Source organism: Mycolicibacterium hippocampi (assembly GCF_010723735.1).
Classification (GTDB): Bacteria; Actinomycetota; Actinomycetes; order Mycobacteriales; family Mycobacteriaceae; genus Mycobacterium; species Mycobacterium hippocampi.
Genome location: NZ_BLLB01000002.1, coordinates 508,973 through 963,905 on the forward strand (window position 1 = coordinate 508,973; position 454,933 = coordinate 963,905).

The window sequence follows — 454,933 nt, forward strand, 5'->3', positions numbered from 1 at the left end:
AGCCGCTCGGGCACCAGATCGACGGCGATCACCTCATAGCCCAAGTGCGCTGCGATCCGGGCCGCCATGTCGCCGATCGGCCCCAGACCGAGCACCGTCACCGACCCGCCATCGGGGATGTCGGCATAGGCCACCGACTGCCACGCGGTCGGCAGCACATCGGAGAGATAGACGAACCGCGAATCCGGCGGGCCGTCGGGAACCTTGATGTGGGTGAACTGTGCCTGCGGCACCCGCAACAGTTCGGACTGTCCACCGGGCACCGACCCGTACAACTCGGAATAGCCGAAGAGCGCTGCCCCCATCCCCTGCTCGCGGACCTGCGTGGTCTCACACTGGGTGTAGAGCTGCTTGTCACACATGAAGCAACTGCCGCAAGAGATCTGGAACGGGATGACCACGCGGTCCCCGACCGCCAGGTCGCCCACCTCGGAACCGACCTCTCGCACGATCCCCATGGGCTCGTGACCGAGGATGTCACCTTCGTTCATGAAGGCACCCAACACCTCGTAGAGGTGCAGGTCAGAACCGCAGATATTCGTCGACGTGACCTCGATGACCGCGTCGGTGGGTTGTTCGATCCTCGGGTCCGGCACCGTGTCGACGCGCACATCGCGCCGACCGTGCCAAGTCACTGCCTTCATCGGTACTCCCATCACGCTCCGCGCCGACCTTCAGCGCGGCAATTGCGCACTCGGCTACCCGTCGTCAGGGCCGTCAAACACCGCGGAGTTGCTGGGCTTACTTCTCTGGGATGCTGGGTAAGTGCCTCAACATGGTGACTTCCGGAGCCGAGCACTTCCTCCCCGGTGCCGGCGACCTCGGCACTCTGGCGGAGGCCGCGCAGACCTGTGAGGGTTGTGACCTGTTTCGCGAGGCGACCCAGACGGTGTTCGGCGCAGGCGCCGAGACGGCGAGGATGGTGCTGGTGGGTGAACAGCCCGGGGACCGCGAGGATCTCGCCGGGCAGCCGTTCGTCGGTCCAGCCGGACGACTGCTCGACAAGGCGCTGGTGTCAGCCGGACTTGATCGCGGCACCATCTATCTGACGAACTCTGTGAAGCACTTCAAATTCACCCGCGCGGCCGGCGGAAAGCGCCGAATTCACAAGACGCCCAGCCGAACCGAGGTCGTCGCCTGCCGGCCCTGGCTGCTGGCCGAACTCGATGCCATCGACCCCGAGATCGTCGTACTGCTCGGCGCGACAGCATCGAAAGCACTGATGGGCAACAGCTTCCGGTTGACCGCACATCGGGGCGAGGCACTCCAGCTCCCTGACGACAGCGCCCTCGAATCACTACGGGCCAGGCCCGACATCATCGCCACCGCACACCCATCAGCGGTCCTGCGCGGACCCGCCGAACAACGAGAACAGGCGTTCGCCGACCTGGTCGCAGATCTCCGGCTGGCAGCCGAGAGACTCGCCAACCGGCGTACCCGAATCTAGGAGGTTTCCGCCCATGCCCGACACCGCCGTTCTTGTGATCGACATGATGAACACCTACCGACATCCGGACGCGGAACTGTTGATCCCCAATGTGGCCGACATCATCGATCCGCTCGCCGCACTCATCACCCGGGCACGTGATCGCGATGACGTCGACCTCATCTACGTCAACGACAACTACGGGGATTTCACCGCTCAGCCGAGTGACCTCGTACAGAGCGCGCTGCAAGGCGAACGTCCCGATCTGGTCAAACCCGTCGCGCCCCAGTCGGACTTCAGGTTCGTCTCGAAGGTGCGGCACAGCGCGTTCTACGCCTCACCTCTGGCCTACCTGCTGAGCCGGCTGAGCACCAAACGGGTGATCCTCACCGGACAGGTGACCGAACAGTGCATCCTGTACAGCGCGCTGGACGCCTACATCCGCCACTTCGACGTGATCGTGCCCCGCGATGCGGTCGCGCACATCGATTCCGACCTGGGGCAAGCGGCGCTGCGGATGATGGAGAGCAACATGGGCGCCGAGTTGGTGGACGCGGCGGACTGCCTGAACTGACTTGCCTGAACTGACCAGGACAGCGCGCCGGCTACCGGCGGCGCCGCCACCACAGCAAACCGATGACGGCGACCCCGGCCAGGATCACGCCCGCCGGCACCGCCGGGTTCGCCTTCGCAGAGGCCGTGGCCGTCTGCGCCCGGTCCACGACCGCTTCCTTGGTTTCCGTGGCTTTGTCCTGAGCACGGGTCTTGACGTCCAGCTTGTCCGACAGCGCACCCACGGTTTCTCCGAGCTGGTTGCGGGTCTGTTCGATGTCCGCCTGCAATTCCTCTACCCCGGCGTCCGGGCCGGGCTCCGGTGGGAGCCTGTCAGCGCTGGCCATGTCGGGCCTCCTTGATCTCCTCGAGGTCGTGCTTGACGCTGTCCACCGACTCGTTGGCCGGTGGAGACACTTGCTGCACCTGCTTGCGGCTCACCAGTGCAGCCACCCCTGCGCACAGGAACAACACCGCGGCGACGATCAGAGCTGCAGCCCAGACCGGCAGCACCAGCGCCAGCCCGGCGACGCCGGCGGCGATCAGCGTGGCCAGGCCCAGTACTGCGAGCAGACCGGCGGCGCTGAACAGGCCGGCACCGATCCCGGCATGACGGACCGATTCCTGGAATTCCTTCTGAGCCAATCGCATCTCGTCGCGCACCAGCCGCGAGGTCTGCTCGGAGAGCTGGCCCAGGAGTTGAGGCGTGGAGGCCTCGGTGGTGTGGTGTGGTTGTGCAGTCATGATCTGACCTTCCTAGCTGCGTTGCTTCCACCGCAGTGCCCCTCCGTCGGCCGGGTGAAACCTCATCGGCTCAGCTCTTCGCCACCTTGCGGATCAACGTCCGGGTCGCTTTCTCCAGGATCTGCTGGGCTTCGTCTGGCTTGCGGGTGCGCTGCGCGCGCCGCACCGCGGCGGCGATGGTGTGCCCCTTTTCGTACCCGGCCACCACTCGGGGGTCGACGTAGGAGCCGCGGGCCACCGCCGGCGTGTTCCCCAGCCCCTCGGCGACTTCCTTCATCACTGCCGACTCGACACGCTTGACCACCTTCTCCGACACCGGCGGGTCCGCGTCGACGAAGGCCTCGGCGGCCAGCACGGTGCCGTGCCAGGTACGCAAGTCCTTGACGCTGTACTCGTCGCCGACCAGTTCCTTGAATCGCGCGTTGAGATCGTCGGCACGGACATCGGCCCACCCGGAGGCGCTACGGCTGACGAGCAACCGTTCTGTCCGGTCCGTGCGCCGCAGCAACGACCGGACGGCTCGAACCACCTCGGGGTCCTCGATTTCCAGTGTCCGGCGCACACCGCTTTTGGCCGGGTAGTCGAACGACACCGAGCCACCGCGCAACGTCAAGTGGTCACACTGCAGGGTGGCCAGCCCGTAGGACTCGTTCTCCTCGGCGTACTGTTCCCCGCCGGCACGGAAGTAGCCCCGGTCCAACAGGTGCAAGGCCAGGGCCAGAACCCGGTCCCGTCCCAGCCCGCGGCCAGCCAGATCCTCGGCGATTCGGGCGCGCCACTGCGGCAGTTCCAGCGACATCTCCAGCACCCGGTCGAACTTCTCCTCGGCGCGCTCTTCCTGCCACGCCTGGTGGTATAGGTACTGACGACGACCCGCGACGTCGGTGCCGACAGCCTGGATGTGACCGTTGGGTTGAGGGCTGATCCACACCTTCTTCCACGCCGGCGGGATGACCAGATCCTTGATGCGCTGCAATGTGGCTTCGTCGTCCAGCAGTTCGCCGTCGGTGCCGTAGTACGCGAAGCCCTTGCCTCTGCGTTTCCGGGTGATTCCCGGTTTGTCCAGTGCACTGCGCCGCAACCGCACGCCCCGCCTCCAAGTTCCTCCGACCACCGTTTGGTGGCGCCGGGGTTACCCGCGTCCGTCGGAGTTACACCTTCGCGTTCGCGGGTACTTGTACTCAACGCAGTCAGCACCCGTCAGGAAGCAGGCACGATGAGCAGTACCTCGAAAGTCCTCTACACGCCGCTGTCGATGGTGGTCAGTGTGGCCGGTGGTCTGGTGGCCAGCGCAGTGTTCACCCAGGTCTGGAAGCGGATAGGCGAGGCTGACCAACCGCCGCCGGATCCCGACGATCTCAGCCAGTCGACGGCCAAGGTGCTGTTCGCCGCTGCGCTGCAGAGCCTGATCTTCGGTCTGGTGCGGGCCGCGGTGAACCGGGCGAGCGCCCGCGGCTACAAGGCGGTCACCAACGAAGCCCCGTCCTGACCAGCGGGTCGGCTCCGCCGTCAGGGACGGCCGTCGTCGGCGGCTGGGCAGCTGTCACCGCCAGGCGAACACCGGCTGCTCCAGCCCATCGACCGGGTCGTGGCGGCCCTCCAGCGCCAACCACCTCAACTGCAACAGGATCGCGCCCGTCGGGGCATGGATGAGGTCACCGCCCAACGGAATCTGCACAACCGGCCGGGGACTTTCGGGGATCGTGATGAAACGCGGCGAGTCGTTTCGCAGCAGTTGGTGCAGCCCCACCCGGTAGACCGCCACCACCTCGTCGGGCGCCGGACGTGGGTCCAGTCGGCCACCGCCCCAGATCACCACCGGCGTGATGACATACCCCGACCGCGTCGGGTAATCGTCGAGTAGGCCCAGCACGCTCGCGTCGGGCATTCGGACGCCGACCTCTTCGTCGAGCTCACGCAGCGCGGCCTGCACCACGGTTTCGCCGGGGTCCAGCCGACCACCCGGCAATGCCCATTGGGCGGCGTGCGAGGTGAGTCGGGAAGCCCTGCGGCACAACAAGAATGCGGCACCACCGGACACGTCGACCATTCTGCCGTCGAGGTCTGCCGGCATCGGGCGCCCGGCGATCCAGTCGTCCACCGGTGCCGGGTCGACGCGGTCCTCACCCAGCTCGGAGTCGACGAGAACCACCGCGACGGCCGCGTGCCGCTTCGTCGGGTCCGTCACTGCGCGACGCTCGTGACCCGCCAGACGACTCCGGACCTGCTCCCGCAGCACCTCGTCGTAGGTAACGATCACGCCGTGATCCCGGCGGCCTGGTCGAGGTGCTGCAGCAGGTCATGCGCCGCCAACTCGATGGCCTTGTGCCGCCACTGCGAAGCCCGGTACACACAGGCGATGAGCCCGGTGCGGTGGACGCGGCGGAAGTCGCCGAAGACGAAGGCGTACCTGGCCTTGGTGCCGTCCTCGGCCCCTTCTGTCAGGCCGAGATGCCATCGCGCGTACTCCTGCCAGTCGTGCGACTCGAGGTAGGCGTTCTCTGCGGCGGCCTTCGGCTGCGCCTCACCCCAGTCGCTGTCGAGTACGTACTGCCTCGAGTTGATCAGGCCGCGAGCGTGCTCGACCGCCGCCTCGTTGACGTCATACTTCGCCATCGCGACATTGTTTCAGCAGGTGCGTCCGCACGTCAGCGGTCGGTGTGCGGCGTGGGACTCTGCGCTGATTCCCACTTGGACTCCAGTGCGCGCGTCACCGCGGTGTCGGAGGGCAGCTCGGCGTCGAACGTCTCACCGTCGTCACCCTCGAAGGTGACGAGGACGGCCGGAGTGCCGTTGACTTCGCTCGCGTCCCTGTGCACCACCTTGTACGGACGCCCGTCGCCGGGCCGGTCGGGTAGCTGCAGCGAGATGATGTCGCCGGGGGCGACGTTCTCGAGTCGGTCGCTTCTCTCGAGTCGATTGTTGTCGGTCTGGCCGGCCACACGTTCCTCCTGTTTCAGCTGTCGTCGTGCTCGGGTTCGGTCAGCTCGGGGGCGTTCTCCCGGGTCGCCATGCCGCCTTCACCGCCGTGATCGGCCGGCCCGGGACGGCCGCCCTTCGGCTTCTCTGCCCGGCCGTCGGCTGGATCTGTGTTCGCACCCATTACGCGCCCCTTCGTCAGGGGTGACGTACCCCGATCCGACACATCCGACTCAGCCGTGATCGAACCGTCGCGTGGGTTTGATCACCGACCAGGGGGTAACCGGATAACCACCTGATGAAAGGAGCCGCAACATGCCCAATGAACTCGATGGCCGAACGATCGCGTTCCTCGCCGCCGACGGTGTCGAGAAGGTCGAACTCGAGCAGCCGCGGGATGCGGTGACCAACGCCGGTGGACGGGTCGAACTGCTGTCGGTGAAGTCCGGTGAGATCGACGCGCGCAACCACGATCTCGAGCCCGCCGGCACGTTCCCGGTGGACCGGGTGGTCGCCGACGCCAGAGTAGACGAGTTCGACGCTCTGGTGCTGCCAGGCGGCACGGTGAACGGGGACAAGCTGCGCCTCGACGAGTCGGCTGTGGCGTTCGTCCGTGACTTCGTCCGCTCCGGTAAACCCGTCGCCGCCATCTGCCATGGACCGTGGGCGCTGGTGGAAGCCGGGGTGGTCCGAGACCGGACGCTGACGTCCTACCCGAGCCTGCGCACCGACCTTCGCAACGCCGGAGCGACCGTCGTCGACCAGCAGGTGTGCATCGACGGCAATCTGATCACCAGTCGGTCGCCCGCCGACCTGCCCGCCTTCTGCCAGGCGATCACCGACCAATTCGCGAACACCCCGGCGCACACGTGAGACCGCGATCGAGCGGGTTGTTCACCTGCGCTGTGTATAACCGACGGTTATCGGAAGATGACGACCAGGCGAACAAACCGGCCCAGGAGACGCAATGAGTGCCATTTCAACGGCCTTTCGAGGCTTGACGAAGGTGGCCGATGCCACGACGGCCACAGCGGGGGCCGTTGGCGGCGCCGCGATCAACGGAGTGGCCGGCGGTGTGCGAGGTGCGGCCAACGGCGTCCGCACAGGACTGTCCAGCGGTAGCCGATCCCCGGCGGCGGCCGCGCTCACCATCGGGGCCATCGGCGCCGCCGGTCTTGTCGAGTGGCCCCTGCTGGTCACCGTTGGCGGGGCTGCACTGGTCGTGCACCGGCTCAGTCAGCGCGCCGGCGAGGCGGATGCCGCCCCCGCGGTCACGACGGCCACGCGGCAGAGCGTCGCCCCTCCGGTGAAGAAGGTGGCGCCAGCCAAAAAAGCCCCGGCTAAAAAGGCTCCGGCAAAGAAAGCCCCGGCGAAGAAGGCCTCCGCTAAGAAGGCCTCCTCTAAGAACCCATCGGCCCGGCCGGCGCGCAAGGCGGGTTCGCCGCGGCGCACTGCCGGGAAGTGAGTTCTCTCCTCGGACGCCTGGCGGGGACCGCAACCAGCATTGCGCTCGCCCCCGTCACGCTGAGCGTCGGATTTGCCGCGTCCGGGCTGCGATTGGGCACCAGGGTCACGACAAGCGTGGCCCGTGGCCTGGGAGATGTCGTGCCGGGCGACGCGCGTGCGGCGGTGATGAGCGCCACGCGCGAGCTGGTCGGAAGTGAACCGGTCCGTCGGCGGTGGCGCCACGAGGACCGCTGCTGGATCGAGGTCCGCGGCCTGACCGCCGGGACCGGATCCGACCTCGCTGCAGCGCTGCTCGATTCGGTGCGGGCTGTCCCCGGGGTGCGGTCCGCGGTACTCAACCAACCGACCTCGCGGATGGTCGTGTCCGTCGACCCGGACGGGCCCACCCTGGACGAGTTGTGCCGGATCGTCGCCGACGTCGAGGAGCAGGCCGGCAGCGACGCCCGCATCACCGGTCCGACCGACCTGCCGGGTGACGGGGTGGTGCTGGGCGGGCTGCTGATCGCGGCGGCGGCCAACGGCCTCGGGTTCTGCGCAGCAGCCGCCGGGCGCACCTTGTTCTGGCCGGCGCTGCCCACCGGCCTGGTCGCCGCGGTGACCGCGGTCGACTACCAACCCCGGTTGCGTGCCGTCGTCGAGAAGCGTCTCGGCGACGCCGCGGCCGACACCGCGATCGCCCTTGCCGCCGCGTCGGTCTACACACTCACTCAGGCCCCGTCCTCGCTGGCCGTCGAGTTCCTCAGGAACCTCAGCCAACTCGGCGAACTCACCGCGGCCGCCCAGGTCTGGCAGCGCCACGAGGCCACACTCGGCGATCACGCGGACTCGACGGGCACCGACGAGGACGGAGATGTCGTCCGGCCGTGCCCGTTGCCGTTGGGTCCGATCGAGCGTCATGCCCAGCGCAGCGGGGTGGCGCAGGGCGTCGCCGCCCCATCGGTCGGCCTGCTGACCGGCGACCTCAATGCCGCTGCCACCGCCGCGGTGGTCGCCGCACCCAAGGCCGCCCGCCACGCGCGTGAGGCGTTCGCGGCGACGTTGGGGCGCGGGCTGGCCGAGCACCACGACGTGCTCACGCTGCGCCCCGATGCGCTGCGTCGCCTCGACCGCGCCGACGCCGTGGTGGTCGATCCCCGGGTCCTGCTCACCGATCGGTTACGGGTCGGCGGGCTGCGCGCAGTTGCCGAGCACGACCGCGCCGCGATCTGGCAGTGGGCGCAGGAACAGGTCCACAACGGTGCGCTGGCCGCCGGGTGGCACGACGTCCCGCGGCGCGACCGCGTGGCGCGCAACGGCAAAGCCGGGAAGATCCCGCAGGTTGTCCCGCAGATTTTTGTCGGCCGTACCCCGCACCCCTTGGCGGCGAACGTGGTCGCGGCGATCCGGCGTGCCGACATCGAGGCGGTGTCGGTGACGTGCGAGGAACTCGGCGATCTGCGTTCGTCTTTCGACGAGTTGCGGCCGGTGGCGGGATCCATGGATTCCGCCATGCTGGCCACCGTGCAGGCTCTGCAGGCTGACGGACGCACCGTGGCCGTGCTCTCCGGCGATGCCGGGCGGGCGCTGTCCGCTGCCGACGTGGCGATCGGTCTTGCTTGCCCGGGGCGGCAGCCACCGTGGCAGGCCGACTTGCTGATTTCCGAGCTCAGCTCGGCATGGCGGATCATGCACGCCATCCCTGCGGCTCGGCGCGCGAGCCGCCGTGGTGTCGAACTCGCCACCAGCGCAACGATTCTGGGTTCCATCCTGATGATCCCCGGGGTTCGCGGTCGCGGCCCCGGGCCCATAACCGCCGGCGCCGCCGCCGGCCTGGCCACCGGCGTATGGCTGGCTCGGGGAGTGTTCACCGCCCCGGTGCCGACACCGGCTCCGATGGACGAATGGCACGCGATGTCGGTGGACCAGGTTCGAGAGGCGCTGCCGCAGCCGACGATTCAGGCGAGTCCACCGCGATCGCGGCTGGCCGCGTCGGCCAGCGCCTCCTCGGCGCTGGTCGGCAACGTGACGGGGCCGGCGCTTCGGCTGGTGGCAGAGTTGGGCTCGGCTGTTCGCCAGGAACTGTCCGACCCGTTGACGCCGGTGTTGGCCGTCGGCTCGGCGGCCAGTGCCCTTCTGGGGTCACCGGTCGACGCCATCCTGGTCGGGTCGGTCCTCACCGGCAACGCAGTGCTGGCCGCGTCCCAGCAGGTACGCGCTGAGCGGCTGTTGCGGCGCCTGCTGGCGGTGCAGGACCCGCCGGCCCGGTTGCTACTCGACGACGGCTACAGCAGCGTCAGCGCAGCACGGTTGCTTCCCGGCCAACTCATCGAGGTACGTTCCGGTGAAGTGATTCCGGCCGACTGCCGGATCGTCGAGGCCACCGACCTCGAGGTCGACGAGGCCTCGCTCACGGGTGAGTCTCTGCCGGTGCCGAAGCAACCCGAGTCCACGCCGGGCGCCGCGGTCGCCGAACGTAGCTGCATGCTTTTCGCGACGACAACCGTGGTCGCCGGTAGTGCGGTGGCGGTGGTGACGACTGTCGGGGCGCAGACGCAGGTGCGACGGGCGGCCGAGGTGGCTCCGGCGCAGGGTTCGGCGGTCGGGTTGCAGTCTCAGCTTCGGGAATTGACCAATCGGGCGTTGCCGTTCAGCCTGGCCGGCGGAGCGCTCGTCAGCGGTCTCGGTCTGCTGCGCATGGCACCGCTGCGTCAGGCAGTGTCCAGTGGCGTGGCCGTCGCCGTCGCTGCCGTGCCCGAGGGCCTGCCGCTGGTCGCCACCCTCGCGCAGCAGGCCTCGGCGCGCCGGCTCACCCGGGCGGGCGTCTTGGTTCGCAGCCCGAAGTCCGTGGAGGCGCTCGGCCGCATCGACGTGGTGTGCTTCGACAAGACCGGCACCCTCAGCGAGAACCGGCTGCGGGTGTCCCGTGTGCACAGCACAGCGGATTTCACCGACGAACAGGTGCTGACGTTCGCCGCGGCGGCGACCGCCCCCAAGAACGGCGCCCGGCACGAGCACGCCACCGATGCCGCGGTGATCGCCGCTGCGCCCACCGGGCAACCGGAGTACAACGGCGACGCGGTGCACCTGCCGTTCAGGTCCGGCAGACCGTTCTCGGCCTCGCTCATCGGGACTGAGCTCGTCCTCAAGGGCGCGCCGGAAGTGGTGCTCGCGGCCGGCCTCGGCCACAACGGTTCGCTCGCCGAGGCGATACACGAGATGGCGGAGTCCGGATTGCGCGTCATCGCGGTGGCGCGCCGGACGGTGACGGCGGCGCAGGTCGAAGCCGCACGCGAAAGCGACGAGGCCTTCGCAGAACTGTGTGGCAGCGACCTGCAGGCGGCCGGGCTGCTCGGTATCTCGGATACCCCGCGCGAGGAGGCGGCCGGGCTGCTCAGGGCGCTCCAGGATCAGGACATCGCCGTTCGGCTGGCCACCGGGGACCACCCGGTCACCGCGGCGGCGATCGCCGCCGAGCTGGGGCTGCCGGTGACGCTCGATCAGGTGATCAGCGGCTCCGAATGGGAGGCCTTGTCGCGTCGGGGCCAGAAAGCCGCGGTGCGCGACAAAGTGGTGTTCGCCCGGATGACACCGGAACACAAAGTCCAGCTGGTGCAGACACTGGAACGCGTCGGCCTGGTCTGCGCGATGGTCGGTGACGGCGCCAACGACGCAGCGGCGATCCGCTCGGCCACGGTGGGCATCGGGGTGGCCGGCCACGGCACCGACCCGGCGCGCACGGCCGCCGACGTGATGCTGCTCGACGGTCGCATCGGCTCTCTCCTGGACGCGATCGACGAAGGCCGCCAGTTGTGGCGTCGGGTCCAGGCCGCGGTGGCGGTGCTGCTCGGCGGCAATGCCGGTGAGGTCGCGTTCGCCATCGTGGGCTCAGCGCTGACAGGTCGGTCGCCGCTGAACACCCGTCAGTTGCTGCTGGTCAACATGATGACCGACGCCCTGCCGGCGGCGGCACTGGCCGTCAGCCCCGCAGTGGGCACCGAGGACGGCGCAGGCCGTGGACCGGACCAGGCAGCGCTGTGGCGGACTGTCGCGATCCGCGGCACCACCACTGCGGCCGCCGCGACGACGGCGTGGTTGATGGCCGGGTTCACCTTGCAGCCGCGACGGGCGTCGACGGTGGCGCTGGTCGCGCTCGTCTCCACCCAGTTGGGTCAGACGCTCATCGATTCGCACAGCCCCCTGGTGGTCACCACGGCGGCCGGTTCGCTGGTCACGCTCGGCGCGCTCATCAGCACTCCTGGGGTCAGCCAGCTGCTGGGGTGTACGCCGCTGGGCCCCATCGGCTGGACGCAGGCACTCGGAACAGCTGGGGTGGCCACCGCGGCGGCCGCAATCGCCCCGCGGGTGCTGAGCCGCGTTCAGTCCTCGATGTCGAGCACTCCCAGCCGCCACAACACGGCGTACATTTCACGAAGCGGCATCGCGATGAAATGGGACACCACAGAGATCGGGTCCGAGGAAGCGCCGGCACCAGTGTTGGACACGTCTCCCACGGTCCAGACGACCGGCGTCTAGAAAGCAAACACGCCATGACCGAAAGGCGACAAATGGCCGAAACCTCGCGGCGGACAACGCCTCAACGAGAAGCCGTACAGGCGGTCCGCGAAGCCCAGTCGTTCGCGGTGGATCTGCCGGTGCTCGGGCGGGTCCGTCTGCCCAGGCCCGAGCAGCTGGCCTTCTACGGGGCGCTCGGTGTGCTCGCCGCCGTCGAGATCATCGAGTGGCCCGTCGCACTGGTGTTGGCCACCGGGCACCTACTGATCCAGGACGAGCACAACCGCGTCGCCCAGGAGATCGGCGAGGCGCTCGCAGACGCATAGGCTGCAGCGATGTCGCCCTTGGAGCAGTCATCGACGGCGCCGATCGCCATGTTCAACGCGCTGTGGTTCAAACCGGACGGCTTCGATCTGTACGCGAAGTACGCGGCCGGCGTCATGCCGATCCTCGCCGAGGTGGGTGCCGAGCTCGTCACGCCGTTCCTCGTCGCCGAGGATGCCCTCGAGGGCGGTTTCGACCCGTTTCTCGTCGGCTTCGTCCGTTACCCGTCGGCACAGGCCTTCGATCAGATGTGGCGCAGCGAGCGCTACCGGGAGGTCGCCCACCTCCGCACCGATGCCGTCGAGCGGGCGGTGCTCACCCGCTGCACGATCGATCCACCCGACGCCACACCGGCCATGCTGAGCCCAGGCGTCGCGGTGCTGAACATGCTGTGGTTCAACGACGATGGCCGCGAACGCTACGACGAATATCTGAGGGCGGCGCAGCCGCTGGTCGAGAAGGTCGGCGGCCACTACGTCGCCCCGCGTTTCGTCCCCGAATCGGCCTATGACGACGACGTCGTGCCCGATCTGATCTTCCTGGGGAACTATCCCTCCACCGAAGCGGTGTTCGAGCTGGTGAACGACGCCGACTACTCACCTGTGGCCGAGCTCAGGACCGCTGCCGTCCGGCGGTCGGCGACCACGATTCTGCGTGTCCACTGACCGCCGAGCCTCACACCTGGGGCGGCTTCTTCGTCAGCCCTTCGACCCAGCGCTGGACGCTGCGGCCGACGGACTTCGGCACATGGTCGGGATCCATCAGGTCGTTCTCGGCCAGCAGGCTGGCCTCACCGGCGATGGTCTCCTCGGTGAACCGCCGCAGCGTCCGGCCTTCTCCGCGTAGCGTTTCCACCGCCTGAAGGAACGAATTCCGGCGCTGCACGGCGTCGTCGAACTCGTCGGCGGACACACCGAGGTGCTCGCTCACCAAGTGGTTACGCACCGATGTGATCGTCTGGCGGAGCTCGTCGTGCTCCGCGGCGGCGGGGTCTGCCTCCACGGCCACGTCGCACTCGCTGTCGAATCCCATCGACCGGTTGTTCAGGTTCGAGGAACCGATGCGCAACAGCCGATCGTCGATCACCATGATCTTGGAATGCACGTAGATCGGAATGTCCTCGTCGGTCACCGGCCAGTACACAGCCAGTCGCTGATGCTGATCTGATTGCCAGAGTTCATGCAGGAGGCGGTATCTCGCGCTGTCCATCGCTTGTTCTTCCAGACGGCTTTCCGAGCTACGAGGGATGACGACGACGATTTCCGGGCCGTCGGGTTCGCGCAGCCGCCGGGCCAGCGCGAAGGCGAGCGTGCGGGAGGCCAGGTACTGGTTCTCGAGGTAGATCGTGTGACGCGCCGCCGCGATCGCCGCGAGGTTGAGCGCCTCCACCTCGCGGATTTCGCTGTGGTTGTCCATCTCCGGCATGGTGCGCATGATCCCGACATCGACGTTGCGCATGATCGGCTCGAGTCCGTCCGGCCAGACCCGGCGGTCGACGACCACCTGAGCCACGTACTCGCCCGTCGCCGTCCGCCATCGCTCCCGCGCCTGGTCGCCGAGAGCGCGCGCGGCGGCCCCGCTGACCGCGAAGGCGGCTTCGTGCCTGGGGCCGTATGCACTTCCGCTGTCGACGCGAAACTCGTTGTTCTGCAGATGCTCGCGAGTATCCCAGCGGCCGTGGGTGAGATCGATGCCGCCGCAGAACGCCATCACGTCGTCGATCACCACGATCTTCTGATGATGGACCGCACCGGTCGGATGCGCACCGTCGATGGCGAACTGCAGCCGGTCGCGGGTGAGCCAGTTCAACAACGCCACGGGCGTGAAGTCACCCCACATCCCTTCGAATGCCGGGAACAGCCGCAGATTCGATCTCAGCAGGTAGATGTCGAGATTGGGCCGCACCCGCACCAGCCAACGCAGGAACGTGCCCAGCTGGTTCGGCCCGGGAAGTGTTTTGCCACCGCGCTCGAACGTCATCCGGGTGTCGAAGTCCCACCCGATGAGCAGGATCCGGCGCTGGGCCTGCAGCAGCGCGGCCTTGCACTGATAGAAGTAGTCGGCGCCATCGATGATGCACGCCAGCTGATCGGCACGTTCCACGCGCCAGCACGTCTCGCCCGGTGTCAACAGGCGGTCGCTACTCATGGCAGGCCGTCGACGAGACTTCGCTGCTCACGGCGGACATAGCGCAGTGTCTATCACATCCGGTCCGCACCGACCGGTGACAGAAATCTGACTGCACCCAGCCGCGGCCCCGGATATATGCATGTGCTATGCATATATAGTGACGCAAGCCCGCTACGACCGACTCGACGACCTGCTCACGCGCATTCATCTCGCGCGGCAGCGCCCGGCCTGGCGGCGGCGGCTTCTCGACGGAGCGGACTCGGTGACGAACGTGTCGATGTTGCGAGTGCTGCGTGCGGTGGAGGAATGCGAACGCACCGAGGCCGGCGCCTCGATCCGCGACGTCGCCGAGTTCATGGCGGTCGAGCAGTCCACCGCCAGCCGCACCGTCGCCGCCGTCGTCGCGGCCGGCCTGCTCACCAAGACCTCCGCCCCCGACGATCAGCGGCGGTGTGCGTTGGTGCTGACGGACGTCGGCCGCAAGGCGCTGGCGACCGTGACGGATCGGCGCCGGGATCTGGTCGCCGAGACGATCGCCGACTGGCCGGACGCCGATGTCGACACGCTGGTCGGCCTGCTGGACCGGTTGACCGAACGCTTCGAAGGCGCGGGCATCGAGTGACCGCAGAAACCACAGAAACCACCGCCCCGCCGCAATCGCGGGGTGCGCTCGGATTGATGTTCGACCCGGTCTTCGGTGCGCTGTTCTGGGGAAAGATGTTCTCGGTCGTCGCGGTGTGGACCCACGGCATCGTCGCGGCGATCGTGATGTACGACGCGACGCGCTCGGCGCTGATGGTCGGCCTGGTCGGCGTCGTACAGTTCGCACCGCAGCTGATCCTGAGCCCCACCAGCGGCAAGTGGGCCGACACCGGGAACCCGGAACGTCAGATTCTGCTGGGCCGGGTGTTGTGCATCGCCGGGTCCGGGTTCGTGGCGATCTGGCTGTTCCTCGAACCCGGGCTGCAGGGCACCGCCACCGCGATTCCGATACTCCTCGGGACCGGGCTGGTCGGGTTCGGCTTCGTCGTGGGCGGGCCGGCGATGCAGTCGATCGTGCCCAACCTGATCCGTCCCGGTGAGCTCTCCACGGCCATGGCGCTCAACAGCATCCCGATGACCATCGGCCGCATCGCCGGCCCTGCCACCGGTGCCTACCTGGCCGCGCACTTCGGCTCGGCCACCGGCTTCGCCGTCAGCGCCGGCCTGCACCTGATTTTCGCCGTCTTTCTGGTCGCCGTGCGGTTTCCGGCGCCCCCGGTACGGCGTTCCGGGGCGGACTACCGGGTGCGCGCCGCACTAAAGTATGTGTGGGCTGACCGCCCGCTGTTGCTGGCACTGATCGCGGTGACTACGGTCGGTTTCGCCTCCGACCCGTCGATCACGCTGACGCCTTCGATGGCCGATGAGCTCGGCGGCGGCGCCCGCCTGGTGGGAACGTTGTCCGCGGTGTTCGGCATCGGCGCGGCGGTCGGCATGGTGGCGCTGGCCCTGATGCGGGGGCGGATGGCCTCGGCGCGTGTGTCGAGCATCGGATTGGCGGGGCTGGCCGCCGGGGGTGCGGTGCTGGCCATCGCGGCGGGACCGGTTGTCGCGATGGCCGGGTTCGCGTTGGCGGGGCTGGGTTTCGGCTGGGCCATGACCGGACTGAGCACCGTGGTGCAGGAGCGCGCGCCCGAAGAGTTACGAGGCCGCATCATGGCGCTGTGGCTTGTCGGCTTCCTCGGCTCGCGGCCGATCGCAGCCGCGCTGCTCGGCGGTACGGCCGACCTGGTCAGCGTTCAGGCAGCGTTCGCGGTCGCTGCCGCGCTCACCCTCGCGGTGACGCTGTGGTGCCGACCGTCCAATCTGACGGGCCCGCTACCCGCCCAGCTGTAGTCGCAGTTCGGTTCATCGCCGCAGGACCGCTGCGAGGGCGTCGTCGAGGATGCCCAGACCTTCGTCGAGTTCGGTCTCGGTGACGGTCAGCGGCGGTGCGATGCGGAAGATCCCGCCCATGCCGGGCAGCTGGACGATGTTCATGTGCAACCCACGTTCCAGACAGGCCGCGGTGACCTCGGCGCCCAACTGATCCGCCGGCGCCTTGCTCGTCTTGTCCGACACCAGTTCGATCCCCTGCAACAGACCGTGTCCGCGGACATCTCCGACCTGTTCGTAGCGCGCACACATCCCTGCCAACCGGGCGGCCAGCGTTCGGCCCAGCGACGCTGCTCGGTCTACCAGGCCGTCCCGGTCGACCACGGTCAGGACGGTCAGAGCGACGGCTGCCGCGAGCGGGTCCGACACGTGCGTGGTGAAGAACAGGAAACCTCGTTCGTGACATGTGGTTTCGATCTCCTCGCTGGTCACCACAACGGCCACCGGCAGGCCCGCGCCCAGCGTCTTCGACAACGTCAACAGGTCCGGGACGATCCCATCGTGTTCGAACCCGTACATCAGGCCGGTGCGGCCGATACCGGTCTGTGCCTCGTCGACGATCAGGAGCATGCCGCGTTCGGTGCAGAGTTCCTTGAGTCTGCGGAGGTACCCCGGTGGCGGCTCGATGATGCCGCCGGACGACAGGATTGGTTCGACCAGGCACGCAGCCAGACTGCCGGAGGACTGCTTGTCGACGATGTCGAACCCGTAGTCGAGTTCGGTCCGCCAGTCGTAGGTGCCGTCGGAGTGCCGAAACGGAGACCGGTAGGCATTCGGTGTTGGCAGGGTGAGGTTGCCCGGCATCGGAGGTCCATAGCCTCGACGGCCGGCACTGAACGTCGCCGAAGCCGCACCCGAGGTCATTCCGTGCCACGACCTGTCGAACGAGACGATCTCGTACTTTCCGGTGTACAGCTTCGCCATTTTGATGGCGGCCTCGTTGGACTCCGCGCCGGTGCTCAGCAGCAGCATCTTGGTCAGCGTTGGGGGCAGGGTCGAGCAGAGCGTTCGGGCGAGGTCCACCACGGGGGTGCTGAGCATCCCGCTGTACAGGTGGTCGAGGGCGCCGATCGCCGACGTGACCGTGGCCACGATGTCGGGATGTGAATGTCCGAGAACGGAGCTCATCTGCCCGGAGGTGAAGTCGAGGATGGCGGATCCGGTCTGGTCGTAGACGTGACTTCCCTCCGCCCGGGTGATGATCCGTGGAACGAACGATCCCCCGTAACGCACCATGTGCCGGTCGACGTCGTGCCAGAACTGATCGGCGCTCGCCATCATCTTCCCTTCTGAGACTGCCTCGAGCTGGGTCAGGGCTGGATCGTTGTCTCGACGTCGATGACCGACATCGCCTCCAGCAGCGCCTGCTGCGCGTCCGCAGGCCCCTGCGCATCGAGCGCCAGCAGGTAGATGCCGTCTGAACCCGGTATCACCACGGTCTTGCGCGCCACGAACACCGTCTGGCCGTTTCGGTCGAGGGTTCCGGCGATCTGGGCCGAGTCGAACCCGGAAAGTGTTCCGGGACTGCCTTCCTCGGGTCCGTCATATCCCGGCTGGGTTCTGATGGCGTTCGGCGCGAGCTCCAGGATCCTGGCCTGATCGACCTCACCACCGCTGAGACGCGCCATGCTTGCGACGATCACAGGTGGGTTCGGTGCGCCGGCGGCGCTTTCGAGCATGATCGCCCCGTAAGCGTCTTCGGGTGTATTCGGACCGACATCCATCCAGCCGGGCGGCAACGGCAGATCGAGCCGGGGCGCGGTAGCGTCGGCCCGAGTCACCGGGATCTGCGTGACGCCGTTCTCCTTCAGGTAGTCACCGACCGTGACTGCGGACGACTGTGCCGGCGCAGGTGTACTCGATGGAGTGCTGGTCGTCTCGGCGGCTGACGATGTCTCGGCCTGCCCCGAAGTCGTTGCCTCCGTCGCGCTATCCGAACCACACCCGGCCGCACCCAGGCCGAGTACGATCGCCGCGGTACCGAGCGCCAGTCTTGTCGTCTGCATTTCCATGAGCTCGTCCCCTCGTGTGTGGTGCCCCTGATCCTGACCAGGGGTGACGGTAGTGCATAAGAGGGCGAATGCGGGCAGCAGTGCGCGGCTGAGTCCGGGCATCGGTGTCCGCCGACGCCACCCGTCACGCCGAGGGTGGATCGGGGTCGCCGCGCAGCAGTTCGTCGGGGTGGTGGACTCGGTTGATCTTCGGTGGGCTGGTGCCATCGGTCCAGGCCAGGCGCCCGTTCGTGGTGGTGCTGGTTTTCAGGTGACCGTCGTTGACGCGTTTGTGGTCGGGCCCGCACGCGAAGAACAGCAGATCGGCGTCGGTGCGGCCGTCGGGGTGCCAGTTGGGACTGTGGTGGACCTCGCTGTGGTAGCCGGGTTCCAGGCAGTCCGGCCGGGTGCAACCACCGTCGCGTGCGTAGCAGATGATGCGCTGATCGGCTGTCGCGATGCGCGTTTGGCGACCCAGGTACAACGGACGGCCGGTGTGTTCGTCGAACACTGCCAGGTAGTGGATGGCGTCAGCCGCCATCCGGATCAGATCCCGCATCGGTAAAGCGGTGTCTCCGCCGGTGCGCGCCGGGGACGGCATCGACACCTCGGGGTCGTTGACGGCGTGCGCGGCCTGGTTCAACTCTGCGAGGGTGGTGCGCGCGATCACCGTCACCGGATGCCCACGATGCGATCCCATGCCCGCGGAGGCGATCCCCAGCTTCAACCCGAGTTTGACTCCGTCGTGGCAGCGTTGGGCATTCGTGCGATCGTCGCGGGCTTCCTCGACGGCGCCGTCGGGAAGGTGCCTGCCAGGCCGAACTGCTGCGGTGCACGCCTCTATGTAGCTCCTGGTCTCGGGGTCCACCCAACCGGTGAACTTCGACATCCCGTCGGGGCCTTGCGGACCCAGCACCAGTCCACGTCGGCGCGCCCGGTCGGCCTCGTCGTAGTGCCCATCGGGATTGAACAGCGCATCGATGCCCTTGCCGAGCTCGGTGACAAAATCCGCGTCATGACGCGAGGCCTCGCGCACCAAGGTGGCCTCCACGTCGGTCCGGTCGGTGACCGAGGTGCACGACGGCAACTTGTTGAGCACTGTGGTGATCGCCTTGAGGTGATCCTCACCCAGCATGCCGGCCGAGACGTGGTCGGCGACCTGAGGCAGCTGCGCAGGTAGCGGCGGGCCGCACACCTGCCGGCGGGGGCTGATCAGGGCCGCCACCCTGACGCGGCGTCTGAACTCCCGCAGCGGGATCCGCAGCCGGGAGCACAGCCGGTCGGTCAGCACCGGCGCCATTCCGGATTCATCGGGCGGGTCGGCGAGCTGACCGAACACCCGGTACATCAGCCCGCGGTTGACCCGCTCCTGGGTCTCCAACCGATCCGCCAGCTCGATCCTGAAACGGGTGCCGACGTCATCGCTGGACAGTGCCCGCATTTCAGCGTGGGCGACGTCAACCTGGTCGAGCAGAACACGAAACCGCGTCCGTGCTGCCTCGCCAGTGACGTATCCATTCACACCTCGACGCTATCGAACAATTGTTCGAGGAATGCGGCGGGGAGCTCCGACTTGTGGATGAATCGCGAATTGGGGATAACCGTGCGAGTCGAGAGGCGCTACTCCGCTTCGTCGCCTTCGTCGTGGTCGGTCGGTAAGGCCTGCGCCCCGGGTGTAGCCGGTGCATGTACCTCGTCGGCAGCCGGTTCCTGACGCTCGTCCGGTCCTTGGCTTGTCATCATGAACCCCCAATCGCAGTTGTTGACGCGCAACCTGTCTCGGCTGGGCGTCTGTCCTCTACCCGAAAACCGGCCTGGCGACCCTCATCACCTCGAATTTCTCGAACGTTTCGGCGCTCAGGGTTCGGGCATCCTGCAGCATGGCATTCAAACTCACATACACCGACGGCGAAGAAGCCGAGTACGACGACGCCACTGCCTGGGAGGTGGACGACGGCGTTCTGAAAATGGGCCGCACGGAAGGGGACTGGACCGTGCTGGTCTCCCCGAGCCACTGGGCCGTCATCGAGGTGGGCAGCGCGGCAGCGCGGGCCGAGGCCGACACCGGCACCGATGACGAAGATTCCGAGAAAGACGACGGCGAGAAAGCCGAGAAGACCGACCACAAGGACGAGGACAAGGACAAGGACGACTGAGGATGGATCACGAGTGTGAGGGCAGCGGCCGAGAATTGCCCGACGGCCCACCTCCCGATCGGGCGACAGTGTGCCCGGTATGCGGTCGCGAGATCCGGGTCGACCCCGACGAGACCCCCGACGGTTCGAGTTTTGTCATCGCCCGGCACCAGAAGGTCACCCAGGAATCTCCCTGATCCCCGAGCCCCGAGGCCACCGGCGCGGGACATGAGGCACTCTGGTCCCCACGATGACCCCGCCCCAGCTCCTCCTTGACGATCCCGGCGACCTGTCTGCGCTGCGTGCGGCAGGCGCCGACGCCGATGAGCTGTTCACAACGTTCGCCGCCTGGGCCGAGGCGAACGGGACTGCTCTGTACCCAGCGCAGGAGGAGGCGCTGATCGAGCTGGTCAGCGGCTCGAATGTCATCCTCGCGACGCCCACAGGTTCGGGCAAGTCACTGGTGGCGACCGGCGCACTGTACGCCACTCTGGCGGCGGATCGGCGCAGCTACTACACCGCGCCGATCAAGGCGTTGGTCAGCGAGAAGTTCTTCGCGTTGTGCGAGGTGTTCGGCGCAGTGAACGTGGGCATGCTCACCGGGGACGCCTCGGTCAACGCAGACGCACCAATCATCGCCTGTACCGCGGAGGTGCTGGCCAACATCGCGCTGCGTGAGGGAGCGCGGGCCGACATCGCGCTCGTGGTGATGGACGAGTTCCACTTCTACGGCGACCCGGACCGGGGCTGGGCCTGGCAGGTGCCGCTGTTGGAGTTGCCGCGCGCTCAGTTCCTGCTGATGTCGGCCACCCTCGGCGACGTCACGTTCCTGCGAGAGGATCTGGCGCGACGCACCGGTCGGCCGACGGCGCTGGTCGCCAACGCGGAGCGTCCGGTGCCACTGTTCTACAGCTACGCGACGACGCCGATGCACGAGACGATCGGCGACCTCCTCGACACCAAACAGGCGCCGATCTACGTCGTGCACTTCACCCAGGCGTCGGCGCTGGAGCGGGCGCAGGCACTGATGAGCATCAACGTCAGCACCAAGCAGGAGAAGGCCGCGATCGCCGAGCTCATCGGCGCCTTCCGGTTCTCCACCGCGTTCGGATCGACCTTGTCTCGACTGGTTCGACACGGAATCGGTGTCCACCACGCCGGGATGCTGCCGAAGTACCGGCGGCTGGTGGAGCAGCTGGCGCAGGCCGGGCTGCTCAAGGTCATCTGCGGCACCGACACCCTGGGCGTCGGCATCAACGTCCCGATCCGGACGGTCGTCTTCTCGGCGCTGTCCAAGTACGACGGCACCCGTACCCGGCTGCTGAGTGCCCGCGAGTTCCACCAGATCGCCGGGCGGGCCGGACGGGCCGGCTACGACACCGCCGGCACCGTCGTCGTCCAGGCTCCCGAGCACGAGGTGGAGAACCTCAAACAGTTCGCCAAGGTCGCCGATGACCCGAAGAAGCGGCGCAAGCTGGTGCGGCGCAAGGTACCCGAGGGCATGGTGCCGTGGAGCGAGAAGACCATGACCCGGCTGGTCGAGGCCGCGCCCGAGCCGTTGACGAGCAACATGCGGGTGTCCACGGCGATGCTCCTCGATGTCGTCGACCGGCCGGGGGACCCGTTCGCGGCGATGCGCCGCCTGCTCACCGAGAACCACGAACCACGCAAGCGACAGCTCCAGCACGTCCGGGAGGCGATCGGCATCGCACGCTCCCTGCTGCAGGCCGGTGTCGTGGAGCGGCTGGCCGAACCGGATGCCGACGGTCGCCGTTACCGGCTGACCGTCGACCTGCCGCCGGACTTCGCACTCAACCAGCCCCTGTCGACGTTCGCCCTCGGTGCGGTCGGGGTGCTCGACCCGGCGGCGGAAACCTATGCCCTCGACGTCGTTTCGGTCATCGAGGCGACGCTGGAAGACCCGCGCCAGATCCTTGCGGCGCAGCTGAACAAGGCCAGGGGCGAAGCCGTCGCGGCGATGAAGGCCGAGGGGATCGAGTACGACGAGCGCATCGAGATGCTCGACGAGGTCAGCTATCCCAAACCCCTCGACGAGCTGCTGCAGCACACCTATGGGGTGTATCTGCAGACCAATCCGTGGGCCGCCGACGCGCGACTGTCGCCGAAGTCCGTCGTGCGCGAGATGTGGGAGCGGGCTTTCACGTTCCGGGAGTTCGTCAGCGTCTATGGGTTGACCCGGTCCGAGGGTGCGGTACTGCGCTACCTGTCCGACGCGTTCAAGGCGCTGCGGTCCGGGGTGGCCACCGCCGCACGCACGGAGGAAGTCACCGACATCGTGGAGTGGCTCGGTGAGCTTGTACGACAGGTGGATTCGAGCCTGCTCGACGAGTGGGAGCAGCTCACCAGCCCCGACCAGCCGTTGGATACGCCGGTGACGGTGCCTGCCCGTCCGCGGCCGCTGACGGGCAACGAGCGGGCGTTCACCGCGATGGTGCGCAATGCGCTGTTCCGGCGGGTGGAGTTGTTCGCGCGGCAGCGCTGGTATGACCTCGGCGAGCTGGACGTCGGCTCGGGTTGGACGGCCGAGCGGTGGGAGGAGGTCGTGCGCGCGTACTTCGACGAGCACGACGACGTGGGCACCGGCGCGGACGCCCGGGGCCCGGCACTGCTGATCATCGACCGGCAGCGCGATGTCTGGCGGGTCCGGCAGATCCTCGACGACCCGGCAGGCGACCACGACTGGGGCTTCGACGTCGAGGTGGACCTGGAAGCCTCCGACGAGGAGGGAACAGCGGTGCTCCGTGTGGTCGACGCCGGCCGGATGGACTAGCGGAAGGCGCCGCCCTTGGCCGCTATCTGACCAGGTACTGCTGGCCGGGCAGGAAAGAACCGATCGGAACCGCGCGGGCGCCGCAGCGCTGCACCGTCTCGGCGAACCGATCACCGGCATGCATGGCCAGCAACAGTGAGTCTGCGCCGAACCAGCTGCTTGCCAAGACATCCCGCTGAGCGTCCGGCATGCTTTCGTTGAGCGCCCAGTTCGAGATGAACAGGTCCGCATCGACCTCCAGGTGATCGACCAGGCCGATCGGAACGATGTTCACCGCTCCCATGACCGGATGTACGGGCCCACCGTGTGGAGATGGACGCGCCGTTCCCCTAGTACCGCTGCCAGGTAAAGCCATTGCAGCGCAGAGAAGACCGGCGTGTCGATGACGACGCAGGTCGGTGTGCCGCTGTGCAGCCGAATGAGCAACCTGATCAGGCTGCCAAATCCGCCACCCACTCCACGATCGTGTCGGCTTCAGACAGCTGCCGTCCGCTGGCATCCTGATGCCGCAGCAGGTGGTAGGCCTGGTGCACCGTATTCGACGACGTTTGCACGGAACTGTCGGGCACCGCGAACATCGGCGGGGCACCCACTGGGGATTCGGCGAGCACTTCGATGTCGGACACGTACGTTCGGATCCACGGAAGCTCATGGGGCACCACGTACTCGTCGACGAACATCTGGAACCGAATTGCCGGGTGCCGCAGAAAGTCCTGCGGGGGAACCGGCAACAGGTCCCGTTCGAGCTCTGCATTCCGCCTCGTCCAGTCAGTGCGCACATACCTCGGCTCGGTGTGATGCCGGACGTGTTCGAGTTTCTCGGCGAAGCGGCCCGCCAAGTCGGCGAAGTCGTGACCCGAAAACTGTTGGTCACGGCCCACTGCCGGGCGCGGTGCGGGTGTCAAGATTCGACTCCTTTACCTCAGCGCTGAGGAGATGACATCGCGTGCCCGGTCGAGCATCGACGCGAACGGGCCGACGACGAAGTTCAGTTTCGCCGACTCGACCCCGGGGTGTGGCCGGGTCGGCGCGATCGCCTGGGCTGCCTGTACCGCAGCCGCCATCCGCTTGAGATCGTCGGCCTCGAGCTCATGCTGAAGTCGGTTGAATTCCTCGGCCTCTTCACGATCGGCATGCGAGACCACGGCGTCGCGGAAGAGCGTCAGGGCATCGAGGAACTCCTGCGACCCGATGTCCAACTCCTCGAGCTGCGCCAACTGTTCCTTGGCGTCGCGCTCTTCCGCCAGCCGCGCCTCCACGACGGCGTCCCCGTCGTCGATCTCTCGGCGCGCACGGGGGTGCACCACCATCTCCTCAGCCGTTTCGTGAACGGCCAACAGCTGCCTCAACGCGACGAAAGCCTCTTCTCGCGCCTCCGTTTTCGACGCAGACAGAACATCGTCGAACATGTCCTTGATCAGATTGTGCTGTCCCACCAAGAACGCCACCACGTCGTCGGTCGACTGCACGAATGTCTCCACCACGGCACGCACCTCCGCAATCAGGTCTGGACCTCGAATCAGAGCGCATGGGCTGCGCGCTCTATCGTCGCAGGTCGTACCCGCGCGCGTCCCGGTCAAACACCCGGATCAGACGTGACGCGGAACATCAGTCCGGAGGGTAGGGCAATCCGTATTGGTCGGCGAGCAGGCTCTGAACCACGATCATCGCCGCGTTCGACCCCGCCGCAACGGCGCCCGCCACGTGCGGTTGCTCGGCGCAGACATCGCCGGCCGCGAACACTGTGGGCATGTCAGTCCGGAAAAGCGCGTCCACCGCGATGGCGTCCGGTGCCAACGAGGCCGACATACAGTTGACGCCGAGCTTCTTCGCCAACGACGAGCGCTGCCGCAACGGGGCCTCGACCAACAGTCCATCCCTGCGAAGCCGCGTTCCGTCGGCGAACACGATGTCGGTGAGCTGGCCTTGGGAACCGACCAGCTCGGTGATCCGCCGCTCATCGACGGGCACTCCGGCCGCCTTCAGTAGTCGACGCTGCGACGCTTCGAGTCGATCGGGTCCGTCACTCAGCAGCACCACGTCATCGGTCCACCCCCGCAACATCAGCGCCGCATGCACCCCGTCCGCCCCGGATGCCACCGCCGCGAGGCGGCGGTCACGCATCTCCCAGCCGTGGCAGAACGGACATTGGAAGACCGACTCTCCCCACAGGGCGGCGAGTCCCGGGAGGTCCGGCGGGCAGTACTGCATACCGGTCGCAAGCAGCACCCGTCGGGTGCGGACCTGTCGGCCGTCTTCGAGATCCAGTTCGAGGACTTCTCCAACGGGCGCGCCGGACAACACTTCCCCGGGGAGATACTCGACACTGGGATAAGCCGACAGCTCACGACGACCCGCGGCATAGAACTCGGCCGGCGGCCGCTGATCGTAGCCGAGTAACCCCCCGATAGCGGGGGCCGCGCGATTGCTCTGCGCGCCCGCGTCGATCACCAGAGTCCGCCGGCGTGCTCGCCCGAGCACCAAAGCCGCACTCAGCCCCGCCGCGCCACCCCCGACGACGACACATTCCCACACGCTGCTCACCACGCCCAGATTGCCGGTGACGTGCGGGCCAAACCCCGCACAGACGAATAGGCGGCACCGATGTGGGTATCGACACTCACGTCCCTGCACCGAAGACATCGAGGAGTACCGGTGACCAACCCTGAACCGAACGATCCTGCTGGAGCAGACGAACAAAAGGTTCCGCCTGCCAATCCTGCGTACTCGACACCGCCGCCGGAAGGCCTGCCGGACGCAGAAACGGACTGACGACTCAGGTGCGGGTAGTGCGGCGCCGTCGACGCTTCATCACAGCGCCACCGAGCTTTGTGACGAGGCCCCCGGCGACGACCCACGGGCCGGCGACAATGAACGGGTCCATCCAGGTGTGGGAGTTGTCGACCCGCGTGGTGCCGGTCCGAGCCTTGAATCCGTTGTGGGTGAACTCGCTCCAGACACCCGTTTGCGTGATCGGATTGTCCGGCCGCAGAGTCAGCAGTGATGCCACGTGGCTTTCGAAGGCGTCGACACGGTCGGCGGCCAGCAGCATCAGCCAGTGGGCGGCGCGTCCCTCGCTGTAGCGGTACGCATATTTCCGCACGACGCCTGATACCCCGCGGGGCGGCGTCGACGTGCCGAAGACCGGGGTCAGCATCGCGTGTTCGATCGATCGCTCCCGCGGCCATTTCTCGGGCTGTCGCTCCGGAAACTCCCAATGAGCTCCGGTGGCCGCGGGATCAAATCTCACCCGAGGAACGGACGGTCGGTCGGCGATGTCGAGGTCGACGCCCCAACCGGGGATACGGTTGCGCAACTCGTCGCGGTCCGGAACCGGTGGGTGGTCTGCTGTGTACACCATTCTGTGCTCCCGTCAGCTTGCTTGCGGAAGGACGATGGGCTTGATGCAACCGTCCAGCTTCGCCGAGAAGATGTGGTACGCGTCGGAGATGTGCTCCAATGGAATTCGATGCGTGACAATGTCGTTCGGTTTCAGGTAGCCGTTCTGAATGTGAGAGAAGAGCCTGGGCCATTGCCGTTTGACAGGGCACTGGTTCATCCGCAACGTCAGACCCTTGTTCATCGCATCACCGAACTTCACTGCGCTGAACATCGGGCCGTAGGCACCCATGACCGACACCGTCCCGCCCTTGCGCACCGAGTCGATGGCCCAGTTGAGCGCAACCGGGGAGCCGCCCTGCAGCTTGAGTTTCGCCGCCGCGACATGCTGTAGGAAGTTTCCGTCTGCTTCGGCGCCCACGCAGTCGATGACCGAGTCGGCACCGAGGTGGCCGGTCGCCTTCTTCATCTGGACGACGATGTCGTCGTACTCGCCGAAGTTGTACGTCTCAGCGTGCGCGAAGGTCCGCGCCTTTTCCAGTCGGTTCTCGAGATAGTCGATGACGAGCACCCTGCCGGCACCCATCAGCCACGCCGACTTGGCGGCGTAGAGGCCGATCGGGCCGGCGCCGAACACGGCCACGGTGTCACCTTCTGCGATGTCGGCGAGCTGAGCGCCGAAGTACCCGGTGGCCAATGCGTCGGTACACAACAGGGCGTCCTCGTCGTCCATCCAGTCGGGAATGATCGCCGGACCCACGTCGGCGAAGGGCACGCGCACGAACTCCGCCTGGCCACCGTCATAGCCGCCGCAGGTGTGCGAGTAGCCGTAGATGCCGCCGACCGCGGTGGCGTTGGGATTGACGTTGTGGCAGTTGGAGTAGAGACCGCGGGCGCAGAAGTAGCACGACCCGCAGTAGACGTTGAACGGCACCATCACCCGATCCCCACGCTTGAGGTGCTGCACCGAGGGGCCCACTTCCTCGACCACGCCGATGAACTCGTGCCCGAAGGTCATGCCGACACGCGTGTCGGGCATCATCCCGTGGTAGAGGTGCAGGTCCGAGCCACAGATGGCCGCCATCTGCACCCGGACGATGGCGTCGTTCGGGTGCTCGATCGCGGGTATGTCCTTCTCTTCGACCCGTATCTTGTAGGGCCCTCGATAAACCATTGCCCGCATGGTGTTCTCCTCGGTCGGCTGCTTTCCGCGCAGTTACCCCGTGCCGCCCCGCCGAAACGGGAGCCCGTCAATCTCGGCTGTCGATCACACGTTGCGCGATCTCGACGAGAACGGTGTTGCTCTCCTGCGACAACTGGCGCAGCATGCCGAAAGCGCGTACGTCGTCCACGCCGAAGCGTTCCATGATGATTCCCTTGGCCTGACCGATCCGGTCGCGGGTCGCCAAGGCAGAAGTCAACTGCTCGCCTTGCCGGTTGGCCATGATCGCCGCCGCGGCGTGCGCCGCGAGGACAGCTCCGATCGCCTGCGCCTGCTCGTCCCACTCCCTCGGTTGGAACCCGAAGAGATTCAGCGCGCCGGTGGTGCGGTCGGCGGTGTACAGCCGGAACGAGAGACCGCTCAGGACACCGAGCTTGACGACTTCAGCGGAGTACGCCGGCCATCGCTTCTCGTCACGGAAGTCGTCGGTGCGCACGATCGCGTCGCTGAGCGCGGCCTCCATGCACGGACCCTCCTGGAAGGTGTGCTGAAGTTCGTCGAGTTCGTGCGGCAGCTCCGTGGTTCCCGCGTGAGATTCGAACTTTCCGCCCTTGGTGATGAGCAGGATGCCTGCCGTATCCACCCCGGGGATGAGCTCCACAGCCGCGGTCGTCACCTCCGAGAAGATCTCCTCTGCGGTACTCGGCGCCGCGACGGTGCGGGCCAGCTCGGCCATCCGTGCGGCCAAGGCAACGTTTGCCTGCTCAGACATCCAGGTGTACTGCCCCACCGAGCAGGGAGCCAAACGCGGACGGGGCAGTTCACTCCGCCCTGGCCCGCAGCCCGTCTGTGTCCACCAGGTCGATGCCGGCGTAGTGGATGGTTCGGTGTCATCGCCATCAAAGAGGTGGTCGTGTTCCACTCTTCGGCCGACGCCTCCGCGACTACCAAGCCGACCTGCCGTTCGTCGTCATCGCCGACCCCGAGCGCAACCTCTACCGGGAGTTCGGCGTGAAATCGTCGGTGAAGTCGGTCGCCCATCCTCGCGCCTGGCTGGCCGCCGCGCGGGGCGCGGCGCGGCAGCGGTCGAGCAAATACGGCGCGCACGCCGACGATCAGTGGTCGGTGACCGAGAGATCCTCGCTCTCGGTGCACAGTTCACGAACGGCCAGCCGGGCGGTCGGGTCTAGTCCCCGGCCGCGACCAGGGACCGCAGCGCCACGTCGGGATTGTCGCGTTGGACGTTCTCCAGGCGCCACTTGGTGGTGAACACCGCGAGGACGACGCCGTCGGTGCGGGTGAACACCTCCACCGATGCCTGCTTGGACAGCACCTCGACATCGGCGGGGTCGGCCGCGCGGGCCACCGTGTACGGCAGTGGCTCGAGCGCGATCGGCGCGTTGAATTCCCCTGCCATCCGGTGGCTGGCGACCTCGAACTGCATCGGGCCGACGGCGGCGAACACCGGCGCTTGATCGCCGCGCCGGTCCGAGCGCAGCACCTGGATGACACCTTCCTGTTCGAGTTGCTCGATGCCTTTGCGGAACTGCTTGTGCTTGCTCGGATCGGTGCCCCGCGCCACCGCGAAATGCTCCGGAGAGAAGCTGGGGATCGGCGGGTACTGCACCGGGATGTCCCGGTACAGGGTGTCCCCCGGACGTAGCGTCGCGGCGTTGGCGAGCCCGATGACGTCCCCGGGCCAGGCGGTGTCCAGGGTCGAGCGCTGCTGGCCGAACACCGATTGCGCGTACTTCGTGACGAACGGCTTGCCGGTGCCGGCGTGGGTCAGGACGTCGCCGCGTTCGAACGTGCCCGAGCACACCCGGGCGTAGGCGATTCGGTCGCGGTGGGCGGAGTCCATGCCCGCCTGGACCTTGAACACGAAGGCGCTGAACGGCGCCGCGGCGTCACGCCGATTGCCCTCGATATCGAGCTGACCGTGCGGGGACGGCGCCAGCTGGGCGAGCACGTCGAGGAGTTGGTTGACACCGAAGTTGAGGATGGCCGAGGTGAACAGGACCGGTGTCGACGTACACCGCAGGAACGAGTCCCGGTCGAAGTCGCCGCCGTCGGCGGACAGCAGTTCGGACTCCTCGACCGCATTGTCCCAGTCGCTTCCCGCGACCTCGTGGGCGCGGGAGGCATCGATGTGTTCCTCGGGCGCGGCGGTGGCGCCGCCGGCGGTACGGGTGTACTTGATGTAGTTGCCGGTACGCCGGTCGAGGACGCCCTTGAAGTCGCCGGCGATACCCACCGGCCAGGTCAACGGCGTGGTCTGCAGCTGGATGCGTTCGTGGATCTCGTCCATCAATTCCAGCGCATCGCGACCGGGGCGGTCCCATTTGTTGACCACCGTGATGATCGGGATCCCCCGGTGACGGCAGACCTGGAAGAGTTTGAGCGTCTGGGGTTCCAGGCCCTTCGCGGCGTCGATGAGCATCACCGCGGAGTCGACGGCGGTCAACACGCGATAGGTGTCTTCGGAGAAGTCGGCGTGGCCGGGGGTGTCGAGCAGGTTGATGATGCAGGTGTTCCCACTGTGGGTCTTGTAGGGGAACTGCAGGGCCGTCGAGGTGATGGAGATGCCGCGGGCCTTCTCCATGTCCATCCAGTCCGAGACGGTGGCGCGGCGACCGGCTTTGCCGTGTATCGCGCCCGCCTCGGTGATGGCGTTGGCATGGAGTACCAGCGCCTCGGTCAACGTCGACTTACCGGCATCGGGATGGCTGATCACGGCGAAGGTCCGGCGACGTTGCGCTTCGGCGGAGATGCGGGCTGCCGCAGGCCCCGCGGTGGCCGTCGACACACCTGAGGCGGTATCGGTCATCAGGGCATCGATTCTATTGGCCGCGGTATCCGGAACGGTAATCGCCGATGCCGCGGGCTTCCGTCAGAGCCGCGCCAGCCTGCTCGCGGCGAAGCTGAAGAAGCCGTAGGCGACGAGCCCGGTGGCCGCCACGATGAGCAGTGCCTGTCCGAGAGCCGTGTGGCTCAGGACTCCGACGGCGGCGTCCAGACCCGACGCTTTCGCGGGCTCCGACCACACCGTTGCCGCCAGGACCATCGCCCCGGCGCCGCCGATGGCGAAACCTTTTGCGACGTAGCCGGTCATGCCCAGGAACACGATGGCCGCCGTTCCGGAGACCGCGAGATCGTCGAGGAAGGTTCGCGCGAAGCCCTTGTAGATGTGGTAGACGCCGATCACCAGGAGCACCGCACCACAGGGTCTGCATGAGCTCGGCGCTCAGACCGACGTTCTGCGGACCGCTCGATGTCCCGGTCCCCATGGCGAACTGAGCCGCTGAAAACGCGAGCGCAAAGTACACCACCGCCAGACCGGCGGCCTTGAGCCGCTCGGACCGGCTTCGGTCTCCGGCGAGTTGATGGCTGGGGTGGGTTCCGATCACCGTCTCGACCACCCGCCACAATCCGATACCGGCGAACGCCGCGCACACCGTCCACAGAATCGGCGCGCCGCCGATGGCACCGGCGAGCGTGGCCAACGCGCCCGACGGGTCCGCGCTCACCCCCGACGAGTTCGCCCGCAGCGCCAGCATCACGATGACGTACGCGAGCAGGAAGTGCAGAACGCCGGTGGCCAGGTAACCCGCCCGGGCAGCGTTTCGGAACGTGCTGCTGCCGGCGGCCCGGTCAGCCCATCCGTCGTCGCCGACGCGGGACCCACGCATCAGTGCCGGCATCGCTGATGGGCGCCAGGGAGTGCCGTGGTCATGACGCCTCCCGAAGTTGAGTTTGCGGACGGTCGCATACCCAAGCGCCGGTTCTACAAACGGCTGTGGTGCCGGCGTTTCAATTGCTCGTTCTGCGGCAACACTCAACCGCACGCGTCACGATGCTAAAAGCCAGCATCGACGCAGCGCAGCCGATGGAAGGATCAACCACTATGGCACTCGACGACGACGACATCACCACCAGCAGCGGCGGCGAAGGCCCAGCCGACGGCGGCTCCAACCCTGAAGGCCACGACGGCGGCGCCGACGGAACCGCGGGCGGCGAAGGCCCAGCCGACGGCGGCTCGAACCCCGAAGGCCACGACGGCGGCGCCGACGGAACCGCGGGCGGCGAAGGCCCAGCCGACGGCGGCTCCAATCCCGAAGGCCACGACGGCGGCGCCGACGGAACCGCCTGACCGCTTCGCGATGCTGAGCCGCTGCATCGCGACCGACCGTCACACGTTCGCCACCGAGCACTGGGGTCGTAGACCACTGCTCAGCCGGTCCGGATCGCTGCCCCGTGATTTCGGTGATCTGCTCTCGGCCGAGATGGTTGACGAGCTGATCGCTGAGCGCGGGGTGCGCGCTCCGTTCATCCGCCTGGCCCGCGACGGCGACCTGCTGGCCCGCGACTGTTACGTCGGGCCCGCGGGCTTCGGTGCGGAGATGCCCGATCAGGTCGACTCGGGCAAGGTGCTAGGCGAGTTCGCTTCCGGCGCCACGATAGTGCTGCAGGGTTTGCACAGGCTGTGGCCGCCTCTGATCGACTTCGTCCGGCAGGCCGTCGACGACCTCGGCCATCCCGTGCAGGCGAACGCCTACATCACTCCACCCGGCAACCGCGGGTTCGATCCGCACTACGACGTCCACGACGTCTTCGTCCTGCAGACCACCGGACACAAGCGTTGGGTCGTGCACGAACCGGTGCATGCCCATCCGCTGCCGTCGCAGCCGTGGACACAGCACCGTGCCGCGATCGCCGAGCGTGCGGCACAGGACCCGGTCATCGACACCGTGCTCGAACCCGGGGATGCGCTGTACCTGCCACGTGGATGGGTGCACTCCGCTCAAGCCATGGACACCACGTCGATCCATCTCACGCTCGGCGTTTCCGCTGTGACGGGGATCGACGTCGCTCGCGCGGTCGTCGATCAGCTGGAAGCCGTGGAGGAGTTCCGACAGTCGCTGCCGCTGGGAGCCGATCCGGCCGATCGGGATGAGATGATCGCGACGGTGACCAAGGTGATGGCGGAGATGATCGCCACGATGCGCGACGAGGCAACCACACTCGGCGGCGGCGCCGCCGACCGGCTGACACACCGGCACGCCGAGCGGACCCGCCCGGTCGCGGTTCGTCCCCTCGCCTCACTCGAGGCATCGGAGTCGGCCGATACCGCCGGCGTTCACTGGCGACCCGGCCTCGTCGCCACCGTCGAGGAGTCCGGCGACCGCGTCGTGCTGCGGCTGCCCGACCGCGTCATCAGCTTCCCGGCGTCGTGTGCGGCTGCGCTACAGGCGATTCGGCTGGGCGGCACCGCGCACGCGGGTTCCCTCCCGGGACTCGACCGCGCCGACGCGACGGTGCTGATCCGCAGGCTGCTGCGCGAGGCCGTCGTGGTTCCGGCGGCCCACGGATGACGGGACCGGCGAAAAGAATCCCGTGCAGCGATCAGTCGCTGGCTCGTGACGACCCGATGTACGGCACGGCCTCGGCGGGATCGTCGTGGGTGCTCCTCGAACTGAGCGGCGGCTGGGGGCATTCCGCATTTCTCAACTCACCGGCGATCGTCGACCCCGCGCTCGGGCGCGCCATCGTGCACCGAGTGGAGAAGGCGGGCATGCGGATCGCGGCGATACGCCGGCACGGTCGTCGCGACGCGGTACCGCGGTGGAGGTGGTTCATCGCCCGGTCCGGTCCGGGAAGCGAGGCCCTCTACGCCGGAGAGGCGGGCAATCCGCGTGACTACCTGGACCTTGCTCTCGACGGATCAGACGGGGCGCTGTCCAGCGATCCGGTGGTGGCCATCTGCGCACACGGCAAGCACGATCAGTGCTGCGCGGTCCGCGGTCGCGTCGCCACCGCGGCCATCTCGGCGCAGTTCCCCGAAATGACCTGGGAGTGCTCCCATCTGGGTGGTGACCGGTTCGCAGCGACCATGCTGATACTGCCGGAAGGCCTGTGCTACGGCAGAGTGGACACCACCGACTCGGCCGAGCTCGTCAGGCTTTATCTCGACGGCCGCTTGGACAACAGGCACCTCCGTGGGCGCACCAGCTTGCCGCATGCGGCGCAGGCCGCGCAGTACTTCGCGCGCGAGAAGTACGGCGACGACCGGATCACCGGGTGGCCTCCGCTCGACGTCGAACGCACCGACGGCGGGATTCGGGTGGTGCTCGGCGGCGATGCCGGCCCGACCGAGGTCCGGCTCACCGAGGAGCTCACCGAACCGCTGCTGTCACAATGCTCCGCCAAGGTGGTAGGCGCGGTCCGGTTGTTCACCCTCGCGTCGATCACGCAGGCGTAGGTTCAACCGGCCACGGCACGCCCCCATCATTTCGATGCCAGTGGCACCGTAAGGTGGCGGGGTCACCCGAGGAGGCCCCATGCTCATCAGTGTCACCGGCGGAACCGGCTATCTGGGGGCACACACCGTGCGCACCCTTCTGGCTGCCGGCCACGCCGAGGGGTCGCCCGTGCTCGACCGGCTGGCCGAAGTCGGGGCCATCGACGCCGTGTCCGGCGATATCCGCGACGCGCCCACGATCGATGCGCTGCTCGAAGGATGTGATGCGGTGGTGCATGCCGCGGGTGTCGTAGGCACCGACAACCGGCGCCGAGATCTCATGTGGCAGATCAATGCCCACGCCACCGAGGCGTTGCTCGAACAGGCCGTCGCCCGGGGCCTTGACCCGGTGGTGTCTGTCAGCAGCTACAGCGCGCTGTTCCCGCCACCCAACGGGGTGATCGGACCGGATACGCCGACTGCGCACGGGCGCAGCGCCTATGCAAAGACCAAAGGCTACGCGGACCGGGTGGCCCGGCGGCTGCAGCAGCAGGGTGCGCCCGTGGTGATCACCTATCCGTCGAGCGTGGTCGGTCGCCCCTTCCACACCCCGCCCGGCGTCACCGAGCGGGGCTGGGCACCTATCGTGCGCTTCGGAGTCGCGCCACGGCTGCGCGGCGGGATGCAGATGATCGATGTCCGCGACGTCGCCGATGTCCACACCGCGATCATGGAGCCCGGCCGTGGCCCGCGACGATACGTGTGCGGTGGGATGTTGGTCCCGTTCAACGGCATGATCTCGGCACTGGAGCGCGGAATGGGCTGCAAGATCCGGCGGATTCCGCTCAGCCGGAGCGTGTTTCGCGGTGCGAGCCGCATCGGTGACATATTGGGTGGTGTCGTGCCCATGGGCGACGGTCTGAGCTACGAAGCCGCCCTGCTGCTCACCGCCGCGACGCCGACGGATGACATCGCCACCTTGCGGGATTTCGGCATCACGTGGCGTTCCCCCGTCGATGCGATCGTCGCGTCATTTTCTCGATGAAACTGCAGCGACGAGAATTTCGGCGACGTTGGCGTGCAACTCGTCGGTGTCATCCTCGGTGGCGATGGTCGTCAGGAACAGAGCAGCGCCGGCCGCCATGGCCAGCACGGTCCGGGCGCCGAGCTCGGCATCGGCGGACTCGCCTGCCTGTTCACCGGTGAACAACGCCACCGCGGGCCCGCTGAAATCCGCCCACAAGCGCCTGCGGAGTTCCGGGTTCTCGGCCATCGCGAGAAGCAGTCCGGGCACCGCGGCCTGAACCTCGGGCCTGGCAAAAAGCTGTCGGCTGCCGCGCGCCACCCAGTTCACCCACCCGGCGCGATCGGTTCCCGCAAACGGAGTCAGATCCGGCGTCGCACCGAGAATCGCATGCAGCACCAGCTCCGTCTTGGAGGACCACCTGCGGTCGAGACTGGAGCGACTGACGCCGGCATCGGCGGCGATCAGCCGCATGCTCAGCTGGTCCCAACTCCGCTCGATCAGAAGCTTGCGAGTGACCGCCAGCACCCGCTCGTCGATCGATGCGTCGCGTGGTCGTCCCACCGATCTGTCACACTCCACTGGTCAGCCCCGCTTGACCTGCAGCGTCCGCTTGCGCAGACCTTTCGTCGCGGTGTCCATCAATCCTTTGGCGCCCTGCCTGATCAGGAAACCGGGAAGTGGCGCGATCAGGTCGACGGTGAGCTCGAAGTGCACCAGCGTGGACGAATCCCCCTGCGGCGTCAAAGTATAACGACCCTGTTGCGCGCGTTGTTGATTGGAGCTGACCAGGGTCCAGCTCACTCCGCCGTCGTCGAAGGCGTACTCGAGCACCTGCTCGTCGCTGACCCCGACGATCTTGACCACCTGGCGGGCCCTGCTCGGACGGCCCTCGGCGTCGCGTTCGAGAACCTCGATCTCCTGATGGGCCGACGACCACTGCGGCAGCGACTCCATGTCGACCAACACGCTCATCACTTCGTCCGGCGTCGCCTCGATGGTCACTTCCCGAACTTCGGTGATGGCCATGCCGAGACCATAGCCGGGACGGCGCGGGTCCAAACAGTGCATTGCCTAGCATCGGGTCGATGGGCATACCCGCAGTCGACCCGACGTCCGGTTCTCCGCTGTTGCGCATCGGTGCGCGGCTGACGGGCAACACCCCCGGGCGGTGGGTGGCCCGCCGGGTCGCGCCGCGGGTGGACCGGCATCTGCTGCGGTGGAGCCGGGGACGAGTGTCGTCGGCGGTGGTGACGCCCGAACTGCTGTTGATCAGCACCGGAGCCAAGACCGGCCGACGACGGACCACCCCGTTGACGTACTTCACCGATGGCGACCGGGCGGTCGTGGTGGCGTCGAACTACGGCGGCTCACGGCACCCGGCGTGGTACTACAACGTGCTGGCCCACCCCCGCGTCACGATCTCCGCCGGCGGGTACACCGGCACGTTCGTCGGGCACGAGGTATCCGGGGCCGAGCGGGACCGCCTGTGGAACCTGGCGAAGGCCTTCATCCCGTCGTATGCCGACTACGAGCGGCTCGCGGGCGGACGGACGATCCCGGTGCTGACGTTCACCGAGACCGGGTGATCGGTGAAACCTCGCTCAGCCGACGGCGGACCGCGCTAGCCTACGGCCATCCGAGAAACGAGTCGTAGGGGTCGGTCCATGAGTAGCGCCGCCGAACGTGCCGCCCAACTCGACCTCGTCGCGCGTCTCAAATCCGGCTATCCCGAGCTGCCCGACGCTCCGACGCCCGACCTGCTCGACCACGACCGCTTCGTCGCCTACATGAAGCCCGTGCACGACGTCGGTGGTGAGCCCGACGCCCCGATGAAATACGAGAACAAGGACTACGAGTACTGGGAACACATGACCTATGTGATCTGCGAAGTGCTTGCCTGGCGCGGCATCTGGCTCTCGGAGGAGCGCCGGCGGATCGGCAACGTCGACGTGGGCCGCGCGGTGTATCTGGGTTTCCCGTACTACGGTCGCTGGCTGCTGTCGGTGGCGCGGGTGCTGATCGAGAAACACCACATCGGCCTCACCGAGCTCAGTGAGCGGATGGCCGAGGTCAAGGACCGTTACGCCGGCGGGCTCGACGGGAAGATCCTGGAGGCACGCCCCAAGTGCGAGGGCGACGGCGCTGCGGTCAGACGCAACAGTCACATCGTTCACGCCGTGGGCAAGGGAGACCCGCAGGTGTACGCCGGCAAGGCCGGAGAGCCCCGGTTCAAGGTGGGTGATCCCGTCGTCGTGCGGGAGTTGCCGGTGCTGTTCTACACCCGCACGCCGGAGTACGTGCGTGGCGCCAAGGGGGTGATCGACGCGGTGGCCTACGAGAGCCCCGCTGCCGAGGACGAGACCTGGGACATCCCCGACGCCACACCGGAATGGTTCTACGTCGTCCGGTTCCGGATGTCCGAGTTGTGGAACGACTTCAACGGGCCGGACTCCGACAGCCTCCGGACAGAGATACCGGAGCGTTGGCTGCAGGCCGGATGAGCGGAGGAACATGACAGGCCACGACCACGACCACGACCGCACCGTGAAACCGATGGTCGACGAGATCACCGACTTCGAGGTGCTGGAGATCGCGCTGCGCGAGTTGTGCATCGAGAAGGGCATCTTCACCGCCGAGGAGCACCGTCGGTTCACCGAGTTCGCCGAGCAGATCGGCCCCACCCCTGCTGCCCGCCTGGTCGCCCGCGCCTGGCTCGACCCGGAATTCAAGACCCTCGCCCTCGATGAGCCGATGGAAGCCAGTAAGGAGGTCGGTGTCGACTGGCTGGAACCGACCGGCTTCGGCACCCCAAGCGACTTCACGGCGTTCCAGATCCTCGAAGACACCCCGACGGTGCATCACGTCATCGTCTGTGCGCTCTGCTCGTGTTATCCACGGCCCATCCTCGGCAATTCGCCGGAGTGGTACCGCACCCCCAATTATCGTCGGCGCCTTGTCCGTTGGCCCAGGCAGGTGCTGGCGGAGTTCGGTCTCTACCTGGGTGACGACGTGGAGGTCCGGGTGCAGGACTCCAACCAGAAACACCGCTTCATGGTCATGCCGGTGCGTCCCGGCGGCACCGAGGGTTGGTCCGAGGACCAGCTGACCGAGATCGTCACCCGTGACTGTCTGATCGGCGTGGCACTACCCAAGCCCGGCGTGACGACCAATGTCATCACCGACACCCGCGCCGCAGTGCACCCGGCAGGTGACTGACGGTGGAACCGAAGGTGGACAGCGAGACACTGAGGCAGATCGTCGCGCGCCGCCAGGTGTGGCCGACGATGGCCGCGAAGTACGGCGTCGAGAACCCGGTACCGCCGTGGAAAACCAGCCTCGACGGCCTCTGCGATGTGCTCGACCACGCATCATGTGAAAGCTCGGTTCCGAGCTTCAAGGAACGCCGCGACGAGGAGGACATCCTCGCGGCGACCGTCTACTCGGATCTTCCCTATCCGGAGAATCAGCTCGTCTGCCTGGCGCATTCGCTGATGGCTCGTGGGCTGATCACCGACTCCGAACTGCAACAGAAGCTTTCCGCCATCCGGGCGCGGCTCGAGACCTGACCGGGCCCACTACCCCTGACGCAGCGTCAACACGGTGATCTCGCTGGGGGCGAAGACCCGGAACGGCGGCCCCCAGAAGCCGGTGCCCCTGCTGGTGTAGAGCTGAGTGCGATCGCCGTGGGCACTCAGCCCGGCGACCACCGGCTGGTCGAGTCGGACCAGGAAGTTGAACGGCCAGATCTGCCCGCCGTGGGTGTGGCCGGAGATCTGCAGATCCACCCCGGCGCTCACCGCGCTGGTGATCTGCTTGGGCTGGTGCGCGAGCAGCAGCACCGGCAGTGCAGGATCACAACCAGCCAGGGCCACGTCGAGATTCTCGCCGTGCCCGTCGACGCCGGATGCGTGCGCGGTCGCGTCGTCCACGCCGGCGACCACCATCTGGTGGCCACCCCGTTCGACGACGATGTGCCTGTTGTGCAGCGCATCCCAGCCGATGCTCTCCATGTAGTCCAGCCAGCCCTGCGCCTCGCTGAAGTACTCATGGTTGCCGGTGACGTAGACCCGCGCGAGCGCACCTCGAGCTGCGGCCAGCGGAGCCACCTGCTGCTCGCGCACCGCGACTGTACCGTCGGCGAGATCGCCGACGTGACAGACGATGTCCGCGTCGAGGGTGTTGACGCGCTTTGTCACCGCCGTCGACCAGCGGGTCCGATCGATCGGCCCGTAATGGGTGTCGGTGATCATCACCACCCGCAGACCGTCCAACCCGCTACCGAGCCCGGCGATGTGCACGTCGACATTCTTGGTCCGCGGAACCCGCATGGCTTCGACGTAGCCCCACACCAGCAGCACCGCCACGACGATCAGCACCGAGACCGCCACCACCCGCGCTCTGAGCGGATCCTCCACACCGAACACAGACAGTCCCAGGCGCAGCAGCAGTGACAGCACCGACCAGACGAACAACACCCAGACCGCACCCAGCAGTGCGTCGCCGATCCTGGCCGGCCAATCCCGGTGCCTCGGGCCGTGTCCGGAGATCACCGTGGCGGGCAACGCCACGAACGCTGCCGCGAACACGATCGAACCGGCCACCACGACCGCGTCGGGCCACTGCGTCCCGGCCGCGAGCAGCGTCCACCACGGCACCCCGAACAGGGTCACCAGGATCGTGGACACGACGACTCGGCGCAGCCACCGACGCCGCGACCGCCGGCTCACGACGGGTCTGGTCTGAACCGACTGCGGCTCTGGCATGGCGGGGGGCCTCGTTTTCTCTCTGTGGTCCACCGACGACGCTACCTGCCGATGAAGTTCCACGAACCGGCGAGAACCGCGGCGGTGATCGCCGCGCCCCCGATGCCGACGCCGGCGAGCACCAGGGCGACCTCGCGCGCCCCGAAGACCGATGGCCTCGCCCAGGTGCGGTTGGTGCGCGCCCCGAATCCGCGCGCCTCCATCGCGGTGGCCAGTTTCGATCCGCGGCGCACCGCGAACACCAGCAGCGCGAACGCCTGTCCGGCGGTGCGCCGCAGTCGGCCGTCGTCTCCGATCCCCCGCGCCCGGCGCGCATGGCCGAGGTACTGCCAGTCCTGGTTGAGCAGTCCGACCAAGCGCATTCCCGCGAGGGCCCCGAGAACGAACCGGGCGGGCAGCCGCAGTGTCTGGCCGAGACCGTCGGCGAGTTCGGTGGGCTGCACATCGACGAACAGGAACACCGACGGCAGGGCGATGGCCAACACCCTCAGGAACGTGGCGACCGCCAGGGTGATGGAGCCGTCGCTGACGTTCACCAACAGGAAATGCCAGTGCACGGTGCCGCTCGGTTGACCGTAGAGCAGGATCGTGACGCCGGTGAGTCCGGCGGCGACGACGATCAGCCCACCGCGAACAAGCAACGCGCGCAATCGGACACCGAGCACCGCGATGAGCACGATCTCGAGAACCAGCGCGGTCAGCGCCGAGACCCAGTCCACGCTGAGCACCAGAGCGGCCGCGATCACCAGGGCGGTCAGCAGCTTGGCGACCGGGTTGAGCACGCGACCGGCGTCGGATTCCGGGTGCGCGCTGTCGACGGTGGTCATCGCGGCGGCTCCAGCACCGCGCCGGCTTCTCCCGCGGTCAGTTCGATGTGGTGGTCGGCCAGCAGACCGACAAAGTCCAGGTCGTGGGTGATGGCTACAACAGCGGTGCCCTGGTCGGCGATCTCGGCCAGCAGCCGGATCAGCTCCTCCCAGGTGCGCCGGTCCTGCCCGAAGGTGGGCTCGTCGAGGATTATCAGCTCGGGCGCGGTCGCGAGCACTGTCGCGACCGACAGCCGACGCTTCTCACCTCCGGAGAGCGTGAACGGATTCGCCTGGGCGAGGTGGTCAAGGCGCAGCCGCTCCAGGAGGGCGTCGGTGAGCGCGACCGTCTCCGCGTCGCCACGCTTGAGGGTGCGCGGCCCCAGTGCGACTTCCTCTCGCACTGTGCCGGTGAGGAATTGGTGTTCCGGGTCCTGGAACACACTGCCGATCCGGCTCAGCAGCTCGCGGGACCGCCACCGGATGGGTTCGCGGCGGTGGGGTGTCGGGGACATCGCGACGGCCGCCTCGAGCCCGCCCGCCAACGGCGCAAGCAGACCCCCGAGGGTCAGCGCCAGCGTGGTTTTGCCCGCACCGTTGGGACCGGTCACGACCGTCGTTCGGGCACTGCCGATCTCGAAGTCCATCCCGGCGTGGACGGGCACACCGGCGCGATACCCGAACGCCAGCCCGGCGGCCGTCATCACCGGCTCGGTGTGCGGGACCCGGTCACGGTTGATCTCTGGACGTGGTGCACCGGGCACCCACACGCCCGAACGCAGCAGATGATCGCGCTCGCGATGCAGCGTGTCGTCCGGCGTGCCGTCGGCGAGCACGTGGCCGTCGGCGCCGAGCACGATCACCCGATCCACGACGCGTAGCCACGCCTCGGTCCGGTGTTCGATGACGATCAGCGTCGCCCCCGACTGTTCCACGGTGGCGGCGATTGCGTCGCGTACCTCGATGACACCGGCGGGGTCCAGGTTGGCGGTCGGCTCGTCCAGCAGGATCAGGCCAGGGTTCATCGCGATCACCCCGGCCAGCGCCAGGCGCTGTTTCTGACCGCCGGAGAGATCCCCGGTGGATCTCGACAGCGGCAGCGGCAGGCCCACCGTGTGCAGCGCCTCGGTGACACGTGGCCAGATCTGCTCCCGCGGGACACCGAAGTTCTCCATCCCGAATGCGACGTCGTCACCGACGCGCGAGAGGATCACCTGGGAGTCTGGATCCTGCAACACCATGCCGACACGATCGCGTCGCTCCCCGGGAGGCGCCCCGTCGATCAGCAGGCGCCCGACCTCGTGTCCCTCGTCGGAGCCACCGAGCAACCCGGCCAGACCGTGCAGGAGCGTCGACTTGCCGGCACCCGACGGGCCCAGCAGCAGCACCCGCTCGCCGGGCTCGATCGAAAGATCGAGGTGGCGCACGGCCCAGTCAGCCCGCCCGGCATGACACCAACCCCAGTCTCGGGCCGTGACGGCGGCCCCGCCGCAGGGTGAGTTCATCGGGGTTCGCGTTGCGCCACCCTGCCCGAGTCGAATCGGCTGAGCGCGCCGGTCCTGGCCAGCGCCCGCACCCCCAGCCAGGACAGCAGGCCGGCGAGCAGGACGCCGGAGACGACCCCCGAGATCGTGTAGATCACCGCGAAAGCGGTGGCCGCGCCCGGGTACCAGAGAATCAGTTCGTTGACGGCCATGGCGAGGCCGGCGGCGGCTCCGGCCAGCAGGGCCACCGGCAGATTCCAGCGCCGGTACAGGAACAGTGCGAACACCAGCTCGGCGGCCAGGCCCTGGACGAGGCCCGATTCCAGCGTGAGCACACCCCACTGGTTGCCGACGAGAGCGGAGACGGTGGCAGCCACCATCTCCCCGTACAGCGCGGCTCCCGGCTTGCGGATGACCAGGGCGGTGAGCACCCCGGCGAACAACCACACGCCGCCGATGCTGGCTTGCAGGCCGGGGAGCAGCGCGCTCAGCGGGGCGCCGATCGGGTTGGATGCGATGTTCCACAGCACGAAGATCAGGCCCGCCGCCACCGCCAGCACACTGGCGACGACGATGTCGACCACCCGCCACCGCATCGACCGTGGGCCGGCCGTTGTCGGGTGGTCCAGCCCAGCCGATGGTTCGGGCTGCCGATCAGTCACGCGGACTCCTTCACTGGCACCTTGGATGAGCGTTCAGTATGAAGCCCGCTGTGTTCGCCGTGCGGGCGCCGTCGGCTGCGACGAGGGAGCATGATGAGTGTCACCCGGCAGCCGACCCACCCGCCGGACTACCGAGGAGGCTCGTGACGGACTGGATTGTCGGGGTCGTCGGCGCCCTGATCGTGGTCGCGGTGATGCGCGACGTGTTCCACACGCTGTTCCACCCGATCGGTCACGGCAGCATCGCTCCGAACGTGATGAAGTTCGTCTGGTGGTTGCTGCGGGTGTTCCACCCGGATCGCCGTATCGCCTCGATGACGGGTCCGCTGGGCATCGCGCTGGTCGTGCTGACGTGGGGAGCGATGGCGGTCCTGGGCTGGGCGATGCTGTATTTCTCGCTGATGCCGGAGGGGTTCGCCTTCAGCTCGGAACTCAGCCCTGCGGAACGAAATCCGGTGTTCGACTCGCTGTACGTATCACTGGTCACGATCGGCACCCTCGGGTTCGGCGACATCGTGCCGACCCTGCCGTGGCTGCGGTTGATCGTCCCGCTGGAGTCGCTGTTCGGGTTCATGCTGCTCACCGCGGCAGTGTCCTGGGTGCTGCAGATCTATCCCACGCTTCATCGCAGACGCGTGGTGGCCCTGGAGCTCTCGACGCTCCGCGAGGCGCGACGGACGCAACCCGGCCTGGACATCGACGCCGTTCCCACGAGCGTGCTCACCGGGCTGGCCACCGCGATCGTCGAGGTCCGCAACGATTTCAACCAGGACGGGGCGACGTACTACTTCCGCGATCTCGAAGCGGACGCATCGTTGGCCGTCTCGATCCAGTACGCCACCCAGCTCGCCGACGAGGCCGCCCAGAGCGAGCGCCCACAGATGCGCTTGGCGGGCGCGTTGCTCGCGGCCGCGGTCGACAGCCTCGCCGGCATCCTCGACGCGGAGTTCCTGCAACTCGGGGGCGACACCGCGGCGGTGATCAGGGCCTACGCCGCTGACCACCGGCACCCCAGCTGAGCGGAATCGGCCACTTCATGCCGAGGTGCGTCGCGTCAGTCGAACTCCGGTGACGGCATTGCTGCCCACCGAGGTGACTTCGAGCGTGAACTCCGGCAGAACCACCCGCTCGCCAGGGCCCGTGGGGATGCGTCCCAGTTCCGCCACCACCAATCCGGCGATCGTCGCGAAGTTCCCTTTCGGCACGGTGTCGAGGTCGACACCGATGTCGGGAAGGTCGTGGATGGGAAAAGTCCCCGGCAGGAGCAGGGTGCCGTCGGGAAGCGTTGTCACCGACAAGATGTCGCGGTCCGACTCGTCGTAGATCTCGCCGACTATCTCCTCCAGCAAGTCCTCGAGGGTGACGATCCCGGCAACGCCGCCTCGCTCGTCGATCACCATCGCGAAGTGCTCGTGCTCATCCATGAACCGGCGCAGCGCCGAGCTGACGCGCAGGCTGTCCGGCAGCCGAAGGACGGGATGCATCACGTCGGCCACCGTGCCCGACGAGCCGAGGAGGTCGCGCAGGTGAACCACGCCGAGGACGTCGTCGAGATCGCCGGAGGAGACCACCGGCGCCCGGATGTGACCGGAGTCCGCGAGCTCCTGCCGGGCCCGTTCCACCGACAGACCGGCGTGCACTCGCCAGACCGCGGGCCGCGGCACGACAACTTCGCGGAGCAGCCGTTCGTGTATCTCCAGAGCGCCGGTGATGATCGTCCGCTGGTCGGCGGACAGACCTCGATGGCCGGTGACCAGCTGCCGGAGTTCTTCGACCGTCAGCTCTTCCCTGCCGACATGCGGGTCACCGCCGAGCAGCCGCACGACCACGTCGGTGGCCTTGCCCAGGAACCACACCACAGGTCGAGCGGCAACTGCCAGCAGCTCCAGCGGCAGGGCCACCACCACGGCCCACCGGCGGGCATGCTGCATGGCCAGCCGTTTGGGGGCGAGCTCCCCGATCACCAACGTCAGGAGCGCCACCAGCAGCGTGACGATGGTGATACCGACCGCTTCGGCGGCGTCCCCGAAAATCGTCAGGTGGGCGACGAGAGGTTCCGCCAGCGTGACCGCCGCGGTGGCCGAGGCGAGGAACCCCGCCAGCGTGATACCCAGCTGGATCGTGGCGAGAAACCGGTTCGGCTCGCGCGCCAGGCGGACGACCACACGCTCGCGGCCCTTGCCGCGGCGTTCGAACTCGCGCAGCTGTCCCTCTCGCAGCGAGATGTACGCAGCCTCGCTACCGGCCAGCACGCCGTTGACCACGATGAGCGACACCACCAGGGCGACCTGCGGCCAGTAGCCGGTCATTCGGTCGTCTTGTCACGCCGGATCGAGTCGGGATCCTCGGTGAGCAGGTCGTGCAGTGTTTCCGACGTGGTGTGTGCCGCTGCAGAGAAGGGCTCGAGTACGGTGTGCACCCCCGCGGCACGCAGTTGCTCCGCGTCGTAGCTGGTATGGGCGGTCAGTGCGATGGTTCCGTCGAACTCGTGATGGCGCAGACCGTGCAGGAGTGCCAGATTGGTCGGCAGAACCGGGATGGCGCTGACGACGTACTTCGCCCGGCCCAGCGGTAGGGCGGCGAGTAGGTCGACGTCCTCGGCGCTGCCGAACATCGTCGTGACGCCGTGGTGGATGTGAGTTTTCACTCCATGCGGGTCGTAATCGACCGCAAGGACTCGATGGCCGGCGCTACTGAGTCGAGCGGCCAGGTGACTCCCGAATCGTCCGAGCCCGAACAGGATCACATCAAAATCGTCGTCACCCCCGGCCATGTCCGGCTCGTGGCTGCCGGTTCTCTCGAACACCGAGAGCCACCGTTTGAGCCGTTCGTAGATCGGGTGGGAGTACATGATCAGGTAGGTCGAACCACCGATGGTGATGAGGCCGACCACGGTGATCAGACTGACGGTGGCGCTGGTGATGTGCCCGAGACTCAAACCCAGGGCCGCCAGGATCAGCGAGAATTCCGAAATCTGGGCAACGGTGAGCCCGGCGAGGAAACCGACCCGTACCGGATAGCGCATCGCAGCCATGATCACGATCACGATCAACGGGTTTCCGATGAGCACGAACGCTGAGAACACCAGGGCTTCGGTGATCTGCCTTGCCGCATCGGTGAATTCCAGCCGGGCACCGAGATCGAGGAAGAAGAACAACAGCAGGAAATCGCGCAGGCTGACCAGGCGCGCCCCCAGCGCCTCCCGAAAAGGCGTGCTGGCCAACGATACTCCTGCGAGGAATGCGCCGACCTCAGAGCTGAACCCGAGCCACTCGCTCAGTGCCGCCACCGACGTGGCGTACGAAACCCCGAAGAGGACCAGCAGTTCTTGCGACCGCGCAATGTGCGGTAGCAGCCACGGCAGTACATAGCGCGTCAGCAGCCAGGTTCCGCCCAGCAGGCCCACGCCCTTCAGCAGCACGGTGGCGATGCCGAGGCCGAGGTTGTCACCGGTGTCCTGCCCGAATGCGGTGAGCGCGATCATCACCAGCACCACGACGATGTCCTGGACGATGAGGAAGCCGACGGCGATCCGACCGTGGAGCTGGTCGAGTTCCCGCTTGTCCGACAACAGCTTCACGATGATGATCGTCGACGAGAAGGTGAGCGCCACCGCGACATAGACGGCTGTGACGCTGTCCATACCGAGCCCGATCGCGATCAGGTACCCGATGACCGAGGTGAAGGCCACTTGTCCGAGGCCGGTGGCGAGCGCTACCGGGCCGGTGCTGCGGATCATCTGGAGATCTAGACGGAGTCCGACGAGGAACAGCAGTATGGCGATGCCGAGTCTGGCCAGCAGTTCGATCGTGTTGTCGGCCGTTACCCATCCGGTACCCACGGGACCGACCGCGATCCCTACCGCGATGAACGCGACGATGAGCGGTTGACGCAGCCGGGTGGCGATCAGCCCGGCGACAGTGGCGAACGCCAGGATGACAGCAATCGTGGTGAACGGGTGCAGGTCCATGATCAGATCTTGACCGCCGGCACCACCAGAACATCCGATTTCGACCGGCGCATCACCTGTTGGGCGACGCTGCCCAGCAGCGCATACGACGCCGGTGACCGCGTGCCTGTCCCGACGACGACCAGGTCCGCGGCGTGAGAGTCGCACAACTCCACCAGGCGGGTCGCCGGGTGGCCGGAGGTGATGACGACCTGTTTCGGAGGTTCGGGAAGTGTGTCGATCAGCCTCGCGATGTATTCGCGGGCCTCCACGGTGCAGGTACGGCGCAGCAATTCGATCTCCTCATCGCCGACTCCGTGCATCCGCAACAGATTCTCGCCGATGACGACACCGGCATGAATGACGAGATGGTCGGCTCCGGGCGTCAAGCCTGTGGCGAACCGGGCTGCGTCGTCCGATGCCAGACAGATGTCGACGGCGAGGACGACCGTGCGGTAGGGCACCGTGGAACGCTTCTTCGCCAGAAGGACCGGAACGGGACTGGTTCGCACCACGTTCTCGGCCGTGCTGCCCAGAAAAGCATCAGCGGGCCAGTGCGCACCGTGGGCGCCGACTACCACCAGCTCAGCCGCGCTGTCGGCCGCCTCGGCCGCGATTTCGCGGTCCGCTTTGCCACGGCGGATCGCGACAGTCACTGAGGCGCCGTCGAGACGGCCGCTGAGGTGCGTCTCCACATTGCGGCGCGCATGTTCGGCAACATCGTCATCGATGTCGGCCGGCAACACGTGCAGTGCGGTGATATGGGCGCCGTGCTGATTGGCCAGTTGCACGGCGCGGGTCAACGCCACATCCGCGGGCTGTGACAAGTCTGTCGCTACGAGCAATTCCCGGGGTGGTGTGGCGAGACCCATCGCGGTTCAAACTCCCTTCCGAAGGTTCATCCGCGCGCGAAGCCACTTCTCGGCGCCCACCACCACGCTGACGACCACCGCGATCGCGAAGATGCGCAGCCAGCCACCGAAGTCCAGCGGCGCTGTCTGGAACACCGTGTTCATGACGGGTAGGTAGGTGATCAGCAGTTGTGCCACTGCTTGCGTGACCACCCCGAAGATCAGCCAGCGGTTGGTGAAAAAGCCTATCCGCCACACCGAGTGGGTCAGTGACCGACAGCTGAACAGGTAGAACGCCTGTACCACGACGAACATGTTCATTGCCGCGGTACGTGCTTCGGGCAACGTGGCGCCGTTCGTCAGCTCCCACTCGAACAGCCACCACGCGCCGGCGACGAGCAAGCCCGACACCAGCAGGATCCGGCTCACCAACGCTCCGGTGAGCAGCGGCTGTCCCGGATCGCGCGGCGGGCGGGTCATGACGCCGGCCTCTTTGGGCTCGAAGGCGAGCATGAGTCCGAGCGCGACCGCGGTGGTCATGTTGATCCACAGAATCTGGGTCGGCAGGATCGGCAGCGCTGCGCCCAGGGCGATCGCGGTCACGATCACGAGGGCCTGTCCGACGTTGGTGGGCAGCGTCCAGGTGATGAACTTCGTGAGGTTGTCGAAGACGCCGCGGCCCTCCTCGACCGCGGCCTCGATGGTTGCGAAGTCGTCGTCGGTGAGCACCATGTCGGCAGCGTCCTTGGCGACCTCGGTGCCGCTTCGCCCCATGGCGACCCCGATGTTCGCCTGCCGCAACGCGGGTGCGTCGTTGACGCCGTCACCGGTCATCGCCACGACGTGACCCTTGTCCTGCAGTGCCTCGACCAGGCGCAGCTTCTGTTCCGGAGACACTCTGGCGAATACGCTCGCGTGCTCCACGGCGTCAGGCATGTCTTCGGGGAGCAGGTCTGCAAGCTCCGCACCGGTCAGCACCGCCCGTCCTGTGGTCGGGCCGGTGTCGAGCACCCCGACGGCGCCGGCGATGGCGCTTGCCGTGCTGGCATGGTCTCCGGTGATCATCTTCACCGCGATTCCTGCGGTATGGCATGCGGTCACCGCCGGTGTGGCGGCCGACCGGGGTGGATCGAGCATGGCCTGCAAACCGGTCAGCGTCACCGTGCCTGGTAACGCGTCCTCGGTGAATTCGCGCAGATCTGCCGAGCGTCGGACACCGGTAGCCAGCACCCGCAGACCCTCGGCGGCGAGTTGCTCGGCCGCATGCAGCACGGCCGCCGCATCGACGGGCTGGACCGATTCGTCGGAGCACATCTGGTCGCTGCACAACTCGAGCATCCGCTCCACCGCACCTTTGACGAGCGCGACATGTCCGTCGCCTGACCTGTGCAAGGTAGCCATGTACTGCCGCTCGGAGCTGAACGAGATGGCGCCGATCCGGGGCAGGCTGTCGCCGGTGTGCTCTGAGGTGAGGCCGGCTTTGGCCGCGACGACCAGCATGGCGGCTTCGGTGGGATCCCCGACGATCCCCCAGTGCTCACCCTCGTGAGTCAGAGCGGCGTCGTTGCATGCCGCACCTGCCAGCAGCGACCAGCGCAGCGCGGCGTTGGATGTGACCGGGGCGGGTAGCCCGCCCTCCGTCAGCAACTCACCATCCGGCGCGTAGCCGGACCCGGTCACGTGCACGGTTTCGTCGGGGGTCCAGATCTCGCGCACGGTCATCTGGTTCTCGGTCAGCGTGCCGGTCTTGTCGGCGCAGATCACCGTGGTGCTTCCGAGGGTCTCGACCGCAGGCAGGCGCCGGATCACGGCCCGTCGCTTCGCCATCCGCGACACCCCGATGGCCAGCGTGATCGTCACAGCCGCCGGAAGGCCCTCAGGGATCGCCGCCACCGCGAGGGCGATCGCCGCGGTGAAGGTCTCCACCGCATCCTGTCTGCGCAGCAGACCGACCGCGAAGGTGAGCGCAGCAAGGGCCAGGATCCCGACAGTGAGGAGCTTGCTGAAGTAGCCGAGTTTCTCGGTTAGCGGTGTGGCCAATGTCGTCGCGGCACCGACGAGTCGGTGGATCTCCCCGATCTCGGTTTCGGCCCCCGTGGCCACCACGACCCCGGCGCCGGAACCGGCGGTGACCAGGGTGCCGGAGTGGGCCATGTTGCGCCGATCGGCGACGGGAGTCGCGTCCGGCAACACGACTTCGTCCTTCACTACGGGCACCGACTCGCCGGTGAGCGCGGACTCGTCGACACGCAGTTCCACCTCTCGGAGCAACCGGATGTCGGCCGGCACCTTGTCGCCGGCCTCGACCAACACCAGATCACCCGGCACGAGTTCTTCGGACGCGATGACCCGCTCGCGGCCGTCACGAACCACCTTGGCGTCGGTATGGACCAGTGCGCGCAGGCTCTGCAGCGCCGCCTCGGCTCTGGATTCCTGGATGAAACCGACCACGGCGTTGACGACCACCACGGCGAAGATCACGACGGAGTCGACGTACTCACCCAGCAGCGCGGTGACGGCGCCGGCAACCAGCAGGACGTAGATGAGCGGGTGGTGGAACTGACGCAGGATCCGCACCAGCAGTCCTGCTCCCCGCTGTGCGGGAAGGACGTTGGGTCCGAATCTCTGCGCCCGCCGGGCGGCTTCGTCACCGCTGAGGCCGCGGTGCGGGTCGGTCTCCAGCAGCAGAACGACCTCGTGGCCGGGGATCCCGTGGTGCGCGTTCGTCTCCAGGGAGACCGGTGCAGTCATCGGGCCTTGCCTGCGGCCGGTTCGATGACGAGCACCGGCACCGACGAGTGCTCGATGATGTCCGCCGACACGCTGCCGAGCAGCCGCGTGGACAGCCCTTTGCCCCGTCGACCGACCACCAACAGGTCCATGTCCTGCTGTTCGGCGAACCCGCGTAGCGTCGGGCCGGGAGCCCCGGCCAGCACCTCGGTGTGCACGACACCGGCGATATCGACACCGCTCGCCAGCTCCGTCAGGTGCCGCTCGGCGGCGTCGACGTCGGCGCTGGAGGCGGATTCGGCCGCTTCGAAGTGCACGACCTCGGCGAGCACCAGCAGCCCGGCGTGCGTACCGAACAGCCGTAGGGCGGTTGCCAGCCCGCGCTCGGACTCACGCGATCCATCGAGGCCCACCAGCACGCGCAATCCCGTGGTGCTATCGGCCCTTTGTGGCGGAGCACCTTTGGAGCCGAATCTGGCCACGCCGGGCCGACGCTGCACCCGTTCCACCGCGATCGGCACGAACAACGGCCCCAGGACCACTGCGATCAGCGTCCACAACGGGTCGTGGCCGTGGCGCGCCATCCACAGTCCGGACAGCAGTCCAACGAGGATCCAGGCAACGATCAGTACGACGACGAGGGTGGTGTTCACACCTCCCACCGTGCCAGACCCTCCGGTGCCGGGACAGTTCCTTATGCCCGGTCGCGATAGGGACTTTGTACCCTCGGGGGAGGCGCTACGCCGGTGTCGCCGCCTTCCGCGCGGCGATCTTTGCGCGGACCTGGTCCATGTCGAGCGCCTTCACCCGGGTGATCAGGTCCTCCAGCGCGGCCGCCGGCAGCGCTCCGGCCTGGCTGTACACCAGCACGCCGTCGCGGAAGGCCATCACGGTCGGGATCGACCGGATGTCCAGCGTGGCGGCCAGGTCACGCTCGGCCTGGGTGTCGACCTTGGCATGCACGACATCAGGATGTGCGTCCGAGGACCGCTCGAAAACCGGCGCGAACGCGCGGCACGGCCCACACCACGACGCCCAGAAATCGACCAGCACCATCGAATTGTCGACGATGGTGGACTCGAAGTCGTCGTAGGAGAGGTTCTTGGTGGTCATGATGGTGTCCTTTCTGTGTAATACGTTGTGTGACAATCAGATCGTTCAGGCCCGGCCCTTGAGCATCAGATTCCAGTACATGAACGGCAGCCCGTACTTCTTGAGGTACCAGTAACTGCGGTGCGGCTTGGTCGGGTCGATCAGCGGGATGGACGGTGTCAGGTTCAGGTCGTAGTCGAACTCTGCAAGCAGCATCGAGTGCGACGACGTCACGATCGGGCACGAGCCGTACCCGTTGTACGACGCGCCCAGTTGTCGGCCGTCGAGATAGGACTCGATGTTGTCGACCACCACCGGGGCCTGCTTGCGGATCGCCGCACCGGTCTTGGAGTTCGGAGAGGATCCGGCGTCGCCGAGACTGAACACGTTGGGGTAGCGCACATGCTGCATGGTGTGCTTGTCGATCTCGACGTATCCCCCAGCATCACCGGTCGACAGCGTGCTCGCTTTGATCCAGTCCGGTGCGGATTGGCGCGGCACGGCGTGGAGCATGTCGTAGGACAGCATGGTGTCGCTGCCGCCTTCTCCGAGACCGGTCACGCCGACCTTGCGTGCCGCCGCGTCGATGGACGTCACCTCGGCGTTGGTGTGCACGGTGATGCCGTAGTCGGCGGCGACCGCGTCGAGGTTGTCGGCGATCGCCGGGATCCCGAACAGCCGCGGTGTGGGCACCACCAGGTGGACGTCGATGTCCTTGAGCACTCCTTGGGACCGCCAGTAGTCGCTGGCCAGGTAGGCGATCTTCTGCGGCGCCCCGGCACACTTGATCGGGCCGGACGGCATCATGAAGACCGCACTTCCCGAACGCATGCCGCGGATGTACTCCCAGGTGCGCGGGGCCAGGTCGAACCGGTAGTTCGATGACACCCCGTCCTTGCCCAGGCTCTCTTGCAGCCCTTCCGTGCGATTCCAGTCGAGTTGGATCCCGGGGCAGACCACGAGCACGTCGTACTCGTAGTTCGCCCCGTCGGCACAGCTGACCGTGTTGTTGTCCGGGTCGACGGCCGTTGCGGCGTTCTGAATCCATCGCGCCCCCTTCGGCATCACCGAGGCTTCCGACCGCGCGGTCGTCGAAGCCTTGGCCTGACCACCGCCGACCAGGGTCCACAGCGGCTGGTAGTAGTGCGCGCTCGACGGTTCGATGATGGCGACGTCGTCGTGCCCCCTGTGCAGCAGGCGTGCGGCGACGGTGATTCCAGCGGTGCCGCCGCCGACGACGAGAACCCGGTGTTTCGCGGTGATCATGATGCCCTTTCGCTCAGGCGTTCTGGTGGCTGTCGTCCCAGGCGCCGTAACCGCCCAGGATGTCGCTGACATCAACGAAGCCGTTCTGCCTCAGCAGGCTCGCGGCCACCGAGGACCGGTAGCCACCGGCGCAGTACACGACCGTCGGCTTGGCCGGGTCCAGTTCGTTCAGCCGGCTCGGCAGCTGACCCACCGGGATCGCGATCGCGTTCGGGATGGTGCCCGCCGCCACCTCACCCGGGTTGCGCACATCGACGACCTGCAGGTCGTTCAGTTCCGCTGCGCGCTCGTCGAATGCTCTGGCAGTCAGGCGAGATGCGATCTGGACGTCATCCTGATGGGTGAACATCACCTCGAACGGCCGGTCCAGGTAGCCGATCACCCGGTCGAAACCGATTCGGGCAAGCCGGTTCTTACCTTCCAGCTCCTGTCCCGGCTCGGTGAAGAGGACGACGTCGACGTCCGATGGCAGGACCGACCCGGCGAACTCGGCATAGCGACCCTCCAACCCGATGTTGACCGCGTCACGCAGGTGGCCCTGGGCGAACTCCTCGGGGGTGCGCCCGTCGACGAGGACTGCGCCTTCCTCGATGGCTTTCCGCACCTGCTCGTAGGTCATCGGCGTGGGCATCTTGGTCTCGTCGAGCAGCTCACGATCCTTGCGGTTGAGGATCGCGTCGTAGACGAAGTAGCCAGGTGCCGGCGGCTGTCCTTCGGTGACGAGGTCCATGAAAGTGGCCTTGTCGGGTGCCCGCAGGGCGTAGTTGGTCTCCTTCTGCTCCCCCATCGTCGACCACAGGTCGGTGGACAGGTTCTTCCCGCACGCCGAGCCCGCACCGTGGGCCGGGTACACCCGGGTCGCGTCGGGCAGCGTCATCAGCTTGTTGTGCAGCGAGTCATAGAGCTTGTCGGCCAACTCCTCACGGGTGAACCCGATCGAGGCCAGCAGGTCGGGCCGGCCGACGTCGCCGATGAACAGCGCATCACCGGTCAGGACACCGTAGGGAACCTCGTCAGAGGGATGCTCGTACACGACGATGCTCAGCGACTCGGGCGTGTGGCCCGGGGTGTGGCGAAACTCCAGTGTCACCTCACCGAGCGAGTAACGCTCCCCGTCGGCGACGCCCATCGACTCGAACTCGGTCTCGGCGACCGAGGAGTAGACGATCTTCGCGCCGGTGGCCTTGGCCAACTCCAGGTGGCCCGACAGGAAGTCGGCGTGAAAGTGGGTCTCGATGACGAGTTCGATCGTGTAACCGAACTTCTTCGCGTCGGCCAGATACTCGGCCACATCACGCTGCGGGTCGACAACAACTGCGCGCCCGGTGGTTTCGTCGGCAATCAGATACGACGCATGGGACAGGCAATCCAAGTAGTACTGGATGAACTTCATGTCGGCAGACCTTTCGTTGACGGTGGGCGTTGGCGGTGTGACCAACTTCTGCTTCACACTGTGCCTATACCCCTATGGGTATGTCAAGTACCCCGGGGGGTATAAATATTTCTACTTGCCATTACCCCAGGGGGTATGTGTACCCTGGGAGTCGGATATACCCCCGGCGGTATGAGGAGTGGCCCGTACCGCCCGCTGAAAGGACCACAGATATGACCGCACCAGCCATCATCGATCCGCAGAACCTCAGCGACCTGCTCGGTTCGGCGACGCCCCCTCGAGTGCTCGACGTCCGCACCCCGGGCGAGTTCGAGACCGCCCACATCGCCGGGGCGTACAACGTGCCGCTGGACCTGCTGCGCGAACACCGCGACGAGATCATCAAGCACCTGGACGAGGACGTCGTGCTGGTCTGCCGCTCCGGTCAGCGCGCCGCCCAGGCAGAGGAGACACTGCGCGGCGCCGGATTGGGCAACGTGCACATCCTCGACGGGGGGATCACCGCATGGGAAGCCAGGGGCTTCGCGGTCAACCGCGGCGCCCAGCGCTGGGACCTCGAGCGGCAGGTCCGCCTGGTCGCCGGCTCGATCGTGCTCTCCAGCATCCTGGCCAGCGTCGCCGTTCCCAAGGCCAAGTGGCTGGCCGCCGCGATCGGCGGCGGGCTGACCTTCGCGTCACTGACCAATACGTGCGCGATGGGCATGGCGCTGTCGAAGCTGCCGTACAACCGCGGCGCCACATGCGACGCCCCGACCATCGTGTCCCAGCTCGTCGGATCTGCCCCCACAGACCAGAAAGCGAGCTGACCGTCATGATTGCGCTCACCATCGGCCTGGCCGTCTTCGTCGGCATCTCGCTGGGGTTGCTGGGCGGCGGTGGCTCCATCCTGACCGTGCCGCTGCTGGCCTATGTGGCCGGGATGGACGCCAAGCAGGCCATCGCCACCTCGTTGCTCGTCGTCGGTGTCACCAGCGCAATCGGCGCCATCTCGCACGCCCGGGCCGGCCGGGTGCAGTGGCGCACCGGGCTGATCTTCGGCGGGGCGGGTATGGCCGGCGCCTACGCCGGCGGCGTGCTGGCCCGCTTCATCCCGGGGACCGTACTGCTCATCGGCTTCGCCGTGATGATGATCGCCACCGCCGTCGCGATGCTGCGCGGCCGTAAGAACGCCGGGACCTCCGACAGCGGACATCGGCTGCCGGTGCCGAAGATCGTCGCCGAGGGCCTGGTGGTCGGTCTGGTGACCGGCCTCGTCGGCGCCGGCGGCGGCTTCCTGGTGGTACCCGCCCTCGCACTGCTCGGCGGGTTGCCGATGCCCATCGCCGTCGGCACCTCGTTGATCGTGATCGCGATGAAGTCGTTCGCCGGCCTGGCCGGGTATCTGTCCAGCGTCCAGATCAACTGGACGCTCGCGTTGGCCGTCACCGTCGCCGCAGTTGTCGGCGCTCTGCTCGGAGCCCGCCTGACCGCAAAGGTGGACCCCGACGTATTAAGGAAGGCCTTCGGCTGGTTTGTGCTCACGATGTCCTCGGTTGTCCTGGGCCAGGAGATCCACCCGGGCGTCGGTGTCGCCGCTGCGGCACTCACTGCGGTCGCCGCCGGCATGACCTTCGTCTGCACCCGGTACGCCCACTGTCCGCTGCGCCGCCTGAGCGGGCAGTTCCGCGCGGCAGCCACATGATCACCCCCGGGAATACCCCCACGGGTACCATGGCGGTATCGTCCGGAGAGAGGAGCAACACCATGGTCGGTGACGAGGACGCAATCGCCGCGGTACTCAACAGGCTACGCAGAGCCCAGGGTCAGCTGGCCGGGGTGATCTCGATGATCGAACAGGGCCGCGACTGCAAAGACGTCGTGACGCAGTTGGCTGCGGTGTCGCGGGCACTGGACAAAGCCGGGTTCAAGATCGTCGCCACCGGATTGCGGGAATGCCTTACCGGCGATGCCGCCGAAGGCCAGCAGCCGATGACCGAAGCCGAACTGGAGAAGCTGTTCCTGGCCTTGGCGTGACCGGACCGGGGGCGAGACCGAATAACACGAGATCGGGAGGGAAAGCCATGAGCTACGCACTATCGACGACACTGCACACCACGTTCGAGGACGCGGTGGAGAAGACCCGTGAGGCGCTGGCCGATCAGGGTTTCGGAGTGCTGACCGAAATCGACATGAAGGCCACCCTGAAGGCCAAGCTCGGCGAGGACATGGAGGACTATCTGATCCTCGGTGCCTGCAACCCGCCGCTGGCACACCGCGCGGTCAATGCCGACCGTCAGATCGGATTGTTGTTGCCCTGCAACGTCGCCGTGCGTGCGGACACCAACAGCGAGGGTGCGGTGATCGTCGACGCGATGGACCCGCAGGTGATGGTCCAGCTCTCCGATCAGCCGGGGGTCCGCGAGGTCGCCGACGAAGCCGCAGCCAGATTGCGAGCGGCGATCGAATCGCTGGAGTCCGCCGACACGCGATAGCACCGAATGGCCGAATACCCTGCTGTACAAGGAGATCGAAATGGACGTCAACGTAGATGTCAAGATCGACATCGCGATCATCGAGACCACCGGGTTGGGTGACCGCAGTTACCTGATCAGCGCCGACGGGGACGCCGTCGTGGTCGACCCGCAACGGGACATCGATCGGGTGCTCGACCTCGCCGGTGCGCGCGGGGTGCGGATCACCCATGTGCTCGAGACGCACATCCACAACGACTACGTGACCGGCGGCCTCGAACTCTCCCGGACCACGGGAGCCGAGTACGTGGTCCCCGCCGGTGACGACGTCGGCTATCAGCGCCGCGCTGTCCGCGACGGTGACGAGATCCGAGCCGGGTCGATGCGGTTCGAGGTCATGCACACGCCCGGCCACACCCATCACCACGTCAGCTACGTGCTGCGGGACTCCAACGGCACGGTGGCCGGCGTGTTCACCGGGGGCTCGATGTTGCACGGGACCACCGGACGCACCGACCTGCTCGGGGAAGAGCACACCCAGGAACTCAGCCACGCGCAGTTCCACTCGGTGCGTCGGCTCGCTGCGGCACTTCCCGATGACACCGAGGTCTATCCCACCCACGGGTTCGGTAGCTTCTGTTCGGCGACCCCGGCCAGTGGTGACTCGACCACGATCGCCGACCAGCGCAGGGACAATCCGGCGCTGACCCAGGACGAGCAGAGCTACGTAGACGAGCTGATCGCGGGACTGTCCGCCTACCCGGCCTACTACGCGCACATGGGCGTGATCAACACCGAAGGCCCCGCCCCTGTTGACCTTTCGCTACCGCAACCGGTTGACCCGGACGAACTGCGCCGACGCATCGAGTCCGGCGAGTGGGTGGTGGACCTGCGCACCAGAACGGCGTTCGCCGCCGGGCACCTCGGTGGCACCCTGGGCTTTGAGTTGTCGGATTCGTTCGTCACCTACCTCGGATGGCTCTACTCCTGGGGTTCGCCGCTCACTCTCATCGGCGACAACGAGGATCAGATCGCCGACGCCCGGCGGGAACTCGCGCGCATCGGCGTCGACAACCTGACCGGCGCGGCAGTCGGTGAGATCAAGACGCTGGCCGGCGGCGCGCCGCTGCGGTCGTATCGTGTCGCCGACTTCGCCGGCCTCGCCGAGGAGATCGGCAAGAACACACCAACCGTCCTCGATGTCCGTCAGAGCGGCGAGTACGACGACGGGCATGTCCGCGGCGCACTCAACATCCCGTTGCATGAACTCAGCAAGCGCATCGGTGACGTCCCCGGTGGCGAGGTCTGGGTGCACTGCGCGTCCGGGTACCGCTCGTCGATCGCGGCGTCGATGATCGACCAGCCCGGCCGCACTGTGGTTCTCGTGGACGACACCTTCGACAACGCCCAAGAGCTCGGGCTCGTCGGCTAGCCGAGTGCCGCCGAGTACAGCAGCGCTGCCACGATCGCGGCGGCGAAGCCGACGGTGGCACCGCCGATCAGCAGGACCTCGGAACGCGGGGCGAGCATGACGACTCGCCCCGCGACGACGGGGCTGGCGCTGATCTGCCTCGATCGCCGGTAACCGAGCCCCAGGACGAGCAGCGCGAGCAACGTGGCGGTGAGCGCCAGCGCCGTCCGCCCAGGTCCGAGCGGGCCGTGCTGACGCAGCATCACCAGCGCTCCCCCGATCAGGAAGCCGAATGCGCTTCTCTCCCAGGACAACAGCGTGCGCTCAGCCGGTAATCCGGGCTTCTGCGGCTCTCGACGGGGCATCTCACGTCCCCGCCGGCGGCCAGACGACAAGGATCACAAGTACCACGACGGTCACCGCGAAGATCGAGCCGCCGAGCAGCAACGGCACGTGCGTGGGCGGCAGATCGCGGTCCCGGCGCATCGCGGTCTGCACCTGTTGCCAACGCCGGACCGCAAGCGCCGCCAGCAGGCCGCCGCCTGCGGTCAGCACCACGCTGAGACCGTGACGCACGCCGGGGATCCCGAAGGACGGCACGAACTGAACGACGGCGATGCCGCCGGCGATCAACGCCAGCGCGGTCCGGATCCACGCCAGGAAGGTCCGCTCGTTGGCCAGCGTGAAGCGGTAATCAGGCTCTTCCTCACCGGCCGGTACGGACGACGATCGTTCGTGATCGGCAGAACCCATCAGACCGTATCCCCTCGAGCGGACGTCGTCGTCACAGCGTAAGCCGCCATCGTGCCATCTCCGAAGTACTAAGGCCCATCAAAGTACTAGGGCCCACCAGTTGAGGACCAATGCCTCCAGACTTGACGCCGGTCACGACCTAGCGTGAGGCCCATGATCGATCCAATCACCCGCGGAATAGTCGTCGCCGTCGACGGTTCCCCCTCGTCGACCGCGGCGGTCGAATGGGCCGCCCGCGATGCCGACTTGCACAACGTGCCGCTCAAGGTGGTCCATGTCATCGCTCCCCTGACCTATGTCGCCGAAGGGTGGTCGGCGTTCCCTGCCGAGGTCTACTCACAGGCCCAGGAAAAGGAGGCGGTCCGGATCCTCGAACTGGCCCACAAGGTGGCCGTCGAGTCGGCAGCACCCGATCGGGCCTCACAGGTGACCAGTGAGGTGCTGCACGAGCCAATCGTGCCCGGCCTCGTCGACCTCTCCAAGACGGCCGGTTTGGTCGTGGTGGGCTGCCGCGGGGAAGGCGGGGTGGCCGGTGCGCTGCTGGGCTCGGTCAGTTCCGGGCTGGTGCATCACGCACACTGTCCGGTCGCGGTGATCCACAACGAGGAACCGACCCCCCAGCCGTCCCAGGCCCCGATCGTGGTCGGCGTCGACGGCTCCCCCACCTCGGAGCTGGCCACCGAGATCGCCTTCGATGAAGCCTCCCGGCGCGGTGTGGAGTTGGTGGCGCTGCACGCGTGGACTGACATGGGCCCCCTGGAGTTTCCCCGCATCAACTGGGCACCCATCGAATGGCGGAATTACAAGGAGCAGGAAGAGGAGGTGCTCTCCGAGCGCCTCAGCGGTCACCGGGACCGCTACCCCGACGTCGCGGTGCGCACCGTAGTGGTCAGCGACCGGCCAGCACAACGCCTGCTCGAGCAGGCAGAGCATGCGCAACTCGTCGTGGTGGGCAGTCATGGCCGCGGCGGTTTCGCCGGCATGCTGCTGGGATCGGTCGCCCGGGCGGTCGTGCATTCTGCGCGGGTCCCGGTGATAGTCGCCCGCGATACAAACGTCTGAGGAGTTCTTTCGATGCCAGTTCGTGTGGTGATGGGTTACGACGGCTCTCAGGAGGCGGGCACCGCGATCGACGTCGGGGTGGCGCTGTTTCCGGGGGCGCACGGCTGGATCACCTACCTGTGGGTCCCGCCGTTTGCCAGCGAGAAAGTCCGGCAGCGGTTGCGCTCCCGCGCTCGTGACACCGAAGAGTTGGTCGCTTTGGTCGAGCAGGAGGGCGAGCGCGAGGCCCAGCGTGTCGTCGCCACCGGTGTGACGCTGGCCGGCGCAGCCGGATGGGACGCCGAGCCACTGCTGAAGCGGACCTGGGGCGGGGAGGGCTGGCGCATCGCGCAGGTCGCCGAGGAGGTCGACGCGGACCTCGTCATCGTCGGATCGCGAGGACTGGGCGGCGCAAAAGCGGTGTTGGGCAGCGTTTCCGACCTGGTGGTGCACTACTGCGCAAGGCCCATGGTGGTGGTGCCGCACCCGATGTTGTCCACCGAACACGCGGCACTGACCGACGGGCCGGTCATCGTGGGCTGGGACGGGTCGGCCGGCGCCGAGAAGGCGTTCGCAGCGGCCATGCGTCTGCTTCCGGACAGGGACCTGCTGCTGATCTCGGTGGACGCCGACGACACTGTCGACGAACCGGCCGCCGTCGACGCCGAGGTATTGGGTGACCGAAAGGTGGAGCGGCTCAATGTCGAACGTGGTCGCGGTTTCCCTGCACACGCGTGCGCGGAGGCATTGATCAGCGCCGCGCGGGACCGCGATGCGGCGGTCATCGTGGTCGGGTCGCGTGGCCGCTCAGCGGCACGGAAGATCCTGTTGGGCAGCGTCGCGATGGCGACGCTGCACAACGCTGAGCGTCCGGTGATGGTCGTTCCCAGCGAGTGGGAAGTTCCGTAACCACCTCCCAGATCAGCTCTGGATGGCCCTCTCGACGTCGTCGGCCGACAGTTCCTTGGTGCAGAAGAACCAGTCCACACACTCGACGCCGTCCACCTGGTCGTCCATTCGCTGTTTCGCCGTACCGCAGGAACCGGCCGGGGGGACGATCACGGCGTCGCCCGGGCGCCAATCCGCCGGTGTGGCGACGTCGAAGTGGTCAGCGGTCTGCAGCGCTTTGATGACGCGGAGCAACTCGTCGAAGTTGCGCCCCAGGCTGAGTGGGTAGTAGATGACGGCACGGATGATGGCTTTCGGGTCGATGACGAAGACGGCGCGCACCGCCTTGGTGGAGTCTTCGTTCGGCATGATCATGCCGTACTTGCGCGCCACCTCCATCGAGACATCCTCGATGAGAGGGAATTTCACCTCGACATCACGCATGCCGCGAAACTCGATCTTGTCCTTGATCGTGCGCAGCCAGGCGATGTGGCTGTACAGCCCGTCGATCGACAGGCCCACCAATTCGGTGTTGTAGGAGGCGAACTGGTCGGCCATGGCGGCGAAGGTCATGAACTCGCTGGTACACACCGGTGTGAAGTCGGCCGGATGGGAGAACAGGATCACCCACTTGCCTGCGTAATCGGCTGGGAAGTTGATGTCGCCCTGGGTGGTGGCGGCGGTGAACGCCGGAGCCGGATCGCCGATCCGGGGCATCGCAACCGTTGGTTCGGACGTTTCGATGGCGGTCATGATTCTGGTCCCTTCAGGAAGTTGGTGTACCCGATAATACCCCTAGGGGTATATTCGACGCATGCTGTGACTCGGTGTTCTTGCCCACTACTGGCTTCGGTGCAGTGCACGCCTGATACGCAACTGCGCGGCCGCAACATTCCTGGCTGCTTCCTCGACCAGGCTCACGAATTCTCCGTCGTAACTGTTGACCGAACCCGCCATCGCCGCCAGACACATGTGCGCCGCGGCGTGGGCATCGTCGATCGACGCGCGCAGCTCGCTGGTCAAGTCAGGGTCGGGGGTCGGCAGGTGTGCAGGAAGGTCCACCGCCGACACCTCGTGCAAGTCCTCGCACGCCGTCTGCAATCCCCGTCGGTCGAAACTCTCCAGTGCGCGCTGAGTGTCATCGAGAACGGTCTCCAGCTCCTTCACGTGCGAGCCGGCCACAGACACCCAGTCTTCGAATGCAGTCTCGCCGGAGGGCGGTGGCATCACTGTGCCCGAACGCCTTTCGTAACCCACGGAGGCGATGGCGACGGCCCCACAGATGACCACCAGCGTCGCGATACCGACAAGGGCCCACCGGGTACGTATCCAATACCTGCGTTCCACCTCGTCGGCCGCAGCGTCGATGGGGGCCCCGCATTCGCTGCAGAACTCCCAGCCCGCCGGGTTCGGGTGTCCCGCCGGGCACTCGGCCATCAGCGGCTACCGGTGTCGTCGTGGCTCAGCATGGCATCAACACTGCCCCTTGCGACTGCCGCGAAACAGGGGCCTGAAGGCCGGTGCAGGGGGGACCTTTGGCACCCGCGCTACGGCCACGGCCAGCGGTGGTGACCGACAGGCTTGATCAGTATTCTGCGTTTTGGACAGAGATCGTGCGGGTAGACCCTCGCCGTCCGTCGGGGAGCAACGACGCCGGCCTCGGGTCAGATACGAGAACAGGCGGTCCAGATGAGCAGAATCAGCCGTTGGTTTGCGGCAGTGGTCTTCGCGGTGATGGCCGCCGGGGGTTCGGCGGTGGTCGCGGCACCCGCGTACGCTGCGCCGTGTCCCGATGTCGAAGTGGTGTTCGCCCGCGGCACGTTCGAGCCGCCGGGGATCGGAGCCACCGGCCAGGCGTTCGTGGATTCGCTGCGATCGAAGACCAACGGCAAGTCCGTCGATGTCTATGCGGTGAATTACCCTGCCTCCCTTGACTTTGCCGCTGCCGCCGACGGGGTCATCGATGCAAGCAACCGGGTCGTGGAGATGGCGGCCAACTGCCCGGACACCGACATCGTTCTCGGCGGCTTCTCGCAGGGGGCCGCGGTCGCTGCCTACATCACCGAGGACGAGATTCCCGACGGTTACACCCCACCACCCGGGATGACCGGGCCGATGCCGCCGTCGGTGGCCGATCAGGTGGCCGCGGTGGCGCTGTTCGGAAAGCCGTCCACCGGCTTTCTGCAGATGCTCAACACCGGTGCTCCTCCCATCGTCGTCGGTCCGGCGTACGAGTCCAAGACCCTCGACCTGTGCATCCCGGAAGACCCGGTGTGTTCGCCGTCCGGAGGGGACGGCGGCGCGCACAGCGCCTACACGCTGCGGGGCCTGACGGACCAGGCGGCGGACTTCGCGGCGAGCAAGCTGTAGGCCGCCCGGTACGAAGGTATTGACACCCGTCAACAGTGTGATCGGGCTCACTGCTAGGTTCGTCGCGTGGCTCGCCCTGCAGACCTCCTCATCGAACGTCCCGCCGACCTCAGCGCCGACTGGTTGACCGCAATCCTCGGTCGCGGCCGCATCTCGGGGTTCACCACGGAGCGGATCGGCACCGGCCAGATGAGCGAGTGCTACCGCGTCGCTCTGACGTATGCCGACGCGAGCGCAGGCGGCCCCACGTCGGTCGTGCTCAAGGTCGCCGCGACCGACCCGAACAGCAGGCAGACGGGGCTGGCACTCGGGCTCTACGAGCGCGAGGTCCGGTTCTACACCGACATCGCGCCGGGTCTGCCCGGCCCGGTGGCACCGTGTCATCACGCCGCCTTCGACCCGGAGACCGGTGCCTTCGATCTCCTGCTCGGCGACGCGGCGCCGGCCGAGGTGGGCGACGAAATCCGCGGCGCGACAGCGGACCAGGCGGAGCTGGCGCTCGCTGAACTCGGCCGGGTGCACGGCCCTCTGATGAGCGACGCCTCGCTGGCCGGCGCCGAGTGGCTCAACCGCGAGTCGCCGGTGAGTCAGGCGCTGCTCGCCCAGCTGTGGGCCGGCTTCTCCGAGCGCTTCGGCGACGCGATCGACCCGGCGCACCGCGAGGTGTGTGAGCAGTTGGTCGCCGCGTTCGACGCCTACGTCGACGCCGAGGCCGCCGGCAACCGGGTCCACGGCCTGGTGCACGGTGACTACCGCCTCGACAACATGCTGTTCGGGCAGCCCGGTGCGGACCGGGCGCTGACCGTGGTGGATTGGCAGACGGTCACGTGGGGACCGGCGTTCACCGACGTCGCCTACTTCCTCGGGTGCGCCCTGCCGGTGGAGGTGCGCCGCGAGCAGTACGAACGGTTGCTGCGTGCCTACCATCGAGCACTGGGACCCGGGACACCCGTCGGCCTGGACGCCGTCCGCGACGGGGTGCGCCGTCAGAGCTTTTTCGGCGTGATGATGGCGATCATCTCGTCCATGCTCGTCGCGCGCACCGACCGCGGCGACCAGATGTTCATGACGATGCTGGCCCGCCACTGCGAACACGTGCTGGACACCGACGCGCTGGCCGTGCTTCCGGAAGCCGCACAGCCCGAACCGCTCTCGCCACTCGCCGAAGACGAGGGTCCGCACGCACCGGGCGACGAGGACCTGTGGAACGAGAGCTGGTACTTCGACTTCGCCGACGCACAACAAGATGTCGGCGGATGGGTGCGTCTCGGGCTGGTGCCCAACCAGAAGACCGGCTGGATCAACGCGCTGGTGTGCGGGCCCGACATGCCGACGATCGCCATCGTGGACTTCGCCGCGGACCTGCCCACCGACCCGGCCGAGATTCGCACCGAGTCGGCGCACCTCACGTTCGACGCCGGCGAACCACTGCAGACCTACCGGGTGACCGTCAAGGGCCGCGCAGAGGTTTTCGACGACCCGGCGGGCCTGCTGCGCGGTGATGCGGGCCGGCCGACAGAGTTGACGATGGACCTCACCTGGACGACCGTGGGCACCCCGTATCAGTACCGCATCACACCGCGCTACGAGATCGCGTGCACCGTGACGGGCACCGTGACCGCCGGCGGCCGGCAGTACCACTTCGAGGCGGTCGCCGGTCAACGGGATCACTCGTGGGGAGTCCGCGACTGGTGGGGAATGGACTGGGTCTGGAACGCCCTGCATCTCGAGGACGGCACTCATCTGCACGGCGTCGACGTCCGTATTCCAGGCGTACCTTCGATGGGCATCGGCTACCTGCAGCCACCTGGCGCGCCACTCGCCGAACTGACGACGGTCAGCGCCGAAGCCACCTTCGCGGACAACGGGTTGCCCCTCTCGACGTCACTGACCCTGCAGCCCGGCGATCTGACCGTCGACGTCGACATCCGCGGGCACGCCCCGGTCCGGCTGACCGCCGACGACGGGCGGATCAGTTACTTCCCACGCGCCTGGGCGGCCGTCACCACCGGCGACGGCCGCACCGGCATCGGCTGGCTGGAGTGGAACCGCAACCCGCACTGACCGCGCAGTCAGGCCGCGGTGCCTCGCAGCGCGTCGCGCGCCCGGTCGAGCAGCGACGCAAACGGCCCCACGGCGAAGTTGGCGAACGCCGACTCCACCCCGGCATGGGGATGTGTTGGTGCGATCCGCTCGGCCATCTGCACCGCTGACGCCAGCTTTGCCAGTTCCGCGTCGTCCAGCTGCTCTTCGAGCAACGTGAACTCCTCGGTTTCCTCCCGCTCGGCATGCTCCAGCACCGCCGCCTGCAGATGGATCAGCGCCTTGCTGAAGTCCGCAGTGCCGCAGGGAATCTTCTCCAACTCGCTCAACGCCACCTTGGCGTCGTGTTCCTCGGTGAGCCTGGCGTCAGCGATCTCACTGCCACCGTCGATCTTCCGCCGCACCCGCGGGTGAACCATCATCTCCTCGGCCGTCTCGTGGACGGCGAGAAGGGTCCGCAGGCGGGTGAAGGCTTCCTGCTGATCGTCGGCGTTCTTCGCGTCCAACGTCTCGACGAACAGCGCCTTGATCGTCTCGTGCTGTGTCTTCAGGTAGGCGACCACGTCACCAGGTGTGCTCACAGGTTTCTGACCCACGATGGATGACCTCCGTGTCTGGGCTGGATGGTTGCGCGAGGGGCTGTGCGCTACCTGGTGTTTACCCAGCACGGAGGTGCGGCAATCAGTTCTCGGCCCGCTCCGCCTGCCGGTCGGCCTTCTCGGTCTCTGCCAGCCCTTCGACCCGATCGGCTCGTGCCCGCTTGTCCGCCGCGGTCCCGCGCTTGTCCGAAGCTTCCTCCAGCGCTCCCTTGGCCTGCTCCACGACCACCCGCTCGTCGGCCAGGATCGCCTCGTGCGCATCTTTCCTGGCCGCCTCGACGGCGGACGCCTTCTTGGTGGCCGCGGCCTGTGCCTCCTGCTTGACCGCGGCAGTGCGCTGCGTTGCCTTCTCGGCGGCGTTGTCGGCACGCTTGCGTGCCTCCCGGCGGGCCTGCTGCGCTTCCTGCTGGCGCGTCTCGTGCGCGTCTTGCTGCTCCTCGACGGCCTCGGTCAGATCGGATCGCAGTGCCGCATCAGCCTTTTCGCGCTTGGCCTCGGCAGCTGCGTCCAGCCGCGCAGCACGTGCCAACGCGTCACTGCGGTCCACCAGAGCGGTGCCACTGGCCTGCAGGTTCACGTCACCCAGCACTGATCCGACCGCTGCGTCGAGGGTGCCGAGAGAACGCTCGTAGAACAAGCGCGCCGGTGTCTCGGCGTCGAGCCGGGTCATGACCCGATCCTCGATGAGCTGCAGCGGCAACCGGGCGAGCCGATACTGCAGCCTCAAGATGACGACCGGCACGTTGACGATGTTCATGGTCCACTCCTGTGTCCTGATGGTGTTCATGGCAGGTCGGCTTCTTCGGTGATCGACTCGGCACGCTGACGGAGACGCTCGGCCTCCTGCTTGGCGTTGTCGGTCACCTTCACCGCGGTGTCATGCTCTGCGGTGGCCGCCAACAGGTCCTCCTGGGCCGCCTCGATCTCCGCATGTTCCCGGTTCTTGGCCTGATGGACCTCGTGCTGCGCCTCCGCTTGAGCCGCCACCGCCTCTCGGGCGACGTCGTTGCGGGCTGCTTGCTCGGCGAGGTGTAGCTCGTCCTGCTTTTGTGCCTGGATGTCGCCCTTGGCTTCCGCGGCCTCGGTGTCGACCTCGACGCGAACCCGGGCGAGGTCGGCCTCGGCTTCCGACAACTCGGTCAACGCTTCGGTCGTCTCGGCGTCTGCGACAGACTCGGCAACGTTGGCCTCCTTGCGCTCACGCGCCTGGGCCTGTTCCAGCTGCCCCTCTGCGGTCAGCGAATCGTTTCCGATCACCGCGCCCGCGATTTCCTTCGCCTTGCCTTTGACGGAATCCAGCAAGCCCTCTCGGGCCTGCCCGGCCTTGTCGTGTTCTGTCATCTGTGAAACTCCTCTCGCCGGCAAACTGCCAGTCGGCTGCCTCCGTGGCATTCCCCCCGCGGCGCCCATCTCAACCTTCATGTGACCAATCGCGCTCCCGCCGGCCGTCGCGCGGCGGGCATCCGGGACCACAATGGGGTCATGGTGGTTCCCGACCTCGGCACCGTTCGCCGACAACTCGGCCAGGCGGTGTTCGGCATGGTCGCCGGGCCGGAGGGGTCCCAGAACCGGGCGCGGATCCACGACACCCCTGGGCCCAGGTGGTTCGGCGAGGAGCGGCCGATCCGGCGGGTGCACGGCGACGCTTCGATGTTCGTGGGTGGCCTGCGCGCGCTACTGCTGCAGTCGCTGCATCCGCTGGCGATGGCCGGGGTCGCCGGGCACTCCGACTACCGGGGTGATCCATGGGGCCGACTCGCGCGCACCAGCACCTTCCTGGCCGAGACCACCTTCGGCACGGCGGCCGACGCACAGCTAGCAGTCGACCGGGTGCGCGGCATCCACACCCGGGTGCGGGGAACGGCCGCCGACGGCCGGCGCTACCACGCGACTGATCCGCATCTGCTCGAATGGGTGCACGTCGCGGAGATCGACAGCTTCCTGCACGCCCATCAGCTCTACGGGGCCGCTCCCCTGTCCCAGCAGGGCCGGGACGACTACGTCGCCGACACTGCGCGGGTGGCGATAGCGTTGGGGGTCCTGGACCCGCCGCGCAGCCAGCGGGAACTCACCGAGCGGATCGAGGCCTACCGTCCGGAGCTGCAGAGCACCGCCGCGGCGCGGGAGGCAGCACGGTTTCTGCTGGTGACCCCGCCGTTGCCGCTGATCGCCAGGGGTCCCTACGCGGTCCTGGCCGCCAGTTCGGTCGCGATGCTGCCGTCGTGGGCGCGGGCACCGTTGCGGCTGCCGTACTTCCCTCCGGTGGAGACGACAGTGGTCCGCGCGACCGGACGGATCCTGGTCGGCGGCATCCGGTGGGCGCTGGCCGCAAACGCCTGAGCCCCGTTTCGTCGACGGCAGAGCGGGAACAGCACCGGTATGCCCTTACGCGTCGCGGTCACCGGACCCACCGGGGAGATCGGTCTCTCGACGATCACGGCGCTGGAGGCACATCCCGACGTGACCCACATCGTCGGCATGGCGCGCCGTCCGTTCGATGCGGCCGCGCAGGGCTGGACGAAGACGAGCTACCGGCAGGGCGACATCCTCGACCGCGAGTCGGTCGACGCCCTCGTCGACGACGTGGACGTGGTGGTGCACCTCGCGTTCATCATCATGGGTTCGCGGGAGGAGAGCGCTCGGGTGAATCTGGCGGGCACCCGCAACGTCTTCGAGGCCACCGTGGCCGCTCGACGACCCCGTCGGCTCGTCTACACCTCGTCGGTGGCGGCCTACGGGTATCACTCCGACAATCCGGTTCCCATCACCGAAGACGTCCCGGCACGCGGGTCGCCAGAGCACTACTACTCCGAACAGAAGGCGGAGTGTGAGGCAGTCCTGGCCGAGGTCACGTCGGACTCGCCGCTCCAGGTCTACGTACTGCGGCCCTGCATCGTCGCCGGGCCGAAGGCGCCGGCGCTGTTCGACGCCATGCCCTGGAATCAGCTGCCCAGGCCGCTCCGCGGGGTCACCCAGACGCTGCCGCTGCTCAAGCCGCCGTTCCCGGACCCGGGCACCCCGCTGCAACTGGTTCACCACGACGACGTCGCTTCCGCGATCGCGTTGGCGGTGACGACCGATTCGGCGCCGCCGGGGGCCTACAACATCGCCGGGGACGGGGTGCTGTCGATGTCGGAGGTCGGAGAGGCGCTCGGCGCCCGGCCGGTCAAGGTGCCCCACAGCGCGGCGGTGGCCACCTCGGAGCTGATATCGCGGTTGCCGTTCGTTCCGTCGGCACTGGAATGGCTGCACGCGGGCCGCACCTCTGTGGTGATGGATACCGGCAAGGCCAGAAACCAGCTCGGCTGGTCTCCGAAATACTCTGCAGCACAGACACTGTGGTCTCTGGCCAACAGCGTCCGTTGAAGGTACCGAACCATCAGTCAGGAGCTGAGTCCATGACATCGGTTGTGATCGTGGGTAGCGGGTTCACCGGCTTCGAGTGCGCCCGCCGACTGGCCCGGATCCTGCGCAGGAACGATGCCTCGGTGGACGTGACCATCATCTCCCCGGTGGACTACATGCTCTACACACCGCTGCTCCCGGAGGTGGCCGGTGGTGTCGTCGACGGTCGCTTCGTCACCATCCCGCTCGCAAACGCGCTCGACGGCGTGCGCGCCGTGCGTGGACGAGTGGAGTCCGTCGACTTCGATCAACACACGCTCTGCTACACCGACCCCGAGAACCGCTCCCGTGACATCTGCTGGGACCGGCTGGTTCTGACGCCTGGTTCGGTCACGCGCCTGTTCGACATCCCGGGTCTCGCCGAGCACGGCCGCGGGTTGAAGTCCACCGCCGAAGCGCTGTATCTCCGCGACCATGTGCTCGAGCAGTTCGAGCTGGCGAACGTCGACGACGACCCGCAACGCATCCGCGCCCGCCGCACGATCGTCATCGTCGGTGCGTCGTACTCGGGGACCGAACTCGCCGCCCAGCTACGCGCTCTCGCCGATTCGGCGGCCGCACAGATGGGATTCGACCCGGCCGAGGTCCGCGTCGTGCTGCTCGACATGGCCGAACAGGTGATGCCGGAAGTCGGCGAGAAGCTCGGCGCGGCCGCCATGCGGGTACTCGGCGAACGCGGCATCGAGGTGCGGCTCGGCACCACGCTGAACGAGGTGCACGCCGACCATGTGATCCTCAGCGACGACTCGTGCCTGGACGCCCACACCGTCGCGTGGGTGACCGGCGTCACCGGGGCACCGTTGATCGCCGAGCTCGGGTTGGACACGGAACGAGGCCGGGTCAAGGTCGACACCGAGCTGCAGGTGCCAGATCATCCCGATGTCTTCGCCGCGGGCGACGCCGCCGCAGTGCCCGATCTCACCCAGCCCGGCAAGATCACCCCACCCACCGCGCAGCATGCGACGCGGCAGGGAAAGGTGCTGGCCCGCAACGTCGCCGCCAGCCTCGGGTACGGCTCGAAGAAGCGCTACAAGCACCGCGACATGGGCCTGGTGGTCGATCTGGGTCCGCGCTACGCGGTCGCCAACCCACTCGGCATCCAGCTCTCCGGGCTGCCGGCGAAGTTCGTCACCCGGGCCTATCACCTCTACGCCATCCCGAGGTCGGTGAACCGGTGGGCGGTGTCGCTGGCCTACCTCACCGACGCGGTGTTCGACCGTTCGGTCGTCTCGATGGGGCTGTCGACCCAGGAGGACGCGAAGTTCTCCAGCAGTGAAGGCATCCCGATGCCCAAGGCGGACTGATCGGTCCGGTTCGTTCAGGCTGTGCGGATCTTCGGCGGCAGCTGTTACAGCGTCATCCGTGCAGCGGACAACTCGTGAAGATAGACCTCCAGATCGGTGTAGCCGAGGGTTGAGAGATGGTCGCCATTGTGATTCGCGAAATAGGGATCCAGACCCCGGGCGATCTCCCATACGTCGGGCATGCCGTCACCGTCGGTGTCCGTCGGTGCGTCCGGTGCCATGCCCGAATAGGGTGGGAGCAGTGCGTCACCGGCGGGATTGACGCTCGGGGTTGCCGACGAGATCCGGTCCGCGGCGACGTCCTGCAGCAGTCGTGTGTCCATCGGGTCTCTGGGCCAGGCACCGACGCGGTTGAGCAATTCTGCCCGCAGCAGATCCGTAGGCGTGTAGGTGATGTCGGGGAACGGATGCCGTGCGAGCAGTTGTTGCGCGCGGCCGGCGGAGTCGTCGGGGTCGCTGACCGAGCTGTAGTCGTTGCAGCAGTAGAAGAGTTCGTAGTCGGACCGTGTCGAATACAGACTCATCGTGTTGCCGCTGACGTAGAGCCGGTTGCCCGGTACGCGAAGGATCTGGTCGTCGAACATTCCGTACGGGAACTGGGCACCGGTTCTGAAATGGTTGTTGACCGCATTGAGGTTCCAGTAGATCGGGTACGGATTGCCCGAGGCGTCTGTGACCACGTTGGTGTCCACGCCCAGCGCGACGAAGAAGCGCGGATCCCAGTAGAGGTTGTTCGACAGCTCCAGATTCATGGTCGAGCCGGCGGCCGCCGCGGACTCGCGGCTGCCTTCGGGCAGTCGGCCCTCGATCCGGTTGAAGATGTTGTGATGCAGTGAGACATCGTCCAGCCCGAAGCCGTGGGCTGGGTTGGAGTAGTTCATCAGCACGCCGCCGTAGAACGAATGGCCACCCAGCGTCTCGGCGATGATCGAATTCTGGATGGTGACGTTGTTCGAATAGGAGATCTCCACCGCTTCGTCGGTTGCGTTGCCGATGGAGACGTGGTCGACGATCCCGTTGCGGGTGTAGCGAAGGCGCAACCCGTCATCGCTTCGCCCGCCTGTCCCCGGACGGATGCGCACATGCTGGAGGATCCAGTTCTCAGCGAAATCGGTTGGTGCGCGCACAGTTTGATCCTGGTACGGGGTTTCGTCGGTGACGAAGCCTCTGATGGTGATGCCGCCCGGCGAGCTCTGACCGGCGATGGTCACGTTGCCGTTGGTCAGATGGATCTGGGTGTCGATCAATCCGCTGACCTTGAACAGAACGTATTTCGCACCGGGTTGGTCGATGGCCCACTGCAACGAGCCCACTCCGGAAGCGTTGGTGTTGGTGACGTAGACGACGCTGCCGCCACGACCGCCGGTGGCAGCGCTGCCGAACCCCTCAGCACCGGGGAACGCTGCAAGAGCAGACGTCGCTGCCGGACCGATCGCCACCGTCACCGGTACGCTCGCCGTCGCGCCGCGGCCGTCGTCGACGGTGACGACGAAAGTATCGGCCCGGTCTGCGGCGGTGGCGGTGGGTGCCGCGGCATTGTCCCGTGCTGCGGTGGTGGGCGTGTAGGTGAACGCCCCCGCGGAGGTCACCACGACCGCGCCCTTGCTCGTGGTGCCTGATCCCCGGTAGGTCAGGACGTCTCCGTCGGGGTCGCTACCGACCACCACGCCGGTCACCACGCCGCTCAACGGTTCCGGGTTTCCGACGACGGCGTGTCCTGTCGGCGCGGTGTTGGGCAGGGCGAACGGAGCGACGACCACCGAAACCCTGGACGTGCTGGTGTGACGGCTGTTGCCGAACAGGCCGAAGCTCAGCAGGTTCACCCAGCCGAGGAATCCGTGGATGTGGAAGCCGCTTTCGGCGTCGCTGACGGTGACCTCGAACGAGTCGGTGACACCGGTTTGCGCGTACATCCGATCCGGGGTGTACAGGTAGTTGCCGTCGGGGTCGACCACCACCGTGCCGTGGGCGGGGGCGGCGGCGACGGTGTAGACCTGCGTGTGACTGTCGGGGTCGGTGACGTTGAGTGCGCCGGTGACCGATCCGTCTGTGGCCTGGCCGGTCTGGGTCGGGGTCCGGTTGTTGAACAACGCCGCGATCCCGTCGAAGAAGTCGGCGATCGGGTTGGCCTGCGCAGCGTTGCGGGCTGCTGCGGAATCAGCCGTGTTCGCCGGACCGGATGGCTCAGACACAGCTGCACTGCTCGTTGTTCGCACCGGGGGATGGTCAGACACTTCATCCGCAGTCGCGATCGTGTCGTCGGGATCAGGGTTCTGCACCGTGGGCGAGGAGTCAGACGCCTCAAAATCTTCCGTCTCCGCGGGCTCGGGCTCAGGGCCGGCCTCGTCGGCATCGTCTTGAGAGTCGCGGCCCGCGGGTCCGGTGGCGCCCGGCGCCGCCCCGGCGTCCGCATCGTCCCTGTCGCGGCGCGACTTCGTGACGTCATCAGCTGTCGAGGTGGAGCTCACGGAATCGTCTGTTCGCTCCACCGACGAGGGCGCAGCGTCCGACGGCTCAGCAAAAGCGACTGCACCGCCGGAGATCGCGATCACGGTGCCGACGCCCAACATCGCGGCGACTGGAACAAACCGAGCAGCGAACGTGGTGGCGTCCATCGCTTCTCCCTCGATCGTTTGGGGAACAGCGCGATGAAAGAAGACCAACATGTATTGACGTGCGTGTCAATAGACGGAGGTCGAGATATTTGAACTGTTCAGGACGTGTGAGAGCGGCACCAGATGCCCCGTGAGGCAAAATGCCAGACGATGTCCTCCTCGCTCGGCGATGTGCTCGCCTCCCTGCAGCTCGACCGGGTCGACCCGGCGCTCTTCGTCGGCCAGCAACTGCCGGCACCGGCCAACCACATCCTGGGTGGCCATATCTCGGCGCAGGCCTTGATGGCGGCCAGTCACACCGCGCCGGGCCGGGCCCCACACAGCGTGCACACCTATTTCCTTCGTCCCGGTGACGCCCGTCGGCCGGTGGAGTTCGATGTGGCCGATCTACAGGAAGGCCGGACGTTCTCCGCGCGCCGGGTGACCGCCCGCCAGGACGGCCAGATCCTGCTCGAGGCGATGTCGTCGTTCAAGGTCGTCGACACCGAATCCGCGGAGGTGGGGTATCAACCACCGATTCCCCAGGCACCCGACCCGGAGTCGTTGCCCTGGGTGGCACCACATTTCGCCGAGTCCGAAGAGGTCACCGAGGGACAGTGGGCGAGTCTGCGCTGGTTCGAGCGGCGGATCATCGACGCCGAACAGGCACCGCCGGCGCGGTCCCGGATCTGGTGGCGGCCGGCCGGGGAGGTGCCCGACGAACCGGTGCTGACGGCGACGCTGGTCGCGTACCTGTCCGCGGTGACGCTGACCGAACCGGCGTACGCGGCCCGCGGAGGCATCGGAGTCTCGGCGCAGCGCGACCATTCGGTGTGGTTCCACGCGCCGGCGGTGCTGTCGGATTGGCTTCTCTACGACCAGTCCTCACCGAGTAGCGCCGATTCGCTTGCACTGGCGAGCGGGAGGATGTTCAACCGCGAAGGTGATCTGGTCTGCACGGTGCGCCAGGAGATGTACTTCCCGCCACCGCGGCGCTGACGCGCTACCCGAACTCGCACTAACCGAACTCGATGACCTGCCGGACCGCTTTGCCGTCGGCCAGATCGTCCATCGCGTTGTTGATCTGATCGAGGGTGATCGTCGAGGACACCAACGATTCGACTGGCAACCGGCCCTCACGCCACAACTGCACGAAGCGCGGAATGTCGCGGGCCGGAACAGACGAACCCAGGTAGCTCCCGATCAGAGACCTACCCTCGGCGACCAAACCCAGTGGCGACACCGTGAGCTGGGCGTCGGGTCGCGGCAGCCCGACGGTGATGGTGCGGCCTCCCGGCGCCGTCAACGCGATCGCGGTCTCCAGCGCCGCGGGGTGGCCCACGGCCTCGATCACCACCGCCGCCTTTAGCCCGCGCTCGGTCGCTTCGTCTGGGGTGCAGGCGTCGTGCACACCCACCGCACGGGCGCGCTCGAGTTTGTCGGCCAGCGGGTCGACGCCGACGACACGGACGTCGTCGTGGGCCAGCGCGGTCAGTACCGCCGCCATCCCGACACCGCCCAACCCGACCACTGCGACGGTCTGTCCCGGAACCGGCCGGCCGGCGTTGAGCACCGCGCCGCCACCGGTGAGCACCGCACAACCCAGCAGCGAGGCGACCACCGGCGGCACGTCGGCGTCGACGGGAACAACAGAACGGCGGTCGACGACCGCGTGGCCGGCGAAACCGGACACCCCGAGGTGGTGGAGCACCGGCGCGCCGTCGCGGGTCAACCGGGTGCTGCCGTCCATCAGCGTGCCCGCACCGTTGGCGGCGCTGCCCGGGAGGCACGGTGCCAGCCCGTCGGTCGCACACCCGGCGCAGTCCCCGCACCGCGGCAGGAAGGTCAGCACCACCCGCTGGCCGGGTACCAGGTCGCAATCACCGCCCACCGCCTCGACCACTCCGGCCGCTTCGTGGCCGAGCAGCATCGGAACCGGCCGCACCCGGTTGCCGTCGATCACCGACAGGTCCGAGTGGCACAACCCGGCCGCCTCGATGCGCACCAACAGCTCGTCCGGACCTGGCGGCGCCAGGTCGAGGTCGGCGATCGCCAGCGGCCCGGAGGTGGCATAGGGGCGAGGTAGACCGATCTGGTCGAGCACTGCTCCGCGGATCTTCATGAACACCAGCTTGCCCGGACTGCCAAACTACGGCCATGACGAGTGAGGAGCAGTCACTGCGCAGCGGTGACTTCCCGGTGCACTGGCCGGTGCTGACCCGGTGGACCGACAACGACATGTTCGGCCACCTGAACAACGCGGTGTACTACGCACTGTTCGACACCGCGATCAACGCGTGGATCACCACCGCCACCGGCATCGACCCGTTGACCGCGCCGTGGCTCGGGGTGGTGGCCGAGTCCGGATGCCGCTACTACGCCGAGTTGAAGTTCCCGGATCCGCTGGCGGTCGGGTTGGCCGTCGAGCGACTCGGCCGTACCAGCGTCACCTATCGTCTCGGGGTCTTCCAGACACCGCACGATCCGATCGGTGCCGGCGATCATCCGGTCGCCGCCGTCGGGCACTGGGTGCACGTGTACGTCGACCGCACCTCGCGCCGCCCGATACCGATACCCGACGAGATCCGCGGGTTGCTGGAGGGTGCTGCCCCGCCATGATCACTGCGACGAAGCTCGAGTCCGACATGGACAACGCCGCGATCTCAGTGCGGAGTACAAGCCCGAAAGCCGGCTGGAGCACCCCCACCGCGATGGGCAGGGCAACGACCCCTCAGGGGTACATTCGGGTCATGTCCCTCCTGCGTCCGGCGCCGTTGCGGTCGTCACGTCTCGCCACCACGGCGGTGATGCTGGGGGCGTTGGCTTTGATCGGCTGCACACCGATGCAGCCCCCCGCACCCGCACCGTCCGGTCCGCCCGGCCAGAGCGCCCCGCCGGCCCGCCTGGTCGATGCCCGGGAGTTCGCCGCCGCCGTCGAAGAGCCCGGCCGCGTCACCGTCAACGTTCACGTGCCCTTCGAGGGTGATATTCCCGGCACCGATCTGTCCATACCGTTCGACGAGATCGGTACGAACGCCGGGCTGCTTCCTGCCGATCGTGACACCGGACTCGCCATCTACTGCCGCTCTGGACCGATGAGTGGGCAGGCCGCGGCGACGCTGTCCGAACTCGGCTACACCGATGTCGTCGAGTTGCGCGGCGGTATGCGCGCCTGGCAAGCCGACGGCCGCCCGCTGGAAGGCAACTGACCGGCCTCGGATCGACGCCGGGTCGCTCACCGGGCACCAGTGTCCGCCAAGTGTGATTGTGCAGGACGCAGACGGCCGGTGCGGTCCAGGCGGTACAAGGCCGACGCCGAAAACACTCCGATGACGCTGAGAGTGACCCACACGAGTTGCGGTGCACCCGCGTTGCGGGCCGCCTGCATCAACGCGCCGGTGCCGAGGTTGCCGGCGAGGATCCCGATTCCGACGATGGTGTTGTAGAACCCGTAGTGGGTGGCGACCAAGCGGTTGTCGGCCAGGGAGACAACGGTGTCCATCTCGAACGGGAACACCGCGACCGATCCGACAGCCAGAATCACCACGGCGATGAACAGTGCTGCCAGGGCAGCGGCCGTCCCCAACCAGTCCCCGTCCGGCAACACGATCAACGGCACGAAGGACGCCGACAGGACCAGCATGCCGATCACCAGCGATCGACCGGCGCCCCACCGGGTGGCGAACCACCGGGTGATATGGAGCTGACCGGCAACGGCGACAAGACCGGACACCATGAAAATGGCTGCCACAACGACGGTTTCCTGCCGTGGAGCGAGATACCTCACATGCAGTGGCAGCGCGAGATAGACCTGAAACGACAGCACGTACGAGCCGATCATCGCCATCGCGAACAGCAGGAACGAGCGATTGGTGGCCACGGTACGCCAGTCGTCGAGCACCGACGTCTTCTGTTGTGCCGGCGGTACGGTGCGCTGGGGAAGCGCGAACAGTTGGGCGACCGTCAGTGCCGCGAACACCACCGCAGCCGCGGCTGCGGTGATCCGGAAATCGACGAACATCAGCGTCAACCCGACGAGTGGACCCGCGAGGATTCCAGCCTGATAGAAGACGTTGAACAACGCGAATGCTTCGACGCGCCGAGCGCCGGCATCGGCTGCCAGATAGGCGCGGACGGCGGGATTGAACAATGCGCCGGCGAAACCCGTTGCTGCCGAGGCGATCAGAAGCGCCGGTAACGAATCGGCGAAAACCAATAGCCCGAAACCGGCGGTGCGCAGCAGACATCCGGCCACGATCAGGGGTTTGTAGCCGAGACGATCCGCCAGCGTGCCGCCCACGATGAACATTCCCTGCTGGGAGAAGTTCCGGACGCCGAGGATCAGCCCGATCGCCCACGCCGCCAATCCCAGCGGGCCGGCCAGATATCCGGCCAGGTAGGGCATCAGCATGTAGAAACCCAGGTTGATGCCGAACTGGTTGATCATCAGCATTCGACTGGGCCAGCCGAAGCTGCGAAATCCGGAGATAACCCCCCTCACCGTCGCACCCCCACCGGGTCCGCCACCTCCGTGCAGCGGGTCCATGACGAAACCGCCTGCGCGGATGGCTCATCGATGATATCGGGCTGCGCGGGCGGCTCCCCACCGAACAACCGGTGCTCGCGACAGAACTCGTCGTTGTAGATGGAGTCGAAGTAGCGCTGTGGGCCGTCGGGGAACACCGCGGCGACGGTGCTGCCCGCCGGCGAGGTCCGTGCCGCCCAACCTGCGACTACCGCGACCGCTCCCACGCTCCATCCCCCGGTGGCGTAGTGGGTGGCGGCCAGCATGCGGCACGCCCACACCGCCTCGGCGGGGGCCACCCAGTGCACCTCGTCGAATGCCGCGTAGTCGACGTTGCCCGGGTGGATACTCGAGCCGAGACCGCGCATCAACCGAGGACCGACGGGTTGTCCGAAAATTGCCGATCCGATCGCGTCCACTCCGATCAGCCGCATGCGGGGATTGAACTCACGAAGGACGCGTGCCACTCCCGCGGAGTGGCCGCCGGTACCCACCGAGCACACCAACGTGTCGACGGTTCCGACCTGCTCGATGAGCTCGAGCGCCAGCCCGCGATACGCGTCGACGCTGTCGGGGTTGTTGTACTGGTCAGGGTGCCACGCGTTCGCATCTGCGGCGAGGATCTGCTGGACACGGTCGCGCCGCGCCTGTTGCCAACCACCCACCGGATGGGGCTCGGTCACCCGGACAACCTCGGCGCCAAACGCCGAGAGCATACGTTGAATGATCGGTTCCAAACCCGGGTCGGTGACCACAGTCACCGGGTGTTGATGCACGGTACCGGCCAGTGCCAGGCCCAAACCCAGAGTGCCGCTCGTGGATTCAACAATCCGTCCACCGGGGGCCAGCTCACCGGTGGCGAGTGCCGCCTCCACCATGTGAAGGGCCGGACGATCTTTCATGCCCCCGGGGTTGAAGCCTTCGAGCTTCGCCCAGAATCCGTGGGCGTCGTGAGTGAAAGGTGCGGCGATCCTGAGCACCGGCGTGTGCCCGACCATCGGTCCGGACCGATCGTGAAGACCGAGTCTGCGTTGTCTTGTCGGGTTGGTGGTGTGGCGGGATAGGACATGGTTCATGGGGACGTCGCTTCTTGTGCAGGCCGCGACGAGGACCGCGCGGCTGTCGATGATGGGCAGCGGTCACCGACCAGGCCAGCCGTCCGGCGGCCATGGTCTGACGCTGCGCGATCAGCGACGCGCGATGCACAACCGGGTCAGCGTGGCCCGGCCTGTCATATTCACAGCGACCCGCCGCGGTGGACCTCGAATGGTCGCGAGCGCAGCTTGTTGCCACAGTGTCGCGGCCGCGGCCACCGCCGCGACCAGTCCGAGCGCGACCAGTGCGGTCGTTCCGCGCGGCAGAACCGCTTCGGCGAAAGTGTCTGGCGCACGGGGCGTCGAACCGCTCGAGATGTGCGAATGGTCCACGGGGTCCGGCGCCAGGTGCGCCGTCGAGTCGGCCACGATCGGGTGCGGCGCGTGGGGTGGGTGCGGTTCGAGACCCGGCAGCGCCCACTCTGCACCGATGACCACGACCCAGAACGCGAGGAGCAGCGCGACGACTGCGCGCCGTCGCTGCCAATAGCCCACGCCTGTGTACCTCACGATGTTGCCGACTGTAGCAGCGGCCCGCAGCCCCACACCCGCGCCGGCGAGATGACGCCATGTTGTTACCGCCCCGCGATCGTGCCGCGTCTACGCGCGACCGGTTCCTGCCAGGCCGTTCGCAATGCCCGAACGGGTTGTCAATGACTGGTTCTCGACCTGGACACGCACCGTGGTGGCGCTGCACGGCCGCTGTCTGCGCAACTCGACGACGGTATCGCCCGGGGGAACCGAAGTCTTCGCGGGTCTTTGCCTGGGAAGTTTGCTGAGGAGGCGATCGGAAGCGTCACGGCGCCGCATCATGGTGATCTGACGACCGCGCGGGCAACATGAACCTATGGAGAACCCGACGGGCCCATCGCCCGACCGCCCGAAAGGGTACCGAGCGCTGGTGGTGGACGACGAAGCCCCGTTGGCCGAGGTCGTGGCCAGCTATCTGGAGCGCGAGCAGTTCGAGGTCATCGTGGCAGGCAACGGTATCGATGCGATAGCCGTTGCGCGGGAGCTGGATCCAGACGTCGTCATTCTCGATGTGGGTCTGCCGGGCATCGACGGTCTGGAAGTGTGCCGTCAACTGCGCACCTTCTCCGACGCCTATGTGGTGATGCTTACTGCCCGTGACACCGAGCTCGACGCTGTTGTCGGGCTGACCGTCGGCGCCGACGACTACGTGACCAAACCGTTCAGCCCGCGCGAACTCGTCGCGCGGATTCGCGCCATGTTGCGGCGACCTCGTGTCCTGCACGCCGCGGCGCCGCCGAGTTCCGATGGTAGATCAGTCCCACCGCGGCGCTTCGGCCCCCTACGCATCGATGTGGCTGCCCGGGAAGTGCGTGTCGACGACGAGCTGATCCTCCTGACCCGCACCGAGTTCGACGTCCTCGAGGCGTTGTCGGGGCGCCCGGGCCTCGTGCTCAGTCGACGTCAACTGCTCGAGATCGTTCGGAGCGGACCCTGGTTCGGCAACGAGCAGATCGTCGACGTCCACATCGGTCACCTCAGGCGCAAGCTGGGTGATGACGCCGCCCAGCCGCGCTTCATCGCCACTGTGCGCGGTGTGGGATACCGGATGGGAACCGGACAGTGAACGACGTCGCATCGGTCTCCCGAGATCCTCGCGCCACGCGACGATCGGGTATCGGGTTGCGGTTACTTGCCGCTCAAGCCGTGGTGCTCGGTACGGCGATCGCCACCGCGTGGATCGTCGCCGCCGTTGTCGGTCCCCCGCTGTTTCGAGAACACCTCCATCAGGCCGGCGCACCGATGAACTCGGCAGAATTGCTCCACGCCGAGGAGGCCTACGGATACGCCACCGCCATCTCCGTCGGCGGTGCACTGGCGGTGTCCGCGCTTGTCGCTCTCGGCGTGAGTTGGTATCTCAGTCGGCGGGTGCAGAGGTCGGTCGAAGAAGTCGCCTCGGCGGCCGGTGCAGTCGCAGACGGCCACTACGAGACACGCGTCAGCCCAACTCGACTCGGTGAGGAGTTCGACGCTCTTGCCGCGGCCTTCAATCAAATGGCTGCGCGGCTGCAGTCGATCGAAGCAACCCGCCATCGCCTGTTCGGCGACCTCGCACACGAGATCCGGACCCCCGTGTCGGTCCTGGAGGCCTACATCGAAGCACTCGAGGACGGGGTGCGAACCCTGAGCCCGGAGACCGCCGCCATGCTGCGTGACCAGACGCGGCGCCTGGTTCGATTTTCCGAGGACTTCGCCGCGCTTGCGCGGGCCGAGGAGACCTCGGCCTCTATTGCGAGGTCATGGATCGACGTCGAGCACCTGGTCCGGGGCTGCGTCTCCGCTGCGCACGAGCGCTTCGATGCCAAGAACGTCACGCTCGAAACCTCGTTGCCCGCCGGCCTACCCCTTCTGTGGGGAGATGAACAGCGACTCGGCCAGGTGCTGGGCAATCTGCTCGACAATGCGCTGCGCCACACCCTTTCTGGGGACTGCGTCCAGATCGGCTGCCGCCGGGACGGGGACCGGCTGACGCTGACTGTGGCCGACACCGGCGAGGGCATCGCGGCCGAGCATCTGCCGCGGCTGTTCGAACGGTTCTACCGGGTCGACTCAGCGCGAGACCGTGAGCACGGCGGCGCCGGCATCGGGCTGGCGATCGCCAAGGCTCTGGTGGACGGGCACGGCGGACACATCTACGCCGACAGTGCAGGCCCCGGCATGGGGTCGACATTCACTGTGACGCTTCCGCTTCCACCGATCGTCACATCGCGTCCAGCATCTGGCGCATCTTCGTGATCTCCTCCTGCTGCGCGGTGATGATGGCCCGCGCCAACTCGAGCGTTGCGGGGTATTGCCCGTTGTCGAGCTCGGTTTGCGACATGGTGATCGCGCCTTCATGGTGGACGATCATCTGAGTCAGGAACAACCGACTGGCGTCGGCACCCTGAGCGTTCTGTAGGGCAGCCATGTCGGCAGGCGACATCATTCCCGGCATCTGCCCCATGCCAGGCATTCCGCCCATACCGGGCATGTCCTGTGCCGGCATCTGATGGCCCGGCATGTCATGGCCGGGCATGGTGTTGCCCGCACCCCATTGCTGGAGCCAGCCGCGCATCTGCTCGATCTCCGGCGCTTGGGTGTTCTTGATGTCGGTGGCCAGCGAGACCACGTCGGGCTGGATTCCAGGCTTGGCCAGCAGCATGTCGCTCATCATGATCGCCTGGTGGTGATGGGGGATCATTCCCTGAGCGAAGGCGACGTCGGCGTCGTTGTGGCTCTCGGCCCCGGCCTCAGCAGTGGCCGTCGCCACCTCCGTTGGCGAACTGGTGACCGCCGGTTGGGCATCGGTGCCCGTACCCGAACAGGCACTCAGGGTGAGTGCGGCGGCGACCACCGCCGCCGCGCCGTAGCCGTATCGCGTCTTCTGCATCGCGACTCCTTCCTCTTCAACCCCTCTCACCTTTCGCCGGCCACATGTGGGTCTGCCCGTTGTCGGATGAAGATTGGATGAAGACGGCTGGACCCGTTGTTATGACTGTGATCCTTCGGCGGCCACCCTGGCTCGCTCCCTCATCGAGGCGATCACGCCGCCGTCGTTGAGGATGTCGGTGCCGGTGAGGTAACCGGCTTTGTCGCTGACGCAGAAGGCGAACAGCTCGGCCATCTCCTCGGGCTTGCCCCACCGCGGGACCGCGGCATCGGTGACCATCGCACCGGCCCCGGCCTGCTCCTCCAGCCTGCCCATCTCGGTGTCGACCGATCCCGGGGAGACCGAGACGATGCGCAGGCCACGGCCGTTGAACCTTTCGGCCTGCGAGGAGCTGTACCACCTGACAAAACACTTGCTCAGCGCATAGGCCAACCCCGAACGCCCTTCCTCTGGCGCCACGCTGCACGCCGACATCATCTCCGCCATGAAGGCGTTCTGGTCCTGCAGCGCCAGCGGGAACTTCGCCGTCGGAACGATCTCCTCGGGCAGCATGTGCGCCGCCATGGACGCCACATTGACGATCGCGGCGCCCTCGGCGGCCGTTTCGCAGAAGACCTCGCCGACGTTGAGCGTGCCGAGCGCGTTGGTTCTGATGATGTAGTCGGCGCCGCCCATGCTGGGGCTGACTCCGGCGGCGTGGATCACCGACGCGACCGCCCCGAGGCCGGCAGCGGTCTCGAAGAGCTGCTCGACTGCCTGCCGGTCGGTGACGTCACAGTTGACGGCGGCATGCGCCACCCCGAGATCTTTCAATGCGCCCGCGGCGGCGTCCAGGCGTTCCTGCCTGTTGTCACAGAGGAGCACCGTGTGATCCCGGCCGACGATCTTTGCCGTGGCCAGACCCATGCCGCCGGCGCCGCCCGTGATTATCGATACCGGATTCATGGTTGGACGGTATACGGCGGGTGGGACCGTGACACATTCCGGCCCGAGTGTCACCTTCTACGGACACGGCGTGACGAGACCGGATGGCCGCCGTGTGCCACCATCACGACGTGGCCCGCTCGGTTCATCTGCTGACGCTGTTGTCCGTGGTCGCGGTGCCGTTCATCGGCTGGTTCGTCGGCGACTGGTCTGGGGCCACCACGCTGCTCGTCTACTGGTTCGAGAACGTGGCGGCGTGTGTGTTCATCGCGGCCAGGGCCCTGCTCCACCGGCGATGGAGCCCGCGCCGCGGCCACTACAGGTATGACGCGCCGGATGCGCAACGGCGTGGTTCGCAGGGGCCTTCCTTCGTCTCGGGTTTCGCCGTCACCAGCCTGGCCTTCTGCGCCGCCCACGCGGTGTTCCTCGGGGTGATTCTGTTGTTGCTCGACCACACCAGCAACAGCAACCTGGCCGAGATCGACTGGCGCAGTGCCGGACTCGGATGCGCCATCGTGCTGGTTCTGATCGTGGTGGATTTTGTGGTGGATCTGCCGACTCTGCGCGATTGGTCGTTCCGTCAGATCGAACAGACTGCCCAGCTCGGTCTCGGCCGGGTTGCTGTCGTCCATCTCACGCTCATCGTCGGGCTCGCCGGGATCGCGGTGACCGACGCGCCGGGCGCCCTGTTCGGCACCTTCGTGGTGCTCAAGAGTCTCTTCATGCTCAGTGGCGCGTTGCCTCAGTGGGAACCGGTGGCAGCACCGCGGTGGCTCAGCGGCGTCATGAACCGTGTCCCCGGTGTCCGGCCGGGAAAGACCTTCGACGAACTCTGGGCCCAGGACCGCGCGGATGAAGCCGCGCGACGGGACAGGAACGAGCAAGCTTGGGCCGGGAGCGGCCGCCGCCGCCCCTCAGCCCGGTGACGGTGGAGTCGGCTCATCGCAGCGTCCGGGCCGCTTCACCCAGCGCTTCCCTCAGCCACTGCACCTCTTCACACAACCGCTGCGCGTCGGTGTACAGCGCCCCGTAGATCGCCCACCGGTCCGGCATGTCGAGTCGCTGAGCATCGGCCGCACTGCCGAGTGCTTGCAGGGCAGACCGGCAGTTGCCGGCCTCATCAGCCAGCGGCTCCCGCCGTCGAATGTCGTCGACGGTGTGGATCGCCCCGGCACTGGCGACGGTGCTGCACACCGCGGTGACCAGGCCGGCATAGTTGCGGAGGAATTGACCGCGCGGGGACGCCTGCGGAGCAGCGTTGTCGTCTTCAGCAGCGTTGTCGTCTTCAGCGGAGTCCTCGCAGGACACGCGCACCAAGCCTGCCGTGACCGACCTGAGCTGCTCGGCTATTCGCTCGACCCCGTGAATCGTGACCCGGTAGCCGTCAAAGGTGCTGTGGTCTCGAACCAGCAGCCGCCGCGGATTGAGTTTGGAGGTCTCCCATGCGTGGTCGACGGCGCTTCGGGTCTGCGCCGCCGCCCGGGGCAACTCGTCTGCGCGCCGCTGCCAGTCGCGCGCGGCGTTGCCTTCAGGCGCGCCGTCGGTGAGCCCGGCGGCGATGTCCTCCAACAGCTGGCTCGTCGAGTCGCAATAGCCGTCGACGGCGTCGGCAGCACTGCGGTACCGCAGTGGAGGCGCGATCAACAGGTTGGTGACGACGGCGACGGCCGCTCCCAACAGAACCATCGCCGCCAGGTCCCAGATCAGGGCCAGCGGTGGCTTGCCGTCGTCGGGCATCGCGAACACGCCGTAGGCGAACACCGCCGCCACGGTGACATTGAAACCCTGGCTTCCGAGCCGTTGCCACCGACCTACGGTCAGCGTCACAGCCAGGATGACGGGGAACAGCCACACCTTGGGCCCCGCGGGCAGCACGACGGCGCCCACCACTGCGATCCCGACGAGGACCGCGGCCGTGTAGTGGAGTGCCTTCACCACCGATTCCGAGATGGTGTGGTGCATCAGCAGCATGGCGGCGAACGCTGCGAAGGTGCCGTAGGTGGCGTGTAACACGTGCGTCGCGAGAGTCCAGGCCACAGTGCCCGCGATCACGCTCTTCACCAGGACGAGCGCGGTCTCGCGGGTGATGTCGACCGCTGGGAACGCCTGTTTGAGGCGGCCGACGAGATGGCTCATGAACATCGTGCCCGCACCGTTCCCATCGAGACGGGGTCAGCCGGGTATCGAGCGCGGGTCACGGCTTCTCGGGTAGGTGTTCCGCTCACCGATCCGTCCGTCTTCGTTGTGGATGAAGTGTTCGACGCCACGGTGGATCGCCATCTCGCGACCCAGACCCTGCGCTTCGCGCTTCGTGCGCGCAGTGTTGGAGGCTCGGGTGTTGCCTTCGACCTCATTGATCCAGCGGCCGTTCTTCTTGACGGTATGCACATCTCCTCTTGGCAAAACTCCTCCTGATTCGACTCTCGGTACGGGATACCGGCGCCGGGCCCTTCAACTGGCCAGCGCTTGGGGGGACAGCTCCTTGAGCATGGCGTTCGCCCAACGCATCTGGCGCAGCGCCTGGGGGTGACAGCGCTGCGCGACCTCGAGGAGACTCGGATCTTTGACTGCCTGCGCCCCCTGCGCCAACAGCTCCCAGTCAAGCGACACCCCTGCGGCCAACCGGTGCAACCGCCGCAGATCGGCCAGCAGAAGCAATGCGGGTTCTGGGCGACGGCCGAGCCGGTCGCTGATCCAGCGTTGGGCCGATTCGGTGACAGCTGCGGTACGGGGGTGGGCACGAAGCCGCACACCATAGTGATCGCCGGTGTCGGCGACGAGGGCCACATGTTCCCGTGACCACTGCGCCAGGTCCGTCGCCACATGGTAAATGCCGTGATCGCTGTGGTGGCGCGCCGCGATCGCCTCCAGCGAGCGGGTCAGCCGGAGCTCGGAGCGGTGCAGTTCCCGCAGTGCCAGGGCGATCTTCGCCATCATGTCCTCCTATCGGGAGCAACGGGTGCCGAAGCAGCAGTGGTCGGCGCCAGGGCGCGACCATTGCCGCCTCGGACGCGATGTAGTTGTGCCGCAGCGGTTTTGAAGATCGGCTGCTTGGACACCGGGTCCCAGTCGGTGAGCGTCAGTTCGTTGGCGGCGCGGTGGTGTCCTTCAGCGTCGTCACTGTCCCAGTAGCCGTAGTGGAACGGCAAGAACAGAACGCCGTCGCGGATCCCGGATACTCTGACCGCCGCGGTCACCGAACCGCGTGGCGTGCTCACCGTGACGAGGTCTCCTTCGGCGATCCCGTTCCTGCGGGCGTCGCCCGACGACATCTCCACCCACACTTCGGGGGCCGCAGCCTGCAACTGCGGTGTGCGACCCGTCTTGGTGCGGGTGTGAAAGTGGTAGAGGGTCCGGCCGGTGATCAACGCGAACGGGTAGTCCTGCGAGGGGAACTCGTGCGGCTTGAGGTACTCCGCCGCCTTGATGACGGCCTTTCCGGCGGGGTTGAGGGCCCGATACTCGGTCGGTTCGAGCGGTGCACCCGTGATGAGGTCTTTGCCGTAGGCCTCGCAGTAGTCCGGATCCGCCCAAAAGCGGCCTTCTGCGTACAACCGTTCCGTGCCTTCGGGGTTTTGGTCGTTGCAAGGCCACTGGATACCGCTTCCGTCGCGCAGCTTCTCATAACTGAGACCCGTGTAGTCACACGGTCGCCCCGCGCTGCAACGCTGCCAAGCCGCAAACGCCGTCTCGGCATCGGTCCACGGCGGCATCGGATTGCCGTCCTTGTCGCGGAAGTCCATTCGCCGTGCGTAGTCGAGCAGGATGTCCAGGTCCGCCCGTGACTGTCCGGGAGGCTCGATCGCTTTCTCCGACAGGTGGACGGTGCGATCGGCGTTGGTGAAGGTGCCGGTCTTCTCCCCCCACGCCGCGGCCGGAAGCACGACGTCGGCCAACTCTGCGGTCTCGGTGCGGAAGATGTCCTGCACGACGACGAACAGCCTTTCCTGGGAAAGGATTTCGCGGATGCGGCGCAGCTCCGGTAGCGATACCGCCGGGTTGGTTGCGGTGATCCACAACATCCGCAAAGTTCCCTGTTCGGCGTAACGGAACATCTGCATCGCATGAGTCGGCGGTGCGTAGTGCGGAATCTGGCTCTGCTCGACGTTCCACAGCTCCGCCAGTTCGGCGATGTGGCTGTCGTTGGCCCAGTTGCGGAATCCCGCGAGATCACCGTCGGCGCCGCATTCCCGGGTGTTCTGCGCCGTCGGCTGGCCATTCATCTGCAGGATTCCGCAGCCCGGCTTTCCCAGCATGCCACGCAGTATGTGGATGTTGTTGACCTGTACCGATGCGGCGGCAGCCTGATGTGACTGGTAGAAGCCCTGCAGCACCGTCGAAAGCAGTTTGTCCGCGGTGCCCAGAAGCCTCGCGCCCGCGCGGATGTCGTCGGCGGCGACATCACAGATCTCAGCTGCTCGTTCGGGCGGGAACTCCTCGACGCGCTTTCGTAGCTCCTCGAAGCCGACGGAGTGTTCGGTGACGTAGTCACGATCTAGCCAGTCGTTGCGGATGATCTCGTGCAGCAGCGAATTCATCAGCGCCACGTTCGTTCCGGGCAGCGGTGCCAGGTGTACGGTGGCGTGGCGTGCGACGGGTGTGGGCCGCGGATCCACGCAGAGGATCGCCGGGGGGTCAGGTCCAGCCAGGCGGTCGAGCATTCGCATCCACAACACCGACTGTGTTTCCGCGACGTTGTGCCCGAACAACGCGATGGCGTCGGCATGGTCGACGTCGGAATAGGAGCCGGGCTGCCCGTCACACCCGAAAGATTCCTTGAGTGCTTCGGCGGCTGTCGCCGTACACAGCCGGGTGTTGCCGTCGACGTGGTTCGTACCGATCGCGCCGTGCGCGATCACCCCGAGGGTGTAGTACTCCTCCAGGAACAACTGCCCAGACGTGTAGAAGCCGAAGGCACTCGGACCGGCGGTGGTCAGCAAATCTTTGCTGCGCTGGACCACCGCACTCATCGCAGTGTCCCAGTCGGTCTCGACCAACTCGCCGTCACGCCTGATCATCGGCCTTTTCAGCCGGTCTTCTGCATGGTTGGCGCGCCAGCCGAAGAGATCCTTCACATCGAGTCGTCCGCGGTTGACCCGGTCCACGTCCCGGCCACGCACTCCGACGATTCGGCCGTCCTTCACCGCGATGTCGAGCCCGTCGCCGTTGGAATGCAGGACCGCAGCCGACTGCACCCAATCGTCGACCTCGCTCTCGGACAATCCCTCTTCCAGCTGCACATCGACGCGATCGGGCCAACCATCACCCGCGCCGTAGGGAGTGCGCGCTCCCCACGGCTCGACAATCCGGTGGGGCGCATCGCCACTGTCTGCAGTACGGGGCATGACGTTCGCCTACCCATACCATTCGCCTCGAAACACTTGCACGCGTGCAACAGTTTGGACGGCGGCGCTTCGGGTAGCCGAGCGGCGTGGAGACGACACAACGGCCGGTCACCAGGGCATCGCCGTTGCCACTGGGCTTCCTCGCGCTTTTCACGGCGACGTCCCTCTACGCCGCCGTGCAACTGGGCTGGCTGCCGGCAGACAACGCCGCCCCGGTGGCGGTCGGCGTCCTCACCGTCACGGTGTGGGCGCAGGTTGTCGCCGCGGTACTGGGCTTCGCGAGCGGTAACACCACGGTGGGGACCGCAATGGGGCTCCTCGCAGGTACCTGGGCTGCGGTGGCGGTCACCACGATGGTCACCGGTTCGGTGCAACCCAGCGACCCACTCGGGGTCGTGCTGCTCTGCTCAGGCGCCGCCATGCTGGTACCAGCGCTGGCCGGTACGGGGCCGCCGATCGCCGCCGTGGTCATGGTGACCACGGCGGTCCGCTTCTTCGTCAGCGGCATCGCCGAAATCGCCGGCGGTGATACGTGGATGACCGTGGCCGGGGTCGTGGGTCTGGTGTTGGCGGTCGTCAGTTTTTACGCCGCAGTTGCGATGGAAGCCGTGAGCACCGGTCGCGGCCGGCTACCACTGGCCGGCCGGAAATAACCGACAACCAGATGGAGGACGAGATGAGCACAGCCAGCGATATGTTGCAGAGTTACCCTTCAAGCATCGGCGGGATCGACACGGCGGCGTTCGCCGCGTGTATCGACGCCTGTTACGAATGCGCCCAGGTATGCACGGCCTGCGCCGACGCGTGCCTGGCTGAGGATTCGGTCGCCGACCTCGCCACGTGTATCCGGACCGACCTCGATTGCGCGGACATCTGCGCCACCACGGGTGCGGTCCTGTCTCGCCGCACCGGCTATGACGCCAACGTGGCGGCCGCGGTGCTGCAGGCTTGCGCCACTGCCTGTCATGCCTGTGCAGAGGATTGCGCTCAGCATGCCGAGATGCACGAGCACTGCCGGATCTGCGCCGAGGTCTGCCGGCGCTGCGAGCAGGCCTGCCGGCATCTGCTGACGTCGATGGGCTGATCGGCGGTGATCAATTGGCCACGACTGAGGTGCAGATAATGCAGGATCGGTTCTGGCCGCGCTAACGCGACGGGCAGTTCCGCAGAGCCCTCGCATCGCGCGAGTGCATCGCCAACCCAAGGGTGGCTTGGCACGAGTGTGGGTGACTTCGCGAACGAGGGAGCCGTGACCGAACGGTAGAGACCCACTTCGCCTGCTGGCTGTGCCACTTCGCATGCCGCCGGAGGAACGGGAATTCGAACCCGCGTCCGGGGTTTGCTTCGAACCGCGGCGGGTAGCAAACGGTCGGGCCGGTCGAGTACCGCGCCGGCCTGAATGGAAAACTCGTACTCAGAAGGAACAGCCATGTCTACACACGAATCCACCGGCGGTAGCGGTATAGCCCGCAGCCGGACCCCCGTCCAACTGACCGCCCTAATCGTCGGCGTCGTCTTCCTGGCCGTCGGTGTCATGGGGTTCATCCCCGGTGTCACCACCAATTACGGCGAGCTCAGCTTTGCCGGGCACCACTCAGGCGCAATGCTGTTGGGGATCTTCGCCGTCTCGGTGCTGCACAACATCGTCCACCTCGCCTTCGGTGTCGCGGGGGTCGCCATGGCACGGACATTCAACGCGGCACGGCTCTACCTGATCGGCGGCGGAGCCATCTACGCCGTGTTGTGGATCTACGGGCTGATCATCGACCAGAACAGCGCGGCCAACTTCGTGCCGGTCAACACCGCCGACAACTGGCTGCACTTCGGCCTGGCCGTCGGGATGATCGGACTCGGCGCCGCCCTCGGGCGCGACGCCATGCGCACCCGTGCCGGGGCAGTCGGCACGTCCACGTCGACCGACACGAGTAACCCCTGATCCCAGGGATCGCAGAGATGAGAGTCCGCCACCCGGCGCCTGTGCCGCTGGGTGGCGGATTCTGCGTGGCGCCAAACCGTTTGCAGGAGATTTGAACTCGGCCCAGGTTTCGCCGAACTCATCTCGGGTAGCTCGATGAGGTCCAGGCAATCAGCCCCCGAGGAGCACCATGTTCATCCACAACAAGGACCTTCAGTTCGAGGTACGGGTCGAGGCACCCGACCCACGCTTCGCCACACTGCTGCAGGAGCAGTTCGGCGGAGCGAACGGCGAACTGAAGGCTGCCATGCAGTACTTCACACAGGCTTTCGTGTTACGCCGCAAGAACCCGAAGATGTACGACCTCTTCATGGACATCGCCACCGAAGAGTTGAGCCATCTCGAGATGGTCGGCAACATGATCACGATGCTGCTCGACGGCCTCAACGATGACCTGAAGTTGGCCAACGAGCGATGCGACTGGATGCCTGCGGTTTCCACCCGCGACGGCCGTGAGCAGGCCATCCACCAGGTGGCCGTGAATCCGCTGTTCTTCGCGCTGACCGGAGGCGGACCGGACGTGCGTGACTCCGCAGGCACACCCTGGTCCGGCACGTTCGTCAACGCGAACGGAGACCCGACCGTCGACCTGCGGAGCAACCTCGCCGCGGAGTCGCGAGCAAAGATCGTCTACGAGTACCTCAAGCAGTTCACCGACGATCCCGGTGTGCAGGACACGCTGACCTTCCTGATGACCCGCGAAGTTGCGCACTATCAACAGTTCACCGCCGCGCTGAACGAGCTGCCGGTCAACTTTCCACCGGGAACGCTGGCCGGCGACCCCCGGTTCCAGAACCTGGCGTTCAACATGTCCGACGGAGGCGGCGAATCGGTTCGCGGTCCGTGGAACGAAGGGCAGGGACCTTGGCCGCAAGGGATGGAATGGGACTACGTCGAAAAGCCCGTTGACTGGCTGGGCAGCGATATTCGCGAAAACACCGGAGCAGCCAACAACCCGACCGGCAGCCCGGCGGTCGACGCCGAGAAGCCGTTCACCCACGAGCAGCGGTCGCCTCTTTCCTGAAACAAGCCCGTAGCGCGATGGCCGGCACCGAATCGGTGCCGGCCATCGCTGTGATCGAGAATCAGTGGATCTGCGGGTCCGGCGGATCCTCCGCCGCTCGGCCGCTGACATTGTCACGCAGCCGGTCTACCAGCGCAGCCCCGGTTCCCATCGTTTTCTGCACGAGGGAGTCAGACGGTGTATCCGGGTGTGGCCGGGTGGGAGCCACCTTCTTCGCCAGCTCCAACTTGGAGCCGAGCTCTTCGAGTTCCTCTTGGCTCATGGCGGTTCGCAACTTCGGCCAGACCTCCGCTTGTTCGAACTCGATGTGCGCACGACCGAGCTTCACGAACTCCTGCAACGCCTGCTGGTACTCCGGCTCACCCGGTGCACCGTCCTCCAGTCGCTGCAACAACGCCTTACCGGCCTGCTCCTGCTCGATGGCCCTGTCCGCCAGCATGTCGCCATCCTCCAGTGCATTGCGCACCGCGGGCCAGAAGAACTGCTCCTCGATGGCTTCGTGTTTGGACTCGGCGATGACAAGGTTGGTCACCATGGTTTCGAGTCCACTCGCTTGGGCCCCGGCACCCGCGGGCGCACCGTCGAGCACATCGAGCATCCCGAGCACGCTCTCGTGATCTTCGCGCAGAAATGTCAAAGCATCCATCCGTCAAAGCCTTTCGTGTATAGCACCCGTGAAGAACATTGCGGTCGGGGCTGCGACCGCGGTGGTGGACGGGTGATACCCGGGGATCCGGCACCTAAACGGTGACCGAGCGTCCCCGCTCCACCTCGACGACACGGTCACCGATACCGCGGCGTCTCATCTCACCGAGGAAGTCCTCCAGCGGCGAAGCGAACACGCTGTAGTCGTCGAAATGGACCGGGACCACCTTTGGTAGACCGAGTAGCTCGACGGCATCGGCGCCCTGCCGTGCGTCCATGGTGACCGTGAGGCCCAACGACAGCCGGTCGCCGGCCGGAAGTCGGGTGCCACCGAGATGCAAGACACCGGCATCGATGGTCCGGAAGCGCACCGGGATGTCGTGGAGTCCGTCGAACACCAGGGTGTCACCTGAGACATACAGCCGTCGCTGAACTGCGTCGTCGACATCTCCGAACTCCAGCATGGTCCCCATCACAGGGGGTAGAAGCCGATGCAGCGGCGTCGGTGCGTGCCGGCCGGGTAGCGCGGTCATCGTCAGGCGCGTCCGGCCCTTGTCGAGTCGGCGATTGTCCCAGGTAGCCAAGCCGACTGCGGCGTTGAATCCTCGACGTCGCAGCCGCCTTGCGGCGTGGTCGGTGGTGATGATCGGCAGGCTGCGGTCGAGCCGACGCTGCGTCTCACGGTCCCAGTGGTCACCGTGCATGTGAGAGAGCACGACCGCGTCCACCGGGGGCAACTGTTCGATCTCCAGAGCGGGCGAGCGCCGCCGTTTGGACACCAAACCGTAGCCGAGGTAGGCACGCTGCCCCTGATGCAAGAAGTTCGGATCCGTGAGCACCGTGAGACCGCCACAGGAGATTAGCGTGGTCGCATTACCGACAAACGTTACTTCGATCTGCACTCGGACCACCTTTCACTCTCGCTCTGGGAAAGCAGAACCATCACTTCATCGAGCACCACAACGTCTGGTATGCCCGTCATCACTCGACATAACCTCCCCGGATGGGCGCGGGGTTGAATCCCTGCCGGCGGGGTAGAGCCCTGCCATGAACCTGCACGATGTCTTGCGTCGCGTTGAACGTATGAAGTCCCTCGACCGGCCGGCTGATGCCGCCGCCGACCTTGCCGACCGGGTGATCGACCGCCGTGGCCTCGCCCGGGCGCTGCGGGGGTCTTGGCTCGGTCATCGGGTGCACCCGCTTCTGGTCACGGTCCCGGTCGGCACGTGGACGGCGTCGGCGGTTTTTGACGTGCTCTTCAAGGACGTCACCACGGCCCGGCGACTCGTGGCCGTCGGCTTGGCTATGGCTCCGCCTACCGCCCTGGCGGGGTGGGCCGACTACCCGCTGCTGGACCGACGCCAGCAACGGGTGGGCCTGGTGCACGCCGCATCGAACCTCGTCGGAGTACTGGTGTTCTCGCTGGCCTACCGGGCCTACCGCCGGGATCGGCCCCGGGCGGCACGTGTCTACACCTTCCTGGGGCTGGCGGCGATCGGCGTGGGCGGCGCGCTGGGCGGACATCTGTCCTATGCGCAGGGCGCAGGTGTGTTTCGCTGGCAGCCGGCGCGAGCCGTGACCCCCGGCGCCCCGCGCGAATTCCAGCACGCCGCGTGATCGCCGAGGAGCTTCGCGAGCTGGCCGCGGCACACGGCGTGGCCACCACGTACCGCAATGAGCGACGTGAACTGGTGGAAGTCGATTCCGAGGTGGTGGTCCGGGTGCTGGGTCTGCTCGACGTCGACGCGACAACCGAGGCCGCGCGACGTCGAGAGCTGACCCGGCTGGCCGAGCGGGACCGCGCCGGCACCCTCGCACCCACCGTTGCCGTCCGCCTGGACGGGCGCCCCCGATCCTTGGCAGGCGCCGCCGCGCTCGTGTCCGAGGACGGCACCACCACCGCGGTGCGCGACGCGCTGCCCGCTGACCTGGCTCCGGGTTGGTACCGGTTGCAGACCCGCGACGGTCAGGAGTCGACGTTGGTGGCAGCGCCGCCGAAAGTACCGACCGCCCCGGCCACCTGGGGCTGGATGCTGCAGCTCTACGCCCTGCGGTCGGCTCGTTCCTGGGGGATCGGCGACCTGGGCGATCTGCGTGAGTTCGTCGACTGGACCACCCGCGAACACGGCGCCGGAGCGGTACTGCTCAACCCGCTGCACGCGCCGGGACCGACACATCCGGTGCAGCCGTCCCCCTACACCCCCTCCAGCAGGCGGTTCGCCAACCCGCTCGCCCTGCGCATCGAGGACACCGAGGCCTACCGTCAAACCGACCCGGACACCCGTGCCGAGGTGGACGCGCTGCGAGTCTCGGCGAGCACCGACAGGATCGACCACGACCTGGTGTGGGCCGCCAAACGCGCTGCGCTGGAGTTGCTCTGGCGCGCCCAGGGACGCCCCGATCCTCTGGATGGACCGGCTGCGACCGACGGGTTGCGGGACTGGGCCACCTACTGTGCGCTGGCCGAGCGGCACGGCGGGCGCTGGAGCCGGTGGCCGCAGCCGCTGCGCGACGTCGCCGGGTCGGCCGTCGCCTCCGCCCGCCGAGAGCTGGCCCCACGGGTGGCTTTCCACGCCTGGGTACAGCAGCGGTGCGCCGAACAGTTGACCGCCATCCGACAGACCGCCCGGGACGCCGGAATGGCGCTGGGGGTGCTTCACGATCTCGCGGTCGGAGTGGATGCCGACGGTGCTGACGCGTGGGCGTTGGCCGATGTCCTCGCCACCGGTGTCAGTGTCGGGGCTCCTCCGGACAACTTCACCCCGCGTGGCCAGGATTGGGGCCTGCCGCCGTGGCGTCCGGATCGCCTGGCCGCCACCGGATATGCCGCACTTCGGGACATGCTGCGGGCTGTCCTCTCCCATGCCGATGGGTTGCGTATCGACCACGTCGCAGGCCTGTGGCGACTGTGGTGGATACCGCCGGGCGACGGTCCGGACCGCGGCACCTATGTCCACTACGACGCCGACACGATGCTCGCAGTGCTGGCGCTGGAAGCCCATCGCTCCGCCGCCACCGTCGTCGGTGAGGATCTGGGAACGGTGGAACCGGAAGTCACGCAGGCACTTTCCGACAACGGAATGCTGGGATGCGCGGTGGGATGGTTCACCCGGGATCAGTCCGCACCGGGCGGACCGTTGTTGACGCCGGCGAACTGGCCGCCGCGGGCGGCGGCCAGCCTCTCGACCCATGACCTGCCCACCGCGGCCGGGTTCCTGCGCGGGGAGCATGTGCGGGTCCGCGCGGACCTCGGTCTGCTCGACGATGTCGCCGCCGAGCAGGACAACGCGGACAGGGAACGCGCCGAGTGGCTGGCGCTGTTGCGCTCCGAGGGTCTGCTGGACGACGCTTCCGAACCCGACGAATCGGCCATCATCGTCGCGATGCACCGGTTGTTGGCCGCCACGCCGAGTCAGCTCAAGCTCGTCTCACCGTACGACGTGGTCGGCGAGCCACGACAACCGAATCTTCCCGGAACCGTCGACGAATACCCGAACTGGCGGCTCCCGCTGCCGGTGACCCTGGAGCAGTTGCGCACCGACCCGCGGGTGGCCGAGGTGACCGCCGCGTTCCGGGAGACTCCCCACCCTCCCGGGAACTAGGGTCCAGCCATGAGCCTCGTCACCTATGAGCTGGAAGACCACGTCGCCACCATCACCCTGAACAGGCCCGACGCCCGCAACGCGATCAACGGTGCGCTGCGCGACGAGCTCAACGCGGCTTGGGACCGGTTCCGCGAGGAGGAGGACGCCTGGGTGGGGATCCTGACCGCGAACGGAGAGGTCTTCTGCGCCGGCGGGGATCTCAAGGACGGCGCCGGGGCGGTGGGCACATTCGGTGGCACGTTCTGGGAGAAGCCCACCGTCAACTCCTTCGAGAGCGGAATGGAGCTGTTCAAGCCGACCATCGCCGCCGTGCACGGTCCGTGTATCGGCTACGGCCTAACCGGGGTGCTGTTCTGCGACTTCGTGATCGCCAGCACCGAGGCCAGCTTCCGCTTCCCCGAGGTGACGCTCGGCGTGCCCACCATCGTCGGAGCGATCCGCCTGCCCCACCGGGTCGGGTGGGCGAACGCGATGGAGTTGCTGCTGACCGGGAAACCGATGAGCGCCGAGCGGGCCAAAGAGATCGGGTTGATCTGGAAGCTGGTCGAACCCGGCGACCTGCAGGCCGAGGCGCAGGCCTGGGCAAGGACCCTGACCGAGGCGGCCCCGCTGGCGCAGCGCGCCACCAAGGAGGTGGCGTGGCGCAGTGCCGACATGGGCTGGGTCGAGTCTGTTCGCTTCGGCGAGACCATGCGTAAGGTGGCGGGAGCGACCGAAGACGTCGCTGAAGGCCTGCAGGCCTGGCGCGACCGGCGTCCGCCGCAGTGGCGGGCGCGCTGAACCCCGCGGCGGAATAACCACCGCGCCGAGAAGTGTTGGAGCACGACGTGACTGAACACGGCGAATTGAGCCCGACGGACTGGGTTCGCGAACAGACCGAACGCATCCTGGAGCAGGGCACCACCGACGGCGTCGAGATCATGGGCCGTCCCGTCGTGCTGTTCACCACCACCGGCGCGAAGTCCGGCAAGAAGCGCTACGTACCGCTGATGCGCGTCGAAGAGAACGGCCGGTACGCCATGGTGGCCTCCAAGGGAGGCGACCCCCAGCATCCGTCCTGGTACCACAACGTGAAGGCCCACCCCCAGGTCACGGCCCAGGACGGCGAGAAGGTCGTGGAGCTGACCGCGCGCGAGGTGGACGGAGCCGAACGTGAGCACTGGTGGGAGCTCGCCGTCCAGGCCTACCCACCCTATGCCGAGTATCAGACCAAGACCGACCGCCTGATCCCGGTGTTCGTACTGGAGTGACGCGACCCCGAAGGGCCGCCTGCCGGGGAGTACCCGGGAAGCGGCCCTCGGTGGTGAATGCCGGACCGGTCAGGCAGGCGCGAACAGGCGGGGCTCCAGCCACGCCGCGTCCCTGAACCGGTGCAGAGTCTTGGCGCCGGCCAGCACCGCCAGGTCGGCCAGTGGTTCGAGGATGATCACCGACATGTAGGCGATGCCGAACGTGGCCAGGCTGGCAACCGTTTCGGCGCTGAAACCCTCACCGTAGAGCGCCCAGAACGACACCCAGGACACGATCCCGGCCTGGTAGGTCGCTGAGAGCCCCAGCGCCTGGCGGTATTTCAAGTCGACGTAGGCAGTCTTGGGTGCGATGGTCCTGCCCGCCACGAACTGCAGTGCGAACAACGGCACCAGCAACGTGGTGACGTTCATGCCGAACTGCGGAAGGTCGAAGGGTGCGACCAGCACACCCTGGATCAGCAGCCCCAGAGCAAGCCCGAACGCCGCCGGCGCTGCGCCGAACAACAGGAACAGCGTCGACCCCAGGATCAAGTGGACCTCGGAAACTCCCACCGGGAAATGTGGGAACACCTGGAAGAACACGAACACCATCGCCGTCGACGCGACGGCACCGAAAACCAGCGACGCCGAGCCACGCTCTTTGATGTGCTTCCATGCCGAGGTCAACGCGTAGGCGCCGACCCCGCCGGCGGTGAGGTAACTCAGGACGATCTTCGACCCTTCGACAACTCCGGGTTCTATGTGCATCGGTGGACCTTTCTTCTCGGCGAGTCAGTGGTGGTCGTCGGCCACGGCGTGGTCGCCGTCGTCGGTGATCACGGGGGCGGTGAGGATTTCCCGCTGTTGGACGACGTCTTCGAGCGCTGCCACCCAGTGGTCGTAGTACTCCCATTCGCCACGCACGGCTTCCGGCGCGGCCTCCCAGCTCCCGATCGTGTCGATCAGGCTCTGCTGGAATTCGCTCCACTGATAGTGGCCGAACTCCGAGAGGGCCAGCGCCAGCCCGAACGCCCGGCGCTGCCATTCGTGGTCGAACGACGGGGCGGCCTGGTCGGTGGTGCAGGTTTCGTGCAGTGTCATGACTGCTGCCCCGCCAGTGCGACACCGATCATGGATTCGGTGGTGACCAGGTCCATCAGCTGCTCGTCGGTGAATCCCTCTGTGCCGGCGGGGCGTTCGGGGATGACGAACCACCGGGAGTGCCCGCTGGAATCCCAGACCTTGATCTCGGTGTCATCGGCGAGCTCGACGCCCACCTCGGCCAACACGGTTCGGGGTTCGCGCGCTGCCCGCGAGCGGAACACCGGATCCTTGTACCAGTAGGGCGGCAGGCCCAGAACCGGCCACGGGAAGCACGAACACAACGTGCAGATGATCAGGTTGTGCACACCGGGCACGTTGGCGACGGCCTGCAGGTGTTCCCCCTCGGCGCCGGCCATGCCGTCGGGCAGTTCCAGCTCGGCGATCGCCGCCGGCGTATCGACGACGACGCGTGCCGCAAACTCCGGATCCTGCCAGGCCTTGACGACGATCTTCTTGCCGTTGAGCGGTGTCATCTCGGACTCGAAGTAGGACAGCACCTTGTCGACGGTCTGGCTGGTGATGATCCCCTTCTCGACCAGAAGGTTCTCCAATGCGGTGACCTTCTCGGCACTGGACTGCTCACGATCGGATGGGTAGGCGAACTGCTCACTCACTGGTCCTCCTGGACGGGTTGGAGATAGGCCTCGAACAACTCGGCATAGAAGCTGTTGGCGCCGGGCTCGGCGCGCACGCCCCAGAGTTCCTCCGGGGTGAACTCCACGATGTAGATCGGCATCGGGTCACCGATGCCGTCACCGGTGTGGACGAAGTAGCCGTAGTCGCCTTCGAAGATGCGGGTGACCGTGCCGATCTTCGTCCGCAGCGCGCCGGGCAGGCGGGTGTGAGCTCCGGCCGGGACGTTGGTGATGCGCACCGTCTGCCCGACCGCGAACTTCGGGTGTGCCACATCGCGCCGGGGGCTGTCGCCGCGACGCAGGTAGTCGATCACCTGATCGTCGATCGCCGGGACGTCGGCCTCGCTGGAGGACAGCGCGGAATCACCGAGCCGTGACTGGATCTCGTCTTCGGACACATAGCCTTTGTCGATGAAGAACTGGGTGATGCCGCCGAGCCACTTCTCGTAGTAGCGGAACTTGAAGTAGTCGAACGGGTTCATCCCCTCGGCGCCGGTACGCAGGTCCGCCCAGGTCCATTCGTCGCGGAATTTGGTCGGCACATCGGCGATCGGGTACTCGGGCAGTGCTGAACCGAGGTGGTTGCTCAGCCCCATCATCGCGACGTGGATGCCGAAGATCCGCTTCTCCCACTCTTCGACGAACACTCGCTTCTCGAGGCTCAGCGGCTGGGGCAGGCCCTCGAGTCCGCCCAGATAGTGCTGCAACTTCATGCCGTCGCGCCTTTCGTTTCAGCACCGGCAGCCGGAGCCGTCGGCGACTTGGTCATCACTTTCGCGAGGTACTCCGAGGCGATCCCGAACGTCGCGCCCAGCACGCAGGCGACCGCTGCCACGAGCCCGGGGTGGGAGATGCTCGTCGCGGTGACCAACTGTCCGGTCCCCGCGACCGTGGACACCGTGGAGGCGAACCCCACCACCACAGCCGGCGTGGTGGCGAGAATGTCGACCCAGGACGCCTGCACCATCACCGCGCTGCCGACGCCCACGGCGACGGCGGTGAGCAGGAGACCGCCACCGAGCAGATGCGCTGCGTACAGACTCCCGCAGGCGATGGCGACGCCCGCCAGATTCGACAGCACCGAGCGCACCCAGCCGGTGGCACCACCACCGACGAAGAAGAAGGACGCCCATGCAAGGAACACCACCCAGATCGGGACGGTGATCACGGCGGCGGTGAAGGCCACCGCGACCCCGCCGAGCACACCGATGCTCACCGTGAGCGCAGACCGCGAATCCATTCAGTTCCACCTTGCCTAGTCGACGTGATCGAGACGTCGAGACGCTTCGAGTAGCGATGCCGACGCCGGGCCCACCGTCAAGCCCGTGGACAACGTTGAGCGCGCCGTGTTTCCGGGCAGTAACGCAGGCTTTTCGGTCGACGGCCGACATGGACATCTTTTGCACAGAACAGGACATTCCGGCCGGCAGGCCCGAGCCGCCGCGAGCGACCCGACCGACACGGACAGGTCGTGCGCAATTCCGGACATCGGCGCGCGCGGGGTGGCTGTGGTAACCCAGGCTAGTGCAATGCATCTCGTCAGCGACCGCCGGCCACGGTGCGTCGCGATGCTTGTGTTCGACGGGGTGCGGACCCTGGATGTCACCGGGCCGCTGGAAGTCTTCGACGTGGCTCGGGCTCTGGGATGCGCCTATTCGGTCGGGCTCTACACGACGACCGGTTCCTCGTCGATCCGGTGCTCGTCAGGGTTCTCGCTCGACGCCGCTCCTGCGTCCGCCCTGCCCTCCCGACTCGACACGCTTCTGGTGCCCGGCGGCGATTTCCTTGTGACCGAGGGTGTTCCGCAGCATCTACAACAGATGATCCGCTCTCAGGCACCACAGTCCGCCCGGATCGCCTCAGTCTGTGCAGGGTCATTCGCGTTGGCCGCGGCGGGTCTGCTGGACGGTCGGCGGGCGACCACCCATTGGCGACACCTCGACACGTTCGCCGCGCGACACCCGTCGGTGCTCATCGACCGCGACTCGGTGTACACCCGAGACGGCGCAGTCTGGACCTCCGCGGGCGTCGCAGCCGGCATCGATCTCGCGTTGGCTCTGGTCAGCGACGACTACGGCGCGGGCATGGCCCAGGAGATCTCGAAAGACATGGTCGTGCTCAGCAGACGCATGGAGGGTGATCCGCAGATCTCCGTGGCCGCCCGGACGCCCCGGCCCAAACACCCGGAGCTCGACCGATTGCTCGCCACGGTCAACGCCGAACCGGCAGGGCACTACGAACTCGAGACGGTGGCAGCCCGACTCGGTATCAGTCCTCGCCATCTCGCCCGACTGTTCAAGGCGCAGGTCGGGGTGACGCTTCGGCAGTACGTCCAGGAGGTCCGGCTGGAGAACGCCGTCAGCCTGGTCCTGGCGGGCGAGTCCTTTCACGCGGCGGCCCGGCGCAGCGGCCTGAGTTCTGGCGCCCGGGTTCGCGATCACCTCGCGGGGCGCCGCATCCCAGATGCGACGGCATCGGGCGCCTGACAGGTCGCTACTGGTCGATTCCGGTGGTACGAAAGCGATTTCGGTACACGCCGGGAGAAACGCCGAGGTTGCGACGGAAGGTGCGCCGCATGGTGTCCGGGGTGCCGAACCCGGCACGCCGCGCGACGGCCTCCTGGCTCTGGTCCCCGGTGGCCAGGAGCACCTTTGCGGCCTCCAGTCGCGCCTGCTCGACGAACCGGGCGGGCGTCGTTCCGACCTGATCGCGGAACATCCGCACCAGATGCCGCTCGCTCACCGCCGCGCGGGCCGCCATATCCGCTGTCGAATGCTCGGCGCCCGGGTCGGCGATGACCGAGTCCACGATGTCGCGGAGGCCGCCCGTCGCCGGCAGTGCTGCCTCCGCCCAAACGCTGAACTGGGCCTGCCCGCCGGGGCGTTGCAGGAACACGACCATCCAGCGCGCCACCCGGCGGGCGACGGTCGGCCCGTAGTCACTCTCCACCAGCGCCAACGCCAGGTCGATTCCGGCGGTGATCCCTGCCCCGGTGATGAACGGACCGTCCTGCACGAACAGCGAGTCGGGGTCGACCTTCACGTTCGGATAGGCGCCGGCCAGCGTCTGGCAGTGCGCCCAATGGGTGGTCGCGCGGCGGCCGTCGAGCATCCCGAGGGCCGCGAGGACGAACGCGCCGGTGCACACCGAGGCGACCCTGCGCGCCCGCGGCGCCAGTTCGCGCACCATCTTCACGGCGTCGGGTACGGCGTCGGGCGTCGGCTCTTCCGGGATGTCGTGCAACCCGGGGGTGAAGTTGAAGTCGGCCGGAACTCCGCCCGGCACGAGCAGCGTGTCGATGGACCCGGGCACCTCGGCCAGCGGTATGTCCACGTTCAGCGTCGCGAAAGCCGTCGTTCCCACAGCCTCCCCGGTCGGGGAGGCCAGAAGCACGGTGTAATTCGCGCCGAAGTCGTTCGCGCGAGCGAAGATCTCCAGCGGCGCCGCCACATCCTGCAGCGTCACCTTGTTGTAGAGCGCGAAGACCACCGTTCTGGCTGCCGCGCCGGCGGGCACTCGCTGCTCATGTCTGGAATCGTCGGCCACGTGTCCGAAACTGCCCTTCCATTGACCCCGCACTGAGCGTGGGGATCAATCTAACGGGCTTGTGTTGCCGCAGCATTGCGAACGTCGGCAATGGTTCAGGCCGGATCGCGCCCGAACAACTGCGTCCACCGGCCCCGTCGCGGCGACAAATCCCGTCGCACACACCGGTCAGGCCAGGAGCGATTCTGGGGTGTGCCAACGGATGCCGTCGAATCGGGCGAAATCACGATCATAGGTGACGACGCTTCCCCGGTGCTCGATGGCCAGCGCCGCCAGATGGGCGTCGTTGACGAGATTGCCACCTGCGCCCACCTGAGTCAGAAGGTCGGTCAACACGTCTGCGTGCCGGGCGCTCGGTTGCACGAGTACCGCACTCGGCGCCGCGCACCACTCCCGAATCTGGACCAACGCGTCTCGTGGATCGAGCGGGGAAGGGAACAGGCCGTGCTTCGTGGTGAGCCGAGCGAAGGCCAGCAGCGAGACCCACGCCAACCCGACGATGTCAGCTCCCGACAACGCCGGGTCCAGCCACCGCCGACTTGCCTCGTGATGCTCACTCGCCGAATTGACCGCGTACACCAAGACGTTGGCGTCGACCAGTTTCATGCGCCGCGCCGCTGCTTTCGGACCAGTTCCTCGTCTTCGAGTTCACCGGCCAGTTGCAGGGCTCGATCCAGGTTCACCGACGGCACACCCAGGTCTGCTGTGCGGGTGGCAAAAGCCGCCGGGGCCGGCCGTTGGGCCGCACCTTCACGGATCGCGTCGTTGAGCGCTTGTTTGAAGGACGTCCCGCGCTCTGCCATTCGTCGTTTGATCAGGGCGAGGGTGTCGTCGTCCAGTGTCACCGTCGTGCGCACCTTGACAGCATAGCGTCAAAATCCCTGACAGCATGCTGTCAATTAAGATGCCGCGGCGGTAGCGGTACGGCGGAACTCGCTGGGATTGACGCCGCGGACCCGTTTGAACGCTGCGCTGAATCCGAACGGTTCGGAGTAGCCCACGGTGCGGGCCACCGCCGCGACCGTGGCATCCGGCCGTTCGATGAGCAGATCCGCCGCAAGTGTCATCCGCCAGCGGGTCAGATAGGTCAGCGGTGGTTCGCCGACCAGCTCGGTGAACCGCTTGGCCAGGGTCGACCTCGACACCCCGATCCGGTCGGCCAGCGTTGCCACCGTCCACGGTGCCGCCGGGTCGCCGTGCAGAAGGCGAAGCGCGTCGCCGGCGACCGGATCACGCTGGGCGGCCCACCACGCCGGGGGCGGCCGCCTGGTCGGTCGAACCACTCGCGAAGCGTGCACACCAGCATCCAGTCCAGCAGCCGATCCAACACCACCTGCTGGCCGGGGACGTCCATCGCCACCTCCGCGGCGAGGTGGTCCAGCACTGCATCGCCGGTGCCCCCGGCCTCCACCCGGAGCACGGGCGGCAACACGTCGAGCAGTTGGCGGCTGATCTCACCGCGCACCGGGTAGGCGCCGACGATCAGGGTCGTCGCACCGCTTCCGGCGTCGTCGTCGCTCCAGCCGAGCCGGTGCCGGGTGCCGCCATGCTCGGGGGTGGCGCAGAACTCGCCGCAGGCGACCGGTTCTGCGGATGTGCCGATCTCGTCGACAAAGGTGAAGGTCGCCGGACCCCGCACCACCACCGTTTCGTAGGCGCCCAGCCGCTCCGGCGCACCGTCGTCGGGCACGATCCAGCCGGCCCCACCGAGAACTGTGCACAGCGTCAGCGGCGCGCCGTCGACGAAGTGCAGGGCCCAGGGTGCGGTGAGGCTGGAGCTACCGAACAGCGAGCCGTGGGCCCGAACTCCGCGGAACAGGTCACCGAACACGTCCATCAACCAAGGTTAGACGAATACACATGCAAACCGGCTCTTAACCTATGGCTGCGTCCGCATGGCCGGCGTTCAATCGATGTCATGACCAACAACAACACTCTTGTCCTCGGTGCGACCGGCAAGACCGGCCGACGGGTCGCGGCCCGGCTGCGGTTGCGCGGCATCCCGGTACGTGCGGCCTCCCGGTCCAGCCAGACCCGGTTAGACTGGTCCGACCCCGCCGGCTGGGACGCCGCCCTGCAAGGAGTAGCTGCCGTGTACGTGGTGGCTCCTGCCACGGTGGGACCCGTGCACCAGTTTGTGAAACGCGCCGAATCCGCAGGGGTGCAGCGACTGGTCCTGCTCTCCGGGCGGGGCGCCGACACCTGGGGCGACTCCGAGTTCGGACTGGACATGCGCGACGCCGAGGATGCGGTACGCGCTTCGGCCGTCGAGTGGACCATCCTGCGGCCCAACAACTTTGCCCAGAATTTCGACGAGGAACTGTGGCACGCACCTCTGCTCACCGGTCAACTCGCGTTGCCGGCCGGCACGGTCCCCGAGCCGTTGATCGACTTGGAGGACGTCGCCGACGTCGCGGCCGCGGTGTTGACCGAGCCCGGCCGGCACGCCGGCGAGATCTACGAATTGACCGGCCCGCGCGCCCTCACCTTCGCGGAAGCGGTCGAGTTGATCGCCCGCGCCTCTGGGCAACCCATCACCTACAAGCAGATCTCCCCCGCCGAATACGCCGCCGCGCTCGTCGACGACGGCCTGACCGAGGAGGACGCCCACCACATCGCCGAGATGTTCGTGATGATGGAGCGCGGCCTGCTGGCGGATCCGACCGACGACGTCGCCTCCGTTCTGGGACGCGAACCGCGCGCTTTCGAGGACTACGTCCTGCGGACTGCGGCAACCGGGACGTGGCAACGCTGAGCACCGCGACGCCCGCGGTCGGCATCCTCGAGTCCATGCGGTTCAGCCCGCTGCCGTGAGCTGCGCGCGACCGCGCACGCTCGTTCACATCGGAGGGTCGCTGCCTCAACGCGGCATCGGATGGCGTTCGGCGAACTCCCAGACGAGGGCGCTGGCGTCCGGCCCGGCTCGATCGGTGTACCGGCCGTCCCCGGCAGGGCCCGGCCAGGCGTGGCCCATCCCGTGCACCAGGTACGACTCGACCAGTGACCGCCCGTCAGGCATCGTGAAGGTCCGGTGTGTGTAACCATGCCTTCCCGGGCGTGACGGCACAGTTGTGGTCTCTTCATCCAGAATCAGGCTGTTGTCGAGCAGAGCGTTGTCGACGAGATCGCCCACCGCAGTCCAGTGTTCGACAAGACGCGCGCCGACGCGCGGCGTGACGACATCGTCGTCACCGCCCTGGATCACCAGCAGCGGCACCTGCCTCGCCCGGTCGCCCATCTGAGACCACGCCTGACGTGCGGTGTACGTCGGCGGGGTGGCGTCGAGATCGAGTGGGTCCACCTGGTTCAGGCCGTACTCGCCGCCTGCCACCGACGTCGCGGTCGCGAAGACGTCCGGGTAGGTCGCGGCCAGGATCACCGCGGTTCCGGCACCCGAGGAAGCGCCTGCGACGTGCACGCGTGCCGCGTCCGCGTGGTAGTCCTCGACCACCTGCCGGGCGGCACCGGCCAAAAGCGCGGGGTCGCCGGCACCGCGATGTTGTTCCCGCGGGTCCGCCGAGTTCCAGCAGTTGAGCGCGCTGCGGAACACCCTCTGCGTCGGATAGACGACGATGAATCCCTCCCGGTCGGCCAGGCTGTTGAACTGCGTCGTGGATTTCATCGAGTTCCAGCCGTAGCCGGTCATCCCGCATCCGTGTATCGCCATGACCACCGGCAGCGGGGTCGCGCCGTCGTACTGCGGTGGCAGGTGCACTTGGTAACGCACCGAACCCGCCGCGCCGTCGTAGACATGGTTGTGGTCGCCGGCCGTCATCCACCAGGGAAGGCCGTACTGAAACGCTGCGGTGGCGAGGCCCCCGGCGACCACGAGAACGCCGAGGATTGCGGCGGCCCGGGTCACAAGGCGCATGTGGTGTCCTCGGCCGGGAGCCGAAGGTCGATCAGGTAGGCGGCGGCGATCTCGTCGACGCACGGACTGGTCCCCGCCATCACGACGGTGTGTTGCTGCCCTTCAACGGTCAGCATGGCGCCGCCGAGCGCTTCGGCAAGCCGGATGCCGCCGTCATACGGTGTGCTGGGATCGCCGGTGATCGAGACGACAAGAGTCGGCGGGAGTTCTTGCACGTCTTCGGCATACGGGATACCCAGGGTCGGTTCGAAGGGCCAGGCCTCACACCCGTCGCGGGCGCCGTCCCGCAGGTTGATGCCCGGGTCGAGGAACGGCGCGGCCTCGACCACGGCGACTCGTAGGTCGGCGGTCTGCTCCGGGGTCAACCGTTGCTCGTCCATGCAGTTGATGGCGAAGACCGCCTCACCGAAGTTGGACCACCGGCCGTCCGAGGCACGCCCGGCGAAGGCGTGCCCGAGCGCCACCAGGGTGTCGCCCCGGCCTGCCCGCACCTCGGCGATACCGGCGATGATCGCGGGCCAGGCCTGCGACGTGTACAGACCCGAGATGATTCCCGCGGTCGCCGCGTCGAAGGTGAGCTCGAACCCGTCCAGCGCCGGCAGCGGCTCGTCGAGCAGCGGCCGCAGGGTGTCCTGGAGCACCCGAGTCGCCTGCTCCGGGTCGGGGCCCAACGGGCAATCGGGCTGCTCGGCGCAGAACGCGGCCAGTTGTTCGAATGCCCGTTGGAAGCCGGTGTAGGCGTAGACCCGCCGCTCGAAAGTGCCCTGCCGAGGGTCGATCGCGCCGTCGAGGACCATGGCGCGCACGTTATCGGGGAAGGTCTCGGCGTAGACGGCGCCGAGGCGGGTGCCGTAGCTCTGCCCCAGATAGCTGAGTTTCTCCTCACCCAGCGCCGCACGCAGGATGTCCATGTCCCGCACCACGTCACGGGTTCCCGCGTTTGCCAATGCCTGTGCACCACCGCTGCGCTCGGCACACCTGTCGAACAGCTCTCGAGTGTGTTCCTCCGTGATCGGCGTGACGCTGCCGACCGCGGAGGTGGGCACCGCTGCGGTGTCGGCCTCGGCGTCGGTGAAACAGTCGATCGCCGGGACGGTGGCGCCGACACCCCGTGGGTCGAAGCCGACCAGGTGGAAGGCCTCGGTGATCGGACTCTCGGCCAGTGACACGCTGGTGAGAGCTGCCGCCATCACGCCTGAACCGCCGGGGCCACCGGGGTTCAGCACCAGCGACCCGGCCGGTTCGTCGCCGCGTGCGGGCACCCGCAGCACAGCGATCTGCACGGTCTGACCACCGGGGTCGTCGTAGTCGAGGGGAACCTGCAAGCGGGCACACTCGAATGTGTCACTGCCGGAGAGCACCTCGGCCTCGTCGCCTGTGGTGGCGTAGTCGTCACACGGCTCGAAGGTCAGCTCTTGGGCATGGAAGCGCTCGAGTGCTGTGCCGGTACGCTCCGGCGCGCTGCATGCGGCCAGCGCCAGCATCACCACTCCGACGGCCGCGACCAGAGCACGGGTCATCGTCTTGGCTCCCAACGGAACAGCCTCGAGGCGAGCGCGATCGCGAGGACCACCCACGACACGGTGGGAACCAGCAGGAGCAGTGAGTCGGTCAGCGGTATCCCGCCGTTCCAAGCGTTGACGATCAGCTCGGTGGCCGAGCCGCCGGGCAGCAGCCGCTTCACCAGGGTGAGGTTCTCGGTTCCGGTGATGCCGACCCAGCTCGTCACCGCGACGATCCCCAAACTCACCGGCAGCGTGGTGACTTGGGCGTGCTCGGGTGAGTTCGTGACGCCGGCGGTCGCCATTCCGAGTGCAAGCATCATGCCGAAAGTCGCGGTGATCGCCACCACCAGCAGCAGCACGTCGGCGGGCGCGGAACTGACGGCGGCGAACACCGAGAGGATCAGGCCCACCTGGACCACCGAGATGGCGGTGATCGGGAGGACCAGACCGGACAGGATCGCCACGTCACCGGCGGCGGTGGAGCGCAGCCGCTTGATGAACAGGTTCTGCCGACGGGCAGCCAGGGTGGTCACCGTGGCGGCGTACAGGCTGAACGCAGCGATGGTGAACGCGATCACCGCACCGATGTAACCGAGGCTGCCGATCCTTTCGAACACGTCACGGAAATGGATGAAGAAGGCGCTGGCCGCCATGGGCATGATGAGGCTGGTGACCAACACCGCCCTGTTGCGGAAGAGCTGGATCACTTCGCTGTACGCGATGGAGAGCATGGGGACTTCCTGTTCTCGATTGGTCAGACGGTGGTCGGCTCGGATCCGATGGCACGGAAGACGTCGTCCAGCCGGCTCGGCGCGGCGGACAACCCGTGCAACTCGACCGAGTGTGCAGCTGCCCAGTCGAGCAGCTGTTTGAGGTCGGTCTGCAGATCGAAAGTCTCGATCACATAGGAGGAATCCGATACCGGTGCGGACTGCATCGGCGGCGCGGGGGCGTCCGGGGGCAGTGAGAACTGGATCGAGGCCGGCAGGGTTCGAGTCAGCTCGGCGACCGTTCCCTGGTGATGGAAGGTGCCGCGGTACATCAGCCCGATGCGGTCGGCGCGCTGCTGTGCTTCCTCGAGGTAGTGGGTGGTCAAAACGATGGTCGACCCGTCCTCGCGCAGCTGTTGCACGGCGGCCCAGAGTGCGTCGCGGGACTGGATGTCCAGCCCTGTGGTGGGTTCGTCGAGGAAGATCAGCTCCGGACGTCCATAGACCGCCGTCACGAAGTCGAGCCGTCGTTTCTCACCGCCGGACAACTGGGACACCCGGACGTCGGCCTTGCCCGCGAGATCGACGATGCCCAGCACCCGCCCGACGGTGTCGGTGCGCCCACTCAGGCGGCCGATCAGGCGAACGGACTCCGCGACGGTCAGATCCGGGGAGAAGCCGCTCTCCTGGAGCATGATCCCGGTCCTGTGCCGCACTGCCCTACGGTTTGTCGGATCCTCGCCGAAGACGCGCACTGTGCCGGAGGACGCCTTGCGGTGCCCTTCGATGATCTCCAGGGTCGAGGTCTTACCTGCCCCGTTGGTACCGAGCAGCGCGTAGAGTTCGCCGCGCTCGACCTGGAACGAAAGATCCTTCACGGCCTGGAAATCCCCATAGGTGAGGTTCAGTCTGTCGACGTCGATGACGGGGTTCACGGACATGTACCCATCACACGGGATGTCGGACGGGCTGCACAGTGCGGTGGCGTCACGTCATCGGCGTGACGTTTGCGGCGCCGTCCACATGACACTGCGTCACTACCCGCCCCAAGCCGCATCGGCGATACTGGGGCGTGACTCCATCCCTCTGCAAGTGAAGCCACCCATGAAAAGTCGTGCCCGGTTGTTCCCGGCAGCGCCTGACGGTGCGCCCGCGAGATCCCGGCGACGGTTCCGCACGCTCAACTTGACGATATTCCTGCCTCTGATCGGCGCTGTCGGTGTACTCGTGATGGCCAGGCAGGCCCAGACCTGGCAACAGGGCGCGGTGCTGGGCGTGGGCCTGGTCGCTGCGCTGGTGGCGTTCGAGCGTTGGACGGCCGGCGACATCACCCGTGTTGCGATTCCGTGTCTGAGCGTCACGGCAGCCGTCTGGCCGTTCGGAGTGTTGATGGTCGATGGCCCGATCCAGGCCGCGTACTACCCGCTGGCCATCGTCGGATCGCTCACCATTCCGCAGCTTCCCCGTCACCGGGCCGTCGCGGCGCTCGGGCTGGTCGGGTACGTGGCCGCGGTAGGCGCATTGGGAGTGTTCGCCGGCGGCCAGGCCGACATGAGCGGGGTCATCGCAGAGGTCATCGTCCCCACCGGCGTCACCGCGGTCCTGACCGGTTTGATGTTTCCCAACAAAGGGTTCTACGACGTGGTCGCCGAGCTGGAGGAAGCACGCAACCGGGAGGCGGAGCTGGCTGTCATCCGCGAGCGAATGCGTTTCGCCAGCGATCTGCACGACATCCAGGGCCACACACTGCACGTGGTGAAACTGAAGATCGCGTTGGCGCAGCGGTTGATCCACAGTGACACGGCGCGTGCGGAACAGGAACTGCGGGAGGTCTATGAGCTCATCGGCGACACCATTGCCCACACCAAAGACCTTGCCTACGGCCAGCGCAGGCTAAACCTCACCGCAGAGCTGGAAAATGCACGCAACCTGTTGGAAGCAACAGGAATTCATGTGCGTGTGGACCGCCAGAACGAGGTCAGCGAGTGCGCCAACGAACTTCTCGGCCAGGTTCTGCGCGAGACGACGACCAACATTCTGCGGCATTCGCAAGCCTCGCTGGTCCGCATCGAGCTCTCCGATCACAGCATCACCGTCATCAACGACGGCGCGGGTGACGACGCACTACCCGAACTACGAGGACTCGCCACCCTTGCGGACCGGGTGTCCGATGGCGGCGGAGAACTCAGCGTCGAACTCGAGAATCACCGATTCCTGACTGCGGCAACGTTTCCGCCTCCGACCGAAGGTGCCGGAGCGGCATCCGCTCGGAGTGGTCGATGACCACCGTCGTGCTCGCCGACGACGAGGTACTGCTGCGCAAAGCCATGGCCGCACTGCTTCCGCTCGAGGGCGATTTCCAGATCCTCGCAGAGGCCGACGACGGAGCCGCGGCGGTACAGGCGACGCTGACCCACCGGCCCGACGTGCTGGTCATCGACCTCGAAATGCCCAGGATCGACGGTCTCGAGGCAGTCGCCGAGATCCGTCGTGCGCTACCGGATCAGGTGATCTTGATGCTCACCCGCCATGCTCGGCCAGGAGTTCTTCGCAGCGCGCTCAAGCTGGGGGTGCAGGGCTTCGCCAGCAAGTCAGCCGAACCCTCTCACATCGCCGAGGTCATCACCGCGCTGCACAACGGCCGTCGGTGGATCGACCAGGACGTCTCAGCCGCGGCGATCGTCGACGACTGTCCTCTGACCGACCGGGAGCTCGACGTGCTCCGGGTCACCGGCGACGGCTATTCGGTGGCCGAGATCGCGAAACGGCTGCACCTGGCGTCAGGGACGGTACGCAACTATCTGTCCAGTGCCATGCAGAAAACCCAGACCAGGACGCGCCACGAAGCGGCCCGCTACGCGCGCGAGCACGACTGGCTCTGAGCCGCTTCAGCCGCGCTTCGCTTCCGAGAGATCACGGAGCACAGCGTGGGCAGCCGTGATCCGGGCGGGGATCGGGAAGTTCTTGTTCGCGAGCATGACGATGCCGATCCGCTGATCGGGAACGAACGCGGCGTACGCGCCGAACCCGTTGGTGGAACCCGTTTTGTTGAACAGCGCCGGACCCGCCGCCGGTTGCCCGGTGAGCGCCGTCACCGGGTTCGGCTGCATCGCCATGTCGGTCGAATTGCCGGCCAGCAACTGATCCAGGCTCACCGGATACGGATACCGTTCCCAGCCCAGGCCCTGGACCATGTCGGCGACCTTGAAGTACCCGGTGTGCGTTCCCTCGACTGCTTCGCGCACCGGCGCCTCGAGACCGCCGGGCGCGATGTTCGCTTCGACAAAACGGAGCATGTCCGCCGCGGTGGACTTCACACCGTACGCCTCGGCGTCGAGCACGCCGGGGCTCACCCGGGTGGGTACATCGTCGGCGTCGTAACCCCAGGCATAGCCGTCCATCTGGGACTGCGGCACCTCGATGTAGCTGCGGCTGAGCCCGAGCCTCGGGAAGACCTGGCCTTGGAGCAGTTCGGTGAAAGTAGTGTTCATGGCGATCGCGGAGACGCGGCCGAGCAGTCCGATGCTGGGGTTGGAGTATCTGCGTTGTTCGCCGGGTGCGGCATCAGGTTTCCACTGTCGGAAGTACGTCTGCATCTGGGCTTCGTCGGTGACGTCGGCCGGGAACTGCAGCGGCAACCCGCCGGCGGTGTAGGTTCCGAGATTCAGCAGGGTCGCCCTGTCGATCGCGCTGCCCGCCAACTCCGGCAGGTACGTACCGGGGTGTTCGTTGAGTGAGATCCGTCCGAGTGCCTGTGCGTAGGTGGCTGCAGTCGCGGTGAAAGTCTTGGACAACGAACCGATCTCGAAGATCGTCTCGGGTGTCACCGGGGCCGCACTCTGCCTCGACGCGACTCCGTAGGTGAAGTGGCGCTGACGGCCGTCGACCGTCACCGCGACGGCCATCCCCGGTATACCGTATTCGGCCAGCAGCGCTCCGAATGCTTCGTCCACCGCCGCGGCGACAGGATCAGGACGTGCGGCGGCAGGACCCGCGATGGACATCGTGAACAGCACGACTACCGACAGCAGTGCCGTGACCACCCTGGTGACGATTTGCAACTGAGAACCCCTCTGTATTTTCGATTTCCGTCAGCTTCGCCGTCGACGTCCTCGCTCGATGACAAGCTCGGCCAGTCGCAGGCCCCGCTCGACCGGCGCCGCGTCGACGCCGATCGCCAGTGCACTGAGCATTCCGTCGTAGATCAGCGCGATGTCGCCTGCCGCGCGACCCGGATCGCGTAGTCCGGCTGCGTCGGCCAACGACGTGAGCCGGGCGATCACGAAGCGCTTGTGTTCGGCGGCCGCCCTGATACCGGCGTGGCCCGGCGGCAGTTGTGCTGCCGCGGCGATGTGGGCACATCCTCGCCGCACATCGGAATGACGCGCCCACTCGTCGGTGGCGCCGAAGATGGCAAGCAGTCGGTCGACCGGGTCGGCCGCCGCATCGATCTGAGATTCCCACAGTGTTCGGAAGCGCTGGTCGCGGTCGGTCAGGTACGCAGCGACAAGGTCGTCCTTGCCGCTGAAGTTCTTGTAGAGAGATCCGGTGGCCACTCCGGCCCTCGCGATGACCGCGTCGACGCCCGTGGCCGCAATTCCGTTGGCGTAGAACAACTCGTCGGCAGCACGCAGTAGACGAGCGCGAGCGGGTTGCCGAATCGGTGACATGCTGTCAGTATAGGCCGAGTGCAACGATCGTTCTACTCACTGGTCGCCTCCGGTGCCGCGCTGATTGCGTGTTGTTATGGGTTTGCCCGCTTCGCGTACGGGTTGTTCGCGCCTGTGCTGACCGATGAGTTCGGCCTCAGTTCCACGATTGTGGGGTCGATCGCGGCCGGAAGCTACGTCGGCTACTGTGCCGCGATCATCGCCAGCGCGACATTGACCAGACGTCTCGGGCCGCGGCGGGTGGCGATCGGCGCGGGAATCGTTGCCACGCTGGGGATGACCATGGTCGCGCTGGCACCCTCTGCGTTGGTTCTTGCCGTCGGGGTCCTGATAGCCGGGTCCAGCACAGGCATCGCGTCGCCACCGCTGGCCGCGGCCATAGCGCACCGGATCAGCGGTGCTGTCGGTGACCGCGCTCAGACCATCGTGAACGCCGGCACCGGCGTCGGTGTGCTCATCTCGGGCCCGATCGCCTTCGCCCTGTCCGACCAGTGGCGACTGGCCTGGGGCGGGTACGCGGTGCTCGCCGCCGTCACGACGATGTGGGTGGCCTCGAGCGTCGGCAACACCTCGGACTCGGTGATCGAACCGGTGCAGGTGCAGCGTTGGCGCACCGGGACTTTCGGGTTGGTGGCGGCGTCGTTGCTCACCGGCATCGGCAGCATCACGGTGTGGGGTTTCGGCCGCGATCAGATCAGCACTGCCGGATCCGCCAGTGTCGGTGTCGCATCGATTGCGTGGATGGCGCTGGGAGCCGCAGGCATTGCCGGTGCGTTCGGCGGCGACCTGGCCCAACGGATCGGCCTCAGGCGCGCGTGGGTGGTTACCACCCTCGCGATGTCCTGCGCCACCGTCGGTCTCGCGATCGCCCCGTGGAATATCGTCGCGATCATGCTGTCCGTCAGCATCTTCGGCGCCGCCTACATCGGGCTGACGGGGCTGCTCCTGGTGTGGAGCACGCGGGTCTACCCGGACTCGCCGTCCCTGGGAGTCGGGCTGGCGTTCTTCACGATTGCGTTCGGCCAGGCGCTCGGCGCGCCCACCGCGGGCGTACTGATCGACGCACACGGGGCCACGACCACGTTCATCCTGTTTGCGTTGACGGGCGCCACGGCCGCCGTCGTGCGTCCCGTCACGGCCTCGGTCCACGCGTTGGATCGTCAGCACTGACCACTCACAGTGGGCACGTGGCACCCGCCGGAGGCAGCACCAGGTCGACCAGATAATCGGCGGCGATGTCGTCGACGCACTTGTTGGTTCCCCCGGTCACCACGGTGTGCCCCTCCCCCTCGACGGTGAGCAGGGCACTGCCCAGCGTTTTCGCGAGACTCACGCCGCCGGAGTGCGGTGTCGTCGGGTCCCCGGTGATCGACACCACGAGCGTGGGCGCAAGACCGTCGATCCCCGAGGCGTAAGGGAATCCCAGCGTCGGTTCGGCGGACCAGTGCTCACACCCGTCGCGGGCACCCGTCAAGGCGACGCCGGGGTCCATGAACGGTGCCGCGTCGAGAATCGCCCCACGCAGTGCATTGCCCTGCTCTTCGGTCAGTCGGTCCTCGTCCATGCAGTTGATGGCGTAGTTCGCCTCGGGCAGGTTGGTCCAGCCGATTTCCGGCCCGCTGAGCGCGAAGTCGCGGCCCATCTGCAGCAGTTCGTCACCTCTGCCCTGCCGCACCTCAGCGATCCCGGCGATGATGCGGGGCCAGGCCTCCTTGGAATACAGGCCAGAGACGACGCCACCGATCCCCTCGTCGAAATCCAGGTCGCGCTCCAGGGCCGGGACCGCCGAGTGGTACAGCGGTTGCATGATCTGTTGGAACACCTCGACAGCCCTGTCCGGATCGTTGCCGAGCGGGCAGCCGTCCTGGGTGACACAGAATGCGGCCATTTGATCGAATGCTCTTTGGAATCCGGCGTAGGCGCTGACCCGCCGCTCAATCGTCGCCTGGTGCGGATCGACGGCGCCGTCGAGCAACATCGCCCGGACGTTCTGCGGGAACTGCTCGGCATAAACGGCACCCAGTCGTGTTCCGTAACTCTGTCCCAGGAAGGTAAGCTTCTCGTCACCGAGAACTGCGCGCAGCACATCGATGTCGCGGGCCGCATCGCGGGTTCCGACGCCGGCCAACACCTCAGCACCGCCGGAGCCTTCGGCGCACCGGTCAAAAATGCGCTTCGTATCCTCCTGTGTCCATTGCACAGTCGTGCCCTGCGCGCTGAGCCACACGTCACCGCGGGCGGCTTCGGCGTTGGTGTAGCAGTCGATTGCCGGCTCTGAGGCACCCACACCGCGGGGATCGAAGCCCACCAGGTCGAAGCGTTCGGTCAATCGGCTTTCCGGCAGCGACGCCGCCGTCGCGGCAGCACCGAACAACCCTGAGCCACCCGGCCCTCCCGGGTTCATCACCAGGGAACCGATGGCCTCACCGCGAGCGGGTACCCGCATCACGGCAAGCTTGGCGGTTCGGCCCTCTGGCTCCTGGTAATCGAGTGGGACTTCGAGTCGGCCGCACTGAGCTGTCTCGGCGCCGGCGAACACTGCCTGCTCTATCGACGTTGCGGCGAACCCAGCACAGTCTCCCCAGGCGATCTGCTGGTCGTAGAACCGCTCGAGCTGGTCCGGTGTCTGCGGTGGCGGCGAGCCCGCGCCACAGGCTGCCAGCAGAGATGAGAGGAGTACGGCCGTGCTGACGGCGACGACACCACGGATGAACGGCCAGGAATTCACGAACGCATGGAAGACCGTGCCCCTGCGGCACAGTCAAGTCGACTACTCCTCGCGGCCGGGCCGCTCACAGGGGTGGCCAGTGTCGCAGGGCCCCGTCGGCGACTTGCTGGAGTTCGTCGCGGCTCACCCCTGTGGCGGCCTGGACGGCGATGCCGTTTCCGACTGTCATCAGATACCGGGCGAGAAGCCCGGGGTCGGTCTCCGCCGGCAGATCCCCGTCTTCGACGGCTTTTCCGAACCGCTCGCACAGTAGCGACCAGGTCGCCTCACGGCAGGTCATCAACATGTCGCGGGCCGGTCTCCCGGTGTCGCCTGCGGACAGCGATCCCTGGACAGTCAGGCACCCTGCGGGTGCGTCGGGCCGTGTGGTGGTGCGGACCGAGCCGGCGAGGAACTTCTCCGCCACCCGGCGGGCTGTCGGCTCCTGCAGCGCTTTGACGAGGTACCCACCGGGCCCTTCGAGGTATCGCTGCAGCGCCGCGCGAAACAGCTGTTCCTTGTTCCCGAACGCGGCGTACATGCTGGTGCGGTTGATGCCCATCGCGCGGGTGAGGTCGGTGAGGGTGGCGCCGTCGTAGCCCTGCTCCCAGAAGACGAACATGGCTCGCTCCAGCGCTTCGTCGACGTCGAAGCCCCTGGGCCGCCCGATAGATGTGGTCTTCGTGGAATCCATGCCGGGGCAATAATACCTTTTCCGGACCGAACGGTATGGAAATATTTCGCTCCGACCCCGAGTTGCGGACCGAATAAGTGCATAACTGAGAGGACCGAACCCATGAGCACACCCGTCGCCCAAACACACGCCGGCACATCTGCACGGCCGTTGGCAGGGCGTCGCGCCCTGGTCACCGGCGGCTCCCGGGGGATCGGCGCAGCGATCGTGCGCCGCCTGGCCGACGACGGAGCGACCGTGACGTTCACCTATCACTCCTCACCGCAGCGCGCCGAGGAACTCGTCGCGCACGCGTCAGGGTCGGGGTCGTCGGTGACTGCGGTGAAGGCCGACAGCGCCGACGTAGCGGCGATCCGGCGCGCAGTCGACAACACCGCAGATCGCCTCGGCGGGTTGGATATTCTGGTCAACAGCGCCGGCGTCGCGCATCTCGACCCGGTCGAGTCCTTCCCGATGGATCAGTTCGATCGTCTGGTGGCCGTCAACGTCCGCGGCGTGTTCGCCGCAGTCCAGGCAGCTGTTCCTCACATGGACGGAACGGGTCGCGTCATCACCATCGGCAGTGTCAACGGTGACCGCGTTCACCTCCCGACACTGTCGGTCTACGCGATGACCAAGGCCGCGGTGGCCGGACTGACCCGCGGGTTGGCACGTGAACTGGGCCCACGGGGGATCACTGTCAACAACCTCGCCGTCGGTCCCACCGAAACCGACATGAATCCTGACGACGATAGCGACTTCGCCGGCGTCACCCGCGCGACCACGGCGCTCGGGCGCTACGGTCAGCCCCGCGACATCGCCAGCGCCGTGGCCTATCTCGCGCTCCCCGAAGCCGGGTTCATCACCGGGGCGACGTGGCACGTCGATGGCGGGTTCAACGCCTGAGCTGGTAGCCAGCGCGCCCAAGTTTCACACACACCCGAAGCATTTGCCAGAGCGCAACTAGTTGCTGGTTGCCGTCGGTGGTGGTTGGTAGGGGGTGTACCACTTCCATTGGGCGCGTTCGCCGGTCGGTCCGGGGTAGGGGGCGACGGCCGGGGGTGGTGTGGTGGGTGGTCGGGCCAGGGATCCCGCGCTGAGTTCCTGGCCTTCGTTGTCGGTGACTGTGAGGCGGTGCGCAGGCCCGGTGAGGGTGATCCCGCCCAGGTGATGCAGCCGATGGTGGTAAGGGCAGAGCAAGACCAGGTTGTCGAGTTCGGTGGGGCCGCCGTCTTCCCAGTGCCGCAGGTGATGGGCGTGCAGGCCTCGGGTGGCGCCGCAGCCGGGGACCACGCAGCAGCGGTCGCGGTGCTGCAACGCCCGGCGTAGCCGCCGGTTGACGGTGCGGGTGGCCCGCCCGGCGCCGATCACCCGGCCCTGGCGTTCGAACCACACCTCACAGGTCGCATCACAGAGCATCATGCGACGTTCACTGTCAGACAACAAGGGACCGAGGTGCAGTGACGCCACGTGCTGGTCGACGTCGAGGTGGGCGATCACGGTGGTGCGTTGCCCGTGCGGGCGGCGCGCCACCTCGGTGTCCCAGCCGGCTTCGACGACACTCATGAACGCATCCGCGGTGCTCGGAAACGGCGGCGCCTGATCCGACATCACTCCGCCGGTGTCGTGGTCGTGTCGCCACGCGGTGACCAGCGCGTCGAGATGGGAGGCCAGGGCGGCGTCGACGACCGCGGCCTCAGCGTGTGGCAGCCGGATCCGGTAGGTGGCGTGGGTGTCGTCGCCGGTCTTGATGACCGACCGCTCCCACACCGGGTCGGGCTCCGGTTGGGGTTGCGGCTTGGGTTCGGGTTTGGGTCGGGGGGCTGCTTTGAGGGCGGTGTGCAGTTGGGTGACCGTCGCCGATTCGGCCAGCTGCGCGTAATGCTCATCGGAGCCGGTGGCGGCGCGCCCGGCGATCACCCCGACCTGATCCAACGACAACCGCCCCTCGCGCAACCCTCGGGTGCAGCGCGGAAACTCTGCGAGCCGCCCCGCGATGGTGGTGATGGTGTGCGCGTTGGACGGTGAGGTGCCCAGTTTCCAGGCCACCAACCCCGCCACCGAACGCGCCCCGGTCAACCCGCAGAGTTCGTCGCGGTCGATCTCGGCGACGATCTCCACGATCCGCCCATCGATCGCGTTACGCTGACCCGCCAGCTCCGCCAACTCGTCGAACAACACCTCAAGACGCTCCTTGGGAGCCAAAGAAGTTGCCGCCGAAGACATACCACCATCAAAACAGAGGGGTCCGACAAATCCGGCCCGCGCTACCTAGGCGGCGATCGTCTCGGGGCCGGCCGCAGTTGCGGACCGGTCACGCGCGCGCCGCACCGCCCACCAGGTCACGAACAGTGCCACCGCCAACAGCGGGTAGCCCATGACGATCCGCGCGAACGCCAACCACCCGACTGAACCTGCGTCATAGAGCCAGTCCTGGACCAGGTACCGCGCGACGAAGACCCCCACGAAGGCCAGCGTGGCGATGTCGAACGCATGCAACGTCTTTCGATCAGCGTGCCATACCGGCCGGTCCCCCACGCTGGTGAGCGCATTCCAAATGACGCCCACCAGCGGCCGCCGCACCGCCACCGACGCTGCGAAGACCACGGCCAACGACACGCTCATCCAGATTCCCGGAAGGAAGTAGCCTTCGGCCGAGCCGGTGTACAACGCGATCAACGATGCGACCGCAACACCCAGCAGGCCGGAGACCGCAGGCTGGATCGGCTGCCTGCGAAGTCTGCGGAGCACGACCAGACCGATGCTGGCAGTGATCGCCACCACCACCGCCGCATCCAGCCCTGCAATCGCATTCGCGATCACAAAAGCCAGCGACGGCACGCCCGCGGCCGCGAGCCCCGACATCCCGCCCATGCGGTCGAGCATTGTCGGACTCTGTTCGGCATCGGTCATGCTGTCCGCTCCTCGACGCCTCCGAGGTGCTCGGCAAGGAATCGATCCACGGCTCGATACATGTCGACCACGTTGTCGGGGTTGAGGAACCCGTGCCCCTCGTCGTCTTTGACCATGTACTCGACATCCACTCCGCGGGCCCGCAGCGCCTCGACGAGATTGTCCGACTCCGCTTGCACGACTCGAGAGTCGTTGGCGCCCTGGACGACCAGCAACGGCGTGCGGATCTGATCCACGCGGGTGATCGGGGAGCGTGCCAGCATGTCGGCTTCCTGCTCGGGGTCGGCGGGGTCACCGACGAACAGGTGCCAGTTGTTGGCCAGATGCGGCCGTGCGATCTCCGGCAGAGTCCGCATGAAGTTCGCCAGGTTGGAGATTCCCACGTAGTCGATGGCGGCGGCGAACACGTCGGGGGTGAAGGTGACGCCGACAAGGGTGGCGTATCCACCGTAGGATCCGCCGAAGATGGCGACCCGCTCGGGATCGGCGTAGCCCTTCTCGGTGGCCCAGTTGACAGCGTCGATCAGATCGTCGTGCATCTTCCCGGCGAACTCACCGACCGCGGCCTTCACGAAGGCCTGCCCGTAGCCGGTGGATCCGCGAAAGTTGACCTGCAGCACCGCATACCCGCGGTTGGCCAGGAGTTGCACGTCGGGCTGATAGCTCCAGGTGTCGCGTGCCCATGGGCCGCCGTGTACCAGCAGCACCAGCGGCACCGGACCGGTGGCGCCCACCGGCAGCGTCAGGTAGGAGTGCAGGTCCAGCCCATCGCGGGAGCGGACGGTGACCGGGGTCATCGTCGCCAGCGCCTCGGGATCCAGATGCGGCAGTGGGCGGAACAACTCCCGGCTCTCGCCGGTGCTGTGGTCGTAGAGATAGGTGACTCCGGGCTCCCGGTCGTGGTTGAAGCTGACCACCCAACGCTGTCCGGCGTCGTCGGACGAGATCTTGGCCAGGTCGCCGTCGGACAGCTTCTCCAGATTTTTCAACACCGTGGCGAACTGTGGGTCCAGCGCCCGAATGTCCTGCCGCTCCCCGAGATAGCGCACTGCGAGCAGGTCTCCGGTTCGCCTGCTGAGAATCAGCGGTTGGGGAAGTACGGGGGCAATGGCGCCCATCGGGTCGATGCTGAGGGTGGAGTGCTCGTCGACGTGGGTCTCCTCACCGGTGGCGACGTCCAACCGCACAAGTGACGTCCGGTCCGGGTTCCGGTTCGAGCCGAGCCACAGGCCTTTTCCGTCGGGCGTGACCGCCATCGGCCAGATGCTCAACGTGTAGTCGGCGCCGTCGTACACCGCGATGGAACGCAGCCTCTGCTGTTCGGGTTCCCATGTCGACAACTCGACGTCGCCGTCGGCGGTCAGGGAGGAGGCGAACAGCTCACCGGAGCGTCCGGCGAACCATCCGGCGACCTTTCCCGGGTTCTCGGCGAGCAGCGTCAATGCGCCGGTAGCGATGTCCAGCTCGTAGGCGTCCATCAGTTCGGGTGTGCGCTTGTTCATGGCGACCATCGCCTTGCCGGGGCGGCCGGCAAGCAACTCGTAGTAAGTCCGAACCCCCGGAAACGGGGTGAGATCAACAGCGGGACTCGACGGTTCGTCGAGGTCGACACGGTAGATGTGCCAGTTCTCGTCGCCGCCGTTGTCCTGGGTGTACAGCAGCCACCGCGGATCGTCGGTCCACTCGTAGTTGATCACGCTGCGGGTGTCGTCGGCCGTGACGCACCGCGGTTCGCCGACGGATTCGCCCTGGCTGTCGAGATCCTCCACCCACACGTTCAGGCGGTTCTTCCACGGCGCCAGAAAGGCGATCCTGCTGCCGTCCGCGGCGATCGTCGCCGCGGACCGGGTGGGCGGCTTGAAGAAGTCCTCGACGGAGATATACGCGTGTGTTGCCATGGCTCGAGGACACACCCGGACGCTGCGGCACAGTCAAGTCGGGCCGTTGTGGACAATGGACAAGTGGCGTGGAGTACCCGCGAAATCGCCGAGCTCGCAGGCACCAGCCTGCGGGCCGTGCGGCATTACCACCAGGTCGGCCTGCTCGCCGAGCCGGAGCGTCGCAGCAATGGCTACAAGCAGTACGGCGTCGCCCACCTCGTCCGGCTGGTACGGATCAAACGACTCACCGACCTGGGGTTCTCGCTGACGCAGATCGCGGACATGGACGACTCCGACGATCACCCCGAAGACGCTCTGCGGTCCCTGGACGCCGAACTCGCAGCCACCATCGATCGGCTGCAGCGCGCGCGGGTGGAACTCGGACTGATCCTGGAGAGCGCCGCGCCTACCGAGTTGCCGCCGGCGTTGATCCCGCCGGATGCCATGGCCAAGATGTCCGATGCCGACCGATCCCTGGTCGTCGTCCTCACTCGAGTGCTGGGCCCGCAGGGGCTCCGGATCTACGCCGATCTCCTGCGCGACGCGCCCGATGAACCCGTGGCGCTGGCGTACGATTCGCTGCCGGCCGACGCCGACGACGCCACTCGGCAGGAAGTCGCCGAAAAAATGATCCCTTACATCCAAGCTCTGTACACGGCGCACCCCGGCCTGCTGGAATCACGGACAGACGCTCCGAAGGGCAAGCGGTTCGCCGACGAAACCATCGCGGAAGCGATGTCGGAGCTGTACAACGATGCGCAACTCGACGTTCTTCGCCGCATCGGACAGATCATGAGCGCCAACGAGACCGGCGGGCAGTCAGCCTCGTAGGTGTACCGGCTTACACCGCGAAGGCGTTGCCGCAGATTCCGCACACTTCGAACTCCCGGCGCCGCCAGCGCGCGACCGGGACGAAGAACAAAGTGAACTGCTTGAACTCCCGAACCCGCGTCCACTGCGTGGTGTTGTGGCAACGCTGGCAGGCCCGGACCTCTCCCGCGCCAAGGAACTTCTGCTTGGTCCCGTAGCCGAAGAGGAAGAACATCACACCAGCGTAGGGACCGGTGGTCGCGGTACTACCAGCCGGCGTTGCGGGCCAGATCGATGGCGTACTGGTTGACGAAGGTGCCGGCACTCGCAGCACCCCGGCATGAGCCGTCGGACTCGCCGGGTCGCTTGACCCACAGGAAAGCGTCGACCTGCGGGTTGCCGGTGGCCGTGGTGGGCCGCACGCCCAAGGCGCGGCCACTGGGGTTGCACCAGTACAGCTCGTCGTTCTCCACCGGTCCGGCGCCGTTCCGCGACGTGTCGATGACGAAGGGCTTGCCGCCCGTCATCCCGGAGATGGCTCCGCCGTAGCCGACGTTCTCCTCGGTGGTGAAGAAGTTGGCGGTGTTGAGGCTGAAGCCCCGCGCCTTGGCCACGCCGACCTGGTTCAGCCTGGCTGCCATGACGTCGGCGGCCACCCAGCGCGGGTGGCCGGCGTCGACGTACACGGCGGTGGCGGGGTTGCGCGTCAGCGTGTCGACGGCGTAGCCGATCAGGTCGAAGCGCTCCTGCTGTTGGGCAGCTGACAGACAGTCGGCCATCGCGAGCGCGTCGGGCTCGAGGATGACCGCCGCCGGTCCCCCGCCGATGGCGGCGGCGACGCCGTCGATCCAGCTGCGGTAGGCACCGGCAGATCCGAACCCGCCCGCGGCGTAGCTTCCGCAGTCACGATTTGGGATCCCGTAGAGCGCGAGAATCGGCATGGTGCCCGCGGCCTGTGCGTCCGCGATGTACTTCGCATCCACGGACGGAGTGGAGCGGTGGTCCATCCAGTACGCCGTCGGCGTGTTGACGACCGCGGCCAGCAGCGGGTCTGGGTCGCTCGCCGCGGCGCGCGTGCCCTTCGAGTTCGGGTTGACGTAGAACGGCAGGCCCACCAGTGGGTTTGCGTCACTGACCAGGCGTATGGCCGGGGCGGGGCCAGGGTGCACCGGCGCAGGAGCAAAGCCGACGCCGGCCAGCACCGCTACCGAGAGAAGAGGCAAGATCCATCGCGCGACTGCACCAGCAGCTGAGGACATCACGTGACAGAACGTAGCGCCGCGCTACGACAAGCGCCAAACCGCCCTCTGCTCCCGAGGCCGCCGGTTCTCCCGGTCACTCGCCGCGCGGCTCGGCCCGCAATCCGTCCTTGAGTTCCTCGAGCGCCTGCGCGAGCCCGACCTGCGGAGTCCAGCCCCAACGGTGGGCGCGGTCGGCGACGATCTGACCGGTCCACGCCGGCCCCTGCTCCCACACCGGGTCCACGCCCAGCACTTCGGTGACGGCCTCGAAGTAGTCGCGTTGCGTCGCCGGGCCACCGGCGACGTTGACCGCCGTGCAGCCGCCGTCCACCGGGCCGCGTTCGGGATCGTCAGATGACTTGATCTCCCCAGTCGCGAGGGCCGCCAGGAGAGCTGCGAGGTCGTCGACGTGCACCCACGCGAACGACTTTCCGGGGACGACGTGGCGGGCGTCGGGCCGCTTCGCGATGTCGCCGGGGCGCAGCGAGTTCCAGATCGACGTGTCGCCTTGTCCGAGGATCGCCGGCGGGCGCACCAGGATGCGGGTGAGTCCGGCCACCGCGGCAAGGGCGGCGTCGGTGTCGCGCTTGGTGACGGGATAGTCCCCCGCGTCGTCGTCCACCAGCGCCGCTGATTCGTCGACGTCACCGACACCGGGGGACCGGTCGTAGACGCCCGCCGTCGACATGTGAACCAGCCGTCCGACGCCGGCATCGCGCGCCGCGCGCGCGATGACCGGGGTTCCTTCGACAGCCACGTGATGTTGTGTCTGCCGGTCTGAGCCCATGGGATGCACTGTCGTGATCACAGCACCGGCCCCAGCGACCACACCAGCGGCGAAGTCCTGGTCGCCGAACCTTCCGACCCATTCCTCGACGCCGTCGGTGCGCGGCGCGCTTCCCGCCCGGCGCACGACGGCTCGCACTGTGGCCCCGTGTCTGACGAGTTCGGCGCACGTGCGCGAACCCACGAAGCCGTTCGCTCCGGTGACGACTACTGGAGGCTGCGGTTCGGCGCTCATATGCCCACCATGCCAGCGATGCCGGTACCGGTGCCGCACCGCCATTAGACAAATAGAGCCAATTGTCTTGTTCATGAGACGCATTGGCGATGCTGTTGCGGATAGCCCGGTTCCCCTGCTACACCTGATGAGCCGAAGTGATCTAGGACACATCCTGAGGAGTCGTGATGCGCTCACCGAACTTTGAGGCCGACGGTCTGCCCGGCAGCTCCAGGGGCGCAGCCGGACCCGGGAAGTTCATCGGACGTGTCGGTGCGCTCGCAGTATTCCTCGGCGTCGGAGCCGCACTGGCCATGCCGACCGCGCACGCCGACAGCGACGACTCGTCGTCGGGATCATCGTCATCGTCGTCCTCCTCGAGTGCGTCCTCCTCGAGTGCGGCAGCGGACTCGGACTCAGACTCAGACAAAGCGGACAAGGCCTCGGCGCGGAAGACTCGAACCGACTCGACCACCGACACCGACACCGACACCGACACCGACACCGACACCGAAGCCTCCGGCGACAGCGAACCCGACGGTGACACAGATGACACCGCCGACACAGATGACACCGACGACACCGACGACACCGAGGACGACTCGGCCGCCGAGACCGCCGCCGAGTCGAGTTCCCCGGGCCAGGAGGACGTCGACGCGTCCGCGGCGGGCCAGGTTGTCGAACTGCAGGTCGTCGAGGCCGCGGACCCGCCGGCACCCGAAACACCCCAGGCGCCGCTTGCCCCGCCTGTCGACCTGGCGTTGGCAGCCACCACAAAACGTCAGGCCGGCGCCGAGGCGGCCGCCACGACCTCACAGTCGTACGCCGGCGTGAACGTCGCCGACCCTGCACTGACCAATCAGGTCAGCCCGCTGGGTACACCGCAGCAGATCGAACGCGAGAAGATCGCCATGTCGACCGCCAAGTCGCTGCCGGTGGCGCTGATGAAACTTGTTCTGCGATTCGGGTTTCTCGCTGCGGCGAAGGAACAGTTCGCCCTCGTGGGCGGCCCCGACGCAGCCAACCGGGAGGCGCTCGACCGGGCCATCGACGAGTACGCGCTCGCTGCGGCGTTCCAGCAACAGATTCTCAACCCCATGGACCCGGCCGTGGTCACCCAGGTCGCGCCGCCGCACAACTGGTACGGACTCGATGTCGGCGGCTCCCGGCTGCTCTACGACAACCCGGACACCATCTACCGCTTCATGCCGGTCAACAAGACCTCGGAGTACGTGATCACCGGCCGCCTGTACGACGGCATCCCCGCCGACCTCACCTTCAGCGTGCTCGAGGGGACCGCCGGCACCACGTCGACGATCTTGTCCCTGGCCGACCTCGACGTCGACGAGGACGGCACGTTCGTGATCACCGCCAGCGGCGAGGCCGCCGCACCCGGGCAGACCAACCACCTCCAACTGACCTCCCGATCCACGCTCATCGCTGCTCGGGACACGTTGGGTGACTGGACAGTCGAGGACCCCATGGGGCTGGCGGTGCACCGCGTGAGCGGCCCCCGCAACAGTCTGTTCGCCCAACTCGGCGGTTTCGTCCTGCTGGGCGGACTGGTCAACGACAGTCCGCTGCTGACCTCGCTGGTGTCGCTGATACCGCCGCTCGGCATCGCCGAGTCGCGCCCCGTCCGGGGCACGCTGACCGCCCTGCTGCTGTTGGTCAGGGGCGCCAACGAGCAAGCGAAGTACATGGCGCTCGCCACGACCGACCCCGACACCGGTGAGCTCAGGGCCCCGAACGTGATGACACAGCCGGCCAGCAACGCCGAGTTCCTGGCCAACCAGCTGCAGAGCAACGGTTACTTCCAACTCGCCGACGACGAGGCGCTGGTGCTCACGATCGACCCGGGGAGTGCCGGGTTCTTCACCGTTCCGGTCTACAACGACTGGACGATCACCGACGACTACTGGAACCAGCAGACGAGCCTGAACGACGACCAGGCTGTCGCCAACCCGGACGGGACCTACACCATGGTGGTGTCGGTAGCCGATCCCGGTGTGGCCAACTGGATTTCGACCGGCGGGTTGAACCAGGGCATCATCTCGATGCGCTTCCAGGACCTGGACCCGGACTCGACCGACGCGCCGGGGGTGCAATCAGTCGTGGTCAGGCTCGAAGACCTCGACGAGCATCTGCCCGCGAGCACGGTCTACGTCACGGCCGCGGAACGCGCAGCACAGCTGGCAACCCGCAAGGCCGGATTCGACAAGCGGTGGGCACCGTATCCGCAAACCTGACCGCAGACTTGGCTATCGTCGCACCATGACGATCGCGTCACCACATGCCTGAGATCACCGTTGCCGCGGCCGACGGCGACGTCCGCGGGTACCTCGCAACACCCGACGGTGAGGGTCCATGGCCCGGTGTGGTGGTGGTCCAAGATGTCCTCGGCCTGACAGCTGACCTGAAGCGGATCACCGACCGCTTCGCTGCCGGCGGCTACCTGGCGTTGGCCCCCGCGCTGTATGACGGCCGCGGCCCCAAGATCACCTGCATGTTCAGCACCATCCGCGCCCATTTCACCGGCCGCGGCCCCGCCTACGGCAGCCTTCTCGCCGCCCGTGAGCACCTGATCGCCGACAGTCGGTGCACCGGAAGAGTCGGGATTGCGGGCTTCTGCATGGGTGCGGGGTACTGTCTGCAACTCGCCGACACCGGGTTGTTCGGTGCCACCGCCCCCAATTACGCGCTACTTCCCAAGGACATCGACAAGCTCCGTCAATCGTGTCCGGTGGTGGCCAGTTTCGGTGCGAAAGACCCCATCGTGGCGCGTGATACCGCCGCCAAGCTCGAAGCGGTCCTGGCCGACGGCGGCGTACCCCACGATGTGAAGCAGTATCCGGACGTCGGTCACAGTTTCATGAACGAACACCCGCTGCCCGGTCCCCTTCGACTCGTGGCCGGGGCCATCGGTATGGCGCATTCCGCTCCCGAAGCCGAGGATGCGTGGCACCGCATCCTCGCGTTCTTCGGAGAACATCTCGCCGCACCGGGGCGCGATCCGGACTCCTAGGCTGGTCGTGGTCGGACACGGGCGCGGATCGGACCGCCGGCGATCATGGTGAAGTGCAGCGCGAGCGGGAATTCGTCGTCGAGAGAGAGGATCTCGGCTCTGCGGATGATGGTTGCCAACGCGAGCGTGACCTCCAGCATCGCGAAATGATCCCCGATGCAGGACCGCGGACCGCCGCCGAAAGGAATGTACTGCCAGCGATCGAGGGCCTTGTACTTGTCGGGGGTGAACCGGTCGGGGTCGAACCGGAGCGGATCGTCCCAGAGGGCCGGATCCTGTTGGACGGCCATTCTCCCGATGACGAGCATGGTGCCCTTGGGCACGCGGTAGCCCGCCACCTCAACGTCACGACACGCCATGCGGGTCCCGGTCGGCGCCGGCGGGCACAGTCGAAGTGATTCGCGGATCACCTGCACCGTGAACCCCAACTGCGGAACATCGTCGGGGGTCAGCGGGCGATCCGGCAGAGCGGCAATCTCTTTCGCGATCCGGTCCTGGTAGTGCGGATGACGGCCCAGCGACCACAGCGCATAGGTCAAGGTCGTCGCAGTGGTGTCGTGGCCGGCGAACAGAAAGATGATCAGCTCGTCGCAGATCTCCTGATCCGTCAACCGGGCACCGGTTTCGGGGTCCTGCGCCGCGATCAAGGCCCGCACGAGCGGCGCGACCCTGGTCGGGTCGGCACGACAATCGCGCAAGATGTCCTGGGTGAGTGCGTGCAATCTGGCGCTCGCCGCACGTGCGCGCCGGCGCGCCGGGGTGGGAAGCCATCGGGGGGCGCGCACCGGCCGTGTCGCGCGACCGATCGCGTAGCTCAATGCCACCCGCAGCGGCTCGGCGACATCGTCGGCACGCTCCTCGAGATCCAGACCGAGAACAGATCGGCCGAGCGCCCGTAGCGTCAGCGTTCGGCACTCGGCGTCCAGATCGACCACACCATCCGTCGGCCATTTCTCGCACAGCCCTTGAGCCGCTTGTGACATGTGGCCACCGAACTCGCTCACCCGCTGTTTGGTGAACGCCGGCTGCAACGTCCGCCGCCGCGGTTTCCACGGCTCGAACGGCAGATCTGCCAGGTTGGCGCCGATGACCCGTCGCATCTCCTCGAAGACGGGCGTCGTCTTGTCGACAGAAGCGTCCTTGGTGGCGAGGATGTCGCGAATGGCACGCGGCGATGTCGCCAGCACCATCGGGGGCATCAACCAGCGCGGTCCCAACGTGAACGCGGTGACGGGACCGCCGGCATCCCGCAGCCTGGCGGTACCGGTGCTGAACTCCCTGACCGCCGCCAGCCGCTGCCGGAACGGCAGTGGGTTCACCGGCGGAAGAGGCAGCGACGTGTGCTCACCCGCGTCGGCCTCACTGTGAACCAAGTCTTCCTCCCCGCGAAGCGTCGTCGAACGCCGAATGCAGGGAGCCTACCGAGTCATTCGGATTCCGCGCGACGCCACCGGCGGCGCACCTTCCAGGCCGTGACGCATAATCCACGTGTGCAGTGGGCGGCGACGGCCGCGAGCGCACCAGTTCGGAAAAGGATTCGAGATGCCAACAGTTCGACCGTTGTGGCGGGTGCCGGGAATCGTCATCCGCGAGCGGTTCCACCCGACCGGGCGCGAACGCATCCCCGAACCCATGGTGATGGACGATCCGGTATCGGTCGGCGAGTTCCACACCGGCGGTGCCTCGAACCCGGGGATGCGCGCCGTCTACGACCTGTGTGCCCGTTCCCTCGATGCACTGCTTCCCCCCGGCGGCCGACTGTTGGACCTGGGCGTCGGGTCGGGCCGCGCACTGAGCGCCGTTCTGCGGCGCAGGCCCGACATCCACGCGACGGCAGTCGATCTTGCGCCCAACATGCTGGCCACCGCACGCACGCTGTTCGAGAACGAAGGTCTGGCGGATCGCGTCGAACTTGTGCAGGCTGACATCACCGCCCTGCCGGAGCAGTTGGCCACCGCGCCGTGGGATGCCATCTCCTGCATGTGGACCCTGCACCAACTCCCGGACTTCGACCTCCTGCGCGGGGCCCTCACGCAACTCGCGGCCGTGCAGCGCCGGAGCGGGGCTGCTGTGTGGATCTCGGACTTCCAGCGACTGCGCGACCCGGCTGCCTGTCCCGACATGCTGGGGTGCGTGGACCCGGCATCCCCGGAAACCCTGCGTGAGGACGCAATCGCCAGCGAAGCGGCAGCATTCACGTTTGCCGAGCTGTCGACCGAGTTGGCCGCAGCCGGACTGAAGGGGATGCACTCCGGCCATTCCACTCCCCTGCCCTATCTGCAGGCGTACTGGCTTCTCGGTGCGCACGGCAAGCCGGGTACGTCCCCGGGGCTGCGACGTGGTGGTGAGCTGAGCGGTTCGGCCCGCCGCGAGGCGGCGCTGTTGCGCTGGGGATTCACCGCCAAACCGTTCTGAGCCGGGTCGCCCGGCTCGCGGTGTCCGCCAGATCAGCTGCGGCGCAGTTCGACTCGGTCCATGGCGCGCCTGCTCGGGAAAGAGGGCGGCGGCGCCTCGGTCAACCGCAGCACCAGGACGACGGCATCGCGGGGATCGGTTGCGGTCAAGTTGAGGAAGTCGCTCTGCAACTCCGCCAGGTCCTCGGTGAAGCGCGCGGACAGTTCCTCGAGATCAGCGGCATCGCGCGCGTGCAGGAACACCGGTGACAACGGTTGAACGCTGAGGCCCGCCCGTTGAGCCAGGATCCACACGGCCTCCACCGCCGACCCGCCCCGGGCGTAGTCCCGCAGCCCGTCCCCCGCGACGGTGACGACCGCCAACGCGGAGCTGGCGAGCACCCGGTCGCGGGTGTCGTCGCCCAGTGCGCTGCCGGCGTCCCAATCCGCGAGGTGTGCCATGACTTCGGGCCGGCGCAGCAGCTCGATCAGCGCCGAGTCGGCGGCGTCGAGCTCCAGCGTGCGGATGTCGAGACCGGTGTCAGGGTCGGCGTCCCCCGGGAACCGGAGCTCGCCGAACATCTCCCGGTGCAGGTGCGGCGTCAGGTACCGGATCCGGTCGGCGGCCGCGAAAATCGCCGCAGCACGGGACAGCTCAGCCCGCTGGGCCAGCAGGCGCAGACTGGCGCCCTCCTGCTTAGCGGCGGCGGTGAGCAACCTCGCGGTCTGTTCGTCGACGGTCCCAGGCGTCCCGTGGTGCCGGTTGGTCTCGCGCGCCAGCATCAGCTCATCGAGTTCGGCGAGCGCCGGGTCCTGGCCGTCCGCGAACGTCATGGTCGCCCGCAGTGGGGACCTGCCGACCTCCTCCGACATGCTCACCGGACCGAGCATTCCGCGGGCCGCAGCCGCGACCCTGACATTGAACATGGCGGCGCCGAGCGCGACCGCGCTGCCGCGGTAGCCCACGTCCATGGTGGACTTGTGTTCTGTGGCAATGCTGATGGTGACCTGTGTTGGGTCCGCCTCGATCCGCCACGGTTGACTGTTGCCGCCCGACGGTGCGCGCATCGCGGCGGCGACGATACTGTCGTCGACCGTCACCGACACCGGGATATGGGACTCGGCGACATCGGAGGACAGATGCTGCTGGGCCAGCTCAGGCTCGTCGAGTTGATCGAGCGCCCAGCCGATGTCAATCCGGCACCGCCCGGAGTTCAGGGGCTCCCCGACACCTATTCTGCGCACCGCCTCGGCGAGCGCCGCTCCCCCGAGAACGACGTCGGACGCCAGCTGCGGCCAGGTCGACAGGGAGCGGTCCACCTCGATCAGCGACGCCGCCGCACGCGCAGAGATCCGGTCGGCTTCCAGATGGCGCAGCATGTGCGGGATCTTGTCGCGGCTGCTCATTCCGGGCAGCAGACTGACGTCCAACGCACCCAGCATTCCGTGCAGGATCGGGCGTTCCGGTTGCTGATCGAAGCGCTCGACATCGACGATGCCGCGGTCGCTGGTCGCCATCAACACCGGGATGCGGCGATCGCGGGCACCGATCCGCAGGACAGCCTTCATGTCGAGGGAGTCGCACTCCTCGACGACGATGTCGAGATCGTCCAGGAACGCGTCGATGGTGTCCGCAGTGAGCCCGGTGTCGAAGACGTCGACCACCACGTAGGGATCGATCTCGGCGATCCTGCGTGCAGCGACATGTGCCTTGTTGAGCCCGATGTCGAACACCGTCGCGGGAACCCGGTTCAGGTTGGACAATTCGAGATGATCGAAGTCGGCCAGGCGCAGTCGACCGCACAAGCCCTGCATCGTCAGTGTGTGAGCGATCGCGTGACCGACGCTGAGACCGGCGACGCCGATGGTCAGTGACCCCAACCGGTCCTGTTCTTCGGCGGTGATGTTGTTGCGGTTGCGGTCGAGACGAGTGGTTCGAAACCCCCGAGGTCCCAGAATCGCGACGACGGTGCGCCGCCACGGGTAATACGCCCAGCGGCCCGGTTCGGCCAGCACCTCGTCGTCGGGCGTGGGGCGAAGAGCCCGCAGGCTGGACAGCTGCGTCTTGCGCTGGTCGACGAACTGCACCCCGGGTTCGTGCCGCAGCCGCTGCAACACCGTCTGATCGCTGGAATCGTCAGGGTCCAGAATCTGCGCTGCAAATGCAGTCGCACTGTGCTCGGCCACGCAGCGACTCTATTGGAACTCGGCTGCGTCCACGTGATTCGAGGCGCGACTATATCGACCAGATTTCCCGGCGACCAGATCTCCTACCGACTATGTCTCGGCGACCCGGCCGTCGTCGACCAGCCACGTGGTGTCCAACCGGACGTTCTCGAGCATTCTGCGGTCATGCGTCACCAACAGCAGGGCACCGTCGTAGCTCTCGAGCGCCTGCTCGAGCTGTTCGATGGCGGCGAGGTCGAGGTGGTTGGTCGGCTCATCGAGGACCAGCACGTTGATCCCACGCGCTTGAAGCAACGCCAGGCCGGCGCGGGTCCGCTCGCCGGGGGAGAGGTCGTCGACCTCACGTTCCACATGGTCTGCGCGCAACCCGAACTTCGCGAGCAGAGTCCGCACATCGGCAGTCGACCATGATGGCACCCGCTGCTCGAAGCGGTCGATCAGTCGTCCGTCGCCGGTGAAATCGGCACGCGCCTGGTCGATCTCACCAACGGCCACGTTGACGCCCACGCTCGCTCGGCCTTCGTCCGGCCGACGGCGACCGAGGAGCAGTCGCAGCAGTGTCGATTTCCCTGCCCCGTTGGGGCCTGTGATGCCGATCCGCTGGCCGGCGTCGACCTGTAGCGACACCGGCCCCAGCACGAAATCGCCTTGCCGCACCACGGCATTGTCGAGGGTCGCTACGACGGAGCTCGATCGCGGGGCGGCTCCGATGGTGAACTCGAGCGTCCATTCCTTGCGGGGTTCGGCGACTTCGGTGAGCCGGGCGATCCGGCTCTCCATCTGCCGGACTTTCTGCGCCTGCTTCTCGCTGGACTCGGTGGCGGCACGCCGGCGGTTCTTGTCGTTGTCAGGAGCTTTGCGCATCGCGTTGCGGACACCCTGGCTGGACCATTCGCGCTGGATGCGGGCGCGTGCCACGAGGTCCGCCTTCTTCTCGGCGAACTCGTCGTACTGCTCCCGCCGGTGGCGTCGACCGACCTCCCGCTCTTCGAGGTAGCTCTCGTACCCACCACCGAACACGGTGGTGGCGTTCTGAGCGAGGTCGAGTTCCAGGACGCGGGTGACGGTGCGGGCCAGGAACTCCCGATCGTGGCTGACCAGCACCACACCACCCCGCAGATCACGAACGAGCTGTTCCAGCCGAGACAGGCCGTCGAGATCGAGATCGTTGGTCGGTTCGTCGAGAAGGACGACGTCGAATCGGGACAGCATCAGTGCCGCAAGTCCGACCCGTGCCGCCTGCCCACCGGACAAGGCAGTCATCAAGGTCGCCTCCGGGCGCACGGCATCGGCGTCGAGGCCCAGGTCGGCCAGCACGGTCGGCAGTCGCTCGTCGAGGTCCGCGGCGCCCGAAGCGAGCCAGTGGTCCAATGCAGCGGAGTACGCGGTGGCGGGATCGACGTCGGCCGCGTTGTGGTCCGGATCGGCCAGTGCCGCGGCTGCTGCCTCCATGGCCCGGGTCGCGTCAGCGCATCCCGTGCGGCGTGCGATGTAGGCGGCGACAGTCTCGCCCGGGACCCGCTCGTGCTCCTGCGGAAGCCATCCGACGAACGCGTCGGCCGGCGCGATGCTGACGACGCCGTCGAGCGGTTCGAGGTCGCCGGCCAGGATCCGCAGCAGCGTGCTCTTGCCGGCACCGTTGGCCCCGACGACACCGATCACATCGCCCGGCGCCACGGTCACATCCAGGCCCTCGAACAGGGTGCGGTGGGCGAATCCGCCTGCCACGTGCTTGGCGACAAGCGTTGCGGTCATGGGTCCATCGTCGCACCACCGCGCCGGGCCGCCGGTCCCATCCTCGCCACGGCCCGTGGACCGGCCATCGGTTTGTCCGGCCCGAGTCCGGGCACCCAACGTGTCAGACACCCGGATCAGAACGGAGGATCATGCAAGCCGAACGTTTCCGACCGTTGGTGGAGTCGAAGGGACCCTACGAGTCGGTGTACTACGACGATTCCCACGACACCGAGGACGCGCCCGCCCAGCGGGACCTGAAGTGGCGGGCGATGCGCGAGGAACTCGAGCAGCACGGCGCATCTGCCGAGGTCGTCGAGATCCTGGAGCGGGCTGTGGTGGACAGCCCCCCGGCGGTCGGCCGCAGCGGCAGGGCGCTGATCGCCGGCGCCGACGGGCTGCTGCTCGACGAGACACTCATCCGGCCGATGGACACTCCCGTGGTGCGGATGTCGTCATTGCCCTACCTGGTCCCTCTGGTCGAGCACGGCGCACTGCATCCAACCTATGCCGTCGTCGCCGTCGACCACACCGGTGGGGACGTCGCCGTTCATCGCGACACCAAGGTGTCGGCAGAGACTGTCGACGGCGACGGGTATCCGATCCACAAAGCCGACACCGCTGAGACCGCGGGCTACGGCGACCCCCAGAAGCGCACCATGGAGGCTGGCCGAAAGAACCTGCGCGCGGTCGCCGAGCGGCTGGCGAACCTGGTGGACGACGAGTCGCCGGACGTCATTTTTGTCGTCGGTGAGGTGCAGTCACGCTCTGACCTGGCCGCCACGCTGGAGCAGCGGGTGGCTGAGCGTGTGGTCGAACTGGAGGTCGGCGCACGGCACAGCGGATTCGACGATGCCGACCTCCAGCACGCGATCGCCCAGGAGTTCCTCAAGCTCCGGCTCGCCACGATCGACCGAGCAGCTCAGCAGTTCTCGCAGGCGATCGGCCAGCGATCCGGGTTGGCCACCCAGGGCTTGGACGGCGTGTGTGCAGCGCTGCGCGCCGGTGCGGTGGAAACACTGATCATCGGAGACGTCGGGGACGCGACCGTCGTGGCCGGCGCCGACCTCTCCACCATCGCGCCGAACGCCAACGTGCTGTCAGAGCTCGGCACAGCTCCGGACCAGACGCTCCGCGCCGACGAGGCGTTGCCTCTCGCGGCCATCAGGACGGGTGCGACGCTGGTGCGCACCGACGAGCGGATCACGCCCGACGACGGAGTCGCCGCGGTCCTGCGGTACGCGATGCCCTGACCGGGTCTGTCGTCGCGTTAGTGTGCTTTGGTCGGCCTGACGGACAAGCCGATAGAAAAGTTGAGCACATCCATGACCGCAACAGCAGACGCACCGGCACTCGAGGCGCGGGTCGGCCACTACTACCAGATGGACGACACCTACCTCGTCGGCCGCGAGAAGGTGCGCGAGTACGCCCGCGCGGTGCAGGACTACCACCCCGCGCACTGGGACGTCGCGGCCGCCGCGAACCTCGGGTATCCAGGTCTGGTGGCGCCGCTGACGTTCACCTCGGCTCCCGGTATGTCGTGCAATCGCCAGATGTTCGAGTCGGTGGTCGTCGGTTACGACACCTACTTGCAGACCGAGGAGGTCTTCGAGCAGCACCGCCCGATCGTCGCCGGTGACGAACTCCATGTCGACGTCGAACTGACGTCGGTACGCAGGATCGCCGGCAGAGACATGATCACGGTGACCAACACCTTCACCGACACCGCCGGCGAGCGGGTGCACACCCTGCACACCACCGTCGTCGGCGTCACCGCCGAAGACCTCGATCCCCAGATCAAAACCGCCGTGCAGAACGCGATGATGCACGACGTGGACTTCTCCGGGATCGGCACCCTCGACACCGAGTACCACAAGACGGTGCGCCCCGAAGGCGAGGTCCGGATCGCCGACGGCGGCCTGACCCGGACGCCGGGGACGCCGTCGTTCGAAGACGTGTTGGTCGGCGACGAACTGCCGGTGCACCACACCCGGCTGTCCCGCGGTGATCTGGTGAACTACGCCGGTGTCGCCGGCGACGCCAACCCGATCCACTGGGACGAGGACATCGCCAAACTGGCCGGGCTGCCCGACGTCATCGCCCACGGAATGCTGACGATGGGGCTGGGGTCCGGGTTCGTCTCCGCGTGGTCGGGAGACCCCGGGGCTGTCACCCGCTACGCGGTGCGCCTGTCGGCACCGGCGATCGTGTCGGCCACCGAAGGCACCGACATCGAGTTCAGCGGCCGGATCAAGTCGCTGGACCCGGCGACGCGCTCCGGCGTCGTCATCGTTGCCGCGAAGTCCGGAAGCCGAAAGATCTTCGGCCTGGCGACGGCGCACATCCGCTTCTCCTGATCGGCTCGCCGCAGTTGCTCCACCGGAACGCTTCGACACGTCCCACAGTGGGTAGAGACCTGTTGTGATGCACATCACGACCACCAGGTCCTTCAACGAACGTGGGGCCGCGACGCTGTCCGGGGAGTGACCGATGCCCACTGACCAGGGTGCTCGAGAAGATCTCGAACGCCACCCACGAGACCCGCACGGCGGCGACGAGGTCGACGAGCGTTCACCGGGCGAACGCGCGGCTGCCGAGAGCACCTCGACGTTCCGCAGGCGCTGGCTCGGTTTCGGCGGCGGGCTGGTGCTCGTGGCGCTGGTTTATCTGGTGCTGCCCGGCGATCTGGCCCACCCCGCCAAGGTCACCGCTGCCATCGCGGTCCTCATGGGTGTGTGGTGGATGACCGAAGCGATCCCGATCCCGGCCACCGCCCTACTGCCACTGGTCGCCTTTCCGATTCTGGTCGGTGACGTGAGCGTTTCCGACGTCGGCGCGTACTACGGCAGCGACATCATCTTCCTGTTCATGGGCGGATTCCTCATCGCACTGGCGATGCAGCGGTGGAACCTGCATCGGCGCATCGCGCTGCTGACGGTGCGGGCGATGGGCACCAGCGCCACCCGTGTGATCGCCGGTTTCATGCTCGCCACCGCCTTCCTGAGCATGTGGGTCTCCAACACCGCGACTGCAGTCATGATGGTGCCGATCGGCGTCTCGGTCCTGATGCTGGCCGGCACGGTGTCGGCTCCGCGCAAGGACGAGGACCCGGCCGACAACGCGTCGGACGAGGGTGTCAGCGAGGGCGCCGACGAGGAGGTCAAAGAGCAGGTCAAGCAGTCCAACTTCGGCACGGCGCTGATGCTGGGCATCGCCTACGCCGCGTCGGTCGGTTCCCTCGCCACGATCATCGGGACACCGCCGAACACGCTGCTGGTCGGCTACCTGCAGGACGAGCACGACATCAACATCAGCTTCGGCCAGTGGATGTTGCTCGGGCTCCCACTCGCCTCGATCCTGTTGGTGATCACCTGGGTGTTGTTGACCAAGTTCGTGTTCAAACCCGAGATCGATGAACTACCCGGAGGCAAGCAGCTGTTCAACACCGAGCTGGCCAAGCTCGGCAAGCCCTCGGCCGGTGAGCAGCGCGTGGCGATCATCTTCGCGTTGGCCGCCATCAGTTGGATCTCGTTTCCGCTGATCTGGGAGGATCCGCCGATCTCCGACGCCGGCATCGCGATCGCTGCCGGGGTGCTGCTGTTCATCCTGCCGGCCGGCGCGAAACTGGGTGTGCGACTGCTCGACTGGTCCACCGCCGTGCAACTCCCCTGGGGCGTGCTGCTGCTGTTCGGCGGCGGGCTGGCGCTGTCCTCACAGTTCAGCAACTCGGGACTCACCGAGTGGATCGGCACCCAAGCACAGACCCTGCAGGGGCTGTCGATCCTGCTGTTGGTGGGCATCATCACGACAGCGGTGATCTTCCTGACCGAGCTGACGAGCAACACCGCCACCGCGGCGACGTTCCTACCGGTGATCGGCGGCGTGGCCATCGGCATCGGTGCGGATCCGCTGCTGCTGACCATCCCGGTCGCGCTGGCGGCGACGTCGGCGTTCATGCTGCCTGTCGCCACCCCGCCGAACGCGATCGTCTTCGGCACCGGCTATGTCAACATCGGCAGCATGGTCAAGGGCGGGATCTGGCTGAACCTCATTGCGATCCTGCTCATCAGCGTGGCCACCACGACGCTCGCGGTGTGGGTCTTCGACATCGCGACCTGATCCCAACAGGGAGGCAACAGAAGTCGGCGAACCCCAGATTCAGCCGGGCCCCGTGGAGTCCAGAATCAATCGCACCGTCTCGGCAGGCTGGTCCCAGTGCGGGAAGTGTCCGATGTCGGAGAACCAGTGCATCCTGGCATCCGGATACAGCTCCTGTGCCCGCTGAGCCTGCCGCGGCAAACCGTGTTCGTGGACGAACTCCAGCACGGCACTGGTGACGGTGGGCCGGAGGCGGTGCGTGGGTACCTCATCTGGATGGGGTACCCGCTGGGCGGTCCCGCGATCAGCCGTAGTAGTCGTTTCCGCGGGAGAACTCGACGAAGATGCACGGCTCGTCGCCAACCGTCCATGCGTCGTGCCCCGGCGGTAGCAGCATCACCTCGCCAGTGGAGAACACCTCTTCGGACCCGTCGGCCATCCGAACCCCCAACGAGCCTTCTATCACGACGGCCACGTGAGGCAACTCGCACAGCGCCGTGCCGACGTCCGGTTTGAGGTCCGCCGACCACCGGGCTCCCACATCGAACGTCACCTGGGTGGCGGCCACGCCCTCCAGTTCGGCGGTGCGCTTGGAGATCAAGCCGTGGACATCGGGTTGGATGTCAGCGAATCGCGCGCGCTGCATTGCCGCGTGGTAAGAGGTGCTCATTGCCACATTGTGCGCGCCACCGACGGTGCAGGCCAGAGGGCGACCGCGGCTGGCAGTGCCCGGTGACGAGCGTGGGCACATAGACTCCAGCACGGGCAATCCGTTGGTGCTGTGTGACTGTCGGCTCGCAGGAGGGACTCTGCGGTGACCTTCCGTACGAACTCGGAAAGCCCTCGTCCAGAACAGGGTTCGAGGTGAGCGCCGGTCTCGCGGAGAATCGCGGCGGGGGTGAGGCCTCGACACGCACGGTCACCAACAGGGTCGGACTGTATTTCGGGTTGATGCAGATCCTCTTCAATCTGTCCTGGGTCCTCTACGTCATCTGATTTTGCCGCTCGGCCTACTCGGGAAGATCGTCGCGGGCGTCACAGCGCTGTCCGCACTCGCGTTCCTGCTGATGCCCCTGGTCGCCGACGTCGGCCCTGGTGCCTTCCTCGCGGCCCTTCGGCTCGGGCACGGCGGCAGCGAGGGCAAGGCCGTGGGCGCCATGTACTCGGTACTGGCCGTGGCCGCGGTGGCGCGAATCTCGGTGGTCGCCACGGGTTTCGAGGATCTTTCCGCGCCCTCGACGACGTTGTTCTGGTTGCCGGTCATCGCGTAGTCGGCGGCCGGCATCATGCTGTTGCCTGCAGCCCGCCGATCAGCACGTTCTGCATGACGGCATGCGTCGGCCCCTCACTTCTCGCGAAGCAACTGGTCGAAGACCACCGTGGCCCGGAATCCGCACAGCACCAGGATGTGCAGGACGAATAGCCACAGCGCCAGGGCGGTGACGGCGCCGATGATGGGTAGGCCCCCGAACGGCGCCGACCACGGAATCGGGATGGCCAGGAACAGCACGAACCCCTGCAGAAACCCCGCCACGATGGCGCCCGTGCTGAATGCGCCCGGCACCAACGCTCGCCATCCGATTCGACCCGGCCCGATGACCCCGAAGACACCGAGCAGCGCGGTCGAGACGGTGAGCCAGACGACGTGGAACGCGACCACCACACCCCACACCAGCGACCAGCCCCCGCGGCCGAAGAGCGGACCGATGTAGGGCGCCGACATCAGCACCGCGAGTACCAGGAACGGCGCCACCGCCGCGACGACGAGCAGACCCGCCCGCCCGCGCCAACCGGTGAGGGTGTCACGCTCTGAAGACATCTGGACGAACGCCCGCCGCAGCCCTTCGCCGTAGAGGCTCGCGGGGAACAGCACCACCAGGGCCTGCACCCACGACATCGACAAGGCCACCGATGTCAGCGTCCGCAGCGCGGTCGGCGTGCCGTGCCCGTCGGGCAGTCCTGCGATCGCGGAGTCCATCGCGGCGGTGACGGTGTCGTGGCCGACCAGCGCCCCCACCGCCCACAGTGACGCCAGCGCCAGCGGCACCAGACCGATCACGCCGAAATACGTCGCACCGGCAGCCCACAACGCAAGGTCGCTGCCCGGGAACGTCTTTCGCACTCCAGAGGCGAACTCGCGGAAACGGCTCACAGGATCTCCCCTACACGCGGGTGGTTGCGCTGGCAGGCTGAGGTGATGACGTCGGACGATTCCGGAGAGCACGCCGCGGACGACGCGGCCTGGTCAGAGCTGCACGGCGGCGTGCGGCCGTCGCCGGTGGTCCGAGGCTGGTTGCGGATGATGCGCGCGCTGGCAGCCGGTCCGGTCACCCGCATCCCCCCGGACGTCTTGTCCGCAGCCGGGGTACTGACCCTGGTCGCGGCGTGGGCGGCAGTCACCGGTCCCGGCTGGCCCCTGCTGGTGGTGCCGCTGGTTCTCGCTGCCGGCGTGCTCGACGGGCTCGACGGTGCGGTCGCGTTGCGCACCGGACGAGCACGTCCACTCGGGGCCGTGGTCGACGCGGTCGCCGACCGCATCGGGGATCTGCTGCTGGGGGCGATTCTGTACGCCCTCGGTGCCCCGCCGGCAACAGTGCTGGCCGCGGTCACGCTGGTGATGCTGCTGGAGTACCTCCGTGCGCGGGCACAGGCGGTGGGCATGCCCGGTGTCGGTGCCGTCACCGTCGCGGAGCGACCGACACGGCTGATCGTCGTCGCGTTGGCGGCCGGCGGCACCGCGGTGTTCCCGGCCGGTGTGCCGCCGACGGGATGGAACTGGGCAGCTGTCTTCACGGTCGCCTGGATCGTCGTCGGAGTCGTCGGGCTGGCGCAGCTGCTCCGCGGCGTCCGCCGCTCGATGCCGCCGACTTTTCGGCAGGACCGATGAGACCGGCGACGATCTCTGCCGACATCAGCACCAGCGGAATGCCGCCGCCGGGATGCGCCGAACCCCCGACGAGGAACAGGCCGGGCAGCGGGCTGCGATTGGCGGGCCGGCGCAGCGCCGCCCTGGGCCCGTGAGATGCGGTCCCGTAGATGGCACCGCCGGGAGCGCCGGCGCGGCGTTCCAGGTCGGCCGGCGTGATCACCTCTGCGAACCGGATACGTGAGCGGACGTCGACGCCGCGGCCGGCCAACACGTCCAACACGTGGTCGGCGTACCGGTCGCGCAATCCCGCAGCGTCCCAGTCCACGCCGTGGCCGGGATCGTGCGCCGGTGCGTTGACCAACACGAACCAGCCTTCCGAGTCCTCGTCCGGGCGTAGCGCCGGGTCGTCGGGTGCGTGCACGTACACGGTGGGGTCGACGACGGGGCACGGCTGCCGGCCGAAGATCGAGTCGAACTCCGCGTCGTAGTCGCGCGGGAAGTACACCCGGTGGGCGACGCCGGGTACCCGGCCGGACAACCCGAGCAGGATCGCGAACCCGGCCATCGAACGGGGACGGCGACGCAGCCGTCGCACCGACCGCGCGGTGCCGGCCGGCAGCAGCTGCTCGTAGAGCGTGGCGGCGTCGGCGTCGCTCACCACCACGTCAGCCGAGAACTCGCCCCCGCCGGCGCGCACCCCGCTCGCCCGGCCACCCGACACCAGTACGGCCTCGACCCTTGTGTCCGTTCGGATCTCGACGCCGAGTTCCCGGCACCGGTCTGCGAGGGCGTCGACGATGCACCGCAACCCGCCGGGTACGTACCACGCGCCGAACTCCTGCTCGACGAACGCCGACACCGCGAGCACTGCCGGCGTGCGGCGCGGATCGGATCCCGAATACGTCGCATAGCGGTTGAGCCACATCCGCAGCCGCGGGTCGGGCAGTGCCCGACGTCCGAGACCGTCGATGGTCCGCCACGGCGCGACCGCCTTGAGATCAGCCGGACTGGCGCTCATCCGAGCCAGCGCCCCCAGCGAAACCGGCTGCCGCAGCACGGGTTCACCGACGAGGTCCCACAACCGACGGGAATCTTCGTGCAGGCGCCGCCACGACTCCCCCGCCCCGAGCCCCAACGCTTCGTCGATCGCCGCAGGCACCGCAGCCGGATCGTGCGGCAGCATCATCTCGGTGCCGTCGGCGAAGCGGTAGACGCAGGCCGGGTCAACCCGGGACAACACCAGCTCAGCCGGGCCGCCGGTGTCGGTGAACAGGTCGGTCAGCACCTCGGGCACGGTCAACAGCGAGGGGCCGGTGTCGAAGGTGAAGCCGTCGCGTTCGACGACGCCGAGCTTGCCCCCCACCGTCGGCGCCGCCTCGAGCACCGTCACCTGATGACCGAGCGCAGCCAGCCGGGCCGCCGCCGCGAGTCCACCCAACCCCGCTCCGATGACAAGTACCCGGCTCATACCGCCCGCTCCTTCCAGCGCAGCGTGCCCCGCACCCGCCCGACCCACGAGGATGCCAGCAACGCCAACAACGTCACGATCGACAGCGGGTGGGCAGCAGCGTCCAGCAGGGCGGGCCCCCCTTCCGTCGGGCGGCACCACCGCCCGGCCGACAGTCGACCCGCGACGCCGGCGGCGTAGCCGAGGGCTCCGGTCGGTGATCCCGCGACCGCCGCGACGGCCGGGAGCACGTAGACGACCGCCAGTGCGGCGCCGACGGCCAGGCCACCGGCCGGCGAGCCGAAGGCCGCCCACAGCGACTTGCGGTATCCCTCGCTCAGCTCGCGTCCGGTGTCGTACATGCGACACGTCGCCAACGCCGAGCCGTCGGCGACGCCGGTGCGCCCGCCTGCCGCCCGGACCGCGCGGGCCAGGCCGATGTCGTCGAGCACCTGGCCCGACACCGCCTGCCAGCCCCCGGCACGATCCAGCGCAGCACGGTCGACCAGCAGGAACTGCCCGTTGGCCACCGCCATCGACTGCCGCAGCGAGCGCTCGGCGATCGCCAGCGGCAGCGTCGTCAGCCACGACCACGCCAGCAACGGCTGCACGAGACGGCCCAAAGCTCCCGCGGCGACCTGGCGGGGCCAGGCACTGACCATCGCCAGCGCTTCGGGACCTCGCAGAAGCGACGCGGCCGCCGCAACCGCGTCGGGTGCCAACACCACATCGGCATCGACGAAGACCAGCAGGTCGCCCCGCGCCGCGGCGGTGAGTTGGGCGCAGGCGTGCGGCTTGCCCAGCCAGCCCGGTGGCGGCGCAGTTCCGGCCAGCACCGCCAACCGTGGGTCGCCTGCGGCGACCTCGCGCACCACATCTGCGGTGCCGTCACTGGAACCGTCATCGAGAATTAAGATTTCGGCGTCGGCCAGGCCGCGCTGAGCGAGCAGGGACCGCACGGTGGCGCCGATGCGGTGCGCCTCGTCGCGTGCCGGCACCAGCACAGACACCGCGCAGGTGACGGGTTCCGGCACGTCCGGCGGACGCCGCAACAGGCGCAGATTGAGCATCGCGTGTGCCGTCCCCAGGCACGACAGCGCGGATCCGGTGGCAACGACGACGCGTAAGATTTTCTTCGAGCGCGCATCGGGCACCTGCAAACTCTACGCAGTCTCGCGATGCCGCAGCGCCGGCAGGCAGGTTCACGCCGGCATTCGATCGTGACTGTGGAGGTCTGACCGTGGCGGTTGCGGTGCCGATCGCGCCGACGCGTCCCCATCATGTGGTGTGGGGGCTTGTCGCGGCAGCCATCGCCGTGCAGATCCTGTACCCGCTGATGCCCGAACCGTGGCGCACTCCGGTCACGGCGACCAGCGTGGTGGTGTTCTGCCTCGCCTCGCTCACCGACATCGGCCGGGTGCACGGTGCCAAGGGCGTTCTGTCGCTGATCGCGGCGGCGGGCGTGGGTGGTCTGCTCGCCGAGTCGATCGGCGTCGCCACCGGTTTTCCTTTCGGTCAGTACAGCTACACCGGGACCCTCGGGCCAGAACTCGCCGGTGTACCTGTCGTCGTGCCGATGGCCTGGGTGATGATGGCGTGGCCGGCGCTGGTGGTCGGGCGAACCCTCGCCAGGAACGGACTGGCCGTGGTGCTCGTGGCGGCGTTCGCGCTGACCGCGTGGGACGTGTTCCTCGATCCGCAGATGGTGGGCGCGGGCCACTGGGTCTGGTCTGATCCGCAGGACGGGCTCCCCCTAGTCCCCGGTATCCCGCTGTCCAATTACGCCGGATGGCTGTTGGTCTCCACGGTGGTGATGTCGCTTCTCAACTGGGCGCTCCCGCGACCTGCCGCGCCGTCATGGCCTGCGGCGACGCTGTACCTGTGGGTCTATTTCTCGTCGGTGCTGGGCCACGCGGCCTTCTTCGGACTGCCCGGATCCGCCGTGACCGGGGGCGTGCTGATGGGGGCGGTAGCCGTGCCGTTCGCCATCTCCATGGCGCGGTTCGCCCGCCGCGAGCCGATGATCGAGGACACGACGTGACCGATGCGATGACCAGTCGAGCAGCACCTCTGCGGATGCGTCCCCGGCGGCTGGTGACCTCGGACCCGTTGCTGGCCCACGACGTGCCGCCCGGAACCGAGGCCGTCGTCGTCGGCGGCGGGATCGCCGGGGTTTCCGCGGCGGTCGTGTTGGCCGAACGCGGCGTTGCCGTGACGCTGCTGGAAAGTGCCGGGTATCTCGGCGGACGGTTGGGTGCCTGGCCCGAGCGTCTCCCCGGCGGCGGCGAGCAGATGGTCGAGCACGGGTTCCACGCCTTCTTCCGGCATTACTACACCTGGCGCGCCATCCTTCGGCGCGCCGACCCGGAGTTGGCGTTCCTCACGCCGGTGAAGAGCTACCCGGTGATCTCTGCGAGTTGGCCTGCCGAGGACCTGTCCGGGCTCCCGGCCGCGCCCCCGCTGAACCTGCTGGCACTGGCCCTGCGCTCCAAGAGTCTGACACGACGGGAACTCACCGCGGCCAACCCCGACACCGGCCGCGCGCTGCTGGCTTACGACCGCGCCGCCACCTACGCCGAGTTCGACGACATGGACGCCGCCACCTTTCTGGATCAGTTCGGGATGACCGAACGCAGCCGCAGCATGTTGTTCGAGGCCTTCGCACGATCGTTCTTCTGCAATCAGGCGGAACTGTCCGCTGCCGAATTGGTGGCGATGTTCCACTACTACTTCCTCGGCAACCCCGAGGGCATCGGGTTCGACGTCCCCACCACCGACTACGCCACCGCGATCTGGAACCCGTTGCGGCACTACCTGAAACAACATGGTGCCGACGTGCGCACCGGGGTTCGCGTCACCTCAGTGGAGCCGGACGACCAGAACTGGCGGGTCGACGCCGGCGGCGAGGCACTGACCACGCGCCACCTCGTCCTGGCGCTCGACCCGGGCGCACTGCAGACCGTCGTCGCCGCCTCCCCTCTGACGGGACACGCGCCACTGCTGGTTCGTCAATGTGAAAGCTTGCGGGTCGCACCGCCGTTCGCGGTCAGCAGGATCTGGTTCGACCGCGATGTCGCTGCCGAGCGCCCGCCGTTCAGTGCGGTCAGCGGTCAACCGAACCTCGACTCGATCGCCGTGTATTCGCGGTTCGAGGAGCCCAGTGTCCGGTGGGCCGGCGTCACGGGGGGTTCGGTGGTCGAACTGCACTCGTACTCCTGCCGCCTCGGCGACGCGACGGAAGCCGCCCGGGCGCTGCGGCACGAACTCGCGACGCTGTGGCCCGAGACGGCCGATGCAACCGTGCTGCACACTTACGACCAGCTCGAGGCGACGGCGCCGGCGTTCCCGCCCGGTTCTGCAGGGACCCGGCCGGGGGTTCGAACCGATGCACGCGGGCTTCGTGTCGCCGGCGATTACGTCGAAATGCCTTATCTCTCAGGGCTCATGGAACGATCCGCGATGTCGGGAGTGCTCGCCGCCAACGATGTCCTGGCAGAACTCGGGGTCGCGGCCGAACCCGTTCTCGGCGTGCCGCAACGCGGCCTGCTCGCCGGGGTGCCGCGTTTCGGTAAGGCGAAGTCCGGCTGAGGTTGTCCCTGCCTTTCCGAACGGGGACCTGTGGTGGACCCACGTCGAGTTCGAGTTGCCGCAGCGGCCACGGGCCCGAACATGATTTCGGTTACGTCTCGGCGGCGCGGCTCTGCCTGCGGGCGGCGACCTCAGCGCGGGCGAACACCATGACCAGCAGGGCCAGCACCGGCAGCGGCGCGACGAGCCACAACCAGCGTTGTGCCCACCACGCGCCGGTCGGCGTGGCCGGCAGCGTGGCCCCTGCCTGTTCGTAGATCCACAACACCGCCAGGTAGGCGGTCATGTGCCAGACGAAAACCGTCATCGCGACCGCGTTGATCGCCACCACCGGCTTCCACCACACCGGTCGGCGCAACAGCCTTTCGGCGGCCGGCGTGATCAGGGCCAGCAGCCCCAACTGGAACACCGCCAGCGCCGCGATGGTGGCGTTCGTCGGGAAGAGGTTCGACTCCGCTTCCCCCACGGTGGCCACCATCGACCGCGGAAGGCCCGCGACCATCAACGCGACCAGCGCGGCCAGCCCCGCCACGGCAATGGCCATCCGAACGATCAGCGGACGACGTCCGAGTTGCCAACCACGCCATGCGTAGCCGAGTTGGTGACAGAACACCCAGACGAGTGCGGCGGTGATCCAGGCCACCCAAACCAGTCCCGCGCCGCGCTGCACGGCGGTGCCGGCAAGAATCAGTCCGCCCAGCACGATCAGTGCCGCCGCGCCTGCGCGGGCATGCAGCGCCGCGGTGAAAGGCACCAGCACGATCAGCACCGTGTAGACACCGATGAACCACAGCGGGGTGAGGTACCCGGGGAACCACTGCCATATCCACCGGTGCTGGCCGGGCAGTGCCGCCGCTGTGACCTTCCCGATGGCCTCCCCGATCAGCCAGGCGGCGGCCCACACAGCGGTGGGCCAGAGCACCCGGCGCAACCGGCCGCCGACGAACCGGGCGGCTGAGGTTCCTTCTGCACGAGCCCGCTCGAAAGCCACCAGATTGGCGTAGCCGCCGACGACGAAGAACAGCGGCATCACCTGCAGCACCCAGGTCGCCGCCCAGCCACCCGGCACCACATGAATCGGGTTCGGCATCACCAGGCTGCCGTCGGCGGTTCGGTGGGTCACCGAAAGCGTCCAGTGCCACATCACGACCACCACGATGCTCAGGGCGCGGGCGGCGTCGACGACCCGGTCCCGCGAGTCCGGCGTCGCCGCAACAAGCCGGTCGAGCCCGGCTGCCGTATTCCGCCACCACACCGGCGCCTCCGTCCGTCATCACCTGCCAGCGACGACGGTACTTCAGGATGGTTCACAGTCCCGGTCCGCGGAACGCGCGAGGGCGCCCGCAGATGCGGACGCCCTCATGTCACGACAGTCGCTCAGTTGCGCACCGACGTGTCGACCTGCGGCACCTTCACCGACGGAAAGATCTTGTCCCGCCAGGGGTTGTTGCGGTGATCACGGTCGTACCGGTATCCCCAGTCAAATCCTGAGCCGCCGTCCCGTCCATTGAAACCGGACCCATTGCCGTCAGCCTGCGCAGGGCCGGCGAAGCCGATCACAGCTGCCGTCATCGCGCCCGCGATCACACTTACCAATCCGATGTTCTTCATCGAGCTCGCCTCTTCCCTCTCTACAATTCCGTCGACGGGCGGAACTGCTCTTTCAAACAGGCGAGGCGGGCGATTGATTCCATCGCCCAACGGGTTTGGAGAACAGGTGAATTCAGGGCACCCGGGTGACGACGACGTCGACGGGGTGGGGCAGCATGCCGGGACGGCCAGGTAGGGAGATCTCGCGCAGGTAGTCGAGCAACCACTCGCGAGGTTCGGGTTCGAGAGCCCGCGAACGGGCTCCGATGAGGAAGTCCAGCACAGCCTCCCCGCGACCGACAGGGTCACCCAACGCCTCGCCCGCATCGAGGTGTCCGACGATGGTCTCGGTCTCGGTTCTCGAGGACAGCCCGCGCCGCTCGAGCTGCGCGCGGACGTCCTCGGCGAACCACGGTTTCGACCCGCCCCAAGGGCAGAGCAGTTCGGTCAACACGCACAGCGGCCGCAGCGGTGCGATGGCCGCCACCAGCAGCCCGCCGGGCCTGACCATGCTCAGAGCGTGGTCCATCGCCGCCGACAGATCCGCGACGTAGTACAGCGAATGCACGAAGTGCACCAGATCGACGGGCGGACCGGCGACGTGGTCGGCGAACTCACCCACGATGACGGCAGGTGTCAGCGTTTCGACGTCGAGTGCATGGAGGCGGGTGCTGAACTCCGCCGCGGCCGGTGGGTGCGGTTCCACCCCGGTGTAGTGCACCCGGCGCCCGCCTGCGGCGAACGCGGCGGCCAGTGGCGCGTCGACACTTCCGTCACCGACGCCGACGCCGACGACGCGCACGGGGTCGTGGCCGGGGAACCTCGGCGGCAATTCGGTGGCCAGCCACGACTGCAGTCGCGGGCGCTGATCGCTGGCCGCCTCGTACAGGGCGTGGGTGTAGGCGTACCGCTGCGGCGACAGTGCCGGCAGCGCAGGTCGATCGAGGATGTGCGCCCGAAGTCCATCGAGGGGCAGGGGCGGCCCCATCACTGTCACTGACGCCAGTGTCCACCGAAAACCCCAGCGAACCCACCGATGTCCGAGGCCGACACTGTTGCGTAAGAAACAGCCCCCGGGATCCGTGGTTGGCTGGACCGGTGAGCCCACCCGATACCGCGCAGCGCAGCCTGGACCACTGGAGCGAGGCCGGCCGATCGGAGATGCAGGCGTTCTACGCCCTGGCCACCGAGGACTACCGTCAACTGGCCGCTGCCCGGTCGTGGGGCGCCGACCTGGCCAGGCACGCGGTCGACGGTCGGGTCCGGCTCCTCGATGTGGCGTGTGGGAGTGGGAAGTTCCCGGCCGCGCTGCTCGCTGCGGGGTTGCCCGCGCAACCGGTTGTCGACGTCGATCTGCTCGACCCCTCTGCATTCAGCATCGCCGAGGCGCGCCGGGCACTGGCCCCGCCGTTCGCCGCCGCAGCCGAGCACGAGGTGTTCCTGCAGGACTTCACCGGCACCGGTTACGACGTCGCTTGGGCCACCCATGCGTTGTACGCACTACCGCCGGCCGAACTCGGTGCCGGCGTCGCGAAAATGGTTGCGGCGCTGCGCCCCGGCGGGTTCGGCGCTGTCGCGCAGGCGTCGTCGCGCTCGCATTACCTGAGCTTCTACGACGCTTACCGTGCCTCGTTCGCGCCTGATGCCACGCCCTATACTGCCGCCGAAGAGGTCACAGCGGCTCTTCGCGCAGCCGGCGCACCAGTCGAGATCCAGGCGCTGCCCTACCGCACCGGGACGTCCGATCGTGCTGTGGCGGAGGGCTTCCTGCAACGCTGCGCGTTCGACGACGCGGTGACGCTGGACCAGATGGAGGCCAGCGAGGTGCTCGGTGAGTATCTGGCCGGCTGCCGCGGTGGCGACGGCGCGTACGAGTTCCAGCACGAAGCTCACCTGATCACCTGGCGGCAACAATGATTCGCAATCCGCATCTGTCCGAGTCGACCGCAGCGGGTGCGCCGTCCGACGTCGCCGTGGAATGGGACCGGGGCAACGACCAGTGGTGGGACTGGTACATGTCGCTGGCCGACGGCCCCGCCCCCGCCGGCCCGCTCATCGATCCGCCGCCACACGATCCAGGGCCGCTGCCGTCCGACGACGAGGTGGCCGCGGAACTCGCCGAGCCCTACCCGGTCACCACGTCGCAGATCGAGCAGTTCGAATCGGACGCGTTCATCAAGTTGCCCGGTGTGCTGACTCCGGGGACGGTGGCGCGGCTGCGAACCCGGCTGCGCGAGCTGCTGGACGAGGCCGTCGACCCGGGGGTCGGATTCCAGAGTCGCGAGATGATGTGGCTGGAGGATGACCTCATTCGCACCGCGGTCCTGTCGCCACGCCTCGGCGGCATCGGAGCCGCGCTGCTGCACACCAGCCAGGTCCGGCTCTACCACGACAACGCCCTGTCGAAGGAGCCTGGTGCGGGGCGCACCCCGTGGCACCACGACGCCCATCACTTCCCGCTGGACTCACCCGAGGTGCTGACAGCGTGGATCCCGTTGCAGCCGACCCCGCGCGAGATGGGCCCGCTGGCCTTCGCCCGTGGTGCCGACATCGCAACACTGGTCTCCGACCTCGAATTCGACAAGCACGGAACGTCGTTCGACCGTGGTGTTTCGGCAATCCTTCGCGCACAAGCGATCCCGGTCGAAGACGGCCCGTTCGCGGCGGGTGAGGTGAGCTTCCACTCCGCCGGCTGCTTCCACAACGCCGGCGCGAACCGGACCAGCACCGCACGCGTCGTGCTGGCCACGACGTACTTCGCCGACGGCACCCGGGTGGTACCCAACCCCACCATGGTCAGCGGTGACTGGCGCAAGTTCATCCCCGGCGCCGAGCCGGGTCAGGTGGTGGCCAGCACCCGGAACCCACTGCTGGCGCGTGCCACGAACTAGTCCGCCGGGCACGATGGGACCAATGGACGTATTGGTGGTCGGTGCCGGGCCTGCCGGGATGGCCCTGGCTGGGGCGTGTGGGCGACTCGGGTTGGTGACCGGACTGCTCGACCCGGCTCCGGAGCGGCCCTGGACGGCGACCTACGGGATGTGGAGCCCGGAGCTGCCTGCCGACCTGCCGGCATCGGTGATTGCGGCCCGCGCCGCCGGCCGGGCGATCGCGCTGACGGAACACCGGTTGGGCTGGGATTACGCCGTCCTCGACGTGCCGGCGCTGCGTGCGCACCTCGGCGAGCGGCTGACGGGGGTGCAGATCCATACCGGGCGCGCGGTGGGGTCGCCGGAGGTCGGCGTCGTCGAGTTGGCCGACGGGTCACATCTGCGGGCATCGGTGGTGGTCGACGCCGGAGGCCGGGCGCGGCCCCTGGACCCGACGCCGTCGCGGCGCGCGGCTGCTGCACAGACTGCGTACGGGCTGGTCATCGACGAAGGCACAGCCGCGCGGCTGACCGCGCCCGGCGACGCCTTGTTCATGGACTGGCGCGCCGACCACGGTGAGACCGGCTGGCCGACGTTTCTCTACGTGGTGCCGCTCGGCGGCGGGCAGGTGCTGGTCGAGGAGACCTCGCTGGCGCGGCGGCCGGCGCTACCGCTGCCGACGCTGCGTCGACGGCTGCACACCCGGCTGGCCCGTCACGGCGTCCACCCGCCGGCGGACGCCCGATCGGAGAAGGTCTCGTTCCGGGTCGACCATCCGCGACACCGCGGGGTCGGCGTGCTCGGATTCGGTGCCGCCGCCCCGTTGATTCATCCGGCGACCGGGTTCAGCCTGGCTGCATCCCTGAGGCTCGCTCCGCAGGTAGCCGCCTCGCTCGCAGCACACCTCCCGGACGGGCCGGAAAAGGCACTGGCGGCGGCCCGGAAAACCGTCTGGCCGCTCGACGCGCGGGTGGTCCACCACTTTCGGCGGATCGGCCTCGAGGCGCTATTGCGGATGCGACCGGCCGATGTCCCGGGATTCTTCGAGCAGTTCTTCGCCCTGCCCGAGGCCCATCGCTGGACCTACCTCACCGCCCGCGACGATGTCCGCGGCAACGTCGCCGCGCTGACCAGCCTCTTCCAGACGTCGAACGGCCGGTTACGTCGCCACCTCGTCACCTCAGCCATACGCCCCCCGCTGCACGCCAACGACCCGGCGACATCGTCTTGACTACACCGGCGCGTATTGCGCGGCCACGGCGGCTGCGGGCAGTCGCACCGTGAACGTCGTCAAACCAGAGTCACAGTCGACACCAACCGACCCGCCGTGCGCCTCCACGATGGACGCGGCGATCGACAGGCCCAGCCCGAAGCTCCCCGCCTGACGCGACCGCGATTTGTCGGCACGGACGAACCGCTCGAACAGATGCGGGAGCAACTCGCGGTCGATTCCGGGTCCGTCGTCGGTGACCGCCAGCTCCACGTGGCCGGTGCCGTCGTCCGAGGTCTCGGCGACGAGGGTGGTGGTGACCGTGGTGCCGGCGGGCGTGTGAACCCGGGCGTTTGACAGCAGGTTGGCCAACGTCTGATGCAGCCTCGCCCGGTCCCCGCGCACCCAGACCGGACCGTCGGGGGCCTCGACCGCCCAGCGATGCTCGGGTGCGGACACCGCCGCGTCGTTGACGGCGTCGACGACGATCTCGGTCAGGTCCACATCGGCGGTGTCCAGGTCCTGGCCCTCATCGAGCCGGGCCAGCAGCAGCAGGTCGGCGACCAGTGCGTGCATCCGCTGCGTTTCGGCTTCGATGCGCGCCAGGGAGTACTCGGTGGTCTCCGGTAGCACGGCGCTGTCCTGCCGGGTCAACTGCGCGTAACCGTGGATGGCGGCCAACGGGGTGCGGAGTTCGTGGCTGGCGTCGGTGACGAATTGGCGCATCCGCCGGTCGGATGCGGCGACGTCGGCCAGGGCGTGTTCGACGTGGTCGAGCAGCCGGTTGAGCGTGTCACCGACAAGCCCGACCTCGGTCCGGGGATCGGTGTCACCGGCGGGTACCCGCACTGTGATCGCGTGGTTGTCCCGGTCGAGGGGAAGTGTCGCCACCTCCGCGGCGGTCGCGGCGACACGGCGAAGGGGGCGCAACGCGATGCCGACGATCGCGACGGTGAACAGCGCCGTGATCACCAGCGCGAGCACTGTCATCCCTGAGACCACAGCAGTCGAGCGCACCATCGCCACCCACGCAGGTGACCGCGACACCCCGGTCACCAGGACTTCGTCACCGTCACCCGGGTGGCTGACCATTCGGTACCACTCCAGGCCGGGCAACTCGACCGTGCGCGGCTCCGCGCCGAGCGGCGACAGGTTCTCGATGGTTGCGACTGCCTCGGGCGGCAACGGCTCCGCCTCACCGCCGACGAAGTGCGCAGAGTCGACGACCCTGCCGTTCTGGATCAGCGCGATCACGTTGCCGGGTGCCTGGCCCATGACATACCCGAGCGGCTTCATCGCCCCCGGGGGCGGCAGCTCACCTGAGGGCAGGGGCGTGGTCCGATACTTCGTCACCGTCTTGCTGAACCCGTCGGCGGCGCCGGACAGCTGGGAGTCGATCATGCCGAGAATCGAGGACCGCATCGTCAGGACCGCCATCGTCCCGAATGTCGCCAGGGCGACGGTGACGACAACCGAGACACCGACGACGAGTTGTCGACGCAGGCTCCAGCTCTTCCAGGACCGCATCATTCCGCCGGTCGCAGCATGTACCCGACACCGCGCACGGTGTGCAGCATCGGCTCGCGGTCGGCGTCGATCTTCTTGCGTAGATACGAGACGTACAGATCCACGATGCTGGTCCGGCCGCCGAAGTCGTAGTCCCAGACCTGGCGCAGTATCTCGTTGCGGCTCAGAGCGCGTCGTGGATTGCGCATCAGCATGCGCAACAGATCGAACTCGGTGGACGTCAACGAGATCGACACACCACCGCGGGTGACCTCGCGGCTCGCGACATCGAGTGCGAGATCACCCACCTTGAGCGACTCGTCGGTGGCCGGGGTGAGGTAGGCCGTTCTGCGCAGCAGCCCACGCAGCCGGGCCACGAGTTCCTCGAGCGAGAACGGCTTGGTCATGTAGTCATCGCCGCCGGCGGTCAGCCCGGTGACCCTGTCGACCACCGAGTCCCGCGCGGTCAGGAACAGCGTGGGCGTGTAGCTGCCGGACTCACGAATTTGCGCCAGCACACCGAGTCCGTCGGTGTCGGGCAACATGATGTCCAGCACGAGAAGATCGGGTGTGTTGGCCCGGTATTTGTCGACGGCCTCCGCCGCATCGTGGGCGACGTCGATCTCCCACCCTTCGTAACGCAAGGCCATCCGTACCAGGTTCGTCAGGGCACGTTCGTCGTCGACGAGCAGCACCCGGATGGGCGACCCGTCGACGCGGTACATCCTGGGCAGCTGGCCCAGGATCGCACGACGGGGCGCGTGGTCGTTGTTCACCGGCGCGGACGTCACCGATCCATTGTTGCGCCTCCGCAGGCCGCTGGCCAGGGTTCATAGACGTTTCATATTTTGTGCGCCGCGCTGACGCCGCGGCGGAGTGCGATCTTTGTGTTCGATGTGAGAATCCCCTACGGGACGGGCAGCGAACCTACCGTCGCAGTCATGAAACCTGTGACAGCAGAGCATGAATCGTTGGTCCACTACGAAGGAGGACACCAATGTCAGGATCTGGCAGCCTGTTTCGAGAGCGAGGTGATGCCGCTGCGTGCCGAATTGATGCGGGCGGCGACGCGGCTGACCAATGGGGGCGCCGGCGCCGAAGATCTGCTGCAGGACGCGCTACTTCGGGCGTTCCGCAGCTACGGAACGTTCAGCCCCGGAACGAATGCCAGAGCCTGGATGCACCAGATCCTGAGGAACACGTGGATCAACAACTACCGCGCCTCACAGCGACGGGTGGCCGAAGTGTCGATGGAGGCCGTCGCAGAACAGACCGGCGATGATCCCGACTCGCAGGGGACCCTGTCGGCAGAGCAGACATTCATTGCGGCACAACCTGATCCCGCGGTACGGGCGGCATTGGCGGTGCTGAACGAAGACTTCCGGACAGTGGTGTACCTGACGGATATCGAAGGCTATCCCTACGCAGAGGTGGCCGCCATGATGAACACGCCTGTCGGCACGGTGATGTCGAGGCTGCACCGGGCCCGGCGTCAGTTGCGTCTGCTGCTGGGTGATGGCGCGCGGCGCCGGCGGCTCATCGAGACCCGGCAGAAGGTCGATCTCGTGGAGGATCTGCGCGCCACCGGGTGATCACATTCGACGGCTTCGCACCGTGCGTCAGGGCAGGCGGCTACCGTCGATCGGGTGACGGTGTCAGGATCGCGCTTCGGCCGGGCGTTCCCGGTCGCGGCCGTCCTGCTCACCCTCAGCATGGTCCTATCGTGCGAACGCGCGGCGTCCCCACCGCCGGCCACGACGTCGGCCGCTGTGCCGGCCACGACGCCGGCAACCGCACCGCCGTCGGCCCCACCGGCACCGACCGGATGGGACGTGACTGCGGCACATGATTTCGCCGCCGTCTCGCAACTGGTGGACGACGCGATCGCGGCGCGCCGCCTGCCAGGTGCGGTGGTCCAGATCGGCCACGCCGGCAAGATCGTCTTCCACCAGGCTTTCGGCGTACGCAAGCTGGCCGGCGAACCCGGACTGGACGGAGCACCGTCGCCCGCCGAGCCGATGACCGAGGACACGATCTTCGATCTGGCGTCACTGACGAAGAGCATCGCGACCGCGACCGCCGTCCTGCAGCTCCACGAACAGGGCCGGGTGCAGATCGACGAACCCGTGCAGAGCTACCTACCCCGATTCAATCCGGCAGGAGACCCGCGGCGGGCGCAGGTGACGCTGCGTATGTTGCTCACGCACACGTCGGGTATCGCGGGGGATCTGAGCCTGGACGGTCCGTGGGGACTGGACAAGCCCGACAAGGCGGACGGCATTCGCCGCGCTCTTGCCGCGTTGGTGGTGTTCGATCCAGGGCTGTTTCACTACTCCGACATCAACTTCATCCTGCTCGGTGTGCTGGTCGAAAAGCTCACCGGCGAGGCGATCGACGTCTATGTCGAGGACAACGTGTTCACGCCGCTCGGCATGACCGACACCCACTACTTCCCGAAGGGGACGACGTTGGGTACGGATCTGCTGGCCCGCGTGGCGCCGACGGCACGCAACGAAGACAGCCGGGATGACCCGGCCAGGAATCCCGACTACTTCGATCAGCTTCGCGGTACGGTCCACGATCCGACCGCACGCCGCATGGGTGGCGTGACCGGCAGCGCGGGGGTGTTCTCGACGGCAGAGGATGTCGGCCGGTTCGCACAGGCCCTGCTCGATCGTCTCGCCGGCCGGCCGAGCAGGTTTCCACTGACGCAGTCGACGTTGGAGCTGATGACGACTCCGCAGCAGCCCGGGCACACCGCTGAACAACTCGAAGCAGCCAACACCACCAGCCGGGAAGCGGCCACACCTGACTATCCAGCTGTGAGCGGCCAGAACCTCCGTGGCTTCGGCTGGGATATCGATACGGCTCAATCCAGGCCGCGTGGCACGATTTTCCCTATCGGTAGTTTCGGCCACACCGGCTTCACCGGGACAACGCTGTGGATCGACCCCGGGTCAGACACCTACGTGGTGGTCCTGTCGAATGTCATCCATCAGCGCGGGGGTCCGCCGATCGCGGCGCTGAGCGGTCAGGTGGCCACCGCGGCTGCCCGGGTTCTGCGTCTCTACGGCCACTAGGTTGTCGGGCTAACCGCTCGGTCTCGTGGTGATGTGGATGTGGTCGTAGTGACCGTAACCAGATCCTCTCGGGCCCGCCGGGGTGTGGTAGGTGCCGCGCCAGATCGCATCCTGCAAGCCGAACCGGCCCGCATTGCTCATGACGAACGCGAGGATCTCGTCTCCCAGCGCGATGCCCGCCGGGCTCCCGTGATTCGGGATCATCACGTCGATCGCCAGACCCCTCGGGTGCCACGGCTTCGAGTCCGGGCGCACTCCGTCGATGGTGGAGATCTGGGGGAATCGGGAGCTGATGGCGCGGGCGGCCAGGATGGTGTTGGGCTGCAGACCGGCTTCCCGCGCGACGCCGACCGGCAACGCCTCCGGAACATCCGGGAGAACCGCCGCAAGGGGCGAAACGACTTCGCCGGGCGGGGGTGGGGGCATGGCGATGATGGCCGGGTCGCCCGGCGGCGGAGCGCCTGGCGGCGGAGCGCCTGGCGGCGGAGCGCCCGGCGGCGGAGGAGGTGGCGCGGCCGGGGTGTCGAACACCGCCTGCTGCTGCGGTGTCAACGCCGCGTACTGCGCCTCCGCGTCGGCGATCTGCCGCAGCAGTTCGTCCCACTTGGCCTGCAGGTCCGCGTGCACCGCGGCAGAGCGCTCGGCTGCGGCACGGGCGTCGGTGGCCGATGCCTCGGAGGCTCGGATCGCATCGGCGGCACGCTCGCGCGCGAGCTGGAACGCCTTGACCTGGTTCGTCATCTCCGCCGGCAACGTCCGCTGCACCCACATCTGGTCGATGAGCTGTTGCGGGGAGTCTGCGGTCAGCACGGCGGCCAGCAGACCGGTGCGTCCGCTCATGTACATCGTGGCGGCCAACCGATTGACCGCGGCCTGAGAGGTCTGCAGTTGGGCGTTGGCGACCTCCAGCGCCGCCGCGTCGGCGCGGTGGCGCTCTTCGGCCGTTGTCTGAGCGGCCAGCTTGGCGTCGAGATCGAATTGCGCGGCGGTCACGGCCTCACGGGTCTGCACCGCCTGTGCGGACACCTCGTTGAGCCTGGCCAGCGCGTCAGCGGCCGGATCCGCGCGCACGTCCCCCATCAAAGACATCGCCAACATCACCGCGACGGTCATCGCGCCGCACGCTGTCCGCCGAATCGAGAGGCGGACTCTGCCAATTCGCGTTGTCAACTTCAAAGATCCTTCGATGCGGTACCGATCATGGTCCGGCCATGTGTCCCCGGACACGGTAGCGGGTCGATGCCATGACCGCTCAGCCAGCTGCCGCCCCTCCACGGGACGATGTCATCGGCGCGCGAGCCGTCGCTGCTCAGCCCGCGATCGAGGCTCGAACGTCCAGCATCGCCGTGTCGGCCGCCGAGCGCCCTGCGCCCAAGCCGACGGTGTCGTACGCCGAAAGCGGGCTGGCGACCGTTTTCGGGAAGAGCCGGGTGAACGCCTCGTCGACTGCGCGGTCGCGCGCTGCCAGCACCGGCAGCAACCGGTCGTCGCGTTGCAGCTCCTCGGTGACCGACGAACTGGTTGCGGCGAGTCGCTCCCCGATCCGGGTGGCGTAGGCGACCAGGAAAGACAGCCGAAACGACTTCGTACGCGACTGACCACGAACGTCGTGCCGGCGTCCAGCGAGCAGCATCGCCCGGCTGGCCTGTACCAGCAGTGACGTCGTGAGCAGATCGACGACGTCCAGATCACTGTCGGCGCCGACGTTGACGACGCAGCCCAGGTCCTTGTGCCAGACAGTGCGGCACCGGTTGGCCTCCGCGACGGCCTGCACGAGGGCGACCTCCGCCGCCACGTAGGGGTTGTCGATCCATACTCTGCGCGCCGCGGCGACGGATGACCGCCCGCGGTCATGATCGCCGATCGCTTCCCGCAATGAGTGCCGAACCATGAGTGCCTGCGCTTTTGCTGACAGCGCCTCGGCCTCGTCGGGAAACTCGGTGGCCTCGGCCTTGGCCAGCAACGCGCGCACCCGGGCAAGCATCTTCTCGTCGACCTCGTCGACCACAGCGGCCCGCTGGCGGTGCGAACCCGGCACCGGAAGCAGCCCCTCGATCGCGGGGATCCTCCCCAGGAGATTCAGGACCTGAAGGACCACGGTCAGTGCGCTGCACTCGTCGGCGGAATGTGCAGCAGCCCAGCGCCCCATCTGCGGGGCGGACGGCGCCGGTCCGACCGCCGCCGCGATGTCGGCGAGCGCGGTGCGCCACCGCGGGTGCAGCGTCGCCGCCGAGTAGCGCCGGGACTCCAGCACGATGGCCTCGTCGAGGTAACGTGCGGTGGCCGCATCCACCCTCCGGCGGGAGATCTCGTGAAGATCCGTCGGCGACCACCCATGCTCCCAAGCCGCTCGGATCGCCTCCTGCACGGCGAGGTCGGCAGCAACGTCGAGTTCGCGCTCGTAGCCGCGAGACTGTTCCAACACCTCGGACGCGCGCCACGGCGTGGGGGCGCTGGCAGCCGTACTCAATGTGATGACGAGACGCTGGAGGATCTGCTCGCGATCGGGCTGTAGGTCCGGTCCGAGGTGTTCGCGGCCGGTGGCCGACCGCCACCGGTGCTTCTGCTTGACCTTCCGCCGTTCGCGGTTGCGCTTGCCCACGTCCGGAATTTTGACTCAAGGGTCCGACAGTCGACGGCCGGTTAGGATTGGGTAACCGATGGCGCAGCTCAGCCCCAGCTCGCCTGGTTCCGGATCTGGCTGGAGGAGCTCCATGCGTCGGTGGTTACCGAACCTTGTGACGACGATCGCGGCGGTCGTCTGCGTAACGCTGCTCAGCGCTTGTGCGGCAGAGGTCAGGGGTGCACCGCCGGCGCCGGCCGCGGAGAACAGGCCGCAGGCATCAGTCGTGCCGCAGGCACCGATCACGGAAGTGCCCGAAGCCCCGCCGGCTCCACCGGCTGCGCCATTCGACGGACTCGAGGCCCGCGTCAACCAAGCCACCGAAGACGCGGCCGCCGCCTCTGGCGCCGACATCAGAGTCGTTGTGCTGGACCGCAACACCGGACAGATCGCCTCCAGTGAGCCCGACCAACCCTTCCCGATCGCATCCGTGGTCAAGCTGTTCATCGCCGACGACCTGCTGCTGCGGGAGTCGCGAGGCGAGGTGGAACTGTCCGATGCCGACCGCAACACCCTCGACGTCATGCTGCGCTCCTCCGACGACAGTGCCGCCCAGATGTTCTGGGACCGCAGCGGTGGCAACGCCGTCATCGCGCGCGTCGTCGCCCGCTACGGGTTGACGGGTACGACGGCACCGGCCAACGGACGCTGGGACGTCACGCAGAGCACTGCAAGCGATCTCGTCCGCTACTACGACATGCTGTTGAACGGCACCGGTGGGCTGCCCCCCGAACAGGCCGACGTCATCCTCGGCAACCTCACGCAAGCGACCCCGACGGGAACCGACGGGTACCCGCAGCGGTTCGGCATTCCCGACGGGCTCTACGCCGAGCCCGTTGCGTTCAAGCAGGGCTGGTTCTGCTGCTGGAACGGCGGCAACCAGTTACACGTGTCCACCGGCGTGATCGGACCCGAACGTCGCTATGTGATGGCGATAAGCTCGCTGGATCCCGTCGGCGCCGCCGCCGCCCGCGAGAACATCACCCAGGCCGTCAAGACGATGTTTCCCGGCGGCACGATCTGACCGCTCAGACACAGCTGCAGCCTTGGTCGCTTGTGTGCCGCACTGAAACGGTCCCGCGCGTTGCGCAACAGACCACATCTCGGGTGGGTCAAGTATGCTCAGGGCCAAACAATCAGTCACACAATCAGACCGGCGCCCAGCCGGACGTCAGCGGATCCCGCATTCAGAAGGAGTCCCCTTGACCACGCAGCCCGTGGCACCTGATTTCTCCGGCCTGAAAGCCATGTACATCAACTGCACATTGAAGCGCTCCCCCGAGGTCAGCAATACCCAGGGATTGGTGGATCGCAGTGTTGCACTGATGCGTAGCAACGGTGTCGAGGTCGACCAGATCCGCGCCGTCGACCACGACATCGCGGTGGGCGTCCGGCCGGACATGACCGAATACGGCTGGGAGACCGACGAGTGGCCAGCCCTTCTCCAGCGTGTGCTGGCGGCGGACATCCTCGTGCTCGCCGGCCCCGTTTGGCTCGGCGACAACAGCTCGGTGATGCGCCAGGTGATCGAGCGACTCTACGGTTACTCCGGAGTCCTCAACGACAACGGCCAATACGCATACTACGGTCGCGCCGGCGGATGCCTGCTCACCGGTAACGAAGACGGTGTCAAACACTGCGCCATGAGCATTCTGTTCAGCCTCCAACACATTGGGTACACGGTGCCGCCTCAGGCGGACGCGGGGTGGATGGGCGCGGCAGGTCCGGGTCCGTCGTACCTCGACGAGGACTCTGGTGGGCCCGAGAACGATTTTGTCAATCGCAACACCACATTCATGACCTACAACCTGATGCACATGGCGAAACTGCTCAAGAACGCGGGCGGGTTCCCAGCGTATGGAAATCAGCGTTCTGAATGGGAAGCCGGTTGTCACTTCGGGTATGAGAATCCGGAGTACCGCTAGCACGAAGGGAAGCGCGCGGCTGGGTCACACGGAGTAGGGGTCTCCCTGCCAGACAACCTATTTCACGGATCCGGTGATCCGGCAAGCCGACCGTCGCCGCTTCTGCTCGACCAAATACCCCATGTGGAATGGCTGGTGCCTCGGCGATGTGTCGGCGCTACGTCGACGGTCGTTCCCGAGCACAACTCACACCGAATCCAGTCGGCGCCCCTCACCGCCTGGCCGCATGAAGATGTCAGGCCGGCCGTCTACCATTCCCTCGACAGACCTGTGGTTGCCGAGTGGATCACCTGCGCGTTCGGTCCCCCAACCGGCCTTGATGGAAAGGACGAGCAGTGAGCTACACCGCTGCCGACATCACCGAACTCGACGATGTCCAGCACACGCGCCTGCGGCCTGCGGTGAACCTCGGACTCGACGTGCTCAACACCGCGCTGCGCGAGCTGGTGGACAACGCGATCGAAGAGGTCGCCGACCCCAGCCACGGTGGGTCGTCCGTGACGATCACCCTGCACGCCGACGGATCTGTCAGCGTCGCCGACGACGGTCGGGGCCTGCCCATCGACTCCGATCCGGTCAACGGCAAGAACGGCATCGTCAAGACGCTGGGCACCGCACGGGCAGGTGGCAAGTTCTCCGTCCATTCCGACGCCACGAGCACCGGCGCCGGGCTGAACGGCATCGGTGCCGCGGCTGCGGTGTTCATCTCCGCGCGGACCGACGTGACCGTGCGCCGCGGCGGGAAGACCTACCTACAGAGTTTCGGCCGCGGCTACCCCGGCACCTTCGACGGAAAGGACTTCGACCCGGACGCCCCGTTCACCCGCGCCGACACGCAGAAGCTGCGCGGCACCGGCAACCGCAAGCCCGACGCACACGGCACCACGGTGCGGATCCTCTTCGACCCGGCCGTGGTCCCGGACTCCAGCGTGGACATCAACGAGGTGCTGCTGCGCGCGCACGCCGCTTCGCGGATGTCTGCGGGGGTGAACCTGATCGTCGTCGACGAAGGCTGGCCCGGTGACGAGGTCCGGCCCGAGTTGCTCGAACCGTTCCACGGCCCGTGGGGCACCGAGACCCTGCTGGACCTGATGTGCATCGCCGCCGGCACTCCGGTACCCGGCGTGCGCGCCGTGGTCGAGGGCCGCGGCGAATACACCACCGGCCGCGGCCCGACCCCGTTCCGCTGGTCGCTGACGGCCGGCCCCGCCGAGCCGGCCACGGTCGCCGCGTTCTGCAACACCGTGCGCACCCCCGGGGGCGGATCACACCTGAGCGCGGCCGTGAAAGGGATGTCCGAAGCCCTGGCCGACCGCGCCTCCCGCATCCGCGACCTGGGCCTGGCCAAAGGCGAGGACGGACCGGAAGCGCAGGATTTCGCCGCAGTGACCGCGCTCGCCGTGGACACCCGGGCACCAGATGTGAGTTGGGACTCCCAGGCCAAGACCGCGGTGTCGTCGCGCTCGCTGAACGTCGCGATGGCCCCGGACGTGGCGCGCAGCGTCACCATCTGGGCGGCCAATCCCGGCAACGCAGACGCCGTGACGCTGTGGACCAAGCTGGCGTTGGAATCGGCCCGGGCACGGCGCAGCGCCGAAGGCGCCAAAGCCCGGTCCCGGGCAGCGTCGAAAGCCAAGGGGCTGGGAACCAACCTGTCGCTGCCGCCGAAGCTGCTGCCCAGCCGGGAGACCGGCCGCGGGTCGGGTGCCGAGTTGTTCCTGTGCGAGGGCGATTCCGCGCTGGGCACCATCAAGGCGGCGCGCGACGCCACCTTCCAGGCGGCCTACCCGCTGAAGGGCAAGCCCCCCAACGTCTACGGGTTCACGGTGAACAAGGCCCGGATCAAGGACGAGTTCGACTCGATCGAACGGATCCTGGGCTGCGGGGTCCGCGACAGCTGCGATCCCGAATCGTGCCGCTACGACCGGATCCTGTTCGCCTCCGACGCCGACCCCGACGGGGGCAACATCAACTCCAGTCTGATCTCGATGTTCCTGGACTTCTACCGGCCACTCGTCGAAGCGGGCATGGTGTACGTGACGTTGCCGCCGCTGTTCGTGGTCAAAGACGGCCAGCAACGGATCTACTGCCAAGACGAATCCGAGCGCGACGCCGCGGTGGCCGAGCTGCGCGCCACCTCGAAACGCAAGGTGGAGGTGCAGCGGAACAAGGGTCTCGGCGAGATGGACGCCGACGACTTCTGGAACACCGTGCTCGATCCGCGGCGCCGCACCGTCATCCGGGTGCATCCCGACGACAGCGAGGCGAAGTTGCACCACACGCTGTTCGGCGGACCACCCGAGGGCCGGCGCACGTGGATGGCCGACGTCGCCGCCCGCGTCGACACCTCTGCTCTCGACCTGACATAGGGAGATTTGCTGTGACCGCCACACTCGACATCCCCGAGCAGAACCCCGAACTGGTGCTCGACCAGAGGGCCGACGACTACTGGAACCACTACCAGCTGACCTTCGCCCTCTACAGCGTCAGCGACCGCGCCATCCCGTCCGCGTTCGACGGGCTCAAGCCCGGGCAGCGGCGCCTGCTGTATCAGATGCACGACTCCAGGCTGCTTCCCGGGAACAAGCCGCAGAAGTCGTCGAAGGTGTGCTCGGCCGTCACCGGCAACCTCCATCCGCACGGCGGGGCGTCGATGTACGGAGCCGCGGCACTGATGGCTGCGGATTTCCAGCGTGTGAAAGTGATTGACGGACAAGGTGCCTTCCCGCGCATCCAGGGTGACATCCCCGCCGCCGACCGCTACACCGAGATGCGGCTGTCGGCACCCGGTGCGGCACTGACCGCCGAGCTCAACGATCATGCCGTGCCGATGGTGTCGACGTTCGACGGCGAGTGGATCGAGCCGACGGTGCTGCCCGCCCAGTGGCCGGTGCTGCTCTGCAATGGTGCGGTCGGCATCGCCGAAGGATGGGCCACCAAGGTGCCGGCCCACAACCCCCGCGAGATCATGGCGGCCTGCCGCGCACTGCTCAAGACCCCGAACATGACCGACGATCGATTGCTCAAACTCATCCCCGGCCCCGACTGGGGTTGCGGCGCAACCGTGGTCGGCACGGCGGGCCTACGCGAGTACATCACCACCGGCCGCGGCCAGTTCACGGTGCGCGGCACGGTGTCGGTGGACGGGAAGAACGTCATCGTCACCGAGTTGCCGCCCGGTGTCGCGAGCAACACCGTGCAGGAACGCATCCGCGCGCTGGTCGAATCCGGGGAACTGTCCGGCGTGGCCGACATGTCCGATCTCACCGACCGCCGCAACGGGTTGCGCATCGTGGTCACCGCCAAACGCGGCCACAGTGCCGAGACCATCCGCGACCAACTGCTCGCGCTGACCCCGCTGGAGGGCACGTTCGCCGCCAGCCTGGTCGCGCTCGACGAGGACCGGGTGCCGCGCTGGTGGTCGGTGCGCGAACTGATCGCCGCGTTCCTGCATCTGCGCGACTCGGTGGTGTTGCGGCGCAGCGAGCACCGGCTGGAGAAGGTCACCGCGCGGCGTCACCTGGTGGCCGGCCTGATGACCATCCATCTCGACATCGATGCCGCCGTCGCGGTCATCCGGAGCTCCGACACCGTCGACGAGGCCCGCCAGGGACTGCAGGACCGGTTCGCGATCGACACCGAACAAGCTGATTACGTTCTGGCGCTGCAACTGCGCCGGCTGACCAAGCTCGACGTCATCGAGCTGCAGGCCGAAGCGGAGAAGCTGGACGCCGAGTTCGTCGCGCTCACCGAACTGGTATCCAATCCGGATGCGCGTCGGACGGTGATCGACAAGGAACTCAAAGAGACGGCGAAGCTGTTCGCGGACAGCGAGTTCGACCGGCGCACGGTGCTGGACTTCGACGCCACCCCGGTGACGTCCAAAACCGACGAGGACGGGCCGCGCGAGCGCAAGGTCAACTCGTCGTGGCGACTCGATGACCGCGGCGTGCTCTCCGACAGTCGCGGCGACCTGCTCACCTCGGGCCTGGGGTGGGCGGTATGGACCGACGGTCGTGTCAAGTTCACCACCGGCAACGGCCTGCCCTACAAGATCCGGGACATGCCGGTGGCTCCGGACATCACCGGGCTGCTGCAGTCCGGGGTGCTGGCCGCCGGCTCCCATCTGGCGTTGGTGACGCGCCGGGGAAAGGTGCTGCGGATCGACCCCGCAGCGGTCAATCCGCAGGGCGCGGCGGGTAATGGCGTGGCCGGGGTGAAGCTGGCGGGCGATGACGATCAGGTGGTCGCCGCCCTGCCGCTGACGTGTGAGAACGGCGAGGCCATCCTGTCGATTTCCGAAAAGGGCTGGAAGGTCACCGAAGTCGCCGACATCCCGGTGAAGGGCCGCGGTGGCGCCGGTGTCGGGTTCCATCCGTTCGTGGGCGGTGAGAATGCACTCGTGTCGGCGACGGTCTCGACGACCGGCTTCGTGCGCGGCAAGAGGGCGGTGCGCGCCGAGAAGCGGGCGAAGGCTTCGGTGAAGGGCTCCGGCGCGGATGTGACGCCTGCGGGCTAGAGCCACGCATCAGTCGTAGATGACGTCCAGCCCCCGGCGCCTGAGATCGGCCAGGCCGGCGCGCATGGTGTCGAGCTGCTCTGCGCTGTGCCCGACCCAGTCGGTGATTTCGCCGACGATACGCACGGGTTCCTTGGTGCGATAGGAGCGGGTCGGATTGCCCGGCAGCTTCTTGTCGGTCACATTCGGATCGTCTTCGACGTGCCCTTGCGGCTCCACGACGAAGATCCGGCAGCGGCCGTCCCCGGCGGCCATCTCGGCTCCCCAGACCGCGGCGTCCAACGTCTGGGTCACGTACACGTGGTTCATGACGCGATCCTTGTCGTAGTTCGACAGACGACCGGGCACCAGCAGATCTCCGACAGAGAGATCGGCTTTGGTGCCGTGCAGGTACACGCCCTCGTCGTATACCTCGAACGGTTTCGGTCTCTGCGACACAACAACTCCCCCTGTTCGGATCACTCAGTTGCACGAGTGTGCGGCACGACGGGGGCCTTGCCGCAAGACCCCCCTCCCGCCATATAGTGAAAGGGGCCGAAGTGCGTCTAGGTCACAGAGAGCAGCAGTTTGCCCGCCAGACGGCCTGATTCGAGGATGCGGTGGGCCTCTTGCACGTCGTCGAACGCCAGTACGCGGTCGATGCCGATCGTCAGCGCGCCGCGCTCACGGGCATCGATGATGTACGACTTGGCGGCCGCGAGACGATCGGGGAACTCCACGAGTTCGAAGAGGTCGACGAACGAGATCGATTTGCGGTCCAGCGCCACCAGTGGCACATCGACGCGGGCGGCACGGATGTCCGGTGAGGTCTGAGCTCCGTAGCAGAGCACGTGCCCGAACTGCGCGGTCGCGTCGACGAGAGCACTCAGTAACGGCCCGCCCACGGTGTCGTAGACCACCGTGGCGCCGCGTCCGCCGGTGATGGTGGCAACCATGCCGGCGAGGTCTTCGTTGTCTGTGGCGATCGCGTGATCGGCGCCCAGCGCAACAAGTTCGGACTTGCGCGCCGCGGTGCGCGTCGTCGCGATCACAGTGGCGCCGAGGTCGTGTGCGATCTGGATCAGCGCGGTGCCCACCGACGACGTCCCGGCAGTCACGATCACGGTGTCACCCGCGCTGACCGGCACCTTGGTGGCCAGGGTGTAGGCCTGCAGGCCAGCCATCCATGTCGCGGCCTCTTCCTCGTCGGAGCGGTGATCGGCGATGTGGACGAGGGCTTCGACCGGTACGTCTGCGTGTGTGGCGTAGGTGCCGGTGCCCACGGTCGGCGACTGGATGGGCAGGATCGCCACCCGATCACCGACCTGGAAACCGTCGACGTCCGACGCGATCTCGATGAGGCTTCCTGCCGCCTCGACGCCGAGCGTCGCCGGCAATGTGGGGGCGATCACGTAGTGGTCGCGGCGGAACAGCGCCTCAAAGCGATTCAACCCGATCGTGCGGATCTGGACCCGCACGTGCCCGGGCGGCAGCGCCTCTAGTTGCAGCGGCACCATCTCCAGAACCTCGGGCCCGCCGAGCTGGCTGAACTGCACCCGCCGCATGCCCGAAGCAGCGCCGTCGGCACGCGGTGCATCAATAGTCAATGGGTTCAACGTCTTTACTCCAACCGAGTCGATACGTGCATTGTCGGGGCAGATCCAGAAGCTCGACCTCACGCCCCAATTGGTGTAACCAGTGTTGTTACAGCTCTACTGTATGTAACCAAGCTTGTTACAGTCAAGAGGGCAGCGGCGGTATTGCAGAGCCGGATTGCGGCCTACGGTTCACCGGCGACGCAGAACACATTGCCCTCAGGGTCGGCGAGAACCACCCACCCGAATTCGGCGCTCGCGGCATTCCGGCCCACTTCAGTGGCACCGGCAGCGATCAGCCGGGCCACATCACCCTCCCTGTCGCGAGATTGCAGGTCGAGGTGCCACCGGTTCTTGCCCGGCGTCGGGTCGGGCACCTTCTGGAATCCCAACCGCAGGCCCTGCGGCGACGCAACCGTCACGAACTCGCCGGGCGCCGCGACAGTCGCCTCGCCTGCGACGACGCCGGCCCACCAATTGGCCAGCGGCTCCGGGTCGGTGCAGTCGACGGTCACCATGGCGATATCGAGAGTCAGAAATTCGGTGTGCATTGTGGTTGTTCCTTCCGTTGTTGTTACGGGTCGCTGTCACAGACCCCTCAGACGTTGGCGCCACCATCGATGATGAGATCCGATCCGGTGACAAAGGACGCCTTGTCGGACGCCAGGAAGACGGCGCCGGCGGCGATTTCTTCGGCGTCGCCGAGGCGCCCGAAGGGCGTGGTGATGGCGCTGGCACCTTCGTCGCCGAGTTCGGCCAGGACGTTGCTCATACCGGGGGTCCTCACCGGGCCGGGACACAGGGCCGAGACGCGGATGCCGCGGGGGGCCAGCTCGAGTGCCCAGGAGCGCGCGAAGTTGCGGATCGCAGCCTTGGTGGCGGCGTACACGCTCATGCCGGGTTGACCGCTGATCCCCGCGATGGAGGACATCAGCACCACCGAGGCACCGTCGGGTAGCAGCGGCAACGCCTTCTGGACGGTGAACACCAGGCCTTTGACGTTGTCGTCGAAGGTGGTGTCGTAGTGCTCTTCGGTGATCTCGGCCAGGCCGATCGGACGGCCGCTGCCGGCGTTGGCGACGAGTACATCGAGGCGGCCGTGGCGTTCGGTGATGGTTGCGTACATCCGGTCCAGGGAGGACAGGTCGGACACATCGCCGACAACGCCGGTGACCTCGATGCCGGTGTCGGCCTTGATGTCGGCGACCGCGGCGTCGACCACCTCCTTGCGACGTCCGGTCAGGTAGACCTGGGCGCCTTCTGCGGCGAAGCTGCGAGCGGTTTCCAGACCGATGCCCGAGCTCCCGCCGGTGATTAGCGCGACCTTGCCGTCGAGTTGTCCCATTGTGTTTCTCCTCAAGTGATGGTGGTGGGTGGTCAAAGGGTTTGGTGCCCGACTTTCAGCCGAGGTCGATGTGGTCGGCGAGCTGTTTGAGCAGGGGTCGCAGCGTGTCCTCACCCAGGCCGGCCAGCAGTGTCCGCGCCACCCCTAGCCCGGCGAACTGCCGCAGCTGCGTGACGACCCGATCGAGGGCTACGGTGTCCCCGGCGGCCGCGGCGATGAGTTCGGCGGTGCTGCCGGGGTAGGGCACTGTCACTTCGATACCGGCAGGATCGCGTTGCAGCCGTTCGGCTTCAGCGTTCATGATGTCCAGCAGCGGAATGAGCTGTTCGGGTGCGGAGATGCTGGGGAAGTAGCCGTCTCCGATACCGGCGGCTCGGCGGGCCGATCGGTTGGAACGGCCGCCGATGACGACTGGCACGGCGCGGGCGGCCGGTTGGGGCAGGCTGATGGCGTTGTCGAACTGGGTATAGGTGTTGTGCACGCTGGCTTTGGTGTCGCGCCACAGGGCGCGCATGGCCGCCACGTAGTCGTCGTGCCGGCGGCCGCGGTCGGCGAACGGGACGCCTACGGCGTCGAACTCCTCGGCGAGCCAGCCCACCCCGACGCCCAGCAGCAAGCGTCCTTCGCTGAGGACGTCCAGGGTGGCGGCCTGCTTGGCGAGCACTACTGGATTGCGTTGCGGCAGAACGATCACGCCGGTGCCGAGCTTGATGTCGCGGGTGACGGCGGCGGCGAAGGCCAGCCAGGTCAGCGGGTCGGCGATGTCGACCTCTTCAGCCCCGCCCATCATCTTGCCGGATTCGTCGTACGGGTATTCGGTCTCGTAGCCCGACGGCATGACGACGTGATCGATGGCCCACAGTGACTCCAGTCCCAGCTCCTCAGCCAGGACGGCAGTGGCGCGGGCTTGCGCTGGTCTGGCTCCGGCACCGACATTGACGGCGAACAGTCCTAGTTTCATGACGTGAAGTCCTTTGGCTCGTCGGATGATCGAAGGTGCTGACCGGATGCAAGTTGACGCCCGGCCGCCGGCTGCCCACAGACCGACCGATACGGTGCTGTAACTGACATTGTTACAGGTAACATACGTAACGAAGTTGGTTACAGTCAAGGTGGGTGTGGCCGGAATCAGGGGCAGAGGTCAGGACGGTGCAAGGTGAGCGCGAACAGCAGGATGAGTTTGGCGGTGCATGTGTTGACATGGATCGCCTTCGACCGGCGCGGCACCGACAAGGAAGTAGGCACCTCGCAACGTATCGCCACCAGTGTGAATACCAACCCGGTGGTGATCCGACGATCCCTGATCGACCTCCGCGAAGCCGGTCTGGTGGAATCCAGCCGCAGCGGTGGCTGGACGTTGACCAGGGATGCGTCGAAGATCACTCTGCTCGACGTCTACAAAGCGGTCGGCGGCGGCGAGATCTTCGGTATGCACGCCTCCCCGCCTGACGCCGAATGCTATGTGGGATATGGGATTCAGCCCGTACTCACCCGTGTTTACGAACGCGCCACCGCAGCATTGTGCGATTCGCTCGCGAAAACCACTATCGCCGACATCCTGCGCGACACCATGGCCGAGTTCGAAACCGGCGCCGGTGCGGGGAGCAATCGCGGCCGGTGACGGCGCACCGTCAGCTCATGGTGTCCGGATCTCGTTGGTGGGAAAGTCCGGGATCGGCGTGAAGACCTCGATCATGGTGGTGTGTTCGAGCGCCACCGCGGAATGCGGCACACCCCCGGGGATTCCGAGTGCCTCGCCCGGACCCAGAATGAGTTCCCGTCCGTCCACCAGGTATTTCATCCGGCCGGTGAGGATGACGTCGATCTGTTCCATCGGGTGTACCTCCTGTTCGCTGGGGTCGGCCTGGTTCGGGATGGCGGTGCCCTCGGCGATCTCGACGCGCAGAACCTGTGCGACGTCGGCGGTCAGCGCCTTGATGGTGACCCGCTCCCCGAATTCCCCCAGCGGGGTCGGCGTGATGTCGGCCCAGATGCGGTGCTGCGGCCGTCCGAGCGGCGTGGTGTTGCGGGCGTTCATGGTCACCATCCCAAGGATTCGGTTACGGACAAATAGGAGTCGAGTTGGCTGAAGGTGTCATCTGGGCTGAGCGTCTCCAGGTCGAACACCACGCGCTCGGCGCCACTGCTCGGGTAACTCTGCAGTGCGTCCTCGGTGATCGGTCCGACATGGGCGACGGTGACGCGGGTGTCGGTGCCGGTCGCTTCCCGCAATTCCGCTATCGCCGCCGTCGCGTCGGCGCCACTCGCACTGATGGCGTACCAGCCGGCCCCGAACCGCGCGATGCGCGCAAATGACGCGGGGCCACCACCGAAGTAGAGCGGCATGTGCGGACGCTGCACGGGCTTGGGCCAGGCCATGGACGGTTCCAGCGTGACGAAATCACCCCGGTACTCCGCAATCTCGCGCGTCCAGAGCGCCTGCATCGTCTCGACGACCTCATCGATCCGCTTGCCGCGGCTGCGCGGATCGATGCCATGGCTCTCCATCTCCTCGCGGTTCCATCCGATGCCCATACCGAACAGGAAGCGTCCGCCCGACAGCAGATCGAGGGTTGCGGCCTCCTTTGCGGTGATGATCGGATCGCGTTGGACGACCAAGGCGACACCCGTGCCCAGCGCCAACGTACTGGTCACCGTTGCGGCAGCCGTGAGCGCCAGGAACGGATCCAGTAGCCGGTAGTACTTCTCCGGCAACTCGCCGCCGCCGGGATACGGGCTGCGCCGCGAGGCCGGGACGTGGGTGTGCTCGGTGACGAACAAGGAGTCGAACCCGCGGTCTTCGAGTGCGCGAGCAAGCGCAGCGGGTCCGATTCCCTGGTCGGTGAGGAAGGTGGTAACACCGAATTTCATTGTGTCTCCCTGCCTTCGAGTTGTCCCATCGCTGGGCCCCCGTCGGCGGCTCGTGCCGTCTCGTGTGTCGGTCACGACGAGTCAACGCCGACAGCGCCGCCGGCAGAAGGACGCAACAGCCTAGGAGTGCCACACCCTGTTCCGGGCGGGTGACCGCCGGACTTGCGGACGCGATGGGCCTGTGGCAATTCGGTTACAGTCAGAGGCGACCCACACCGAGAGGTTCATCGTGCCAGTTGATGCGTTGCCGCCGAACAACAGTCTGGGCGAGTTCCTGCGCGCTCAGCGCGCACGTATCACCCCGCAAGAGGTCGGGCTGCCGGTGGCCTCGAGTCGGCGCGTGGCCGGGTTGCGGCGCGAAGAGGTCGCCGTCCTGTCGGGGGTGAGCTCGGATTACTACGCACGCCTGGAGCAGGGCCGGGAGCGCACCCCGTCCGCTCCGGTCGTGGACGCCATCTGTCGAGCGTTACGGCTCAATCCGGACGCCCGGGTGCACGCCTTCCGCCTCGCGAAGCTGTCGCCCAGTTGCGCCGCCGCAGCCGAAGGTGTCAGCCCGGAGCTGCTGCAGACGATGGCCGCCTTCCCGCAGGCGGCTGCCTATGTGACCAACCCGGCGTTCCGGGTACTGATCGCCAATCCCGCGGCCTCGGCCCTCATCACACCGTTGCAGCACCGCGAGGTGAACGTCCTGGCCGCGCTGTTCCTGGACCCGGCGACCCGGGAGTTCTACGTGAACTGGGACGAGGTGGCCAAAGCCTCGGTCAGTGCGCTGCGGCTGTCCGAGGGGTTCTCCCCGCCCCACCAGGAGGTCGCGGAGCTGATCGCCCGACTGCACCGCGAGAGCGCGGTCTTCCGCACCCTGTGGGACGACCGAAACGTCGAGGGTCTCACCGTCTCGCAGAAAACGATCCGTCACCCCGACGTCGGGCTGCTGCAGTTGAGCTACCAGACCTTCGACGTGCGCAGTGCCCCCGGCCAGCAGTTGACCGTGGCCACCGCAGCGCCGGGGTCCGCCAGCGCCGATGCCCTGGCGCTGCTCGGCTCCCTCGACGCGACCCGGCGCCAGGAGCGGGTCCAGTAGTCGCTGCCAGGGTGCTGCGCACCTAGGAAGTCTCGCCATTCCACGTCACCGTGGGCGGGGGTTGACTTGCCTTCACCAACACGTGAAAGGCAGACACACATGAGCATCCTCATCATCACCGGAGGCAGCCGAGGTATCGGCGCCGCCACAGCCCTGGCATCCGCCCAACGCGGCATGGGCGTCATCCTCACCTACAACAGCAACCCGGAACTGGCGAACGACGTCGTCGACACCATCGTTGCGGGCGGAGGTCGGGCCGTGGCCCTCAGGCTCGACGTGGCCGACAGCTCGTCGTTCCCGGCGTTCAGTGCGGCCGCCCACGAGGCGCTGCGGGGCACCTGGAACAGCAACCACTTCGACTACCTCGTCAACAATGCCGGCTACGGCCTGTTCACCCCCATCACCGCGGTCACCGAGGCAGAATTCGAGGGACTGTTCAACGTGCACCTGAAGGGGCCGTTCTTCCTCACCCAGGCGCTGCTGCCGCTGATCGCCGACGGCGGTCAGATCGTAAACCTGACCAGCGCGACCACCCGGGTGACCACCCCCGGTGTCGCGCCGTACGCCAGCTTCAAGGGCGGACTCGAGGTGCTGACCCGTTACATGGCCAAGGAGTTCGGCGACCGGCAGATCAGGGTGAACGCCGTCTCTCCTGGGCCGATCCGCACCGAGCTCGGCGGCGGGCTCAACGGCGAATTCGAGGCGCTGCTGTCCGCACAGACAGCGTTGGGTCGCGTCGGTGAACCCGAGGACGTGGCCGACGCGATCGTGAGCCTGCTCTCCGAGGACAACCGGTGGATCAACGCCCAGTCGGTCGAAGTCGCCGGCGGCTTCGTCATCTGATGAGCCACTTCGAAACACTCAGGGAGACAGACGCAATGATCACCGGTTACGACCAGGCCTCAGGCGAGCCGCAACTCGTGCGCGCACCGCGCACCACATTCGTGTCGGTGTCGGGAGCCGGGGCGCCGGCCGCGCCGGCATGGCACCGCAAGAAGCGACTCGTCACCGACATCGCGCGTCAGCTCGCGACCGTCGGCCTGGCACCCGATGGACAGCCGGCCGAACATCTGCAGTACCACTATCTGCCGAGCATGCCGCCGACGAACATCGCCGACTTCTACAGTGTCAATCCGCTCACCGAGCTGCACTATCGGGTGTTGGCCAGGGTCGCCGACAAGGTGACACCGGAAGACATCGCTCAGGCGCGACGCTCCGCTTCCAGCTACTTCGATGACGACGACGAGATCGAAATCCACCTCATCCCCGAGCAACTCGTCATCCAAGTGATGCACCGGGGCCCCTTCGCCAACGAACTGGCCACACTGGAGCGCCTCGGCGCGGCCGCCGACGACTTCGGCGTCACACGCAGCGGTCCGCACCAGGAGATCCACCTCGACCCCTTCACCCTCGACACACCACAAGACACCTTGCGCACAATCCTTCGGGATCCCGTCGCCAGAACCCACCCTCCTACCAGCCACCCCGGTTCCTAACTGCAGGAAGCGAGACACCCATGCTCGACCACGTATTCATCTCGGTCAGCGACCTCGACCGGTCCATCGATTTCTACACCGCGGCACTCACCCCGCTCGGTATCACCGCCCGCGTCGACTACGACGGAAACGAGGGCCCGGCAGGGCATCCGGACCTGAAGGGATTCGGGGCCGACGGCCGTATCTTCTTCTGGCTCAGACACGGAAACGTCGACAGCCGCGCCGCTCACATCGGGTTCGTCGCCGACAGTACCGCCGAGGTCGACGCCGCATATGCTGCTGCGATGGCCGTGGGCGCCACCGACAACGGGGCACCCGCGCCGCGCGCCTACTACGATCCCCGCTACTACGCCGCCAACGTCTTCGATCCCGACGGCTACAGCCTTGAATTCACCTACAAGAGCTGGCAGCACTGACTCATGAGCACACTGATGATCTATGGCGCCACCGGCTACACCGGCCGGATGGCCGCCCAGCACGCCACCGCAGCCGGATTGAACCCCGTGCTCGCCGGACGCGACGGGCCCCGGCTGGCAGCGTTGGCCGGCGAACTCGGCGTCGAGCATCGCACGTTCGCCCTCGACGACCCTGCAGCAGTGGGTGCGGCGCTGCGCGGGATCTCCGTCGTGCTGAACTGCGCCGGGCCGTTCATGCGGACCGCCCAGCCGCTGATGGCCGCCGCTATCCGCTCCGGCGTCCACTATCTCGATACCGCAGCCGAATTGGACAGCTACCTTCTGGCCGAGACGCTCGATGCGGACGCTCGGGTCGCCGGCGTGATGCTGCTCCCGGGAAGCGGCGGGAGCGTCGCCATGCTCGGCTGCCTCACCGCCCACGCGGCCGGACGAGTCACCGACCCCCAGCGGGTGCGGGTCGCGCTGCATGTGGCCGGATCCATGTCACGGGGATCGGCGGTCAGCGCCACCGAGAACCTGAGCGCCGAATGCCTGGAACGCGTCGACGGCGTGCTGGTACGCCGAAACCCGGATGAGTCACGGGGTTTCGACTTCGGCTCGGGCTCAGTGACCTGCACGCCGACCACGCTCCCCGACCTCGTCACCATCTGGCGGGCCACGGCCATCCCCAACATCGAGACCTTCGTTTACGTGTCGGGAGACGCCTTCCCCACCGGCGATCTGTCGGATCTGCCCGAGGGACCGACTCGCGAGCAACGCGAGGCCCACAGGTACCAAGCCTGCGCTGAGGTAACCGGAGTTGATGGATCCACCGTGCGGTCGGTGCTCGACACCGTGAACGGCTACACCTTCACCCCGATGGCGGCGGTCGAGGCGGCGCGGCGGGTACTCGGCGGTGAGTACCGCCCAGGGTTTCACTCTCCCGCAGACCTCTTCGGTGCTGGATTCGCCGAGACCATCGCCGATACGCGGATATGTGATGTCTAGCGTCACCGCATCCTGCACAGCGAGACGGAACGGTGCAGAACCAGTGCCCACCCACGCGCCGGCGCTTGCAGACCGGGAGAAGTCGGGGACTGCATTGTCCCGCCGGTGAGCCCCGGCTTCGGGGTGAGCCGTCGGCGTCGCCGAGTGTATCGGCGCACTCGGCGTGGCCACAGTGTTCCCAGCCGTCACTTTGTTAACATCGCGCAATGCCGGATCCGCCGTGGACGATCAGTCGGCTGCGATCACACCCCGTTTCCCGGCGTGACGCCCTGCGCTACGCCGCCGCAGTGTCGGCGTTGGCCGGGTTCGGCGGCGCCGCGGCCGGTGCCACCACGCCGACAGCCGCAGCCGCCGCTCCCACGCTGATCGACTTCGCGATGCGCCAGATCCCGGCCCAGGACATCCGGGCTGCCGGGCACGCCGGGGTGATCAACTACGTGTCGACCTCGCGGCCCGGATCGTCGTTCGGTGCGAAGCCGATCACGCTGCCCTACGCCCAGTCGCTGACCGCCGCCGGTTTGGTGATCGTCAGCAACTACCAGTACGGAAAACCCGGCGGTACAGCACCGTCGGATTTCACCCGCGGGTTCGCCGGAGGAGTCGCCGACGCCAGGACCGCCTGGCGCCTGCACACCGCGGCCGGAGGCGGACGAAGCGCACCGATCTACTTCAGCGTCGACGACGACATCGACCGCGCCACCTGGAACAGCGTTGCACTGCAATGGTTTCGCGGGATCAACTCGGTGCTCGGCGTGCAGCGCACCGGGATCTACGCCGGCATCAACCCGTGCCAGTGGGCTACCGCCGACGGTGTCATCGGCAGGTCGGGATCTCCCGGCAAGGTATGGGCATGGCAGACCCGGTCGTGGTCCAAGGGCCTGATCTACCCCGGTGCAGTTCTCTACCAGCGCATCATCGACACTGCCTCGAATCCGGGACCGATCGTCGGAGGTGTCCGCGTCGACGTGAACGACGTGCTGGCCCAGGACTGTGGCCAATGGAACTTGCACCCGTGACGGAGGGCCCAACCGGATCTCATCTCGACAACCGAAAATGAGTCGGTAGAGTCGAAAACACCATGGTGAAGAATCGCATCTTCCGGCGATTCCATTTGTGTGCGCTCGCGTTCATTGTTCTGCTGACGGGTGCCGCGCTCGGGTCCGCCAGTGCCGCGGCCGCCGAACTGAGCGACTACCTCTGGAAACAGCGTCCCCTGCTTCTGTTCGCGCCGACGGACAGCGATCCGCGGCTTGTTGAGACGCTGAGCCGCATCGACGCCAGTCGATGTGCTTTTCTCGACCGCGAGATGGTGGTCGGCATCCTCACTTCAGAGGGCAGTAGCACGCTCGATGGCCAAGCGATCAGCACCGATGCGTCACAACGCTTGTTCGACCAGTACGCGGTTGCTGAAAACACCTTCAGCGCACTGTTGATCGGAAAAGACGGTGGCCAGAAGCTGCGCGTGGACGACGTACCGGATCTTCAAGCAGTTTATGCCGTCGTCGACGGTATGCCGATGCGAAGCCGCGAGATGCGTGCCGACCCAAGCGGGTGTTGATGTCGGACAAAGGCCGCGGCTTGCGGCGTGGGCAGATCAGCATCATGCTCGCCTGCTTGGCGCTTCTGACAGCGTCGTGCGGAGCTACCGGGCAACCAGCCAACGCAGACGAGACGAACGCCCCGCAGACGATCGCTCTCGTCGACCTCGACGATGCCGGCCAGGTGGCCGTATGGACGACGGTCAACGACCCCGTCATGGGCGGTCTGTCCACCTCGCGGATCACGTTCGACAATGGTGGCCTCCTGTTCTCGGGCAACATCTCGCTGGAGAACAACGGCGGGTTCGCCTCGGCCCGCAGTCCGCAGAACTCCGATATCGGGCGCAGAGCAACAGGCGCGAGATCGCTGCGCGTCCACGCGACCGGAGACGGTAATACCTACGTGTTGAAGGTGGGCATCGAAGGGCAGCCATGGTCCTACATCCAGCGTTTCCCCACCCAAGCCGCCGTCCAGCGGATCTACGAACTGCCCGTTGGGGGCTTCCAACCGGTTGGCATGCGTCTGGATCCCGCACCCGACGCCCCGCAGACTCTGGACCCTTCAGGCATCAACCAGCTTTCGGTCTACATTCTCGACGAACAGCAGGGCCCGTTCGAAATCACTGTCAGCGCGATCGACGCCATATCCTGAGAACACCAGGCGCCGGTCCGATTTCACAACATCAAACCTGGAGGAGGTTCGAATGACCGATATCCGATCCGGTGAGGGCTGGCCGGCTCTGCGCGTCGACGAATGGGAGCCAGCGCGCAGATCGTTGCACATGTGGAGCCAGATCGTGGGCAAGGTGCGGCTGGCCCACGCGCCGCTTATCAACCACTGGTGGCAGGTTCCGCTCTACGTGTCACCGCGAGGGTTGACGACGTCGGCCATCCCCTTCGGCACCGACTCGTTCGACATGGAGTTCGACTTCGTGGACCACGCACTGGCAGTGCGGGTGAGTGACGGCGGCGCCGCCACCATTGATCTGCGGGACATCTCCGTGGCCGGGTTTTACCAAGCAGTTCTGGACACGCTCGGCAGTCTGGGCATCGAGGCGAACATCTCCGACGGACCCAATGAAGTAGACCCTGCTATCCCGTTCGCTGAAGACACGCACACCGGCTACGACCCCGCGGCAGCCAACGCATTCTGGCGCCAGCTGGTGCAAGCCGACCGGGTGATCGGCCGGTTCCGTGCCGGGTTCATCGGCAAGGTCAGCCCTGTGCATTTCTTTTGGGGTTCTTTCGACTTGGCGTGCACCAGATTCTCCGGTGGCCTCGCACCCACGCACCCCGGTGGTGCACCGAACTGTGGCGACTGGGTGATGGAGGAGGGGTACTCCCATGAGCTGAGCAGTTGCGGATTCTGGCCCGGCGGTGGGGCCGAAGGGGCGTTCTACTCCTACGCCTATCCGGAGCCGGCCGGTTTCGCCGACGCCGCAGACCCGCCCGCCGGCGCCTTCTACGACCCCAACTTGCGGCAGTATCTGTTGCCCTATGAGGTTGCCCGCCAAGCGAACGACCCGGATGGGGCGGTGATGGACTTCCTGGAGTTCACCTACGGCGCAGCCGCCGATTTGCTGGGATGGGACCGGCGCGATCTCGAGGCCGACCCCAACCGCTGGACGCACAAGACTCGTTCCATGTGACGCCCCGCGGCAGCCAACCAGATTCACGCTCGTCTGACACGTTCGTGTACTGACCCAGAACACGTGGCCACGACCCCGCTAGGGCGGCTAGCCTGCACGGATGCCATCGACGCCTCTGCCAGTCGTGCTGGCCACGCTCGCCCTGCGACGCAAACTCATGAAGCTCGCAGACATGATGGTGCCGCCCCAGATCGCGATGCTCGATGTCGGCGAGGGCGTCGGCGGCGTCCAGATCGCCGCGACCATCGCCGAACTCGGAATTGCCGATGTGCTCGCCGACGGGCCGATGACCGCGCCGCAGATCGCCGCTCGGATCGACTGCGACGAAGACGCCACTCATCGCCTGCTACGCGGCGCCGTCGGTTGCGGTCTCTGCGCGATGGACCGCCGAACGGGGGCGGTGAAGCTGACGCGCACCGGAGCAGTGTTGCGCAGCGATCATCCCGCTTCGCTGCGGGCCTGGATGCGCTACAAGGGGATGCGGTCGACCGTCGACGCCTGGGTTGGCCTCGCTGAGAGTGTGCGCAGCGGCCGAAGCGCGTTCGAGGCCGTGCACGGGACGTCGGTCTGGGAGTGGCACACCGCGCACCCGGACGAGTAGCGGGTCTTTGCGTCGACGATGCGCCAGGCCACCGAGATCAGTTTTCACCACTTCTCGACCTCCATACGTTGACCCAACGCGACGGCGGACGTCTGCGCTCGTTGGCCGAACTGTCGGCACTGCTCACCGATGCCGGCCTGAGACCCACAGGCCGCAGGTTCTCCGTCGTGCCGCACGACCTCATCGAAGCCGAGAAGATCTGACAACGCTGGCCTTGCGTTACGTGAATAACGGCAGCAGGCCGACACTGCTGAGTCTCGTGGAGGCTACGCGCTCAGCGGGTTGATCCAACGGAGCCCGGGGAACCGCACGAAATCTGTATCAGCAGAGGCCAGTTCGACTCCGTATTCGACCGCGAGGGCCGCCAGTTGCGCATCGGGCACGAGATTGCCCGTAGTCTCCACTTGTCCGCACAGCCTCTCGTAGACCCGCGCTGTGGTCTCGGTCGCGGGCGGAATCCACACCACCGGGACTGCGAGCCACTCCGCTACGTATCTCCAGGCGTCGGTGCCGGACAACGGATTCTCGGCGACTCTTGGATGGGTGGCAATTCGGAGGAACGCACCGATCGTCTGCCAGGGCAAGCCGATTCGGCTGTCGCCGTTGAGCACTCCTTCCAGCCAGGATGCGGCGGTTGCGTTGTGGGCGCTGGTCTCGTCCACTGCATACAGCAGCAGGTTTGCGTCGACGATCATTCGTCGAGTAGATCGAGGACTTCGGCGATGTTCGTGACGTCTACCTTCAGACCGATGCGCGCGGTCCGATGCTTGTACATGACCGTCTTGGATGACGGCTCTCCTGTCATCCCTCTCCGTGCCAGGAGATTCAGTGCCTCGCTGAGGCCCATCCCGGTGCGACGGAGACGCGCGATCTCGCTGGCGACGTCGCTGTCGATCACCACCGTCGTCCGCATGTACCCCAGAGTATCGGAAATGCATCATGATGCGTGCTTGCCGGCATCACCGTGCCTGCCTGAGCAGCGGTCAGCTCCGGAGAAAGACCGTCTGTGGCTCAGATCATGCCCGTGGCCCTTGAGTAGGACGCGGCGTCATGGATTGGACTAGCAGTGGTCGTACCCCCACAGTGAAGGACCCGTCATGTCTGCCCCGTCGAAGGTTGTTCCCGTCGAAGCTCTGTTCGGGCTACCCACCCGTAGTCGGGCCGTGCTGTCCCCGGACGGCACGAGGGTTGCCTATCTCGCGCCGTGGCACGACCGGCTCAACGTCTTCGTCCGTGCGGTGGATTCGGACTGGGCCACCCCCGACGACGGAACCACTGCGGACGCCCCGGACCGATTCGCCGCTGCGGCCAGCTACACCGGAATGTCCGACCTCGGCGACCTGGTCGAGTCTGTGGTCCCGTTCGCCCGTCGCGCAGTCGTCAACAGCTACCTGCGCTACATCGGGGACCCGGACGACCCTCGCCAGGCCGCCGACATGCTCGCACGCTCCCCCATAACCCGGGTCCAGGACATCACCGCACCGATGCTGCTGATCCACGGCGCCAACGATGTTCGCGTCGACCGCCGCCACTCCGACCGCATCGTCGACGCACTCCGCGCGCGCGGCGCAGAGGTCGAGTACCTGCTCAACCAGGCGGAGGGCCATTGGTTCATCAACCCGGACAGCAACATCGAGTTGTACCGCACCTTGGAGCGGTTCCTCGCCAAGCACCTCGGCGCACGATCCTCCGAAACCCGGCTGGTGTCGGCATGACCATCGGCGGGTGGCGTCCCTTCCGCATCATCGGCGAGAACGCCAAGGTGTATCTGGTGGCGAATGCAGCCGCCTACGGTGTGTTCCTGTTCGGCTTCGTCCTCGGCTTGATTTTTCCGCAGCTCAGCGAGGCGCAGGAGACGCGCTTACAGGACGACGGCACAGCAGATCTCGTCCAGTCGCTGTTCGCCCATCCCTGGCTGTTCGCCCTGACGATTCTCGCGGTCAACACACTCAAGATGGGCGTGCTGACCATCGTTGCGCCGTCGATGATCGTGCCGTTTGCCGGCATCGCGCTGTTCGCCTACTGGGCGTTGACGACGGGGATGACGCTCGTGCCTTCCAGCGACATCGGTTGGGTGGCGCTGATCCCTCACTCGCTCACGCTGATCGTCGAGTTCCAGGCTTACCTGCTGCTACTTCTGGGGGTCTATCTGCTCGGCAAGTACTGGGTTCGTCCCCAGACCGTCGGAGCCGAAAACCGCCGGCAGGCTTACCTTCAGGGGCTGCGGGACCTCGGTTGGCTGGCGCTGCCGGCCCTGGCCCTGTTCGTCGTCGGCGCGGTCTACGAAGCGTTCTCGCTGCGCTACTTCGTGCATCCGCTGGCTGAATGGCTGTTGTAGCGCCGCACGTGAAGATTCGATCTGCGACCCGTCAGATGCCGGGAAGCTCGCCGCCGTCGACGGTCAGGCTGGTTCCAGTAACCCACTGCGCCCGGTCCGACGCGAGGTAGGCGACAGCCTCGGCGATGTCTCGCGGGTCTCCGGGGCGACCCAGTGGGATGCCCGCCGTGGTATCGGCGAGCGAGACGCCCATCGCATCGGCCAGGTTCTGGCGGATCGCGTCAGCGCCCGGGGTCAGCACGTTTCCGGGCACAATCGTGGTCACGCGGATCCCGGCCGGCGCGAGTTCGGCGGCGAGCGCTTTGCCGTATGCGTTCAGTGCGGCCTTGGCGGCACTGTAGTGGGCCAACGGCGGCGCGGGCGTAAGCGCCGCTGCCGATGAGATGTTGACGATCACGCTGCCCGCGCCTGCCTCGCGAAGCGCCGGCAGCACCGCGTTGTTGACCCTGACAGCGGACAGATAGTTGAGGTCCAATGCGTCGAGCCATTCCTCGTCGGGGATGGAAGAGATGCCATTGGGGTGGGCGCGTGCCGCCGCCGCGTTGTTGACCACGATGTCGGCGCCGCCCAGTTCGTCGAGCGCGGCCGCGGCGAACGCCTGCGCCCCGTCGAGGGTGCTGATGTCGCCTTGGATGAAGGTGGCGGCCTTCGGCGTCTCGTCGGTGGCATTGCGCGCCGTGGTGACTACGCTCGCCCCGCCGTCGAGGAGCCGCTGCACGATGGCTGCGCCGATACCACGCGAACCTCCCGTCACGATCGCGCGCTTACCGGCGAACTCAGAAGGGTCGAAAGCTGGGGTTTTGAACATGCCGCCCACTATACGGATTTTGGACCGAACGTCCAGAACTGTCAGATCGGTCGTCGAAAACGACGTAACCTGGGGGAATGGGCCGACCACGGAAATTCGACGAGCGTGAGGTGCTAGCCGCTGCACGTCTGCTGTTCAACGAAACCGGCTACCACGGCACCTCGGTGGAAGATCTCTCCCGCGTCACAGGGCTCAGCAAGGGCAGCCTCTACGGCGCGTTCGGCGACAAAGACGCACTGTTCCAGCGAGTGTTCGAAGAGTACTGCGCAAACTCCGAGGAGGCTGCCGCTGCGCTGCTCGACGGTCCGGAGGACCAGGCGCTGGACCGCATTCGCAACTGGCTGACGGTGCCGGAGGACTGCACCGACCGGCGTGGCTGCCTGTTGGCCAAGGCCACAGCCGAACTGGCGTGGGAGAACGAAGCTATCGCGGCCCGGTCGCTCGCGGCGTACGAGACGCTACTGGACAGCTGCCGCCGACTCGTCGAGCAGGCACAGCGCGCTGGGCACCTCGATCCGGAAGCCGACGCCGCGGTGCTCGGCGGGCAGATCCTGACGACGCAGCGCGGACTCGAGGCGCTCGCCAAGGCGGGCGTCGACGCGGAGACGAGGAATCGCATCGCCAACTCCATGATCGACAGCATCGCGCCGGCTTCAAGGCGCGTGTAAGCGCGGCGCGGGGGCGTTCAGCTGACGACGTGGGTGCACGTGACCGCCGTTACACTGTCGCTTTTGAGTGTAACGTAACGGATCCGTGGTCATTCCGCTATCGCTTTGTTACTGTCCGGTGGTGAATCGGTTCGGGGTGCTGGTTGTCATCATTTCTGTCAGTCTTGTGATCGGCTGCTTGCCAACGGGTTTGGCCCGTGCGGATGACTGGTATCCGTACTACAACGAGGACGAATACACCGAGTTCTACACGCCACCGAATCCGTTGCCAGATGTCGAACCCGGCGAGCTGATTCGCACCGAGCCCTCCCGGCTCGTGCTTGAGCCATCAGGCCAACTCGGGGCCATCCAGGCCGCCGGGACGCGCATCATGTACCGCAGCGCCGACGCCCACGGCAAACCCAATGTGGTGACCGGCACCTACTTCGAACCCTTCGCCCCCTGGCCCGGACAGGGGCCTCGGCCGCTGATCGTTTACGGCCCAGGCACCCAAGGCCAAGGTGACCAATGCGCGCCGTCGCGGCAGTTCAATCAGGGCATCCACTGGTCCCCCTACCTGGACGTCATGCTCAACTACGAAATGGGCTTCGTCGAGACCCTCGTCAGGCGCGGGTTCGCCATCGTGATGACCGACTACGAAGGTCTGGGCACCCTCGGCGTGACCCACACCTACGTCAACCGGCTATCCCAGGGTCATGCCATGCTCGACGCGGCTCGCGCCGCCCGCAAACTGCCCGACACGTCGCTCACACCCGGTGGCCCCGTGGCTTTCTGGGGCTACTCGCAAGGTGGCGGCGCCGCGGCGTCGGCAGCAGAACTGGCACCGTCCTACGCCCCTGAACTCGACATCGTGGGCACCTATGCCGGCGCGCCGCCAGCAGACCTCGCCGCACTGCTGCCCTACGCCGACGGCAGTGCCCTGGTCGGGGTGATCGGCTATGCACTCAACAGCGTCTTTCAGTCCTACCCCGAGGCTGCCCCCAAGATCCGGGCCCTGCTGACGCCGCGCGGTCAGGACTTCGTCGACAAGACCAAGAACCAGTGCGTCGGGGAGTCAGTCATCAAATTCATGTTCAGACACCTGCAGCCCTACTTCAACCACCCGATACCGGAAATGTTGGCCGACCCTCAATTCCGCGGACTACTCGACCTGCAGAAGCTCGGCACGCTGAAACCCAACGCGCCCGTGCTGATCAACAGCAACCGCTACGACCCGCTGGTGCCCTACGAACCCGCCGCTCAGCTCGGCCGGGACTGGTGCGCCAAAGGCAGCGACATCGAGTTCCGCACCAACGAGGGTCCGCCGATTTTCAACAAGTTGGTCATCAACCACGCACTACCGATGGTCGTCGACGGTGAGCCCGCCATGCAGTGGATCGCCGACCGGTTCAACGGATTGCCGACCACACCCAATTGCGGCCACTTCTGATCTCAGCAGCGTTCCCGCTGGGCGAGCCGCGGTCAGTCGAGTGGTGTGAACTCGATGTTGATCTCGGTGAGTCCCCGCAGGATGAACGTCGGCTCGTAGACGTAATTGCGGGCCTCGCGCGGTCCATGTTTCTCTTCGCTGACCGTGATGTCGGCCATCCGGTCGAGGATCCGCTCGATGGAGACGCGGCCCTCCACTCGCGCCAGCGGGGCGCCGGGACATGAGTGGATGCCGCGGCTGAACGCGATGTGCTCCCGTACGTTCTTGCGCTCGAGGGAGAACTCATGGGGGTTGTCGAAACGCTCGGGGTCACGATTGGCCGCACCCGGACTGACCATCACGGTCGTGCCCGCGGGCACCGGCGTCTCACCGAGCGTCGTGGACTTGCGCGCCATCCGGAACACGCTCTTGACCGGGCTGTCCATCCGCAGGCATTCCTCGATGAAGACCGGGATCAGGCTGCGGTCGTCGCGCAGCTGCTGCTGGATGTCGGGTCGGTCACTGAGCACCCGCATCGCCGCACCGAGCAGCTTGGCGGTGGTCTCCTGGCCCGCGGCGAACAGGAACGTCGCTGTGCGGACGACGTCGTCGACCTCCGGTGTGGAGCCGTCCGGGTACTTGGCGGTGGCGATCGAGGTCAGCACGTCATTGCGGGGCGACTCCCGGCGGTCGACGATGTAGCGGGCGAACTTCTCGTCGGCCCAGGCCAGCGGGTTGGTAGCGACCACCTCGTGGTCGAGGCCGCCGATGTTGCTACCGGGACGCTCCGCCCCGAAAGCCTCGCGGAACTCCTCGTGGTCGTCCTCGGGGACGCCGAGCAGGTCGGCGACGGCCAGCAGGGAGAACGGCTTGGCGTAGGCAGCGAGGAACTCACAGCTGCCATCGGCGATGAACTCGTCGATGTGGCGGTCGGCCAGCCGCCACATGAAGTCCTCGTTCTCCTTGAGCCGTTTGGGCGTGAGGAGCCGCGACAGCACCGAGCGAGCGTCAGTGTGATGCGGCGGGTCCATGGTGACCATGTGCTCGAACATGGGGATCTCGGTGCGGTGCTGCTCGAGCTGCTCGCAGATGTCGTCCCCCTCGGGGACAAACGGCATCGGCGTGAACGGACCCATGACCGCGACGCAGGACGAGTAATTCTCACTGTCCTTGTAAACGGCGTTGGCCGCCTGCCATCCGGTGACCGCGAGTACCCCGTTGTTGATCGGACAGCACACCGGATCCTTCGCTCGGATGTGGTCGTAGTACGGGTGTGGGTCGGGAATCAGCGAGGGATCGGTGAAGTAGTCGACCGAATCGAAATCCGTGGACATGGACGTGGGTCCTCCAAAGTTCGACGCCTATCTGCGCGGTGTCGGCGGGTACCTCCCGCCCGGCAGGGGCGTTGGTTATTGCTGAGCACCTGCTTAGCATGTGTCGGGGATCTGGGTCAACGATCGCGCGTCCGTTCTGGGAGAGTGGTCGCGTCAGCGCCCTCATCGGTTTTGGTAGCGTTCGCAAACCATTGGCCGGAGACCGCCCCTCCCGGCTGGCTGGCGTCGACAATCCAGACCTACCTGCGGGTGTATCACCGGCACGAGGTTCGTATCGACGCTGCGGTGCCCGACAGGCCCGTTATGTTCGTCTGCAACCACGGCTTCGGCGGGGTCATCGACCTCAATGTCGGGGCCTTCGTCGCGGCACGGCAGGCCGCGGGTGTCACCCGGCCCACCACCGCGATGGTTCATCAGATCGCGTGGACGCTTGGCGCTGGTCCGCTGGTCGAGAGATTGGGCGGGACGCCGGGCAGCCGCTCGTCGTGCTGAGCGACGGTCAGTCGGCCGCCCGGGCGCTTCGGTTGCCGAAGCTGTTGCGCGTCAAGTCTCTTCCGCTCAGCGTCTCGATTCCCTGGGGCCTGAACATGGGCGTGGTCGGCCTGCTGCCTTACCTTCCACTACCCACGAAGCTGGACACGGCGGTGATGCCCGCGATGATGTCAGACACCGGAGAATCGGCTGAGGACTTTGCGGAGCGTGTTCGGGCAGCCATGCAGGCTCGGCTCGACGTGTTGACCGCGCGCCGCTCCGCTCATCGGCTGATCCGCTTCGCCTCGGTGCGGGCCTCACGCGGCGGGAACAAGCCGTATCGGTAGGTGGTCGTGGCGGTGGATGATGTTGTTGATCGCCCAGGTCGGCTCGGCGACGATCTCGATGCGGTCGACGCGATCGATCAACGCCTTGAGCATCGCGGTGGTCTCCAGCCGTGCGAGACCTTGCCCGGCACATGCGTGTGCGCCGTTGCCGAACCCGACGTGACGTCCGGCGTCGTTGCGGATATCGAAGATGTCGGGGCTGTCCCATTCGCGTTCGTCACGGTTGGCCGAGGCGTAGAGCACCAGCACCCGGGCACCGGCCGGAATCGTCACCCCGGAGATGGCGTTCTCCCGCAGAGCTTTTCGCGCAAATGCGCGCAGCGGCGATTCGTACCGGACCACTTCGTTGATGGCGTTGGGGATGAGCGACGGGTCGCTCTTGAGCAGCGCCCACTGCTCTGGGTGTTTGGCAAACAGGTAGATGGCGCTGGAGATGGCACTGATCGTGGTGTCGATCGACGGTGCGATGTAGTCGATGAGCAGCGGCGGCACTTCCTCGGCGCCGAGATTGCCCTCGTCGACCGTTGCCAGTAGCTCGTGGGCCATGCTGCCGGGAAGCACGTTGCGCTCATGCACGACGCGGCGGGCGAAGCGCAGCATCTGCAGACTGCGCGGTAAAGCCCTGAGGGCCTGGGTATTGAGCGGCCCCAGGATGTCGAATGTTGCTGCAGCCCAGGCGAGGAGATGTGATCGTTGGTCGGGTGGCCACCCCACCAGATCGGGGACGACGGCCAGGGGCAGAGCGGTGGCGAGGTCAGCAACCGCATCGACGCTGCCTCGCTCGACGGCACTGTCGACGATCGAGCCGGCCCGGGCGTCGACATCATCGCCGAGAGCACGCAGCGCCCGTGGCATCAGCCGATGGGCAACAAGCTTGCGGCGCCGGTCATGGTCGGCACCGTCGCTGTTGAGGGTGGTGCCGCGTGACAGTCGGTTCGTCAGGGCGTTCGCCGCGACACCGTGTCCGGACAGGAAGAGACCGTCGTCGCGCAGGGTGGCCTTGCATTCGGCGTAACGCGGCAGGGCGTAGAGGCGCTGGCGGCGCAGCCACACGACGGAACCCAGTTCGCGTAGTGCGCGGTAGTGCGGATACGGGTTGAGGAGAGCTGAGCGGGCGTAGATGTCGGGCCGATACACCGGAACATCCGTAGGTGGACGGAACACGCTGTCATTCCTCATCGTTGGGGGTCGGTGCGGTCAGAAGGTGGCGACGACGGGGCGTGCGGCGTTTCTCCTCCAGCAGGTACACCGGCAGAGCACGGCAGAGATCATCCAGGTCTCGACCCGCAACCATGACGGCACGGTCGGGTCGCACCACTGCCGCGTTGACGTGTGACCGCTTCAGCCAGGCCGCCAGCTCGGAGCCTTCCGGGACATGCATCATTCGGGCGCCGCGGGCTGTCACGACCTCCCGCTGCGCCTCGGTTGGGGCGATTCTGGTGATCACCCCGAACCCGGTGCCCAGCTCCTCGTCAAGGCGGCAGCCGTTGGACAGCAACGTGTTCGGACACAGCTGTCCGGCGATACCACGCGTCAGCAGTGTCCGCTGGACCAGCGTCGAAGACCGAAGCGATGGGGTTTGGGAATCCGTGATCTTCCGCCGAAACCCCGGCACCAGCTGCAGCCGGGGCACCACGAGCGACCGCACTGCCGTGCCGATCCGGCCACCAGAGGTCATGGCGTGGCCGATGTTGAGCGCCAGTGCGATCATGTGGCGCGCATGTGGGCGGCGCTCGGCTTCGTAGCTGTCGAGCACGGTAGGCGGCAGGTCGCGGTGGTGAACGCCGGCGATCTTCCACGCCAGGTTCATCGCGTCGCGCAGGCCCGCACCCATGCCCTGCCCGATGAACGGCGGGGTCAGATGGGCGGCATCGCCGAGCAGGAAGACGTTTCCGCGCCGCCAGCGATCGGCGAGCTGAGCGCGAAAGGTGTATTCGGCGACCCGCATGACGCGCAGATCAGTATCGTCGACGTGTCGTATCCACGGGGCGATCAGCGGCTGCAGAGCGGCCAGGGTGGCGTAGTCACCGGCACACTCGTGGTCCATCAGCGCAAATTCCCACCGGTACCGGGTGGGTCCGATCCGCATGTAGGTGCCCGCGCGCTGTGCATCGCAGACTTGATGTACGCCTTCCCACTGCTGCAGGTCTGCGTCGGTGACGATGTCCACCACCAGCCAGCGCTGGTCGAACTTCAGATTGCGCATCGTCGCACCGATCGCGTCGCGCACCATGCTGTTCGCGCCGTCGCATCCCAGCACGTAGTCGGCGGTTATCAGCGACTCGTGGTCGCTCGAGCGGTTCCGGACCCGCAGGCGTAGCGGCCGACCGGAGACCTCGGGGGTGACGTCGACGACCTCGACGTCACCCAGGAACCTGGCATGTGGGTGTCTGCGGAGGTTGCGTCGCAGCAGTTCCTCGAGTTCCGGTTGATCGAACATACTCGCAGCCGGAAAGCCGTTGCGCGTCAGCGCGGTATCGCGCTGGAACTCGGCGAGTACCGACAGCTCCCTGTCGACCAGACGTAGACCGCGGGCGGGGTGCGAGATCGGTGCGAAATCCGCGGCCACGCCGAGCCTCGCCAGGATCCGGTACACCTCGTCGTCGAGGTGCACCGCGCGCGGCTGCGGATACACCTGAGGCCACCGGTCCAGCACCAGGGTGTCGACACCGTATTGGGCGAGCAGGGTCGCGACCGTGACTCCGGTGGGTCCGCCGCCGACAACCGCCACGGAAACGTGCTCGGCGGGATCGAGATTCCCGGCGTTCGTCATTGCAGCGGGATCTCCTCGATGGCGGCGAGGTCCTGCGGCGACTGAGCGGCCGGCCACAGCACGTTCGCACTCATGCGTGCCGCACCGCCAACCGCTGCGCGCCGAGATCGAGCGCGCCGTCGTCGGTGCTGACCGAGGCCTCGACGACATCGCCGTGCTGCAGGTATTTCGGGTTCTTGGCCTGCCGGGAGAAGAACGCCTTCCACTTGACGGCCGGCGGTAGCAGGTTGCCGATCATCTCGATCGGCTTGGGCGGGGCGGTCAATGCGGTTCCTGCAGGGGTTCCCGTCAGGATCAGGTCGCCGGCGGCGAGGTCTTGGAACCGCGTCAGCGACTGCAGGGCCTGCAGCGGGCGATACAGCATGTCCCCCTCGACGAGGGCGTTCTGACGCTCGTCGCCGCTGACGCTCAGCCGCAGCCGCAGATCGCCGAAGCGGGCAAGTTCGGCGGCATCGACAAGCAGCAGCGCCGGTCCGACGGGGGTGAATGTCGGATACGACTTGGCCTCGTAGAACTGGGTCTGGGGCAATTGGATGTCGCGGGCCGAGACGTCGTTGGTGATGGTGAGGCCGGCGACGTAATCGGCAAGGTTGGCATCGGTGATGCTGGAGCCGACCGGAACGTCTCGTCCGATGACGAGGCCGATCTCGACCTCGTAGTCCAACAGGCCCACGTGTGACGGCCGCACGATCTCGTCGAAAGGACCGGAGATGGAGGCCGAGGACTTCCGAAAGAACGTCAGCGGCACCGTCTTCGGGTCCATCCCGGAATCCAGGACGTGAGATTCGAAGTTGGTCATCTGGGCGATGACCCGGCAAGGGGCGGTGACCGGGGACAGCAGCTCCAGATCGGCTACTTCGACGGTACCCTCCGAGGCCGCGGCGGCGTCGATGGCCGCCCGGTCGGCGAGAAGTTCACCGGTGCTGGCGGCGGACGTAGCGATCTTGGCAGCCCCGGTGCCGGTCTGCACCCACCAGGCGTCTTTGGTTCGTAGAACGGAAGTGGTCATGAGGCAGCAACTTTCAGTAGGCCGATGAGTCGGTTGAGGTCGAACTCGTTGTCGCCGCGCAGGGCACTGAGCATCGAAGCCGCTTGGTGCCGTGCCGCGCGAGGGCTGGCGTCGAGGAAATCCTTTGTCGCCGGGGGACCCCACTGCGCCAGGCCCGACGCGGTGAACGGGGCCCAACCGGGTTCGAGCGTGTTGTCGAACATGTCGCCGTCCGTGAAATGCTCGACGAGGAACCCGTCGGGGTCGCGCCAATAGTCGAACAGCTGGCTGCCCTGGATGTGGCGGCCGATGCCCCAGGACCGGAAGTAGCCGCGCTCGCTCAGGTATTCGCCCCCGGCGGCCAGTGCATCGAGATCGCTGACCTCATAGGCGGAGTGGACGTAGCGGTTGGCCGGTCCCAGCGCCAGGGCGAGGGTGTGGTGGTCGGCTGGGGTGGCGCCGCGGTCGCAGCGGACGAAGCTCATCGCGGGTCCTCGGGCGCGCTGGCCGGGGAAGAACAGGAAGTCGCTGACGATCATCCCGAAGGTGTCCAAGTACCAGTTCAACGTCCGCAGATAGGTGGTGGACTGCAGCACCACGTGCCCCAGGCGCTGGATCCGGGCGGGCACGCGGGGTGGACGCACGGTGGCATTGATCCGCTGTTCTCCGACACCGGCGTTGATCGTCTGCGGCGCCTGGGCGGGTTGGGCGGGTAGGGCATGCTGGCCGGCGACGACCTTGACCGGCATGCCGCTGGGATCGGTCAGTTGCACCGCCACCCCGCCGATCGATTCGGGAAGTGGTTGCAGCCGAGCACCTGTCTTGTCTGCCAGGCGCAGCACGTCGACCTCGTCGGCCGCGCGCAATGCCAACCCGGCGAACCGGGTGCGCTGCCCACGACGCAGGATCACGCACGGAGAACCGGGCTTGGTGCCGCGCAAGTGCAGCTGCTCGGGGTCACGCAGGGCGATGCCGAACCCGAAGGCCCGGGCGAACGCCTCCGCGCGAACCAGATCGGGCTTGTCGAATTCCAACCATGCGATGTCGGCCACCCGAATGATCGGGTCCCGCGATCTCCCGGAATGTTCGCCACGCACAGCACCGCGTTCGCTGTGCAGATTCTTGTGCCCGTCGGATCTGTTCGTCACGACCTGCGCCATGAGACAGCCTCCTCTCCGCTGAGTTGAGGAAATCGTCACATACGTAGCGATCATCAGTCAAGCAGTTCTGACGAATTCCTCACCTCTGACTAGGGCTGGTACCATCCCGATCATGGACGTGCCCGAGCGCGACCCCCAACCGGCCGACGCCCCGGTCAATCGACTGCAGAGGCGCAAGATGCGCACTCGCAGTGCATTGATCCGCGCGGCTCAGCGTTTCATCGCCGAGGGAAAGCTGAGCGTCCCGATTCTGGACATCACCCAAGCGGCGGACGTCGGTATGGGGTCCTTCTACAACCACTTCTCCAGTAAGGAGGAGTTGTTCGAGGCGGCTGTCGCCGACGCACTGGACAACCTCGGCGCCCTACTCGACGGTGTCACCGCTTCCACCAAGGATCCCGCCGAGGCCTTCGCCGTCAACTTCCGCCTCAGTGGTCGACTCTTCCGGTATCGCCCGCAGGAAGCAGCGCTTCTACTCGCCCACGGCGGATCCCTGATCCTGTCCGACCGCGGGTTGTCGCCGAGGGCCTTGCGCGACATCACCGCAGCGATCGAACGGGGACGCTTTTCCATCACCGATCCCGAGCTAGCCCTGGCCATCGCCGGAGGCATGTTCGTCGGCCTCGCCACACTGCTGCGCGAACGCCCCGAGCGTGACACGGACGCCACCGTCGATGAGGTGACCGAGCGGTTGCTGCGCACACTGGGCATGCCCCCGCAGCAAGCCAGAAGCGTGTGTCGCAAACCGCTTCCCGACATCTCTGCACTGCGTGATTCGCCTGCTGACTGGCCGATCCCCCTCGCGCCGGACACAGCGTCGCCGCATTCCGACTGACTCCATTCGCACGCCCGGTGGGCACCGCCGGAAGCACCGGTAATTCTCGTGCTGAGCCCTTGAAGCCGGGCGGTATCATCAGGACCGATTGCTGCGCAGAAGGAGGGGGCTTGCCTACCCAGGTTCGTGTCGTTCCGCTAGACCTGCAGGTCTCGGCTGGCACGGTCGATGCCCATGCGGATGTGATGAAAGCCCGGCACGCTGCCGCGGACGGCCTGGTGGAGATCTCGCAGCGTGGTATGCCGACGAGTTCGGCCGTCGCACTGGGTGCGGCGATGGCCAAGTGGCAGGCTGACTCGGCGCGATTGTTCGGTCGACTGGTGGATCACAGCACCGCCCTGCGCACCGGTGCTGCGGCCTACGTCAGGACCGATCAGGACAGCGGTGCCGATATCGAGGTTGCGGCGGCCTCCATCCGTCCCGAAGATATGAATCTCTAGCGGAGGTGTCGGTTCGTGACGGTCAGCGTCGCCGATATCGACCGATGGGACGCCGGCGACGTTCGTGAGGTGTTCAATGCCACCCGTAGCCGCGCTGAGGCGGCGTTCGAGGCGGCGGACGGCATCGCGGAACTTCCGTCCTTCGGCACCTGGGGTGGCGACGCGTCCGAGGCAGCCGAAGAGGCCATCGGCCAGACGCGCAAGGATCTGGATGCGCATGGCCATGAGGCGTTGGCGGTCGCGCAGGCAGCCAGCAAGGCTGCCGACGGTATCGATGCGGTCAAGTCCAGCCTGGCGCAGCTCAGAAATGACGCCGTCGGCGCCGGCTTCGAAGTCGATCCCATCGGCAGCCAGGTGCTCCCTGGCCCTGCCCTGCAAGCCAACATGGTCGAGTTGATCGCCGCCGAGGCCACCCGTCAGGAGTTGCAGGCCCGATTGGTCGGCATCCTGGCAGAGGCCGCAGGTGTCGATCAGGAATTGGCGCGGGCGATCGCGATGGCTACAGGTGCCGAGCCAATCCCTGACGGTCCGCATTCCAATGATGCAGCGGTGCAGGCGATGTTGACCGACCCGCCCGACGATCCGCGGCAGTTTCACGACGCATGGGAGAAGCTGACTGACGAGCAGAAGGATTGGATTTACGAGCGAGAGCCCTTCATCGGAAACCATCCAGGCATGCCCTTCGAGGACAAGGACCACTACAACCGGATGCACCTCGACGAACTGACACAGTCCGCACAGGCCGAGATCGACCGGACAGCAGCAGAGCACCCGAACTGGGCGTCGGGACCCCCGGTCACAGCCAACCCCAATCCGCCTACCGCTTACCGGGAATGGAAGCAGCGATTGGATGCGGTCAACCATCACCTCGACGGGTTGAGAACCGTGCAGACCGAGCTCCAATCGAACGACGGGACACCACGTTTCCTCGGCCTCATCGACGATCAGGGCCGTGCCGCAGTGTCGATCGGGAATCCCGATACTGCTTCCCACAACGCCACTTTCGTTCCTGGGACCGGGCAGGACCTGCCGCGGATGCCATACAGCACCGAGGACGCCGAGGCGATGTTCCAGGCAGCACTGCGCGCAAATCAAGAGCTGACACCTGAGGATCTCTCGGTCACGACCTGGATGGGTTACGACCGGCCGATGAACCTGTTCGAAGCGGCCTCACCGGATCTTGCGCACCGCGGGGGCACCGATCTGGCGGCATTCCACGAAGGCATGCGTGTCACTCACGAGGGCGGACAGTCGGTCAACACCGTCGTCGGCCACAGCTATGGGTCGACGTTGGTCGGGGCCGCTGCGTCCGACGGAAACCACCTCGACGTCGACAACGTCATCGCCGTTGGCAGCCCGGGCATGCTGGTGGACCGTGCCGGGGACCTCGACCTCGGCGCCGGCGCCGACGTATACGCGACGCGGGCCCGGTTCGATCCCATCAACCTGGCGACCGGCTTCACCCTTGGCCCGAGCCCCACCGCCGACGACTTCGGCGCCATCCGGCTTGCGGCAGCAGCAGGCCCGACTACCGGCCCACCAATCCTTGATCTGCCTTCCATCGGCGCCCACAGCAGCTATTGGGATCAGGGCAACCCTGCCCTGCTCAACATGGGTGCCATCATCGCCGGAATGCCCCCGCCACACCTCGCGCCGCCCAGAGGATGATCGGACAGATGCGAACCACGCGACATCGATCCGCCCGGACGCGCTCCCTCTTCGCGGTCGTCGTGCTTGCGACCGCCGTCAGTGCATGCAACAGCAACGAAGGCTCACTAGGACCGTCGACGCCTACTGGCGCAACCGACTTTGGAGAACCCGCTATGACATCCGTTCCGCCGCCCCCAGGCTGGAAACTGGAACCGGTGATCCCGACCAGCCAACAACAGGCACAAGACACGGTGCTCGGCTACCTGGCCAGGACGGTCGAGGCATTGCCCCCCGGCACCACGCTCGATGCGACGCGTTACCGGGTCGGCAACGGCAACCGCTCATGCGACGATCTGCCGACCGGCCCGGACAAACCCGAGATGATGTTCACCGACGTGCGACAAGTGCTGTTGCCCAGCGGCACGGACACCGTGGGCGTCATCAGCGAAGTCGGCTCTATCTGGCGAAGCTGGGGCTGGCACGTATTCGAACGCGATGGTTTTCCCCGCCCGAACCAGTTCGGCTACGGCCCCGATGGGTACCGGCTGCAGATCGAATCTTCTGACCCGCCCGGTTATCCACCGACGATCAGCGGAATCTCACCGTGCTTTCCCGGAAGCGTGGCAAGCGATGATATCCAGATTCCGATCGTCATCCCACCACAATGAGGGCCCGCGACTGCCAGTACACATTCATGGCCGTATTGGCAGCGTGAACTGCAGAACTCGCTGCCAATGCTCCTGGATGCGCTGCACTAGCGGTCCGTGTGAAGCCGTAAGCGACGTCGTCAGCTCCGTGCATCTTCCGCCGCGTCTACGTCGGACGGGTTGAGAACACCGTCGGGGTCGACCAGATCAGTGGTGCGGCCGTCGAGTTCTGCCCGCCGTTTGGCCTCCAACAACATCCGACGGGCCACATCGTTGACGCGGTCGACCCGGCTGAGGTCAAAAGTGAGCCGGTCTGCGCCAGTGGTGTCATTTTCCAAGGCATCCAGAACAGCCTCCGCACCACTGAACTGCACTGTGCCCTGCAGTTCCAGGACTGCCTCGTTCTCGCCACGGACATACAAATCCCTGACGACCGCAGCACCCTGGGGTTCGGCTTCGGCGAGGTGCATGCCCATGTCGTCGGAGAGCTTCCGGAAAGCGCGGACGCCACGCACGCTGTTGCCATGTTCATCGAGCGGCGGCGACACCACCGCCAGGCCGCATTGCCCCGGTAGCGCCCCGATCAATCCGCCCGACACACCGCTCTTGGCGGGAATGCCGACCGTGGTCAGCCACTCTCCGGCGGCGTCGTACATCCCGCAGACGGTCATCACCGACAGTGTCTGGCGGGCTACCCGGCGGCTGACGACCTGCCGACCGGTGACCGGGTGAACCCCCATGTTCGCCAGCGTGGCGCACATCATCGCCAGATCGCGCACATTCACGCCGATCGAGCACTGACGCGTGTAACCCTCCACGACGGCGTGTGGAGCGTCGTCGATGATGCCGTAGTTCTTCAGCATGTGCGCGATCGCCAGATTGCGATCGGCTGTGTCCAGTTCGGATCGACACACGGCCTCATCGACGGACAGTTCACGGCCAGCCAGCTCGGAGAAGAACGAGCGGACTCGTTCGACACGTTCTTCCACGTTCGCCGACCTGCCGACGAGCAGTTGATGGACCGCGATCGCGCCGGCGTTGATCATGGCGTTCTTCGGACGTCTGGTCCCGTGTTCCAGGGACAATTCGTTGAAGGCCTCGCCGGAAGGTTCGACCCCGACGGTCTCGTGAACTGCGTCCAGACCCAGATCGGTCAATGCCGCAGCATAGGCGAACGGTTTGGAGATCGACTGGATCGAGAACGTGTAGTCGTCGTTCCCGGCGCTGTGAGTGCGCCCGTCAGCCACCGTCAGGGCGATGCCGAAAATGTCCGGATCAGCGCGTGCCAATTCCGGTATGTAGTCAGCCAACTGCCCCTGACGGTCATCCTTGAACGTCTCGATGATCTCGTCGAGGTAATCGGGTACCGGCGATTTCATCGATCTCTCCCTCAACTGGTCCTCTGCACTGATCTCTGACCTTGCAGCCCACGGCTCAATCGGCATTCACAAACGATTCAGCCGGCGCAGCGACTCGGCGCATGGTTATGGCCGCCTTCGCGGAGACTACCGGCAGCAAGACGCCGGGCAGCGGTGTCGGAATGGGCCGGATCACCACAGATGAGGGTAGATCCGACTGCCGACAGCTGTGCCCGTCCGCCATCCGGTCCTTCGGGCGCACCTGGGCCACGGAGTTGGGCGACCGCGGATTCCGGGTCAATACCATCGTTCCCGGTCCCATCTTGACCCCGGGCCTCATGGAACTGGAGTCCGATCCCGACCAGCGCCAGGCCATGCTCGACGACCTCGCATCGAACCCCATGAAGCGGATCGGCAATCCCGAGGAGTTGGCCGCCGCGGCTGTCTTTCTCGCGTCGGACGCGAGCAGCTTCATGACGGGATCCGAGGTCTACGTCGACGGCGGCACCAATCCAGGTCTAGACGTCAGGGCGCGGCAGGGTCCCCTCGCGCAACAATCCCTCGTGCACCGTGGCGAGGATGTCGGCGAGGGCATCCTCGCGGCCGGGATCCAAGTCGGCGAAGAACGTGCGACGCACCCACTCCGCGTGTATCGGGGCGGCCGCCGCGAGCAGGTCCCAACCGTGGGTCGAGAGGATGACGACGGTGCCGCGGCCGTCGGTCTCCGAGGCCGTGCGTTCGACGAGGCCGCGGCGCGTCATCCGCATCAGGTGATGCGACAGCCTGCTGCGCTCCCACCCGATCACCGTCGCCAGCGATGTCACCTGCAGGCGACGGTCGGGCGCTCGCGACAGCGCGTTGAGCACCGTGTAGTCGTACAGCGAGAGCCCACATTCGGTACGCAGGTGATGGTTCATCTCGTACTCGAGCCGGTGGTACACGCGCATGTAGTTGAGCCAGGCGCGCTGCTGAATCGGTGTCAGCGGATAGACCTCAGAGCCCGTCATCGCGGCATTCCCAACCCATTCCAGCTTCGCCGAATCTCATGCATCTGTGCTGATGCTCGATTCTAGGAGTCGGAGGGCCGCAGCTGATGGGGACGCGGGGTCAAAAGCTTTCGATACATGAGTGCCCTCGGCACAGCGTGGCGTTGCACGTCGGCGTCGAACTGCCGGAAGACGTGGCCGCATGCGTGTCGCCTCAGACGACCTCATCGACGCGGAGAAGGTCTGAGCGTCGTTTCGCGAAGACGATGTCAGCCGAACGGCGCACCCTCCACCGAAAATGCCGAGCGGGCGAAGCGCCGGCCGATGATCTGGTGCGTCGAGGCGTCAGGATGCAGGTTGTCGGGCAGCGGGTGTTCAGTGAAATCCTCGGCACCATAGAGATCGCGGCCGTCGAGGTAGTACAGGTGCGGGTCATCGACCGCCCGCGCGGCCATGATCTCGGCAAGCTGCTCGCGGATCACCGACAGTGTCAGTTTGCCGCGCGACGTGTCTGCGGGGTCGCCGGTGGCGATGAACCGGATCTGCCCGGAAGCAAGGGCTGCGACATCGAAAGCACCGGGCCCCGGCGTGTTTTCATGAATGGGGCAGTGCAGCGGACCCATGACGAGCAAGGGGCTGTCGGGGTGTCCGTCGCGCACCGTGTCCAAGAACCCATGCACCGCAGACCCGAATGCCCGCACCCGCATCACGTCACCATTGACGATATTGATGCCGATCTTGACGCTGAGGAAGTCAGCGGGTGTGTCGCGCATCGCGCGGGCGACGAACGGGTCGAGCATCGCGCTGCCCGCCAGACCGAGGTTGATCAGCTCCACGCCACCGAGCGCGGCGGCCACAGCGGGCCACGTCGTGCTGGGGCTCGCTGCGTTGGACCCCTGGCTGATGGAGCTGCCGTGATGCAGCCACACCCGCCGCCCGGAGTGTGGTGTGCGGGTTATCGCATCGTCGGTACGCAGGGCAACGATCTCGATGCGCTCGTAGTGCGGCAGCCAGATCTCGACGTCCTTGTCCTGTGCGCTCAACCCGGTGAACCGCACGGTGCCAACGGATCCGCGTCGACTCTCGGTGTGTCCCGTGGCGGGGTCGACCCTCACCACGTCGCCACCGGTGGTCGCCACCTGTTGCGTGAGGCGCCCGTCGATGAGCAGGTCGACCATGCCGTCGGGGCGCTCCGGAACCCCCACCAGAATCGTCCGTGTTCGCAGCAGATCGAGTTCGATCGCAGTGGCGCGTGTGCGGAACACCAATCGCACGCCGGAGGGTTGCGCCTCCACGGCTGCGAGTTGAGGGTCACCGCACTGTGCACGGGCTCGGGCTGGGAGCCGGTGGAGCAGCCACCCGCGGTCTGTCGGGTCCAGCTCAGCCAGACCACGCAGCAGGTCGGCGGCAATGGGGTGACTTCTCATCGCACAGTCACCCGGCGAATGAGAACTCATGGTTTCCTCCCGAATCGCTCCTGGCAACGGAACCGCAACCGTGCGGCAGACGCGGATCATCGAGGCCCGTGGCCAAACCGTCGACGCGAGAACAGGGCGGAATCAGCCCTGGTCTGACGTCGAACTGGAGTAATCCCAAGACAATGTTCTCACCGGTGTCATGCGAATGTAGGCGGCGCCCGGTCTGGGTGCCGTAGGCCATTCGGACTCCGGCACGCCCCGTGCCCGGGCACCTTCTCGCGCGAGCTGAAGCGCTTCACTTCGTTCGCGAACAACGCGGGCGTGACCTTGCAACATCACTCCCCGGATATCTGCCATGCTCGAGCCATCTTCGAGCAGGACACTCACGTTCGGGTTGCTTTCGACGTTGGCAATTTTGCGTGTCTTGTCTCGCACACCCATGATGATGTCGCGGCCAAGGCGAAAGTATCCAAGAGGTACCGCGTGCGGAAATCCATCCTGGTCGATGGTGCTCAATATTGCCCAACCCGGACGACTATCGAGATACGCCTCAACATCTTCGTCGCTCAATTTCCTTGGCATGAAAGCAGGTTAACAAGGGCGCGATCGTTGCTGGTGGCGTGGCGGATCCGTCGCATCCGGAGTCGGGAACTACGCAAGCCGGCATGTATCCGCTACAGCACGACAGGTCTGGGCGCGAGCACGATGCGCCAGCCATCGGGGTCCTCGAAGGTCAGCGCTCCCGTCCTCACCCAGTAGGGGTTGTCGGCATCGACCGGCACATGCCCGAATCCGGCGAGCCGTTCGACGGTGTCATACATTGCTGCTTCGCCCTCGAAGTACAGGACGAGCACATTCTCCCTCGATGGTGCCGGACATGGGCTGCCCGCATGGCTACTTGTGAACTCGAGGTGACATAGGCTGCCCGGAAGGCCGAGCATGACGCCGTCGAAACCGTCATGACTGACAAATCTGTACAGGACGGGCAGTCCCAGATGACCGGCGTAGAACTCTTCTACCTCCGCAAGCTTGTCGGTCGGCCGCGCGACCCGCACTTGCGCGACGCGTAACCCAGCGGGCCAGGAATCCTCGCGGATCAGAGTCGTTTCGGTCATGGAACTCCTGAGGTCGTTGAGCGCCAGTGGTGCGCACCAGATCGGCTGGCTTACGCAGGCGAGCCTAAAACCTCAACTCCGATTGAGGTCAACTGACAGGCTCAGTCGGTTGGCGGACCGGATTTCCATGGTGATCGGTGACGCGCACCTCTGGGGCAGCCCGGTTCCACTTCACCGGCTTGCTGATGGAACTGTCAGCCGTTGCCCGAGTTCACGTGCCCGGCTTTCGGCGTCGGCGCGCAGGGTGGCGGCGAGGTCTTTGAACTCGTCGAGTGCAGGGTTGACGCCGACCAAGCTGAATTCAGACACCACGGTGTTGAGGTCGAGGCCCCAGACGTCACCAAGGATGCGCTGCATCCATGGTGTGGCGTGGTCCCAATCGTGGCGCGGGGTTCCCTCGGCGTAGTAACCACCGTGAACGGTCACCAAGATCGCGGGCTTGCCTGCAATGGCGGGCGGCTCGGCCGGATTGAATCGGGGGTCGGTGATGATCATGTCCACCCACGACTTGAAGTGTTGCGAGACTCCGTAGTTGTAGAGCGGGACCGCGAACAGGAATGCGTCGGCGGTCAGGAGTTCGTCGGCGAGAGTTGTCGCTAAGCGCACGGCCTCGCGTTGCTCGGGGGTGTGGTGTCCTTCCGGAGTAAAACCAGCGAATGCTGCTGTGCCCCAGCCGGTTGGCGGAATGGGCTCGGTGCCTACGCTGCGGCGGATGACGTCATCGTCGGGATTGGCTGCGAGCCATTCCCGCTCCGCGATGTCGGCGATGTCGCGGCTGTGGGAACCTTCGACGCGGATGCTCGCGTCGAGACGGAACAGTGGCATTTCTTGATCTCCTCGGAGGGGTTGTGTTTACGGTGTTGCGTCGGAAGAGGTGTAGTGGGCCTCCACGGTGACATCGGTGGTGATGGGGTTCATGCCGTTCAGGTGCAGGACGTCGTTGCCGATGCGTGCGGTGGCCGTGAGGGTGGCATGACGATCGCGCGCGGCGATGTGTGCGACCACCGTCAACGGTGAGGTTTGGCCGTGGACCTCGATCTCGCCGATGATCTCGACCTCACCGGCGCCGACCGAGCGGACCTCGCTAGAGGTGAACGCGATCGCCGGATACTTCTCTACGTCGAAGTAGTCGGCGGATCGTAGGTGCGCGTCCCGCTTTGCGATTCGCGATGTGATCGACGCCGGGTCGACCACAAATGTCCCCGAGGCCCTGCCGGTACTGGAGACCTCGGCGTGACCCCCCTCGGCCCGTACGACTCCCTTGGCGATGGGGATGAACAGCAACTTGGAGCGGAACTTCAGGCTGGTGGCATGGGGGTCGAGTTGCCAGGTGCCGCTCAGCTGACGGAGATCGGCGATGGCTGCATTGACCATAAGGACGGTTCCTCTTCTGATGTTGAAAGCTCTCGTCGTGCACGCGGGCGGCTCTTGTTGAAGGTACAACCTATCGTGCACCGCTTAGGTTGAATATTCAAGTCACCCTCCCGACCGCTTTCCTGAATCCGCCCGCGAAGTGCTATTTAGTGCGACTCGAATCCACAGTTCATCGCACTGGGTGGTCGTGGCCCAGAGAAGGGGAGAGACTCGGGACGTCAGGTTGACGATTAAAGCGAGCTCGCGCCCCATGGACTTGAATATTCAAGTGCGGTATGGTGAGTCAATGGCAATCGATGCGGGGCCGCCGGGCCAATGGTTGACTGCTGAGCAGCTTCGTGAGTGGGCGTCGCTGATGGCCCTGGTGACCCTGTTGCCCTCCCGGTTGGACGCGCAGCTGAGCCGAGATGCGGGGTTGAACCTGTTCGAATATCACGTCTTGGTGGAGTTGGCGGAGGCGCCGGGGCGCAAGCAGGCGATGAGCGAGTTGGCCCTTCACGCGCGTGGGTCGTTGTCGCGGTTGTCCCACGCGGTCTCGCGCCTCGAGAAGGCCGGATGGCTGCACCGTCATGCCCGGGGGGCCGGCCGCAGGACACAGGTGCAGCTCACCGACGCCGGAATGGAGAAGCTCGAGCAGAGCGCTCCGGGCCACGTCGGTGCAGCTCGTCGCTTCGTCGTCGACACGCTCACCGACGCAGAACTGGCCGGCCTGGGGCATGCAGCACGCCGCATCGTCGCCGCGATCGATCCCGCTGTGGCCGGAATCCTAGACCCCAACGGGGATGACACGCATGGCTTCGTCACCCAGGCGGAGAACGGGCACCAAGGCGGCCTCACCAGCGTGTCCGGCGTCGAGGATCGTTCGTGAAGGTCATCGGATTCAACGCCCCGGGCGGCCCGGATGTGTTGCGAGCTTTCGACATCCCAGAGCCGGCCGTCGGACCAAATCAGGTGCGCGTGCGCGTCCTTGCAGCAGCCGTGAACCCTACTGATGCAGTCACACGTAGTCATCGCCCCCTGCACCCCATGTACGCCGCCGTGGAACCCCCCCTCATTCCCGGCTGGGATGCCGCGGGAATCGTCGATGATGCCGACCCGGCGACGGGCTACGTACCCGGCGACGAAGTTCTGACGATCAAAGCGCCTGTGATCGACGGAGGCGGAACGTACGCGGAGAAAGTCGTCGTCGCGCCTGAGTCGGTAACCCGGCTCCCCTGCGGCCACGATTTCGCTGCTGGCTCAACGGTTTTGATGAACGGACTCACCGCGCTCCAAGTACTGGACAAACTCGACAGCCTCGCAGGCGGGATGATAGCCGTGACCGGCGGTGCCGGCGTACTGGGCGGCTACGTCATCCAACTCGCCAAACTGCGCGGCTTTCGCGTCATCGCCGACGCAGCGCCCCACGACCGTTCACTGTTGGAAACCCTCGGCGCTGACGTCATCGTTGACCGCGGCCAGGACCTGGCAGCACACATTCGGCGTCACGCACCAGATGGCGTCGACGCCCTGGTCGACAGCGCAGTACTCGGCAACACCGTCGCACCAGCCGTTCGGGCAGGCGGCACCTACATCGCCGTGCGTCCACCCGAACTAGGCGGCGCGGTAGATCCCGGATACCACCTGAAAGTCGAGACAGTCTGGGTAGGACCGGACATCACCCGTAAACCGAGATTGGACTACCTGTCCGACCTGGCCTCCACAGGAGGGCTGACGCTGCGCGTGGCCCGCGAACTGCCCGCCGACGATGCCGCAGAAGCGCATCGCGTACTGGAACGAGGCGGTGTCCGCGGCCGCCTCGTGCTGCGTTTCTGATGATCGAGCGTTCGCCCGGTCCATACCGGTGCAATCGTTTAGGGCCTTTCAGATTGCGCCGTAGGTGGCGATCGCTTCCGGAAGAGACATACCATCATTGAGGCCCTGCCGGATTTCCCGTTCCCGAAGGGTCACTGCCTCGGCGCGTTCAAGGACAGGCACAACGTGTTCCGCTGGAATCACCACGACGCCATCAATGTCGCCGAGGATGAAATCGCCGGGACTGACCTCGACAGTGCGACCAGTTGCGCCAGGTAGCGAAATTGATTGACCCCAACTCTGCACCTGCCACCGACCGATCGACTGAACCGGCGTGCGGTAGGTGGCAAACGTTGTGAAGCCGGCCTGTTCGAGCCATGCGAGATCACGCACACCGCCGTCGACCAAAGCGCCTCGACAGCCAAGCCCCTGCAGACCCAGGGCTATGAGTTCCCCGAAATAGCAAGCACCATTTCCGTTTCCGGCCCAAACGGTTACGTCTCCGTCCTGTACCTCGCTGCAAGCCTGCACCTTTGCCGAGTCGGTAGGCGGGCCCCCAGCAACGGAATCGCCGCTGATCGTAAAGGCCCAGCCTGCTAGCCGCGTGCCTGAACGAGGCACAAACTCGGCTGACAACGCCTGGCCTGGAACTCCGAGCTCATCGAGTACGTCGCTGACGTTGGGGGTTTCAACCCTGAGATAGCGCGCTCGAATACCGTTTCGGTCCTGTGATGACACGCTATAACCTTTCGCTGGGCCTGACCCCGTAAGTTCCGCGACGACGTCGTCTGGTCGCCCCCGACCGCGAAGATTGCGTGGCGATCGAGGAGATCGCCGCCGCGGTCGGCAAGCACCGTGATCTACAGGCTACCGGGGCCGCATGAGGCCTTCTCCAGTGAAGTCAGCGGCCCAGTTGCTGCCGAATCTCGCTGGGTACATGTACGCCCCGCGCGCACAGTTCGCCGATGAAGCGGGCGGCGAGCGGGTCAGGCGCTGAGGAAGTGATCGCCACGAGTTGACGGAACCAGCGGGGTGAGAAGGACCGTACGGCTCCGGGAAAGCCCTCGCCGACCGCGCTGATCGGTGTGATCGCGACGCCGAGCCCAGTTGCGGCAAGCTGGGGTGCCGATGCGGTCACGGCGGTTCTCATTATCGGATCCGGACGGACGCCGGCTTCGGCGAGCGAGTAATCAAGCCAGGCGACCAAACCGTTCTCGGGAGCGAAGTGCACCATGGGGACGCCGTCGAGTTGATCGAGTCGCACCGCGGGCTGTTTGGACAGGTGGTGCTCCAACGATGTTGTCAGGACGACCTCTTCGTCAGCCACCGGAGTGACGGTGAACCGGTCGGGAATGGAAGGAGAGGCGGCGGCGAACGTCACGTCAACCTCGTCGTCGTCGAGTACTTGCATGAGCACATCCATCGAGGTCGATTCCCGCAGCGTGAACATGACTGCGTTATCGCTGAGGTGCCATCGTTGGATCACCGGGGCGAGGAACGCGACCGTGAGACTCTGTGCGCAGGCGAGACGCAACGTCCCACTGGCGCCCTCTCCGACGACGCGCGCTGAGCGCACGGCCGCCACCGCGGCTTCGAGTGCCCGCCGCGCGTCGGTCAAAGCGGCACGCCCGGCGGGGGTCAGCCTCACGCCACGTCCCTCGCGGTGAAACAGCTGTGTGCGCGTCTCACGTTCGAGTGCGGCGAGTTGTTGGGACACTGCAGGTTGCGAAGAATGCAGAGCTTCCGCGGCGCGGGTGATCGATCCGTGGTCAGCCACTGCGACCAGGGACTCCAGTGCCCGCAATGACACCATTCCCGCAGGCTACCTGCTGGGCGCCTCATTATGACGGTGCCCTGTCAGCGAGCCATGCGCCGTCTGGTGGTGGTGGGCGAGGGCGTCTACTCCGAAGTCGCCCGTTGGGTCCCTCCAGACCGCGTGAACGTGGTTCGCCCGGCGTTGGGTGTTATCGTACTCGATCAGGATTCTCGGGCCTTGGATTCGGTAGTAGTGCGGTTCGCCGGCTTCCGTGGCCCCGGCCCACGCGACATGTAGTGCGTCTAGCTGGTCATCTCCTCGGTATCGAACCCGGTACGACTCGGCGATCGGTTCGGCCGCTCGGTTGAAGTACAGGTCGAGCAGCGTCCGTAGCCCATCCCGTTGCTTCCCGGTCATGGCGCTCGCTGGCAGACCTTTCGGTACGCCGGTCAACGCGACCTGGGCGTCGTCTTCGGGTGAGTAGCCGGAGCCGGACTGCATCGCTTCGTTGACCTGGTTGAGCTGGGTAGCCACGGTGCTGTCGGTGAATCGGCCGCGAAACACGTCTGGCAGGGGAAGCCGCTGGTTGCCTTCCGAGACTAGAGAGCGGTTCGCTCCGACGAGATCGGAGACTGCCCGGGGATGAATCAGCGCACGCGTTCGCTGGTCGTGATCGAAAGATCTCATCAAGTCGAGGGCGACGTTCTGCACGCTGACCAGCGGCTGCAGAACGCTGCCGAGCAGCGGCGCGGCGGCCGGATCGGCCCCCAGGAACAAAGGCGTTGTGGATATGACGCGTCCGTCGACGATCAGTTGGTTGACCGAGACATGGTGGCCGCCGAATCGCCATCCCCACAGTCGGTCACCAGGGGTTCCGAAGACGCTGAGGTAGTACATGCCGGGGTCTCTCCCCCGGTCTCGCTCGAAGGTCATCGACCACCCCTCCAGGCGGTCGAGCACGTTCTCCATGCCCATGACCGTGACCAGGGTGACGTACCCGGCCTCGGAGAGTCCGGTCGCGAGGATCTGCATCGCCAGGCGATGCTGCGCCGGGCGCTGGTCCACCAACGGGAGGCCGCCGTGGTCGGTCGGTGTATAGAACCACAGCAACCGCTCATTCTCGGAGCTCCCGGGCGGCCCGAAGGTCGCGCGGATATGCTGTTCGCTGGACAAACTGTCAAGCCATCGGGCGACTTTTGAGGCCAGCTCGGTGGCGAGATGTCGTGTCGCATCGAGGGCATCGATCTCTGCAGGAGTCGGATGCGGGCGGAAGGCGAACGTATCGACAGTCATTGTTGAATATATGAATTCAGTGTGCGCTGCCGTACAGGTAGTCGATGAGTCGGTCGACCGGCTCGTCGGCATTCAGCAGGGCATCAAAACCAATTTCGGACGACGCGATCTGCTCTGCGCGCCGAAGCACGGCGTGAATGCGATCCCTTGGAATGCAACATATCCCGGTCTCATCGGCGACGATCAGATCGCCGGCTGTGACCCGGACATCGGATAGCCGGATCGTTCCGTTCACCTCGGTGGTGATGCTGCGCCACTTGCCGGTGATCGGAGTGTGATCACGCGACCACACCGGGAAGTTGAGTGAGCGCGACCTTCCAAGATCACGGACGCCGCCGTCGACTATCGCGCCCGCCAGCCCCTGTCGCTGGGCTACCGAGGCCATCAAGCCGCCCATGTTCGATACCTCGGCAAGCCCTTCGATGACCAAGATGTCCCCGGGGCTCGCAGTCCTCAGGGCAAGAATCTCGGCCATGCGCCAGTCCTTGTCGGACACCGCGGCGAACGCTGAACGCGACTGCGCCACATTTCGTACCGTCGTGGCGTTTCCGACGATTCGCCCCTTAGGTATAGACGGACTCAGACGTGACGTCGGGACCGCGCCGCGGACGCCGAGCTCGTCGAGCACATCGGAAACGGTGCTCGACAAGTCATCGAGAGCGAGGAAGCGCTGAATCGTCGTAGTGTCGGTCGATGGGAGCGGATCGTGAATCGTCGCCCAGTCGAACCTGACATTGTCGGAACCCTCACGCCTTTGATCCGTCATTTAGCCCTCTTCATTAGAAACCTCTGCACGACAACGGGTTCCGATGCACAGCCGCGTCATGCTGCCCGTAGCTCAACCATATCCGTAGCCGAGTCAACGTGCCCTTCGATCTTTGAATGACACCCATTCGGCATCCTTCTATGTCGCAGGTCAGCCCACGAGATCGAGCCGCCGTAGCACTTCGCGACGCTTGCCATGTAGATCTAAATCGCTTAGCGTCCAACATGACTCGTCGGTCACACCCGCGACTCTGCGTCTGCATATATCAGGACGCCATTAGAAGACGGAACTATCAACGGAGATGGGGATATGGACTACCTGCTTTCAGGCAAGACGGTGATCATCACCGGCGGGGCGTCGGGCATCGGGCTCGAGACTGCGAATCAGTTGCTTGCTGAGGGCGCCAACGTCCTGGCGGTTGACCTCGATATCGATCCCTTGGCGGCTCGGCAGGAGCCGCAGCTTCGTTCGTTCCAATGCGACCTCACGGATCCGGATTCGGCGCCGGCTGCGACCAGGGCAGCATTCGACGCCTTCGGCGCCATCGATGTCCTGATCTCTTGTGCCGGGATCGCGCCCGTTCGTAGCAGCGCGCTCGAGGGAAGCGACGCTGATTGGCGGCATACGCTCGATGTCAACTTTCTGAGCATCGTGCGAATGTGTCGTGAAGTGGTGCCTCACATGAAAGCCGCCAGCGGGGGATCGATAGTGAGCGTTGCTTCCGATGCCGGCCGGATGCCCGACCCCTTTTTCGCCGAGTACAACGTGTCCAAGGCGGCGATCCTCATGTTTATGAAGGCACTGTCGATTGAACTAGGTGGCGTGGGGATCCGCGCCAACACTGTCAGTCCCGGTCCGGTGCGCACACCGATGTGGGACCGGCCAGGCGGATTCGGGGACTCTGTCGCCGAGTCTTTCGGGATGGAGAAAGAAGCGGCGATCGAACACTTCGCCGTCAATGTCCGCAAACTACCCCTTGCCCGACTTGGCACGGTAGCAGAAGTGGCCGCGGTGAACCTCTTCCTCGCCAGCCCCCTGGCGTCGTTCGTCACAGGCGCTGACTACACGGTGAACGGCGGCAGCATTCCGACCGTTTGAAAATGAAACTCGTTCAAGCCAGGAAGCAGAGATCCGGCATGCGTGACCGCCGATCTGGTTGACGCGCAATCACGCCGGCGAACAAACACGAAATGGAAGTACACCAGATGACCCGAGCTATCCCCACTGCAACCAACGTCGACCATATTGGTTGGTCGGTTCCCGACCTCGACGCTGCCGTGTCGTTCTGCGTCGAGGTTCTCGGAGGGCAGGAGATCTTCAGAGTCGGGCCCTTCTCCGACCCCGCCGGCGACTGGATGTCTACACACTTTGACGTCGATGCCCGCGCCTCTGCTTCTCTTGCGCTCGTCAGGCTCGGCGCAACTCAGGTGGTGGAATTCATCGAATGGAACACCGCGAACCGTGAAGTGACATGGCCGCTGAACAGTGACGTCGGGGCGTCGCACCTAGCAATTCACGTGCGTGACATCGACGAAGCGATGCGATACCTGAACGAGCACGGATGCGCGGCGTGCGGCGACCCGCTCCTACTCGAAGGTGTGCCTCACGCCGGTGTGACGATCCTGTACGTCCGAACGCCCATCGGACTGCTGTTGGAGCTGGTGTCCCGTCCCGGCCATGACCTGCCCTACGAGGCCACCACTGATGCCCGACTGCTCGTACCGACGCAGCAGTGGAACAACGGACAATCTGTACCTCGAGAGGAACTGCCATGAGTGTGGAAATCGTCGACGGCCCGGATGTCGTCCCCCTCCCCCGAGAGATCATCAAGGACGCTCGAATGATGATCGTTGGCTACCGGCCGGCGGACCCAGCGGCGGCACGACGCGCCCTCCCGAAAGAGTTGGAACCCCATCCCGACGGCATCGTGCTACTCAACCTCTGGACCGCTGTGGACCCCGGCCTCTCCTCGGGGATGGGCACCTACGGGCGACTCTCGTGCGGGTACATCGCTCCCGAAGTCAGCGGATACGACACCCGGACCAGCGACGGGGAAACGACTGGGCATGGCCGCTTCTTCGCTCACCACTGGCTGGAGTCGGAGGGCATGCGGTTTTTCGCCGAGGCCTCATGCGGGAACCGCGCCGACATCGGATGGGTGGAGCAGACCGAGCCCCGACCCGGGGAACTGGTCCAGGAGCTATACGTGGATGGCAAGGTTGTGGTGAGAACGACCTCGCGCGTCGGCACTGAGAAGCTGGCGACGGTGGGCGGGCACTTGAACTACTTCACAAATTTCGCTGGCCCAGAAGATCGTGAACAAATTGCACGGGTGGCGGTACCGTTCGTCGCGGACGTGCGGGACGCTCAGGTCACGTCGATCGAATGGCTCTTCGATGCCGCTCATCCCGCGGCGGCGCTCGCCCCCGGCTCAGACCCGCATATCGCCAGTGTTCTCTACGGTGACGTCACCTGGGCACCGTTCACAGTAGCCGAAATACTCTGAGGTGTAGGCAACGTCAACTCATATCCGAGTCCAACGCAGTGGATCATCGAGGGCCGACATGACTCATCGCTCGCTACGCGAGGTCCCAAGCCACTCTGTCTTTTGGAACACTATTGGTACATCAGTCCCGCACTTGGCCGAAGCAGTTCAGCTTATAGCAAGTCCACGTTAGGTACGTATTTTGAGAGGTAGAGAACGATGGCTTATGACCTTCATCCAGAGGCCCGCGCACTCATCGAAACACGGCCGTGCGCCCATCTAGTCACGATGCGGCCTAACGGCCGCCCCCATGTGTCCTTCATCTGGATCGACGTGACCGATGACGGGCGCATCCAGTTCGGGACGCCTCCGTGGCGAGTCAAGGGGAAGAACCTGGCACACGATCCGAAATGTGTCCTCTCGATCCAGGACGATCAGAAGGGCGACAACGGGCTGTTCCGACACCTTCTCATCGATGGCGTCGCGTCGATCGACAACCATACCGAACGCGGGCAGAGATTCATGGAGCAACTATTCGAGAAGTACACAGGCACACCTGGTTTCGGTCTGAGTGAAGGCGGTCATCTTCTCGTCACCGTGGACATCACTCGTGTCTCCGGTGTTGGCCCTTGGCACACCGGTAAAACGACATCCTATGGAACCCCTATCTGAGCTGGCCCGTTCGTCGACCGCTGCACACTCACCCGGCCGATACGGGTCTACGATCTACCCGCAGGCCCAACATTGCCATACAGGAAGCGGCATTGCCTCAGTGGAAGCCAACCCCAGCAAGCCAAGCGCATTGATCATGACGGTGCTGATGACTCCCGACATGGCCAACTTCTCCGGCAACGTCCACGGCGGAGCCATCTTGAAGATCCTCGATCAGGTTGCCTACAGCTGTGCGAGTCGCTACGCAGGAACCTACGTCGTCACTCTGTCGGTCGACCGGGTGATCTTCCGTGACACCATTCACGTCGGCGAGCTCGTCACGTTTTCCGCGTCGGTGAACTACACAGGTCGCACATCAATGGAGATAGGAATCCGCATTGATACCGAGGACATCCGGGAAGGAACGACACGGCATACCAACAGTTCTTACTTCACGATGGTCGCCGTCGATGGCGACAATCAGCCTGTTCCAGTGCCGCCCCTGATACCCACGACGCCGACCATGAGACAGCGTTACGAGTCCGCACGTCTCCGCCGGCGTGCGCAACGTCAACAGTTCGAGAGCCCGCACGCCTGCGGCCATGATGTTACTTAGCGCCAGCTGCACTGGGATATCCTACGGTTCGTGCATGCAGAGCATCCGCCGGATGCACTAAGACACATACGGCTACGGGTGTGTGTGGGTATCGGCCTGAACCGGCACTAGTTTCATGCCGGCTTCATGTTGAAGACATCCCGGCGGGGACGCCCGGAGTTGAGAGTTGTAGGCAGTTTCGTGTTCGGCCGGGGGAGGTCCTCTGGGACGCTATGCATGCGGCGGTTGTTGTACCAGCCGACCCATTCCATCGTTGGGGACTCGCCATCGTCGATGACCCGCAGCGGCCCAAGTCGAAACGGGCCACCCAGACCGATTGCCTCTCTCGAACAACCCGATCGTGGTGTCGGCCAACGCGTTGTCGTAGGCGTCACCGACATTGCCGCCGCTCACATGTACCCGAACGGGTACTTGAACCCCGAGATCCCGGCCCCTCCGGCACAGGTACTCAAACCGTCGACACGCGGTGTAAGGCCCCTGGCGCGGAGACCTCGCGTCGTAACTCAGCGCCCAACCAACGGTCTGTGTGCTTCATGCCGGCGCGCCGCGATGGGGATCGGTCGCCTTTCAGTCGCAATTCTCACTTCCATGTCCAATTGGACATCGTGTGGACATTTCACTTGAGAATTGGACATAAAGGTTGAGAATCCACAATCTTCGCCTACTGCTTGGCCATATTGGCAAATCGCGACAAATGCAGTTGGTGCGCAACGGTTATCGTCTTCGTCGGGCCGTTACGGTGCTTTCCGAGAATCAGGTCTGCTTCCCCGCCGCGCGGGTCGTCCCGATCGAACGCGTCCGGTCGATGCAACAGGATGACCATATCCGCATCCTGTTCGAGACTGTTATGCAAGCTAACTAAATTGGCGACGAAATTGTGTGTGCCGCTTACCGTTCCGTCGTAGACATCCTGTTCACCGATGCTGGTGATGTCGACAATCGTGTCCCAGTAGACATCGTTGGTGGCGAGGTCATGGAGATCACGGTCTTCGAGCACCGCCGCAGCCCGGTGCAGCCTGCCGCGGCTCGGCGAGTGCTTCCACATTGTCGAACCGCAGAACTTGGTGTTCATCGCGGTGGCGAACTGGCGATGCGTCATTTGACGTTCGGTCAACGCTGTCCGCACCCCGGCCCACACACCCGCGGGGACCGTGTCTGCGTTGGGATTGCGCACGATTCCCTGGAGGTTCGCCAGAACCTCCTTGGCTGCATCGGCTTTAACGCCGTGCACACCGATGCCTCCTAGGAACTTGGACTGGCTCTCAGCACCGGCGATTGTCAGGTGCCAGGAATCCCGATAGCCGGCCTTCTTCGCGCGGTAGACCCTGGACGCGATTCCGAATCGCAGCAGCAACTGCATCACATCGTCAACCAGGCGCCGGCTGGTCGAGGCGTAGTAGACACGTCCGATGCCCAGCTTCGCATCCCACCGCACCGAGCCGTCGGTCGCCCAGAGGTGGCGCAGGAACAGCGCCACCTGGTCGTTCGGCAACGCGAACACCTCTGCCGGAACGAACTTCTCGTAGCTGCGCTTGCCGAACAGGCCCAGCTTGTCCAGCCAGGCGGCGATCGGATTGCGCTTGCCGTGGGTCAGGCGGTACGGCGCCGGAAGCCGCAACGTCGTCACTCGAGCCGCGGGATATTCGTCCCGGATCGGCGTCACGTCGAAATGCGCCGCGGAGATCTCGACCGCCGCCAGGTTCGCCTCGTCGACGCTCGCGTACCGGACCGGCTGGCGCTTCACGCACGACCCGTCACCGATCATGTGCGCCAACATCACGACTTCGGAGTCGTGCATCCGCTCGGTCTGCACCGGCTCAGGCACCCGGCGCGGGACTGCCACCCGGGCACCGACCGACAACTCGCCCAACGGAGTCCAGCCGTCAAACGTCATGAACGGATGGTTGGCTGTGGCCTCCACCTCCCGCCCCGACGCCAAACGCACCTTGAACACTTCTTTGTGTCCGCTGTAGAAGACGTTCGTCATCGGCCGCGCGACCATCCGTTTGCGGTCGTCGACCGACCACACCAGCGGCCGTTCGCCAGTACGCATCAGCTCGCCGAACGTCACCTCCGCACCCGTGTCCGCACGGAGGATTCGGGTGTTCGCAGTCAGGCATCCCGACTCGCGAAGGTCGGACACCATAGGCTTCTTGTCGGTGCGCTGCTCAGGCCCACGGTTCAGCTGGCTGATCGCCACCACCGGCACTTCGAGTTCCTTGGCCATCAGCTTGAGGCTGCGGGAGAAATCCGAGACCTCCTGCTGGCGTGACTCGTACTTCTTGCCCGACGACATCAGCTGCATGTAATCCACGACGATCAACCGCAGACCGGCCTTTTGCGACAACCGTCGCGCCTTGGCGCGGATCTCCATCATCGTCAGGTTCGGCGAATCGTCGATGAACAACGGGGCTTCGCTGATCTCGCTCATCCGGCGCGCGAGCCGCGTCCAGTCGTCGTCGCTCATCCGGCCGGAGCGCATGTCGGCGAGCTTGATCTTGGCCTCTGCCGACAACAGCCGCATCACGATCTCGGACTTGCTCATCTCCAGGCTGAAGATGACGCTGGGCAACTGGTTCTTGATCGAGCACGAGCGCATGAAGTCCAGGCCGAGCGTGGATTTCCCGACGCCGGGTCGAGCCGCGATGATGATCATCTGCCCGGCGTGCAAACCGTTGGTCACCTCGTCGAGTTCGACGAACCCCGTCGGCACACCGCGGGACATGCCGCCCGAGGACGCGATCGCGTCGATCTCGTCCATCGTGGGCTGCAGCAGTTCCTCGAGAACCACGAAGTCCTCGGACGCCCGCCGCTCGGTGACGTCGTAGATCTCGGCCTGCGCCCGGTCCACGACGTCGGTGACGTCCGCGCCGTCAGCGCCGGCATAGCCGTACTGCACGACCCGGGTACCGGCCTCCACGAGGCGACGCAGCAGCGCCTTCTCGGCCACGATCTCCGCGTAGTAGCCCGCGTTGGCCGCCGTCGGCACTGTCGAGATCAGGGTGTGCAGATAAGGGGCTCCACCGACGCGCCGCAGCATTCCGCGGCGGTCCAGCTCCGCGGCCACGGTGACGGCATCGGCGGGCTCCCCACGCCCGTACAGGTCCAGGATCGCGTCGTAGACGATCTGGTTTCCGGGCTTGTAGAAGTCACCCGGCCGCAGCTTCTCGAGCACGTCGGCGACGGCGTCCTTGCTCAGCAGCATCCCGCCGAGCACCGCCTGCTCGGCAGCGGGATCCTGCGGGGGCTGGCGACCGAAATCCTCGTTCGGCGGGGCATCCTGCTGCCTCGAGGAACCTCCGGACCGCCCCAGGTCATCTACGACAGCCACGCAGCGCCTCACCCTCCTGATCGCGATCGAACTCACATTCGATATGCGGCATGCTGCGACTCTAAGTCCGAGCCCCGACAAGCCCCCCGTTCGGGACCCCGTCCGTTCCCGCGAGGGCCAACGCTAGACGTTGCTGTGGGGGAATCAAGTCGACCCTGTTAGTGGGCTTGTGGATGGAGTGTGCATAGGTCCGGTCAGGGATGTTGAGTCGCTGTGGACAACCTGTGGATCAACGGCGTCGTCAACCACGTTTACGCAGATGAACGCACCATAGGCCGAGGTGAGAACTGGGGATGGGAAATTGGTCGGCGTGTCGTGTTCGGTTTCGGTTTCGGGCGTGTTGTGTTTCGCGCCGGGACCGCGCAGGTTAACAGCCGGTTAGGTTCGCTGTAGGTCATTTCCCGGGGAGAGTTCGCCACCGGGTACAGCAACAGCCGGGTGAAGGCCATTGCTGGCCACCACCCGGCTGTTTCAGAGCTGGTGCTGCTAGCCCGCGACTAGCGCGCCACCACGTTCAGCGATACCTCGGCATCGACGCTCGGATGCAACCGCACCTCGACGGAGTGCGTGCCGATCGTCTTGATGTGCGCCTTGGGCAGGTTCACGGTCCGCTTGTCGAGGTTGGGCCCGCCGGCCTTCTTGATCGCCGCGACGACGTCGGCGGCGGTGACGGAGCCGAACAGCTTGCCGGAATCGCCGGCGGCCTTCGCGGTCAGCTCGACGGTCCCCAGACCCTCGATCGCCTGCTTGATCTCGTTGGCGTGCTCGAGGTTCTTGACGCCCTTGAGTTCCTGGGCGCGGCGGATGTCCGCAGCCTGGCGCTCAGCGCCGCGGGTCGCGACGATGGCCATCCCGCGGGGCAGCAGGTAGTTACGGCCGTAGCCGTCCTTCACCTCGACCGGATCTCCGGCTACGCCGAGGTTCTCCACCTCGGTGGTCAGAATCAGTTTCATGTGTTTCGTCCTGTCTGGGCTTCTCGCGCTTACCGCGTCGACGAGCTGAACGGCAGCAACGCAACCTCGCGGGCGTTCTTCACCGCGATCGCGATATCACGCTGGTGCTGAACACAATTGCCGGTCACCCGGCGGGCGCGGATCTTGCCGCGCTCACTGATGTAGGTGCGCAGCAGCTGCGTGTCCTTGTAGTCGATGTTCTGCAGCTTGCCCTTCTTGGAGCAGAACACGCACTTGCGGGTCTTGACCGGCTTTTCCGGAGCCGGACGCCTCTTCGTGGAGGACTTGGCCATGTCTATCTCTTTCTAGAAATCACTGATGAATTGGGTTGATTCAGAAGGGCGGTTCGTCGTCGGTGCCACCGAACGAACCCGACGCGGGCGCACTGCCCCACGGGTCGTCCTTGGGCGCCTCGGCTGCCGGGCGGGAGTTCGCGGCCGCGCCGCCACCACCACCGCCGCCGAAACCGCCGCCACCGCCGCCGCTGCGGCTGGCTTTGTTCACCTTGGCCGTCGCGTACTTCAGCGACGGACCGATCTCGTCGACCTCGAGCTCGACCACCGTGCGCTTCTCGCCCTCGCGGGTTTCGAACGACCGCTGCTTGAGCCGGCCGCTGACGATGACCCGCGAACCGCGCACGAGGCTCTCGGCCACGTTCTCGGCAGCTTCGCGCCAGATGTTGCAACGGAGGAACAGCGCTTCGCCGTCCTTCCACTCATTGGTCTGACGGTCGAACATCCGGGGCGTCGACGCGACCGTGAAGTTCGCGACGGCCGCGCCCGACGGCGTGAACCGCAGTTCGGGGTCAGCGGTCAGGTTTCCGATGACCGTGATGATGGTGTCACCAGCCACGAGGTCCTCCTGGGATCGGTTTTCTGCTCTTCGCGCAAGCGCTCATCGCCGGCGTTGGGCGCGAGCCTACGCAGAGACTCCGACGTACGGCAGCACTTAGTGCTTGTCGGTCCGCATCACCTTGGTCCGCAGCACGGACTCGTTCAGGTTCAGCTGACGGTCGAGCTCGGACACCGTCGCCGGCTCCGCCTTCACGTCGACGATCGCGTAGATGCCCTCGGCGTGCTTGGCGATCTCGTATGCCAGCCGTCGGCGTCCCCAGATGTCGACCTTGTCGACAGAGCCGCCATCCTTGCGGATCACGTTGAGGAACGTCTCGAGCGACGGAGCTACGGTGCGCTCGTCGAGAGTGGGGTCGAGGATGACCATGATTTCGTATGGACGCATGTGGAACCCATCACCTCCTATGGTCGTGTGCGGCCACGGACTGTCCGTGGCAGGAGGGTCGCCTGCGTCGGCAACCGGGCCAGGTTACCCGAACCCACGCTGATCTGCGAAATCGCCGGCGGCTGGCCCGCGGATCGGGCGCGCTCGACGACCGTGACGGTGCTCGAGCGCGCCGAATTCGCCCGGCCGCGGCTGCAGCCAGTCCGGTAGCCACCGCGGCGGCGCGTCCGGCGCCCGGTCGAACACCCCGCCCGCCGGGTCGTCGTCGACACCGTCGCGGCGCACCAGGTCCAGCTCGGGGCGGTAGATCTGGCGGATCACCAACGCGCACAGCGTGATCACCGCGATGTCACGGAGCAGGACGGTCGCCGTGAACGCCTGCTCCGGCAGACCCATGTTCTGTTCACCGAACAGGTACAGCATCCGCGGAACCCAGACCAGCATGTCGATCGTCATCCACGCCAGCAGGATCCGCCGGTGCGGCAACGCCAACACCGCCAGCGGCACCAGCCACAGCGAGAACTGCGGGCTCCACACCTTGTTGGTCAGCAGGAACGCCGCCACCACCAGGAACGCCACCTGCGCCACCCGCGGCCGCCGAGCAGCCGTCAGCACGATGTAGCCGATGACGATGCAGCACGCTGCGAACAGTGCCGCACTCACCGCGTTCAGCACCACCGGTGGCTCCCAGAACCCGAGGTCGGTGTCGAAGCCGCGCCAGCCGGTGAACGACTTCACGACATTGTAGATCGAATCCATGTCGTCGCCGCGACGGGTGTTGAGCCGGAAGAACTCCGACCAACCGCGCGGGAAGAGCACCATGATCGGCAGGTTGACCAGCAACCAGGCAACCACCGCGGCGAGCACCGTCTTGCCGGCCTCGCGTAATCGTCCCGTGCGCAGCGCCAGCAGCACCAACGGGATCAGCAGCAGCAGCGGGTAGAGCTTGGCCGCCACCCCCAACCCGATCAGCGCGCCGGCCAGCACCGGTCTTCGCCGCGCCCACGCCAGCAACGCTCCCGCCGCGAAAGCCGTTGCCAGAGCATCGAAGTTGGTGAAGATCTGGAAGATCACGATCGGTGAGGCCGCGACCAGCGCGGCGTCCCAGATGCGTCGCGGGCCTGCCAGCATCGCCGTCGCCCACAACGTCGTCAGCCAGGCCAGCGCCAGGCCGAACGCCGCGATGTTGAAGAACATCACCACCTCGGCGACGATCGGCACCGACACCAGCTTCGTCAGGGCCGTGTAGGTCTTGGCCAGCGACATCGACAGGTACTGGTAGACACCGGTCAGCACCGGATACTCCATGTAGCGCACGGCCGGGCTGCCGTCGTACTGGACGTGGGGCTTGCCGTCGCCGTCGGTCTCCACCCAGCTGGACTTGTAGGGAAACCTGCCCAGATTCAACAACTCCGCCGTGTACAACGGCACCGTGTCCGAGTAGCACAGCTGGTAGTAGGCCCGCTGGTTCTCCCAGTTGCCCACCCGCTGATCGGCCGCGCCGGTTCCGGTGGTCTGCAGGCACGCCGCCTTGGTGGAGTAGCCGAGCGCCAGGAACACCAGCGCGATGAGCAGCATCGCCCGCAGCGGCGTCAGGAACCGGGCACGCCCGATCAGCGCGTGGCGGCCGACGGGGCCGCCGATGGTGCCGGACAACGCGGCACCGATGGTGTCGGTACGGCTGGGCAGATCACGGTCGTCGAGGCTCCGCGGGCTGCCCGCCGGTCCAGGCCCCGGTTCGGTCACGGGGGCGGCGGAGGACCTGGCGGCGGCACGCCGGGTGGCGGGAGTCCGGGCGGCGGGAGTCCGGGATCCGGCGGTGGGGCGCCCGGAGCCACGGGTACCGGCTCAGGCCCTGGCGGGGCTCCGACCGGAGCGGGCGGCGCGGCCGGCACCGTCGTCGGCGGGCCCCACGGGATGGTGATTCCGGGGGCGATCTCCAGCGTCGGCTGGATCACCGTCTCCGACGCCGGCGGCGGGGGCTCGGTCTCGGTTGGTGAAGGCGGCGGTGGCGGCGCCTGCGGCACCCCGGCGTAGCCGCCGATTTCGTCGGGCTCGGGGAACGACTCGTCGTCGGTACCCTCGAGCGCACCGTCCATCGTGGACTTCCAGATCTGCCCGGGCAGCCCCGAGCCGTACACCGACGAGCCCGACGCGGTCACGAGTGGCTTGGTGCCCTCGGTGGTGCCAACCCACACCGCGGTCGACAGCGACGGCGTGAAGCCGACCATCCACGCGTCGCGGTTGGCACCGGTGTCGCCGAGCTGGTTGGTGCCGGTCTTGGCGGCCGACGGACGCCCGCCCGCGAGCGACCGGCCGGAGTACCCGGCGATCGGCTGCATGGCCGCGGTGACGTTGTCGGCGACGTTCTTGTCGATGCGCTGTTCGCCGGAGTTGTCCTCCTGAGTGGCGTCGAACAGGACGTCACCCTCGGCGTTGACGACTCTCTGCACGAAGTGCGGCTTGTGGTAGACGCCCGAGGCGGCCAGCGTCGCGTAGGCAGACGCCATGTCGATCACCCGTGACTGGTACTGACCCAGCACGATGCCGTTGTTCGGCGGGCCGCCCTGGCCGTCCTCGGAGAGCGTGTGTTCCACCCCGGGGATGCTCTCGGCGATTCCGGCCTGGTGCGCGGCGTCAGCGACGTCCTGCGGGCCGTTGTCGAGTTGCAGCATCAGCCGGTAATAGCTGGTGTTCAGCGATCGCTTCAACGCCTCGGCGATGTTGCAGGTACCGCAGCCACCGCCTTCGACGTTGGTGATCTCGATGCCGTTGACGCTGAGCGGCGAGCTGTCCACCTGATAGCCCAGCCCCATGCCCTGCTGCAGCGCGGCGACCAGCGCGAACACTTTGAACGACGACCCGGTCGGCAGGCCGGCCTGCGCGAAGTCGAAGCCGGTGGCGTCCGACCCGCCGTAGTATGCCTTGACCCCGCCGGTCCTCGGATCGATGGACACCACCGCCGACCGCATGTCGGGGTCCTGGCCGTCCAGGTACTCCTCGACCGCGTCCACCGCGGCGGCCTGCGCCTGCGGATCGATCGTCGTGGTGATCTGCAGGCCCTCGGTGTTGAGCGTCTGCTCGTTGATGTTGAAGATCTCGAGCAGTTCGTCGATCACCTGGCGTTCGATCAGACCGTTGGGTCCGGTGGTCTGGTTCTGCATGCTCGCCAGGTCGGGCGGGATCGTCGGCGGATACACCTGCGCGTCGCGGTCGGCCTGCGACAGCGCACCGATCTCCACCATTCCGTCGAGAACCCAGTTCCACCGCACCGCCGACGCCTCCGGATCCACGGCGGGATCCAGCACCGAGGGCCGTTGGATGAGTGCGGCCAGCAGCGCACCCTCGGCGACGTTGAGTTCCTCGACCGGTTTGTCGAAGTAGGCCCGCGACGCGGCCGCCACCCCATAGGCGCCGCGGCCGAAGTAGATGATGTTGAGATACGACTCCAGCACCTGGTCTTTGGACCATGCGCCGGCCATCTTGGTGGAGATCACCAGTTCCTTGGCTTTGCGGACCAAGCCGCCGACGCCGGAACGCGCGTCGCCCACCAACGCGTTCTTGACGTACTGCTGGGTGATCGTCGACCCGCCCTGCAGATCCTCACCGAAGATGTTGTTCTTGGCGGCGCGCAGGAACCCGGTCAGGGAGAAGCCCGGGTTGGAGTAGAAGTCCCGGTCCTCGGCGGCCATCACCGCGTCACGCACGTGCACCGGGATCTGGTCGATGTTGACGTCGATGCGGTTGCCCTCGGGCGGAACGATCTTCGACAGCTCGCTGCCGTCACTGGCCAGAATCGTCGACACCTGCGCGGTGCGGATGTCGCCCGGCTTGGGGACGTCGACGATCATGTAGGCCATACCGAAGGTCAGCAACGGCAGCACGATCAGCACGACCACCGCGGCGGCCAGACCGCGTCGCACCCACTTCCAGTTCACCTCACGGCGATGACCCGGGGGTTGGTCTGATCCGCCCCCGGTCGGTCCACCGCCGCCGGGCGGGCGGCCCGGTGGCGGCGGCTGCTTGGGCGGGGAGCCGTCGAGCGCGCGCTTGACCGCATCGATCGGGTCACGCAGATGCGCCGGGGTGCCTTCCCGTACCGGGGGCAGGATCGCGGTCTGCCGGTCGTCGGGGGCGCGGTGGTGTGGACGGCGCGGCGGACCGGCGTCTCGGTGCGGGGGTCTCGCGCTCACGCCTTCAGCCATCTGCGCCTTCCGGGCGTCGTCGGCTGACCGGTCGTGGCGCCCTTCGCTATTCACTGGCCGTGCGCGCACGACCGCGCGCCGTCTGGGTGCCTCGCGGTCCGCGCGAACCCTTCGGGGGTGGCACTTCTCCGAGCTTGTACGACTTGACCAGATGGTTCCAGCTGCAGGTGCGGCACACCTCCACCACGTGGACGGAGAACTCGTCGTAACGGGTTGCCAGCATCACCAGCTCCTCTGCGGTGCGCGCCGAACCGGAGACCGCACCCAGGTGCTCGCCGAACACCCAGGACACCAAGGTCAGCTGTTCCTTTCGGCAGATCGGGCAGATCACCGAGCTGGGCTTGCCGTGGAACTTCGCGGCCCGAAGCAGATACGGATTGGCGTCGCAGACCTCCGTGACGCCGGTGCGCCCCGAATAGACCTCGGCCAGCAGGGACCGTCGCCGCAGGGCGTAGTCCACCACCTGTCGCTGCAGTCGCACGAGGACCAGAGTACGTCGACCCCACAACCACCGAGGCGTGACGTGCGTCCCGGGAGCGCTGCGATCCAGTTCGTCGACGGTTCAGATCGCGCCTGGCCTGCGCCGTCGCCGGGCGAACTCTTACGATCATCGGCGTGGCTCCGGGCAGCTCGACGCGGCGGACTTCGTCGACACGCGCAAAAGACAGCGACCGCAACGACACGTGCCAGATCCTCGACACCGCGCTGGCGGAAGGCCAGCTGTCGATGGCCGAGCACGGCGAGCGGGTGAAGGCCGCGACCACAGCCGCGACGCTGGGCGAACTGCAGCACCTGATCGCCGACCTGCAGACCGCCGCCTCGCCCGTGCAGTTGCCCGACCTGAGCAGCCGCCGGCTCCCCACGATGCCGGGCGGCTGGGGATTGCGCGCCGCGGCCGCCGGGGTGCTGGTGGTGCTCGGCATCGCCATCGGCTGGGGGTTGTACGGCAACACCCCCTCACCGCTGAACTTCACTTCCGACCCGGGCGCCAAGTCGGACGGCATCACGGCCAAGGTGCTCACCCCACCCCGGCAGCTGCATTCGCTGGGCGGTCTCAACGGCCTGTTCGAGCAGATGGCCCAGAAGTGGGGCGACACCATGGGGTACTCGCTGACCGTCTACCCGGACTACGCATCCCTGGAGCGTCCCGATCCGGACGACGAACGGCGGGTGTTGCGGTACGTCTACCGCGGCGGCTGGGGCGACCCGTCGTCGTCGGCCAGGGACGACGGGGACGTGCTCGTCGACCTGTCGGCCTTCGATGTGCCGACGATCGTGGGGATCATCCGCGGAGCGCCGGAAACGCTCGGCATCAAGGCCGACGACGTTGACAACGTCTACCTGTCGATCGATCCGAGCAGCGATCAGACGGCGGCTCCCGGGACCGTCGACCTCGCCGTCTACGTGTCCAGCGAGTTCGGCAGCGGCTACCTCGAGATGAACCCGGACGGCACCCTCAAATACGTCAACTACCCCAGTAACTGACCGTCGCCGGCGGTGGACTGGTGGCACCGATGTAGCGGCGAATATATCGGCGCGATACACTTGCCCGACGTGTTGAGCTGTCGTAGCGACGGCCCGGTTGTGCGAGGAGGTGGCCCGCTTGCTCGAACTTGCCGTTCTGGGCCTGCTGCTCGAATCCCCGATGCACGGCTATGAGCTGCGGAAACGGTTGACGGGCCTGCTCGGTGCGTTCCGCGCCTTCTCCTACGGCTCCCTCTATCCGGCGTTGCGGCGGATGCAGGCCGACGGCCTGATCGCCGAGGACTCGGCCCCGGAGGGCACCGTGAAGGTGCGCCGGGCCCGCCGTGTCTATCAACTGACCGACGCCGGCAAGCAACGCTTCACCGAGTTGGTGGCCGATACCGGACCGCAGAACTTCTCCGACGACGGCTTCGGGGTTCACCTCGCGTTCTTCAACCGCACCCCCGCCGAGGCGCGGATGCGGATTCTCGAGGGCCGACGTCGTCAGGTGGAGGAGCGCCGGGAGGGCCTGCGTGAAGCAGTCGCACGGGCAAGCAATTCGTTCGATCGGTACACCCGTCAGCTCCACCAGCTCGGGCTGGAGTCCAGCGAGCGGGAAGTCAACTGGCTCAACGATTTGATCGCGGCCGAGAAGTCGGCACAGGGACGTGCAGAGCAGACCTGAGCACGTCGGCAAGCACAGCAGTGAGCAGTACCAAACAGCAGTCGGAGTAGGACAAGAGGAGAAACGTCATGACCGCAAGCAATGACGTCCGGGTCGCGATCGTCGGCGTGGGCAACTGCGCGTCCTCGCTCGTGCAGGGCGTGCAGTACTACAAGGACGCAGACGAGAACGCCAGCGTTCCCGGCCTGATGCACGTCAAGCTCGGCCAGTACCACGTGCGCGACGTGAAGTTCGTCGCCGCGTTCGACGTGGACGCCAAGAAGGTCGGCTTCGACCTCTCCGAGGCCATCTTCGCCTCCGAGAACAACACCATCAAGATCGCCGATGTGCCGCCGACCGACGTCGTGGTGCAGCGCGGCCCGACGCTCGACGGCATCGGCAAGTACTACTCCGAGACCATCGAAATCTCCGATGCCGAGCCGGCCGACGTCGTCAAGGCGCTCAAAGACGCCAAGGTCGACGTGCTGGTCTCCTACCTGCCGGTGGGCTCCGAAGAGGCCGACAAGTTCTACGCCCAGTGCGCCATCGACGCCGGTGTGGCGTTCGTCAACGCGCTGCCGGTGTTCATCGCCTCGGACCCGGTGTGGGCCAAGAAGTTCGAAGACGCCGGCGTCCCGATCGTCGGCGACGACATCAAGAGCCAGGTCGGCGCCACCATCACCCACCGCGTGATGGCCAAGCTGTTCGAGGACCGCGGCGTACAGCTCGACCGCACCATGCAGCTCAACGTCGGCGGCAACATGGACTTCCTCAACATGCTCGAGCGGTCGCGGCTGGAGTCCAAGAAGATCTCCAAGACCCAGGCCGTCACCAGCAATCTGCAGCGCGAGTTCAACACCAAGGACGTCCACATCGGACCGTCCGATCACGTGGGCTGGCTCGATGACCGTAAGTGGGCCTACGTCCGCCTGGAAGGCCGCGCCTTCGGCGACGTGCCACTGAACCTGGAGTACAAGCTCGAGGTGTGGGACTCCCCCAACTCCGCCGGGGTGATCATCGACGCCGTCCGCGCCGCGAAGATCGCCAAGGACCGCGGTGTCGGCGGCCCCGTCGTCGCCGCCTCGGCCTACCTGATGAAGAGCCCCCCGCAGCAGCTGGCCGACGATGTCGCGCGCACGCAGCTGGAGAACTTCATCGACGGCAAGTAGTCGTTTCCGCCGGAACTGTATTCCAGCACAGCCTCTCTCGAAATTCTTCGGCTGGAATACAGTTCCGGTGACAATCGGAAACTCAACGATCCGGCATCAGGATCGTGGTCAGCATGCGGCGGATTCGCCGCGACGAACGCTTGTTCGCCATCCGGGCAGTCAGCGACTCGGCGAGCTCCCGTCGTAGCTCGTCGAGTTCATCGTCGCTCAACCACAACGCCACTTGGCTGTAGCTCACGCCGTCACCCACCAGATCGACCTCGGGTCTGTCGAGGTACCGGTCGAAATCCGCCAGCAGCGTCGCCACGAAAACGGTGAATGCCTGCCGATGCTGCTCGGTCGACATCGTGCGGAGAGTTTCCGGCGCGACGACTGCGTTGGGGAAGTCGAGTGCGTATCGCCGTTCGACGGCCCCACGGACCCGGGTCTCGCCGGTCACTGTCAGAACTCCCCCGGCCGAGAGCTTTGCGACGTGTCGATAGAGAGTCGCGACCGGGATGTCACCGAGCCGGGCGGTGAGTTCGCCCGTGGTGAGTTCGCTGCCGTCGAGCAGCGCCTGGACAATCCGGATACGGACCGGGTGCAACAGCAGGTCATCCGACGCCATCCCGCAAGTATGCGCCACTGCTATCATTATCAATATCGATAACAGTTCGAAGGGATTGGTACTTATGGCCGAGATTCGCCGCGCAGACGGCTACCTGCATGTCGTCCTGGCACCGCTGGAAAAGGTCGCGGCCCTGCACGGAAACGTCCGGGTGCCGCTGGCGTCGGTGACATCCGTGACTGTGGCCGACCGTCCGTTGGAGGACGTGAAGGGTCTCCGGTCACCGGGATTGCACATTCCGGCCCGCACCAAGATCGGCACATGGCGCCGCGCAGGTCGGCGGACATTCGCAGTCGCGCGGGCCCGGCAAACCGCCGTCCGGATCGAGCTGACCGGTGAGCGGTACGACACTCTGGTCGTCAGCGTGCCCGACGCGGCAACGGTCGCCCAGGAGCTCCGCACGGCGCAGGCGAGCCCGTAGTGCCAGGTATCGCCTTCCGCCGGAACGGTATTCCAGCACGGCCTCTCTCGAGATTCTCCTGCTGGAATACCGTTCCGGCGAAGGTCTAGGGGAGGTCTAGAAGCCGTAGCCGAGCTCGGCCGGGACGTCGGTGGCGAACGCCGCATCCAGACCCGCCACCACCGCGGAGTCGCTGCAGCGCAACCGTTCCGCGGTCGCGAACGCCGATGGCCGATGAGCGCCCATGTACAGGCTGCCGAGCACCGAGAGATCCAGGTGCGCGTCGGCGGGGGCGTCGGTGGGCACACACCGGACCCGGCCGCCTCTGACCTCCAGCGCGAACCTGCCGCCACCGCCCAGCACCCCGTCGGAGACGTCGAGCACCACGGACAGTTCCGCCGAATAGCTGCGTGCCTGCAGCACCGCGGGGATGTCGATCATCCGCAACCACAGGGCGTCCTCGACACCGGTGGTGCGCACCAGCCGGTGATCGGTCAGCAGGTAGGGCAGCACGTCGTCTCGGGTGGTCGCGACGTTGATCGTCGCCATCAGGTCCATTCCGAGAAGGGCACGCCACAGCGCGATGTGCGCCTGCGGTGTCACCGCGGTGAGCTTGGTGACCTCCACCGTGCTCTTCTGATCGCCGCTGTGTACCCGGTACATCGCGAAGCCGTCGGCGTGCAGCAGACAGAAGTACGCGCTGCCGCCGCCGCGGAAGATTTCACGGTCGGCCAGCACCTCGTCCCACAGCGCACGCGGACTGTGCAGACCGCCGGGAGTCTGCAGCCGCCACCGCTCATAGATCTCCTCGAGTTTGTCCCGGTGCTCGGCTGCGCGGACGACGCGCACACCCCCGGGGTCGGGCACTCCGTGGTGGAAGCCGGCGGCACGCCGGTCGACCGACCGCCGGTGCAGCACCGCTGCCGGCCCGTAGCCGAACCGACCGTAGATACCGGCCTCGCTGGCCTCCAGGCCGGCCAGCGGGTACGACTTCGCGGCCATGCGGGCGTGCAACTCCTCGAACATCTTTCGCAGCGCCCCGCGCCTGCGGTGGGTGGGCAGGACCGCCACCCAGGAGACCCCCGCCATCGGCAGCACCGTCCCGCCCGGCACCGTCACGCTCAGGTCCAGGAACACCGCCGTCCCGACGACGTCGGGACCGTCGCACGCGACGACGGCACTGCCCGGCGGCATCATGCTGCGCCACGCCTCGACGGCTTCCGGCGGTTGCCATACGCCGAAACACGTTGCGGCGACCAGCGCCATCGCCGGCCAGTCCGCCTCCTCGACGCTGCGGACGGTCAATTCGTTCTGAGTTCGCGAGGTGTGCGAGGTGTCAGCCACACCCCAGACGGTGACACATGAGGTGCGCTCACCGCACCTGAGTTTCCCCCGGTAGGGTCGCACCATGGACGATGCCGACGACGAGCTGGCCAGCCTCTCAGAGTTCATCTTTCTCAAAGAGAACGCCCGCCAGGCCGATGTCACCGGGCCGCTGCCGAGCGCGACGCGGGTCGACGCCGGCCCGGTGAGCGCGCTGAAGTTCGGCGACGACGCACCGCGCGTGGTCTTCCTGCACGGCGGCGGTCAGAACGCCCATACCTGGGACACCGTCGTCATCGGACTCGGGCTGCCCGCGTTGTCGGTGGACCTGCCAGGGCACGGCCGCTCTGCGTGGCGCGAGGACGGCGACTACGGGCCGCACCTCAACGCGGTCGCCGTCGAACCGGTGATCCGGGAGCTGGCACCGGACGCCGAACTCGTCGTGGGCATGTCGCTGGGCGGGCTGACCGCGCTGCGCCTGGCCGTCGCCGCACCCGAGCTGGTGCCGAGGCTCGTCCTCGTCGACGTCACCCCGTCGGCGCCGGAGCGGCACAACGAGATGACCGACGCCCAGAAGGGCACCGTCGCCCTCGTCCAGGGTGACCGCACCTTTCCCACTTTCGACGCGATGCTCGAGGTCACGGTCGCGGCTGCCCCGCATCGAGACCGGGAGTCATTGCGGCGCGGCGTCTTCCACAACGCGAAGCGGCTGGATGACGGAACCTGGACCTGGCGGTACGACACGATCCGCAAGGGTGAGGGCTTCGAGGGCCTCTGGGACGACGTCCCCAAGCTCACCACGCCGACCACGTTGATCCGGGGCGCGAACTCGTTCTTCGTCAATGACGACGATGCGCGCGAGTTCGCCCGCATCGCGCCGGGCTTTCAGGGTGTGCACATCGTCGAGGACTCCGGGCATTCGGTGCAGAGTGACCAGCCGCGCGCGCTGATCGAACTGCTGCGGGGAGTGCTTGCCGACTGATCCGCTCAGCGCTTGGCGGACAGTGTCTTTCGTCGCCGCAGTCCGACGACGAGCAGACCGCCGAAAGCAGCCGCGTACGGCGGTGACTGAGGCATGACGACGTTGTAGCCGAGATCCTCGAGGATCCCGAGCTCTATCGCACTCAGCACCCGAATACCCAGCCCGGTACCCGTCGCCGCATTCATCAGCATCTGGTTGTCGCCGGTGAAGGTGTCGTCATCGAGGTGACTCATCGAGCTGCCCCCCGACCAAGGATCGGGGGTGAACAGCGGAACGAGCCCGCCATAGGCGGCGATGGCGTTGGCGCCCCCGAAGAACAGCCCGCCATCGTCCCCGATCAGCTTGGGGTCGTCGGAGCTCCGCCACCGGTAGAAGGCGCCGATCGGCCTGATGCCTTCCTCGGTGACGAGGAACCTGTCGAAGAACGCCCAGTTGCGTTCGGTGTTCTCACCGGGCGGTTCCGCATTCGACAGGAACCCGAACGAATGCAGCAGTTCGTGGATGGCAGTCGAGACGAAGTCGTACTCTTCGCTTCCGACCTCCTCAGCGAGGCCCCACGAATAAGCCGACCAGTTCCAGTCGATCTCGCCGTCGGCTTGCGCACCGTTGGAATCGATGCCCGTCACCAGCTTGTTCTGCACCACCGTCCGCCAGTAGCCCGCGGCTGTGCTGACCAAGTCGCTTCCTGCGCTGGCCAGAACGTGTTCCCGTTCGTCCAGACCGACGTTGTAGGTCAGTGTCACCGGGGACGTGACGAGGAAATACTCGGTCATCTGATCGGCCACCTCCCGAAGCGCCAGCTGGCGCTCGGGCGTCCAGCCTGCTCCGCCGTCGGTGAACGTGAAGTCGAAACTGATGGCGCGCTGGTTGATCAGCGAGTTCGCGCGCGTTCCGAGCGGCCGGAACAGATCGAGCAGATTGATGTGCAGGCCCACGTCGATCGCGACGACGCGGAAGGTGTCGACGCCGTCGAAGTCGGAATCCGGTGTGTAGGTGTAAGTGCCGTCCTCGTTGAGCGCGAGCGAGCCCATCTTGGGTGCACTGGTCAGCCGGTAGACGAGTCGGTCGCCCTCGGCGTCCGTCGCACCTATCGTGCCGGTGATGGGGCCGGTGAGCCGGCCGCTGATCTGGATCGGCGCCACCGTCGGCGCCTGGTTGAAGAACGTCCGCCGAAGTGCCAGGAACGAGGATTCCAGCTCAGCCTTCCGCTCGTCGTCGACGTCCAGTGAGTCGATCCACGCCTGGTTCCTGGCGGCCCAGTCGTCCATGACCTGGGCGACAACCTCATCCCAGCTGCGCCGCGGCGCCAGCGCCGGCGGCACCGGAACCGGTTCGGCAGCCGTCTCGTCTGTCGACGTGGTCAACTGCGCTACCGACGAAGCGGCGCCGGTCGACTGCGGTGCCTGCAAAGGACGGGTGCTGTCGATGACGGGCTGCTCAGCCGTCGTGGCGTCGACGACATCGGCCGCGGATTCGTCAGCGCGGCTGTCAGGTTCGGAGTCGCCGGTTACCTGGTCGTTCTCGTCGTCGTCGAGATCGACCTCGGCGGCGTCGTCGTCATCAACGTCGTCAACGTCATCAGTGTCATCGGCCGCGTCGGAGCCGTCGTCATCGGCGTCGTCGTCACCGGCGTCGGCGGTGCTGTCGACACTCGGTGACCTTTCCTCGCCTCCGGCCGAACGCTTCGCGGCTCCCGAGGACGCCCCGGCGTCCGAACCCGATTCACTCGACGATGCGGAGGCGGACTCCGAGCTGTCGGCGGTCGCGACCCCGACCTGCGGTCCTGTCAGTGACAGGCCCCAGAGCGCCGCACCCATTCCCGCAGAGGCCACGCCGAGCTGCAGCCATCGCCTGACGGCAAAACCCTCGGCCCGACGTCCGCGTTTCACAGCCTTCTTCACCGCTGCAGCCACTATTGACTCCCCCGTAAACCCCGCTGTTTTCAGCAGACTACGCGCGCGCATCGGTTTGCTGAGCAAATCTGCCGAGGAACTTTTGTGCCAATGTGCGCGGTCAGGCACCGTTCACCTGTTGGTCGCCCTGTGCTCGCCCTGCTGCCGTAGCTTTCCGCTGGTCCTGGCCGACTGCCCCGGCCGGAGTCGACCGTGGAAGGAATCGGACCGTCATGTCGCTTGTGCCGCTCAACCTGTTCGTCAACCACAACGGAAAGTCCAAGCGACAGCACATCACCTGCGTGTACAAGTGCGGTGACGCCTGCTCGAAGCCGGCGCCCAACCGCAGCGACAACGAGTACTTCGGTGACATCGCGAAGGCGGTGTCGAGACGGTCGATGCTGCAGGTCGGCGGTGTCGCTGTGCTGGCAGTCGGCGCGGGCTCGGTGCTCGCCGCCTGCTCGTCGGACACCCAACCGGCCGAGACGTCGACGTCGTCCGCCGCGCCCGCCGAACCCCCTGCGGGCATGAACTTCTCCTCAGTGGCGCCGAACAGTGAAGACCTCGTTGTCGTTCCTGAGGGCTACGAGCAGGCCGTCGTCATCAGATGGGGCGATCCGGTGCTGCCCGACGCACCGGAGTTCGATGTGGCGGCGCAGACCGCGGCCGCGCAACGGCGCCAGTTCGGCTTCAACAACGACTTCGCGGCCCTGCTGCCGGTTGATGGTGCACCGAACCGCTTCCTGTTGGTCGTCAGCCACGAGTACACCACTGAGCAGTTCATGTTCCCCGGATACGATCCGGACGCGCCCACCCGTGAACAGTTCGACATCGCTATGGCGGCACACGGACTCAGCGTGGTCGAGGTCGAGCGCACTTCGGATGGTCTCAAGCCCGTGATGGGGCGCTACAACCGGAGAATCACCGGCGATGACCCCTTCACCCTCGCAGGTCCGGCGGCCGGCAGTGAATTCGTCAGGACCGAGGCCGACCCGACGGGCCGCGCCGTGGCAGGGACGCTGAACAACTGCGCTGGCGGCGTTACTCCCTGGGGCACCGTGCTTTCCGGCGAGGAGAACTTCAATCAGTACTTCGGGGTTCCGGACGGGACGCCGGAACCACCCCCGACCGTCGCGGACCAGATGGACCGTTACGGCATCTCCTGGGAGCCCAGCGAACGCGTCTGGGAAACCTTCGATCCCCGCTTCGACCTGTCGGCCACACCCAACGAACCCAACCGGTTCGGCTACATCGTCGAGGTCAACCCCTGGGATCCCGCGTCGACGCCGGTCAAACACACAGCGATGGGTCGCTTCAAACACGAGGGTGCCACCATCCACGTCACCGACGACGGCACGGTGGTCGCCTACACCGGCGACGACGAGCGCTTCGACTACATGTACAAGTTCGTGTCGTCCAAGAAGATGCAGTCGGGAACAGACCCAGCCGCGATGGCACACAACATGACGATCCTCGACGAAGGCACCCTGTACGTGGCCAAGCTCTCCAGCGATATTCCGGCCGCGGAGATCGACGGTTCCGGAGAGCTTCCGGCGGCGGGTTCGTTCGCAGGCAGCGGCACTTGGATTCCGTTGCTGCGCAGCGGCCCTGACGGTCAGGGTGAATCCCTGGTAGCGGGTGTCACGGCGCAGGAGGTCGCGGTGTTCACCCGGCTGGCCGCCGACAAGGCCGGGGCCACCAAGATGGACCGTCCCGAGGACTTCGAGGCCAACCCCAAGACCGGAAAGGTCTATGTGGCGTTGACCAACAACAGCAAGCGTGGCGCATCCGGTGAGCCCGGACCCGACGCCGCCAACCCCCGCAACGACAACAAGAGCGGGCAGGTCCTCGAGATCACCGACGACCACGCCGGCACGGCGTTCACCTGGAACCTGCTGCTGGTGTGCGGTGACCCGGCCGCCGCCGACACCTACTACGGCGGATTCGACAAGACCAAGGTCAGTCCGATCTCCTGCCCGGACAACCTTGCCTTCGACAGCCACGGCAACCTGTGGATCTCCACCGACGGGAACGCCCTGGACTCCAACGACGGCTTGTTCGCCGTGGCGCTGGAAGGGCCGAACCGCGGCGAGACCAAGCAGTTCCTGACCGTGCCGATCGGTGCGGAGACGTGCGGGCCCATCATCAACGACGACCTCGTCACGGTCTGCGTGCAGCATCCCGGTGAGAACGACGACAGCAGCATCGACAACCCGCAGTCGCGCTGGCCGGAGGGTGGGAACGGCACGGCGCGGCCTGCCGTGGTTGCGGTGTGGAAGAACAGCGGCCAGATCGGCGTCTGAGCGCTTGCGCGAAGACCAAACAGCGGCGTCTGAGCGCTTGCGCGAAGACCAAACAGCGGCAGTGAGATTTCGGGCTACGTTGGGATCATGACTTCCTCCACCCGCCGCATCCGGATCGGCGTGCAACTGCAGCCCCAGCACGCACCTGTGTACACCCACCTGCGCGACGCCGTGCGTCGCTGCGAGGACATGGGCGTGGACGTCGCCTTCAACTGGGACCACTTCTTCCCGCTGTACGGCGACCCGGACGGGGCGCACTATGAATGCTGGACGATGCTGGGCGCCTGGGGCGAGCAGACGTCGCGCATCGAGATCGGCGCGCTGGTCACCTGCAACTCCTACCGCAACCCCGAGCTGCTGGCCGACATGGCCCGCACCGTCGACCACATCTCCGACGGCCGGCTCATCCTCGGCATCGGATCGGGTTGGAAGCAGAAGGATTACGACGAGTACGGCTATGAGTTCGGCACCGCCGGCAGCCGCCTCGACGACCTGGCCGAGGCGATGCCACGCATCGAGGCCAGGTTGGCCAAGCTCAACCCGCAGCCGCTGCGCGAGATCCCGATTCTGATCGGAGGGCAGGGCGAGAAGAAGACCCTGCGGATGGTCGCCGAACACGCCCACATCTGGCACGGGTTCACCGACGCCACGACCTACCCGGCCAAGGCCGAGGTGCTCGATCGCCACTGCGCCGACGTCGGCCGCGATCCGGCGGCGATCGAGCGCTCGTCCGGAGTGCCCGAGGGCAGCGTCGACGCCGCACTCGCCGGCGCGGAATCGCTCGTCGGCCTCGGCGTGACGCTGTTGACGGTCGGGGTCAACGGACCCGACTACGATCTGACCGTCGCGCAGGCGCTGTGCCGCTGGCGGGACGAGCGCCTCGCCGACGCGGGCTGAACCTGCGGGCTGAACCTGCCGAACAGCTCCACCAGGTGAGGCAGCCGTGAGAGACTGGCGCCGCCATGCCCAAGAAGTATGGGGTCAAAGAGAAGGATCTCGTGGTCTCTCACGTGGTCAATCTCGTCCTGACGGGGAAGCTGCGGTCCGGGGATCGGTTGGACCGCAACGAGATCGCGCACGAACTCGGCCTGAGCCGGGTGCCGGTGCAGGAAGCGGTGATCCAGCTCGAGCACGACGGCATTCTGTCGACCCGGTATCACCGTGGCGCCTTCGTCGAGCGGTTCGACGAATCCACGGTCCGCGAGCACCACGAGCTCTACGGGCTGCTGAGCGGGACTGCGTCGGCGCGGGCGGCCGCCGCCACGGACCCGTTGATCGTCGCCGAACTCGACAGTGTGCTGACGCTGATGCGCAACGGCAAGGACTCCCGGCTCTTCGACGCGCAGGCACGGCGGTTCCGCGCGGTCGTCAACGCCGAGTATGCGGGGCCCCGGTTGCAGGCGGCGATCGACTCCTCGCAAACCTTGATCCCGCCTGCCTTCTGGGCCGGCTACCTCGAACACCACGACGCGCTGCTGCCCTCCTACGAAGACGAACTGGCCGCGATCCGCGCGGCCGAGCCGGAATCGGCGCGGGCGGCATGCATGCATCGCGCGGAGGTGATGGCCGGGATCCTGACGTCGGAGCTGGTTCGACGCGGGGTGCTGTGCGCCTCACGAGCGGATTGACCAGAGGTCGCAGTTGCGGCGGAGATTCCCGGCATGTTTCTGCCGCCATAACTGTCGTCCGCGCAACTTGACAGCTTCAGACAGGTTAGACTGGCTGAATTATGGGGACTGAACCGCAGGTCAGCGAGCTGGCAGGGGAACTGCAGCGCGTGCTGTCGAAGGTGCTGTCCGTTCTCCGTCACACCGGCAGGACCTCGACCTCCGGTGACCTCACCCTGGCGCAGCTGTCCATCCTTCTGACGCTGTTGGACCAGGGCCCGATCCGGATGACCGATCTGGCCGCCCATGAGCGGGTCCGCACCCCCACCACCACGGTGGCGATCCGCAGGCTCGAGAAGCTGGGGCTGGTCAAGCGCTCCCGGGACCCGTCCGATCTGCGGGCGGTCCTGGTGGACATCACCCCCGAGGGGCACGCACAGCACCGGGATGCGTTGGCCTCCAGGCAGGCTCATCTCGCAGCGCTGCTCAGCAAGCTCAGCGAAGAGGAGCTCGATGCGCTGGCCAAGGCCCTGGCCCCGCTCGAGCGGATCGCCGAATAGCGCTCAGCCCAACCAGTCCAGCACCGCGGCCGCGGTCCAGGACTGTTGCATGCTGCCCAGTGGTTCTCCGGTGAACGGCTCGTAGTACTCGGCGAAGGTCCCGTCGCTGGCTTGCCGCAGACCCTCGCGACGCAGGCTCGACGAGCGCTCGGCCCAGCCCCTCCTGGCGAAGCACCAGGAGAACAGCCAGGTCATCACCGGCCACACCGGTCCGCGCCAGTACTCGCGCGGCCTGAAGTCGCGCGAGACCGGCGACGTCGACGGGATCAGCGCGTAGGCGAGATCGGGGTGACCGCAGAACCGCGGGCCCTCCAACAGTCGCAGCAACGCCCGTTCCCGGTCGTGGGGCAGGCCCCCGCACAGCAGCGGCGCGAACTGCGCAACCGTCTCGGTGGCGATCCACCGTCCCCCACGAACGTCGTAATCCTTTGCCGCACCGGTGCGTTCGTCGGTGGTCGCGATGACACCGCCGCGGAACCGATCGGCCCACCCGTAGAGGTCCTTGACATCTGCATGCGGCCGCTTGTGGTCCTCACCGATCTCGGCCAGCACCTGACAGGCCACCGACAGGATCGCCGAGACGAACACGTCCTCGACGGCGAAGCTGACCGCCTTGGGCAGCAATTCGTCGTCGTAGCGGGCCGCCTTCATCTCCTCGACGAGCCAGAGGTAGCGGTCGTACTCGACGTCGCTGGGCCGCTGGGTGGCGTCGGTGTTGATCTTGTTGTCCTCGCGCTGGTACTCCGGTACCTCGCCGGGGTTCACGTTGGCGTAGGCGCTGTCCCACCGCGGCGAGTTGTCCATTCCCGACTCCCAGCCGTGGTACACCGTCACCCGGCCGTTGCCGTTCTGGTCCCGGCACTCGGCCAGCCAGCGATGCCACCGCACCAGATCGTCCCAGCGCCGGTCCAGGAACGACTCGGCGACCGCGCGGGTCGAGCGGCCGCGGGTGCGCGCATGGTCGAGGATTCGTTGCACCGCGATGGCGTGCACCGGCGGTTGCGTGATGCCCGAGGTGTGGCGGGTTCGCGGAGCGTCCGTCGACAGCGCCGAACACGCCCACCTCGCCGGGCCCGGGAAGTAGCCGTCCACACCGTTGGCGAACACGATGTGCGGAATCATGCCGTTGCGCCACTGGGCAGACAGCAGCGTGTCGAGTTCGACGACCGCACGTTCCACCGACAGCGGGGCCAGTCCGATCGACACGAAGGCCGCGTCCCAACTCCACATGTGCGGGTAGAGCAAGGGCGCCGCGGTGGTCATCGCACCGAGGTCGTTACCGCGCAGCAGGTACGCAGCGCGGGCCGCCAGTTGCGTCGGGGCGAAGCTCGGATCGGGGGGCATCGCATCCATGATGCGACCTTCGCGCCCGAAATGCAGGGTCGGTAGGGTTCCAGTGTGCCGACCGCCATGATCACCGGGGCCTCCGGAGGACTCGGAGCCGCCCTCGCCGACGCACTGGCCCCGACGCACACGCTGCTGCTCGCGGGCCGGCAGTCATCACGTCTGGACGCCGTCGCCGAGCGTTTCGGCGCCACCACCTGGCCCATCGACCTCGCCGATCCGGATGCCATCGCCGCCGTCGTCGAGCCTTTGGTGGAGCTCGACGTGCTGATACACAACGCCGGCGTGGCCTACCCGGGTCGGGTGGCGGAGTCCTCGATCGACGAGTGGCGGTCCTCCATGGCCGTCAATGTGATTGGCGCGGTTGCTCTCACACTCGAGCTGCTGCCCGCGCTACGCAGCGCGGGCGGGCACGTGGTGTTCATCAACTCCGGATCCGGGATCAAACCGTCTCCGGGTCTGGCGTCGTACTCGGCGAGCAAGTTCGCGTTGCGGGGGTTCGCCGACGCGCTGCGCAATGACGAACCGGCGCTGCGCGTCACGTCGGTGCACCCGGGACGGATCGCGACCGCGATGCAGGAGGATCTGGTCGCCTACGAGGGCCGTGAGTACGACCCCGAACAGTTCCTGAGTCCGCAGACCGTCGCGCAGGTCACCGCCGACGCGATCAACGCGCCGCGCGACGCCCACATCCACGAGGTCATCGTCCGCCCGCGGGGGTGATTCTCGGACTCAGACGACGACGTTGACGAGCCGGCCCGGGACGACGATCACCTTCTTCGGCGTCCGCCCGTCGAGGAACGCGACGACCTTCTCGTCCGCCAGGGCCGCCGCCTGCACCGTGTCGCCGTCCGCGTCGGCCGCGACGGTGACCCGACCGCGCACCTTGCCGTTGACCTGAACCGGGTACTCGACGGTGTCCTCGACCAGGTACTGCTCGTCGGCCACCGGGAACGGCCCGTGGGCCAGCGACGCCTCGTGGCCGAGACGGGACCACAGCTCTTCTGCCAGATGCGGCGCCAGCGGGGCCACCATCAGCACCAGCGGCTCCAACGCCGCCCGCGCCGTCACCGACTGCTTCGTCAGGTGGTTGGTGTACTCGATCAGCTTCGCCGCCGCCGTGTTGTTGCGCAGCGCGGCATAGTCTTCGGCCGCGCCGGCGATCGTGCGGTGCAGCAGCCGCAGCGTGGTGTCGTCCAGCTCGTCATCGCTGGCGACCGTCGCTCCGGTCTGTTCGTCGACGACCAGCCGCCAGACCCGCTGCAGGAACCGGTGCGCGCCGACGACGTCCTTGGTCGCCCACGGCCGCGACGCCTCCAGCGGCCCCATCGACATCTCGTAGACACGCAGTGTGTCGGCGCCGTAGTTGTCGCAGATCTCGTCGGGAGACACCGAGTTCTTCAGGCTCTTCCCGATCTTCCCGAACTCCTGGTTGACCTCGATCTCACCGTCGGGGCCGGGCCAGTAGAAAGTGCCGTCACGCTCGACGACCTCGGCGGCCGGGACGTAGGCGCCGCGGGCGTCGGTGTAGGCGAACGCCTGGATGTAGCCCTGGTTCACCAGCCGCCGGTACGGCTCACGGGAGCTGACGTGGCCCAGGTCGTAGAGCACCTTGTGCCAGAACCGCGAATAGAGCAGATGCAGCACCGCATGCTCGACGCCGCCGACGTACAGGTCGACGCCACCGGGATCCTGCGGGCCGTGCTCAGCCGGCCGAGGGCCCATCCAGTACGCCTCGTTCTCCTTGGCGCACAACTGTTCCTTGTTGAACGGGTCGGTGTAACGCAGCTCGTACCAGGAGCTGCCCGCCCACTGCGGCATCACGTTGGTGTCCCGGGTGTAGGGCTTGAACCCGTCACCGAGATCGAGTTCGACGTTCACCCAGTCGGTGGCCTTCGCCAGCGGCGGCGACGGCTCGCTGTCGGCGTCCTCGGGGTCGAACAACACCGGCGAGTAGTCGGGCACGTCCGGCAGCTCGACGGGCAGCAGTGCCTCCGGCAGTCCGTGGGCGCGGCCGTCGGCGTCATAGACCACCGGGAACGGTTCACCCCAGTACCGTTGCCTGGCGAAAAGCCAGTCACGCAACTTGTATTCGACGCGCTCCCGGCCGCGACCGTCGGCGGTCAGCTTCTCGGTCATCGCGCGCTTGGCGGAGGTCACGTCCATGCCGTCGAGGAAGCCGGAGTTCACCATGACCCCGTCACCGGTGTAGGCCCCCTGCGAGACATCGCCTCCGGTAACCACTTCGACGATGGGCAGGCCGAACTCGGTCGCGAAGTCCCAGTCCCGCTGGTCCCCGCCGGGCACCGCCATGATCGCCCCGGTACCGTAACCGGCCAGCACATAGTCGGCGATGAACACCGGGATCTGTTGCCCGTCGGCGGGATTGGTGGCGTATGCGCCCAGGAACACGCCAGTTTTGGACTTGTTCTCCTGGCGCTCCAGGTCGGACTTGGCCCTGATCGCGCTGCGGTAGGCGGCGACCGCCTCGGCCGGTGTCGTCGCGCCGAAGGTCCAGCGGGGATCCACGTCGGACGGCCAGGCCTCCCCGACCAGGCGGTCCACCAGTTCGTGTTCGGGAGCCAACACCATGTAGGTCGCGCCGAACAGCGTGTCCGGGCGCGTGGTGAACACCTCGATGTCGCCCGCGTCGGGTCCCGAACCTGCGGCGAAGAACACAGTCGCGCCCGTGGAGCGGCCGATCCAGTTCCGCTGCATGGTCTTGACCTTCTCCGGCCAGTCCAGCACGTCCAGGTCTTCGAGCAGCCGGTCGGAGTAGGTGGTGATGCGCATCATCCACTGCCGCAAGCGTTTCCGGAACACCGGAAAATTGCCGCGCTCGCTGCGACCATCCGAGGTCACTTCCTCGTTGGCCAGCACCGTGCCCAGACCCGGGCACCAGTTCACCACCGAATCGGCCAGGTAGACCAACCGGTGTGAGTCGACCACGTCGGCCCGTTCGCCGCTGTCAAGGTCCGACCAACTGCGACCGTCGCCGACGGATCGAGTCCCGGCGTCGAACTCGGCGATCAGTTCGGCGATGGGGCGGGCCCGGCCCGCGGCCGGGTCGAACCAGGCGTTGTAGATCTGCAGGAAGATCCACTGGGTCCACTTGTAATAGTCCACGTCGGTGGTGGAGAAGCTGCGTCGGGAGTCATGGCCGAGCCCGAGGCGCCCGAGCTGGCGCCGGAAGTTGACGATGTTGGCCTCGGTCCGGGTGCGCGGATGCGTGCCGGTCTGGATCGCGTACTGTTCGGCGGGCAGCCCGAAAGCATCGAAACCCAAGGCGTGCAGGACATTACGACCGGTCATCCGGTAGTAGCGGGCGTACACATCAGTGGCGATGTACCCCAGCGGGTGGCCGACGTGCAGCCCCTCCCCCGACGGGTACGGGAACATGTCCTGGACGAACATCTTGTCGGCGGGCACCGGGGCACCGTCTGCGGGTGCCAACGAACCGACAGGATTGGCCACGTCGAAGGTCCCCGACTGCACCCAGCGCTGCTGCCACGCCTGCTCGATCTGGCCCGCCACCTCCGCGGTGTAGCGGTGCTGCGGGATGTCGGCGGCAGCGGCGGGCTGTCCAGTCGGCGTTTCGGTCACGCCACCAGGGTATAAGCCGCCGGATCTCCGATTTCCCGGCCTCGGCTTGGTCTCGGTTCCGTTGCGGATGAGTCAGGGGTTGGTTCCAGGTCGATCCCGGGCCTGGCAGCGACGCCTCCGCCGTGGATACATTCGTCGCCTGACGCGGGACCGACATTCCCGGACGGTCGGGGAGAGGATTCGGAGGACTTCAGTCGATGAGCGAAATCGCCCGCCACTGGCGGGTTCTGGCAGTTGGCATCGGCGCCACGGCAGCCGGCGCGGCCGGCGTGCTGGGCTTTGCGGGTACCACGGCGTCGGCCCAGCCGATCGTCCCGCCGCCGCCGCAGCCCGCCCCGGCCACCGTGACGCAGACCGTCACGGTGGCGCCCAACGCCACGCCACAAGCCGTCGGCCAACCCAGTGTGACGACCGCCACCGGCCCCGCCGCGGTACCTGCCGGCGTCAGCGCCGCAGCGCCCGCCGCGCCCGCACCGCCGACCGTCGCCATCACCCCGGCCACCTCCGGAACCCTCACCGAGTACTTCGCCTCCAAGGGCGTCACGATGGAGCCCCAGTCCAGCCAGGACTTCCGCGCGCTGAACATCGTGCTGCCGATGCCGCGGGGCTGGGAACACATCCCCGACCCGAACGTGCCGGATGCGTTCGCGGTGATCGCCGACCGGGTCGGCGGCAACGGTCTGTACTCGTCCAACGCGCAGGTGGTGGTCTACAAGCTGGTCGGCCAGTTCGACCCCAGAGAGGCCATCAGCCACGGCTTCGTCGACAGCCAGCAGCAACCGGCCTGGCGATCCACCGACGCGTCGTTCGCCGACTTCGGCGGCATGCCGTCGTCGCTGATCGAAGGCACCTACCGCGACAACTCCCTGACGCTGAACACGTCGCGGCGCCATGTGATCGCCCCGTCGGGCCCCGACCACTATCTCGTGTCGCTGGCGGTGACCACCAGCGTCGACCAGGTGCTGCCCGCGGCGGACGCCACCGACGCCATCGTCACCGGCTTCAAGGTCAGCGCGCCGTCGGCGACCCCGCCGGCACCGCCGGCACCACCGGCACCGGGAGCCGCCCCGGCGGTGGCTTCGCCCGGTCTGCCGGCATCCCCAGCTCCCGCAGTCCCGCTGACGGCCCCGCCGTCACAGCCCCTGGGACTGCAGGGATAAGACGACGTCCCCCGGGCGAAGCCTGGCGCCCGGGGGGCGCCCCAATCCGCAGGACGTATTCTGTGGCCCATGTTGGTCGCCGCCGTCCTGAGTCTGGTTGCGGCCGTCGTGACCGCCGCGCAGGGCGTGTGGTCGCTGACGCGCCCACCGCCGGCGGACTACGTCCGGCAGGTGTTGCGCGCCGTGGCGCCGGTCCAGGTGGCGGCGGCAGTCATGCTCGCCGCAGGGGCGGTGGTCGCACTGGCCGCAGCGCCTCCGGTGTCGACGCTCGTGCTGATCGTCTGTGTCGTCGGCGCGGTGGGCACGGTGGCGGCGGGCTGCTGGCAGAGCGCCAAGGCCGTGCTGCGCGAGGAGCAGCGCACGCTGGCGGCTGCCGACGCGTCGAGCTGCGGCGGCGGCGCCTGCGCGACGTGCACGCTGTCCTGCGGGAGTTAGTTCCGGCTGATGTCGATCGGGTGAGTGGCCAGCAGCGACAACGGCATCGGCTGGCGCCGCAGCACCGTGGACCACAGATCGACGCGGGGTTCGACCAACACGTCAGCGGGCAACGCCGACAGCACGATCCAGTCGTCCCGCTCGATTTCGCCTTCGAGCTGGCCGATCGTCCAGCCCGAGTAGCCGGCGAAAATCCGCACCCCCTCGACCATCGGCGCGATCGTGTCGGGTTCGGCGTCGAGGTCGACCATCGCGATGCGGCCTTGCACATGCCGCAGCCCCGGCATCTCGCCGGGGTCGACGCCGACACGCAACGTCGCCAGGCACAGCGCCGCGTCGCGCTTGACCGGACCTCCGATGAACATCGTCTTCGGCTTGGTGGACAGCTTGGCCCACTGCGGCAGGACGTTGAAGACCGCCGTCTCGCTGGGCCGGTTCAGCACCACACCCAGGGTGCCGCCGTCATTGTGTTCGACGACGTAGATGACGCTGCGCCGGAAGGTGGGCTCCAGCAGGTCGGTGTTGGCCAATAGCAGTGTGCCGGCACGCACCCGGTGCGCCGCGGGCGCGACTCCCTCTCTGAAGTCCTCCGGATCCTCTGGGTGAGCCACCCGACCATCATGACACCACCGCTGCTCGATGGTGGCGAACAAGCGCCGCCTGCCCCGATATTTGTACTGTAGGTCGGTCCCGCAGCTCCTCACCCCAGGACGTGAATTCCGTGGCCGACGCCCGTGCACCCGTCGCGCTGTGGCGCACCCTGCGGGCCATGCCCGAGTTCTGGCGGCTGCTGGAACTGCGTGCGGTCAGCCAGTTCGGCGACGGACTGTTCCAGGCCGGGCTGGCCGGTGCGATCCTGTTCAATCCTCAGCGCGCCGCCGACCCGTGGGCGATTGCCGCCGCCTTCGCGGTGCTCTTCCTGCCCTACTCGGTGCTGGGCCCGTTCGCCGGTGCGCTACTGGACCGCTGGGACAGGCGGCTGGTTCTGATCGGCGCCAACAGCGGACGGTTCGTGCTGGTGGTGGGTGTTGCCGGGTTGCTGGCCGCCGGCGTGGGAGATCTACCAATCCTGTTGGGCGCGTTGATCGTCAACGGTTTCACCCGGTTCGTCTCCTCCGGCCTGTCCGCCGCACTCCCGCACGTGGTGCCCCGCGCACAGGTGGTGGCGATGAACTCGGTGGCCACGGCCACCGGGGCCGCGGCAGCGTTCTTCGGCGCCAACGCCATGCTGCTGGCCCGCTGGCTGTTCGGGGCCGACGACTCCGGTGCTGCCACAATCATTTTCATCGTCACGGCACCGGTGGCGCTGGCGCTGTGGCTGGCGGTGCGGTTTCCGCCGCGGTCGCTTGGGCCCGACGACACCGCAGGCGCCGTGCGCGGGTCCGTCGCCTATGCCGTCGCCACCGGCTGGGCCCACGGCGCCCGGACCGCGGTCGCCGTGCCCACCGTCGCAGCCACGCTCGCAGGACTGTCGGCACACCGGATGGTGTTCGGCATCAACACGCTTCTGGTGCTGGTCATGGTGCGCCACAGCGACACCGCGGCGGTCGCCGGCCTGGGCACAGCGGTGCTCTTCGTCGCCGCCACCGGCTCGGGGTCATTCCTGGCCACCGTGGTGACGCCCGCGGCGGTTAAGAGATGGGGCCGGTATGCGGCCCCGAACGCGGCGTTGTCGTTCGCCGCTGTGGTCCAGCTCTTCGGCGCGAGCCTGGCGCTGCCCGTGATGGTCGTCTGCGGGTTCTTCCTGGGCGCCGCCGGCCAGCTGGTCAAGCTGTGCGCCGACGCCGCGATGCAGGTCGACGTCGACGACACGATGCGCGGGCACGTCTTCACGGTTCAGGACGCGCTGTTCTGGATCGCCTTCATCACCGCGCTCGCCGCAGCGGCTGCGGTCATCCCGCCGGACGGTCACGCCCCCGCACTCGCGGTCGCCGGCACCGGTATCTACCTCGTCGGGCTGACCGTGCACGCAACTGTCGGGAGGCGATGAGCGCTCGCGCCGATAGGGTGCTGGCATGGCCGGAGCAGCCCCCGTGGTCGACGATCTGCGCGCCGAGAGCGATGACCTGGACGCATTGGTCGGCGAGCTGCCGTCGGCGCAGTGGGCCACCGCCACCCCCGCGCCGGGGTGGACCATCGCCCACCAGATCGCGCACCTGCTGTGGACCGACCGGGTCGCGTTGACCGCGGTCACCGACGAGCCCGGCTTCGCCGAGGTGCTCGAGCAGGCAGCAGGCAATCCCACCGGTTTCGTCGACGCCGGCGCCGAGGAACTCGCCGCGCTGACTCCCGATCGACTGCTCGACGACTGGCGGGCGACCCGGGCCGCGCTGCACGACGAACTGCTGACGGTGGCCGACGGCCGCAAGCTGCCCTGGTTCGGGCCGCCGATGAGCGCGGCGTCGATGGCCACCGCGCGGTTGATGGAGACGTGGGCCCACGGCCTGGACGTCGCCGACGCACTGGGCGTGACCCGCACCCCGACCGCCCGGCTGCGCTCCATCGCCCACATCGGGGTCCGAACCCGCGACTACGCGTTCGTGGTTCACGGGCAGACGCCGCCGGGTGAACCGTTCCACGTGAAACTGAACGCACCCGACGGGTCGGTGTGGACGTGGGGACCGGACGACGCCGCCCAGCGGGTCAGCGGCTCCGCCGAACACTTCTGCATGCTCGTCACGCAGCGCCGGGCGCGAGCGGCACTGGACGTCGTCGCGGTCGGCCCCGACGCCGAGCACTGGCTCACCATCGCGCAGGCGTTCGCCGGGCCTCCCGGCCCCGGCCGTGGCTGACCCCGACCGCGAGCGCGACGTTTTGTACGTCCGATGCGGCGCGGCGACGCACAAACACGCGCGCTCGCGCTAGAGGGTCGCGGCGCTGTCGGCTCGGCCGTCGCCGTCGCTGTCAACCAGCCGGACATCCCAGCGCCCGTCGCCGTCGGTGTCCACCCACGCCGTCCCGGCCCCCAGGGCCCGGTCCGCCAGACCGTTGCCGTCCCTGTCGACAAGATGCTCCGCAGCCGTCCCGTCACCGTCGAGATCAACCGGCACCGCCGGACCCGCACCCGGATGTTCGGTGCCGTCGAGCCCGAACCAGCGCAACCCGCCACCGCGATCCGCGCTGACCGCCCAGGTGCCCGTCCCGTCGTCGCTGAAGAAACCCTCCGGCAGCCCGTCGTCGTCGCCGTCGAGCAGCACGTGGTCGGCCATCCCGTTCCCGTCGAGGTCCAACAGCGTGTCGTCGGTGAGTCCGTCACCGTCGACGTCGACGCCCGCGACCTGCGGACCACCGTCGACCGTCCAGATGGTGGCCGACCCGTCGGGTTCCCCCAGGCAGTACTCCATACCTGTTCAGACGCGCGGTGTGCCGTTCTCGTTCCACCACTTGAGCAGTTCCTCGACGGCCTCATCATGGCTGAGCGGCCCGCGGTCGAGCCTGAGCTCCTTGAGGTGGCTCCACGCGCGCCCGACCTGCGGACCGGCCGGGATGCCGAGGATCCGCATGATCTCGTTTCCGTCGAGGTCCGGACGGACGCGCGCGAGATCCTCCTTGGCGGCGATCTCGTCGATGCGGTGCTCGAGGTCGTCGTAGTTGGCCTGCAACCGCGCCGCCCGGCGCTTGTTGCGGGTGGTGCAGTCGGCACGGACAAGCTTGTGCAGCCGAGTCAACAGCGGGCCGGCGTCGGTGACGTAGCGACGCACCGCCGAGTCGGTCCACCTGCCGTCGCCGTAGCCGTGGAACCGCAGGTGTAGGTAGACCAGCTGTGACACGTCGTCGACCATCTGCTTGGAGTACTTCAGCGCCCGCATCCGCTTGCGGGTCATCTTCGCCCCGACCACCTCGTGGTGATGGAAGCTCACCCCGCCGTCGGGCTCGTGCCTGCGCGTCGCGGGCTTGCCGATGTCGTGCAGCAGCGCCGCCCAGCGCAACACCAGGTCCGGCCCGTCGCCGCCCTCCAGGTCGATCGCCTGGCGCAGCACCGTCAGCGAATGCTGGTAGACGTCCTTGTGCTGGTGGTGTTCGTCGATCGCCATCCGCATCGCCCCCACCTCGGGCAGCACCACCTCACCGAGACCGGTCTGCACCATCAGATCGATCCCCGCGACCGGATCGGCGCCCAGCAGCAGCTTGTCCAGTTCGGCGGCGACGCGTTCCGCGGTGATCCGGCCCAGCGCCGGCGCCAGCTCCTCGAGCGCACGGCGCACCCGGGGCGCGACCGTGAAGCCGAGCTGGGAGACGAACCTGGCCGCGCGCAGCATCCGTAGCGGATCGTCGCCGAAAGACACCTCCGGCGCGGCCGGAGTGTCCAGCACCCCGGCCCGAAGAGCCGCCAGGCCGCCGAGCGGGTCGAGGAACTCCGCGGGCCCGGCCGGGGTGATCCGCACCGCCATCGCGTTGACGGTGAAGTCCCGGCGCACCAGGTCCTCGTCGAGGCTGTCCCCGAAGCGGACCTCGGGATTGCGAGAGACCTGGTCATACGAGTCGGCGCGGAAGGTGGTCAGTTCCAGCCGTTCCTGATGTCCCGGGGAGCCCTTGCCGACACCGATCGTGCCGAACTCGATGCCGGTATCCCACAGCGCGTCCGCCCAACCGCGAAGGAACCGCTGCATCTGCTCGGGGCGTGCGTCGGTGGTCAGGTCGAGATCGGTGCCCAGCCGACCGAGCAGCGCGTCGCGCACACTGCCACCGACCAGATACAGCTGGTAGCCGTTGTCGGCGAACAACTGGCCGAGCGAGCGCAGCACCTCGCTGTGCCGGTTCAGCGACACCTGCGCAGCGGCCAGCAGTTCGGCTGCGTCTTGCTCGGAGGTGGGGTCAGGCACGTCCGAAGACCCTACTGGTCACAGCCGTGTCACCGACCGGCGAGTGCGGCGAGTGCTGCTGTTCATGCCAGCTACTATCGCTTGGGTGTCGGACGGCGAGCAGCCCAAACCCCGACGGCGCCGCGGCCGGCGCCGCGGCCGACGCGCGGCAGGCCCTCCCGAGGCCGCCGGTGACCAGTCCGGTACTCACCGTAAACATCTTCCGCCGCACGGCTCGGGTGACCAATCCGCTGCGACCCCCAAACCCCAGAGATCGCGTCCCCGGCGCCCCCCGGAACGGCTCCGCACCGTGCACGAGACGTCGGCCGGGGGCCTGGTCATCGACGGTATCGACGGCCCGAAAGACAGCCAGGTCGCGGCACTGATCGGCCGTCTCGACCGGCGCGGACGGATGTTGTGGTCGCTGCCCAAGGGTCACATCGAGATGGGCGAGACCGCCGAACAGACCGCGATCCGCGAGGTCGCCGAGGAGACGGGGATCCAGGGCAGCGTGCTCGCAGCGCTGGGCTCCATCGACTATTGGTTCGTCACCGAGGGCAGGCGCGTGCACAAGACCGTGCACCATTACCTGATGCGGTTTCTCGGCGGTGAGCTCTCCGACGAGGACATCGAGGTCAGCGAGGTGGCCTGGGTGCCGCTCAAGGAGCTGCCGTCCAGGCTGGCATACGCCGACGAACGGCGCCTCGCCGAGGTCGCCGACGACCTGATCGACAAGCTGCACAGCGACGGGCCCGAAGCCCTGCCACCGCTGCCCCGGACCGCCCCGCGGCGGCGTGGTCAGACCCACTCACACACGCGCAGACACCGAACCGACCCTACCGCTCAACCACAGCCCGGCCGGCGGACGAACGGCTGCGGACCCGGGCCGTGACCGGCCCGCACGTACGGCTACTCGTCGTTGTCGTCGCGCTGCTGCTGGCCGTCGCGCCCGGCGCCGCTCCCTACGTCGCCGGCGCCCAGCCGGGATCCACCCAGTTCCTGCAGGTGCAGATCGACAGCGTCACCCCTGACCTCGTCACCACCACCAGCGAGCCACTGGTTACGGTCACCGGCGAAGTCCGCAACGTCGGCGATCGCCCGGTCCGCGATGTCGTGGTGCGGCTCGAGCGTGCCGCGGCCACTGCGACCTCGAGCGAACTGCGCACTGACCTCGCCGGCAACGTCGACCAGTACCAACCGGTCGCGGACTTCATCACCGTGGCACCGGAAATGGCTCGTGGACAAGCGGTTCCGTTCCGACTCGCCTACCCGCTGCGCTCCTCCGACCAGCCGTCGCTGGACATCGAGGAACCCGGCGTCTACCCGGTGATGATCAACGTCAACGGCACCCCCGACTACGGGGCGCCGGCCAGGCTGGACGACTCGCGCTTCCTGATGCCCGTGCTCGGCGTGCCGCCGCTCGACGGTGCGGAATCCACCGCCAGCGAGGCGCTCGACTCCGCCGTGCCTCCGGACACCACCCGACCCGTCGGGCTGACGATGTTCTGGCCACTGGCCGACCGCCCCCGACTGGCCGCAGGCGCCCCCGGCGGCACCACCCCGGTCCGGCTGATCGACGACGTCCTCGCGACGTCGCTCGCCCCCGGTGGGCGCCTGGACACGATGCTCTCCGCCGTCGACTTCGCGACCGGCCCCGAGGTCGACGCCGGCGGTGAACTCACCCGCGCCCTGTGTCTGGCCATCGACCCCGACCTGCTCGTCACCGTCAACGCCATGACCAACGGCTACGTCGTCAACGATTCCGCCGACGCAGGCCCCGGCACCCCGACCCACCCCGGCGCCGGCCAGCAGGCCGCCGTCGACTGGCTCAACAGGCTCAAGGCGCTGGCCCAGCGGATGTGCGTGGTACCGACCACCTATGCGCAGGCAGACCTCGACGCGCTGCGCCGCGTCGCCGACCCGGGCCTGTCGGCGATCGCCACCAACGCCGGCGACATCGTCGACCAGATCCTCGGCATCACCTCCGTCCGCGGCGTCAGCCTCGTCGGCGACGGGCCCTTGACCAGCCCCGCCGCCCAGCTGCTGTCCGACCAGGGGCCGACCGTGGCCATCGGCGCAGCCGACCTCGCCGCACCGGGCGACTCCGCCGACGCCGCACCCGAGTCCGCCGACACCACGCCGGTGCGCTACACCCCCAACGTCGTCGCAGCGCCGTTCGACCCGGCGGTGGGAGCCGCGTTGGCCGGCGCGGGCACCGCCCCGGAGTCGCCGTCCTACCTGGAACCGTCCCTCGATCTGGCCCTCAAACAGGACTCGGAGGTCGCGCGGCGCCAGGACGCGCTCGGGTCGCTGCTGTGGCGCAGCCTGAACCCCGACATCGAGCCCCGCACCGAGATCGTGATGCCGCCGCTGATGTGGAACCTGACACCACAGGATGCGCAGGCGATGCTGACCACGGTGGCCACCGGCATCCGGGCCGGGCTGGCCGTACCCCGGCCCGTCCCGGCGATGATCAGCGAGGCCCGCGCAGCGGCCCGCCCCGAGCCGCTGCCGGAGGGACCACTGGGCAACCCGCGGGGACGGTTCGACGACGGCGTGGTGTCGGGCATCGCAACGGTGACCGCGCGGCTCTGGGGTCTGACCGCCGCACTGACCACCGACGAGCGCACCGGGCTGACCGGCGGTCGGTACACCGCCCCACTACGTGAGGATCTGCTTCGCGCACTGAGCCTTTCGGTGCCGCCCGACGCCCGCAACGGGCTCGCTCAACAGCGCCTCACGACGGTGGGGCGCACGGTGGAGAACCTGTTCAACGCCGTGTCCATCGTCAACCCGGGCGGCTCGTACACGCTGGCGACCGAACGCAGTCCACTGCCGCTGGCGCTGCGCAACGACCTGCCGGTGCCGATCCGGGTCCAGCTCGACATCGACGCTCCCCCCGGCATGACCGTCACCGACATGGGAGAGATCGTGCTGCCGCCCGGCTTCCTGCCGCTCAAGGTGCCGATCGAGGTGCACTTCACCCAGCGGGTTGCCGTCGACGTCACGCTGCGCACCGCGGACGGTCTGCCACTGGGTGAGCCGGTGCGGTTGTCGGTGCACTCCAACGCGTACGGCCAGGTGCTGTTCTTCATCACGCTGTCGGCGGGCGCGGTGCTGATACTCCTGGCGGGCCGACGGCTGTGGCACCGGTTCCGCGGCCAGCCCGACCGAGCCGATCTGGACCGTCCCGACCCGATCGAGGTGGCACTGTCCTACGGCGACGAGGAGGCCGTCACCGACAAGCCCCCGACGCAGCGGACTGATCCGGTGACCCGCGGTGGACATGACTGACCGCGGCCGGCGGGGCGGCCCGGCGTCCGCCGTGCCACCCCTGCCGGTACCTCGACAACCCACCCCGCGCGCCGAACTCTCCGACTCGGCGGTGGTGTCCCGGTCATGGGGGATGGCGGTGGCCACGCTGGTGAGCCGGCTGACCGGGTTCGCCCGGATCGTGCTGCTCGCCGCAATCCTCGGCGCCGCGCTGTCCAGCGCGTTCACCGTCGCCAATCAGTTGCCCAACATGATCGCCGCGCTGGTGCTCGAGGCGACGTTCACGGCGATCTTCGTGCCGGTGCTGGCCCGCGCGGAACGTGACGACCCCGACGGCGGGCGGGATTTCGTCCGAAGGCTGCTCACGCTGGCCACCGCGCTGCTGCTGGCGGTCACCGTAGTCTCCACGCTGGCGGCACCGCTGCTGGTCAACCTGATGCTGGGTTCCGAGCCGCTGGTGAACCGTCCGCTGACCACCGCCTTCGCTTTCCTGTTGCTGCCGCAGATCATCTTCTACGGGCTGTCGTCGGTGTTCATGGCAATCCTGAACACCCGCAACATCTTCGGGCCGCCTGCGTGGGCGCCGGTGGTGAACAACGTCGTGGCGATCATCACCCTCGGGCTCTATGTGCTGGTCCCGGGCGAACTCTCGATCGACCCCGTCGAGATGGGCAACGCCAAGCTGCTGGTGCTTGGCGTCGGCACCACCCTCGGCGTGGTCGCCCAGGCAGCGGTGCTGTTCGTCGCGCTGCGCCGGGAGCGGGTGAGCATGCGCCCGCTGTGGGGGATCGACGCACGGCTGAAGAAGTTCGGGATGATGGCGCTGGCGATGGTGCTCTATGTGCTCATCAGCCAGGTCGGAATGATCGTCGGCAACCAGATCGCCAGTGCCGCAGCCGCGTCCGGGCCCGCCATCTACAACTACACGTGGCTGGTGCTGATGTTGCCGTTCGGCGTCATCGGCGTCACCGTCCTGACCGTTGTGATGCCGCGGCTGTCCCGCAACGCCGCCGCCGCCGACGGCCCCGCCGTGCTGGCCGACCTGTCGCTGGCCACCCGGCTGACGATGGTGACGCTGATCCCGATCGTGGCGATCATGACGGTCGGTGGCCCGGCGATCGGCACCGCGTTGTTCGCCTACGGCAACTTCGGCGAGGTCGACGCCGGCTACCTCGGGATGGCGATCACCCTCTCGGCGTTCACCCTCATCCCGTATGCCCTGGTGCTGCTGCAGCTGCGGGTGTTCTACGCGCGCCAGGAACCTTGGACGCCGATCGTGCTGATCGTGGTCATCACCACGGTCAAGATCGCCGCATCGCTGGCCGCCCCCTATGTCGCCGAAGACCCTGAGCTCGTCGCGGGCTATCTGGGCATGGCCAACGGACTGGGCTTCCTGGCCGGCGCGGTCGTCGGCTATCTGCTGCTGCGCGCCCGGCTCGACCCGCCCGGCGGACGGCTTATCGGCCTGGACGTGGTCCGCACCATCCTGGTGACCATCGCGGCGTCGCTGGCCGCGGGCCTGACCGCCCACGTCATCGACCAACTCGTCGGACTCGAGGAGCTGACCAGCAACTGGGGTGGTGCCGGCTCGCTGCTCCGATTGGCGGCTCTCGGCCTGGTGATGGTGCCGATCATCGTCGCCGTGCTGCTGGCCGCCGGCGTGCCCGAGGCCAAGGCCGCCGTCGCCGCGGTTCAGCGGCGCCTGCAGCGCCGACACCCGGTAGCCGCGACGCCACCGAACCCCTCCGACCGGCCACGTCCCACCCTTGGCCTCACGTACCCTGATCACAGGGATTCGTCCCCGTCACACCGGCCGCAGCCTTCCACGCCGGCGCGGCGGGGAACATCGGCCGAGGTTGCCGACGATGGGAGGGGGAAAGGAACTGCCGTGAGCGACAAATCCACTGGCGGTTCTTCTCCGGACTCCGAATCCGCGGCCACCACCCGCTTCGAACGCCCGTCGGGGCCCGATTCGCCGGCTCAGCCGGCCGGATCCGATTCGCCGGCTCGGCCGTCGGCTGACGACTTCCACCCCGACGTCCCCGAGACCCCCGCACCGTCCGAACGAGCCACCATCCAGACGCCGCGACCCGACTCGGCGGCTCGGCCGCTCAAGTCCGACTCGGCGGCTCGGCCACTCAAGTCCGACTCGGCGGCTCGGCCGCCGTCCGAATACGGGGGCGACCCCTCCCGCGAACCGCTCGCCTTCGATCCGCCCCGCGAACCGGCTCTCGAGACGGCCGTCGCCGCCGAGGACGCGCACCTGATCCCGGGAGCGCTGATCGCCAAGGGCCGCTACCGGCTCCTGGTCTTCCACGGCGGACCACCCCACCTGCAGTTCTGGCAGGCCCTCGACACCGCGCTGGACCGGCAGGTGGCCCTGACGTTCGTGGCCCCGGACTCCGAACTGCCCGAACGGCAGGTCAGGGAGATCCTGGACCGGACCCAGCGACTCAGCCGCATCGACATGCCCGGCGTCGCCCGCGTACTCGATGTCGTGACCAGAGGTTCCGGCGGACTGGTGGTCTCGGAATGGATCCGGGGCGGTTCCCTGGCCGAGGTCGCCGACACCACCCCCTCACCGATCGGCGGGGCCCGCGCCATCCAGTCGCTGGCGGCGGCCGCCGAAGCCGCCCACCGAAGCGGGGTGGCGCTGTCGGTGGACCACCCCAGCCGGATCCGCGTCAGCATCGAAGGGGACGTGGCGCTCGCGTTCCCCGCGACATTGCCCGACGCCACGCCCGACGACGACATCCGCGGGATCGGCGCGGCGTTGTACGCACTGCTCGTCGATCGGTGGCCGCTACCCGAATCCGGGGAACCCAGCGGCCTGTCCCCCGCCGACCTGGACGCCGCGGGTCAGCCCGTCGAACCCCGATCCGTCGACCGCGACATCCCGTTCCAGATCTCGGCCGCCGCGTCGCACGCCATCCAGGAAGGCGGCGGCATCCGCAGCGCGCCCACCCTGCTGAACCTGCTGCAGCAGGCGACTGCCATCGCCGACCGCACCGACCACATCGCACCCGTCGAGGAGGTCGCTCCCGACACCGGCAACGGCCGCTGGCTGGGTGCTGCCGCAGATCCCGAGGCCGAAGCGCGCCGGCGCAAGGGACTCATCGTCGGGCTGACGGTCGCGGCGGTGGTCGTCGTCGTCGCGGTGGTACTGCTCGCGTCGGTGCTCGGCCGGATCTTCGGCGACGTCGGCGGCGGTCTCGGCGGCGACGAACTCGGCCTCAACGCACCTTCCTCCTCCGAGGAAGCCGACACCGGCACAAGCGGTAGCGGCTCGGTCATCGATCCCGTTCGCGCAACGGTCTTCTCACCTGAAGGCGAGGCCGACGCACCGGAGCTGGCCGACCTGGCCATCGACGGCGACCCCACGACCGTCTGGCCCACCGACACCTACTCCGACGCGGTGCCGTTCCCCAACTTCAAGAACGGCGTCGGGTTGATGTTGCAGCTGCCAGAACCCGTCACCCTCGGGTCGGTCAGGATCAATCTCAACAGCACCGGTACCGAGGTGCAGATCCGGTCGTCGTCGACCGCCACGCCGTCGACGTTGGCCGATACCACCGCCCTCACCGAACCCACCACGATGCGGCCCGGTTCCAACACCATCGAGATCGACGACGCGTCACCGACGTCGAACGTCCTGGTCTGGATCTCCACGCTGGGCTCCGTCGGCGGCGAAAGCCGCTCCGACATCGCCGAGATCACCCTCGAAGCCGCGTCCTGAGGCGTCATCCCCAGACGTTCCCGCACGTTCTCCCACGTCCGACTGCCCGCCCGAAACTGGTGTCCGACACCCCCCGCGGCGCCGCTTAGTGTTCGCCTGTGGGGATTTTCGGGGGGACTCGAGGGCAGGGTGAACGCCGGCGCACCGATGCCGAACTGCTCGCCGCGCACGTCGCCGGTGACCGCTACGCATTCGAGGAGCTATTCTATCGCCACCACCGCCAGCTCTACCGGCTGGCGGTGCTGACCAGCCGTGACCCCGACGACGCCGCCGACGCCCTCCAGGATGCGCTGCTGTCCGCACACCGCACCGCACGCACGTTCCGAAACGACTCGGCGGTGAGCAGCTGGCTGTACCGAATCGTCGTCAATGCCTGTCTGGACCGGTTGCGCCGCAATAGAACCCATGCCTGTGACGAGTTGGACGACCAGTTGTGCCACGCCGCGGATCCCACCGGTCGGGTGGATACCGCGATCGTGGTCGAGCGTGCCCTGATGCGCCTTCCCGTCGCCCAGCGCGCGGCTGTCGTCGCCGTCGACATGCAGGGGTACTCGGTCGCCGAGGCTGCCCGCCTGCTCGGAGTCGCCGAAGGCACGGTGAAAAGCCGATGCTCGCGCGCCCGCAGCAGGCTCGCGCAGTCGCTGGAGTTCTTCGCCGCCGGAGCCGCCGCCGTCGAGTGAGCCGGTCCGATAACCTCGAACGATCTCAAGGGTGACGACCGGCGGGGGCAGCGATGGACAGCGGCGGGGGTCCGCAGCCTGACTCCGGTCCGGTCCACGATCCGCTCCAGCTGACACCCGAATTGCTCGCCGATCTGCAGGCAGGGCTGCTCGACGACGCCACTGCCGCACGCGTCCGCAGGCAGGCCCGCAACGATCCGGAGGCGGCCCGCGTGGTCGCCGGACTCGACGCCGTGCGCCGCGAGCTGGCCCACCTGGGTGCCGACGAAGACTCCGCGCCTCCGGCGCCCACGCACGTCACCGCCAGGGTGGGCGCCGCGCTGCGCACCGCCCCGCCTCCAGATCCCGCCGCCGGCAGGACCCGGCCCCGCCTCACCGGCCTGCAGCGGACCGGCCTGGTCACCGGGCTGTGCGCAGCAGCTGCCGCTGTCGTCCTGGGCGTTGTCCTGCTGGCACAGGATCCCGGATCGGCGATCCCCGCCGGTCCCACCGCAGCCCAGCTCACCGTGGCGGCACCGGGCGGCTTTCCGGTGCCTGCCGGGCAGCTGCGCGCCGCGCTGTCACAGCCGCAGGACCTGGGGCCGTTGACCGACCCGCAGCGACTCTCGTCCTGCCTGACCGGCCTGGGCCACTCCCCCGCCCCCGCGCTGCTCGGTGGACGTCGCGTCGAGGTGGCCGGCCGTCCCGGGCTGTTGCTGCTGCTTCCCGGCAGCACCCCGGAGCAGATCAACGCCGTGGTGGTGGCGCCGACATGCAGTGCCGTGCACACCGGCCTGGTCGCCGAGACGGTGCTGGCGCGGCGGTGAGCTCGTCGGCGGGGAACAGCGCGGCTTACCCTGGTGTTCTAACAACGCGGTCGTATGAATGCTTGCCGCAGGCAGAAAGGCTCCCATGACCTCATCCACCGTCCATGACGTCATCGTCATCGGTTCCGGCCCCGCCGGCTACACGGCGGCCGTGTACGCAGCCCGTGCCCAGCTCAAGCCGCTGGTGTTCGAGGGCACCCAGTTCGGGGGTGCGCTGATGACCACGACCGAGGTCGAGAACTACCCCGGATTCCGGGACGGCATCACCGGGCCGGAGTTGATGGACCAGATGCGTGAGCAGGCGCTGCGCTTTGGCGCCGACCTGCGCATGGAGGACGTCGACTCCGTCGAACTGGCCGGACCGGTCAAGACCGTCACCGTCGGCGACGAGACCTACCAGGCACGCGCGGTCATCCTGGCCATGGGAGCAGCGGCCCGCCACCTGGGTGTGCCCGGCGAGGACACCCTGCTCGGCATGGGCGTGAGCACCTGCGCCACCTGCGACGGCTTCTTTTTCCGGGACCAGGACATCGCCGTGGTCGGCGGTGGCGACTCGGCGATGGAGGAAGCCACCTTCCTGACGCGGTTCGCGCGCAGCGTGACGCTGATCCACCGGCGCGACGAGTTCCGCGCGTCGCGGATCATGCTCGAACGGGCGCAGGCGAACGAGAAGATCCGGTTCCTGACCAACACCGACGTGGTTGCCATCGAGGGCGGCCCCAAGGTCACCGGGCTCCGGCTGCGCAACGCCGTCACCGGCGAGGAGTCCGAGATGGCGGTGACGGGTGTCTTCGTCGCGATCGGCCACGATCCCCGTTCCGAACTGGTGCGCGGCCAGGTGGAACTCGACGCTGCGGGTTACGTGCAGGTCCAGGGCCGCACCACCTCCACCTCGATCGAGGGCGTGTTCGCCGCAGGCGATCTGGTCGACCACACCTACCGGCAGGCGATCACGGCGGCGGGCAGCGGTTGTGCGGCGTCCATCGACGCTGAGCGCTGGCTCGCCGAAACCTCTTCCATCTCAACGGATGACAATCTGATTGGAGCACAACGATGAGCGCTGCGGGTTCGTCTGAAACGTCTGGATCGTCAACAGTTGCGGTGACCGACGACTCGTTCTCCCAGGACGTGCTGTCGAGCAGCACACCGGTGCTGGTCGACTTCTGGGCAACCTGGTGCGGCCCCTGCAAGATGGTCGCCCCGGTACTCGAGGAGATCGCCGCCGAGAAGGCGGGCGCACTGACCGTCGCCAAGCTCGATGTCGACGAGAATCCGGCGACCGCCCGCGACTTCCAGGTGGTGTCGATCCCGACGATGATCCTGTTCAAAGATGGTGAACCGGTCAAGCGGATCGTCGGCGCGAAAGGCAAGGCTGCGCTGTTGCGTGAGCTCTCAGATATTGTCTGACGTGCTCTGACTTCGCATTTCAACGCCTCCACACCTCCTGGGGTTTTCCGGATTCCGCCTTCGGTCTGAGACAATGCTGGCTATGTCGAGTCTGCGTCGCGGTGACCGCGGGGGTGCGGTCACCGAAATCCGGGCGGCTCTGGCCGCGCTGGGCATGATCGACGATCCGGATGAAGAACTGACCACCGGCAAGCACGTCGCGGTGGACATGTTCGACGGTGAACTCGACCACGCTGTCCGCGCTTTCCAACAGCACCGCGGTCTGCTGGTGGACGGAATCGTCGGCGAAGCAACCTACCGCGCCCTCAAAGAGGCCTCCTACCGGCTCGGTGCGCGCACCCTCAACCACCAGTTCGGCGCGCCGATGTACGGCGATGACGTGGCCACATTGCAAGCGCGGCTTCAAGATCTGGGGTTCTACACCAACCTGGTAGACGGCTACTTCGGGTTGCAGACCCACAACGCGCTGACCTCCTACCAACGGGAGTACGGGCTTTATCCAGACGGGATCTGCGGTCCGGAAACGTTGCGCTCCTTGTACTTTCTCGGTTCCCGGGTCACCGGTGGATCGCCGCACGCAATCCGTGAGGAGGAGCTGGTCCGCAGCTCCGGCCCGCTGCTCTCCGGGAAGCGGATCATCATCGATCCGGGCCGCGGCGGCGACGACCACGGTCTGATCATGAACGGGCCAGCCGGCCCGATCAGCGAGGCAGAGCTGCTGTGGGACTTGGCCAGTCGACTCGAAGGCCGGATGACTGCCATCGGCATGGAGACTTTCCTGTCCCGTGCCGCCATTCGGGCACCCTCGGACGCGGAACGCGCCGCGACCGCCAACTCGGTGGGCGCCGACCTGATGATCAGCCTGCGCTGCGCAACCCAGACCAGCCCGTCCGCCAACGGCGTCGCCTCGTTCCACTTCGGCAACTCTCATGGCTCGGTGTCCACCATCGGACGCAACCTTGCGGACTTCATTCAACGAGAAGTGGTGGCGCGGACCGGTTTACGTGATTGCCGGGTGCACGGCAGGACGTGGGATCTGCTCCGGCTGACCCGGATGCCGACTGTCCAGGTCGACGTCGGCTACCTGACCAACCCCGGCGATCGCCACACCCTGGTGACCCCGGACTCGCGTGACTCGATCGCCGAAGGCATCCTCGCGGCCGTCAAACGGCTGTACCTGCTCGGCAAGAACGACCGCCCCACAGGTACTTTCACATTCGCCGAGCTGCTCGCCCACGAGCTGTCCGTCGACCAGGCCCGCCAAAGCTAACTGCAGGGGTTCGATCCCGCTCCGACCGGCTGCTGCAGCTGGGCACTCTGCAGCAGTCGTTCCAGAGCCGCCTCCACATCGGCCTTCCATCCGAGGCCCTGCTCGAGTTCCAACCGCAGCCGCGGGAAATAGGTGTGTTGCGACACCACCTCGAAGCCGACGCCGAGCAACAGCTGCGCATCGAGCACGCACTGCTCGACCGAACAGTCGCCCAATGCTTCGAGTACCGGCGCGGCATCGGTCGGCACCTTGGCCGGATCGGAGAGATCGGTGACCTCGGGGGTCCGGCCGAACGCCTCCAGGGCGCGCACCCCGCGGCGGACCAGATCGGCGACCACCGCGGCGATCAATGTCCCGGCCATGTCCTGGCTTCCCGGTCCGGGCTCGACACCGAGTGTGGTCAGCAGCACGGCGTCGGCGCTGACCGGGCCGGTCGGGAATCGGCCCGCCCGCGGCACACTGCGCGGCGGCGCGTAGAACACGTACCCGAGGCATGGGTCGTCGGTGGTCTCCGGCGCCGAGTCCACGAAGTCCGCGCCGTCCCGGCAGTCGACAGCCAACTGACCGCACGACCCCCACTCCAGCATGACCATCGACAGCCACGCTTCCTTCTCGAATTCCGGATCCGAGAGATGGTCGTCGGTTCCCGCGGTCGGCGGGTCGACCTCCCAGTACACACAACGCCGGGCATGCTTCGGCAGCTGCTCGAACGCTTCGAGCCGAAGAGGCGTGATACGTGCGGCCACTACACTCCCCTGGGTCCGCGCCGCGCTGGAAGGCCCGGCTGCCCTTCCAGGATAGAAGGCTCGGCCGGCAACGTCGCCGCCTGGCCACCGAAAGGGGTTCGCGCCAGGGCGGCGACCGAATTCGATTGCGGGACAGGATATTTCCGAATACAACGACGTTTCGGACCGGCTGTAGAGCCGCCTGTGTCACAGTGACGTAATTCGCCGGTATGACCGTTCATTGCGCGGACGTGTTCATGAGCTCCACAATCCGCTGTAGATCGTCCACCGACCCGAACTCCACGACGATCTTGCCCTTACGCTTGCCCAAGCTGACCGTCACCTTGGTGTCGAAGGCGGTCGACAGTTGTTCGGCGACATCCTGCAGACCGGGCATCTGAATGGGCTTGCGGCGGGGCGCCGAGGGCGTCGCTCCGCCGTCGCGGTTGGCCAGCGTCACCGCCTCCTCGGTCGCGCGGACCGACAGGCCCTCCGCCACGATGCGCGCGGCGAGCTCTTCCTGGACTTCGGCCCCTCCCTCGAGCGACAGCAGCGCGCGCGCATGACCGGCCGACAGCACACCGGCCGCCACCCGACGCTGCACCGCGATCGGCAGTCGCAGCAGACGGATCATGTTCGTGATCAACGGTCGCGACCGCCCGATGCGGGCGGCGAGTTCATCGTGGGTGACGCCGAACTCTTCCAGCAGCTGCTGATAGGCGGCCGCCTCTTCGAGCGGGTTCAGCTGCACCCGGTGGATGTTCTCCAGCAACGCATCGCGCAGCATGCTGTCGTCGGCGGTCTCACGGACGATCGCAGGGATCGTGGTCACGCCGGCCTGCTGAGCCGCCCGCCACCGCCGCTCCCCCATCACCAGTTGGTAGCGCGGTGAATCGTCACCCTCGGCAGCCGGCGCGGCGCGCACCACGATCGGCTGCATCAGGCCGAACTCACGGATGGAGTGCACCAGTTCGGCCAGCGCCTCCTCGTCGAACGACTGGCGCGGCTGGCGCGGGTTCGGATCGATCTTCGACGGGTCGATCTCCCGGTACACCGCACCCACCGAGTTCTCGTCCGCCGGCGGCGGCGTTGCCTCCGTCGAAGGTCCGCCGAAGACGGCGTCCGCGGCCGCGGCGCCCATCCGCGGACCCATGTCGGCCGAATCGCCGCCCTCGCCGTCCGCCGGGCCCGTCGGGATCAGGGACGCGAGTCCGCGGCCCAATCCGCTGCGCTTGCGTGCCGCGTTGTTCATCGGTTCCCTCTTCTCGTCGTGCAGATCCGCGCCGGGCATGCGCTCATCGGGCTTGTCCCTCCAGCCCGCGGTGCGCCAGCTCCCGGCTCGCATCCAGGTAGCTCATCGCCCCTCGGGAACCAGGGTCGAAGTCGATGATCGTCATCCCGTAACCCGGGGCTTCGGACACCTTCACGCTGCGGGGAATGACAGTGCGCAACACCTTGTCGCCGAAATGTGCCCGGACGTCCATGGCCACCTGGTCGGCCAGTTTCGTTCGTCCGTCGTACATCGTCAGCACCACGGTCGTGACATCCAGCTCGGGGTTGAGATGCGATTTGACCATCTCGATGTTGCGCAGCAGCTGGCCCACGCCCTCGAGGGCGTAGTACTCGCACTGGATCGGGATGAGGACTTCGGGCGCGGCGACCAATGCGTTGATGGTCAGCAGGCCGAGCGACGGCGGGCAGTCGATGAAGACGTAGTCGAAGTCGTGGTGCTTCAGCTCAGCCAGCGCGGTCCGTAACCGGCCTTCCCTGGCGACCATGCTGACCAACTCGATCTCGGCACCGGCAAGGTCGATGGTGGCGGGGATGCAGAACAGCCGCTCGCTGTGCGGGCTCCGCTGTAGCGCGGTCTCCACCGGGATGTCGCCGATCAGGACTTCGTACGACGACGGGGTGCCCGGCCGATGCTCGATGCCCAGCGCGGTGCTCGCATTCCCCTGCGGATCGAGGTCGATTACGAGGGTGCGCAATCCCTGCAGCGCCAGCGCCGCCGCGATGTTCACCGCGGTGGTGGTCTTGCCGACGCCGCCCTTCTGGTTGGCGATGGTCAGGATGCGCTGACGCGCCGGCCGCGGCGGCTGGCCCTGGGTGGCCGCCTGCATCAATCGGACCGCGCGTTCTGCTTCCGCGCCGATCGGCGTATCCGCGTCCGGGGCGTTCCACGTTTCACGTGAAACATCCGCTGGGCCGTCCTCAGGTTCCCGGCGCTCGGGAACTGACATCATCTGCGTTTCCTTCCCGGCGGCCGTTCGCCCCGCGGTGTTCCCTGCAACCCTACGACCACCGTCACGGGTGGATCCACGAATTGAGCGCCACATTTCTCTACCCTTACCTCGGTCACGCCCAGTCCCGTCATTGCCCGGCGATGCTCTTGGATCTCTTCCCCCGCACGCTCTCCCTTGATGGCCAGCATGCGGCCGCCCGGCCGCAGCAGGGGCGTACTCCACTTGGCCAACTTGTCCAGCGAGGCGACTGCTCGCGACACCACCGCGTCCACCTCCCCGACCTGACTCCGGACTGCACGGTCCTCCGCTCGGCCGCGCACCACCGCACACTCGAGGCCAAGATCGTCGATCACCTCGCGGAGAAAATCGCTCCGGCGCAGCAGCGGTTCGACGAGTGTGAGGGAAATGTCCGGGCGGGCCAACGCCAACGGTATCCCGGGCAGGCCCGCACCACTACCGATGTCGGCGATCCGCTCGCCGCGCCCCAGCAACTCGGCAACCACTGCGCTGTTGAGTACGTGCCGATCCCATACCCGGTCGACTTCGCGGGGACCCAGCAGGCCGCGCTCGACACCGGCGCCAGCCAGGATCTGCGCGTACCGGTGGGCGCGGTCCGCGGCGTCGCCGAACAGCGCTGCGACGGCGTCAGGGGGCGGGGGCACTTCCGCGTGTTTCACGTGAAACATCCTCCGAACATCCGCGGCGGAACCACCACGACTCTGAACGAACTACATGGATGTAACTCCGGGTCAGTCAGCGAGGACCACAACGCGACGCGACGGCTCCACGCCCTCGCTCTCGCTGTGCACGCCCTGCACTGCGGCCACCGCATCGTGCACGATCTTCCGCTCGAACGGAGTCATCGGCGACAACTCTTCGCGCTCCCCTGTCTCCAGGACTCGACGCGCCACCTTGTCCCCCACGGCGGCCAGTTCCTCACGACGTCGTTTACGCCACTGGGCGATGTCCAACATCAGTCGGCTACGCTCGCCCGTCTTCTGGTGCACCGCCAGCCGGGTCAGCTCCTGAAGCGCGTCGAGCACTTCGCCCTTGCGCCCGACCAACTTCGTCAGATCTCCGCCCCCGTCGATGCTGACGACGGCACGGTCGCCTTCCACGTCGAGGTCGATGTCCCCGTCGAAGTCCAGCAGATCCAAGAGCTCTTCCAGATAGTCGCCGGCGATCTCGCCTTCGACGACCAATTTGTCCTCGAGATCCTCGCCACCCTCGGCCGCATCGTCGGTGTCGGGCTCGATCGGGTCGATGTCCTCACTGCGTTCGGCGGTCTCGGCCGGGGCAGCAGTCTCCGAATTCGTCATGCAATCACCTCTTCTTCTTTCGCGGTCGCCCGCGCGTCAACGTTTGCGCTTCTTGGGCCGAGCGCCGGGTTTCGGGGTGCGGTTGACGGCCCCGTTGCTCGCGGCCGGTTTCGACTTCCCAGCGCCTGACGGCGAGTCCGGTTGGGTCGTGCCCCCATCGGTGGAGCCGTTCGTCTCGATTCCATCGGGCGCCGTGGCGGCCTCCGTGGCGGGCGCTACCGGGTCCGCATCCGGATCCGTGGCTGCGGCGGCGGCCTTCTTCTTGCGGCTGGGCTTGGCTCCGGGTGCCGGTGCGTTGGCCGCTCGGCGTTCGAGGGCCTCGAGCTTCTTCTGCTCTTCTTCTTTCTCGATCTTGCCGAACACATAGTGCTGCTGGCCGAACGTCCAGATGTTGTTGGAGAGCCAGTACATGATCACCGCGAGTGGCAGGAACGGGCCGCCCACCACGACGCCGAGCGGGAAGACGTACAGCGCCAGCTTGTTCATCATCGCCGTCTGCGGGTTGGCGGCGGCTTCCGGACTCTGCCTCGCCACCGACGCTCGGCTGTTGAAGTACGTAGCGATGCCCGCCGCGATCATGATCGGCACACCCACAGCGACCACAGCGGGCCGGTGGAACTCGGTGTAGGCGTCCAAGCCGTGCTGCTGGATCATCGTCGCGCTCAGCGGCGCACCGAACAGGTTCGCGTCGAGGAAGTTGCGGACGTCCTCCGCGCTGAACACGTAGTTGCCCAGCTGAGCGTTCTCTTCAACCGAGAGCCCCAGTCGGCCGATGCCGGTCTGCGTCCGGTTGAACGACATCAGCACGTGATAGAGCCCGAGGAACACCGGGATCTGAGCCAGCATCGGCAGGCATCCGAGAACCGGGTTGAACCCGTGCTCCTTCTGCAGCTTCTGCATCTCCAGCGCCATGCGCTGCCGGTCCTTGCCGTACTTCTTCTGCAATGCCTTGATCTGGGGCTGCAGTTCCTGCATCTGCCGGGTGGTGCGGATCTGCCGGACGAACGGCTTGTAGAGGATCGCGCGGAGCGTGAACACCAGGAACACCACCGACAGCGCCCAGGCGAAGAAGTTCGACGGCCCCAGGAGGAAGGCGAACGCCTTGTACCAAACCCACATGATCGCCGACACCGGGTAGTAGATGATGTCGAGGCTCAACCAATTAAACACGCGTCTGACTCTCTCCTTGGTGCACCGTGCTCGTCCGGTGCTCGGCTACGTCACAGGCACCCTCGGCGGCTTGGCCACGGTGCTCCGCGCGGTCGGTCTTTCGATCGGGTATCGGATCCCATCCTCCGTTATGCCATGGTCCACATTTCAGGAGGCGGACGGCTGCCAGCCATCCGCCGCGGATCAGTCCGAACTCGGTGAGCGCCTCGACGGCGTACTGGCTACAGGTCGGGGTGAACCGGCAGGTCGGCATCCGCAACGGCGAGACGGTGTGGCGATAGAGCTGGATCACGAACACCACTGCCCGTGCACCGGCCGATCGCGACGTCACTTCGATTCTCCGGGGCGCATCCTGATCTTCTGCAGCGCGGTGCGTAGCTCCTGCTCCAGGCGCGGCGAGATCGCGTTCCGACTGCTCGGCAACGCGCGGATCACCACTCTGTCCTCGGGATCGAGCTCGGGAAGTATCGTGCGCGCAGCGTGCCGAAGCCGACGCGACACCCGATGCCTCTGTACCGCATTGCCCACAGCTTTCGACACGACCAGCCCGATTCTCGGTCCGGGGTCACCGGCCTTGTCGGCGCGGGTGTACAGAACCAGGTCCGGCTGTGCGGCTTTGATGCCACGACTCACCGTGACGCCGAACTCGGCCGACCGCGTCATCCGGTACTGCGCCGGAAGCACCGCGTCAGACCTTGCGCCGGATCACGCAGTCAGTGAGCGACGGCCCTTGCGGCGCCGGTCCGAGACGATGGCCCGGCCGGCGCGCGTACGCATCCGCAGCCGGAAGCCATGCACCCTCGCCCGACGACGATTGTTGGGCTGAAAGGTCCGCTTGCCCTTGGCCACGGCTGTCACTCCTTGTTGCGTCTGGCCCCCGCGGTCCCGCCCCATGAACCCTCATGACAGGCGTGTCGCAGTCGGCCGTTGGTAAGTTCGTCCGTCTATCGTTGCTAACCGGCGCGGCCTCCGGCACCACCGGATCGCAGCCGTATCGCCACGTGCGGGCGACTGTTCGAGGGTACTGACGAGGATTCGCTGGGTCAAACCTGCGGAAATCGGCTCACGACGTGGTCGACGGCACCACACCAACCACAGCAGTCACGCTCATCAGGAACTATTGAGCCAGTACCGAATCGGCACAGAATTCGCGTCGCCGCAATGTTGCAGAACTGTTGGCACTCGGAGAGAAAACTGTTAGCTTCTGGCAATGCCGATTCCACGCCGGAACGGCGCAAGACAACGAAGCGAGGCTGTCCACTCCGTCGCGAGCCCACTGGAAACGCAGGTACGCACCTGCCCAATGACGAGCTCCGGCCAGCGGCAGTCGCGCCGGTAGACAACCAGACGGCGATGAACGTCCTTTCTCCACAACCTGGGGATAACTTTGTGGACAGTTCGTTTCCGTCCTTTTGGCCGTCCCTGGGCCGGCCGCTAGGGGGTGCGGGTCGTTGACAACTGACCCCGATCCACCCTTCGTCGCAATCTGGAACAACGTCGTCGCCGAGCTCAACGGTGTCGCCGGCGCGGCCAACGGGATTCTCACGCCACAGCAGCGGGCCTGGCTCAAGTTGGTCCGGCCGCTGGTCATCACCGAGGGCTTCGCACTTCTGTCGGTACCCACCGCATTCGTCCAGAACGAAATCGAACGCCACCTCCGCGAGCCGATCGTCACCGCCCTGAGCCGACAGCTCGGACAGCGGGTTGATCTGGGTGTCCGGATCGCCGACCCCGGACCTGACGACACCGACGACAGCCATCCCGTACTCCGCGAGCCCGTAGACGTCGATGATGCCGACGACGACGAAGACGAAGACCTGGCCGCCCGCGCCAGCGCCGAGGAGAGCTGGCCGTCGTACTTCTCCAAACGCGCCGCCACCTCACCGGCCGACGACACCGCGGTCACCCTCAACCGGCGCTATACCTTCGAGACCTTCGTGATCGGCGCCTCCAACCGGTTCGCGCACGCGGCATCCCTGGCCATCGCCGAAGCCCCGGCCCGTGCCTACAACCCGCTGTTCATCTGGGGCGAATCCGGGCTCGGCAAGACCCACCTGCTGCACGCCGCCGGGAACTACGCGCAGCGGCTGTTCCCCGGCATGCGCGTCAAGTACGTCTCCACCGAAGAGTTCACCAACGACTTCATCAACTCGCTGCGCGACGACCGCAGAGCCTCGTTCAAGCGCACCTATCGCGACATCGACGTGCTGTTGGTCGACGACATCCAGTTCATCGAAGGCAAAGACGGCATCCAGGAAGAGTTCTTCCACACCTTCAACACCCTGCACAACGCGAACAAGCAGATCGTCATCTCCTCCGATCGGCCACCCAAGCAGCTCGCCACCCTCGAGGACCGGTTGCGGACGCGCTTCGAGTGGGGACTGATCACCGATGTGCAGCCACCGGAGCTCGAAACCCGAATCGCCATCCTGCGCAAGAAAGCTCAGATGGACCGGTTGGACGTTCCCGACGACGTGCTCGAGCTGATCGCCAGCCGGATCGAGCGCAACATCCGCGAACTCGAGGGCGCGCTGATCCGGGTCACCGCGTTCGCCTCACTGAACAAAACAGCGATCGACAAGTCCCTGGCCGAGATCGTGCTGCGTGATCTGATCTCGGATGCCTCCACGATGCAGATCAGTACCGCGGCGATCATGGCGGCCACCGCCGAGTACTTCGAGACCAGCATCGAAGAACTACGCGGCCCGGGCAAGACCCGTGCGTTGGCACAGTCGCGCCAGATCGCGATGTATCTGTGCCGTGAACTCACCGACCTGTCCCTGCCCAAGATCGGGCAGGCGTTCGGCCGCGACCACACCACCGTGATGTACGCGGAGAAGAAGATTCGCGCCGAGATGGCCGAGCGCCGTGAGGTCTTCGATCACGTCAAAGAACTCACCACCCGGATCCGGCAGCGCGCCAAGCGCTGAGCACTCCCTGCCATTACCGGTACGACCGTGGCTGCCTGCTGCCCTCAGGACGACAAATCCTCGAAAAACTTCCGTCCCGGTCGTCACACCCGCCACAGGATCTGCCTGTGCACCGACATGTGCACAACCCCGCGTCAACCGCCGATCAGTCACCGGAACGGTGCACAGCGCCGCCGTCATCCCCAACCGGTCCCAGGTTGGCCACCGGGTATCCACATTGCGCCAACACCCCGCCATGCCCGCCTGCCTGCGGCGAACCGGTGCTATCCCCAGACTCCACAGGACCTAATACTATTGCTCTTAGATATCTATAGATTTCTTCTAGAAGAAGGCAGCTGGGGAAACCCCCGACGTTTGCGCCCCGGCGGTCGTTCCCCACGCAGATGTCGGCCCGATCGATTAGCTTTCAAGTTGGGGCCGAAAGCTCTACGGTGGTTCATCGACAGCCGTTTCGGTCGTCGTAGCGCGTCCGGGGCGACGCGGCATGCGACGCCGGTAAACCGCTGATTATGGCTTTTGTCGGGGTGTGCATCGAAGGGACGCTATGAACGTGGCGACGGCAGGTCTCACGGATTTGAAGTTTCGGCTGACCCGCGAAGACTTCGCTGACGCGGTTGCCTGGGTGGCACGCAACCTGCCGTCGAGGCCGACGGTCCCGGTCCTCGCCGGAGTGTTGCTCACCGGATCCGACGACGGTCTGACCATCTCGGGTTTCGACTACGAGGTCTCGGCCGAGGTCCAGATTGCTGCTGAAATCGCTTCTCCGGGAAGCGTTTTGGTCTCCGGACGGCTGCTGTCCGACATCGTCAGGTCGCTGCCGGCCAAGCCGGTCGATGTCAGCGTCGAGGGCACCAGGGTGTCGTTGACCTGCGGCAGCGCCCGCTTCTCCCTGCCCACGATGGCTGTCGAGGACTATCCGACGCTGCCCACCCTGCCCGATGAGACCGGGATGGTGTCGTCGGATCTGTTCGCCGAGGCCATCGGGCAGGTCGCGATTGCTGCCGGCCGCGACGACACGCTGCCCATGCTCACCGGTATCCGTGTCGAGATCTCCGGCGAGAAGGTGGTTTTGGCCGCCACCGACCGTTTCCGCCTGGCCGTTCGGGAGCTGACGTGGTCCAACGAAGCCGCCGGTGTGGAAGCTGCGGTGCTGGTGCCGGCGAAGACGCTGGCCGAAGCGGCCAAGGCAGGGACCGACGGCGAGGAAGTGCATCTGGCGCTCGGGTCCGGACCCACTGTCGGCAAAGAAGGTCTGTTGGGTATTCGCAGCAGGGGGAAGCGCAGCACCACTCGCCTGCTGGACGCGGAGTTCCCGAAATTCCGTCAGCTGTTGCCCAGCGAACACACCGCCATCGCGACGATCGCGGTCGCCGAGCTCAGCGAGGCGATCAAACGTGTGGCCCTGGTGGCCGACCGCGGCGCGCAGGTCCGGATGGAGTTCGCCGACGATGTGTTGCGGCTGTCGGCCGGCGCCGACGATGTGGGTCGAGCCGAAGAAGACCTGCCCGTGGAGTTCTCCGGGGACCCGCTGACCATCGCCTTCAATCCGACGTACCTGACGGACGGACTCAGCTCGCTGCATGCGGAGCGGGTGACGTTCGGCTTCACGACTCCGAGCCGACCGGCGGTGCTGCGCCCGGCGGGAGAAGATGATGGGGGCGCCGGTGGCACTGGACCTTTCCCGGCCGCTCAGACCGACTATGTCTACTTGTTGATGCCGGTGCGCCTTCCAGGGTGACCCGATCACACTGATAGGAGAAGGGGCGTTGACATGCAACTAGGGCTCATCGGGCTCGGCAAGATGGGCTTCAACATGCGGAGCCGTCTGCGTGATGGAGGCCACGAGGTCGTCGGATACGACCCGAGGCCCGAGGTCTCCGACGTCGGGTCCCTCGAAGAACTGGCGTCGGCGCTCGAGTCGCCGCGGGTGGTGTGGGTGATGGTGCCTTCGGGCACCGTGACCGAGCAGACGATCTCTTCCCTGGCGGAGGTGCTCAGCGAAGGGGACCTGGTCATCGACGGGGGTAACTCGCGCTACACCGAGGATGCTCCACACGCAAAGATGTTGGGGGAAAAGGGTATCGGATTCATCGATGCCGGCGTTTCGGGCGGTATCTGGGGTTTGACCGAAGGCTACGGTCTGATGGTGGGCGGCGCAGACGCCGATGTGGAGCGCGCGATGCCGATCTTCGACACGTTGCGGCCGCCGGGGCCCGTGGAGGACGGCTTCGTTCACGTCGGCCCGGTCGGCGCGGGACATTTCGCGAAGATGGTGCACAACGGTGTCGAGTACGCGCTGATGACCGCGTACGCCGAGGGCTACGAGATGCTGGCCGCCGAGGATCTGGTGAAGAGCCCCCAGGCTGTTTATCAAGCGTGGTCGAATGGGACGGTGGTGCGTTCATGGCTGCAGCAATTGCTGGCCAGAGCACTCAAAGAAGACCCCGGACTGGCCGAGATCAGCGGATACACCGAGGACTCCGGTGAAGGTCGGTGGACGGTCGAAGAAGCGATCCGCCTGCGGGTTCCCGTGCCTAGTATCGCGGCTGCATTATTCGCGAGATTCCTTTCGCGCCAAGATGATTCACCGACGATGAAGGCAGTGGCGGCGCTTCGAAACCAGTTCGGCGGTCACGCTGTCAAGCGAGTGAGCGAGTCCGGGTGACCGGGGTGTATCCGTGCATGTCCGCCACCTCGCTCTGACCGACTTCCGGTCCTGGGAGCGCGTCGAACTCGACCTCGAGCCGGGCCGCACGGTGTTCGTCGGGCCCAACGGCTTCGGGAAAACGAACCTCATCGAGGCGCTGTGGTATGCCTCGACCCTGGGCTCTCACCGGGTGGCTTCCGACGCACCCCTGATCCGTGCCGGCGCCGAGCGTGCGGTGGTGTCGACGATCGTCGTCAGCGAGGGCCGGGAACTCGCAGTGGATCTCGACATCACGTCGGGGCGGGCGAACAAGGCCCGGTTGAACCGGTCTCCGGTGAGGTCGGCCCGCGAAATCCTCGGTGTGCTGCGCGCTGTGCTGTTCGCTCCTGAGGATCTGTCGCTGGTCCGCGGTGATCCGAGTGAGCGCCGGCGGTATCTCGACGAGCTGGCGACCACCCGACGGCCCAGGATCGCCGGGGTGCGGGCCGATTACGACAAGGTGCTCCGGCAACGGACCGCCCTGCTGAAAACCGCGGCCGGTGCCCGGTTCCGCGGCGACCGCAGCGCGCTGGAGACCCTCGATGTCTGGGACGGGCATCTGGCCGCCCACGGGGCCCAATTGATTGCTGCGCGTGTGGAACTGGCGACGGAATTGGCTCCCGAGGTGGAGAAGGCCTACCAGCTGTTGGCGCCGACGTCGCGTCCGGCCACGATCCGCTACCGCAGCGGTGTGGACGTGGTGGAAAGCGAGGCGGCGGCAGGCAACGCCGACGCCGAGGTCTTCGAGGCGGCGTTGTTGGACGCGCTGAGCCGCCGAAGGGCAGCCGAACTGGAGCGCGGGGTGTGCCTGGTCGGTCCACACCGTGACGATCTGGAGCTGCGGTTGGGCGAACAGGTCGCCAAAGGCTTTGCCAGCCACGGTGAATCGTGGTCGGTGGCGCTGGCGCTTCGGCTGGCGGCCTACGAACTGTTGCGCACCGAGGGCGGGGATCCGGTGCTGCTGCTCGACGACGTGTTCGCCGAACTGGACACTGCCCGTAGGGAAGCGCTGGCGGCGGTGGCGGCCTCGGCAGAGCAGGTGCTGGTGACCGCCGCGGTACACGAGGACATCCCGTCCGACTGGGACGTCCGCCGGGTCGACATCACCATGAACGACGGCGACCACGGGCGCATCTCGGCGGTGAAGTGATGGACGACGAACACCTCGACCAGGACGCCGGCGATGACGGCCCGGTGGGCCCCCCTGCGGATCTGTCGCGAATCAAAGGCATGGACCTGGTGCGGCGCACCCTCGAGGAGGCGCGGGGAGCGGCGCGCGTTCAGGGAAAGAACGTCGGCCGCGGCCGCACCTCCCCCGCTCCGCGCCGGGTGGCCGGCAACAGCAGGCGCCGCTGGTCGGGCCCGGCACCGGACGGCCGTGATCCGCAACTGCTCGGCGCCGCCACCAGCGATCTGGCTCGCAGCCGCGGCTGGTCCGGCCGGGTCGCCGAGGGTTCGGTGTTCGGCCGGTGGCGTTCGGTGGTCGGCGAGCAGATCGCCGCGCACGCGACGCCGACGTCGTTGAACGACGGGGTGCTCACGGTGTCCGCCGAATCGACGGCCTGGGCGACGCAGCTGCGGATGGTGCAGGCCCAGCTGCTGGCCAAGATCGCCGCGGCCGTCGGGGACGGCGTGGTCACGTCGCTCAAGATCGTCGGACCGGTGGGGCCGTCATGGCGCAAAGGCCCCTACCGGGTGCCGGGCCGGGGTCCCCGCGACACCTACGGGTGAGCCGATCCTTACCACTGGCTGAGAGCGCCGACAAGGATTCATCCACAACTCTCAGGCGTCGGCACGTGTCGAGATTCGAGAAATTCCGTAGACGGCGCAATTAGGTGTGCAGAAACGCCGCCTCAGAGTCAGTGGTGACGGTGCCTGACGGTAGACTCGTCGAGAGATCCGCGAGGGGCCGTCGCCCCCCGCATGCGAACCCCAAGGAGACGCGTTCAACGTGGCTGCCCAGAAGAAGAGTGCTTCAAATGAGTATGGCGCCGCCGCCATCACGATTCTGGAGGGCTTGGAGGCCGTCCGGAAACGTCCGGGCATGTACATCGGCTCTACCGGTGAGCGTGGCCTGCACCATCTCGTCTGGGAGGTCGTCGACAACGCGATCGACGAGGCGATGGCCGGCTACGCCAGCAGGGTCGACGTCAGGATTCTCGGGGACGGCAGCGTCCAGGTCACCGATGACGGCCGCGGTATCCCGGTGGAGATGCACGCCAGTGGCGCACCCACCGTCGATGTCGTCATGACCCAGCTGCACGCGGGAGGCAAGTTCGGCGGTGAGAACAGCGGCTACAACGTCAGTGGCGGTCTGCACGGCGTCGGCGTCTCGGTGGTCAACGCGCTGTCCACCCGACTGGAGGCCACGATCCTGCGCGACGGGTACGAGTGGTTCCAGTACTACGACCGCTCGGTGCCCGGAACCCTCAAGCAGGGCGGTCCGTCCAACAAGACCGGAACCACCATCCGGTTCTGGGCAGACCCCGACATCTTCGAGACCACCGAGTACGACTTCGAGACCGTCGCGCGGCGCCTGCAGGAGATGGCGTTCCTCAACAAGGGCCTGACCATCGACCTCACCGATGAGCGCGTCACCGCTGAAGAGGTGGTCGACGACGTGGTGAGCGACACCGCCGAGGCACCGAAGACCGCCGACGAGAAGGCGGCCGAGGCCGCGGGTCCGCACAAGGTCAAGCACCGCACCTTCCACTACCCCGGTGGTCTGGTCGACTACGTCAAGCACATCAACCGCACCAAGACCCCGATCCAGCAGAGCATCATCGACTTCGACGGCAAGGGTCCCGGCCACGAGGTCGAGATCGCGATGCAGTGGAACGCCGGCTACTCGGAATCCGTGCACACCTTTGCCAACACCATCAACACCCACGAAGGCGGCACGCACGAGGAAGGCTTCCGCAGCGCCCTCACCACGGTGGTGAACAAGTACGCCAAGGACAAGAAGCTCCTCAAGGAAAAAGACCCCAACCTCACCGGTGACGACATCCGCGAGGGCCTGGCGGCGGTGATCTCGGTCAAGGTCAGCGACCCGCAGTTCGAAGGTCAGACCAAGACCAAACTGGGCAACACCGAGGTCAAGTCGTTCGTCCAGAAGATCTGCAACGAGCAGCTCTCCCACTGGTTCGAGGCCAACCCCGCCGAAGCCAAGACCGTTGTCAACAAGGCGGTTTCGTCGGCGCAGGCCCGCTTGGCCGCGCGTAAGGCGCGGGAGTTGGTGCGCCGCAAGAGCGCCACCGACATCGGCGGGCTGCCCGGTAAGCTCGCCGACTGCCGCTCCACCGATCCGGTTCTGTCGGAAGTGTATGTGGTGGAGGGTGACTCGGCCGGCGGCTCGGCGAAGAGCGGCCGCGACTCGATGTACCAGGCGATCCTGCCGTTGCGCGGCAAGATCATCAACGTCGAGAAGGCCCGCATCGACCGCGTCCTCAAGAACACCGAAGTCCAGGCGATCATCACCGCGCTGGGCACCGGTATCCACGACGAGTTCGACATCTCGAAGCTCCGCTACCACAAGATCGTGCTGATGGCCGACGCGGACGTCGACGGCCAGCACATCTCGACGCTGTTGCTGACATTGCTGTTCCGGTTCATGAAGCCGCTCATCGAGCACGGGCACGTCTTCCTCGCGCAGCCGCCGCTCTACAAACTCAAGTGGCAGCGCAGCGAGCCCGAGTTCGCGTACTCCGATCGGGAGCGCGACGGTCTGCTCGAAACCGGGCGGGCCGCGGGCAAGAAGATCAACGTCGACGACGGGATCCAGCGCTACAAGGGTCTCGGTGAGATGGACGCCAAGGAACTGTGGGAGACCACAATGGATCCGAGCGCGCGGGTGCTGCGACGAATCACGCTCGACGACGCCGCAGCAGCCGACGAACTGTTCTCCATCCTGATGGGAGAGGACGTCGAAGCCCGGCGCAGCTTCATTACCCGAAACGCCAGAGACGTTCGCTTCCTGGACGTTTGAGTCGACCTACGAGGGAATTGAATGACGGACACAACGCTGCCCCCCGGCGACGAAGCCGGCGACCGCATCGAACCGGTCGACATCCAGCAGGAGATGCAGCGCAGCTACATCGACTACGCGATGAGCGTGATCGTCGGCCGAGCGCTGCCGGAGGTCCGTGACGGCCTCAAGCCGGTACACCGCAGGGTGCTGTACGCGATGTACGACTCCGGCTTCCGGCCCGATCGCGGACACGCGAAATCCGCACGCTCGGTGGCCGAGACGATGGGTAACTATCACCCGCACGGTGATTCGTCGATCTACGACACCCTGGTCCGGATGGCGCAGCCGTGGTCGCTGCGCTACCCGCTCGTCGACGGTCAGGGCAACTTCGGCTCGCCGGGCAACGACCCGCCGGCGGCGATGAGGTATTGCGTCACCGAGGATGCCGTGGTGGGTTTGCCCGACGGCAAGTCCATCCGGATCGGCGACGTGGTCCCCGGAGCGAAGCCCAATTCGGACACTACGATCGAGCTGAAAGTTCTTGACCGCCACGGCGCCCCGGTCGTCGCCGACCGCCTGTTCCATTCCGGCGAGCATCCGACCTACACCGTCCGTACCGACAATGCACACCAGGTAACCGGCACGGCCAATCACCCGCTGCTATGCCTCGTCGACCTCGGCGGGGTGCCCACGCTGCTGTGGAAACTCATCGAGGAGATCCGTCCGGGCGACGTAGTGGCGATGCACGCCGAAAGTACGGTTTGTGATGGAAATCAGTCCAAATCCGTCATAAACCGTGCGCTCGCGCGGTCTTTCGAGTTGCACGGTGATGATCCGGATATCCGGCGGATCGCTACCGAACTGACTGATGGCCGGTTCTACTACGCGCGGGTGGCATCAGTCTCGGACGCCGGAGTGCGACCGGTTTACAGCCTCCGAGTCGATTCCGAAGACCACTCGTTTATCACGAACGGGTTCGTAAGCCACAACACCGAAGCGCGGCTCACTCCCCTGGCGATGGAAATGCTGCGCGAGATCGACGAGGAGACAGTCGATTTCATCCCGAACTACGACGGACGGGTCCAGGAACCCACTGTTCTGCCCAGCCGGTTCCCGAACCTGTTGGCCAATGGTTCCGGCGGCATTGCGGTCGGTATGGCGACCAACATGCCGCCGCACAACCTGCGCGAGCTGGCCGAGGCCGTGTTCTGGTGCCTGGACAACTACGACGCCGACGAAGAGACCACGCTGGCCGCGGTCACCGAAAGGGTCAAAGGACCGGACTTCCCGACCCACGGCCTGATCGTCGGCTCTCAGGGCATCCACGACGCGTACACCACCGGCCGCGGCTCGATCCGGATGCGGGGTGTGGTCGAGGTCGAGGAAGACTCCAGAGGCCGCTCGCTGCTGGTCATCACCGAGCTCCCGTATCAGGTGAACCACGACAACTTCATCACCTCGATCGCCGATCAGGTGCGTGACGGCAAGCTGGCCGGGATCTCCAACATCGAGGATCAGAGCAGCGACCGCGTCGGGTTGCGCATCGTCGTCGAGGTCAAGCGCGACGCGGTGGCGAAGGTGGTGCTGAACAACCTCTACAAGCACACCCAGCTGCAGACCAGCTTCGGCGCCAACATGCTGTCGATCGTGGACGGGGTGCCCCGCACCCTGCGACTCGACCAGCTGATCCGGCTCTACGTCGTCCACCAGTTGGACGTCATCGTCCGCCGGACCACCTACCGGCTGCGCAAGGCCAACGAGCGGGCCCACATCCTGCGCGGACTGGTCAAGGCGCTCGATGCGCTCGACGAGGTCATCGCGTTGATCCGGGCGTCGCAGACCGTCGACATCGCCCGCGCCGGCCTGATCGACCTGCTCGACATCGACGACATCCAGGCGCAGGCCATCCTCGACATGCAGTTGCGGCGCCTGGCCGCTCTCGAGCGGCAGCGGATCGTCGACGACCTGGCCAAGATCGAGGCCGAGATCGCCGACCTCGAGGACATCCTGGCCAAGCCGGAACGGCAGCGCGCGATCGTGCACGACGAGCTGCAGGAGCTTGTTGAAAAGTACGGCGACGACCGGCGCACCCGGATCATCCCGGCAGACGGCGACGTCGCCGACGAGGACCTGATCGCCCGCGAAGAGGTCGTCGTCACGATCACCGAGACCGGATACGCCAAACGGACCAAGTCCGACCTGTACCGCAGCCAGAAGCGCGGCGGCAAGGGCGTGCAGGGCGCGGGGCTCAAGCAGGACGACATCGTCAACCACTTCTTCGTCTGCTCCACCCACGACTGGATCCTGTTCTTCACCACGCAGGGCCGGGTGTACCGCGCGAAGGCCTACGACCTGCCCGAGGCGTCCCGCACGGCACGCGGACAACACGTGGCGAACCTGCTGGCGTTCCAGCCCGAGGAACGCATCGCGCAGGTCATCCAGATCAAGAGCTACGAGGACGCGCCATACCTGGTGCTCGCCACCCGCAACGGCCTGGTGAAGAAGTCGAAGCTGGTCGATTTTGATTCCAACCGCTCCGGCGGCATCGTCGCCATCAACTTGCGTGACGGCGACGAATTGGTGGGTGCTGTGCTGTGCTCGGCCGACGAGGACCTGCTGCTGGTCTCGGCGAAAGGCCAGTCGATCCGGTTCTCGGCGACCGACGAGGCGTTGCGTCCGATGGGCCGGGCGACCTCCGGTGTGCAGGGGATGCGGTTCAACGAAGAGGACCAGCTGCTGTCGCTGAACGTCGTGCGTGACGGGACGTACCTGCTGGTCGCAACGTCGGGCGGCTACGCCAAGCGCACCGCTATCGAGGAGTACTCGTCCCAGGGACGCGGCGGCAAAGGCATCCTCACGATTCAGTACGACCGCAGACGTGGCACTCTGGTCGGAGCGTTGATCGTCGACGACGACACCGAGCTGTACGCCATCACCTCCACCGGAGGTGTCATCCGGACCGCGGCACGTCAGGTGCGCAAGGCCGGACGGCAAACCAAGGGCGTGCGCTTGATGAACCTCGGCGATGGCGACACACTGATTGCCGTTGCGCGCAACGCCGAAGAAGATGCCGGCGATGACGCAGCGGACGAGTCGGAAGACTCATGACGCGACGCCGACTGCGCAGGCAGCAGGCACTGAGCTAAGGAGCCTCAGGTGAGCTCACCTAACGAGCCGGGATACCCGCGTGCGGGTGAGGGGTCCGGCGGGGCCAACGGCTCCGGGACCGGACCCTCGGCACCCGGCCACGAAGGTGGCTCGCTGGGGAACTCGGCGACGCGTAATGCGCCGCCGTCGGGCTCCGGCCCGGCGCGCAGTGCCGACTCCGGTGATGTCCCGCCATGGCAGCGGGGCCCGGCCGCCCGCCGGCAGCATCAACAGCCCGCCGAGGGGCAGCCGTCCGGTGACAGTCCCCGGAGCAACCCGCCGGGTCTGGATGCCCGGCTGAACCGCTTCATCGCGGGTTCGCCGGGCGGAGGCGCTTCGGAAGCCGACGCCGGTACGCGCAATGAGCGCACAGACGTGGTGCGCGCCGAGCCGGGTCGCCCCGAGCACGGCGGCCGTGGCGAGGGTGCGCCGGCGGCCTACGCCAGCGAGATCCCGGATCTGTCGGGTCCAGCCCCCCGGCCGCAGCAGCAGCGCAGGCCGGCCGAGCGGCCGTCGTCCGAGCAGCCGAAGGGGCCGGACAAAGCGCAGGCACCTGGAAGGGTGCAGGTCGCCGCGCGGACGCACAAGGGGCCGGTCCGGGCGAGCATGCAGATCCGGCGAATCGACCCGTGGAGCGCGCTGAAGGTGTCGTCGGTGCTCTCGGTCGCGATGTTCTTCGTCTGGATGATCGCGGTGGCGTTCCTGTACCTGGTACTCGGCGGCATGGGTGTGTGGAGCAAGCTCAACAGCAACGTCGGCGACCTGCTGACCAGCGCGAGCGGCAGCGCCGGCGGTGAGCTGGTGTCCAGTGGCACCGTCTTCGGTGGGGCCGCGCTGATCGGGCTGGTCAACATCGTGCTGATGACCGCCGCGGCCACAATCGGGGTGTTCATCTACAACCTCACCACCGACCTGGTGGGCGGCGTCGAGGTCACTCTCGCCGACCGCGACTGAGGTGCCGCGCTTTCGGGTTTGGGTCACAGCTCACCGGTGCGGTAATCTCGTCGCTCGGCGCCCGCTCGCGGGTGTCCCCCGCTGGTGGTTCACGGGGCTATAGCTCAGGCGGTTAGAGCGCTTCGCTGATAACGAAGAGGTCGGAGGTTCGAGTCCTCCTAGCCCCACGGAAAGGTGTGCGTCGATGAAGATGGTGCTCCTGTTCGCCGCCGCAGCCGCAGCGGCCGCCGCACTGGTGGTGTGGCGGACCCAGCACGGCGACGAGGTGTGGCACACCATCACCGACATGCCTTCCCGATAGGTACCCGGGGGCCTTAGCTCAGTTGGTAGAGCGCTGCCTTTGCAAGGCAGATGTCAGGAGTTCGAATCTCCTAGGCTCCACAATCAAACAAGCGGGTCAGCCGCCGGTTTCGTCGATGAACGTGGTGATCTGCTCGATACCTGGGCCGGGCCCGTTCGGGTCGGTCCAGGACTGCAGGGTCACCGTTCCCGCGCCGCGCAGCACGCGCAGATACTCCGTCACCTCGTCGGCCGACAATGTGTCCAGTCTCGCAGCCACCTCGGGCAGCACCGGTTTGAGCGCCGTGGCGATGCTCTTACCGCTGTCGGTGGCGGGGGCTCGGTTGAGCAGACTCACGACATGCTCGAGGTCGGGCTGCGTCAGCCGGGGATAGACCGTGGCCAGATCCTCTTTCACGTCGTCCCTGGTGCTCATGTGCGCCTCTCGATTGTCGGACCCTTCAGCCAGGCAGACATACCCCCTGTGGCCGGTCGGCTACACCTGGAAGCGATTCAGCACTCGACGACGTTGAGCGCCAACCCGCCCAGCGACGTCTCCTTGTACTTGTCGGCCATGTCCGCACCGGTCTCGCGCATCGTCTTGATCGCGGTGTCCAAGCTGACGTGGTGGGTGCCGTCGCCGGCAAGGGCCATTCGCGCGGCGACGATCGCCTTCACCGACGCGACGGCGTTGCGCTCGATGCACGGGATCTGGACCAGCCCGCCCACCGGGTCACACGTCAGACCGAGGTTGTGTTCGATGCCGATCTCGGCGGCGTTCTCCACCTGGGCGGGGGTACCGCCCAGCACCGCGGCCAGGCCGGCCGCGGCCATCGAGCACGCCGAGCCCACCTCCCCCTGACAACCGACCTCCGCCCCGGAGATCGAGGCGTTGGCCTTGAACAGCTGCCCGATCGCGGCGGCGGTCAGCAGGAACTCGACCACGCGGTCCTCCGTCGCGCCCGGCACGAACCGCCAGTAGTAGTGCAGGACCGCGGGAATGATCCCAGCGGCGCCGTTGGTGGGTGCGGTCACCACCCGGCCACCGGCGGCGTTCTCCTCGTTGACGGCGAGGGCGTACACCGTCACCCAGTCCATCGCGTAGAGCGGATCGGACGGGTCGGACTCGAGCGCGTCGGCCAGTGCGTGGGCACGGCGGCGCACCCGCAGGCCGCCGGGCAGCGTCCCGCCGGTCTGCAGCCCGCGGTCCACGCACTCGCGCATCGCCGCCCAGATCCGCAGGAGTCCGTCGCGCAGCACTGCGCCGTTTCCGAGCGCTTCTTCGTTGCGGGAGACGAGATCGGCGATACTGCAACTGTTTTCGTCAGCCAATGCGACGAGTCCGGTGCCCGTGCGGAACGGGAAGGGCAGTTCCGTGTCGTCGCGGGTGCCCGCCGCCGCCTCGTCCTCGTCGACCACAAAGCCGCCGCCCACCGAGTAGTACACCCGCCGCGCCAGCATGGACCCATCACCGTGCAGGGCGGTGAACACCATGCCGTTGCTGTGAAAGTCCATGGCCTGCAACGACAGAACGATGTCGTCCGCGGTGTCGAACTCGATGGCGTGCCCGTCGGGCAAAAGCAACCGACGTTCGGATCCGACCGCCTCGACTCGGGCGCGAGCGGAGGTGGGATCGACGGTTTCGGGGTCGAACCCCTCCAGCCCGAGGACGACAGCACCGGGCGTGCCGTGCCCGGCGCCCGTCGCGCCCAGTGAGCCGAAAAGCTCGACCCGCAACCGGGACACGTCGCCGAGCATGCCGTCGGACGCCAGTGTGGCGACAAAGCGACCCGCGGCCCGCATCGGGCCGACGGTGTGCGAGCTCGACGGACCGATGCCGATCGAGAACAGATCGAATACCGAGACCGCCATGATCAGAAGGTGTGCGCTACGGGCGGGGGGCGACTTCGACGCTCGGCGGCAGCGGCGACGGCTCCGGCTGCGTCGAGCGGCGGATGATCGTGAACGCGGCCGCTCCCCCGGCCAGCACCGCGAGGCCGATGCCCGCCAGCAGCACTGGGCGGCGCCGGCCGCGGGAACGTCGTGCTTTGTCCAGTGCGTCTGGAAGGCCGGCGACGACTTCCTGGGCGGCGGAGATCTCCGCGGAGATGGCGTCCTGCGCCGTGGCCAGATCGGCCTTCAACTGGCGGGCGACCCGGCCGCGTTGATAGCGGTTGCCCACCCATGCGGCCGAGGATCGCACCGAGTCCAGCCCGACGCCCACTGCTCCCCTGGTGACGTCCACCGGGCCGGCCACCGAATTCTTCAGGCCCCGGCCGAGCCGCTGGCTCGGGGTCAATCGGACCACGGTCTTGGAGCTCATAACCCACCTCTTCCGGACGGACGGACGTCGCTTCTCCAGCCTGCCACCTCCGCGAGCGCAAGGTGCCCGGATGGTCGGCAGACGGGGCGTGGCACACTGGCTTCCCGTGACGAGCTCCATTCAGACAGCGACCGCGACCCTGCACACCAATCGCGGCGACATCAAGGTTGCCCTCTTCGGAAACCACGCCCCCAAGACGGTGGCGAACTTCGTCGGTTTGGCGCAGGGCACCAAGGACTACAGCACCGAGAACGCCTCAGGCGGATCCTCGGGCCCGTTCTACGACGGCACGGTGTTCCACCGGGTCATCGACGGATTCATGATCCAGGGCGGGGACCCGACGGGCACCGGACGCGGTGGACCCGGCTACCAGTTCGCCGACGAGTTCCACCCGGAGCTGCAGTTCGACAAGCCGTACCTGCTGGCGATGGCCAACGCCGGCCCCGGCACCAACGGTTCGCAGTTCTTCATCACGGTGGGCAAGACGCCGCACCTCAACCGCCGGCACACCATCTTCGGCGAGGTCGTCGACCCTGAGTCGCAGAAGGTCGTCGACGCCATCGCCACCACCGCGACCGACCGCAGCGACCGGCCGACGGAGGCCGTCGTGATCGAGTCGATCACCATCTCCTGACCCCCGCCGGAACGGTATTCCAGCTGCAGAAGTTCGAAAAAAGCGCTGCTGGAATACAGTTCCGCGGCTAAGTGCCGGGGGCGAAACCTGCCTCGGTGAGCACGTCGAGCACCTGGAGCGGGTCGGTGCCGAGGTCCCAGCGGCTCAGCACCAGAAGTCGGTCGTCGGTGGTGTCGATCTCCAACAGGCGCACCTTGCGACCGATCCGCCGGAACTCCGTGATGCGGATCAGCCGGATGTCGTCGTGCCCGAGTTGACGGGTCCGCCACCACCCCCGGTAGATCAGAGAACCGTCGGCGATTGCCAGTTTTGGACGCGCGCGCCACGACATGACTGCAAACACCAGCAATCCGACTGCGGCAAGGCCCACGAGAAGCCGTCCCGGAGGGTCTGTGACCAGCGTCACAGCGCCTACGCCCAGGATCAGGCCGCCGACAGCCGCCCCGATGACCCCCGCCGTCGGCGGACCCCACTGTGTTTGCTGTGTGGACAATTCACACCCCTCTACCGCGCCGAACGCAGTTATCCACAAGTGCTATCCCCAATGGGGATGAATCACATCCATGTGATCCGGTGACCGCCCGGTTGCGCGTAGGAGAACGCCACATGGACAAAATGAATTCATCCCGCGGCGGGCCGGGGGTCACCGCCAGCGCATCGTGAGCAAAAGCCCGGTGATCATGAAGGCAAAGGCGATCGCGTAGTTCCACACGTTGAGGTCGGCCATCCACTGCAGGATGCTCGGCACCTCGGGACCGCTGCCGGCGAGCTGGAACACGATCAACCACACCAGCCCGATCAACATCAGGCTGATGAAGAACACCACGAACCAGATGCTCGACGGGCCCGCCTTCACCTTGACCGGAGTCCGGCTCACCGGGTTGATGGTGAAGTCGTTCTTCTTGCGGACTTTGGACTTGGGCATGCGTACCTTCGGACGATCGGCGTCGGCAGTGCGACGATGTGTATGGCAAAGCCTAACGCAGCCCGCTCCGTCATCTGATGAGGAGACGAAACGATGGACAACCGCAGCCGTTCCCCGAGGGGGCGGTCGGCCTGGCGCTTCGGTGTCCCCGTCGTCTGTGTGGCGGCCGGGCTGCTGCTCGGTACCACCCACAGCGTCTCCGGCGGCGACGAGATCCGGCGCAGTGAAGCGCCACGCCTGGTCGATCTGGTCCGCGGGACCCAGCAGTCCGTCGACCGGTTGGCCGCGCAGCGCGACGCGATGGCCGCCGATGTCGACAACCACCACGGTGGCTCCCCCGGCAGCGACGCGGCGCTGGAGGCGATCACCCGACGCGCCGATGCGCTCGCCGCTCAGGCAGGTCTGACCCCGCTGCGTGGACCCGGCCTGGTGGTCACGCTCAACGACGCTCAGCGCGATGCCCAGGGCCGGTTTCCCCGAGATGCCTCCCCCGACGACCTGATCGTGCACCAACAGGACATCGAAGCGGTCCTCAACGCGCTGTGGAGCGCGGGCGCCGAGGGCATCCAGATGCAGGATCAGCGGATCATCGCGACGTCGGCGCCGCTGTGCGTGGGCAACACGCTGCTTCTGAACGGCCGCACCTACAGCCCGCCCTACGTGATCACCGCCATCGGCGATGCCGGTGCGATGCAACAGGCGCTGTCGGAGGCGCCCATGGTTACGCTCTACAAGCGATACGCGGCGAGGTTCGGCCTCAGCTACACCGAGGAGGCCCGTGACGTGGAACTCGCCGGGTACCAGCCGCCGGTCCGGATGGAGTACGCAAAACCCGTGGGTCCGCTCGGCTACTGAATTGACGCTGTAGCAAAAGTAATCGAGTGCTGCTGGAAGCCCCGTGAGCTGCTATACAAGATCGCGTCGGTCCGCACATGGCAAACCTTCGGGGGAAATGAATGAACGGCACTGCCCGACGTGCGTTGGCAACAGTGGTCGCGATGCCCGCCGCCATGGTGATGTCGTATGCGCCATCGGCTTCAGCGGCGACGGTCTTGGCCGTCGAAGGAACCCTTCAACCCTCCCGCACCACCCAGAAAGCATTCAGCGGCGCATTCTGCGCACAGAACACCTGCCGGTCGATCAACAACGCACGCACGCCGTTCGATGTGCGACCGGGATCGCGGCAACTCCAGGCAGCGATCGACTCCACTCCGGGCGACGTCATCCTGATGGGCTTCTCGCTCGGTGCCGCGTCCATCTACGACCGGATGCGGGAGTGGGAGGAGAGCCCCGAGCTGGCGCCGGATCCGCAACGTGTCCGGCTGATCGTCACGTTCGGCAATCCGGAGAACAAGTACGGCGGTGAGGACCGGAACAACTCGTACGCCGGTCTCCCCCAGTTCCAGCCCTACCAGCATCTGGATGTGACGATGCAGTACGACAGCGTCGCCGACAGAGCCACCCGATGGGGCTGGTACTCCGCGATCAACACCGCGTTCTCCCGGCACTTCGACTACTTCACGCCCACGGACATCAACGATCCGGACAACCTGATCCACCGCGACGCCGACGGCACCACGTACATGCTGATCAAAGCCGACGTGCTGCCGATGTTGAAGTGGATGGACTGGTTCACCCCGGACGAGCGGATGGCCGAGCTCGACGCCAAGTACCGGCCACTGGTGGAGCAGGATTACGACCGACCCGAGTACGTCGAGCAGGGCGCGGGTGCGGACTGGGGAAACGGCAACCCGCCCCCGGCGATCGCCGCCGATGACCTTCAAAAGGTGCCAGACGAAATCCCGAGCGAAGAGCCGGCTCTCGCCGCAGAATCGTCGCCGCTGGAGCGCTCAGCCCCGACGCGACGGCTGGCCGCCGAGGAGCAACAGGAAGACGACGACGACCCCGAGGCGGACCTCCCGGTGCCTGCGGACACGTTGGGTGATCGCGACGACCCCGAGCGGCCCGATCGCGCGAAAAGCGCCGTGGACTCGGACGACGACGAGTCCGACGACGCAGGCAAGGCTGCCGACGACGAGTCGGGCGATGACGGTGCCGCGTCCGATGCGGCTTGAGTCGCGCAAACACCGAGGCAACGCTCCAACGGGCGTCACAAACTCTTAATGGACATCACCCTGGTGGTTGCTGCAGCACCTGAATAGGCTGACACCAGCGGGTCCGCCGGTTGATCGGGCGCCGTCCAAAACGCAGGCGGTTACTGCGACTTGCCCGGGTGTCCACTGAGTCGTCGAAATAGGACCGGCAACACAGCGGTCATCAACCACATTCGCTCGGATCGATCCAAGCAAAGTTCAGCGGTTCGATCCGCCCACGGTCTGGGTACTCCGCAGCAATGAGGCTGCGCGTCCCCGAGCCCGCTGGGAAGTGCACACGACCACACCGCGTGCATTCCCGATGAGTTCCGGAGGATCCAAATGAATCGTCACCGCTACCGCACCCTTGCAGCGACCCTCGCAGCCCTGTCCATGCCGGCAGTCGTCGCACTGTCAGCCGCGCCTCCCGCGCTCGCGGCGACCGTGCTGGCTGCCGAAGGTACAACGCGCGCCAGCGGCGAAGCCCAGACCGCGTTCAACGGCGCATTCTGCGAACAGAACACCTGCCGCTCGCTCGGCCCCGGGCCGGTGGCTGCGAGCACCAGTGCCAGTCAGATCCAGACAGGCGTCGACACCACTCCGGGCGACATCATCATCATCGGCTATTCCTTGGGCGCCAGCGGCGTCTACAACCGCCTGCGGGAATGGGAGCGCAACCCCGAACTCGCCCCCGATCCTGAGCGAGTGGTCCTGATCGTCACGTACGGCAACCCGGAGAACAAGTTCGGTGGAAACCAGCGCAACAGAAGCGGCACGGGGCTGCCCGACGAGCAGCCGTACGACCACTTGGACGTGGTCGTGCAATATGACGGCGTGGCGGATCGCCCCACCCGCTTCGGCTTCTATTCGTGGATCAACGGCGCTTCGTCACGACATTTCACGTACTTCGAGGACGATATCGACATCAACGATCCGGGCAACCTCGTCTACCGCGAGGGCAACACCACCTACATGCTGATCGAGGCGGAGACGCTGCCGATGTTGAGGTGGGTGGAGCCGTTCGTCTCGGACGAGCAGCTGGCTGAACTCGATGCCCGGTACCGGCCGCTCGTCGAACGTGATTACGACCGCCCGGATTTCATCGAACAGGGCGAGGGCGCGGATTGGGGCAACGGGACCCCGCCGCCGAGTGTGTCCGGCAGCACCGAGGAGGCGGCCCGGCTGACTGAAGAGTCCCAGACCCCTGCGATCGAGGAGCCGACGGCAACGGCCTCCACCGCGAATTCGGTGCGCTCCGAGGAGGATTCCAGCGACAGTGCCGCAGAAGGTGACGAGGAGCTGCCGGACGCGCCGGCCAGAGACGATGCCGACGACGACGCAGCCGACTCGCTGGACGCTGAGGAAACCGAGGACTCCGAGGACGCTGCCGAGACCGCTGACGCGGATACGGCTGACACCGAGACGAAGCGCGACACCGAGACGAAGCGCGACACCGAGACGGCCGCGACTTCTGACGACAACGACAACGACAGTGACAGTGACAACGATAACGACAGTGACAGTGACAACAGCAATGACAGCGACGGCGGAGCATCGTCGGACGCCGCCTGAGATCCGTGAGCACAAACCCCTGGCGGTAGCCTGTTGCCATGCAGGTCTTGGTCGTCGACAACTACGACAGCTTCGTGTTCAACCTGGTCCAGTACCTGGGCCAGCTCGGCGTGGACGCAAAGGTGTGGCGTAACGACGACGAGCGACTGGCCACCGACGCCGACATCGTCCGCGCGGCCGAGGAGTTCGACGGTGTGCTGCTCAGCCCCGGGCCGGGCACTCCCGAGCGCGCCGGAGCGTCCATCCCCCTGGTCGAGGCCTGCGCCGCTGCCCGCACTCCCCTACTGGGGGTGTGCCTTGGGCATCAGGCCATCGGTGTGGCGTTCGGCGGCACCGTCGACCGGGCGCCGGAACTGCTTCACGGCAAGACCAGCACCGTGTATCACACGAACACCGGTGTGCTGAAAGGTCTTCCGGATCCGTTCATCGCGACGCGGTATCACTCGCTGACGATCCTGCCCGAGACGATTCCCGATGAACTCGAGGTGATCGCCCGGACCGAGGGCGAGCGACGCGACGGGGGAGATCCCGGGGGCGTCATCATGGGTGTGCGCCATGTCGACCTGCCGATCCACGGCGTGCAGTTCCATCCGGAATCAATCCTGACCCAGGGCGGGCACCGGATGCTGGCCAACTGGCTGGCCTACTGCGGTGCGGCTCCCGCCGAGGAACTGGTCCGCCGCCTCGAAGACGAAGTCGCCGGTGCCGTGCAGGCAGCTACGACGCGAAGTTCAGCGTGATCCTGGCGCCGTAGCTCACGTCCGAACCTGCCGCCGGACTCTGGGTCACCACCGCGTTCGTGCGCTGGCCGCTGTTCTGCACGTCGCCGCCCTTGTCCAGCACGCCGGTCCAGCCGAGCGCACGTAGCCTCGGCTCGGCGTCGGTCCAGAACATCCCGGTCAGGTCGGGCATCACGAACTGGTTGCCGCGGGACACCTGGATCTGGATCACCGTGTCCTCGGGAACGGTCTGGGCGGCGGCGGGGTCGGTGCCCAACACTCGTCCCGCCGGGCTGGTGCTGTCGACCTCCACAGCCACAGTGTTGGAGAAGCCGGACGCCGACAGGACCTCCTGGCAGACCGCGGCGGTCTGCCCGACGCAATCGGGCACTTCGGCCGTCGCCGGACCCGAGCCCACCACGATGGTGATCTCATTGGTGATCGCCGAGGTCTGGTTGGCGGGCGGCACGGTGGACAGCACCCGGTCCCGCTGCTCAGGTGTCGACGCCGACGCGGTGCGCCGGAAACGTTCGAAGCCCGCGTCGGTGAGCTCGCTGACCGCGTCGCCGTAGCTCAGTCCGGACACGTCGGGCACTTCGCGCTGCTCGGGGCCGGTAGAGACGTTGAGGGTGATCTCCTCGCCCGCTTCGACCGACGAGTTCGCGCCCGGGTCGGTGCTGATCACGTGGTCCGGTGGCACCTCGGAATCCGGGTTGCGCTGCAGGGTGGTCCTGAACCCGAGGTTCTGCAACGCGGCGATCGCATCGTCGGAGACCTGCCCGCTGACGTCAGGGACCTGGATGGAGCGGGTCTCGCCGCCGAACGAGTTGATGGCGATCGTGACGACCACGGTGAGCACCGCCAGGATCGCCACGGCCGCCAACCAGCGTCCGACCGAGCCGCGGCGCGCCCGTTCCTCGTAGCGCGGCTGGTGGCGACCCACCGAGTCGAGCTGCTCGGTGCGGTCGTGAGACGAACCCGCGGACAGCAGCGACGTCCGTTCGGCGTCGGTGTAGATCTTGGGCGCGTCGGGCGTCTCACCGCTGTGCACCTTGACGAGGTCGGTGCGCATCTCGGCGGCGGTCTGGTACCGGTTGTCGGGGTTCTTGGCCAGCGCCTTGAGCACCACCGCGTCCAGTTCGGGGGAGATGCCGCTGTGTCGCTCCGACGGCGGGACGGGGTCCTCCCGGACGTGCTGGTAGGCCACGGCGACGGGGGAGTCGCCGACGAAGGGTGGCTCGCCGGTGAGCATCTCGTAGAGCACACAACCCAGCGAGTACACATCGGAGCGGGCGTCGACCTTCACGCCGCGGGCCTGCTCGGGGGACAGGTACTGGGCGGTGCCGATGACCGCCGCGGTCTGGGTGACGGGGTTGCCGGCATCGGCGAGCGCGCGGGCGATACCGAAGTCCATGACCTTCACCGCGCCGGACTTGCTGATCATGATGTTGGCCGGTTTGACGTCGCGGTGGATGATCCCGTGCTGATGGCTGAAGTTCAGCGCCTGGCAGGCGTCGGCGATCACCTCGATGGCGCGCTGCGGCGGCATCGGTCCCTCGCTGTGCACGATGTCGCGCAGCGTCACACCGTCGACGTACTCCATGACGATGTAGGGCAGCGGCCCGCTCGGCGTCTCGGCCTCGCCGGTGTCGTAGACCGCGACGATCGCGGGGTGATTGAGCGCGGCCGCGTTCTGCGCTTCTCGGCGGAACCGCAGATAGAAGCTCGGGTCCCGGGCCAGGTCGGCGCGCAGCACCTTGATCGCGACGTCACGGTGCAGCCGTAGGTCGCGGGCCATGTGGACTTCGGACATGCCGCCGAAACCCAGGATCTCGCCGACTTCGTAACGGTCGGAAAGGTGCTGTGGGGTTGTCATCGCAGTATCTGTTCTGAGGCTGGTCGGTGCGGCGGCGCCGTGGAAGGTGCCGCGCTGTCGAGGTGACGTGATACCCAATATCCGTCGAGTCCATGACCGGTGAGCCCGGATGCGGCGGCGCCCGGGGTTTCGGGCGCCGGGGGCGGCAACGTCTCGGACGCGGGCGTCTCGGTGATCGTCGACGGCTGCGGCGCCTGGTCCCTGCGGTCCTGGGCGTTGAGAACAATCAGGATCGCGATGACGATGGCGAGTGCGCCGAGCACCCCGGCGGCCCACAACAGCGCCCGCTGACCTGACGAGAACGTGCGCCGCGCCGGCGGGGCGGAGCGATGGTGGTTTCCGGTGGTGCGAGGCCGCGCTGCGGTGGCGGCGGCGCGGCCGGTGGCCTCTGCGGGGGGCCGGGCCGCAATGGCCGGAGGCACCGCGGCCGGGGCGGCACGCCCGAGGGACGGGGCCGCGTTGGGGCGCGGCGGCCGCCGTCCGGCGCGGACCGCCGCGACGGCGTCGGCGAACGTTCCGCCGGACTTGTAGCGCATGCCGGGGTTCTTGACGAGCGTGATCTCGATCAGTTCGCGCACATTGGGCGGCAGGTCGGCGGGCAGCGGAGGGGGATTCTCCTTGATGTGCTTCATCGCCACGGTCAGCGCACCGTCGCCGGTGAACGGCCGTTTCCCCGACACCGATTCGTAGCCCACCACGCCCAGTGAGTACACGTCGCTGGCGGCGGTCGCGTCATGGCCCAGGGCCTGCTCGGGTGCGATGTACTGCGCGGTGCCCATCACCATGCCGGTCTGTGTGACCGGCGCGGCGTCGACGGCCTTGGCGATGCCGAAGTCGGTCAGCTTCACCTGGCCGGTGGGGGTGATCAGGATGTTGCCCGGCTTGACGTCGCGGTGCACCAGGCCCGCGGTGTGGGCGACCTGAAGCGCGCGGCCGGTCTGCTCGAGCATGTCCAGCGCATGCCGCAGCGACAGCCTGCCGGTGCGCTTGATCACCGAGTTCAGCGGTTCGCCGTTGACCAGCTCCATCACCAGGTAAGCAGTGCGGCCTTCGCCGTCCATGTCGGTCTCGCCGTAGTCGTACACGCCGGCGATGCCGGGGTGGTTGAGCATCGCGACGGTGCGTGCCTCGGCGCGGAACCGCTCGACGAACTCCGCGTCCGTCGAGTACTCGGCCTTGAGCACCTTGATCGCGACGCGGCGCCCCAACCGGGAGTCCACGCCCTCCCAGACCTGGCCCATTCCGCCGGTGGCGATCAGCCGTTGCAGCCGGTAGCGACCCGACAGGGTCACCCCGACTCTCGGGCTCATTTCTCGCCTCCGGCTAGGGGACTCATGAGGCCCCCCGCAGCGCCGCGGCGATGGTGGCGCGTCCGATGGGCGCCGCGACCGCACCGCCGGTCGCCGAGAGTCGATCGCCGCCGTTCTCGACGACAACCGCGACTGCGACCTTGGGTGCCTGAGCGGGCGCAAAGGCGATGTACCAGGCATGCGGCGGCGTGTTGCGAGGGTCCGTACCGTGCTCCGCAGTGCCGGTCTTGGATGCGATCTGCACGCCGGCGATGGCTCCCTTCTGCTGAGTCACCTGCTCGGCGGCGACCATCAAGTCCGTCAGTGTATCCGCGACCTGCTCCGTGACTGCTCGCCGCTCTTCGGTGGGAACCGTGGTGGCGATGTTGGACAGGTCGGGTCCGCGCAGGCTGTCGACCAGATACGGCTGCATCGTGACCCCCTTGTTCGCGACGGTCGCCGCGATCATCGCGTTCTGCAACGGCGTCAGCGCGACGTCCTTCTGCCCGATGCTCGACATCCCCAGCGCTGCGGCGTCGGTGATCGGCCCGAGCGTCGATTCGGCGACCTGAAGGGGGATGGGGGCCGGATCCACGTCGACGCCGAACGCGCGCGCCGTGGAGCGCAGGGCCTCGGCCCCGGTGTCCATGCCGAGTTCGACGAAGGCGGTGTTGCAGGAGTTCGCGAACGCGTTGCGCAGGGTGGTGGTCGGACCACCGCCGCAGGAGGTTCCGCCGAAATTCTGCAGCGTCGCGGTGCTGTTGGGCAGCGGGATCTCCGACTGTGCGGTCAGCTGGGTGTCCGGCGTGGCCCCAGCCTGCAGCGCTGCCGCGGTGGTGAGCACCTTGAAGGTCGACCCAGGCGGGTAGGTCTCGGCGATCGCCCTGTTCAACAGCGGCGAAGCCGGGTCGTCGCGCAACTGCTGCCAGGCGGTCGTCTGCTCCTCGATGTCGTGGGTGGCCAACAGGTTCGGATCGTAGGACGGCGACGAGACCATCGCCAGGATCCTGCCGGTGGACGGCTCGAGGGCGACGACCGCGCCTCGGCACGGTCCGTCGCAACCGTCCTGCATCGCCTCCCAGGCGGCTTGCTGGACCTCGGGGTTGATCGTGGTGGCCACACTGCCGCCCCTGGGGTCGCGGCCGGTGAAGAAGTCGGCCAGGCGGCGTCCGAACAGTCGCTGGTCTGACCCGTTGAGGATGGTGTCCTCGGCGCGCTCCAGGCCGGAGCTGGAGTAGCTCAGCGAGTAGAAACCGGTGACCGGCGCGTAGGTCATCGGGTCGGGATAGACCCGCAGGAACCGGAACCGACCCTCGGTCGACACCGAATAGGCCAGCAGTTGCCCGCCCGCCGAGATCTGGCCCCGCTGGCGCGAGTACTCGTCGAGCAACACCCGTTGGTTGCGCGGATCCGACCGCAATCCGTCGGCGGTGAACACCTGGGTCAGCGTGGCGTTGGCGAGCAGCAGCACGATCAGGGCCATGATCATCACCGAGATGCGGCGTAGTGAGGTGTTCATACCTTCTCGATCACCTCGGTGCTCGCGGCCGCGATGGGCCCGCCCGGCAGCGGCCCGGTGCCGATCGGCCGGCGGGCGGCGTGCGAGATGCGGACCAGGATCGCCAGCAGCAGGTAGTTGGCGACCAGCGACGAGCCGCCGTAGGACATCCACGGCGTGGTCAGCCCGGTGAGCGGGATCAACTTGGTGACCCCGCCGACGACGATGAACAACTGGATCGCCAGCGTGGTGGCCAGCCCGGCGGCCAGCAGCTTGCCGAAACTGTCGCGGACGGCGATCGCGGTCCGCAGCCCGCGGATGATCACGATGGTGTAGAGCATCAGCACGGCGGCCAACCCCACCAGGCCGAGCTCTTCACCGATCGCGGCGATGATGAAGTCGGTGGACGCGGCGGGCACGGTGCCCGGCTGGCCGTTGCCCAGCCCGGTCCCGAAGATGCCGCCGGTGGCGAAACTGAACAGCGACTGCACCATCTGGTAGCCGGCGCCCTCGGGGTCGGCGAACGGGTCCCGCCAGGTCTGCACCCGAACCCGGACGTGGTCGAAGAGGTAGTACGCCGCAACGCTTCCCACGGCGAACAACGCCAGCCCGAGCACCACCCAGCTGAACCGTTCGGTGGCGATGTACACCATCACCAGGAAGGAGGCGTACAGCAGCAGCGAGGTGCCGAGATCCTTCTCGAAGATCATCACGCTGATCGAGGCGATCCAGGCCGCCAACAGCGGAGCCAGGTCGCGCGGGCGGGGCAGATCCATGCCGAGGACGTGCTTGCCGGCGCTGGTGAACAGGTTGCGCTTGGACACCAGTACGGCGGCGAAGAAGATCAGCAGCAGGATCTTCGAGAACTCTGCCGGCTGAATCGAGAAGCCGGGCAACAAGATCCAGATCTTGGCGCCGTTCTGCTCGGACATCGAGCTGGGCAGCAGCGCCGGGATGGCCAGCAGGATCAGGCCGGCGAACCCGCACACGTAGCCGTACCGCGACAGCAGCCGGTGATCGCGCAGAAAGACCACGATGGCGGAGAAGCCGACGACTCCGACCAATGTCCACAACATCTGCTGGTTCGCCGTCCCGCCCAACCCCTGCGAGGTGTTCTCCCCCTCGGCGAGGTCGAGCCGGTGAATCATCACCAGCCCCAAGCCATTCAGCAGCGCCACCACGGGCAGCAGCAGCGGATCGGCGTAGGGGGCGAAGCGGCGGATCGCCAGGTGCGCGCCGGCGAACAGCGCCAGGTAGGCGACGGTGTACTGCGCCAGATCCCAGCGCAGGCCCTGTTCCTGGGTGGCCTCGACCAGCAGCAGCGCGACAGTGGTGATCAGCGCGGCGAAGCCGAGCAGGATGAGTTCGGCGTTGCGGCGAGTGGGCTGTACTGGTTTCACCGCGACCGGGGCTTGCGGCTGTGTCGTCATGACACTTCCCGGCAGTTCGTTCCCGGCTCAGGTGGTGGGGGCGGCAGTGCGGTGACGGTCGGCGACGGGGGTGGCGGGGGCGCCGGTGGGCTGGTGACCGTGCGGGGGGTCTCGGGGGCCGGTCCGGGCGGGGCGGGGGAGGGCGCGCTGGTCGGCGTCGGCACGGCGGTGGTCGACGTCGTCGTTCGCGGCAACGGGGGCAGGTGCGGGGTCGGCTTGGGCGTCGTCGCCGTGGGCGGCGGTGGGCAGACCGGCAGCACCGACCCGCGCAGCTGCTCGATCTGCCGGATGGCGTCGTCGAGGGTTCCCGAGGGCAGCCCGGCGATGACCTGGGCACGTTCGGACGGACGCATGTCGTCGACGGCGAGTAGTCGGCAGCCCAGGTCGTCGAGCGACTGTCCGGCGCTGATCAGGGAGAGTTCGTTGCGGGCGTTCAGACACCCGAGGAGGTAGGGCTCCTGCAGTGAGATCCCGGCGAAGGAGCCTTGGACACCCCGCATGATGGAGACGGTGCCGGCGTGTTCGCTGACGTAGTAGTTGTTGCGCACGATCTCGCGTGCGACGGCCAGGCCTGCGAGGACCACCAGGAGCAGCACTGTGGCGATGATGAACATGCGGCGCCGGGAGCGGGGTCTCGGTGGTGGCTCTTCTGGTTGGTGCACAACGGGTTTGGCGATATTGCGTTTCGGGTTGAACGCGGACGCGCGCCCGGCTGCGGTGTTCGGCGGGGCGCTCTGGTCATCGCTTCCGGACACCGCTCCGGCGAGGATTGGTTGGGTCTGGCCGTAGTCGTAGTCGACGACGTCGGCCACCACCAGAGTGACGTTGTCGGGACCGCCGCCCCGCAACGCCAGTTCGACGAGACGGTCCGCACTCTCGGTGACGTCCGGGATCTGCAGCGCTTCGGCGATGGTGTCGTGGCTGACCGGGTCGGTGAGGCCGTCGGTGCACAGCAGATACCGGTCTCCGACACGGGCCTCGCGCATGATCAGCGCCGGCTCCACCTCGTGGCCGGTGAGGGCCTTCATGATCAGCGAGCGCTGCGGGTGGCTGTGCGCCTCCTCGGCGGTGATGCGGCCCTCGTCGACCAGGGTCTGTACGAACGAGTCGTCCTTGGTGATCTGGGTGAGCTCGCCGTCGCGCAACATGTAGCCGCGGGAATCGCCGATGTGCACCAGGCCGAGCCGGTTGCCCGCGAACAGGATGGCCGTCAGCGTGGTGCCCATGCCGTCGAGATCCGGGTCGGCCTCGATGTGCGCGGCGATCGCCGAGTTGCCTTCCCGGACAGCGTCACCGAGTTTGCTCAGCAGGTCGCCGCCGGGTTCGTCGTCGTCGAGGTGGGCCAGGGCGGCGATGACCAGTTGGGAGGCGATCTCCCCGGCGGCGTGACCGCCCATACCGTCGGCGAGGGCCAGCAGGCGGGCGCCGGCGTAGACCGAGTCCTCGTTGTTGGCGCGGACCAGTCCGCGGTCGCTGCGTGCGGCGTATCGGAGTCCCAGGGTCATACCGCTCCTCGCGTGCGCAGCGTCACGGGCGTAGCTCGATCACCGTTTTGCCGACCCGCACCGGGGTGCCCATCGGGACTCGTACCGCCGTCGTCACCTTCGCCCTGTCGAGGTATGTACCGTTGGTCGATCCTAGATCCTCTACATACCACTCCGGACCTCGTGGGGAGAGCCTGGCGTGGCGGGTGGAGGCGTAGTCGTCGGTCAGCACCAGCGTGGAGTCATCGGCGCGGCCGATCAGGATCGGCTGGGTGCCCAGCGGCACCCGGGTACCCAGCAGCGCGCCCTCGGTGACCACCAACTGGCGGGGGACGTTTCTGCGGCCCCGGTTGGGTAGCAGAGTCCCGCGCAGCGCCAACCCCCGCCGAGCCATCACCGCGCCGGTGGGTGCGTAGATGTCGGTGCGCAGGATGCGCAGCACCGACCAGATGAACAGCCACAGCAACAGCAGGAAGCCGACACGGGTCAGCTGCAGAACTAGCCCCTGCATCTGACGTCCTCTCCGTCCCCGTCATACGCCTCGCGCAAGCGCTCGTAGGCGTCCTTTCGGCACCGCCACCATACTTCGGCGGCGTTCGACGTGAGGGTCAAGCAGAAAGCTTTCCCCGGGCTGTCGACCCTCAGTGAACGCGGACGATGATCTCGGAGTGACCGAGCCGGATGACGTCACCGTCGGCCAGCTGCCACTCCTGTACCGGCGCATTGTTCACCGTGGTGCCGTTGGTGGAGTTGAGGTCTGACAATAGCGCGACCTGTCCGTCCCAGCGGATCTCCAGATGCCTGCGGGACACACCGGTGTCGGGCAGCCGGAACTGTGCGTCCTGACCCCGCCCGATCACGTTGGCGCCTTCGCGCAGCTGGTAGGTGCGGCCGCTGCCGTCGTCGAGCTGCAAGGTGACCGCTGCGCCCGCCGAGGGGTAGTCCCCCTGAGGTGCGCCGTAACCGCCGCCGTAACCGGGCGCGCCGTAGCCCTGGTCGCCGTAGCCCTGGTCGGAGTAACCGGCCGGGGGCTCGCCGTAGCGTCCGTAGTCGGGCTGGCCGTAGTCCTGGCGTCCGTAGGCCTGGCCGCCCTGGGAGCCGTAGCCGCCCTGATCCGGGTAGCCGCCCTGGTCGGGGTAGCCGCCCTGGTCGGGGTAGCCGCGTCCCGGAGGCGGATATCCGCCGTCGTCGGGACGGCCCGGCGCGCGGCCGTAGTCGTAGTCATTGGCGGGCGGCCCCGGCGGGGGACCGTACCCGGGCTGCCCACCGGGAGGCGGACCGTAGCCGGGGGGAGGCTGGCGATAACCCTGGTCGGGGTAGCCGCCCTGCGGCGGGCCGTACCCGGCGGGTGGGCGCTGCTCGTAGGACGGAGGCGGGTACCCCTGGTCGGGATAGCCGCCCTGGTCCGGATAACCGCCCTGACCGGGGTAGCCACCCTGGTCCGGGTAGCCGCCACGGGGCGGATAGTTGGGCTCGCCCTGCGGCGGGTATCCGCCCTGTTCAGAGGGGGGATACGGGGGACGTTGTTGATCGTCCGGCTGGTTGTACCGCTCGTCGTAGTATTCGTCTGCCGGCCGACCCTGTCCCTGGCCGGCGCGGTAGCTCGGATTGTCGGTCATCGGTGGTACTCCTGGTTCTGCGTTGGACGAAAGTTCTCGTGGTGGCGCGGGTTCGCCTGTGGTCGAGTCCGGGTTGACCGCACCACGCGCGCGTAACTGTCCGGTGTGCAGGTCGGGCGACTGCTCGAATCTGACGACCACATCACCATACGTTTGCCACCCCTGCTCATGGATGTATCCCTCCAAGTGCTTGGCGAACGTGGTCGAGGTGATGTCCGGGTCGGCGCTCACCTTGCGGTAATCAGGCACACTGAGGGTAATGACGTAGTCGTTCGGGGCCAAAATTCGTCCGCCATGTACTTCTTGTGCACCGCTGTCGGCCTCGCGTCGGAGGAGCGACTCCACCTCGGCCGGGACGATCGAGCCTCCGAATACCCTGGCGAAGGCGTCACCAACCGTCGACTCGAGTTTGCGCTCGAAGCGGTCGACCAAACCCATCGCCCCGATCGCCTCCCTCGCTGATGTGCGGCATCCTGTTCGCACGATGACACCGCCCGCGTGTCGGCTGGCAGCCATGCTTGCATGCATGGTATCGGCCGTGCCCGGCCTCGCGGGACCACCAGAACTCTGAGAAACGCATCGTGGCAGGTCACAGTGCTGGCGAGGCCGGTTTTGGCAATGGCAGTGGTCTTGCCAGTACGTTTGGAGCGAGGGCCAGGGTGCGTGATAGGCTCCCTCGGTCATTCGGGCGAGTGGCGGAATGGCAGACGCGCTGGCTTCAGGTGCCAGTGTCCTTCGGGACGTGGGGGTTCAAGTCCCCCTTCGCCCACCACGAGCGGTTCTTCGAACTGCGAGGCATGAGGTCACGAACTCATTCGGGTTCGTGACCTTTGTGTTTCGAGGGTGGGGTCGCCGACATAGGTCGTTTTGTACAGGGGCGGGACTGATCGCTCGGAATCCCTTTTCGGGAATGGCTGGCCTCGGTAGTGCGCCGATGCTTGTAAGTCGGCCAAGTATCGCTGCTGTTGCAACAATGGGCATGATCTGGACAGCGGGGCAAGGTCACTCGCCCACACGCTGACGCTCGCTATGCCCAACCGCGGCAGTGTCGGCACCGCGATGCGCGATGTGTTGACCGCCAACATCCAAAAGGAGCACTTTTAGCGTCAACGTCACCGAGGCCGCGTTGGGCTGGTCCATGCTGGCCTCGCTCCACCCCTTTGGCCGAGGGCACCAGCGGCAGTTCGCCGCGAACGATCTTTGAGTTACCCCTCGCGCGGTCCGAGGAACGGTTCGTGACGCCGCACCATCTGACTAAGGGGGAGGCGGTCCCGGTATGGGCCTTGCTGCAAGTGCTGACGTTTGGGGACCCTTCGCCCAAGACGCGGTAGGCGCATGGGCAGCTGACTTTGTAAGAGTTCGTGCTCAGCCAGCAGGCGTTCTTCCTCGGTTACCCCGGCCTCTAGGGCGCCATCGACGATGTGCTTGGCGGTCACCATCCACTGACGGTTGTATCGACTAACGACAAAGCACGTGCCGGCCGTCGTATCACCGACACTCTGAGCGACCGCAGCCAACACTGAACAGGAACTAGCGCCATCAAACTGCGGAATCTTGTGCGTTAGCCGGCGGCGGCCCGACCCGGCTCCACAGCGTCAGGAGTTGGTTGACGTCTCGCCATCAACACCGAAGGGAATCAGCTTTTCGCACAACCACAACAGGCTTGATTCGTCGACGGTCGAGGCGAGTCCTCGCATGCACTCTCCGACGGGCGTTTCACCCCGAAGGTCGCCACACCGGCGAGCTGCGCGTCAGGCTCGTAATCGACCGGCCGGTCGAAGACGACCGCTGAAAAGACACCAATCCAGTTTCTGATGAACCCCAGGCCTGAACGTGTAGCGCGGACCTTGTCCTCATCTGGCCAGTGAGGTTCGCCGTTGTCGCTGAGGAAGATGTCGACGTGGCTCACCCGGCCCTCGGAGGGCAACGGCACGATTCCCTTCATTGCCTCGGGCCTTGACCAGTTTGAGCCGCCCGCTGCAGGTGCTCCGGTCATGTAGGCGTCGCGCCCGATGCTGAATCGAACTATGTGCTGGGCGTTTTCGCCGATGTCGCGGCCCGCGAAGAAATGCGGCAGCTCGGTGGTGTCGGATAGCCAACGTGCCCCGGAGGCTACTACTCTCGCTGCGCGGTCAGCGTTGGTGCGTTCGAGGTCGAATCGAAAGTGCTCTTTACCGCGATGCTGTGGCCGGGGACCGGCCCGTGCATGCTCACCTTCATCGCTTGCACCGCCGGATTCATGGACTTGATGTAGAACGACGTCGTCGTCCACTCGATCAACCAGTGCCACCCGTCGATGGCGTTGCCGTCGTTGGTTGCCGTCATGAACTCGATGGAGATGTGCTCGTCCAGACCCGGATAGGAACCGTCCTCGGTCATGCCCCGCTCCCTATTGCAATGAACTGTGGCGTCGCCCAGCATTACATCGCACGCAGTTCGAGCACTCAGTTCCGTTTACCAGTATCGTTTCCCACACGGCCGTGCTCGATATAGCCGTCATGTCAGCGCTCAATGAAAGCATCTCGGTCATGACGGTCACGATCCCCACCGGGCAGCCGAACAACCGGTTCATGCGCTTCGTGCGAGCGCCGATCCGGGACGACGAGAAGCTGCCGCCGTTGTTTGCGCTGCGGCCCGCGACGCGGCCTCTGCGTCTCGGCATTGACACGACGACCCTGCCGGCGCCGCCAGGCGGCTACCTGTCCACCTACTTCGGACGCGACGAGATCATGTTCGAACTCCTGGTGCCGGCAGGCGTTGACGTGCCCGACGGCTGGAAGGCAGCAATCCACGGGTCGCTGGTGCATGAGATCGGCTTCACGACGGTCGACAAGGCGGGTAAGGAACTCGACACCCGTTCCTTCTGGACCAAGACTGAGTCCGAACGGGTGTCGTCGAGCACACGATCCCACTTCTTCGACATCTTCCAGCAGCTCGATGCTCAGACCGCACCAGCTGGCGCCGAGCCAATCTCGCTCGCGGACCGCCACCATGCCGCCGCTTACGCAGCCGCCGCAGCCGAGTTAGGTATCGACCTGATCGTGACAGGTGGATCGACGGCAAGCAGAAGCGATGTCGCCGACAACGACGTGGTCGCAAGCGTGAGCCCGGGGGACGCCGTCGCCGTGATTGGACACTACCTACGGATGACCCACAACCCGATAGTCGAGGTTCAACGCGGAAGGCTAGTCGGGGGTGGTACGTGGGAGCGGACCGAGTCGACGTCCACGATCGCCAACTTCTACGACTGGGGCGTGACCTCGGAGATGGCCTACTTCGACGTGTTTCCCGAACTTGCTCTGCGCCAGGGCGACTTCGACACAGTCAGCGCGCTCAGGTCGGTAAGGGTACGGCTGGCACGCGCCGCCCGTGCGCTCGATGAGATGCTCGCCGCGTTGTCGAATCGGCACGACCGCAGGCGCGGTGCCGATGTGGTCGAGGCTGCCGCTGAGGCTTTTGACCGCGAATTGCTATACCTTGCTGCCGCATTCGACATCTACGGGCGACGCTTCCCGCTGCTGATCGACCCCAGTCGGGACGCCTCCCGGTTCCGCTTCTCCCTCGACGGGCGTGGGTACGTGAATGACCACCTTGTTCGGGAGTACGACGCTGCGATGCTCGGTGACGTCACACGACTGCACGGCTACGCGGGCGTGTGCAAGGTCCTGCGCAACCACATCCACGATGGCATTCTCCCGGTCGATCAACACCCGGGGCGGCAGTACGGGAACTCGATGAACGTCGCTCTGAACCTCGACGCGATGCCCGAATTGCTGCCGGGCGCGAACAACGGCATGGTTCAGGAGCACTACGACGCTCTCGGCGTATGGCACGCAGATGCTGCTGAGGTCTTCGGCAGTCCGGTGATGGTTGCCGACCTCGCGACTGCGGGTCACACGCTGATGGGAGCCGGGCTGGCGCTCATCGAAGCGTTTACGAAGCTCATTCTGCGCAACCGCCCGCTGACGGCAACCAACCACAGCCCGCTGCTGGGCTGTGTTCAAGCCCAACCCGGCGAGACGGAGCCGCCGCCTCCAGAGCGCGCCGCGTTCCACAGCGCCTTATTCGGGTGGCATTCGCCCTAGTTGGGCAGCAGAGACTCTCCGTCCGCGCGGGAGCAATACACGGTCGCGCGGAAACGCCGATCATCTTGGCGTGTCAGTGGCATTGATGCCCTTCTCCCGCAGGCTGCGGGCCTTCGCGGCGGCGGCGTCGGGCGTCGACCTTGCGAGGACGGCCCCCTTGCGCCCGGCGGTAGCCTGGCTAGAGGCGGGCGCGCACATCAAGGCTGTCGCCGCTGCTTGGTAATTCGTCGATCGCGGCGACCGGTGACGTGTACGGCAGGTTGAGTCGTTGCGGTCCCGGGATACGCAGCTCCGGGGTGGGGGCACCGAAATCATCTGGTTCAGCAACGACGTAACGACACGCAGCACAACACGCTAAGCGGTGTCGGAGGCCAGTCGTACACTGTGTGCTTCGAAAGTGTGTGCGAGCGCAGAAGTGGTGGGGAGAGGCAGGCTATGACCGCCACGAATGGGCCTACCGGTCCGACGAATCAGGTGCATGGGGTCGCCCCTGTGGCTTGGTTGCTCTGCCGTCCTACAAATTCGATGTTGCTCGATGATGCGGCTCTAGGGGTGGTTAGCCGGGAGGTACTGGGCGCGTGGACAGTTTTGGGCCTCTCGCCGTCTGCCACAGGCAGTTGTTCATCGAAAGGAGGTGATCGCGGTGGTGAACAAGAAGCAGACGGGGTCTGCAGCAGCGAAAGCAGCGTCGAAGGTTCTCAGGGACAAGCGCTCCGGCAAGGCCTCGAAGGCAGCCGCTGGATCGGCGCTGTCCCAGACGCCGAAGAGCACTCGCAAGAAGAGGTAGACACCTAGGGGATTCGGTTAGATCGCTCAGCCAGAGCGCTGGGGCCAGGAGACATTGTTGACTGCCAATTTGCCGCAAGGCAGGGAACACCCCACGGGTGTGCCCTGCGTCGGCGATGTCTTCTGGCTTGACACCAGTGCTTGTTACGGTGACGACATCAAACCCACGCGTCCGGCAGTCGTACTGCGACCGGCCATATTTGGGATCTTGCCAGAAGTGCTTGTGCTGGTCCGAACGAGTGCGGAGGAGTTTCCCTCTGAGTATGTGAAGCATGATCGGGATCCAACAATCGGGCTCGACCGAGATGGCATCTTCCCAAAGAATTATCAGCGCCGCGTCGACCAACGGTTCTTCGCGATGCCGATGTACGCCAGTTACCAGGGAACGTTGGGAGACCCCCACTTGACTCAGCTACTGAGGATGGTGGGGTTACTGTGAACGTGCTGGAGTCCTTGATGGCAGGGCATGGGCTTGGCGATGACGGCGCCCTCATGCTGTATTCCACAATGCGCAAAGTCGCAATGACCTATAACTTCCCCCCGCCCGATGGGTTCTCGTCTTGGGACGACGACGCCACCGCAACCAGCGCCCACGACTTTCTTACCGGCCCAAGAGCGACTGAGCGCCTTGTGCAATTGGCAATCTTGGCGACCGACGACACGTCATTTGAGCGGCTTCTCTATACGGCTGTCCACAACTTCATGCGAGATCAGGGGCGTCGCACCGTGGTCGGCTCTGTCATACGTCGACTCAAGAATGTGATTGGTCAATCTGACCTGTTCGTCGTGTCTGGCGAACAAGTGCATCTCGCGAATGGGGCCGACCAACCGTTTGGAGGCGATGAGGCGACGCTTGTGCGCGCTGCGCTGAAGATCGACGCACCAACGCGGCGGTGGCGGCCCAATGCCCAGCGGCAGGGTCCGCTCGCCAGCCGCGACGACATGATCGCAATGGCCCGGGCGGTGCTCGTTGCTGCTGACGGGAGCCTCACCTTTGCGATGCTGTCACAGGTCATAGCACGTCGATACGATCTGGATACGCTGCCGGCCATCGTCGATGTGCCCGCCTTACCCGATCTCAGAAGCAACTCCGAGTACGACCTCATCGACGTTGATGATCAGGTCGCTACGGTCATCGACCAAATGACCGAAGCTGAACGCCTTGTACTACCGCTACTGGACATGAGCTGCCGCGATGCTGCTGAATTACTGCCGTACGGCCATTCAAAGATCGCGAAGACCCAAGCGTCTCTGAGGTCGCTGCTCCAGCAGGTATTGCCCCCGGGTGACGCCGGAGCTTCGGTCCTGCGTGCTGTCTCAGAACGGCTGGCTGGCGAGCGCTGAGAGCGTGTGGACAGATCGGCCTTGTTTCGCCGTCCAATACTTACGTGTTAAACCGGACCCGTAGTAGTAAACCCGGGAGGAGGCGCTAACGGCATGAACGAACCAAAACAGTCTCCCCAAGCCCGAATGCCCGTTGAGCTGCAGCTTGAGACAGTTATCGCTTTGAGAAAGCTGCGCAGTCTTTTCAGCAACGAGATCCCAGACATCGATGTTGGCCAGATATGGCGGGCGGAGTGGGAGAGCGTCACGATACTTGGCGTGACCTTGTCTGTCGAAGACGGTTACACACAGTTCGCTCCTGTAACCGTCGACATTGACTATGCAGACCCGTATACCGTGATTCTTTCCGGCGAACAGAGTCCACTGCCTGTGGCTGTTGCCGTTTTTGCTAGTTTGGCTACCCCTGTCCCTGTTTACGTTCTCGAAGCCAACTTGGGCACACTCTCAAGCGGGGTTATCTCAGAGATCACGTGCGTCTGGCGAGCCAGCGTCACAGGCTCTCCACCTCAATCGATCTATCCGCTGGGTGGTCAGATTGCCGACTTGCTCGAGGTGCGAAGTTTGTATCGACAGGAACTTCTTAGTCAACTGACCTTGCTTGCTGCAGCTGTTCTAGATGGCGACAACGTGACGTTGAACAGCGCAGCGTCCGCGGCGCGGCTGCGGCCGTCGCTGGTCGCGGAAGTGCTCGGTCTTCCGTTGAGTACCGGGCGTCAAATCGCCGTGGGACGGTATCCGTTGTCGGGTCCCCAAGTCGATCGCCTAGCGGCTTCGTTGGGGTGTGAGGTCGAAGACCTAGCCCTGACGACAGTCACCGTACCGCGGCCCCTTTTGGAAGCGCTGTACTCACCCCGCCGATTCTCTGTAGTACGAAATATCGCAAGCGCAAACGGGGTGAGCTACGCGAATGCCGTTGCGTACCTACCGTCTGCTGCGGCCGCTCGTACGCAGCACGCTGAACGGCGCCCCGAGGATTCGCAACAGTATTGGGAAGACATGCTAGATGCGTTAGTCGTAAGCGGTGGGAATGCCGAGAAGTAGTCGGAGCGCGGGCTATATCAAGACGCTGGCGCGGGGTCTCCTCACCAGAGCGGATAGCATTGAACCCGGGCTGACTGAACGACTCCGGTTAGACCTGCTGTCTGCAGTGTCGGATCGCTCGGACGTCATGGTGGTTTACGACGACAGCCTGTGCCGGTCGGATTGTTCGATAGCAGCGGCGTACCTGAGACATTATGTTCCCCCGAGAATCGCACTTGGCCGAGCGATGAGCCGTGGGCGGCAGCTCTTTAGCGTGGCGCATGAGTTTGGTCATCACCTCCTTGACCAGGATCCCGTGCTCGCAGACCACCTGTTTGATGAGGCCGACGGGGGTGTCCGACTTGAAGAAGATATATGCGACGCGTTCGCAGCGATGCTTCTTGTCTCTGATCAGGCCACAGACCTCGCACTAGGCAGTGAGGGCCTAACCTCCCGCGCCGTCATCCATTTGTTCAACTCTACGAATGCAAGCCGGGAAGCGGCTGCCGTTGCCATGGCGCAACGCATCCAATCTGAAGGCTACGTCCCAATCCTTCGACACGAACGAGGTGAAGACGGCGACGTCGATCTGGTCGCTCAGTTCTGTGCGAGATCAGGTGCGGCACTGCCGATCACAAGGATGGCCGTGCAAGACGCTAGCCTCCTGCGACAAGCTTCACGAGCTGGCCGTGCGAGGGGGTATGCACGGCTTCGTTTCCCATCAGGTGCTTACACGGATGAGTACCACGCCGACGTGACTCGCGATGGTGAGTACTTATTTGCGGTACTCGTAGCCGATTTGCCTCCTTGGGGAGGTCTTTCAGTTCGGTCCTCAACTCCTGGCGGTTATGACAGCGCATGGTGCGAGCACTGCAGCGTCGAGTTCCGTCCGGCCTCCTCGACGTGTACCGGTTGCGGCGACCACCAATGCCCGCAATGTAGACGCTGTGGGTGCCCAGCCGCAGCCGCGCCATCTGCGCGAATCTGTCGGCAATGCTTCACCGAGGCACCCGGTAAAACCTTCGTAGGAGATCGTTGCGCTGAATGTGCAGACGACGCCTGACCGCCAAGTTGGCGTTGAAGACGCTGGTGCCGTACCCACAGAGGGCACAGGAAACGGTCCTGAGATCCCCTAGCAGGCATAAAGCATCGGCTATTCGTTACGTTGTCTTTGCCTGAAGGTAGCGGTACGCGGTAGCCCGAGCGACGCCGAACGCAGCGGCGAGTTCCCCGACAGGTTCTCCGGTGGCCGCGAGTCGGCGGAGTTGTTCTTGTCGATCAACAGTCAGTTTGGGCGGTTTCGTAGCTGGTAGTCGCCGTGACCGGCGGGATTCTCGAGATGCTGCACGCCGCTCGCGGCCCAATTCGAGTTCTAACTCAGCCAAGGTGGCCATGATCACGGCGACGTCTCGCCCGGTTGAAGTGGCCGTGTCAATTCCTTCCCTCAAGGCGCGCAGAATGATTCGTCGCTCGCCGAGATCAGCGATGGTTCTAGTAACTTCGGCAACGGAGCGGCCGAGCCGGTCGATCGCAGTGACGACCACGGTGTCGCCAGCGCGGGCGTAGTCGAGCATGGCAACCAACCCGGGCCGGTGCGTCTTGGCCGATCCAGAGAGCTTGTCGGTGAACACCCGACTCGGCTCCACACCAGCGGCATTGAGCGCAGCGAGTTGAGCGTCGAGGTCCTGACCGAGGCTACTGACCCGTGCGTAACCGATGATTGCCGTCATGCCGCGATTGTCTCAATGCTGACCGACAGTCGGGATGTGAGACACGCGGGTGATACAAGATATGAGACATAGCGACCTGGCGCTATGCGGTGGGGAAACGTTGTCCTTCGGTGTATCTCGTTTCTCTAGATCTGCGACTACCAATTCCCGAAATGTGACTTGGACGCTGTTGTCCGTGTGTTGGGCTCTGCCTACCGTGGGCTCGTTATCGTGGCGTCCCAACGACTGGGGGATCTCTTGGGCTCGGCTGAGGGTGGGTTCAAGAACGCGGCGGCACGGCAGCACTACTTGGAGGTGTATGCCAGGGTCCGGGCGCTGAGTCTGTGCCCAGATGTGGTGCACGACATCGAGACCGAGTTCGGGACCGTTCGGGTATATCAACATGGCCCCCGCGCCGGTGAGCCCATCGTTTTGGTGCATGGGTTCTTTCTGACTTCGGCTATGTGGTGGGAGCAAGTTGCCGGGTTGACCGGCGATTTCACCGTCTACGCGATAGACATGCTGGGCCAGCCTGGGGCAAGCACGCAGACGAAGAAGATGTCCACTACCGCCGATGCGGCGCGCTGCATCGCAGCGGTACTGGAGACGTTGAACCTGAGCAATGTGCATCTGGTGGGCCACTCCTATGGAGGGTGGCTAGCCACTTATACGGCGGCGGAAGCACCCCATCGGATGGCGACTCTGACTCTGGTCGACCCGGCCCACACGGTGGGCCGCCTCTCCGGGCGGTTCTGGTGGACCCTTGCACTCCTGCTGTCGCGTCCACGCTCGGCCCGAGCGCAACGCGCAGCGGCAAGGGTGCTGGGCGACTCAACAGCCGGAAGCCCCGTCGATGCGCTCACCAGCCTGTTTGTTGCCGGTTTCGTGTCCTTTGCGGCACCGTTGAACACACCGCCGCTACGGATGGCTCGCGATCGCGTGCTGCGATCTCTGGACCTCCCCGTTCAAGTTCTGCTGGCGAGCAACACTATTCACAACTCGGCTAAAGCGATACGGCGACTCGCGTCGGTAGTCCCGAAGTGGCAACACCACTTGTTGCCCAACACCTCTCACGCGCTGTTCGCCGAGCGTCCCGGCGAGGTCAATGAGTGCATCCGGCAGTTTGTGGTTACGCATCGTCGCGGCGCTTCCTAGTCGGTGCCCGGCGCAGCTGCGTTCCTTTGGGAGGAGGGCGTTCGCCGTCACTTCAGCGACTTCGTACACCACGCACTCGCCCAGCCCCGCACCGCAATCGAGAAGGATCTGAGCCGTCTACGTACTCTACAAATGACAACGCGACGGGTGAAATTTGGCGATGGCGTCGATGACTGCGGCTCCCATGGCAGGGCTGCCGATGTGACCGGAGTCCTCGATGATCCTTAGGTCGGCGTCCGGCCACGCCTGAGCGAGTTCCCATGCGGTGATCAGCGGGCATGACAGGTCGAGACGTCCGTGGATCAGAACTCCAGGGATTCCTCTGAGGCGGTGCGCATCTCGCAGTAGCTGACCGTCCTCAAGCCACGCGTGATGGGCGAAGTAGTGCGTACAGATCCGCACAAACGCCAGCTTCGCCGCGTCGGGCTTTGCACCGTACTGACCGGGACTACCGAGGCTTTCGTGGGAGATGACGGCGTCCTCCCATGCGCACCAGTCGTGTGCGGCTTGCTCCCGTACGGCGATGTTTGGGTTCTCCATGAGCTGTCGGTAGGCCGCGATGAGGTTGCCGTCGCGGTCGCGGTCGGGTACCCCCGCGCGGAACCGTCCCCATTCGGCCGGGAAGAGCAGACGCGCCCCGCTGTACAGCCAGTCGATCTCGAGGGGGCGGGTCATGGTCACTCCGACCAGGACGATGCCCATCACCCGGTCGGGGTGGCGTTGGGCGTAGGCCAGGATCAGCGTCGACGCCCAGGAACCGCCATAGAGTAGCCACCGGTCGATGCCCAGGTACTCACGCAAGGTTTCCATGTCGGCGAGTAGGTGTTCGGTGGTGTTGTGCGCCATGTTCGTTGTCGGGTCGCTGGCGTGGGGCTTGCTGTCACCGCATCCGCGCTGGTCGAACAGCACGACCTGGAACGCCTCGGGGTCGAACCCCTTATGGGCGCCATGCGGCCTACCCGATCCCGGGCCGCCGTGCACGACCAGCGCCGGTCGACCATTGGAGTTGCCCCTGGTCTCCCAATAGACGAGGTTGCCGTCACCCACGTCGAGCAGCCCATGCTCATAGATCTGCGGCTCGGGAAACGGTCGGTCACCAGACATAACCAGCCACGCTACCGGCGGCCCAATGCACCGAAGCTGTGAAGAATCGAGACAGGAGGTGATCGGCCTCAATGGCTGGGGCATAAACTGCCTCCCGGTTGTGCTCTCAGCGGCGACGCGCGTAGCCAACGCGGGCCGTCGAAAACGGCACCGATAGTTCACGCCCAGAACCGCCATCTTGGCGTGGGTATACCCAACAGCGTCAGGTGAACTGACTACTAGCTGCAGCAGGCCCAGCACGGATAGGAACGGCGCCGAAAGTTAGCCACCCCGTGGCACCACTGTGAACGATGCATACCCTGTCGCCGAAGCGCCGCCGCCGATAGGCGACACCGACACGGTGATGTCGTAGGTACCCAGTTCCATGATCTTGAGGTCGGGGCTAACCCGACCACTGCAGTCGCCACTTCGGCGCTCCTGAGGATAGTTTCCAGGCCCCGTGATGACGGCCTCTACGTTGCACTCGCCCCTTATCTCGCCGTTCGCGCCCTGGGAAGACCAGCGAAAAGTCATGTACGGCGGATTAATACTCGAAGGAAAGCTTGGCTGCATTTCGAAGACGTCGCCGCGCTTCTGCAGCAGGCCGTTCCCAGTAGACGCCGTCACGTAAACGTCGTTGATGCCGAGGGCCTGTGCCGGCGGACTGTCAGGGGGCGGCTCGTCGGTGGTCGTCGGGACTCCCTGAATCGACGATGCAGTAGACGATACAGTAGGAGTCGGCGTGATTGTGTCGGTCAGCTGGTACGAAGCGGTCGGCGTCGGCGTTAATGAACTAACTGAGCTTGTCGTCCCGCCCTCGCCGTGACTAACCCCACGTGGAAACCACCACGCTAGGAACGCAATCAATACGCCAACCGCAGTGACGCCGACACCGATTATTGTCCACCGCTCGGCCGTGCTCATGTCTCCCCCGCTCACGGCCCGATTCTGACACACACTGTCCCTCTTGTTTCGCCGCTCACCCGAGAGATAGGTGGCCGGACGAGCGCGTCTCTGCCCGTCGCATTGCCCGGCGATTGATGCAGTCGCCGGTGAAACCGATCTCGCAGGTGACACCGCGACGTTTGTCGCGAACCGAACAGGCGGTCACGAATCCGCAGTTCCGGGGCGCCTTGCGGCGGCAATCGCGAACCTCGGTCGAGGAATGCATGCGCTATTTGGATACAGAACCTCGCTGGAAGGCTAACTCTTCGCCCGCGCATTCACTGACGGGAAGCATTGGCGCGTGCTCTCCGGGTCCCGATCCTGCCGACGAACTTCCAGTGGCACGTCGGTATCGAGGTCAACTTCATCGGCAAGCAGGAGCGCGCCCTCGACCCCGGCCAATTTTCTCATCAGCTCGGAGCGTGGACAGGCAAGCCCACCACTAACGTCCTATCACCCGACTAGAACTTCGTTGACGCCGTGCTGCGACACCTCGAGGAGTTGCGCTGGGCGTATGGCATCCTGCTCCTCCTGCCCGCTCAACAGTGCAGGCGGCAGGGTGATCGGCTGAGCCGTACGACAGGTAGCTTCGGTGATCAAGCTTTCGTACAACAGAATCCGTTCTCGCCGGCGGCGTCGGCACGGCTGGCCCGCATGTAGGCAGACCTTCGCCGAGCCTCGCACAGCGAGCCCCCAGATCCTCAGCGAGGCACGTCGGGCTCGGTGATCGAACGCGGCGAAAGCCCCAGTGTGCGGACGTATTCAGCGATGGCGCCCAGATTCGTGGTCCACACGTCGTCATGATCGAGCACGTAGCGCATCAGGTCGTCGAGTTCGGCGGCACGTGAGGTCCGCCCGGTCAGGAACGGATGGTTGGTGAGCACCCAGCAACCGTGGGCCCGGCGTAGCCCGTCGAACTCCAGTTGCCACAGTTCGCGCGCCTTGCGTGGACTCTCGATCAGCCCGCTGCCGGAAATGTCGGGCAGGTAGCAGTATTGCTCCCAGTCGTCGAGTGCCCACTGGATCGGAATCTCGACCAGAGAACGATCCGCGCCAGGCGTGATCGCGAGTTCATACGGATGATCGGCGTCCATCAGGCTGGAGTCGTACAGGAATCCGCGCTCCGCCAGCAGTGCGGGCGTCCGCCACGACAGGTCCCACATCGGGGCCCGGTATCCGGTGGGCCGCACCCCGGCGACGTCGGCCAGGGCGGCAAGGCCCCGGTCGATCACATCGATCTCCTGCTCGAGGGTCAACGCGGTGGGCTGTTCATGGAGGTATCCGTGGTGGGCGATCTCATGTCCGGCGGCGACGATGCTGCGGACCGCCTGCGGGTAGCGGTCGGCCGTATGGCCGGGCACGAAGAAAGTCGACGCGATCTGGTGTCGCTCGAGCAGGCTCAAGATTCGGGGGACGCCGACCAGTGGGCCGTAGGCCTGGTGGCTCATCACGCTCATCCGAGCGCCGACGGCCTCCAGAGTCCCCGGGGGTCCCCACAGCACCGCCGACTCGGCGTCCACGTCGAAAGTGAATGCGGCGGCCGCGGTTTTGCCTTCGGGCCAACGTAATTCACTCATTCATCGACCATAATCGAGATCAGCTCATAGGCGAGGTTGGCGGCGGCGACAGCGGTGACCTCGGCATGATCGTAGGCCGGGGCCACTTCGACGACGTCCGCCCCGATGATGCGCAGCCCCCGCATGGCCCGCAGCACCGCCACCAGTTCGCGGCTGGTCATGCCGCCGATCTCCGGCGTTCCGGTCCCGGGTGCGAATGCCGGATCCAGCACGTCGATGTCGATGGAGACGTATACAGGGTGGTCGCCGACGCGGTTCAGCACCCGTTCGATCACCCCGTCCACCCCGATGCGGTCGATATCGCGGCAGTGCACCACGGTGAACCCGAGCTCGGCGTCTTCGAGGAGGTCGGAGCGGTCGTAGAGCGAGCCTCGGATGCCGACGTGCGCGGAGCGGTCCTTGACCAAGAGGCCCTGCTCGGACGCGAGTCGGAATGGCGTGCCGTGGGTGCAAGGCGCACCGAAATAGGTGTCCCAGGTATCGAGGTGGGCGTCGAAATGCACCAACGCCACCGGCCCATGCACCTCGTTGACCGCCTGCAAGGCGGGCAGCGCGATGGTGTGGTCGCCGCCGAGCAGCACCACTCGTTGCTCGGGTCTGGTGATCAAACCCAGCACACCGGCGCGGATCTCGTCGACCGCAGCGGTGATGTCGAACGGGTTGGCCGCGATATCACCGGCATCCACCACCTGTGCCGCGGCGAACGGTGTCACATCGAGGGCGGGGTTGTAGGGCTTCAGCAAGCGGGAGGCCTGGCGGATCGCCGCAGGGCCGAACCGGGCGCCCGGGCGGTAGGTCACCCCGCTGTCGAACGGCGCCCCCGCCACGGCGATGTCGTAGTCGCTGACTTCGTGGCGCTGCGGCAACCGCGCAAACGTCGCGATGCCCGCGTAGCGCGGTACGGCCCGGGCGTCGACCTGGCCGAGCACTCCTGGCACCGTCTCCACATAGGGCTGGTCGTGCATCCGTGTTACCTCCTCACGCTCTTGACCGTGTCGATCCGCCGTTACACGAGATCACCTGACCGACAACCGCTTCCAACGTGAAGTCCGACAACAGCTCGACAGCGGCGGAAACTTCGTCGGGAGATCCGATGCGACCCAACGGGATCGATGAAGCATAGCGCTCGTGTACGGTGCTCAGGTCCACTCCGGCCGCTTGGGCGTCCACGTGCAACTGGGCTGTGTCAGTCACCCCCGGAGCGACCGCGTTCACGATGATGTGTTCGGGCGCCAGTTCCCGTCCCAAGGTCTTGACCAGCGAGATCAGCCCGGATTTCGCGGCCGCATACGCGGTCGCTTCCGGCCATCCGGTGACGCCCCACTCACTGGTTATCACCACGACGCGTCCCGCGCCGACCGCACGCATGTGCGGAAGGACCGCCTGCACGAGAGAGAATGTGCCACCCAGGTTGGTGTCCACCACTTTCCACCAGTCGGCGTCGTCGTGTTCGAGCAGCGGCGCCATGGTCATGTAGGCGTGGTTGGCCACCAGAATGTCGAGCCGCCCGGTCGCCTGCACGAGATCGGAGACGATGCGCCGGCACTCGGCCGGGTCGGACACGTCGGCGGCGACGCTGAGGCCGCCGATCTCCTCGGCGAGGCCGGTCAGGGCGCGGCTGTCACGAATGTCGTTGACGGCCACCGTGGCACCGGCCGCAGTCAGGCGTCTGGCGTGCGCGGCACCCATCCCTTGTGCGGCGCCGGTGATCAGCGCAACCCGTCCGTGCAGATCGGTGCTCATATGACGGCTCCGGAGTTGACGTTCACCACATCGCCCACGCTGAATGTCGCGTCACAGACCAGATATTCCACGCACCGGGCGACCTCCGGGGGTGTCGACAGCCGCCGCAACGGCAGCGTCGCCAGATACTCCGTTGCCCGCCAGGGGGAGTCGTCTGCCAGCAGCGGCGTGTCTGTGGGACCGGGCGCCACACAGTTGACCGCCACCCCCTGCGGTGCGACCTCGGCGGCGAGGCTGCGCACGAACCCGAGGATGGCACCCTTTGCCGCCGCGTAGTGCGCGTCCCCGTCGCCACCACCGACGGCCAGTTCGCTGGCCACCGCGACCAGCGCACCCTTCGTGGCGACGAGGTCCGGCAGTGTCGCCCGCGCGACATTGACCAGACCGCCCAGGTGCACGCGCAGCATCCGCCGCCAGGCGTCGACGGTGATGTCGGCGACCGGGGCCATCTCGTAGTAGCCCGCCGACGTGACGACCGCGCTGATGGGCCCGAGCTCGTCGCGGATCCGCGACACTGCGGCAGGCACTGCGATGGGATCCGAAACATCCACGGCCACGGTGTGTTCGACAGCGGCCGCGGACCCGTTGAGATCGAGACAGCCGATGGTGAACCCGCGGTCGACCAGCGCGTCCACGACGGCCGCCCCGATACCGCTGGCCCCGCCGGTGACCAGTGCGACGCGTTGCTCACTCACGGTCGGTCGGCCAGCTCATCACGCGCTTCGGCCTCGTCGACGACATCGGTCCCGGTGATGCGGGAGCGCACCGAAGCCAGGATCGCGGCGCCGATCACGCCGAGCACAACTACGCCGATCCATACCGACCAGTCCAGGTAGCGTTGATCGAAAGCTGCCCTCGGCCAGGCGATGTTGAGGAATTGCAGCACCGCCCACACCACGGCGACCACTGCCACCGGCAGTGTTGCGCGGCCCAGCGAGAACGCGGCAGGTGTCCAGGCCCGGCGCAGCAGAACGACGAGGAAGCCCACGAGCGGGAACAGGAAGGCGAGGTAGAACCCGCCCGCCGTGAAGTTGACCATCAACGAATAGACGTCACCCGCGACGATGCTGAGCAGGAACAGAGCCGCCCCGACCACCGTCGTGACCAGGATGGCCACCACAGGGATGCGAGCCTTGCCGCGCAGCTGCACCAGCGCACCTGCCGCGGGTAGGGCACCGTCACGGGCATAGGCCCAGATGACGCGGGACGCGGAGGTCTGCAGGGCGAGGAAGCTGGCCAGGAACCCGATGACGAACAACACCTCGACGGGCTTGGCGATACCGGTGCCGAGGGCGGTGGTCAGCGTGTCGTACACCGGGTCGGCCACAGTGCCGTCGGCGACGGCGCCCAGATCGGGGATCGCCAGGATGATCGCGAGGCTGGAGTAGGCGACCACCACCGCGATGAACGCCAACGAGAACAACACCGCCTTGGGCAGGTCCCGGCGCGGCTCGTGCACCTCCTCGGCGATGGAGCCTGCGCTCTCGAAGCCGACAAACGACCACCCGATGAAGGCGACCGCCAGCATGAAGGGCCCTGTCATGTAGGCCAGGGTGTCGGTGTCCGCGCCCCCACCCTCGAACAGCACCGACAGCGAGTTGCTCCGGTGGAACAGCAGCAGCCAGGTGCCCAGTACCACCGAGCCGATCACCTCGGCGATGATGCTGCCGATCATGAAGATCTTCAGCGCCCGCCGCCCGACGAGGTTCACCGCGGTGCCTGCCAGCAGTATCACCAGCGCGATCAGGGCCAGCGTCCCGCCCGAAGGGGCCTCGATCTCGACGATGTTGGCGACGAAGCCGGCCGCCCCGAGCGCCACCGTGGCCATCGCGATCACCAGGGTCCACACGTAGACCCAGCCTGAGAACCATCCGTAGGTGGTGCCGAGCAGACGGCGGGACCACTGGTAGAGGGAGCCCTCCAGCGGCCAGCGGGACACCAGGGTGGCAAAGATCAACGCTACGAGGAACTGTCCGGCAAACACCAGCAGAAAGCCCCACCAGAAGCTGGGCCCAGCGGCGGACAGCGCCAGGCCGAAGATTCCGTACAGGGCGACGATCGGCGAAATGAACGCGAACGCGAAGGCGAACGCCGACCACAACGAGAACTCTCTGCGGAGCACGTGCGGCTGCTGCTTGGAAGTGATCTGTGACGACATGTGCTGCTCCCCGTGTTCGGTGCGCTACTGGGTCGAACTATCACCCCAGGTCGGCAGCCATGCCAGCTGTTGCGGCGAAGACGCGGCGATCGCACCGTACGGGGGTTGGCCATTGGACGATCGCACAACGCGGGGCACCGCGCGTGTGACGGCGGCGTTACGCTCGTCCAATGACGGGCCACGTCGAGGCCGGAGCTCCCACGCTTCGTGAGCTGCTCGAGACTCGGGGGTTGGGACTGGCCGTCCCCGATGACACACCGCAGAACCTCGAGCGGACGATCACCTGGGCGCACACGACCGAGATGCGGGATCCATCGCGATATCTGCGGGGCGGAGAGTTGGTGTGCACGGTCGGCATCAGCTTGCGGACGCCACAGGACTGCCGGGTGTTCGCCGACTCGCTGGCCAGGGTCGGAGCGGCGGGGGTGTGCTTCGGCATCGGAGATGGTCACGACGCGGTGCCCGCGGCACTGCTGACCCACTGCCGTCGGCACGGATTGCCCGTTCTGGTCGCGTCGCCGAGCGTGCCGTTCAGCACGGTGAGCCGCTACGTCGCCGAATACGAACTCGGCGCAGAGATCGCCGTCGCACGCGCCACCAACGCGCTGGTTCCGGCGCTGCTGTCCTCGTTGCGTCGCCACGAGTCAGCACGCCAGTTGCTGGACACCGCAGGCCAGATCCTGGGGTGCTTTTTCCTGTTGGACGAGGGCGCCGGGGTCGACTGGGACGAGAGCGAGTCACCGGTGGTGACGGTCGAGGTTCCCGGACTGGGCACCCTCGGGTGGGTGGGACGCGGCGATCGCCCGGAGTCAGCGCTGCTCGACCTGATCGCCCGTTTTGTGCGCGCGACCCAGCTGGAACGCGACGTCGAGGCGGCGCTCACACGCGAACGGGTCGGTCAGCTCCTCTCGCTCGTGGAACGCCGGATGCTGCTGCCCGACGCTTTGAGCCAACTGCTGGACTGGCCCGGGTTCGCTGTCGCGGGGGCGCTGACGTGTTCAGCGTGGCCAGCTGGCGCGGGTGCGCTGCTGTCCATGGCGGTTCCCGACGCATTGGTCGGTGACGCCCCGGATCTCTGCCTGATGGTGACCGCGGACTCGCTGGAACTGACCGAGGACCTGTCCTTGCCGTCCGGTCACTCGGCGCCGGTGCCCCTCACCGAACTCGGCTCGGCGATCGGCCAGGCCCGCCTCGCGCTCGAGTTGGCTCGGCGCCGAGGACACCGGGTCGGCCCGGGCCAGCTGAGCACGCTCGACAGCCTGCTCGAGCAACTCCCACTCGCCCAGATCGCCCCGTTCCGACAACAGCTGATCGACCCGCTGGTCGAAATGGACAGTCAGCGTGGCACACAGCACGTGCGCACCCTGCGGACATTTCTCACCGCGAGCGGTTCGCTGAGCCGTACCGCGCGCGACCTGTACCTGCACACCAACACGGTGCGGCACCGGCTCGCGCGCATCCACGAGCTCACCGGCCGCAACCCGTTCGATCACGGGGATCAGATGGCGTTCTCGATCGGCCTGCACGCCGTCGACCGGGAGACCGAGCCCTCGGATCTCTCAGACTCGCCGAGCTCACAACGCTGAGCCGTCACCGTCGGCAGCACCTCTCGACGACCGATTCAGCAGTAGCGAGCTGACGGCCCGCACGTATCCCACGCCGAAGATGCACGCTGAGGCCGCCGTCGCGATCACCGAGTCACCGGCCAGCCCGAGCAGTGCCAGCGCCGCGGCCACAATTACCAGACACAACGCCGCGACCCTGCTGCTACCCAGTCGCTGGGCGGCAGCTCCGGTCGCCACACTCACCACGCCGGTGACGCCGGCGGGTCAGCGCGGCCGGGCGCATCCGATGCGTAGGTGAAATAGATGACGACGGCCGCGAAGTACACCACGGAGTACCCCGCCGGGACCCGCAGCGCTCTCGCCAGCGAGGAGGCGTTGTGCTGCTCATCCGGGCCTCGGGCCGACTCCGTTCGCGGCACCACTCGCAGGTTCACCACAGCGGCGACACCGCGTCACCGGTAGCTGCCTTGAATACTCGGCGCCATCGCCGCGGGGGTGACACGATGAGGCGACCGCATCAACCGACTGACACCGGGGGTGGTCGTGGAGTTCATCCAGGAGAATCTGATCGCGCCCGTCAGCGATCTGCTGTACAGCTACATCCTGGTCTATCTGCTGGTGGGCGTGGGCATCTATTTCACGGTGCGCACCCGCTTCATCCAGGTGCGCTACTTCACCCGGATGATCAAGCAACTCACCCACTCCCGCACCCATTGCGACGGGGTGTCGCCGTTTCAGGCGTTCTGCGTCGGGTTGGCTTCCCGGGTCGGCACCGGCAACATCGCCGGCGTCGCCATCGCGCTGACCATCGGTGGTCCGGGCGCGATCTTCTGGATGTGGGTGGTCGCCGCGATCGGAATGGCCACCGCGCTCATCGAGTCCACACTGGGCCAGATCTTCAAGGTCCGCGCTGACGACGGATCGTTCCGCGGCGGCCCGGCCTACTACATTCAGCGCGGCCTGGGTTCCCGGGCGGGCGGCGTCGTCTTCGCTGTCCTGCTGATCTTCACGTTCGGCATCGCCTTCAACATGGTGCAGGCCAACGCGATCAGCGATGTCGTCAACGGCGCGTATGCCGTCGACGTCCGGTGGATCACTGCCGGTCTGGTCGTGCTCGCCGCGCCGGTGCTGTTCGGCGGGGTGCGGCGGGTGGCACGGGTCGCCGAGGTGGTGCTGCCGCTGATGGCGATCGTCTACGCGTTGCTCGCGTTGGTGATCGTCGCCCTCAACATCGACTTCCTGCCCGAGGTGTTGACCCAGATCGTCGGCGGCGCTTTTGGTTTGACCGAACTGGCCGGCGGCTTCACCGGCGGCATCGCCGCGGCGCTGCTCAACGGCGTCAAACGCGGTCTGTTCTCCAACGAGGCCGGTATGGGCAGCGTGCCGAACGTGGCGGCAACGGCAACCGTGTCGCATCCGGTGAAACAAGGCCTCATTCAGTCGGTGGCCGTATTCGTCGACACGATGGTGATCTGCACCGCGACGGCCTTCATCATTCTGGTGTCGGGACCCAGCATCTACGACCCGGCGACGCCCACCCGGGTGGAAGGAGCGACGTTGACGCAGGCGGCGATCGCCGACAGCCTCGGTACCTGGACGGTGTGGTTGGTGACGTTGCTCGTCTTCGTCTTCGCCTTCTCCTCGGTGCTGGGCAACTACGTCTACGCCGAGATCAACTTGTTCTTCTTGGGCGCCGGACGAAAGTCGATCAACGTGTTCCGAGTGCTGGTGCTGGTCGCGATCGGCGTGGGTGGCGTCTCGCAGCTGACCGCGGTGTGGGCGCTGGCTGACGTGGCCATGGGTCTGATGGCGTTGGTGAACCTGGTGGCGATCGTGTTGCTCGGCAAGTGGGCGTTCGCTGCGATCAAGGACTTTCACCGGCAAGTCGACAGCGGCGTCGATCCCGTCTTCGTTGCCGAGGATGCCGACCTACCGGGGCGTCTGGAGGGCGACATCTGGCAACGTGAAGCCAAGGTCAAAGCCGACACCTGAGGGGGTGCCCGCTACCGCCGAAGCAGCAGCGCCAACCCACTGAACAGTGACACCGCGCCGGTCAGCACGAGCACCGTGCCCAGCCCCAAGCCGGGGATCACCGCACCGGCAACCGCCGGCGCGGCGACCGAGCTGACGGCCCCCACGACCAGGCAGGCGGTGAACGCTGCGCCTGCCCGGTCGGGCACCAACTCGGCGGTCCAGACCGCGAGCACCGCCGACCCGGTCATGTATCCCACGCCGAAGATGCACGCTGAGGTCGCCGTCGCGATCACCGAGTCACCGGCCAGCCCCAGCAGTGCCAGCGCCGCGGCCACGATCACCAGACACAACGCCGCGACCCTGCTGCTACCCAGTCGCTGTGCGGCAGCTCCGGTCGCCACGCCCACCACGCCGGTGATACCGATCGCCGCGTACAGCGCAGGGACGGCCACCGCGGGGAGGTCAGCGCGGCCGAGCGCATCCGATGCGTAGGTGAAATAGATGACGACGGCCGCGAAGTACACCACGGAGTAGCCGGCCGGGACTCGCAGCGCTCTGGCCAGCGAGGAGGCATTCTGCTGTTCGTCCGAGCCTCGGGCGGGCTCCGTTCGCGGCACCAACCGGAGGTTCACCACAGCGGCGACCACCGCGGCGAGGGCGATACCGACCCAGACCAGGCGCCACGAGCCCACCGCGGCGAAGACCGCCAAGCCGCCCAGCACAACAAGTCCGCCGCTGGTGCCCGTCGTGATGATGGCCAGCGCCCGCGGCTGCTGCCGCAGGGGCACCATCCGCGTCACGATGTCCGAGTACGGCGCCCACACCCAGCCGCCCGCGCCACCGGCCAGCACAGCGCCGACGGCCAACAGCCAGGGGGACTGCGCGACCGCCACGATCACCGCGCCGGCCGCACCGCAGACCCCGCCCACGGTCGTCGGAGCGCGCGCGCCGCGGCGAGCCGCCAGGGGACCGGCCAGCACCAGTCCGGTCAGGTAACCGGCGAACGTGGCGCTGGCGATCAGGCCGAGCACCAACTCCGAGAGCCGCAGCTCATCGCGGATGTCGGGCAGCGTCAGACCGTACGCATACCGGGCCATCCCGAAGGCGACCCCGACCACTGCCGCTCCGGCCAGGCCCACCCGGCCGCCGGAGGAGAGCGTCATGAATCAGTCCCATTGTGCGCGTTGATGTCCGAAGTTTCCAGCAGATGACGCACTGCATGATCGAGAAATGCCAGCAGCGGGACCGCCAGCAGGACGCCCACCACACCACCGACAACCGCACCGCCGGTGAGAGCGATCAACACCGCCAACGGATGCAGACGCACAGCCCGCCCCATCACCAAGGGCTGCAACACATTTCCCTCCAGCTGTTGGACTGCCAACACCAGCCCCAGCGTAATGAGTCCATACACCCAACCCTTCGCCAGCACCGCGACGATGACGGCCAGGAAGCCGGTGACGACCGCGCCGACGAAGGGCACAAACGCGCCCAGGAACACCAGCGACGCCAACGGCAGTGCCAGCGGGATACCCATGATGAACAGGCCCGCACCGATGCCGACGGCGTCGACGAATGCCACCAGGAAGGTAGCGCGGACGTAGCCGGTCAGGGTGGTGAAGCCGGCCTTGCCCGCGCCGCGAACCCGTTCGCGGACGGTGGGCGGGAAGACCTTGGTGATGAACTCGAAAATGTTGCGACCGCTGTACAGGAAGTACACCAGCGCGAAAAGAGCGATGAAGAAGCCGGCGACGATCTGGGTGAGCGTCGATGCCGTCGACATGACCCCGGTGGTCAGGCGATCCTGCTGGTCTTGAAGCGTGCCGACCACATTGTTGACGGCGTTGTCGATCTGATCCCGGCTCAACCCGAGGGGCCCGTTGGTAGCCCAGTCCTGTAGCGACTCGATACTGGCCGTGACCTGGTCGGTCAGCGCCGGTAGACCTTCGATGAATCGTGTCACGACGAAGGTCAGGATCCCTCCGATGAAGCCCAACCCGGTCAGAAATACCAGCAGGACGGCTAGGCCGCGGGGTAGACGACGCTGGTCCAACCAGTCCACCAGCGGCAGGAACAGCGCGGTCAGGATCAGCGCCAGCGACAGTGGCACGACGACGACGGTGAAGCGCTTGACGAGCCAGAACAGCACCGCTGCGGCGGCGGCCAGCACGACGAACCGCCACGCCCACGCGGCGGCTTTTCGGATCAGCGGGGATACGGAGTCGTCGGCGGTGCCGGACATGCGTCAGTCCGTCGGCGGTTGCGTCGCCGGCGTGTCCCAGTCGACGGCTTGTTCGGCGCCGGCGTAATTGTCGAAGGTCGCGATCACCCGACGGCTCGGTTCCTTCGTGCGGACCGCCGCCGCCGGGGTCGCGGCTCGCTGGTGGATGTCTCTGCCATGACAACTCCTTTCTCGTCGCCTGTCCTCTGCCGGCAGTACCCGCCTGCGCGTCGCCTACACGGGAGTATCGAACGATCGACACGTCGGATCGGGAAGCGCTGGAGACGCATGAGCGACGACGCGGTGGGTGCTCAGGCACCGTGGACAGCCGGGCGGCCTGAGCCACACCCACTCTGCGACCGCCAGGCCGTCACCCCCGCCAGCAGCTGCCAGCCGATGATCGTGTAGATCGCCGTCCGCTCCCAGGCGCCGTCGTCGAAGACCAGGCGTGCGTCGAGCACGCTGTTGAACAGCAGAAGGGCGCCCGCGATCAACCCGACGACTCCCAGCGTCGCCCCGGACGCACCAAGGGCACGAAATCGGCTGCGACGCAGAAGCACGACACCGGCGCAGACGACGGCCAGGTTGCCTCCGACGATCGCGGCCGTCGCGCCGAGGACATGCACCAGCGCCTGGGTATCAGCACCTCCGCTCGGGAACAGGCCCACGGCTACCGATCCGACACCGTAGGTCAGCGCGAGACCGGAAAACATCACGCCGCCGCGGCCCAGCCGCATCGCGGCGGCCACCACGGCGGCGGCGAGCGCGAACGCCACTCCTTGCGCGACGAACGCGATGTTCATCCAGGATGCCCGTGGTGAGAGCGCCGGTTGACCGAGGTCACTGATGTAGTCCACCCAGTAGCGGTAGCCGCGAATCTGCTCGGCGACAACGGCTTCCGTCGCCAGATACCACGCACCGGCGACCAACCAGAGTGCACCGGCCAGTCGCAGGGCCGGTGATGCCGCGGAGGTTCGCACCACGACAGGGTGCCACGGACGCAGTGCCCGCCCGGTTATCCTGGCCGGGTGAGCAGCCAGAAAGTCGCGGGCGGGGTGGTGCACGAACTGCCCGCGGACCTACGTGAGGCGCTGAGCGCCAACGGCACCGCGCTCGCCGCCTGGAATGACATCACCCCGTTGGCGCGCAACGAGTTCATCTGCTGGGTGGAGGACGCCAAGCAGCAGAAGACGCGCGAACGGCGTATCCGCAGGACCCAGGAAGAACTCGAGGAAGGCCAGCGCCGGCCGTGCTGCTGGCCCGGGTGCAAGCACCGCGAGCGCACCGGCAAGGCCTGAGGTCCGAGGCCTCACCCTCCGATGAAGCCCAGCATGTTCGAGAAGTACAGGACGGCGAAAACGCCGTAGAACAGCCCGGCGAAGCCCAGCAGGCCCATCGAAAGCCGGCTCGGTCTCAAGGCATCGGGGATGCGGCGGTTGACGGCCAGTGTCGTCAGCACGATGAACGGGGTGTGCACGCTGGCCACGACTCCCGACGCGGACATGACGGCGACGGGATCCCGCACGATCACGATCACGATGGCCGGGATGAGGCCGGTGAACGTCACCGCGAACAGGATCTTGAGCGCTCGTGCGGTGCCCATCGTCTCCGGGCGCCAGCTGGTGACGCGTTCCGTCCACGAACGGCCCGACTTCCCGGACAGCAGCAGGGTGATGTCGGCGAAGGCGCGTGACCATCCGTCCTGGTTCGCCAACACGCTGCCGCCTAGCGCCACCACGATCGCCGTGAACATCAACCAGTGTCCGACGGTGCCCCACACTTCTGACAGCAGCAGCATCAGATCGTCGGCCACCCCGATTCCCGACGGCACGACGCCTGCCGGGGCGAGAAGTTCGGCGCCCAGCACCAGGAAGGCCGTGATGATGACGGCCCCGGTGAGCACGCCGACCGCCGCGGTGTTCGACAGGGTGCCGAACCACGAACGCAACCGTGCCGCGCGCTCCTCGGCGGATTCGGGCGAGGCGCCCTGCTCCTCGGATGTGGACTTGTCCATCCCGCCGCCGTACCCGCGGCGGGCGGTCCAGTACGAGAACCATACGATGCCCATGGACCCCGCGAGAATCGTCCCGATCCAAGGCAGCACGAAGGGCACGCTGAGGTCCGACGGGATACCGGGCACCACTCCGGCCCGCGCGTCCCCGTCCGGCTGAAAGACCCATGCTGCGGCGACCACCGTGATCGCCACCAGAACCAGTGCCAAGACCAGGGCGGCTCGGGACACGGCGGGGTAGCCACCGCTGACGACCACCGCCGTCGTGATCAGCAGTAGCAACAGGGACCACAGCAACATTCCGCCCGGAAGCACGGAAGCGAATGCGCTGCCCACCAGGGCGCTGAGCCCTCCCACGCCGGCCACCGCGGCGACGAGTTGCGGCAGCAGAACCACCCACAGGGCCCAGTTGCGGGGCCCGGGGAGCGTGGAGAACCCGTCCAGCAGAGTCCGGCCGGTGACCACCGCGAACCGGCCGGCCTCCCGGATCATCACCCACATCAGGATCGCGACGCCCCACAACAGCCAGAGCAGCTCATAGCCGTATTCGGAGCCGACCCGCGGGGTGAACAGCACCGAACCTGACCCCACCGCAGACATCGCCCACAGCAGGCCCGGACCCCACCACCGCAGGCGGGCGACGCCGGTGGGTGGATCCGGGACACGCTGCCGCAGTTCCACGGTCTTCTCAGAGGTCGTGGTGTGCATGCCCGTCAACCGTTGCCCGCGGTCGGCCGGCCTAAACCCCCGGCGGTCCGGAACCGATCACGATGCTTGTCACATCCGGCGGCGACGCCAGCAGCCCGTGGTGGTGAAAGCGGTTGCCTCCGGAGCGCTTTGCGCGATACATGGCATGGTCGGCCACGATGACCAGGTGGGTGAGGAAGCGTCGAGCCTGCCCGTCCTCCGACGGAACTCCAGCCAGCGGCGCACAGACGGTGCCGACGCTGGCGGTCACCGGAACAGGCAGGCCGGCGATGGTCTGACAGATCCGGCCGGCGAACGGCGCGGTGTCCGGAATGGCCGACAGCGCGGCGATCAGAAATTCTTCGCCTCCGCTGCGGCCGATCACCGATGTCGGGCCGGCAGCGACGGGCAGCGCCCGGGCGACGGTGACCAGTGCCGCATCGCCGACGTGGTGGCCGTGGGTGTCGTTGACCGCTTTGAAGTTGTCGAGATCCACCAACGCCACGAACAGGTAGTGCACGGTGGTGTCGCGCTCGGTGAGCAACTCGAGCGTCGCTTGGAAGAACGCGGGTCGGTTGAGCAGCGTGGTCAACGGGTCACGCGCGGCGTGCACCAGGTCGGTGCCCAGCGCGCGGACGAGGAACTGAATGGCCAGCGGCATCGCGATGTTGATCAGTAGGACGAGGAACAGGTCGACCACCGCCAGGGCCGGGTGCCCGGACATCGCCAACCGGACGGCCGCAGCCAGGGCGACGCCCGCAGCGACGAAGAAGTTGTAGAGGACGAGCGCGGTGGAATGGAAGAACGCGATGTAGGCACCGATGATCGCGAACGAGATGCAGCCGATCAGCGACGCCAGCGGGGTGGGATAGGCCAGACAGGCCAGCGCCACCGCGCCGTTGGACACGACGGAGAACACCTGCGACTGGCGTTGCGTGGGCCAACGCCAGGCCCACAGCAGTACACCGGCCACCCCGCAGGCCGCAGCCAACCAGGTCATCGCGACCGGCACGGTGCCCCGTGGTCCGTCGGAGCTGAGCAGCAGCACAAGCAGACTCACTGCCAACGAACCGGCGATCAGCCCCATCATCAGTCGCACCCGGGTGGTCTGGCCCCGGGCACGTAGGTAGCCGCTGAGCCAGTCGTAGTGGCTGGGCTGCAGCCACCGCGGACTCTGTGATGCGGCCATCGTCACCCCCGCGAACAAACATACTGACTGCGGCGACCCCCCGGTGACACCAATGTCGAAGCGCCGGGACGCTGGTTGGCGTTCATTTCCGGGTTTCGGGTATGAAGGCGGAGTGCGTCTGGAGCACCGCGCTGTGCTGGCTGCGGGGGTGGAGGCTGTCCGCGCGACGGCCGGCGCGTTGCTCGGGCGGCCCGGTGGTTTGTTCGGTGCCGGGGGTGAGACCTTCGATGCCACCTTGCGCATCGACGACGACGCCCGTGTGCCGGGGTCGGTCGCATTGCTGCGGCCGGGCTCCGTGCACCGTGCCGTGGTCCAGGTGGGTCCTGACCGGCGGAACACCGCGGTTCGCAAACTGTGTGTGAAGATTCCCGATGCCTACGGCCGAGGTCGCGATCAGGATTTCCTGCTGGCGTCGTCCGGCGATGGCGCACCTCTGCACCACGCGGCGCTGCCGACGGACTCGGTAGCCGCCCTGTACTCGTCGCTGTGGCTCTACCTCGCCGGCCTGCAGCCGGTGTTGTTCGGGGCGCGCACCTCGACGACCGGTCGCGACCTACGCTTCGGACCCGGAGATGAACTGAGCTTCGCGCTCAGCCCCCCGCTGGGTGAGTTCCGCCGGATCGGGTTGTTGACGTTGGCCGAACCGCACGACGGCACCGTGCGCTTCGCCGGCCGCAACAGTGGCGGCAACCTCTGGCCGCTACCGCCGGTCAGCTTCTACTGAAGGGCCCCGGATTCACGACCGGCTGCGCCGGGTCTCCCGACGGTTCGCCTTCTCGATGGCCGAGACGAGGTCGTCCTTGTCCATCTTGGAACGACCGGAAATGTCGAGGCGGCGGGCCACCTCCATGAGGTGCTTCTTGGTGGAGTTGGCGTCAACACCCTCGGCGGTGTCTCCTTTGGCATTCGGACCGCCACTCTCGGCCCGGTCGTCGGACCGGCCGCGTTGATCCTTGGCCTCCCAGTGGTCCCCCCCTTTTCGTAGCTGTGTTTGAGCGCGCTGGAGGCGACGCGGTGCGCGCGTTCCCCTTCGCCGTACTCCTCGACGGCTGAGTCGTGCGCCTTGGCGAAGGTGCGCTGGGCTTTGTCGTCGGACCGCTGCAAGGTGCTCGGCAGTTCGCTCTCCTTGGCCTGCATCCGGGCCGCGCTGCGCCCGTGGCCGGGAGGTCGCACGGATGGTTGTTTGACCCGCCAACCGACGGGTAGGTCGCAGCCATGAGTTATCAAACGCACCGGGTCACCGGAGCGGCAGCGGTGGCCACACTGACCGATCTGGGGCTGTCATCAATTGCGGCGGGAGTGCTGGCACGCCGGCGGCCGGTGATGCGACTGCTGGAACGCACGCAGGCCGACGCCCGGGCATCCAGACGGATGCACTTGCTGCGCAGCAGATACGGCCGTGGTCCCGTCGAAGTGGTGCTGCCGGGACGGCGCATCATCGTCGTGCTCGACCCTGAGGACGTCGGCCAGGTGCTCGCTGATGCGCCGACGCCGTTTCACCCCGCCAATCGGGAGAAACGCAAAGCGCTGCAATGGTTTCAACCCCGTGGAGTCCTGTTCTCGAGGGGCCCAATCCGCCGGCAACGACGGGAGTTCAACGAGACCGTGCTGCAAACCGACTCCGAGGTGCATCGGTTGGCCCCGCATTTCGCCGCGGTGATCGCCGAGGAGGCGCGGGAGCTCACCACCCGTGCCGCGGAGAGCCGGCAGCTGGATTCATCACAGTTCATGACGGTGTGGTGGCGGGTGGTGCGGCGTCTGGCCTTCGGTGATGCTGCCCGCGACGACGAGGAGATCACCGACCAACTGCTGCGGCTGCGAAAGGCCGGCAACTGGTCGTTTCTGGCGTTGCCGCACTACCGCGAGCGGTCACGGTTCCTCGACCACCTCTACCGGTACGCAGAAGACCCGCAGCCGGGCACGCTCGTCAGCGCGGTCGGTGAGACCAGGGCGCCGGGTGGGGTGGATCAGGTCGGTCAGATGCCGCAGTGGCTCTTCGCGTTCGATGCCGCAGGCATGGCTTCACTACGGGCCCTGGCGTTGCTGGCAAGCCATCCCGAGGAGCTGAAGCGGGCAATAGAGGATGCCGCCGATCCGGAGGACCCGGCGCTGCGACCGTATCTGCGCGCCAGCGTGCTCGAGTCAGTGCGGCTGTGGCCCACGACGCCGGCGATCCTGCGCGACACCACCGAGGTCACCACCTGGCGGGAAGGCTCGGATCGCTTCACGATCGACAAGGGCGCTGGTCTGGTGATCGTGGTGCCCGCCTTCCACCGCGACGGACAGCTGCTGCCGTACGCCCACCAGTTCGTCCCCGACATCTGGCTCGACGGCCGCGCCGTGCAACAACCGCAACTCGTGCCGTTCTCCGCCGGCCCCGCCGAGTGCCCCGGCCGCAACCTGGTTCTCCTTGCGACCAGCACGCTGCTCGCGCATCTGCTGGACACTGTCGAGTTGCGGTTGACATCGATGCCGCGGTTGTCACCGGACAAGCCGCTGCCGCTCACGCTCAATCAGCTGACACTCGAGTTCGACGTGCAGCCCAAGCACAGCGCACAGCGCGCTGCAGCGTCGAACTGAGAGGTCACGCGCCGAGTTCGGACACTTCTGTATCGAGAGCCGCTGCCTGCTCAGTGAGTTCATGGTCGGACAGGTCCGTCCCACCGGTGCGTTCGAGAAGGGCGGCCCGTGAGATGACCTCCAGCGCGCCCCGGTGCTTTTCGTCGTCGATCTCGCCGCCGGTGATCACCTCGACCCGGCCTTCGATCAGCACTAGAACACTGTCGTCGTCGGCATCCAGCAGTCGGCGCACATCGTCAGTGGAAATAGTCATGACGGCTGTGTGCCCCGATGTGGAGCCTTTACACGGCGAAACCGGCCTTTCATCTCAAGATTCGGCGCCGCCATGCCGGGTAGTCGATCTGCAGGCCCTGCCCGAACAATCCACCTGGGAGGTTGGAGATGGAACGCGGAAGCTCCAAGCACGGACAGCGCGAGGACGACGCGCTCAAAGAGGAATTGCAGGGAACGCTGAAAGGGAACAGGTCCTCACGTGTCGAGGAGTGGCGCGACCCGGAGCCGCCGGCCGACGACGATCCCGACGTCCCGACCGCCGGCCCAGCGGACCGCTGAGAGATCAGTCCGGTGACCCTTCGGAGTCGTCGAAGAACGCCCAGTGCCCGTCGTCGCCGGACTTGACCTCCATCCGCCAGCCGAGCTCTGAGTTGTCGGCTTTCTGATCGACGAACCAGGCGTGGGCGTCGTCGGCGCTCTCGATGTCCTTCGTGTCGACGACGTCTCCCTTGGGATTGAGTACGCGATATGTAGCCATGGGCGGCGTATTCCCGTTGTGTCACAGTCGAAACTGACCCGAACTACTCGCTGCGGCCGGTGTGCTGCCGCAGATCGTCGATCAGCTCGGAGGCCTGGGCTTTCATCGCGTCCCCGGGGACTTCTTGCCCGGCCTCCCGGGCCAGCATGTGCAGATTGCTGTGTTGCGCACCCGTCATGGGTTCGTCACAGTGGTCACCCACTGAGAAGGCGTGGGTGGGTACTGGCAGCTGACGGCGGTAAGGGCCCGCCGGCCGCGAGAGTGCCCCCAGACCGGCAATCGCCGCTGTCGACGATAGTTGCACTGCCGAACTGATTGTTTTAGTACAAACTTTGCTTGTGGCAGTTAACAGGTCGAAACATCGCGACCTGAGAAACATCGCCGGTCTGCAGACGCTGGTGATGGTCAGCGAGCTGGGCAGTCTCACCGAAGCCGCCCGCAGACTAGGCGTGTCCCAGCAGGCCGTGTCGGCTCGTCTGCAGTCACTTGAACAGGCGGCTGGGCGGCCGCTTCTTGTGCGCGGGCCCAAGGGCAGGACCCTGACAGCGGACGGCAAAGTGATTGCTGACGTCGCGTTGGAGGTCCTGAGCGCACTCGATCGACTGGACACGGTGGTCGACTGCCTGCACACCCAGCGGTATGTCCTACGCGCGGCCGCTAGCTACACCGTCGCCGAGTATCTGATTCCTCGTTGGCTGATGCAGCTGTCTCTGGCCTACGGCGCCGACAATGCTCAGGTGACCGTGGCGGCGGTGAACAGCGCGACGGTGTTCGCTGAGGTCCTGGACGGCCTGCACGACGTTGGGTTCGTCGAGTCGCCTGACGTACCCGCAGGTCTGCATCATCGGGTCGTCGGCCGGGACGAGATGGTCGTGGTCGTGGCACCGAACCACCCCTGGGCCGGAACTGACGGCCGCGCGATTGCAATCGACGAACTTGCCGCGACGGCGCTGGTGTGCCGGGAGGCAGGGTCCGGAACGAGATCGAGCTACGAGCGGCTGATCTCCTCGCGTAACCCTCATCTGGCTGTCGCACCGCCGGCGATCGAGTTGCCGACGACAGCGGCAATCAAGAACGCAGTGCGGTGGGGTTTCGCACCAGCCGTGCTGAGTTTGCTGAGTGTCCGTGAGGACCTCGACTACGGCCGCCTTCGGCGAGTAAGAGTTGACTCCCCCGCTTTTGTGCGCGATATCAAGGCAGTGTGGCCCGCGTCGGTGAAGAGCTTGTCGGCGCCAGCACGCCAATTGATCGAAGTCGCGTCGAGGCGGCACTGAACTACATCTGACCGCCGTTAACCAAGCCGTAACTCCTCCCATGGCAGACCCGCGAGACCGCTGTGAGTATGGAGCGCGTTGACAGCCGCAACCGATAGGACGGCCAGTATGCAGCTTCAGATATGTTCGTGGATAGACGATCTGGGAGGTGACGCACCCTTTGGAGATCCGTTGGGTGCGTTGTGTTGCAGCCCTGGCGAGGCAGCGGATGTGTTCGCGGTGGGCGGTGCGGTCCTCATATGTGACTTGAGCGCAGGCGAACTAGTGGCTGAACTGTGTGTGCCCGCCGAGGGTCTCACTACCAAAAAGTCGGCATTTTTGGTGCGGCACACCTCAGGCATCATGACAGCCACCATCGACACGGTGGCAGCACAGCGTCTCGACCTCCCCCCGCTCCGCCTTGACTTTGAGCGAGACGCAGGAAGGTTCTGCGTTGCCGTAGATGCGAAGTCCCGCACGACAGGCATTTCTGCACAAGACCGCGCACGAACCATCACGCGGATCGCCGATATAGACGCGAAACCAACCGACTTTGACCGTCCGGGACACGTGTTGCCGGTGGTGACCGGCGGTGCGTTCGCGGGAGCGCGATGGACGCGCTATGACGCCGCAGCTGCCCTCAGCCGTCGCGCGGGACTGAGCGGCGTCGTGGCGAGCGCTCCTCTCGTCGATGGCCTGGGCGCAACTGCGGTCCCATTCGTAGCCGACTTCGCGCGGGCTCATCAGCTGAATCTGGTGTTTGCGAATCAACTGAAACCGAATTAACGCGCTTCCACACCTGTCCGTCAACGGCGATGGCCGGAACAGCCTCAGCTCATCGCCGAGCTGAGGCAACAGACCGACCCCTTGAGTTCTTCCACTAAGGAGATTTCATGTTCAGCCCGCCTGATCTGCCGTCCGGCATGGGCATTGCGCTCATGCTGGGCCTGGGAGCAGTACTGTTGGCCATCGCTCTGATCGTGCGGACGATGGTCAAGAACACGCACGATTTCGTGATCGCCGATCGCCGCATTGGGTTTGGGTTCGGAGTCGGCTCGGTCATCGCCGTGTGGACGTGGTCCATGGCAGTCATGATGTCTTCAGCCCAAGCGTTCACCTTCGGCACGTCCGGCTTGATCTGGTTCGTCGTGCCGAACGGCCTCGCTGTAATGGTGATGGTGGTCTTCGCTTCCCGGCTGCGGCGACAGATGCCAGCCGGGTACACGATCGTCGAGTTCATTCGGGAACGCTTTCAGAACAAGCCGGCAACCACCGTGATGCTCGTGGCGATGTTGTTGGGCTTGCTGGCAGAGATCTTCATAAATCTCTTCGGAGTAGTGATGGTCATGAGCGTCGTCTTCGAGTTGAACACCACTACGGTGCTCGTCGTCGCCCTGGCTACCGTGACGGTGTACTCCTACTTCGGCGGGCTATGGACCTCGGCCGTCACCGCAACCTTCAACACCTTGCTGATCACCGTGCCATCGGCCATCGTCGTGCTCTACGTGCTGGCGAAAGTCGGGGGCCCCGGGGTGGTGTTCCAGGCGGTCGACGAAGCTGGTCCCAATACCCTCAACGCATTCGACGGTACAGCCGCAGCCGCCTTCGGAATCTCTCTGGCGCTGGGACTTCTCGCGTCGACCATGGCAGATCAGACCTTCTGGCAGAAGGCATTCGCCATGAAGCCGGCCACCATGAGTCGAACATTCCTCTGGGCGGGAATCTGGTTCTACCCAATACCGCTGGTGATGGGCTTACTCGGCCTCGTGGGCCTGGGTCTCGGAGTTACCACCGCAGATCTTGGCGACGTAGGGTCGGGTGGGATCGGTCCGTACGTAGTCAGTCATCTGGGACTGCCTGTCATCCTGGTTGCGCTGTACGTCCTCGTGATTCTCAATGCTTGCTATTCATCGATGGACGGGGCGTTTGCCGCGCTTGCTTCCATCGTCGCGGTCGACGTGTTGAAGCGAGTGAGGCCGAATATGGCACCCAAGAAGCTTTTTCGTGCAACTAAAGCCTCGATCATCATTGCTGGGGTCATCGGTGGTCTGATCGTAAGTTCCGGCATCGACTATGTGGAGTTGGTGACCACCGTCTTCTTCCTCAAGGCAGCACTGATCGTTCCGCTTGCGTTGGCGATTTTCTGGTCACGAATGACCTCGACGGCATTCGTTTCGAGTCTGGTATTGGCCATTGCCATCGGATACCCCGTGCGGCAGTACGTCGGTGAACTGCCGGGAATCGTGACGCTGGAGAGCATCTCGCTGATTGCCGCGGTCGGTGTCAGCTTGATGTCCCGGCAACGATTCGACTACACGACCTTGCGAAGTAAGGGACCAGCGTTGGGTCAAGAGGAACAGGCCATGCTGACGAACGTCCGAGCCGGAGCTAGCGAGAAGGATCCTGTCCTGTGACCATCTTTTGGATCGTTGCCGTCCTTGGTGGCCTTGTGTGCATCGTCTATCTGACGCTGGGTGTGCGGGCCTTTACCACTGTCCGGCGAGACATACTGGCAGCAGCAGGCGGGACCACCGATGACCCTGGGGAACTTCCCACCGATATTCACCGAGGGTTCGTGTGGAAAGCGCTTGTGGGAGTGACCGCTTCGTCACTGGTAATTGTGCTGCTCGGGGTGGGGGGCATCTTCTGGTACCTACCCGTCATTCTGGCGATTGGTTCAGCAATAGCAGTGATCACGGGCTTCGTCATTGACGGCCGGCAGGCAGTCGCCGATGGCATCAGTCGTTCGAACCTACCCGAGAGGACAATCTAGATGACCAAGAAGAAGATGCACCTGCTGGGATTCGTCCAGCACGGGGTGATGAACCATGCGTCGACGATGTGGGCGCATCCGCGCGACAAGGTCGGATACCACTGGTCCAAGCCGGAGTACTGGCGGGATCTGGGCCGCACGATGGAACGCGGCCTTTTCGATGCGATGTTCATCGCCGACGAATTGGCGCCATACACCACCTACAAGGGCAGTTCGGACCCGGTGGTGAAGTATGCCGGGCAATGCCCAGTGCATGAACCCGCAGCGGTGGTTCCCATTGTCGGCGCGTTCACAAAACACCTCGGAATCGGCATCACCTTGTCGACTTCCTTTGTCCCGCCGTACATGATGGCACGCCAGCTCTCCACTCTCGATCACTTGACCGGCGGACGAGTCGGATGGAACATCGTCACTTCGTACTCCAAGAGCGAGTTCCAGGCGATGGGCAAGGACAACCTCACGCCACGCGACAAGCGCTATGAGGTCGTCGAAGAGTACATGGATCTGTGCTACCAGTTGTGGGACTCCTGGGATGACGATGCGATCGTCTACGACCGCGAGAACGGGATTTTTGCCGACCCGTCCAAGGTGAAAGAGGTCGACTTCCAGGGCGAATTCTTCCGATCGAAGGGCCGGCATTTTGTCGCCCCCTCACCACAGAAGCGCCCGGTGTTGTGGCAGGCTGGTTCGTCACCGCAAGGTCGTGAGTTTGCGGCCAAGCACGCTGAATCGGTGTTCGGCATCTTCCCTACGCCGAAAAGCATGCGCAGCTACGCCGACGACATCCGCACCAGGGCCGATAACCTCGGACGCGATCCAGAATCGGTGAAGTTGATCTACGGCTTGCAGACCATCATCGATCGTGACAAGTCTCGGGCTAACGACAGGTACGCCGAGTTTGTCGAAAAGGTGCAGATCGAAAGCGCACTCGGAATCCTGTCCGGTCACACAGGTTTCGACTTCTCGACGCTTGGCCTGGACGACAACGTCGTGGATGCGGACGTGCAGGGCATCCGCGGTCTGTTTGACGCGATACTCGAGGCCAAGGATGGGGCTCCGGTCACGGTGCGGGAGGCCGCGCAGATCTACGGAGTGTCGTTGGGCGCACCCGTTGCGGTGGGCACTCCGTCCGACGTGGCTGACCAGATGGAACAGTACATCGACGAGGGCGGATGCAATGGATTCATGATGCTGGCCACCGATACCCCGGGCTGTTTCAACGACATGACTGAGCTGCTGGTACCAGAGTTGCAGCGCCGCGGTCGCTTTCGGACGCGCTATCCAGGAACAACGTTGCGGGAGAGTCTGCAGGAGTACTGACGATACCGACCTGAGTCAGATCACCCTGGTTCGCCCCAGCCGATCGAACTAGCAAGCGCACCGCTCGAGCGGACGCAATCGGAGTCCATGCTGCCGCGATCCCGATTGAAGCGGCTGAGGACGACCGTCGCCTTGTCGTGCGCAAGAGGAGTCAAGAACTACATGAGCACCGAACCGGATCTTGAGGCCGAAGTCGATGACAGGGACCTACGGGCACTGCTCGCCCGGGTACCAAGCTGCGTCATCGCGGTGACCGCCCGGGTGGACGACCGACCTGTGGTCATGGTCGTCAGCAGTTTCGTTGGAATCTCCCTGGCTCCAGCGTTGGTCGGGTTCTGTGCACAGGCCACGTCGACGACGTGGCCCTTGATCAAGCGGGCCGACTCGATCGGGCTTAGCGTGCTGGCGGAGCAGCACAAGAATGATGTCCGCACTATGGCAGCGAGAAGCGGAGACAGACTCGCTGGCATGGAAACATTTGCCGTGGCCGATGGAACCCCCTTCATTTCTGGTGCCACAGCGTGGCTGCAGACCGATCTGCTGAGCGAAACGCTCCTTGGGGATCACGCATTCGCGGTGCTCTCAGTCCGAGGTCTGCGGGTCGGTGCGAACGGGCCGCTCGTCTTCCACGAGGGCACGTTTAAGGGATGCGCTGGACTGGTAGCGCACTCAGCAGGGTGACCCAGTGCCTAGGTCCACTTGACTGGACACAATGAAATGAACTGAGGCGGACGTGCATACAAACAGTCGGCTGGAGATGTGCGTTCAGACCGAGCAGGCCCAGACCGAAGAGCCGAGTGCAGTCGACAGTGGCGCGCCACCCAGCTGCGAGGAACGCGGGCGGCCCGGCATCGGATTCTTCCATCAGGTAACGCCGAACCTCTTCGCGTCGGTCATGGGCACGGGCATTGTCGCCACCGTGTCCGCGCGGTTCATTGGGATCTCTTCTGGGTTTGCATACTTCGGAACCGCGGTGTGGATCCTGGCGTCGATGTGGTTGTTGGTACTGATTGCGGGGTTCACCGGCAACTGGCTGAGGCACCGCGAACAGGCTTTGGCACTCTTGCATAATCCGGTCAATCTCCCTTTCTACGGGACGATTCCCATGGCATTACTGACGGTCGGATCGGGTGCAATGCTATTCGGACCGGCCTTCTTCGGGTCGGTGGCCGTCTGGATAGCCGGAAGCTTCTGGATTCTCGGAACATTGCTGGGGATCATCACCGCTGTCGCGGTTCCCGTGCGGGCTGTGTTGTCCACGTATCAACCGTCCGATTACACACTGCCATCGTGGATGCTGCCGGTCGTACCCCCAATGGTGTCAGCCACCACCGGCGCTGGGTTGTTAGACCACATCCCGGATACAGGGCTGCAAACAGCTCTCCGGATTTGCTGCTACAGCTTGTTCGGCATGGCGCTCATCGTCGGCATGCTGACTCTCGCAATGATTTACAGCAGACTTGTCTGTGACGGCGCCCTCAAGCCAGCGATCGCACCCACCGTCTGGATTCCGCTGGGAGTCATCGGGCAGTCAATCGCCGCTGCGAACTTTCTCGGTGTCCACCACGGTACGGAGCTGACAGGCGCGCTGTTTTCGCTCCACGAGTTGAGAACCATCGGCGTCGTCTTCGGTGCCGCCATGTTCGGGTTCGCGGTGTTCTGGGTTGCGTTCGCCATGGCGCTCACAGCCCATGGTGCTCGGGTGGGCATGTCCTTCTCGCTGAGTTGGTGGAGCCTGGTGTTCCCCGTCGGCGCCACCGCCCTCGGACTGTCTGCCCTCGCGGAAGCCACCGGGCTGGCCGCGCTGGATGTGGGCGCGCTGTGCTTGTACGTCGCGCTGGTAAGCATCTGGTGCGTTGTCGCAGTTGGCTCGATAGTCCGCGGCCACCTCGCTTGGTGGCGCTAAATGCAGAGATCAGCGCGACCGATGACGGCGCTGAGAGTTTGTTGGCTAATCAACTACTCGCCGCGGCCGGTCTGCTGGCGCAGGTTGTCGATCATCTCGGAGGCCTGCGCCTTCGTTGCGTCCTCGGGAACCTCTTGCCCGGCCTCCTGGGCCAGCGTGTGCAGATAGCTGCGTTGCGCACCCGTCATGGGTTCGTCACCGGTCACCCACTGCGACGTGTCCTTCTCCGGGTTCTCGCTCGGCGCTTGCTTGGTGTTGTCAGTCAACTTCGTCACCTCCGCACCCCGGGTGCCCATCGCACGCCTGTTCGAAACGCGGGCCGGGACGGGAAAAGGGACAACCCGGATGAGCAGGGCAGCGGCGACCTGAAAGTATCGACTCGTGGGCAACAAGGAACGCTCGAAGATCGTCATGTCGGACGCCGAGATCGCCGAATTCGTCGAACGCAGCCGCACGGCCACGATGGCCACCGTGCTGCCGAGCGGCCGGCCGCACCTGGTGGCGATGTGGTACGCGGTGCTCGACGGAGAGATCTGGTTCGAGACGAAGGCCAAGTCGCAGAAGGCGGTCAACCTGCGTCGGGACCCGACGATCACCGTGATGATCGAGGACGGTCAGACCTATGACACGCTGCGCGGGGTGTCGATCGACGGCGAGGCCGAGATCATCGACGATCCCGACACCAACCTTCGGGTCGGCATCAGCGTGTGGGAACGCTACACCGGGCCTTATAGCGACGAGATGCGCCCGTTCGTCGACCAGATGATGAACAACCGGATCTGTGTGCGGGTCATCCCGTCCCGGATGCGCAGCTGGGATCACCGGAAACTGGGCATGCCGGGCATGCCGCTGTCCGGCAGCACCGCCCAGTACCTCTGACCGGCGTCAACGGCTGGCGAGCAGTCGCTTGACGTCGGCCGTGACCGGGTCGACGTGGTCGCCGAACTCGGCGTGCTTGTCGATGAAGTTGGCGATCATCGGACAGACGGGCACGATCCGCAATCCGGCCTCCCGGGTCGCTTCGAGCGCCTCGCGAACCAGGATGGTCCCCAGCCCGCGCCCGCCGAACTCGTCGTCCACCTCGGTGTGCGGGAAGATGCGCTGGTCGCCGTGGTCGATGTACTCGGTGAAGCCGGCCTTCTGCCCGTCGACCGAGATGCTGAAGCGGTCAGCTTCGGCGGTGACGTCGGTGGGGGCGCCGTTCTTGTCGGTAGTCATGGTGTCCACGTATACCCAGATTCACGGCGCCGGATTGCCTCGCGGTCGTAATCGGCCGTTCGGCAGGGGAGGCGCGGGCAGCCGAGCCGTGGCGCCGCGGTAACCGTCGACGGCACCGAATCGGGCGTCGTGGCTTTCCCATTGCTCGCGGTAGGCCACGATCTCGTCGTGGCTGCGGCCGACGAAGTTCCACCACATGACCAGGTGCTCGCCGAACGGTGTCCCGCCCAGGAGGACGGCCCGCGCCGGGCCGTCGCCGCGATTGGCCAGGTGCAGGCGCCGGTGGCCCGGACGCTGGTAGGCCAGGTCGGCGACCGCGAGCACCTCACCGCAGGCTTCGAGGACGCCCTGGTCGAGCAGCACGCCGTGCTCGAACGTCTCGTCGATGTCGAGGGTCAGTTCCGCACCGGCCTCGAGGTCCAGCTGGGCACCGAGCAGCGGGGTGAACGTGTGCACCGGGGAACGGTTCCCCTCGAGTTCGCCGAGGAACACCCGCACTGTGGCGCCGCCGCGGGACTGGGGTCGTGGGACGTAGTGGGCGAAGTCGCGGCCGGTGTCGCGGGCGGCGTCGGGCAGCGCCACCCACAGCTGCACTCCGTGCAGCACCGAGGTGTCGGCCGTCGACACCTCGGAGTGGCAGATGCCCGCGCCTGCGGTCATCAGGTTCAGTTCCCCCGGCCGCACCAGCGAGTGGATGCCCGCGCTGTCGCGGTGCTCCACCTCGCCGCTGAACAGCCAGCTCACCGTCTGCAGACCCGTGTGCGGATGCGGGGGCACGTCCATCCCGGTCCCGCCGCGCACGTCGTGCGGCCCGTAGTGGTCGGCGAAGCACCACGCTCCGATCAGCGACCGTTCCCGTTGGGGGAGGGTGCGGCGAACGCGAATCGCCCGCGGCCCGCCCAGGGGTACCTCGCGCGGATGCAGCACCCCCGCGAATGGCGAAGCGGCACACTCGACTTCGGTAGGCGCGGCATCGGTGTTGCTCACGTGTCCACAGTAGCCTCCTCGGCGGCGGGCAGGACCATGGTCGACCGGATGATCTCGCGGTCGGCGTCGTCGATGCGAAACACCCCGAAGCGGAACTTGTAGCCCCAGCGGTTCTTGTCCTCGATGAAGTCCAGCCGATCGATCAGCGGCCGGATCGGTGCAGGTGCGCACTCCAGGAAATCCACATTGCGCCGCCACGGCTGGAAGTCCGCTGACACCTCGACCTGATAGGGCTCGTCATCGGCGACCCGGCCGATCGCGGTGAACGCCTGCAACGGCGGACCGTCGGGATGCGTCTCCCGCGGTGAGTAGAAGATGATCCAGTCACCACGTGCCATCTTGCGCAGCATGTGCGGCTTGCCGTGATTGGCCTGTGTGAAGCGTCCCCGCACGCCGCGCTCGACATGGGCGCGGCTGACGGTGTTGATCCAGTTCGTCATGACCGAACGCTATGCCCGGCCGCCGACACCGCGGTGCCCGTGCGTCGCGGCCTGTGGACAACCCATCGAGGGGCCTGTGGATAGAGTTCGACAACATGGGCGACAGCAGGCTGACGGCGGAGGAACTGCGCAACACCACCTTCGAGAAGCCGCCGTGGCCCAAGCGCGGCTACGCCGAGAAATCGGTGCACGATTTCCTCGCCCTGGCGGCGCGCCGGCTCGAGGGGCGGGGACATCTGCGCGCCGACGACATCCGCGGCGTGCGCTTCAACAAGGCGCCGTTGGGTAAGCGGGGTTACGACCCTGCGCAGGTCGACGCGGTGCTCGCCGAAATCGTCACAACCATCGAGCATCTCGACAGGTGACGCGGGCGATCGTCGACCCTGACGGTGGTCGCGCCGAGATCACGGAGACGGCGTGACCGAGGCCGGCGGCTTGAGGATGGGCAGCGCCGCAGGCCGCTGGGTGCTGCTGGCTACGGTGCTCGGCTCGGGAATCGTGATGATCGACAGCACCGTGGTGAACGTGGCGCTGCCCCACATCGGCAGCGACCTCGGCGCGGGTTTTGTCGGACTGCAGTGGACCATCAACGCCTACACGCTGACCCTGGCGGCACTGATCCTGCTCGGCGGATCGCTCGGTGACCAGTTCGGGCGGCGCCGCATCTTCCTGATCGGGGTCATCTGGTTCGCGGCGGCATCGGCCGCGTGCGGCCTGGCGCAGAACGTCGAGATGCTGATCGCGGCCCGCGCGCTGCAGGGCGTCGGCGGTGCGTTGCTGACCCCGGGCAGCCTGGCACTGATCTCCGCGTCGTTCTGCAAGGCCGACCGTGCCGCCGCGATCGGCGCCTGGTCCGGCATGGGCGGACTGGCCGGCGCCGTCGGCCCGTTCCTCGGCGGCTATCTCGTCGAGATCAGCTGGCGAGCCATCTTTCTCATCAACCTCCCGTTGGCCGCGGTGGTCGTCGCGGTGACCGTGCTGCGGGTGCCCGAAAGCCGTGACACGGAGTCGGCGCCGGGGCTTGACGTGAGCGGCACGATCCTCGCGGTGGTGGGTCTGGCCGGATCGACCTATGGGCTCACCGAACTCGCCAACGGGGAAGCGACCCCGGCCGCGGTGGTCGCAGTCGCCGCGGGTGTGCTCGCGATGCTGGCTTTCGTGGTGGTCGAGCGTGGTTCCGCCCGCCCCCTGGTGCCTCCTTCGTTGTTCTCAGACAACACCTTCCGTGTCGCCAACACCATCACCCTGCTCATCTACGGCGCCCTGGGCGTGGTGTTCCTGCTGCTGGTGCTGCAACTGCAGACGGTCGCCGGCTTCAGCCCTATCGCCGCCGGGACGGCGCTGCTGCCGGTGACGGCAGTGCTGCTGGTGTTCTCCTCGCGGGCAGGAGCGCTGGCCGGGCGGATCGGGCCGCGCCTGCCCATGACCGTCGGCCCACTACTGGCCGCTGCCGGCCTGCTGCTGATGATGCGGATCGGACCGAGCGCGTCGTGGGTTGCCGACGTACTACCCGCAGCCCTGGTGTTCGGCGCCGGCATGGCGCTCGTCGTGGCACCCCTGACCGCTGCGGTACTCGACTCCGCCCCAGACCATCTGGCCGGTTCGGCCTCCGGCGTGAACAACGCCCTGGCCCGCAGCGGCGGTCTGCTGGCGGTGGCCCTGATACCCGGCCTCGCCGGCTTCAGCGGTGCCGACTACGCCGACCCGGACGCATTCGACGCCGGATTCCACGTCGCGGTCGCGATCTCAGCAGGTCTGCTCGTGGTGGCCGCGACCATGGCATTCACCGGTCTGAAGTCCGGCGCCGCAGCAGGAGCACCAAAAGCTCGGATGCGCGTCGAAGAGAACACGCACTGCCCGACCGTCGGGCCCTCGCTGTACCCGGGGTCGGACAGCCGTCCCTGACCGGCGCACCTATCCTCCAGGAATGTCTGAGCCTGAGGGCCCGCGCCCCGACCTGACGGAGTTGCTGCGGCGACGCGCACTGACCGAGGACGCGGCGCGGCCCGATGCCGTGGAACGCCGACACGCCCGTGGCGGGCGCACCGCGCGGGAGAACGTCGAGGACCTCGTCGACGCGAACTCCTTCGTCGAGTACGGCCGGTTCGCGATCGCCCCGCAGCGGATGCGCCGCGACGTCGAGGACCTCATCGCCCGCACCCCGGCCGACGGCCTGATCGCGGGCACCGCCCGGATCAACGGAAACCAGTTCGGCGACGAGCGCTCGGCGTGCGCGGTGCTGTCCTACGACTACACCGTGCTCGCCGGGACGCAGGGCGCGCTGGGGCACCGCAAGAAGGACCGGCTCTTCGAGCTCATCCACCGGATGCGGCTACCCACCGTGTTCTTCGCCGAAGGCGGCGGTGGCCGGCCGGGGGACACCGACTATCCCGTGGTATCCGCGCTGGACACCCGCGCATTTGCACTGTGGGCCAAGCTGTCCGGTGTGGTGCCGCGCATCGCGGTGGTCAAGGGACGCTGTTTTGCCGGAAACGCCGTCATCGCAGGCGCTTCCGATCTGATCGTCGCCACCGAGGACGCGTCGCTGGGCATGGGCGGGCCGGCAATGATCGCGGGAGGCGGTCTCGGCGACGTGCCGCCCGACGAGGTCGGGCCGATGTCGGTGCAGGAACCCAACGGCAACGTCGACGTCGTCGTCGCCGACGAAGCCGAGGCGGTCGCGGTGACCAAACGCCTGCTCAGCTACTTCCAGGGATCGCTGGCGGAGTGGACCGAGGCCGATCAGACGACCTTGCGCACTGCGGTGCCCGAACGGGAACGGCGCGCCTACGACGTCGTCCCCATCATCGAGACGCTCGCCGACGAAGGATCGGTGACCATCCTCCGGCGGCGCTTCGCCCGGGAGATGGTCACCGCGCTCGCCCGCATCGAGGGCCGGCCCGTCGGCGTCATCGCCAACGACACCCGGTTCACCGCGGGCGCGATCACCGCCGCCGCCTCCGACAAGGCGGCGCGCTTCCTGCAACTCTGCGATGCGTTCGGGCTGCCCGTCGTGTCTCTCATCGACTGTCCCGGGTACATGGTCGGCCCGGCTGCCGAGGCGGAGTCGCTGGTGCGGCGCGCATCACGAATGCTGGTCGCCGGGGCGGCAGTTCGGGTACCTATCATCGCGGTCGTGCTGCGGCGCGGGTACGGATTGGGAGCGCAGGCGATGGCCGGCGGCAGCCTGCACGAGCCGGTGCTGACGGTCGCGTGGCCGGGAGCGCACCTGGGACCGATGGGCCTGGAAGGCGCGGTGCGGCTAGGCCTGCGCAAGGAACTCGACGCGATCACCGACGCGGACGAACGGGAGGAGCGGGTGCGCGCGGCCACGGCCGCCGCGCAGGAGAACGCGAAGGCCCTGAATGCTGCGATGCTGTTCGAGATCGACGACGTCATCGACCCGGCGGAGACCCGTTCGGTCGTCGCCGCAACGCTCGCGGCAGTGGGTCCACCGGCGCCGTCACGGAGCCGTTTCATCGACACCTGGTGACATGGTGACCTGCGAGAGCTGTAGGTCCGCTCAGTCGCGTTTGGCCCCGTACCGCAGCAGGACCGTGCCACAAGGGAAAGTGCGGTTCTCCAACAGTCGCAGCGAGATCCATGACGGCAGCGTCGGGAAGAACGGTGTCCCGCCGCCCACCGCGGTAGGTGCGATCACGATCCGGTACTCATCCACCAGCCCGGCCTGCACGATCGGTGCTGCCAGCGCCGCCCCGGCTACCTCTAGCTGGCCCTCGGTTTCGGCCTTCAGCTTGGACACCACCTCGACCGGGGCGCCACGTTCCAGGCATGAGTTCCAGTCGACGGACTCCAGGGTGCGCGAGAACACGACCTTGGGCATGTCGCGCCAGATGTGCGCGAAGTCGACGATCAGAGGGGTGGCGTCCGGGTCCTTGTCGGCGGTCGGCCAGTACGCGGACATCAGGTCATAGAGCCGCCGCCCGTAGAACGCCAGGGCGGTCTCCCGCTCGAAGTCGTTCCAGTACTGGTGGAGCTCGTCGCTCGGATCGGACCAGTCGATGTTGCCCTGCGCGTCGGCGATGTAGCCGTCCACCGACACGTTGAAGCCGTAGATCAGTGTGCCCATGCAGCTCAGACTGCACCGGAGGGCAGAACTCATCGCGACAACACACGGGAGGCTGCATCAGCGCAAAAGTGGGGACGGTGCCGCCATGGCGCCTCTCGGCGAGTGGTCGCTCGTAGCGACTCGGTAGTTGGGGCCCGGGGCATGCCCGGCACCGTCGAGACATAGAACGGCACCCGTCCCGGCAGTATTCCGAGGCCCGCCGCCGACCCCCCGAGAGCGGCGGCGGGCATTCGCATGTCAGGCGCTTTCCGCGTAGTAGACGCGACGTTCACGGACGGGAAAGCCGTTGCGTTCGGCCAGCGACTGGAGCTGCCGCAGAGCAAACGTCCGTCCGCGGCCGGCCTCGGGGACGTAGATGCCGGCCCAGAGGCCTTCCGCCCGGGGAAGTTCGCAGGCTTCCCGTGCGCACATCCACCGCCTAGGGCACGCCCGGCAGATTGCCTTCGCCTCGTCGTCGGCGGTCGTCGTCCACCGCTCGGGTTCCTGGGTGCACGCGCCGACCGGCGTCTCGTCCCACGGCATCACGTTCATCTTCTGTCGCTCCTCTGTGTGCTGGGGCGGCCCGTTCGCCGCGACGCTGCAAAAGGTAACCGACAAACCGTAGCGATGCAACGGTTAGTGCAACGGAACCGAAGCGGATCGTCCCGCGCGGGAGTGGTCCAGCCCGCGAAGTTTCACATTGAAAGCGAGCTCTAACTGCGAATACGCGGTGTCGCCGCCCAGCCGCCCTGCGGCGAAGACTTTGCCGAAATGTGTAGCGTTGACGCGGTTGGAGAGGGTGTAAAGGTGTAGCTTTGACACGGAACCATCGCGGACCATCGGGCCGAGCCGTAGCGGCGGCATGGCTGATCGGTACGATGTCCGCGCCGATCCGACAAACCCAGCACGAGGAATCCCGGTAGATGACCAAGGCGGAGTCGATCGACGAATCGGCCGACGCATTGGACCCCGGGATGGCCAGGGCGGGGGCGGCCGCAGCTGCCCGCAGGCGTGAGCTCGACATCAGCCAGCGCAGCCTCGCCGCCGACGGCATCATCAACGCCGGCGCGCTGATCGCGTTCGAGAAGGGCCGCAGCTGGCCGAGGGAGCGGACCCGAGCAAAGCTGGAAGAGGTCCTGCGGTGGCCGCCCGGCACCATCACGAGGCTGCGCAAGGGTGAGACCCTGCGGTCCCCGGATCCTGTCCCCGCGCCCCCTGTCGCGGCCGGCGTAGACGAGGTGTCGCTGATCGCGCAGGCGGTCATCACGGCGGTCAGCACGTTCCACTCGACCGTCACCTCGCTGCCGCCCACCCACGACCCTGCGTTCACGCCCCGGGTGACCGGCATCTTGTCGGATCTGCGTCAACTCGAGGCAGTCGCTGCACGTGCGGCCCGGATCGGGAGGGTGACGCCCGCGCTGATCAAGGCGCTGGGCACGGTCCGCAGCCTCTACGACGATCTGATGGTCCGGGCCGCAGGTGCGCCACACGCCACGCTCGGGCAGCGGCTCTACGCCGCACGCCGCGCCGCGAACCTGACGGTGCTCGAAACCGCCCAGGCCGCAGGGGTTTCCGAGCAGGCGATCCAGCAGGCTGAAGCCGAGGAGCCGATCTCGGCGGCCGAAGTCGGAGCCATCGAAGAACTGGTCGGGCAGATCGCCTGAGCGCCGCGATCAGGGCTGGGCGCGCGACCGGCCGTCCCGCGTCGGAAAGTGTGACGCCAAGGCGGCACAGATCTCGAGGAACCGACGGCGGGTGGGTCGCGACATCTCGCGGGTTCCGTCGATGACGCCGCCCGGGCGCAGCTGCCCGTCGAACGGAACCTCGAACACCAGCTGACCGTGGTTCGAGAACTGCTGCGCGAGAATCGTCTTGGTGCGTTTGTCGGCGTGACCGTCGGAGTCGTTGAGGACCACGATGGTGCGTTGCAGCAGGCCGGTCAGGCCGCGGTTGGCCAGCCAGTCCAGCGTCTGCCCGGCCGCCGCGGCGCCGTCCACCCACGGTGTGGACACCACGACCAGCGCATCGAGGTCGCGCAGCACCTCCTGGGTGACGGGGGTGTCCATCGTCGAGCTGCAGTCGACGACGGAGATCGTGAAGTGACGATCGAGGCGAGCGGTCGCCTCGCGGTAGATGGCCGGGTCGAGCACCCGGCGCCGCGCCGGTGTCGCCTCGCCCGCGAGCACGAACAACCCGGCGGCGTTGTGTCCGACCCTGCTGCGCACATCGGCGAACGTCTCCAGGTGTTGATCGCCGGCCAGCTCCCAGAACGACCCCTGAGCTTTCGGGTCGACGCGGCTGCCAAGCTTGCCGAACGCGGTGTCGGCGTCGACGGCGACCACCCGATCATCCTGCCGCAACTCCGCGAGCACCGATCCGATGACGGCCGACACCGTCGTCTTGCCGGCGCCTCCCTTGCCCATCACACCGATCTTGAAATGGCCGCGTATCGGCCCCCGGATCGTGGCTTCGAGCTCGGCGAGCCGGCGTTCCTCGGGGGACGGCCCGAGGTTGACCAGACCGAACGTGGCCTTGTACACGCCCAGCCGCCAACCTCGTCCGGGGACGGGCTTACGGGCGGGAACCAATTCCTCGGCGCGGATCCGGTCGGCGTAGGACCCTGGACCCGGGTCGGGTTGGCCGGGCCACGGGCCGCCGCGATGCTGCGGGTTGATGCCGGGTGGCGGCGGAGGCGGGGAAGGACGAGCGGGTTGCGGCCCGGGCGCCGGGCGCAGCTGGTTCGGGCCTTCGGCACCGTGCAACGCCGGCTCGTGCCCCGGCCATCCCCGGTCTTGCCGCAGTGCGTCATCGCGGTTCGTCACAACGTGTCTCCTCCGTGTGGTCCGTCGCGGGCGCTGCGTCGTCGTCACCTTCGACTCAGCATCCGCAAGGCTAGCCGCCCGACATACCGAGCAAACTATCTGCAGGAGACTGCAGGGTCCGGACAGTGCCTGTCGCCGGGGGCGTTCAACGGTGGCCGACGGTAGCTCAACTCGACGCCTGCTGGCGGTCGGCTCGGGCCGCGACCCATGTCGGTAACCCCCATCTATGTTTGCCGAAGCCCATAATCTGCAGTTCCAGAGCATTGTAGCTATTGCTGTATTGCATTGAGTGTCGGCAATCAGGGTGGCCGTACGTGACCGAAATTGTGCACGGGAGGGGGTCAACCCGCTGGTACGCTCCCGATGGGAAGGGGTGTGCACGGATGGGTCTGTTCGACGGTGCCGAGGACGTCGGCAAAGTTGTCAGCGATGTCGTTGACGGTCGCGCCCCGCTCGGGTCGTCGGTCCTGGATGCGGGACGGATGCTGATCGCCGAGATGCGCGGGACCACCGGCTCGGGCACCCCCGAATTCGGCGAGTCATTCAGGCACGGTGCGGTGCGATTCTCCGGTGCCGCCGAGACGGTGAGCGCGGCCTACCCGGGCGGAGAATGGCAGGGTGCGGGCGCCGAGGCCTATGCGGCCGCAAACCGTCGACAGTCCGACCACGCGATGTCGATGGCAGTGCTGGACCGCGACGTGCAGACCGTCATCGCACGGGAGGCCGACCAGGTGGCCTATCACCGCGCCCGGCTGGACGACCAGTCCGAATACCTGGGTGGCCTGAGCTACGCCACCTCGTCGATCGCCCGCATTCCCGGCGTGGGCGAGGCGATGAAGGCGGTATTCGAGTTGTCGGCGGTGAAATCCGCCCTGAGCGTCAGCAGCGCGGAACTCGATCAGCTCTCGCTGGAGGTCGGCGACAACGCCGCACACCTGCAGCGACTCGCCGGTGAATACTCGGCGCTGACGGAGAGGAAAGGAGCCCCGGTCAAACCCGACGACGTACCCGGACGGCCGGCGTCCGACGAGCCGCCGGCGTCCGAGCCGGTTGACTCCGCCGCTGAGCAGTCCCTACCGGTCGCGGAGCCGCTGCGGATCGCCGAGGTGACACCTGAACTCCCGCCGACTCACGTCACCGGCGGCGCGGCACCGTTGCCGGCCGACAGGCCCGTGCCACCGGCGCCCACATCGGCGATGCCGACCGATGCGATGTCGGGTATGTCCTCGGCCTTCGGGCTCGTCGGCGGCATGATCGGATCGATGGTCGCCCCGATGGCAGCCGTGATGACCGGGGTCGCCGGGGCTGCGGGCCAGTCGTTGTCCGCGCTGACCTCGGCAGGGGGCGCCGACACCGGTGGATCCGTCGGCGATGAGGTCGTCGCACGGACGCCCGCCGACGACCCGGCCGACGATGGTTCCGACCGGGACGTCGACAGCGCAGACAGCGACGTCGGCGCCGGCGGCGCTGCGTCCACCGGCGTTGCCGAACCCCCGGGTTCACCGCCGCTGCCGCGGGACGAGGTGGAATCCGGGCCGCCGCCCGCACCGCCGGCGCCGACGAGACCGCCGCAATAGAGAGCAGGAGTCCCCCATATGTCCCGTGCGTCAGTGAAGGTCACCACCGACCACCTCCGGACCCTGGCCGGCAGACACGGCCAGGCGGCGGTCGAATTCAGCCACGCCGGCGACTCGGTGTCCGGTGTGGACAGCGGGATCCGCACATCACACGGCACCATCGCGTCGTCCACTGCGCGCGCCGTCGAGGCGATCCAGCAGGCGAGACATGATGCCGCGAACAGCGCCGCCGACCGATCGCGCTCCCTCGGCGACACCTTGACGGCCGCTGCCGATGGTTATGAGACAACCGATTTCGACTCGGGGCGCCGGCTGGACGAACTGACTCGGCGCGGCGCGCTGCGGCTGTCGCCATGACGGCCGGCGCGTTCTTCGGAGACGGTGAGCCCACCCACTACGACGATGTGGTCGGGGTGGAAGTGACCATCGACGGCCTGTTGGTCATCGCCGATCGTCTCCACCTCGTGGACTTCCCGCTGTCTCTGGGCATCCGGCCGAACATCCCCTATGAAGACCAGCGGGTCCTGGTGTGGGACCAGGTGACCCGGGACTTGACCGCGCAGGGGATTCTCACCGCGTTCGGCGACCCACATCCGGAGGTCGCTGCGATGGTCGACGCCCTGAGTCGGCCCGATCGAACCCTGGACTGCCGTTGGTGGCGCCGCGACGTGGGTGGCAAAATGGTGCGCTTCGTGGTGTGTCGCAAGGGGGAACGTCATGTCGTCGCCGCGCGCGATGAGGACATGCTGGTGTTGCAGCGGGTGGCTCCGCAGGTCGGCCTGGCGCCCATGGTGAACGTGGTCATCGGCGATGCAACACCGGCGGAGGTCGAACCGCTGACCGGTATCGCGGCGAAGTTGGCAGAAGCCCGGACCGCGGATGAACTCGGACAGTACGGCCTGCCACCGTCGTCGGCCCGGATCTACGCCGACGCGACCACGAATCCGGACAGCTGGGTGGAGATCACCGCCAACGAGCGCCACCCGGGGGGGACGTACTCGCAGGCGGGGGTGGGGGCCGGAGTTCTCGATTCGGCGCACGGCAGAATCGTCTCGATTCCGCGTCGGGTCAGCGGGGAGCTGTACGGCAGCTTCCTGCCCGGGACGCCGGAGAACCTGCAGCGCGCCCTCGACGGCCTCATGGAGTTCCTTCCCTCCGGAACCTGGTTCGACCGCCACGTCGGGGCCGACGCAGGTGAGACCGACGCATCGTTGCCGGACTGAGAGAGGCGATACACGGTGGCCGTACCCCCGCCCGGTGATTCCCCTTCCGAGGAGGCGAATCACGACGATCTGGCGGCGCTGGACTTCGGCGTCGTCGGCGACGGCGCGGGGGAGACAGACCTGGGGGCGATCCTCGGCGGCTACTCCTCGGCCAGTGCGGTCGACGCCACTGCACACGACGACGGGGCGATGCACACATTCACGGTCACCAACCCTCCCGGCACGGTGACAGTGACGACCTACCTGGACGGGCGGGTGCAGCAGATCGAGCTGTCGCCCAAGGCGGCCACGCTGGCCGAGGCCGTCCTCGCCGACGAGATCGTGGTCGTCGCCGACTTGGCAACCCGAGACGCCAGGTCCGCCCAGTACACCTTCATGCTGGACGGCATGCGAGCACACGGACACGACAACGTCGCCACCCGAGACTTTCTGAATCGCGATCTCGATCTGCCCACCCCTGAACAGGCTCAGGCCGCAAGGGCCGAACTGTTCACAACCCGCTATGCAGGTGAGGAATGACCGAACATCTGGCAAGTGTCTTCGGCACCGCGGTGGGCATGCTGCCCACCTCCCCGGCCCGGTCGCTGGACATGTTCACCGACATCACCATTGCCGACGAATCCGCCTGTGACGCATGGGTGGGCCGCATCCGCTGCGGCGACACCGACCGGGTGACGATGTTTCGGGCGTGGTACTCGCGGACCAACTTCGGGCAGCTCGCCGGGGCCGCCGAGATCTCGATGAACAGCCTGGGCGCCCGCATCCCGATCGGCGGGCAGTACGGGGACATCACCTATCCGGTGAACTCTCCGCTGGCCATCACCATGGGATTCGCGGTCACCGAAGCCGCCGAGGGCAACTACGCCGACGCGATGGAGGCTCTCGAAGCAATCCCGTCCGCGGACGCCGAGCACCTGGTGTCCTGGGTGAAGGCCGTGATCTACGGTGCGGCGCAGCGCTGGACCGATGTGATCGAGGAGGTGCGGGGCGCCGGTTCGTGGCCGGACAAGTTCCTGGCCGCCGCGGCCGGGGTCGCGCACGGGGTGGCCGCGGCCAATCTCGGCCTGTTCACCGAGGCCGAACGGCGCCTGATGGAGTCGAATTCGTCACCCGCAGGTGAGGCGTGTGCTCCCGCAATCGCCTGGTACCTGGCGATGACCCGCCGAGGTCAGGGCAACGAGGAGGCCGCGGTCGCCCTGCTGGAGTGGCTGCAGGCAACCCATCCCTCACCGAAAGTCGCGGCAGCGCTCCAGGATCCGACGTACCGACTGGAGACCACCACCGCCGAGAAGATCGCCGCCCGCCGCGACGCGTGGGATCCCGCCAGCGTGGTCGCGGACAACTCCGGCCGGGAGAGACTGCTGGCGCAAGCGCAGTCGGAACTGGACCGCCAGATCGGCCTGACGCGGGTGAAGGACCAGATCGAAGGTTACCGCGCAGCCACCCAGATGGCCAAGGTACGAGCGGCCCGCGGGATGAAGGTCGCTCAGGCATCCAAACACATGATCTTCACCGGCCCACCGGGAACCGGCAAGACGACCATCGCACGCGTCGTCGCCAACATCCTCACCGGTCTGGGTGTGATCGCCGAACCGAAACTCGTCGAGACATCCCGCAAGGACTTCGTTGCCGAGTACGAAGGACAGTCGGCGGTCAAGACCGCACGCACCATCGATCGGGCGATGGGAGGTGTGCTTTTCATCGACGAGGCCTACACCCTGGTGCAGGAACGCGACGGCCGTGCAGATCCGTTCGGCACCGAGGCTCTCGATACGCTACTGGCCCGGATGGAGAATGACCGCGACCGGCTCGTGGTGATCATCGCCGGCTACGGCAACGACATCGACCGGTTGCTGGAAACCAACGACGGCCTGCGCTCGCGCTTCTCCACCCGCATCGAGTTCGACTCCTACTCACCGGAAGAGATCGTCGACATCGCGAAAGTGATTGCCGCCGGCGGCGATTCAACCCTCAGCGACGAGGCGGCCAAACAAGTGCTGGACGCGGCGACGCTGTTGTCCCAGAGCACCGTGAGCGGCAAGCCGGCACTCGACGTCGCGGGAAATGGACGTTACGCACGTCAGCTCGTGGAAGCCGGCGAGCAGACCCGCGACATGCGGCTGGCCCGGTCGCTGGACATCGAATCCCTTGCCACCGAACAGCTCAGCGAGATCAGCGGTGAGGACATGGCTGCAGCGATCGCGTCGGTGCACGGCCGACTGAATCCGAGCGGGTAGCTGATGGCGGGATTCCGGCTCACCACCAAGGTCCAGGTCAGCGGCTGGCGTTTCCTGCTTCGCCGCGTCGAGCACGCGATCGTGCGTCGCGACACCCGGATGTTCGACGATCCGCTGCAGTTCTACAGCCGCGCGGTGACCGCGGGCATAGTCATCGCGGTCCTGATCTGCCTGGGCGCAGCGTTGCTCGCCTACTTCAAACCACTCGGAAAGCGGGGCGGTGACAGCCTTCTGGTCGACCGCACCACCAACCAGCTGTACGTGGTGCTGCCGGACAGCGGGCAGCTGCGGCCTGTGTACAACCTGACCTCCGCGCGGTTGGTTCTCGGCAACAACAACACCCCGGTGGCGGTCAAGTCCGAGGAACTCGACAGGATGCCGAAGGGGCAGCCGCTCGGCATCCCGGGCGCACCGTATGCCACCCCGGTGTCCTCGGCGCCCGAGTCGCAGTGGACATTGTGCGACACCGTCATCAAGCCGGAAAGTGTTGCGCCGACCGTCGATACCGCGGTACTGATCATGCCGCTGGCTCTGGACTCGTCCGTCGGGCCACTGCGCCCCGAACAGGGCATGCTGATCTCCTATGAGAACCAGGACTGGCTGGTCACCGAGGCCGGACGGCACGCCATCGACCTGTCCGACCGGGCTGTCACCTCCGCGGTCGGGATCCCCGTCACGGCGCGCTCGACGCCGATCTCGGAAGGGGTGTTCAACGCGCTGCCCGACGCGGGCCCGTGGCGACTGCCCGACATCCCCGGTGCGGGTGCGCCGAACACGGTGGGCCTGCCGCCGGAACTGGTGATCGGATCGGTGTTCAAGACCGTCACCGATTCCGGCGAGCTGGCCGACGAACAGAACTACGTGGTGTTGGCCGGCGGTGTGGCCAAGGTCAACGACACCACCGCAGCCGCGCTGCGAGCCACCAACTCCTACGGGCTGATCTCGCCGCCGTCGATGGAACCGAGCGCGGTCGCTCGGATCGTCGAGCAGGTGTACAACTCGCCGTTGCCGGACAGCCCAATGGACGTCCTTCTGCGGGAGGACATCCCGACGTTGTGCTGGTCCTGGCAACGTGAGCCCGGTGACCAGGCACCCAGAACTACGGTGATCGCGGGTCGCCGGTTGCCGTTACCGGCAGAAGCCCTGAGCACCGGAATCCGACAGATCACCGGCGACGCCACGGTGCACATCGAAGGCGGACAGTACATCCGGCTGCAGTCACCCGACCCTCGCTACGGTGAGAGCCTGTACTACATCGACCCGCAGGGGGTGCGCTACGGGCTCCCGGATGAGGACGTCGCCTCGAAGCTGGGGTTGAGCGCGCCACGTACCGCTCCCTGGCAGGTGGTCAGCCTACTGGTGGATGGCCCGGTGTTGTCGAAGGAGGCGGCGCTCGTCGAACACGACACGCTGCCCTCGAATCCGAACCCCCGCAAGGTCGGTGCCGATGGTGCGGCCGCTCCCGCGGGTGTGAGCAGTGGAGGCGGCGGATGACGACTCGCAAGTTCACCCCGATCATCAAACGGGGGCCGCGGCTGACCCCGGGCGAGATCAACGTCACCCCGCCTGAGGACCTCGGCATCGACATCCCGCCCTCGGGTATGCAGAAGGCGCTGCCCTGGGTGCTCGGCGGGTGCATGCTCGGCATGATCGCGATCATGATCTTCAGTGGTGTGCGACAACTTTCGCCGTACATGCTGATGATGCCCCTGATGATGGTGATGGCCGCCGTGGGGTTGGTGGCCAGCGGTGGCAGCGGGGGCAAGAAGGTGCCCGAGATCAACGCCGACCGCAAAGAGTACTTGCGTTACCTCGCGGGACTGCGCACCCGGGTGACCTCCTCGGCCGCAGCGCAGGTGACCTTCTTCAACTACCACGCACCGCACCCGGACGACCTGCTGTCGATCATCGGCACCCACCGACAGTGGTCACGTGCCGCCAACGCGGACTTCTACGCTGCGACCAGAATCGGCATCGGATCCGAGCCCGCGGTCGACCGGTTGCTGAAGCCGGCGGTGGGCGGTGACCTCGCCGGACCTGCGGGTGCTCCCCAGGCGCACCTCGAGCCCGTCAGCCACATGTGGGTGACGAAGTTCCTGCGAACTCACGGCTTGATTCACGACTGCCCGAAACTGGTGCAGTTGCGCACATTTCCGACCATCGCGGTCGGCGGTGACGCCGACGGGGCGGCTGAACTCCTGCGAGCGATGATCTGCCACCTGGCAGTGTTCCATCCGCCGGACCTACTACAGATCCGGGTGCTCACCGACAATCCCGAGGAACCCGATTGGGCGTGGCTGAAGTGGCTGCCGCACGTCCAGCACCAGTCCGACGCCGACGCGGCGGGCTCCACCCGGATGGTGTTCACCCGGCCTGACGGGCTCAGCGATCTGGCTGCCCGAGGCCCGCACACCGCCGACGCCACGCCCAGCGGCCCGTACGTCGTCGTCGTCGACCTCACCGGTGGCCGTGCCGGCTTCCCCGCCGACGGCCGAGCTGGGGTCACCGTGCTCACGTTGGGCAACCACCGGTCCTCTTACCGGGTTCGGGTCGACGCTGACGGCACCGCCGACGACCGGCTGCCGAATCAGACGTTCCGTCTGGTGGCCAGTCAAGTGGACCGGATGACACCGGGCCAGGCCGAGCGGGTGGCGCGCAAACTCGCCGGATGGTCGATCACCGGCACCATCATCGACAAGAGCACCCGCGTACAGAAGAAGGTCGCCACCGAGTGGCACGAGATCGTCGGGGCACAGTCCGTCGAGGAGGTGACGCCCGCGCGCTGGCGGATGTTCACCGACACCGACCGTGACCGGTTGCGGATCCCGTTCGGGCACGAACTCAAGACCGGCGACATCATGCATCTCGACATCAAGGAGGGCGCTGAGTTCGGCGCCGGCCCGCACGGCATGCTGATCGGCACCACCGGATCGGGTAAGTCGGAGTTCCTCCGCACGCTGATTCTCTCCCTGGCCGCTACACATCATCCCGACCAGGTGAACCTCCTGCTGACAGACTTCAAGGGCGGGTCGACATTTCTGGGGATGGAGAAGCTCCCGCATACCGCTGCGGTGGTGACGAACATGGAGGAGGAAGCCGAGCTCGTCAGCCGGATGGGGGAGGTGCTGACCGGTGAGCTGGACCGCCGGCAATCGATCCTGCGCCAGGCCGGCATCCAGGTAGGTGCCGCCGGCGCGCTGTCTGGCGTCGCCGAATACGAGAAACATCGCGAGCGCGGAGCCGACCTGCCGCCGCTGCCAACGTTGTTCGTCGTCGTGGACGAGTTCGCCGAGTTGCTGCAGAACCATCCCGACTTCATCGGGCTGTTCGACCGGATCTGCCGTGTGGGTCGGTCGCTTCGTGTCCACCTGCTGCTGGCCACGCAGTCGCTGAACACCGGCGGCACCCGCATCGACAAGCTGGAGCCCAACCTGACCTACCGGATCGCGCTGCGCACCACCAGTTCTGCAGAGTCCAAGGCGGTCATCGGGACCCCGGAGGCGCAGTACATCTCGAATAAAGAGAGTGGCGTCGGGTTCCTGCGAGTGGGGATGGAGGATCCGGTCAAGTTCCAGACCGTGTACACCGGGAACCCCTATGTGCCGGTTACGGTGGCGTCCGGCGATGGGGACGCCGCGCCGCGGGCAGTGGACAACAGCATTCGCATCCACCGCTTCACCGCCGCCCCGATCCTCGACGCGACGGTGGTCCAATGAGCATCGAACCCGAGCAGAAGGTGCTGCGCGAGGTCGTACTCAACCAGCTCACCACCGGAGACAACCACGCGTATCGAATGTGGCTGCCCCCCTTGGCTGATCCCACGCCGGTCAACGAACTCGTCGCCCGCGACTACGACCGAAGACCGCTGCGGATCGGGCTCGGGATCATGGACGAGCCGCGGCGGCACCGGCAGGAGGTGTGGGGCATCGACGTCGCGACCGCGGCCGGCAACATCGCCGTCGGTGGTGCGCCGCAGACGGGCAAGTCGACCTTCCTGCAGACGTTCATCCTCTCGGCTGCCGCGTCTCATACCCCGCGTGAGCTGCAGTTCTACTGCGTCGACATGGGCGGCGGCGGCCTGATGTACATCGAGGATCTGCCCCATGTCGGCGGCGTTGCCACCCGGGCCGAACCCGACCGCGTCAACCGGGTGATCGCCGAGGTGAAAGCCGTTCTGCGGCAGCGTGAGCAGACGTTCAAGCAGTACCGTGTGGGGTCGATGGCCGATTACCGGCAGATGCGCGAGGACCCGAACAACCCGGCGTCTGCGGATCCGTTCGGCGACGTGTTCCTGGTGATCGACGGCTGGCCGGCCTTCGCCGCGGAGTTCACCGATCTGGAAGCGGTCGTGCAGGACATCGCCGGCCAGGGGCTGGCCTACGGTGTGCACACCGTGATCTCCACGCCGAGGTGGACGGAGCTCAAGGCACGCATCCGGGACTATCTGGGCACCAAGGTGGAGTTCCGGCTGGGAGATGTGAATGAGACGCAGGTGGACCGCATCACCCGCGAGATCCCGCTGAACCGGCCGGGGCGTGCCGTGTCAACCGACAAGCACCACTTGATGATCGGGGTGCCACGGCTCGACGGTGTGCACAGCGCCGACGGCCTGGTGCCGGCCATGTCGGCCGCTGTGCAGGAGGTCGCCGCGCGCCATACCGACGAGGCGCCTCGGGTGCGCGTCCTGCCCGACCGGATCCACCTGCACCAACTGGACCCGGCGCCTCCGGGGCCGGAATCGGACTACCGGACCCGTTGGACGATTCCGGTGGGTGTGCGGGAGTCGGACCTCACGGTGGCGCACAGCCACATGCACAGCAGTCCGCACCACCTGATCTTCGGCGCACCCAAATCCGGCAAGACCACCATCGCCCACGCGGTGGCGCGGGCGATCTGCGCTCGGAACAACCCCGATCAGGTGCGCTTCATGGTCGCCGACTACCGGTCAGGCTTGCTGGAGGCGGTCCCGGACACCCATCTGCTGGCCGCCGGAGCGATCAACCGCAACCACACCACCCTCGAGGCGTCGATCAAGGCCCTGGCGATCAATCTGACCAAGCGGCTGCCGCCGGCAGACCTGACGCCGTCGCAGCTGCGAGCGCGTTCATGGTGGACGGGCCCGGACATCGTGCTGCTGGTTGACGACTGGCACATGATCGTGGCGGCTGGAGGGATGCTGTCGCCGATGGCACCGCTGTCGCCGCTGCTGCCCGCCGCCGCCGACATCGGTCTGCACATCATCGTCACGTGCCAGATGAGCCAGGCACACCGGGCCACCATGGACAAGTTCGTCGGAGCGGCGTACGGGGCCGGAACGCCCACGATGTTTCTCTCCGGGGAGAAGCAGGACTTCCCGTCGCGGGAGATTCTGGTCAAGAAACGGCCCCCAGGTCAGGCATTTTTTGTCACCCCCGATGGGAAGGAAGTGATCCAAGCGGCGTATGTGGATCCACCCGAAGAATAAGTGTGCAGAGCACCCCCTGTCGGCGGTTAGTATTGTTTCCGGGAACGTCCAGCAAATGTGGGGCGACCCGCGAAAGCAATCGGGTCGGGGGATCTTCGAGCTCTCTCACAGGGGATTGCTGCCGTGTAAACGACAGTTGAATACACCGTTGTGTCCAAGACTGGTGAGGAGTCAGCAAATGCAACCACTCAGCCACAATGCCGCTGCTGCCGGTGTCGGTGGTCAGGTCGCCGCGAACGGCGCGCGGGGTCTCGCCACCGGCACTGCCGCGACGGCGCAGGTCACCGCACTCGCACCGGCCGGCGCCGACGAGGTGTCCGCGAGCGCGGCGCTGATGTTCGCCTCCGAAGGCATCCAGACTCTGGGCATCAACGCGCTGGCTCAAGAAGAGTTGGCCCGGGCCGGTGCGACCGTCACCCAGATCGCAGCCACCTACCAGGCTGTTGATGCCGAGAACGGCGCAACGCTGGCCTGACCGACGAGCTGATTCGAGTCGAGTGAGCCATGGCCGGCCTCGGTATACCCATCCCACCCATCTGGGGAGCATTTCCTCCCGAGATCAACACAGCGCGCCTGCAGACCGGAGCGGGAGTCGCGCCGATGGTGCAGGCCGCGGCGGGGTGGGAAGCGTTTGCGATCTCGTTGGAGACGCAGGCCGACGAGTTGGCGGCCAGCCTGGCGTCGCTGGCTCAGATGTGGCAGGGGATGGCCAGCGAGCGCGCGATCACGGCGGCGATGCCGATGGTTGTCTGGTTGAGGACACTGTCGCTGCAGGCACACAAGCGCGCAGTTCAGGCCTCCGCGCAGGCCACGGCCTGGTCGACGGCGGCAACGACCACGCCGCAGCTGCCGGAGATCGAACTGAACCACGTCACGAATGCGGTCCTCAACGCCACGAACTTCCTGGGTGTCAACACGGTGCCGATTGCGGTCAACGAGGCGGACTACGTCCGGATGTGGAATCAGGCCGCCGGGGTGATGACCGCGTACGAAGCCGAGACGATGCTCAACTCGACATTCGAGCCGGTGCCGCCCCCCAAGCCGATCGTGCTCCCTGGTGGCGCCGAAGCCGCCATGGCTGTCGGCATGGCCGGTGCCGCCCCGATGGTGGCCGGTGCCGCGGTCCGCAACGCGACGTTCGCCAAGGTCAGCGGCTACGGAAAGTTCGAGGAGGCCAACCAGAAGGCGGGCCGGATGGAGCAGGTCGCCAACCAGGCCGCCAACCAGGGTAGGTCGCCCGCAGATCAGGCGCAGACCTTGCAGCAGGCACCCCAGCAGGGCATGCAGATGGGGATGCAGATGGCCTCGCAGCTCGGTTCCACGCTGGGTCAGCTGCCCCAACAGATGATGCAGGGGGTTACGCAGCCGTTCCAGCAGCTCACTCAGCCGCTGCAGCAGATGTCGTCGATGTTCGGTCAGATGGGCGGCATGATGGGCGACAAAGGGGCGCAGGTCGGAATGCTCGGCGCTACCCCGTTTTCGAACCATCCCGCGATCGGCGGCAGCGGTGCCGCAACCGGTGCGGGCATGGTCCGGGCCGCGTCGCTGCCTGGGGCCGGCGGCACAGCGGCACGCACCCCCCTGATGTCGAATCTCGTGGGCAAGGAGCTCGGGCCCACGCTGAGTCCGGTCGCCGTGGGAGCCGGCGCGGCGGCGGGTGCCGCCGCCGCAGGACTGGCCCCCGTCGGCAGTGGCGGCGGGATGGGCGGACCGATGGGAATGATGGGTCAGCGCGGCAAGAGCGGCGGCAACAAAGCCGGACTCAACGCGCCCGCGCCCCTGGAACACGACCTCAGCGAGGACGAAGAGGACGACTGGTGATCGTCCCCAGCAACTTGCCGACCGCCTGGGTCGGGAGGGCCTGCCGAGTCGGCGGGAGCACAGGTAAAGAGAGAGAAGGTCAGCAATGGCATTGGTGAATGCGGATACTCCGCAGTTAATGGCGGAGGCGGCGAACTTCGACCGGATCTCCGGCGAGCTTCAGTCCGTCCTCGCCCAGGTCGAGTCGACCGCAGCGGGTCTGCAGCAGAGCCTGCACAGCGAGGGGGCCGGGCAGGCCGCGCAGGCAGCGCTGCTGCGTTTCCATGAGGCGTCGAGTCAGCAGATCCGTCTGCTCACCGACATCTCGCAGAACATCCACACCAGCGGTACCTCGTACCTCAACACCGACGCGCAGAACGCAGATGATCTCGCGGCGCAGATGAAATTCTAGGCCGGACTCAAAGGGAAACGGAGAACACAAGTGGGACAGATCAACTACGAGTTCGGCGCCATCGAGGCCGGTGCCGGCGAGATCCACGCGGCGGTCGGCCGTACCAGTGGGCTGCTCGACGAGGGGCAGGGGTCGCTTGCCCGCCTGCAGGGCGCCTGGGTCGGCGACGGCTCGATGTCGTACCAGGCCGTCCAGCAGCGCTGGGACGCCAACTCCACAGAGCTCAATCTCGCGCTGCAGCAGCTGGCGCAAGCGGTCAGCAACGCCGGTACCACCATGGGCGGCACCGAGAACGCCGTGATCGGAACCTTTACATAAGCGGCCGGGGAGCACGTTGGTGGGCGTCCACGACAGATGTCGGGCTCGCCCACCACGTGCACCGCGGCCTCCTTGCCAAATATCTGAGAGGTACACATGTCGGCCGACTATGACCGGCTGTTCCACTCCCCGGACGCCGTGCGAACGGCCGATGAGGATGCGGACAGCGACACTCCGCCAGCCGGTCGGGACGTCGCGGCACCACAGGGTGGGGTGATCCGAAACGACGCGACTCCTCCGGCGATGCCGGCCGCGGCTCCGCGTACACAGGCTGCCGCCGCGCCTCCACCGCGGCAGACCGAGATCACCAGCCAGATTCCGCCGACGCAAACAACGGGCCCGCAGCGCATTCCGAACAACGGGATGATGCGCGCGCCGCAGTCCTCGTCGTCGGGCGCACGCCACGAGCAGCAGCGTCCGTTGCCGGCTCCGGAACCGCGCCCGGCGCCGGCACCCGCGCCGTCGCGGCACTTCGCCGACGGTGAGGGCGCCCACCGGCCCGTTGTGCAACCCGCTCCGACGTCGGCGGCGTCGATGGGCAACCACCGTGCGATCGACGCCCTGTCCCACGTCGGGGTCCGCAGCGCGGTGAAGATGCCCTCACAGCGTGGGTGGCGACACTGGATCTACCTGCTGAGCCGCATCAACCTCGGGCTCTCGCCGGACGAGATGTACGAGATGGACCTGCATGCCCGCATCCGGCGCAACGCCAGGGACTCCTATCAGATCGGTGTTTTCGGTCTGAAAGGCGGAGTGGGCAAGACGGCGGTGACCGTCGCGCTCGGGTCGGCGCTCAGCAAGGTGCGCGGAGACCGGATTCTCGCGATAGACGCCGATCCTGACGGCGGCAACCTGGCCGACCGAGCCGGGCGGCAGTCGGCGGCGACCATCGCGGACCTGTTGACCGACAAAGAGTTGCACCGCTACAACGACATTCGCGCGTACACCAGCATGAACGGCGCGAACCTCGAAGTGCTGTCCTCGGAGGAGTACAGCGCGGCGCGGCGCGAATTCAACGACGAGGACTGGCGGGCGGCGACGGAGATCGTGTCGCGTTACTACAACCTGGTGCTCGCCGACTGTGGCGCGGGACTCTTCCAGCCCGGCGCTCGGGGCGTGCTCTCGACGGTGTCGGGTCTGGTGATCGTGGCGAGCGCCTCGATCGACGGTGCCCGCCAGGCGGCGATCACGATGGACTGGTTGCGGCAGAACGGTTATCAAGACCTGCTGGGTCGGTCCTGCGTCGTCATCAACCACGTCACGCCGGGCAAGCCCAACATCGACGTCGAGGATCTCGTGCAGCAGTTCGAGCGGCACGTACCCCCGGGTCGGGTGATCGTGCTGCCGTGGGACAAACACATCGCCGCGGGCACCGAGATCCAGTTGGATCTGCTGGGCAAGCAGTTCGGGCGCAAGGTCATCGAGTTGGCGGCTGCGCTCTCCGACGACTTCGACAGGCTCGAACGGCGTTGACCGCGACGGCCGCACACACGTCGTCGACCGCCGTCACCCCCGGTCGGCCGTCGACCACGCGGGTCACGATCCTGACCGGTCGGCGGATGACCGATCTGGTACTGCCCTCGACGGCGCCGATCGAGACCTACGTCGACGAGACCGTGTCGGTGTTGGCCGAAATCCTCTCGGACACACCGGCAGACGTGTTGGCGGGCTTCGATTTCAAGGCGCAGGGGGCCTGGTCGTTCGCGCGTCCGGGTGCCCCGCCGATCAAACTCACCGAGTCCCTCGACGAAGCCGGCGTGGTCGACGGTTCGCTGCTCACCATCGTTCCGGTCAGTCGCACCGAACGCTACCGGCCGCTGGTCGAGGACGTCATCGATGCGATCGCGGTGCTCGACGAGACTCCGGAGTTCGATCGCACGGCGCTGTACCGATTCGTCGGGTCGGTGCTTCCGTTGGCGGCAGCTGCCGTCACCACCGTGGCGATCCTGTCTTGGGCTTCCACGGGGCGTGAGTGGTGGTGGGCGGTCGTCCTGGGCGTGCTGGGTCTGGCACTGCTGGGCGGCAGCGTGTTGTCCCAGCGCAGGTTCGGCAACCTCGACATGGCCGAGAGCCTGCTGGTGTCCTCGCTGCTCACTCTGGGTGGTGCGGTCGCGCTGGCGGTGCCACTACCACGCGGGGTCGAATCGCTCGGGGCACCGCAACTCGCCGCGGTGGGTTCGCTGCTGCTGCTGATGGTTCTGGCGAGTCGGGGTGGGCCACGGCGTCGAGCAGAGGTGGCCGCGTTCCTTGCGGTGGTCGCGACCGCGGTGACGATCGCCGCGGTGGCGTTCGGGTACGGGTGGAGCAATTGGGTGCCGGCGGGGGCGATCGCGTTCGGGCTGATCGTCGTCACCAACGCAGCCAAGCTCACGGTGGCCGTGGCCCGGATCGCGCTGCCACCGATCCCGGCGCCCGGCGAAACGGTGTCCAACGACGAGTTACTGGACCCGGTGACCACGCCGGACGCATCCGAGGAGTCGGAGACCTGGCAGGCGATCATCGCCTCGGTGCCCGACTCTGCCGCACGCCTGACCGAGCGCAGCCGGCTGGCCAAGCGACTGCTGATCGGATTCCTCACCGCAGGTGCATTGATCCTCGCGGCCGGGGCGATAGCGGTTGTGGTGCAAGGGCACTTCTTCAAGCACAGCATGATCGTGGCGGGCCTGGTGATGGTTGTGTGCGGCTTCCGCTCCCGGCTCTACGCCGATCGGTGGTGCGCCTGGGCGCTGATGGCGGCAGCCGTGGCGATCCCGACCGGCGTGATGGTTCGGCTGTGTCTGTGGTACCCGGAGCGGGCCTGGCTGGTGCTGGGCATTTACACCGCAGTCGCGTTGGTAGCGGTGGTCTTGATCGGCGCCACCGAGGGCGTCCGGCGGGTTTCGCCGGTCACCAAGCGGATTCTCGAGCTACTCGACGGAGCCGCGATCGCGGCGGTCATCCCGATGTTGCTGTGGATCGCCGGGGTGTATGACCTACTACGCAACCTGCGGTTCTAGGGGATCAGCCATGGGCAATCCACCTCCTCTGTCGGTAGATCCGGAGCAACTGGGTACGGCGGGCGGTGAGCTGTTGACGTCAGCGGCTCAACTGCCCTCGGCTCCGCCGCCGTTCGCGCCCGTGGGCGCAGATCCGCTGTCGGCTGCGATCATCGGGCAGATCCCCGAGGTCGAGGGGCCGGTGATGACCCAATTGCCCGCGGTGCAAGCGAAGTCGACGAAAACCGCGAGCAACGTCGTCGCCGCGGCACAGGCGTACTCGTCGACCGATCAGCAACTCGGCGGGCAGATCAGCCAGGAAATGCAGAATCTGCCGGGCGCGCCGGGTACCGCATCAGGCGATCCGGCGCCTGCCGCCGGCTCGGATTCGATGAGCCAGATGATGGGCACGCCCATGCAGATGGCAGGTCAGATGGCGCAGATGCCCATGCAGGCCATGGGCGCGGCGGCAGCGGTGCCTCAAGGTGTCATGCAGGGAGCCCAGCAGGTCGGCCAGCAGGTCCAGCAGGTCGCTGGCCAGTTCGGTCAGGGCGATTCCGGTGGCCAGACCGGACTTGGTGAGCAAGGAGATTCAGCGGCCGAGGCCAGCAGCGCGGGCGGTGAGTTTCCGGACGGGGAGCGCGACACGGAGCGCGACGGCGCGGCGGCGGCGGACCCGGGCGCCGAACGCGCACCGGACACGACGGACCACGAAGGTGCTGCGGCGTCATCGGGTCCTGGACGTCACCGCGCCGCCGAACCGGACGACAGGATCGATCTGTGAGCTGTATGGGTCGACCGACGACCGCTTAGGGCAGCCATGCACCAGATCGTCATTCCGACGGCGTCGTAGCGTTCACCGCAGAAGCCTGCCCCGACGCTGCCGCCAGGACGTTCTGGACCCGCCGGCGGCGTTCCTCGATCGCCTTGCCGATGTCCTTCAGCAGCAAGGGCTTACGCATGGCCAGCTCTTCGATGTCATCGCGGTCGATCTGCAACACCGTGACCTCTTCCAGCGCGACGGCGCTTGCGGTCACCGCTTCGCGGGTCAGCGCGCTCTGACCCAGGAAGTCCCCGTGGTGCAGAGTCCGCACGGGCAGTTCTCCGCCGGTCTCGTCGCTGACGGTGAGCTGCACCCGCCCCCCCATCACGAACATCATCTGGGTGGGCAGCTCGCCCTGCATCTGCAGGATCTCACCGGCGCCGTAACGGGTCAGACGCACCTTCGGCAGCAGGAGCTCCTGCTCGGTGCCGGTCAGGCGCAGTGTGGACGCGATCTCCTGCAGCTGCTGCTGAGTTCTGTCTGAGGTGGCGAAGTCGTCGTTGGCCAGGTCGAGGTGAAGACCGGCTCGTCGGGCGGCGTACCAGGCCCACCGCAGGAAGGTGGCGCGCGCCGGTCCGTCATCGGCGGGGGAGCGCAACGGGATGCTGGTGCGGTACTCCGTGGCACCCGCCGGCATCGTCGACGGCCGTTCGTCGGCACGAAGCTGCGGCAGGCGGGCGGCCACGCGTGACAGTGTCGCGCAGACCACGTCGGGCGAGTCGGTGGCGGCGAACACCGTCGACACCGAGATGGCGTGTGTCCCGCCCGGCCGACTCAGGTTGGTGAACGAAGCCCCGGCCAACACCGAGTTCGGCATCACCTGCAAGCCGCTGCCGGTTTCGAGGTGGGTTGCGCGCCAGTTCACCTCGACCACACGGCCACGCGCGGTGGGAGTATCGAGCCAGTCGCCGATCTGGAAGGGCTGCTCGAACAACAGCAGCAGGCCTGAGACGATCTGGCCGACAGAGTTCTGCAGCGCGAGGCCCAAGACGATGGAGCTGACACCCAGCGCGGTGAACAGTCCCCCGACATTGGCGCCCCAGACCACCGACAGGATCAGCGCCAGGCCGATCGCGATCATCGCGAAACGCGCGACATCGAGGAAGATCGTCGGCAACCGCTGGCGCCAGCTTCCTTCCGGGGCACTGTCGAAAAGGGTCGCGTTGAGACCGGACAGCAACAGCACCAGCACGACGAACCCAAGCGTCGTCGACACGATCCGGACCGGTGTCGTGTGCACCGACACCTGGTTGGCACCGGTCAACAGCACCAGCAGCGCCGCCAGCGGCAGAATGTAGTTGCGCAGCAACTCGACTGGCCGGGTCAATGCGCTCCCGCGACGGTCGAGCGCGCTGCGCAGTTCGGTCAGTGCGATCAGCCCGATCGGCAGCCCGACGGCGACCGACACTGCCCAGTAGAACCACGGCTGGTCGAGATACTCCACGGCTAGCTGCTCTCCGCGAGGCGGTAGGTCTGTTCGTCGGTTCCGTCGTGGCTGATGACGGCGGCGGGGGTGAAGTCGTGGAAGTCGCGCACCACGTCGTAGACCCGGGAGGTCACATAGACCCCGGGTTGCGAGGCCCCGCTGCGGACCTGGTGGGCGAGATTGACCGTCTTGCCCCACATGTCGTAGGCGATGCTGGTCTTGCCGATCAGCCCGCTACCCACGGTGCCGGTGTCGATGCCGGCTCGCAGCTGCAGGTTGTAGCCGCTCTCGGCGTTGTACCTGTCGATGATGTGCTGCATCTCGATCGCGAAATCCACAGTGCGGCGCGAGTTGTCCAGACGCGGTTGGTTGAGTCCGCAGCTGGCCAGGTAGCCGTTGTGCATGGTGCGGACCTGCTCGACGCCCAGATTCTCGGCGGCGGCATCGAACTGGCGCACCAGCTTGTTGACGACCTTCAGCGACTCCTCGGGTGTCAGCTGCGCGGAGAGCTCGTCGAGCCCGACGATGTCGGCGAAGATGACGCTGACGTCCGGGTGGTCGAGAGCGATGTTCTCCTCACCCTCGCGGTAGCGCTGCACCACCGATTCCGGCATCAGGGACAGCAACAGTTTGGTGTTCTCTTCGCGTTGTTCGACCAGGAGTTGCTCGTGCAGGGACAGGTTGCGGCTCATCTCGTTGAACGCCACCGTGAGGTCGCCGAACTCGTCGAGGGAACGCAACGGAAGCACGACGCCGTAGTCGCCGGCGCTGATCTGCCGGGAACCCTCCTCCAATCGCTTGATGGGCCGCACGAATCGGCGGGCGAGCAGCATCGCGATCACACACACGATGAAGATGATCGCGGTGGTCGACAGCACCAGCGTCCGGGTGAACTTGGCGACGGGAGCGAACGCTTCGCTGGCGTCGATCTTGGCCACGATGTTCCAGCGCAGTTGGTCGTCGGGAATCGGCGCGTAGGCCTGCAGCGTCCTGCGCCCCAGGTAGTCGTCGGCGATCAAGGTGCCGGTACGTCCCTGGTCGGCCAGGCGGGTGGCTTCGGTGCCGGCCGGTTGGATGAGCACGGTGGTTCCCTGCTGGATCGCCGCGTCGGCCACGTCGGGGGGAGTGCCGGCCGCGACCACCTCGGAGCGGTAGGCATCGGGATTCTCGAGGAACAGCCGGGAGTCGGAGCGCATCAGCTCGTCGGCGCCCACCAGGAACGTCTCACCCGTCGTTCCCATCCCAGCTTGCGCCCACTGCTTGTCGACGGTCATCAGACGGTTGATCTTCGACATCGGCAACTGCAGCGCCAACACCCCGGTGACCTCGTCGAGCGGGCCCACGGGGCTGACCATCCACGCCGTCGGTTCCAGCGCGGGTTGGTAGGCACTGAAGTCCGTCATCTCGACGTAGTCGAGCGCGTTGCTCTGCATCGCGTCGTTGAACGCCTCGGTGAGGTCGCCGCCGCGGAACGGGCCGTCGAGGACGTTGGTGCCGAGGTCGACGCCCTTGTTGGCGCTGTAGACGACGTTGCCCTGAGTATCGATGAGCAGCGCGTCCTCGAACTCGAAGCGGTTGACGACGGTGCGGAAGAAGTTGTTGAACCGCAGGTTCGCGGCCGACCAGGCGCTGTTGTCGCCGGCATCGTCGACGTCGATCCGCTCCGACGACTTCTCGAACGGTATCGTGTAGTGGATCTGCAGGTACTTCTGCGCGTACGACGTCGGCAGAAGCGCCGGAACATCCAGTTGGACGCCGGTTTTGGCTTCCTCCTCAGGGGCGAAGATGTTGGTGTAGTAGTCGACCAGCGCTTGCTCCTGGGCGGGATCGATCGGGGACGCGTCGGGGTTGTCGAGTTCGTTGAAGCCGTTGGTGTACGCGGCCATTGCCGTTCCGGCGTTGCTGGTTCGCGCGAACAGGATGATCGAGTTCTTCATGTCGTTGAGTTCGCCGGTGATCTGGCGGCTCTGGGATTCCCGGAGCTCGGTGAGGCGGTCGAAGGCTGCGGCACGCAGCGACGTGCGGCCCGACTCGAAGCCGATATAGCCCACGACGGCGACCGACAGGATGCTGGTGACCAGCAGCATCAGCAGAAACTTGGACTGGATGCTGATCCGCGAGAGCACCTTGCCGAGGTGGCGGGGCAGCTCCACCGGGTAGGCAGCCTCGGGGTCGACACCTTTGGTCTTGAATCGCCGCGTGGTCATCGGCACATGACACTATCCTGCTGCGGCTGCCTCCCGATGGCACTTTGGCCGGGGGAGACCCATCTCATCAAACCGACGCGTCGGTGTGGATCGCGTCAGCGACGAGCACCGCGAGGTGCTGCCAGTACACCCAATCGGCGATGGTTCGCCGTTGGGAGGCTGGCTCGGCAGCGGTATGGGCGCGGTGCAGAGCCAACTCTTGGGCGTGGTTAGCGTAGGTGATGAACGCCTCGAGGTGTGCCACACCGCGGTGGGGGCTGGTGCTCATCAGAGGTTTGGCCACCTCGAACCACAACATGGCGGACTCATCTGCGGGGCTTGTGGTGTCGGCCGGTGCGGGTGGCAGCAGCTCGGTGAGGCCGAGATCGCTGACGGCAGCCAACCGTTCGGCAGCTGCTGGCGCGATGACTTCTAACCGGTTGCGGCCCTGCATCTTCCCGTCGTCGGGGATGTCATCCTGGGTGAGAATGATCTTCGCGACGCCGGGATCGAAGTGAGCGAACTGCTCCTCGGTGGCAACCACCGCGCGCAGCTTGGTGTCGTGGTGCTGGGCCCAGCCCTGGACCGCCAGGATCGGGTAGGTCGCCCACTTGGCGCGTTCGGCCAGCGGGATGGCTTCGTCCGCCGTGGCCATCCGCACCTGCTCGGGGAGGTTCACCCCGTCGGGGATGTAGGCCAGGCCGTAGCTGTTGGCGACCACGATCGTGCCGTCCATGGTGACCGCGGTGACCCAGAAGAAGCCGAAGTCCATCACCCCGACGTTGAGGGCGGCGCCGATATGGCGGGCCCGCTGGACCGGGTTCGCGCCGTGGCTGCTGCGCCGTAGCGCGCCGGCGGTGGCGGCCGACTGGATCGCATCACGCTCGGCGCGGGCGGTGGAGACCGGTACGGGCGCGGGTGCTGCGGAAGCGCCGCTGGCTGCCGACATGGGGGCGACGCCGGGGCCGGTCGCGGCCGCCGGCGCGACACTGGGTGCCCCGGGGGCGGGCGGTCCGGGTGGGGCCGGCGTGGTCGGGGGCCCCAGCGGCATCGGCGGGGCCGGGCTCCCACCGCCGGTGGGTGTGGGGCCGACCGGCGCGGCACCAGCGCCGCCGCCGGACATACCGCCTCCGCCGGCCGCGCCGGATGAGGCACCGCCGCCGGGCGGAGGCGCTGCTGCGGCAGCCTGGTTGGTGGGCGCCGGTGCCGGGGCGGGTGACGTCGCCGGCGCGGACGACGCCAGCGGGGGCTGGCTCGTCATCGGCTGCAGCGGGGTAGTTGCCCTTGCGGATTTGGCCGTATCGGCGGGGGTGGCGGTGGTCGGATTCGCGGCGCCCGCGCCGGTTGGGGAAGAGGTGCTCGGTGAGCCCGATGTGGAAGGACTGGCAGGACTGGAAGTCGATGGCGACGACGGGGAGCCCGCGCCGCCCGACGATGAACCGGATGTACTCATCGGACTAGATGGCGAGGACGGGCCGCCCGACGGACTCGAAGTGGTGAGCCCTCCAGAGCCGTGGGCGCTGCCAGCTTCCGCAACTGAGGGACTCTGAGGACTAACGCCCGGTTGTGTTACCGGGGGCGAAGGGGTGCCCTGGTCGGGAAACCTCTCTAAGGCCGCGGGAGGCGCCGAACTCGCGGGCGCGGGTGCGGGTGTCCGCGGTATAGAAGAAGCTTGGCGTCTTACGGTTTGAATGGGAGGCGTGGCGGGGCCGGGCTGAACGGGTGTCTGTGGCTCGGAAGATGTGACCGGCGGTATTGCGCCGCTGGGTGCAGTCCACGAGTCAAAAGCAGGGACCTGTGTGCTCCCAGCTACGACATCGGCAGTATTTACAGCATTCTGCGAAAGAACATAGCCGCGCACGAGCTCTTCTTTCGCCTCTGAGTCCAACTCCGGCAAGCTCCGGATCGTACGGATCATTTCCTGCGCGTTTTGGAGGTTTCCGTTTACAACGGATTTAACTCCGCTGACTAGCTCGGCTAGCATGTTGTAGTACGCATAGGCCTTGCCGAGATGTGCTTCTAGAATTGACATCTCAGCGAGACGCTGCTTTACAGAAGAATCTCCAGCGTCGGCACCACCGCCGGACCAAACACCTCCTTCGAAGATGGCGCCGCTCTGTTGCTGCCACTTTTCTAGTACTGCATGTACCTGGTTCCGGAGATCCAAAAGGTTCTGGCCGCGCGAGGACAAGGTGGCCTCATCGATTTCCGGCCACCCATTGGGGTGGGTCATTTCTTCGATGTATTCGCCCGAGATCTTGTCGATGCCCATATTGCTAACCCTTGGCTGCTTGGCACGCTTGCTCGACCGCCACAACCAATTCCGACGCGGTGCTGTTCAGGTAGTTGTCGGCAGGTGTATAGCTCGGTATTGCCTGTACGTATGCTCGCTGGTACTGAGCGGCTAAGGATGCGAAGTCGTTCAGTGTCGGATTCTGGCTAATCGCGCCGAGATTCTGCAGTTGACCGGCATTGGTCTGAAGAATCGCCGTAATACTTGTGAAAAGGTCCTCCTGTTCTGTCGACCATTGACTTGCCGGCAGGTTTGGATCGACCGCTTCGGCCCACCGATCCGTATCGGCGTTGAACCGCTCCGATGTAGAAGCCCATTCATTGCAAACGTTCGATGGCTGTTCCATGAAGCGCCGAGGTTCAGCGGGGTCACCCGCCCTAGCAACTGATATTGGAGGGACGCCTGGGCTGACAAGAGGACTGCGTGCAGCTGCCGAACCATAAGTAATCGCAGCACAAATCCATACGATCGCGCCCGACGTGCTATTTGCAACAAGGGCGATCGAATCGTGCGCGGAGGTGTACGTAGCGAGGCTGTCGGAGTAGGCACGCCAATATGCGATGGACTGTTCGTACAGTTCGCGCATTACACGGTGCGGTGTGAGCTTGGCCAAGGCCACTGTTTGGTCGGCCGCGTTTATCATTGCGCGACCGACCTCCTCGTACTGCGACCGTTGTTGCGGTGTCCAGTCGGAGGAAGGAATTGTTGGATCCCGCTTGGCCCAGCCGTTCTGCTGTTTCTCGGATAGTGTGCGCGCAACCGGTTCCCATGCCGCACATGTCGGATCCTCTGTGATGATTCCGACCGGACCCCGATCGTCAGCACTCGCAATGTCTGACGTATTAACGGACTCGCTTGGCGGCGGTGATGCAATCGGCGAGTTTGATCCGTTCGACCCGTCGCGGGTGAGCAGCAAGGTCGTCGTAACCGTGACGACGACAACCACCAGCAGCGCGAGTCCGCCGAGAATCCACTTGGAGCGATTGCTGCTGTTCTGAGGCGGTGGGCCCCACGGTGGCGGCGGGGGCCCCCAGCGTCTTGGTGCTTGTGGCGGCTGGGGTGGCCAAGGTCCGGAAGGCGGTGTGGTCACGTGCGGCACTTCCGATCGTGCCTAGTCATCCCCATTCCTCCCAGGTCAACACGACCCGTCGCGGGGTCGATCGTGATGCCGACCTAACTAGCTTACGAGAGGTCGGGGAGTGGCCATGCCGCTGATTTCCGTCGCAGCCATTAACCTCCCACTCCTGAACCGATGCCAGCACCGACCAGGAACGTCACGATCGTCAGCGGGATCACGGCCAGCGACACCACCAGACCCGTGCCGAACCGTCTCACCGCGCCCGATGCGAGCATCAGCGGGAAACCGACGATGACGAGTGCTCCGAAACCAACGCCGACCTCGATGAGCCGCAGCATGATCAGCGTCAGGTAGGTAGTTCCCAGCAGGACACCCAATAGGCCGGCCGGCCCGAAGAACTCGCCGAATTTGATGTCCCGGTTCATATCGTTACAGCCGACGCGAGGAGTATGAAAACCGCGGCGACGGCACCCGCGACCGCCGCGCCGGTCGTCCAAGAAGAAGACCGGCGCGCCAGCCAGACCGACCCCAGCACAAGCACGAGTTCCACTATGACCACAGGGATAACCGTGAAGCCCAGCAGGCGTGCACCGCTTCCCTCGAAGGCCATCTTCGTCGGCAACAGCAGAAGCAGGGCCGCCGAAAGCAGGATCGGCACCCCCCAATGTGGCTGCGGCCCAAAACGGTGTGTCTTGTCGTTGCCACCACTGCACCTGATCACTTCGAGAATTCACTCAGGCGCTCCCAAAGAACCACGAGTCTTGTCGGTCGGTCCGAAATCGGTGGGGTATTGGGGTCGAGACGCAGCAGAACGGGTGACGCGGTCGGGTCGCGACACCTGCACCAGCGATACCGTCGATCCCATGCGGCCGCTATTCAGGCCGTTGCTCGGACACCTCCGCAGTGATCTCCGCGACCACCGCGTCGAGCCGCTCGCGATCGACGTCGATCGCGGCGCTCGCCTCGGCGCTGGCCTTCTGCAGCGCTTCGTTCACCCGCTGCTCGACTGTCTCCGCCCCCAGCCGCAACAGGCCGTCCTGGATGTACACATCCTTGAGCCAGTGGTGACCGTTCAGCGTCACCTCGACGGTCTCGGTGTCATCGGTGGCGGTGAAGGAATCGTTGGCCATCTTGTCGAGCTGCTCGTCCATCAAGGACTGCAGTCGCCGCGCCTGCCGCAGCACGGCGGCGACCTCGGGATGCATGTCGTCCGTCACTGCGATTCCTTCTTGGTGTCGTCGGGAGTTCCTCGGCGCCGAACCCGATTGCCGATGACGGCCTCAGTCCACGGCCGCTCCTCGGTGTAGAGCTCCTCGTCCTGGGAAAGCTGAGGGTTGCGCTTCTTCTCGCCGGTGTTCCCGCCCTGGCCGGCGCCCATCATCGGCGCCATACCTCCCATGCCGCCAGCCATTCCGCCGCCTGCCGCCCCACCACCTGCGGCTGCCGCCGGCGTCGTGGGAACCACCACCGGAGTCGGTCCCACCGTCTCGGCGCTGACCGCCGGCTGCATGGGTGCGCTGGGTACTCCGCCGCCGCCCCCCGCGCCCGAGCCGCCGCTGGCTGCAGCGGGACGCAGGCTCGGGTCTGTGGGCAGCTTCGGGTCGCCTTTGGCCCCCGGCATTGCCCCACCCGGTTGACCCGCGCCGGGGGATCCGCCGCCCGGAGACCCGCCCGGCGGGCCCCCACTCGGTGCTCCGCCGCCCTGCTGCCCACCCTGCGAGGCGCCTTGCTGCGCTCCCTCGGATGCCTGCTCCGTCGCCGACATCGGTGACACTGCCGGTTGTTCGGTGGGCGGTGCCCCTTCCGACGACTGAAGCCCACCGCGTGCCTGCTGGGCACCGATGCGCTCGTCACCGGGTTCTCTGGCCGGTACGCCCCGGCCACGTGGATCGCCGTTGCCGGTGACCGGCATGGCGGGCGCCGTGGAGTTCGGCCGAGGCTCCGGCGGCGGAACCTGTGTGGGATTGCCGCTGGCGACGTATGTTTCGCGAACCGCCTCCGACTGATGCTGAAGCTGCTCCATCTTCAGGCTGAGAGTGCGGGCCGCGCTACCGCCGGCGGCGATGGCTGCGGGCATCTGGGCTTCCAGCGACTCGTACTCCACCCGAATCGGCTCGTGCGTCGAGCGGGCGGTCTCGTGGGCGGCGGCCAGCGTATTCGCCTGCGCGGCGAGTTGCTCCCACTTGCCGGCCAGTTCGACCAGCCAACCCCCGAACCGTTGAAACTTCGTGTAAGCCGCATCAGCCGCGGCGCCTTCCCAGTTCTCGATCTTGATCTGGAACGGTTGCGCTGCTCCGAGAAGCGTTGTCGCATTGGCCGACCATGCTGTGGCCGCGGCCCGCAGGGAGGCGGCGTGATCGCCACCGTTGAGCAGCATATCGGCCCGCTTGACGTCGACGAACCCGTCCTGGTCGGCTGTCACGGGTCGAAACGGAGCCATCGGAACGGGGGCGGTCGGCTCGGGCACACTGTTGGATCCGACCGGGACGGGGGGCGGCGGTGCAGGCGGCGGTCCACCCGCGATCGTGGCGTCGATACTGGCTTTTGCTGTCTCGTCGACGCGCCGGTACGCGCTCCCGACCAGTCGGAGGGTGTCGGCCAGTCGGCGGCTCTCCTCGATGCCGTACTTCTGGTAATCGGCAAGCGCCGCAGCGTTGTTGGAGAGGTTGGTCACCGCAGTAGAGGAAGCCTGTAGCGAGTCCGGGCGGCTCAGTGACACCTCGCCAGGATCAGCACCCCACGGGATGTCATCGACGATGCGTGCCTTACGGTCCAGATCGTCTGGGTCGACCTTGACTTCGTCCCCCGCCATTTACCCCTCCAGAACCATCTGGTAGCGACTCTCCTCGCGCGGGTTGATCAATCGGATGGGTAGCTGCTTGTGCCGCGGAGTGTCGATGAAGTTGTTGCGCAGCATCACTCGGCCGATTCCCGGATGGGTTCCCAGGTAGGTTGTGGCGTTCGGCCAGGCGACTTTGGCTTCCGGGCCGATACGTGCGTTGATGTAGCCGGCGAACTCCCGGAACTGCGGGTCCAGGGTGATGACTGCACCCGCTGCGGCCGAGCGCACGACGAACTGGGTGAACAACCGGGCATCGCCGAGGTTGATGCTGGCGTCGACGTCATCGAACGGCATGTACACCGGATAGCGGTCGGCGGTCTCACCCACCAGCACTCCCGCCGACCCGATCGGCAGCTCGTAATGGCGGTCGGTGACCGGACTCTCGCCCAGCAGGGCAGCCCGCTGCCCACCGTAGAGACATGAGAATCCCCGCGGCGTGGACGGCTGTGCGAGCGTGGTCAACAGCACGGTGGTGGTCGGGGCGACGCCGGGAGCGATGCGCACCCGTGTCAGCGTGTGGTCCGCCCTCGCTGACCACCAGGTGTCGGGCCCGCCCGCCGCGGTGTAGGCGGCGGTGAACGTGCTGCGGCCCTTGATCATCGACCAGGTTTCGCGCTCGAAGCTGATCTCGGTGGCCCTGTCGTAGTCGTCGAAGCTGCGCGCGGGTCGGGCGTCGATACCATTGCTGGCCAAGTGATCTGCGATCCGCGTCGTCGACGCAACCAGATACTGCGCCAGGCCCGAGACCCCGCTGTCGCGGCGCAACGCCGACTTTCGGGTGGTCTCGGGATCGGCGCGCAGCAACAACCACGTTCGCCGGTTCGCCGGCGCCGGGTAGGGGCCGACCACCTGCTCGTAGAGTGCCACGAGCGCCGCGGGCGCGGTCTTGCCGACGCGGTATCCCGCCGACACCATGTCGGCTTCCAGGTCCGGGCAGAAGCCGGTCAGCAGGTCCTCGACCAACCGGGTGTGGACGACATCGTCGGTGAACGCCTCACCGTTGACGATCACCGTCGGGGTGAACGGGCGGGGGGCCAGCTCGATCGCCGACACCATGTGGTCGCCTTGCCAGCGCACCGCGACATGGTCACCCGGCATCACGGTCGCGCCGACCGCTGGTTCGGATGGCGGCGCCGGGGGCTGCCGGTGCCGTCGTCGCCATGCGAAGAGAGCGGCGACCCACCCCGTGGCCCGGCGACCGCGCACCGTCAGCACCGACGCGAGCCCGATCAGAACGCCCAGCGTGATGCCCAACCACAGCATGTCGAGTTCGGAGAACAGTAGGACGCACCCCGGGATCAGCGCCGCCGCCCAGAGCGCGTGGCCGGTGGTGAACCGCAGCCCGAACACCGAGAGGAACTTGGTCATCGGCGCCTCAGCGCCCGTCTGGCCAGCGCCCCGATACCGAGCAGCGCCGCGAGGCTGGTACCGACGACGACCACCCCGGTGATCGGCGCGCGGTCGGGAGGCGGAATGTGCACCGGCGCGGGAATCTCCTTGACCGTGTAGGGGATGTCCGCCGGTCCGGCCGGGACGTCCCACGTCAGCGCGGCGACCGGATCGATGACACCGGCGCCGACGACGTTGTCCACGCCGCCGCCCGGATGTCGGGCGGTCGCGGTGATCCGGTTGATGATCTGTGCCGGCGTCAGGTCGGGGAAGCGCTGTTTGAGCAGCGCCGCCAGCCCCGACACGTACGCCGCGGAGAACGACGTGCCGCTGATCGGGATGGGGCCGTCCTCACCCTGCAGCGCGTTGACGGGGTTGCCGTCGTAACCCAACGCCACCAGGTTCTCGCCCGGTGCGGCGGCCCCGACCCAGGGTCCGTGCATGGAGAACCCGCTGGGTTGCCCGTTGGGGGCGATGCTGCCCACCGTCAGCACCAGTGGCGAGTACCAGGCCGGAGAGACGATGGTCTGCACCTCCTGCCAGCCGCGTGGGTCGGCGGGCACGGCCGGGTCCGGCGGGGGGTTCTGGGTGCAGTCCCCGCCTGAATTGCCTGCGGCGACAACGATCGTTGTGCCCTTGACGTTGACGGCGTAGTGAACCGCGGCACCGACGACCCGTTCGTCGATCCGGCGGGTCACCTTGTAGCACGCGGCCTCGCTGATGTTGATGACCTGCGCGCCGATGTTGGCGGCGTGCACGATCGCCCGGGCCAGGCTGCGCAGCGAGCCCGCGGTCTGCGTGGCGTTGGGGTCGTTCGGGTCGTTGCGGGCGCCCACCGGCGAGAAGCTGTCCGATGTCTGCCGCAACGACAGGATCCGGGCATCGGGTGCCACCCCGATGAACGCATCTGTCGGAGCCGGTCGTCCGGCGATGACGGCCGCGGTGAGGGTGCCGTGTGCGTCGCAGTCGGACATTCCGTCGCCGGCCTGGTCGACGAAGTCGCCGCCGGGCTCGGCCGGGACTCGAGGCGAACCGTTCACCCCGGTGTCGATCACCGCCACAGTTACTCCGGCACCCGTTGCGAACTTCTGCGCGTCGGCCAGCCTGAGGTAGTCATTGGGCCACGGCCTGTCGGCGAAGTTCGAGTTCGGGAACTCCGTCGGTGCCGCACAGATGCGGCGCTGCTCCATCGGCTGGTCCGGCCCGGTTTCATCCGGTGGGATCGCTGCGGGGTCGATGACCGGGGGTTCGATCGCCCCGACCGGGGGCGCCGTCAGGAGCACCAGGATCAGTGCCGAAAGAAGCGCACCTAACCGGCGCACGCGTCGTCACCCCCTGAAACACCCGACCATCGAACTGTGTGCCGGCACATCCGCAGCAAACTCGATGCTGCCGTCGGGGCCACACAAAAATTCTCGTCGAGCGTACTCACCGATTGCACCAGGCAATCGTAAGGGGGCCCCGAGAGGGGTCATTCCGCTTTCTTGCGCCGGAACTGCGTTCCAGCAGGTGCGCACTCGCAGATTGCCTGCTGGAATACCGTTCCGGCGGGGGAACCCGGCGGGGATGGAACCTAGGCGTCGAGGTCCTGCTCGACCAGGTCGGCGACGGTGTTCAGGGCGGCCTCGTCCTCTGACTCCACGGTCACCTCGGCGCCCTTGCCGGCACCCAGGGTCATGATCATCAGCGCCGAACCGGCGTCGACGGGCTCACCGCCGTCGGTCGACAGCGTGACCGGAACACCGGCGTTGACGACAGCCTCGGCGATGATGGCGGCGGGACGGGCGTGCAGGCCGATGGCCGAGCCGACGATGACGGACTTGCTGGGCATGGATTCTCCTTATTTGTGGGTGAGGTTGTCAGTGAGGTGTAGCGGTCAGGGGGCGACGAGCTCGGATTCTTGCTTGGCGCCGGGCTTGATGAACTGCTTGGCGGCGACGACCGCCAATGCGGCGGCCACCATCCCCGCCAGGATCGCGATGATGAAGCCGAACTTGTTGTCGATCGCGAACAGCACGAAGATGCCGCCGTGCGGCGCCCGCGAGGTCGCACCGAAGGCCATGCACAGCGCGCCGGTGATGGCTCCGCCGAACATCATCGACGGGATGACGCGCAACGGGTCGGCCGCCGCGAACGGGATGGCACCTTCGGAGATGAACGTCGCACCGAGAAGCCAAGCGGCCCGACCGTTCTCCCGCTCCGGCTCACTGAACAACGCGGGCCGGATGGTGGTGGCCAGCGCCATCGCCAGCGGCGGCACCATCCCGGCCGCCATCACCGTCGCCATGATCTCGAACGACGCGGTGGTGGCCGCCGCCAGCCCGGCGGTGGCGAACGCGTAGGCGGCCTTGTTGACCGGCCCGCCCAGGTCGAAGCACATCATCAGGCCGAGGATGATCCCCAGGACGATCGCCGAGGTGCCGGACAGGCCGCTGAGCCATTCGGTCAGGCTGGTGTTGACCCAGGCCAGCGGGCGACCGACCAGGAAGAACATGATCAAACCGACGAACAGCGACGCGAACAGCGGAGTGATGACCACCGGCATGAGACCGCGGAACCATTGGGGCACTTTGATATTGCTGATCCACAACGCCGCGAAACCGGCCATCACGCCGCCGACGATGCCGCCGATGAAGCCGCCGCCGATGAACACCGCCAGCGCACCGGCGGTGAATCCCGGAGCGATACCGGGACGGTCGGCGATCGCGAACGAGATGTAGCCGGCAAGCGCGGGGACCAGGAAGCTGAACGCCAGCCCGCCCAGAGTGAACAGGATCGCCCCCAGGTACTGGGCGAACCCGCCCGGGGGCAGATCGGTCAGCGAGTTGTTCAGCGCGATGTCGTTGCCGGTCTCGGTGATGTCGTAGCCCGCGAACAGGAAGCCCAGCGCGATCAGCAGACCGCCGGCCGCGACGAACGGGATCATGTAGCTCACGCCGGTCAGCAGGATCTGGCGGGTCCGGGTGCCCCAGCCGACATTGCCCGACGGGGTGTCCTCGGCCGCCCCCGCGGAGCCCTCCACCCGCGCTGCATTCGGATTATCCGCTGCAGCAACGGCTTCGGCGACCATCTTGGCCGGCTCGTTGATCGCGCGCTTCACGCCGGAGGCCACCACGGGCTTGCCGGCGAACCGGCCCTTGTCCTTGACCCCGACGTCGGTGGCGAAGATGACGGCGTCGGCCTTGGCGATGGTCTCGGCCGGCAGCGGGGTGCTGCCCGAGGAGCCCTGGGTCTCCACGACCAGCGTGACGCCGGCCTCCTTGGCCGCGGCGGACAGTGCGTCGGCGGCCATGTAGGTGTGCGCGATCCCGGTCGGGCAGGCGGTGATCGCGACGATCGACTTGGCCGGCTTCTCCTCGGCGGGGGCCGCGGGCGCGCTCGCCGGCGCCGCCGCCGGAGCCGGGTTGACCACCCCGTCGACGAGGTCGACGATCTCGGCGGCGGTGCCCGCGGTGCGCAGCGATTCGACGAAGTCCTTGCGCACCAGAGCCCTTGCCAGACTGGACAGCAGCTTCATGTGCTCCTGGCCGCCGGAGTCGGGGGCGGCGATCAGGAACGCCAGGTCGGCCGGGCCGTCGGGCGCACCGAAGTCCACCGAGGGCCGCAGACGGGCGAACCCGATCGTCGGGGAGTCGACGTACGGCGAGCGGCAGTGCGGGATCGCGATGCCGCCGGGCAACCCGGTCGCGGACTGTTCCTCGCGGGCCATCGCCGCACCGATGAGACCGTCGGCGTCGTTGGTGCGGCCCGCGGCGGCGAGGCTGCCCGCCAGCTTGGTGATCACCGCTTGCTTGTCACCCTCGACATCGGTGTCGAGCAGCACCAGATCAGCGGTGATGATCGGTGGGGAGGAGGTGGAGCTAGTCATGGCACTACTCTCGTCTTTCGTCGTCACTGGTTGGCAGGAATCGGTGAGATCGGCGAAACCTGAACTGCATTGAGGTCGACCTCGGCGGGGGTGGGCAGAGTGGTCCCTGGTAGCGCGGCCGCGGCGCTGCCGTAGGCGACGGCCATCTGCAGCCGCTGAGGCGGCACGGCCCCACCGACTTCGGCGCGGACGTATCCCGCCAGCGACGAGTCGCCGGCGCCCACGGTGCTGCGCGGGACGATCGGCGGCGGGGTGGCCATCCAGGCGCCGTTCTGGTCCACCAGCACCGCGCCGGCGGCGCCGAGGGTGGCCAGCACGGCTCCGATGCCGCGGTCGATCAACTGACGGGCAGCCGACACCACGGGCCCCGGATCTCCCTGTTCCACAGCATCTTCCAACGCCTGCGCCGACAAACCGAGCACGCTGGCAAGCTCCTCGGCGTTCGGCTTGATCAGGTCGGGGGCGCCGCGGTCCAGCGCGGCGACCAGCGCTGCCAGCGGCGCGTCGGAGGTGTCGACCGCGACCCGGCACGGGCGCGAGGCCAGCAGCGCGACCACCTCGCCGTACCAGCTGTGCGGAATTCCCGGGGGCAGCGACCCCGACATCACCACCCAGGCGGCGCCGTCGGCGGCCTCGAGCACCGCGTCGGTCAGCGCGCGCACCGCCGCCTCGTCGAGTGCTGCACCCGGCTCGTTGATCTTGGTGGTGGTGCCGTCCGGCTCGGTGATGGTCAGGTTGGTGCGGGCAGGCTCGGCGGTCGGCACGATCCGGTAGGACACCCCGACCGATTGCAGGGCGCTCACCAGCGGGTCATTGGTGGCAGCGGGCAGCACGGCGAGCGAATCGACGCCGGCCAGGGTCAGTGCGCGGGCGACGTTGACACCCTTGCCCCCGGCCTGGCTGGTGACCGACGTGACGCGGTGCACCGCGCCGCGGGTCAGCGGCGACGGCAGCGTGACGGTGCGGTCGATGCTCGGGTTGGGGGTGACGGTGACGATCACGGTTGACCTCCTGCGCAGATGACTTCGATACCCTGCTCGCTCAGCTCGGCCTTGTCGGCGGCACTGATCTCCGGGTCGGTGATGAGGGTGTCGACGCTGGTGATGGGGGCGAAGCTGACGAAGTCCTCGCGGCCCACCTTCGAGGAGTCCGCGGCGACGACGACATAGTTGGCGGCCTGCACCATCGCCCTCTTGACGGCGGCCTCGTCGCTGTCGGGGGTGGACAGCCCGTGGCGCACGCTGAGCGCGTTGGTGCCGATGAACGCGATGTCGACCCGCAGCGTGTCCAGCACCCGCAGTGTCTGCTCGCCGACCGCGGCCTGGGTGACGCCGCGCACCCGGCCACCGAGCAGTTGCAGTGACACCGACGGGACTGTGGCCAGCCGGGCGGCGACCGGTACCGAGTTGGTGACGACGACCAGCGGTCGATCCGTGGGCACCCGCCCGGCGATCCGCATGGTCGTGGTGCCGGCGTCGAGCAGCACGCTGGCGCCGCTGAGGGGGAAGAACTCCGCCGCGGCCGCCGCGATCGCGTCCTTGTGTTCGGAGCGGGTGACGTCGCGTTCCCCCACACCGGGCTCGACGAGGTGCAGCGCCCGGACCGGGACGGCGCCGCCGTGCACCCGGCGCACGACGCCCGCCTTGTCCAGGACGGCCAGATCGCGCCGCACCGTCTCGGTGGTGACGTCGTACGCCTGGGCCAGTTCGGTGACGGAGGCGCGGCCCTTCGCCATCACCAGCGAGGCGATGGCTTGCTGCCGCTCTTCGGGGTACATATGGCTCCGTTTATGTGGGTCTTCGCCCTGTTCGATGTTGATATGTTTGGTTTTACTCTTGAACGTGTTGACTTGTCAACGTTTTCTTGTAACCTGGTTCACATGACAGCGTCAACTTCGCTCACATCACCCGCCATCGATTCGGGAACGGTGCTGCAGGGTGTCCCCGTCGTCCCCGGGGTCCAGTACGCACCGGTGATCCGTCCCGGCAAGCTGCCCGAGGTTGATCGGGAGTCCACCAAGGACCTCGCCGAAGAGGAGCGGCCGGCCGAGGGGGAGCGCTTCAACGCCGCGGCAGCCGCCGTCGCCACCCGGCTGCGGGACCGTGCCGGGAGCGCCACCGGCGTCGCGTCCGAGGTGCTCGCCGCAACGGCAACCCTGGCCCAGGACCGCGCCTGGCTCGGCGCGACGGAGAAGCGGATCAAGGAAGGCGCCCCCGCGGTGCGCGCGGTCGTCGGCGCCGTCGACCAGTTCGTCGACATGTTCACCAAGATGGGTGGGCTGATGGCCGAACGGGTCACCGACCTGCGTGACATCCGCGACCGGGTGATCGCCGAGCTCAACGGTCTGCCCGAACCCGGCGTCCCGGTGCCCGACAAGCCGTCGATCCTGTGCGCCGAGGACCTGGCGCCCGCCGACACCGCAGGGCTGGACCCCAAGCTCGTCGTGGCGCTGGCCACCACGCTCGGCGGTCCCACCAGCCACACCGCGATCATCGCCCGGCAACTCGGCATCCCGTGTGTCGTGGCCGTCGCCGGTCTCGACGACGTCCCTGCCGGGACGATGGTCATGGTCGACGGAACCCGCGGCACCGTCACCGTGAACCCTGACGAGGCGGCGGCCCGCGAGGCCGTGGCCGCCGCGCAGCGCGCCGCAGCGCAGGCAGCGAACTGGTCGGGCCCGGGGGCGACGTCCGACGGGCACGCCGTCGCCGTGCTCGCCAACGTCCAGGACGCCGCCGCGGCCCGCTCCGCCCGGGAGACCCCGGCCGAGGGCATCGGGTTGTTCCGCACCGAACTGTGCTTCCTCAACACCGACACCGAACCGACCGTCGAGGAGCAGGCCGAGATCTACGCCGAGGTGCTCGAGGCGTTTGCCGGGTGCAAGGTCGTCATCCGCACGCTCGACGCCGGCTCGGACAAGCCGCTCAAGTTCGCCGGGCACCCCGACGAGGCCAACCCCGCGCTGGGTGTCCGCGGCATCCGGATCGCCGAAAACAACCCCGGCCTGTTGACCCACCAACTCGAAGGGATCGCGGCCGCCGCCGAACGGTCCGGCAACCAGCCGTGGGTGATGGCGCCGATGATCGCCACCCCGCAGGAAGCGGAACGCTTTGCCGCCCAGGCACGTTCGCTCGGGCTCACCCCCGGGGTGATGATCGAGGTGCCCGCGGCCGCGCTGCTCGCCGAGCAGATCCTCGAGCACGTCGACTTCCTGTCGATCGGGACCAACGATCTGGCGCAGTACACGATGGCCGCCGACCGGATGTCGGCCGAACTGGCGACGCTCACCGACCCGTGGCAGCCTGCCGTGGTTCAGCTGGTGGCGATGACGGCCCGGGCCGGCGCCGCAGTGGGCAAGCCCGTCGGCGTCTGCGGTGAGGCCGCGGCCGACCCGCTGCTGGCGTGTGTGCTGACCGGCCTTGGGGTGACGTCACTGTCGGCGGCCGCGGCCGCGGTGCAGAACGTGGGCGCGAAGCTCGCGCAGGTCAGCCTGGCGCAGTGCCGGGAAGCGGCCGAGGCCGTGCTGAAGACGGCGAGCGCCGCGGACGCCCGCGCGGCGGCGCTGGCAGTGCTGGGCTGAGGGTTGGCGCCTGTCTTTGCATGCGACAGGAACGTAGACGTCGGACGGAGGTGATCAGTGTGGCGGACTACCTGCACCTGTCGTGATTGACGACGTGATCGGGACACAAGCTGGTCCTGTAGGTTACTCAGGCTGACTGCACTTTCTTACGTATGGCTGCACCAAATCTGCACTTGTGCAGCACAATCTGAGATGCACCCTACCCAAACTTGGCGGCAGGGAACAACGATCTCGCTGCAGAGATCGGCCAGCGCATCAATGTGGTTCTGCGTGCCACGATGGACTCGTCGACAATCGCTCAGTGAGATATGCCCGGCGGTGTCAGGTCGCCGCGCCAGATAGCCGCCGCCTTGCGCAGGACCTAATTCCGCCGATGGCGTGGTACGGGTGGCGCGTGAGCGTGGCCCCGGAGTGTTTCCTCAGGGTAGGGCTTTGGCACAACGACATCCTTCCAGCCTGACCCCCGATAGAGATCTGGGTTGTGCCTGTAGTTGCCCTGCTGAGAGGTTCAGTCTGACCGAGCCCCAGATCGACTCCTTGCTTTGTCACTCGTTGATGAGCCGATGAGCAGCCGCAGCAAGCGACTCGTGCAACGGAACAGCGCGGCGGTCGTCGTAAACTCCTGTCACGATGTATGGCTTACCATCCGCTCCTACGTTCACACCGCCGGTAAGAGTGAGGCCGCCGTTCGCCAGCGTTTCCCCGCTGATCTGGACATAACCCTTACGGCCCCCATAACCCCAATGCTCCCAGACCCGTCCGCTTGGAGTTACAAGTACCAGAGTGGTGTCGAGACCGGATCCTCTTCTATACAAGGCATATCCACTGGGAGACAGTCGCGGCAGGTGAAAAGACCCAGTTCCCATCTGGTACCGCTTCGGTCTAACTCGTTCACGCACAGCATGAAGGAAGTCGTCAAGCATCCGCCGCACTACCGGTGCTGCCGCGTCCGCCATCCGCCGCGTCGCGTCGACTTGCGACTGCTGTCGAGCTTGGGCCTGCTGCGCCGCAGCCTCTTGCCTGCGAAACGCTTCGTCAAAGCTAGACATGGTGAGAGCATAGGACCCCCCAGCAGCAGCCCGGCGATATTTGGTAGGAGCCAGACACCGGAGTAGGCGGCGGCAACCGGAACGTGAAACGCACAGGATGAATCTCTGGAAGATCCGCGTCTGGACCCGGATTATGCAGACTCCAGTGCGAATCGTCAGCGCGGAGGAGCAAACATGCAATACGAGTGCACGGTCGTTGATCGCGACAAAGCAGGCATTGACCAACACATGGCTCAGATGGCCGGTGGCGGTTGGCGACTGGTGTCCGCCTCCAGCTCCGGCACCTTTGCCGGCATCTTCCTGTTTTGGGAGAAGTACTAGAGCACTGCTGCCCAGCGGTACCTCTCCGGTGCTTTTGAGCCTCCCGTGGCCTATTCCGGGCTATTGGGGCCGCGCACGAAGGGGCCCGGGTCACGTTTTGCGATTTCGGTGTCCACACCCTCGCCCTGTGACTGGGTCACCCCTTGACCGCGTGGTTTGCAGGAAATGAAGCGTTTCGTGAGACAAACGGTGGTGCAGCTTGCGTGAGACAGATCGAATCGTTGCTCTTCGGGGCAATGGCCGTATTCAGCTGTGCGTGAGAACCTACAGGTCCGTTCCTACCGAACCGGGCCGTCGCGGGTGTAACGATGTTCGTGGTCACCATCCGCAGGGCTATACACCCGAGCCAACGTGCCTCGCGGAATTCGGAGGCGAGCGCTGAGGTCAGCGAGTACATCCGGGCACGGGTGGCCCCTCCACGTCGGGGAGCCCTCCTGACATCCAGCGAGCATTTCTGCGTCGGTACCTGGTTGCCTGCGAAACGGCCTGCCTTCCGGCTCGTTGCCGGCGCTACGAACGCCGTTCGTTGGCCATCGGATGGCGGCCGTTACAACAGGGTGGAGCGATTCTGCCAAGCAGACTACCGCCACCAACGGGTACTCCCACATGGCCATTGGACAGAACAGGGCACCTACAGCACCGCACCCCCGGCGGCGAAGGCCGCCGTAACCTCTTTGATCTGCCCGCGGCACGTCACCGCCTGCCTGTCGGTCCGTAGTCCTACTGTGAAGTGCATGAGGTTTGCGGAGTTGGAGGGGTGAGCGATGGTCGCGGCGTTGCCGCGAAGCTCACCACGTATAAAACTGCTCTGTATGCAGCGCTCGTCTCGGCGGCCGGAGCCGCTCTGCTTTGGCTTTCGAATCTGACATGGTTTGAGGATCATTCCGCTCTTGAGGCAACGGCGAACCAACTTGGAGGGTTGCTCATCACGGTCGGTGGACTGGGCATCCTTTGGGACCTTCGCGGCAAAAGAGCGATCATGGATGAAATGCTCGAAAAGGCTCGAATCGCGTCCGACGTGAGCGCAGCGGGACTTGATCGAGTGACGATGAATTGGCTCGACGTCCCGTGGGATGACCTATTCCGTGATGCGAAGCACGTGTCGGTATTTATCTCCTACGGGAGTAGTTGGCGCAAGGTCCATTGGCCCAAGCTCCAAGAATTCGCAAAGGGCGAGCGAAACTCCTTGCGACTATTCCTCCCGGACCCAACCGATGAGCCGACGATGCGGGTCCTGGCGCAGCGCTTTGACTACACATTGGAAAAGATCCGTGCGAACGTTATTGAAACGGCGGAGGAGATAGCAAAACTAGGAATCGCGTACCCGGCGGACATTCGAGTCTATTACCGAGTGGGTGACCCGACCTACACCTGCTACCGCTTCGACGAGAAGGTGCTGGTAACGCTCTACTCGCACAAGCGCGAGCGTGGGGACGTGCCGACGGTGCTGGTGAAACGGGGCACGTTCCGGGACTTCTTTGTTCAGGACTTAGAAGCAATTGAGCGGCAGAGCTCGCCCGTTGCTTTGGCCGATCTCGTCGGAGGTGGAAAATGATAGGTAATATTCAACAAATCAATTTGGTCGACGGTGACGTTTCAGCGGACTTCGAATGGGCCGTCAGGGACGCGAGGATTGCAGCGTGGGACATCGAGACAAGCGGACTCGACTGGCGGCTTGACCGCATTGCGACCTGCCAGCTCCACGTACCGAATGTGGGAACGCAAGTCATCCGCATTAACGGCCACGAGCCTCAGCGATTGCGGGAATTGCTCACATCCAAGCGTGTCATCAAAGTGTTTCACCACGCGCCCTTCGATCTCCGGTTTATGAGGTACCACTGGAAGGCGACGGCCCGGAGTGTGGCCTGCACGAAGATTCTGTCGAAGATCGTTCGACCAGAAGCCGCTAGCGAAGAACACAGTTTGAAGCCCACATTGCAACGTTTCTTCGGGGTGACGTTAGACAAAGAGCAACAAACGTCAGACTGGTTGTCACCCTCACTGACCCCGGAACAGTTGAGCTATGCGGTGCGAGACGTTGAGTACCTAGTCCCTCTGTTACATAGGTTGATGGACGAGGCGCGCGCTAGCGGTGTGGCCGACATCGCGGAGCGGACATTCGACTACTTGCCTACTCGGGTAGAGACAGACATTCGCGGATGCGGTGACGTGTTTGCATACTAATGCGGTGTGAAGCCTCGGCGTCGCTCTAATGATTAAGGGCCGCGAAACTATTCGTTACGGTAGGCCTTCCGCTAAACACTATTGGAAGGGCATCGACGAGTCAATCGGGTGGCCATGAATGGTTCCACTGGCAGCATGAATACAAGCTTTCGGCGTAATAGTTCCATGCGTGAGCAGCCCCGGGGAAGCTGCGATACGTTCGCTACCGTCGGTTGGAGACGTGGTGAAGCGGATGCGCAGTGGGTCTATTCCTTAGCAGCTGCTGCCAGGAATCGCGTTGCGTTGCTGATCAACCCATGAGCCGAGGGCATTGAGCATGCCCTTCCCGGTTTCGAAGCTGCCGTCGGCAGGTTTGGCTGCCAGTGAGGCACCGAAGGTGCCACTGCTGTTGGTGACGAGAGCGATCTGGCGCACCAGATAGCCGCCGCCGGGATCCGGCCCCCAACCGCCCTTGGCTGCCACGTCGGCAAATGGCGCTAACCCCCATTGCTGATTGCCGTCCAGATTGCGCATAAGTTCCACAACGGGCTCGGCTGCCGCAATACAAGGCAACTCGAACGCGAAGACCGCTGCTTGTTCCTTCGGCCAAATAGTCTGTCCGTAGGGACTGTACGGCGGATGGACCTGTTCAGATTGAACGGTGACTGCGGTATCACCACCCTCGCGCAGCACAATATCCACAGCGCCGGCGGCGGTTTGTGGGTCGCCAAGCATGGCCCACAGCTGGTCGGCAGCGATATTGTCGGATTGCGAGATCGCCTGTTGTACTAAGGGCTTGGCTTCGGGTTCGTCTGCGCGTAGGGCGGCGATCGACAGCGGCACCTTGATGGTGGACCATGCTGCGCCGCCGGTCCAGGAACCGAAGACGGTACTGTGCTGGCCGTTGAACAGTGCGATGCCGACTTCCCCCGCTGGCATGGTGGCGGCGACGGCGTCGAAACTCGCGGTTAGATCTCCGGTCGGCGGCGGTGCTGGTGACGAGATGAGGTTCGGCGCAGGCGCTGTGGGCGAAACGGCCGTGACGGATACAGAAGATGGCGGCTGCCCTGTTGCGATCGGCAAGTTCGCAGGGGTGCTCGGTGTGCCGCTGATGTTGAGCGAACAACCCGCAAGGAGGAGGGCCGCAATGACCGAGGCCAGAAGTTGCCGACTAGTAGATGTGGACAACCGCGTTCACACCACCTCGGCAAGTGACCCAGTCGCTGACGCCGAAGGGGCCGCATTCGAGTACGTAGAGATTGCCCCGGCAGCGGGCGGAGCGTGGATCGCAGGGCACTCCGCCCGCGGCATAAATCGTGCTGGGTGAGGCGTTCGGTCCACCGGCATCCCAATACGCGGACAGGACGTTATCGACGAAGCGGCAACTGGTCTCGAGACTCCCGCGGACCGCGCGGCCACCGTCGCCAAGGTCTCCGGCCACCTCGAATCCCCCGTCGCAACGCTGTCCGAGGCCGTCGACTCCCGTGACCGCAGGTGGCGGCGCTGCAGGACGACGCGGCGACGGATTCGGGGCCGGCGCCGACGGCCGCTGTCCGGTTGGAAGCGAAGGCCGTTCGGGCACCGGGAGACGCGTCAGCGATGGGTTCTGCGCCGAGGCCTCACCTTCGTCATCATCGGACTGACCAGCGAACAAGCCAATCGCGATTCCGGCGACAGCGAGGACAAGCGCCGCGCAGACGGCGATACCGATCAGCATTGGCTTGGACATGCTCGGGCGCGACGGTGGCACGGTCGGCGGCGGGGGATGCAGCGCGGCTGGAAGGGGAGGCGCGGGACGAGTGTGCTGTTCGGTCGGAAAGTTGACGTGCGCAGCGGCCAAGGTGGCGTTGGGGTCACGGCCAGCTGGCGCGGAGAGCCCGCGCTGGGCGGCGCGGGCAAGCGCGCCCGCGCTTCCGTAGCGGTCGTCGGGTTCCTTCGCCATCCCCCGTTCGATCACGGCGTCAAGGGATGGTGGCACGCGGGGATTGGCGGCACTGGCGCGCGGCGGCGGCGTGTACAGGTGCGCATTGACCACCTGCTGCATGCTGTCGATCGCGAACGGCCGGGCCCCAGTGAGGGCTTCGTAAAGAACACACGAGAGCGAATAAATGTCGACGGACTTGGTGGCGTGGTCGCCGCTCAGCCGTTCGGGCGCCATATAGGCCCAGGAACCGACAGTCATGCCGGCTTGTGTGAGGTGTGTATCGCCCACCTTCTCCGCGATACCGAAGTCCAGAAGATGGGCGAAGTCGTCACCGGAGACTACGATGTTCTCCGGTTTGATGTCGCGGTGGATGAGCCCCTCTGCGTGCGCGGCGTCCAGTGCGGAGGCGACCTGACCGATGATGTGCACCGCCCGGACGGGGTCGAGGGGGCCGCCCACCGTCAGACTCCGCAGATCGGTGCCGCGGATGAGCCGCATGTCGATGTACAGATTGCCGTTGATCTCGCCCCAGTCATGAATGGGCACGACGTGTGGCTCCTGCAAAGAGGCGGCGGCGCTTGCTTCGCGGGTGAATCTGCTGCGGTAGCTGGGATCCTGGGCATACTGCTCCAGAAGGATCTTCAGGGCGACGATGCGGCCCTTCTGGGTGTCGCGCGCTTCGTAGACCTCACCCATGCCGCCACGGCCAAGCAGCGCGATGAGCTCGTACTTGCCGAATCGCGCGCCGGCCTTTGGCCGATCCGACGACGCCACCACCCCGATACCCCCTGTGCACTTTCTGTTTGCCAGTGAACCACAACCCGCCACTCAGCCGAGCAATAAGGGTCGATGAACGGGTGGTCAGTATTGCTGGTGACAGGTCTGCTCGGAACCTGAGAGTCCGGCGCGGAACGCTTCGATCCGGGTGAAGCCGGCCGGCACCGTCAATCCGTCAATTGTGCTGGCAATCAAACCGTTGGTAAGTAGTCCGCCGACGGCTTCATCGATGTCGCCGGCGGCAAGTTGCAGGCTGTTTCCACTCGGGAGTTCGATCGGGTCAGCCATGGCAGCTTGCGCGACGCCGGTCAGACAGGCAGTGAGCAGCGCCGTGCTCGGCGCATCGAGGGGCTGGCCTTGGGCGTGCTGCAATGACAGCGCGTACCGCGATGTGACTATCGAGAGGCCGGTGTTGTCACCCTGTGGCAATGCGTAGTCTGACGTGCCCGCCGGGACCGACATTGCTTGCAGAGCAGGTAGATCGACCAAAATCGTGTTGGTGCTCGGGCAGTACGACGCCGGCGGGCTGGCCGCACCGGTGGGGCACGATTGCCCATCGAAGGACAGTCCGGGTGGACTTTGTGGCGCATATATCTGGTCGAGAAGCTCGAGGAGCACCGACAGTGTGGACTCTTCGAGCGGTAGTTCGCCGGTTTGCACGCCTCCAGAGGAATCCCGTTGCAGAAGGATGGGCAGGTCCCCGCGTTCCCGTTCAATCGAAGCGAGATCGATAGCGGTGCAGGAGGGGGTGCCGTCAACGAAACCCTGCTGGAATGCCCGGGTGCGGTCGAGAGCGGTGCCATGGCCTTCCTCGACCATCTCTGCTTCCTGGGGGGACCACACCGGGTCGGCCAAGCTGATTGCACCGGCCAACACTCGATTGAGGCCGTCACCAGTGCTGAGGGTGAAACGGGGCGACCGCCCTTCGGCGACCCAGCGGCTGTAGGCACCGGCGAAGCAGTCAGCCTGCTGCTCCTTGACGATAGTCTCGGTGAACAGATTCACGATTTCAGCGCCGTGCTGGACGGCGTGGCCATACTCATGAGCGATCAGCGCGGCGACCGAAGTGTCCCCAAAGTACTGCTGGCCCGTCGGCACAAGAAAGCCGCGATCCCAGGCGATGGTTTCTTCGTCCGAGAACAGCGGAGAACACCACATAGCATTCGGCCGGTCGTAGGTTTCGATGCCGCACACCTCTTGACTGAACGGGTCTAGAGAGTCGTAGGACACCAGCTCGTCGACGGGGTCGAATGGTGCGCCGAACGTCTCGGGATAGGCTTGCTGCCAGAACATTTCAACATCATCGACTGCCGAGAGGACCAGGGCATCAACTGCGCCGCCATCGCTGTAGCCGGCCTCGCGTCGTGGTGCGGGCGCATCTTCCCGCCACCCGCTCGGGCCCTCGATCACTGGAAGGCCTCCGACGCGGTACTCCACCTGATTGTCCGCAGGACGGGATGTCGACCCGGGGGTTGAGGAGCATGCGGCGAGGAGTGCCGCGGTAAGCACCGCGGTGACGAACCGGCGAGTGGTGACGCAGTGAGCGAGCCGGGTATCAGTACCCGACGGCTTGTCAGTCAGCACGGGATTCTGAAACTCGGGTCTGTAGTGAAGTCCAGCCACTTCCCGTATGCGTCACCACCGGCGGAACGCACGGCGGCACAGACCTCGGCCACAGTGTCACCGGCTGGACGGTAGACGGCATAGATCGGGTCGCCCTCATCTGTCGCTGCGCGCAGCGAGGGGCAGGTCTGGTCGGTCCGAAGATAGGAGGCACCTGGATGCGCGGCCAGAAGGCGCTGGACTCCAGCTGCGTACTGCCCGGGCGTGGTGACCGACCCGAGGACGACGATCCCTTGGCCGTTGCAGCTCGGTTGGCTCATGGGTTGGCGTAGCGCAAGGTCGCCTGACGGTGCTGACGGAGCACGTGGCGGAGGCGCCGGGACGGGCGGAGGCGCGGGCGATGGGCTGTTGGGCTGAGTCACGGTGGCAGGCGGCGCAGTGCGCGTCACTGTGCGGGGTGGGGCGAGCGTTTCGGGCCATGCGGGGCGGGTGAGGGACGGAGATGGGGCAGCAGTAGGCGGAGTCGCCGCTGGTTGCCCGAGTTTTGCGCCGAGGAAGGCGACGGCTCCTACCGCCAGTAGCGCCGCGGCAACGCCGCCGGCGATCAGCGCCGTGCGCCGGCCAGAGGTATTCGCCACGAGTGTCGGCGAGGAAGTGACCCGCTCCTGCAATGGGACTCCACCCTGGACTGGAGGAGTGCGCGGTGACAATTGCGTGGCGTCATATGGACCGATAACGGCAGCGCCGGCGGACGTGTAGGCGGAACCACTACGGCCTGCGAGCGCGGCCGCGAAATCGCGGCAGGTGGGAAAGCGATGGTGTGGCTCCTTCGCCATCGCTGTCGCTAGCGCCGAGTCCATGTGTCCGAGGTCGTCGCGCAGCCTGCTCAGAATCGGCGGCGGTGAACTGAGGTGGTTACCGATTACCACAGCCGGATTGGAATCCCCGAAAGGTGCTGTCCCAGTGAGTAGGTGGAAAGCGGTGGCGGCCAACGCATACTGATCGGCCCGTCCATCGAGCGTCCTGCCGGTGAGTTGCTCAGGAGCGGCATACGCCACTGACCCGACCGTCATGTTGGTCGCCGTCAGCCCATTGCTGTCGTCCACACCGCGGGCGATACCAAAATCTGCCAGGACAACGCGGCGCTCGCCGTTGCGAGGATCGCTGAGCAAGATGTTTGCCGGCTTGACGTCACGATGCAGCAGGAACCGCTCGTGGGCGTAATCAAGGGCGTCTGCAATGGCCGCGATCACGCCGACAACCTCGCGGGGCGGCATCCCATATGGATATCGGTTGCGCATCAGTCGGGATGCATCGGTGCCTTCCACATAATCCATCGCGATCCACAACTGGCCGTCGTGTTCGCCGCGGTCGTGGATGGCAACAATGTGTGGGTGCCACAGGGCAGCGGCAATGTCAGCTTCACGTGCGAACCGTTGGCGGTAATCCGGATCGGCGCTCACGCTAGCCGGGAGAATCTTAAGCGCCTCCTGGCGAGGCAGCCGGGGATGCTGCACAAGATAGACCTCGCCCATCCCCCCGCTGCCCAATAAGCGCTGAATGGTGTATCCGGCAAAGACCGCCCCTTCAGCAATGGGCATGGGCGAATCTTAACCACCATCTCCGACGGGAACGACCGGTTCGGCCGGCAGTCGAGTTGGCGGACCTTGTGTATGTCCATAGTGAACTGGAGCCGTTTCCAAGCACCCCGGGCGGCATCAACCACATAGTTGACAGCGGAAGACGCCGCGCACCGGGATCGCCATCCGTATGGTCGGCGGCATGCACAAACGGGGGTCTGATGGAGTAGACGGCCCGCTCGCCGCCACGGTCAACCGACGGCAGCTCCTGGCCCTGGCTGGTGCGGCGGGGTTCGCGGCGACGTTGGGAGCTTGCGCTAACCAGTCGCAGGTGGCGAACTCCGCAATGAATGAAACTCCTCCTGCACCGACGGGGACTCCCGGAGCCACCGCTGCCACGGACGCCTCAGTAGAACCCGTGCCGCAGCCAATCGACACAGCGCTGCCACCGCTGGCGGTCTCGACGCCCATGCTCTGTCGCGACGCTTGGCGCGCACAACCAGCCCGGCCCGGTGGGGTGCCGCACACAATCACGCGAATGACGGTCCACCACACGGGCTCGGTACTCGGCGACAACCGCAACGCCCCGGCGCGGCTGCTTCAGCATCAGAAACTCCACCAAAACGAACGCGGATGGAGTGACATCGCCTATCACGTCGGCGTCGATCGCGGCGGCAACATCTACGAGCTTCGGGATCCACAGCTGGCCGGTGACACCGCGACTGAGTATGACCCCACTGGGCACTTTCTCGTTCTCTGCGAAGGCGACTTCGACCAGGAATCCGTAACACGCGAACAGCTGCATGGCGCGGCCATGGCATTCGCGTGGGCCGCTTCCACTTTCTCGATCAGCCCGAGTGTGGTTGAGGGACATCGAGATTTCGCCTCTACCGCATGCCCAGGCGCGGACCTCTACGGGTATGTGGCTTCGGGAGAACTCACACACCTAGTCAATGAGCTGATGGCCGCCGGCCCGGTCAACTTGCAGAAGATCTGCGGGCCCGAGGCTGCGGAGCGAGTAGCGGCCATAGAGGCTGGCGGATAGGCGGAATGGTCTTGCGCCGCGAATTTACGAGGTCGAGGCCTCACGCCCAATTTCGCCGGCGGACAGTACGGATTCTATCAGCCAGCAAACTCGCTCACTCGCGAACAGTTGACTGCCGGGGAGGGTAGGCTCCAGCCGATGAGGGGGATCATCTGGATACTCGGTCTGTCTGCCGGTGCGGGGGCGATCAGCGTGGGGGTGGCGGCCCCGGCGTCGGCCGGTTGTGAAACTCAGCCGTTCGCGCAGTATTGCGATGGACCCCTGCGGGCGGACGGCACTTTTGAACGGTGCCAGACTACGTTCGGCGGGCCGATTTTCGGTCAATATGGGCAGGTCAGCGGCGTGGTTCCGGGGACGTACCGGTGCTACCCGGTGAACACCGATGAGCCGTGGCCGGTGCTGCCATTGGGGCAGCCGCAACGTCACCTCTGGCCGTGACGCGCGGCAACCCCGTCGGTCTCGGCATTGCACTGGCCGGCGCAGCGACGATCATCCTCGGCCTATTTCTGCCGTTTAACGAGCCGACCGGCCCATTCGCGCGCATTCAGGACAACACGCTGATCCAGTCGGGTGGTTGGATTCTGCTGCTCCTGGCGATTGCAGTCGCCGCTGGCGCGACGCGGGCATGGATGAAGCCTGACGGTCAACTGTGGCTGCTCCCCCTGATCACCAGCGTCGTGATGGGTGGATGGATCGCGATTTTGGCGGCCGACGAGGACATGCGAACCCTCTATCCCATCGTCAATGGGACGCCGAATGCGGACGAACCGGGCGTCGTCGCTGCTCTCGGTATCGCCGTCTACGTCGCGGGGGCTGGAATCGTCGCGGCAGTCGCCGGATCGATGATGCTGAAGTTCTACCCGTCCACCCAGACAGGCGCGTCGGACTCGTTGGTGGAGCAGCGGCAGCGTCGCAAATGCCCGGATTGCGCGGAGCTGATCATGATCGACGCCAAGGTGTGCAAACACTGCGGCTACCGCTTCGCGCAGCCGGCGTCTAATCAACCCGCCAAGCCTAAGCAGTCGGCGAAGCCAGTGTCGGTCGTGGACGTCGCGGACACTCCAGCGAAGGGGTCAAGGTGACGGTGAACTGCCCGCGATGCGATGCGGAGCAGCGGATACCGGTTGGCGCGGAGCGGTTTCGGTGCGGCCTTTGCCGCGAAACGGTGGATACCGCGTAGCGCGTCATCAGGCGCAACAGCTCCAATCAGCGGGGCGTTCATGCCGTGCGGCCGGGTGTGTCGCGGTGCAGCAGGCGTTCCCGTGGCCTCGGGCGTGCGTCTGTTGGGGCGTGAGCGGCAAGCACAGCCCCTCCGCCGGGTAGTTGAAGTTCGATGTACCAGTCCAGAACTAGTACGTCGCAAAAGTGGTGCCCGGGACGGCTCGCTGCCTCGGATACATGGATCCGGCTGGTGCGAGACAGCGAGGCAACACGATGAAGCAGTCGCTCCAGGCACAGACGACCGGAATCACAGGCGTGCGCAGCTAGTTTCGGCGGTCTGCGCCATCGATGATCGCGATGAGCCCATCGGTGAGTTCCTCGGCGTTGGTGCGCCATTTGGCTGTGGTGAGCAGGCCACTCATTTCCAAGCCTGCGGCGCCGTGCACACCAGTCAACATTATCGCTGCATAGCGCTGGGCCTCCTGCTCACCGACGACCTCGGTGACGATGGCGAGGAATTCATCGCATAAGCGTTGCGCGGCGTGGACTACGGCGGTCGGATCTCCGGCAGGTGTCGTGAACATCAGCCGGTACAGGTGCGGTTGTCGCCGGCTGAGCGTGATGACATCGAGGAGAGCAATCCGCAGCCTCTCGACCGGTTCGAGGTGCGAATCATTCTGCAGTGCGTGCATTTTGGAGCTGAGTCGATCCCACCCCTCGGCGGCTATCGTGGTCAGCAAGCTCTCCTTGTCGGCGAAGTGCCGGTAGGGCGCACCGCGGCTCACCCCGGCCTGTGCGCCGACTGCTCGCAGCGTCACGGCGTCGGGGCCCCCGCTGTCCAGCAGCTGCGCGGCCTCATCGAGAAGCGCGCGACGCGTGGCAGCTGCAGATTCGATGCGACTCATCTCCGCAGTTCCTTTCAGAGTTGACACTGTCATCTTAAACGGTATGGTTATTCAGATGACATTGTCATCTGAATCCGAGCTTGCCGTCGTCACGGGTGCTTCCACCGGCATCGGCGCGGCCACGGCGCATGAACTGGCTCGGCGGGGATTCCACGTGCTGGCCGGTGTCCGGCGAGAGCGGGACGCCGACGCCATTCGCGCCCCTGGCATCGAGCCGATGATCCTCGACATCACCGATCCGGACCATGTCCAGAACCTAGCTACTCGGATCTACGACGACCCGCAGCGCCGTCGACTTCGGGCGCTGGTGAACAACGCCGGCGTCGGGGTGAACGTCCCGGTCGAGACGTATCCGCTTGACGAATGGCGATACCTGTTCGAGGTCAACCTCTTCGGCCACATCGCCGTGACACAGGCACTCCTGCCGGCGTTGATCCGCGCCCAGGGCCGGGTTGTCAACATCAGTTCGGTGGGCGGCAGAATCGCTATGCCCACCTACGGGCCCTACGCGGCCACGAAGTTCAGCCTCGAGGCCGTAAGCGACGCGCTCCGGCGTGAACTCGCGCCCTCGGGCGTCCGGGTGGTCGTGGTGGAACCGGGCGCCATCAGAACCGAGATGCCCGGCCGCGCCATCGCCACCGCCGCGGATCTCGCGTCGCGGATGACAGTCACTCAACGCCAGCGTTACGGCGCACTGGTGCACGCGATCAACGCACAGACCGCCGCCCACAGCGGCCGAGGTCTGCCGCCGCAAGCCGCGGCCGACGTGATCGCCAGGGCTGTCACGGTTCGTCATCCACGCACGCGCTACACCGTCGGCCGCGAAGCCGCACTCCTCGCCCTTGTGCGCGTCCTGCCCGACCGGATGCTCGACCGAATGCTCGCCGCCGCGCTGCGCCCCTACCGCGCTGACGCCGTGGTCATGAGCGCCTCCGATACTTCCCGCTGACGCAGCACTCACAGACCTCGGATAAGGACGATCATGCGTGTCAATGCTTTTGCCGCCGCCACTCCCGGCGCCGACCTATCCCCCTACGAGTACGACGCAGACGAGTTGGGACCGCTCGAGGTCGACGTCGAGGTGACGCACTGCGGCATCTGCCACACCGATCTGATGGTCATCGACAATGACTGGGGCACAGAAGTGCCCGCAGTCGCTGGCCACGAGGTCGCGGGCATCGTCGCGGCCGTCGGGCCAATGGTCGACACCAACCGGCTGGCGGTCGGTCAACGCGTCGCCGTCGGCGGCGTAGCCGGGTCCTGCATGAGCTGCGAATATTGCCTGACCGGTCGGCACCAACTGTGCGCCCTCAGAGACAGCATGGCCTTTCGGGGCGACCGCGGCGGCTTCGCTTCCTCGGTGCGCGCCAGCGACTGGCGCTTCGTGTTCCCGCTTCCCGAGGCCATCGAACTCGAACACGCCGGCCCCATGCTCTGCGCGGGGGTAACTGCCTTCGCGCCCTTCGTCCGGCACAACATCAAGCCCGCCGATCACGTCGGCATCGTCGGCATCGGCGGACTCGGTCACCTGGCCATCCAATTCGCCCGGGCGTGGGGATGCGAGGTGACAGCCATCTCCACCTCACCCGACAAGCGCGACCAAGCCGTCGCACTGGGGGCTGACCACTTCATCGCAACCCGCGGCACCGATGAGGTGGCCCAAGCGGCGGGCACTTTCGACTTCATCATCTGCACGGTCCCGGCCGACCTTCCGTGGGACGACTACTTGGCGTCCTTGAAGCCGCAGGGAACGCTCATCGTGGTCGGCGCATCGGAGAGCGCCATGCAGATCGATCCTCTCTCACTGGTGTTCGCCGAGAAGAAGATCTCCGGTGGGCTGGTGGCCTCGCCGGATGAAACCCGGCAGATGCTCGATTTCGCCGCTCGCACAGGCGTGCGGCCAGTGGTCGAGGTCTTCGCCATGACTGACATCAACGCGGCGCTTGCCCGCGTCCGATCCGGTGACATCCGATTCCGGGCGGTCCTCTCCACACGCTGAGCGCGAGGAAGGGAGGGGCACCGCCTGGTGCGAGCCTGGGGGCTATACCGTCCAGCCGGTGGCTTGCGGCCACCGCTCCACGATCTCACCGTCGCACCTCAGCGTCACGAAGTCGTACCCCTCACCTACCGCCTCCGCGGTCTTGTCGGCATAGACCCGGCGCGCTTCGTCTTCGGCTCCCTGGACGATCGACGTCTCTTCGGCCCCGTCGCTACGGTCGGCGGTGTCGTACAGCCTGGCGACGACGACCTCCCACACCTGTGCCGAAGTCGGTTCTTTCCCAGCGATCACCGGAGCTCCCTTCTCTCGACCGAGGGAGTACCCGCTGTGCTGCAAGGGTCACACAGGCGCCACTTCCCGAACGGCGGAGAAGGTAGGCACAGCGTTTACGCAGCTTTTCCCAGGTTCGGCGGCGGATGGCTTGGTCGGCGGCGATAATTTCAGCGTGTCCGAATCTTCGCGCCGCCGAATCCTGAGCCATCCCCTGGCCCTTGTCGGCCTCGTGGTGCTGGTGGTCGCCGCTGCCGTCGGCGCTTACTGGTTCCAACCGTGGAAGCTGTTCACCAGCACAACCGTGGACGAAGCTCCACCCGCCGCCGTCGCCACCGGCGACGCGCCGGAGGTGACGGCCACCGGTGCCGCGACCATCGACGTCGTCGCCCAGGGCGAACTGGTCAGTCAGGAGCACGAGACCACTGGCACGGTGCAGATGCTGCGGTTGCCCGACGATTCCCTGGTGGTGCGGGTCTCCGACCTCAACACCAGCGACGGCCCCGACCTCAAGGTGTGGCTGACCGACGCGCCGGTGACACCCGGGACCGACGAAGCAGGCGTGTTCGACGACGGCCGCTGGGTCGATCTGGGATCGCTGAAGGGCAACCGGGGAAGCGCCAACTACCCGGTGCCCGCCGACGCCGATGTCGACGGCCTGACCAGCGTCAGCATCTGGTGCGACCGGTTCAACGTGTCGTTCGGCGCCGCGGAGCTGTCGCCGCCAGTGTGACCGGTCCGCCCGAGGTGAGTCGCCAGTCCACCACCTCTACCGCCCGGCCGGTCTCCTGCGGCCGCTTCTCCACGACTACGCAGGTGCCGCGCCGCGGGCGGCGGAGAACGCGTCCACCAGCTCGGGGATCTCGCGCAGATGCCGGCGCAGCACCGCGACGCTGGCATCGGCGTCGTTGGCGTCGAGGGCGGCGACGAGTTCGCGATGCTCGCGCTCGATGGTGGCCAACCGGCTCGGCGCCTCGACGAGGGTGCGGGTGCCCAGCCGGACCTGGCGGGGCTGCAGCGAGTCGTAGAGCTCGGCGATCACCGCATTGCCCTGATGCCGGACGATCTCCGCGTGGAACTGCTGATCCAGCTGGGCGAACCCGTTCCAGTCCCCCACCTGGCCCGCCTGCTCCATCTCCTCGACCAACACCCGCGCGCGTGCCGGGAGGCCGGCCTGGCGTTGACAGATCGTCTGCAGCGCAGCGGATTCGAGCACGAAGCGCGCCTGGTAGATCTCGCGCATCTCCAGCGCGGTGACCACCCGCACCTGTGCCCCCCTGCGGGGTAGGAGGTCGACGTACCTCTCCACCTGGAGCCGCTGCAGGGCTTCGCGGACGGGAGTCCGTGACGTACTCACACGCGCGGCGAGCGCTACTTCGTCGATGAACTCGCCCTCGGCGTACTCGCCGCTGAGGATCGCATCGCGGATCCACCCATAGGCGCGCTGGCTGGCGGTGGCCTTGGCCGTCTCCGCGCCGCTGCGGCTTCCGATGGGGGGCATGAAAGCCATTCAACCATTTACACCGCGTGCATTCTTCGTGTATACAACATGTGTACAGACTGAGTTCACACCACGCCACTGTCACCCCGAGAAGAGGCGAAGCGTTGACGAACCAATCCGGACCGCCACCCGGGACCGGGGCCGCACCCCGTCATCCGGCGTTCTCCATCTGGCTCACCGAACCTTCCGCGGCCGCCGTCGAGATGGGCAGCCTGGCCGGGTACGACACCGTGGTGCTCGACATCGAACACGGCCTCTTCGACCTGCGCGCACTGGACTGGATCATCCCGCTCATCCGGGCCAAGGGCATGCGGGTGATCGCCAAGGTGCTCGGCCCGGAGCGCGGCCCGATCCAGCAGGCGCTCGACTTCGGCGCCGACGCCGTCGCGATCCCGCACATCACCTCCGCCGCCCACGCCGCCCGAATCTGCGGATACGCGAAGTTCCCGCCGCTGGGCGACCGGTCGTTCGCCGGCGGGCGGACCTCTGATTTCCGCGGGTTCACCGATGATTGGGTGAGCACCCAGGACCGCCGCACCCAGTGCTACCCGATGATCGAGGATGCCTCCGCGTTCGACGAGATCGACGCGATCCTGAACCTGCCCGTCGTCGACGGGATCTTCATCGGTCCGTCGGACCTGTCACTGCGTCGGGACCGCGGCGCCTACACCGTGACCGAGGGCGACCTCGCCGACATCCGCCAGCTGGCCCGGGCCGCCAACGCCGCCGGCAAGCCGTGGCTGCTCCCGGCCTGGAGCGACGCCGAACAGCGCCTGGCCGTTGCGGAAGGCGCGCACACCGTCGTCGCCACCATGCAGTACGGCGCCATGCTGGCCGGGTTCACCGCGACGATGCAGAACCTCCGGAAGATCACTGCGGACGAGAGAGGAAACCGATGAATCTGACTGCCGCAGTAGCCCAATTCGCCCCGACCGAGGACAAGGCGGCCAACGTCGAGGCGATGATCGATCTGCTCCGCCAAGCCGCCGAGCTCGGCGCCGAACTGGTGGTGCTACCCGAGTACGCGGTGTTCACGGTGCCGTCGATGGACGACCGGTTCGTGCACACCGCCGAACCCCTCGACGGTCCGTCGGTGACCCGGCTCGGGGAGGCCGCCGCCGAACTCGGCGTGTCGGTCATCGTCGGTGTCAACGAGGCCGCCGAGGAGGGCAGGATCCACAACACCCTCGTCGGAATCCAAGACGGCGCCATCGCCGCCGTCTACCGCAAGGTCCACCTCTACGACGCCTTCGGGTACAAGGAATCCGATCGGGTGCTCGCGGCCGACCCCTCCACCCCAGAGTTGTTGCGAGTCAACGGATTCACCGTAGGTATGCAGACCTGCTACGACCTTAGGTTCCCGGAGACGACGCGGGTGCTGGTCGACGAAGGCGCCGACGTGATAGCCCTGCCCGCCGAGTGGGTTCCCGGGCCGCTCAAGGAATACCACTGGAACACGCTGCTGCGGGCCCGGGCCATCGAGAACACCGTCTACGTCCTGGCCGCCGATCAGATCGCCCCTGCCGGATCAGGCAACAGCGCGATCCTCGACCCGATGGGCATCCCGTTGGCCGCGCTCGGCGAGGCCGCCGGCGTCGGTGTGGCCCGCCTCGAGCGCAGCCGCCTCGACAGCGTGCGCACCGTCAACCCGGCGCTGTCCCTTCGCCGTTACCGGGTCCAGCCGGAGGTGCGGTGACATGACCGGAGCCACCCATCGCCTGCGCGCGGCCGTCGCGGTCGTCGCTGCGGCCGTGTGCGCGGCTGCGTCGGCGGGCTGTGCCGTCAGCGACGGACAGTTCGTGCTGCACTACACGACCTACTCGTCGCCGACCTCGGATCAGTCGGTGACCATGCAGCGGTGGGCCGAGGAGGTCGAGGACCGCACCGATGGCGGAGTGCGGGTCAAGTTCCACTACTCGCAGAGCCTCGTCGATGCGGATGAGGCGCTGCAGGCGACGCTGGACGGCCGGGCCGATCTGGCCCAGGTCGGCTCGCTGTACTCCGCGTCGGACCTGTCCATGTTCACCGTCATCGAGTTGCCGTTCGAGACCAACAACCCCGAAGTGCAGATGACCGCCATCGAGCGGCTCTACGAGGAGAACGACACCTACCGTAGGGATTTCGACCGCCAAGGCGCGCAACTGCTGTTCCCTCTGCCGCTGGGCATCAACCTGATCGGTCTCGAGGAGCCCGCCCCGAACCCCATGGCGTTGGCGGGGCGCAGTATTCGCTCCGGCGGCCTCACTTCCGAGGCGTTGCTCACCGTGGGCGCGAACCCCGTGGCGATGACCGCGACCGACGTCTACGAGTCCATGGAACGGGGCGTCATCGACGGGTACACCTCGCTGGCGATCGCCAACCTCCCCACGTTTGGGTTGGCCTCGACCACGCCGTATCTGGTCGACCCCGGAATCGGCGCGTACGCGTCCTCGATCGTGGTGATCAACGCCGAACTGCTGGAGTCGATGCCGCCGGAGTATCAGGACGCGATCGGTGAAGCGTCCGGCAACGCCATCCCCAACGGCTTGGAGGAGATGGACAAGCTCGGTGTCCAAGCCTGCACCGACCTGCGTGCGACCGGCGCGCAGTTGGCGACGATGCCGCCCGCGGATATTCAGGCGTGGAAGGACCGCGCCGGGATCGCCCAGCAGTGGGTGGACCGCTACGCCGAACGGGGTTACGACGCTGAGGGTGTGCTCGCCGACTACCGCCGGATCATCGGCGAAGAGTCTGCGCGCTCGACGTACGTCGATCCGTTCTATGCGTGCCTCGAGGGGGAGATCCGATGACCGAGGACGTCACGCTTCCCCGGCCGGTGCTGGTGGTCGCACGGACCTTGAGTGTCGTGGCCGGCATCCTGTTGGTCGGGCTGATCCTGCTGACCATCGCTGACGTGGTCAGCCGCAATTTCCGTGACCGCTCGATCGTCGGGACCGTCGAAATCGCCACGATGCTGCTGGTCGCCATCGCCTTCCTCGGCCTGGCGTCCGCCGAGGCCGACGGCCGGCACGTGGTGGTCGAGCTGTTCGAGAGTCGCTTCGGGGTGCGCACCCGGATGGTCTTCTCGGTGCTGCGCACGCTGCTGTTGATCGGGCTCGGAGTTCTGCTCACGTGGGGGCTGAGCGAGGTCCTGCTCAGCGCCGTCGAGCGCGGTGAGACGACGAACGACATTCTGCGGCTGCCCACCTGGCCGGCGAAGGTGGTGCTGCTCGCGTCGTTCGTGTTGTTCTTCGCCGTCGCGGTGTGGAGGGAAGTCCTCACCATCTCGGCGCTGCGTGCCGAGCCGAGCGGAGCGCACCGATGACCGCCACCACAGGATTGATCCTGCTCGTCGTCCTCGTGCTGTTCTTCGGCCTGCTGGCCATCCGGCTTCACGTGGGCCTGTCGCTGATGGCCTCGGCGTTCGTCGGCGTGCTGTTGCTGCGTGGCACCGGCGCCGGCGTCAGCACCGTCGCCAACCAGCCGTTCTCCACCGCAGCCGACTACTCGCTGACGATCATCCCGCTGTTCATCGTGATGGGGATCTTCGCCGTCCGGGCCGGACTCGCCCAAGCCGGTTTCGACCTGGCCTCAGCGCTGTTGCGCCGACTTCCGGGCGGGCCTGCACTCGCGTCACTGGCCGGGTCCGGAATGTTCGCCGCGGTCACCGGTTCGAGCGTGGCCACCGTCGCCACCATGGCGCGGGTCTCCACCGACGCGATCGTCCGCGCCGGGTACAGCATCCGGCTGGCCGCGGGAGTCGTCTGCGCCGGAGGAACACTGGGCGTGCTGATCCCGCCCTCGATCGTCCTCGTGCTCTACGGCGTGGTCACCGAAGAAAGCATCGGACAACTCCTGATCGCCGGGATCGGCCCCGGTGTGGTCACGATCGCCGCGTACGCGGTCGCGATCGTCGCGCTGGTCATGTGGCAGCGGCGCCGCGCCGCACAACGAGCAGAGGTGGATGCCACCACCGACCCGGAAGGCGAGTCCGGCAAGGCGCTGTCCGAAGAAGCAGCCGAATCCGGCGGGCCAGGCCGCCTCGACCTGCTGGGGTTCGGCTACCTGGTCGTCATCTTCGCCGTGTCCATCGGCACCATCTACCTGGGTCTGGCCACCCCGACCGAGGCGGCGTCCTTCGGTGCGTTCGCCGCGCTGATCATCCTGCTGCTGCGAACCCGCCCGCCGGCCTGGCTGCACGAGATCAAAGAAGCGCTGACCGAGGCCATCGGCCTGACCGCGATGACCTTCCTGCTGATGATCGGCGCCGGGGTGTTCACCTACGTGCTGGCGCTGAGCGGGGCGAGCACCTCCTTGGTCTCCGCGGTCACCGAGGCCGACCTGCCGCCGTACCTGGTGCTGGTGCTGTGTCTGATCGTCCTGCTGCCGCTGGGAATGTTCCTCGACGGCATCTCGATGATCCTGATCGCCGCGCCGCTGCTGCACCCGATCCTGACCGGCTACGGATTCGACGGGATCTGGATCGGTGTGCTCATCGTCAAGGTCGCCGAGATGGCGCTGATCACGCCGCCGGTCGGCATGAACGCGTTCGTCTACTCCGGTGCTGTCCGCGAGGCCGGGTTGGGCCGCGTCTTCCGCGGCGTCGTGCCGTTCATCGTCGCCGACGTCGTGGTGGTGGCGCTGCTCATCGTGTTCCCCGCCATCGTCACGTTCCTGCCGTCCATGTCCGCCGCGCAGTAGCCGCCCCCCACCCCCGGTGGGAGGATCGCGGTGACGAGGGGAGCCGATTGATCGTGCGTTATCCACCACAAGACGCGTTCGCCGACGAGGTCTCGCACTGGGACGACATCCCCGGATGGTTCCACTGGCGCGAGGGCCAGCAGGAAGCCGTCACCGTGTTCCCCGAGGGCAGCACGTTCGTGGAGGTCGGCTCGTATCTGGGCCGCAGCCTGTGTTCACTGGCCGACGTGGTGCGCGGCTCGGGACGTGACTACACGGTCATCGGGGTGGACACCTGCCGCGGCAGCGGGCAGGAAGGCCCGGCCAACAAGAACGCCCACGGTCCCGCGGTCGAATACGGCGGCGGGACGTTCGCAGGCCTGTTGCACCGCAACGTGATCGCCTGCGGCTTCGCCGACACGGTGCACGTCTTCATCAGCTCGTCGCCCAGGGCGGCCGACTTCTTCACCGACGGCTCCCTGGCATGGGTGCACCTCGACGCCCGGCACGACTACGACAGCGTCGTCGCCGACATCGACGCATGGGCACCCAAGGTGCAGCCGGGTGGCTGGCTCTCCGGCGACGACTACGACGACCGCTTGTGGCCCGGGGTCGTCACCGCGGTGTGCGACCGGTTGCCCGACGCCCACGGCTGGCTGACGGCACAGTGGCGGTGGCTCAAGCCCTGAGTCGACAGGTCCGACCGGCGCGCACCACCACCATATGACCCAGTTCACGCGCCGGTAGCATGGTGACCCAGCTGACACCCGTGACCCTCCAGTGAGATCGGAGCGACATGAACTCCGTTGTCCTCGCCGTGGTCGGCGTCGCCATGATGATCCTCGGGTACGTGCTGTACTCGAGGTTCCTGGCCCGCCGCGTCTACAAGCTCCAGGACTCCTTCGTCACCCCCGCCCACGAGCTCAGTGACGGCGTGGACTACGTGCCCACCAACAAGTACGTGCTGTGGGGCCATCACTTCACCTCCGTGGCGGGGGCGGCACCCATCGTGGGGCCCGCGATCGCCGTCATCTGGGGGTGGGTGCCGGCCTTCCTCTGGGTGACCATCGGCACCGTCTTCTTCGCCGGCATCCACGACCTCGGCGCCCTGTGGGCCTCCAGCCGGCACAAGGGCAAGTCCATCGGATCCCTATCCGGGCAATACATCGGCCACCGCGGGCGCAACCTGTTCCTGGTCGTGATCTTCCTGGTCCTGCTCATGGTCAACGCCGCGTTCGCCGTGGTCATATCCGGCCTCCTCGTCAACACGCCCACCGCGGTGATTCCCACCTGGGGCGCCATCGTCGTCGCGCTGCTCATCGGTCAGGCCATCTACCGGCTCAAGTGGAGCCTGCCCCTCGTCTCCGTCATCGGCGTCGTGGCTCTCTACGCCCTGATCCTGGTCGGCGACCGCTTCCCGGTGGTGCTGCCGGAGACGGTCCTCGGAATGTCGGCGAACGCGTTCTGGATCGTGGTCCTCTTCCTCTACGCCGGCGTGGCCTCGGTACTTCCCGTGTGGATGCTGCTGCAGCCGCGCGACTACATCAACGGTCTCCAGCTGTTCATCGCCCTGGGCATCCTCTACGGCGCCGTGCTGATCTCCGCTCCGACCGTGGTGGCGCCCGCATTCAACGACTCTTTGCCCGAGGGCACGCCCAGCCTCGTGCCGCTGCTGTTCGTGACCATCGCGTGCGGTGCGATCTCCGGGTTCCACGGGATCGTGGCCTCGGGCACGTCCTCCAAGCAGCTGGACAAGGAGCCGGACGCCCGCTTCGTCGGCTACTTCGGTGCGGTCGGCGAGGGGCTCCTCGCGCTGGGCGCCATCATCGCGACCACCGCCGGGTTCCGGACCATCGCCGACTGGGAGGCCGTCTACTCCGCGTTCGGCCAGGGCGGGGTGTCCGCGTTCATCGAGGGCGGCGCCGCCATCGTCAACCAGGGCCTGGGCCTCCCCGACGGGCTCAGCGCCACCATCCTGGCGACCATGGCCATCCTCTTCGCGGCCACCACCATGGACACCGGTATCCGCCTGCAGCGGTTCGTGGTGCAGGAGGCGGCCCACATCATCGGCTTCTCCCTCAACAAGGCCCTGGCCACCGTGATCGTCCTCGGCGTGGCCATGGGCCTCACCTTCGGCGCCGGCGGGGACGGGTCGGGCGGAATGCTTATCTGGCCCCTTTTCGGCACCACCAACCAGCTGCTGGCCGGCCTCACCCTGTCGATCGTGGCCGTGATCCTGCTGCGCAAGGGCCGCCCGGTGCTCCCGGTGCTCGTCCCGCTCGTGTTCCTGCTCGTGATGTCGGTCTACGCCCTGATAGTCCAGATGGGTGAGTTCTGGGCAACCGAGAACTGGTTGCTGCTCGTGCTCGACGTCATCATCCTGATCGCCGCGGTGTGGGTCATCTTCGAGTCCGTGATCGCGATGTCCCACGCGAAGAAGAGTCCGCCCGAGCTCGACGAGGACGCGATGGAGGGCGCGGCGCCGGGGAAGCGGTCCTCCCGGTGAGCCGGTGACGGTAATAGGCCGGCTGCGCTGCGCGCAGGCCCGACTCGGTGCGGGCCTGCACGAGTTCTACGTGGCGCCCTACCGGCGCACCTTCGCCCGTGCCCAGCGCGACGAGGAGGACCTGTTCATGATGCTCGTCCTCTCTGAGGCACTGGGCGTGCCCAACCCCGCCAGCTACTACACCGTGGAGCTGCTGCCCGTGGTCTATGACCGGTTCCACGACTGGCACCGGCGGATGGGCATGGAACGCTCTCCCCTGGAGCACGTCTCGTGCTGCTAGAGCTCGCCGCCGCCCGCCGGGTCCTGTTCGTCGGAGGCAAGGGCGGTGTCGGCAAGACCGCGGTCGCCTCCGCCACCGCCCTCGCCCAGGCCCGCGCCGGCCGGCGGGTGCTCGTCGTCTCGACCGACCCGGCCCACAATCTCGGGCACCTGTGGGAGCGCCCGATCGGGGACCGGATCACCCCGCTCGCCCGTAACCTCGACGGGCTCGAGGTGGACCCGGCCGCCACGGCCGACGCGCACCTCGCCGCCGTGGGCGCCACGATCCGCCGGCTCATGCCCGAGCACCTCGCGGCCGAGGTCGACAAGCACATGGAACTTGCCCGCGACTCGCCGGGCACGCACGAGTCAGCGGTGCTGGAGCGGATCGCCGAGCTCGTTGACACGGGCCCGGACGACTACGACCTGATCGTCTTCGACACCGCCCCGTCCGGGCACACCGCCCGGCTCATGGCCCTGCCCGAGATCATGTCCGCCTGGACGGAGGGGCTGCTGCGGCGCCGCGGCAGGGCGGAGAAGTTCGGGGCCGCCCTGCGTGGCCTCGAGGACCGGGACGCCGCGGGCGAGAGCATCGTCGGTACCGAGAGGCCCCGGGATCCCCGCGAGGAGCGCGACCTGGAGATCCGGCGCATCCTGCTGCGCCGCCGCGAGCGGTTCGAGGTTCTGCGGGAGATCCTGGTGGACGCCGAGCGCTGCAGCTTCGTCATCGTCCTCGCGGCCGAACGGCTGCCTGTCCTCGAGACCGTCGAGCTGCACGAGCAGCTGGTCCGGGACGGCGTGCACGTGGGGGTGCTCGTGGTCAACAAGCGCTCGCCCGCCGACGCCGGAGACTTCCTTGCCGAGCGCCGCGCCCTGGAGGAGGTGCACGTCGCCGTCCTGCGCGGCGCCCTCCCGGACGTCCCGCTGCTGCAGGTCCCCCTGCTGCCGGGGGACATCGTGGGCCAGGAGGCGCTCGAACGGTTCGGGGACGCGCTCGCCCAGGCGGATCACGGGACCGTGACAGCCCGGGAATCAATCGGACCACAGTCCGGTTGACTCCGGTATGCCTGCCATCACCGCCGATACGCTCACCCTGCCCCGCATCGCCGGCCCCGCCGCGTCCGACACCGAGCGCCCCGTGCGGTCGGTCACCACCGGCCCCCGCGGCTACGAGGGCGAGGGCTTCCCCGTCGTCCGCGCATTCGCCGGCGTCAGCGCCCGCGACCTCGACCCGTTCGTCCACATGGACCAGATGGGTGAGGTGGAGTACCAGCCCGGCGAGCCGCGCGGCACCGACTGGCACCCGCACCGCGGCTTCGAGACCGTCACCTACATGATCGACGGGCGCTTCGCCCACCAGGACTCCCACGGTGGCGGCGGCCTGATCACCGACGGCGCCACGCAGTGGATGACCGCGGGCTCGGGAATCCTGCACATCGAGACCCCGCCTGCGGAGCTGGTCGAGAGCGGCGGGACGTTTCACGGCATGCAGCTGTGGGTGAACCTGCCCAAGAAGGACAAGTTCGCCGCACCCCGGTATCAGGCCATCGAAGGCAACCAGGTCAGGTTGCTGTCCTCCGAGGACGGCGGTGCGCTGGTCCGGGTGATCGCCGGTGAGGTCGATGGCCATGGCGGACCGAGTGCGACGTACACCCCGATCACGTTGGCGCACGCCACCGTCGAGCCGGGCGCCCGGCTGAACCTGCCGTGGAACCGCGACTTCAACGCGCTGGTCTACGTGCTGTCGGGCCGCGGCACGGTCGGACCGGTCGGCCACCCCGTCGCCCAGGGGCAGCTCGCCGTGTTCGGCCCCGGTGACCGGATCACCGTGGCCGCCGACGGTGCGCAGGACTCCAACCGGCCCGCGCTCGAGCTACTGCTACTGGGCGGCAAGCCGATCCGCGAACCCGTGTTCCAGTACGGCCCGTTCGTGATGAACTCCAAGTCCGAATTGGTCCAGGCGGTCGAGGACTTCAATGCCGGCAAGTTCGGCTCGATCCCGCCGAACGCGTTGATGCCGCACCGCCCGCTGCGCTGAGCTCCGCCGGAACGGTATTCCAGCAGGGCTTTTGCGACAAAGTGCCTGCTGGAATACCGTTCCGGCGAAGTCAGGGCTCCCGCAGCGGCCAGACCAACTCCAGCTCGCCGAGCAGCGCGGCGACGGTCAGCAACGGCAGTGCCGCCGACACGCCGAGATCGTCGTCGCGTGCTTCGGAGCGCAGCGCGAGCACGAAGTCGTCGGCGATCGGCACCCACGACCCCTGCGGGTCGAACCGCCCCGCCAGCCGGTCGCAGATCGCGTCGGCGTGCGACTCCAGAACCACACGCACTTTCGGGTAAGCCGACAGCGGCGGCGGCGTGGGGATGTCGGCGATCAGATCGGCCGCCGAGCGCAGCCGGATCGCCCGGTTGAACGATCGCACGATCGGCGCGCGGAAGTCGGTCTCTCCGCTGCTCTCCGAAAGGTACTGGCGCACCGCGTCATCGATCACCCGCGAAGCGGCCAACGCGTTGTAGCTCAGCGTCGCCACCTCATCGGTGCGCTCCTCGAACGCGCCGCGGGTGATCCGCAGCACCGCCGCCTGCAGATACCGCGCGAAGATGGTGCGCGCCGAGTCGATCGCCCGCGTCACCGACGCGGTGGCACCGCGGGGCCAGAGCAGCACCGAGACGAACACCCCCACCAGCGCGCCGATCACGACGTCCTCCACCCGGATCAGGCCCACCTGCCAACCGGTAGGGACCACGAGGTTGAAGATGATCAGCACCATCATCGTGAACGCTGCCTGCCCCGCGGTGAACGAGGCGATCTCCGGGACATAGGCCGAACCGAACACGGCCAACGGCAGCAGGATCCACAGCACCGCCGGGTCCACACCGACCAGCGAGATCAACACGGCGCCGAGGAGGAAGCCGATGCCGGTGCCGATCACGGCGCGCCACACCCGGGTGCCGGTGGTCAGTGCGCTGCTGCGCAGCACCGACAGCGCACCGAGCACGACCCAGAAGCCGTGCTCGACCGGGAACAGATGGGTGACTGCCACGGCCAGCGCCAGCCCGAGGCCGGTGCGCAGGCTGTTGCGGAACGCCACCGCCCGGTTGGCGACGAACCCGGACGTGATCTGGGCGGCGACAACGGTTTCGGGCAGCAGTCGGTCCGACGCTCCCGTCTCGGGCAGTCGCAGCCCGAACGCCCGCGCCCAGACCGGGCGCGCGTCGGCGGCGGCCGCGGCGGCGATGATGCGACCGGTCGCGCCGATGGTGGCCGCGATGGTGCGCCGCCGCAGTAGCTCCCGCCCCAGCACCACCGCATGCGCGTCGTCGGGGGCGCCGAGGATGGCGGCGAGGTCTTCGCGGTAGCGGCCGCGCGCGGCGGTGCGCAACGCGACCAACGCCAACTCCAGATCGGCGCGGGCGGCGTCGCGGCGCGCCACCCGGGTGATTCGCAGCACCGCGGCCGAGTCCCGCAGCACCCGCACCGCGGGATCCTTCATGTCGGCCAGTGCCGCGCCCGCCTGTTCGCCGGCGCGGTCGGTGACCCATTCGAGATCGTCGACCACCCGCACCAGCGCCCTACTGCCCGCGGTCAGCCCGACCGGGCGGAAATCGGCGCCGAGGAAGTTGGCGCGCAACGCGTCCATCGCCGCGGTCACCTCGTCAGCGGAGGCGCGGCCGTCCAGCCGGTCGGCCAGGGCGCGGCAGGCCCGGGCGGCGTGGCGGCGCAGTTCGCCGTGGTGCCGGGGTGGCAGCACGAACAGCGCGGCAGGCACACACACTGCCAACGCGATGGTCCACCCCAGGAGCCGTTCCTCGACCGGTGCCGGAGGAGTGCACGCCGGCAGGACGAACGTCAGCAACGTGGCGCGCTGGCCCGCCGCGACTGTCTCGCTGAGCACCCCCGAGAACGTCACCGCCACCCCGAGAACGAACATCAACAGCACCGCCGGAACCGGAAGCGGCGCGACCAGCGTGCCCAGCGTGATCATCACGAAGCCGTTGAGCGCCAGCCCGGCGTAGGCCACGGCCCGGTTCTGCCGGTTGCCCGGGAAGTCGGAGAACACCAGCAGCGCCACCGACCCGAAGACGGTGAACAGCGGTGTCTGCGCACTTTCCCCGGCGACGGCGAAACTCAGCGCCCCGGCCAGCGGCACCACCAGCGCGGCACGCATCGCGCGCCGCAGCCCGTCGTTCTCCGGGTCGCGCCGTTGGACGCGGCGGGTGATGCGGTGCCGCAGACCGTCCGCAGCGATGACCATCAGTGGGCGAGCACCTTGATGCCGATGACCAGCACTCCGACCCCGGCGAGTAAGACAACCGTCAGAATTTGCTGCCACCACGGCAATTGCGTCCTGCGGACGGCCAGCAGCGCAATCAGGCCGAGCTCGCCGACCAGGATCCACTTCGCGACCCACAAGGCGGTATCGGTCTCCAGCACCCCGAAACCCGCCACCGCCAGCGCCAGCAGCGGCAGCAGACAGGCCTCCAGAATCTGGCCGGAGGCCTGCAGCATCCGCCACACCTCCACCCCGTGCGGAGCCCGCTCATGCACGCTGAGGTGCGCGACGAAGTCGGCGAGCAGACTCGCCGCCCACAACCCGCCCATCGTGACCGCGACGTCGATCATCCGGTCCCAGGCGCTGGTGAAGTCGCCGGTGTAGTGCGTGAGCACTGCGAGCAAAGCCAGGCAGGAGATGGCGCCGTAAAGGCGTTCCCGCAGCATGGCCACCACATGCTCGACCGGCACCTCCGGTGCGCCCGCCGTGGTCTCGTCCACACCACCCGCGACGCCCTGACGGATGCCGCGCTCGTCGCCGCCGGTCTCAGTCACCGTCGGGCACCGGGTTGAAGCGGCCGCGGTCGAGCAGGTCGAGCTGTTGGGCGACGATCCACGCCAGCCCGTCGGTGTCCGGGGGGAGTATTGCCTGCTCGTAGCCGACCAGCAGGTAGATCGCCCACGCCGCGAAGAGCTTGGCTTGGCGTTCGTCGTGCAGGATCTCCAACGTCGATTCGTAGAGGGCCTCGAAGCGCTGCCGGTCGACCGCGGCCTGCACGGAGCGCACCTCCGGGTTGATGGCGCTCCACACCCGGATCGCGGCCTCCGCACCGTGTGGCAGCGTGAGGCCGGCTTCCATCAGGCTCGCGATGCGCTCCCGGGGATCGGGCTCGGCCCGGCTCGCCAGCACCACCTTGACCGTCATGCCCTCGCGCCAGTGCTCCACCAGCGCCCTGGTGTATGCCGACCAGCTGGGGAAGTAGTGATAGAACGAGCCGGATGTGACGCCGAGCCGCTGACAGACCTCGGCCAGCTTCAGGCCCCCGTAGCCGAGGTCGGACAGCACATCGAGCCCGGCATCAAAGTACGACTCTCTCGAAGAGACGACCCCCATGTCCGAAACACTAGTTCGGCTGCGGTGGCGCTGACGTGCCGCTGGCGACAAAAACCCCGGCGGCGAGGGTATTCGATTTGCTGAAATTCGGGGTTGCGTGTCCGGAATCGGATCGCGTGACTACCTGTCAGGTGACTTGTGGCACAATTTGACCGTGCCGTACACGGCGAGTAGAGGTCCAGGTCGTCCCCCCGCAGCGAAGGCCGCTGAAACGCGGGAGCGCATCGTGCGCGCTGCTCGCGAGGTATTCAGCGAACTCGGCTATGACGCAGCGACGTTCCAGGCGATCGCCATCCGCGCGGATCTGACCCGTCCCGCCATCAATCACTACTTTTCCAGCAAACGCGTGCTGTGGGCCGAGGTGGTCGAGCAGACGAACACCTCGATTGTTAGCGCGGGCATCTCCAGGGCCCGTGAACAGACCGGCCTGATCGACCGGTTGTCGACGTTCCTGTCGGTGGCCACGCAGGCCGAAGCCGAAGACCGCTCGGCGGCGGCGTTTCTGGTGACCTCCGTGCTGGAGTCCCAGCGGCATCCGGAGCTCAGCAGCGACGAGCACGACCCGTTGACGAACTCGCGGGCGTTCGTGTCCTGGGCGGTCGACGACGCCATCGCACGCGGTGAGCTGAGCACCGACACCGACGTCACACATCTGGTGGAGATGCTGGTGGCGGTGGTGTGGGGGATGGGCTTCTACGCCGGATTCGTCGGTGACCGGGCAGAGCTCGGCGCGGTCGTGCACAAGTTCGAGTTGCTGCTGGCCAACAAGCTCTGGCAGCTCGGCGGTTAGCAGCCCCCTCCTCCCGCTGTGGGTTTCCTGTGCATCTTGCTGCGGCGGCGCCGTCGCGCCCAGTTTTAGTTAGACTTGCGAAGTAACCGCGACCCGATGGAGCCCGCCATGAGTTCACTGCGCACCGACAACGACACCTGGGACATCGCATCCAGCGTCGGCGCGACCGCCGTGATGGTGGCCGCCGCCCGCGCCGCGGAGACCGACCGGCCCGAGCCGTTGATCCGTGATCCCTACGCCAAGATCCTGGTGGCAGACGCCGGCACCGGCGCATGGGAGTACATGCTCGACGACGAATTCGTGGCCAAGGTCGCCGAGACCGACAGCGAGATCGCGTCGATGTTCGAGCACATGGGCAACTACCAGGCCGTGCGGACTCACTTCTTCGACGCGTTCTTCACCGCCGCCGCCGACGCCGGTATCCGGCAGGTGGTCATCCTGGCCTCCGGTCTGGATTCCCGGGCGTTCCGGCTGCCGTGGCCCGCAGGCACCACCGTCTTCGAGATCGACCAACCGAAGGTGCTCGAATACAAGGCCACCACGCTGGCGCTGCACGACGTGGGCCCCACCGCGGACCGCCGCGAGGTCGCGGTGGATCTGCGCCAGGACTGGCCGACCGCGCTGGTCGACGCGGGCTTCGACACCACAAAGCCCACCGCGTGGCTGGCCGAGGGGCTGCTGATGTATCTGCCCGCCGAATCCCAGGATCGGCTGTTCACCCAGATCACCGAGCTCTCCGCCGCCGGCAGCCGGGTCGCCGCCGAGTCCATGGGGATCCACGCCGAGGACCGCCGCGAGCGGATGCGGGAGCGGTTCACGGCGCTGACTGCCCAGTTCGATGTGGAGCCGATGGACATCACCGAGCTCACCTACGAGGATCCCGATCGAGCCGACGTCGCGGTATGGCTGGACGCGCACGGCTGGGGGGCGGCCAAGGTCGACTCGCAGGACGAGATGCGCCGTCTCGGCCGTTTCGTCGAGATCGCCGACTCGGACGGGCAGTCGTTCTCGACGTTCGTCACCGCGGAGAGGGTCTGACTCCCTTTCGGGATCCCTGAGGGATCCGAACGGGCGGGTGTTCACCAACCGGCCGGTTGGTTACGATTCGGGTACTCCACGGTCACCGAAGGAGACCCCATCATGACCACAGAATCCGTTGTCCCAGCTCAGGTGGACGATTCCGCTCGCACCCCGGACATCCCGGCCGTCGTCAGCCGTCTCCGGCAGACGTTCGCCACCGGCCGTACCCGCAGCGTCGAGTGGCGCAAGCAGCAGCTGCGCGGGCTCGAACGGCTGATGACCGAGAACGAGGCCGCGATCGCCGACGCCCTCGACAAAGACCTCGGCAGGTCCCCGTTCGAGGCGTGGCTGGCCGATGTCGCCAGCACCGCCGGGGAGGCCAAGACGGCCGCGAAGAACGTCGGCAAGTGGATGAAGCGCCGCCACAGCCTGCTGGAACTGTCGCAGCTGCCCGGCCGGGGCTGGGTCGAGTACGAGCCCTACGGGACCGTGCTGATCATCGGCGCCTGGAACTTCCCGTTCGCGCTGACCCTCGGCCCGGCCGTCGGCGCCATCGCCGCCGGCAACACCGTGGTGCTCAAGCCGTCCGAGGTGGCGCCGGCGTCGTCCGCACTGATGGCCGAGCTGGTGCCGCGCTACCTCGACAACGACGCCATCGCCGTCATCGAGGGTGACGGCGCGGTCAGCCAGGAACTCATCGCGCAGGGCTTCGACCATCTGCTGTTCACCGGCGGCACCGAGGTCGGCCGGAAGGTCTACGAGGGCGCGGCGCCGCACCTGACGCCGGTGACGCTGGAACTGGGCGGCAAGAGCCCGGTGATCGTGTCCGCCGACGCCGACGTCGACGTCGCCGCCAAGCGCATCGCCTGGACCAAGCTGATCAACTCCGGCCAGATCTGCATCGCGCCGGACTACGTGCTCGCCGAGGCGCCCATCCGGGACCGGCTGGTCGACAAGATCAGGGAGGCTGTCGAGACCTTCGAAGGGGAGAACGCCGGCGGTAAGCGCATCGTCAACGAACGCCACTTCGACCGCCTCACCACCGCGCTGGCAGCCACCAAGGGCACCGTCGCCGTCGGCGGCGGCTCCGATGCCGCCGGGCTGAAGATCCAGCCGACCGTGGTGGTGGACCCGGATCCGGGCGAACCGCTGATGACCGACGAGATCTTCGGTCCGATCCTGCCGATCGTGACGGTCCAGAACATGGACGAGGCAATCACTTTCGTCAACTCGCGGCCCAAACCGCTGGCGGCGTACCTGTTCACCAAGGCCAAGGCGATCCGCGAACGGGTGATCAAGGAAGTGCCCGCCGGTGGCATGGTGATCAACCACCTGGTGTTCCACTTCGCCACCCACAAGCTGCCGTTCGGCGGCGTCGGACCGTCGGGGACGGGCGCGTACCACGGCAAGTACGGCTTCGAGGAGTTCAGCCACCGCAAGTCGGTGATGACCAAGTCAACCCGACCCGACGTCGGCGCCTTCATCTACCCGCCGTATACAGAGAAGGCTTGGAAACTCGCTAGGCGACTCTTCTAGGAAGGAACCCCATGCCAGGAGTGCAGGATCGCGTCATCGTCGTCACCGGTGCCGGAGGCGGACTCGGGCGGGAGTACGCCCTGACGCTCGCCCGCGAGGGCGCCAGCGTCGTGGTCAACGACCTCGGTGGAGCGCGGGATGGCACCGGTTCAGGGTCGACGATGGCCGACGAGGTGGTCAAGGAGATCAAGGACGCCGGTGGGCGCGCCGTGGCCAACTACGACTCGGTCGCCGAGCCGGAGGCCGCGGCCAACATCATCAAGACCGCGGTCGACGAGTTCGGCAAGGTCGACGGTGTGGTCAGCAACGCCGGCATCCTGCGCGACGGCACCTTCCACAAGATGGAGTTCGCCAGCTGGGACGCCGTACTCAAGGTGCACCTCTACGGCGGGTACAACGTGATCCGGGCGGCCTGGCCGCACTTCCGGGAGAACGGCTTCGGCCGCGTCGTCGTCGCCACCTCGACCAGCGGGCTGTTCGGCAACTTCGGGCAGGCCAACTACGGTGCCGCCAAGCTCGGCCTGGTGGGCATGATCAACACGCTGGCCCAGGAGGGCGCGAAGTACAACATCAAGGCCAACGCCGTGGCGCCGATCGCGGCCACCCGGATGACCCAGGACATCCTGCCGCCCGAGGTGTTCGAGAAGCTGACCCCGGAGTACGTGGCGCCGGTGGTGGCCTACCTGTGCACCGAGGAGAACCCCGACACCGCATCGGTGTTCATCGTCGGCGGCGGCAAGGTGCAGCGCGTCGCACTGTTCCAGAACAACGGCGTCACCTTCACCAGCGTGCCGTCGGTGGACGACGTCGCCGGCAAGTGGGGCGAGATCACCGACCTGGCGGCGGCCGAGCGGGCCACCTTCAGCCTCGGCTGATTGCGTGAAAGCGCTTGTAGCGCAGGAGCTGTCGGGACCTTCGGGCCTGGTCCTCGCTGACCGGGAAGAGCCTTCGGGAGACAACACCGTCGTCATCGACGTCGGCGCGGCCGGTGTCTGCTTCCCTGATCTGCTGATGCTGCGCGGTGAGTACCAGATGAAGATGCCTGCGCCGTTCATCCCGGGCCTGGAGGTGGCAGGCACGGTGCGGTCGGCCCCCGAGGGCTCGGGTTTTGTCGCCGGGCAACGGGTCTCGGGGTTCAGCCTGCTGGGGGCCTGGGCGGAGCGGGCCGCGCTGCCGGTCGACAGCGTGGTCCCGACGCACTCGGAGCTCGACGACGCATCAGCGGTCTGCCTGCTGGGCAACTACTACACGATGCACTTCGCGCTGCAGCGCCGGGGCGCGCTGCAACCCGGCGAGACGGTGCTGGTGCTCGGGTCCGGCGGTGGGGTCGGCACCGCCGCGGTCCAGATCGCCAAGGCGTTGGGCGCCAAGGTCATCGCGATGGTCCACCGGCCCGCGGCCATCGACTTCGTCGCGTCGCTCGGCGCCGATGTGGTGTTGCCGCTGACCGACGGGTGGCTCGACGCGGTCAAGCAGGAGACCGGTGGTCGCGGAGTGGACCTCGTGGTGGATCCGATCGGCGGACCCGCCTTCGACGACGCGATCCGCGCCATGGCCACCGAGGGCAGGCTGCTGGTCATCGGCTTCGCCGCCGGCGGCATCCCCACGGTGAAGGTGAACCGGCTGCTGTTGCGCAACGTCAGCGTCGTCGGTGTGGGGTGGGGTGAGTTCGTCAACCGCACCCCCGGCGCGCAGGCCCAGGTCGGCGCCGCACTGGCCACCCTCGTCGACGGTGGCCTCAGACCGCCTGCGCCCGTGCGCTTCCCGCTGTCGGAAGGGGTGGCGGCGTTGCAGGACTTCGCCGGCGGGAAGATCAACGGCAAGCTCGTCCTGGAGCCATAGGCGGACCAGTTGGGCGCGTGAGCCGTCGGCGTAGCGTGGACGGCATGAGTTCGGACACGACATTGCCACCGGCCCTGAAGATGGCGGAGAAGCTGCTCGTCGACCCGCCGGAGAACCCCGACGTCAGCAGGGGCTACCTCGACCTGCTCGGTGAACAGCCCGCCGACACCGGGGACCGCAACACCGGCGCAATCCAGGCGCTGTGGGCGTCGCGGCTGGGCTCGCTGCTCTACGACAACGCCCAGACCGTCGCCCGCCGCCTGCTGACGGCCTGGCAGCAGCCCACCGAATGGCTCAACCTGCCGGTCGGCGGCACCGCTCTCGACGTCGGCAGCGGACCCGGCAACGTGACCGCCGCACTCGGCCGTGCTGTCGGGCCCGGCGGGCTCGCGCTGGGTGTGGACATCTCCGAGCCCATGCTTGCCCGCGCCGTGAGCGCCGAGAGCGGTCCGAACGTCGGCTTCCTGCGCGCCGATGCGCAGCGGCTGCCGTTCCGCGACGAATCCTTCGACGCGGTGGTCTCGATCGCGATGCTGCAGCTGATCCCGGACCCGTCCGTGGCGGTGGCGGAGATGGTGCGGGTGCTGCGGCCCGGTCGGCGCATCGCTGTCATGGTGCCTACCGCAGGACCGGTGGCAGCCCCACTGCGGTACCTGCCGAACACGGGTGCCCGCGCCTTCGGCGACGACGAACTCGGTGACGAGTTCGAGCGGATCGGCCTGATCGGCGTTCGGACCAAGAGCGTCGGCACCATCCAGTGGGTGCGCGGCAAGAAGGCGTGAGCCTGACCCCGTAGTGTCGCGGACGTGAGCACCGGGGGACTAGTTCTCGTCGCGCTGGCGATCGCCGTCGGCCTGGCCGGCATCATCCTGCCCGTCCTACCCGGCGCGTTTCTGGTGATCGCCGCCATCGGGGTGTGGGCGTTCGTCGAGGGCGGCGCGGTGGCGTGGGTGACGTTCGGCATCGCGGCGGCGGTGTTCGCTGCGGCCGAGGTGATCAAGTACGCGTGGCCCGTCCAACGCATGCGCCGGGCCGAGGTCCGCACGTCGGTGCTGGTGGTCGGCGCGGTCGTCGGGTTCGTCGGTTTCTTCGTCATCCCCGTCATCGGGCTGCTGATCGGCTTCGTCGCCGGCGTGTTCGCCGCAGAGCTGGCGATTCGCCGCGACCTCGTCAGGGCGTGGGCGTCCACCGTGCACGCCCTCAAGGGCGTGGCACTGTCGATCGGGGTGGAGTTGACGGGTGCCCTGTTGGCCACGGTCGCGTGGGTGATCGGGGTGTTCCTGACGGTGGGCTGACGGGCAGCCCGCGAAAGTACGGTTTCTGACGAAAATCGCGCAGATTCCGTCAGAAATCGTGCGCTCGGCGCAGGGCTCAGCCGTGCAGCGCCTTCCGCAGCCGTGCGACGTCCTCGTCGGTCAACCCCGCCGCTTCCAGATAGCCACGCAACGAACCGAACTCGTCGTCCAGGGTGCGGCGCGCGGTGTCGAGATATTCCTCGCGCACCCCCAGCACCGCCTCGGTCAGCCGCGCCTCGGCCAGCTCCATCACCTCGGGCATCTCCGCTGCCCGGGCCCGGATCGTGGCCAGGATGCTCTCCCGCAGCTGCGGCACGGCCACGTTGCTGCGCAGATAGTCGGCCATGATCGCGTCACGGTCGACACCGGCGGCCTCCAGCACCACGGCGATGGTGAACCCGGTGCGGTCCTTGCCGGCAAAGCAGTGCGCCAGCACTTTCCGCTCCGATCCCAGCAGCGTGACCACCCGGTGCACCGCCTGGCGGGCGAGCGGAGCGGCGGCGATGCGGCCGTACTCCTCGGTCATGTACCGCGCCGCGGCATCACCGACCGACTCGTCGGAAGGCTTCTCGGTCATCATCCGCTGGAACGCGTACTCGTGCGGGGCCTCGTCGTCGGAGGCGGTGGTCTCGATGAACGGCAGGTGGTGAATGTCGATTCCGGCGGGTACCAGCCCGGCGCCGTGCTTTTCGAGTTCGCGCAGGGTCCGCAGGTCGGCGACGTCGGTAACGCCGTAGCCGGCCAGACTGGCCCGGCCGGAGTCGTCGAGCTTCGACAGCTCACTGGCGCGGAAGAACCGGCCGGGAGCGATGCCGGCGTGCTCGGAGACATCGCGGAAGTTCCACGCCCCCGACAGTTCGTTGCCGATGGAGGCCACTAGCTCGTCACCGCCGCTGCGAGCACCGACTTCTCCCTGCCGAGTTCGGACCGCGCGATGGTCCGCATGTGCACCTCGTCGGGCCCGTCGAACAGCCGCATCGCGCGATGCCAGCCGTACAGCCGGGCCAGCGGCACGTCGTCGCAGATGCCCGCCGCGCCGTGCACCTGGATGGCCCGGTCGAGCACGTTGCACGCCATCTGCGGAGCCACCGCCTTGATCTGCGCCACCTGCATCCGGGCCTCGTGGCTCTTGTTGCCGTGCTGGTCGATGGTCCACGCCGCTTTGTGGCACAGCAGCCGCGCCTGATCGATCTCGTTGCGCGACAACGCAACCTGCTGCTGCACCACGCCCTGCTCGGCCAGTGGCTTGCCGAACGCGATGCGCTTGGTGACCCGGTCGACCATCAGCGCCAGTGCCCGCTCGGCCACACCGATCGCACGCATGCAGTGATGGATGCGGCCCGGGCCGAGGCGGGCCTGGGCGATCGCGAACCCGCTGCCCTCTTCGTGCAGCAGGTTCGACACCGGCACCCGCACGTTGTCGAACGAGATCTCGCAGTGCCCGTGCTGGTCCTGGTACCCGAACACCGGCAGCGACCGCTCGATCGACACCCCGGGGGTATCGACGGGCACCAGGATCATCGACTGCTGCTGATGGCTCGCCGCGTCGGGGTTGGTCCGCCCCATCACGATCAGGATCTTGCAGCGCGGATCAGCCGCGCCGGAGATCCACCACTTGCGGCCGTTGATGACGTAGTCGTCTCCGTCGCGCAGCATGGTCGTCTCGATGTTGCGTGCGTCCGACGACGCCACCGCGGGCTCGGTCATCGCGAATGCGCTGCGGATCTCACCGGCCAGCAGCGGCTCGAGCCATTGCTTGCTCTGCTCTTCGTTGGCGAACAGGTGCAGCGTCTCCATGTTCCCGGTGTCGGGGGCCGCGCAGTTGAGTGCCTCAGGAGCGATCTCCATGCTCCAGCCGCTGAGCTCGGCCAGCGGCGCGTACTCGAGGTTGCTCAGCCCCGACTCCGACGGCAGGAACAGGTTCCACAGGCCCTGCTCCTTGGCGAGCTTCTTGAGGTCCTCGACCACCGGGGGCACCGTGTGGTCGTCGGAGCCCTTTTCGTGCCGGTAGGCCTCGTAGGACGCTTCGGCGGGAAACACGTGCTCGGTCATGAAGGCGGTCAGCCGGTCGTAGTAGTCCTGCCCTTTGGCCGACATCGCGAAGTCCATGACCGTCACGATATGACACGCGCAAAAAACGGCCCTCTTCGGATCGTCATCCGAAGCGCGCTGGATGCGTGACGCGGCCTTGACCGGCTAGACCTTTTCGGCGACCGACAACGCGGCGTTGATCGCGTCGACGCGGTCCTTGGCATCCCCGAACAACATCTGGGTGTTCTCCCGGAAGAACAGCGGGTTCTGCACGCCGGCGTAGCCCGAGGCCATGGAACGCTTGAACACGATGACGTTGTCGGCGTTCCACACCGTCAACACCGGCATCCCTGCGATGGGGCTGCCGGGATCCTCGGACGCCGCCGGGTTGACGGTGTCGTTGGCACCGATGACCAGCACGACACTGGTGCCGTCGAAATCGTCGTTGATCTCGTCCATCTCGAGGACGATGTCGTAGGGCACCTTGGCCTCGGCCAGCAGCACGTTCATGTGGCCGGGCAACCGGCCGGCGACGGGGTGGATGCCGAAGCGGACGTCCACGCCACGCTCGCGCAGCTTGCGGGTCAGGTCGGCGACGCCGTACTGAGCTTGGGCGACGGCCATCCCGTAGCCGGGGGCGATGATCACCGACGTGGCCGTGCTGAGCAGTTCGGCGACGCCGTCGGCGTTGATCTCGCGATGCTCGCCGTAGTCGGTGTCATCGGCGGGCCCGGCTTCTATCCCGAAGCCGCCGGCTATCACCGAGATGAACGACCGGTTCATCGCCTTGCACATGATGTAGGACAGGTAGGCGCCGGACGAACCGACCAGCGCTCCGGTGATGATCAGCAGGTCGTTGCCCAGCAGGAAGCCCGAAGCCGCTGCGGCCCAGCCGGAGTAACTGTTGAGCATCGACACCACGACCGGCATGTCGCCGCCGCCGATCGAGGCCACCAGATGCCAGCCGAGCAGCAGAGCGAGCACGGTGACCACCGCCAGCAGCCACAGCGTCGGGTCGATGACGAACCAGACCGTCAGTGCGAAGAACGCCACCAGCGCGCCGACGTTCAGCATGTTCTTGCCGGGCAGCATCATCGGCGCGGACTTGATCCGGGCGGAGAGCTTGAGGTTGGCGACCACGGAGCCGGTGAACGTCACCGCGCCGATGAAGACGCCGATGAACACCTCGGCCGAGTGGATACCGAGCATGCCCTCCTGGGCCAGCTGGAGGGCTTCGGCGCCGCCCGGGTCGCCCTCGACGTGCAGGTAGCCGTTCCAGCCGACCAGCACCGCGGCCAGACCGACAAACGAGTGCAGCAGCGCGATCAGCTCGGGCATGCCCGTCATCTCGACGATCTTCGCCCGCCACAGCCCGATCACGGCCCCGATGACCATGGCGACGATCAGCAGCGCCAGGCCCATGGGTTCGATGTCGCGGGCAAGCGCCAGCGCGATGGTCGCGATCAGCGCCACAGCCATCCCGGCGATGCCGAAACTACTGCCGGCCTTAGAGGTTTCGTGCTTGGACAGCCCGGCCAGCGCCAGGATGAACAGCAGGGCCGCGACGACGTACGCCGCGGTGGCGGTGTTTTCCAGCGTAAGCATGGGTCAGCTCCTCGAGAACATGGACAACATGCGGCGCGTCACCGCGAAGCCGCCGAAGACGTTGATGCTGGCGAGCAGGATCGCCACGAAGGCGATCCCGGTGATGACGTTGTCGCCGTGCCCGATCTGCAGCAGCGCGCCGACGACGATGATCCCGGAGATCGCGTTGGTCACCGACATCAGCGGGGTGTGCAGCGCGTGGTGCACGTTGCCGATGACGTAGTAGCCGATGACGATCGCCAGCGCGAAGACCATCAGGTGAAACTGCAGTGCGGCCGGCGAGAGCGCGATCAGGGCGAACAGTGCCGCCGCGACGGTGAAGGCCACCCCCAGGCGGCGCCCGGTCGTCATCGGCTTCTTGGCCGGTTTCACTTCGACCGGCTCAGCGGCCTTGGCGGCGGGAGCGGCCGACACCTGCACCGGCGGTGGCGGCCAGGTGACCTCACCGTCACGGACCACGGTCACCGAGCGCTGCACCACGTCCTCGAAATCGAGGGTGAGCTGTCCGTTCTTTTCCGGGGTCAGCAGCTTCAGCAGGTTGACCAGGTTCGTGCCGTACAGCTGCGACGCGGTGGCGGGCAGCCGGCCGGCCAGGTCGGTGTAGCCGATGATCGTGACACCGTTGTCGGTGACGACGGTCTGGTCCTTGACGGTGCCCTCGACGTTGCCGCCGTTGGCTGCCGCCATGTCGACGATGACGCTGCCGGACTTCATCGAGGCCACCATGTCGGCGGTGATGATCCGCGGCGCGGGCTTTCCGGGGATCAGCGCGGTCGTGATGATGATGTCGACGTCGCCTGCCTGCTCGGCGTACAGCGCCGCCTCGCGGACCTTGTAGTCGTCGTCCATCTCCTTGGCGTAGCCGGTAGCCGACACCTCCGCCGCCGCAGGGTCGACGGACAGGTACTCCCCGCCCAGCGATTTGACCTGGTCGGCAACTTCGGGCCGGGGGTCGGTGGCCCGCACGACGGCGCCCATGCTGCCGGCTGCGCCGATTGCGGCGAGACCGGCCACCCCTGCGCCGACGACCAGCACCTTGGCCGGTGGCACCTTGCCCGCGGCGGTGACCTGCCCGGTGAAGAACCGGCCGAACGCGTGCGCGGCCTCGACGACGGCGCGATAGCCGGCGATGTTGGCCATCGACGACAGCACGTCCAGCGACTGCGCCCGGGAAATGCGCGGCACCGCATCCATCGCGAGAACCGTGATCGGCCGCGACGACAGCTCCTCGACCAGCTCGGGCTTCAGTGCCGGTGAGATCAGCCCGATCACCGTCGCACCGTCCCGCAGGGTCGCGATCTCGGCGCTGTTCGGAGCGTTGACCTTCAACACCACGTCTGCCGCCAACACCTGCTCAGTGGATCCGACGTCGGCGCCGACCTCGGTGAACGCCTCGTCGGAGAAGCTCGACGCACTGCCCGCACCGGCCTCCACGACGACGTCGTAGCCGAGCTTGATGAGTTGCCCGACCGTCTGCGGGGTGGCAGCCACACGCGTTTCACCAGGCAGGGACTCTTTCGGTATCCCGATGATCATCGATATCGATCCGATCTAGGCTTCGCTCACGGTGCGGTCGGACGCGCGGAGGCGCCCCGACACAGCTTGTCATTGGACGGGTGGAATACGTCAGTGTAGAAGTCTGCTGGTAGTGCTATCTCGCGGGATGGTGAGGTTCTGACGCAGTTGTGAAGGGGTCGGCGTCGAAGCTAGAGCGCGAGGTGAAGCCTCAGCGCCTCGTCAATGGCACGGAGCTCATCGACGGGTACTCGGCCAACACGCCGGAGTAACCGTTGTGTCGCAATAGATCTGACCTGCTCGGCCTGAGCTTTGGAGTCGACCCGTAGGCCGCTCACGGTCGCCGGTAGGAGCACTTGGAACGGAAAGACCGTTTCAGTGTTGCTCGTTAGCGGTACGACGGTGACGACCCCGCGTCCGAGCTGTGTTGCGGTCGCATTCGCCCGGTCATTGCTCACGATGACCGCCGGGCGTTGTTTGTTCGCCTCGCTACCGAGTGCGGGATTTAGGTTGACCTGCCATATCTCACCGCGCAGCATCGGCCACGCCATCACTCACGGTGTCGTCCCATGCCTCGGAGCCCTCAGTGCTGAACCACTCCGCCCATGCTTCGGCGTAGTCCTCGCCCAGCGACGGATAGCGCAGCATTTGTACCGCGCGTTGAACGCCGGCTGAGCGCGACGGTAGTCCTGTGCGTCTGATGTAGTCGTCCAAGACGGCGATGTCCTCGCCGGAGAGGCTCACGCTTAGCTTCATGCCAGAATGCTACTCCAGTAGGAATGTGGTAGCAGGGTGATATCCGGGGTGCATCAACGACAGCCCATCGCGCGACGGCCACGGCCGACAACGGCCAACACGACTGAACCGGCGCTGATCTCGAAACGGCACCGATCCGGCATCGACATCTGCCTGCAGGTACGCGGCGCGCCGTGCGGGCCCCACGATGTCGGTATGAGCAAGGTGGTCGAACGAGGACTCGCACGCTGCCCGCGGTGCGTGTCGGTGGCGGACTACGTCTTCATCGAGACAGGGCCTTCGGGCGCGCTGCGCTACGAGGTGCGTTGCCGCAAGTGCGGCGAGTGTTACGGCGAGGACTCCCGACCGCTGACGCTGCCGCCGGCGGTCGTCGCGGCCGAGCCGCCCATCGAATGGCCGCCCGACCGTGAACCGGTGCCCGAGCGGGACTGGCGCAGCGAGGTACGGGAACGGGTGTCAGTCGCGGTGCGGGTGGGACGATCCGAGGTCGACGACGTGGCCCGTCGCACCCTGACGTGGGTGCTCGAGCAGCGGCTCCGGCGCAGTGGCCGGGTGGATCACACCGGCGGGTAGGCGGGTGGCGGGTACACCCCGCGCAGGATCCACGCGAACCAGTTGATGCCGTACTCCAGCTCGTCGCTTGCGTCGTAATCGGGATTCGGGTCCACCGCGATACCTCCCATTTGTCTGGCTGGAGTCTAGACCGGCTGCGCCCGCGACAACATAGCAACGGCCTACACTGCACCAACCAGTTAGTCGACCTCGGAGTGGTCCGGGGCCTGCCTATAGTGAGTCGCCATGTCTGAAGCTGTCACCACCAACGGGATGTCCCGGCGCGAGGAGTTGTTGGCGGTCGCCACCAAGTTGTTCGCCGCGCGCGGCTACCACGGCACCCGGATGGACGACGTGGCAGAAGCGGTCGGCCTGAACAAGGCCACGGTGTACCACTACTACGCCAGCAAGGCGCTGATCCTCTACGACATCTACAAAGGTGCCGCGGACTTCACCGTCGACGCGCTGCACGACGATCCGTCGGCGTCGGCGCGGGAGACCATCTATCACTTCACCCGGCGGCTGCTGGTCGGCATCGCAAGCAACATCGAACGCGCGGCCGTGTACTTCCAGGAGGGCCCCTACATCACGGAGTGGTTCACCGAAGAGCAGGTGGACTACATCCGGGAGAAGGAAGCCCAGGTCTACGAGCACGTCCGCGACGTGATCGACCGCGGTATCGCCAGCGGGGAGTTCTACGACTGCGACTCGCACGTTCTGGCCCTGGGATACATCGGCATGACCCTCGGTTCCTACCGGTGGCTGCGGCCGCAAGGCCGACGGACCGCCCAGGAGATCGCCGTCGAGTTCAGCACCGCGCTGCTGCGCGGCCTGATCCGCGACGAGTCGGTGCGGCAGAGCGCGCCACTCGGGGTCGACGTCGCCACCACCTGAGGCGCGCAAGAACCGACTCGACGGGGTATCCATCCCCGATGACGATCCGCATCGGCACCTCCGGCTGGTCCTACCGGGACTGGGTCGGGGTGCTCTACGAACCGGGGTTGCCGGCGTCGCGGTGGCTGCAGCGCTACGCCGCCGAATTCGACACCGTCGAACTCAACGGCAGTTTCTACCGCTGGCCGCGCGACGGCGGGTTCGCCCGGTGGCGCGACCAACTGGAACCGGGCTTCACGATGTCGGTCAAGGCGGCCCGCGGCCTCACCCACGCGCGCCGACTGAAGTCCCCGCAGGTGTGGATCGAGCGGCTGGAGCGTGGCTGGGCAGAACTCGGCGACCGGAGCGGCGCGATGCTGGTGCAGCTGCACCCAGCCCATGAACGTGACGACGCGTTGCTCGACCAGTTCCTCACCGCCATGCCGGGGCACATCCCCGTCGCCGTCGAGTTCCGCCACCCGTCCTGGGATCACCCGGACGTCTACGACCTGCTCGAAGAGCACGGGGCGGCGTACGTCGTGATGAGCGGCGCCGGGTTGCCGTGCATCCTCAAGGCGACGGCGAAGTTCGTGTACGTGCGACTCCACGGACCCGACCCGGATGCGCTCTACGGCGGTTCCTACAGCCCTGACGACCTTCGGTGGTGGGCCGAACGGATCCGGGAGTGGGACGCCCAGGGCCGGGATGTGCTGGCGTACTTCAACAATGACGGTGGAGGCAATGCGGTCCGCAATGCCCGGGATCTGCTCGATATGCTCTGCTGATGCCTCTGGTGAGCAAGACGGTCGAAGTGTCAGCCGCGGCGGAGTCGATCATGGCGATCGTTGCCGACTTCGAGAATTACCCGCAGTGGAACGAGGAGATCAAGGGCTGCTGGGTGCTGGCCCGCTACGACGACGGACGGCCCAGCCAGCTGCGGCTCGACGTGACCGTGCAGGGGCTGGCCGGCACGTTCATCTCCGCCGTGTACTACCCCGGCGAGAACCAGATCTTCACGGTGCTGCAGCAGGGCGACCACTTCGACAAGCAGGAACAGAAGTTCTCGGTGGTGGCCATGGGTCCTACCTCGCTGCTGACCGTCGACCTCGATGTCGAGACCAAGCTGCCGATCCCCAAGCCGATGGTCAAGAAGGTCATCGGCGACACGCTGGACTACCTGGCTGAAAATCTGAAGACACGCGCCGAGCAGCTCGCCGCGACGTAGCCCCGCGGGGCGCCCGCCCTCAGTCCCACAGTCCGGCCTGGTCCAGCCAGGCGATCAGTCGCGACGCGGCGTCGGTGAACTGGCTCTTCGTCAGCGCGACAACGGACTCCGCGTCGCGTCGCGTCGGCGCAGCGCGTCGATCAGCTTCGCGTGCCCGGCGACGGCGCCGGCGCCCCAGCCCTGATCGGTCGCGAAGACCTGCGGAGGCAGGTGGCGCGCGGTGTGCAGCAGGAACCACGCGAGCTTGACCCGTCCGCTGGCCTGGTTGAAAGTCCAGTGGAACGCGAGCTCGGCGCGGGCGATCTCGTCGGGATCCCGAAGTTCGACCGCAGCGGCGAACCGGTCGTTGAGCCGGACGAGTTCGTCGATGTCGTGATCGGTGATGCGCTCGGTGGCCGTGGCCGCCAACTCCGCGGCGATCGTCGACTGCAGCCAGAAGATGTCCTCGACGTCGGCCCGGGTCAGCGGCACCACCCGATGGCCACGGTGCGGCTCCAGTTCGACCATGCCCTCGCCGCGCAGCGTGCGCAGCGCCTCGCGCACCGGCGTGATGCTCACCCCTAGGCGCGCGGCGGTCTCGTCGAGACGGATGAACGTGTCGGGCCGCAGCGCTCCGGTCATGATCTCGGCGCGCAGCCGGGCCGCCACCTCGTCGGAGAGTTGTTCGCGCCGCACCGTTCCGGTCGGACCGAGGCGGGCGAGGGTGTTCACTTCTGCGGCCCCTCCCGCTGGTTGTGACGAGGGCGCGCAAGAGGTTGTCTTGACGCCGCCGGAGCCATAGTGTGACCGAGGCAACACCATGTTTGATCAAATATCAGCCTCCCGCAACCCTTCGCTTGCGCAGACGATGGAGAGAACGAGACGTTGACCGCGGTTCCCGGCCCGTTTGCATCCGGCCCGTCCGGCCCGGTGACCGAGCAGCCCTACCTGGCACGTCGCCAGAATTGGACCAACCAGCTCGCCCGGCACGCGTTGATGCAGCCCGACAGCACCGCGTTGCGATTCCTGGGCCACACCATTACCTGGCGTGAGCTCGACCGCCGGGTGAGCGCGCTGGCGGCGGCGCTGCACCGGCGGGGCGTCGAGTTCGGCGACCGGGTCCTGATCCTGATGCTCAACCGCACCGAGTTCATCGAGTCGGTCCTGGCGGTCAACAAGCTCGGGGCGATCGCGGTGCCGGTGAACTTCCGGATGACGCCGTCGGAGATCGCCTACCTCGTCTCCGACTGCCAGGCCCGCGTCATGGTCACCGAATCGGTGCTGGCTGCTGTGGCCGTCGGGGTGCGCGAGGTGGACCCGAGCCTGGCCACGCTGATCGTCGCCGGCTCGGACGCCCAGACCGACGATGCCGATCCGGACGATGCCGCCCTGGACTACGAGGCGCTGCTCGCCGAGCCGGGGGCCGACGCGCCTGCCGTCGACATCCCGGACGACTCACCAGCGTTGATCATGTACACCTCCGGCACCACGGGCCGCCCCAAGGGTGCGGTGCTCACCCACAAAAATCTCGCCGGGCAGGCGATGACGCACCTGTTCACCAACGGCGCCGACATCAACAACGACATCGGCTTCATCGGGGTGCCGCTGTTCCACATCGCCGGCGTCGGCAACACCATCTTCGGGTTGCTGCTCGGCCGCCCGACGGTGCTCTACCCGTTGGGTGCGTTCGACCCCGGCGAGCTGCTCGACGTCCTGCAGGCCGAACAGGTGACCGGGATCTTCCTGGTGCCCGCCCAGTGGCAGGCGGTGTGCGCCGCCCAGCGCGCCAACCCGCGCACGCTGAAGCTGCGGACGCTGTCCTGGGGTGCCGCGCCGGCGTCGGACACCCTGCTGCGGGACATGTCCCAGACCTTCCCCGGCGCGCAGATCCTGGCCGCCTTCGGCCAGACCGAGATGTCACCGGTCACCTGCATGCTGTTGGGCGAGGACGCACTGCGCAAGCTCGGTTCGGTGGGCAAGGTGATCCCGACCGTGTCCGCGCGGATCGTCGACGAAGACATGAACGACGTCCCGGGGGGACAGGTCGGCGAGATCGTCTACCGGGCACCGACCCTGATGGCGGGCTACTGGAACAACCCCGAGGCCACCGCCGAAGCCTTCGCCGGGGGCTGGTTCCACTCCGGTGACCTGGTACGTCAGGACGACGAGGGTTACATCTGGGTGGTCGACCGTAAAAAGGACATGATCATCTCCGGCGGCGAGAACATCTACTGCGCGGAGGTCGAGAACGTTCTGGCCGCCCACCCGGACATCGTCGAGGTCGCCGTGATCGGCCGCGCCCACCCCCGATGGGGGGAGGTACCGGTTGCTGTGGTCGTCCTGCGGAGTTCGCTGGGAGCGACGAATCGGGACACGACTGGACCGGCGGATCTGGACGAGTTCCTCAGTGGCAGGCTCGCCCGCTACAAACACCCGAAGGCGATCGAAGTGGTCGACGCGCTGCCACGTAACCCTGCCGGCAAGGTTCTCAAGACGGAACTGAGGTCGCGGTTCGGCGGGAAACAATTGATTGACGCGCGCGAAAGTTCCACTCCGCCAACGGTTTCAACTGGGACGCGCCGTCAGTGAAAAACGTGATGAACCCACTGCCCGCAGGTCGGTTGCCGCCGCCGGAGTCGGCGGCACCGGTCAGTGACCCGGTGAGGCGCCCGGCTCGGGTACCGTCTGCTGCAGAGGAGAGCAGCTCAACCCGGGTATCTACACTCCGGCTCAGGGACCACCCGGCAGCACTGCGGCATACAGCCCCAGCAGCGGTGAGGTTGTCGGTCCTAACGGTGTCGGGTATCAACGTCAGTAACTCGAGCAAGTCAGGAGACGACGGATGGAAGGAGATGCCGGCACCGGCCGGCCGAACCCACGGACGAGTCGCCAGCACCCTCCCCGAACGAAGAGGTGTCTCGGCCCGATCATTGGCGCGCTGGACGAGATAGCCGCCCACAACCCCGCGACACTCGCACGCTCGAATGAACCGGCGTTGCAGGCGGCCAAGGAGTGCGGGCGGCAACGCATATGCCAGGCACCGCAGCCATGACCGCCAGCCAGTCGAAGATCCGCGAGTGTTCGACGGGCGACTTCGGCGTGCAGGCCGGACTCTTCGCCAGTGTGATCGCCGAGGCCTGCGAGGCGGCCACTGCTACCGTGGCGGTCGACGAACTGCGGGCGGCTGTCGACCGGCACAACGACGACGGAATTGATGTGCTCGTGCCGGTGCGGGTCGAGATCACTGATGCCGACGCCGCCGACCAGCAGCTCGGGTACCGATTGCGGGCGTCGATGCCCGAGGACGAGTGCCAGCACCGAATCGCCAGGCTGGATCAGGACATCTTGTGACGGCCACGCTCGCCATCAAACCGCACTCCACGGCCGACGTCCCGACACGGGACGCGCGGCTGGCATCGTGGGCCGCCCGTGCGGGCGCTTTTGCGGTGGACACCCTGCCCGGTGCCGGGATCGTCACTACGATGGCGCTGCTGGCGCTGGCCACACCCGCGGACAGCTGGGCGCGCTGGGTCTTCACCGCCGTCGCCGCGCTGACCCTGTTCGCGATGGCGGTCAACCGGCTGGTGCTGCCCGTGGCCACCGGATGGACGTTGGGGCGTGCCTTGTTCGGTATCGCCGTGCGCCGCGGTGACGCCGACCTTTCCGTCGGCGTCCTGCGGTTGACCCTGCGGGAGCTCGCTCACCTGCTGGACACACTGGTCCTGCTGGTCGGCTGGCTGTGGCCGCTGTGGGACCGGCGCCGCCGAACGTTCGCCGACCTGCTGGCACGCACCGACGTACCACGCGTCGGGCGTCCGGAACGGAACGTGCGCCGACTCGTGGCGTGGCTCCTGATCGCGGCAGCGGTACTGTGCCTGGCGGCGGTGGGTCTCAATTACGCGGTGATCTACCGCCACGAGCGTGCAGTGGACCAGGCGCGGCTGCAGATCGCGGAGCAGGGACCCCGGATCGTCGAGGAGATGCTCAGCTACGGGGTGGATACCCTGCCTGAGGACTTTGCTCGAGCGCAGACGTTGACCACCGACGAGTACCGGCCGCAGCTGATCGCCCAACAACAGGCCGTGCAAAACGGTGAAGCGACCACGAACGAGTACTGGGCGGTGCGCAGTGCAGTCCTGACCATGCCCGAGGTGACCCCGCAGGAGGGGTCGATGCTGCTGGCGATGCAGGGCCAGCGCGGGACGAATGCCGAGGACCTCAAGTTCATCACCGCCACAGTTCGGGTGGACTTCGACAAGTCGCCGGACGGGCAGTGGAAGGTCGCCAACCTGACCGTGCTGAAGAAGCCTCTGATGAATCAGGCCGGCCAGTGAGCCCGCTTCGCAGGTTCGACGAGTCCGCGGATACCAGAGCCGCGCAACCATTACTCCGTCCTGACTACTTCCACGTCGAGCCCAAACCGCCTCGGCGATGGGGGCTGCCGCTGGTGGCCGCCGTGGCCGCCGTTTTGGTGACGGCTGCGGTCGCGGCGAGCAGCTTGATGCTGGTGCGGCACGAGGCCGATCGGCGGGCCGCACTCGACGATGCCGCGGCGCTAGGATATGCGCGCGAGTTCATGACTATGTACATGTCGCTGGACCCATTCAACGCCAACGCCTACGCCGACCGCATCCTCGCGCAGGGTACGGGAGAGTTCGCCAGGATCTTCAAGGAGCGGCTGGACGCCATCTTGATCCAGGTGGCGCGGTCGGAGCCCTCGACCGGGACGGTGCTCGAGGCCGGAGTGGAGCGGTGGCATGACGACGGGAGTGCTGACGTGCTGCTCGCGACGAAGGTCACCTCGACAACGCCAGACGGGAAGTCGACGATCGAGAGCGGAAGCCGCTGGGTCGCAACGACGATCAAGGAGGGACAGCAGTGGAAGATCAGCAACCTCATACAGGTGATCTGACCGCCGAGGACGCCGCTGCGGCCAGCGGCGCCGCGCCCGAGGCTGCGCCGAAGCAGCACCGTCGGGGCATTTTCCGGCGACGTCGGGATCTCGATGCGGCCGGGAAATCCGCAGTGGTGCCGACCGAGACGGACGATCCGGTACCCCGGGACAAGCCGAAGACGCCCGTCGGTAAAGGTGCTCGGGGACCGAGAACCGTCGTGAAACAGCAGGATTCCGGCAGTGCCGCGGTGGACGGCCCCGCCAAGGATGCCGGCACAGAACCTTCCGAAGTCGGCGAGGCCCCTGCCGAGCAGGTCACGCGCGTTGCGCACCGGCCTGCAGGCAAGCGCCTGATGGTCGCCGCTGTCGCCGCTTCGGTGCTGTTCGTCGGTGGAGGTGCGTTCGCAGGCGCGATGGCACAGCCGTACCTGGCCGAGCGCGCGCTTGTAGACACGAAACTCGACATTGCGCGTACCGCCGCAAAGGCGATCACCACACTGTGGACGTACACGCCTGATGACATGGGCACGCTCGCCGCCCGAGCGTCCCGCTATCTCGGCGGGGACTTCGCCGAGGAGTACCGCCGCTACATCGACGCGATCGTTGAACCCAACAAGCAGGCGCAGGTCACCAACACCACAGAAGTGAAGGGAGCCGCAGTCGAATCCGTTGCGTCGCCTGGAGTCTCGTCCGGGCCCCCCCCGGAGGCGACCGCGCTCGTCTACACCAACTCGGTGGCGACGAGCCCGGTGACCAAGAACATCCCGTCGCTGCGCTACCTGTCCTACCGGCTGACGCTGCAGCGTGACGGTAGTGAGTGGCTAATCACCCGCATGACCACCGTGACATCGTTCGATCTGACGCCGCAGCTGTAGCATCGCCGCGGCTTTTCCGTCGCCGGCTACCCACGCGGTGATCTGGTCTTAGAACCCCGACAGCTGTTCCCACGCCGCGCCGTGGCCATCTGGGCGTACCGCATCGGCGACTGCCCCGATCAACCCGTCGTCGACAGCCTCGACGCCATCGCCGCGGTGCACACCAGCTCCCTGCGCGGTCTCGATGTAACGGCGCACGGTTTGCGGTCCGCTCCGCAACGCGCGGCGATCGTGCGGTAGCCCCGGCAGCCCGGCAGCCCGGCAACCCGGCCACACCCGCAGCACACGTCCCTGATCTCGCCATCCCCTGGCCCAGACGAGAACACTGGTCTGCCGTCCGGACGACGCTGTCACGCGGAGGCCGGACACCGCGCCCGTTCCTGCGAAGACCGCCCGCAGCATCCCACCGGAAATTTCATGCGGTTGCTGACGCACTCAGCAAGCGGCCCCGGAAAGCTCGGCTGGAGAACACCGGCGGAAGTGCGAGCCGATCAACAACGCTCGCGATCACGACAAATTGCGACCGCAGGTTTGAATCCGCCTTAGTTCTTAGGGCACCGCGATCGGCGTGGAAGATGACCTTCCTGGGCAGCATCCCGCGCATCGTCATCGACAGCGCGGTGCGCAGGTGATCCTCCACGGCCCAGCGCAGAACTCGCCGTGAGCAGCCGTTACGGACCGCGCACAGGTTGGCTAGCTCGCCTTCGTCGGTGGTCAAATAGGTGATCTCCGATGTCCAGACTCTGTCGAATTCGCCGCGGTCAACCCCAGGGCACCCAGTCCTTGTGTCGGTGTACGTCCCGGGAGATCACCGTGGTGACCAGGGTGAAGCCGTGCGCCGTATACCGGATCGGAGGCGTCGTGAAACTGCGCGACCTTCGCGTCGATCGCTGCGCGGCGCTGGCGGGACGGCGACGGCCCGCCGCCTGCGCCGTACGCCACGTGCTGGACCCAGACCGCGATACCCTCTCACAGTGCTACTTCTAACAGTCCGCTCATGCGGATCACCGCGAACTCGGCCTCTTGCGGTTTCCCGACACGGGAACGTCCTCCCCGCAGGGCCAGCAGTCCCGCGATCAGATGTCCACCTCCACGGGTAAACCTCCGGTGCCGTACGCGAGGGGCCTTCAGGGAAGCCTTCGCCGGCGGGTTCCCAGTGCCGTCGGCCGGCAGTGTCCCCAAGGGCACCATCCTCTCCTGCGGCGAGAACGACCAATGCACCGAAGTCGAGGACTTTCGTCGTGGGCACCCCCGATCGTCAGCTACCCCTCATCGACTCGCCCGCTAGACAGGTCGGCCGAGGATTCTGTAGCGCTGACAGCGTCGGGCAAATCGGCGCGGCACTCCCACTTGACCGGAAGTCAACGAACTTCATCGAGAAGCTGGCCTCTCGCAGTGCCTCACGGCACCGGATATCTGGACCACGTAGCTGCAGGCTCGGAGTCGATGCGCCGTGCTTTGTTGACGATGTCGACAATTCCTATGCGCCAATGGTTCCGGCAATCTCAGCACGAGACTATCCTGCGACGGAGTCTTCGCTGGGGCGTACTTAAAGCGGCTCTTGTATTTACTGATCCGCGCGGCCACGATCGGGTACAGTCCGGTGAGCCGCCTCACTACCAACCGGTAGGGTGGCCGCAGATCACAACCCCTGACGTGCCGGAAAGGTAAGGACGTGCGACATGCTCCGCTGTTACGCCGCATTTGTGGCGATGCCGTCCTCGGTCAGATCATGAGGCCCCGCCGGTGATATCTCAGAAATCGGGCCTCTTCGACTACGCCCGCGACCAGGCAAAACCGGGCATGGAAGCGGTTGGCGGCTTCGTGAAGATGTGCGTCCTCACGGGCAAGGCATTGTTCCGTACGCCCTTCCAGACGCGCGAGTTCATCCTTCAGGCCTGGTTCCTGATGCGGGTGGCATTCCTGCCTACCGTTGCGGTCGCCATCCCGCTGACGGTGCTCATCATCTTCACACTCAACATCCTCTTGGCTGAGTTCGGCGCCGCCGATGTCTCCGGCGCCGGTGCTGCGCTGGGTGCGGTCACCCAGCTCGGACCGCTGGTCACCGTTCTTGTGGTCGCGGGAGCTGGGTCCACCGCGATCTGTGCTGACATCGGCGCCAGGACCATCCGTGAGGAGATCGACGCCCTGGAAGTTCTCGGCATTGACCCCATCCACCGGCTCGTCGTTCCGCGGGTGATCGCATCGACGTTCGTTGCCTTTCTGCTCAACGGAGCGGTAATCACTATCGGCCTGGTCGGGGGCTTCGTGTTCGGCGTCTACATCCAGAACATCTCAGCGGGCGCATACGTGTCGACACTGACCCTGGTCACTGGGTTGCCGGAGGTGATCATATCGATCGTCAAAGCGCTGACATTCGGCTTGATCGCCGGATTGGTCGGCTGCTACCGCGGTCTCACGGTTTCTGGCGGCGCCAAGGGCGTGGGCACCGCGGTCAACGAGACCCTCGTGCTTTGTGTCATCGCGCTCTTCGCTGTCAACGTCGTCATGACCACGATCGGCGTTCGATTCGGAACCGGTGGCTGACATGGGTGCATCCACCAACACCGGCACGGTGCTGCGTCAGCGCTTCCCGCGCAGCTACGGCCGCGCCCAGAAGGTCGTCGCCGCACCTGCGCGCGGACTGGACGGTGTCGGCCAGATCGCCTGGTTTGTGGTCACCGCGGTCGGGTCGATCGGCCACGCCGTACGGTCCTACCGCAAGGAAATGCTGCGTCTGATCGCCGAGATCGGAATGGGAACCGGCGCGATGGCAGTGATCGGCGGCACGGTGGCGATTGTCGGGTTCGTCACCCTCTCGGGCGGCTCGCTTATCGCGATCCAGGGCTTTGCCTCGCTGGGCAACATCGGTGTCGAAGCTTTCACCGGGTTCTTCGCCGCACTGGTCAACGTGCGTATCGCCGCACCCGTGGTGGCCGGTGTGGCGCTTGCCGCAACCGTCGGCGCTGGCGCCACCGCCCAGTTGGGCGCCATGCGTATCAGTGAAGAGATCGACGCACTGGAGGTCATGGGCATCAAGTCCATCTCGTATCTGGTTTCGACGCGGGTCCTGGCGGGCTTCGTGGTGATCATCCCGCTCTACGCAATGGCGATCATCATGTCGTTCCTATCCGCGCAAGTGACCACGACGCTGTTCTACGGCCAGTCGACCGGAACCTACGAACACTACTTCCGCACTTTCCTGCGCGCCGACGACGTCGGGTGGTCGTTCGTGCAAGCGGTGATCATCTCCGTGATCGTCATGCTCAACCACTGCTATTACGGCTACAACGCCAGCGGTGGGCCGGTGGGCGTCGGCGAGGCCGTCGGTCGTTCGATGCGGGCCTCACTGATCGCGATCGTCCTTGTCGTCCTGTTCGCCTCACTGGCGCTTTACGGGACCGACCCCAACTTCAACCTGACGGTGTAGCCATGGCTGACCCGCGCTTCCCACTGAACAAGCCGCGCACGCCGCCGTACAAGCTAGCCGGCCTCGTACTTCTCCTCGTCTTTGGGCTGGTGGCCACGCTGGTGTGGTTCCAATTCCGCGGCGCCTTCACCCCTCGCGAACAGCTCACCCTAAGAGCCGCGCGCGCCGGCCTGGTGATGGACCCCGGATCCAAGGTTACCTACAACGGGGTCGAGATCGGCCGGGTCGCCGACGTCGTCGCCGTGAACGTGGGTGACCAGCCCGAGGCGATGATCACCCTCGATGTGGATCCGAAGTACATCGATCTGATTCCGGCCAACGTCGTTGCCGATGTCTCGGCGACCACGGTGTTCGGCAACAAGTACGTATCGTTCACCACGCCCCCCGATCCGCAGTCCAAGCGCATCACGAGCAGTGACGTGATCGACGTGCGGAACGTGACTACAGAGTTCAACACGCTGTTCGAGACCGTGGTGTCGGTGGCCGAAAAGGTCGACCCGGTGAAGCTGAATCAGACGCTCACCGCTTCGGCGCAGGCGCTCGACGGGCTGGGTGACCGGTTCGGGGAGTCAATCATCGACGGAAACGCGATCTTGGCCGACATCAATCCACGGATGCCGCAGATCCGCCGTGACACCGAGGCCCTAGCTGACCTCGGTGATGTGTACGCCGCGGCCGCTCCCGACCTATTCGACGGGCTGGAGAACGCAGTCACCACCGCGCGCACCCTCAACGAGCAGCGCGGCAACCTCGATCAGGCCCTTATGGCCGCGGTCGGGTTCGGCAACGTCGGCGGGGATGTCCTGGAGCGCGGCGGCCCATATCTGGTGCGCGGCGTGGAAGATCTGCTACCCACATCGGCCCTGCTCGACGAATACAGCCCGGCGCTGTTCTGCACCGTTCGCAACTACCACGACGTTGAACCGAAGGTCACAGACGCAGTCGGCGGCGCCAACGGCTACTCCCTCAACACCCGGTCAGCCCTCGTCGGCGCCGAGAACCCATATGTGTATCCGGACAATTTGCCGCGGGTGAATGCCAAGGGTGGACCGGAGGGTCGTCCGGGTTGCTGGCAGCCGGTGACGCGCGACCTGTGGCCGGCGCCGTACCTCGTGATGGACACCGGTGCCTCGATCGCCCCATACAACCATTTTGAGCTGGGCCAGCCGCTCGCCACCGAGTACATCTGGGGTCGCCAGATTGGGGAGTACACGATCAATCCATGAAAATCACAGGTACTGCGATCAAGTTGGGCGCCTTTTCTCTTGTTCTGCTGCTTTTCACTGCGGTGATCATTGTGGTGTTCGGGCAGCTGCGCTTTGACCGCACGACCGGATATTCGGCCATCTTCAGCAACGCCAGTGGTCTGCGCTCTGGACAATTCGTCCGAGCGGCCGGCGTGGAGGTCGGCAAGGTCTCCAAGGTCGCGCTACTGGACGGGGGTACCCGAGTGAAGGTCGATTTCGAAGTGGACAGGGAGTTGCCGCTGTTCGACGAGACCACCGCCTCGGTGCGATACCTCAACCTGATCGGCGACCGCTACCTGGAGCTCAAGCGAGGCGACAGCGACCGACGGATGGCCGGCGGTGGCATCATCCCCTTGGAGCGTACCGAGCCCGCGCTCGACCTCGACGCGCTGATCGGCGGCTTCCGCCCCCTTTTCCGGGCGCTCGATCCCGAGAAGGTCAACAACATCGCCCAGTCGATCATCACGATTTTCCAGGGCCAGGGCGGCACCATAACAGACATTCTGGATCAGACAGCGTCGCTGACCGCGGCCCTGGCCGACAGAGACCAGGTGATCGGTGAGGTGATCCGCAACCTCAACACCGTGCTCGACACCACGGTCCGCCACCAGCAGCAGTTCGACGAGACGCTGGTGAACTTCGAAGAACTGATCGCCGGGCTGAAGAACCGCGCCGACCCAATCGCGACGTCTGTTGGTGACATCAGCGACGCCGCCGGCACGGTCGCCGACCTGCTGTCGGACAATCGACCGCTGCTACAGGACTCTGTCGGCTACCTCGAGGCCACCCTGCAACCTCTCATCGATCGGAAGGCACAGCTAAATGACCTCCTGATCAAGCTGCCCGACGCGCTGAAGATCGTCGGACGGGCCGGCGGCATCTACGGCGACTTCTTTAACTTTTACCTTTGCGACATCTCGCTGCAGCTTAACGGTCTACAGCCCGGCGGGCCGGTCCGCACGGTGAACATCACCAAGCAGCCCTCGGGGAGGTGCACAGCGCAATGAGAACTCTTGAAGGGTCAAACCGGGTCCGCGGCGGGATCAAGGGCCTCCTCATCTTGGTACTCGTCATCGGCGTAGGGCAGAGCTTCGCCAGTGTGCCGATATTGTTCGCACAGCCCAAGTATTACGCGCAGTTCGCCGACACCGGCGGCATCAATCCAGGTGACAAGGTCCGCATCGCCGGCGTGGATGTCGGCCAGGTGACCTCAACCGACATCGAGGGCGACAAAGTGTTGGTGGGCTACACCCTCGGGAGCACACAGATCGGCATCGACAGCCGCGCGGCCATTCGCACCGACACGATCCTGGGTCGAAAGAACCTCGAGATCGAGCCCCGCGGGTTGCAGCCATTGGGCGCCAACGGTGTCCTGCCTCTCGGCCAGACCACCACCCCTTATCAGATCTACGACGCGTTTTTCGACGTCACGAAGGCGGCGTCGGGATGGGACACCACCACGGTCAAGCAGTCGCTGAACGTGTTATCTGAGACGGTCGACCAGACCTACCCGCACCTAAGTGCCGCGCTCGACGGCGTTGCCCGCTTCTCCGACACGATCGGAAAACGCGATGGCCAGATCAAGCAGCTGCTGAGCAATGCCAACAAGATCGCCGGCATTCTCGGAGATCGCAGCCAGCAGGTGAATCAGCTGCTGGTCAACGCCCAGACCCTGCTCTCGGCGATCAACGAACGCAGCTACGCGGTAAGCATGCTGCTCGAACGGGTCTCGGCCTTCTCCGACCAGGTCAAGGGCTTGATCGATGACAACCCCAACCTCAACAGGGTGCTCGAGCAGGTCCGGACGGTCAGCGAAATTCTGGTGGAGCGCAAGCTCGGCTTGGTCGACGTGCTAACCACGCTGAGTAAATTCACCGCGTCGCTGGCTGAGTCCATCGGGTCGGGCCCGTACTTCAAGGTGCTACTCGCCAACCTCTTGCCCTACCAGGTCTTGCAGCCGTTCGTCGACGCCGCCTTCCAGAAGCGCGGTATCGATCCCGAGGAGTTCTGGCGCAACGCCGGCCTGCCGGCATTCCGGTTCCCGGATCCGAACGGGACGCGCTTCCCCAACGGCGCCCCGCCCCCGGCGCCAACCCCGATTGAAGGCACGCCAGAATTCCCCGGTCCGGCCGTGATACCCGGCTCGCCTTGCTCGTACACGCCACCGGCGGACGGCGTGCCCACCCCTGGTAACCCGTTGCCGTGCGCCGACCTGACGGTCGGCCCCTTCGGCGACAACCCGTTCGGGCCGAACTACTATGGAACACCCAACGTGGCGACCTCCGAGCCCAACCCGAACGGATTGCCGCCCACGCCTGGCATTGCCAGCGCCGGCATTCCGGGACAACCCGCTCCCGCAGTCCCAGGCACCCCGGTGCCGATCGCCCCCGGGCCGCCCGGCGCACGCCACGAGCTGCCCGGACCGTTCCCCGGTCCGACGCAGCAGGGTGGCCAAGCCACCCTGGCGCCGCTGCCAACGGTGCTGCCGGGGCCGCCGCCACCGCCGGGACCGGGCCAGCAGCTTCCGCCGGTTGGCACTCCACCGCTCCCGGGCAATCCGCCGTTCCTCCCGCCCGGACCACAACAATGACGGGGTCACATAGATGCCAACGATCTTCAACATGGGAAACCTGAAGGTGCCGACCATGTCCCGGGCTTCCGTGATCGTCGGCGCGCTCGTCGTGGTGCTGGCGCTGACGGCCGCGGTCGTGGGCTGGAACATGTACACGAAGCTGACGACCAACACCGTCGTGGCCTATTTCACCGACACGCTGGCGCTGTATCCGGGGGACAAGGTCGAGATCATGGGCGTGCGCGTCGGGACGATTGACAAGATTGAACCGGCAGGCGACAGGATGAAGGTGACCTTTACTTATGAAGAGAAGCAAAAGGTCCCGGCCAGCGCTACCGCGTCGATACTGAACCCGAGCCTGGTGGCGTCGCGCACCATCCAGTTGGCGCCGCCCTATACTGGCGGCCCGGTGCTGAAGGACGGCGCCGTGATCCCGCTTGAGCGCACCCAGGTACCCGTCGAGTATGACGAGCTAAGGGACTCGATCGACCGCATCCTGACCGATTTGGGTCCGACACCCGAACAGCCCAAGGGTCCGTTCGGTGATGTGATCGAGTCGTTCGCCGATGGCCTGTCCGGCAAGGGACAGCAACTCAACGCCACGCTGAACAGCCTGTCCGAAGCCTTGGTGACCCTCAACGAGGGCCGCGGCGACTTCTTCGGCGTGGTGAAGAGCCTCGCGCTGTTTGTCAACGCACTGCATCGCAGCGATCAGCAGTTCGTCGCGCTCAACGACGATCTCGCCCAGTTCACCAACGCTTTCACCAACACAGACCGGGAACTGGCGATCGCGCTGCAGGACCTCAACGAACTGCTAAACACCACGCGCGAGTTCCTCGACGAGAACAGCGAGGTGCTCACCACCGATATTGACAACCTCGCGGACGTCACGAACGCGATCCTGCAGCCCGAGCCGCGCAATGGTTTGGAGACAGCCCTGCACGTGCTTCCGCACTACGGTGCAAATCTTCTGAACATTTACGAACCGAACCGCGGCAATCTGTCAGCCGCACCGGCGATTGCGTCATTTGCCAACCCAATGCAGTTCGTGTGCAGCGCGATTCAGGCCGGCAGCCGGCTCGGTTACCAGGAGTCGGCAGAGTTGTGCGCGCAGTACCTGGCACCGATTTTGGACGCGATCAAATTCAACCACCTGCCGTTCGGCCTGAATCCGATCAACACCGCGACGACGTTGCCGAAGCAGATCGCGTACTCGGAGTCCCGTCTGCAGCCGCCGCCTGGCTACAAGGACACCACCGTGCCGGGCATTTTCTCCCGGGACACATTGTTCTCCCATGGCAACCACGAGCCAGGTTGGGTGGCCGCGCCAGGCATGCAGGGTGTGGACGTGCAGCCGTTCACCGCAAACATGCTCACGCCCGACTCGCTGGCCGCGTTACTCGGCGGACCGGACGCACCTATCCCGGCCGCGCCGCCGGCGTTTGGCGTGCAGCCGAACGGCAAGCTGCCCGGCCCGCCGAACGCCTACGACGAGCGCAATCCGTTGCCTCCGCCGTGGTACCCCCAGCCTGGTCCGCCACCGGCTCCGGCGCCTGGTGTGGTCCCGGGCGATCCGGGCGGATCGCCGCTGTCGGGCCTGGGATCCGGACCTGCGCCTGCCCCGGCCGGACCACCGCTGCCCGCCGAAGCAGGAGGTCGCTGATGAGCCGCGTACGCACCGATCAGAAGACACGGGCGACCCGACGGTTCCATCGGATAGCTCGCCGCACGGCAGTGCTGGCCGTGACCGCAGTTGTGCTGACATCGTGCGGATCGTGGAAGGGCATCGCCAACGTTCCGCTCCCGGGTGGCCCGGGCACCACGGGGGACGCGATGACTATCTATGTGCAGATGCCGGACACGTTGGCGCTCAACGTCAACAGCCGCGTCCGCGTCGCCGACGTCTTCGTCGGCACCGTCCGGTCGATCGAGCTGAAGAACTGGGTCGCGACACTCACTCTGGGTATACAGCCCGGCGTCGAGTTGCCCTCCAACGCGCTGGCCAAGATCGGGCAGACCAGCCTGCTGGGTTCGCAGCACATCCAGTTGGAGGCTCCGCCGGACCCGACCTCTGAACAGTTGCGTGCCGGCGACACCATCCCATTGAAGGACTCGTCGGCGTTCCCGACCACCGAGCGGGTGCTGGCCAGCATCGGTACGATCCTCACCGGCGGGGGCATCCCGAACCTCGAGGTGATCCAGACCGAGGTCTACAACCTCCTAACCGGGCGCGCCGACCAGATCCGCGAGTTCCTGACTCGGCTGGATACCTTCACCGATGAGCTAAACCAGCAGCGCAACGACCTCACCCGCGCCATCGACTCGACTAACCGGCTGCTCAACATCGTGGCGAGCCGCAACGACACGCTCGACCGGGTGCTCACCGAGTTCCCGCCGCTGATCGAGCATTTCGCCCAGACCCGGGATCTCTTTGCCGACGCGATCCAGGCCCTGGGTAGGTTCAGCGCGGTCACCGACGAGACGGTGTCGCAGTTAAGCGGCAATCTCAACACCAACCTGCAGAATCTGCAGCGGCCCCTCAAACAGCTCGGCCGTGCGTCTCCTTACCTGATCGGTGCACTGAAGCTGCTGTTGACGGCGCCGTTTCCTATCGAGGGGATCCCCAAGTTAATCCGGGGCGACTACGTCAACGTCTCGGCGACAATTGACTTGACGCTGAGTACGGTAGACAACGCGTTTCTCACGGGAACTGGGTTTTCCGGGGCTTTGCGTGCGCTGGAGCAGGCGTGGGGTCGCGATCCGGCGACGATGATCCCGGACGTGCGTTTCACGCCGAACCCGCACGACGCACCCGGCGGGCCGCTGGTCGAAAGGGGTGAGTGAGCTGTGCTGACTCGCATGATCAAGGTCCAGCTGATTCTCTTCACGATCCTGACGGTCATCGCGCTGAGCGTGCTGGGCTTGTATTATCTGCGGCTGCCCAGCCTGGCCGGCGTTGGGCAGTACACCCTGCACGCCGAACTGCCCCGCTCGGGCGGACTTTACGCGACAGCGAACGTGACATACCGCGGCACCACGATCGGCAAGGTCACGGCCGTCGAGCCTACGGAGACCGGTGCCAGCGCGGTGATGAGCATCGATGACCAGTACAAGATCCCGGTCGATGCCTCCGCCAACGTGCATTCGGTGTCGGCGATCGGCGAGCAGTACCTCGACCTGGTGTCGAAGGGAGATCAGGACCAGTACTTCAGTGACGGCCAGACAATCACCAAGAGCACAGTTCCCAGCGAAGTCGGTCCAGCGCTCGATGCGGCCAACGAAGGCCTGGCGGTGTTGCCGAAGGAGAAGATCGACTCCCTGCTGACCGAGACGTCGCTGGCCGTCGGCGGGCTGGGGCCGGCGCTACAGCGTTTGGTGGACTCGACCACCAGCATCGCCCAGGACTTCCGCGACAACCTCGGCCCTGTCAACGACGTCATCGCGAACTCGGCGCCGATCCTGGAAAGCCAGGTCGTCTCAGGGGACAACATCGAGCAATGGTCGCGCAATCTCGACACCCTGGCCGCCCAGTCGGCCGAGCAGGATGCGGCACTGCGCAGCGGTCTGCAACAGGCCGCGCCCACCGCCGATCAGCTGAACGCCGTCTTCAGTGGGGTGCGGGACTCGCTGCCGCAGACTCTGGCAAACCTGGCGGTCGTGATCGACATGCTCAAGCGCTACAACAAGGGGCTTGAGCAGGGTCTAGTCATCCTTCCTCAAGGCGCGGCCGTCGCTCAATCCGTCGTGGCACCCTTCGACAGACAGGCGAAGATCGACTTCAACTTGACCATAAACCAGCCGCCGCCGTGCCTGACCGGGTTCCTACCGGCCTCGGAGTGGCGGTCGTTTGCCGACACCAGCAGGGCGCCGCTGCCGTCGAACACTTATTGCAAGATCCCGAAGGACTACCAGGGCAATGTTGTCCGCGGAGCACGTAACTACCCATGTGCCGACGTACCCGGCAAGCGCGCCGCCACGCCTCGCGAATGCCATAGTGACCAGCCGTATCAGCCGCTGGGCACCAACCCGTGGTATGGAGATCCGAACCAGATCCTGTCCTGCCCGGCCCCTGGTGCGCGCTGCGACCAGCCGCCGAATCCCGGCCAAGTCATTCCGGCGCCGTCGGTCAACAACGGCATGAACCCGCTGCCCGCCGACCAGTTGCCGCCGCCTCCCGTCCCCGTCAGCGACCCGCTCAGCCCGCCTGGCCAGGGCAGAGTCCAGTGCAGCGGACAGCAACCCAACCCGTGCATCTATACTCCGGCACCGGGCTCATCGGCCATCTACAGCCCGTCCAGCGGGGAGGTAGTCGGACCCGACGGAGTCACTTACTCCGTCAGCAACTCAAGCGATCCAGGAGACAACGGATGGAAGGACATGTTGGCGCCCGGCGGATGAACCCCGCCGAGGCTGATGAGACATCCGAAGAGTCGGTCGCAGAAACGTCGGACGCCATAACCACAATCGCCGAGGATGACACGCCGCAGCCCGAATCCGTCGAGGCATCGACCCGCGGTCCACGACCGTCGCGGCTGGGCCGTGGCTGGTTGGTCGGGATCTGCACCGTGCTCGTACTACTGACGGCGGGCGCAGTCGGCGGCGGCCACCTGATGTGGCGGTCGCAAGAGGAGAGTTCCGCGTCCGCGGTCGACGGGACGCGGGCGCTGCAGGCCGCCAAGGAGTGCGTCGCCGCCACGCAGGCGCCGGACACCACCACGATGACAACAGGGCAAGCCAAGATCATCGAGTGCTCGACCGGGGATTTCGGCGCCCAGGCCGCGCTGTACAGCGGGATGCTCGTCGACGCCTACCGCGCCGCGAACGTCCAGGTGCAGGTTTCCGACATGCGGGCCGCCGTCGAGAAACACAACGTCGACGGCTCGATTGACGTGCTCGTTGCAGTACGGGTCAAGGTGACCAACTCCGAGGCGGCCGACCAGGAGCAGGGCTACCGCCTGAGGGTGCAGATGGCGCCGGTCGACGGGACCTACAAAATCGCCAAGCTCGACCAAGTCAACTCTTAAGGGCTAGCGCAGCCAGTCGAGCACTGTACTCGCGATTGTGTGCCGGGTCGGTGGAGGGTGGCGCGCCGGTGAGGGCGCGCGGCACGGATTGGGGAATCTGCGCTGCCGTCCGTCACCTGGCCTCCACTGATAGCGATACTGCCGGTATCGTTACGTTAGTTAGTGCAAGTGGTGACGGTTGTCGTCGTCGCCCGCCGCGCCATCCGCGGCTCGCGAAGATTGGCGGCCGCGATCGACTCCGGCACTGGCCGCCGGTCACAGCCAGCAGCAATGGCCGAACGTCGTGTAGTCGACGACGAGCGCTCTGAGTGTCGTTCGGGTCTTGCCGCTGCTGCCGCGAGAAGCTCCTCAAGGTTGGGCTTCTGCGGTTGTGGCCGACTCGCCCGTGTTCTGCAGCAGCACGTAAGTGCCGAGGCTGCCCAGGAAACCTGCGCAGTGCTGAACGAGTTCATCGGTGGTGAACTCCAGTTCCCCGTCGAGCCAGCGGCGCAAGACTTCGAATAACCCGCCCACGCCCAATGTCGAGGCCAAATGGGCAACGCCCACTGCGGAGTCGGCGATGTCGAGGTGAAGTCTGGCCTCACGCAATACGAGGTCGGTGAAACCGGTTATCATTCTGCTGCGTAGCTCGCGGAGCAGCGGCTCGGTTGCAGATTCCACGAACAGGATCCGACCCAGCCGAGGGTCGTTGTCGATCATGCTGACCAGCCCGCGGATCGGCGCATATGCGAGCACCTCGGGTGGGGCGCCGGCATCGGGGATCGCGTCGACTATCACCTCCTGGAAGGTTGCATAGAGCTGCTGGTAGACAGCTCGCAAGAGGGCGTCTCTATCGGGGAAATGCTGGTAGAAGTAGCGTGACGTGATACCGGACTCAGCGCAGACGGCAGTCACAGTGGCGGCGGCAACGCCGTGCGTGCCGATCAATTCCATCGCGGCCTCGATGAGACTCGTACGCCTGTTCCGCTGACGCTCCTCGGCGGACAATCCGTTATACACACGGGCCGATCGCACAACTTGTAGCTTGCCATCTAATTCTGACTAGGCGTAAAGTCAGAATCTGCAGGTACCCATGACAACAGGAGAGCAACATGAGCGACGAGTCGTCCACACTGCCCACCACGCGAATCGTGCCGAAGCCTCGCCGTGTCCGCTTTGATATGCCTGCTGGGACCAAACGCCAGCACTTCGTCGACGGCGACTTGGTGATGAGTCACTTCGTCTCTACCTTGTCGGCCACGTTCCCCGAAGGCGAGGATTTCTTCATCCGGTCAGTCCGCCACTACCGGGACCAGATCAGCGACGCTGACCTGAAGGCGGCGGTCAAGGGCTTCATTGCGCAGGAGGCCACCCACCGGCACCAGCATAGCCTGCTCAACCAGAGGCTCCAGGATATGGGCTATCCGACCGAGGGGATCGATCGGCACATCACGAAGTTGCTTAAGCGGCTTGAGCCTCGGTTTTCTTCAGAGATGAACCTTGCTGTGACGGCCGCCCTTGAGCACTACACCGCGACATTTGCCGAGATCATTCTCACCAGCGAAGAAGCTCAAGCACTCATTGGGGACACAGAGGTGCGGCCGATTCTGCTCTGGCACGCAGTTGAAGAATCCGAGCACAAGGCCGTCGCTTACGATGTATTCCAGGCGATCGGCGGAAGCGAACGCACCAGAGTGAGGGGAATGCGATTCGCCACAGCCCTCTTGTTCGCGGAGTTGTTCATCCAGACCACCCGATCTCTGGCAGGCGACCGTGCCTCCTACAACCCGGTTCGGTTGGTGCGCAGCCTTCGAGCCTTCCGTCATAACCCGCTGTTCAGCCGAGCGGCAATTGAGCGCTTCCGTTCCTACACCCGTGCCGGATTCCATCCCGATGATTGGGACAGCGCGGAGATCCTCGAACGCTGGACCAAAGAACTCTTTGATGCCGACGGCGGCCAACAGCTACGGAGCAACGTATAGGTCGACAAGAGATGGTGGTCAAGCCGGCCATATGAGATAAGAAGACCTCTTCACGACGAAGTGCGGTGCGCCGTTGCTGCATCAGGCGTACGGCAACCCGCTGATGCGGGTCGAAGGGCCACCCGCCTTCCCCTCAGCGTCCGAAGACTTCCTAGGTCGTGTCTGTTAATTGTGGACGCGGTGATAGATGATGATCGCGGCCAGGGTGACTCCGCCGAGGTAGCTCAGGGCGTACTTGTCGTATCGGGTGGCGATGCCTCTCCAGTGTCCGGCCCGACTTCCGGAGCTCGTAGGCATTCATCGGGGTAGTGACGCGCGTTTGTGCTGGTAGGAGGTTCGCGGGGTCGTAGTAGCCGTTCACCGTCTCGGCGAGGGCGTTGTCGTAGCCCCGACCGATCCGATGGAGGGACCGCGCCGATCTCGGCGAGGCGTTCACCGTAGCGGACCGAGGTGAATTGCGATCCGGCATCAGAGTGACATCTCAAGCCCCGCAACGTGTTCCGCGTGACCAGCGGGCCATCTCAATCGCGTCGAGCACCATCGTGGTGCGCATGTTCGACGCGACGCGCCACCCGACGATCATCCGGGAGACAGGCCCTCGTCGATGTCAGCCTGGCGCACCCACATGCGCACTTACTCCACGCCGTAGCCCAGCTGGTGGGCTACCCGCTGCACGGTGCCTTGGCTGGCGCCCAGCTCCGCCCGCAATGCCCGCGCCATCCGCACCGCGGCCGCCTTCTCCTCCGAGCTGTATCTACGTGTCGTTGGCTTCCCAGGCGACTGTTCCTTCGGCATGACTCCATCCTCGTTTCCAAGGTCAGGAGCCTCCAGCATTTCCAGGGCGATTCACAACTGGGGTTCAGTCAACGGAGGGTCGAACTCCGTCAGGGGGCCATGCCTCGACGCCGTCTTCTAGCGGCACTTGCAAGGACCGCAGAAGTGCAGAGAACAAACGCCAGTTGCCGATCGCGGCGACGAGTTCGACGAGGATGGCCGGGTCCCCGTGCAACGCACGGTGACACGCAGCCCATGTTTCATCCGAGATTGTGCCGTCCTGCAGTGTCTCGTCTGTCGCCGCGAGTACCGCTCGCTCGGCTTCGCCGAAGTGGCTGGTGTTTCGCCAGTCTCGCACCGCGAGCAGGTCGCGTTCGGTCACATCGAGCAAGCGGGCGATCCTCCAGTGTTGCGTCCATTCATAGACCGACCCGGTGACCCAGCCGGTTCGCATGATGATCAGCTCCCGCAGACGCGCATCCAGCACGCCTTTCCAGAGCAATGCCTCCAGCATTCCGTGCAATGCGACGGCCACATTGGGCTGATGAAGCGCGATCCTGAAAACCGACAGTTCAGCCATGGCGTCCGGAATCCCGCATTGAGCGGCGCGCTTGCGGGCATCTGTCAGGGCAAGCATGTCAACCCGGCTTCGGCTGCTCACGGTGGATCCTTCCGGTTGGGCGCTCGTTGGCGCTGTCAGGCGATCGGCACAAAGACGTTGTGCAGCGCGGGAACCCGGTCCGGCCCGTTGCCGGCCAGCAAATCGAGCAGCCCGGGCAGGCCCGCGAAACCGGTGATCTCGCGGTGCAATTCTTCGAAAGGCCAACGCCCCGAGACCAGCAGCTCGAGGGCGCTCTGGTAGGCGGGGTAGTCGACCCCCAACGAACCCAAGATGCGTAGTTCTTTGAAGACGAGTAGGTCTGGCTCGAAGCCGGGCGCTCCTCCGCCGCCGCGGGTGCCGGCGACCACCACGCGTCCGCCGGGCTGCGCGAGTGCGACGGCGTCCGCGAACGCGGCTGGCGCCTTCGCGGTGACGTCGACGACGACGTCTGCGAGCCGGCCGGTCGCCTTTTGCAGGGCCTGTGCAGGGTCGTCCGAAGTGACGTCGATGGTCAGGTTCACGCCGAACTTGCGGGCTGCGGCTAGCCGAGTTCGGTCGCGAGGGCCGACTCCGGTCATTGCGACGAATGCCGCTCCGGCCTCCTTTGCGGCTACGGCGGCACAAATCCCGCGGATGCCTGGTCCGAGGACCGCGACGACGTCGCCCGGGCTTGTCTCGGGCAACGTGGCAGCCCACTTGACCCCTGCTCCAAGCGGATTGAACAACGTCGCCACGATAGGGTCGAGTCCGTCGGGGATCGGCAACAACATGGAATCGAACGGCAGATGCAGGTGGGTTGCGTAGCCTCCCCACAGGCCGGGCGGGATGTTCACGTCGACGAAGCCGAACATGGTGGCGAGGCCGTTGCTCGAGCACCTGCGGTACTCGCCGCCGCGGCACGAGTGGCACTCCCGACACGATCGGAACACCTCGACGGCGACTCGCTGACCCACCGACACGCCCCAACGTTCGCGCGCGGCGTCACCTATTTCCTCGATGACGCCGACGATTTCGTGTCCGGGGATGAAGGCGAACCCCGCCGGCAGGTGTCCGCTGAACTGTTCGTGGTCGGTTCCGCAGAGCCCGCACGCCTCGATCCGCAGGAGACCGGACTCGTCGTCGACGCGCGGTACCGGAAGATGTCGCCGTTCGAGGGTGCGCGGCTGGGTCAGCACGAACGCGTCGGCGTTCACGACAGTTCGAATTCGACGTGTCCGTTCGCCTGCCTCACGGCGACTTGGTGTCCCACGCACATCTCCTGTGACATCGCCATCGCCACCTCGGCATCGTCGCTGCGCGCCGCGACGCGGCGGCCGTCGGGCAAACGCGCGAAAATTGGCACCCAGGAGGGGCCTTGCTCACGGTCGTGCACGACGGTGTAGCCATCTATGGTCGCCATACCGGATGCGTCGGCGGGTGAAGCGACCGCGAGGGGGGTGCCGTCAATCGCAGCCTGCGCTTCAGCCATGTCCGGAGTCTGCCATCCCGTCGGCGGTGGGGTCGCCGACCACAGACCCAGCGAGTGCTTCGTGATGTACCAGCCCAGTCCGGACACGAGTCCCACGGCGTCCGGGTCGCTCCTGCAGCGTCGCACCATCTCGACAATCGAATGGCTGACGTAGTTGTTACCCGGTCCGCCGTGGTAGGGCAATCCGCCGGTCACCGTGAACCCGCGGTCATCCGCCGGGTCGAGATCCAAGGCGTCGATCGCCGCCTCGACCGCGGAAGGAAAGCACGAGTAGAAATCAAACCATCTGATGTCGTCGACGTGAAGTCCACTGGCAGCCAATACCGCCCTGCCGGCGGCCCTTATTCCGGCGGAACGGCTCAGATCAGGCCGCTGAACCGGGAAGTACACGTCATTGCAGGTGGCCGACGACCACGGGAAGACCCAACGATCACGAGGCACTCCGAGTTCCTCGGCGACTTCGGCAGCCATCATGACGAAGGCGGCAGCCATATCCACGGCGATGATGCTGTTGAGCAGCTTCGGATACGGCTCGCACACCATTCGGTTACTCGGGGAGACCGTGCTGATCTCGTCGGCGCTGCGGGCACGCGGAAACCACGCCTGCTCGGGATGTCGGGACGCCTCAACTGTGAACGGAGCCATCAGGTCTCCCAGCCAGCGGCGCTGCTCGTCGAATGTGCGGCCTGATCGGGCCGCGATCGCGGATTCGAAGATCGGGTACACCTCGTGCGGCCAATGTAGTCCGGCTTGCATCTCGGCTTCGCTCAGTCCCGGGCGTGTGTCACCAAGCGACTCGTCTCGTACCGCAATGGGTCTCGGCTCCGACAGCGCGCGACCGGATGCTACTTTTCGCCCTGATGCACCGCTTTCCGCTCCGACGATCAGTGCCGCGTCGCTGACTCCGCGCCGAATACGGCGGCCAAGGACCTCGACCAGGTATTGGGGGGTATTGCCGCCGACCGGACAGCTGATGCGATGGTTCGGCGTGAGCCCAGTCGCTTCGGCGATCCTCGACGCGGGATTGTCGCGCGGAATCATCAAGATTCCGGGCGTCGCCACGGTATCGATGCGATGCGCGACCGCGGCCGAAGCATCCTGCAGTGCTCGACGCGCGGCCTCGGCGGCCAAATCGATGGGATCGACGGTGTCTTCACCGCGGTGTGTGAGTTCACCGACGCCGACGACAACAGGAGTGCGTGGTTGGATGGCCACTGGTCAGTTCACGCTCATCGTCGACGCCTTCTATGCGACATGGCTGCGATATTGTCACATCCGGTTCCATGCGACAACCGCCGGTATCCGGCACAGCGAATCGGTTTGGCAGGGCATACTCGTACTCGTGACGAGAAGACCGTTGCGACGGGGCGACGCGGCACCTGCACGGAGCCGCGACATGGCGCGTGACCGCTTGCTCGACGCCGCCGAAACATGCCAACAACGCAAAGGTCTGCCGGGCACCACGATGGAGGACATCGCCAGGCAAGCGGGCGTATCGCGCGCCACCGTCTATCGCTACTTCCCGAGTCGCGAATCCGTCGTATCCGGTGTCATCGTGCGCGCAGCGGAACGTTACCTGAACCGTATCAGCGGACGGATCTTGGCGCATACAGACTTAGGCTCTGCCATATTGGAGTTCGTTGCAGTCACGGTGCGCGCGGCCCGTCGCGAACCGATAATCGGCATGCTCTTCGCCAGCGACGATGAACTCGCCGGCGTGGGACTGGCCGAGGGAACGTCGGTGGCGCTGTTCGAACTCGTCGCCGAGTTCCTGCGACCCGTGTTCGCCGCACACTGGCATCAACTCGAAGCCGGCGTCTCGGTCGATGACGCGGCCGAATGGATTCTGCGCATCATCCTCAGCTTGCTCTCGGTTCGCGGCCCGCGGCACCGCAGCCCCGAAGGCATCGACGCGTTCTTGCGTCGATTCCTGCTTCCCGCTCTACTGGCCGACACTCACAGTTGCATTGCTGCGACAACTGCGGAGTAGTGTCTCAGCCATGGCATCGGTATCGCAGCACGAAACGAGGCGCTGACCATGGACTTCCCCCAGTTCAACAAGCAAATAGCCGAGGAGCTCCAGCACGCGGCGGGAACCCCGGGAGGGCTCTCCAAGTACTTGGACTTCCGCCACATCGAGTTCTCCGCCGGGAGACTGGTAGTGGAAATGGACGCCCGAGCCGATCTGTTGACTCCCTTCGGCACTCTGCATGGCGGTTGCCTGTCGGCGATGGTCGACCACTGCTTGGGCGTGGTGTTCTATCCGGTCATCGCTCCTGGGTCATGGGTCGCCACAACCGAATTCAAACTGAACCTCCTGCGTCCGGTGTCCAGTGGAGTCTGCGTTGCGGTCACCGACATCATCGCGCTGGGTAAGCGTAGCGGCGTCGCCAGGATCGACATCACTAACATGGGGCGCCCAGTATGCGCTGCACAGGGAACAGTGACCGTCGTCGGCCAGAGCGCCTCGTGATCCGGTCGTGGAACGAGAGCGCAGCCCAAGATGACCATCGAGCACACCAAATGACCCCTACGTTCGAGCGTGTCCGCACCGAAGACGGAACCGACCTTGCCGCCGATGTCTACCGACACGAATCCGCCCGTGCAGTCGTCATATTGCTGCACGGCGGTGGGCAGAACCGCCACGCCTGGGCGACTACGGCGCGTCGCTTACACGCGCGCGGTTATACCGTCGTCGCTTACGACGCCCGCGGTCACGGCGACAGCGAGTGGGACCCCGATGGTCGATACGATCTCGACCGGCTCGCATCCGACCTGCTGTCCATTCGCCGATATGCCAGCGATGGTCGTCCGCCGGCTGTCGTTGGCGCTTCCTTGGGCGGCATGACTGTGTTGGGAACGCACTTGGTGGCGCCCGCGGACCTGTGGGGAGCCGTCGTCCTGGTCGACATCACTCCCCGAATGGAGTTTCACGGAGCACGCCGCGTCGTGTCATTCATGGCCGCCCACCCCGACGGATTCGAAACGCTCGATGACGCTGCGGACGTCATTGCCGAGTACAATAGCCATCGCGCTCGTCCTAAGAACCTGGACGGACTCCGCAAAGTGCTGCGGCAACGCGATGACGGTCGGTGGATCTGGCGATGGGATCCAGCGTTCGTAGCCTCCAACTTCGATTTCTTGCAGGGCGATCCCGCAACCGGCGCGGAAAGATTCGGCGCCATAAGTGAACTGCTCGTCGAAGGGGCGCGCCGCGTGCGAGCACCAACGCTACTTGTCCGCGGCGTCCACTCTGATGTGACATCGCAGCAGTCGGTCGAGGAGTTCCTCGAAGTCGTACCGCACGCCGAGGCTGTCGACGTTTCCGGCACGGGCCATATGGTTGCGGGTGACGACAACGACGCCTTCACCTCGGCAGTCGCAGAGTTTCTGGACCGCGCTCTGAACAACTCGTCGGAGTAAGCCTTGTTTCAGGGGCTCGAGGAACGAGAGTCCGCGGGCGGTGAATACACGCGTAATCCGAAGGCTGCGATGCCAAAACTAAGGATGCCGACGATCGCCTGAGTTGATTCGCGATCGCACCGAAGCAGTGCATATTGACTGCCGGTAGGCGCGCACGGCCACGTCGAGGCTCGGCCACGCACCGTCGGATCGTGCGCGATGATCATCGGCTCGACCCCTTCGACGATGCCGACGCCGACCACAACGCTGCCACCCGCCAGTAACTTCGACCCCTACGCCGCGAACGGACACAATTCCGGGAACGCGGTGGCGGCGTCGATCAGCAGCTCGACGCGCTCGCGGGTCAGCATTTTTCCGCGCCTTCGGTGCCGGACGACGTACTTTCTTACCGCCGCCCCCGTCGGCCAGCGCGAGTTGCTCGGCGATCGCATCGAGCTGGCGGTGAGTCCTCGCGGTTCTTGACGTATTCCAGCGCGCGGGGGTCGACCCGGTCGGGCAAGACGTCAACCAACTTTCCTCCAGGTGACATCGACGTCGATCTCCTGACGCGCTACGTTAGCCGCGACTAACATCCGAGAACAATGGGGTCGTGCGGCAGGTCCTACCGCCCCTTTCCGACGGTTACCAGCAGGAGCAGCCCACATGACCCAGCCGGGACAGCGCGAAGTAGGGTCCGCCGCAGCGGACCCATGGATCACAGCTGAGCGCATCTCGTTGCGCGACCTCGCCACGTCGTTCACCCGAAAAGAAATCGTCCCGCACCTGCAGGACTGGGAGGACCGCGGCGAGTTGCCCCGGGAGCTGCATCGCCGCGCAGCCGCCGTCGGCCTGTTGGGCATCGGTTTCGCGGAGGAGGTCGGTGGCTCCGGCGGTGACTTGCGCGACTTGGTGCTGCTCACCGAAGCCGTGATGGAGGCTGGCGGCTCGTCGGGCGTGCTGGCCAGCCTGCTCACCCATAACATCGCCCTGCCGCATATGGTCGCGCAGGGCGATCCCGAGCAGATCCGCAAGTTCGTGGCGCCGACACTGGCCGGAGAGAAGATCGGCAGCCTGGGCATTACCGAGCCGGACACCGGTTCTGACGTCGCCGGCATCCGGACCACCGCGCGCCGGGACGGTGACCACTTCGTTGTGAACGGCGCGAAACTTTTTATCACCTCGGCGGTCCGGGCCGATTTTGTGACTACCGCTGTGCGTACCGGCGGCCTGGGGGCGTCGGGAATCTCCCTGCTGGTGGTGGAGCGCGGTACGGCGGGTTTTGCGGTATCGCGCACGCTGAAGAAGATGGGCTGGCTGTGCTCCGACACCGCCGAACTCGGCTTCTCCGACGTACGCGTACCGGTAGCCAATCTGGTCGGCCCCGAGGGCAGCGGCTTCCTGCAGATCATGCAGCAGTTCCAGGTCGAGCGTGCCTTCATCGCCGTGCAGTGCTATTCCACCGCTCAACGCTGCCTCGACCTGACGCTAAAGTGGGTGAAGCAGCGTGAGACCTTCGGCCGACCGTTATCCACGCGGCAGGTGGTGCGGCACAAGATCGTCGACATGGCGACTGCCGTCGACGTGGCTCGGACCTACACCCGCGCCGCCGTGGACCGCATCATCGCCGGTGACACCGATGTGCGGATGGTCTCGATGGCGAAGAACCAGGCCGTGGAAGCCTGCGCGCTTGCCGTCGACACCGCCGTGCAGCTCTACGGTGGCATGGGCTACCTACGCGAGACTGAGGTCGAAATGCACTATCGTGATTCGCGCATCCTGGGCATCGGGGGCGGGACTACCGAGATCATGAAGGAGATTATCGCCAAGCGCATTGGGCTGTGAGCGAAACCCGCCAGTCCGCCAGCAGACAAAATCCGCTTCGGTAGCTCTACGAGACTGACCGTCCAGTATTTGTAATGTAACGCGACGGTGTCTCGCGAGCTTTTTGCGGCCCATGTGGCCAGTGCGACCGGAACTGCATCACAATTACCATCTAGCGAGACGTATCAACCACGTAGCGTTGAGCGAGTGTTTCCGCAAGTCGGCTCGTATGGTCGACGATGTCGACTTGACTTACGTCGACGAGTAGCCCGGCGTGCCAGGCGCTGATCAGTTCGACGAAGCCGCCGACCGCTACAAAAGTGTCCATGCGCAACGCCTTTTCGTCTGCGTCAGGCCTCAGATGGGGTCGGCTGGCGGCCATGACGAGCTGGGTGGCTTCCTGTAAGGCCGCTGCACGACGATCTTGCAATGTTGAACTGCCGACGTGTTGCGTCAGCAGAATCTGGGCTCGGCCGGCATCCTGCGCGATGCGGAGAACGACGATCGAGATCGCGGCACGAATTGTCTCGACAGGTGGTTGACCGACGCGTTCGGCAAATGTTGCTGAAACCTCGCCGAGCATCTCGTTTCGGACACCGTCCCACGCCGCCACCAGCAACTCATCGCGGGTCTTGAACTCCTCATAAAAATAGCGATCATTCAACGCGGCTCTGGAGCAGACCCCACGCATGGTCACCGCAGCCCATCCGCTGTCCGTCCAGATATCTGTTGCAGCGTCGACTAGGCGCCGCCGCCGGTCAGCCCGTCGTTCGGCGCCTGTACGCCCGCCCCACCTTGCTGCCTTCGTCCGCACGCCTACATCTTGACAAAGACTTACCACCCGCGCCAAACTGGTGGCATGCGACCACAATTGTGTTCACTGCCACCAAGTGGCAGCAGATTGGCTTGGCTCACCGGTTCGGCGTGGCCGAATCTGCAAAGGGTTCGGTACTGATGAATTTCCTGTGGTGGGGCAAATCGCCTCGCAGAAGTCATCGCGCGAACGCGGTTGTTACGGGCGCGGGCAGCGGAATTGGTCGCGCCTTTGCAGTAGAGCTAGCTCGCAGAGGTGGACGGGTGGTATGTGCCGACATCGACCCCGTGCGCGCTAAGGAGACGGTCGAACTCATCGTCCAGGCCGGCGGTGAGGGCCTCGACATCGTGTGCGATGTCTCCGAAGAAGAACAGGTCCGCGAACTTGCCGACAGCGCGGAAAAGTGGTTTGGGCAGGCACCCAGCCTGGTCATCAACAACGCGGGCATTGGAGTCGGCGGTAATGTCATCGGCGCGACGGCCAAGCGAGACTGGGAGTCGACGCTCTCAATCAACTTGTGGGGAGTGATTTACGGCTGCGAGGCCTTTGTGCCGCGGCTGCGCGCAAGGGGCAGCGGGGGAATAATCAACGTCGCGTCGGCTGCAAGTTTCGGCGCAGCGCCGCGGATGGGGGCCTACAACGTCAGCAAGGCTGGCGTGCTCGCACTGTCCGAGACCCTCTCGGCTGAGTTGAGTGGCACCGGTGTGGCGGTGACAGTGTTGTGTCCCACGTTCGTTAAAACCAACATTGTCGACAACCCAGGTATCGAGGAGTCAGCCGCCAAGCTGGCGACGAACTTGATGAGGTGGACAGGCGTGTCACCGGAATCGGTGGCGCGCAAAACCCTGGACGCGAACGACCATGGGCAGTTGCACGTCCTACCTCAGATCGATGCGAAGATTCTCTGGCTTTTTAAGCGGGCAGTGCCTGCGACTTATACCCACGCGCTCGGCCTGGTCGAGCGAATCGCCCGCTAAGTATTTCCCGACAGAGAGCTAAGGACAAAGGGGACGCAAAAATGGCATTCAAATACAGCGATATGCTTGAGACGATCAAGAATCGGCAGTGGGCGCTGGCCGACATCGATTGGGATGCGCCGGGCGCCGATAAAATCACCGATGAGCAGCGACCCGAACTGAAGCAGTTCATGGCTGACGTGGTGTGGATAGAGCACGTCGGGGCACGTGCTTTCGCCGCCATGGCGCCGAAGGCGCCGTTCGAGGCTCTAGGTGAGATCTACCGGTATTTCCATGCTGAGGAGCAGCGGCACGCCAACGCGGAGCTGGCGCTCATGCAGCGGTGGGGGATGCTTGAAGAAGGGGAAATCCCGGTGCCGAACAAGAATATTCGGCTGGTGATCGAGTGGATTGACCGCTATGCCGAGGCCCTCCCGCTGACGGTGATCGGAGCGGCCATCCCCGCCTTGGAGACTGCGCTTGATGGAGCATTGCTCAAGTTCCTGCTCGACGAGGTTCAGGATCCGCTGTGCGCCGAGGTTTTCAACAAGGTCAACAATGACGAGTCACGGCACCTGGCGGTCGGTTTCCAGGTTCTGAACGACCTCGGCGCCAGCCCAATGCGCATTCATGCGATACAGACGATGGGGGCGCTCATCGACCCGAGAATCCTCCTCGGCGGTGTCCTCTACGTGCCGTTGCTCACCAGAATGCTGACCAACCTCAACGCCATGGGATTATCGGAGGAGAAGCTGTACAACGCGGTGATGCGGTACGAGAACGTAGGGGATCGTAGCCAGTTCACGCGCCGTGTTCCGGGCTACCACATCCTGAAATCTCACATGTCCGCCAGTATTAAGCGTTCTCAGCCATTGCATTACATCTCGCAGCGACTGGGTACCGCGATCGACCACTTCCCCACCGAGGTGCTGGGTAAGTCGCCATCGTGGACCGAAGAGCTGACCTACGAACCGGTGGCTAAATGAGCGACACCACGACCGTTTTGGTAGTCGGGGCGGGTTTCGCCGGTCTGGGAACCGCAATTCGTTTGCTACAGCAGGGTATCGAAGATTTCGTCATACTTGAACGCGCGGATGAGGTAGGTGGGACCTGGCGGGACAATACGTATCCCGGTGCGGCTTGCGATATCCCGTCGCTGCTCTATTCCTACGGGTTCGAGCAGAATCCGAACTGGTCCCGCGCGTATTCGGGCAGTGGCGAGATACTCGACTACATCAGGACGATGGTGGACAAGTATTCGCTGTCGCGTTTTATCCGGTTCGGAGTGAATGTCACCAGTCTGGAGTTCGACGACGAAAGCGCACTATGGACTGCCCAGACAGCTGACGGCTCCCAGTTCAAGGCCCGCACCGCAGTGATGGCCAGCGGGCCGCTGGCCAATCCGAGCCTGCCTGACATCCGCGGGCTGGACACCTTCCTTGGTCACAAGATCCACAGTGCGCGTTGGGATCACGACTACGACATGAGCGACAAACGTGTCGCCGTGGTCGGCACCGGTGCCAGCGCTGTTCAGATCATCCCCGAGCTGGTGAACACTGCGCGCTCGGTGAAGGTCTTCCAACGCACCCCCGGGTGGGTCCTGCCTAGGCCCGACTTCTCCCATCCGCAGTGGGCGCGCACGGCGTTTCGTCGAGTGCCTCTCGTGCAGAATGCTGCTCGGCAGACATGGTTCTGGGTGCACGAGCTCATGGCCGTCGGGATGGTCTGGGATACCCCTGTCACCACCGGCATCCAGCTGGTGGCGAAAGCAAATTTGCGGAGGCAGGTTTCGGATACTTGGCTCAGGCGCCAGTTGACGCCGAACTTCCGCGCCGGCTGCAAACGGATGCTGATGAGCAGCGATTACTACCCGGCTCTTCAACGCGACAACTGCAAGCTCGTCTCATGGCCGATTGCGACAATGTCGCCGAACGGCATACGGACCGCAGATGGCATCGAACACGAACTGGACTGCATCGTCTTTGCCACCGGCTTCGATGTATGCAAGGCTGGCACGCCTTTCCCCATCCGCGGCGCACGTGGTCGTGAACTCTCCGACGAGTGGTCCGAGGGCGCTTATGCGTACCGGAGTGTCACTGTCGCAGGCTATCCCAATCTGTTCTTCACCTTCGGTCCGAATTCAGGGCCCGGCCATAATTCGGCTCTAGTGTATATGGAAGCCGAGATCAACTATATCGTCAAAGCTATCGGCGCGATCATCGACAATGATCTCAGTACGCTCGAGGTCCGAGAAGATCGGCAAAATGATTACCACGGCGAGGTGCAACACCGGTTGGTAAGTACGACATGGAATTCGGGCTGCAAGAGCTGGTACCTCACGAATGACGGATACAACGGCACCATGTACCCCGGTTTCGCCACCCAGTTCGTGCGCGCACTGTCCAAGGTCGACATGAGTGATTATGTGACGACCCCGGCAACCGCACGACCCGAGCACCAAACAATCGAACACGCCCAAAACAGCTCGAGTGTGGCCAAGATTTCCCGGGGCCGCAAAAGCGCAGGTGCCGCGCCAACGCGGTCTGACGTCATGGCAGACGTCCTGGACGTCGGCGTTGGGAAAGCACCGCCTAAGCGTGCAGCCTCGAGAGTGAGGAACGACGCTTGAGTCTCCATGTCGCGGGCGACGAGGACGCCCCCACCTCCGAAGCCCCTACGTACGAGGTCCCCACCCACGAGATATTGGTCATCGGAGCTGGATTCTCCGGGATCGGGGTGGGCATCAAGCTGCTGAAGGAAGGTTTCTCAGACTTCCTCATCGTTGATGAGGCCCAAGGGGTGGGTGGAACGTGGTATTGGAATACCTACCCGGGGATTGCCGTAGACATTCCGTCATATAGCTACCAGTTCTCCTTTGAGAAACGCTCGTCGTGGTCACGTACCTATGCGCCGGGGATCGAACTCAAGAACTATGCGAAGCATTGCGTGGAAAAGTATGGCCTCGCGTCGCGCATCCGCTTCGGAGTCACGGTTGTGAGGGCTGAGTTCGACGAAGAATCGACATTGTGGCGTTTGTTTACCTCGACGGACGAGGAACTGACAGCCAGGTTCGTCATCAATGCCTCCGGGGTTCTCACGCGACCAAAAGCGCCGGACATACCGGGGGTCGGGGACTTCGGCGGGGTCACGATGCACACGTCGCGTTGGGACCACGAACAAAACCTCACCGGAAAAAGAGTCGCCGTCATTGGGACGGGCGCCTCGGCGGTGCAACTGATCCCCTCGATCGCGAGGGAGGTCGACCAACTCACCGTCTTCCAGCGCACACCGATATGGTGTCTGCCGAAATTCGACTTCGCGGTGCCCCGCCCGCTGAGTGCTCTTCTCCGGCTCGCACCCGGAGCGCAGATCGCCGCGCGGGGAGCCAGCCAGGCCTTTGTCGAACTCACCTTTCCCGTCGCAGCGCACTTCCATACCGCCATACCGCTGGCGTCGGCGATCGAGCGTGCAGCGATCAGCTATATGCGTCGGCAGGTCACCGACCCGGTCGTTCGCGAGAAGCTGACGCCGCGTTACGCGCTGGGCTGCAAGCGACCAAGCTTTCACAACGAATATTTGAAGACGTTCAACCGCGAGAACGTCCATCTTGAAACCAACCCCATCACCCGGGTGGATGAGACCGCGGTAATTACGGCCGATGGCGTCAGACACGAGATCGACGTGCTCGTCCTGGCAACGGGATTCAAGGTCATGGAATCGGACAGCATGCCCACCTACTCGCTCAGAGGTGTCGCCGGCCGAGACCAGGCACAGTGGTGGGACGAGAACCGACTCCAGGCATATGAGGGCGTCAGCGTGCCAGGATTCCCGAACCATTTCTCAGTGTTTGGCCCGTACGGATACAACGGGTCGTCCTACTTCGCACTCATCGAGGCACAGGCGGGCCACATTCTCCGTTGCCTCCGGCATGCCAGGACGGCCGACTCGAACTACGTCGAGGTACGCGAGGAGGCGAATCAACGCTTCTTCGCGGAGATGCTGGCACGGCGGCATACGCAGGTCTTCTGGCAGGACAGCTGCGCGGGCGCGAACAGCTATTACTTCGACAAGCATGGGGACGTGCCTCTGCGTCCCACGACGACGGTCGAGTCGATCTGGCGCAGTCGACGATTCGACTTGGCCGACTACCGTTTCGAACGGCGACCGGCGAAAAAGGCGGACACTGCCCCACAGAAGGTGGACACCGCCGGATGAGTTCACCTGCCAGGCCGAATCCGAGCATGGCGAGCCACCTGGTCGCGGCAACGGCGCGACGCGTTCTTCGACCTCTCACGCAGGTGATTCCGGCCAACGAGCATGGCTTCGCGGTCATGGACCGCGTGCTACGGGGAACACTCGTGGTGTCGCGGCCAAGGCGCGCAATCAGTGTCGAGAAGGTAGACACGCCCTTCGCCGGTGAACATGTGCGAGGCGACTGGGTCAAGGCGGCCAACGTGGCCTCGGATGCTCCGCCGATTCTTTATATACACGGCGGCGCATTTTCTATGTGCTCTCCCGAGACCCACCGTGGCCTCATCAGCGAACTGTCCGCGGCCGCCCGCAGGCCGGTATTTGCCGTGCGCTATCGGTTGGTCCCGAAATATCCCTTCCCGGCGGCCGCAGATGATGCACTGATCGCCTATCGATGGTTGACAGAGGGAAGCGCGATCACCGCGTCTTCTGGCACGGTGGCGCTCGCCGGAGATTCCGCAGGCGGCCAGCTTGCTGCGGCGACGGCGCTTGGCGCTCGGGAACATCGACTGCCGACGCCGGATGCCATGCTGCTGATGTCGCCGGTGCTGGATTTGACATGTCAACTTGCGATGGGCCGTGATCTGCGCAGACGGGACCCCTTTGCGTGCGCCATCTCTGCGTCGAGAACAATGGGTCTGTACGTGGCGGGCGCCGATCCAGCCGACCCGAGGATAAGCGTGCTTGACGCTGATCTCACGGACATGCCACCAACTTTGATTCAGGTCGGCGGACGAGAGATGTTGCTCGACGACTCCAGAGTCTTTGCCAAACGTCTGCAAACTGCAGGGGTCTCCTCGCAGTTGCAAGTCTTCCGTGGCCAGATCCATGTCTTCCAGGCGATGTTCCGCCTACTGCCCGAAGCGCGAGAGGCCCTCAGGCTCAGTGGCGAGTTCTTGGCTACCGCGGCCACCGTCCGTTGACAGCGCCTCGGCGCACGCCTTGACCACGAGGCCCCCCCAGCACGAAGGTTGTGATGAGCTAACGATGAATACCGCGAAACGTGAACAAAACCAGGTGATTCCGCCTGGCAACCCGTCGATCGTCATCATCGGCGCCGGCTTCGCCGGGATTACCCTGGCACTCCGCCTCACACGCGCGGGGTTCGACAGGGTCCTCATCGTCGAAAAGGGCGATGGTGTCGGGGGAGTCTGGCGGGAGAACACCTACCCGGGGGCTGCCTGTGATGTCCCGTCGCAGTTGTACTCGATCTCCTCGGCGCCGAATCCCACGTGGGGCCGGCGTTACGCGGAACAACGCGACATCCTCGCCTACCTTCGCCGCGTCGTCGACGAAAGTGGATTGCTGCCCCTCCTTCGGACGAAGACCGAAATCGCCAAGGCAGCCTTCGATGAGCGCTCGAACACATGGCGTCTGACCACGACTTCCAACGAAGAATTGGAGTGTGATGTCGTCATTTCGGCCGTGGGACAGCTGTCGCGGCCGTCGATCCCGAACATTCCTGGAATGTCGGGGTTCGCGGGCCCGTCGTTTCATTCCGCCAATTGGGACCACGATCTGAATCTCAGCGGCAAGCGCATTGCGGTCGTCGGCACTGGCGCAAGTGCGGTGCAATTCGTCCCGGTGGTCGCTGCATGCGCCGCGCACTTGGATGTTTTCCAACGGTCAGCCCCATGGGTGCTGCCCAAATTCGATCGTCAGTACGGTGGGCGGCATCACCAATTGCTGCGCAGGTTACCCATTCTGCGGCTCAGCGAACGCCTGATGATCTGGACGATATTCGAGTTCTTGGCGTTGGCACTCGTCGATGCGAAGCCGGTAGCGCGAGTCCTTGGCGGCGTTGCCCTCAGGCACCTAGGCCGCCAGGTGCACGACGCGCGGCTGCGTTCCCAACTGACACCGGACTATGCGCCCGGATGCAAGAGGATTCTGTTCTCCAGCGACTACTACCCCGCACTCGCCCGTCCCAACGTCGCACTGGTGACCGACGATATCGAGGCAGTAGAACCTGGCGGAATTCGCACGGTGGACGGCGAATTCCATGCCGCCGACGTCATCATCTACGGCACCGGCTTCAGTGCCACCGAGTTTCTTTCCCCGATGGAGGTCCACGGCCGCTCGGACCGAACATTGTCGGACGTGTGGGCAGATGGCGCGCACGCCTACTACGGCCTGTCGGTGCCAGATTTCCCGAATTTCCTCATGATGTACGGGCCGAACACCAACGTGGGATCCGGGTCGATTGTCTACATGCTCGAGTCGCAGGCCCGACACATCGTCAGGTTGATGAAGGTTCTCCGTGCCCATCCGCGAAGTGTCATCGAGGTGCGTGCCGACGTGGAGAAGCGCTTCAACGACCGGTTGGGTCGCCGCCTGGACAAATCCGTGTGGACTATGTGCACGAGCTGGTATCGCTCGGCGCGCGGTTCGATATCCACCAACTGGCCCAGCCCGACCTTCCTGTATCGCCTTCGTACGCGCAGGCCGAAGCGGCGCGCTTACGTCCTGTCGCGTCCCGCGCCCGCGAACTCGTCGCGCAGGGGGACACCCGAGCCGGCCAACACCTATCTGGCCGACATGCCCTATGCCCCCAGCGG

Annotated in this window: 455 protein-coding genes, 3 tRNA genes and 9 pseudogenes (2 of these 467 cut by a window edge); 241 read left to right on the top strand and 226 right to left on the bottom strand. The window is 66.6% G+C overall.

What is annotated here, in order from left to right:
• Positions 1–644, bottom strand: partial view of a zinc-dependent alcohol dehydrogenase gene (locus tag G6N53_RS03435; RefSeq protein ID WP_163887152.1) — the 5' portion only. 538 nt of this gene lie to the left of the window's left edge; only the first 644 of its 1,182 coding nucleotides appear in the window; the start codon lies at positions 642–644; its stop codon lies beyond the left edge, outside the window.
• Positions 645–775: 131 nt separating this feature from the next.
• On the opposite strand from G6N53_RS03435, the gene G6N53_RS03440 reads away from it, so the two are divergent.
• Both G6N53_RS03440 and G6N53_RS03445 read left to right on the top strand, forming a co-directional pair.
• Positions 776–1,447 carry a UdgX family uracil-DNA binding protein gene (locus tag G6N53_RS03440; RefSeq protein WP_163887154.1) on the top strand — a complete coding sequence of 224 codons (672 nt, stop codon included), beginning with the start codon at positions 776–778 and terminating at the stop codon, positions 1,445–1,447.
• A gap of 13 nt (positions 1,448–1,460) precedes the next feature.
• The gene (locus tag G6N53_RS03445) at positions 1,461–2,000 is read left to right on the top strand and encodes a cysteine hydrolase family protein (RefSeq protein ID WP_163887156.1); all 540 of its coding nucleotides are present in this window, start codon (positions 1,461–1,463) and stop codon (positions 1,998–2,000) included.
• Positions 2,001–2,031: 31 nt separating this feature from the next.
• Here G6N53_RS03445 and G6N53_RS03450 read toward each other — a convergent pair whose 3' ends face one another.
• From G6N53_RS03450 to G6N53_RS03460, 3 genes are all read right to left on the bottom strand, one after another.
• Positions 2,032–2,325 carry a DUF3618 domain-containing protein gene (locus G6N53_RS03450; RefSeq protein WP_163887158.1) on the bottom strand — a complete coding sequence of 98 codons (294 nt, stop codon included), beginning with the start codon at positions 2,323–2,325 and terminating at the stop codon, positions 2,032–2,034.
• Complete coding sequence (locus G6N53_RS03455) at positions 2,312–2,722, bottom strand: phage holin family protein (RefSeq protein WP_163887160.1); 411 nt, start codon at positions 2,720–2,722, stop codon at positions 2,312–2,314. Before G6N53_RS03455 ends, G6N53_RS03450 begins: the two co-directional genes overlap by 14 nt.
• 70 nt (positions 2,723–2,792) lie before the next feature.
• On the bottom strand, positions 2,793–3,809 hold the full coding sequence (locus G6N53_RS03460) for a DNA topoisomerase IB (protein WP_163887162.1): 1,017 nt from the start codon (positions 3,807–3,809) through the stop codon (positions 2,793–2,795).
• 129 nt (positions 3,810–3,938) lie between these two features.
• Here G6N53_RS03460 and G6N53_RS03465 point away from each other — a divergent pair, with 129 nt between their 5' ends.
• Positions 3,939–4,211: a DUF4235 domain-containing protein gene (locus G6N53_RS03465; protein ID WP_163887164.1), complete on the top strand. Its 273-nt coding sequence runs from the start codon at positions 3,939–3,941 to the stop codon at positions 4,209–4,211.
• Positions 4,212–4,265: 54 nt separating this feature from the next.
• Here the strand turns inward: G6N53_RS03465 and G6N53_RS03470 are convergent, their stop codons facing one another.
• Genes G6N53_RS03470 through G6N53_RS29785 form a run of 4 tightly spaced genes read right to left on the bottom strand, consistent with a single transcriptional unit; the run spans position 4,266 to position 5,825 of the window.
• Positions 4,266–4,982, bottom strand: coding sequence for an NUDIX hydrolase (locus G6N53_RS03470; protein ID WP_163887166.1), 717 nt, complete (start codon positions 4,980–4,982; stop codon positions 4,266–4,268).
• Positions 4,979–5,338 (bottom strand): hypothetical protein, encoded by a 360-nt coding sequence (locus G6N53_RS03475; RefSeq protein ID WP_163887168.1) that lies wholly within the window; start codon positions 5,336–5,338, stop codon positions 4,979–4,981. The genes G6N53_RS03470 and G6N53_RS03475 overlap by 4 nt, the downstream gene beginning before the upstream one ends.
• A 32-nt stretch (positions 5,339–5,370) precedes the next feature.
• Positions 5,371–5,664 (bottom strand): hypothetical protein, encoded by a 294-nt coding sequence (locus tag G6N53_RS03480; RefSeq protein ID WP_163887170.1) that lies wholly within the window; start codon positions 5,662–5,664, stop codon positions 5,371–5,373.
• 14 nt (positions 5,665–5,678) lie between these two features.
• The gene (locus G6N53_RS29785; protein ID WP_205390270.1) at positions 5,679–5,825 is read right to left on the bottom strand and encodes a hypothetical protein; all 147 of its coding nucleotides are present in this window, start codon (positions 5,823–5,825) and stop codon (positions 5,679–5,681) included.
• A 131-nt stretch (positions 5,826–5,956) separates the two neighbouring features.
• Between G6N53_RS29785 and G6N53_RS03485 the strand changes: the two genes are divergently transcribed.
• The 5 genes from G6N53_RS03485 to G6N53_RS03505 all read left to right on the top strand — a co-directional run bounded on the left by G6N53_RS03485 (position 5,957) and on the right by G6N53_RS03505 (position 12,588).
• Positions 5,957–6,514 carry a type 1 glutamine amidotransferase domain-containing protein gene (locus tag G6N53_RS03485; RefSeq protein ID WP_163887172.1) on the top strand — a complete coding sequence of 186 codons (558 nt, stop codon included), beginning with the start codon at positions 5,957–5,959 and terminating at the stop codon, positions 6,512–6,514.
• Positions 6,515–6,608: 94 nt separating this feature from the next.
• Positions 6,609–7,106, top strand: a complete 498-nt coding sequence (locus G6N53_RS03490) for a hypothetical protein (RefSeq protein ID WP_163887174.1) — start codon at positions 6,609–6,611, stop codon at positions 7,104–7,106.
• Positions 7,103–11,620 (top strand): cation-translocating P-type ATPase, encoded by a 4,518-nt coding sequence (locus G6N53_RS30725; protein ID WP_163887176.1) that lies wholly within the window; start codon positions 7,103–7,105, stop codon positions 11,618–11,620. The genes G6N53_RS03490 and G6N53_RS30725 overlap by 4 nt, the downstream gene beginning before the upstream one ends.
• A gap of 32 nt (positions 11,621–11,652) precedes the next feature.
• Entirely contained in the window at positions 11,653–11,925 is a 273-nt protein-coding gene (locus G6N53_RS03500; protein WP_163887178.1) for a hypothetical protein, read from the top strand.
• Between the two features lie 9 nt (positions 11,926–11,934).
• Positions 11,935–12,588 carry a DUF1330 domain-containing protein gene (locus G6N53_RS03505; RefSeq protein WP_163887180.1) on the top strand — a complete coding sequence of 218 codons (654 nt, stop codon included), beginning with the start codon at positions 11,935–11,937 and terminating at the stop codon, positions 12,586–12,588.
• Positions 12,589–12,598: 10 nt separating this feature from the next.
• Here G6N53_RS03505 and G6N53_RS03510 read toward each other — a convergent pair whose 3' ends face one another.
• Entirely contained in the window at positions 12,599–14,071 is a 1,473-nt protein-coding gene (locus G6N53_RS03510) for a phospholipase D-like domain-containing protein (protein WP_163887182.1), read from the bottom strand.
• Between the two features lie 121 nt (positions 14,072–14,192).
• Between G6N53_RS03510 and G6N53_RS03515 the strand changes: the two genes are divergently transcribed.
• Positions 14,193–14,675, top strand: coding sequence for a MarR family winged helix-turn-helix transcriptional regulator (locus G6N53_RS03515; protein WP_163887184.1), 483 nt, complete (start codon positions 14,193–14,195; stop codon positions 14,673–14,675).
• A gap of 56 nt (positions 14,676–14,731) precedes the next feature.
• Entirely contained in the window at positions 14,732–15,931 is a 1,200-nt protein-coding gene (locus G6N53_RS03520) for an MFS transporter (RefSeq protein ID WP_163895412.1), read from the top strand.
• Positions 15,932–15,943: 12 nt separating this feature from the next.
• Here the strand turns inward: G6N53_RS03520 and G6N53_RS03525 are convergent, their stop codons facing one another.
• From G6N53_RS03525 to G6N53_RS03535, 3 genes are all read right to left on the bottom strand, one after another.
• A complete protein-coding gene (locus tag G6N53_RS03525; RefSeq protein WP_163887186.1) occupies positions 15,944–17,248 on the bottom strand; it encodes an aspartate aminotransferase family protein in 1,305 nt (434 codons plus the stop codon).
• 32 nt (positions 17,249–17,280) lie between these two features.
• On the bottom strand, positions 17,281–17,976 hold the full coding sequence (locus tag G6N53_RS03530) for an LpqN/LpqT family lipoprotein (protein ID WP_237166362.1): 696 nt from the start codon (positions 17,974–17,976) through the stop codon (positions 17,281–17,283).
• A gap of 130 nt (positions 17,977–18,106) precedes the next feature.
• A complete protein-coding gene (locus G6N53_RS03535) occupies positions 18,107–19,483 on the bottom strand; it encodes a DUF222 domain-containing protein (protein WP_163887190.1) in 1,377 nt (458 codons plus the stop codon).
• A 358-nt stretch (positions 19,484–19,841) separates the two neighbouring features.
• Here G6N53_RS03535 and G6N53_RS03540 point away from each other — a divergent pair, with 358 nt between their 5' ends.
• Genes G6N53_RS03540 through G6N53_RS03545 form a run of 3 tightly spaced genes read left to right on the top strand, consistent with a single transcriptional unit; the run spans position 19,842 to position 22,887 of the window.
• The gene (locus G6N53_RS03540; protein ID WP_163887192.1) at positions 19,842–20,117 is read left to right on the top strand and encodes a hypothetical protein; all 276 of its coding nucleotides are present in this window, start codon (positions 19,842–19,844) and stop codon (positions 20,115–20,117) included.
• 2 nt (positions 20,118–20,119) lie between these two features.
• On the top strand, positions 20,120–20,293 hold the full coding sequence (locus G6N53_RS29790) for a hypothetical protein (RefSeq protein ID WP_205390271.1): 174 nt from the start codon (positions 20,120–20,122) through the stop codon (positions 20,291–20,293).
• Positions 20,294–20,346: 53 nt separating this feature from the next.
• On the top strand, positions 20,347–22,887 hold the full coding sequence (locus G6N53_RS03545) for a DEAD/DEAH box helicase (protein WP_163887194.1): 2,541 nt from the start codon (positions 20,347–20,349) through the stop codon (positions 22,885–22,887).
• A 22-nt stretch (positions 22,888–22,909) separates the two neighbouring features.
• On the opposite strand, the gene G6N53_RS03550 is transcribed toward G6N53_RS03545, so the two are convergent.
• From G6N53_RS03550 to G6N53_RS30525, 10 genes and pseudogenes are all read right to left on the bottom strand, one after another.
• Positions 22,910–23,161: a hypothetical protein gene (locus tag G6N53_RS03550; RefSeq protein ID WP_163887196.1), complete on the bottom strand. Its 252-nt coding sequence runs from the start codon at positions 23,159–23,161 to the stop codon at positions 22,910–22,912.
• A 157-nt stretch (positions 23,162–23,318) separates the two neighbouring features.
• A complete protein-coding gene (locus tag G6N53_RS03555) occupies positions 23,319–23,792 on the bottom strand; it encodes a hypothetical protein (RefSeq protein WP_163887198.1) in 474 nt (157 codons plus the stop codon).
• A gap of 12 nt (positions 23,793–23,804) precedes the next feature.
• Positions 23,805–24,371: a hemerythrin domain-containing protein gene (locus tag G6N53_RS03560; protein ID WP_163887200.1), complete on the bottom strand. Its 567-nt coding sequence runs from the start codon at positions 24,369–24,371 to the stop codon at positions 23,805–23,807.
• 124 nt (positions 24,372–24,495) lie between these two features.
• Positions 24,496–25,431, bottom strand: coding sequence for an NAD(P)/FAD-dependent oxidoreductase (locus G6N53_RS03565; protein ID WP_163887202.1), 936 nt, complete (start codon positions 25,429–25,431; stop codon positions 24,496–24,498).
• A 232-nt stretch (positions 25,432–25,663) separates the two neighbouring features.
• Positions 25,664–26,248 carry a hypothetical protein gene (locus G6N53_RS03570; protein WP_163887204.1) on the bottom strand — a complete coding sequence of 195 codons (585 nt, stop codon included), beginning with the start codon at positions 26,246–26,248 and terminating at the stop codon, positions 25,664–25,666.
• 12 nt (positions 26,249–26,260) lie between these two features.
• Positions 26,261–27,409 carry a zinc-dependent alcohol dehydrogenase gene (locus G6N53_RS03575; RefSeq protein WP_163887206.1) on the bottom strand — a complete coding sequence of 383 codons (1,149 nt, stop codon included), beginning with the start codon at positions 27,407–27,409 and terminating at the stop codon, positions 26,261–26,263.
• Positions 27,410–27,476: 67 nt separating this feature from the next.
• Positions 27,477–28,160 carry a GAF and ANTAR domain-containing protein gene (locus G6N53_RS03580; RefSeq protein WP_163887208.1) on the bottom strand — a complete coding sequence of 228 codons (684 nt, stop codon included), beginning with the start codon at positions 28,158–28,160 and terminating at the stop codon, positions 27,477–27,479.
• Positions 28,161–28,574: 414 nt separating this feature from the next.
• Positions 28,575–30,215 carry a peptide chain release factor 3 gene (locus G6N53_RS03585; RefSeq protein WP_163887210.1) on the bottom strand — a complete coding sequence of 547 codons (1,641 nt, stop codon included), beginning with the start codon at positions 30,213–30,215 and terminating at the stop codon, positions 28,575–28,577.
• 63 nt (positions 30,216–30,278) lie between these two features.
• Positions 30,279–30,602, bottom strand: a complete 324-nt coding sequence (locus G6N53_RS30060) for a DUF1206 domain-containing protein (RefSeq protein WP_237166364.1) — start codon at positions 30,600–30,602, stop codon at positions 30,279–30,281.
• Between the two features lie 250 nt (positions 30,603–30,852).
• Positions 30,853–31,089 (bottom strand): annotated as a pseudogene (locus G6N53_RS30525) (DUF1206 domain-containing protein); the annotation flags it as partial.
• A 203-nt stretch (positions 31,090–31,292) separates the two neighbouring features.
• On the opposite strand from G6N53_RS30525, the gene G6N53_RS03595 reads away from it, so the two are divergent.
• The 4 genes from G6N53_RS03595 to G6N53_RS03610 all read left to right on the top strand — a co-directional run bounded on the left by G6N53_RS03595 (position 31,293) and on the right by G6N53_RS03610 (position 34,671).
• A complete protein-coding gene (locus tag G6N53_RS03595; protein WP_163887212.1) occupies positions 31,293–31,538 on the top strand; it encodes a BatC protein in 246 nt (81 codons plus the stop codon).
• 10 nt (positions 31,539–31,548) lie between these two features.
• Positions 31,549–32,760, top strand: coding sequence for a cupin domain-containing protein (locus tag G6N53_RS03600; RefSeq protein WP_163887214.1), 1,212 nt, complete (start codon positions 31,549–31,551; stop codon positions 32,758–32,760).
• On the top strand, positions 32,757–33,647 hold the full coding sequence (locus tag G6N53_RS03605; protein WP_163887216.1) for a ferredoxin family protein: 891 nt from the start codon (positions 32,757–32,759) through the stop codon (positions 33,645–33,647). The genes G6N53_RS03600 and G6N53_RS03605 overlap by 4 nt, the downstream gene beginning before the upstream one ends.
• A 79-nt stretch (positions 33,648–33,726) precedes the next feature.
• Positions 33,727–34,671: an NAD-dependent epimerase/dehydratase family protein gene (locus tag G6N53_RS03610; RefSeq protein WP_163887218.1), complete on the top strand. Its 945-nt coding sequence runs from the start codon at positions 33,727–33,729 to the stop codon at positions 34,669–34,671.
• Here the strand turns inward: G6N53_RS03610 and G6N53_RS03615 are convergent.
• Positions 34,657–35,214 carry a TetR/AcrR family transcriptional regulator gene (locus G6N53_RS03615; RefSeq protein ID WP_371870803.1) on the bottom strand — a complete coding sequence of 186 codons (558 nt, stop codon included), beginning with the start codon at positions 35,212–35,214 and terminating at the stop codon, positions 34,657–34,659. The two genes, G6N53_RS03610 and G6N53_RS03615, sit on opposite strands and share 15 nt — an antisense overlap.
• Before the next feature lie 21 nt (positions 35,215–35,235).
• Positions 35,236–35,679, bottom strand: coding sequence for an SRPBCC family protein (locus G6N53_RS03620; RefSeq protein ID WP_163887222.1), 444 nt, complete (start codon positions 35,677–35,679; stop codon positions 35,236–35,238).
• 59 nt (positions 35,680–35,738) lie between these two features.
• On the opposite strand from G6N53_RS03620, the gene G6N53_RS03625 reads away from it, so the two are divergent.
• The 4 genes from G6N53_RS03625 to G6N53_RS03640 all read left to right on the top strand — a co-directional run bounded on the left by G6N53_RS03625 (position 35,739) and on the right by G6N53_RS03640 (position 38,219).
• The gene (locus G6N53_RS03625) at positions 35,739–36,239 is read left to right on the top strand and encodes a nitroreductase/quinone reductase family protein (RefSeq protein ID WP_163887224.1); all 501 of its coding nucleotides are present in this window, start codon (positions 35,739–35,741) and stop codon (positions 36,237–36,239) included.
• A gap of 78 nt (positions 36,240–36,317) precedes the next feature.
• On the top strand, positions 36,318–37,154 hold the full coding sequence (locus G6N53_RS03630; RefSeq protein WP_163887226.1) for an SH3-like domain-containing protein: 837 nt from the start codon (positions 36,318–36,320) through the stop codon (positions 37,152–37,154).
• Positions 37,155–37,164: 10 nt separating this feature from the next.
• Positions 37,165–37,869 (top strand): thiocyanate hydrolase subunit gamma, encoded by a 705-nt coding sequence (gene scnC, locus G6N53_RS03635; protein ID WP_163887228.1) that lies wholly within the window; start codon positions 37,165–37,167, stop codon positions 37,867–37,869.
• A 68-nt stretch (positions 37,870–37,937) separates the two neighbouring features.
• Complete coding sequence (locus tag G6N53_RS03640) at positions 37,938–38,219, top strand: thiocyanate hydrolase (protein WP_237166693.1); 282 nt, start codon at positions 37,938–37,940, stop codon at positions 38,217–38,219.
• A gap of 9 nt (positions 38,220–38,228) precedes the next feature.
• On the opposite strand, the gene G6N53_RS03645 is transcribed toward G6N53_RS03640, so the two are convergent.
• The 4 genes from G6N53_RS03645 to G6N53_RS03660 are packed head-to-tail and all read right to left on the bottom strand — an operon-like array spanning position 38,229 to position 42,302.
• A complete protein-coding gene (locus G6N53_RS03645; RefSeq protein ID WP_163887232.1) occupies positions 38,229–39,416 on the bottom strand; it encodes a metallophosphoesterase in 1,188 nt (395 codons plus the stop codon).
• A gap of 41 nt (positions 39,417–39,457) precedes the next feature.
• Positions 39,458–40,243, bottom strand: a complete 786-nt coding sequence (locus G6N53_RS03650; RefSeq protein WP_163887234.1) for an energy-coupling factor transporter transmembrane component T family protein — start codon at positions 40,241–40,243, stop codon at positions 39,458–39,460.
• Positions 40,240–41,727 (bottom strand): ABC transporter ATP-binding protein, encoded by a 1,488-nt coding sequence (locus G6N53_RS03655; protein WP_163887236.1) that lies wholly within the window; start codon positions 41,725–41,727, stop codon positions 40,240–40,242. Before G6N53_RS03655 ends, G6N53_RS03650 begins: the two co-directional genes overlap by 4 nt.
• A complete protein-coding gene (locus G6N53_RS03660; RefSeq protein ID WP_163895413.1) occupies positions 41,724–42,302 on the bottom strand; it encodes an ECF transporter S component in 579 nt (192 codons plus the stop codon). Before G6N53_RS03660 ends, G6N53_RS03655 begins: the two co-directional genes overlap by 4 nt.
• Positions 42,303–42,511: 209 nt before the next feature.
• On the opposite strand from G6N53_RS03660, the gene G6N53_RS03665 reads away from it, so the two are divergent.
• Positions 42,512–43,387, top strand: a complete 876-nt coding sequence (locus G6N53_RS03665; RefSeq protein WP_237166366.1) for a potassium channel family protein — start codon at positions 42,512–42,514, stop codon at positions 43,385–43,387.
• Positions 43,388–43,402: 15 nt separating this feature from the next.
• On the opposite strand, the gene G6N53_RS03670 is transcribed toward G6N53_RS03665, so the two are convergent.
• The 8 genes from G6N53_RS03670 to G6N53_RS03705 all read right to left on the bottom strand — a co-directional run bounded on the left by G6N53_RS03670 (position 43,403) and on the right by G6N53_RS03705 (position 53,649).
• Positions 43,403–44,677: a hemolysin family protein gene (locus G6N53_RS03670; protein WP_163887240.1), complete on the bottom strand. Its 1,275-nt coding sequence runs from the start codon at positions 44,675–44,677 to the stop codon at positions 43,403–43,405.
• Positions 44,674–46,338: a cation:proton antiporter gene (locus tag G6N53_RS03675; RefSeq protein WP_163887242.1), complete on the bottom strand. Its 1,665-nt coding sequence runs from the start codon at positions 46,336–46,338 to the stop codon at positions 44,674–44,676. The genes G6N53_RS03670 and G6N53_RS03675 overlap by 4 nt, the downstream gene beginning before the upstream one ends.
• A 2-nt stretch (positions 46,339–46,340) precedes the next feature.
• Positions 46,341–47,189 (bottom strand): universal stress protein, encoded by an 849-nt coding sequence (locus G6N53_RS03680; RefSeq protein ID WP_264065054.1) that lies wholly within the window; start codon positions 47,187–47,189, stop codon positions 46,341–46,343.
• A gap of 6 nt (positions 47,190–47,195) precedes the next feature.
• The gene (locus tag G6N53_RS03685) at positions 47,196–49,919 is read right to left on the bottom strand and encodes an HAD-IC family P-type ATPase (protein WP_163887246.1); all 2,724 of its coding nucleotides are present in this window, start codon (positions 49,917–49,919) and stop codon (positions 47,196–47,198) included.
• Positions 49,916–50,551 carry a universal stress protein gene (locus tag G6N53_RS03690; RefSeq protein WP_205390273.1) on the bottom strand — a complete coding sequence of 212 codons (636 nt, stop codon included), beginning with the start codon at positions 50,549–50,551 and terminating at the stop codon, positions 49,916–49,918. Before G6N53_RS03690 ends, G6N53_RS03685 begins: the two co-directional genes overlap by 4 nt.
• An 85-nt stretch (positions 50,552–50,636) precedes the next feature.
• Positions 50,637–51,011 (bottom strand): thioredoxin, encoded by a 375-nt coding sequence (gene trxA, locus G6N53_RS03695; protein ID WP_163887248.1) that lies wholly within the window; start codon positions 51,009–51,011, stop codon positions 50,637–50,639.
• Positions 51,012–51,056: 45 nt separating this feature from the next.
• Positions 51,057–52,256, bottom strand: a complete 1,200-nt coding sequence (locus G6N53_RS03700; protein WP_163887250.1) for an NAD(P)/FAD-dependent oxidoreductase — start codon at positions 52,254–52,256, stop codon at positions 51,057–51,059.
• Positions 52,257–52,269: 13 nt separating this feature from the next.
• Positions 52,270–53,649, bottom strand: a complete 1,380-nt coding sequence (locus G6N53_RS03705) for an MBL fold metallo-hydrolase (RefSeq protein WP_163887252.1) — start codon at positions 53,647–53,649, stop codon at positions 52,270–52,272.
• A 212-nt stretch (positions 53,650–53,861) separates the two neighbouring features.
• On the opposite strand from G6N53_RS03705, the gene G6N53_RS03710 reads away from it, so the two are divergent.
• The 5 genes from G6N53_RS03710 (at position 53,862) to G6N53_RS03730 (ending at position 57,531) form a co-directional block, all read left to right on the top strand.
• Entirely contained in the window at positions 53,862–54,455 is a 594-nt protein-coding gene (locus G6N53_RS03710) for a rhodanese-like domain-containing protein (protein ID WP_163887254.1), read from the top strand.
• Positions 54,456–54,460: 5 nt separating this feature from the next.
• Positions 54,461–55,330, top strand: coding sequence for a sulfite exporter TauE/SafE family protein (locus G6N53_RS03715; protein WP_163887256.1), 870 nt, complete (start codon positions 54,461–54,463; stop codon positions 55,328–55,330).
• A 62-nt stretch (positions 55,331–55,392) separates the two neighbouring features.
• A complete protein-coding gene (locus tag G6N53_RS03720; RefSeq protein WP_163887258.1) occupies positions 55,393–55,662 on the top strand; it encodes a metal-sensitive transcriptional regulator in 270 nt (89 codons plus the stop codon).
• Positions 55,663–55,709: 47 nt separating this feature from the next.
• A complete protein-coding gene (locus G6N53_RS03725) occupies positions 55,710–56,120 on the top strand; it encodes a DUF302 domain-containing protein (protein ID WP_163887260.1) in 411 nt (136 codons plus the stop codon).
• 64 nt (positions 56,121–56,184) lie between these two features.
• Entirely contained in the window at positions 56,185–57,531 is a 1,347-nt protein-coding gene (locus G6N53_RS03730) for an MBL fold metallo-hydrolase (RefSeq protein ID WP_163895417.1), read from the top strand.
• Here the strand turns inward: G6N53_RS03730 and G6N53_RS03735 are convergent.
• Together G6N53_RS03735 and G6N53_RS03740 are read right to left on the bottom strand one after the other, a co-directional pair.
• On the bottom strand, positions 57,528–57,875 hold the full coding sequence (locus G6N53_RS03735; RefSeq protein ID WP_163887262.1) for a DUF202 domain-containing protein: 348 nt from the start codon (positions 57,873–57,875) through the stop codon (positions 57,528–57,530). The genes G6N53_RS03730 and G6N53_RS03735 overlap by 4 nt on opposite strands.
• Before the next feature lies 1 nt (position 57,876).
• A complete protein-coding gene (locus G6N53_RS03740; protein ID WP_163887264.1) occupies positions 57,877–58,263 on the bottom strand; it encodes a YidH family protein in 387 nt (128 codons plus the stop codon).
• Between the two features lie 153 nt (positions 58,264–58,416).
• Here G6N53_RS03740 and G6N53_RS03745 point away from each other — a divergent pair, with 153 nt between their 5' ends.
• Together G6N53_RS03745 and G6N53_RS03750 are read left to right on the top strand one after the other, a co-directional pair.
• Positions 58,417–59,325: a universal stress protein gene (locus tag G6N53_RS03745; RefSeq protein ID WP_163887266.1), complete on the top strand. Its 909-nt coding sequence runs from the start codon at positions 58,417–58,419 to the stop codon at positions 59,323–59,325.
• 12 nt (positions 59,326–59,337) lie between these two features.
• Positions 59,338–60,213, top strand: coding sequence for a universal stress protein (locus G6N53_RS03750; RefSeq protein ID WP_163887268.1), 876 nt, complete (start codon positions 59,338–59,340; stop codon positions 60,211–60,213).
• Positions 60,214–60,225: 12 nt separating this feature from the next.
• On the opposite strand, the gene G6N53_RS03755 is transcribed toward G6N53_RS03750, so the two are convergent.
• Together G6N53_RS03755 and G6N53_RS03760 are read right to left on the bottom strand one after the other, a co-directional pair.
• A complete protein-coding gene (locus G6N53_RS03755; RefSeq protein ID WP_371870804.1) occupies positions 60,226–60,945 on the bottom strand; it encodes a peroxiredoxin in 720 nt (239 codons plus the stop codon).
• Between the two features lie 87 nt (positions 60,946–61,032).
• Positions 61,033–61,629, bottom strand: coding sequence for a zinc ribbon domain-containing protein (locus G6N53_RS03760; RefSeq protein ID WP_163887270.1), 597 nt, complete (start codon positions 61,627–61,629; stop codon positions 61,033–61,035).
• Between the two features lie 252 nt (positions 61,630–61,881).
• Here G6N53_RS03760 and G6N53_RS03765 point away from each other — a divergent pair, with 252 nt between their 5' ends.
• Entirely contained in the window at positions 61,882–62,562 is a 681-nt protein-coding gene (locus tag G6N53_RS03765; protein ID WP_163887272.1) for a cutinase family protein, read from the top strand.
• Positions 62,563–62,628: 66 nt separating this feature from the next.
• Positions 62,629–64,626 (top strand): DUF7064 domain-containing protein, encoded by a 1,998-nt coding sequence (locus tag G6N53_RS03770; protein ID WP_163887274.1) that lies wholly within the window; start codon positions 62,629–62,631, stop codon positions 64,624–64,626.
• Between the two features lie 8 nt (positions 64,627–64,634).
• Here G6N53_RS03770 and G6N53_RS03775 read toward each other — a convergent pair whose 3' ends face one another.
• The 3 genes from G6N53_RS03775 to G6N53_RS03785 all read right to left on the bottom strand — a co-directional run bounded on the left by G6N53_RS03775 (position 64,635) and on the right by G6N53_RS03785 (position 66,545).
• The gene (locus G6N53_RS03775) at positions 64,635–65,201 is read right to left on the bottom strand and encodes a hemerythrin domain-containing protein (protein WP_237166369.1); all 567 of its coding nucleotides are present in this window, start codon (positions 65,199–65,201) and stop codon (positions 64,635–64,637) included.
• Between the two features lie 85 nt (positions 65,202–65,286).
• Positions 65,287–65,991 (bottom strand): IF2 family translation initiation factor, encoded by a 705-nt coding sequence (locus tag G6N53_RS03780; RefSeq protein ID WP_237166372.1) that lies wholly within the window; start codon positions 65,989–65,991, stop codon positions 65,287–65,289.
• The gene (locus G6N53_RS03785; RefSeq protein ID WP_163887276.1) at positions 65,988–66,545 is read right to left on the bottom strand and encodes a CsbD family protein; all 558 of its coding nucleotides are present in this window, start codon (positions 66,543–66,545) and stop codon (positions 65,988–65,990) included. Before G6N53_RS03785 ends, G6N53_RS03780 begins: the two co-directional genes overlap by 4 nt.
• A 141-nt stretch (positions 66,546–66,686) precedes the next feature.
• On the opposite strand from G6N53_RS03785, the gene G6N53_RS03790 reads away from it, so the two are divergent.
• Genes G6N53_RS03790 through G6N53_RS03800 form a run of 3 tightly spaced genes read left to right on the top strand, consistent with a single transcriptional unit; the run spans position 66,687 to position 69,913 of the window.
• Positions 66,687–67,544 (top strand): oxygenase MpaB family protein, encoded by an 858-nt coding sequence (locus G6N53_RS03790; protein ID WP_163887278.1) that lies wholly within the window; start codon positions 66,687–66,689, stop codon positions 67,542–67,544.
• A gap of 39 nt (positions 67,545–67,583) precedes the next feature.
• The gene (locus tag G6N53_RS03795; protein ID WP_163887280.1) at positions 67,584–68,570 is read left to right on the top strand and encodes an NAD-dependent epimerase/dehydratase family protein; all 987 of its coding nucleotides are present in this window, start codon (positions 67,584–67,586) and stop codon (positions 68,568–68,570) included.
• A gap of 32 nt (positions 68,571–68,602) precedes the next feature.
• Entirely contained in the window at positions 68,603–69,913 is a 1,311-nt protein-coding gene (locus G6N53_RS03800; RefSeq protein WP_163887282.1) for an NAD(P)/FAD-dependent oxidoreductase, read from the top strand.
• A gap of 44 nt (positions 69,914–69,957) precedes the next feature.
• On the opposite strand, the gene G6N53_RS03805 is transcribed toward G6N53_RS03800, so the two are convergent.
• A complete protein-coding gene (locus tag G6N53_RS03805; RefSeq protein WP_163887284.1) occupies positions 69,958–72,528 on the bottom strand; it encodes an Ig-like domain-containing protein in 2,571 nt (856 codons plus the stop codon).
• Positions 72,529–72,678: 150 nt separating this feature from the next.
• Between G6N53_RS03805 and G6N53_RS03810 the strand changes: the two genes are divergently transcribed.
• Positions 72,679–73,506: an acyl-CoA thioesterase gene (locus G6N53_RS03810; protein ID WP_163887286.1), complete on the top strand. Its 828-nt coding sequence runs from the start codon at positions 72,679–72,681 to the stop codon at positions 73,504–73,506.
• Between the two features lie 19 nt (positions 73,507–73,525).
• Here the strand turns inward: G6N53_RS03810 and G6N53_RS03815 are convergent, their stop codons facing one another.
• The gene (locus tag G6N53_RS03815) at positions 73,526–74,629 is read right to left on the bottom strand and encodes an alcohol dehydrogenase catalytic domain-containing protein (RefSeq protein WP_163887288.1); all 1,104 of its coding nucleotides are present in this window, start codon (positions 74,627–74,629) and stop codon (positions 73,526–73,528) included.
• Between the two features lie 35 nt (positions 74,630–74,664).
• Between G6N53_RS03815 and G6N53_RS03820 the strand changes: the two genes are divergently transcribed.
• Together G6N53_RS03820 and G6N53_RS03825 are read left to right on the top strand one after the other, a co-directional pair.
• Positions 74,665–75,126, top strand: coding sequence for an acyl-CoA thioesterase (locus G6N53_RS03820; RefSeq protein ID WP_163887290.1), 462 nt, complete (start codon positions 74,665–74,667; stop codon positions 75,124–75,126).
• A gap of 131 nt (positions 75,127–75,257) precedes the next feature.
• Positions 75,258–75,716, top strand: a complete 459-nt coding sequence (locus G6N53_RS03825; RefSeq protein WP_237166374.1) for a rhodanese-like domain-containing protein — start codon at positions 75,258–75,260, stop codon at positions 75,714–75,716.
• A gap of 26 nt (positions 75,717–75,742) precedes the next feature.
• Here the strand turns inward: G6N53_RS03825 and G6N53_RS03830 are convergent, their stop codons facing one another.
• The 3 genes from G6N53_RS03830 to lpqS all read right to left on the bottom strand — a co-directional run bounded on the left by G6N53_RS03830 (position 75,743) and on the right by lpqS (position 78,636).
• Positions 75,743–77,053, bottom strand: coding sequence for an MDR family MFS transporter (locus G6N53_RS03830; protein WP_205390274.1), 1,311 nt, complete (start codon positions 77,051–77,053; stop codon positions 75,743–75,745).
• Complete coding sequence (locus G6N53_RS03835) at positions 77,005–78,108, bottom strand: PLP-dependent cysteine synthase family protein (protein ID WP_163887294.1); 1,104 nt, start codon at positions 78,106–78,108, stop codon at positions 77,005–77,007. The genes G6N53_RS03830 and G6N53_RS03835 overlap by 49 nt, the downstream gene beginning before the upstream one ends.
• Positions 78,109–78,219: 111 nt before the next feature.
• Positions 78,220–78,636 carry a putative copper homeostasis (lipo)protein LpqS gene (gene lpqS, locus G6N53_RS03840; RefSeq protein ID WP_163887296.1) on the bottom strand — a complete coding sequence of 139 codons (417 nt, stop codon included), beginning with the start codon at positions 78,634–78,636 and terminating at the stop codon, positions 78,220–78,222.
• A gap of 337 nt (positions 78,637–78,973) precedes the next feature.
• On the opposite strand from lpqS, the gene G6N53_RS03845 reads away from it, so the two are divergent.
• Positions 78,974–79,723, top strand: coding sequence for a response regulator transcription factor (locus tag G6N53_RS03845; RefSeq protein WP_163887298.1), 750 nt, complete (start codon positions 78,974–78,976; stop codon positions 79,721–79,723).
• Positions 79,720–80,892: a sensor histidine kinase gene (locus G6N53_RS03850; protein WP_163887300.1), complete on the top strand. Its 1,173-nt coding sequence runs from the start codon at positions 79,720–79,722 to the stop codon at positions 80,890–80,892. The genes G6N53_RS03845 and G6N53_RS03850 overlap by 4 nt, the downstream gene beginning before the upstream one ends.
• On the opposite strand, the gene G6N53_RS03855 is transcribed toward G6N53_RS03850, so the two are convergent.
• Positions 80,858–81,526, bottom strand: coding sequence for a DUF305 domain-containing protein (locus G6N53_RS03855; protein ID WP_163887302.1), 669 nt, complete (start codon positions 81,524–81,526; stop codon positions 80,858–80,860). The two genes, G6N53_RS03850 and G6N53_RS03855, sit on opposite strands and share 35 nt — an antisense overlap.
• 99 nt (positions 81,527–81,625) lie before the next feature.
• Positions 81,626–82,471 carry an SDR family oxidoreductase gene (locus G6N53_RS03860; protein ID WP_163887303.1) on the bottom strand — a complete coding sequence of 282 codons (846 nt, stop codon included), beginning with the start codon at positions 82,469–82,471 and terminating at the stop codon, positions 81,626–81,628.
• A gap of 110 nt (positions 82,472–82,581) precedes the next feature.
• On the opposite strand from G6N53_RS03860, the gene G6N53_RS03865 reads away from it, so the two are divergent.
• Positions 82,582–83,376 (top strand): DUF6498-containing protein, encoded by a 795-nt coding sequence (locus tag G6N53_RS03865; protein WP_163887304.1) that lies wholly within the window; start codon positions 82,582–82,584, stop codon positions 83,374–83,376.
• Between the two features lie 13 nt (positions 83,377–83,389).
• Here G6N53_RS03865 and G6N53_RS03870 read toward each other — a convergent pair whose 3' ends face one another.
• The 4 genes from G6N53_RS03870 to G6N53_RS03885 form a co-directional block, all read right to left on the bottom strand.
• On the bottom strand, positions 83,390–84,592 hold the full coding sequence (locus tag G6N53_RS03870) for an FUSC family protein (RefSeq protein WP_205390276.1): 1,203 nt from the start codon (positions 84,590–84,592) through the stop codon (positions 83,390–83,392).
• Between the two features lie 30 nt (positions 84,593–84,622).
• A complete protein-coding gene (locus G6N53_RS03875) occupies positions 84,623–84,838 on the bottom strand; it encodes a DUF2188 domain-containing protein (RefSeq protein ID WP_237166378.1) in 216 nt (71 codons plus the stop codon).
• Positions 84,839–84,901: 63 nt separating this feature from the next.
• The gene (locus G6N53_RS03880; RefSeq protein ID WP_163887310.1) at positions 84,902–85,384 is read right to left on the bottom strand and encodes a hypothetical protein; all 483 of its coding nucleotides are present in this window, start codon (positions 85,382–85,384) and stop codon (positions 84,902–84,904) included.
• The gene (locus G6N53_RS03885) at positions 85,384–87,795 is read right to left on the bottom strand and encodes a molybdopterin oxidoreductase family protein (RefSeq protein ID WP_163887312.1); all 2,412 of its coding nucleotides are present in this window, start codon (positions 87,793–87,795) and stop codon (positions 85,384–85,386) included. Before G6N53_RS03885 ends, G6N53_RS03880 begins: the two co-directional genes overlap by 1 nt.
• 86 nt (positions 87,796–87,881) lie before the next feature.
• Between G6N53_RS03885 and G6N53_RS03890 the strand changes: the two genes are divergently transcribed.
• From G6N53_RS03890 to G6N53_RS03905, 4 genes are all read left to right on the top strand, one after another.
• Positions 87,882–88,448: an acetate uptake transporter family protein gene (locus tag G6N53_RS03890; RefSeq protein WP_163887314.1), complete on the top strand. Its 567-nt coding sequence runs from the start codon at positions 87,882–87,884 to the stop codon at positions 88,446–88,448.
• 23 nt (positions 88,449–88,471) lie between these two features.
• Positions 88,472–88,879, top strand: a complete 408-nt coding sequence (locus G6N53_RS03895; RefSeq protein ID WP_163895427.1) for a four-helix bundle copper-binding protein — start codon at positions 88,472–88,474, stop codon at positions 88,877–88,879.
• A gap of 345 nt (positions 88,880–89,224) precedes the next feature.
• A complete protein-coding gene (locus G6N53_RS03900; RefSeq protein ID WP_163887316.1) occupies positions 89,225–89,731 on the top strand; it encodes a DUF4383 domain-containing protein in 507 nt (168 codons plus the stop codon).
• A 169-nt stretch (positions 89,732–89,900) separates the two neighbouring features.
• Complete coding sequence (locus G6N53_RS03905) at positions 89,901–90,794, top strand: manganese catalase family protein (RefSeq protein WP_163887317.1); 894 nt, start codon at positions 89,901–89,903, stop codon at positions 90,792–90,794.
• A gap of 61 nt (positions 90,795–90,855) precedes the next feature.
• On the opposite strand, the gene G6N53_RS03910 is transcribed toward G6N53_RS03905, so the two are convergent.
• Both G6N53_RS03910 and G6N53_RS03915 read right to left on the bottom strand, forming a co-directional pair.
• Positions 90,856–91,440, bottom strand: a complete 585-nt coding sequence (locus G6N53_RS03910; RefSeq protein WP_163887319.1) for a hemerythrin domain-containing protein — start codon at positions 91,438–91,440, stop codon at positions 90,856–90,858.
• 94 nt (positions 91,441–91,534) lie between these two features.
• Positions 91,535–92,341: an MBL fold metallo-hydrolase gene (locus G6N53_RS03915; RefSeq protein WP_163887321.1), complete on the bottom strand. Its 807-nt coding sequence runs from the start codon at positions 92,339–92,341 to the stop codon at positions 91,535–91,537.
• Positions 92,342–92,522: 181 nt separating this feature from the next.
• On the opposite strand from G6N53_RS03915, the gene G6N53_RS03920 reads away from it, so the two are divergent.
• Genes G6N53_RS03920 through G6N53_RS03935 form a run of 4 tightly spaced genes read left to right on the top strand, consistent with a single transcriptional unit; the run spans position 92,523 to position 96,294 of the window.
• Positions 92,523–93,056, top strand: a complete 534-nt coding sequence (locus tag G6N53_RS03920) for a DUF2231 domain-containing protein (RefSeq protein WP_308206994.1) — start codon at positions 92,523–92,525, stop codon at positions 93,054–93,056.
• Positions 93,053–95,041 (top strand): 4-alpha-glucanotransferase, encoded by a 1,989-nt coding sequence (gene malQ / locus G6N53_RS03925; RefSeq protein WP_237166380.1) that lies wholly within the window; start codon positions 93,053–93,055, stop codon positions 95,039–95,041. Before G6N53_RS03920 ends, malQ begins: the two co-directional genes overlap by 4 nt.
• Before the next feature lie 9 nt (positions 95,042–95,050).
• Positions 95,051–95,824 carry an enoyl-CoA hydratase/isomerase family protein gene (locus G6N53_RS03930; protein ID WP_163887325.1) on the top strand — a complete coding sequence of 258 codons (774 nt, stop codon included), beginning with the start codon at positions 95,051–95,053 and terminating at the stop codon, positions 95,822–95,824.
• 47 nt (positions 95,825–95,871) lie between these two features.
• Complete coding sequence (locus tag G6N53_RS03935; protein WP_163887327.1) at positions 95,872–96,294, top strand: nitroreductase family deazaflavin-dependent oxidoreductase; 423 nt, start codon at positions 95,872–95,874, stop codon at positions 96,292–96,294.
• A gap of 69 nt (positions 96,295–96,363) precedes the next feature.
• Here G6N53_RS03935 and G6N53_RS03940 read toward each other — a convergent pair whose 3' ends face one another.
• Genes G6N53_RS03940 through G6N53_RS03960 form a run of 5 tightly spaced genes read right to left on the bottom strand, consistent with a single transcriptional unit; the run spans position 96,364 to position 99,252 of the window.
• The gene (locus G6N53_RS03940) at positions 96,364–97,041 is read right to left on the bottom strand and encodes an energy-coupling factor ABC transporter permease (protein WP_163887329.1); all 678 of its coding nucleotides are present in this window, start codon (positions 97,039–97,041) and stop codon (positions 96,364–96,366) included.
• A gap of 24 nt (positions 97,042–97,065) precedes the next feature.
• Positions 97,066–97,374 carry a nitrile hydratase accessory protein gene (locus G6N53_RS03945; protein ID WP_163887331.1) on the bottom strand — a complete coding sequence of 103 codons (309 nt, stop codon included), beginning with the start codon at positions 97,372–97,374 and terminating at the stop codon, positions 97,066–97,068.
• On the bottom strand, positions 97,371–97,991 hold the full coding sequence (gene nthA, locus G6N53_RS03950) for a nitrile hydratase subunit alpha (protein ID WP_163887332.1): 621 nt from the start codon (positions 97,989–97,991) through the stop codon (positions 97,371–97,373). Before nthA ends, G6N53_RS03945 begins: the two co-directional genes overlap by 4 nt.
• Positions 97,988–98,725 carry a nitrile hydratase subunit beta gene (gene nthB, locus G6N53_RS03955; RefSeq protein ID WP_163887333.1) on the bottom strand — a complete coding sequence of 246 codons (738 nt, stop codon included), beginning with the start codon at positions 98,723–98,725 and terminating at the stop codon, positions 97,988–97,990. The genes nthA and nthB overlap by 4 nt, the downstream gene beginning before the upstream one ends.
• Positions 98,722–99,252, bottom strand: a complete 531-nt coding sequence (locus tag G6N53_RS03960; RefSeq protein ID WP_163887334.1) for a DUF1097 domain-containing protein — start codon at positions 99,250–99,252, stop codon at positions 98,722–98,724. Before G6N53_RS03960 ends, nthB begins: the two co-directional genes overlap by 4 nt.
• Positions 99,253–99,580: 328 nt before the next feature.
• Between G6N53_RS03960 and G6N53_RS03965 the strand changes: the two genes are divergently transcribed.
• Positions 99,581–100,498 (top strand): GlxA family transcriptional regulator, encoded by a 918-nt coding sequence (locus tag G6N53_RS03965; RefSeq protein ID WP_237166382.1) that lies wholly within the window; start codon positions 99,581–99,583, stop codon positions 100,496–100,498.
• A 7-nt stretch (positions 100,499–100,505) separates the two neighbouring features.
• Here G6N53_RS03965 and G6N53_RS03970 read toward each other — a convergent pair whose 3' ends face one another.
• The 4 genes and pseudogenes from G6N53_RS03970 to G6N53_RS03985 all read right to left on the bottom strand — a co-directional run bounded on the left by G6N53_RS03970 (position 100,506) and on the right by G6N53_RS03985 (position 103,395).
• Positions 100,506–101,558, bottom strand: coding sequence for a GlxA family transcriptional regulator (locus G6N53_RS03970; RefSeq protein ID WP_163887336.1), 1,053 nt, complete (start codon positions 101,556–101,558; stop codon positions 100,506–100,508).
• 168 nt (positions 101,559–101,726) lie between these two features.
• Positions 101,727–102,164 carry a type II toxin-antitoxin system VapC family toxin gene (locus G6N53_RS03975; protein WP_163887337.1) on the bottom strand — a complete coding sequence of 146 codons (438 nt, stop codon included), beginning with the start codon at positions 102,162–102,164 and terminating at the stop codon, positions 101,727–101,729.
• The gene (locus tag G6N53_RS03980) at positions 102,161–102,415 is read right to left on the bottom strand and encodes a ribbon-helix-helix protein, CopG family (RefSeq protein ID WP_163887338.1); all 255 of its coding nucleotides are present in this window, start codon (positions 102,413–102,415) and stop codon (positions 102,161–102,163) included. Before G6N53_RS03980 ends, G6N53_RS03975 begins: the two co-directional genes overlap by 4 nt.
• Positions 102,416–102,457: 42 nt before the next feature.
• Positions 102,458–103,395 (bottom strand): annotated as a pseudogene (locus tag G6N53_RS03985) (AraC family transcriptional regulator).
• Between the two features lie 81 nt (positions 103,396–103,476).
• Here G6N53_RS03985 and G6N53_RS03990 point away from each other — a divergent pair.
• Positions 103,477–104,313 (top strand): NAD(P)H-binding protein, encoded by an 837-nt coding sequence (locus G6N53_RS03990; RefSeq protein ID WP_163887339.1) that lies wholly within the window; start codon positions 103,477–103,479, stop codon positions 104,311–104,313.
• Positions 104,314–104,418: 105 nt separating this feature from the next.
• On the opposite strand, the gene G6N53_RS03995 is transcribed toward G6N53_RS03990, so the two are convergent.
• From G6N53_RS03995 to G6N53_RS04010, 4 genes are read right to left on the bottom strand one after another with little or no spacing between them, the layout of a single operon-like run.
• A complete protein-coding gene (locus G6N53_RS03995; RefSeq protein ID WP_163887340.1) occupies positions 104,419–105,429 on the bottom strand; it encodes an extracellular catalytic domain type 1 short-chain-length polyhydroxyalkanoate depolymerase in 1,011 nt (336 codons plus the stop codon).
• Positions 105,417–106,949: an alpha/beta hydrolase gene (locus G6N53_RS04000; RefSeq protein WP_163887341.1), complete on the bottom strand. Its 1,533-nt coding sequence runs from the start codon at positions 106,947–106,949 to the stop codon at positions 105,417–105,419. The genes G6N53_RS03995 and G6N53_RS04000 overlap by 13 nt, the downstream gene beginning before the upstream one ends.
• The gene (locus G6N53_RS04005) at positions 106,946–107,665 is read right to left on the bottom strand and encodes an ABC transporter permease (protein ID WP_163887342.1); all 720 of its coding nucleotides are present in this window, start codon (positions 107,663–107,665) and stop codon (positions 106,946–106,948) included. The genes G6N53_RS04000 and G6N53_RS04005 overlap by 4 nt, the downstream gene beginning before the upstream one ends.
• 23 nt (positions 107,666–107,688) lie before the next feature.
• The gene (locus G6N53_RS04010) at positions 107,689–108,585 is read right to left on the bottom strand and encodes an ABC transporter ATP-binding protein (protein WP_163887343.1); all 897 of its coding nucleotides are present in this window, start codon (positions 108,583–108,585) and stop codon (positions 107,689–107,691) included.
• A gap of 163 nt (positions 108,586–108,748) precedes the next feature.
• Between G6N53_RS04010 and G6N53_RS04015 the strand changes: the two genes are divergently transcribed.
• Both G6N53_RS04015 and G6N53_RS04020 read left to right on the top strand, forming a co-directional pair.
• Positions 108,749–109,927, top strand: coding sequence for a sensor histidine kinase (locus G6N53_RS04015; protein ID WP_205390277.1), 1,179 nt, complete (start codon positions 108,749–108,751; stop codon positions 109,925–109,927).
• Positions 109,924–110,526: a response regulator transcription factor gene (locus G6N53_RS04020; protein WP_163887344.1), complete on the top strand. Its 603-nt coding sequence runs from the start codon at positions 109,924–109,926 to the stop codon at positions 110,524–110,526. The genes G6N53_RS04015 and G6N53_RS04020 overlap by 4 nt, the downstream gene beginning before the upstream one ends.
• A 6-nt stretch (positions 110,527–110,532) precedes the next feature.
• On the opposite strand, the gene ampC is transcribed toward G6N53_RS04020, so the two are convergent.
• On the bottom strand, positions 110,533–111,648 hold the full coding sequence (gene ampC / locus G6N53_RS04025; protein ID WP_163895433.1) for a class C beta-lactamase: 1,116 nt from the start codon (positions 111,646–111,648) through the stop codon (positions 110,533–110,535).
• An 87-nt stretch (positions 111,649–111,735) separates the two neighbouring features.
• Positions 111,736–112,314, bottom strand: coding sequence for a TetR/AcrR family transcriptional regulator (locus G6N53_RS04030; RefSeq protein WP_163887345.1), 579 nt, complete (start codon positions 112,312–112,314; stop codon positions 111,736–111,738).
• Positions 112,315–112,332: 18 nt separating this feature from the next.
• On the opposite strand from G6N53_RS04030, the gene G6N53_RS04035 reads away from it, so the two are divergent.
• Positions 112,333–113,484 (top strand): MFS transporter, encoded by a 1,152-nt coding sequence (locus G6N53_RS04035; RefSeq protein WP_163887346.1) that lies wholly within the window; start codon positions 112,333–112,335, stop codon positions 113,482–113,484.
• A gap of 4 nt (positions 113,485–113,488) precedes the next feature.
• On the opposite strand, the gene G6N53_RS04040 is transcribed toward G6N53_RS04035, so the two are convergent.
• Positions 113,489–115,042, bottom strand: coding sequence for an alpha/beta hydrolase (locus G6N53_RS04040; RefSeq protein ID WP_163887347.1), 1,554 nt, complete (start codon positions 115,040–115,042; stop codon positions 113,489–113,491).
• Between the two features lie 64 nt (positions 115,043–115,106).
• Positions 115,107–115,715: a TetR/AcrR family transcriptional regulator gene (locus G6N53_RS04045; protein WP_163887348.1), complete on the bottom strand. Its 609-nt coding sequence runs from the start codon at positions 115,713–115,715 to the stop codon at positions 115,107–115,109.
• 102 nt (positions 115,716–115,817) lie between these two features.
• Here G6N53_RS04045 and G6N53_RS04050 point away from each other — a divergent pair, with 102 nt between their 5' ends.
• Positions 115,818–116,600: a 3-oxoacyl-ACP reductase family protein gene (locus G6N53_RS04050; protein WP_163887349.1), complete on the top strand. Its 783-nt coding sequence runs from the start codon at positions 115,818–115,820 to the stop codon at positions 116,598–116,600.
• A 57-nt stretch (positions 116,601–116,657) separates the two neighbouring features.
• On the opposite strand, the gene G6N53_RS04055 is transcribed toward G6N53_RS04050, so the two are convergent.
• Genes G6N53_RS04055 through G6N53_RS04065 form a run of 3 tightly spaced genes read right to left on the bottom strand, consistent with a single transcriptional unit; the run spans position 116,658 to position 120,505 of the window.
• Complete coding sequence (locus tag G6N53_RS04055) at positions 116,658–117,920, bottom strand: HNH endonuclease signature motif containing protein (protein ID WP_163887350.1); 1,263 nt, start codon at positions 117,918–117,920, stop codon at positions 116,658–116,660.
• A gap of 45 nt (positions 117,921–117,965) precedes the next feature.
• Complete coding sequence (locus G6N53_RS04060; protein WP_163887351.1) at positions 117,966–118,607, bottom strand: DUF3159 domain-containing protein; 642 nt, start codon at positions 118,605–118,607, stop codon at positions 117,966–117,968.
• Positions 118,604–120,505, bottom strand: coding sequence for a S9 family peptidase (locus G6N53_RS04065; RefSeq protein WP_163887352.1), 1,902 nt, complete (start codon positions 120,503–120,505; stop codon positions 118,604–118,606). The genes G6N53_RS04060 and G6N53_RS04065 overlap by 4 nt, the downstream gene beginning before the upstream one ends.
• Before the next feature lie 63 nt (positions 120,506–120,568).
• On the opposite strand from G6N53_RS04065, the gene G6N53_RS04070 reads away from it, so the two are divergent.
• The gene (locus G6N53_RS04070; protein WP_163887353.1) at positions 120,569–121,318 is read left to right on the top strand and encodes a helix-turn-helix domain-containing protein; all 750 of its coding nucleotides are present in this window, start codon (positions 120,569–120,571) and stop codon (positions 121,316–121,318) included.
• Between the two features lie 10 nt (positions 121,319–121,328).
• Here G6N53_RS04070 and G6N53_RS04075 read toward each other — a convergent pair whose 3' ends face one another.
• From G6N53_RS04075 to G6N53_RS04085, 3 genes are all read right to left on the bottom strand, one after another.
• The gene (locus G6N53_RS04075) at positions 121,329–121,532 is read right to left on the bottom strand and encodes a zinc-ribbon domain-containing protein (protein WP_163887354.1); all 204 of its coding nucleotides are present in this window, start codon (positions 121,530–121,532) and stop codon (positions 121,329–121,331) included.
• Between the two features lie 31 nt (positions 121,533–121,563).
• Positions 121,564–122,556: a glycoside hydrolase family 6 protein gene (locus G6N53_RS04080; RefSeq protein ID WP_163887355.1), complete on the bottom strand. Its 993-nt coding sequence runs from the start codon at positions 122,554–122,556 to the stop codon at positions 121,564–121,566.
• A gap of 76 nt (positions 122,557–122,632) precedes the next feature.
• Positions 122,633–123,559, bottom strand: coding sequence for an NAD-dependent epimerase/dehydratase family protein (locus G6N53_RS04085; protein WP_163887356.1), 927 nt, complete (start codon positions 123,557–123,559; stop codon positions 122,633–122,635).
• Between the two features lie 167 nt (positions 123,560–123,726).
• Here G6N53_RS04085 and G6N53_RS04090 point away from each other — a divergent pair, with 167 nt between their 5' ends.
• Positions 123,727–125,787: a hypothetical protein gene (locus tag G6N53_RS04090; protein WP_163887357.1), complete on the top strand. Its 2,061-nt coding sequence runs from the start codon at positions 123,727–123,729 to the stop codon at positions 125,785–125,787.
• A 44-nt stretch (positions 125,788–125,831) separates the two neighbouring features.
• The gene (locus tag G6N53_RS04095) at positions 125,832–126,563 is read left to right on the top strand and encodes a dienelactone hydrolase family protein (protein WP_163887358.1); all 732 of its coding nucleotides are present in this window, start codon (positions 125,832–125,834) and stop codon (positions 126,561–126,563) included.
• Here G6N53_RS04095 and G6N53_RS04100 read toward each other — a convergent pair.
• A complete protein-coding gene (locus G6N53_RS04100; protein ID WP_205390278.1) occupies positions 126,560–127,936 on the bottom strand; it encodes a cytochrome P450 in 1,377 nt (458 codons plus the stop codon). The two genes, G6N53_RS04095 and G6N53_RS04100, sit on opposite strands and share 4 nt — an antisense overlap.
• A 169-nt stretch (positions 127,937–128,105) precedes the next feature.
• Here G6N53_RS04100 and G6N53_RS04105 point away from each other — a divergent pair, with 169 nt between their 5' ends.
• Complete coding sequence (locus G6N53_RS04105; protein WP_237166388.1) at positions 128,106–128,978, top strand: class I SAM-dependent methyltransferase; 873 nt, start codon at positions 128,106–128,108, stop codon at positions 128,976–128,978.
• Between the two features lie 32 nt (positions 128,979–129,010).
• On the opposite strand, the gene G6N53_RS04110 is transcribed toward G6N53_RS04105, so the two are convergent.
• Both G6N53_RS04110 and G6N53_RS04115 read right to left on the bottom strand, forming a co-directional pair.
• Entirely contained in the window at positions 129,011–131,143 is a 2,133-nt protein-coding gene (locus G6N53_RS04110) for an Rv1355c family protein (protein WP_163887359.1), read from the bottom strand.
• Between the two features lie 90 nt (positions 131,144–131,233).
• Positions 131,234–132,898 carry an ABC-F family ATP-binding cassette domain-containing protein gene (locus G6N53_RS04115; RefSeq protein WP_163887360.1) on the bottom strand — a complete coding sequence of 555 codons (1,665 nt, stop codon included), beginning with the start codon at positions 132,896–132,898 and terminating at the stop codon, positions 131,234–131,236.
• A 131-nt stretch (positions 132,899–133,029) separates the two neighbouring features.
• Here G6N53_RS04115 and G6N53_RS04120 point away from each other — a divergent pair, with 131 nt between their 5' ends.
• From G6N53_RS04120 to G6N53_RS04130, 3 genes are all read left to right on the top strand, one after another.
• Positions 133,030–134,130 carry an Rv2629 family ribosome hibernation factor gene (locus G6N53_RS04120; protein ID WP_163887361.1) on the top strand — a complete coding sequence of 367 codons (1,101 nt, stop codon included), beginning with the start codon at positions 133,030–133,032 and terminating at the stop codon, positions 134,128–134,130.
• Between the two features lie 72 nt (positions 134,131–134,202).
• Complete coding sequence (locus tag G6N53_RS04125; protein ID WP_163887362.1) at positions 134,203–135,234, top strand: fused (3R)-hydroxyacyl-ACP dehydratase subunits HadA/HadB; 1,032 nt, start codon at positions 134,203–134,205, stop codon at positions 135,232–135,234.
• A 133-nt stretch (positions 135,235–135,367) separates the two neighbouring features.
• Positions 135,368–136,996 (top strand): SLC13 family permease, encoded by a 1,629-nt coding sequence (locus tag G6N53_RS04130; protein ID WP_163887363.1) that lies wholly within the window; start codon positions 135,368–135,370, stop codon positions 136,994–136,996.
• Between the two features lie 39 nt (positions 136,997–137,035).
• Here the strand turns inward: G6N53_RS04130 and G6N53_RS04135 are convergent, their stop codons facing one another.
• Entirely contained in the window at positions 137,036–137,203 is a 168-nt protein-coding gene (locus tag G6N53_RS04135; RefSeq protein ID WP_205390279.1) for an alpha/beta fold hydrolase, read from the bottom strand.
• A 76-nt stretch (positions 137,204–137,279) separates the two neighbouring features.
• Positions 137,280–137,645 (bottom strand): cupin domain-containing protein, encoded by a 366-nt coding sequence (locus G6N53_RS04140; protein ID WP_163887364.1) that lies wholly within the window; start codon positions 137,643–137,645, stop codon positions 137,280–137,282.
• Between the two features lie 194 nt (positions 137,646–137,839).
• Here G6N53_RS04140 and G6N53_RS30405 point away from each other — a divergent pair, with 194 nt between their 5' ends.
• Both G6N53_RS30405 and G6N53_RS04145 read left to right on the top strand, forming a co-directional pair.
• Positions 137,840–137,971, top strand: coding sequence for a hypothetical protein (locus tag G6N53_RS30405; protein ID WP_264065055.1), 132 nt, complete (start codon positions 137,840–137,842; stop codon positions 137,969–137,971).
• Between the two features lie 2 nt (positions 137,972–137,973).
• Positions 137,974–138,246, top strand: coding sequence for a hypothetical protein (locus tag G6N53_RS04145; protein ID WP_163887365.1), 273 nt, complete (start codon positions 137,974–137,976; stop codon positions 138,244–138,246).
• 74 nt (positions 138,247–138,320) lie between these two features.
• Here the strand turns inward: G6N53_RS04145 and G6N53_RS04150 are convergent, their stop codons facing one another.
• A complete protein-coding gene (locus G6N53_RS04150) occupies positions 138,321–139,127 on the bottom strand; it encodes a YihY/virulence factor BrkB family protein (protein WP_163887366.1) in 807 nt (268 codons plus the stop codon).
• A gap of 45 nt (positions 139,128–139,172) precedes the next feature.
• Between G6N53_RS04150 and G6N53_RS04155 the strand changes: the two genes are divergently transcribed.
• Positions 139,173–139,862, top strand: coding sequence for a CDP-alcohol phosphatidyltransferase family protein (locus tag G6N53_RS04155; RefSeq protein WP_163887367.1), 690 nt, complete (start codon positions 139,173–139,175; stop codon positions 139,860–139,862).
• On the opposite strand, the gene G6N53_RS04160 is transcribed toward G6N53_RS04155, so the two are convergent.
• The gene (locus G6N53_RS04160; protein ID WP_163887368.1) at positions 139,765–141,312 is read right to left on the bottom strand and encodes a phytoene desaturase family protein; all 1,548 of its coding nucleotides are present in this window, start codon (positions 141,310–141,312) and stop codon (positions 139,765–139,767) included. The genes G6N53_RS04155 and G6N53_RS04160 overlap by 98 nt on opposite strands.
• The gene (locus G6N53_RS04165) at positions 141,309–142,445 is read right to left on the bottom strand and encodes a glycosyltransferase family 2 protein (RefSeq protein WP_237166390.1); all 1,137 of its coding nucleotides are present in this window, start codon (positions 142,443–142,445) and stop codon (positions 141,309–141,311) included. Before G6N53_RS04165 ends, G6N53_RS04160 begins: the two co-directional genes overlap by 4 nt.
• An 86-nt stretch (positions 142,446–142,531) precedes the next feature.
• Between G6N53_RS04165 and G6N53_RS04170 the strand changes: the two genes are divergently transcribed.
• Positions 142,532–143,332 (top strand): carotenoid biosynthesis protein, encoded by an 801-nt coding sequence (locus tag G6N53_RS04170; RefSeq protein ID WP_237166392.1) that lies wholly within the window; start codon positions 142,532–142,534, stop codon positions 143,330–143,332.
• Positions 143,329–144,879: an FAD-dependent oxidoreductase gene (locus G6N53_RS04175; RefSeq protein ID WP_163887369.1), complete on the top strand. Its 1,551-nt coding sequence runs from the start codon at positions 143,329–143,331 to the stop codon at positions 144,877–144,879. The genes G6N53_RS04170 and G6N53_RS04175 overlap by 4 nt, the downstream gene beginning before the upstream one ends.
• Positions 144,880–144,970: 91 nt before the next feature.
• Here G6N53_RS04175 and G6N53_RS04180 read toward each other — a convergent pair whose 3' ends face one another.
• The 3 genes from G6N53_RS04180 to G6N53_RS04190 all read right to left on the bottom strand — a co-directional run bounded on the left by G6N53_RS04180 (position 144,971) and on the right by G6N53_RS04190 (position 147,457).
• Positions 144,971–146,134, bottom strand: coding sequence for an acyltransferase family protein (locus tag G6N53_RS04180; protein WP_205390280.1), 1,164 nt, complete (start codon positions 146,132–146,134; stop codon positions 144,971–144,973).
• Positions 146,135–146,256: 122 nt separating this feature from the next.
• Positions 146,257–146,580: a hypothetical protein gene (locus tag G6N53_RS04185; protein WP_308206996.1), complete on the bottom strand. Its 324-nt coding sequence runs from the start codon at positions 146,578–146,580 to the stop codon at positions 146,257–146,259.
• A gap of 22 nt (positions 146,581–146,602) precedes the next feature.
• Positions 146,603–147,457, bottom strand: a complete 855-nt coding sequence (locus G6N53_RS04190; protein ID WP_237166695.1) for a methyltransferase — start codon at positions 147,455–147,457, stop codon at positions 146,603–146,605.
• Positions 147,458–147,567: 110 nt separating this feature from the next.
• On the opposite strand from G6N53_RS04190, the gene G6N53_RS04195 reads away from it, so the two are divergent.
• Genes G6N53_RS04195 through G6N53_RS04205 form a run of 3 tightly spaced genes read left to right on the top strand, consistent with a single transcriptional unit; the run spans position 147,568 to position 150,570 of the window.
• Complete coding sequence (locus G6N53_RS04195) at positions 147,568–148,386, top strand: class I SAM-dependent methyltransferase (protein ID WP_163887371.1); 819 nt, start codon at positions 147,568–147,570, stop codon at positions 148,384–148,386.
• Positions 148,383–149,360, top strand: a complete 978-nt coding sequence (locus G6N53_RS04200) for a phytanoyl-CoA dioxygenase family protein (protein ID WP_163887372.1) — start codon at positions 148,383–148,385, stop codon at positions 149,358–149,360. The genes G6N53_RS04195 and G6N53_RS04200 overlap by 4 nt, the downstream gene beginning before the upstream one ends.
• Positions 149,361–149,382: 22 nt before the next feature.
• On the top strand, positions 149,383–150,570 hold the full coding sequence (locus G6N53_RS04205) for a lycopene cyclase family protein (RefSeq protein ID WP_237166394.1): 1,188 nt from the start codon (positions 149,383–149,385) through the stop codon (positions 150,568–150,570).
• On the opposite strand, the gene G6N53_RS04210 is transcribed toward G6N53_RS04205, so the two are convergent.
• Both G6N53_RS04210 and G6N53_RS04215 read right to left on the bottom strand, forming a co-directional pair.
• On the bottom strand, positions 150,571–152,076 hold the full coding sequence (locus G6N53_RS04210) for a sensor histidine kinase (RefSeq protein ID WP_163887374.1): 1,506 nt from the start codon (positions 152,074–152,076) through the stop codon (positions 150,571–150,573). It lies immediately after the preceding gene.
• Positions 152,076–152,780 (bottom strand): response regulator transcription factor, encoded by a 705-nt coding sequence (locus G6N53_RS04215; protein WP_163895447.1) that lies wholly within the window; start codon positions 152,778–152,780, stop codon positions 152,076–152,078. The genes G6N53_RS04210 and G6N53_RS04215 overlap by 1 nt, the downstream gene beginning before the upstream one ends.
• A gap of 216 nt (positions 152,781–152,996) precedes the next feature.
• Between G6N53_RS04215 and G6N53_RS04220 the strand changes: the two genes are divergently transcribed.
• The 3 genes from G6N53_RS04220 (at position 152,997) to G6N53_RS04225 (ending at position 155,135) form a co-directional block, all read left to right on the top strand.
• Positions 152,997–153,647: a sigma-70 family RNA polymerase sigma factor gene (locus tag G6N53_RS04220; protein ID WP_205390281.1), complete on the top strand. Its 651-nt coding sequence runs from the start codon at positions 152,997–152,999 to the stop codon at positions 153,645–153,647.
• A gap of 131 nt (positions 153,648–153,778) precedes the next feature.
• Positions 153,779–153,904 (top strand): hypothetical protein, encoded by a 126-nt coding sequence (locus tag G6N53_RS30410; RefSeq protein ID WP_264065056.1) that lies wholly within the window; start codon positions 153,779–153,781, stop codon positions 153,902–153,904.
• The gene (locus G6N53_RS04225; protein ID WP_371870805.1) at positions 153,888–155,135 is read left to right on the top strand and encodes a serine hydrolase domain-containing protein; all 1,248 of its coding nucleotides are present in this window, start codon (positions 153,888–153,890) and stop codon (positions 155,133–155,135) included. Before G6N53_RS30410 ends, G6N53_RS04225 begins: the two co-directional genes overlap by 17 nt.
• Before the next feature lie 9 nt (positions 155,136–155,144).
• Here the strand turns inward: G6N53_RS04225 and G6N53_RS04230 are convergent, their stop codons facing one another.
• On the bottom strand, positions 155,145–156,248 hold the full coding sequence (locus tag G6N53_RS04230; RefSeq protein ID WP_276000752.1) for a coiled-coil domain-containing protein: 1,104 nt from the start codon (positions 156,246–156,248) through the stop codon (positions 155,145–155,147).
• A 196-nt stretch (positions 156,249–156,444) separates the two neighbouring features.
• Positions 156,445–157,737 carry a DUF2786 domain-containing protein gene (locus G6N53_RS04235; RefSeq protein ID WP_163887376.1) on the bottom strand — a complete coding sequence of 431 codons (1,293 nt, stop codon included), beginning with the start codon at positions 157,735–157,737 and terminating at the stop codon, positions 156,445–156,447.
• A gap of 112 nt (positions 157,738–157,849) precedes the next feature.
• Here G6N53_RS04235 and G6N53_RS04240 point away from each other — a divergent pair, with 112 nt between their 5' ends.
• The 4 genes from G6N53_RS04240 to G6N53_RS04255 all read left to right on the top strand — a co-directional run bounded on the left by G6N53_RS04240 (position 157,850) and on the right by G6N53_RS04255 (position 164,202).
• A complete protein-coding gene (locus tag G6N53_RS04240) occupies positions 157,850–158,782 on the top strand; it encodes a serine hydrolase (RefSeq protein ID WP_163887377.1) in 933 nt (310 codons plus the stop codon).
• 223 nt (positions 158,783–159,005) lie between these two features.
• Positions 159,006–159,683, top strand: coding sequence for a flavodoxin family protein (locus G6N53_RS04245; RefSeq protein WP_237166697.1), 678 nt, complete (start codon positions 159,006–159,008; stop codon positions 159,681–159,683).
• A gap of 335 nt (positions 159,684–160,018) precedes the next feature.
• Positions 160,019–162,052, top strand: coding sequence for a toprim domain-containing protein (locus tag G6N53_RS04250; RefSeq protein ID WP_163887379.1), 2,034 nt, complete (start codon positions 160,019–160,021; stop codon positions 162,050–162,052).
• Positions 162,053–162,063: 11 nt separating this feature from the next.
• Positions 162,064–164,202 (top strand): DNA gyrase subunit A, encoded by a 2,139-nt coding sequence (locus tag G6N53_RS04255; protein WP_163887380.1) that lies wholly within the window; start codon positions 162,064–162,066, stop codon positions 164,200–164,202.
• Between the two features lie 9 nt (positions 164,203–164,211).
• On the opposite strand, the gene arr is transcribed toward G6N53_RS04255, so the two are convergent.
• The 5 genes from arr to G6N53_RS04280 all read right to left on the bottom strand — a co-directional run bounded on the left by arr (position 164,212) and on the right by G6N53_RS04280 (position 168,082).
• Positions 164,212–164,640 (bottom strand): NAD(+)--rifampin ADP-ribosyltransferase, encoded by a 429-nt coding sequence (gene arr, locus G6N53_RS04260; protein ID WP_163887381.1) that lies wholly within the window; start codon positions 164,638–164,640, stop codon positions 164,212–164,214.
• 107 nt (positions 164,641–164,747) lie between these two features.
• The gene (locus G6N53_RS04265) at positions 164,748–165,788 is read right to left on the bottom strand and encodes a zinc-dependent alcohol dehydrogenase family protein (protein ID WP_163887382.1); all 1,041 of its coding nucleotides are present in this window, start codon (positions 165,786–165,788) and stop codon (positions 164,748–164,750) included.
• Positions 165,789–165,961: 173 nt separating this feature from the next.
• The gene (locus tag G6N53_RS04270) at positions 165,962–166,312 is read right to left on the bottom strand and encodes a VOC family protein (protein WP_163895453.1); all 351 of its coding nucleotides are present in this window, start codon (positions 166,310–166,312) and stop codon (positions 165,962–165,964) included.
• Between the two features lie 62 nt (positions 166,313–166,374).
• Complete coding sequence (locus G6N53_RS04275; RefSeq protein ID WP_163887383.1) at positions 166,375–167,121, bottom strand: SDR family NAD(P)-dependent oxidoreductase; 747 nt, start codon at positions 167,119–167,121, stop codon at positions 166,375–166,377.
• A gap of 55 nt (positions 167,122–167,176) precedes the next feature.
• Positions 167,177–168,082, bottom strand: a complete 906-nt coding sequence (locus G6N53_RS04280; RefSeq protein ID WP_163887384.1) for an LLM class F420-dependent oxidoreductase — start codon at positions 168,080–168,082, stop codon at positions 167,177–167,179.
• A 195-nt stretch (positions 168,083–168,277) separates the two neighbouring features.
• Here G6N53_RS04280 and G6N53_RS04285 point away from each other — a divergent pair, with 195 nt between their 5' ends.
• A complete protein-coding gene (locus G6N53_RS04285) occupies positions 168,278–168,742 on the top strand; it encodes an Rrf2 family transcriptional regulator (RefSeq protein ID WP_163887385.1) in 465 nt (154 codons plus the stop codon).
• A 15-nt stretch (positions 168,743–168,757) separates the two neighbouring features.
• Here the strand turns inward: G6N53_RS04285 and G6N53_RS04290 are convergent, their stop codons facing one another.
• Both G6N53_RS04290 and G6N53_RS04295 read right to left on the bottom strand, forming a co-directional pair.
• On the bottom strand, positions 168,758–169,159 hold the full coding sequence (locus G6N53_RS04290) for a cupin domain-containing protein (protein WP_237166698.1): 402 nt from the start codon (positions 169,157–169,159) through the stop codon (positions 168,758–168,760).
• Between the two features lie 2 nt (positions 169,160–169,161).
• On the bottom strand, positions 169,162–169,992 hold the full coding sequence (locus G6N53_RS04295) for an LLM class F420-dependent oxidoreductase (protein WP_163887387.1): 831 nt from the start codon (positions 169,990–169,992) through the stop codon (positions 169,162–169,164).
• 229 nt (positions 169,993–170,221) lie between these two features.
• Here G6N53_RS04295 and G6N53_RS04300 point away from each other — a divergent pair, with 229 nt between their 5' ends.
• The 11 genes from G6N53_RS04300 (at position 170,222) to G6N53_RS30415 (ending at position 177,963) form a co-directional block, all read left to right on the top strand.
• Complete coding sequence (locus G6N53_RS04300; protein ID WP_237166396.1) at positions 170,222–171,073, top strand: helix-turn-helix transcriptional regulator; 852 nt, start codon at positions 170,222–170,224, stop codon at positions 171,071–171,073.
• A gap of 99 nt (positions 171,074–171,172) precedes the next feature.
• The gene (locus G6N53_RS04305) at positions 171,173–171,916 is read left to right on the top strand and encodes an SDR family NAD(P)-dependent oxidoreductase (RefSeq protein ID WP_163887388.1); all 744 of its coding nucleotides are present in this window, start codon (positions 171,173–171,175) and stop codon (positions 171,914–171,916) included.
• A 35-nt stretch (positions 171,917–171,951) separates the two neighbouring features.
• Positions 171,952–172,569 (top strand): hypothetical protein, encoded by a 618-nt coding sequence (locus G6N53_RS04310; protein WP_163887389.1) that lies wholly within the window; start codon positions 171,952–171,954, stop codon positions 172,567–172,569.
• 20 nt (positions 172,570–172,589) lie between these two features.
• Positions 172,590–172,985, top strand: coding sequence for a VOC family protein (locus G6N53_RS04315; RefSeq protein WP_163887390.1), 396 nt, complete (start codon positions 172,590–172,592; stop codon positions 172,983–172,985).
• A gap of 3 nt (positions 172,986–172,988) precedes the next feature.
• A complete protein-coding gene (locus tag G6N53_RS04320; RefSeq protein ID WP_163887391.1) occupies positions 172,989–173,972 on the top strand; it encodes a saccharopine dehydrogenase family protein in 984 nt (327 codons plus the stop codon).
• Positions 173,973–174,178: 206 nt separating this feature from the next.
• Positions 174,179–174,988, top strand: coding sequence for a DUF1906 domain-containing protein (locus tag G6N53_RS04325; RefSeq protein WP_163887392.1), 810 nt, complete (start codon positions 174,179–174,181; stop codon positions 174,986–174,988).
• A gap of 62 nt (positions 174,989–175,050) precedes the next feature.
• On the top strand, positions 175,051–175,530 hold the full coding sequence (locus G6N53_RS04330; RefSeq protein WP_163887393.1) for a DUF4174 domain-containing protein: 480 nt from the start codon (positions 175,051–175,053) through the stop codon (positions 175,528–175,530).
• Complete coding sequence (locus tag G6N53_RS04335) at positions 175,530–176,162, top strand: CIA30 family protein (RefSeq protein ID WP_237166398.1); 633 nt, start codon at positions 175,530–175,532, stop codon at positions 176,160–176,162. Before G6N53_RS04330 ends, G6N53_RS04335 begins: the two co-directional genes overlap by 1 nt.
• A 52-nt stretch (positions 176,163–176,214) precedes the next feature.
• A complete protein-coding gene (locus tag G6N53_RS04340; RefSeq protein WP_163887394.1) occupies positions 176,215–177,159 on the top strand; it encodes a DUF5996 family protein in 945 nt (314 codons plus the stop codon).
• A 100-nt stretch (positions 177,160–177,259) separates the two neighbouring features.
• Positions 177,260–177,760, top strand: coding sequence for a methyltransferase family protein (locus G6N53_RS04345; protein WP_163887395.1), 501 nt, complete (start codon positions 177,260–177,262; stop codon positions 177,758–177,760).
• A gap of 68 nt (positions 177,761–177,828) precedes the next feature.
• Positions 177,829–177,963: a hypothetical protein gene (locus G6N53_RS30415; protein ID WP_264065057.1), complete on the top strand. Its 135-nt coding sequence runs from the start codon at positions 177,829–177,831 to the stop codon at positions 177,961–177,963.
• Positions 177,964–178,026: 63 nt separating this feature from the next.
• Here the strand turns inward: G6N53_RS30415 and G6N53_RS04350 are convergent, their stop codons facing one another.
• Together G6N53_RS04350 and G6N53_RS04355 are read right to left on the bottom strand one after the other, a co-directional pair.
• The gene (locus tag G6N53_RS04350; protein WP_163887396.1) at positions 178,027–178,455 is read right to left on the bottom strand and encodes a TA system VapC family ribonuclease toxin; all 429 of its coding nucleotides are present in this window, start codon (positions 178,453–178,455) and stop codon (positions 178,027–178,029) included.
• Positions 178,452–178,673: a CopG family transcriptional regulator gene (locus G6N53_RS04355; protein WP_163887397.1), complete on the bottom strand. Its 222-nt coding sequence runs from the start codon at positions 178,671–178,673 to the stop codon at positions 178,452–178,454. Before G6N53_RS04355 ends, G6N53_RS04350 begins: the two co-directional genes overlap by 4 nt.
• Before the next feature lie 184 nt (positions 178,674–178,857).
• Here G6N53_RS04355 and G6N53_RS04360 point away from each other — a divergent pair, with 184 nt between their 5' ends.
• Both G6N53_RS04360 and G6N53_RS04365 read left to right on the top strand, forming a co-directional pair.
• Positions 178,858–179,475, top strand: a complete 618-nt coding sequence (locus G6N53_RS04360) for an alpha/beta hydrolase family protein (protein ID WP_205390282.1) — start codon at positions 178,858–178,860, stop codon at positions 179,473–179,475.
• Positions 179,472–180,098 carry a stage II sporulation protein M gene (locus G6N53_RS04365; RefSeq protein WP_163887398.1) on the top strand — a complete coding sequence of 209 codons (627 nt, stop codon included), beginning with the start codon at positions 179,472–179,474 and terminating at the stop codon, positions 180,096–180,098. The genes G6N53_RS04360 and G6N53_RS04365 overlap by 4 nt, the downstream gene beginning before the upstream one ends.
• A 31-nt stretch (positions 180,099–180,129) precedes the next feature.
• On the opposite strand, the gene G6N53_RS04370 is transcribed toward G6N53_RS04365, so the two are convergent.
• A complete protein-coding gene (locus tag G6N53_RS04370) occupies positions 180,130–180,906 on the bottom strand; it encodes an SDR family oxidoreductase (RefSeq protein ID WP_163887399.1) in 777 nt (258 codons plus the stop codon).
• 77 nt (positions 180,907–180,983) lie between these two features.
• Here G6N53_RS04370 and G6N53_RS04375 point away from each other — a divergent pair, with 77 nt between their 5' ends.
• Both G6N53_RS04375 and G6N53_RS04380 read left to right on the top strand, forming a co-directional pair.
• Positions 180,984–181,574 carry a TetR/AcrR family transcriptional regulator gene (locus G6N53_RS04375; protein WP_163887400.1) on the top strand — a complete coding sequence of 197 codons (591 nt, stop codon included), beginning with the start codon at positions 180,984–180,986 and terminating at the stop codon, positions 181,572–181,574.
• Positions 181,575–181,695: 121 nt separating this feature from the next.
• On the top strand, positions 181,696–183,003 hold the full coding sequence (locus tag G6N53_RS04380; RefSeq protein WP_435405307.1) for a lipase family protein: 1,308 nt from the start codon (positions 181,696–181,698) through the stop codon (positions 183,001–183,003).
• A gap of 32 nt (positions 183,004–183,035) precedes the next feature.
• Here G6N53_RS04380 and G6N53_RS04385 read toward each other — a convergent pair whose 3' ends face one another.
• Positions 183,036–184,316 carry a cytochrome P450 gene (locus G6N53_RS04385; RefSeq protein ID WP_163887402.1) on the bottom strand — a complete coding sequence of 427 codons (1,281 nt, stop codon included), beginning with the start codon at positions 184,314–184,316 and terminating at the stop codon, positions 183,036–183,038.
• Positions 184,317–184,601: 285 nt separating this feature from the next.
• Here G6N53_RS04385 and G6N53_RS29795 point away from each other — a divergent pair, with 285 nt between their 5' ends.
• Both G6N53_RS29795 and G6N53_RS29800 read left to right on the top strand, forming a co-directional pair.
• The gene (locus G6N53_RS29795; RefSeq protein WP_205390283.1) at positions 184,602–184,808 is read left to right on the top strand and encodes a lysophospholipid acyltransferase family protein; all 207 of its coding nucleotides are present in this window, start codon (positions 184,602–184,604) and stop codon (positions 184,806–184,808) included.
• Complete coding sequence (locus G6N53_RS29800; RefSeq protein WP_205390284.1) at positions 184,802–185,134, top strand: hypothetical protein; 333 nt, start codon at positions 184,802–184,804, stop codon at positions 185,132–185,134. The genes G6N53_RS29795 and G6N53_RS29800 overlap by 7 nt, the downstream gene beginning before the upstream one ends.
• Here G6N53_RS29800 and G6N53_RS04395 read toward each other — a convergent pair.
• The 4 genes from G6N53_RS04395 to G6N53_RS04410 form a co-directional block, all read right to left on the bottom strand.
• A complete protein-coding gene (locus G6N53_RS04395; protein WP_237166400.1) occupies positions 185,105–186,298 on the bottom strand; it encodes a cytochrome P450 in 1,194 nt (397 codons plus the stop codon). The genes G6N53_RS29800 and G6N53_RS04395 overlap by 30 nt on opposite strands.
• A gap of 4 nt (positions 186,299–186,302) precedes the next feature.
• Complete coding sequence (gene mhpA, locus G6N53_RS04400) at positions 186,303–187,907, bottom strand: bifunctional 3-(3-hydroxy-phenyl)propionate/3-hydroxycinnamic acid hydroxylase MhpA (RefSeq protein WP_163887404.1); 1,605 nt, start codon at positions 187,905–187,907, stop codon at positions 186,303–186,305.
• A gap of 70 nt (positions 187,908–187,977) precedes the next feature.
• Positions 187,978–188,916 carry a fumarylacetoacetate hydrolase family protein gene (locus G6N53_RS04405; RefSeq protein ID WP_163887405.1) on the bottom strand — a complete coding sequence of 313 codons (939 nt, stop codon included), beginning with the start codon at positions 188,914–188,916 and terminating at the stop codon, positions 187,978–187,980.
• Positions 188,913–190,043: a VOC family protein gene (locus tag G6N53_RS04410; protein ID WP_371870877.1), complete on the bottom strand. Its 1,131-nt coding sequence runs from the start codon at positions 190,041–190,043 to the stop codon at positions 188,913–188,915. The genes G6N53_RS04405 and G6N53_RS04410 overlap by 4 nt, the downstream gene beginning before the upstream one ends.
• A gap of 124 nt (positions 190,044–190,167) precedes the next feature.
• Here G6N53_RS04410 and G6N53_RS04415 point away from each other — a divergent pair, with 124 nt between their 5' ends.
• From G6N53_RS04415 to G6N53_RS04430, 4 genes are all read left to right on the top strand, one after another.
• The gene (locus G6N53_RS04415) at positions 190,168–190,890 is read left to right on the top strand and encodes a TetR/AcrR family transcriptional regulator (protein ID WP_163887407.1); all 723 of its coding nucleotides are present in this window, start codon (positions 190,168–190,170) and stop codon (positions 190,888–190,890) included.
• A 110-nt stretch (positions 190,891–191,000) separates the two neighbouring features.
• A complete protein-coding gene (locus G6N53_RS04420; RefSeq protein WP_163887408.1) occupies positions 191,001–191,330 on the top strand; it encodes a hypothetical protein in 330 nt (109 codons plus the stop codon).
• 15 nt (positions 191,331–191,345) lie between these two features.
• A complete protein-coding gene (locus G6N53_RS04425) occupies positions 191,346–192,998 on the top strand; it encodes an alpha/beta hydrolase (RefSeq protein WP_163887409.1) in 1,653 nt (550 codons plus the stop codon).
• 197 nt (positions 192,999–193,195) lie between these two features.
• Positions 193,196–193,648, top strand: coding sequence for a hypothetical protein (locus tag G6N53_RS04430; protein ID WP_237166402.1), 453 nt, complete (start codon positions 193,196–193,198; stop codon positions 193,646–193,648).
• A gap of 119 nt (positions 193,649–193,767) precedes the next feature.
• Here G6N53_RS04430 and G6N53_RS04435 read toward each other — a convergent pair whose 3' ends face one another.
• Entirely contained in the window at positions 193,768–195,006 is a 1,239-nt protein-coding gene (locus G6N53_RS04435) for a glutaminase (protein WP_163887410.1), read from the bottom strand.
• 161 nt (positions 195,007–195,167) lie between these two features.
• On the opposite strand from G6N53_RS04435, the pseudogene G6N53_RS04440 reads away from it, so the two are divergent.
• A pseudogene (locus G6N53_RS04440) lies at positions 195,168–195,437 on the top strand (SDR family oxidoreductase); the annotation flags it as partial.
• Positions 195,438–195,503: 66 nt separating this feature from the next.
• Here the strand turns inward: G6N53_RS04440 and G6N53_RS04445 are convergent.
• From G6N53_RS04445 to G6N53_RS04470, 6 genes are all read right to left on the bottom strand, one after another.
• The gene (locus tag G6N53_RS04445; protein ID WP_163887411.1) at positions 195,504–195,992 is read right to left on the bottom strand and encodes a MarR family winged helix-turn-helix transcriptional regulator; all 489 of its coding nucleotides are present in this window, start codon (positions 195,990–195,992) and stop codon (positions 195,504–195,506) included.
• Positions 195,993–196,240: 248 nt separating this feature from the next.
• Positions 196,241–197,428: an SGNH/GDSL hydrolase family protein gene (locus G6N53_RS04450; RefSeq protein WP_205390285.1), complete on the bottom strand. Its 1,188-nt coding sequence runs from the start codon at positions 197,426–197,428 to the stop codon at positions 196,241–196,243.
• 102 nt (positions 197,429–197,530) lie between these two features.
• The gene (locus G6N53_RS04455) at positions 197,531–197,971 is read right to left on the bottom strand and encodes a pyridoxamine 5'-phosphate oxidase family protein (protein WP_163887412.1); all 441 of its coding nucleotides are present in this window, start codon (positions 197,969–197,971) and stop codon (positions 197,531–197,533) included.
• A gap of 92 nt (positions 197,972–198,063) precedes the next feature.
• Positions 198,064–198,504: a VOC family protein gene (locus tag G6N53_RS04460; protein ID WP_163887413.1), complete on the bottom strand. Its 441-nt coding sequence runs from the start codon at positions 198,502–198,504 to the stop codon at positions 198,064–198,066.
• Positions 198,505–198,675: 171 nt separating this feature from the next.
• Entirely contained in the window at positions 198,676–199,329 is a 654-nt protein-coding gene (locus G6N53_RS04465) for an FMN-dependent NADH-azoreductase (RefSeq protein ID WP_163887414.1), read from the bottom strand.
• Positions 199,330–199,356: 27 nt separating this feature from the next.
• Positions 199,357–199,878, bottom strand: coding sequence for a YceI family protein (locus G6N53_RS04470; RefSeq protein ID WP_163887415.1), 522 nt, complete (start codon positions 199,876–199,878; stop codon positions 199,357–199,359).
• Between the two features lie 286 nt (positions 199,879–200,164).
• On the opposite strand from G6N53_RS04470, the gene G6N53_RS04475 reads away from it, so the two are divergent.
• Together G6N53_RS04475 and G6N53_RS04480 are read left to right on the top strand one after the other, a co-directional pair.
• Positions 200,165–200,746 carry a MarR family winged helix-turn-helix transcriptional regulator gene (locus tag G6N53_RS04475; RefSeq protein WP_205390286.1) on the top strand — a complete coding sequence of 194 codons (582 nt, stop codon included), beginning with the start codon at positions 200,165–200,167 and terminating at the stop codon, positions 200,744–200,746.
• On the top strand, positions 200,743–201,693 hold the full coding sequence (locus tag G6N53_RS04480; protein ID WP_163887416.1) for an NADP-dependent oxidoreductase: 951 nt from the start codon (positions 200,743–200,745) through the stop codon (positions 201,691–201,693). The genes G6N53_RS04475 and G6N53_RS04480 overlap by 4 nt, the downstream gene beginning before the upstream one ends.
• A 48-nt stretch (positions 201,694–201,741) precedes the next feature.
• Here G6N53_RS04480 and G6N53_RS04485 read toward each other — a convergent pair whose 3' ends face one another.
• The 4 genes from G6N53_RS04485 to G6N53_RS04500 all read right to left on the bottom strand — a co-directional run bounded on the left by G6N53_RS04485 (position 201,742) and on the right by G6N53_RS04500 (position 205,487).
• Entirely contained in the window at positions 201,742–202,410 is a 669-nt protein-coding gene (locus G6N53_RS04485; protein WP_205390287.1) for an RraA family protein, read from the bottom strand.
• Between the two features lie 163 nt (positions 202,411–202,573).
• Positions 202,574–203,485, bottom strand: a complete 912-nt coding sequence (locus G6N53_RS04490) for a LysR family transcriptional regulator (protein ID WP_163887417.1) — start codon at positions 203,483–203,485, stop codon at positions 202,574–202,576.
• Positions 203,486–203,494: 9 nt separating this feature from the next.
• A complete protein-coding gene (locus G6N53_RS04495) occupies positions 203,495–204,721 on the bottom strand; it encodes a DUF3500 domain-containing protein (RefSeq protein ID WP_163887418.1) in 1,227 nt (408 codons plus the stop codon).
• Positions 204,722–204,737: 16 nt separating this feature from the next.
• Positions 204,738–205,487, bottom strand: a complete 750-nt coding sequence (locus G6N53_RS04500; RefSeq protein WP_237166404.1) for an RraA family protein — start codon at positions 205,485–205,487, stop codon at positions 204,738–204,740.
• A 309-nt stretch (positions 205,488–205,796) separates the two neighbouring features.
• On the opposite strand from G6N53_RS04500, the gene G6N53_RS04505 reads away from it, so the two are divergent.
• The 5 genes from G6N53_RS04505 to G6N53_RS04525 all read left to right on the top strand — a co-directional run bounded on the left by G6N53_RS04505 (position 205,797) and on the right by G6N53_RS04525 (position 209,239).
• The gene (locus tag G6N53_RS04505) at positions 205,797–206,585 is read left to right on the top strand and encodes an SDR family NAD(P)-dependent oxidoreductase (protein WP_163887420.1); all 789 of its coding nucleotides are present in this window, start codon (positions 205,797–205,799) and stop codon (positions 206,583–206,585) included.
• A 92-nt stretch (positions 206,586–206,677) separates the two neighbouring features.
• Complete coding sequence (locus tag G6N53_RS04510) at positions 206,678–207,262, top strand: VOC family protein (protein WP_163887421.1); 585 nt, start codon at positions 206,678–206,680, stop codon at positions 207,260–207,262.
• Positions 207,259–207,993, top strand: coding sequence for a hypothetical protein (locus G6N53_RS04515; RefSeq protein ID WP_163887422.1), 735 nt, complete (start codon positions 207,259–207,261; stop codon positions 207,991–207,993). Before G6N53_RS04510 ends, G6N53_RS04515 begins: the two co-directional genes overlap by 4 nt.
• 198 nt (positions 207,994–208,191) lie before the next feature.
• Positions 208,192–208,644, top strand: a complete 453-nt coding sequence (locus tag G6N53_RS04520; protein WP_163887423.1) for a pyridoxamine 5'-phosphate oxidase family protein — start codon at positions 208,192–208,194, stop codon at positions 208,642–208,644.
• Between the two features lie 136 nt (positions 208,645–208,780).
• Positions 208,781–209,239, top strand: a complete 459-nt coding sequence (locus tag G6N53_RS04525; protein WP_163895465.1) for an acyl-CoA thioesterase — start codon at positions 208,781–208,783, stop codon at positions 209,237–209,239.
• A gap of 661 nt (positions 209,240–209,900) precedes the next feature.
• Here G6N53_RS04525 and G6N53_RS04530 read toward each other — a convergent pair.
• From G6N53_RS04530 to G6N53_RS04565, 8 genes are all read right to left on the bottom strand, one after another.
• Entirely contained in the window at positions 209,901–212,570 is a 2,670-nt protein-coding gene (locus G6N53_RS04530) for a replicative DNA helicase (protein WP_205390288.1), read from the bottom strand.
• Positions 212,571–213,067: 497 nt separating this feature from the next.
• Complete coding sequence (gene rplI, locus G6N53_RS04535) at positions 213,068–213,523, bottom strand: 50S ribosomal protein L9 (protein WP_163887424.1); 456 nt, start codon at positions 213,521–213,523, stop codon at positions 213,068–213,070.
• Between the two features lie 29 nt (positions 213,524–213,552).
• On the bottom strand, positions 213,553–213,816 hold the full coding sequence (gene rpsR / locus G6N53_RS04540; protein WP_159230485.1) for a 30S ribosomal protein S18: 264 nt from the start codon (positions 213,814–213,816) through the stop codon (positions 213,553–213,555).
• Between the two features lie 40 nt (positions 213,817–213,856).
• Entirely contained in the window at positions 213,857–214,375 is a 519-nt protein-coding gene (locus G6N53_RS04545) for a single-stranded DNA-binding protein (protein ID WP_163887425.1), read from the bottom strand.
• A gap of 96 nt (positions 214,376–214,471) precedes the next feature.
• Positions 214,472–214,762 (bottom strand): 30S ribosomal protein S6, encoded by a 291-nt coding sequence (rpsF, locus tag G6N53_RS04550; protein ID WP_003931678.1) that lies wholly within the window; start codon positions 214,760–214,762, stop codon positions 214,472–214,474.
• Positions 214,763–214,846: 84 nt separating this feature from the next.
• Positions 214,847–216,508, bottom strand: coding sequence for a glycosyltransferase family 87 protein (locus G6N53_RS04555; RefSeq protein ID WP_237166406.1), 1,662 nt, complete (start codon positions 216,506–216,508; stop codon positions 214,847–214,849).
• Positions 216,505–218,967, bottom strand: coding sequence for a transglycosylase domain-containing protein (locus G6N53_RS04560; RefSeq protein ID WP_163887426.1), 2,463 nt, complete (start codon positions 218,965–218,967; stop codon positions 216,505–216,507). Before G6N53_RS04560 ends, G6N53_RS04555 begins: the two co-directional genes overlap by 4 nt.
• 46 nt (positions 218,968–219,013) lie before the next feature.
• The gene (locus G6N53_RS04565) at positions 219,014–219,448 is read right to left on the bottom strand and encodes a DUF5318 family protein (RefSeq protein WP_159230488.1); all 435 of its coding nucleotides are present in this window, start codon (positions 219,446–219,448) and stop codon (positions 219,014–219,016) included.
• A gap of 134 nt (positions 219,449–219,582) precedes the next feature.
• Here G6N53_RS04565 and G6N53_RS04570 point away from each other — a divergent pair, with 134 nt between their 5' ends.
• The 3 genes from G6N53_RS04570 (at position 219,583) to G6N53_RS04580 (ending at position 222,264) form a co-directional block, all read left to right on the top strand.
• On the top strand, positions 219,583–220,452 hold the full coding sequence (locus G6N53_RS04570) for a DUF1707 domain-containing protein (RefSeq protein ID WP_163887427.1): 870 nt from the start codon (positions 219,583–219,585) through the stop codon (positions 220,450–220,452).
• A 118-nt stretch (positions 220,453–220,570) separates the two neighbouring features.
• Positions 220,571–221,116, top strand: coding sequence for a PadR family transcriptional regulator (locus tag G6N53_RS04575; RefSeq protein ID WP_163887428.1), 546 nt, complete (start codon positions 220,571–220,573; stop codon positions 221,114–221,116).
• Between the two features lie 68 nt (positions 221,117–221,184).
• Positions 221,185–222,264, top strand: a complete 1,080-nt coding sequence (locus G6N53_RS04580; RefSeq protein WP_163887429.1) for an inositol-3-phosphate synthase — start codon at positions 221,185–221,187, stop codon at positions 222,262–222,264.
• Positions 222,265–222,346: 82 nt separating this feature from the next.
• Here G6N53_RS04580 and G6N53_RS04585 read toward each other — a convergent pair whose 3' ends face one another.
• Positions 222,347–222,871 (bottom strand): helix-turn-helix domain-containing protein, encoded by a 525-nt coding sequence (locus G6N53_RS04585; protein WP_163887430.1) that lies wholly within the window; start codon positions 222,869–222,871, stop codon positions 222,347–222,349.
• Between the two features lie 64 nt (positions 222,872–222,935).
• On the opposite strand from G6N53_RS04585, the gene G6N53_RS04590 reads away from it, so the two are divergent.
• Positions 222,936–223,292, top strand: a complete 357-nt coding sequence (locus G6N53_RS04590; protein ID WP_163887431.1) for a hypothetical protein — start codon at positions 222,936–222,938, stop codon at positions 223,290–223,292.
• A 96-nt stretch (positions 223,293–223,388) separates the two neighbouring features.
• Here the strand turns inward: G6N53_RS04590 and G6N53_RS04595 are convergent, their stop codons facing one another.
• Positions 223,389–224,615 (bottom strand): enhanced intracellular survival protein Eis, encoded by a 1,227-nt coding sequence (locus G6N53_RS04595; protein WP_264065059.1) that lies wholly within the window; start codon positions 224,613–224,615, stop codon positions 223,389–223,391.
• Between the two features lie 64 nt (positions 224,616–224,679).
• Here G6N53_RS04595 and G6N53_RS04600 point away from each other — a divergent pair, with 64 nt between their 5' ends.
• A complete protein-coding gene (locus G6N53_RS04600) occupies positions 224,680–225,576 on the top strand; it encodes an Rv0045c family esterase (RefSeq protein WP_163887433.1) in 897 nt (298 codons plus the stop codon).
• Between the two features lie 5 nt (positions 225,577–225,581).
• Here G6N53_RS04600 and G6N53_RS04605 read toward each other — a convergent pair whose 3' ends face one another.
• Entirely contained in the window at positions 225,582–227,489 is a 1,908-nt protein-coding gene (locus G6N53_RS04605; protein ID WP_237166408.1) for a cadherin-like domain-containing protein, read from the bottom strand.
• 212 nt (positions 227,490–227,701) lie between these two features.
• Here G6N53_RS04605 and G6N53_RS04610 point away from each other — a divergent pair, with 212 nt between their 5' ends.
• From G6N53_RS04610 to G6N53_RS04625, 4 genes are all read left to right on the top strand, one after another.
• On the top strand, positions 227,702–229,771 hold the full coding sequence (locus G6N53_RS04610) for a PhoX family protein (protein ID WP_163887435.1): 2,070 nt from the start codon (positions 227,702–227,704) through the stop codon (positions 229,769–229,771).
• Between the two features lie 87 nt (positions 229,772–229,858).
• On the top strand, positions 229,859–230,668 hold the full coding sequence (locus tag G6N53_RS04615) for an LLM class F420-dependent oxidoreductase (protein WP_163887436.1): 810 nt from the start codon (positions 229,859–229,861) through the stop codon (positions 230,666–230,668).
• 65 nt (positions 230,669–230,733) lie between these two features.
• Positions 230,734–231,399 (top strand): GntR family transcriptional regulator, encoded by a 666-nt coding sequence (locus G6N53_RS04620; protein ID WP_163887437.1) that lies wholly within the window; start codon positions 230,734–230,736, stop codon positions 231,397–231,399.
• A gap of 101 nt (positions 231,400–231,500) precedes the next feature.
• Complete coding sequence (locus tag G6N53_RS04625) at positions 231,501–231,938, top strand: MarR family winged helix-turn-helix transcriptional regulator (protein ID WP_163887438.1); 438 nt, start codon at positions 231,501–231,503, stop codon at positions 231,936–231,938.
• Positions 231,939–231,941: 3 nt separating this feature from the next.
• Here G6N53_RS04625 and ggh read toward each other — a convergent pair whose 3' ends face one another.
• Positions 231,942–233,282: a glucosylglycerate hydrolase gene (gene ggh / locus G6N53_RS04630; RefSeq protein ID WP_163895469.1), complete on the bottom strand. Its 1,341-nt coding sequence runs from the start codon at positions 233,280–233,282 to the stop codon at positions 231,942–231,944.
• Positions 233,283–233,336: 54 nt separating this feature from the next.
• On the opposite strand from ggh, the gene G6N53_RS04635 reads away from it, so the two are divergent.
• Positions 233,337–234,005, top strand: coding sequence for an SDR family oxidoreductase (locus G6N53_RS04635; RefSeq protein WP_163887439.1), 669 nt, complete (start codon positions 233,337–233,339; stop codon positions 234,003–234,005).
• Positions 234,006–234,014: 9 nt separating this feature from the next.
• On the opposite strand, the gene leuS is transcribed toward G6N53_RS04635, so the two are convergent.
• Complete coding sequence (gene leuS, locus G6N53_RS04640; RefSeq protein ID WP_205390289.1) at positions 234,015–236,885, bottom strand: leucine--tRNA ligase; 2,871 nt, start codon at positions 236,883–236,885, stop codon at positions 234,015–234,017.
• 197 nt (positions 236,886–237,082) lie between these two features.
• On the opposite strand from leuS, the gene G6N53_RS04645 reads away from it, so the two are divergent.
• Together G6N53_RS04645 and G6N53_RS04650 are read left to right on the top strand one after the other, a co-directional pair.
• Complete coding sequence (locus G6N53_RS04645) at positions 237,083–238,045, top strand: LpqN/LpqT family lipoprotein (RefSeq protein WP_163887440.1); 963 nt, start codon at positions 237,083–237,085, stop codon at positions 238,043–238,045.
• A 69-nt stretch (positions 238,046–238,114) separates the two neighbouring features.
• Positions 238,115–238,480, top strand: coding sequence for a hypothetical protein (locus tag G6N53_RS04650; protein ID WP_163887441.1), 366 nt, complete (start codon positions 238,115–238,117; stop codon positions 238,478–238,480).
• On the opposite strand, the gene G6N53_RS04655 is transcribed toward G6N53_RS04650, so the two are convergent.
• The gene (locus G6N53_RS04655) at positions 238,477–239,091 is read right to left on the bottom strand and encodes a YqgE/AlgH family protein (RefSeq protein ID WP_163887442.1); all 615 of its coding nucleotides are present in this window, start codon (positions 239,089–239,091) and stop codon (positions 238,477–238,479) included. The two genes, G6N53_RS04650 and G6N53_RS04655, sit on opposite strands and share 4 nt — an antisense overlap.
• A 110-nt stretch (positions 239,092–239,201) precedes the next feature.
• On the opposite strand from G6N53_RS04655, the gene G6N53_RS04660 reads away from it, so the two are divergent.
• Complete coding sequence (locus tag G6N53_RS04660; RefSeq protein ID WP_163887443.1) at positions 239,202–240,470, top strand: MFS transporter; 1,269 nt, start codon at positions 239,202–239,204, stop codon at positions 240,468–240,470.
• Positions 240,471–240,495: 25 nt separating this feature from the next.
• A complete protein-coding gene (locus G6N53_RS04665; RefSeq protein ID WP_163887444.1) occupies positions 240,496–241,272 on the top strand; it encodes a TIGR03084 family metal-binding protein in 777 nt (258 codons plus the stop codon).
• 69 nt (positions 241,273–241,341) lie between these two features.
• Here G6N53_RS04665 and G6N53_RS04670 read toward each other — a convergent pair whose 3' ends face one another.
• A complete protein-coding gene (locus G6N53_RS04670; RefSeq protein ID WP_163887445.1) occupies positions 241,342–241,824 on the bottom strand; it encodes a pullulanase in 483 nt (160 codons plus the stop codon).
• Positions 241,825–241,830: 6 nt separating this feature from the next.
• Positions 241,831–243,303, bottom strand: a complete 1,473-nt coding sequence (locus G6N53_RS04675; RefSeq protein WP_163887446.1) for a CCA tRNA nucleotidyltransferase — start codon at positions 243,301–243,303, stop codon at positions 241,831–241,833.
• 85 nt (positions 243,304–243,388) lie between these two features.
• Here G6N53_RS04675 and G6N53_RS04680 point away from each other — a divergent pair, with 85 nt between their 5' ends.
• The 8 genes from G6N53_RS04680 to G6N53_RS04715 all read left to right on the top strand — a co-directional run bounded on the left by G6N53_RS04680 (position 243,389) and on the right by G6N53_RS04715 (position 254,454).
• Positions 243,389–244,174: an NUDIX hydrolase gene (locus G6N53_RS04680; RefSeq protein ID WP_205390290.1), complete on the top strand. Its 786-nt coding sequence runs from the start codon at positions 243,389–243,391 to the stop codon at positions 244,172–244,174.
• A complete protein-coding gene (locus G6N53_RS04685) occupies positions 244,171–246,576 on the top strand; it encodes a DUF6049 family protein (protein ID WP_163887448.1) in 2,406 nt (801 codons plus the stop codon). The genes G6N53_RS04680 and G6N53_RS04685 overlap by 4 nt, the downstream gene beginning before the upstream one ends.
• Positions 246,569–250,291 carry a murein biosynthesis integral membrane protein MurJ gene (gene murJ, locus G6N53_RS04690; protein WP_163887449.1) on the top strand — a complete coding sequence of 1,241 codons (3,723 nt, stop codon included), beginning with the start codon at positions 246,569–246,571 and terminating at the stop codon, positions 250,289–250,291. The genes G6N53_RS04685 and murJ overlap by 8 nt, the downstream gene beginning before the upstream one ends.
• A gap of 98 nt (positions 250,292–250,389) precedes the next feature.
• Positions 250,390–250,971: an RNA polymerase sigma factor SigM gene (gene sigM / locus G6N53_RS04695; RefSeq protein ID WP_163887450.1), complete on the top strand. Its 582-nt coding sequence runs from the start codon at positions 250,390–250,392 to the stop codon at positions 250,969–250,971.
• Between the two features lie 53 nt (positions 250,972–251,024).
• Positions 251,025–251,777, top strand: coding sequence for an RsmA family anti-sigma factor (locus G6N53_RS04700; protein WP_163887451.1), 753 nt, complete (start codon positions 251,025–251,027; stop codon positions 251,775–251,777).
• An 85-nt stretch (positions 251,778–251,862) separates the two neighbouring features.
• Positions 251,863–252,834, top strand: coding sequence for a thioredoxin-disulfide reductase (gene trxB / locus G6N53_RS04705; protein ID WP_163887452.1), 972 nt, complete (start codon positions 251,863–251,865; stop codon positions 252,832–252,834).
• Complete coding sequence (trxA, locus tag G6N53_RS04710) at positions 252,831–253,184, top strand: thioredoxin (protein ID WP_163887453.1); 354 nt, start codon at positions 252,831–252,833, stop codon at positions 253,182–253,184. Before trxB ends, trxA (G6N53_RS04710) begins: the two co-directional genes overlap by 4 nt.
• Positions 253,185–253,266: 82 nt before the next feature.
• A complete protein-coding gene (locus G6N53_RS04715) occupies positions 253,267–254,454 on the top strand; it encodes an N-acetylmuramoyl-L-alanine amidase (protein WP_163887454.1) in 1,188 nt (395 codons plus the stop codon).
• On the opposite strand, the gene G6N53_RS04720 is transcribed toward G6N53_RS04715, so the two are convergent.
• The 9 genes from G6N53_RS04720 to rpmH form a co-directional block, all read right to left on the bottom strand.
• Complete coding sequence (locus tag G6N53_RS04720) at positions 254,451–255,200, bottom strand: acetyltransferase (RefSeq protein WP_163887455.1); 750 nt, start codon at positions 255,198–255,200, stop codon at positions 254,451–254,453. The two genes, G6N53_RS04715 and G6N53_RS04720, sit on opposite strands and share 4 nt — an antisense overlap.
• Before the next feature lie 217 nt (positions 255,201–255,417).
• On the bottom strand, positions 255,418–256,431 hold the full coding sequence (locus G6N53_RS04725) for a ParB/RepB/Spo0J family partition protein (protein WP_163895473.1): 1,014 nt from the start codon (positions 256,429–256,431) through the stop codon (positions 255,418–255,420).
• 43 nt (positions 256,432–256,474) lie between these two features.
• Complete coding sequence (locus G6N53_RS04730) at positions 256,475–257,422, bottom strand: ParA family protein (RefSeq protein ID WP_163887456.1); 948 nt, start codon at positions 257,420–257,422, stop codon at positions 256,475–256,477.
• Complete coding sequence (gene rsmG / locus G6N53_RS04735; RefSeq protein WP_163887457.1) at positions 257,419–258,099, bottom strand: 16S rRNA (guanine(527)-N(7))-methyltransferase RsmG; 681 nt, start codon at positions 258,097–258,099, stop codon at positions 257,419–257,421. The genes G6N53_RS04730 and rsmG overlap by 4 nt, the downstream gene beginning before the upstream one ends.
• A 72-nt stretch (positions 258,100–258,171) precedes the next feature.
• The gene (locus tag G6N53_RS04740) at positions 258,172–258,741 is read right to left on the bottom strand and encodes a Jag family protein (protein WP_163887458.1); all 570 of its coding nucleotides are present in this window, start codon (positions 258,739–258,741) and stop codon (positions 258,172–258,174) included.
• A gap of 36 nt (positions 258,742–258,777) precedes the next feature.
• Positions 258,778–259,911 (bottom strand): membrane protein insertase YidC, encoded by a 1,134-nt coding sequence (gene yidC / locus G6N53_RS04745; RefSeq protein ID WP_163887459.1) that lies wholly within the window; start codon positions 259,909–259,911, stop codon positions 258,778–258,780.
• A complete protein-coding gene (yidD, locus tag G6N53_RS04750; RefSeq protein ID WP_163887460.1) occupies positions 259,904–260,242 on the bottom strand; it encodes a membrane protein insertion efficiency factor YidD in 339 nt (112 codons plus the stop codon). Before yidD ends, yidC begins: the two co-directional genes overlap by 8 nt.
• Positions 260,239–260,595, bottom strand: a complete 357-nt coding sequence (rnpA, locus tag G6N53_RS04755; RefSeq protein ID WP_163887461.1) for a ribonuclease P protein component — start codon at positions 260,593–260,595, stop codon at positions 260,239–260,241. Before rnpA ends, yidD begins: the two co-directional genes overlap by 4 nt.
• Before the next feature lie 21 nt (positions 260,596–260,616).
• A complete protein-coding gene (rpmH, locus tag G6N53_RS04760) occupies positions 260,617–260,760 on the bottom strand; it encodes a 50S ribosomal protein L34 (protein WP_014818477.1) in 144 nt (47 codons plus the stop codon).
• A 602-nt stretch (positions 260,761–261,362) separates the two neighbouring features.
• Between rpmH and dnaA the strand changes: the two genes are divergently transcribed.
• The 10 genes from dnaA to G6N53_RS04810 all read left to right on the top strand — a co-directional run bounded on the left by dnaA (position 261,363) and on the right by G6N53_RS04810 (position 273,976).
• Entirely contained in the window at positions 261,363–262,841 is a 1,479-nt protein-coding gene (dnaA, locus tag G6N53_RS04765; protein ID WP_163887462.1) for a chromosomal replication initiator protein DnaA, read from the top strand.
• Positions 262,842–263,385: 544 nt separating this feature from the next.
• Positions 263,386–264,579: a DNA polymerase III subunit beta gene (dnaN, locus tag G6N53_RS04770; RefSeq protein ID WP_163887463.1), complete on the top strand. Its 1,194-nt coding sequence runs from the start codon at positions 263,386–263,388 to the stop codon at positions 264,577–264,579.
• 33 nt (positions 264,580–264,612) lie between these two features.
• Positions 264,613–265,506, top strand: coding sequence for a phosphogluconate dehydrogenase (NAD(+)-dependent, decarboxylating) (gnd, locus tag G6N53_RS04775; RefSeq protein ID WP_163887464.1), 894 nt, complete (start codon positions 264,613–264,615; stop codon positions 265,504–265,506).
• A gap of 13 nt (positions 265,507–265,519) precedes the next feature.
• On the top strand, positions 265,520–266,677 hold the full coding sequence (gene recF / locus G6N53_RS04780) for a DNA replication/repair protein RecF (RefSeq protein WP_163887465.1): 1,158 nt from the start codon (positions 265,520–265,522) through the stop codon (positions 266,675–266,677).
• Positions 266,677–267,258, top strand: a complete 582-nt coding sequence (locus G6N53_RS04785) for a DUF721 family protein (protein ID WP_163887466.1) — start codon at positions 266,677–266,679, stop codon at positions 267,256–267,258. Before recF ends, G6N53_RS04785 begins: the two co-directional genes overlap by 1 nt.
• A 220-nt stretch (positions 267,259–267,478) precedes the next feature.
• Positions 267,479–269,512, top strand: a complete 2,034-nt coding sequence (gyrB, locus tag G6N53_RS04790; RefSeq protein WP_163887467.1) for a DNA topoisomerase (ATP-hydrolyzing) subunit B — start codon at positions 267,479–267,481, stop codon at positions 269,510–269,512.
• Positions 269,513–269,533: 21 nt separating this feature from the next.
• On the top strand, positions 269,534–272,602 hold the full coding sequence (gene gyrA, locus G6N53_RS04795; protein ID WP_163887468.1) for an intein-containing DNA gyrase subunit A: 3,069 nt from the start codon (positions 269,534–269,536) through the stop codon (positions 272,600–272,602).
• 48 nt (positions 272,603–272,650) lie between these two features.
• Positions 272,651–273,595 (top strand): DUF3566 domain-containing protein, encoded by a 945-nt coding sequence (locus G6N53_RS04800; RefSeq protein WP_163887469.1) that lies wholly within the window; start codon positions 272,651–272,653, stop codon positions 273,593–273,595.
• A 93-nt stretch (positions 273,596–273,688) separates the two neighbouring features.
• A tRNA-Ile gene (locus tag G6N53_RS04805) sits at positions 273,689–273,762 on the top strand.
• 141 nt (positions 273,763–273,903) lie between these two features.
• A tRNA-Ala gene (locus G6N53_RS04810) sits at positions 273,904–273,976 on the top strand.
• Between the two features lie 16 nt (positions 273,977–273,992).
• On the opposite strand, the gene G6N53_RS04815 is transcribed toward G6N53_RS04810, so the two are convergent.
• The 3 genes from G6N53_RS04815 to cwsA all read right to left on the bottom strand — a co-directional run bounded on the left by G6N53_RS04815 (position 273,993) and on the right by cwsA (position 276,197).
• On the bottom strand, positions 273,993–274,310 hold the full coding sequence (locus tag G6N53_RS04815; protein ID WP_163887470.1) for a hypothetical protein: 318 nt from the start codon (positions 274,308–274,310) through the stop codon (positions 273,993–273,995).
• Positions 274,311–274,387: 77 nt separating this feature from the next.
• Complete coding sequence (locus G6N53_RS04820) at positions 274,388–275,746, bottom strand: L-serine ammonia-lyase (RefSeq protein ID WP_163887471.1); 1,359 nt, start codon at positions 275,744–275,746, stop codon at positions 274,388–274,390.
• Positions 275,747–275,762: 16 nt separating this feature from the next.
• The gene (gene cwsA / locus G6N53_RS04825; protein WP_163887472.1) at positions 275,763–276,197 is read right to left on the bottom strand and encodes a cell wall synthesis protein CwsA; all 435 of its coding nucleotides are present in this window, start codon (positions 276,195–276,197) and stop codon (positions 275,763–275,765) included.
• A gap of 70 nt (positions 276,198–276,267) precedes the next feature.
• Between cwsA and G6N53_RS04830 the strand changes: the two genes are divergently transcribed.
• A complete protein-coding gene (locus G6N53_RS04830; protein ID WP_163887473.1) occupies positions 276,268–276,831 on the top strand; it encodes a peptidylprolyl isomerase in 564 nt (187 codons plus the stop codon).
• Between the two features lie 67 nt (positions 276,832–276,898).
• On the opposite strand, the gene G6N53_RS04835 is transcribed toward G6N53_RS04830, so the two are convergent.
• Both G6N53_RS04835 and crgA read right to left on the bottom strand, forming a co-directional pair.
• Entirely contained in the window at positions 276,899–277,324 is a 426-nt protein-coding gene (locus G6N53_RS04835; protein WP_163887474.1) for a PH domain-containing protein, read from the bottom strand.
• Positions 277,325–277,474: 150 nt separating this feature from the next.
• Positions 277,475–277,756, bottom strand: coding sequence for a cell division protein CrgA (crgA, locus tag G6N53_RS04840; protein ID WP_159230536.1), 282 nt, complete (start codon positions 277,754–277,756; stop codon positions 277,475–277,477).
• A 93-nt stretch (positions 277,757–277,849) separates the two neighbouring features.
• Between crgA and G6N53_RS04845 the strand changes: the two genes are divergently transcribed.
• The 4 genes from G6N53_RS04845 (at position 277,850) to G6N53_RS04860 (ending at position 282,161) form a co-directional block, all read left to right on the top strand.
• Positions 277,850–278,611, top strand: coding sequence for a DUF881 domain-containing protein (locus G6N53_RS04845; RefSeq protein WP_163887475.1), 762 nt, complete (start codon positions 277,850–277,852; stop codon positions 278,609–278,611).
• Between the two features lie 101 nt (positions 278,612–278,712).
• Positions 278,713–279,831 carry a PE-PPE domain-containing protein gene (locus G6N53_RS04850; RefSeq protein ID WP_163887476.1) on the top strand — a complete coding sequence of 373 codons (1,119 nt, stop codon included), beginning with the start codon at positions 278,713–278,715 and terminating at the stop codon, positions 279,829–279,831.
• Positions 279,832–280,191: 360 nt separating this feature from the next.
• Positions 280,192–281,421, top strand: coding sequence for a PE-PPE domain-containing protein (locus G6N53_RS04855; RefSeq protein ID WP_163887477.1), 1,230 nt, complete (start codon positions 280,192–280,194; stop codon positions 281,419–281,421).
• 38 nt (positions 281,422–281,459) lie between these two features.
• Positions 281,460–282,161, top strand: coding sequence for an aminodeoxychorismate/anthranilate synthase component II (locus G6N53_RS04860; protein WP_163887478.1), 702 nt, complete (start codon positions 281,460–281,462; stop codon positions 282,159–282,161).
• Here G6N53_RS04860 and pknB read toward each other — a convergent pair.
• From pknB to G6N53_RS04895, 7 genes are all read right to left on the bottom strand, one after another.
• Positions 282,139–284,016: a Stk1 family PASTA domain-containing Ser/Thr kinase gene (gene pknB, locus G6N53_RS04865; protein ID WP_163887479.1), complete on the bottom strand. Its 1,878-nt coding sequence runs from the start codon at positions 284,014–284,016 to the stop codon at positions 282,139–282,141. The genes G6N53_RS04860 and pknB overlap by 23 nt on opposite strands.
• Positions 284,013–285,326: a protein kinase domain-containing protein gene (locus G6N53_RS04870; protein WP_163887480.1), complete on the bottom strand. Its 1,314-nt coding sequence runs from the start codon at positions 285,324–285,326 to the stop codon at positions 284,013–284,015. Before G6N53_RS04870 ends, pknB begins: the two co-directional genes overlap by 4 nt.
• 22 nt (positions 285,327–285,348) lie before the next feature.
• Positions 285,349–286,824, bottom strand: a complete 1,476-nt coding sequence (pbpA, locus tag G6N53_RS04875; protein ID WP_163887481.1) for a D,D-transpeptidase PbpA — start codon at positions 286,822–286,824, stop codon at positions 285,349–285,351.
• Positions 286,821–288,233, bottom strand: a complete 1,413-nt coding sequence (locus tag G6N53_RS04880; protein ID WP_163887482.1) for a peptidoglycan glycosyltransferase RodA — start codon at positions 288,231–288,233, stop codon at positions 286,821–286,823. Before G6N53_RS04880 ends, pbpA begins: the two co-directional genes overlap by 4 nt.
• Positions 288,230–289,738 carry a PP2C family protein-serine/threonine phosphatase gene (locus G6N53_RS04885; RefSeq protein WP_163887483.1) on the bottom strand — a complete coding sequence of 503 codons (1,509 nt, stop codon included), beginning with the start codon at positions 289,736–289,738 and terminating at the stop codon, positions 288,230–288,232. Before G6N53_RS04885 ends, G6N53_RS04880 begins: the two co-directional genes overlap by 4 nt.
• Positions 289,739–289,760: 22 nt before the next feature.
• Positions 289,761–290,228, bottom strand: a complete 468-nt coding sequence (locus G6N53_RS04890) for an FHA domain-containing protein FhaB/FipA (protein WP_163887484.1) — start codon at positions 290,226–290,228, stop codon at positions 289,761–289,763.
• A 130-nt stretch (positions 290,229–290,358) separates the two neighbouring features.
• Positions 290,359–291,774, bottom strand: a complete 1,416-nt coding sequence (locus tag G6N53_RS04895; RefSeq protein WP_163887485.1) for an FHA domain-containing protein — start codon at positions 291,772–291,774, stop codon at positions 290,359–290,361.
• 248 nt (positions 291,775–292,022) lie between these two features.
• On the opposite strand from G6N53_RS04895, the gene G6N53_RS04900 reads away from it, so the two are divergent.
• Positions 292,023–292,108, top strand: a tRNA-Leu gene (locus G6N53_RS04900).
• Positions 292,109–292,972: 864 nt separating this feature from the next.
• Here the strand turns inward: G6N53_RS04900 and G6N53_RS04905 are convergent.
• Together G6N53_RS04905 and G6N53_RS04910 are read right to left on the bottom strand one after the other, a co-directional pair.
• The gene (locus G6N53_RS04905) at positions 292,973–293,281 is read right to left on the bottom strand and encodes a hypothetical protein (RefSeq protein ID WP_163887486.1); all 309 of its coding nucleotides are present in this window, start codon (positions 293,279–293,281) and stop codon (positions 292,973–292,975) included.
• Positions 293,282–293,451: 170 nt separating this feature from the next.
• Complete coding sequence (locus G6N53_RS04910) at positions 293,452–293,715, bottom strand: hypothetical protein (RefSeq protein WP_163887487.1); 264 nt, start codon at positions 293,713–293,715, stop codon at positions 293,452–293,454.
• A gap of 149 nt (positions 293,716–293,864) precedes the next feature.
• Between G6N53_RS04910 and G6N53_RS04915 the strand changes: the two genes are divergently transcribed.
• The 4 genes from G6N53_RS04915 to G6N53_RS30580 all read left to right on the top strand — a co-directional run bounded on the left by G6N53_RS04915 (position 293,865) and on the right by G6N53_RS30580 (position 299,634).
• Positions 293,865–295,421, top strand: a complete 1,557-nt coding sequence (locus tag G6N53_RS04915; RefSeq protein ID WP_205390291.1) for a hypothetical protein — start codon at positions 293,865–293,867, stop codon at positions 295,419–295,421.
• Positions 295,422–296,642: 1,221 nt separating this feature from the next.
• On the top strand, positions 296,643–297,551 hold the full coding sequence (locus G6N53_RS04920; protein WP_163887488.1) for a hypothetical protein: 909 nt from the start codon (positions 296,643–296,645) through the stop codon (positions 297,549–297,551).
• Positions 297,552–297,644: 93 nt separating this feature from the next.
• Positions 297,645–298,592 carry a hypothetical protein gene (locus G6N53_RS04925; protein ID WP_163887489.1) on the top strand — a complete coding sequence of 316 codons (948 nt, stop codon included), beginning with the start codon at positions 297,645–297,647 and terminating at the stop codon, positions 298,590–298,592.
• 127 nt (positions 298,593–298,719) lie between these two features.
• Positions 298,720–299,634, top strand: a complete 915-nt coding sequence (locus tag G6N53_RS30580; protein ID WP_353961947.1) for an ImmA/IrrE family metallo-endopeptidase — start codon at positions 298,720–298,722, stop codon at positions 299,632–299,634.
• 97 nt (positions 299,635–299,731) lie between these two features.
• On the opposite strand, the gene G6N53_RS04935 is transcribed toward G6N53_RS30580, so the two are convergent.
• The gene (locus G6N53_RS04935; protein ID WP_163887491.1) at positions 299,732–300,301 is read right to left on the bottom strand and encodes a recombinase family protein; all 570 of its coding nucleotides are present in this window, start codon (positions 300,299–300,301) and stop codon (positions 299,732–299,734) included.
• Between the two features lie 336 nt (positions 300,302–300,637).
• Here G6N53_RS04935 and G6N53_RS04940 point away from each other — a divergent pair, with 336 nt between their 5' ends.
• Positions 300,638–301,435 carry an alpha/beta fold hydrolase gene (locus tag G6N53_RS04940; RefSeq protein WP_237166410.1) on the top strand — a complete coding sequence of 266 codons (798 nt, stop codon included), beginning with the start codon at positions 300,638–300,640 and terminating at the stop codon, positions 301,433–301,435.
• 126 nt (positions 301,436–301,561) lie between these two features.
• On the opposite strand, the gene pip is transcribed toward G6N53_RS04940, so the two are convergent.
• Both pip and G6N53_RS04950 read right to left on the bottom strand, forming a co-directional pair.
• On the bottom strand, positions 301,562–302,539 hold the full coding sequence (gene pip, locus G6N53_RS04945) for a prolyl aminopeptidase (RefSeq protein WP_163887492.1): 978 nt from the start codon (positions 302,537–302,539) through the stop codon (positions 301,562–301,564).
• 261 nt (positions 302,540–302,800) lie between these two features.
• Positions 302,801–303,442, bottom strand: a complete 642-nt coding sequence (locus G6N53_RS04950) for a hypothetical protein (RefSeq protein ID WP_163887493.1) — start codon at positions 303,440–303,442, stop codon at positions 302,801–302,803.
• 315 nt (positions 303,443–303,757) lie between these two features.
• Here G6N53_RS04950 and G6N53_RS04955 point away from each other — a divergent pair, with 315 nt between their 5' ends.
• Positions 303,758–303,928 (top strand): hypothetical protein, encoded by a 171-nt coding sequence (locus tag G6N53_RS04955; protein WP_163887494.1) that lies wholly within the window; start codon positions 303,758–303,760, stop codon positions 303,926–303,928.
• Between the two features lie 236 nt (positions 303,929–304,164).
• Here G6N53_RS04955 and G6N53_RS04960 read toward each other — a convergent pair whose 3' ends face one another.
• From G6N53_RS04960 to G6N53_RS04980, 5 genes are read right to left on the bottom strand one after another with little or no spacing between them, the layout of a single operon-like run.
• Positions 304,165–305,040: a polysaccharide deacetylase family protein gene (locus tag G6N53_RS04960; RefSeq protein WP_163887495.1), complete on the bottom strand. Its 876-nt coding sequence runs from the start codon at positions 305,038–305,040 to the stop codon at positions 304,165–304,167.
• Positions 305,037–306,005, bottom strand: coding sequence for an agmatinase (gene speB, locus G6N53_RS04965; RefSeq protein WP_163887496.1), 969 nt, complete (start codon positions 306,003–306,005; stop codon positions 305,037–305,039). The genes G6N53_RS04960 and speB overlap by 4 nt, the downstream gene beginning before the upstream one ends.
• Before the next feature lie 13 nt (positions 306,006–306,018).
• The gene (locus G6N53_RS04970) at positions 306,019–306,783 is read right to left on the bottom strand and encodes an SDR family NAD(P)-dependent oxidoreductase (RefSeq protein ID WP_163887497.1); all 765 of its coding nucleotides are present in this window, start codon (positions 306,781–306,783) and stop codon (positions 306,019–306,021) included.
• Positions 306,780–307,478, bottom strand: coding sequence for an SDR family NAD(P)-dependent oxidoreductase (locus G6N53_RS04975; RefSeq protein WP_163887498.1), 699 nt, complete (start codon positions 307,476–307,478; stop codon positions 306,780–306,782). The genes G6N53_RS04970 and G6N53_RS04975 overlap by 4 nt, the downstream gene beginning before the upstream one ends.
• Positions 307,475–308,941, bottom strand: a complete 1,467-nt coding sequence (locus G6N53_RS04980; RefSeq protein ID WP_163887499.1) for an APC family permease — start codon at positions 308,939–308,941, stop codon at positions 307,475–307,477. Before G6N53_RS04980 ends, G6N53_RS04975 begins: the two co-directional genes overlap by 4 nt.
• Positions 308,942–309,111: 170 nt before the next feature.
• Here G6N53_RS04980 and G6N53_RS04985 point away from each other — a divergent pair, with 170 nt between their 5' ends.
• Entirely contained in the window at positions 309,112–310,527 is a 1,416-nt protein-coding gene (locus G6N53_RS04985) for a PucR family transcriptional regulator (RefSeq protein ID WP_163887500.1), read from the top strand.
• On the opposite strand, the gene G6N53_RS04990 is transcribed toward G6N53_RS04985, so the two are convergent.
• Both G6N53_RS04990 and G6N53_RS04995 read right to left on the bottom strand, forming a co-directional pair.
• Positions 310,516–310,743 carry a hypothetical protein gene (locus tag G6N53_RS04990; protein ID WP_163887501.1) on the bottom strand — a complete coding sequence of 76 codons (228 nt, stop codon included), beginning with the start codon at positions 310,741–310,743 and terminating at the stop codon, positions 310,516–310,518. The two genes, G6N53_RS04985 and G6N53_RS04990, sit on opposite strands and share 12 nt — an antisense overlap.
• 2 nt (positions 310,744–310,745) lie before the next feature.
• Positions 310,746–310,925 (bottom strand): hypothetical protein, encoded by a 180-nt coding sequence (locus G6N53_RS04995; RefSeq protein ID WP_163887502.1) that lies wholly within the window; start codon positions 310,923–310,925, stop codon positions 310,746–310,748.
• Between the two features lie 124 nt (positions 310,926–311,049).
• Here G6N53_RS04995 and G6N53_RS05000 point away from each other — a divergent pair, with 124 nt between their 5' ends.
• Complete coding sequence (locus tag G6N53_RS05000) at positions 311,050–312,498, top strand: alanine/glycine:cation symporter family protein (RefSeq protein ID WP_163887503.1); 1,449 nt, start codon at positions 311,050–311,052, stop codon at positions 312,496–312,498.
• Between the two features lie 11 nt (positions 312,499–312,509).
• On the opposite strand, the gene G6N53_RS05005 is transcribed toward G6N53_RS05000, so the two are convergent.
• The 3 genes from G6N53_RS05005 to G6N53_RS05015 all read right to left on the bottom strand — a co-directional run bounded on the left by G6N53_RS05005 (position 312,510) and on the right by G6N53_RS05015 (position 315,681).
• Complete coding sequence (locus tag G6N53_RS05005) at positions 312,510–313,643, bottom strand: MFS transporter (RefSeq protein ID WP_163887504.1); 1,134 nt, start codon at positions 313,641–313,643, stop codon at positions 312,510–312,512.
• Positions 313,640–314,722, bottom strand: coding sequence for an AI-2E family transporter (locus tag G6N53_RS05010; RefSeq protein WP_163887505.1), 1,083 nt, complete (start codon positions 314,720–314,722; stop codon positions 313,640–313,642). Before G6N53_RS05010 ends, G6N53_RS05005 begins: the two co-directional genes overlap by 4 nt.
• 290 nt (positions 314,723–315,012) lie before the next feature.
• The gene (locus G6N53_RS05015) at positions 315,013–315,681 is read right to left on the bottom strand and encodes a DUF998 domain-containing protein (RefSeq protein ID WP_163887506.1); all 669 of its coding nucleotides are present in this window, start codon (positions 315,679–315,681) and stop codon (positions 315,013–315,015) included.
• 48 nt (positions 315,682–315,729) lie between these two features.
• Here G6N53_RS05015 and G6N53_RS05020 point away from each other — a divergent pair, with 48 nt between their 5' ends.
• Positions 315,730–315,999 (top strand): YdeI/OmpD-associated family protein, encoded by a 270-nt coding sequence (locus G6N53_RS05020; protein WP_163887507.1) that lies wholly within the window; start codon positions 315,730–315,732, stop codon positions 315,997–315,999.
• Between the two features lie 11 nt (positions 316,000–316,010).
• Here G6N53_RS05020 and G6N53_RS05025 read toward each other — a convergent pair whose 3' ends face one another.
• On the bottom strand, positions 316,011–317,420 hold the full coding sequence (locus G6N53_RS05025; protein ID WP_163887508.1) for an Nramp family divalent metal transporter: 1,410 nt from the start codon (positions 317,418–317,420) through the stop codon (positions 316,011–316,013).
• Between the two features lie 31 nt (positions 317,421–317,451).
• Positions 317,452–318,588 carry a GGDEF domain-containing protein gene (locus tag G6N53_RS05030; protein ID WP_163887509.1) on the bottom strand — a complete coding sequence of 379 codons (1,137 nt, stop codon included), beginning with the start codon at positions 318,586–318,588 and terminating at the stop codon, positions 317,452–317,454.
• A 112-nt stretch (positions 318,589–318,700) separates the two neighbouring features.
• Here G6N53_RS05030 and G6N53_RS05035 point away from each other — a divergent pair, with 112 nt between their 5' ends.
• Positions 318,701–319,312, top strand: coding sequence for a hypothetical protein (locus tag G6N53_RS05035; RefSeq protein ID WP_163887510.1), 612 nt, complete (start codon positions 318,701–318,703; stop codon positions 319,310–319,312).
• Between the two features lie 12 nt (positions 319,313–319,324).
• On the opposite strand, the pseudogene G6N53_RS05040 reads toward G6N53_RS05035, so the two are convergent.
• Positions 319,325–319,725: pseudogene (locus G6N53_RS05040) on the bottom strand (ChaB family protein).
• 78 nt (positions 319,726–319,803) lie between these two features.
• On the opposite strand from G6N53_RS05040, the gene G6N53_RS05045 reads away from it, so the two are divergent.
• Entirely contained in the window at positions 319,804–321,168 is a 1,365-nt protein-coding gene (locus G6N53_RS05045; RefSeq protein WP_163887511.1) for a cytochrome P450, read from the top strand.
• 4 nt (positions 321,169–321,172) lie between these two features.
• Here G6N53_RS05045 and G6N53_RS05050 read toward each other — a convergent pair whose 3' ends face one another.
• Positions 321,173–321,421, bottom strand: a complete 249-nt coding sequence (locus G6N53_RS05050) for a hypothetical protein (RefSeq protein WP_163887512.1) — start codon at positions 321,419–321,421, stop codon at positions 321,173–321,175.
• Between the two features lie 128 nt (positions 321,422–321,549).
• Here G6N53_RS05050 and G6N53_RS29805 point away from each other — a divergent pair, with 128 nt between their 5' ends.
• Positions 321,550–321,720 (top strand): hypothetical protein, encoded by a 171-nt coding sequence (locus tag G6N53_RS29805; RefSeq protein WP_205390292.1) that lies wholly within the window; start codon positions 321,550–321,552, stop codon positions 321,718–321,720.
• Positions 321,721–321,724: 4 nt separating this feature from the next.
• On the opposite strand, the gene G6N53_RS05055 is transcribed toward G6N53_RS29805, so the two are convergent.
• Entirely contained in the window at positions 321,725–321,919 is a 195-nt protein-coding gene (locus G6N53_RS05055) for a hypothetical protein (protein WP_163887513.1), read from the bottom strand.
• A gap of 43 nt (positions 321,920–321,962) precedes the next feature.
• Positions 321,963–322,097 carry a DUF3072 domain-containing protein gene (locus G6N53_RS05060; protein ID WP_163887514.1) on the bottom strand — a complete coding sequence of 45 codons (135 nt, stop codon included), beginning with the start codon at positions 322,095–322,097 and terminating at the stop codon, positions 321,963–321,965.
• A gap of 160 nt (positions 322,098–322,257) precedes the next feature.
• Between G6N53_RS05060 and G6N53_RS05065 the strand changes: the two genes are divergently transcribed.
• From G6N53_RS05065 to G6N53_RS05095, 7 genes are all read left to right on the top strand, one after another.
• The gene (locus G6N53_RS05065) at positions 322,258–323,193 is read left to right on the top strand and encodes a LysR family transcriptional regulator (protein WP_237166412.1); all 936 of its coding nucleotides are present in this window, start codon (positions 322,258–322,260) and stop codon (positions 323,191–323,193) included.
• A 108-nt stretch (positions 323,194–323,301) separates the two neighbouring features.
• On the top strand, positions 323,302–323,958 hold the full coding sequence (locus G6N53_RS05070) for a 3,4-dihydroxy-2-butanone-4-phosphate synthase (protein ID WP_163887515.1): 657 nt from the start codon (positions 323,302–323,304) through the stop codon (positions 323,956–323,958).
• A gap of 107 nt (positions 323,959–324,065) precedes the next feature.
• Entirely contained in the window at positions 324,066–325,586 is a 1,521-nt protein-coding gene (locus tag G6N53_RS05075) for a sodium:solute symporter family transporter (RefSeq protein ID WP_205390293.1), read from the top strand.
• Positions 325,583–325,945 carry a hypothetical protein gene (locus G6N53_RS05080; protein WP_163887516.1) on the top strand — a complete coding sequence of 121 codons (363 nt, stop codon included), beginning with the start codon at positions 325,583–325,585 and terminating at the stop codon, positions 325,943–325,945. Before G6N53_RS05075 ends, G6N53_RS05080 begins: the two co-directional genes overlap by 4 nt.
• The gene (locus G6N53_RS05085) at positions 325,946–327,265 is read left to right on the top strand and encodes an LLM class flavin-dependent oxidoreductase (RefSeq protein ID WP_163887517.1); all 1,320 of its coding nucleotides are present in this window, start codon (positions 325,946–325,948) and stop codon (positions 327,263–327,265) included.
• A 162-nt stretch (positions 327,266–327,427) separates the two neighbouring features.
• Complete coding sequence (locus G6N53_RS05090) at positions 327,428–327,946, top strand: flavin reductase family protein (RefSeq protein ID WP_163887518.1); 519 nt, start codon at positions 327,428–327,430, stop codon at positions 327,944–327,946.
• A 52-nt stretch (positions 327,947–327,998) separates the two neighbouring features.
• Positions 327,999–329,171 carry a TDT family transporter gene (locus tag G6N53_RS05095; protein ID WP_163887519.1) on the top strand — a complete coding sequence of 391 codons (1,173 nt, stop codon included), beginning with the start codon at positions 327,999–328,001 and terminating at the stop codon, positions 329,169–329,171.
• Between the two features lie 53 nt (positions 329,172–329,224).
• Here the strand turns inward: G6N53_RS05095 and G6N53_RS05100 are convergent, their stop codons facing one another.
• Entirely contained in the window at positions 329,225–329,437 is a 213-nt protein-coding gene (locus tag G6N53_RS05100) for a DUF3072 domain-containing protein (protein ID WP_163895480.1), read from the bottom strand.
• A gap of 115 nt (positions 329,438–329,552) precedes the next feature.
• On the opposite strand from G6N53_RS05100, the gene G6N53_RS05105 reads away from it, so the two are divergent.
• Positions 329,553–330,050, top strand: coding sequence for a pyridoxamine 5'-phosphate oxidase family protein (locus G6N53_RS05105; RefSeq protein WP_163887520.1), 498 nt, complete (start codon positions 329,553–329,555; stop codon positions 330,048–330,050).
• A gap of 6 nt (positions 330,051–330,056) precedes the next feature.
• On the opposite strand, the gene G6N53_RS05110 is transcribed toward G6N53_RS05105, so the two are convergent.
• From G6N53_RS05110 to G6N53_RS05120, 3 genes are read right to left on the bottom strand one after another with little or no spacing between them, the layout of a single operon-like run.
• Positions 330,057–330,389 (bottom strand): GNAT family N-acetyltransferase, encoded by a 333-nt coding sequence (locus G6N53_RS05110; protein WP_163887521.1) that lies wholly within the window; start codon positions 330,387–330,389, stop codon positions 330,057–330,059.
• Between the two features lie 21 nt (positions 330,390–330,410).
• On the bottom strand, positions 330,411–331,376 hold the full coding sequence (locus tag G6N53_RS05115) for a pirin family protein (RefSeq protein WP_163887522.1): 966 nt from the start codon (positions 331,374–331,376) through the stop codon (positions 330,411–330,413).
• A complete protein-coding gene (locus tag G6N53_RS05120) occupies positions 331,373–331,816 on the bottom strand; it encodes an EVE domain-containing protein (RefSeq protein WP_163887523.1) in 444 nt (147 codons plus the stop codon). The genes G6N53_RS05115 and G6N53_RS05120 overlap by 4 nt, the downstream gene beginning before the upstream one ends.
• 95 nt (positions 331,817–331,911) lie before the next feature.
• Between G6N53_RS05120 and G6N53_RS05125 the strand changes: the two genes are divergently transcribed.
• From G6N53_RS05125 to G6N53_RS05135, 3 genes are all read left to right on the top strand, one after another.
• A complete protein-coding gene (locus G6N53_RS05125) occupies positions 331,912–332,181 on the top strand; it encodes a DivIVA domain-containing protein (protein WP_163887524.1) in 270 nt (89 codons plus the stop codon).
• 76 nt (positions 332,182–332,257) lie between these two features.
• The gene (locus G6N53_RS05130; protein WP_163895481.1) at positions 332,258–333,721 is read left to right on the top strand and encodes an MFS transporter; all 1,464 of its coding nucleotides are present in this window, start codon (positions 332,258–332,260) and stop codon (positions 333,719–333,721) included.
• 22 nt (positions 333,722–333,743) lie between these two features.
• On the top strand, positions 333,744–335,309 hold the full coding sequence (locus G6N53_RS05135) for an acyl-CoA carboxylase subunit beta (RefSeq protein ID WP_163887525.1): 1,566 nt from the start codon (positions 333,744–333,746) through the stop codon (positions 335,307–335,309).
• 30 nt (positions 335,310–335,339) lie between these two features.
• On the opposite strand, the gene G6N53_RS05140 is transcribed toward G6N53_RS05135, so the two are convergent.
• Positions 335,340–335,906, bottom strand: a complete 567-nt coding sequence (locus G6N53_RS05140; protein WP_163887526.1) for a dihydrofolate reductase family protein — start codon at positions 335,904–335,906, stop codon at positions 335,340–335,342.
• Positions 335,907–336,143: 237 nt separating this feature from the next.
• Complete coding sequence (locus tag G6N53_RS05145) at positions 336,144–336,437, bottom strand: WhiB family transcriptional regulator (RefSeq protein ID WP_163887527.1); 294 nt, start codon at positions 336,435–336,437, stop codon at positions 336,144–336,146.
• Between the two features lie 371 nt (positions 336,438–336,808).
• Between G6N53_RS05145 and G6N53_RS05150 the strand changes: the two genes are divergently transcribed.
• Positions 336,809–337,549, top strand: a complete 741-nt coding sequence (locus tag G6N53_RS05150; RefSeq protein ID WP_163887528.1) for a transcriptional regulator — start codon at positions 336,809–336,811, stop codon at positions 337,547–337,549.
• A gap of 9 nt (positions 337,550–337,558) precedes the next feature.
• Here the strand turns inward: G6N53_RS05150 and G6N53_RS05155 are convergent, their stop codons facing one another.
• On the bottom strand, positions 337,559–338,707 hold the full coding sequence (locus G6N53_RS05155; RefSeq protein ID WP_163887529.1) for a MinD/ParA family ATP-binding protein: 1,149 nt from the start codon (positions 338,705–338,707) through the stop codon (positions 337,559–337,561).
• A gap of 383 nt (positions 338,708–339,090) precedes the next feature.
• Here G6N53_RS05155 and G6N53_RS05160 point away from each other — a divergent pair, with 383 nt between their 5' ends.
• The 15 genes from G6N53_RS05160 to G6N53_RS05230 all read left to right on the top strand — a co-directional run bounded on the left by G6N53_RS05160 (position 339,091) and on the right by G6N53_RS05230 (position 355,497).
• Positions 339,091–340,284 (top strand): EspA/EspE family type VII secretion system effector, encoded by a 1,194-nt coding sequence (locus G6N53_RS05160; protein WP_163887530.1) that lies wholly within the window; start codon positions 339,091–339,093, stop codon positions 340,282–340,284.
• An 18-nt stretch (positions 340,285–340,302) separates the two neighbouring features.
• Positions 340,303–340,641 (top strand): type VII secretion target, encoded by a 339-nt coding sequence (locus G6N53_RS05165; RefSeq protein ID WP_163887531.1) that lies wholly within the window; start codon positions 340,303–340,305, stop codon positions 340,639–340,641.
• The gene (locus G6N53_RS05170; RefSeq protein ID WP_163887532.1) at positions 340,638–341,507 is read left to right on the top strand and encodes an ESX secretion-associated protein EspG; all 870 of its coding nucleotides are present in this window, start codon (positions 340,638–340,640) and stop codon (positions 341,505–341,507) included. The genes G6N53_RS05165 and G6N53_RS05170 overlap by 4 nt, the downstream gene beginning before the upstream one ends.
• Before the next feature lie 15 nt (positions 341,508–341,522).
• Positions 341,523–342,026, top strand: a complete 504-nt coding sequence (locus G6N53_RS05175) for a hypothetical protein (protein ID WP_163887533.1) — start codon at positions 341,523–341,525, stop codon at positions 342,024–342,026.
• Entirely contained in the window at positions 342,023–343,744 is a 1,722-nt protein-coding gene (eccA, locus tag G6N53_RS05180) for a type VII secretion AAA-ATPase EccA (RefSeq protein WP_163887534.1), read from the top strand. Before G6N53_RS05175 ends, eccA begins: the two co-directional genes overlap by 4 nt.
• 3 nt (positions 343,745–343,747) lie before the next feature.
• Positions 343,748–345,238 carry a type VII secretion protein EccB gene (gene eccB, locus G6N53_RS05185; RefSeq protein WP_163887535.1) on the top strand — a complete coding sequence of 497 codons (1,491 nt, stop codon included), beginning with the start codon at positions 343,748–343,750 and terminating at the stop codon, positions 345,236–345,238.
• The gene (eccCa, locus tag G6N53_RS05190; RefSeq protein WP_163887536.1) at positions 345,235–347,460 is read left to right on the top strand and encodes a type VII secretion protein EccCa; all 2,226 of its coding nucleotides are present in this window, start codon (positions 345,235–345,237) and stop codon (positions 347,458–347,460) included. The genes eccB and eccCa overlap by 4 nt, the downstream gene beginning before the upstream one ends.
• Positions 347,457–349,208 (top strand): type VII secretion protein EccCb, encoded by a 1,752-nt coding sequence (gene eccCb / locus G6N53_RS05195; protein WP_163887537.1) that lies wholly within the window; start codon positions 347,457–347,459, stop codon positions 349,206–349,208. The genes eccCa and eccCb overlap by 4 nt, the downstream gene beginning before the upstream one ends.
• Before the next feature lie 178 nt (positions 349,209–349,386).
• Positions 349,387–349,683 (top strand): PE family protein, encoded by a 297-nt coding sequence (locus tag G6N53_RS05200; RefSeq protein WP_163887538.1) that lies wholly within the window; start codon positions 349,387–349,389, stop codon positions 349,681–349,683.
• Between the two features lie 29 nt (positions 349,684–349,712).
• Positions 349,713–351,029 carry a PPE family protein gene (locus G6N53_RS05205; RefSeq protein ID WP_163887539.1) on the top strand — a complete coding sequence of 439 codons (1,317 nt, stop codon included), beginning with the start codon at positions 349,713–349,715 and terminating at the stop codon, positions 351,027–351,029.
• A gap of 85 nt (positions 351,030–351,114) precedes the next feature.
• Positions 351,115–351,420, top strand: coding sequence for a WXG100 family type VII secretion target (locus tag G6N53_RS05210; RefSeq protein ID WP_163887540.1), 306 nt, complete (start codon positions 351,115–351,117; stop codon positions 351,418–351,420).
• Between the two features lie 30 nt (positions 351,421–351,450).
• Positions 351,451–351,738 (top strand): WXG100 family type VII secretion target, encoded by a 288-nt coding sequence (locus G6N53_RS05215; RefSeq protein WP_163887541.1) that lies wholly within the window; start codon positions 351,451–351,453, stop codon positions 351,736–351,738.
• Positions 351,739–351,834: 96 nt separating this feature from the next.
• Positions 351,835–353,211, top strand: a complete 1,377-nt coding sequence (locus tag G6N53_RS05220) for a MinD/ParA family ATP-binding protein (protein ID WP_163887542.1) — start codon at positions 351,835–351,837, stop codon at positions 353,209–353,211.
• Entirely contained in the window at positions 353,208–354,734 is a 1,527-nt protein-coding gene (gene eccD, locus G6N53_RS05225) for a type VII secretion integral membrane protein EccD (RefSeq protein WP_163887543.1), read from the top strand. Before G6N53_RS05220 ends, eccD begins: the two co-directional genes overlap by 4 nt.
• A 10-nt stretch (positions 354,735–354,744) precedes the next feature.
• The gene (locus G6N53_RS05230) at positions 354,745–355,497 is read left to right on the top strand and encodes a hypothetical protein (protein ID WP_163887544.1); all 753 of its coding nucleotides are present in this window, start codon (positions 354,745–354,747) and stop codon (positions 355,495–355,497) included.
• Between the two features lie 49 nt (positions 355,498–355,546).
• Here G6N53_RS05230 and G6N53_RS05235 read toward each other — a convergent pair whose 3' ends face one another.
• The 3 genes from G6N53_RS05235 to G6N53_RS05245 all read right to left on the bottom strand — a co-directional run bounded on the left by G6N53_RS05235 (position 355,547) and on the right by G6N53_RS05245 (position 359,920).
• A complete protein-coding gene (locus tag G6N53_RS05235) occupies positions 355,547–356,980 on the bottom strand; it encodes a mechanosensitive ion channel domain-containing protein (protein ID WP_163887545.1) in 1,434 nt (477 codons plus the stop codon).
• 2 nt (positions 356,981–356,982) lie between these two features.
• A complete protein-coding gene (locus G6N53_RS05240; RefSeq protein ID WP_205390294.1) occupies positions 356,983–359,169 on the bottom strand; it encodes an adenylate/guanylate cyclase domain-containing protein in 2,187 nt (728 codons plus the stop codon).
• 67 nt (positions 359,170–359,236) lie between these two features.
• Positions 359,237–359,920: an EspK C-terminal domain-containing protein gene (locus G6N53_RS05245; RefSeq protein ID WP_237166415.1), complete on the bottom strand. Its 684-nt coding sequence runs from the start codon at positions 359,918–359,920 to the stop codon at positions 359,237–359,239.
• Between G6N53_RS05245 and G6N53_RS05250 the strand changes: the two genes are divergently transcribed.
• Complete coding sequence (locus tag G6N53_RS05250; RefSeq protein WP_237166417.1) at positions 359,895–360,698, top strand: hypothetical protein; 804 nt, start codon at positions 359,895–359,897, stop codon at positions 360,696–360,698. The two genes, G6N53_RS05245 and G6N53_RS05250, sit on opposite strands and share 26 nt — an antisense overlap.
• 726 nt (positions 360,699–361,424) lie before the next feature.
• Here the strand turns inward: G6N53_RS05250 and G6N53_RS30765 are convergent.
• The 11 genes from G6N53_RS30765 to G6N53_RS05305 all read right to left on the bottom strand — a co-directional run bounded on the left by G6N53_RS30765 (position 361,425) and on the right by G6N53_RS05305 (position 372,395).
• Positions 361,425–362,540: an ESX-1 system-associated protein gene (locus G6N53_RS30765; protein ID WP_163887548.1), complete on the bottom strand. Its 1,116-nt coding sequence runs from the start codon at positions 362,538–362,540 to the stop codon at positions 361,425–361,427.
• A gap of 131 nt (positions 362,541–362,671) precedes the next feature.
• Positions 362,672–362,944, bottom strand: coding sequence for a hypothetical protein (locus G6N53_RS05260; RefSeq protein WP_163887549.1), 273 nt, complete (start codon positions 362,942–362,944; stop codon positions 362,672–362,674).
• Complete coding sequence (locus G6N53_RS05265; protein WP_163887550.1) at positions 362,941–363,177, bottom strand: hypothetical protein; 237 nt, start codon at positions 363,175–363,177, stop codon at positions 362,941–362,943. The genes G6N53_RS05260 and G6N53_RS05265 overlap by 4 nt, the downstream gene beginning before the upstream one ends.
• A 214-nt stretch (positions 363,178–363,391) precedes the next feature.
• Positions 363,392–363,736: a YbaB/EbfC family nucleoid-associated protein gene (locus G6N53_RS05270; RefSeq protein WP_272870951.1), complete on the bottom strand. Its 345-nt coding sequence runs from the start codon at positions 363,734–363,736 to the stop codon at positions 363,392–363,394.
• Positions 363,733–365,331: a PPE domain-containing protein gene (locus G6N53_RS05275; RefSeq protein ID WP_163887551.1), complete on the bottom strand. Its 1,599-nt coding sequence runs from the start codon at positions 365,329–365,331 to the stop codon at positions 363,733–363,735. Before G6N53_RS05275 ends, G6N53_RS05270 begins: the two co-directional genes overlap by 4 nt.
• A complete protein-coding gene (gene eccE, locus G6N53_RS05280) occupies positions 365,332–366,729 on the bottom strand; it encodes a type VII secretion protein EccE (protein ID WP_163887552.1) in 1,398 nt (465 codons plus the stop codon). It lies immediately after the preceding gene.
• On the bottom strand, positions 366,726–368,072 hold the full coding sequence (mycP, locus tag G6N53_RS05285) for a type VII secretion-associated serine protease mycosin (protein WP_163887553.1): 1,347 nt from the start codon (positions 368,070–368,072) through the stop codon (positions 366,726–366,728). Before mycP ends, eccE begins: the two co-directional genes overlap by 4 nt.
• 251 nt (positions 368,073–368,323) lie before the next feature.
• Positions 368,324–368,581, bottom strand: coding sequence for an HPr family phosphocarrier protein (locus tag G6N53_RS05290; RefSeq protein ID WP_163887554.1), 258 nt, complete (start codon positions 368,579–368,581; stop codon positions 368,324–368,326).
• A 45-nt stretch (positions 368,582–368,626) separates the two neighbouring features.
• Positions 368,627–370,618 (bottom strand): PTS fructose transporter subunit IIABC, encoded by a 1,992-nt coding sequence (locus G6N53_RS05295; protein ID WP_163887555.1) that lies wholly within the window; start codon positions 370,616–370,618, stop codon positions 368,627–368,629.
• A gap of 23 nt (positions 370,619–370,641) precedes the next feature.
• Positions 370,642–371,619, bottom strand: coding sequence for a 1-phosphofructokinase (gene pfkB / locus G6N53_RS05300; protein WP_163887556.1), 978 nt, complete (start codon positions 371,617–371,619; stop codon positions 370,642–370,644).
• Positions 371,616–372,395, bottom strand: a complete 780-nt coding sequence (locus G6N53_RS05305) for a DeoR/GlpR family DNA-binding transcription regulator (protein WP_163887557.1) — start codon at positions 372,393–372,395, stop codon at positions 371,616–371,618. Before G6N53_RS05305 ends, pfkB begins: the two co-directional genes overlap by 4 nt.
• A gap of 42 nt (positions 372,396–372,437) precedes the next feature.
• Here G6N53_RS05305 and ptsP point away from each other — a divergent pair, with 42 nt between their 5' ends.
• From ptsP to G6N53_RS30585, 4 genes are all read left to right on the top strand, one after another.
• A complete protein-coding gene (gene ptsP, locus G6N53_RS05310) occupies positions 372,438–374,198 on the top strand; it encodes a phosphoenolpyruvate--protein phosphotransferase (RefSeq protein ID WP_163887558.1) in 1,761 nt (586 codons plus the stop codon).
• 1,223 nt (positions 374,199–375,421) lie between these two features.
• Positions 375,422–375,568 carry a hypothetical protein gene (locus tag G6N53_RS05315; RefSeq protein ID WP_163887559.1) on the top strand — a complete coding sequence of 49 codons (147 nt, stop codon included), beginning with the start codon at positions 375,422–375,424 and terminating at the stop codon, positions 375,566–375,568.
• A gap of 757 nt (positions 375,569–376,325) precedes the next feature.
• A complete protein-coding gene (locus tag G6N53_RS05320; protein ID WP_163887560.1) occupies positions 376,326–377,123 on the top strand; it encodes a hypothetical protein in 798 nt (265 codons plus the stop codon).
• Positions 377,120–377,752 (top strand): ribonuclease D, encoded by a 633-nt coding sequence (locus G6N53_RS30585; protein WP_163887561.1) that lies wholly within the window; start codon positions 377,120–377,122, stop codon positions 377,750–377,752. Before G6N53_RS05320 ends, G6N53_RS30585 begins: the two co-directional genes overlap by 4 nt.
• A gap of 252 nt (positions 377,753–378,004) precedes the next feature.
• On the opposite strand, the gene G6N53_RS05330 is transcribed toward G6N53_RS30585, so the two are convergent.
• The 4 genes from G6N53_RS05330 to G6N53_RS05345 form a co-directional block, all read right to left on the bottom strand.
• Complete coding sequence (locus tag G6N53_RS05330) at positions 378,005–378,919, bottom strand: serine hydrolase (RefSeq protein ID WP_237166420.1); 915 nt, start codon at positions 378,917–378,919, stop codon at positions 378,005–378,007.
• The gene (locus G6N53_RS05335; RefSeq protein WP_237166421.1) at positions 378,903–380,429 is read right to left on the bottom strand and encodes a serine/threonine-protein kinase; all 1,527 of its coding nucleotides are present in this window, start codon (positions 380,427–380,429) and stop codon (positions 378,903–378,905) included. Before G6N53_RS05335 ends, G6N53_RS05330 begins: the two co-directional genes overlap by 17 nt.
• An 87-nt stretch (positions 380,430–380,516) precedes the next feature.
• The gene (locus G6N53_RS05340) at positions 380,517–382,013 is read right to left on the bottom strand and encodes a neutral zinc metallopeptidase (RefSeq protein WP_276000844.1); all 1,497 of its coding nucleotides are present in this window, start codon (positions 382,011–382,013) and stop codon (positions 380,517–380,519) included.
• Complete coding sequence (locus tag G6N53_RS05345; RefSeq protein WP_163887562.1) at positions 382,010–383,596, bottom strand: serine/threonine-protein kinase; 1,587 nt, start codon at positions 383,594–383,596, stop codon at positions 382,010–382,012. Before G6N53_RS05345 ends, G6N53_RS05340 begins: the two co-directional genes overlap by 4 nt.
• 517 nt (positions 383,597–384,113) lie before the next feature.
• Between G6N53_RS05345 and G6N53_RS30080 the strand changes: the two genes are divergently transcribed.
• The 3 genes from G6N53_RS30080 to G6N53_RS05355 all read left to right on the top strand — a co-directional run bounded on the left by G6N53_RS30080 (position 384,114) and on the right by G6N53_RS05355 (position 385,702).
• Complete coding sequence (locus G6N53_RS30080) at positions 384,114–384,620, top strand: peptidoglycan recognition protein family protein (protein WP_163887563.1); 507 nt, start codon at positions 384,114–384,116, stop codon at positions 384,618–384,620.
• Between the two features lie 138 nt (positions 384,621–384,758).
• Positions 384,759–385,058, top strand: coding sequence for a CDGP domain-containing protein (locus G6N53_RS30730; RefSeq protein WP_435405308.1), 300 nt, complete (start codon positions 384,759–384,761; stop codon positions 385,056–385,058).
• Positions 385,055–385,702 (top strand): zinc ribbon domain-containing protein, encoded by a 648-nt coding sequence (locus tag G6N53_RS05355; RefSeq protein WP_163887564.1) that lies wholly within the window; start codon positions 385,055–385,057, stop codon positions 385,700–385,702. Before G6N53_RS30730 ends, G6N53_RS05355 begins: the two co-directional genes overlap by 4 nt.
• 402 nt (positions 385,703–386,104) lie before the next feature.
• On the opposite strand, the gene G6N53_RS05360 is transcribed toward G6N53_RS05355, so the two are convergent.
• On the bottom strand, positions 386,105–386,686 hold the full coding sequence (locus G6N53_RS05360; protein WP_163887565.1) for a TetR/AcrR family transcriptional regulator: 582 nt from the start codon (positions 386,684–386,686) through the stop codon (positions 386,105–386,107).
• Between the two features lie 55 nt (positions 386,687–386,741).
• Here G6N53_RS05360 and G6N53_RS05365 point away from each other — a divergent pair, with 55 nt between their 5' ends.
• Together G6N53_RS05365 and G6N53_RS05370 are read left to right on the top strand one after the other, a co-directional pair.
• Positions 386,742–387,635 (top strand): SDR family NAD(P)-dependent oxidoreductase, encoded by an 894-nt coding sequence (locus G6N53_RS05365; RefSeq protein ID WP_163887566.1) that lies wholly within the window; start codon positions 386,742–386,744, stop codon positions 387,633–387,635.
• 33 nt (positions 387,636–387,668) lie between these two features.
• Positions 387,669–388,685, top strand: a complete 1,017-nt coding sequence (locus G6N53_RS05370) for an NAD(P)-dependent alcohol dehydrogenase (protein WP_163887567.1) — start codon at positions 387,669–387,671, stop codon at positions 388,683–388,685.
• Positions 388,686–388,727: 42 nt separating this feature from the next.
• Here the strand turns inward: G6N53_RS05370 and G6N53_RS05375 are convergent, their stop codons facing one another.
• Positions 388,728–388,976 carry a hypothetical protein gene (locus tag G6N53_RS05375; RefSeq protein ID WP_237166423.1) on the bottom strand — a complete coding sequence of 83 codons (249 nt, stop codon included), beginning with the start codon at positions 388,974–388,976 and terminating at the stop codon, positions 388,728–388,730.
• Positions 388,977–389,130: 154 nt separating this feature from the next.
• Between G6N53_RS05375 and G6N53_RS05380 the strand changes: the two genes are divergently transcribed.
• On the top strand, positions 389,131–389,688 hold the full coding sequence (locus G6N53_RS05380; RefSeq protein WP_205390296.1) for a DM13 domain-containing protein: 558 nt from the start codon (positions 389,131–389,133) through the stop codon (positions 389,686–389,688).
• 75 nt (positions 389,689–389,763) lie between these two features.
• Here the strand turns inward: G6N53_RS05380 and G6N53_RS05385 are convergent, their stop codons facing one another.
• Positions 389,764–390,456, bottom strand: coding sequence for a GntR family transcriptional regulator (locus G6N53_RS05385; protein ID WP_163887568.1), 693 nt, complete (start codon positions 390,454–390,456; stop codon positions 389,764–389,766).
• Between the two features lie 104 nt (positions 390,457–390,560).
• Between G6N53_RS05385 and G6N53_RS05390 the strand changes: the two genes are divergently transcribed.
• From G6N53_RS05390 to G6N53_RS05435, 10 genes are all read left to right on the top strand, one after another.
• Positions 390,561–391,355, top strand: coding sequence for an HpcH/HpaI aldolase family protein (locus G6N53_RS05390; RefSeq protein WP_237166424.1), 795 nt, complete (start codon positions 390,561–390,563; stop codon positions 391,353–391,355).
• Positions 391,352–392,152: a carbon-nitrogen hydrolase family protein gene (locus tag G6N53_RS05395; RefSeq protein ID WP_163887569.1), complete on the top strand. Its 801-nt coding sequence runs from the start codon at positions 391,352–391,354 to the stop codon at positions 392,150–392,152. The genes G6N53_RS05390 and G6N53_RS05395 overlap by 4 nt, the downstream gene beginning before the upstream one ends.
• A 1-nt stretch (position 392,153) precedes the next feature.
• A complete protein-coding gene (locus G6N53_RS05400; protein ID WP_163887570.1) occupies positions 392,154–393,245 on the top strand; it encodes a C4-dicarboxylate TRAP transporter substrate-binding protein in 1,092 nt (363 codons plus the stop codon).
• Positions 393,242–393,760 carry a TRAP transporter small permease subunit gene (locus G6N53_RS05405; protein WP_163887571.1) on the top strand — a complete coding sequence of 173 codons (519 nt, stop codon included), beginning with the start codon at positions 393,242–393,244 and terminating at the stop codon, positions 393,758–393,760. Before G6N53_RS05400 ends, G6N53_RS05405 begins: the two co-directional genes overlap by 4 nt.
• Positions 393,757–395,136: a TRAP transporter large permease gene (locus tag G6N53_RS05410; protein ID WP_163887572.1), complete on the top strand. Its 1,380-nt coding sequence runs from the start codon at positions 393,757–393,759 to the stop codon at positions 395,134–395,136. Before G6N53_RS05405 ends, G6N53_RS05410 begins: the two co-directional genes overlap by 4 nt.
• Before the next feature lie 53 nt (positions 395,137–395,189).
• Complete coding sequence (locus G6N53_RS05415) at positions 395,190–395,804, top strand: class I SAM-dependent methyltransferase (protein WP_163887573.1); 615 nt, start codon at positions 395,190–395,192, stop codon at positions 395,802–395,804.
• 107 nt (positions 395,805–395,911) lie between these two features.
• On the top strand, positions 395,912–397,621 hold the full coding sequence (locus tag G6N53_RS05420; protein WP_163887574.1) for a carbon starvation CstA family protein: 1,710 nt from the start codon (positions 395,912–395,914) through the stop codon (positions 397,619–397,621).
• Positions 397,622–397,625: 4 nt separating this feature from the next.
• Positions 397,626–397,901, top strand: a complete 276-nt coding sequence (locus G6N53_RS05425; protein WP_237166425.1) for a cory-CC-star protein — start codon at positions 397,626–397,628, stop codon at positions 397,899–397,901.
• Positions 397,892–398,935: an ArsA family ATPase gene (locus G6N53_RS05430; RefSeq protein WP_163887575.1), complete on the top strand. Its 1,044-nt coding sequence runs from the start codon at positions 397,892–397,894 to the stop codon at positions 398,933–398,935. The genes G6N53_RS05425 and G6N53_RS05430 overlap by 10 nt, the downstream gene beginning before the upstream one ends.
• 7 nt (positions 398,936–398,942) lie before the next feature.
• Positions 398,943–399,917, top strand: a complete 975-nt coding sequence (locus G6N53_RS05435; RefSeq protein ID WP_163887576.1) for a pirin family protein — start codon at positions 398,943–398,945, stop codon at positions 399,915–399,917.
• 70 nt (positions 399,918–399,987) lie between these two features.
• On the opposite strand, the gene G6N53_RS05440 is transcribed toward G6N53_RS05435, so the two are convergent.
• The 3 genes from G6N53_RS05440 to G6N53_RS05450 form a co-directional block, all read right to left on the bottom strand.
• On the bottom strand, positions 399,988–402,135 hold the full coding sequence (locus tag G6N53_RS05440; RefSeq protein WP_163887577.1) for an FUSC family protein: 2,148 nt from the start codon (positions 402,133–402,135) through the stop codon (positions 399,988–399,990).
• Complete coding sequence (locus tag G6N53_RS05445; RefSeq protein WP_205390517.1) at positions 402,135–402,599, bottom strand: hypothetical protein; 465 nt, start codon at positions 402,597–402,599, stop codon at positions 402,135–402,137. The genes G6N53_RS05440 and G6N53_RS05445 overlap by 1 nt, the downstream gene beginning before the upstream one ends.
• A gap of 100 nt (positions 402,600–402,699) precedes the next feature.
• Positions 402,700–403,266 (bottom strand): TetR/AcrR family transcriptional regulator, encoded by a 567-nt coding sequence (locus tag G6N53_RS05450; protein WP_163887578.1) that lies wholly within the window; start codon positions 403,264–403,266, stop codon positions 402,700–402,702.
• A 154-nt stretch (positions 403,267–403,420) separates the two neighbouring features.
• Between G6N53_RS05450 and G6N53_RS05455 the strand changes: the two genes are divergently transcribed.
• The 7 genes from G6N53_RS05455 to G6N53_RS05485 all read left to right on the top strand — a co-directional run bounded on the left by G6N53_RS05455 (position 403,421) and on the right by G6N53_RS05485 (position 409,749).
• Positions 403,421–404,056 (top strand): TetR/AcrR family transcriptional regulator, encoded by a 636-nt coding sequence (locus G6N53_RS05455; protein WP_205390297.1) that lies wholly within the window; start codon positions 403,421–403,423, stop codon positions 404,054–404,056.
• Positions 404,057–404,164: 108 nt separating this feature from the next.
• A complete protein-coding gene (locus G6N53_RS05460) occupies positions 404,165–405,094 on the top strand; it encodes an SAM-dependent methyltransferase (protein ID WP_163887579.1) in 930 nt (309 codons plus the stop codon).
• Positions 405,095–405,196: 102 nt separating this feature from the next.
• On the top strand, positions 405,197–406,612 hold the full coding sequence (locus G6N53_RS05465) for an aldehyde dehydrogenase family protein (RefSeq protein WP_163887580.1): 1,416 nt from the start codon (positions 405,197–405,199) through the stop codon (positions 406,610–406,612).
• Between the two features lie 11 nt (positions 406,613–406,623).
• A complete protein-coding gene (locus tag G6N53_RS05470; RefSeq protein ID WP_163887581.1) occupies positions 406,624–407,487 on the top strand; it encodes an SDR family oxidoreductase in 864 nt (287 codons plus the stop codon).
• A gap of 4 nt (positions 407,488–407,491) precedes the next feature.
• Entirely contained in the window at positions 407,492–408,454 is a 963-nt protein-coding gene (locus tag G6N53_RS05475; protein ID WP_163887582.1) for an NADPH:quinone oxidoreductase family protein, read from the top strand.
• 44 nt (positions 408,455–408,498) lie between these two features.
• Positions 408,499–409,236: a methyltransferase domain-containing protein gene (locus tag G6N53_RS05480; protein ID WP_205390298.1), complete on the top strand. Its 738-nt coding sequence runs from the start codon at positions 408,499–408,501 to the stop codon at positions 409,234–409,236.
• Between the two features lie 24 nt (positions 409,237–409,260).
• Positions 409,261–409,749, top strand: a complete 489-nt coding sequence (locus G6N53_RS05485) for a DUF456 domain-containing protein (RefSeq protein ID WP_163887583.1) — start codon at positions 409,261–409,263, stop codon at positions 409,747–409,749.
• Between the two features lie 76 nt (positions 409,750–409,825).
• On the opposite strand, the gene G6N53_RS05490 is transcribed toward G6N53_RS05485, so the two are convergent.
• From G6N53_RS05490 to G6N53_RS05515, 6 genes are all read right to left on the bottom strand, one after another.
• The gene (locus G6N53_RS05490) at positions 409,826–410,626 is read right to left on the bottom strand and encodes a tyrosine-protein phosphatase (protein ID WP_163887584.1); all 801 of its coding nucleotides are present in this window, start codon (positions 410,624–410,626) and stop codon (positions 409,826–409,828) included.
• Positions 410,626–411,858 (bottom strand): acyl-CoA dehydrogenase family protein, encoded by a 1,233-nt coding sequence (locus G6N53_RS05495; protein ID WP_205390299.1) that lies wholly within the window; start codon positions 411,856–411,858, stop codon positions 410,626–410,628. Before G6N53_RS05495 ends, G6N53_RS05490 begins: the two co-directional genes overlap by 1 nt.
• A gap of 87 nt (positions 411,859–411,945) precedes the next feature.
• Complete coding sequence (pntB, locus tag G6N53_RS05500; protein ID WP_163887585.1) at positions 411,946–413,385, bottom strand: Re/Si-specific NAD(P)(+) transhydrogenase subunit beta; 1,440 nt, start codon at positions 413,383–413,385, stop codon at positions 411,946–411,948.
• A gap of 3 nt (positions 413,386–413,388) precedes the next feature.
• Entirely contained in the window at positions 413,389–414,921 is a 1,533-nt protein-coding gene (locus G6N53_RS05505; protein ID WP_163887586.1) for a Re/Si-specific NAD(P)(+) transhydrogenase subunit alpha, read from the bottom strand.
• 170 nt (positions 414,922–415,091) lie between these two features.
• Complete coding sequence (locus G6N53_RS05510) at positions 415,092–415,439, bottom strand: type II toxin-antitoxin system PemK/MazF family toxin (RefSeq protein WP_163887587.1); 348 nt, start codon at positions 415,437–415,439, stop codon at positions 415,092–415,094.
• Positions 415,426–415,656: an antitoxin gene (locus tag G6N53_RS05515; RefSeq protein WP_163887588.1), complete on the bottom strand. Its 231-nt coding sequence runs from the start codon at positions 415,654–415,656 to the stop codon at positions 415,426–415,428. The genes G6N53_RS05510 and G6N53_RS05515 overlap by 14 nt, the downstream gene beginning before the upstream one ends.
• Positions 415,657–415,851: 195 nt before the next feature.
• Between G6N53_RS05515 and G6N53_RS05520 the strand changes: the two genes are divergently transcribed.
• The gene (locus G6N53_RS05520; protein ID WP_163887589.1) at positions 415,852–416,229 is read left to right on the top strand and encodes a hypothetical protein; all 378 of its coding nucleotides are present in this window, start codon (positions 415,852–415,854) and stop codon (positions 416,227–416,229) included.
• On the opposite strand, the pseudogene G6N53_RS29815 reads toward G6N53_RS05520, so the two are convergent.
• Positions 416,214–416,321 (bottom strand): annotated as a pseudogene (locus G6N53_RS29815) (CAP domain-containing protein); the annotation flags it as partial. The gene G6N53_RS05520 and the pseudogene G6N53_RS29815 overlap by 16 nt on opposite strands.
• Before the next feature lie 133 nt (positions 416,322–416,454).
• Here G6N53_RS29815 and G6N53_RS05525 point away from each other — a divergent pair.
• Genes G6N53_RS05525 through G6N53_RS05535 form a run of 3 tightly spaced genes read left to right on the top strand, consistent with a single transcriptional unit; the run spans position 416,455 to position 418,306 of the window.
• Positions 416,455–417,102: a TetR/AcrR family transcriptional regulator gene (locus G6N53_RS05525; protein ID WP_163887590.1), complete on the top strand. Its 648-nt coding sequence runs from the start codon at positions 416,455–416,457 to the stop codon at positions 417,100–417,102.
• Between the two features lie 38 nt (positions 417,103–417,140).
• Positions 417,141–417,866 carry a DUF72 domain-containing protein gene (locus G6N53_RS05530; protein ID WP_163887591.1) on the top strand — a complete coding sequence of 242 codons (726 nt, stop codon included), beginning with the start codon at positions 417,141–417,143 and terminating at the stop codon, positions 417,864–417,866.
• On the top strand, positions 417,866–418,306 hold the full coding sequence (locus G6N53_RS05535) for an SRPBCC family protein (RefSeq protein WP_163887592.1): 441 nt from the start codon (positions 417,866–417,868) through the stop codon (positions 418,304–418,306). The genes G6N53_RS05530 and G6N53_RS05535 overlap by 1 nt, the downstream gene beginning before the upstream one ends.
• 19 nt (positions 418,307–418,325) lie before the next feature.
• On the opposite strand, the pseudogene G6N53_RS05540 reads toward G6N53_RS05535, so the two are convergent.
• A pseudogene (locus tag G6N53_RS05540) lies at positions 418,326–419,017 on the bottom strand (GntR family transcriptional regulator).
• Positions 419,018–419,170: 153 nt separating this feature from the next.
• Between G6N53_RS05540 and fadD5 the strand changes: the two are divergent.
• The 6 genes and pseudogenes from fadD5 to G6N53_RS05570 all read left to right on the top strand — a co-directional run bounded on the left by fadD5 (position 419,171) and on the right by G6N53_RS05570 (position 424,054).
• Complete coding sequence (fadD5, locus tag G6N53_RS05545; protein ID WP_163887593.1) at positions 419,171–420,874, top strand: fatty-acid--CoA ligase FadD5; 1,704 nt, start codon at positions 419,171–419,173, stop codon at positions 420,872–420,874.
• A pseudogene (locus tag G6N53_RS30085) lies at positions 420,862–421,152 on the top strand (MCE family protein); the annotation flags it as partial. The gene fadD5 and the pseudogene G6N53_RS30085, both read left to right, overlap by 13 nt.
• A gap of 181 nt (positions 421,153–421,333) precedes the next feature.
• The gene (locus tag G6N53_RS05555) at positions 421,334–421,636 is read left to right on the top strand and encodes a hypothetical protein (protein ID WP_237166426.1); all 303 of its coding nucleotides are present in this window, start codon (positions 421,334–421,336) and stop codon (positions 421,634–421,636) included.
• Entirely contained in the window at positions 421,633–422,619 is a 987-nt protein-coding gene (locus G6N53_RS05560) for an RDD family protein (protein ID WP_163887594.1), read from the top strand. Before G6N53_RS05555 ends, G6N53_RS05560 begins: the two co-directional genes overlap by 4 nt.
• Entirely contained in the window at positions 422,616–423,197 is a 582-nt protein-coding gene (locus G6N53_RS05565) for an Rv1363c family protein (protein WP_163887595.1), read from the top strand. Before G6N53_RS05560 ends, G6N53_RS05565 begins: the two co-directional genes overlap by 4 nt.
• Positions 423,164–424,054 carry a mammalian cell entry protein gene (locus G6N53_RS05570; RefSeq protein ID WP_163887596.1) on the top strand — a complete coding sequence of 297 codons (891 nt, stop codon included), beginning with the start codon at positions 423,164–423,166 and terminating at the stop codon, positions 424,052–424,054. The genes G6N53_RS05565 and G6N53_RS05570 overlap by 34 nt, the downstream gene beginning before the upstream one ends.
• Positions 424,055–424,102: 48 nt before the next feature.
• Here the strand turns inward: G6N53_RS05570 and G6N53_RS05575 are convergent, their stop codons facing one another.
• Together G6N53_RS05575 and G6N53_RS30590 are read right to left on the bottom strand one after the other, a co-directional pair.
• Positions 424,103–424,408, bottom strand: a complete 306-nt coding sequence (locus G6N53_RS05575; RefSeq protein ID WP_205390616.1) for a hypothetical protein — start codon at positions 424,406–424,408, stop codon at positions 424,103–424,105.
• A 61-nt stretch (positions 424,409–424,469) separates the two neighbouring features.
• Positions 424,470–424,772 (bottom strand): hypothetical protein, encoded by a 303-nt coding sequence (locus tag G6N53_RS30590; protein WP_163887597.1) that lies wholly within the window; start codon positions 424,770–424,772, stop codon positions 424,470–424,472.
• Positions 424,773–425,857: 1,085 nt separating this feature from the next.
• On the opposite strand from G6N53_RS30590, the gene G6N53_RS05585 reads away from it, so the two are divergent.
• From G6N53_RS05585 to G6N53_RS05625, 9 genes are read left to right on the top strand one after another with little or no spacing between them, the layout of a single operon-like run.
• A complete protein-coding gene (locus G6N53_RS05585) occupies positions 425,858–426,601 on the top strand; it encodes an MlaE family ABC transporter permease (RefSeq protein ID WP_163895500.1) in 744 nt (247 codons plus the stop codon).
• 1 nt (position 426,602) lies between these two features.
• Complete coding sequence (locus G6N53_RS05590; protein ID WP_163887598.1) at positions 426,603–427,484, top strand: MlaE family ABC transporter permease; 882 nt, start codon at positions 426,603–426,605, stop codon at positions 427,482–427,484.
• A gap of 2 nt (positions 427,485–427,486) precedes the next feature.
• Entirely contained in the window at positions 427,487–428,710 is a 1,224-nt protein-coding gene (locus G6N53_RS05595; RefSeq protein WP_163887599.1) for an MCE family protein, read from the top strand.
• Positions 428,707–429,738: a virulence factor Mce family protein gene (locus G6N53_RS05600; RefSeq protein WP_163887600.1), complete on the top strand. Its 1,032-nt coding sequence runs from the start codon at positions 428,707–428,709 to the stop codon at positions 429,736–429,738. Before G6N53_RS05595 ends, G6N53_RS05600 begins: the two co-directional genes overlap by 4 nt.
• Positions 429,735–431,321: a virulence factor Mce family protein gene (locus G6N53_RS05605; protein ID WP_163887601.1), complete on the top strand. Its 1,587-nt coding sequence runs from the start codon at positions 429,735–429,737 to the stop codon at positions 431,319–431,321. Before G6N53_RS05600 ends, G6N53_RS05605 begins: the two co-directional genes overlap by 4 nt.
• A gap of 13 nt (positions 431,322–431,334) precedes the next feature.
• The gene (locus tag G6N53_RS05610; protein ID WP_163887602.1) at positions 431,335–432,966 is read left to right on the top strand and encodes a virulence factor Mce family protein; all 1,632 of its coding nucleotides are present in this window, start codon (positions 431,335–431,337) and stop codon (positions 432,964–432,966) included.
• Positions 432,966–434,147 (top strand): virulence factor Mce family protein, encoded by a 1,182-nt coding sequence (locus G6N53_RS05615; protein ID WP_163887603.1) that lies wholly within the window; start codon positions 432,966–432,968, stop codon positions 434,145–434,147. The genes G6N53_RS05610 and G6N53_RS05615 overlap by 1 nt, the downstream gene beginning before the upstream one ends.
• Before the next feature lie 3 nt (positions 434,148–434,150).
• Positions 434,151–435,701, top strand: a complete 1,551-nt coding sequence (locus G6N53_RS05620) for an MCE family protein (RefSeq protein WP_163887604.1) — start codon at positions 434,151–434,153, stop codon at positions 435,699–435,701.
• The gene (locus G6N53_RS05625) at positions 435,671–436,327 is read left to right on the top strand and encodes an Rv1363c family protein (RefSeq protein ID WP_163887605.1); all 657 of its coding nucleotides are present in this window, start codon (positions 435,671–435,673) and stop codon (positions 436,325–436,327) included. The genes G6N53_RS05620 and G6N53_RS05625 overlap by 31 nt, the downstream gene beginning before the upstream one ends.
• Positions 436,328–436,675: 348 nt before the next feature.
• On the opposite strand, the gene G6N53_RS05630 is transcribed toward G6N53_RS05625, so the two are convergent.
• Positions 436,676–437,341, bottom strand: coding sequence for a TetR/AcrR family transcriptional regulator (locus G6N53_RS05630; protein WP_237166427.1), 666 nt, complete (start codon positions 437,339–437,341; stop codon positions 436,676–436,678).
• 77 nt (positions 437,342–437,418) lie between these two features.
• Here G6N53_RS05630 and G6N53_RS05635 point away from each other — a divergent pair, with 77 nt between their 5' ends.
• Positions 437,419–438,288 carry a metal-dependent hydrolase gene (locus G6N53_RS05635; RefSeq protein ID WP_163887607.1) on the top strand — a complete coding sequence of 290 codons (870 nt, stop codon included), beginning with the start codon at positions 437,419–437,421 and terminating at the stop codon, positions 438,286–438,288.
• A gap of 286 nt (positions 438,289–438,574) precedes the next feature.
• Here G6N53_RS05635 and G6N53_RS05645 read toward each other — a convergent pair.
• The 4 genes and pseudogenes from G6N53_RS05645 to G6N53_RS05660 form a co-directional block, all read right to left on the bottom strand.
• A pseudogene (locus tag G6N53_RS05645) lies at positions 438,575–439,083 on the bottom strand (DDE-type integrase/transposase/recombinase); the annotation flags it as partial.
• Positions 439,084–439,147: 64 nt separating this feature from the next.
• Positions 439,148–439,723 carry a carboxymuconolactone decarboxylase family protein gene (locus tag G6N53_RS05650; protein ID WP_370332589.1) on the bottom strand — a complete coding sequence of 192 codons (576 nt, stop codon included), beginning with the start codon at positions 439,721–439,723 and terminating at the stop codon, positions 439,148–439,150.
• Between the two features lie 35 nt (positions 439,724–439,758).
• A complete protein-coding gene (locus G6N53_RS05655; protein WP_163887608.1) occupies positions 439,759–440,856 on the bottom strand; it encodes a zinc-dependent alcohol dehydrogenase in 1,098 nt (365 codons plus the stop codon).
• A complete protein-coding gene (locus G6N53_RS05660) occupies positions 440,853–442,346 on the bottom strand; it encodes an acetyl-CoA acetyltransferase (protein WP_163887609.1) in 1,494 nt (497 codons plus the stop codon). Before G6N53_RS05660 ends, G6N53_RS05655 begins: the two co-directional genes overlap by 4 nt.
• A gap of 181 nt (positions 442,347–442,527) precedes the next feature.
• Between G6N53_RS05660 and G6N53_RS05665 the strand changes: the two genes are divergently transcribed.
• The 3 genes from G6N53_RS05665 to G6N53_RS05675 are packed head-to-tail and all read left to right on the top strand — an operon-like array spanning position 442,528 to position 444,554.
• Positions 442,528–443,121, top strand: coding sequence for a TetR/AcrR family transcriptional regulator (locus G6N53_RS05665; RefSeq protein ID WP_205390502.1), 594 nt, complete (start codon positions 442,528–442,530; stop codon positions 443,119–443,121).
• 48 nt (positions 443,122–443,169) lie between these two features.
• The gene (locus G6N53_RS05670) at positions 443,170–443,604 is read left to right on the top strand and encodes a PaaI family thioesterase (protein WP_163887610.1); all 435 of its coding nucleotides are present in this window, start codon (positions 443,170–443,172) and stop codon (positions 443,602–443,604) included.
• A 50-nt stretch (positions 443,605–443,654) separates the two neighbouring features.
• Positions 443,655–444,554: an alpha/beta fold hydrolase gene (locus G6N53_RS05675; protein WP_163895503.1), complete on the top strand. Its 900-nt coding sequence runs from the start codon at positions 443,655–443,657 to the stop codon at positions 444,552–444,554.
• Positions 444,555–444,718: 164 nt separating this feature from the next.
• Here the strand turns inward: G6N53_RS05675 and G6N53_RS30095 are convergent.
• A pseudogene (locus tag G6N53_RS30095) lies at positions 444,719–445,065 on the bottom strand (carboxyl transferase domain-containing protein); the annotation flags it as partial.
• Between the two features lie 131 nt (positions 445,066–445,196).
• Between G6N53_RS30095 and G6N53_RS05685 the strand changes: the two are divergent.
• Positions 445,197–446,375: an acyl-CoA dehydrogenase family protein gene (locus G6N53_RS05685; RefSeq protein WP_163887611.1), complete on the top strand. Its 1,179-nt coding sequence runs from the start codon at positions 445,197–445,199 to the stop codon at positions 446,373–446,375.
• A 151-nt stretch (positions 446,376–446,526) separates the two neighbouring features.
• Here G6N53_RS05685 and G6N53_RS05690 read toward each other — a convergent pair whose 3' ends face one another.
• Positions 446,527–447,168: a TetR/AcrR family transcriptional regulator gene (locus G6N53_RS05690; protein WP_205390301.1), complete on the bottom strand. Its 642-nt coding sequence runs from the start codon at positions 447,166–447,168 to the stop codon at positions 446,527–446,529.
• A gap of 140 nt (positions 447,169–447,308) precedes the next feature.
• Between G6N53_RS05690 and G6N53_RS05695 the strand changes: the two genes are divergently transcribed.
• The 6 genes from G6N53_RS05695 to G6N53_RS05720 all read left to right on the top strand — a co-directional run.
• Positions 447,309–448,145, top strand: coding sequence for an SDR family NAD(P)-dependent oxidoreductase (locus tag G6N53_RS05695; RefSeq protein WP_163895505.1), 837 nt, complete (start codon positions 447,309–447,311; stop codon positions 448,143–448,145).
• Between the two features lie 41 nt (positions 448,146–448,186).
• Positions 448,187–449,110, top strand: coding sequence for a ferritin-like domain-containing protein (locus G6N53_RS05700; protein ID WP_163887613.1), 924 nt, complete (start codon positions 448,187–448,189; stop codon positions 449,108–449,110).
• The gene (locus G6N53_RS05705) at positions 449,107–450,753 is read left to right on the top strand and encodes a flavin-containing monooxygenase (RefSeq protein ID WP_163887614.1); all 1,647 of its coding nucleotides are present in this window, start codon (positions 449,107–449,109) and stop codon (positions 450,751–450,753) included. Before G6N53_RS05700 ends, G6N53_RS05705 begins: the two co-directional genes overlap by 4 nt.
• A 71-nt stretch (positions 450,754–450,824) precedes the next feature.
• Positions 450,825–452,339 (top strand): flavin-containing monooxygenase, encoded by a 1,515-nt coding sequence (locus G6N53_RS05710; protein ID WP_205390519.1) that lies wholly within the window; start codon positions 450,825–450,827, stop codon positions 452,337–452,339.
• On the top strand, positions 452,336–453,298 hold the full coding sequence (locus tag G6N53_RS05715; protein WP_163887616.1) for an alpha/beta hydrolase: 963 nt from the start codon (positions 452,336–452,338) through the stop codon (positions 453,296–453,298). The genes G6N53_RS05710 and G6N53_RS05715 overlap by 4 nt, the downstream gene beginning before the upstream one ends.
• A gap of 64 nt (positions 453,299–453,362) precedes the next feature.
• Positions 453,363–454,933 carry the 5' portion of a flavin-containing monooxygenase gene (locus G6N53_RS05720; RefSeq protein WP_163887617.1) on the top strand. 19 nt of this gene lie beyond the right edge of the window, so the window shows 1,571 of its 1,590 coding nt (coding positions 1–1,571); it begins with the start codon at positions 453,363–453,365; the stop codon falls past the right edge of the window.

Coding starts and splice junctions, on each gene's coding strand:
- G6N53_RS04615 (WP_163887436.1), top strand. CDS start 229,859: ATGACTTCCTCCACCCGCCGCATCCGGATCGGCGTGCAACTGCAGCCC.
- ampC (WP_163895433.1), bottom strand. CDS start 111,648: ATGTCCATCGCGGGTCCTGCCGCCGCACGTCCTGATCCTGTCGCCGCG.
- gyrA (WP_163887468.1), top strand. CDS start 269,534: ATGACGGACACAACGCTGCCCCCCGGCGACGAAGCCGGCGACCGCATC.
- G6N53_RS04625 (WP_163887438.1), top strand. CDS start 231,501: ATGGGGACTGAACCGCAGGTCAGCGAGCTGGCAGGGGAACTGCAGCGC.
- G6N53_RS04910 (WP_163887487.1), bottom strand. CDS start 293,715: ATGACCGAGGACGGTTCCTATCCGGGTCTGGACGAGCACATCTCCATC.
- pip (WP_163887492.1), bottom strand. CDS start 302,539: ATGTCTGGTGACCGACCGTTTCCCGAGCCGCAGATCTATGAGCATGGG.
- G6N53_RS04855 (WP_163887477.1), top strand. CDS start 280,192: ATGAATCGTCACCGCTACCGCACCCTTGCAGCGACCCTCGCAGCCCTG.
- G6N53_RS04355 (WP_163887397.1), bottom strand. CDS start 178,673: ATGCGGACGACGGTGGTGATCGACAGCGACGTCGCCAGCGAGATCGCG.
- G6N53_RS04310 (WP_163887389.1), top strand. CDS start 171,952: ATGATCACCGGTTACGACCAGGCCTCAGGCGAGCCGCAACTCGTGCGC.
- G6N53_RS04275 (WP_163887383.1), bottom strand. CDS start 167,121: ATGGGACAACTCGACGGCAAGGTCGCGCTAATCACCGGCGGGAGCTCG.
- G6N53_RS04830 (WP_163887473.1), top strand. CDS start 276,268: ATGGTCGGCAGACGGGGCGTGGCACACTGGCTTCCCGTGACGAGCTCC.
- G6N53_RS03600 (WP_163887214.1), top strand. CDS start 31,549: ATGCTGAGCCGCTGCATCGCGACCGACCGTCACACGTTCGCCACCGAG.
- nthB (WP_163887333.1), bottom strand. CDS start 98,725: ATGAAGTTGCAGCACTATCTGGGCGGACTCGAGGGCCTGCCCCAGCCG.
- G6N53_RS04580 (WP_163887429.1), top strand. CDS start 221,185: ATGACCGCAAGCAATGACGTCCGGGTCGCGATCGTCGGCGTGGGCAAC.
- G6N53_RS04330 (WP_163887393.1), top strand. CDS start 175,051: ATGGTGAAGAATCGCATCTTCCGGCGATTCCATTTGTGTGCGCTCGCG.
- G6N53_RS03575 (WP_163887206.1), bottom strand. CDS start 27,409: ATGCGGGCAATGGTTTATCGAGGGCCCTACAAGATACGGGTCGAAGAG.
- eccCa (WP_163887536.1), top strand. CDS start 345,235: ATGACGACTCGCAAGTTCACCCCGATCATCAAACGGGGGCCGCGGCTG.
- G6N53_RS05205 (WP_163887539.1), top strand. CDS start 349,713: ATGGCCGGCCTCGGTATACCCATCCCACCCATCTGGGGAGCATTTCCT.
- G6N53_RS04385 (WP_163887402.1), bottom strand. CDS start 184,316: ATGTCCACGGATTTCGATTCGGTCGACTACTTCACCGATCCCTCGCTG.
- G6N53_RS03545 (WP_163887194.1), top strand. CDS start 20,347: ATGACCCCGCCCCAGCTCCTCCTTGACGATCCCGGCGACCTGTCTGCG.
- G6N53_RS04465 (WP_163887414.1), bottom strand. CDS start 199,329: ATGCCACTGTTCCGTCTCGACGCGAGCATCCGCGTCGAAGGTTCCCAC.
- G6N53_RS05670 (WP_163887610.1), top strand. CDS start 443,170: ATGGACTTCCCCCAGTTCAACAAGCAAATAGCCGAGGAGCTCCAGCAC.
- G6N53_RS05535 (WP_163887592.1), top strand. CDS start 417,866: ATGCCTCTGGTGAGCAAGACGGTCGAAGTGTCAGCCGCGGCGGAGTCG.
- G6N53_RS04210 (WP_163887374.1), bottom strand. CDS start 152,076: ATGCGGTCCTGGAAGAGCTGGAGCCTGCGTCGACAACTCGTCGTCGGT.
- G6N53_RS03800 (WP_163887282.1), top strand. CDS start 68,603: ATGACATCGGTTGTGATCGTGGGTAGCGGGTTCACCGGCTTCGAGTGC.
- G6N53_RS03945 (WP_163887331.1), bottom strand. CDS start 97,374: ATGACACTGCACGAAACCTGCACCACCGACCAGGCCGCCCCGTCGTTC.
- G6N53_RS04905 (WP_163887486.1), bottom strand. CDS start 293,281: ATGAAGGGAATCGTGCCGTTGCCCTCCGAGGGCCGGGTGAGCCACGTC.
- G6N53_RS03895 (WP_163895427.1), top strand. CDS start 88,472: ATGAGCACAGCCAGCGATATGTTGCAGAGTTACCCTTCAAGCATCGGC.
- G6N53_RS05085 (WP_163887517.1), top strand. CDS start 325,946: ATGACCAAGAAGAAGATGCACCTGCTGGGATTCGTCCAGCACGGGGTG.
- G6N53_RS04815 (WP_163887470.1), bottom strand. CDS start 274,310: ATGAGCACCAGGGACGACGTGAAAGAGGATCTGGCCACGGTCTATCCC.
- G6N53_RS04445 (WP_163887411.1), bottom strand. CDS start 195,992: ATGACGGGCTCTGAGGTCTATCCGCTGACACCGATTCAGCAGCGCGCC.
- G6N53_RS04030 (WP_163887345.1), bottom strand. CDS start 112,314: ATGTCACCGATTCGGCAACCCGCTCGCGCTCGTCTACTGCGTGCTGCC.
- G6N53_RS03655 (WP_163887236.1), bottom strand. CDS start 41,727: ATGAACTCACCCTGCGGCGGGGCCGCCGTCACGGCCCGAGACTGGGGT.
- G6N53_RS04980 (WP_163887499.1), bottom strand. CDS start 308,941: ATGTCGTCACAGATCACTTCCAAGCAGCAGCCGCACGTGCTCCGCAGA.
- rpsF (WP_003931678.1), bottom strand. CDS start 214,762: ATGCGTCCATACGAAATCATGGTCATCCTCGACCCCACTCTCGACGAG.
- G6N53_RS04665 (WP_163887444.1), top strand. CDS start 240,496: ATGGCCGGAGCAGCCCCCGTGGTCGACGATCTGCGCGCCGAGAGCGAT.
- trxA (WP_163887248.1), bottom strand. CDS start 51,011: ATGACCACCAAGAACCTCTCCTACGACGACTTCGAGTCCACCATCGTC.
- G6N53_RS29790 (WP_205390271.1), top strand. CDS start 20,120: ATGGATCACGAGTGTGAGGGCAGCGGCCGAGAATTGCCCGACGGCCCA.
- G6N53_RS05200 (WP_163887538.1), top strand. CDS start 349,387: ATGCAACCACTCAGCCACAATGCCGCTGCTGCCGGTGTCGGTGGTCAG.
- G6N53_RS04460 (WP_163887413.1), bottom strand. CDS start 198,504: ATGACCGAAACGACTCTGATCCGCGAGGATTCCTGGCCCGCTGGGTTA.
- G6N53_RS04305 (WP_163887388.1), top strand. CDS start 171,173: ATGAGCATCCTCATCATCACCGGAGGCAGCCGAGGTATCGGCGCCGCC.
- G6N53_RS04335 (WP_237166398.1), top strand. CDS start 175,530: ATGTCGGACAAAGGCCGCGGCTTGCGGCGTGGGCAGATCAGCATCATG.
- G6N53_RS04140 (WP_163887364.1), bottom strand. CDS start 137,645: ATGAGCACCTCTTACCACGCGGCAATGCAGCGCGCGCGATTCGCTGAC.
- trxB (WP_163887452.1), top strand. CDS start 251,863: ATGACCTCATCCACCGTCCATGACGTCATCGTCATCGGTTCCGGCCCC.
- G6N53_RS03720 (WP_163887258.1), top strand. CDS start 55,393: ATGGTCGGTGACGAGGACGCAATCGCCGCGGTACTCAACAGGCTACGC.
- crgA (WP_159230536.1), bottom strand. CDS start 277,756: ATGCCCAAGTCCAAAGTCCGCAAGAAGAACGACTTCACCATCAACCCG.
- rplI (WP_163887424.1), bottom strand. CDS start 213,523: ATGAAACTGATTCTGACCACCGAGGTGGAGAACCTCGGCGTAGCCGGA.
- G6N53_RS04500 (WP_237166404.1), bottom strand. CDS start 205,487: ATGACGGATCAAAGGCGTGAGGGTTCCGACAATGTCAGGTTCGACTGG.
- G6N53_RS04075 (WP_163887354.1), bottom strand. CDS start 121,532: ATGTTCTTCCTCTTCGGCTACGGGACCAAGCAGAAGTTCCTTGGCGCG.
- G6N53_RS04115 (WP_163887360.1), bottom strand. CDS start 132,898: ATGACCGCAACGCTTGTCGCCAAGCACGTGGCAGGCGGATTCGCCCAC.
- G6N53_RS30580 (WP_353961947.1), top strand. CDS start 298,720: ATGGTGGTTTACGACGACAGCCTGTGCCGGTCGGATTGTTCGATAGCA.
- G6N53_RS03490 (WP_163887174.1), top strand. CDS start 6,609: ATGAGTGCCATTTCAACGGCCTTTCGAGGCTTGACGAAGGTGGCCGAT.
- G6N53_RS03725 (WP_163887260.1), top strand. CDS start 55,710: ATGAGCTACGCACTATCGACGACACTGCACACCACGTTCGAGGACGCG.
- G6N53_RS04820 (WP_163887471.1), bottom strand. CDS start 275,746: ATGGCGGTCTCGGTATTCGATCTGTTCTCGATCGGCATCGGTCCGTCG.
- G6N53_RS04475 (WP_205390286.1), top strand. CDS start 200,165: ATGGCAATCGATGCGGGGCCGCCGGGCCAATGGTTGACTGCTGAGCAG.
- G6N53_RS04785 (WP_163887466.1), top strand. CDS start 266,677: ATGGACGACGAACACCTCGACCAGGACGCCGGCGATGACGGCCCGGTG.
- G6N53_RS05625 (WP_163887605.1), top strand. CDS start 435,671: ATGGAAGGACATGTTGGCGCCCGGCGGATGAACCCCGCCGAGGCTGAT.
- G6N53_RS04240 (WP_163887377.1), top strand. CDS start 157,850: ATGCGTCGGTGGTTACCGAACCTTGTGACGACGATCGCGGCGGTCGTC.
- G6N53_RS03465 (WP_163887164.1), top strand. CDS start 3,939: ATGAGCAGTACCTCGAAAGTCCTCTACACGCCGCTGTCGATGGTGGTC.
- G6N53_RS04450 (WP_205390285.1), bottom strand. CDS start 197,428: ATGAGTTCTCATTCGCCGGGTGACTGTGCGATGAGAAGTCACCCCATT.
- G6N53_RS04960 (WP_163887495.1), bottom strand. CDS start 305,040: ATGAGTGAATTACGTTGGCCCGAAGGCAAAACCGCGGCCGCCGCATTC.
- G6N53_RS03645 (WP_163887232.1), bottom strand. CDS start 39,416: ATGCCAGAGCCGCAGTCGGTTCAGACCAGACCCGTCGTGAGCCGGCGG.
- eccA (WP_163887534.1), top strand. CDS start 342,023: ATGACCGAACATCTGGCAAGTGTCTTCGGCACCGCGGTGGGCATGCTG.
- G6N53_RS05715 (WP_163887616.1), top strand. CDS start 452,336: ATGAGTTCACCTGCCAGGCCGAATCCGAGCATGGCGAGCCACCTGGTC.
- G6N53_RS04345 (WP_163887395.1), top strand. CDS start 177,260: ATGCCATCGACGCCTCTGCCAGTCGTGCTGGCCACGCTCGCCCTGCGA.
- G6N53_RS05275 (WP_163887551.1), bottom strand. CDS start 365,331: ATGGCGGGGGACGAAGTCAAGGTCGACCCAGACGATCTGGACCGTAAG.
- G6N53_RS03975 (WP_163887337.1), bottom strand. CDS start 102,164: ATGAAACTGGTCGACGCCAACGTCTTGGTGTACGCGGTCAATTCGGCG.
- G6N53_RS03485 (WP_163887172.1), top strand. CDS start 5,957: ATGCCCAATGAACTCGATGGCCGAACGATCGCGTTCCTCGCCGCCGAC.
- G6N53_RS03650 (WP_163887234.1), bottom strand. CDS start 40,243: ATGACCACCGTCGACAGCGCGCACCCGGAATCCGACGCCGGTCGCGTG.
- G6N53_RS03715 (WP_163887256.1), top strand. CDS start 54,461: ATGATTGCGCTCACCATCGGCCTGGCCGTCTTCGTCGGCATCTCGCTG.
- G6N53_RS05370 (WP_163887567.1), top strand. CDS start 387,669: ATGCGTGTCAATGCTTTTGCCGCCGCCACTCCCGGCGCCGACCTATCC.
- G6N53_RS04190 (WP_237166695.1), bottom strand. CDS start 147,457: ATGGGGCCGCCCCTGCCCCTCGATGGACTTCGGGCGCACATCCTCGAT.
- G6N53_RS04890 (WP_163887484.1), bottom strand. CDS start 290,228: ATGCAGGGGCTAGTTCTGCAGCTGACCCGTGTCGGCTTCCTGCTGTTG.
- G6N53_RS03605 (WP_163887216.1), top strand. CDS start 32,757: ATGACGGGACCGGCGAAAAGAATCCCGTGCAGCGATCAGTCGCTGGCT.
- G6N53_RS05590 (WP_163887598.1), top strand. CDS start 426,603: ATGGGTGCATCCACCAACACCGGCACGGTGCTGCGTCAGCGCTTCCCG.
- G6N53_RS05405 (WP_163887571.1), top strand. CDS start 393,242: ATGACCGAGGACGTCACGCTTCCCCGGCCGGTGCTGGTGGTCGCACGG.
- G6N53_RS05495 (WP_205390299.1), bottom strand. CDS start 411,858: ATGGACTTCGCGATGTCGGCCAAAGGGCAGGACTACTACGACCGGCTG.
- G6N53_RS04415 (WP_163887407.1), top strand. CDS start 190,168: ATGGACGTGCCCGAGCGCGACCCCCAACCGGCCGACGCCCCGGTCAAT.
- G6N53_RS03515 (WP_163887184.1), top strand. CDS start 14,193: ATGTGCTATGCATATATAGTGACGCAAGCCCGCTACGACCGACTCGAC.
- G6N53_RS04505 (WP_163887420.1), top strand. CDS start 205,797: ATGGACTACCTGCTTTCAGGCAAGACGGTGATCATCACCGGCGGGGCG.
- G6N53_RS04060 (WP_163887351.1), bottom strand. CDS start 118,607: ATGACCGATGCCGAACAGAGTCCGACAATGCTCGACCGCATGGGCGGG.
- G6N53_RS05160 (WP_163887530.1), top strand. CDS start 339,091: ATGGGTCTGTTCGACGGTGCCGAGGACGTCGGCAAAGTTGTCAGCGAT.
- G6N53_RS05615 (WP_163887603.1), top strand. CDS start 432,966: ATGAGCCGCGTACGCACCGATCAGAAGACACGGGCGACCCGACGGTTC.
- G6N53_RS05070 (WP_163887515.1), top strand. CDS start 323,302: ATGCAGCTTCAGATATGTTCGTGGATAGACGATCTGGGAGGTGACGCA.
- G6N53_RS05110 (WP_163887521.1), bottom strand. CDS start 330,389: ATGACTACCGACAAGAACGGCGCCCCCACCGACGTCACCGCCGAAGCT.
- G6N53_RS03685 (WP_163887246.1), bottom strand. CDS start 49,919: ATGACTGCACCGGTCTCCCTGGAGACGAACGCGCACCACGGGATCCCC.
- G6N53_RS05060 (WP_163887514.1), bottom strand. CDS start 322,097: ATGACGGGTGCGCAACACAGCAATCTGCACATGCTGGCCCGGGAGGCC.
- G6N53_RS04915 (WP_205390291.1), top strand. CDS start 293,865: ATGACGGTCACGATCCCCACCGGGCAGCCGAACAACCGGTTCATGCGC.
- G6N53_RS05150 (WP_163887528.1), top strand. CDS start 336,809: ATGACCAAGGCGGAGTCGATCGACGAATCGGCCGACGCATTGGACCCC.
- G6N53_RS03790 (WP_163887278.1), top strand. CDS start 66,687: ATGGTGGTTCCCGACCTCGGCACCGTTCGCCGACAACTCGGCCAGGCG.
- G6N53_RS05240 (WP_205390294.1), bottom strand. CDS start 359,169: ATGACCACGCGGCGATTCAAGACCAAAGGTGTCGACCCCGAGGCTGCC.
- G6N53_RS04670 (WP_163887445.1), bottom strand. CDS start 241,824: ATGGAGTACTGCCTGGGGGAACCCGACGGGTCGGCCACCATCTGGACG.
- G6N53_RS04130 (WP_163887363.1), top strand. CDS start 135,368: ATGCCCACTGACCAGGGTGCTCGAGAAGATCTCGAACGCCACCCACGA.
- G6N53_RS03920 (WP_308206994.1), top strand. CDS start 92,523: ATGAAGTCCCTCGACCGGCCGGCTGATGCCGCCGCCGACCTTGCCGAC.
- G6N53_RS05470 (WP_163887581.1), top strand. CDS start 406,624: ATGCCAGGAGTGCAGGATCGCGTCATCGTCGTCACCGGTGCCGGAGGC.
- G6N53_RS03900 (WP_163887316.1), top strand. CDS start 89,225: ATGTCTACACACGAATCCACCGGCGGTAGCGGTATAGCCCGCAGCCGG.
- G6N53_RS03760 (WP_163887270.1), bottom strand. CDS start 61,629: ATGGCCGAGTGCCCGGCGGGACACCCGAACCCGGCGGGCTGGGAGTTC.
- murJ (WP_163887449.1), top strand. CDS start 246,569: ATGACTGACCGCGGCCGGCGGGGCGGCCCGGCGTCCGCCGTGCCACCC.
- G6N53_RS05555 (WP_237166426.1), top strand. CDS start 421,334: ATGACCGCCAGCCAGTCGAAGATCCGCGAGTGTTCGACGGGCGACTTC.
- G6N53_RS05245 (WP_237166415.1), bottom strand. CDS start 359,920: ATGGACTTCGGCTTCTTCTGGGTCACCGCGGTCACCATGGACGGCACG.
- G6N53_RS04120 (WP_163887361.1), top strand. CDS start 133,030: ATGCAAGCCGAACGTTTCCGACCGTTGGTGGAGTCGAAGGGACCCTAC.
- G6N53_RS04885 (WP_163887483.1), bottom strand. CDS start 289,738: ATGACCCTGGGACTCCGATACGCCGCACGCAGCGACCGCGGACTGGTC.
- G6N53_RS03595 (WP_163887212.1), top strand. CDS start 31,293: ATGGCACTCGACGACGACGACATCACCACCAGCAGCGGCGGCGAAGGC.
- G6N53_RS03995 (WP_163887340.1), bottom strand. CDS start 105,429: ATGCGCCTTGTGACCCGGGCCGCCGCAATCCTCGGCGTTCTCGTGGTC.
- dnaN (WP_163887463.1), top strand. CDS start 263,386: ATGAACGTGGCGACGGCAGGTCTCACGGATTTGAAGTTTCGGCTGACC.
- G6N53_RS05010 (WP_163887505.1), bottom strand. CDS start 314,722: ATGTCCGGCACCGCCGACGACTCCGTATCCCCGCTGATCCGAAAAGCC.
- G6N53_RS04350 (WP_163887396.1), bottom strand. CDS start 178,455: ATGATCGTCGACGCAAACCTGCTGCTGTATGCAGTGGACGAGACCAGC.
- G6N53_RS05595 (WP_163887599.1), top strand. CDS start 427,487: ATGGCTGACCCGCGCTTCCCACTGAACAAGCCGCGCACGCCGCCGTAC.
- G6N53_RS05665 (WP_205390502.1), top strand. CDS start 442,528: ATGGCGCGTGACCGCTTGCTCGACGCCGCCGAAACATGCCAACAACGC.
- G6N53_RS03870 (WP_205390276.1), bottom strand. CDS start 84,592: ATGTTCATGAGCCATCTCGTCGGCCGCCTCAAACAGGCGTTCCCAGCG.
- G6N53_RS05075 (WP_205390293.1), top strand. CDS start 324,066: ATGTTCAGCCCGCCTGATCTGCCGTCCGGCATGGGCATTGCGCTCATG.
- G6N53_RS04725 (WP_163895473.1), bottom strand. CDS start 256,431: ATGAACAACGCGGCACGCAAGCGCAGCGGATTGGGCCGCGGACTCGCG.
- G6N53_RS05505 (WP_163887586.1), bottom strand. CDS start 414,921: ATGATCATCGGGATACCGAAAGAGTCCCTGCCTGGTGAAACGCGTGTG.
- G6N53_RS04985 (WP_163887500.1), top strand. CDS start 309,112: ATGACGGGCCACGTCGAGGCCGGAGCTCCCACGCTTCGTGAGCTGCTC.
- eccCb (WP_163887537.1), top strand. CDS start 347,457: ATGAGCATCGAACCCGAGCAGAAGGTGCTGCGCGAGGTCGTACTCAAC.
- gnd (WP_163887464.1), top strand. CDS start 264,613: ATGCAACTAGGGCTCATCGGGCTCGGCAAGATGGGCTTCAACATGCGG.
- G6N53_RS04510 (WP_163887421.1), top strand. CDS start 206,678: ATGGAAGTACACCAGATGACCCGAGCTATCCCCACTGCAACCAACGTC.
- G6N53_RS05025 (WP_163887508.1), bottom strand. CDS start 317,420: ATGCACACCACGACCTCTGAGAAGACCGTGGAACTGCGGCAGCGTGTC.
- G6N53_RS05125 (WP_163887524.1), top strand. CDS start 331,912: ATGGGCGACAGCAGGCTGACGGCGGAGGAACTGCGCAACACCACCTTC.
- G6N53_RS04610 (WP_163887435.1), top strand. CDS start 227,702: ATGTCGCTTGTGCCGCTCAACCTGTTCGTCAACCACAACGGAAAGTCC.
- G6N53_RS05365 (WP_163887566.1), top strand. CDS start 386,742: ATGACATTGTCATCTGAATCCGAGCTTGCCGTCGTCACGGGTGCTTCC.
- G6N53_RS04590 (WP_163887431.1), top strand. CDS start 222,936: ATGGCCGAGATTCGCCGCGCAGACGGCTACCTGCATGTCGTCCTGGCA.
- G6N53_RS04730 (WP_163887456.1), bottom strand. CDS start 257,422: ATGATGTCAGTTCCCGAGCGCCGGGAACCTGAGGACGGCCCAGCGGAT.
- G6N53_RS03540 (WP_163887192.1), top strand. CDS start 19,842: ATGGCATTCAAACTCACATACACCGACGGCGAAGAAGCCGAGTACGAC.
- G6N53_RS04715 (WP_163887454.1), top strand. CDS start 253,267: ATGTCGAGTCTGCGTCGCGGTGACCGCGGGGGTGCGGTCACCGAAATC.
- G6N53_RS04970 (WP_163887497.1), bottom strand. CDS start 306,783: ATGAGCACCGATCTGCACGGACGGGTTGCGCTGATCACCGGCGCCGCA.
- G6N53_RS03445 (WP_163887156.1), top strand. CDS start 1,461: ATGCCCGACACCGCCGTTCTTGTGATCGACATGATGAACACCTACCGA.
- G6N53_RS04925 (WP_163887489.1), top strand. CDS start 297,645: ATGAACGAACCAAAACAGTCTCCCCAAGCCCGAATGCCCGTTGAGCTG.
- pntB (WP_163887585.1), bottom strand. CDS start 413,385: ATGCTTACGCTGGAAAACACCGCCACCGCGGCGTACGTCGTCGCGGCC.
- G6N53_RS03990 (WP_163887339.1), top strand. CDS start 103,477: ATGACCAACAACAACACTCTTGTCCTCGGTGCGACCGGCAAGACCGGC.
- G6N53_RS30080 (WP_163887563.1), top strand. CDS start 384,114: ATGACGGTCCACCACACGGGCTCGGTACTCGGCGACAACCGCAACGCC.
- G6N53_RS05410 (WP_163887572.1), top strand. CDS start 393,757: ATGACCGCCACCACAGGATTGATCCTGCTCGTCGTCCTCGTGCTGTTC.
- G6N53_RS03440 (WP_163887154.1), top strand. CDS start 776: ATGGTGACTTCCGGAGCCGAGCACTTCCTCCCCGGTGCCGGCGACCTC.
- G6N53_RS04895 (WP_163887485.1), bottom strand. CDS start 291,774: ATGGGTTTGGTCGACCGCTTCGAGCGCAAACTCGAGTCGACGGTTGGT.
- G6N53_RS03965 (WP_237166382.1), top strand. CDS start 99,581: ATGCTTGTGTTCGACGGGGTGCGGACCCTGGATGTCACCGGGCCGCTG.
- G6N53_RS05120 (WP_163887523.1), bottom strand. CDS start 331,816: ATGACGAACTGGATCAACACCGTCAGCCGCGCCCATGTCGAGCGCGGC.
- G6N53_RS03845 (WP_163887298.1), top strand. CDS start 78,974: ATGGAGAACCCGACGGGCCCATCGCCCGACCGCCCGAAAGGGTACCGA.
- G6N53_RS04455 (WP_163887412.1), bottom strand. CDS start 197,971: ATGCCAAGGAAATTGAGCGACGAAGATGTTGAGGCGTATCTCGATAGT.
- G6N53_RS03795 (WP_163887280.1), top strand. CDS start 67,584: ATGCCCTTACGCGTCGCGGTCACCGGACCCACCGGGGAGATCGGTCTC.
- G6N53_RS04290 (WP_237166698.1), bottom strand. CDS start 169,159: ATGAACGCCCGCAACACCACGCCGCTCGGACGGCCGCAGCACCGCATC.
- G6N53_RS05510 (WP_163887587.1), bottom strand. CDS start 415,439: ATGCTGCGCGGTGAGATATGGCAGGTCAACCTAAATCCCGCACTCGGT.
- G6N53_RS03500 (WP_163887178.1), top strand. CDS start 11,653: ATGGCCGAAACCTCGCGGCGGACAACGCCTCAACGAGAAGCCGTACAG.
- G6N53_RS05515 (WP_163887588.1), bottom strand. CDS start 415,656: ATGAAGCTAAGCGTGAGCCTCTCCGGCGAGGACATCGCCGTCTTGGAC.
- G6N53_RS04010 (WP_163887343.1), bottom strand. CDS start 108,585: ATGTCCGTGAACCCCGTCATCGACGTCGACAGACTGAACCTCACCTAT.
- G6N53_RS04020 (WP_163887344.1), top strand. CDS start 109,924: ATGACCACCGTCGTGCTCGCCGACGACGAGGTACTGCTGCGCAAAGCC.
- G6N53_RS04520 (WP_163887423.1), top strand. CDS start 208,192: ATGGCTTATGACCTTCATCCAGAGGCCCGCGCACTCATCGAAACACGG.
- G6N53_RS03835 (WP_163887294.1), bottom strand. CDS start 78,108: ATGAACCATGTCCTATCCCGCCACACCACCAACCCGACAAGACAACGC.
- G6N53_RS04005 (WP_163887342.1), bottom strand. CDS start 107,665: ATGCTCTCCATCGCGTACAGCGAAGTGATCCAGCTCTTCCGCAACAGG.
- G6N53_RS04650 (WP_163887441.1), top strand. CDS start 238,115: ATGTTGGTCGCCGCCGTCCTGAGTCTGGTTGCGGCCGTCGTGACCGCC.
- G6N53_RS04085 (WP_163887356.1), bottom strand. CDS start 123,559: ATGAGCGCCGAACCGCAGCCTCCAGTAGTCGTCACCGGAGCGAACGGC.
- G6N53_RS04645 (WP_163887440.1), top strand. CDS start 237,083: ATGAGCGAAATCGCCCGCCACTGGCGGGTTCTGGCAGTTGGCATCGGC.
- G6N53_RS03660 (WP_163895413.1), bottom strand. CDS start 42,302: ATGCGGTGGCGGGTGGTCGACATCGTCGTCGCCAGTGTGCTGGCGGTG.
- G6N53_RS05530 (WP_163887591.1), top strand. CDS start 417,141: ATGACGATCCGCATCGGCACCTCCGGCTGGTCCTACCGGGACTGGGTC.
- G6N53_RS05230 (WP_163887544.1), top strand. CDS start 354,745: ATGGGCAATCCACCTCCTCTGTCGGTAGATCCGGAGCAACTGGGTACG.
- G6N53_RS03750 (WP_163887268.1), top strand. CDS start 59,338: ATGCCAGTTCGTGTGGTGATGGGTTACGACGGCTCTCAGGAGGCGGGC.
- G6N53_RS05045 (WP_163887511.1), top strand. CDS start 319,804: ATGAGTTATCAAACGCACCGGGTCACCGGAGCGGCAGCGGTGGCCACA.
- G6N53_RS04215 (WP_163895447.1), bottom strand. CDS start 152,780: ATGTACCGCGTCGACGGGTCGCCCATCCGGGTGCTGCTCGTCGACGAC.
- G6N53_RS04370 (WP_163887399.1), bottom strand. CDS start 180,906: ATGTTCAAAACCCCAGCTTTCGACCCTTCTGAGTTCGCCGGTAAGCGC.
- G6N53_RS04515 (WP_163887422.1), top strand. CDS start 207,259: ATGAGTGTGGAAATCGTCGACGGCCCGGATGTCGTCCCCCTCCCCCGA.
- G6N53_RS05600 (WP_163887600.1), top strand. CDS start 428,707: ATGAAAATCACAGGTACTGCGATCAAGTTGGGCGCCTTTTCTCTTGTT.
- G6N53_RS04045 (WP_163887348.1), bottom strand. CDS start 115,715: ATGGATTCCACGAAGACCACATCTATCGGGCGGCCCAGGGGCTTCGAC.
- G6N53_RS03455 (WP_163887160.1), bottom strand. CDS start 2,722: ATGACTGCACAACCACACCACACCACCGAGGCCTCCACGCCTCAACTC.
- G6N53_RS30585 (WP_163887561.1), top strand. CDS start 377,120: ATGATAGGTAATATTCAACAAATCAATTTGGTCGACGGTGACGTTTCA.
- G6N53_RS05705 (WP_163887614.1), top strand. CDS start 449,107: ATGAGCGACACCACGACCGTTTTGGTAGTCGGGGCGGGTTTCGCCGGT.
- G6N53_RS03765 (WP_163887272.1), top strand. CDS start 61,882: ATGAGCAGAATCAGCCGTTGGTTTGCGGCAGTGGTCTTCGCGGTGATG.
- G6N53_RS03825 (WP_237166374.1), top strand. CDS start 75,258: ATGTCCCTCCTGCGTCCGGCGCCGTTGCGGTCGTCACGTCTCGCCACC.
- G6N53_RS05395 (WP_163887569.1), top strand. CDS start 391,352: ATGAATCTGACTGCCGCAGTAGCCCAATTCGCCCCGACCGAGGACAAG.
- G6N53_RS03680 (WP_264065054.1), bottom strand. CDS start 47,189: ATGGGTCTCGCCACACCACCCCGGGAATTGCTCGTAGCGACAGACTTG.
- G6N53_RS05295 (WP_163887555.1), bottom strand. CDS start 370,618: ATGACTAGCTCCACCTCCTCCCCACCGATCATCACCGCTGATCTGGTG.
- pbpA (WP_163887481.1), bottom strand. CDS start 286,824: ATGAACACCTCACTACGCCGCATCTCGGTGATGATCATGGCCCTGATC.
- G6N53_RS04525 (WP_163895465.1), top strand. CDS start 208,781: ATGACGGTGCTGATGACTCCCGACATGGCCAACTTCTCCGGCAACGTC.
- ptsP (WP_163887558.1), top strand. CDS start 372,438: ATGTTTGGTTTTACTCTTGAACGTGTTGACTTGTCAACGTTTTCTTGT.
- G6N53_RS03905 (WP_163887317.1), top strand. CDS start 89,901: ATGTTCATCCACAACAAGGACCTTCAGTTCGAGGTACGGGTCGAGGCA.
- G6N53_RS04585 (WP_163887430.1), bottom strand. CDS start 222,871: ATGGCGTCGGATGACCTGCTGTTGCACCCGGTCCGTATCCGGATTGTC.
- G6N53_RS04105 (WP_237166388.1), top strand. CDS start 128,106: ATGCCAACAGTTCGACCGTTGTGGCGGGTGCCGGGAATCGTCATCCGC.
- G6N53_RS04050 (WP_163887349.1), top strand. CDS start 115,818: ATGAGCACACCCGTCGCCCAAACACACGCCGGCACATCTGCACGGCCG.
- G6N53_RS03880 (WP_163887310.1), bottom strand. CDS start 85,384: ATGGCGAAGATCGCCCTGGCACTGCGGGAACTGCACCGCTCCGAGCTC.
- G6N53_RS04845 (WP_163887475.1), top strand. CDS start 277,850: ATGGACAACCGCAGCCGTTCCCCGAGGGGGCGGTCGGCCTGGCGCTTC.
- eccE (WP_163887552.1), bottom strand. CDS start 366,729: ATGACCAAGTTCCTCTCGGTGTTCGGGCTGCGGTTCACCACCGGCCAC.
- G6N53_RS05305 (WP_163887557.1), bottom strand. CDS start 372,395: ATGTACCCCGAAGAGCGGCAGCAAGCCATCGCCTCGCTGGTGATGGCG.
- G6N53_RS04560 (WP_163887426.1), bottom strand. CDS start 218,967: ATGGCTGAAGGCGTGAGCGCGAGACCCCCGCACCGAGACGCCGGTCCG.
- G6N53_RS03530 (WP_237166362.1), bottom strand. CDS start 17,976: ATGCAGACGACAAGACTGGCGCTCGGTACCGCGGCGATCGTACTCGGC.
- G6N53_RS03830 (WP_205390274.1), bottom strand. CDS start 77,053: ATGGACCCGCTGCACGGAGGTGGCGGACCCGGTGGGGGTGCGACGGTG.
- G6N53_RS03805 (WP_163887284.1), bottom strand. CDS start 72,528: ATGGACGCCACCACGTTCGCTGCTCGGTTTGTTCCAGTCGCCGCGATG.
- G6N53_RS03675 (WP_163887242.1), bottom strand. CDS start 46,338: ATGGACCTGCACCCGTTCACCACGATTGCTGTCATCCTGGCGTTCGCC.
- G6N53_RS03620 (WP_163887222.1), bottom strand. CDS start 35,679: ATGGCCATCACCGAAGTTCGGGAAGTGACCATCGAGGCGACGCCGGAC.
- G6N53_RS05465 (WP_163887580.1), top strand. CDS start 405,197: ATGACCACAGAATCCGTTGTCCCAGCTCAGGTGGACGATTCCGCTCGC.
- G6N53_RS04065 (WP_163887352.1), bottom strand. CDS start 120,505: ATGGCAACACACGCGTATATCTCCGTCGAGGACTTCTTCAAGCCGCCC.
- G6N53_RS04155 (WP_163887367.1), top strand. CDS start 139,173: ATGACGTCGGACGATTCCGGAGAGCACGCCGCGGACGACGCGGCCTGG.
- G6N53_RS05360 (WP_163887565.1), bottom strand. CDS start 386,686: ATGAGTCGCATCGAATCTGCAGCTGCCACGCGTCGCGCGCTTCTCGAT.
- G6N53_RS04205 (WP_237166394.1), top strand. CDS start 149,383: ATGGACGTATTGGTGGTCGGTGCCGGGCCTGCCGGGATGGCCCTGGCT.
- G6N53_RS03670 (WP_163887240.1), bottom strand. CDS start 44,677: ATGACCGGCTACTGGCCGCAGGTCGCCCTGGTGGTGTCGCTCATCGTG.
- G6N53_RS03755 (WP_371870804.1), bottom strand. CDS start 60,945: ATGACCGCCATCGAAACGTCCGAACCAACGGTTGCGATGCCCCGGATC.
- G6N53_RS04935 (WP_163887491.1), bottom strand. CDS start 300,301: ATGACGGCAATCATCGGTTACGCACGGGTCAGTAGCCTCGGTCAGGAC.
- G6N53_RS03570 (WP_163887204.1), bottom strand. CDS start 26,248: ATGGTGTACACAGCAGACCACCCACCGGTTCCGGACCGCGACGAGTTG.
- G6N53_RS03510 (WP_163887182.1), bottom strand. CDS start 14,071: ATGAGTAGCGACCGCCTGTTGACACCGGGCGAGACGTGCTGGCGCGTG.
- G6N53_RS04860 (WP_163887478.1), top strand. CDS start 281,460: ATGCAGGTCTTGGTCGTCGACAACTACGACAGCTTCGTGTTCAACCTG.
- G6N53_RS03860 (WP_163887303.1), bottom strand. CDS start 82,471: ATGAATCCGGTATCGATAATCACGGGCGGCGCCGGCGGCATGGGTCTG.
- G6N53_RS03810 (WP_163887286.1), top strand. CDS start 72,679: ATGTCCTCCTCGCTCGGCGATGTGCTCGCCTCCCTGCAGCTCGACCGG.
- speB (WP_163887496.1), bottom strand. CDS start 306,005: ATGCACGACCAGCCCTATGTGGAGACGGTGCCAGGAGTGCTCGGCCAG.
- G6N53_RS03705 (WP_163887252.1), bottom strand. CDS start 53,649: ATGAAGTTCATCCAGTACTACTTGGATTGCCTGTCCCATGCGTCGTAT.
- G6N53_RS05030 (WP_163887509.1), bottom strand. CDS start 318,588: ATGGCCGCATCACAGAGTCCGCGGTGGCTGCAGCCCAGCCACTACGAC.
- G6N53_RS03780 (WP_237166372.1), bottom strand. CDS start 65,991: ATGAACACCATCAGGACACAGGAGTGGACCATGAACATCGTCAACGTG.
- G6N53_RS03960 (WP_163887334.1), bottom strand. CDS start 99,252: ATGGATTCGCGGTCTGCGCTCACGGTGAGCATCGGTGTGCTCGGCGGG.
- G6N53_RS05420 (WP_163887574.1), top strand. CDS start 395,912: ATGAACTCCGTTGTCCTCGCCGTGGTCGGCGTCGCCATGATGATCCTC.
- G6N53_RS05170 (WP_163887532.1), top strand. CDS start 340,638: ATGACGGCCGGCGCGTTCTTCGGAGACGGTGAGCCCACCCACTACGAC.
- G6N53_RS05450 (WP_163887578.1), bottom strand. CDS start 403,266: ATGGGGGTCGTCTCTTCGAGAGAGTCGTACTTTGATGCCGGGCTCGAT.
- G6N53_RS04375 (WP_163887400.1), top strand. CDS start 180,984: ATGGGCCGACCACGGAAATTCGACGAGCGTGAGGTGCTAGCCGCTGCA.
- G6N53_RS04000 (WP_163887341.1), bottom strand. CDS start 106,949: ATGACCCGTGCTCTGGTCGCGGCCGTCGGAGTGGTGATGCTGGCGCTG.
- G6N53_RS30730 (WP_435405308.1), top strand. CDS start 384,759: ATGAGGGGGATCATCTGGATACTCGGTCTGTCTGCCGGTGCGGGGGCG.
- G6N53_RS04325 (WP_163887392.1), top strand. CDS start 174,179: ATGCCGGATCCGCCGTGGACGATCAGTCGGCTGCGATCACACCCCGTT.
- G6N53_RS05140 (WP_163887526.1), bottom strand. CDS start 335,906: ATGGGCACACTGATCTACGGCTTCAACGTGTCGGTGGACGGCTACATC.
- G6N53_RS04280 (WP_163887384.1), bottom strand. CDS start 168,082: ATGAAACTAGGACTGTTCGCCGTCAATGTCGGTGCCGGAGCCAGACCA.
- G6N53_RS04015 (WP_205390277.1), top strand. CDS start 108,749: ATGAAAAGTCGTGCCCGGTTGTTCCCGGCAGCGCCTGACGGTGCGCCC.
- G6N53_RS05130 (WP_163895481.1), top strand. CDS start 332,258: ATGGGCAGCGCCGCAGGCCGCTGGGTGCTGCTGGCTACGGTGCTCGGC.
- G6N53_RS05055 (WP_163887513.1), bottom strand. CDS start 321,919: ATGGCTACATATCGCGTACTCAATCCCAAGGGAGACGTCGTCGACACG.
- G6N53_RS04620 (WP_163887437.1), top strand. CDS start 230,734: ATGCCCAAGAAGTATGGGGTCAAAGAGAAGGATCTCGTGGTCTCTCAC.
- G6N53_RS05290 (WP_163887554.1), bottom strand. CDS start 368,581: ATGCCCAGCAAGTCCGTCATCGTCGGCTCGGCCATCGGCCTGCACGCC.
- G6N53_RS05165 (WP_163887531.1), top strand. CDS start 340,303: ATGTCCCGTGCGTCAGTGAAGGTCACCACCGACCACCTCCGGACCCTG.
- G6N53_RS03475 (WP_163887168.1), bottom strand. CDS start 5,338: ATGGCGAAGTATGACGTCAACGAGGCGGCGGTCGAGCACGCTCGCGGC.
- G6N53_RS04160 (WP_163887368.1), bottom strand. CDS start 141,312: ATGAGCCGGGTACTTGTCATCGGAGCGGGGTTGGGTGGACTCGCGGCG.
- G6N53_RS05610 (WP_163887602.1), top strand. CDS start 431,335: ATGCCAACGATCTTCAACATGGGAAACCTGAAGGTGCCGACCATGTCC.
- G6N53_RS03610 (WP_163887218.1), top strand. CDS start 33,727: ATGCTCATCAGTGTCACCGGCGGAACCGGCTATCTGGGGGCACACACC.
- G6N53_RS05700 (WP_163887613.1), top strand. CDS start 448,187: ATGGCATTCAAATACAGCGATATGCTTGAGACGATCAAGAATCGGCAG.
- G6N53_RS05260 (WP_163887549.1), bottom strand. CDS start 362,944: ATGAACCGGGACATCAAATTCGGCGAGTTCTTCGGGCCGGCCGGCCTA.
- G6N53_RS04495 (WP_163887418.1), bottom strand. CDS start 204,721: ATGACTGTCGATACGTTCGCCTTCCGCCCGCATCCGACTCCTGCAGAG.
- G6N53_RS05005 (WP_163887504.1), bottom strand. CDS start 313,643: ATGACGCTCTCCTCCGGCGGCCGGGTGGGCCTGGCCGGAGCGGCAGTG.
- G6N53_RS05460 (WP_163887579.1), top strand. CDS start 404,165: ATGAGTTCACTGCGCACCGACAACGACACCTGGGACATCGCATCCAGC.
- G6N53_RS05135 (WP_163887525.1), top strand. CDS start 333,744: ATGTCTGAGCCTGAGGGCCCGCGCCCCGACCTGACGGAGTTGCTGCGG.
- G6N53_RS03785 (WP_163887276.1), bottom strand. CDS start 66,545: ATGACAGAACACGACAAGGCCGGGCAGGCCCGAGAGGGCTTGCTGGAT.
- G6N53_RS03585 (WP_163887210.1), bottom strand. CDS start 30,215: ATGACCGATACCGCCTCAGGTGTGTCGACGGCCACCGCGGGGCCTGCG.
- mhpA (WP_163887404.1), bottom strand. CDS start 187,907: ATGACGAACGCCGGGAATCTCGATCCCGCCGAGCACGTTTCCGTGGCG.
- G6N53_RS03580 (WP_163887208.1), bottom strand. CDS start 28,160: ATGTCTGAGCAGGCAAACGTTGCCTTGGCCGCACGGATGGCCGAGCTG.
- G6N53_RS03505 (WP_163887180.1), top strand. CDS start 11,935: ATGTCGCCCTTGGAGCAGTCATCGACGGCGCCGATCGCCATGTTCAAC.
- G6N53_RS04850 (WP_163887476.1), top strand. CDS start 278,713: ATGAACGGCACTGCCCGACGTGCGTTGGCAACAGTGGTCGCGATGCCC.
- G6N53_RS05445 (WP_205390517.1), bottom strand. CDS start 402,599: ATGCTGCGGGAACGCCTTTACGGCGCCATCTCCTGCCTGGCTTTGCTC.
- G6N53_RS29805 (WP_205390292.1), top strand. CDS start 321,550: ATGGAACGCGGAAGCTCCAAGCACGGACAGCGCGAGGACGACGCGCTC.
- G6N53_RS03910 (WP_163887319.1), bottom strand. CDS start 91,440: ATGGATGCTTTGACATTTCTGCGCGAAGATCACGAGAGCGTGCTCGGG.
- G6N53_RS04295 (WP_163887387.1), bottom strand. CDS start 169,992: ATGAAATTCGGTGTTACCACCTTCCTCACCGACCAGGGAATCGGACCC.
- G6N53_RS03630 (WP_163887226.1), top strand. CDS start 36,318: ATGAGTAGCGCCGCCGAACGTGCCGCCCAACTCGACCTCGTCGCGCGT.
- G6N53_RS05525 (WP_163887590.1), top strand. CDS start 416,455: ATGTCTGAAGCTGTCACCACCAACGGGATGTCCCGGCGCGAGGAGTTG.
- ggh (WP_163895469.1), bottom strand. CDS start 233,282: ATGCCCCCCGATCCGAGCTTCGCCCCGACGCAACTGGCGGCCCGCGCT.
- G6N53_RS04315 (WP_163887390.1), top strand. CDS start 172,590: ATGCTCGACCACGTATTCATCTCGGTCAGCGACCTCGACCGGTCCATC.
- G6N53_RS03700 (WP_163887250.1), bottom strand. CDS start 52,256: ATGATCACCGCGAAACACCGGGTTCTCGTCGTCGGCGGCGGCACCGCT.
- G6N53_RS03625 (WP_163887224.1), top strand. CDS start 35,739: ATGGGCATACCCGCAGTCGACCCGACGTCCGGTTCTCCGCTGTTGCGC.
- G6N53_RS04320 (WP_163887391.1), top strand. CDS start 172,989: ATGAGCACACTGATGATCTATGGCGCCACCGGCTACACCGGCCGGATG.
- G6N53_RS04125 (WP_163887362.1), top strand. CDS start 134,203: ATGACCGCAACAGCAGACGCACCGGCACTCGAGGCGCGGGTCGGCCAC.
- G6N53_RS29785 (WP_205390270.1), bottom strand. CDS start 5,825: ATGGGTGCGAACACAGATCCAGCCGACGGCCGGGCAGAGAAGCCGAAG.
- G6N53_RS04870 (WP_163887480.1), bottom strand. CDS start 285,326: ATGAGCCCGAGAGTCGGGGTGACCCTGTCGGGTCGCTACCGGCTGCAA.
- G6N53_RS05145 (WP_163887527.1), bottom strand. CDS start 336,437: ATGAACGTGATGCCGTGGGACGAGACGCCGGTCGGCGCGTGCACCCAG.
- G6N53_RS03450 (WP_163887158.1), bottom strand. CDS start 2,325: ATGGCCAGCGCTGACAGGCTCCCACCGGAGCCCGGCCCGGACGCCGGG.
- G6N53_RS04740 (WP_163887458.1), bottom strand. CDS start 258,741: ATGACGAATTCGGAGACTGCTGCCCCGGCCGAGACCGCCGAACGCAGT.
- G6N53_RS04220 (WP_205390281.1), top strand. CDS start 152,997: ATGAAACCTGTGACAGCAGAGCATGAATCGTTGGTCCACTACGAAGGA.
- eccB (WP_163887535.1), top strand. CDS start 343,748: ATGGCGGGATTCCGGCTCACCACCAAGGTCCAGGTCAGCGGCTGGCGT.
- G6N53_RS04470 (WP_163887415.1), bottom strand. CDS start 199,878: ATGGTCAATGCAGCCATCGCCGATCTCCGTCAGCTGAGCGGCACCTGG.
- rpsR (WP_159230485.1), bottom strand. CDS start 213,816: ATGGCCAAGTCCTCCACGAAGAGGCGTCCGGCTCCGGAAAAGCCGGTC.
- G6N53_RS03525 (WP_163887186.1), bottom strand. CDS start 17,248: ATGGCGAGCGCCGATCAGTTCTGGCACGACGTCGACCGGCACATGGTG.
- G6N53_RS04405 (WP_163887405.1), bottom strand. CDS start 188,916: ATGACCACTTCCGTTCTACGAACCAAAGACGCCTGGTGGGTGCAGACC.
- G6N53_RS04360 (WP_205390282.1), top strand. CDS start 178,858: ATGTCTGCCCCGTCGAAGGTTGTTCCCGTCGAAGCTCTGTTCGGGCTA.
- G6N53_RS05050 (WP_163887512.1), bottom strand. CDS start 321,421: ATGACTATTTCCACTGACGATGTGCGCCGACTGCTGGATGCCGACGAC.
- G6N53_RS04365 (WP_163887398.1), top strand. CDS start 179,472: ATGACCATCGGCGGGTGGCGTCCCTTCCGCATCATCGGCGAGAACGCC.
- trxA (WP_163887453.1), top strand. CDS start 252,831: ATGAGCGCTGCGGGTTCGTCTGAAACGTCTGGATCGTCAACAGTTGCG.
- G6N53_RS04880 (WP_163887482.1), bottom strand. CDS start 288,233: ATGACGACACAGCCGCAAGCCCCGGTCGCGGTGAAACCAGTACAGCCC.
- G6N53_RS05315 (WP_163887559.1), top strand. CDS start 375,422: ATGCAATACGAGTGCACGGTCGTTGATCGCGACAAAGCAGGCATTGAC.
- G6N53_RS05400 (WP_163887570.1), top strand. CDS start 392,154: ATGACCGGAGCCACCCATCGCCTGCGCGCGGCCGTCGCGGTCGTCGCT.
- G6N53_RS03640 (WP_237166693.1), top strand. CDS start 37,938: ATGGCCGCGAAGTACGGCGTCGAGAACCCGGTACCGCCGTGGAAAACC.
- G6N53_RS04340 (WP_163887394.1), top strand. CDS start 176,215: ATGACCGATATCCGATCCGGTGAGGGCTGGCCGGCTCTGCGCGTCGAC.
- G6N53_RS03820 (WP_163887290.1), top strand. CDS start 74,665: ATGACGAGTGAGGAGCAGTCACTGCGCAGCGGTGACTTCCCGGTGCAC.
- scnC (WP_163887228.1), top strand. CDS start 37,165: ATGACAGGCCACGACCACGACCACGACCGCACCGTGAAACCGATGGTC.
- G6N53_RS04230 (WP_276000752.1), bottom strand. CDS start 156,248: ATGACCGTCGCGGTGATGTTGGCGATGTCTTTGATGGGGGACGTGCGC.
- G6N53_RS05345 (WP_163887562.1), bottom strand. CDS start 383,596: ATGCCCATTGCTGAAGGGGCGGTCTTTGCCGGATACACCATTCAGCGC.
- G6N53_RS05210 (WP_163887540.1), top strand. CDS start 351,115: ATGGCATTGGTGAATGCGGATACTCCGCAGTTAATGGCGGAGGCGGCG.
- G6N53_RS05635 (WP_163887607.1), top strand. CDS start 437,419: ATGAGCGACGAGTCGTCCACACTGCCCACCACGCGAATCGTGCCGAAG.
- G6N53_RS04090 (WP_163887357.1), top strand. CDS start 123,727: ATGCGCTCACCGAACTTTGAGGCCGACGGTCTGCCCGGCAGCTCCAGG.
- G6N53_RS04245 (WP_237166697.1), top strand. CDS start 159,006: ATGTACATCAACTGCACATTGAAGCGCTCCCCCGAGGTCAGCAATACC.
- G6N53_RS04435 (WP_163887410.1), bottom strand. CDS start 195,006: ATGAAATCGCCGGTACCCGATTACCTCGACGAGATCATCGAGACGTTC.
- G6N53_RS04095 (WP_163887358.1), top strand. CDS start 125,832: ATGCCTGAGATCACCGTTGCCGCGGCCGACGGCGACGTCCGCGGGTAC.
- G6N53_RS03520 (WP_163895412.1), top strand. CDS start 14,732: ATGTTCGACCCGGTCTTCGGTGCGCTGTTCTGGGGAAAGATGTTCTCG.
- G6N53_RS04600 (WP_163887433.1), top strand. CDS start 224,680: ATGGACGATGCCGACGACGAGCTGGCCAGCCTCTCAGAGTTCATCTTT.
- G6N53_RS03855 (WP_163887302.1), bottom strand. CDS start 81,526: ATGCAGAAGACGCGATACGGCTACGGCGCGGCGGCGGTGGTCGCCGCC.
- G6N53_RS03710 (WP_163887254.1), top strand. CDS start 53,862: ATGACCGCACCAGCCATCATCGATCCGCAGAACCTCAGCGACCTGCTC.
- G6N53_RS05480 (WP_205390298.1), top strand. CDS start 408,499: ATGAGTTCGGACACGACATTGCCACCGGCCCTGAAGATGGCGGAGAAG.
- G6N53_RS04950 (WP_163887493.1), bottom strand. CDS start 303,442: ATGAGCACGGCCGAGCGGTGGACAATAATCGGTGTCGGCGTCACTGCG.
- G6N53_RS04490 (WP_163887417.1), bottom strand. CDS start 203,485: ATGGTGTCATTGCGGGCACTGGAGTCCCTGGTCGCAGTGGCTGACCAC.
- G6N53_RS05440 (WP_163887577.1), bottom strand. CDS start 402,135: ATGGTCATCGCTGCGGACGGTCTGCGGCACCGCATCACCCGCCGCGTC.
- G6N53_RS05605 (WP_163887601.1), top strand. CDS start 429,735: ATGAGAACTCTTGAAGGGTCAAACCGGGTCCGCGGCGGGATCAAGGGC.
- G6N53_RS03745 (WP_163887266.1), top strand. CDS start 58,417: ATGATCGATCCAATCACCCGCGGAATAGTCGTCGCCGTCGACGGTTCC.
- G6N53_RS05520 (WP_163887589.1), top strand. CDS start 415,852: ATGAGCAAGGTGGTCGAACGAGGACTCGCACGCTGCCCGCGGTGCGTG.
- G6N53_RS03930 (WP_163887325.1), top strand. CDS start 95,051: ATGAGCCTCGTCACCTATGAGCTGGAAGACCACGTCGCCACCATCACC.
- G6N53_RS05435 (WP_163887576.1), top strand. CDS start 398,943: ATGCCTGCCATCACCGCCGATACGCTCACCCTGCCCCGCATCGCCGGC.
- G6N53_RS05090 (WP_163887518.1), top strand. CDS start 327,428: ATGAGCACCGAACCGGATCTTGAGGCCGAAGTCGATGACAGGGACCTA.
- pknB (WP_163887479.1), bottom strand. CDS start 284,016: ATGACAACCCCACAGCACCTTTCCGACCGTTACGAAGTCGGCGAGATC.
- G6N53_RS05385 (WP_163887568.1), bottom strand. CDS start 390,456: ATGCCCCCCATCGGAAGCCGCAGCGGCGCGGAGACGGCCAAGGCCACC.
- G6N53_RS03740 (WP_163887264.1), bottom strand. CDS start 58,263: ATGGGTTCTGCCGATCACGAACGATCGTCGTCCGTACCGGCCGGTGAG.
- G6N53_RS04080 (WP_163887355.1), bottom strand. CDS start 122,556: ATGTCCTCAGCTGCTGGTGCAGTCGCGCGATGGATCTTGCCTCTTCTC.
- G6N53_RS04055 (WP_163887350.1), bottom strand. CDS start 117,920: ATGTCTTCGGCGGCAACTTCTTTGGCTCCCAAGGAGCGTCTTGAGGTG.
- cwsA (WP_163887472.1), bottom strand. CDS start 276,197: ATGAGCTCCAAGACCGTGGTCCGATTGACCCCGAGCCAGCGGCTCGGC.
- G6N53_RS05675 (WP_163895503.1), top strand. CDS start 443,655: ATGACCCCTACGTTCGAGCGTGTCCGCACCGAAGACGGAACCGACCTT.
- G6N53_RS04700 (WP_163887451.1), top strand. CDS start 251,025: ATGGACAGCGGCGGGGGTCCGCAGCCTGACTCCGGTCCGGTCCACGAT.
- G6N53_RS05585 (WP_163895500.1), top strand. CDS start 425,858: ATGGAAGCGGTTGGCGGCTTCGTGAAGATGTGCGTCCTCACGGGCAAG.
- G6N53_RS03815 (WP_163887288.1), bottom strand. CDS start 74,629: ATGAAGATCCGCGGAGCAGTGCTCGACCAGATCGGTCTACCTCGCCCC.
- G6N53_RS04200 (WP_163887372.1), top strand. CDS start 148,383: ATGATTCGCAATCCGCATCTGTCCGAGTCGACCGCAGCGGGTGCGCCG.
- G6N53_RS03885 (WP_163887312.1), bottom strand. CDS start 87,795: ATGCCCCGTACTGCAGACAGTGGCGATGCGCCCCACCGGATTGTCGAG.
- G6N53_RS03940 (WP_163887329.1), bottom strand. CDS start 97,041: ATGCACATAGAACCCGGAGTTGTCGAAGGGTCGAAGATCGTCCTGAGT.
- G6N53_RS05220 (WP_163887542.1), top strand. CDS start 351,835: ATGTCGGCCGACTATGACCGGCTGTTCCACTCCCCGGACGCCGTGCGA.
- G6N53_RS03735 (WP_163887262.1), bottom strand. CDS start 57,875: ATGCCCCGTCGAGAGCCGCAGAAGCCCGGATTACCGGCTGAGCGCACG.
- G6N53_RS05695 (WP_163895505.1), top strand. CDS start 447,309: ATGAATTTCCTGTGGTGGGGCAAATCGCCTCGCAGAAGTCATCGCGCG.
- G6N53_RS05685 (WP_163887611.1), top strand. CDS start 445,197: ATGACCCAGCCGGGACAGCGCGAAGTAGGGTCCGCCGCAGCGGACCCA.